Raw genomic sequence first — 329007 nt, 5'->3', positions numbered from 1 at the left:
GCGGAGGGTCGCGGACATCCGGGTCGCCTTTTCTTGGCCTACGTTCTTTTGGCGAAGCAAAAGAAGGTAGGTCGGCCGCCGGGCCGAGACCCGGCCTCGAAAAGAAACCCCCCGGCAGGGCCAGAACCAGCAAGCGCAGCGCACGCAGCAAACGCAGCAAACGCAGCAAACGCAGCAAACGCAGCAAACGCAGCAAACGCAGCAAACGCAGCAAACGCAGCAAACGCAGCAGCGCCCAAAAAATCTCAGGCAGCCAGCCTGAACCGCTCCACCACCCCCCCAAACCCCCTCTCCAGATCCGCAATCAAATCCAAAGGATCCTCCAGCCCCACATGCAGCCGCACCACAGGCGCAGTCCCCGTCCACACACTGTGCTCCCGCAACCGCTCAGGCTGCGCCACCAGCGCCAGGCTCTCGTACCCGCCCCACGACGCCCCCTGCGCAAACTGCCGCAACGAGTCAACGAACACGGCGCCGGCACCGGCGTCCACCCCTTCGGCAAACGCGAACGAGACCAGCCCGCTGGCCCCGCTGAAGTCCCGCTTCCACAGCGCATGGCCGGGATCGGAGGGCAGGGCCGGGTAGAAGACGCGGCCGACCTGGGGGTGCTGCTCCAGCCACTGGGCGATTTCGGTGGCGTGGCGCTGGTGCTGGGCCAGGCGCACGGGCAGGGTGCGCAGGCCGCGCAGTGCCAGGTAGGCGTCGTCGGCGCCTATGGTCAGGCCCAGGGCCTCGTAGGCGGTGGATATCTTCTTCGACAGCGCGGGGCCGTCGGTGATGACGATGCCCTGCATCACGTCGGAGTGGCCGGCGATGTACTTGGTCGCGGCCTGGATGGAGAGGTTGGCGCCGTGCTCCAGGGGCTGGTAGAACCAGCCGCCGCTCCAGGTGTTGTCGGTGGCCACGGCAATGCCGTGCTGGCGCGCCACGGCGGCCAGGGCGGGCAGGTCCAGCACCTCGTAGAGCAGGGAGCTGGGCGATTCCAGGTAGACCAGGCGGGTGTTGGGGCGGATCTTGCCGGCCAGATCGTCGCGCGAGGGCGAGAAGTACTCCAGCGTGATGCCCAGGCGCTGCAGCAAGGTGGCGTCCACGCGGCGCACGGGAGAGTAGACGCTGTCGGCCACCAGGGCATGGTCGCCGGGCGAGAGCAGGGCGATGAGCACCAGGGTGATGGCGGACAGGCCCGAGGGCGTGAGAAAGGCGCGGTGCCCGCCCTCCAGCGCGACCACGGCGTCTTCCAGCGCGCGGTGCGTGTCCAGGCCGTGGCGGCCGTAGGAGGCCACGCGCTCGCCGGCCTCGCGGCGGTGGTGCAGGTCGGCGTAGGCGGCGCTGTCGGCAAAGCGCACGGTGCTGGTGCGCACCACGGGCACGTTGACGGGGCCGGAGCCGCCCTGCAGCGGCGGCGTGCCTGCGTGCAGCAGGCGGGTCGACGGGCCCAGGGGCCGGTGCTTGTCTTGGGGGATGCTCATGCCACGGCCTCGCTGGGACGGAAGTAGGCGGCGTTGTAGTTCTTGACTTCGCCGGTGTCGGGGTCGATGGCCACGCGGCCGCTCAGGGTTTCCAGCGGCTGGCCGTAGAGATGCAAGTGCAGCGTGGGCTGCTCGCCCACGACGGCAATGCTGTGGATGTCATCGGGCAGGAAGGCGATGGAGGCGCCCGGCTGCACGGTGAATTCGCGCGCCAGGTGGATGCTGGCGCGTGCGGGGTTGCTGCGGTCGTCCGTGCGCTCGTAGAGGCGGTTGAGCTCCTGGCCTTCGACGGCAACGATCACGGCCCAGGTCGTGTGGTTGTGCGGGGCCGTGGTCTTGCCGGGGTTGATGGAGTTCAGGTACAGGGCCAGGCCCGCATCGCCATCGGCCGGGTTGAGGCGGTAGCGCGTGGAGGCGCCCACGCCTTCGGTCTGCGCGGGCGGGGGAAAGTCCGCGCGGCTGAACAAGGCCTTGTGCGCGGCCAGCTGCTCCAGGCGTGCGGTGATGGCCGACAGGGTGCTGCGGTCGGGCGCGCCGGCCTGCAGCAGCTGGCGCACGTCGGCCAGGGCGGCGTCCACGGCCTGGCGGCGCAGTGTGGTGGCGTCTGTATGGGTGCCTGTATCTGCGCCTGTGCCGGCCGGGGTTTCAGTCGTTGTTTCTGCGGTCATGGGGATGTGCTCCTGGAGGTGGGGGATCAAAGGGCAAAGCGCAGGCTGTTGAAGGGCAGCGGCGTTGTGGCCGGGGCGGCTGGCGCAGGCCTGGGCCGGGCGCCATCGCCCAGGGCGCGCTGCAGGAATTCGCGCGTGCGCTCGCTGCGCGGGCTGCCGAAGATCTGGGCGGCCGGGCCGTGCTCGACGATGCGGCCGGCCTCGGTGAAATACACCTGGTCGCTGACCTCTTCGGCAAAGCGCATTTCGTGCGTGACCAGCACGCAGGTCATGCCGTCCCTGACCAGGTCGCGGATCACGGTCAGCACCTCGCCCACGGTCTCGGGGTCCAGGGCCGAGGTCACTTCGTCGAACAGGATCAGCTCGGGCCGCATGGCCAGGGCGCGCGCAATGGCCACGCGCTGCTGCTGGCCGCCGGACAGCTCGCCGGGGTAGGCGGATTCCTTGTGGTCCAGGCGCACCTTCTGCAGCAGGGCGCGGGCCTCGCGCTCGGCCGTGGCGCGGTCGCGGCCGACCACGCGCGTGGGGGCGATGACCAGGTTCTCCAGCACCGACAGATGGGGGAACAGGTTGTACTGCTGGAAGACGAAGCCCACGCGCTTGCGCAGGGCGATCAGCTCGGCCTCGGTGCGCAGCTGATCCACGCGCGTGCCCGCCACCGAGATGGCGCCGCGCTGGGGCCGCAGCAGGCCGGTGATGCAGCGCAGGATGGTGGACTTGCCCGAGCCCGAGGGCCCGATGATGGTCACCGCCTCGCCGCGCCGCACCTGCACGTCGATGCCCTTGAGCACCTGGTTGTCGCCAAAGGACAGGTGCACATCCTGCAGGTGGACCAGTGCGGGCGCCGTGCCTGCGGGGGCATCGGCCGTGGCGAGTTGGGAGAGAAAGGAGTCAGTGGCGTTCATGGCGTCGCTCCAATGCCCGGGTTGCCCGGGCGATGGGATAGCAATAGGCAAAGAAAAGCGCGAGCAGCGTGAAGTACACAAGGATGGTGAAGTCCGTGCGTGCCACGGTGTTGCTGGCGATCTGGGCGGTGTCCACCACGTCGTGCACGCCCACCAGCGAGGCCAGCGAGGTGCTCATGGTGATGCTGGCGTAGAGGTTCATCCACGGCGGCAGCATGCGGCGCACGCACTGCGGCAGCACGATGAGGCGGAAGATCTCGCTGCGGCGAAAGGCCAGCGACTGGGCCGCCTCCCACTGCGCGCTGGGAATGGACTGGATGGCGCCCCGGAAGATCTCGGCCACGTTGGCGCTGGTGGGCAGGGCCAGGCCCAGCACCACCTTGACCCAGTCGGGGAACGGAAAGGTCCAGCTCACCAGCTTCAGCTCGAACGGGAACACATAGGTGGTGAAGTAGATGAGCACCAGGATGGGCGCATTGCGAAACAGCTGCACATACCAGCGCACGCCCGTGCGCACGGCCGGCGTGGGCGACAGCGACAGGGCGCCCAGCACCAGGCCGGCCACGGTGCCGATGGCCACGGCCAGCACGCTGATCTCGATGTTGACCAGGAGGCCGCGCAGCAGCGCGGGCAGCCATTTCCACAGGTGCACGAAGGCGGGCGGGGCGCTGTCCGTGGCGGCCCAGCAGGCGCACAGGGCCAGCAGTGCGGCGCCCGCGATCAGCCAGGGGCTGCGCGCCGCGCGCAGCAGGGCGGCGGGCAGCGGACGGGGCGCGGCGCCGGTGTTCAGGGTGGCTTCATTGGCCATAGCCGGGCATCCTCAGGTGTTGCTCCAGCCAGCGGCCCGCCAGGCTGACCAGCCAGGTCAGCAGGCCGAACCACAGCAGGATGAGCAGCAGCAGCTCCAGCACGTTGTCGCGCTGCGACCAGATCATGATGGACTCGTAGGTCACGTCGCCCACGGCAATGGCCGAGGCCACGGCCGTCATCTTCACCAGGTCCACCAGGTTGTTGGTCAGCGAGGGCAGGGCAAAGCGCACGGCCAGCGGCAGCTGCACGCGCACCAGCAGCTGGCGCTGCGAAAAGCCCAGCGAGCGCGCTGCCTCCAGCGTGGTGGCGGGCACGGCCTCGATGCCGGCGCGCAGCGCCTCGGCATGGAACACGCCCTTGTGCAGCGAAACCACGATCACCACCCAGACAAAGGGCGTGAGCGGGTTGTTGCCCGCACCCCAGTCGCGCAGCTGCTGGGTGATCAGCATGTTGAGCACCAGGAAGGCGCAGTACAGCTGCACCAGCGTGGGCGTGTTGCGCGTGACCTCCACAAAGGCGCGCGCAGGCCGTGCCAGCCAGGCGCGGCCCGAGGTCAGGGCCGCCGCCAGCGCCACGCCGGCCGCCAGGCTGCCGGCAATGGTCAGCAGGGCCAGCTGCACGGTCACGAACATGCCGCGCACAAAGGCCTGGCGCTCGGACACGTCCAGCACGAAGGCGTAGTTCAGGCCCAGGCCCTTGAGCGCTTGCACGCCCTGGGCAAGCAGGCTGTCGTTCATGGCACGGCCTCCAGGGCAGCCGGCTGTGCATGCGCTTGCGCTTGTGCAGCGGGGTCTTTCAGCGCGGCCACGGCGCGTGCGATGCGGGCCGTAGCCTCGGCCAGCACCTCGTCGCTGGCGGCCGTGGAGATGCGGAAGTACGGCGACAGGCCGTAGGCCCCGCCATCCACGGCGGCCACGCCTTCGGACTCCAGCAGCCATTCGGTCAGGTCGGTGTCGCTGGCGATGGGCTGGCCGTCCGGGCGCAGGTGGCCTATCAGCGCGCCGCAGTGCACAAAGGCAAAGAACGATCCGCCCGGCGGCAGCAGGGCCAGGCCCGGCACCTGGTCCAGCGCCTGGGTGACCCGTTGCGCGCGCCGCGCATAGGCGTTGCGGGCCTGCTGCACAAAGCTCTGGTCGGGCGACTGCAGCGCCGCCGCGGCTGCGACCTGGGCCACGGAATTGGGGCCTGACGAGGCCTGCGACTGGATCACCACCATGGCCTGCACCAGCGCGGCCGGGCCTGCGCCCCAGCCGATGCGCCAGCCGGTCATGGCATAGGTCTTGGAGACGCCGTTGACCAGCAGCGTGCGCTCGCGCAGGTCGGGGGCTACCGCCAGCCAGTGCGCGGGGGCCTGGGGCGTGAACCAGATGTGCTCGTACAGCTCGTCCAGCAGCACCAGAACCTGCGGGTGCTGGCGCAGCACCTGGGCCAGGGCGGCCAGTTCCTCGCGGCTGTAGACGGCGCCCGAGGGGTTGCCCGGCGTGTTCAGCACCAGCCAGCGCGTGCGCGGCGTGATGGCGGCCTGCAGCGCGGCCGGCGTGAGCTTGAAGCCCTGCTCAATGCCGCAGTCCACGATGACCGGCGTGCCGTCGTTCACGCGCACGATGTCGGGAAACGAAGGCCAGTACGGCGCCGGCACGATGACCTCGTCACCCGCGTCCAGCGTGGCCGCCAGCGCGTTGTAGATCACCTGCTTGCCGCCGTTGCTGACGATGATCTGCCCGGCGTCGAAGTCCAGCCCGTTCTCGCGCCGGTACTTGGCGCTGATGGCCTGGCGCAGCGCGGCCGTGCCGGGCGTGGGCGTGTACTTGGTTTCGCCACGGGCCAGGGCCGCGATGGCGGCCTGCTTGATGGGCTCGGGCGTGTCGAAATCGGGCTCGCCCGTGGTCAGCGCAATGATGTCGCGGCCCTGGCGGGCCAGGGCCGTGGCCCGCGCGCTGGCCGCAGCATTGGGCGAGAGCCTGACGCGCTGCACGCGCTGCGAAAGGGGAAAGGGCGTGGTCATGGCGTGGGGCCTTCCTGGAATGCGGCGGCTGGCGTTGGAGAAACCTGCGGCAAGTCGTGCTGCAAATCGTCCGGCAGGGCCTGCAGCACCTTGCCGGGATTGAGCAGGCCCAGCGGGTCGAAGGCCTGCTTGAGACGCCGCATGAGCTGCAGCTCCACGGCGCTCTTGTAGCGGGGCAGCAGGTCGCGCTTGGTCTGGCCCACGCCGTGCTCGGCGCTGATGGAGCCGCCATGGGCGTGCACGCTGTCGTGCACCACCTCGTGGATGGCGTCTTCCTGGGCAAACAGCTGCGCGGGCGTGCTGTCCGGCGCGTGCGACACGTTGTAGTGCAGGTTGCCGTCGCCCAGGTGCCCGAAGGCCACGGGCCGCACGGCGCCAAAGCGCGCCTGCAGCAGCGCGGCCGTGGCCGCAAGAAAGTCGGGGATGCGCGAGATGGGCACCGACACGTCGTGCTTGATGTTGCGGCCGTCGCGCCGCTGGGCCTCGCCCAGGGCCTGGTCGCGCAGCCGCCACAGGGCCTGGCTTTGCTGCAGGCTCTCGGCAATGGCGGCATCGGTGACCAGGCCGTCCTCGAAGGCCTGGCCCACCACGCACTCGAAGCGCTGGCGCGCATGGTCCTCGCCCTCGCTGTCGGACAGCTCGATCAGCGCAAACCAGGGCGCCTTGAGCGCCAGCGGTATCGGCTGCTCAGGCACATGGCGGGCTATCAGGCCCAGGGCCGTGTCCGACATCAGCTCGAACGCCGTCAGGCCGGCGCCGAAGCCCGCCCGCGCCTGGCTGAGGAAGGCCACCGCATCGCGTATGCAGCCAAAGGCCAGCAGGGCCGTGTGCTGGGCGCGGGGCAGCGGATGCAGGCGCAGCGTGGCCGCCGTGATGATGCCCAGCGTGCCTTCGCTGCCCACGTACAGGTCGCGCAGCGCATAGCCGGTGTTGTCCTTGCGCAGCCCGCGCAGGCCGTCCCAGATGTCGCCCTCGGCCGTCACCACTTCCAGGCCCAGCACCAGCTCGCGCGCGTTGCCGTAGCGCAGCACCTGGGTGCCGCCCGCGTTGGTGGACAGGTTGCCGCCAATGGTGCAGCTGCCCTCGGAGCCCAGGCTGAGGGGAAACAGCCGGTCCGCATCGCGCGCTGCCTGCTGCACATGGGCCAGCACGGCGCCGGCTTCCACGGTCAGGGTGTCGTTGTCGGTGTCGATGGCGCGCACGCGGTTCAGGCGCGCCAGCGACAGCAGCACGGCGTGGCCCGAGGCGTCGGGCGTGGCGCCGCCCATCAGCCCGGTGTTGCCGCCCTGGGCCACGATGGGCGTGCGGTGGGCGCGGCACAGGCGCACCAGCTGCGCCACCTGGGCCGTGTCGGCAGGCCGTGCCACGGCCAGGGCCTGGCCCGTGAGGCGGCCATGCTGGTCGGTCAGGTAGCCGGCCGCATCGGCACCCGTGAGCACATGGGCATCGCCCAGGGCGTGGCGCAGCGCGGTGACCAGGTCGGCGGGGCCGGTGATGTGGCCGCTGGTGCTGGTGTTGGTGCTGGTGTGGGTGCTCATGCGGGCGCCTTCCTGAACTTGTCGTGCAGCTGGTGCAGCAGCGGCGTGGGCGTCATGCCGTTGCGCTGCTCCACCTCGATCAGCCAGCCCGTGCGGTGCCAGTCCTGCACGATGCGGTCGATGGCCGCCTGCGTGTCGGACTCGCCCTTGCGCAGCCAGATCACCGAGGGCGAGGGAATGATGTCCGCGGGCGAGACGATCTCGTAGTCCTTCCAGTCCGCATTGCTGGCCACGAGTTCGCGCAGCGTGGGGCTGACATGCACGGCGGCCGCGCAGTTGCCGCCCTTGAGGGCCAGCAGCGACTCGGGCTGGCCCCGGAAGGCCTTGATCTGGGCGCCGTATTGATCGGCCAGTGGCTTGGTGAAATTGCTGCCCTGCGACACGCACACGGGTTTGCCGCGCAGGTCGTCCCACTGGCGCACGCCGCTGCCCTTCTTGGCGATGGCGGCGCCGCCGACTTCCTCGAACGGCGTGGGCACGAAGGACAGGATCTCGCTGCGCTCCTGCGTCCACTGCATGTTGGCGATCAGGATGTCCACCTTGCCCTGCTGCAGGAACTGCACGCGGTTGGACGGCTGGACCTGCACGGTCTCCACCCCCACGCCCAGGCCCTTGGCCACGCCTTCGGACAGCTGCACGTTGTAGCCCACATGCTTTTGCGTGACGGGGTCGATGGTGCCGAACGGCGGCCCCGAAAGCATCACCCCCACCACGATCTTGCCGCGCTGCTTGATGCGGTCCAGCGTGGCGTCGGCATGGGCTGCCAGGGCCGTGAGGGCTAGCAGGGCCGCCAGTGCGGTGCGAGTCGGCTTCATGGCTTGGCTCCCTTGGCGGCGGCCTGGGTTGCCTGCGCATCGGCTTGTGCTGCCGCATACACCGCGAAGTCGTAGGGCGCGCGGTCGAACTGGCCCTTCAGCGCGCGTTCGTGGCGCTCGGCGATCCAGGTGTCGGGCACGCCGCTGGCGCGGGCCACCTTGAGCAGAAAGCCCGTGCGGTGCCAGTCCTGGATGGCCTTGTCCACGAAGGCCTGGGTATCGGCCTCGCCGCGGCGCGTCCACACCACGGTGGGCGAGGGAATCAACTGGTCCTGCGTGCCCAGCTCGAAGTCCTTCCACTCGGCTGCATTCGGGCCGGTGAGCTTTTCATAGAGCGCGGGCTGGATATGGACCGAAGCCGCGCAGGTGCCGCCCTTGAGCGCCAGCAGCGACTCGGGAATGCCGCGCAGGCCCTTGACCACGGCGCCATAGCTCTCGGCCAGGGGCTTGGCGAAGTTGCTGCCCTGCGACACGCAGGCCACCTTGCCGCGCAGGTCTTCCCAGCGCTTGATGCCGCTGGCCTTGGCCACCAGGGCGCCGCCGCCGATCAGGTCATAGGGCGTGGGCGCGAACGAGAGGATCTCGCTGCGCTCCTGCGTCCATTGGATGTTGGCGATCAACAGGTCCACCTTGCCGCTTTGCAGGAACTGCACGCGCGTGGAGGCCGTCACGGGAACCGTCTCCAGCGGCACGCCCAGGCGGCGCGCGATGTCGGCGGCCAGCTCGGTCTGGTAGCCGCCGGTCTTGCCGGTGGCGGGGTCCAGCACGCCGAACGGCGGGCTGGCGCCATCAATGCCCACGGACAGCTTGCCGCGTTGCTTGATCTTGTCCAGCGTGGCATCGGCGTGGGCGGCACCGGCGCCCAGCAGCAGGGCCAGGGCGGCGGCAAGGGGGGGAAGAAGGCGGGGCATGCGTGAATCCATCAGGGAACGGAAGGCCCGGCCCCGTCTTGCGGGGCCTGGGCCTGGGTGGTCGGAAAAAAGTAGGGGTGGACCGCCGTGGCGGTCGGCGGTCAACTGGCGGACTTGAACTTGGCCTGCAGCTCGGGCAGCAGCGGGTTGGCCGGCTCGATGCCCACGCGCTTTTCGGCGGCAATCAGCCAGCCCGTGCGGTGCCAGTCCTGCACCACCTTGTCCACGGCGGCGATGGTGTCGGCCTCGCCCTTGCGGGTCCAGACCACGGAAGGCGCGGGCAGCACCTCGCTGGCGATGGGGGCCGAGTACTGCGCCCATTCGGGGTTGCTGCGCAGCAGCGGGTAGATCAGCGTGCTGTCATGCACGGCGGCCACGCAGTTGCCGCCCTTGAGCGCCAGCAGCGAGTCCGACGAGCTCTTGTAGCCATGCACCTGGGCGCCGTACTCGCTGGCCAGCGGCTTGGCAAAGCTGCTGCCCTGGGACACGCACACGGGCTTGCCGCGCAGGTCTTCCCACCTGGCGATGCCGCTGCCCTTGCGCACGGCGGCAATGCCGCCCACGCGGTAGAAGGGCGTGGGCGCGTAGCCCAGGGTCTCGGCACGGTCGGGGTTCAGCTCCATGGAGGCGATCAGCAGATCCACCTTGCCGGCCTGCAGAAACTGCACGCGCGTGGCGGTCTGCACCTGGACCAGCTCGGCCTCCACGCCCAGGCCCTTGGCCAGGGCGCGTGCCAGCTCGGGGTTCCAGCCCACCAGCTGCTGGGTGGACGGGTCGATGGAGCCGAAGGGCCCGCCATTGACCAGCACGCCAATGGTGACCTTGCCGCGCTGCTTGATCTTGTCCAGCGTGGCATCGGCCCGGGCCTGGGTGCAGGCCAGGGCTAGCGCGGCGGCGATGAAGGTCAGGGATACGGAAAGGGTTGCGCGGGGCTGGCGGCGCAGGGTGGGGCTTGTGTGCATGGCGGGAGCGGGGCGGTCGGGACGAACGAAAGATGCGTACGCCCGCATCTTCTGGCCGCCCTTGACCCACGGCAACAAAGCTTTGGGAGCATGTTTATGCACTTTGAGTCGCTGCATCAGGGTGATCACCAGGGAAATGTGGGCCCGAGGCAGGGCGGGTCGATGGTGTAATCGCGACGGCCGGGGTGCTGCGCCCACCGGCACCTCCCAGCGAGCCCTCTTCCATGCACCAAGCCCTAGCGTCCCTACTCGCCCCTCTCGCCTGCGCCGCCCTGCTGTGTGCCAGCCCCGTGGCCTGGGCCGCCAATCCCACCAGCTCGGGCAATTGCGAGGAAAGCTCCACCAACATGTCCGAGGTGCGCGCCTGCCTGCACGAGCAGAACGTGGCCATGGTCAAGGCCGCCTACGCCTCGCTGTCGCTCAAGCTCAAGGCCCGCATGCCCCAGGCGTCGGAAGAGCTGGAAGTGGCGCAGAGGAACTGGGTGCAGTACGCGCGCAGTGCCTGCGAGTTCCTCTCTGAATTCAATTCCGCCAGCTTTGCCAAGGACGATGCGCGCGCCAACTGCTGGAGCGACTTCGCCCGCGCCCGCACCAAGCAGCTCAAGTCCTGGGAAATGCAGCTGGACAAGAAGCCCTGAGGGCGGGGACGCTGCTCACTGGTAGTTCAGCGTGAAGGTGGCCCTGCCGTTGGCCTGCCCCGTCGTGACTGCCGCAGCGGTCTGCACGTATTTGGCAGTCAGCGGGATCTTGAACTGGGCAACGCCCTGGACGATGGTTCCCGCACTCCATTGGTTGGTGTTGCCAGGCACGTTGGAGTCCGGGCCGTAGCCGAGAGCGGTGCCATCCTTCAATATCTGTATGCCTATTCCGGTGGCAACCGGCTTGCCGTCTGGCGCGGTCTGGCTCAAGGTCAGGACGGTGCTCCGATTGCTGGTGTCGTTGGCATCGGTGAGCGTGATGTGGGGGCGCAGAACGCTTTCGGGCGCGCCGCCCTTGCATTCCAGCGTGATGTCGAAGTGCTGGGGGATGGAGGTGGATTGGAGGCCCGTGAATCGCAGGATGGGCACAGCGCCCATGGGTACGGAGATGGTCGAGGCGGCCACCGAGCAGGAGGGACCGACCACCACCCTGGTGCGGCCGGACAGGTTGACGTTTCCTGCGATGCAGTTGGGGCACTGGAATCGCATATCGACGTTCATCCCGGAGCCCGTTAGCACGCCAGCGGAAACGCTGCCGGTTTTCACCAGCTCGATCCAGACATCCTGGGTGGATGAAACATTCCAGAAATAACCCAGCGCGCCCGAATGATTTTCTGATTCGGTGGTAATGGGCATGGTTCTGCCACTGGGAGCGCTGGGGCCGCGCCATGTTGCCCACCAGCGGATTCCAATGCCGGGAATATTGGTGCTGTAGACATTATTGTATCCGGGCGTCTTGTTTCCGGATTGAACATTGGCGGCTACAACAGCTTTGGAAACATCGTACTCGAATGCCGTGTTCAGCACCGCTTTAAGATTAAATACGGTTGCCGTAGACTTCCATAGCGTCGATCCGTTGGAGTAATTTCCGGGTACTGTTATTTCCTCGGGCAGTGAAATGCTGGAGCTGGTGGGGGAGAATACGCCCCCGGCAAAGGCATTGGTGTTCATCGTTGCCGCTGAAAAGGCGATGAGAAATGGAAGGGCGATCAATGCAAGGCGGCGTACTTGCGAGGGAAATGACGGAATGAAAGAAGAATGCATGATACTGATTCGCTCCATTGCTGAAGTATGATTCTCGAAAATATCACGCAATAGTTTTATTGAACTTTTGAGTGAATAATGAGAGGCTGGAAATGAAAGCATCGAATCATTCGATGGGTGGCCTCTTTAGTATTTCGCACTCTACGCCGAAGATATGAGGTGATGCAATCAGACTGCTCTGATAATGGAGCGTGGCTCAGTCAAAAGCCGCCCATGCACGCCATTCGTAAAGAGCAAGGCCCGCGTGTCACGGAGCTCGGGTGCGTGGAGGTTGCGCAGACAAGCCTGGTCCAGTCCGCTCAGTTGCTGAGAGGTGCGGTCGGAGAAGTGTCACTGGCACCTCTGGCGGCTTGCCAGAGCGCATCGGCCAGGGCTGTGATCTCAGGGGCCAGGTGCAGGCGTTCCAGCCAGCGGTCCGCAATGCCGCTGGCGCCGTGGAGGGCTCCTGCCAACTGGCCCGTGATGGCTGCCGTGGTGTCGGCGTCATCGCCCAGGTTGGCGGCCTGCAGTACCGCGCCTTCAAAGCTGTCATGCCTCGCAAAGCACCACAGGGCCGCCTCCAGGCTGTCCACCACGTAGCCGCTGCCGCGAATCTGTGCGGCCGGCTTGTCGCGATAGTCGCCACGGGCAATCTCCCGCAGGCGTGGGCTGGCGCAGTCTTGCAGAACGCCGCCCAGGTCCAGAACCTGCGACCGGGGCAGTCCCTGCAGTGCCCGGCACAGCGCCACGGCGAACAGGCGGCAGGCCTGCAGGCATTCAGGTGCCGCGTGGGTGGTGCGTGAGCTGAGTTCAGCCATGCGCTGCACCAGGTCCTCGTCGGGGCCGAAGAACATGGGCACGGGCGCCAGCCGCATCAGGGAGCCGTTGCCGGCCTGGTCCGGGTCGGGCGACCCGGCCAGCGGATCGCCGGTGGCCAGGAAGCGCTGGATGGCCGCCCTGGTGGCCATGCCGATGTCAAAGCAGTTGCCGGTGGAACTCCAGTACCCCCATTCGTACCAGTTGGCATAGCGCGTCATCTGGTCCTGCGGGTCGCAGCCGCCGCGCTGGAGCAGGCTTTCGGCCAGGCACAGGGCCATGGAGGTGTCGTCGGTCCACTTGCCTGCGGGCAGCGAGAACGGGCCGCCGCCGACCATGTCGGTCAGCGGCGCAAAGCTGCCGCGCGGCTGGAATTCCAGCGTCGTTCCCACGGCATCGCCACAGGCCAGGCCCAGCAGGGCACCACGGTATCGGTCCAGCGTGTCCATGGCCATGCCTGTGCTCGCGCTCATGGTTGTTCAGGAGCGGTGCTGCGCAGCCGCGCGCGCACCTGCATGAGGGCAAAGCCCAGCAGGTTCAGGCCCTGCCAGCGCGCGGGATTGGCGGCGCGCACATCGTCGGCTGCCAGGCCGATGCCCCAGATGGCGTCCACGGGGCTGGCTTCCACCAGAACCCGGTCGCCCGTGTTCAGCAGATAGCTGGCCAGGGCCGGGTTCTGGGAGAACTTGGCCTCGTTGGCGCGCACCACGATGCCCATGCGCGCGGCCACCCAGGCCGCTTCATCAAAGCCCTGGATGCCACGCCCCAGCTTCTTGGCCTCGCCCGGCGTGCGGCAGCGCACGATGGCCGCGTGCGCCGCCTCGTCGCCAAACAGCCGTGCCTTGCCCGCCATCATGAAATGCTCGGCCGTGGGGTAGTGCTGGCCATCGACCTCGAAACCCGCCTCGAACCACTGGCTCATGCAGGTCTTGCCGATGGAGCCATCGGCCGCAGGCTGGTGGCCCCAGAACGGCAGGAAGCGCGGGGTGAGACCCTGGGCCATGGCGTTCTGGAGGTCTTGCAGGGAGGCGATGTGGTCTGTGGTGGTCATGGGCTGTCTCGTTGCCGTGTGTGCCGTTTCAGGAATGCGATGGAGCTTGCTGCAGCCACCACTGACTGAAGGCCATCAGGTCTGCGTGCTGCGAGTGGGCGTGGACCAGGTCCGGCCCGGTGTTGGGCGTGCCGTTCGGGCCACGGCACACCAGGGCCGCGTGAATGCCCGGGCCAATGTCCCGGAGGTAGGGCAGATAGTCGTCCACGAAAGCGACCGGGCCGAGCCGCTGCAGGGCGTCTGCCTTGGGGCTGCGCACGCCGATGGTCCGGCCCGTGGCGATCACGCGGTCGATGGGAAAGCCGAGGTCGCGCAGGTTGCCCAGGCGGGCCTGCTCGAAGCGCGCCGCCAGGGCCGTCACGCAGACCAGTTCGTAGCCGGCGCCCTGCAGGTCGTGGCAGGCCTGCAAGGCATTGCCCAGCGCGGGAATGCTGCGCCAGAAGGCATCGTCCATGCAGGCCCTGAACTGTTGCAGGCGCTCGCCGTCCAGCGCCTGCACGGCCCAGCGGTCCATGGCCCAGTAGGCATGGGGGTCGGCCTCGGCGGGGCGCTGGCCGAACGCGCGCTCCCAGGCTCCGGCATAGGCGCGGTTGTAGTCCAGCAGCACGCCATCGGCGTCAAGGGCAATGATGGGTTTCATCGTGTTCCTCTTCGGCCAGCACGCGCAGGTAGTACGGTGCCACGCTGTCCGTGAGCCAGACGCCGTTGTCCGAACGGTAGAACAGGCAGGCATCGGCATGCATGCGCGCCGCATCGATCTCCAGCAGCACCAACCGGCCATAGCGCTGGCCCACGGAGCGGGCCGTGGCCAGGTTGTCGGTCAGGTGCACGTGGTGGCGGTTGCGCCGGTCCAGGCCGGTGCGCAGGATGGAGTCCAGAAAGCGCGTGGCCGTGCCATGGTAGAGGCGCTGCGGCGGCACGCTGGCCTGCAGGCCCAGGTCGATCTGCACGGAATGCCCCTGGCTGGCGCGGATGCGCAGGCCGTCGGCGCTGATGGCAAAGCGCTGCTTGGGGCAGCTTTGCACCACCTCCATCAGCAGTGCGGGTGAGATGTTGCGGCCGGCCGCCTGGGCGCCGCGCAGCAATGCGTCTATGGAGACCCAGCCCTGGGCGTCCAGTGCGAGCCCAGCGCGGCCGGGGTTGTGGCGCAGGACCAGGCTCATGAATTTGCTGGTCGATGTCATTGTGTTCTTGTTGTTCATACGGTCCATTTCCATGGATTTTCTTGTTGTGTCGATGATTGTCCGTGCTTCGGGCTTCACACCACCAGGCAGCCCTGCCGCTCCGACAGGCCGATGGTGGCCTGCATGCCCGCCGTGAACTGCAGGTAGTCGGCTTCCATGCCGTCCGAGAAGATGACGCCATGGTCGGGCATGCGCGAGCGCAGGGTCAGCGGCTGGCCGGCGGTGACCTGGCCATAGACCAGTTCGGCCGTGGAGGAGCGGCTGGGAAAGGGCTCGCGCACGGCGAAGTCCAGGCGTGGCGCATCCCAGGCGAAGGGCTGGTAGTCGAAGTCGGTGGACGCGCCGCGCACGGCGCGGGCAATGCCCATCGATCCCGTGACGATGCTCTTGATCCAGGCGGACGAGCCCAGCCCCGTGGCGACGATGAGGCCGGAGGACGATTGGGATTCGCGCCGCTCGCCCAGCGCGATGTCGTACAGGGCCGAGGTATGGCTGCGCGGGCCGATGAACAGGTCGTTGGCGGCGCGCAGCACCTGGCCGTCGCTCAGGCGCGCCTCGGCCAGCGTGACGGCGCGCGTGGGGCGGCGGTTGGCGGCCACGTCGCCCAGCAGGGCGGCCAGGTCGGCGGGGGCGAAGGGCAGCAGCAGGCCGTCCCAGCGCGCGGGCTCGGGATTGACGCCGATGAGCGGCTGGCCGTCCAGGTATTTCATGGTGTTGGCCACCATGCCGTCCTGGCCCAGTGCCACCACGATGTCGTCGGCGCCGAAGACGAAGTTGGGCACCAGGGCGCGGTCCACGATCTGGTAGCGGCCGCGTGCCTCCAGCGCCTGCACCACGGCCTGCAGGGCGGCGGCGTAGGCGGCGCTTTCGCGCAGGTAGTCGCCGAAGTCGGCACCCAGGTGCTCGATGTAGAAGCGCGCCTGGGACAGCGTGTGGTACTTGGCCACCAGCTCATCGAGCCGCGTGCGCCGCACCACCAGCACGGTCTTGCGTTCATTGGCGTTCACGGCGGCTCCTTGCGGGTTCGGGATCGGCCACGGCAGCTGCATGGCCTGCACCGGCGCCCATGAGCGACTGCAGCAGCTCGGGCGAGACGTTGAGCTGGCCGATGCGCTCGGCCTTCTCGGCAATGCCTCCAAAGGCCTGGGCGATGAGCTGGCCCGGCTGCATGCCCACGGCGGCCAGCGATTGCACGATGCGCGGGTCGGCCTTTTCCAGGGCCTGCATGACGGCGCCCACGCGGTAGGCCTCGGCCTCGGCCAGGGTGCGGCTGTTGGCGGCCTGGCCTTCGACGAAGTCGCGGCGGCTGGTCTCCAGCGCCACATCGGCGGACATCTGTTCGGCGCGCAGCTCGTTTTCCTTGCGCATCTGGGCGGCCTTGGCTTCCAGCTGGGCCTCGCGGATCTGGCGCTTTTTCTTTTCCACGGCCACATCGGTATCGAGCTCGTTCTGGCGGATGGCGCGCTCGTTTTCCACGGCAGCCATGCGGCGGGCATAGACGGCGTCGTCCGCAGCCTTGAGGTTGGACTCACGCGCCTCGGCTTCCAGGGCGCGGGCGATGTCGGGCGTGGGTTTGACGGCCATGACCGAGACGCCCAGGATCTCCAGCCCCAGCGCCTCGATCTCGGGCTGGGCGGCCAGCTCCTGCTGGGCCGTGCGCGCAATGAGCGCCGAGGAGCGCAGCGCCTGCTTGAGCTCCAGCGCCTGCACGGCCTGCTGGATGATGACCTCGGCCTGCATGGTCACGCGGTCGCCCAGGCGCTGCGGGTCTTCGGACATGTATTTCTGGCCGTCGCGCGCCAGGGAGAAGTCCATCAGCGTGGCGGTCTGGCGCGGTGTGCTGATGCGGTAGGTGACCTGGCCCTGCACGGTGACGCTCTGGAAGTCGGCCGTCACCAGCTCCAGCATGAAGTGGCAGTCCTGGCTGCCCACGGGCACCGCGACCAGGGTGGTGGTGGGGGCGTAGTAGAAGAAGGACTGGCCCGCACCCTCGCGCACCACCTTGCCGGCGCGGAACTGCATGAGGTGGACCGTGGGTTGGGACTTGATGAAACGGATGCCGAACATGGTGCTTTTCCTTTAAGTTGCTCTGTGCAACTTGTATGGGTTGCATAGTGCAACTTAAAATCCGGCACGTCAAGCACAATCCATCCCATGGCTGAAAAAAATTCCCCATCCCCGCAGGGCGCGCTGGACTTCCCGCGCCCGTTCACCACGGTGGACGTGGTCATCTTCACGGTGGCTGACGATGCCCTGCAGGTGCTGCTGGTGCAGCGCCCCACGGCGGGCAGCGAGCCCTTTCCGGGGCTGTGGGCGCTGCCCGGCGGCTTTGTGGATGTGCGCCAGGACGCGGACCTGCTGGCCTGCGCGCGGCGCAAGCTGCTGGACAAGACGGGTGTGGACAGCCCCTACCTGGAGCAGCTGGGAAGCTGGGGCGGCGCGGCGCGCGACCCGCGTGGCTGGTCGGCCACGCATGTGTATTTCGCGCTGATCCCGGGCCATGACCTGATCCTGGCCAAGGGCGCGAATGCGGCCGATGTGTCGTGGTTTGCCGTCGATGAACTGCTGCGCGAGCCTGCGCTGGCCTTCGACCACGGCGAGATCCTGCGCGCAGCGGTGGAGCGGCTGCGGGGCAAGGTGGAGTACACCTCGCTGCCGGCGTTCCTGCTGCCCGAGCCCTTCACGCTGCCGCAGCTGCAGCAGGCCTACGAGGTGGTGCTGGGCCGCCCCGTGGACAAGAGCGGTTTTCGCACGCGCATGATGGCGGCCGGCTTTCTGGTGGAGGCCGGCCAGGTGGAGGGCACGTCACGCCGCCCCGCCATGGGCTACCGCCTGGCCGACCGCAGCGCGCCCGTGGTGTTTCCGCGCACCTTCAGCCCGCGCGGGTGAGGGCGGCCTTCGATCAGGACCAGGATCAGGATCAGGATCAGGCGCCCAGCAGGCTGCAAAAGCGCTGCATGTCCACGTTGCCGCCGCTGAGGATGATGCCCACGCGCCGGCCGCGCAGTTCTTCGCTTTTCTGGCGCGCGGCGGCAAGGCCCAGGCAGCCGGTGGGCTCGACCACGAGCTTCATGCGCGTGGCCAGGAAGCCCATGGCATCGACCAGCTCGGCATCGCTGGCGGTGAGGATGTCGGTCACGTCGCGCTGGATGATGGGGAAGGTGATGCCGCCCAGGTGCTGGGTCTGGGCGCCGTCGGCAATGGTCTTGGGGGTGTCTATGTGGACGATGCGGCCTGCGCGCAGCGACTGCTGGCCGTCGTTGCCGGCCTCGGGCTCCACGCCGTAGAGCGCGCACTCGGGGCTGAGCGCACGCGTGGACAGGGCGGTGCCCGACAGCAGGCCGCCGCCGCCCAGCGGCACGAAGAGGGCGTCCAGCGGGCCGGTTTCCTCGAACAGTTCCTTGGCGGCCGTGCCCTGGCCGGCCAGCACGTCGGCATGGTCGTAGGGCGGGATCAGGGTCAGGCCGTGGCGCTCGGCCAGGCCGCGGCCGATCTGCTCGCGGTCTTCGGTATAGCGGTCGTAGACCACCACCTGGCCGCCATAGCCCTTGGTGGCCGCCACCTTGGCGGCGGGCGCGTCATGCGGCATGACGATGGTGGCGGGGATCTCCAGCAGCCGCGCTGCCAGGGCGATGGCCTGGGCGTGGTTGCCCGAGGAAAAGGCCACCACGCCGGCCTTGCGCTGGGTGGGGCTGAAGCGCGACAGCGCATTGAATGCTCCCCGGAACTTGAAGGCGCCCATGCGCTGCAGGTTCTCGCACTTCAGGAAGACGCGGGCGCCCAGCGCATCGTCCAGCGTGCGCGAGGTGAGCACGGGCGTGCGGTGGGCATGGCCCTGGATGCGTTGGGCCGCAGCGGCCACGTCGTCGTAGGTGGGAAGAAGGCTTGTCATCGGTACAGGAAAAACAGGGGTGGATCGGGAAGGGGGGCCCGGACCTACTTGGCGTAGCTGTAGACCGTGGCGCGCGACACGCCCAGGTGGGCGGCAATGGTCTCCATGGAGCGGCGAAGGTCCAGCAGGCCGGCGCCCTTGAGTTCACGGACCAGGGCGCGCCGCTCCTCGGGCTTGAGGGCGCGCGGCGTGGTCGCCAGGCGGGCCGCGAACTGATCGATGCGGGCACGCACCGTGTCGGCGCCTGCACCGGCGCCCGTGGGGTCCAGCATTTCGCGCGCGGGGGTGTCGCCGCTGACGGCGGCAAAGCGGTTGAGCATGCCCTGGAAGCCCTGGAACATCGTCAGGTCCACATTCATGCACAGGGCGGCGATGTAGCGGCCCTCGGAGTCGCGGATGCCGATGGACGTGCTCTTGGCCTGGCGGCCATCGGCGAACTGGTTGGGGTAGTTGGCGATGACCTGCTCGTAGCCGGGGTCGAGGATGCGGGCCAGGCCCAGCTCCGTCGCGCCCTGGCCCACTTCGCGGCCCGACAGGTTGTTGTGGATGGCCAGCACCGCATGGGACGGGTCGAGCAGGTCATGCACCACCACCTCGCAGAACGGGGCAAAGGTCTGGCCCAGGCCTTCGGCGATCTGGGCCAGCTGGTCCAGAAGCTGGCGCTGTTCAGGGGTTCGTTGGGTCATATTGGACATTTTGTTTTGAATTGGACAGAATGTCAAAATCCAGACGACTTCTCTGCGCTTTCCACCATGTTCGACACCCTTGTAGACCTGCTGCAATCCCAGGGCGCGCGTTTTCGCGTCCTGGAACATCCGGCCGAAGGCCGCTCTGACCTGGTCGCCGAAATCCGGGGCACCGCCCCCGGCCAGGGCGCCAAGGCCATGCTCTGCAAGAGCCGCGATGCGTCCGGTGCGGCCGATCCCCAGCTGTTCCTGGCCGTGCTGCCCGGCGACCGCAAGCTGGACTTCAAGCGCCTGGCCCAGGCCGTGGGCGTGCGCAAGGCCACGCTGGCCTCGCCCGAGGAGGCCCAGGCCGCCACGGGCTGCGTGATGGGATCGGTGCCGCCGTTCTCCTTCAACCCGCAGGTGCGCCTGGTCGTGGACCCGGCCCTGGTCGAGCGCTTTGGCGAGATCGCCTTCAACGCGGGCCGGCTGGACCGCTCCATCGTGCTGGACTCGGCCGACTATGTGCGCATTGCCCGGCCCGCGCTGCACAGCCTGAGCGGGGATGGCGCCGATTGACCCGGGGGCCGGGCGGTGCCCACAATCGCAGCAACGCCCGCACACCCTCTCCTGACCATGTCCACCTCTGCGAAGCAGCAACCTGACCGGCCCGATGCGGCCGGCTTTGTGCGTGCGGCGCTGGCTGCTGCCCTGGCCCAGGTGCAGTCGCATCTGGCGGTTTTGGAGGGCGGTGGCAGCGATGCCGAGACCATCCACCAGCTGCGCGTGGCCCTGCGGCGCCTGCGCACCGTGCTGCGTGAGTGCGCGGGGCTGGCGCCCGGCATGCGCGCCGAATGGGATGACCCCCTGGCCCAGGCCTTTGCGCAGCTGGGCACGCTGCGCGATGCCGATACGCTGGCCGATGTGGTGCGCCCGCTGCTGCAGGCAGCCCATGCGCCCCTGTGCGACTGGCAGGCGCCGCAGGCCGTGCAGGCGGATGCAGCCGCTGCCGTGCGCGAGCCGCCATTCCTGCACGCGCTGGCCGAGATCCAGGCGCTGGCGCAGGCGCCGCAGGGAGAGCCATCGGCCCGTTTTGTCCACCTGTCCGCCGCAGGCACGCGCAAGTACCTGGCACGGCGGCTGGCGCGCCTGCACCGCCAGGTGCTGCGCGATGGCCGGCACTTCGACCGCCTGCCGCTGGCGCAGCAGCACCGCGTGCGCAAGCGGCTCAAGCGCCTGCGCTACCTGGCGGACTTTGCGCGGGAATTCGCGCCCGGAATGTGGCCCGGCAAAAAGGGCCGGCGCTTTGCCGAGGCGCTGGTGCCCGCCCAGGACGCGCTGGGTCTGCACAACGACATGGCCGTGGCGGCCGAGCATTTCCATGCCGAGGCCGCGCGCGACCCGCGCGCCTGGTTCGCCGCCGGCTACCTGCAGGCCCGCCTGGCTACCAGCGCGCGCAGCAGCCGCCGCGCGCTGCGGGCGCTGGCCCGGGTGCCAGGCTTCTGGGCTGGGCGATAATCCGCCGCTGGCGCACCGCCGCAGCCTCTGGGCCGTGGCGGTGCGCTGTTGCTGAAGGTGCCCCATGCCGTTCACCGGCCAGGGGTTCAACGGGAAGCAGGTGCGCGATGCCATCGAGGTGGCCGCTCGCAATGCCTGCGCTGCCCCCGCAACGGTCAGCGGAATACAACTCCCCACGCTGGCGCGCTATCGACAGGTCGCGCGCCGCAAGCCACTGTGTCCTTCTCGGGCATGGGAAGGCGGGGATGCCTGCCGCAGCGCGCCCACCCTGCGTGCCGCAGCGTTCCGCAAGCCCGGATACCGGCCTTCTGCATTGCTTTCGGACGCCGCGGGAGTGCGCCTGTCCGGTCCGGCCCCAGCCTGCGCTGCCGTGGCCGGCTCCGGCGTGCGCGCTGTGCGGCGTGGTTCAGACGATAGGCCCCGCGGGTGAGTGGGGCAGTTGGGTCAACGCATGCGCTTCGCTTCCTCGGCCGCCGATTCCTCCGGCCTTCTCTCTGTTCTCCCTCTTGTCTCCAGCCTGCGGCCCGTAGCGGCCGCCGTCCTGCTGGCCAGCTGCGTTGCAGCGGCCGGCGCCGCGCAGGAGCCGGCTTCGGGCCGATCCACGGACTCCGCCGACGATGCGCTGGACGCCGTCTTCGTGACCGCCACCGCGCGGCCCGAGGCGCGCAGCCGCATCGCGGGCACCACGCAGACCATCGACCGCGAGGCCATAGAGCGCTCCAGCGCGCGCTCGGTCACCGACCTGCTGGCCGAGAACGCCGTGGGCTTTCTCAGCGAATGGACGGCGGCCCAGACCTCGATGAACCTGCGCGGCGCCTCCACCGACGGCCAGGGGCGCGACTTCCGCAGCCAGGTGCTGGTGCTGGTCAACGGCCGGCGCGCGGGCACGGCCAACCTGTCCAAGCTCAGCCCCTCGGATGTGGAGCGCATCGAGATCGTGCGCGGCCCGTCCTCGGTGATCTACGGCAGCCAGGCCATGGGCGGGGTGGTCAACATCATCATGAAGACGGGGGCCACGGCGCCCGGCACGCGCGCTCAGGTCCAGGCTGGTTCATGGGACCTGTGGCGCACCGATGCGCAGACGGCCGGCGCCAATGACCGCTTCGACTGGTACTTCGGCGTGAGCGCAGGCGGGCGCGGCGACTACGAGTCGGGCGACGGCGGCACGCGCATGGAGAACACGGGCTGGAAGCGGCGCGGCGCCAGCGGCGCCCTGGGCTGGCAGCTGCACGAGCTGCACCGCGTGGAGCTGCAACTGCGCACGGACGGCATCTACAACGCGGGCTTTCGCGGATCGGGCGCCAACATCTACAGCCGCGACAACCGCAGCAACCGCTCGCTGGACCTGACCTACGAGGGCGCGCTGCCCGGCCAGCGCCTGAGCTGGACGACCCACCTCTACAGCCTGGTCGATACCGATGAGTTCAACTGGGCATCGCCCGTGATCCGCTCGGGCAACAGCGCCGTGCCCGGCACGGCGCGCGACTACAACCACCGCCAGCTGGACGCCACGGGCCTGCGCTTTCAGCCGCGCCTGCGTGTCAGCCAGACCAATGACCTGCTGATGGGTTTCGACTGGGAGCGCAGCAAGCTGCGCTCCGACCGCCTGCGCGTGGCCATGCCGGGCGGCCCGGCGGGCCAGGTCGCGCCCTACGACAACAACCAGACCGAGCAGGTGCACGCGCTGTACTTCGAGGACGCGCAGACCCTGTTCGACGATCGCCTCACGCTGCGTGCCGGCCTGCGCAAGACCTGGGGCACGACGCGTTTCGACGATACGCCCAACCTCGCCCTGGCCCAGGCCAGCACGCGCGACTATGACAACCACACCTGGTCGGCCGGCGCCACCTGGAAGGCCACGGACCGGCTTACGCTGCGCGCTGCGGCCTCCACGGGGTTCCGCGCGCCCACGGCCACGGAGCTGGCTTCGGACTTCACGGCCGTCGGCGGTGGCCGCACCTTCGGCAACCCCAACCTCAAGCCCGAAACCAGCCGCCAGATCGAGGTCGGCGCTGCGCTGCAGCAGCCCGGCTGGCGCGTGGATGCGGCCCTGTTCCAGAACACCATCAGCGACCGCATCATCACCGTCTCGCGCGGGGCCACGACCAACACCTCGGACTACGCCAACAACGCGGCCGACATCGTGGCGCGCGGCCTGGAAATGCAGGCCGACATGGACCTGGCGCGGGCGCTGAACCTGACGGGCCACCAGCTCAAGGCCTGGGCTGGCGGCTACTACCACTTCAGCATGCGGGACAAGGGATCGCCAGCCTCGGCCAATACCGACAAGGTGCAGCGCATGTACCGCTACGAGGCTTCGGCCGGCGTGCGCTACGGCCAGGGCAGCGGGCGGCTGCAGGGCGACTGGAGCCTGCAGCTGTCCACGCTGCTGCGCGGCCCCATGTGGTACGACACGGAAGAGGCGCTGCTCATCCCGCAGGGCGAGCCCAGCAGCACCTTCATCCACCGCAAGGGCGCCTTCACCATCTGGAACCTGCGGGCCGACTACCGCGTGTCGCGCGGCGTCAAGCTGTTCGCGGCCGTCAACAACCTGTTCGACCTGAACCGCCATCCCATCTTCATCGCGCTGGACCGCGCGCCCTGCATCGCCAACCCGGCGTACCAGAACGGCGGCTGCGGAACGTCGATGGCGGGGCGCGAACTCATGGTCGGCCTGCAAGCAGAGTTTTGAGGACCATGGCATGAAGCAATCCAGCACCACGCGCCGCCAGTTGCTGCGCCAGGGCGCGGCGGCGGCCCTGGGCTGCGGCCTGCCCGCGGCATGGGCCGACACCGTCGCTGCAGGCGGTCCGGTGGTGCTGCAGGATGCGCTGGGCCGGCGCGTGGAGATTGCTGCGCCGCCGCAGCGCATCGTCTCCATCTTTGCCTCCAACACCGAGCTGGTGGCCGCGCTGGGCCTGCTGGACCGCGTGGTGGGCGTGGAGGATTTCACGCGCTTTCCACCGGGCGTGGAGCGCATTCCCAAGGTGGGCGGGCGGCTGGGGTTTTCGGTGGACGCCGTGGTGGCGCGCCAGCCGGACCTGGTCATCGTCACGCCCGCGCGCCAGGCGGCGCACCAGCTGGTCGATCCCATGGAGCGCATCGGCGTGCCGGTGATGGTGCTGCTCAGCCGCTCGCTGGCCGAGGTGATGGACAACCTGCGCCTGGTGGCCCGCGCCACGGGCGTGCAGGCGCGCGGCCAGGCGCTGGCCCTGGCGCAGGAAGCGCGGCTGCTGCGCGTGGACCGGCAGGTGGCCGGCCAGCCCCGACCGCGCGCCCTCATGGTCACGGGCCGGCTGGGCAACGGCATGCTGCTGGCGGCACGCCCTGGCACCTATACCGGCGAGGCCATGGTGCGCGCGGGCGCCGCGTTCGCGCTGGACGGCCTGGGCACGGTGCCCCAGGTCTCGCCCGAGGCCGTGCTGGCCGCCGACCCCGACGTGCTGCTGTTCGCAGGCACGCAGGAGGCCATGCAGGACCTGATCGGCCAGCGCGGCTGGCGCGACCTGCGTGCCGTGCGCGGCGGCCGGGCCACCACGGTGGCGCGTGCCGAGTTCCTGATTCCCGGGCCGCGCACCTTTGGCGGCGTGGAAAAGCTCTCGCGCTGGCTGCACCCTGCGGCCTGGGCCGGGGAGGCCGCATGAATTCCCTTTCACGGACACCTGCGTGGCGCCCCTGGGCCGGTGCGGTCCTGCTGCTGCTGGCCAGCCTGCTGATCGCCGCCTGCGCGGGCCACCAGTGGGCCAGCCCGGCCGACCTGCTGGCCGCGCTGGGCGGCGAAGACAGCCTGCGCAGCCGGCTGCTGCTGCAGTGGCGCGTGCCGCGCGTGCTGGCAGCCGCCCTGGTGGGCGCGCTGCTGGGCCTGTCGGGCGCCATCTTCCAGGGCGTGTTCCGCAATCCGCTGGCCGAGCCCTATCTGCTGGGCGCCTCGGGCGGCGCGGCGCTGGGGGCGACTGTCGCCCTGCTGGTTCCCATGCATCTATTGTTCGGCCTGTCCCAGGCCTGGACGCTGCCCGTGCTGGCCTTTGCGGGCGCCTGGGGTTCGACCGTGCTGGTGCTGGCCGTCTCGCGCGTGGCCGGTGCCACCGATGCGGCCGGCATGCTGCTGGCCGGCGTGGCGCTGGCGGCCGTGCTGGGCGCGCTGCGCTCGTTCCTGATGCTGGCGCTGTCCGATGAGACGGTGAGCCTGCAGGTGGTGCTCAGCTGGGTGCTGGGGGGCATACAGACGCCGTCCTGGAGCGGGCTGGGCCTGCTGGCCGGTGCCTCCCTGGCCTGCCTGGCCGGGGCCATGGCGCTGGCGCGCGGGCTGGACCTGCTGGGCCTGGGACAGGATGCGGCCCAGGGCTTCGGCCTGGACGTGGCGCGCTTTACGCCGCTGGCCGTGCTGGCCGGCTCGCTGGTGGTGGCCGTGGCCGTGGCCTATGGCGGGCTGGTGGCCTTCGTGGGCCTGGCTGCGCCGCACATCGCGCGCTGGATGGCGGGACCGCTGCACCGCGCGGCCCTGCCGGCGTCGGCGCTCACGGGCGCCATCATCGTCACGCTGGCCGATGCCATTGCGCGCAGCGTGCTGCCGCCGGCCGAGATCCCGCTGGGCCTGGTCACGGCCGTGGCCGGCGGGCCCTTCTTCATCGTGCTGCTCGCGCGCAGGCTGAGGTCCGCATGAACGATCAAGCCATGGACGACGCCGTGCCACGCCTGCAGGCCCGGTCCCTCACGCTGCGCCATCGTGGCCGCAGTGTGCTGGACGCCGTCTCGCTGCAGCTGCCCGCCTGCGGCGCCGTGGCCCTGGTGGGACCCAATGGCGCGGGCAAGTCCAGCCTGCTGTCCCTGCTGGCGGGGCTGCAGGCGCCTGCATCCGGCAGCGTGCTGCTGGACGGGCAAGACATTGCAACCCTGCCCGTGGCCGAGCGCGCACGCCGCGTGGGCTACATGCCCCAGCGCTTTGCGCCGCACTGGGACCTGACGCTGGCCGAGCTCATGCACATGCGGCTGGCGGGACGGGGTGATGTCGAGGCGGCCATTGCCGGCGCCGGGCTGCAGGATTTCGCGCGCAGGCGCTGGTCCACGCTGTCCGGCGGCGAGCAGGCGCGTGCCCTGCTGGCCACCGTGCTGGCCACCGACCCGCCCGTGCTGCTGGCCGACGAGCCCGGCGCCGCGCTGGACGTGCGCCACCGCCTGGCCCTGGTGCAGGCGCTGGCGCAGCGCGGGCGCGAGCGGCTGGTGCTGGTGGTCATGCATGACCTGGACCTGGCGCTGGCGCACTTCGGGCGCGTCATCGTGCTGGACCAGGGGCGCATTGCGCTCGATGGGGCCCCTGCCGAGCTGCTGCATGCGCCGGGGCTGGATGCCGTCTTCGGCGTGGATTTCGAGCGCATCGACGCACCTCCGCAAACCTTGCTGCGCGCGCGGCTGAAACAGGAGAACTGAACCCATGCGCATCGATCTGGCCGGCTGGACGCGCGACGCCACGCGCGGCGGGCACCGTGAATTCCTGGCGCTGTTCGAGCGCGCCGAGCGCCTGGGTTTCCAGGGCGTGTGGTTCAACGAATTCCGCGTGCCCGATACCGCCTGGCCCTATCCCTCGCCCCTGCTGCTGGCCGCCGCCGTGCTGGCGCGCACCGAGCGGCTGCGCGTGGGCACCTCGGTGCTTGTGCTGCCGCTGCACCACCCGCTGATGCTGGCCGAGGAGATTGCCCAGCTGGACCTGCAAAGCGCCGGCCGCATCGACGTGGGCGTGGGCCGGGGCACGGAGCCGGCCGCGCTGCGCGCCCTGCAGATCGATGCGGACAGCACGCGCGAACGCTTTGCGCAGTCCTGCCGCATTCTGGTGGAGGCGCTGTCCGGCAGGCTCATCGTGGCGGGGCAGGGGCCGTGGAGCTTCGAGGACCGGCCCGCCCTGCCTTCGACCGTGCAGCGTCCGCATCCTCCCTTGTATGTGGCCGGCTCCACGGCAGAGACCCTGGGCTTTGCCGTCGATCAGAATCTGCCCCTGCTGCTGAGCCTGGAGCCGCCCGAAGGCACACAGCTGGAGCGCCTGGAGGCCGCTGCCCGGGAGCGCGGGCGCGATGCCGCCGCGCTGCGTGCGCGTTCATCGCTGGCGCGCTATGTCTGCATCGGTGCCGATGAGGCCGCCGTGCAGGCCCAGCTGGCCACGCTGTGGCCGCAGCTGTACCAGCGGCGCGTGTACTTTGCGGGCAAGCGCGGCGTGCCGGCCGACCAGGTGCTGCCCATCGATGTGCCGCGCGTGCTGGCCGAACAATTCATCCATGGCACGCCCGAGCAGTGCCATGCGCAGATCACCGCATTGCGCGAGCGCACGGGCATTGGCCAGCTGCGCTGCGTCTTCAACGCCAACGGCCTGTGGAGCGATGCCCAGGCCCTCGCCGGCATGGAACTGTTTGCGCAGGAGGTTCTCCCTTCATTGCGCAGCGCCGTGCCTTTCGCCACCGTCTGACTTCCTCTTTTTTCTGGAGAACCTTCCATGCAAACCGCCAAGATTCCCGCCACCATCGTCACCGGCTTCCTGGGCAGCGGCAAGACCACGCTGCTGCGCCACATCCTGGACAACGCCGATGGCCGGCGAATCGCTGTGATCGTCAACGAGTTCGGCGAGCTGGGCATCGACGGCGAGATCCTCAAGGGCTGCGGCATCGGCTGCGACGACGACGGCAACGAGCGCGAAGGCGCGCTGTACGAGCTGGCCAACGGCTGCATGTGCTGCACGGTGCAGGAAGAGTTCTTCCCCGTGATGCGCGCGCTGGCCGAGCGCCGCGACCAGATCGATGCCGTGATCATCGAGACCTCGGGCCTGGCCCTGCCCAAGCCCCTGGTCCAGGCCTTCCAGTGGCCCGAGATCGCCAACGTGTTCACCGTGGACGCGGTGGTCACCGTGGTGGACACGCCAGCGGCCGCCAGCGGCCAGTTCGCCGCCAATCCCCAGGCCGTGGACGAGCTGCGCCGCGCCGACCCCAACCTGGACCACGAATCGCCGCTGCACGAACTGTTCGAGGACCAGCTGGGCGCGGCCGACCTGGTGGTGCTCAACAAGACCGACCTGGCCGATGCCGAGGCCCTGGCCCGCGTGACCGCCCTGGTGCGCGAGGAGCTGCCGCCCGAGGTCAAGATCGTGCAATCGTCCCAGGGCCGCCTGCCGCTGGACGTGGTGCTGGGCCTGGCCAAGGCGGCCGAGACCACCATCGACCAGCGCGTGAGCCACCATGACCACGACGAGGACCATGACCACGACGACTTCGACTCCTACGTGATCGACCTGCCCGCCGTGGACCGCGACCGCCTGCTGGCCGCGCTGGAGACGCTGGTGGAGCAGCACAGCATCCTGCGCGTCAAGGGCTTTGCAGAGATCCCGGGCAAGCCCATGCGCTGGCTGCTGCAGGGCGTGGGCCGCCGCTTCGACCACCATTTCGACCGCGCCTGGCGCGAGGGCGAGGCACGCGGCACGCGCCTGGTGTTCATCGGGCAAGACCTTGACGAAGCAGCGCTGCGCAAGGGCCTGGAGAATGTGGCCGCCTGACCTTCCGATTCCGCACTGAAACCTGTTCCATGCACCTGCTGTCCACGCGCCCCGGCGGCTTCGTCGAGGACGAGAGCATCGTCACCCGCCTCGACCAGACGCCGGCCGACATCGTCATCCTGAGCTCGGCCGACACCACGCTGGCCCTGCTGTCCTCGGCCGTGGCCGCGCTGGCCGGGGCGTCGGCGGACTTTCCTTCGGTGCGGCTGGCCAATCTGCTGTACCTGCGCCAGCCGGCCTCGCTGGACCTGTATGTGGACGAGGTGCTGCGCCATGCGCGCGTGGTCATCGTGGACCACCTGGGCTCGGAATCGGCCTGGCCCTACGGCATCGAGCAGATCGGCTCTCTGGCGCGCCGCAAGGGCCAGCGCCTGGCCATGTTCTCGGGTGACCTGCAGGAAGACCCGCACCTGCTGGCGCGCAGCACGCTGCCGGCCGCCGCCTGCCGCCAGCTGTGGCAATACCTGCGCTCGGGCGGCGCGGCCAATGCGCGCGAATTCCTCAAGGCCACCGTCTACCACGGGCTGGACCGGGGCGATGCGCCGCTGCCGCCGCGCACCCTGCCGCAGGCGGCTGTCCACGTTCCCCCCGCGCTGTTCGCTGCCCGGAGCCATGCCCAGGTCCAGGCCCATGCCCATGACGTGGCCGGCATCGACGACCTGCAGCGCGCCTGGACGCCGGGCGCGCCCACCGTGGCCCTGGTGTTCTACCGCTCCCACCTGCTGGCGGGCAATACGGCGGCCTTCGACGCCATGGCCCTGTCGCTGCAGCAGCGCGGCATGAACCCGCTGCCCGTGGCGCTGGACTCGCTCAAGGACCCGCTGTGCCTGGCCACCCTGCGCCAGCTCTGCGAAGACCATGCCGTGCAGCTGGTGCTCAACACCACGGCGTTCTCGGCGCTGGAATCGGGCACGGCCCTGGCCGGCGATGCGCCCGTGCTGCAAGTCATTGCCAGCGGTGGCAACCGCGAGGACTGGTGGGCCGACAGCCAGGGCCTGCGCCCGCGCGACATCGCCATGCAGGTGGTGCTGCCGGAGATGGATGGCCGCATCATCACGCGCGCCATCAGCTTCAAGGGCCTGTCCCACCGCTGCGCCTTCACCCAGGCCGACGTGGTGGCCTACCAGCCCGAGCCCGACCGCGTGGATTTCGTGGCCGACCTGGCCTGGCGCTGGTGCCGCCTGCGCAGCCTGCCCGCGCGCGACAAGCGCCTGGCCCTGGTGCTGGCCAACTATCCGGGCAGCGAAGGCCGCATCGGCAGCGGCGTGGGGCTGGATACGCCGGCCTCGGTGATCGCCATCCTGCAGCACCTGGCTGCCGAAGGACACGAGCTGGGCGACCCCGCGCAGCTGCCCGCCGATGGCGAGGCGCTGATGCACACCCTGCAGCAGGGCATTGCCAACGACCCAGCCCAGTGGCCGCTGCGCCCGGCTTGGCAAAGCTATGCGCTGGACGAGTACCTGGCGCGCCTGGCCGCGCTGCCGGACGGCATGGCCGACGCCATCACTGCGCGCTGGGGCGCGCCCGAGGCCGACCCGCTGCTGCGCCAGGGCCGCTTCATGATCGCGGGCCTGCGCCTGGGCCATGTCTTTGTCGGCATACAGCCGGCGCGTGCATTGGGCGGTAAAGGCATGGGCGCGCAGGACTATGCGAGCTACCACGATGCCGAGCTGGTGCCGCCCCACGGCTACCTGGCCTTCTACTTCTGGCTGCGCGACCGCTTTGCCGTGGACGCCATGGTCCACGTGGGCAAGCATGGCAACCTCGAATGGCTGCCGGGCAAGAGCCTGGCGCTGTCGGGCGCGTGCTGGCCCGATGCCATCCTGGGCCCGCTGCCGCACCTGTACCCCTTCATCGTCAACGATCCCGGCGAAGGCGCCCAGGCCAAGCGCCGCAGCCAGGCCGTGATCATCGACCACCTGATGCCGCCGCTGACGCGCGCCGAAAACCACGGCCCGCTGCAGGACCTGGAGCGCCTGGTGGACGAGTACTACGATGCCCTGCTGGTCGATGCGCGGCGCGGCGCGCTGCTGCGCCGCCAGATCCTGGACATCGTGCGCCGCCAGCACCTGGACCAGGAGCTGGACCTGGCGCCCGGTGCCGCGCAGGACGACGATGCCGTGCTCGAACGCATAGACGCCTACCTGTGCGAGCTCAAGGAAACCCAGATCCGCGACGGCCTGCATGTCTTCGGCGCCTCGCCGCAAGGGCGCCAGCGCCGCGACACGCTGCTGGCGCTGGCGCGCTTCCCGTCGGACGAAGGCCAGGGCCTGATACAGGCGCTGGCCGCCGACCTGCTGGACAGCCCCGGGTTCGACCCGCTGCGCATGGAGCCTGCACGCCCCTGGATCGGCGCGCGCCCCGCCGCCCTGCAGGCCGTGAGCGACGAGCCCTGGCGCCATGAGGGCGACACGCGCGAGCGCCTGGAACTGCTGGCCCAGCAACTGCTGGAAGGTGAGGCCCCGGCCGGTGACTGGCCGCAGACACGCGCCGCGCTGGAACAGGTGCATGCCGTGCTGGCGCCCGCGCTGGATGCCTGCGGCGGCGAGGAACTGCGCCAGCTGCTGCGCGGGCTGCAGGGCCGCTTCGTGCCGCCCGGGCCCAGCGGCTCACCCTCGCGCGGGCGGCCCGACGTGCTGCCCACGGGGCGCAATTTCTACACGCTGGACACGCGCGCCATTCCCACCCAGGCCGCCTGGGAGCTGGGCCAGCAGGCCACGCTCAGGCTGCTGGAGCGCTATCTGCAGGAGCATGGCGAGTACCCGCGCACCCTGGGCCTGTCGGTCTGGGGCACGGCCACCATGCGCACGGGCGGCGACGACATCGCCCAGGCCTTTGCGCTGATCGGCGTGCGCCCCAAATGGGCGTCCGGCAGCCAGCGCGTGGTGGACTTCGAGGTGGTGCCGCGCGTGGGCATGGGCCGGCCGCGCGTGGATGTGACGCTGCGCATCTCGGGCTTTTTCCGCGACGCCTTCCCGGGCGCCGTGCAGATGTTCGATGCGGCCGTGCAGGCCGTGGCCGCGCTGGACGAAGACGCCGAGGACAACCCCATACGCGCGCGCATCCTGGCCGAGGCCGAGCAACTGCAGGCGCAGGGCATGGACGCCGTGCAGGCCCGCCTGCAGGCCGGCTGGCGCGTGTTCGGCGCGCCGCCCGGCCACTATGGATCGGGCCTGGGCGGACTGTTCCAGAGCGGTGATTGGCAGGGCGATGCCGACCTGGCCCAGGCCTACCTGGGCTGGAGCCAGCACGCCTACGGCCAGGACGCCGAGGGCGTGCCCGCAGGCGATGCGCTGCGCCGCCGCCTGGGCGAGCTCGACGTGGTGGCCCACAACCAGGACAGCCGCGAGCACGACATCCTCGACTCGGGCGACTACTTCCAGTTCCAGGGCGGCATGGCCTCGGCCGTGCGCCACCTCTCGGGCCGCCAGCCCGCGCTCTACCACGGCGACCACGCCAACCCGGCCCAGCCGCGCGTGCGCTCGCTCAAGGAAGAGATTGCGCGCGTGGTGCGCTCGCGCGTCACCAATCCCAAGTGGATGGACGGCGCCAAGCGCCACGGCTACAAGGGCGCCTTCGAGATGGCGGCCACGGTGGACTATCTCTTCGGCTTCGATGCCACCACGCAGCAGGTGGGCGACCACCAGTACGCCCTGGTGGCCGATGCCTATGTGCTGGATGCGGCCACGCGCGACTTTCTCGTGCAGCACAATCCGCAGGCCCTGCGCGACATGCTGGAGCGCCTGCTCGAAGCCATGCAGCGCGGCCTGTGGGAGCAGCCCGGCGACTATCGCCAGCAGCTGGAAGACCTGCTGCTGGAACATGAAAACCACCTCGAAGGATTGCGCGGATGACCGCCTCCCCTGACCTGGGCAGCGGCGCCCAGCCCGCGCTGCCGCCGCTGTTTCCCTTTGCCGCCATTGCCGGCCAGCCCCTGCTGTGCCAGGCGCTGCTGCTGGCCGCCATCGACCCGCAACTGGGCGGCGTGCTGATCGAGGGGCCGCGCGGCACGGCCAAGTCCACGGCCGCGCGCGCCCTGGCCGAGCTCATCGATGCCGCGCCCTTCGTCACGCTGCCGCTGGGCGCCTCGCTGGAGCATCTGGCCGGCTCGCTGGACCTGGGCCAGGCCATGGCCGGCCATGCACTCAAATTCGCGCCCGGCCTGCTGGCGCGCGCCCATGGCGGCGTGCTCTATGTGGACGAGATCAACCTGCTGCCCGATGCCCTGGTCGATGTGCTGCTGGATGCCGCCGCCAGCGGCGTCAACGTGGTCGAGCGCGACGGCATCTCGCACCGCCACGCGGCGCGCTTCGTGCTGGTGGGCACCATGAACCCCGAGGAAGGCCAGCTGCGCCCGCAGCTGCTGGACCGCCTGGGCCTGTGCGTGCGCCTGGCCAATGTGGAGGATGCGGCCCAGCGCCAGGCCATCGTGCGCGCGCGGCTGCTGTTCGATGCCGACCCCGCAGCCTTCCGCGCCCGCCATGCAGACGCCCAGGCCGCGCTCGCCGCGCAGCTGCGCACGGCACGCGAGCGCCTGCAGCCGGCCGGCGCGCTGCCCTGGTCCGACTATGTGCTGCAGGCCGCGGGCGCGCTGTGCATTGCCGCCCAGGTGGACGGCCTGCGCGCCGACCTGGTGCTGCTGCGCGCCGCCCGCGCCTGGGCCGCCTGGCTGGGAGATGCCGAGGTCACGCCCGACCATGTGCAGGCCGTGGCCGAGCTGGTGCTGGTGCACCGCCGCAAGCCGGGGGCGCCGCAGCCGCAGCAGCAGCCATCCCCACAGCAAGCGCCATCGAATCCGCCTTCGCAGTCGCCGGCACAAAGCCGGCCGCCTGCAGAATCCACGGCCAACGGCGCAGGCGACAGCCCGCCCTCCGAGGCTGACTGGGGCGCCATGCCGCCCGAGCCCGTGGGCCTGCTGCGTGTCGCCGTGCCCTCATTGCTGGCCCGCGAGGCCGCAAAGGCGGGAGTGTCCGCCACAAAAAAAGCCTGAGCCCCCGCGGCCCCGCGCCACAGGCAAGGGCTGCGGGGGCGGGCCAGCCCCGGCTGGCCCAGGCGCAAGGCGGGCAGGCCACCGGCAGCTGGGACTGGCCGCGCACGCTGGCCGCACGCGGCGCCCAGGCGCTGGCACCCGAACATCTGCAGCGCCGCCGTGAGCCGCCACAGGCCACGCGGCTGCATTGCTTTGTGCTCGATTGCTCGGCCTCCATGGCCGGCAGTGGCGCACTGGCGCGGGCCAAGGGCGTGCTGCTGTCGCTGATGGAAGAGGCCTACCGCCGCCGCGAGCAGGTGGCGCTGATCTGCTTTGCGGGCACGCGCGTGGAGTTGCGCCTGCCGCCGCGCAAGGCAGCGGCCTGGAATGACGACTGGATCGCTCCCATTGGCGGAGGCGGCGGCACGCCGCTGCAGGCGGCCGTGGAGCAGGCGGGCCAGTTGCTGCAGCGCCATTGCGGCGCAGATGCCTCCTGCCAGGGCTGGCTGTGGGTGCTCACCGACGGCCGAACGCGCGAGCGGCCCGCGCGGCCTGCGGCGGCCCAGGAGGCAGGCATCGTGGACTTTGAATCAGGCCGCGTGCGCCTGGGCCGGGCCGCTGCGCTGGCCGCCGCCTGGGACGCACGCCATGTGCGGGCCGATGATTTCGCAGGCTGATCTGCGGCTCTGAAGAGGTCAGGCCGGCCAGCTCAGCTCGAACAGCGCGCCGCCACGCTCGCCCTGCAGGCACTGCGCCCGCCCGCCATGGGCCTGGGCAATGGCCTGCACCACGGCCAGGCCCAGTCCGCTGCCGTTGCCTGCACCCACGCTGGCATTCCTTCGGCTGCGGGCGCCTTCACCGCGCTGGAAAGCGTCGAAGATGCGCGGCGCAAGGTCCGCCGCCACGCCGGGGCCGCTGTCTTCCACGCGCACGGTGCACAGGCCGTGGCGCACGCGCGCGGCCACCAGCAGGGGGCCGGGCTGGGCATATTGCATGGCGTTTTCCAGCAGGGCCAGCAGGGCCTGGCGTATGCGCACGGGGTCGCAGACCACGGGCTGGTCATCGAGCTCCATCGCCAGCTGCAGGCCGGCCTGCTCCAGCGCCGGTCCCACGGCCAGGGCCACCGAGCGCACCTCGCCGGCCAGGCAGGTCTGGCGCAGCTGCAGTTGCAGATGGCCGTTTTCCTGCAGGCCCAGCAGGCGCAGGTCGTCGATCAGGCGGGTCAGCCCCTCGACCTGGGTCATCAGGCTGGCCAGCATGTCCTTGCTGGGCAGGAAGACGCCGTCGGACAGGCCCTGCAGCCGCCCGCTGAGGATGGTCACGGGCGTGCGCAGCTCATGGGCGATGGCCGCGCTCCAGAAGGCGCGCTCCTGCGCCATGCCTTCCAGGCGCCGGGCCAGGCTGTTGAAGTCGTGCACCAGCTGCGCGGCCTCGTGCAGCGCGCTGTCGTCCGTGCTGGCGCGCGCCGACAGGTCGCCCTCGGCCAGCTGGCGCAGGCTGATGGCCACCGAGTCCAGCGAGGGCAGGATGCGCCGCGACAGCCGCGTGGCCACGAAGATGGCAATCAGCATGGCCACCACCAGGGTCAGCAGCACCCAGGCCAGCTCCACGCTGGAGGGCATCCAGCCGTCGGAGACGCTGGCCGGGTGAAAGGTCAGCAGCAGCGCATAGAAGGCGTACGAGCCCAGCACGCACAGCACCACCACGGCCAGCGTGACGGCCGACATGGTCAGCACCACCTGCCGGCGCAGCCCGGCCGCTGCGCTCATGGGTCCATCCCCAGCCGGTAGCCCACGCTGCGCACGCTGTCGGGCATGCCCTGCAGGCCCAGGCCTTCGAGCTTCTTGCGCAGCTTGCTGATGTGGCTGTCCACGGTGCGCTCCAGCGTGTGGCCTTCGGGCAGGCAGCTCAGCAGCAGCTCGGCGCGGCTGAACACGCGCCGGGGCGAACGCACCAGGCTGGCCAGCAGGTTGAATTCGGTCACGGTGAGTTCGGGCACATGCGTGGCGCCCTGCACCTGCACGCTGACCTCGCGGCTGTCCAGGTCCACGCGAAAGGGGCCGGCCTGCAGCAGCTTGGTATCGCGGAGCCGGCCCTGGCCGCAGCGGCGCAGCACGGCCTGCACGCGCGCCACGACCTCGGCCGCGTTGAAGGGCTTGCCCACGTAGTCGTCCGCGCCAATGCGCAGGCCGATGAGCTTGTCCACGTCCTGGTTGAGGGCGGTGAGCATGATGACGGGCGTGTCGCCGCGCCGGCGGATTTCGGACAGCACCTGCCAGCCGTCGAGGCGTGGCATCTGCACGTCGAGAAGAACGAGATCGGGTTTCAAGTGGTGGTGCAGTTCAAGGGCCTGCTGGCCATCGGCGGCATGCACGGTGCGCAGGTCGCTGCGGGCCAGGTAGGCGCACAGGATGTCTGCGATCTCGGGCTCGTCCTCGGCAACGAGGATGAGCGATGTCGATGGCTGGAAAGGCAAGGGCTGGGCAATGATAGAAGCCATTTTGGGGTCGCGGCGGGGGCTGTGTTCATCTCCATCGTTCTTCCACATTTCCCGGGCCGAAATGCCATCGAAAGAACGCAAGCTGTTTCCCTGTGCCGCCGCAATTGGCCGGCATGCGAAACAAATCCCTGAATATGAAGTCACAGCGGCAATGCCGTATGAGCGGGTGGGAGAGCTGTTAGCTTTGCAGCGGCTCCATGGATGAATGGCCCTGGCGGCAACACGCCGCAGGCCGAAGCCGCACCGGCAGGAGTTTCCTCCATCCCCATGCCTCCTGGCAATCTGGATTTGCATCCGGATGGCCCCTCAGATGTATCGGCGCCAGGCGCCGTATTTTTTCCGCAGCGCGCCCTGGCGTGCATTGAAAACCAGACCTCGCGTCCATGCCACAGTTCTTCATTCACCGGCCCGTCTTTGCCTGGGTCATCGCGTTGTTCATCGTGCTGCTGGGTGTGCTTGCCATTCCGCAATTGCCGATCTCGCGCTATCCCACGGTGGCGCCGCCCACGGTGAGCCTGTATGCCACCTATCCGGGTGCCACGCCCAAGACGCTCAATGATTCCGTGGTCTCGCTGATCGAGCGCGAGCTGTCCAGCGTCCGCCACCTGCTGTACTTCGAGTCCTCGGTGGACACCTCGGGCTCGGCCGAGATCAAGGCCACCTTCAAACCTGGCACCAACCCCGAGCTGGCCCAGGTGGATGTGCAAAACCGCATCAAGGCCGTGGAGCCGCGCCTGCCGCAGGCCGTGCGCCAGAACGGCCTGCAGGTGGAGTCGGCCACGTCGAGCTTTCTGCTGCTGGTGGGCCTGATCTCGCCGGGCGGCGAGTTCGACGAGCTGGCACTCAATGACTACATGGCGCGCAATATCGTCGAGGAACTGCGGCGCATCGAGGGCGTGGGCCGCGTGCAGCTGTTCGGCACCGAGCGCGCCATGCGCGTCTGGGTCGATCCGGCCAAGCTGATCTCCTACGGGCTGTCCATGGGCGACCTCACCCAGGCCATCCAGCAGCAGAACATGCAGATCGCCCCGGGCCGCGTGGGCGATGCGCCCATCGCCCCGGGCCAGCGCGTGACCACGCCGCTCACCGTGCAGGGCCAGCTGACCTCGCCCGAGCAGTTCGCGGCCATCGTGCTGCGCGCCCATGCCGACGGCTCCCGCCTGGTGCTGGGCGACGTGGCGCGCGTGGAGCTGGGCGCGCAGTCCTATGCCTTCTCCAACCGCGAGGATGGCAAGCCCGCCACCAGCGCCGCCGTGCAGCTGTCGCCGGGCGCCAATGCCGTGCGCACGGCCGCCGCCGTGCAAAAGCGCATGGCCGAGCTGGCCTCCATCCTGCCGAGGGGCATGGAGCACACCATCTCGTTCAATACCGCGCCCTTCGTCAAGATCTCCATCGAGAAGGTGGTGCAGACCCTGGTCGAGGCCATGGTGCTGGTCTTCCTGGTGATGTACCTGTTCCTGCAGAACCTGCGCTACACGCTGATCCCGGCCATCGTGGCGCCCGTGGCGCTGCTGGGCACCTTCGCCGTGATGCTGGTGGCGGGCTTTTCCATCAACGTGCTGACCATGTTCGGCATGGTGCTGGCCATCGGCATCATCGTGGACGACGCCATCGTCGTGGTGGAGAACGTGGAGCGCCTCATGGCCGAGGAAGGCCTGTCGCCGCGCGATGCCACGCTCAAGGCCATGAAGGAGATCACGGGCGCCATCGTCGGCATCACCCTGGTGCTGACGGCGGTGTTCATTCCCATGGCGTTCGCCAGCGGCTCGGTGGGCGTGATCTACCAGCAGTTCACGCTGTCCATGGCCGTGTCCATCCTGTTCTCGGCCTTCCTGGCCCTGAGCCTGACGCCGGCGCTGTGCGCCACCTTGCTCAAGCCGGTGGCGGCGGGCCACCACGAGAAGAAGGGCTTCTTCGGCTGGTTCAACCGCGGCTTCGAGCGGCTGACGAACCGCTACGAGGCCCATGTCACGGGCCTGGTCCGGCGCACGGGCCGCATGATGCTGCTGTTCGCGGCCATCGTGGCCATCCTGGTGTTTGCGCTGCGCCAGCTGCCCTCGGCCTTTCTGCCCGAGGAGGACCAGGGCTACTTCATGGCGTCCATCCAGCTGCCGGCCGATGCCACGGCCGAGCGCACGCTGGACGTGGTCAAGCGCTATGAGGAGCATGTGGCGCAGCGCCCCGGCATCGCCTCCAGCATCTCGGTGCTGGGCTTCAGCTTCGCGGGCTCGGGCCCGAACGCGGCCATGGCCTTCACCACGCTCAAGGACTGGGACCAGCGCGACGGCGCCACGGCGGGCGAGGAAGTCTCGCTCGCGCAAAAGGCCATGGAACACGCGCCCGAGGGCGCCATCATGGTGCTGCAGCCCCCGGCCATCGACGAGCTGGGCACCTCCTCGGGCTTCACCATGTACCTGCAGGACCGCACGGGCCAGGGCCATGCCGCGCTCAAGTCGGCCACCGACCAGTTGCTGACGCTGGCCGGCAGCAGCAGCGTGCTGGGCTCGGCCTACCAGGACAGCCTGCCCTCGGGTACCAGCGTGCGGCTGGAGATCGACCGCCAGAAGGCCCAGGCCCTGGGCGTGGGCTTTGCCGCCATCAGCGAGACGCTGTCCACGGCCATGGGCTCGCTGTACGTCAACGACTTCCCCAACGCCGGACGCATGCAGCAGGTCATCGTGCAGGCCGACGCGCCCGCGCGCATGCAGGTCGATGACGTGCTCCGGCTGAATGTGCGCAATGCCTCGGGCGGCATGGTGCCCCTGGCCGAGTTCGCCACGCCCGTGTGGTCGGAGACGCCGCTGCAGCTGGTGCGCTACCAGGGCTTCCTGGCGTCGCGCATCTCGGGCACGCCTGCGCCCGGCACGTCCAGCGGCGCGGCCATGGCCGAGATGGAGCGGCTGGCGGCCCAGCTGCCGCCCGGCTTTGCCGTGGCCTGGACCGGCCAGTCGCTGCAGGAGCGCCAGTCGGCCGCGCAGGCGCCGCTGCTCATGGCCCTGTCCATGCTGGTGGTCTTCCTGGTGCTGGCCGCGCTGTACGAGAGCTGGTCCATCCCGCTGTCGGTGATGCTGGTCGTGCCCCTGGGCCTGCTGGGCGCGGTGGCGGCCGTGCTGCTGCGCGGCATGCCCAACGATGTGTTCTTCAAGGTGGGGCTGATCACCATCATCGGCCTGTCGGCCAAGAACGCCATCCTGATCGTGGAGTTCGCCAAGCAACTGCGCGAGGAAGGCCAGGACCTGCGCGAGGCCGCCATCAAGGCCGCGCGCCTGCGGCTGCGGCCCATCCTCATGACCTCGCTGGCCTTTGCGCTGGGCGTGGTGCCGCTGATGCTGGCATCGGGCGCCAGCGCCGAGACCCAGCACGCCATCGGCACGGGCGTGTTCGGCGGCATGGTCAGCGGCACGGTGCTGGCCGTGTTCTTCGTGCCCGTCTTCTTCGTCTTCGTCCTTGAATGGCAGCGGCGCATCGCCGGGCCGCGCGGCAGCGCGCGCCGGCCGCCGCCCGCTGCCGACCCCGGAACCTGAACCATGCCTCTCTGGATCGCGCTCAACGCCCTGTGCTTTCAGGGCCGCCCGCCGGCACAGTCTTCAAACCCTTGCGCGCCATCGGCGCCTGCAGCCCCTAAGCGGCAGGCCGGGCCCACCGGACCCGAGCCGCCGCGTGCAAACGCAGGTGCGCATGCCGGCCCCCTTGGCGCCGATGGCGCCGGTGGCGCCCCCTCCGGCACGGCCAGCATGTCCGTCCCATGATTTCTATAATGGCGGTTTCGTTCGCCATTGCAGGAGGTATTCGTCCCATGCGCCATTGATGCTGCCGCTGTCCCAGCGGCCCGCTTTTCCCGACCCTGCCCACCGCACGCGCAATGCATGCAAAGCGGCAAGGAACTGCGTTGGCATCCATGAACTGCGATATGACGAATACCACGATCACGCTCGACGGCGTTTCCTGCGTGCTGCCCGATGGCAGCCCCCTTTTCTCCGATCTTTCCGAAACCCTCGACCACCGCCGCACCGGCCTGGTGGGGCGCAACGGCGTGGGCAAGTCGCGGCTGGCGCGCATCCTGGCCGGGCTGGATGCGCCCTCGCAGGGCCGCTGCCTGCGCTCGGGGCAGGTGCTGTACCTGGCCCAGCGCACGGACTGGCACGACCAGCCTTCGGTGGCGGCGCTGGCCGGGCTGCAGCCCGCGCTGGAGGCGCTGGCGCGCATCGAGGGCGGCAGCTGCGATACCCGGGACTTCGAGCGGCTGGCCGACCGCTGGGATCTGCGCCAGCGCCTGCAGGCCCAGCTGGAGCTGGCGGGCCTGGGCCATCTGCGTGCCGATACGCCGGGCCACGCCCTCAGCGGCGGCGAGGCCATGCGCGTGGCCCTGGCGGGCGCGCTGCTGTCGGGCGCCGACCATCTGGTGCTGGACGAGCCCAGCAACCACCTGGACCGCGAAAGCCGCCAGGCCCTGGCCGCGCAACTGCAGCGCTGGCCCGGTGGCCTGGTCGTGGTCAGCCATGACCGCAGTCTGCTGCAGGGCATGGAACGCATCGTGGAGCTGTCGCCGCAGGGGCTGCGCAGCTACGGCGGCGGCTACGCCTTCTATGCCGAAGCCAAGGCGCGCGAGATGGCCTCGGCGGTGCAACTGCTGGAGCAGCGCAAGCTGGAGCGCCGCCGCGAAACGCAGCAGCTGCGCGAGCAGCAGGAGCGCCAGCAGCGCCGCGAGGCGCGCGGCCGCCGCCAGGGCCAGGAGGCCAACCAGGCGCGCATTCTGCTGGACCGGCAAAAGGAGCGCAGCGAGGCGTCGGCCGGCCGGCTGCGCCGCCAGCATGCAGACACGCGCGAGGCGCTGGACCAGCGCGTGCGCGAGGCGGCGCGCCAGATCGACCTGCAGGCCGGCATCCGCATGCAGGCGCCGCCCCCGGCCGGTGCTCCCTGCGACGTGGTGGCGCTGCTGGACGATGTGCTGCTGCCGTTTTCGTTGTCCACGGGGCCGCGCCTGAACCTGTCTCTGTACGGCGGCCAGCGCCTGGCCGTGACCGGTCCCAACGGCTGCGGCAAGACGCGCCTGCTGGATGTGCTGTCGGGCCGCCTTGCGCCCCAGGCGGGCGAGGTGCGCCGCATGCAGGCCTGTGCCTACTTGGACCAGCGCCTGTCCCTGTTGCAGCCCGGGCGCACGGTGATGGAGCAGTTGCAGGACGCCTGCCCCGGCACCCCCGTGGATGTGTTGCGCACGCGCCTGGCCTGGCTCGGGCTGGCGGCCCGGCAGGTGGAGCAGCCCGCGGGCCGGCTCAGCGGCGGCGAGCAGCTCAAGGCCGCCCTGGCCTGCGCGCTGCATGCCGAGCCGCCCGCGCCCCTGCTCCTGCTGGACGAGCCCTGCAACCACCTGGACCTGCCTTCCCTGCAGGCGTTGGAGGCCATGCTGCGCGGCTACGCCGGCACGCTGGTCGTGGTCTCGCATGACGAGGATTTTCTGCAGGCCATCGGGCTGACCGACCGCCTGGTGTGGTCGCCGCAGGGCTGGCGAATGGAGTCCGCCTAGCTTTCCTGCGCTATCAGCGCCTGCAGCGCGCGCACATCGGTCACCAGCAGCGCCTGGCGTCCCTCCTTGCGCAGCAGGCCGCGCCGGGTGAGGGCGCCCAGCTCGCGCGTGACCTGCTCGCGGTTGGTGCTGATCTTGCTGGCCAGCACCGAGTGCGAAGGCACGGGGCTGATGAGGGCCGTGTGCTCGGGCGAGATGCCCGCCTCCCGGGCCAGGCGCAGCAGCTCCATGTGCAGGCGCGTGGGCACGCCCAGGGTGCTCAGCTCCATGACGCGGTCGGTCAGCCGCCGCACCAGGCCGGCCAGGCCTTCCATCATGCGCAGGGCAACGGCGGGCTCGCGCGCCAGCAGGGCCAGGAAGTCCTGGCGCGAGAGGCTGGCCAGCAGCGAGGATTCCAGGGTGACCACGTCGGTGGAGCGGGCCTGGCCGTCAATGGCCGCCAGGTCGCCGAAGTGCTCGCCGGGCCCGTAGTCGCGGAAGCTGACCTCGCGCCCGCCCGGCGAATAGGTGGTGATGCGCACGCGCCCGCTGACCAGGAAGAACACGTCGCTGCCCGTGGAGCAGCGGCTGAACACGGGCTGGCGGGCCTGCAGCGGGCGCCATTCGCAGTCGGCGGCGATGCGGTCCAGGCTGGCGCTGCCCAGGCCCTCGAACAGGGCGATGCCGCGCAGGGCGAAACTGGAGGGCTGGGTGGGGTGGGCCATGGAACCAATAGCGGGCGTAAGGTACAAAGATTCTGGATCGGCCAGGCCCGGCCTAAGTTCCTTCAAGCTGCCGTTCTTCCGGTCTTCTCCTGTCTTCTTCCGCCGTCGGGCGCATCATCGCTTTCCATGGCCCGTGTCCCTCATCCGGCTCTGCCGTCCCTGCGCAGCCTCCACTGGTCCACCGGCCTGGTGCTGTGGACCTATGCGGCGCTGCACCTGTTCAATCACGCCCTGGGCCTGGTCTCGCTGGGCACGGCCGAGGCCGTGCGCGAGCTGGTCCACGGCGTGTGGCGATCCCTGCCCGGCAGCCTGCTGCTCTACGGCGCGCTGGCCGTGCACATGGGGCTGGCGCTGCAGGCGCTCGCGCGGCGGCGCAGCCTGCGCATGCCGGCGCTGGAGGCCGTGCGGCTGCTGCTGGGACTGGGCCTGCCGCTGCTGCTGGCCCTGCACGTGCCGGCCACGCGGCTGGCGCAGGAGGCCTGGGGCGTGGACCCCTCGTATGCGCGCATCGTGCGTTCTTCCTGGAATCCGTCCAGCATGTCCATCCAGCTGCTGCTGATGACGGCCGCCTGGACCCATGGCTGCATGGGCCTGCACATGGCCCTGCGTGCGCGCGGCTGGTGGGGGCGCTGGCAGCCGCTGCTGCTCACGGCCGCCGTGCTGCTGCCCGTGCTGGCGGCGCTGGGCATCGTCTCCATGGCGCGCGAGATCGCGGCGGCCGGCCTGCCAGTGCCGGCCGGCCCCTCGCCCGAGGCATCGCAGTGGCTGCGCGCGCTGACGGCCGGGCTGCGCCAGGGCTGGCTGGCCTGCCTGGCCGCGCTGCTGGCCGGCCCCTGGCTGTGGCGGCGCATGCGCCTGCGCGGCGCCCGCCAGGTGCTGCTGCACTATCCGGGCCGCACCGTGCAGGTGGCCCAGGGCATGAGCGTGCTCGAAGCCAGCCGCGAGCATGGCATTGCCCATTTGTCGCTGTGCGGCGGCAGGGCGCGTTGCTCCACCTGCCGGGTGCGCGTGTCCGGCCCGGCGGCCCACCTGCCTGCGCCGGGGCGGGACGAGCGCCTCACGCTGGAGCGCGTGGGCGCGCCGCAGGACGTGCGGCTGGCCTGCCAGCTGCGGCCCACGGGCGATGTGCAGGTGGCGCCGCTGTTCCGCTCGCCGGCAGCCGCCCAGGCCGGGCGAGGTGACGAGCAGCGCGAGGTCCGCGAAGTGCGCGCGGTGGCCATCCTGTTCGTGGACCTGCGCCGCTGGTCGGGCCTGGCCGAGCGGCAATGGCCCGTGGACCTGTCCTGGGTGCTGGACCAGTATTTCGAGCGCGTGGGCCAGGCCGTGCACGACAGCGGCGGCATGGCCAACCAGTTCATCGGCGACAGCGTGATGGCCATCTTCGGCCTGGACACCGACCTGGACACGGCCTGCTGCCAGGCCGTGCAGGCCAGCGCCCTCATCGACCGGCGCATGCAGGAATGGAGCCACACCTTTGAGGCGCAGTTCGGCCAGCCGGTGGATTTCGGCATGGGCCTGCATGCGGGGCGCGCCGCCGTGGGGCGCGTGGGCTTCGAGCACACCACCACCTTCACGGCCGTGGGCGAGGTGGTCAACACGGCCAGCCGCCTGCAGGAATACACCAAGAGCGCCCAGGCCCGGCTGGTGCTGTCGCTGGAGGTGGCGCGCCGCGCGGGCGTGGCCGATGGCCTGGGCGAAGTCCGGCAGGTGCAGGTGCGCGGGCGCTCCGAGCCCTTGCAGGCCCTGCATGTGGCGCGACCCGGCCTGCAGTGGCCGTGAGCGTGGATGGTGAGCGTGGACAGTGAGCGTGGACAGTGAGCGCGGGAACCGGAGAGTTTGCGCAAAGCTGTGCGTTTAGGCACTGACGTGCAGGCGGGCGAAGACGAGACTGCAGCCATGCAGAACGCAATCACGCGCTGCAGGATTTGACAAAGGATTCGCCATGAAGCACGCAAAGACCCTCTTCGCCATCGTTTCCCTTTCCTCCGCCTTGTGGTCGGGCATGGCCTCGGCTGCACCGGCCGCCACGGTATCTGCAGAAACCTGGTTCGGCGCCGAGCCCGTCGCCTCCGGCCCCGCGCTGTCGCGCGCCGAAGTGCAGGCCGACCTGGCCCTGTGGAACCGCGCCGGCCTCAACGTCTACCGCGAGTCCGACGTGAACCACTGGGATGCCGACTACCAGCAGCGCCTGGCCCAGTACCAGCGCATGCGCAGCGGCCCCGAGTACCTGGCCGAAGTGCAGCGCCTGGGCGGCTCGGTGAAGGCGGCAGAAGGCCAGGGTTCCGGCCGTGTCCCGGGCTGATGCGATGACGCGCGCCGCCACGCATCGCGCTGCCCACGCCGCAGCATCGCCCTGGGCCGACTTCGCACCGCTGCTGGCCCGGGTGCTGCTGAGCCTGCTGTTCATCTACAGCGGCATCGGCAAGCTGATGGGGCCGGAGGGCACCATGGCCTATATCGCCAAGGCGGGCCTGCCGCTGCCCATGCTGTCGTATGCCATGGCGCTGGTGGTGGAGCTGGGCGTGGCCACGGCCCTGCTGCTGGGCTGGCGCACCCGCGAGGCCGCGGCCGTGATGGCCGTGTTCAGCGTCATGTCGGCGCTGATGTTCCACAACCAGTTCGGCGACAAGGGCCAGCTGGTGCAGTTCCTGAAGAACCTGGCGATCGCCGGGGGATTCGTGCAACTGATGCTGGCGCCCGTGGCGCGCTGGAGCCTGGACGCACGGCGTTGAATGCGAGCCAGTGCTGTGCGCTGAACACTGCCTATGAAATCGGCGCTGCCCAAAGCCAGGGACACCGAGGTAGGGCCGCCCCGCACCGAGGGTGTCGTCCCCCTCCCTCGCGAAGCGAGTAGAGAGGGGGAAGGCGCGTAAGCGCCTCAGGGGGTGTCTATTGTTTTCACACCTTGATGCCCTTCTCAGCCAGGCGGCGGGCGTAGGCGGCGAGGATCAGCCGCTCCGAATGCACCAGGTAGTCATTGAGCGCGGCAGCGGCCTCGGCCGGCTTGCCGTCCTCGAATTGCTGCAGGATGCGCGCATTCATGTCCACATAGGGGGCATGCAGGAAGTGCGGGTCGCGCAGCAGGCCGAAGGCCAGCCGCAGCTCGGCCAGCAGATGCTCGAACATGGTGTCCAGGCGCTCGCTGTCGGCCAGCTGCACCACGGCCTTGTGGAAACTCATGTTGGCCGTGCCCACGCCCGACCAGTCCTGGGCCTCGCGGTGGCGCTGCGCTGCCTCCACGGCTTCGCGCATCAGGCTGCGCGCCGGGTGCATGGGATAGGCCTGGGCCAGCGCCTGGCACTCCACCATGCGGCGCACGCGGTAGATGTCGATGATGGAGGCGATGCTGGGCGCCGCCACCGACACGCCCTTGTTGGGCTCGTGCACCAGCAGCCCCTCCTTGGTCAGCAGCCGGAAGGCCTCGCGCAGCGTGTTGCGCGAGATCTGCAGGCTTTCGCTGAGTGAGGCCTCCGACAGCTTTTGCCCGGGCTCCCAGGCACCATCGATGAGCTTGCTGCGCAGCTGCTCGGTCACGCGGTCGGTCAGGTTGAGGATATCGGTGCTGCGGGTCATGGTGATGGGGGATGCAAGGGTCGATGGGCAGTGTAGCCAGGGCCGGCACTCCTTCCGGCCTCGCGCGGTGCTCAGTTGTCGTGGTGCAGTCGCGTGAAGGCCTGCAGGGTGCTGTCCACGGCCTTGTCGTCAATGTGGCGGTGCGTGACCAGGCGCAGCAGGCCTGCGCTGCCCGTGCGCACCAGCACGCCGGCTTCGGCCAGGCGTGCCTCCCAAAGGCGCGCATCGGCCGCGCTGGTGCCCACGCGCACCTGCACGATGTTGGTCTGCGGCAGTTCGGCCGCGCACCATGCCGGGTGGATGGCGCGCAGGCCCTGGTGCAGGCGGCGGGCGCGTGCGTGGTCCTCGGCCAGGCGATCGACCATGTGCTCCAGCGCCACCAGGCCCGCCGCCGCGATCACGCCGGCCTGGCGCATGGTGCCGCCCAGCATGCGCCGTATGCCGCGCGCCCGCGTGATGAAGTCGGCCGGGCCCATGAGCACCGAGCCCACCGGAGCCGACAAGCCCTTGGACAGGCAGACGGTGACCGAGTCCGTGTGCGCGGCGATCTCGCGGCAGGACAGGCCCAGTGCCACGGCGGCATTGAACAGGCGTGCGCCATCGGTGTGCACGGGCACGCCATGGCGGGCGGCCAGGGCATGCAGGGCCGCCAGCGATTCGGGCGCCGCCACGCTGCCGCCCCGTGCGTTGTGGGTGTTCTCCACGGCCACGAGGGCGCTGGGGCAGCGCGCGGATGCCGAGGTGTCCAGCGCCGCCTCCAGCGCGGGCAGGGCGATCAGGCCACCGTCGCCGGGCAGGCTGCGGTAGTGCATGCCGGTCAGGCCCGCGGCTGCGCGCTCGGCGTTCAGCAGATGGCTGCCGGCCTCGGCCAGCACCTCGCCGGGCATGCGGCCATGGGCGAGCACGGCCACGAGGTTGCCCATGGTGCCGCTGGCCACGAACAGGCCTGCGGCCTTGCCAAAGCGCTGGGCCGCCGTCTCTTCCAGCGCACGCACCGTCGGGTCGCCGTCCAGGCCGTCGTCGCCCAGCGGGGCGCAGGCCATGGCTTCAAGCATCTGCGGCGTGGGGCGTGTGACGGTGTCGCTGCGCAGGTCCACGGCGTCGTGGTGATGGTGCAGGGAGGGCATTCAGTCCGCCTTGATGTTGCGTTCCTTGATGACGCGGGCCCAGCGTGCGGCGTCGGTCTCCATCTGGGCGCCGAACTCCGCCGCAGTGCGGGGCGTTAGTTCCAGCCCCAGGGACTGCAGCTTGGCCTGCAGCGGGGGCGTGGCCATGGCGCGGGCCACGGCATCGTGCAGCGCGGTCTGTATGCCGGGGGGCAACCGGGCAGGCGCCAGCAGGCCGAACCAGTGCAGCACGGTGAGGCCGCGCACGCCGCTTTCGGCCATCGTGGGCACCTGGGGCAGGGCCGGCGAGCGCTGGGCACCCGTGGTGGCCAGGGCGCGCAGCGCGCCGCTTTTGATATGGGGAATCACGGTGGGGGCCGAGGAGAACATGCTCTCGGTATGGCCGGCCACCACGTCGGCGACGGCCTGGCCCGAGCCCTTGTAGGGAATGTGGGTGATGAAGGTGTCCGTCTGCTGCTTGAAAAGCTCGCCTGCCAGATGCGTGGCCGTGCCCGTGCCGCCCGAGGCGAAGTTGATCTGGCCGGGCCGGGCCCGGGCCATCGCGATGTATTCCTTCACGCTTTGCGCCTTGAGCTTGGGGTTGACGGCCAGCACCAGCGGCGAGGAGCCGATCAGGGCCACGGGCGTGAAGTCCTTGAGCGCGTCGTACGGTGTCTTGTAGAGACTGGGTGTGATGGTGTGCGGCATGTCGGCCAGGAGCAGCGTGTAGCCGTCGGGCGCGGCGCGTGCCACCAGCTCGGCGCCCAGCATGGCCGAGGCGCCGGGCTTGTTGTCCACGACCACGGGCTGGCCCAGTTCGCGCGACAGCTCCGTGCCCAGCGCGCGGGCGATGTTGTCCGAGCCGCCTCCGGCCGTGTAGGGCACGACGATGCGCACGGGCTGTGCAGGCCATTTCTGCGCCAGCGCAAGACCGGGCAGGGCAGCCGCTGCCACGATGAGCAGGCGGCGCTGCAGGCCCCGGTGGGAGGCGGGATGTGCAGCAGGGTGCAAGGCAGGGTGCAAGGCGGGGTGCGGAAGTGGGTGACGTTCGGCAGGCATGGCGAAGGCTCCTTGGTGCAGCGACAGGAAGAAACGATGGGCCGATCCGCCAGCGGCCTGGCCCGCAAGCCACCCGCCTTCATCAACCGATGAAGCGCCCCGCATTGCCCAGCACGCCCAGGTCGATGAAGCTGGAGCCGACATGGGGCGCCTGGCCGCTGTAGTCGATGACGAAGCCGCCCATGTCCCAGTTGCGGATGCCGGCCAGCGCCGAGCGCAGCTTGGCCTGGCTGGGGTCGCGGCCTGCGCGTTCCAGGCCCTCGGCCAGCACGCGTGTGTTCACATAGGCTTCCAGCGTGCCCAGCGAGAACTCCTGCTGCCCGTGGGCTCGCATGGCGGCCTGGTAGTCGCGCACCACCTGCAGCTTGGCCTGGTGCGGCGCGGGAACGACCATGGTCAGGGCAATGCCCCGGGCGTCCTCGCCCAGCGGCTTGAGGCTGTCGTTGGGCAGGGTCACGCTCAGGCCGGTGAGCAGCACGCCGGGCGCGCTCTTGCGCAGGCCGCGCACCAGATCGACCGACACCGTGCCAGCCGTGGCCAGCAGCACGGCCGAGGGGTGGGCCGCGTCCACTTTGTTCAACACATCGGCCAGATTCTTGCCATCGGTGGCGATGGCCGCCTGCACGGCGGGAGCCATCTTCTCGGCCTCCAGGGCGTGCGTGGCGTCCTCCAGCATTTCGCGGCCGTAGGCGTTGTCCAGGTAGACGATGCCAATGCCCTTGAGCCCCATGCCCGCAAGGCGCTGGACCAGGCGGCGGACCTCGGTGGTGTAGCTGGCGCGCACATGGAAGACGTTGCGCGATGCCTTGCGCAGCGACGAGGCGCCCGTGAAGGGCGCCACATAGGGAACGCCGGCTTCCTCGATCAGCGGGATGACGGCGGCGTTGTTGGGCGTGCCCACGCAGGACAGCAGGGCAAAGGCCGTGCCCTTGGAGAGCATCTGCCGCACGTTGTCGGCCGTGCGCTGGGGCACGTAGCCGTCGTCAACCATCTGCAGCTGCAGCGTGCGGCCCTGGATGCCGCCCCGTGCGTTGATCTGCGCCATGGCCGCTTCCGTGCCCAGCTTGATGTCGGAGCCGAACCCGGCCAGCGGGCCGCTCATGGCGGCCGAGCAGCCGATGGTGATGGTCTTGGCGGACAGGCCTGCCTCATCGGCGAAGGCATTGCGCACGAAGGCCGGCGCCAGCGCGGGAACCGCTGCGATGGCTGCAGCACGGGGAAGCAGGGAAACAAGTTGACGGCGTTGCATGGATTCAGAGCTCGGACAAAAGGGATGGGAGCAGGAAGGTGCCATTCACGCCGACTGCCACGCGTGCGCCGCAGGCCGGGAGGGCGGCCCATTGTAGGAGGCGGCCTCGTCACAGGCGATACCGGGGCAGGGGCATTGTTGTGTTCATGCCTTCTATGGATGTTCAATATTCGATAGTTTTTGACATTTGAAAAACCCGTGCGTGCTCAATCCCTGGGCAACGATATGCGGGTTTGTACTATCAGCATGCGCTGATTGTCTTATTCACAATTCGTTTCTGTAAGACAAATTCTTTGTTTTGTTGAACAAAACCAGGTTGGCAGCGCACTCCACGCCACCGGGTTGGGCCTGCGGGGCGGCTTGACGGCCGCCCCGCACCGCGGGGTGTGAAGGGGGAATCAACATGCTGACTGACGTCAATCTCTGGCCGCTTATCGGAGTGGCCATCATCGTTGCGGGCTTCGTGCTGCGCTTCAATCCCATGCTGGTCGTGATCGTCACGGCCATCGGCACGGCACTGGCGGCGGGCTTCCCCGTCGACAAGGTGCTGGCCACCATTGGCACGGGCTTCATCAAGACGCGCAACCTGCCGCTGATCATCCTGCTGCCGCTGGCCGTGATCGGCCTGCTGGAGCGCCATGGCCTGCGCCAGCACGCGCAGAACTGGATCAGCTCCATCAAGTCGGCCACCGCAGGCCGCCTGCTCATCGTCTACCTGGCCGCACGCCAGCTGACGGCCGCCGTGGGCCTGACCAGCCTGGGCGGGCATCCGCAGATGGTGCGCCCGCTGCTGGCGCCCATGGCCGAAGGTGCGACCCAGTCGCGCTTCGGCATCCTGCCCGCCAAGGTGCGTGACAAGCTGCGCGCCTACTCGGCCGCCACGGACAACGTGGGCCTGTTCTTCGGCGAGGACATCTTCGTGGCCTTCGGCGCCATCGTGCTGATGACCACCTTCCTGAAGGAAGCCGGCATCGAGGTCGAGCCCATCCACGTGGCGCTGTGGGGCATTCCCACGGCCATCTGCGCCTTCGTGATCCACGCTTGGCGCCTGGGCCGCCTGGACCGCATGCTCGAGCGCGAGCTGGCCCAGTACAAGGCCGGTGTCGAAGCTGACGCAGCCAACGCCAACGCCACCCAAGCCAAGGGAGCCTGAAATGACGCTGACCATCCAACACCTGTACTACCTGGTCGGCTTCGTCCTGGCCGTCACGGCCGTGATGACGCTGCGCGATGCCAGCAATCCCAAGCGCTGGTCCAGCGGCCTGTTCTGGGCGCTGTATGCGGCCGTCTTCCTGGTGGGCCATGAGCTGCCCCCCATGGTGGTGGGCGTGATTGCCGTGGCCATGGCCCTGATCGCCGGCTTCGGCGGCGTGGGCAGTGGCCGCCATGCGCCGCGCAGCGATGCCGAGTACCTGGCCAGCGCCAAGCGCCTGGGCAACAAGCTGTTCGTGCCGGCCCTGGCGATTCCGCTGATCACCATGGTGGGCACGCTCAGCGCCTCGCACCTGGTCTTCGGCGGCACGCCCCTGCTGGACCCCAAGGCCACCACGCTGGTGAGCCTGGGCGTGGGCTGCGTGCTGGCGCTGGGCCTGGCCTGCTGGCTGACCCGCGAGACGCCGGCCCAGGGCATGCGCGAATCGCGCCGCCTGACCGATGCGCTGGGCTGGGCCCTGGTGCTGCCCCAGATGCTGGGCATGCTGGGCCTGGTGTTCTCGGACGCCGGCGTGGGCAAGGCCGTGGCCTATGTGACCACCACCTATATCAACATGGACATCCGCTTCGTGGCCGTGGCCGTCTACGTGCTGGGCATGGCGCTGTTCACCGTGGTCATGGGCAACGGCTTTGCCGCCTTCCCCGTGATGACGGGCGGCGTGGGCGTGCCCATCCTGGTGGGCGTCTACCATGGCGACCCGGCCGTGATGGCGGCCATCGGCATGCTCTCGGGCTACTGCGGCACCCTGCTGACGCCCATGGCGGCCAACTTCAACCTGGTGCCCGCCGCGCTGCTGGAGATCGACAAGAATGCCGTGATCCGCGCCCAGGTGCCCACGGCCCTGGCCCTGTTGACGGCCAACGTCTTCCTCATGTATTTCCTGATGTTCCGTTAAAGGACGGACTGTTGCCATGACCGATTCCACTTCCCCGCGCATCCTGGTGACCGGCTTCGAGCCGTTCGAGCAGGACCCTGTCAATCCCTCGTGGGAAGTGGCGCGTGCCCTGCATGGCGAGATCGTGGAGGGCGCCACCGTCCACGGCCTGCAGCTGCGCTGCGTGTTCGGCGAATCGCTGCGCCAGCTGCAGGAGGCGCTGGCGCAACTGCAGCCGGTGCTGGTCATCAGCCTGGGCCTGGCCGGCGGCCGCAGCGAGTTCACGCCCGAGCGCGTGGCCATCAATATCGACGACGCCCGCATTCCCGACCATGCGGCGCGCCAGCCCGTGGACCAGGTGGTGATCCCGGGCGCGCCCGCCGCGTACTTTTCCACGCTGCCCATCAAGGCCGTGGTGCACAACCTGCGTGCGCGCGGCATTCCGTCTTCCGTGTCCAACACGGCGGGCACCTTTGTCTGCAACCACGTGTTTTTCGCGCTCATGCACTGGCTGGCCCAGGGCAAGGCGGCGCCGGGCGCGCGTGGCGGCTTCATCCACGTGCCGGCCCTGCCCGAGCAGGCAGCGCGCAAGCCGGGCATGCCCAGCATGTGCCTGGCCGACCAGGTGGCTGCCGTGCGCGAGACCATTCGCACGGCCCTGACCGTGACCCAGGATCTGAAGGAAAACGCCGGCCAGCTGCACTGAGAGCCTGTGCACCGAGTCCGGCGAGGAGAGAACGATGAAAATTGACCTGAACAGTGATCTTGGCGAGAGCCTGGGTGGATGGCGCATGGGCGACGATGCCGCCATGCTCGATATCGTCAGCAGCGCCAACGTGGCCTGCGGATTCCATGCCGGCGATCCGGCAGGCATCCTGGAGACGCTCAAGGCCGCCCGCGCGCGCGGCGCCATCGTCGGCGCCCATGTGTCCTATCCCGACCTCGTCGGCTTCGGCCGGCGCAACATGGATGTGGCCAGCGCCGACCTGGTGGCCGGCGTCATCTACCAGATCGGTGCGCTGCAGGGCCTGGCCCGCGTGGCCGGCACCGAGGTGCGCTACGTCAAGCCGCACGGCGCGCTCTACAACACCATCGCCCACGACAGGCGCCAGGCCACCGATGTGATCACCGCCATGCGCGCCATCGACCCCAGCCTGGTGCTGGTGGCGCTGGCCGGCTCGCCGCTGATCGACTGGGCGCGCGATGCGGGCCTGACCGTGGTGGCCGAGGCCTTTGCCGACCGCGGCTACACGCCCGAGGGCACCCTGGTCTCGCGCCGCGATCCGGGCGCCGTGCTGCACGATGTGGACCAGATCGCCGCGCGCATGCTGTCCCTGGTGCGCGACGGCGTGGTCGAGGCCGTCGATGGCAGCCTGGTGCGCATTGCCGCCGACTCCATCTGCGTGCACGGCGACAGCCCCGGTGCCGTGGCCATTGCACGCCACCTGCGCGAACGTTTCGAGCAGGAGGGCGTGCGCATTTCCTCCTTCGTGGGCTGAGGGCACACCATGCGTTTTCTACCCGTCAACCGGCAGGCCCTGATGGTGGAGCTGGCCGATCTCGATGAAACCCTGGCCCTGCTGGGCTCGCTGCAGCGCGAGCCCATCGATGGCGTGCAGGAGCTGGTGCCGGCCGCGCGCACCGTGCTCGTGCAGTTCGCTCCCGCCAGGCTGGGCGTGGCCGAGCTGGTGCGCCGCATTGCCGCGCGCGACCTGGGCCAGCGTGCGGAGCGCAGCAATGTGCTGGTCGAGATTCCCGTGCACTACGACGGCGAGGACCTGGCCGACGTGGCGCAGCTGCTGGGCATCACGCCCGAGGAAGTCGTGCGCCGCCACACGGGCAGCGAGTACGCCGTGGCCTTCACGGGCTTCGCGCCCGGCTTTGCCTACCTCAGCGGGGGCGATCCGATCTTCAACGTGCCGCGCCGCACCACGCCGCGCACGCGCGTGCCGGCCGGCTCGGTGGCGCTGGGCGGCACGTTCAGCGCCGTCTATCCCCAGGCCAGCCCGGGCGGCTGGCAACTGATAGGCCGCACCTCGGCCCGCATGTGGGACCTGGCGCGCGAGCTGCCCGCGCTGCTGCAGCCCGGCTACCGCGTGCGCTTTGTCGATGCGGCCGGCATGGCCCAGGTGGATGAGGCGCCCGCGCCCGCCGTGGCGCAGGCCGCGCCGCATGAAGGCAACGCGCTGCGCGTCAAGGCCACGGGCCTGATGACGCTGTTCCAGGACCGGGGCCGCCTGGGCCAGGCCGGGCAGGGCGTCTCGGCCTCGGGCGCCATGGACCAGGCAGCCTTCAAGGCTGCCAACCGCCTGGTCGGCAATGCCAGCGACCTGGCCGTGCTGGAGACCGTGGGCGGTGGCCTGTCGCTGCAAAGCCAGGGCGAGACGGTGGTCGCCATCACGGGTGCCGATGCGCCCCTGACCGTGACCACCGGGTCCGGCCAGCGTTGGAGCGTGCCGCGCTACCAGGCCGTGGCCCTGGCCGATGGCGACCAGTTGACCGTGGGCCAGCCCGTGGCCGGTGCGCGCTGCTATGTGGCCGTGCGCGGCGGCTTTGCCGTCACGCCCGTGCTGGGCAGCGCCTGCACCGACACCCTGGCGAATGTCGGCCCAGCCGCCCTGGCCGTGGGCCAGGTCCTGCCCGTTCGGCCTGCGGACCGCAAGGCCGTGGCCGCACCCGAGCTGCCGCCCGAGTCCCTGCCCACCACCGGGCAGGACGTGGTGCTGGACGTGGAGCTGGGCCCGCGTACCGACTGGTTCATGCCCGAGGCCGTGGCCCTGCTGGCAGCGCAGCGCTGGCAGGTCACGCCGCAATCGAACCGCGTGGGCCTGCGCGTGGCGGGCGAGCAGCCCCTGGCGCGCGCCGTGGCCGGCGAACTGCCCAGCGAAGGCACGCCGCTGGGCGCCATCCAGGTGCCCCCCAGCGGCCAGCCCGTGCTGTTCCTGGCCGACCATCCGCTGACGGGCGGCTATCCCGTCATCGGCTGCGTGGCGCCGCACCACCTGGATCTGGCCGGCCAGATTCCCGTGGGCGCCTGGATCCGCTTCAACCCCATCCGCGCTTTCGAGGAATACACCCCCGGCGCGCAAGGCTCCAAGAACTGAACGCGGGGAGCGCCCGGTGGCGCCTGCCCGCAACTGAAAGAAGCTGATCATGAAAAAAGTCCTGATTGCCAACCGTGGCGAGATCGCCGTCCGCATCGCCCGCGCCTGCGCCGACTACGGCGTGAAATCCGTGGCCGTCTACGCCGATGCCGATATCGACGCCCTGCACGTGCGCATGGCCGACGAGGCCTATGGCCTGGACGGCGAGCGCCCGGCCGACACCTACCTGAACATCGCCAAGCTCATCGCCATCGCGCACAAGAGCGGCGCCGACGCCGTGCACCCCGGCTACGGCTTCCTGTCCGAAAGCGAAGCCTTTGCGCGCGCCGTGCTGGATGCGGGCCTGCGCTGGATCGGCCCCACGCCCGAGACCATCGCCAAGCTGGGCGACAAGGTCGAGGCGCGCAAGATCGCCCTGCAGGTCGGCGCTCCCCTGGTGGCCGGCACGCCCGACCCCGTCAAGGATGCCGGCGAAGTGCTGGCCTTTGCCCAGCAGCACGGGCTGCCCATCATCATCAAGGCCGCCTTCGGCGGCGGCGGGCGCGGCATGAAGATCGCGTGGCGCATGGACGAGGTGGAGGAACTCTTTCACTCGGCCGTGCGCGAGGCCGTCACCGCCTTCGGCCGCGGCGAATGCTTTGTCGAGCAATTCCTGGACCGCCCCCGCCACATCGAGGCCCAGGTGCTGGCCGACACCCACGGCAACGTGGTCGTGCTGGGCACGCGCGACTGCTCGCTGCAGCGGCGCAACCAGAAGCTGGTGGAAGAGGCCCCGGCGCCCTTCCTCAGCGACGAGCAGCGCGCCCGCATCCACAGCTCCGCACGCGACATCTGCGCGGCGGCCGGCTACGTCAGCGCGGGCACGGTGGAATTCCTGTTGAGCCAGACGGGCGCCATCTCCTTCCTCGAAGTCAACACGCGCCTGCAGGTCGAGCACCCCGTGACCGAGCAGACCACGGGCGTGGACCTGGTGATCGAGCAACTGTGCGTGGCCGATGGCCTGCCCCTGTCCATCACCGAAACCCCGGCGCCGCTGGGCCACTCCATCGAATTCCGCATCAACGCCGAAGACGTGGGCCGGGGCTTCCTGCCCACGCCCGGCCCCGTGGTGCGGTTCGATCCGCCCTCGGGCCCCGGCGTGCGCCTGGACACGGGCGTGCAGACCGGCTCGGTCGTGCCCGGCAGCTTCGACTCGCTGATGGCCAAGCTCATCGTCAGCGGCGCCACGCGTGAACAGGCCCTGGCCCGCGCCCGCCGCGCGCTGGCCGAGTTCCGCATCGAAGGCCTGTCCTCCGTCCTGCCCTTCCACCGCGCCGTCATCGGCCATGCCGACTTCGTGGGCAACGACGGCTTCAAGGTCCACACGCGCTGGATCGAATCCGACTTCGCCGAACCCCTGGCCGCCGCCGTGCGCGCCGAGCCGCTGCCCGACGCCAGCCTGGTGCGCTGCGCGGTCGAGATCGACGGGCGACGGGTGTCGCTGGGCCTGCCTGCGGTGCTGCTGCAGGGGCTGGCATCGGCTGGCGGGGGTGTGGCTGCCGCGCCGGCTGCCGAATCTGCAGTGGACCCCGCTGCCGTCACCTCACCCATTGCAGGGAATCTGCATGCGTGGAAGGTGGCCGATGGCGACACCGTTCAGGAGGGCGATGTGATTGCCGTCATGGAGGCCATGAAGATGGAGATGCAGGTGACTGCGCATCGCAGTGGGGTGGTGGCTTTGGTGGCTGAGGCGGGGAAGGCGCAGGTGTTGGGGGCTGTGATTGCTCGGATTGGCTGATTTCTGGTTGACCTGTTTTTGATTCTGTTGTGCCTCTGGTGGCAGGAGCCGGGTTTCGGCCCGGCGGCCGACCCGCTTTCTTGTCGCGCGACAAGAAAGCGGGGCAAAGAAGCGCGCCCCGAACTGCCCACGACCCTTCGCTTCGCTGCGGGCGACCTGCGTTGGGCGGGATGCGGGGTGTGCCGCAGAACTCGCTGCGCGCTGGCGCGCTTCGCTCAAACAACTGCGGCAAGTCAGATGACGAAGCAAGCCTGTCCTTCGGCAGGCTTGCCACCCCGCATCCCGCCCAACGCAGGCGTGGGCAGAAGGGGGGAGGCTGGGGAACAGCCAAAAATACAAACAGCCAGAAATACAAACAGCCGATGCGCATTGGTGCGCTCGGCTGTTTTCATGGAGTTGGGTGCGGCGTCAGGGTTCGGGCCTGGCGGTGTTGCGCAGGACGTGGATTTCGTCGTCCATGGAGGTGGCCAGCCGCTCGGCGCTGTGCTGGATGGAGCGCAGGGCGTTGATCACCACATCCGGATCGCGCAGGCCCTCGGGCGTTTTCAGCCATGACTGCGCGAGTTGGGACAGGGCCGAAACCTCGTTGCAGCCTGACTGAACCATGGTGTTCATCTCTGCGATGGCCATGTTCAACTGCGTTGTCCTGGCGTTGTTGGATCGGACTTCCTGCTTCATGGCCTGGCCTTCCGTGTGCAGGGGGCCAGGGTCAAATGCGCTGTGTGCATGGTTCGGTGCTCCTTTGAGAGACTTGAAGCCACCCGTTCACGTTTTGAAGCGCGAAGAAGGTGGACGGGATGTTCAAAACACGCTCAAAGACGTGCGGACGCCCTTACGGGTAGCCCCATCCCGCCCGTAACCGTAGGGACGTGGGCAGGCGCCCACAGTCCAGTGATCCAGACGTGACAAGGCCTCGTTGACGGGGAGGCCGCACCGCTTTGAGAAAAGGTGTTTTGAAGCACCAGCCCCGGTACAAGGGGCCGCTCGGAATGATAGAGGCTTTGAAAGAAAAGCGAGGCCAAAGCCCCAGGCCGAGCACAGCGACGGCCCGAAAAAACTCCCCCGCAACCGCCACGACGCAGGTTGCCCCGCAGCGAAGCGAAGGGGTCGCGGACATCCGGGTCGCCTTTTCTTGGCCTACGTTCTTTCGGCCGGCGTACCGGTGGCGAAGCAAAAGAAGGTAGGTGGGCCGCCGGGCCGAGACCCGGCCTCGAAAAACACCCCCCCGGCAGGGTCTCAAAAAAGAGCGTGAACTAATCAGCGCCCACCCTGAAAACTACGCGTGCTGTACAGATCCATCGGCAGCCGCGACAGCAGCGGCAGACCAGACACCGCATCCACCGGCTGCCTCTCGATGTAGTTGAAGAACACATCGGAATCGAGCACACCAATGTCCAGACGGCGCGCATCAGGCACGGCCGCCAGCGTCTTGTAGCCATCGCCACCCGTGGCATTGAAGCTCAGCACGAACAGCTTGTACGTGCGCGCCGTATCCAGCGGCTTCCACGTCTTGCTCGCGTTGTCGTACACCTCGATGCCCGACACACGCTGGCCGGCCGCCGCTGCCGCATTCACGTCAAAGCGCAGGCCGCCCGTGTAGGGGTAGGGGCCGGTCGTGCCGCTGGGGCCGTACACGGCCTGCAGGCCGTCTTCGAGCATGCCCTTGACTTCCGTGCCGGTGATGTCCAGGCGGAACAGCTTGTTGCCGAAGGGCAGGACCTGGATGACCTGGGCGGCCGTGGTCTGGCCCAGCAGCGGGATGCGCACGCCGCCGCCGCTTTGCAGGGTGATGTCGGCGCCGCCGTAGTGGCGGTTGGCTTCTTCCAGGTAGGCCTGGGCCACGAGCTGCTGGATGTCGCCGCCGCGCACGCTCACGCTGCCTTCGGCATTGCAGGCTGCGCTGGACTGGCTGTAGTTCATGGTGCCGACGCCGCCGGGCACGCGGCGCGAGCACAGTTCCTGGGGCACGGTGGCGACCTGCTTGAGGTTGAACTGGGCGACCTTGTCCTTGAACGGCTGCAGCGCGGCCGTGGCCTTGGCCGAGGGCGTGGTCACGCGCAGCACGCCGGTGGCGGCGGCGCTGGCCTTGAGGGCGGTCTTTTGCGCATCGGTTGCGGCCTTGCCGGCGATGGTGAAGCTGTCGCCGATCAGCACATGGGGCGTGCCCGTGCACTGGGTGACGCGGCCGTCGGCGTCGAACTGGACCTTGAGGTCGCCGACGACCTGGGCGTACTCCCAGGCCTGGACCACGCAGACGGGGCTGCCGTCCTTGTCGGCCAGGCGCGTGGGGTAGGCGCCGCCCGGTGTGCCAACGCCGGTGGTGTTGAGCACGTCGGGGCCGAGCAGGGTGTGCGAGTCGCCGCCCACGACCACGTCCACGCCGCTGAGCTTGGGCACGATCTGGCGGTCGTACTCATAGCCCACATGGCTCATGACGATGATCTTGTTGATGCCCTTGGCGCGCAGCGCGTCGATTTCGCGCTGGGCCGCCGTGGCCTCGTCCTCGAAGGTGGTGTCGGCATCGGGGCTGGACGATGCCTTGGTCTTGCCCGCAATGGTCAGGCCGACGATGCCGATCTTCTGGCCGCCGCGCTCCACCACGGTGGAGGGGTTCACATAGCCGGGCGCCTTGGCCGCGTTCAGGGCCGAGTTGGCGCCAAAGCGCACGTTGGCGCTGAGCACGGGCGTCTTGCAGCTGCCTGTGCGCAGGCGGTCCAGGAAGGACTTGAGGCCGCTGTCGCCCTTGTCGAACTCGTGGTTGCCCAGCGTGAAGGCGTCAAAGCAGACGGTGTTCATGAGGGCGGCATCGGCCTCGCCGTCGGCGCCTGCACGGTTGAAGTACAGCGTGCCGGTGAGCGCGTCGCCGGCGTGCAGCTTGAGCACGTTGGGCGACTGCGCGGCCAGCTCCTCGATGGCCTGGGTCACGCGCGCAAAGCCTGCGGCGTCCACGGCCACGGCTTCGGCCTTGCCCGTGCCGGCGTCCAGCTGCAGGGTCTTGCTCTTGGACTCCAGCGTGGAGTGGTGATCGTTGATGTGCAGAATGCGCAGCTCCAGCGGCTGGCCTGCGGGCGTGTCGTTGCCGGAGCCGCCGCAACCGGCGATCAGGGCGGAGGCAGCCAGGGCCACGGCCAGCGGGCGCAGGGCGGGGCGATGGGAGGTCAAGGACATGAACGGGTTCTCTCTGTATCGGTTTGTCACGGCCGCCGATGCTGGGCAAGGCTGATGACACGGCGATGAAATCGCCTTGCAGGGGGCTTGACCTTGACATGGTGGCAATCTCTAAAGTGCCTGCATGCGAGAACAAAGGAGTCAGGCAATGAATGCATCGACCAAGGCCGGCATGGCCATAGACCTGCCCGTTCAGGGCATGACCTGCGCCTCCTGCGTGGGGCGTGTGGAGCGCGCGCTCAAGAAGCTGCCGGGCGTGCAGGAAGCCGTGGTCAACCTGGCCACCGAAAAGGCCAGCATCCGCTTCGAGGGCGCGGCCGACCTGCCCGCCGCCATTTCCGCCATCGAGAAGGCCGGCTACGAGGTGCCCCAGTCCAGCGTGGAACTGGAAGTGGAGGGCATGACCTGCGCCTCCTGCGTGGGCCGCGTGGAGCGGGCGCTGAAAAAGGTGGAGGGCGTGCAATCGGCCAGCGTGAACCTGGCCACCGAACGTGCAGTGGTGACGCTGGCTGGCAGTGCAGATGTGGCGGCCCTTGTCGCGGCTGTGCACAAGGCCGGGTACGAAGCGCGTCCGCTGGGCGCCAGCGCGAACCCGGCCAGTGAAGGCGGCGCTGCGCAGTCGCCGGCCGAAGACGGCACGGAGCAGCGCCAGGCGCGCGAGCGTGCGTCGCTCAAGCGCTCGCTGGTCGTGGCCACGGTGTTCGCGCTGCCGGTGTTCGTGCTGGAGATGGGCGGCCACATGGTGCCGGCCTTCCACCACTGGGTGGGGCAGGCCATCGGCACCCAGAACAGCTGGTATCTGCAGTGCCTGCTGTCGGCCATCGTGCTGTTCGGGCCGGGCCTGCGCTTTTTCCAGAAAGGCATTCCCGCGCTGCTGCGCGGCGCGCCCGACATGAATTCGCTGGTGGCCGTGGGCACCTCGGCGGCCTTTGCCTATTCGCTGGTGGCCACCTTCGTGCCGCAGTGGCTGCCGGCCGGCACGGTGAATGTGTATTACGAGGCGGCGGCCGTGATCGTGGCGCTGATCCTGCTGGGCCGCTTCATGGAGGCGCGCGCCAAGGGCAATACCTCGGAGGCCATCCGCCGCCTGGTGCGACTGCAGGCCAAGACGGCGCGCGTGCGCAAGGACGGCGCCGTGCAGGAAGTGGACATCGCCGCCGTGCGTGCGGGCGACACCATCGAGGTGCGGCCCGGCGAGCGCATTCCCGTCGATGGCGAGGTCATCGAGGGCAGCAGCTTCGTCGATGAATCCATGATCAGCGGCGAGCCCGTGCCGGTCGAGAAAACCCCGGGTGCCGAACTGGTTGGTGGCACGGTGAACCAGAACGGCGCGCTGGCCTTTCGCGCCACCAAGGTGGGCGCGGACACGCTGCTGGCGCAGATCATCCGCATGGTCGAGCAGGCCCAGGGCTCCAAGCTGCCCATACAGGCGCTGGTGGACCAGGTCACCATGTGGTTCGTGCCGGCCGTGATGGCCGTGGCCCTGCTGACCTTCGGCGCCTGGCTGGCCTGGGGGCCGTCGCCCGCACTGAGCTTTGCGCTGGTCAATGCCGTGGCCGTGCTCATCATCGCCTGCCCCTGTGCCATGGGCCTGGCCACGCCCACCTCCATCATGGTGGGCACGGGCCGGGCCGCGCAGATGGGCGTGCTGCTGCGCAAGGGCGAGGCCCTGCAGACCTTGAAAGATGCCCGCGTGGTGGCCGTGGACAAGACGGGCACGCTGACGCGAGGCCGCCCCGAACTGACCGACCTGGTGCTGGCCCCGGGCTTCGAGGGCGAGCGCAGCCGCGTGCTGGCGCTGGTGGCGGCCGTGGAAGACCGCTCCGAGCACCCGATTGCGCGCGCCATCGTGGATGCTGCCAAGGCCGAGGATCTGCCGCTGGGTGCTGTTGATCGCTTTGAATCGGTGACAGGCTTTGGCGTGCGCGCCCAGGTGGACGGCGTGCGCGTGGAGATCGGTGCCGACCGCTTCATGCGCGAATTGGGCCTGCAGGTGGACATGCTGGCAGACGAGGCCGCGCGCCTGGGCGACGAAGGCAAGACGCCGCTGTATGCCGCGGTGGACGGACGCCTGGCCGCGATGATCGCCGTGGCCGATCCCATCAAGGACAACACGCCGGCCGCCATTGCCGCGCTGCACGCCTTGGGCCTGAAGGTGGCCATGATCACCGGCGACAACCGCCGCACGGCCGAGGCCATTGCGCGGCAGCTGGGCATCGACGAGGTGGTGGCCGAGGTGCTGCCCGGCGGCAAGGTCGATGCCGTCAAGCGCCTGAAGGCCGAGCACGGCACGCTGGCCTATGTGGGCGACGGCATCAACGACGCGCCGGCCCTGGCCGAGGCCGATGTGGGCCTGGCCATCGGCACGGGCACGGACATCGCCATCGAGGCGGCCGACGTGGTGCTGATGTCGGGCGACCTGGGCGGCGTGCCCAATGCGATTGCGCTGTCCAAGGCCACCATGGCCAATATCCGGCAGAACCTGTTCTGGGCCTTTGCCTACAACGTGGCCCTGATCCCCGTGGCCGCCGGCCTGCTGTACCCCGTCAACGGCACGCTGCTGTCGCCCGTGTTCGCGGCCGGGGCCATGGCGCTGTCCAGCGTCTTCGTGCTCAGCAACGCGCTGCGCCTGCGGCGTTTCAATCCGCCGCTGGCGGCAGGGCGCTGAACGACGAAGGGCGTCAGCCGGGCAGCTTGGGGACGTCTATGAAGTCGTCCAGGCTCAGGCCCTTTTCTTTCAGCAGGGCCTCGAGCACGGGCTGCAGGCGGCCCAGGCTTTGCTGCACGGTCTCGCGCACCGTGTCCACCACGACCTGGGTGCTGCGGTCGATCTCCACATTGAGCAGGTCGCCTACGCCCTTGGACTCGAACACGGTCATGCGGCGCGTCTCGGGGATCAGCCAGACCTCGAACCAGCCGGCCTGGCGGTCCACCTCGGACACCGTGAGGCTGGCGCCGTTGATGGCGATGTAGCCCTTGGCGAACACGTAGTGGCGAAAGCCCTCGGGAATGCCGAAGCGGATGCGGTGGTTGGTGTCGCTGGAGGCCACTTCCAGCACGGGCGAGGTGAAATCCACATGGCCTGACAGCGGGTGGCCGCCGATCTCGGCGCCATCCTTTGCCGCGCGCTCCACATTGACGCGCCCGCCCACGGCATAGCCGCCCAGCGTGGTGATGTTCAGGCTTTGCAGCATCACGTCGAACGTGGCGCGCGTGGGCGAGAGGATCTCGGTCACCGTCAGGCACACGCCATCGGTGGAGACGCTGGCGCCGATGGCCAGGTCCTGGCAGAAGCCTTCGGGAAAGTCGAGGGTGAAGGTGCGCAGGCCGTTCTGGTCGCGCAGCGCGGCAATGCTTGCCACGGCCTGGATGATGCCGGTGAACACGATGTGGGATTCCTTGGAGCCGCCCGTGCGGCGGCGAAGCGGGTATTTTGCATCGCGGCGCTGCGCTGCGGGGGCGCAGGCCGGCGTGTCCCTGCGGGCATCAGGCCGGTGCCGCTGCCTCTTCCCACCAGCCGCTGAGCAGGGCTGGGGGCCGCTGCGCCGCATGCACCCAGGCACAGGACGGCCAGGCATCCTGCTGCACGTTCATGCCCGCATAGATGCCGTAGCCGGGGCCGGCCGCGATCTCGCCTTCGGCATGCAGGGTCTCGCCCGCGCGGATGCTGCAGGCCGCACGGATGTCGCCCAGCGCGCGCATGCCCCAGTCCACCTCGATGTGGCTGCCGCCTTCCACGTCGGCGCCAGCGTACAGGCCGTGGCCCAGCTCGATCAGGCCGCTGGCGCGGATGCTGCCGCCCGCGCGCAGGCCCTTGCCGCAGCGGATGGCGCCTTGCACCTCGATGTCCTGGCCGGCCTGGGCGCCGCCGGCCAGGCGCAGGTCGGCGCCGCAGCGCAGCTCCCAGCCGGCGCGCACGTCTTCGGCGCGCAGTTCCTCGTGCACGTCCACGCTCCAGGCGGCCTTGACCAGGCCCCCTGCCTGCAGCGGGCCGCTGCAGAAGATGGCGCCGCCGCTGTGCAGGTCCTGGCCGGCCTCGATGCGGCCGGCGTGGATGCCGGCGCCGGCCTGCAGCGTGCGGCCCACGGCCAGCAGGCCGGGCACGCGCAGCTCGCCATGCACGACGACGCTGCCCGAGAACACCACGGCATCGGCCTCCAGGTGATCGACCTCCAGCACGGCGTCGGTGGGGCCGAACTGGTTCATGAGCCAGCGCGCATCCTCGACGCGGCCATCGCCCACCAGGGCGTCGAGCACGCGCTGGTAGTCGTTGCCGTCATGGCGGTTGCGCACGAACCAGCGAAAGCCCGCCGCGCAGGGGCTTTTGGCACGCAGAAAGTTTTGGGAGAGTTCCATGTCCATCATCGGCTCCGGGGTCAAGGCGGCTGCGCCATGCGGCGGCGCGGCCGAAAGGGCGTGCAGGCCAGGGAGGTGCGGGGCGTGGGCCGGCAGCTCCTGGCATGCGCTTCGCATGCGGGATTCGCTGCGGGGGCCGTGCGGGAAGCTGGGGGTGGACCTCAGGCTTTCCGCACGGCGGCGGAAAGCAGGGCCGTGAAGCCGCACAGGCTGATGAAGGCCGTGGGCACGCCGTGCACGCGCTGCGGCCGCTGCGCGCGCAAGGCGGTGCAGCGGGTCGGGGCGTGGCGGAAAAGGCGTGTATGGGCCATGGACAGGGGCAGGAGCAGCCGCGATTATGCCGCGAGGCCATTTGCGCACGGGGGCATGGGGCCGTGTACAGGACGGGGCTTCGTTGCTTTGGGTAACATCACGGACCCTGCGGGCGCCCGGTGGAGAACCATCGGCGCCCGGTTGCCCTGCTGCGCGGCGATCGGCCCGGCAGGGTCCTCTCGCCAAGAGAAGCCCATGAATTCCAAGACTCCCCCCTCGTTCCTGAGCCGCATCGCCATCGCGATCGGCAGTTTCTTCGCCATCCTCGGCAACGGCCCCCTGGCCGCCGATGTGTCCCGCCTGCGCGACGGCGAGCCGCTGGCCGCCGACGTGCCGCCGCCCGCACCCAAGGAGGTGCGCGTGGAGGTGCCGGTGGACCGGATCGTCGAGGTCCGTGTCGAGGTTCCGGTCGAAAAGGTGGTCGAGAAAGTGGTTGAAAAGCGCGTCGAGGTGCCGGTCGAGAAGATCGTCGAAAAGACCATCGTGGAGCCGGCCGCACCCGCTGGCACCGCCGCCCTGCAGCTGCTGGGCCTGCTGCAGCGCGAGGCGCGCTTCGTGGACTTCGTGCAGGAAGACGTGGCCGGCTATGCCGACGCCGAGATCGGCGCCGCCGCGCGCGTGGTGCACGAGGGCTGCCGCAAGGTGCTGCGCGAGCATTTCAGCATCGCCCCCGTGCGTGCCGAGGCCGAAGGCAGCCGCGTCACGCTGGCCGCAGGCTTTGATGCCGCCGCTGTGCGCCTGACCGGCAACGTGGTCGGCCAGGCGCCGTTCACGGGCACGCTGGGCCACCGCGGCTGGCGCGTGGACGATGTGCGCCTGCCCCAGCTCACCGATCACAAGGCCGCCGCCATCGTGGCCCAGGCCGAGGTGGAGCTGTGAGCATGGACCAGTCCCGTCAATCCTCCCAGGCCCGTTTCAGCATCGGCATCGACCTGGGCACCACGCATTGCGCGCTCTCCTATGTGGACCGCCAGGCCAGCGATGGCGAGAAGGTGGAGCAGGGCGTGCTGGACATTCCCCAGCTCACCGGCCCCTCCAGCGTGGAGGCACGCCCGCTGCTGCCGTCCTTCCTCTACCTGCCGCATGAAAGCGAGCTGACTGCGGCCGACATGGCCCTGCCCTGGGGCGCCAGCCAGGACTTCGTGGTGGGCGAGTTCGCGCGATCGCGCGGCGCGGCCACGCCGATACGGCTGGTGTCCAGCGCCAAGAGCTGGCTGTGCCATCCGGGCGTGGACCGCCGCTCGCCCCTGCTGCCGGCCGATGCGCCCGAAGAGGTGCACCGCGTCTCGCCCCTGACCGCCTCCATCCGCTACCTGTCGCACCTGCGCTGGGCCTGGGAGCAGGCCCATCCCGAGGCGCCGTTCGACGCCCAGGATGTGACGGTGACCATTCCCGCCTCGTTCGACCCGGCCGCGCGCGAGCTGACGGCCGAGGCCTGCCGCGCCGCGGGCTTCCAGAAGCTCACGCTGCTGGAGGAACCCCAGGCTGCGCTGTACAGCTGGATCCAGGCCAGCGGCGGCCAGTGGCGCAAGCAGGTGCAAAGCGGCGAGATCATCCTCGTCGTGGACGTGGGCGGCGGCACCACCGACCTGTCGCTGATCGCCGTGCTGGAAAAGGACGGCGGCCTGGAACTGCAGCGCGTGGCCGTGGGCGAGCACATCCTGCTGGGCGGCGACAACATGGACCTGGCCCTGGCCTACGGCGTGGCCCGCAAGCTGGCCCAGGAGGGCAAGCAGCTCGACGCCTGGCAGACCCGCGCCCTGGCCCATGGCTGCCGCCAGGCCAAGGAGCAACTGCTTGCCGACGCCACGCTGCAGTCCGTGCCCGTGGTCGTGCCCAGCCGGGGCAGCAAGCTCATTGGCGGCAGCATCCGCACCGAGGTCACGCGTGACGAGGTGCTGCAGATGCTGGTGGAAGGCTTCTTCCCGCGCGCAGCCGTCTCCGACAAGCCCCAGACCCGCGCGCGTGCCGCGCTGACCCAGCTGGGCCTGCCCTATGCGCAGGATGCGGCCGTCACGCGCCACCTGGCGGCCTTCCTCTCGCGCCAGGCCGGCGCCACCGAGCAGATCGAAGGCCTCAAGGGCACGCAGCCCGAGGGCGCATCCTTCCTGCATCCCTCGGCCATCCTGTTCAACGGCGGCGTGCTCAAGGCGCCGCAGATCGAGCAGCGCATCCTGGAAGTCGTCAACGGCTGGCTGGCCGGCGAGGGCGCGCAACCCGCGCGCCTGCTGGATGGCGCCAACCTGGACCTGGCCGTGGCGCGCGGCGCCGCCTACTTCGGCCATGTGGCGGCTGCGGGCCGTGGCGTGCGCATCCGTGGCGGCACGGCGCAGAGCTATTACGTGGGCGTGGAAAGCAACATGCCCGCCATCCCCGGCATGGAGCCGCCCATCTCGGCCCTGTGCCTGGCGCCCTTCGGCATGGAAGAGGGCACCGAGGTGGCGCTGGACACCCAGGAATTCGGCCTGGTCGTGGGCGAGCCCGTGCGCTTGCGCTTCTTCGGTTCCTCCGTGCGCCGCGCCGACCAGGTCGGCACTGTGCTGGACTTCTGGGGCCCAGAGGAACTGGTCGAGCTGCAGGAGATCGAGGCCCACCTGCCCGCCGAAGGCCGTGCGCCCGGCGAGATCGTGCCCGTCACCCTGCATGCGCGCGTGACCGACATCGGCACGCTGGAGCTCAACGCCGTGCCCGTGGGTGGCGAAGAACGCTGGAAGGTGGAGTTCGATGTGCGGGCCGATGTAGCGTAGCCCGCCCCGGCGGCAGGCCCGGTCCGGGCCGCGCACCGTGCCCTGTATGACTGCCGATATGCCTGATACTGCCGCCCCCGCCTCCGCCACCCCCTTCGCTCCCGACGCCGCCCACATCGTGGGCATCGACCTGGGCACCAGCCACACCGTGGTGGCGCATGTGCCCGTAGGCGGCACGGCGGCCGACATCGCCTTGCTGCCCGTGGCGCAGCGCGTCTCGGCCAGCGAGGTCGCGGCCCAGGTGCTGCTGCCCTCGGCGCGCTACCAGGCGGCGCCCGGCGAACTGGGCGATGCCTGGCAGCAGCCCTGGGCGGCACTGGGCGCCGATGCGCAAGCGCCCGCCGTCAATGGCCGCTGGGCGCGTGACCTGGGCGCGGCCGTGCCGTCGCGCCTGGTGGCCAGCGCCAAGAGCTGGCTGTCGCATGCGGGCGTGGACCGCACGGCGGCCATCCTGCCCTGGGGCGCGCCCGAAGAGGTGGCCCGGCTGTCTCCGCTGCAGGCCTCGGCCAGTTACCTGGACCATGTCCGGCAGGCCTGGGACCGCACGCACCCCGGCGCGCCGCTGCGGGACCAACTGGTCGTGCTGACCGTGCCGGCCTCATTCGACGAAGGCGCGCGCGCACTGACGCTGGAGGCCGCGCAGCTGGCCGGCCTGCCTGCGGTGCAATTGCTGGAGGAACCCAAGGCCGCCTTCCACGACTGGCTGGTGCTGCAGGGCGAGCATCTGGCGGCCGAGCTGGCGCACTGCCGCCTGGTGCTGGTAGTGGATGTGGGCGGCGGCACCACCGACCTGACCCTGATCCGCGTGCAGCCCGGTGACGCTGTAGGCCTGCCCGTGCTGACACGTACGGCCGTAGGCGAGCACCTGATGCTGGGCGGCGACAACATGGACCTGGCGCTGGCCCATCGGCTGGAGCCGCAGTTCGCCCCGCCCGGCGAGCGCCTGCCCGCCGCACGGTTCGCCCAACTGGTGCAGCGCTGCCGCATGGCCAAGGAACAGTTGCTGGCCGACGATGCGCCCGAGTCCGTGGCCGTGACCCTGCTGGGCGGCGGATCGAAGCTGCTGGCGCAGACGCGCACGGCCACGCTGCGCCGCGACGAGGTGCGCGAGGCCGTGGTCGAAGGTTTCATGCCGTTGGCCGGCCTGCAGGATTTGCCCACCCGGCGCCAGGGCGCTTTGCGCGGCCTGGGGCTCCCATATCCTGCCGATGCGGCGATCACACGGCACCTGGCGCAGTTCCTCGCGCAGCACGCGGCTGGGGATTTGCCCGATGCGGTCCTGCTCAATGGCGGCGTCTTCCACGCCCATGCGCTGGCCCAGCGGCTGGTGGCGCAACTGCAGGCCTGGCGCGGCCAGCCGCTGCGCCTGCTGCACAACCCGCATCCCGACTGGGCCGTGGCACGCGGCGCGGCGGCGCATGGCCTGGCCATGCATGTCCAGAGCCGTCCGTCTGAGGATCTGCTGGAATCGGAAGATGCCCGGACTGTGCCCGCCCCGGTACCGCGCATCGGCGGTGGCTCGCCGCGCAGCTACTGGCTGGTCCTGCCTGAGAAGGCGGGTGCCGCACCACAGGGCATCTGCCTGCTGCCGCGCGGCACGGAAGAGGGCGTGCGCATCGTGCTCTCCGGCCGGCGCTTTGCGCTGCGCCTGGGCCAGGCCGTGCGCTTTTCCCTGGTGGCCAACAGCCTGGCCGCCGCGCCTGCGCAGGCCGGCCGCATCGCGGCGCTCGACGGCGAGGGCTGGGTCGAGCTGCCCGCCCTGTCCACCGTGCTGCCTGCGCCCGAGGGCCGGGACAAGGCCCAGGTCGAGGTGCAACTGCAGGCCTGCATGACCGAGGTCGGCACGCTGGAGGTGCGTTGCGTAGCCGCCGACGATGCGCAGCGCCAGTGGCTGCTGCCGTTCAGCGTGCGCGGTGCGCTGGCCGCAGATGCGCAGGACGCCGGCGATCGTTCTGCCCGGCAGGGCCGGCTGGCCGACGCCGTGGCCCTGATCGAGCGCATCTTCGGCAGCCAGGCCCAGGAGGTGACGGCCAAGGAGGTCCGCCAGCTGCGCCAGTCGCTGGAGCGACGGCTGGGCCCGCGCGAGGACTGGGACCTGCCGCTGCTGCGCGCACTGTTCGACGCCTTGCTGGCCCGCGCCAGGCGCCGCCGCCGCACGGCCGAGCACGAGCGCGTCTGGCTGAACCTGGCAGGCTGGTGCCTGCGCCCCGGCGTGGGCGCCGAGCTGGACGGCTGGCGCATGCAGCAGGTCTGGCAACTGCATGGCCAGGGCCTGGGCCATGGCGGCGAGGCGGCCAACCGCACCGAATGGTGGGTGTTCTGGCGCCGCGTGGCCGCGGGCCTGGATGAGGCCCGGCAGATGGAGCTGCTGGAAGAGGTTGCCGGCCACATGCAAAAGGCCGTGCAGCAGTCCACGCAGCGCAGCCAGGGGAAATCCGCCCATGGCAGCTACGACGACATGCTGCGCCTGTTCGCCGCCATGGAGGCCGTGCCCTGGCAGTACCGCCAGGAAATGGGCCAGTGGATGCTGCAGCGGCTGAAGCACCCTGGTGAATCTGTGCAGACCTGGTGGGCCATAGGCCGGCTGGCCGCGCGCATGCCGCTGGCGGCCAACGCCCACCGCGTCATGCCGCCCGAGGCTGCGCAGGAGTTCCTGGACGCCACCCTGGCCCAGGACTGGCGCCGCAATGAAACCGCCATGTTCGCTGCCGTGCAGATGGCCCGCATGACGGGCGACCGTGCGCTGGACCTGTCCGATGCCCAGCGCGCCCTGGTGCTGGAGCGGTTGCGCGGCGCCGGTGCACCGCAGCGCTGGATCGACCTGGTGGAACAGGTCCAGCAGATGGACGCCCAGGATGCGAAGCGCAGCTTTGGGGATAGTCTGCCGCCGGGGCTGGTGCTGGTGGGGTGAGGGCTGTTGTCCCAAGAAGAAGGCCCCGCAGTGCGGGGCCTTCTTTTTGGGGAGGCACTGCGGTGCAGTGCGCCGGGCCAGGCAGTGCTGGGCTTATTGCGAAGGCCAGACGTAATAGGCGATGCCTTCGTTGCGGAAGCGGGCAAAGGTGGCGATCACATAGTCGCGTTCGCTGGCGTTGGCTGTATAGAAGTGGGCTCCGGAGTCCAGGTTGTAGAACTGGTAGACGGGCACGCTGCCTGCGACGGCATTTTTTTGTGCGTACCAGGTCGGGCCTTCGTAGATGAAACGGGCAAAGGTCTGGTGGACGTAGTCGCGAACGCTTTCACTGATGGTGTAGTAGTGCGCTCCCGAATCCTGGTTGTAGAAGCGAAAGACGGGGCTCAGGTCTTGCTGGGGCTGGGCAGAGGCATAGAAAGCCACGTTCTCGTATTGAAACTCCGGGAGCTTGGCGATCACGTAATCGCGCTCGGCAACGCTGCCTGTGTAGAAGTGGGCGCCCGTATGCGCGTTGTAGAAGCGGTATACAGGGCTGCGCGCCGTGGTCGCACTGGCTGCCAGCCATTTCTGGAGGGCGGGGTACAGCAGGTCGAAGCGCCCGTAGATCGAGGTGCCGCCAGATGCAGAGCAGGTTTGGTCGTCACCCCCATAGAGCGTGCCCGCCAGCCGTCCCTGCAGGAACAGGCCCGAGCCACTGCTGCCCGGCTGCGTCAGCCCCTGGTTCCAGGTCACAAGGTTGAAGCCGCCGTTGCCCTTGCTGTCGTTGGAGCAAAGCATCGTGCCTTCACTCGACGGCTCGCATGCGACCGAGCCATAGACCGTGCCGAAGCTGATCTTTTGCAGGTCGCCACGGGGATGGTGTATGCCCACGACGCTGGCACCACTCGTCAGCGTCTGCGTGGTCCAGCCGGAGAAGACTGCGCCAGCGGGAGGCGTGTCGTTGAGGCGCATCAGGGCACCGTCATAGGTTGCCGTTGCGTAGAGCAAGGTTGCGCCGTTGCGCAGAACCTTGTTCCCGGATGACAGCGTGCGGCTGTTGCACGAGGGCGTGCGATAGAACCACGAGGTTTCCAGCGTGGAAGCCACGGTCTGGCTGCTGATGCAATGGTTGGCCGTGACGAAGTAGGGGGTGCCGGAGCTCGCCGTGTCGTTGAGCAGGGTGCCCGAGCAGACATAGCCCATCCCATCCTTGATGTAGAGCATGCGGGCCACGGCGTTGCGTTGCGAGCTGTATGCGTCGTAGCAGGTGGAATCCAGTTGGCAGGGCAGGGATTCGTTGAGCTGTGCCGAGAACTGCATCTCGCCTTCCAGCGGCAGCGAGAGGTTCTCATGCACATGCATCACACGCGGGATGGCGATGCGCAGCGTGTCGGCCGGGACGCCCGGGGGCAGTTCGATCTCCAGCGTCACCTCGTCGCCGCCCGTGTCGGGAGTCCACCAGGTGCGGCCGTCGGTGCCTGTGTCGCCCGCGTCCAGGTTGGCCTGCAGAACCTGCAGAATGCGCTGGCCGGCGATCTCGTAGGCGCCTGCGCGGTTTTGCTGCGCATAGACGCGCAGCAGCGCGTTGCCGGGCAACTGGTTCATTTCCACGCCCAGGCGTATGCCATAGGCGCCTTCCGAGCGCACGCTGACGGCCGCCACGCGTGCGCCGGAGGCGGTGGTGCTCCATTGCAGTTGCGATGCCAGTGCGTCCACCGTGGCCGTTTGTGTACTCAACCGCTGGGCGCCCACCTGCATTGCGCCGCCTGCCGGTGCCGATGCGGCGCGGTATTCCTTCCATGCGCCCAGCTCCACGCGCAGCGGCGTGACCTCGGTGGCTGCAGCCTGGCTGCGTGAAGCCAGGAACTCCCGAGGCGTATCCTGAGGCTGGACACGCGAGTCCACGCTCATGCGAGGGATGAACTGAGGCACATCGGCGGCGCCCTCCTGCCCCCATGCCAGCCCCAGGCTGCCTGCCAGGGCGAGCGCCAGCGCGACGCTGCGCAAACCCCTGCGCGCAGTGGTGTCGAAAAGATCGGTCATGAGCTCCCTCTCAACGGATTGGTGGATATTGCGAAACCCGGGCATTTTAGGTGTTGTGTGCGTGACATCCCGGTGACGGCACCGCCGTCCGGCGCTTCCTAGAATGGTCGCTGCGCTGCAGCGGCAGCCGGGTCCGGACACTGCGAGGACCGTGCCTGCCCCACACATCTGCCCCCTGTCATCTACCAAGGATCTGATCCAGCATGAGCCATTCCTACTCCGACACCCAACTCCTGATCGACGGCCAATGGCAGGACGCCGCCAGCGGCAGGAAGATTCCCGTGCGCAACCCGGCCAGCGGCGAAGTCATCGGCCATGTGGCCCATGCCGACGTGGCTGACCTGGACCGTGCGCTGGCCGCAGCGCAGCGCGGTTTCGAGGTCTGGCGCAATGTCTCCGCCCATGAGCGCGGCGCCGCCATGCGCCGTGCCGCCGCCCTGCTCAAGGAGCGCGCCGACGAGATCGCCGCGCTCCTGACGCAGGAGCAGGGCAAGCCCGTGGCCGAGGCCAAGGGCGAAATCCTGGCCGGCGTGGGCATCATCGAATGGTTTGCCGACGAGGCGCTGCGCGTGTACGGCCGCATCGTGCCCTCGCGCCGCCCCGAGGTGCAGCAGCTGGTGATCAAGGAGCCCGTGGGCCCCGTGGCCGCCTTCACGCCCTGGAACTTCCCCGTCAACCAGATCGTGCGCAAGATCGGCGCGGCGCTGGCCACGGGCTGCTCCTTCCTGTGCAAGGCGCCCGAGGAAACGCCGGCTGCGCCCGCAGCCCTGTTCAAGTGCTTTGTCGATGCCGGCGTGCCGGCCGGCGTGGTGGGCCTGGTGTTCGGTGATCCGGCGCAGATTTCCTCCTACCTGATCGCCCATCCCGTGATCCGCAAGGTCACGTTCACCGGCTCCACCGCAGTGGGCAAGCAGCTGGCGGCGCTGGCCGGCCAGCACATGAAGCGCTCGACCATGGAGCTGGGCGGCCACGCGCCGGTCATCGTGGCCGAGGATGCCGACGTGGCCCTGGCCGTGAAGGCCGCAGGCGCGTCCAAGTTCCGCAATGCGGGCCAGGTCTGCATCTCGCCCACGCGCTTTCTGGTGCACAACAGCGTGCGCGAGGAATTCACGCGCGCCATGGTCGCCCATGCCGAAGGCCTCAAGGTCGGCGATGGCCTGGTCCAGGGCACGCAGATGGGCCCGCTGGCCAATCCGCGCCGCGTCACGGCCTTGTCCCATCTGATCGAGGATGCGCAAAAGCAGGGCGCCAAGCTGCTCACGGGCGGTGCCTCGCTGGGCGGCGCGGGCAACTTCTTCGCTCCCACGGTGCTGGGCGACGTGCCGCTGAGCGCCGAGATCTTCAACCAGGAGCCCTTCGGCCCCGTGGCCGCGATCCGCGGCTTTGACGATCTGGGCGAGGCCATTGCCGAGGCCAACCGCCTGTCCTACGGCCTGGCGGCCTATGCGTTCACGCGCTCCATCAAGACGGCCCACCAGCTGGCCCAGCAGGTCGAGACCGGCATGCTGTGGATCAACCAGCCGGCCGTGGCCTCGGCCGAGATGCCGTTCGGCGGCGTCAAGGATTCGGGCTATGGCTCCGAAGGCGGCCCCGAGGCGCTGGAGGCCTATCTGGTCGCCAAGGCCGTGTCGATCGCGGCGGTGTAAGGCAGGCATCTGCCCCATGGACAAGGCCGTCCCACTCGCGTGGGACGGCCTTTGTTTTCATGGTGCGGCAACGCCCGACGTGGCGACCCCTGGTATGCGGTAGACGACGAGCACGTACTTTGAAAGGCTCTGGCGCTCAACCTCCACGCCACCCAGCCCCTGGGCAATGCGCCGGCTGGCGGTATTGGGCTCGGCCACCGGATAGCGCAAGGACTGTGGCGCAAAGGTCGCTCGGGCCCATGCTGCCAGCGCGGCCACGGCCTCGCGGCCGTAGCCCTGGCCATGCACGTCCTCGCGTATCCAGATGCCGAGTTCGGGCTCGGCGTCGCGCGCGCGGTGCAGGCCCAGCAGGCCGGTGAATCGGCCTGACGTGCGCTCGCGCAGCGTGAAGTTGAAGTCCGTGCCGGCTGCGATCTCCCGCAGCCATCCGCGCCAGACCGCCTCGAACTCGGCAGGAGTCGACGCCGGCTCGAAGGACAGGTAGCGCGTCAGCGTGGGCGTGATGCAGGCAAAGGCCTCATCGGCATCGGCGGCAGTGAAGGGGCGCAGCGCCAGGCGCTGTGAGGTGATGGTGGTGTCGCTCCACGACATGGATGCTTTCCTTGCAACAGGGGACAGGGAGCGTGGGGCGCTGCCGGCCTGAGCCGGCCATTCTGGCATGGGTCCGTGCTTCAGCCGGCGTTGCGGAAGAAGGCTTCGTGTTGCGCGATCTCATGCGCGGCATGGCGCAGCTGGCGGGCCTGGTCGGGATGGCGGTCGGCCACGCGCTGCGCCAGCGCGCGCAAAAGCGGCGGGCACTGGCCGGGCGCCTGCTGCAGCCGCTGCAGGCGCAGCAGCGCGGCGCGCACGGCGCGGGCGGTGCCGTCGCCCAGGGCCGCTTCCCCGGACAGCTGGTGCAGCGCCTGGATGGCACGGCCCACATGCAGTGCGGCCAGGCCGCACTCCGCTGCCTGCGCACCCAGCTGCCCTCCGGCCTGCTCCGACATGCGCACCAGGCGCAGCAGCCGGTGGTACAGGCGGGCGCGCCAAATGCGGCCATCGCGCGCATGGCCCGGCGTGGCGGCCATGTCCTGCAGCTCGTGGACCATCATGGAGCGCAGGCTTTGCAGCCTGCCCTGCAGCGTGACCGGCAGGATGAAGCGGTAGGCCGCCCAGCCAGCCAGCGGCCCGGATACCACGGCCAGCCCCAGGGCCAGCGCATGGCCGAAGCTGGCCGTCTGCGGGTAGTGGGGCTGCAGCAGGAGCAGCAGCACCATGTTGCAGTCATAGCCCGAGAGTGCGGTGCGCTGGTGCGAGAACAGCAGCGCGCCCACGTAGACAAAGGGTAGCATCAGCCACACCAGGCCCGCCTGGCTGCCGGCGAACGGCCAGACCAGCCACTGGCAGGCCAGGGCCACCAGCACGCCCATGGCCTGGCCCAGGGTCACATGGCGCATGGTGGCCGACGGGTTCTCGAAGCCCGAGAACACGGTCAGCATGATGGACATGCCCAGCAGCATGTAGGCACCGCCGCTCCAGCCCGTCACCACCCACAGCAGGCCCACGATGGCGATGGCCGCGCTGGCACGCAGCATGGCGCGGCGCGCGCCCAGCCAGTCGCTGTGCAGCACCACGGGCCATTGGCGGGCGCGGTGGCCGGGCGGCAGGGCCACGTCATGGGTGGCGGCCAGGTGGGCCTGCAGCGCAAAGCCCATCGGGGCCAGCATGTCGGCTGCGCCGGGCCAGGCCATGGCGGCCTGGCGTGCGCGCACCAGGGCCGCCGCAGCCTCGTGCAACTGCACGCGCGTCTCCAGTGCCACGGCGGCTTCGCGCAGCGCCTGCGCGGCGGCCAGGGCCTGCGCTTCGCCAAAGGCCGCAGGCGGCTCCTGTGATGGAGCATCGCGCAGCCACAGCAGGGCCGAGATCTGGGCATTCATGAGCCGGCGCAGCGCGTGTACGGCCTCGCGGGAGCGCTGCGAACCAGCGGCGTGCGGGTCCAGTCCCTCCTCGATCACCGCCATGGCCAGCAGGCGGGCGGCGATCTCCTGCGAGCCCAGTGACGCACGGCCGCGCGCCTGCAGGCTGCCGGCCAGATCGCGCAGCAGTTGCGCGAACAGCTGGCGCACCTCGGCATTGCCGGGAATGCCGCTGCCCTTGGGCGTGAACAGCCAGCCCACGAGCAGGGCTGCGAATACGCCGGTCAGCGCCGTGAACAGCCGGTCCCAGCCCAGGGCGAAGACCTGGTCGGGATGGGCGAAGTCCAGCAGCGCGACCATGGCCGCCGAATAGCCGGACAGCATGGTGCCGTAGGCCACGAAGCTGCGTTGCAGATTGCCCACGCCCGCGCACAGGCCCAGCCACACGGCCAGGCCCAACACCAGCCACAGCAGGTTTCCCTGGGCCAGCAGCACCAGGCCCACGCCCACGGCCGTGCCGGCCACGGTGCCTGCGACCCGGAAAAAGCTTTTTTCGAGCAGTTGCCCGCGCAGCGGCTGGGATGCGGCCCAGGTGGCCATGGCAGCCCACTGCGGATGCTCCAGCCCCAGCTGCCAGGCAGCCAGCAGCGCCAGGCAGGCGGCAAAGGCCGTGCGCAGATGCTGGCGCAGGCGCACGGGGTCGAAGCCCCAGCGGACCGAGGCCTTCAGCAGGCGGCCATAGGCATCGTGGAGGGCGCTCATGGCGCGCCTTCCGTGCGCAGCGCGGCCATGCGCGCCTGGATCTTGGCCATGCCGGCCAGCATGGCCTCGACCTCGGCATCGTCCAGGTCCTGCAGCATGGCCAGCTCGGCCTGCAGCATGGTGGCGCGCACGCGGTCCACGGCGCCGTTGCCTTCATCGGTCAGGAAGATGCGCTTGCTGCGCCGGTCGCCGGGGTCGGCGCGGCGTTCCACCCAGCCGTGGCCTTCCAGAATGTCGAGCAGGCGCACCAGGCTGGAGCCGTCCAGTCCCACGCGCTCGGCCAGTTCCTTTTGCGTGACGCCGTCGCCCCAGGCGCGCAGGTGGATCAGCGGTGCCCAGGTGGCATCGGTCAGGCCGTCGGCCAGCAGTTGCTCCTCGACCTGGCGACGCCACTGGCGTACCAGGGTGACCATGAGAAAGCCGAGACGGGCGCGGGGAGGAGCAGAGGCAAAGGACATGCCTCGATTATCTTTGCAATGCAATTAATTTGCATTGCAAATTAATTGTGTCTGCATTTGATTCAAGGGTATTCCCTTGTTCAGGGGCGGGCAGTCCATGAAAAAGGCCCTGCAAGACGATGCTTTGCAGGGCCGGTCGATGGATGCGGACGGCTTCAGAGCAGGATGGGCACCCAGCGGTTGAAGAGCAGGCCCGCCACCAGAAGCCATGCGAACAGCAAGGCGGCCAGCAGCAGGGGCTTCGTGCCTGCGGCACGCACGGCACGGACATGGGTGGTCAGGCCCAGGGCCGCCATGGCAACGGCCAGCAGGGCGTTGTCCAGCTGCACGCCCACCTGCACCACGGCAGCAGGCAGCACACCCAGCGAGTTCACGCCGGCCATGGCGACGAAGCCCAGCGCAAACCAGGGAATGGTGATGCGGCGCGGCTGGCCGTCGCTCACCTGGCTGCTGCGGTTGCCGCGTGCCACGGCCATGGACAGCAGCAGCAGGAAGGGGGCCAGCATCATCACGCGCACCATCTTGGAGATCACGGCCACGTCCGCAGCTTCGGGGGCAATGGCTTCGCCGGCGGCCACGACCTGGGCCACCTCGTGCACGGTGGAGCCCACGTACAGGCCGTACTGCGCGGGCGACATGTCCAGCCAGCCGTGGGAAGCGTTCCAGTGGAACAGCGCGGGGTAGAGGAAGGTGCCCACGGTGCCGAAGACCACCACGGTGGCAACGGCCACGGCCACGTCTTCGGCGCGGCCCTTGATCACGGGTTCGGTGGCCAGCACGGCAGCGGCGCCGCAGATGGAGCTGCCCGCGCCGATCAGCACCGTGGTGCGCGCATCCAGCCCGAAGACGCTGCGGCCCAGCCACTGCGCCAGCAAGAAGGTGCTGCCCAGCACCAGGGCATCGACCACCACGCCTGCCATGCCCACATGGCCTATGTCCTGGAAGGTCAGCCGCAGGCCGTAGAGCACGATGCCCGCGCGCAGCAGGCGCTGCTTGGCCAGGCCCACGCCGGCATGGCAGCTGGGCGCCAGGCGCGGATAGACGGTGTTGCCGATGACCAGGCCGATGCAGATGGCCAGCGTCAGCGCGCTCAGGCCCGAGCCGGCCAGCAGGGGCTGGCGTGCGCCCCAGGTGGCGGCTGCGGCAATGGCGCCGGCCAGCAGCAGGCCGGGCGCAAGCTCGGTCAACTGGCGCAGCCAGCCGGACGGATGGGAGGGGCGTGGGAGGGATGTGGTGTTCATGGTGCCTGCGCGCCGCGTCAGGAGCGCGGTGCATGGGAGGCACTTTAGATTTCTTGGCTATATTCGTATAACGAATAGTTTTTGTAGCATCAACCGGGGAAACAGGTTGATGCCTCGTCCAGACTGCACGCCATGCTGCACCTCACCCTGCGCCAACTTGAAATCTTCTGCGCCGTCGCCCAGGCGGGCTCCACCGTGGCCGCGGCCGATGCCGTGGCCCTGTCGCAGTCAGCCACCAGCGCCGCGCTGCAGCAGCTGGAGCAGGCCATGGGCGCTCAGCTGTTCGAGCGCGTGGGCCGGAGGCTGGCGCTCAACGACGCGGGCCGCGCCCTGCTGCCCGAGGCGCTGGCGCTGTTGGAGCAGGCCAGGGGCATAGAGCAGGCGTTTTCGGTGCGGGCCGCCAGCCTGCCCGTGCGTCTGCGCGTGGCAGCCAGCACCACCATAGGCACCTATGCGCTGCCAGCCGTGCTCGCGCACCTGGCGCGCAGCCATCCGCACCTGAGCGTGGACCTGCAGATCGCCAACACGCGCGAGGTGGGCCAGGCCGTGGAATCGCTGGACGTGGACCTGGGCCTGATCGAGGGCACCAGCCACTGGCCCGGGCTGGAGGTCGAGCCCTGGATGCGTGACGAACTCGTCATCGTGGCTGCAGCACAGGACCCGCTGGTGCAGGCCGCAGGCCAGCGCCCGCTGGGCGTGGCCGCCTTGCGCGGTGCGCGCTGGCTGCTGCGCGAGCCGGGCTCGGGCACGCGCGAGATGGTGGAGCATGCCTTGCTGCCGCATCTGCACCAGCTGCCGGCCGCCGCCACGCTGGGCAGTTCGGAGGCGATTGCGCGCTGCGTGGCGCAGGGCCTGGGCGTCAGCTGCCTGTCGCGCGTGCTGGTGCAGGCCCTGGTCGCCTCGGGAGAGCTGGCCGTGCTGCCGACCACGCTGCCGCGCATGTGGCGGGATTTCTCGCTGGTGCAGCGGGCGGGCAAGCGCCGCTCGCCGGCGCTTGCGGCCTTTGTGCAGGCCTGCCGCCAACACGCCCAGGACTGAGGCGGGTTATTTGCCCAGCGGAATCGGCGTGCTGCGCGGCACGGGCACGGCGGTGACGCTGTTTTGCGGAGAGCCTTCGATCACGCGGTCCGAGTAGGTCATGTAGACCAGGGTGTTGCGCTGCGCATCGACCATGCGCACCACGCGCAGGCGCTTGAACAGCAGCGAGATGCGCTCGGTGAACACCTCGTCCTGCTGCTTGAGCGGCGCAGGGATCTGGATGGGTCCGGTCTGTACGCAACTGATCGAGGCTTCGGCGCGGTCCTCGGCCAGGCCCAGGCCGCCCTTGATGCCACCGGTCTTGGCGCGCGAGACATAGCAGGTCACGCCCGCCACCTTGGGATCGTCATAGGCATCGACCACGATCTTGTGGTCCGGGCCTATGAACTTGAACACCGTGTCCACCGCGCCGACCTGCTCGGCGCGCGCACCGCAGGCGCCCAGCAGCAGCGTGGCCAGAGCGGCCGTGAGCAAGGCCCGGCCGTTCATGTCAAGCCTCACCCGCCACATGGCGGCGCAGGTGCTCCAGGGCTTCTTCCACCTGGTCCACCAGCACCAGGCACAGGTCGCCGGGTGTCAGTCGCGCCAGCGCGTGGTCGATGGCGTTGAACTCACCCTGGATCTGGGTCACGTAGTCGGTGCGTGGTGCGCCTTGCAGGCCTTGCTGCAGCAAGGCCAGGACTTCACCGTCGGCGCGGCCGCGCTGGCAGGCATCCTGGTAGAGGATGACGTCGTCGAAGGCCTTGCCCAGGATCTGGGTCTGCTCGGTGATGTCCTGGTCGCGGCGGTCGCCCGCGCCGCTGATGACCACGCTGCGGCGCTGGGCCGGCATGGCGTCCACGGCCTGGACCAGGGCGCGAATGGCGTCGGGGTTGTGGCCGTAGTCGGCGATCAGCGTGGCGCCACGGTAGTCCATGACGTTGAAGCGGCCCGGCGCGTTGTCGCTGTCGTTGACGAAGCCGGCCAGGCCGCGGCGGATGGTCTGCCAGGGCATGCCCACGCCCCAGGCGGCGGCGATGGCGGCCATGACGTTCTCCACCTGGAAGCTGATGGTGCCGTTGCGCGTGATGGGGATCTCGCGCAGCGCGATGGTCTCGCGCCACGAGCTTTCGGCCGCGACGATGCTGTCGCCGTCCACGTAGACCACGCGGTTGCCCTGGGCACGGTGCGTGGCCATCACGGGGTGGTGGCGGTCGGCCGCGAAATAGATGACCTTGCCCGGCGAAGTGGAGGCCATGGCCGCCACCAGCGGGTCGGCGGCGTTGAGCACGGCATAGCCGTCGGCGGCCACGTTCTGCACGATGACGCGCTTGAGCACGGCCACGTCTTCCACCGTGGTGATGTAGTTCAGGCCCAGGTGGTCGCCCGCGCCCACGTTGGTGACCACGGCCACCTGGCAGCGGTCGAAGCCCAGGCCTTCGCGCAGGATGCCGCCGCGTGCGCATTCGAGCACGGCCGCATCGGTCTCGGGGTGGGCCAGGGCGTTGCGCGCGCTGCGCGGGCCCGAGCAGTCGCCGCTGTCGATCTGGCGGCCGTTGACGTAGACGCCGTCCGTGTTCGTCATGGCCGTGCGCCAGCCATGCGAGGTGAACAGGTGGGCGATCAGGCGCGTGGTCGTGGTCTTGCCATTGGTGCCGGTGACGGCCACCAGCGGGATGCGGCCGTCCTGGCCCGGCGCGAACAGCTCATCGACCATGGGCACGCCCACGTTGCGGGGCTTGCCGAAGGACGGCGCCAGGTGCATGCGCAGGCCCGGTGCGGCGTTGACTTCGACGATGCCGCCGTTTTGCTCTTCCAGCGGGCGCAGCATGGTCTCGCAGACCACATCCACGCCGCAGATGTGCAGGCCGATGGTCTGGGCAGCCTCCACGGCGCGCGCGGCGATGTCGGGATGCACGTCGTCCGTCACATCGGTGGCGCTGCCGCCCGTGGACAGGTTGGCGTTGTTGCGCAGCACCACGCGCTGGCCCTGGGCCGGCACGGATTCGGGCGTGAGCCCTTCGGTGGCGATGCGCGCGATGGCGATGTCGTCCAGGCGGATCTTGGTCAGCGCCGTGCCGTGGCCCGAGCCGCGGCGCGGGTCCTGGTTGACGATGTCCACCAGCTCGCGGATGGTGTGCTGGCCGTCGCCCAGCACCTGGGGCGGCTCGCGGCGCGCAGCGGCCACCAGCTGGCCGCCGACCACCAGCAGGCGGAAGTCATGGCCGGGCAGGAAGCGCTCGACCATGATGTCGTCGCCGAATTCCGAGGCGGTGGCGAAGGCGGCCTTGAGCTGCTCGTGCGTGGTGATGTTGACCACCACGCCCTTGCCCTGGTTGCCGTCCTGGGGCTTGACCACCACGGGCAGGCCCACTTCCTGGGCCACGAGCCAGGCTTCTTCCACGTCCTTGACGGGGCGGCCCAGCGGCACGGGCACGCCGGCGGCGTGCAGCAGGCGCTTGGTCAGGTCCTTGTCCTGGGCGATGGACTCGGCCACGGCGCTGGTCTGGTCCAGCTCGGCGGCCTGGATGCGGCGCGCCTTGGAGCCCCAGCCCAGCTGTACCAGCGAGCCCGAGGTCAGGCGGCGGATGGGAATGCCACGCGCCACGGCCGCATCGACGATGGAGCCGGTGGAGGGACCGATGCGCTCGTCCTCGTCGAGTTCGCGCAGCTGGGCGACCACCTTGTCGGCGTCGAAGGGCGTGTCGGCCAGGGCCGACTGCAGCAGCTCGCCGGCCTGTTCCATGGCCAGGCGGCCCACGGCCTCTTCGGTGTACTCCACCACCACCTGGTAGGTGCCGGTTTCCACGGTTTCATGCGTGCGGCTGAAGGTCACCGGGCAGCCGGCCTGGGCCTGCAGCGACAGGGCCGCGACTTCCAGCACCTGGGCCAGCGACAGGCGCTGGTCGGCGCCGTGCGGCTGCAGCGTGCCGATCTTGGGAAAGCGCGCGCGCAGCCGGTCCTCGAAGCCGGGCAGGGCCGAGTAGTCGCACTCGCCGGGCTCGCATTGCACGATGGCTTCGATGGCGGTGCTGCGGGTCCAGAGATTGGGGCCGCGCAGGGCTCGGATGCGGGTGATCTGCATAGTGTCTTCTTTCGGAGGGCAGGCCCGCGTCGCCGGGCCTGCCTGCATGTCATCGTGTGGTCGGGCTCAGGCGGCGGTGGCTGCGGCGGCCGGCGTGTAGTCGAAGGTCTTGATGCCGGCGACGATGAGGTCGGGGGCAATGTCCATGGACCACGCGGCGGCAATGGCGGCCAGCAGGGCCGGCGTGTCCGGGCGCAGGCCGCCGGGCAGGCTCAGTGCGTCCAGCGTGCCCAGCATGCGCTCGGCCGCGCCCGTGGCCAGGATCACCTGGTTGCCGCGCACGAAGACGGCGCGGCCTTCGCTCTCGGAACGGTGGGCCGCGACCACTGGACTGTCTGCCTGCATCGAATAGAACAGCACCTCGCCGTCGCACAGGCGGGCCAGGTCGGCCACCTGCTCGATGTCGGCATTGAGGACGCCCGCGCCTTCGTCCAGCACCACGTCGATCTGGGTGCGCATCACGCGCGTCATCTGCGACTGCTCGTGCACGTCATGGTCGGGCAACTGCTCGAAGCCGTCCATGTCGGTGACCACGCCGACCAGGCAGCGATCGTAGGCCAGGCCTTCCTCCAGAATGGAGCGGGCCGTGGTCTGGATGACGGCGGCCTGGGCCAGGCGGTTGGTCAGCAGGCGGTGGGCACCGGCCCAGTTGGCGGTGTTGGTCTTCTGGGTCTGGCGGTTGGACAGGAACATGCCCTCGCTGCTGGCCACGCCCGTGAGCTTGCCCGACAGCTGCAGCAGCCAGCCCACCAGGCGGGCCGTGAAACCGTTGTTGCGCGTGCCGGCAATGCCCACCAGGGGGATGCGGCCTGCGCCCGTGCCCTCTTCGGTGCGCGGGAACAGGTGGTCGGCGATGGCCATGCCCACGGGGCGCGGCGCGCCGCTGGTGGGCTTCAGGTGCATCAGCAGGCCGGGGCCGGCGTTGACTTCGAGGATGGCGCCGCCCTGCTCCTTCATGGGGCGCGAGACGTCCTGCAGGATCATGTCCATGCCCGCGATGTCCAGGCCCACGATCTTGGCGGCCAGCGTGGCCATGTAGGCCACTTCGGGGTGGACTTCATCCGTGCAGTCGATGGCCATGTTGCCGTTGCGCTGCAGCAGCACGCTGGTGCCCTGGGCGGGAACGCTGTCGGGCGTGACGTCCTGGCGCTTGAGCTCCAGCTTCACGGCCGGGGCTTCGAGGTTGATCCAGTCCAGCGGGTATTCCTGCTCGGGGCCGCGGCGCGGGTCCTGGTTGACCACGGCGACCAGTTCGCGCAGCGTGGACTTGCCGTTGCCGGCCACGCTCACGGTCTCGCCACGGCAGGCCGCCACGACCTTGCCGCCCACGACCAGGATGCGGTGCTCGGTGCCGTCGATGAAGCGCTCGACGATCACGTCGGAGCCTTCGGGCTGGGCCAGCGCAAAGGCGGTCTTGATGTCGGCCTCGTCGCGCAGGTCCAGCGTCACGCCGCGCGCGTGGTTGCCGTCCGAAGGCTTGACGGTGACGGGAAAGCCGATGTCCTGCGCCACTTCCCAGGCTTCCTCGGGGCTGTGGACGATCTGGCCTTCGGGCACGGGCACGCCGCAGGCGGCCAGCAGGCGCTTGGTGAAGTCCTTGTCCTGGGCAATGCCCTCGGCGATGGCGCTGGTCTGGTCGCTTTCGGCGGTCCAGATGCGGCGCTGCGCGGCGCCATAACCGAGCTGCACGAGGTTGCCGTCATTGAGGCGGATGTGGGGAATGCGGCGCTCGCCTGCAGCATCGACGATGCAGCCCGTGCTCGGGCCCAGGTAGCGGTCGTTGATCTCGGTCTTGATGGCCTTGACGGCGGCCTTCAGGTCGAAGGGCTCGTCGTTGATGGCGGCCATGATCAGCCGGTGGCCGTAGGCCAGGGCCGTGCGCGCCACGGTTTCCTCGGGGCAGCGGAAGACCATGCGGTAGATGCCGCGCTGGGAAATCTCGCGCGTCTGGCCGAACTCGGCCGGCATGCCCGCCAGGTTCAGCAGCTCGATGATGATGTGCTCCAGCACATGGCCGCACCAGGTGCCGCCTTCCAGGCGCTGGATGAAGCCGCCGCGCTCGCCCACGCCGCAGTGGTGCTCGATCAGGTCGGGCAGCCAGGCCGTCAGGCGCTCGTTGAAACCGGCAAGCTTGTTCGAGGGATAGTCCTCCAGCTCACCAAGATCCAGCCAGACCTCCAGCACGGGACGGTAGGTCCAGACGCTGGGTCCACGCAGGTAGGTGGTGCGCAAGAGTTGGATGTCTTTGAATTTCGCCATGTCGATCAACGGGTAAGCGTGAGCGACGACCCGGGTGCGGATCGCCGGAGAATGGGAGAGGATTGTGCGCTCAGAAAGCCCATGCGCAGTGCTGTCAGCCTAAACCAGGGTTGGCGCGTTGAGCAGGGTATGCCGTGCAAAGCGCGGGATATCCACCGGGGAGCTGCGGTTGCCCGCATGACACCAGGAGCCGCCAGGGGCGGGAAAAACAACTCAACATGCAAGAACACCATTCTGTGGACGTTTCGGCCTTCCTTGCCAGCCCCCGCGGGGCTGGGCTGCGAGCCAAGCTCGCTTCCAATGAAAACGTGCTGGCCCTCGTCCCGGTTGACCTGACCCTCGATATGCGCTTCGGCGAAGGCTGGGTTGTGCTGACCAACCAGCGGCTCCTCGCCTGTGATCCTGCAGATCAGCAGTGGAGTGAGTGGGCACTATCCATTGATCAGAATCTGCGCACGCTGGACCACGGCGGCGTGGGCAACCTCGAACTGCATGGCCCTGCTGCGCGGCTGGCGCTGTGGCGCTTCACGCTGCGCCACCAGGCGGCCGTGCTGCGCCTGCTGCAGCAGTTCGACCATGAGCGCGAGCGCCTGGCACGCGGCGAGGACTTTGCCGAGCCCGAGGACGACGTGCCCCGCTGCCCGGCCTGCCAGGCCGAGCTGCCGCCCGAGGCCGACGAATGCCCGGCCTGCGCGCGCCAGCAGGGCCCGCAGACCTCCACCTGGGTGCTGCTGCGCCTGTGGCGCTTTGCCCATCCCTACCGGCACCAGCTGCTGCTGGGCTTTTTGCTGACGCTGGCCTCCACGGGCGCCACCCTGGTGGCGCCCTACCTGACGATTCCCATCGTGGACAAGATCCTGATCCCGTTCCAGAACGGGCAGCAGATCGACAGCAGCCTCGTGGTCTTCTACCTGAGCGGCCTGCTGGCGGCGGCGCTGGTGGCCTGGGGCCTGGGCTGGGCGCGCACCTTCGTGCTGGCCAAGGTGTCCGAGCGGATAGGGTCGGATCTGCGCACCACCACCTACAACCACCTGTTGACGCTGTCGCTGGACTACTACGGCAGCAAGCGCACGGGCGACCTGATGGCGCGCATCGGGGCGGAAACAGATCGCATCAATTTGTTTCTATCCTTGAATGCGCTGGATTTCGCCACCGACGTGCTGATGATCGTGATGACCTCGGTCATCCTGTTCTCCATCAATCCGTGGCTGGCCCTGGTCACCCTGGTGCCGTTGCCCTTCATCGCCTGGATGATTCATCTGGTGCGCGACCGCCTGCGCACGGGCTTCGAGAAGATCGACCGCGTCTGGTCCGAAGTGACCAATGTGCTGGCCGACACCATCCCCGGCATCCGCGTGGTCAAGGCCTTCGCCCAGGAAAAGCGCGAGGCCGACCGCTTCGCCCAGGCCAACCTGGTCAACCTGCAGGCCAATGACAAGGTCAACAAGACCTGGTCGCTGTTCACGCCCACGGTGACGCTGCTGACCGAGATCGGCCTGCTGGTGGTCTGGGGCTTCGGCATCTGGCTGGTGGCTGGCGGCCAGATCACGGTCGGTATCCTGACGGCCTTCATCGCCTACATCGGCCGCTTCTACAGCCGCCTGGACTCGATGAGCCGCATCGTCTCGGTCACGCAGAAGGCGGCGGCCGGCGCCAAGCGCATCTTCGACATCCTCGACCACGTGAGCAACGTGCCCGACCCGGTCAACCCGGTCAAGCTGCCGCGCGTGCAGGGCGCCATCACGCTGGACAACCTGAGCTTCCGCTACGGCAGCCGCGCCGTGATCAAGAACCTGGACCTGCAGATTCGTCCGGGTGAAATGATCGGTCTGGTGGGGCACAGCGGCTCGGGCAAGAGCACCCTGGTCAACCTGATCAGCCGTTTCTATGACGTGAGCGAGGGCTCCATCCAGCTCGACGGCGTGGACATCCGCAGGCTCAAGGTGTCGGACTTCCGCAGCAACATCGGCCTGGTGCTGCAGGAGCCCTTCCTGTTCTTCGGCACCATTGCCGAGAACATCGCCTACGGCAAGCCCGATGCCACGCGCGAGGAAATCGTGGCGGCGGCCCGTGCGGCCCACGCCCATGAATTCATCCTGCGCCTGCCGCATGGCTACGACTCCCTGGTGGGCGAGCGCGGCCAGGGCCTGTCGGGAGGCGAGCGCCAGCGCATCTCCATTGCGCGCGCACTGCTGATCGACCCGCGCATCCTGATCCTGGACGAGGCCACCTCGGCCGTGGACACCGAGACCGAGAAGGAAATCCAGAAGGCGCTGGACAATCTGGTGCAGGGCCGCACGACGATTGCCATTGCCCACCGCCTGTCCACGCTGCGCAAGGCCGACCGCCTCGTGGTCATGGACCGGGGCGAGATCGTGGAAGTGGGTCCGCACGACGAGTTGATGGAAAAGCAGGGCGCCTACTGGCGCCTGTACCAGGCCCAGGCGCGGCGCGCCGAAGAAGATGCCCAGGCCGCAGGCCTGACCCTGGCCGCAACCACCATCGAGGAATAAGCCATGTCCAACGCCCAACATTCCGCTGCCGGCGCCGATCTGAGCGGTGTGCGCATGGAGCGCAACGCCCATGGCCGCCTGGTGCTGATCCTGGCCGACGGCACGCGCCACGAATCCGTGGTGCCCGTGCGCGCCTTTCCCATTGCCGCACCGCTGGAAGGCCTGTCCCTGGTCTCCGTCGATGGCAAGGAGGCGCTGTGGGTGGACCACATGGACCACCTGCCGGCGCAGGCCCGCACGCTGATCGAGGAAGACCTGGCCGTGCGCGAGTTCGTGCCCGTCATCCAGCGCATCCACAAGGTGTCCGGCTTTTCCACGCCCAGCACCTGGGACCTGGAGACCGACCGGGGGCCCGTGCAGCTCGTGCTCAAGGCCGAGGAGGACATCCGGCGCCTGTCGGGCCGCACGCATCTGATGATCACCAGCCAGGACGGCGTGCAGTTCAGCGTGCCCGACAGCACGGCGCTGGACCGCACCTCGCGCAAGCTGCTGGAGCGCTTCCTCTAGCGCCTGGTCGGGGCGAATAAAGGGTTTACCCTTGGTTTGAGGCAGGTCGAAGCGTCTTTCAAAAAAAGCGCTTCAGTTCTTTCAGCTTCTGTCGATGATGAGGCGACGGCGGGAAATTCCCGCCCACAGCACACATCCAGCAAGAGGGTCGAGCCATGCCAATTCCACCTGTTGACCGATCACCCATACCGTGGCGCCCGCAAAGCGCCGATCTGTACTCCACCGGTGCGTCGGGCGCGGTGCCCGTGCGTCCTGTGAACGCCACCAACGCCGTCGAATCCACGGACCGCATCGGCGAGGGCCGGGTGGTGCGCGATCCTGAAAAGCCGTCCGTGGTGGACCAGGAAAACCGCGACTGGACGCTGGCCGAAGAGATCAAGCAGAAGGAAGAGGTCGAGGAGCCGCCCAAGGAGCCGATCTCCAAGCAGCTCATCGAGTTCATCCAGTCCATGTGGCGTGCCAGCGCCATGGCGGTGGAGCAGGCCCAGGAGGTCAGCAAGGCCGACGATGTGGCCCGCAACAAGATGCAGGTGCGCGACGAACCGTTGACCTATTCGGAACCCAAGGTCAAGCGTACCGGCGGTCTTTGAGTGTCAGGGGCCGGGCAAGAAGGCTCAGTCCTTTGAGCCTTCGCCTTCCTTCTTGTCCCTGGCTGCCGGTGCTGCTGCCGCATGCTCGGCGGCCTTTGCCTCTTCGGCCCGCGCCTTGGCCTTTGCCTTGTCGCGCTCGGCGCGGTACTTGACGGCAAAGGCCTGCACTTCCGCATAGGAGACGTATCCGTCCTTGTCGGTGTCGGCCTCGTCGAAGGCTGCCGACAGGCGCGGGAACAGCGCCACTTCGGCACGGCTGAGCTTGCCGTCCTTGTTGAAGTCCAGCATCTTGAATTCGCGCTGGGCCTTTATCTCCCCCTTGGTCATCGGCGCCGGGCTGGCCGTTGCCTGCTCGGTGGCTGCGTTTTCTGCCGCCTGCGCGCGCGCGGCGGGCAGCATGAAGGCGCTGGTCAGCAGCACGACGACGGCGGCCTGCAGCAGCGGTGGCCGGCGCAGCAGGGCAGAGCGGTTCATGAGGGGAAAATGCATTGGCTTTATTTGGGCACGGAACCGGCATTTGCAAGCACGGCCCGCCCGCCCTTTGCAATTGTTTACTTCGGCGGATCGGCGTCCGGATTGGAGATGCCGCTGCTCACATGGCCTGCCGGCACATGGCGCGCGGCCGAGTTGACGTGGCCGGTCTGGTCGTCGAAGAAGAAGTCCGGCTCGAACTCGCGCAGGAACGGGCCCTTTTCCAGGCCGCCGAGGAACATGGCCTCGTCCACCGCAATGCCCCATTCCAGCAGCGTGCGGATGGCACGCTCGTGCGCCGGTGCGCTGCGCGCCGTCACCAGGGCCGTGCGAATGCGCATGGTCTGGGACGAGTCCGCCTGCTGCTGCAGCCGGTGCAGCGCCACCAGCAGCGGCTTGAACGGCCCTTCCGCCAGCGGCGTGGCGGCATGGGAGACCTCGTGGCGCAGAAAGGCCGGCAGCCCGCCTTGCTGGTAGACGCGTTCGGCCTCGTCGGAGAACAGCACGGCATCGCCGTCGAAGGCAATGCGCACCTCCTGCGGGTAGCGGTCGCCTGCGGGCGTGGAGTCGACCATCACGCGCGCGGCAGGAAAGCCGATGGACAGCGCCCTGCGCACATCGACTTCATTGGCCGAGAGAAACAGGTGGGCGCCCAGTGGCCGCAGGTAGGAAAACGGATCGCGCCCGCGCGTGAACACGCCGCGCTCTATGTGCATGTCGGCCGCCTTGGCCGAGGCAAAGACCCGCATGCCGCTGGCCGGGTCGTTGCGCGACAGCATCATCACCTCCACGCGCTGCACTTCGGGCGTATTGAAGGCCAGCAGCTTGCGCACCAGCGGGAAGGCGATGCCCGGGCGTGCGGGCTGGTGCACCAGATCCAGCTGGCGGCGCATGTAGGCCTGCTCGTCACCGGCGTCGAACAGCCGGTTCTCCTCCTCGAAGTCGAACAGCGCCCGCGAGGAGATGGCGACGACCAGCTTGTCTTGCAGGGTCACGGGCATGGCTTGGCGCTTTTCGCTATTTGACGAACTGGTTGAGTTGGATGATGGGCATGAGCACGGCCAGCACGATCAGGGCCACGACCATGCCCATGGCCACGATCAGCAGCGGCTCCAGGATGGTGGCCAGGTGCATGGCACGGCGCTGCACCTCGGTGGACAGCTGGTTGGCCGCGCGCTGCAGCATCACGGGCAGCTGGCCGGTCTGCTCGCCCAGGCGGGCAAACATGGAGATCAGGCCCGGGAAGCGCTTTTTCTGCGCCAGGGCCGAGGCCAGCGGCGCGCCCTCGCGCACCAGGGCCAGCGCGTCCATGGCATCGGCGCGCAGCGCGCGGTTGCCCAGCGTTTCGGCGGCGGCCTGCAAGGCCTTGAGAATGGGCACGCCCGCACCCGCCAGCATGGCCAGCGTGCCGGCAAAGCGTGCCGCGTTGTAGTTGCGCGCCAGCCGGCCGATCAGCGGCAGGCGCAGCCACCAGGCGTCGAAGCGCTCGCGCAGCACGGGATTCTTCATGGACAGCCGGAATCCCACGGCGCCCAGCACCAGGGCGATCAGCGCGGCCCAGCCATAGCTGCGGACAAAGTCGCTGAGCGCCAGCATGGCCACGGTGAGCCAGGGCAGGGCGCGCTTGGTGCCGGCGAACACGCTGGCCACCTGGGGCACCACGTAGCTGACCAGGAACAGCACGATGACGATGGCCACCAGGGTCACGATGGCCGGGTACAGGGCTGCGCCAATGAGCTTGGACTGCAGGGCCTGGCGCGATTCCAGGTCGTCGGCCAGCCGCTCCAGTACCGGGCCCAGGCTGCCGCTGGCCTCGCCGGCGCCGATCACGGCGCAGTAGATGTCGGAGAACTCGCGCGGGTGCTGGGCCAGGGCACGGGCAAAGGTGGAGCCTGCGTTGACCTCGGCGCGCAGCGCGGCCACGAGGTGGTGCTGGCGCGGGTCGTCGGCTTCTTCGGACAGGGCGGCCAGGGCGCGCTCTATGGGCAGGCCTGACCCGACCAGCCCCGCCATCTGGCGCGTCCAAACGGTCAGCCCCGTGGAGCCAAGGACGGGACGGGTCAGCCAGCGCGAGGCGCCGCCCTGCGGGCCGGACGCAGAACCCGAGGCCACGATCTCCACGGCCATGGGCACCAGGGCCTGGGCCCGCAGCTGGCTGCGCGCGGCGCGCGCGTTGTCGGCTTCGATCGTGCCCTTGCGGGTCTGACCTTGTGCATCCAGGGCTTCGAAGGAAAAGGCAGGCATGCGCGGCGGGAGTCGGGAAGGGCTGGGAAAGGGATGGCGTTCAGGAAACGCCAGGCGGCGATCCAACCCCCGATGGTAGCCGCTGCCGGTGACGGCTGGATGGCGAGGCCGTCTCGGGCCTCGTCCCCAGGTCCCGGAGGTGCCTATGCCGGCTGGGCGGCCAGGTCCGCTTCGTTGAGCTGGATGGAGCGCAGCGAGGCCGGGCGTTCCATCAGCGGCTGGCCGTAGTCGCTGAACTCGGGCAGCGCGGGCAGCAGCTTCATCATCGTGCCCCAGCGCAGGTAGCTGGCCATGAGCACGTCGGCGGCGGTGAACTGGTCGCCGCACAGGTAGCGCCTGCCGGCCACGGCCTGGCGCAGCGTCTGCACCACGTCGTCATAGCGGCCATAGCCGGCGGACATGGCCTGGTCGGCCGTCTGCTGCTCCAGGTGGCCCTGGCTCTTGGCAGTCATCAAGGCGTCGACGGGGCCGGCCAGGAAGAACATCCAGCGGTGGTAGACGCCGCGCAGCGGGCTGTCCACGGCCGGCGCGAGCCTTCGTTCGGGGAAGATGTCGGCCAGATAGGCAAGGATGGCGGCCTGTTCGGTGATCACGGTCTCGCCGTGCACCAGGGCGGGGACCTTGCCCATGGGGTTGATGGCCAGGTAGTCGGCAGCCTTCATGGTGCTGCCGTATTCCAGCCGCACGGGCTCATAGCGGGCGCCGCATTCCTCCAGCATCCAGCGCGCGATGACGGCGCGCGAGCGGGGGTGGAAGTAAAAGCGCAGAGGCTTGATCGAGTCGTTCATGAAGGCTCCCAGTGGTTTGAATGCATGGCGAGAAGGCCATGGGAGCGACTGTAGGAGGTCATGCTGACAGTTTTTGTCAGCAGTGGTGTCAGCGGACCGTGTAGCCCAGTTGCCGCGACCAGCGTTCGATCAGGCCGCTGCGGTGGTCGGGATAGCGTTCCTGCAGATCGGTGACGGAGCGCACGCGGTCGGCGCGGAAATGGCGGAAGTCCTGGCGCAGTTCGCACCAGGCCGCAAGAATGCGCCGCTGATCGAAGAAAGCCATGGCAAAAGGCCAGATCTGGCGCTCGGTCGGCTGGCCCTTCTCATCCGTGTAGTGCAGCAGCACCCGGTGCTGGCGCCGTATCGCCAGGCGCAGCGCGGTCTGCCAGGGCTCGGTCACGGATTCGTGGCAGATGGGCGGCACCAGCAGGCCGCTGGTGTCCACCTCGATGCGCAGCTCCAGCGGCAGCGCGCTGCGTATGCGGTCCAGCGCGGCGGTGGCGGCCTGGGCGAGCTCGGGGTCGGCCTGGCGGCTGGCCCAGCGCGCGCCCAGCAGCAGGGCTTCCAGCTCATCGGGCGTGAACATCAGCGGCGGCAGCAGAAAGCCGGGCCGCATCTCATAGCCCACGCCCGGGTCGCCCGCAATCGCTGCACCCTGTTCGCGCAGGGTGGCAATGTCGCGGTACAGGGTGCGCAGGCTCACGTCCAGCTGCCGGGCCAGCACCGGCCCGGCCTGGGGCAGGCGCGCGCGGCGCAGCAGGTCGATCAGCTGCAGCAGCCGGGCGGAGCGGCTCATGCCTTCAGCGGCCCATGACGCCGGCCGTGATCTCCAGCGAGCGCAGGCGCAGGTCGCGGTCATACACGTCGCTGACCAGGATCAGCTCGTCGGCCTCGGTGTCGGCCTGCAGCTTCTGCAGGCGCGTGCGCACCTTGTCCGGGCCGCCGATGGAGGCCACGGCCAGGAAGTCGCCGATGGCGCGGCGCTCCTGCTCGCCGAGCTGGGCCGCATAGTTCTCGATGGGGCGCGGCAGCAGTCCGCGCCGGCCCGTGATGATGCCCAGCACGCGCTGGTAGGTGCTGCTGGCCAGGTACTCGGCCTCGTCGTCGGTGGGCGCGGCGATCACGGGGGCGCCGACGATCACGTAGGGCTTGGCCAGTTGGGCCGACGGCTTGAACAGGCTGCGGTACAGCTGCACGGCCTGGTAGAGCATGCGCGGCGCGAAGTGCGAGGCAAAGGCGTAGGGCAGGCCCAGGTGGGCGGCCAGCTGGGCCGAGAACAGGCTGGAGCCCAGCAGCCAGATCGGCACGTTGGTGCCCGCGCCGGGCGTGGCCACCAGCTTTTGCTCGGGCGTGGCCGGGCCCAGCAGGCGCTGCAGCTCCATCACGTCGCGCGGGAAGTCTTCCTCGGTCTCGACGCGGTCGCGGCGCAGGGCGCGCATGGTGGCGCCATCGGTGCCGGGCGCACGGCCCAGGCCCAGGTCGATGCGGCCCGGGTACAGCTCGGCCAGCGTGCCGAAGGCTTCGGCCACTACCAGGGGGGCATGGTTGGGCAGCATGATGCCGCCCGAGCCCACGCGGATCTTCGAGGTGCCGCCCGCGATGTGGCCGATCAGCACGGCCGTGGCCGAGCTGGCGATGCCGGGCATGTTGTGGTGCTCGGCCAGCCAGTAGCGCTCGAATCCCAGTGCCTCGGCCTTGCGGGCCGTGGCCAGCGCAATGTTCAGGGCCTCGGCGACGGTGCCGCCTTCGCGCACGGCCACGAGGTCGAGCATGGACAGACGGACTTCATTGAATGATGTCATGGCAGGTTCCAACTTCCAGTTCACGGTGGGTGGGGCGGCGCGGGCCTTGCCGCGCCAGGGCATTCCTGGTGCGCGTTCGCGCACTCAGTTTCTTCTGGACATTTCCCGCGCGCAGGTGATGCCCAGCACCACGCACCAGACCAGGGGGAGGATGGCAGCCGCCAGATGGTTCTCGCCCTGCTGGATGGCCAGCCAGGACAGCGGCAGCGCCACCAGCGCCGACAGGCGGATGACGCGGCGCAGCTGGCTGGTGGACAGCCGGGACTTGAACCACCACAGGGCGATGTAGCTGATCAGGCTCAGCGTGGCGACCCACAGGAACAGGTCGCCGCCATAGGGAGCGCTCCAGGCGCGTAGGGATTCCAACATGCCGACCATTGTGGCAAACGGGGATGCCCCGTGCTGCGCAGGGTCGGGCGTGGCCGCCTGCGCCTAGTCGCGCGTGACGCGCAGCACTTCCTCAGGCGTGGTGATGCCCTCGCGCACCAGGCGCTCGCCATCGTCACGCATCAGGCGCATGCCCGAGGCCAGCGCGGTGTCGCGGATCTCGGCCTCGCTGGCCTGGCGGTGGATCTGCGCGCGGATGGTGTCGTCCACCACCAGCATCTCGAAGATGCCGGTGCGCCCCCGGTAGCCGCTGGGCTCGGTGGTGTCGATCTTGCGCACCAGGCGCTGGGCCAGCACGCCCAGCAGGGAGGACGACAGCAGGAACGGCTCCACGCCCATGTCGATCAGGCGGGTGACGGCGCTGGAGGCGTCGTTGGTGTGCAGCGTGGCCAGCACCAGGTGGCCCGTCAGCGAGGCCTGGATGGCGATCTGCGCGGTCTCGAAGTCGCGGATTTCGCCGATCATGATCACGTCCGGATCCTGGCGCAGGATGGCGCGCAGGGCCTTGGCGAAGGTCAGGTCGATCTTGGCGTTGACCTGGGTCTGCCCCACGCCGGCCAGCTCGTACTCGATGGGGTCCTCCACCGTCATGATGTTGCTGCGGCTGGCGTCCATGCGCGACAGCGCCGCGTACAGCGTGGTGGTCTTGCCCGAGCCCGTGGGGCCGGTGACCAGCACGATGCCGTGGGGCTGGGCCGTCATGTGGGTGAAGCGCCTCAGCGTCTCGCCCTGCATGCCCACGGCCTCCAGGCTGAGCTTGCTCTCGCTCTTGTCCAGCAGGCGCAGCACGGCGCGTTCGCCATGGGCGCTGGGCAGGGTGGAGACGCGCACGTCGATGGCGCGCGTGCCCAGGCGCAGGCTGATGCGGCCGTCCTGGGGCAGCCGCTTTTCGGCGATGTCCAGGTCGGCCATGATCTTCAGGCGCGAGATCAGCGCCGCGTGCAGGGCCCGGTTGGGCTGCACGACCTCGCGCAGGTCGCCGTCCACCCGAAAGCGCACGCTGGAGTGGCGCTCGTAGGGCTCGATGTGGATGTCGCTGGCGCCGTCGCGCGCGGCCTGCGTGAGCAGGGCGTTGAGCATGCGGATGATGGGCGCGTCGTCCGCAGTCTCCAGCAAGTCCTCGACGGCGGGCAGCTCCTGCATCATGCGCGAGAGGTCGGCGTCGGATTCGACCTCGCTGACCACCAGGGCCGCGCTGGACTCGCCCTGCGAATAGGCGGCGCTGATGCGGTGCGCCAGCGTGCCCGCATCCAGCATCTGCCAGCGCTGCACCGCATGCTTGCGCTGGACTTCGGACAGGGCCTGCCAGTCGGGCGAGGGGCCGTGCCAGAGCAGGGGCTCGTGGCCGTCGTCCTCGATCAGCAGCTGGCTGGTGCGCGCAAACGAATAGGGCAGGGGATAGCGCATGGGGCCTTCCTGCCTCAGAGCGCGCCGGGGGCTGCCGGCACGGCGGGAGCGGCGGGCTGCGGCTGGGTGAAGTCGATCAGCTCGGGCTTTGCGCCCGGCACGTTGACGATGGCGGCCGGGTTGGTGAACGAGCCGGGGTCCGGCTGGGGCGTGAGCGTGGGCAGCACGGGTGCGGCATTGACCGAGCGCAGCAGGGCGCTGGGTTCGGGCTGCAGGCTCTGTTGCTGCGCGCGGATGGCTTCGTAGCGCTCGGAAGAGACCTGGTTGGTCGCAGTCGCATCGCGCATCACCACGGGGCGCAGGAAGACCATCAGGTTGGTCTTGTTGCGCTTGCGGTTGGTGTTGCGGAACAGGTTGCCCACGACGGGAATGTCGCCCAGCAGAGGCACGCGGTCCTCGGCCTGGGAGTAGTTGTCGTCGATCAGGCCGCCGAGCACGACGATGTTGCCGTCCTCGACCAGCACGTTGGACTCGATGGAGCGCTTGTTGGTGGTCAGGCCGTTGGTGTCCTTGCGCGTGGACTCGTCCACCGAGGAGACCTCCTGGAACACGGCCAGCTTCACCGTACCGTTCTCGTTGATCTGCGGGCGCACGCGCAGCATCAGACCCACGTCCTTGCGCTCCACCGTGGTGAACGGGTTGACCGTACCGCCCGTGGAGTTGCTGGCGTAGGAGCCCGTGACCATGGGCACGTTCTGGCCCACGATGATGCGCGCCTCCTCGTTGTCCAGCGTCATCAGGTTGGGCGTGGACAGGATGTTGGCGTCACCGCTGTTTTGCAGGAAGTTGGCCAGAAAGCCCAGCGTGTCCTTGCCATTGACGCGCTGCGTGAAGCCGAGGTTGGTGCCTCTCAGGCTGGACAACGTGTCTCCCGTGATGGCGCTGCCATCGAGGCCTCCATCCTTGACCAGGCCGAGCAGGTTCAGGATGTTGGCGCCCGCCACATTGGAGTTCGTACCCAGGGTGCCGATCACGCGGCCGTTGTTGCTGAGCATGGCCTGCCACTGGATGCCGAACTGGGCCAGCCGGTTGTCCTTGATTTCGACGATCAGGCTTTCGATCAGCACCTGGGCGCGGCGGCCGTCGAGCTTGTCGATCACGGCGCGCAGTTGGCGGTAGACGGGCGGCGGTGCCGTGATGATCAGCGAGTTGGTCGAAGGATCGGCCTGGATCATGCCGCCCGTGGAGGGCTGCTGGGCCACGCCCAGCGCGCCGCCCCCTCCGCTGCTACCCAGGCCCGAGGACGAGCCCATGCCCATGGATGCCGTGCCGCTGGAGTCGCGCGAGACCACGGGCTGCGATGTGGGAATGGAGGACATGCCGCCACCCTGCGGCGTGGTGCCGCCCGCACCGGGCTGGCCGCTGGCCGTGCCGGCGGCCGTGGCCTGGGCTCCTATGGCCGCGCGCAAGGTGGCGGCCAGCGCCACGGCGTCGGCGTTCTTCAGGTAGACCACGTGGATGTTGCCCTGGTCGCCGCCGCCGTTCATGGCGGGCTGGTCCAGCCGCGCGATCAGCGAGCGCACCTGGGCCAGGCGTGCGGGGTTGGCCGCGCGCAGCACGATGGAGTTGCTGCGCGGCTCGGCCATCAGCGAGGTCTTGAAGGCGTTGTCGCTCTGGCCCGGAATATTGGCGCCGCCGGCGGTCACGGTGAGGCCGCCGGGGCTGGCCGTGCCGCCTTCGATCAGGCGCGAGACCAGGGCCACCATGTCGGTGGCCACGGCATGGCGCAGCGGGATGATTTCGACATCGGTGGCGTTGGACACATCCATGGTCGCCACGATGCGCGAGATGCGCTGCAGGTTGTCTGCGTAGTCGGTGATGACCAGCGAGTTGTTGCCCGGGTTGACGTTGATGGTGTTGTTGGGGCTGATCAACGGGCGCAGCACGGGCACCAGGTTGGCCGCGTTCTCGTAGTTGAGCTTGAAGATCTGGGTGACGATCTGGCTGCCCGCGCTGCTGCGGCTCGCGCCCACGGCCACTTCGCTGGCCTGCAGCTTGGCGTCGGCTTCAGGGATGACCTTGTACAGGCCGGCCGATTCGACAATGGTGAAGCCCTGCAGGCGCAGCGCGGCCAGGAACTGCTGGTAGGCGGTGGCAGGCGGCACGGGCCTGTCGGTCAGCAGCGTGATCTGGCCCTTGACGCGCGGATCGACCACCACGTTGCGGTTGGTGATGGCGCCGATGGCGCGCGAGACGGCCTCGATGTCGGCGCCCGAGAAATTCAGTGTCACAGGCTCGCCGGGGCGCAGGCTGGGCGTGGCGCCGGTCGGTGCATTGGTCTGCTGGGCCTGGGCGGTGCCAGCGGTGCAGGCCAGCATGGCGCTGACGGCCAGCGTGTGCAGGGTGTTGCGCCAGAACGGGGTCGTGTGCTGCTGAGTCATGGATCAACCAAAGGAAATGATGGACCGGGGCCCCTGGCGCCGTCCCAGAATGTTGAGCAGGTTGGACAGCGCGGTTTCGCGCTCCGGGCTGGCCGAGGCCTCGCCCTGGAAATGCAGCCGCTGGCCCACCCATTGGCCCTGGCCGCTCAGGCGCAGGTCGCCGGTCAGGGTACTGAGCTGCAGCTGCGGACTGTCGCCCCCGAGGATGTCCAGCCGGTAGCTGCCCAGCGGGCGCAGCGGTGACAGGCGTGAGGATACGGCCAGCGCCTCCAGGCGCGTGCTGCCTTCGCTGCGCCAGCGGCCCGATTGCCACAGCAGCTGCAGTTGCAGGGCCTGCGTGGCCAGCCGCAGCTGGCCTTGCAGGTCCACCGTGTTCCAGGGCGTGCCCAGACCGGACAGCAGGGAGGCGGGCCAGCGCGTGTCGCTGTCATGCACCACGGCGCTCAGGCCCTGCCAGCGGGGCAGCAGGTCCAGCACCACGGGCGTGGGTGTGCAGCATTCGCTGCGCAGTTGTATGCGGGCGCCCTCCAGGCGGGGGCGCAGCGTCCATTCCAGCCGTGTGGGCAGGGCCGTGCGGTCGCGGCTGCCGGCGCCTCCGGTGAAGACCAGGGAGGCCGAGCCATTCCACAGCGTGCCGCGCGGCTGCTGCAGCAGTACCTGGCCCTGCGTGGCCGAATCCACGCCGCGCGCCAGCCAGGCGGCGGGTGCCCAGACGACGGTGGTGGCCACCAGGCCGCACAGGGCACCGGCCAGCGCCCAGCCGCGCGGTGCGCGCAGGGCCGGCTGGGAGCGGGGCTTGCGTTGCATGCTCAAGGCGCCCGCGACGGATCGACGGGCAGGTCCAGCACCAGGCTGCCATCCCAGCGCACGGCATCGGCAGCGCCTGCTGCGCCCGAGGCGGCGGCAGTGCTTGCAGATGCACTGCGGGCCAGCTTCATCTCGGCCGGAACGGCGTGGGTGTTGCTGCGGACCTGGGCCAGCCAGCGCGCCAGCGCGGCGGCGGGTGCGGCCTTGAGCGTGATCTGTGCGCGGTCGCCCATCCAGTTCAATTGGGCGGAGGCGCCCAGTTCGGCGGACAGCGAGCTTTGCAGCAGCGCCTTGGCATCGCCGACCACGGGGCGTGCGTTGCCGCGCAGCTGCTCGGCCTCGGCCTGCAGCAGCTGCATCTGGCGCAACTGGCGGTCGGCCTGGGCATGGCGTTCGGGCGCGGTGCGCAGGCTGTGCAGGGCGGGGGCCAGTGCCACCCACCACAGCAGGGCCAGTGCCACCACGCCACCGGCCAGCAGGGTCATGTTCTGTTCACGCGGCGCCAGGGCATTCCAGCGCGCGCGCAGGGGTGCCAGGCTTTGGCGGGATGCGCGCATGTTCATGGCCGGGCCTCCTGGGCAAGCAGCAGGTCGGCGCCGTCACGCTGCAGTCGCAGGCCGCTGCCGGCCAGATGTTGTTGTGCCTGCTCCAGTGCCTCGGCCTCCAGCGAGACGCCCTTGAGGCGCAGCTGCCGGTCCTGGTAGTCCATGGCCTGGGGCAACTGTCCAGCGGGCAGGGCCCGGGATGCGGCTGCCAGCAGGGGCTCCAGGTCGCCCTGCGTCAGCGCGCCGGCGGTCTGGCGCAGCGTGGCGACTTCGCGCTGCATTTGAATGGGCGCGTCGACGATGACGGGCACGCGGGGAAAGCTGGTGGCCAGCGTGGAGCGCACCTGGACCTGCTTGGCCGCAATGGCGCGGTTCTCGGTCCAGGCCCAGGCATTGAGGCCCACTACCTGGGCCAGCAGGGCAAGCACGGCGCCCCAGCGCGCGGCCTTCCATTGCGGCGCGCGCAGAAAGCTTTGCCAGCCGTCGAGCATGCGCCGCCGTGTGCGGCTGCCACCGCCCAGGTCGAGGTCGAACTGGGCCAGATCCCAGCTTTGTGCGCGGGCCGCTAGGCCGCGCTGGGCGTCCGTCAGCAGGCTGACGGGGCGCTGCAGGGCCTCGGCGGCGCGGGCCAGCGCCGGGTCGGCCTGGATCGGGGTGTCGGGGGGCAGGGCATGAAGCAGCGCGGCCAGCATGGCGGGGTCGGCACTGTCGGTGCGCAGCGGCAGGCAGGCCAGCGAGTCCATGCCCTGCGGTGCGGTGCTCAGGCCGGTGGCCAGCAGCCAGGCCGATTCGGGTGAGCCCACGGCCCAGAGCTGGGGCGTGGCCTGGGGCGGACATTCCGGCACGATGCGGCCCACGGGCCGCCCTGCGGATTCCAGGGCCTGCAGGTGGGCATGGAGCCAGGCCTTGTTGCAGGCGGCAACCCAGCAGGGCTCGCCTGCGCGTGCCTGCGGCTGCAGGGCCAGGTGCAATTGGGAGGGCTCGTCGAGCAGGCGCTCTTCCAGCAGCCCGTCGAGCACGGCGCGCAGGCGCACATGTCCGCGCCGGCTTCCCGTAGGCACGCCATGGGGGAGGCTGACCAGATGCCAGGACAAGGCCTGGTGCGGCACCACGGCAACCGTCTGGCCGGTGCGGCCAGGATCGGGCAGCAGGCCTGCGGCGGCGTGGCCATGCCGGTCGGCGCGCAGGCCGTCACTGCTGAGTGCGTAGGCGTATTCGCCAGCGGGGCCCGCAGGCAGATGAAGAATCAAGGTGCTCATGGGCGGAAGCGGGCATTGTAGGGGGCGAGTGTGACAGCCATCTGTCATGGCGCGGGAGCTTCGGGCAATCCCCAGTCCCCCCTCTCACGCCAGATGGTAGTGACTGTCATGTTGTTGCGACGCAACATGGAGCGTTCGCTGGCCACGATCTCGCCCAGGCGCATGCGGCCACGCGCCTCGAAGAAGCTGGTGGCCACCGACAGGTTCTGTCCTTCGAATTTCTGCGGCAGGCCCAGCGCGTTGGAGGCATCGGCCAGGCTGCGCAGCGGGCGCGATGCGCGCAGCTGCACCAGCTGGCTGGCCTGAGACCAGGTCAGGTCCTCCACGCTGGCCCAGATGACTTCGGCGCTGGCGGTGTTGAGGTTGACGGGCGTGTTCTCGGGCAGCAGGGTGATGTAGGGCTCCAGCCGCGCGACGACCTCGGGCGGCAATCCCAGCCAGCCGAACTGGCCCAGCGTGCGCGGCATCAGGAACTGCGCGCCCTCGCCAGGGGTGGCGGCTGCGCGAAGGGCCTGGACGATCTGCGTGGCATAGGCAGGGGGCAGGTTCAGGCGCTCCAGCAGGCGGGACAGCGGGCGCAGGGTTTCGGGCTTGTCGGGGGCGCTCAGCAGGTTGCGCAGGTTCAGGCGCGACTGCAGGTCGATGATCTGGCCCGAGAGAAAGGCGTCCTGCATGTCGGCCATGCCGTCATCGACCTGGCTGACGTTGTTCTGCGCGGCCAGAAAGGTGGACAGGCGCGCCTCCTGCAGCGGCACGGCCCAGGGCTCGGCCAGATGGTCCACCTGCAGGCTGGTGCGCGCATCCTCGGCCAGCACCACGCGCGACCAGTCCAGCGCACCCAGCAGGATCCAGGCGGCCTGCATGCGGTTGCGCTCGGCGGTCTCGACCTCCACGCTGCGCCACTGCTGCCACAGCGCGGTGGCGGCGAACGTGGCCACCAGGGTCACCGTGAGCATGGCGGCCAGCAGGGCCACGCCACGGTGGCGGCGGCGGCCGGGCAGGGGGCGGGGTGCGCGCATCATGATCGGCTGTTGGAGCGCAAGGGGTTGACCCAGTCCATGGTGACGCGGCCAGGAATGGCGCTGTCGGGCGGCAGGGTCAGTTCGACGCGGATGCCGTCGGGAATCGTGGGCAGCTGCGCGCTGCTGTTGGTGCCGCCGGACGGCGGGTTGACCGTGCCCGTGCCGTTGTCCGAGCCGCTGGACTGCGGATTGCTCCAGGCGTTGTCGCGGTAGTAGTACAGGCGCCATTGGTCCAGGGGCATCAGCACGGTTTCGCGCCGGCGCTGGTCGTCCGAGGGGTTGCGCCCCCATTGCGATCCCTGGTTCCAGGCATCGCGCCACTGTGCGCGCGTGCGCAGCGGCGGCGACTGCCAGCGCAGCCACTGGTCGCGCCCGGCCGTCTGGCGGCGCGCCCAGGCGACGACCACGGCGCCGTCGTCCACGGCGGCGCTGCTCTTGCGGGTCATGCGCAGCACCTGGCCGTCCCAGTCGATGACCTGTGTGTTTTCAAGCGGCATCAGCGCTTCGAGGTCGGCATTCCATTGGGCGATGACGGTCTGCAGCACCATCTGCTGCTCGTTGCGGGCACGAATGGTCTCCTGCGAGCGCACCATGCTGTCCAGCCCGCGCCAGCTCACCAGGGCCAGCAGGGCCATGACGGCGATGGCCACCATCAGCTCCACCAGGGTGAAGCCGTGCGTGCGGGAGGGGTGGCGCAAGCGCATTCAGAAGCGTCCCACGATGGTGGATACGCGCAGCACGGGGTGCTCTGCCGTGACCACCAAGGCATCGACACGGCGGAAGCTGGGATTGGGCGTGGGCCGCACGCTGAGCCGGACCTGCAGTTGCCGGCCGCCCTGCTCGCAAGTCAGGCTGTTGTCGCCCACGGGCGGCATCTGGCGTGACAGGCGCATGCGCACCAGCTCGTTTTGCGCGCACAGCTGGGCCAGCAGCACCTCGGACTGGCGCTCGGCATTGAGTGTCAGGGCCGATGTGGCCTGCAGACCGGCCATGAGCGCAATGCCCACGATGCCCAGGGCCACCAGCACCTCGATCAGCGTGAAGCCGCGTGCCTGGCGCCTGGGGGCGCCGTGCTTTCGGCGCGGTCCGTGGAGGGCTGTCATGGCAGGGACTGCACGGCAAAGGGCCGCAGTCCATCCGTGGCCACACGCAGCGGCGGGCTGGTGGAGTCGCGCAGCGTCAGCGTGACGGACTGGGGCGGAATCAGTGGCTCGGGGCCCAGCACCAGCGGCGTGGCCGGCTGCGCCTGCACACCGGGCTGCAGCCATTGGGAAGGCAGTTGAGCGCTGGCCGGCAGTCCTTCGAAGCGAAAGCCCTGCGGCATGGGGCGCCAGCGCACGGGCACGCCGTTGGCACGGGCCTGGGCGCGGGCCGACTCCAGCAGCGCGGCCAGGCGTTCGGCCTCGCGCTCCAGCTGCGCCTGTCCGCTGTCGCGCAGCGACAGGCTCACGCCTGCGGCGGCAATCGCCATGATGCTGATGACGACCATCAGCTCCAGCAGGGTGAAGCCGCGCGAAGGGGTGGACAGGGAGGAGGGAGCGGTCTGGCGGGGCATGAGAGCAGGCAGGCCCGCTGGGAGTGCGGGCCTGTGGTGCGGTGCGGCGCGGCCCCTGCGGGCCGTCGCCCGGGCCATCGACTTATTGCCAGCTGCCGATGTCGGCATCCTTGCCCTCTCCGCCGGCCTGGCCGTCGGCGCCAAAGGACATGATGTCGATGGGGCCCTTGATGCCAGGATTCAGGTACTGGTAGGGGCGGCCCCAGGGATCGTTGGGCAGCTTTTCCAGGTAGGGCTTCCAGTTGTTGGGCAGCGGTCCGCTCGTGGGGCGGACGATCAGGGCCTGCAGGCCCTGCTCCGCCGTGGGGTAGCGCTGGTTGTCCAGGCGATAGAGCTTGAGCGCCTGGGAGATGTTGGTGATGTCGGTGCGTGCAGCCGTGACGCGGGCATCGTCGGCGCGGTCCAGCACATTGGGCACGATCAGGGCCGCCAGCACGCCGATGATGACCAGGACCACCATCAGCTCGATCAGCGTGAAGCCGCGCTGGACGGCAGTGCGCAGGGCGGGCAACGGACGGCGGGGAAGGCTGGTCATGGAACGGTGCAGCAAATTGGACATATCGCTCCATCATAATCGCGCGATGGTGACACTTTCATTGAACCGCGGCCAGGCCCGGACCTGGCATGTCAAGGCGGCCACATTCGTGCTCTGGCTGCTGGCTGCCGGCGTCGTGGCTTTCTGGGCCATGCGCCTGGGCAACGGCGGCGCGGGAGCGCCCGTGCCACCCGCGCCCGCCGAGCCCTTGCAGGTCGATGCGCCCGCGCTGGCGCAGGCGCTGGGAGGCGTGGCAGCCGCGCAGGGCGCCGTCGCCCCCGCTGCAGCGCCTGTGGTCTCGCGCTATGCGCTGGTCGGTGTGCTGGCCGGGCGCGACAGCGGCGGCGGCGCGGCGGTCATCGCCGTGGGCAACCAGCCGGCCAAGCCCTTCCGCGTGGGGCGCGCCGTGGAAGACGGCGTGGTGCTGCAGTCGGTGTCGGGCCGCGAGGCGCGCCTGGGACCCAGGGTCGATGGCCCGGCTTCCATCACGCTGCAGATTCCCCTGCCCGACAAGCGCTGATCCCGGTCAGCGCGGCAACGGCAGGTCCAGCACCAGCCAGCCGCCAAAGTCAGGCGCGGGCAGCGTCCATTGGGCCGCCTGGGGCAGGGCGCTGCCTTCGCGCATCAGCCATTGCGCGCAGCGCGCCACACCGGCATGGGTGATCCAGACGGTGTCGCGTGCGGCGCCATCGCCCACCGAACCCCTGCTCGCCTGCTGCAAGGCCTCATCCACCCTGCGCAGCATGGTCGCCAGGGACTCTCCCCGGCCCGGCGCGTGCCCGGCAAGGTCTGCCGCCCAGGCATCGATGGCGCTGCGGTCCAGCGCATCCCAGGGCTGGCCTTCCCAGTGGCCGAAATCCATCTCCAGCAGCCGGCCATCCGCCTGCGATGCCAGGCCGGGCCGCAGGGCCTGCAGAGCCCGGGCCAATTGGCTGCATCGGCGCAGCGGCGAATGCAGCATCCGGCAATCCGCAGGCAGCGCGATATGCAGGGCCTGGGCTGCATCGGCCGTGGCCTGGGCGTCGGCTTGCATGTCGAGTCGGCCATAGCAGATGCCGGGCGCCACCAGGGGGCGAGCGTGGCGTACCAGCCAAAGGCGTGGTGCCGGGTTGGCGCAGACGGAGTTCATGGCACGCGCACCAGTACGGCGGCGGCTCCCAGCAGCATGGCCAGTTCACAAGCCTGCTGGGCAGCGCCCAGGCAATCCCCCGTCATGCCGCCCAGCCGGCGGCGCAGCCAGCGCACCATGGCGGCCGTGGCCAGGGCGCCGGGCAGAACCAGGCCGATGACGAGCGGCAGGCCCCCCAGCCAGCCTGTCAGCGCCAGGGCGGGCAGGCACCAGAGGGTTGCCGTGACCACGCCTATGGCGCTCAGCGGCTTGCCAGCCGCATGCACGGCCTTGGAGTGGGCCGCCTGGCCCACATAGGGAAGGCATTGCATGAGGGCCAGCGGCGCCATGCGCGACAGCACATGGATGCTGCACAGCAGCAAGGCCGCCCATTGCATGTTGATGTCGAGCAGCAGCGCGACCAGGGATAGCTTGGCCAGCAGCGCCATCACCAGGGCCATGGCGCCGTAGGCGCCCAGGCGCGAATCCTTCATGATTTCCAGCGCGCGCTCGGGCGGGACAAAGCCGCCCAGGCCGTCGGCCACATCGGCCAATCCGTCTTCGTGCAGTCCCCCGGTCAGCCACAGCGTGGCCACGGTGGAAAGAACGGCGGCAACCAGCGGCATCCAGGGGCTGGGCGCCAGCAGCCAGCCCGTTGCCATCAGGCACGCTGCGCCCCATGCGCCCACCAGCCAGCCGACACCCGGCAGATGGGCAACGCTGGCATGCTGCAGCTGGGGGCTCCAGCCAGCCCAGGCGGCCAGCCGCCCCGTGACCGGGATGCGGCTGAAGAACTGGACGGCCAGGACAAAGTGGCGAAGCGGCTGCATGGGCGTGTCAGTGCCGGCCCGCCAGGTCCGTCACTTGAGGAAAAGCTGGTAGGCCGGGTTGGCGGTTTCCTCGACCCAGGGGTAGCCAAGATTGCTCAGGAAGGCGTCGAATTTCTTGCCATCCTTGGCGGGCACCTGCATGCCGACCAGGATGCGGCCGTAGTCGGCGCCCTGGTTGCGGTAGTGGAACAGCGAGATGTTCCAGGTCGGCGCCATCAGGCTGAGGAACTTGAACAGTGCGCCGGGGCGTTCGGGGAAGACAAAGCGCAGCAGGCGCTCTTCCTGCGCCAGCGGCGAATGGCCGCCGACCATGTGGCGCAGATGCTCCTTGGCCATGTCGTCGAAGGTCAGGTCCAGCGCCTCGAAGCCCTGCTTCTCGAAGTTCCTGGCAATCTTCTCGGACTCGCCGCGTGCCGCCGTGGTCAGGCCCACGAAGACATGGGCCTTGTTCTCGTGGCTGATGCGGTAGTTGAATTCGGTCACGTTGCGCGGGCCGCCGGGCAGCTTGCCCACCGCTTCGCAAAAGCGCTTGAAGCTGCCGCGCTCCTCGGGGATGGTCACGGCGAACAGGGCCTCGCGCTCTTCGCCCACCTCGGCCCGCTCGGCCACGAAGCGCAGCCGGTCGAAGTTCATGTTGGCGCCGCACAGGATGGCGGCATAGGTCTCGCCCTTGGTCTTGTGCTTGGCAACGTACTGCTTGATGGCCGCTACGGCCAAGGCGCCGGACGGCTCGACGATGGAGCGCGTGTCCACGAAGATGTCCTTGATCGCGGCGCAGACGGCATCGGTATCGACCACCACGTAGTCGTCCACCAGGCCCTGGGCGATGCGGAAGGTCTCCTCGCCCACCAGCTTGACGGCCGTGCCGTCGGCGAACAGGCCCACGTCGGCCAGCTCCACGCGGTGGCCGGCACGCACGGACTGCAGCATGGCGTCCGAATCCTTGGTGTGTACGCCGATCACCTTCACGTCGGGGCGCACGGCCTTGATGTAATTGGCTACGCCCGAGATCAGGCCACCGCCGCCGATGGCGACAAAGACCGCGTCCAGGCGCGGGCTGCCCAGCTTTTGGAGCTGGCTCAGCATTTCCATGGCAATCGTGCCCTGGCCGGCGATCACGTAGGGATCGTCGAAGGGGTGCACAAAGGTCAGGCCCTTTTCCTTTTGCAGCTTGACGGCGTGCTTGTAGGCGTCGGAATAGCTTTCGCCGGCCAGTTCCACCTCGCCGCCCAGTGCCTGCACCGCATCGATCTTGACCTGGGGCGTGGTGGTCGGCATCACGATCACGGCGCGGCAGCCGAGCTTGCGTGCGCCCAGGGCCACGCCTTGCGCATGGTTGCCGGCCGAGGCGCAGATCACACCCTTTTCCAGCTGCTCGGCCGACAGGTGCGCCATCTTGTTATAGGCGCCGCGCAGTTTGAAGCTGAACACCGGCTGCTGGTCCTCGCGCTTGAGCAGCACCTTGTTGTGCAGGCGGCGGCTCAGCGCCTTGGCGGGCTCCAGGTCCGACTCCACGGCCACGTCATAGACGCGCGCGGTAAGGATCTTGGTCAGGTAGTCGGCAGGGGTCAGGGGGTGGTTCATCGTCGGCGAAAGGCTGGAGAGCAGCAGGCCGGGAGGCGGCCCGTCGGTGTCAGGCGGCCATCATAGGCGCTTGTGAATCATGCTGCAGTGCAGCGTCCTGCACAGGCCGGGAGCGACGAAACCAAAAAAAAGCCCCAGGCTGTAAAGCCGGGGGCTGAATCCACCAATAGAGGAGGTGGAGGAGACAACTGGTGCGATGCAGAGCGAAGTTGGTTCACAATCTGCAGTCCATCTGGGGGGGTGTCCGGGTTAACCCTTCAGATAACGCTTGGGTGCATTGTATGCACGACAGGTGCTGCGTTGCAACAAAATCAGGGTTTTTGTGTAGTTGATGCAAAATAGCAACAGTTTTTTGAGGACGCAACAATGGAATGCACAGTGAGTTGGACAGGCGGCACGACCGGCATGCGCTCGGGCATGGGCTTCGTGGCGGAAACGGGCAGCGGCCATGTGGTCAATATGGATGGGGCGCCGGATGCGGCCAACCCCGCCAACGGGGGGCAGAACCAGGCACCCCGCCCCATGGAGATGCTGCTGGCCGGCGCCGGTGGCTGCACGGCCTATGACGTGGTGCTGATCCTCAAGCGCGGCAGGCATGCCGTCAAAGGCTGCAGCGTCAAGCTCACCTCGGAGCGCGCCGATGCGGACCCCAAGGTGTTCACCAAGATCCACATGCAGTTCACCGTCAGCGGTACGGGTCTGCCCACGGGTGCGGTGGAACGTGCCATCGCCATGAGCCATGACAAATACTGCTCGGCCACCATCATGCTGGGTAAGACGGCCGAGATCACCACGGGATTCGACATCGTCGAGGCCTGATGCCGCCGATGGCTGGGCTTGCGCCTGGGCGCGGCCCTCCTGAAATGAAGAAAGCGGGCAAGGCCCGCTTTTTTTGGATGGAATGCTGTTTCAGATGTTTCTGAAGGTTCAGATGCGGTGGGCGGTTGTCGTCATCACCTTGGCTGCCAGGCGCATCAAGGCGCGGGCGGGGGGCGGCAATTCCAGGGCTCCGGCTTCACGCGCAGCGGCGGCATGGCGTTCCTCGTCATCCTTCATGCGGGCCACCACGGCCAGCGAGGCGCGGTCTTCCTCGGGCAACAGGTCCAGATGGGATTCCAGATGGGCGGACACCTGCTCCTCCGTCTCCACCACAAACCCCAGGCTGGCCGCGTCGCTGATCTTGGCGGCCACCACGCCAATGGCGAAGGCGCCGGCAAACCACAGCGGGTTCAGCAGGCTGGGCCGGTCGCCCAGGGCGTTGAGCCGGTCGCGGGTCCATGCCAGGTGGTCGGTCTCCTCGCGCGCCGCCTCCAGCAGGTGCTCGCGCAGCACCATGTCGCGCGTCACCATGGCCTGGGCGTTGTACAGCGCCTGGGCGCAGACCTCTCCGACATGATTGACGCGCATCAAGGCGCCCGACAGCCGACGCTGTGCCTCGGTCAGCTCTCCCTCCGCGATGCCGGCGGCCGGGGAGCGTTCGGCGGCGGAAGGCTGTGCAAACAGGGTGCGAAGCGCCGCATCGGCGGCAGTCAGTATCTTGTCCATGGGCGGTCCCTAGAGCGGAAAATCTTGGCAAATTCAGGGTCTGAACGGTACACCAGGACGCCATGCCCTCTCTTTGTGCAAGCGCAACAAGGCCGGCGCGATGTTCGGGTTGGGCCTGATTGTGTTGGCTTGCAGGTTTGTTGCGGCAGTGCAACGAAAAACGGGGGGTAATGCCCGTTTGTGGGTGAATTTCTTTGCATGGGCAGCGGTGGTCTGGTGCAATAGGCCCTAACTTCCCCACCAGGAGGTTGGCGCGGGAAACCGGTGGAGCATCAGGCCAAGCCTCTCTTCCTCACGACCGGCGCCCTTCTAAACCTTGGAGTAACTCGTAATGAAAAAATCTCTGATTGCCCTGGCAGTGCTGGCTGCTTCCGGCGCCGCAATGGCTCAATCCTCCGTGACCCTGTTCGGTATCGTGGACACCAACGTTGCCTACGTGAACAAGGACGCAGCTGGCGACAGCCGTTACGGCCTGGGCACCAGCGGCGCTTCCACGAGCCGTCTGGGCCTGCGCGGCACGGAAGACCTGGGTGGTGGTCTGAAGGCTGGCTTCTGGCTGGAAGGCGAAATCTTCGGTGACGATGGCAACGCCAGCGGCTTCAACTTCAAGCGTCGTTCCACCGTGAGCCTGTCGGGCAACTTCGGTGAAGTGCGCCTGGGCCGTGACCTAGTCCCGACCTCCCAAAAGCTGACCTCCTACGACCTGTTCAGCGCCACCGGTATCGGCCCATTCATGGGCTTCCGTAACTGGGCAGCTGGCCAAGGCGCCGACGACAACGGCATCCGCGCTAACAACCTGATCTCGTACTACACCCCCAACTTCGGCGGTTTCAACGCCGGCTTTGGCTACGCTTTCGACGAAAAGCAAACCATCGGTACTGCTGACAGCGTCGGCCGTTACATCGGTGGTTACGTTGCATACGACAACGGCCCCCTGAGCGCCAGCCTGGGCCTGGCCCAGCAAAAGACTGCCGTTGGCGGCCTGGCTACCGACCGTGACGAAATCACCCTGGGTGCTTCGTACAACTTCGGCGTTGCCAAGCTGAGCGGCCTGCTGCAACAGACCAAGTTCAAGCGTGACATCGGCGGCGACATCAAGACCAACTCCTACATGCTGGGCGCTTCGGCTCCCGTCGGCGGCGTGGGCGAAGTCAAGCTGCAATACGCTCTGTACGACCAAAAGGCCATCGACTCCAAGGCTCACCAGATCACTCTGAGCTACGTCCACAACCTGTCCAAGCGCACCGCTCTGTACGGCAACCTGGCATTCCTGAAGAACAAGGATGCTTCGACCCTGGGCCTGCAAGCCAAGGGCGTGTACGCTGGTGGCGTGCAAGCTGGCGAAAGCCAGACTGGCGTGCAAGTCGGCATTCGCCACGCTTTCTAATGAACGGCTGGCGTAAGCCAGTTGCCATTTGAAGCAAAAAAGAGCCAGTCTTCGGACTGGCTCTTTTGTTTTGTGCTAGGGAAAGACCTGTGTTGTGCTTGTGCCAACGGTGACGAGGCGGGAAAAGCGTTTCTAGAATGAAATTTCCACCAACCAATCGTTAACAAGAGAGAGACAACACAATGAATTCTTCATTCGTGAAAAAGAGCGTGGCACTGGCGGTGTTGGCAGCAACGGCACCCTTGGCAGCATTCGCCCAGCAAAGCAGCGTGCAGCTGTACGGCATCGTCGATGCCGCTGTGCGCCACACCACCAATGAAGGCCCGACCAAGAGCGGCAAGACCCAGATGATCGGCGGCGGCATGTCGCAGAGCCGCTGGGGCATCAACATCACCGAGGACCTGGGTGGCGGTCTGGCAGCGATTGCCAACCTGGAGGCCCGTTTCCTCACCGACACCGGCGAGCAGGCTGCGGCCAGCTACTTTCAGCAATCCTGGGTGGGCCTGCGCAGCAAGAGCTTTGGCCAGGTTACCCTGGGCCGCCAGTACAACCTGCTGTTCGACCTGGTGACTTCCACCTATGCCTCTTTCCCATATTCGCCGTACATGGAGGCCTACAAGCCTGAAATCGGCATGTCCATGGGCGCGCGCGCCAGCAACATGGTCAAGTACCTGGCCGAGTTCGGCCCCGTGCGCGGCGCCCTGCAGTATTCGTTCGACGAGAACAACACCTTCGACAAGGTGGGCACCGGCGTGAGCCCTGGTGGCGCCATCAAGACGGCTGGCGGCTATCTGCGTTATTCGCAAAGCGGCATCTCCGCAGGCGCCGGCTACCTGGGCACCACGCTGCCGGCCGGCACCAAGGTCGATGCCTATACCCTGGGCGGCTCCTACCGCGTGGGCCCCTGGTACGTCAACCTGGGCTACGGCCTGAACAAGCGCAAGGATGCGTTCCCAGCTGCAGCGGCAGGCGGTGGATTCGACCAGGCCATCCTCAACTCCTTCTGGACGGGCTCGTCCAACGGCGGCTTCGTGGCCGGCGACGCCAACAAGCGCCAGATGTACAAGATGGGCTTCGGCTACCAGATCACGCCCCAGATCAATGTGGGCGCGCATTACTACCATGCCAAGCAGTCGGGCTCGGGCACGGGTAATTTCAATGGCAAGGCAGACTTCCTGGTGGCGGTAGCCGACTACGCCTTCTCCAAGCGTACCGATGCTTATGTGGCCCTGGACCACACCAAGACCAGCGGTGGCTCGGGCGTGATGCTGGACGCCAATGGCGCCACCAAGCGCACGGGCTTCACCGTCGGCCTGCGCCATCGCTTCTGAGCACGCGGCGTCTGCGCAACGAATGGCCTCCTTCGGGAGGCCTTTTTGTTTCCTGTCGATGGGCTGACGGTGGGCGGGCGCGATTTCCTGCGTTAAGGTAATGCGCAGGCCAACGAAGCGAAAGAACCAAGGCTATGGAAGCCACTCGATACAAGGCAGGCGGTCGGGCCTTTGCCCAGATCGCCCAGTACCACCCGGAGCTGACGGCGCTGCGCCGCGAGCTGCATGCGCATCCGGAGCTTGGATTCGAGGAGCGCTTCACGGCGGCGCGCGTCAAGGAGGCCTTGCGCCAGTGCGGTGTGGACGAGATCCATGAAGGCCTGGGCACCACGGGCCTGGTGGCCGTGATCCGCGGGCAGGGCCACAGTTCGGGCGCCATGGTGGGCCTGCGTGCCGACATGGACGCACTGCCCATGGTCGAGCACAACGAATTTCCCTGGAAGTCCGGCAAGCAGGGGCTGATGCACGGCTGCGGGCATGACGGCCATACGACCATGCTGGTGGGCGCCGCCCGCTACCTGGCCGCGACGCGGCGCTTCGATGGCTCGGCCGTGCTGGTCTTTCAGCCCGCCGAGGAAGGGCGCGGCGGCGCGCGGGCCATGATTGCCGATGGTCTTTTCGACCGCTTTCCGATGCAGGCCGTGTACGCCATGCACAACTGGCCTGCCATGCGTGCGGGCACGGTGGGCATCAACATGGGCGCGATGATGGCGGCTGCCGACCGCATCACCATCGAGATCACGGGGCGCGGCGGCCATGGTGCGCATCCCTACCAGACGGTGGACGTGGTGCTGGCGGCCGCGCACATCACCACGGCGGTGCAGAGCATCGTCTCGCGCAATGTGCGCGCCATCGACAGTGCCGTCATCAGCCTGTGCGCCGTGCAGGCCGGGGACCTGGGCGCCTTCAGCGTGATGCCGGGCACGGCAACGCTGGTGGGAACCGTGCGGACCTTCGACCCCGCCGTGCAGGACCGTGTCGAGCAGCGCCTGCAGGAGTTGTGCAGCGCGGTGGCGCTGGGGCTCGGTGCCACGGCCAAGGTCAACTACGAGCGCATCTATCCCGCCACCATCAACTCCCCCACGGAGGCCGCCTTTGCTGCCGATGTGGCCCAGTCGCTGGTGGGGGTGGAGAACCTGGACCGGCACCTGGAGCCCAGCATGGGTGCCGAGGACTTTTCGTTCATGCTGCAGCACAAGCCCGGTGCCTACCTGCGCCTGGGGCAATCCACGGGCGCCCAGCCCGGGGTGCCGCTGCACAGCAGCCGGTATGACTTCAACGACGAAGTGTTGCCGCTGGGCGCTGCCCTGCACGCCAGCCTGATCGAGCAGGCCATGCCGCTGCATTCGCAGGACGTATAGCGCAGGCGGAGCGGGTCAACGGGCCTGGCCCTCGGGCGCAAGAAGGTGGGCCTGCACCGTTTTCAGAATCTCGTCGGACAAGGCTGGATTGGCCGCGACCGTGGCACGCGCCAGGACCAGGGCGCCCACCATGCTGCTGAGCATGGCCATGGCCTGGGCGCGCTGTGTGGCATCGGGTGCCTGATCGTCGCCAAGTGTGCCGATCACGCGCGCAAATCTGCCGATGTTGCGTTCCACCCCTTCGGCGAACACCGCTGAAAGATCGCCGCCTGCCCGGGCCACGTCCACGGCCAGCGCTGCGGCGGGGCAGCCCTCGCCGGGGCTGTCGCGGTGCTGTGGCGACAGATAGGACTGCACGCGCGCGGCAAGGCCGCCGGCCTGTTCACCCTGCAGGCCGTCCAGCGGCGCGATGGACCAGTCGAAGGCGCGTGCGCAGGCCTCGCGCACCAGCGCGTCCTTGGATTCGAAGTGGCGATAGAGCCCGCCGTGGGTGAGTCCCGCGCCGCGCGTCACCTCGGCCACGCCGACGCCGTCCAGCCCGTGCTCGCGGTACAGCCGTGCGGCGGCTTCGAGGATGTCCTGCCGGTTCTGCGCGGCCTGGGCTTTCGTGACTTTCATGTGCGCTGTCCAATGATTGTGGTCGTTATCAAAACACGTTTATGATGACGGCAATCATCATAAATCAGCCCCTGCCATGGCCTGTGCGCCATGTTCTGCAGGGGCTGTGCACTCTACAGGGAAGAACCGATGAATGCCTGTTCACTTCTGCGCAGCCTGCTGCCTGGGCCCGCTCCGACCTCCGCACGGTGTGCCAGGAGCGGCTCATGAATACGGCCCATACGGCGCATACGTCCCAGACGTCCCATACGGCTGCCCACCTGCCTCGCCGCGTGGTCATCACGGGCATGGGCATGGTCTCGCCGCTGGGGCGGGGCACTGAATTGGCCTGGCGCCGGCTGCTGTCCGGCGCATCGGGCCTGAGCCGGCTGCCCGAGGATCTGGCGCCCGATGTGCCGGGCCAGGTGGCAGGCCAGGTGCCCGACCTGGCCCGCGACCCGGAAGGCGGCTGGGACATCGATGCCGTGGTCTCGCCCAAGGACCAGCGCAAGATGGACCGCTTCATTCCGCTGGCGCTGGACGCATCGGACCAGGCCCTGGCCCAGGCCGGCTGGCAGCCTGCCAGCGAGCAGGAGCGCACGCGCACGGCCTGCATCATTGCCTCGGGCATCGGGGGCTTTGGCGCCATTGCCCAGGCCGTGCGCACCACGGACAGCCGGGGGGTGTCGCGCCTGTCGCCCTTCACCGTGCCGTCTTTCCTGGTCAATCTCGCGGCCGGGCATGTGTCGATACGCCATGGGCTCAAGGGTCCGCTGGGTGCGCCGGTCACTGCCTGCGCGGCCAGCGTTCAGGCGGTGGGCGACGGCCTGCGCATGATCCGTTCGGGCGAGGCCGATGTGGCGCTGTGCGGCGGCACCGAGGCTGCCATCGACCGCGTGAGCCTGGGCGCATTCGCGGCGGCCAAGGCCCTTTCCACGGGATACAACGACCGGCCCGAGGAGGCCTCGCGCCCCTTCGACACAGGCCGCGACGGCTTTGTCATGGGCGAGGGCGCGGGCGCCCTGGTGCTGGAGGGGCTGGACCACGCCCTGGCGCGCGGCGCCGTGCCGCTGGCCGAAGTGGTGGGCTACGGCACCAGCGCCGATGCCTATCACATCACCTCGGGCCCGGAGGATGGTGACGGCGCGCGCCGCAGCATGGCGCAGGCGCTGGCCATGGCCGGGCTGTCGCCGGATCAGCTGCAGTACCTCAATGCCCACGCCACCTCCACGCCCGTGGGCGACCGGGGCGAGCTGGCGGCCATGCGCTCCCTGTTTGGCGAGGGCAGCGGCGCGGCGATCAGCTCCACCAAGTCGGCCACGGGCCATTTGCTGGGCGCGGCGGGCGCGGTGGCGGCCATCTTCACGGTGCTGGCGCTGCGCGACCAGATGGCGCCGGCCACGCGCAATCTCGTGGAGCCCGATCCCCTGGCCCAGGGGCTGGACCTGATCGCCGGCGCGGCAAGACCCTGGGCCATGGAGCATGCCCTGGTCAACGGTTTCGGCTTTGGTGGCGTCAACGCCTCGCTGGTGCTCAGGCGCTGGCAGGGCTGAGCGAGGAGGGTGGGCCTGGGGGCCGGTGCTACGTGTAGCGCTTGGCCCGCAGGTTGTTCTTCATCTGCTCCAGCGCAGGCTGCAGGGCCGGGCCGATGCGCAGCGCCACGCAGGTGGCCAGCACGTCGATGACCAGCAGGTGCAGCAGGCGCGACACCATGGGGCTGTAGCGGTCGTAGCCCTCGGGATGGTCGGCGGCCAGATGGATGTGGCAGGCCGAGGCCAGGGGCGAGCCGCTGGCGGTGATGGCAATCGTGGTGGCGCCGTTCTTGCGCGCGATGTCGGCGGCGTCCATCAGGTCGCGCGTGCGGCCCGAGTTGGAAATGATCACCGCGCAGTCGCCGGGCCCCAGCAGGGTGGCGCTCATCACCTGCATGTGGCCGTCGCTGGTGGCCAGGCTGGTCACGCCCAGGCGAAAGAACTTGTGCTGCGCGTCCTGGGCCACAATGCCCGAATTGCCTGCGCCGTAGAACTCGATGCGCCGCCCCGTCTGCCAGGTCGAGGCGATGGCCTGCGCCGCCTGCTCTATGGCCGTGGTGCTGGCGGCATTGCGGTATTGCAGGAAGGCGGCCACGGCGTTGTCCACCACCTTGACCATCACGTCGCTGGTCTTGTCGTCGGTGTCCACGCTGCGGTGGATGAAGGGCACACCCTCGCTGACGCTGCCGGCCAGCTTGAGCTTGAAGTCGGCCAGGCCGTCGTAGCCCATGCTGCGGCAAAAGCGCACCACCGTCGGCTTGCTGACATGGGCGCGCTCGGCCAGTTCGCGCACCGGCTGCCGTGCGAAGGCCCGAGGATCGGCCAGCACCAGGCGGGCCACGCGTTGTTCGGCGGGAGCAAGCGAGGGCAGCGAGGCGGTGATGCGGTCCAGCATTAGGCGGTGGGCGTTGTTCTATGGGTAAAGGGAAGCGGTTGCCGCAAGGCAGATCCAGCGCGCATTTTGCATGAGCGGCAGCCTTCGCTTACTTTCCTGACGCCGATGCAAACCATGCGGGCGCATACACTCGAAGGATTTGCCGGTACAACCGCACCGCCCTGGTGCGATGCCGCCCCTCGCCAGGCTCCCGCCCAAAGGATGTTCCATGAACCAGCTTGACGCGCTTCGACAGTACACGACCGTGGTGGCCGATACCGGCGACTTCCACCAACTGGCCCAGTTCCAGCCACGGGATGCGACCACCAATCCCTCGCTCATCCTCAAGGCGGTGCAAAAGCCCGAGTACGCACCGCTGATGCGTGCCACCGTGGCCCAGTACAAGGGCCGCAGCCTCGACGAGGTCATGGACCGCATGCTGGTGCGCTTTGGCTGCGAGATCCTGAACACCATTCCGGGCCGTGTCTCCACTGAAGTCGATGCGCGCCTGTCGTTCAACACCTCGGCCACCGTGGCACGTGCCGAGCGCCTGATCGAGCTGTACCAAGCCGAAGGCGTGCACATCGACCGCGTGCTCATCAAGATCGCCTCCACCTGGGAAGGCATCGAGGCGGCGCGTCAGCTGGAGCTGCGCGGCATCCACACCAACCTCACGCTGCTGTTCTCGTTCTGCCAGGCCGTGGCCTGCGGACAGGCCAAGGTGCAGCTGATCTCGCCCTTCGTGGGCCGCATCTACGACTGGTACAAGAAGCAGGCTGGCGCCCAGTGGGACGAGGCCGCCATGGCCGGCGCCAACGACCCCGGCGTGCGTTCCGTGCGTGCCATCTACGAGCACTACAAGCACTTCGGCATCGCCACCGAGGTCATGGGCGCGAGCTTTCGCAACACGGGCCAGATCGTGGCACTGGCCGGCTGTGACCTGTTGACCATCGCCCCCGAACTGCTGGCCCAGCTGGGCGCCAGCGATGCGCCCCTGGCGCGCGCCCTGGACCCCGAGGCGGCGCGGACCCTGGAGCTCGATCCCGTGCACTACGACGAGGCCGGGTTCCGCCTGGCCCTCAACGAAGACGCCATGGGCACCGAAAAGCTGGCCGAAGGCATTCGCGCCTTTGCTGCCGACACGCGCAAGCTCGAAGCATTGATGCAGCAGGCCGCAGACTGATTGGATGAAGACCTTGCCCGTTCTGTGCAATACCTTGCCGGCATGGCCGGCACTTGAAAGCCATTTCCACGAAGACATCCAGACCCTGGATCTGCGCCAGGCCTTTGCCGCGGACGCGGGCCGGCTGGACGCGCTGAGCCAGCAGGCGCCCCATGTCTTTGCCGACCTGTCCAAGAACCTCTGGACCGAGCGCACCGAAGAGCTGCTGCGCGAGCTGGCGCAGCAGGCCGGCGTGCTGGCCCAGCGCGACGCCATGCTGGCCGGCGAGCCCGTCAACTGCACCGAAGGCCGTGCCGTCATGCACTGGCTGCTGCGCATGCCGCGCGACGGCGGCCAGCTGCGCCACTGCGCCACCGTGCAGCAGTGGCAGCCGGCCATGCACGAGGCGCTGGGCCAGGTGCACGAGACGCTGGACGCCATGCTGGCCCTGGCCGAGCAGGTGCGTGGTGACGAGGGCATCACCGACATCGTGAACATCGGCATCGGCGGCTCGCACCTGGGCCCCGAAGTGGTGGTCAATGCGCTGGAGGACTGGGTCGATGCGGGCAAGAATTTCCATTTCGTCTCCAACGTCGATGGCCATGAGCTCGGCCATGTGCTGCGCCGCGTGCGCCCGCACAGCACGCTGTTCCTGATCGCCTCCAAATCCTTCACCACGGCCGAGACCATGCTCAACGCGCACTCGGCGCGCCGGTGGTTCCTGGAGCAGGGCGGCAGCGAGGACCCGCAGGCCGCGTGCTCCATCGACCGGCACTTCGTGGCGCTCACCACCAATGTGCAGGCAGCAGCCGACTTCGGCATCCGCCGCACGCTGGGATTCTGGGACTGGGTGGGCGGCCGTTTTTCGCTGTGGTCGGCCATCGGCCTGCCGGTGGCCATTGCCATTGGCGCGGCGCAGTTCCGTGCGCTGCTGGACGGCGCGCATGCCATGGACGCGCATTTCTTTTCCTCGGGCGTGGACGGCAACCTGCCGCTGCGCCTGGGCCTGCTGGACGTCTGGTACCGCGATTTCTGCGGCTTCTCCAGCCGCTGCATTGCCCCCTACAGCCATGGCCTGCGGCGGCTGACCGCCTACCTGCAGCAGCTGGAGATGGAGAGCAACGGCAAGGGCGTGACGCGCGGCGGGCAGACCCTGCCCGTGCGCACGGCGCCCGTGATCTGGGGCGAGCCCGGCACCAATGGCCAGCATGCCTTCTTCCAGATGCTGCACCAGGGCCAGGACGTGATTCCCGTGGAGTTCATCGCGCTGCGCGACGGCGGCAAATACCTGGGCGCACACCACCAGAGCCTGGTCGTCAATGCCATTGCCCAGGCCCAGGCCCTGATGGAGGGGCGCCACGGCGAAGGGGCAGAGCGCCATTGCGCGGGCAACCGGCCCAGCAGCTTCCTGCTGCTGCAGCAGCTGGACCCGGCATCGCTGGGCGCCCTGATCGCGCTGTATGAGCACCGTGTCTTTTCCGCAGGTGCGGTCTGGGGCATCAACAGCTTCGACCAATGGGGCGTGGAGCTGGGCAAGCACCTGGCGCGCCAGCTGCATGCGCGCCAGGACAGCGGCGACTGGCAGGGCGTCGATGCCTCGACGCAGGGCCTCATGCACCGGCTTGCGGCAGGGTCGGCCGGCTGACCGGGCGCGGCGGGCCTGTGGCCAACGCGGCGCACCAGCAGGGTGCCGGGTCATGTGGGTGGAGCATGACCTTCTTCCATTTCATCGTTATGCACAGGCGCCTGATTGCTCGATAGTTGATGCAATCGCCTTGACGGCGGCCCTGCCTGGAGGCAGCCGGTGACGGCGGCACGGCAGGGTGGAGGCGCAGCGCGCCTTCGGACCTGCAACAACTATCCAAGGAGACCCTCGATGCGATTCGTACTGGCCCATGTGGCGATGGCATGTGTGGTGGCGGCAACTGGCGCTGCCCATGCACAGGAGGCGGCCGGCACGCTGGACAAGATCCAGAGCACAGGCAAGGTGGTGATGGGCGTGCGCGAAAGCTCGGCGCCCATGGCCTATGCCTTCGGGACCACGCAGAAGTACGTGGGCTACCACGTGGAGCTGTGCGAGAAGGTGCTGGCCCAGATCGTGCCCAAGGCCAAGATCGAGTACATGGCCCTGACCTCGCAGAACACCATGCCCCTGGTGCAGAACGGCACCGTGGACATCGGCTGCGGCCCGACCACGAACAACCTCGCTCGCCAAAAGCAGGTGGCCTTTGCCGTGACCACCTACGTGAGCCAGGTGCGCATGGCCGTGCGCGCCGACTCGGGCATCACCTCCTTCAAGCAGCTCGACGGCAAGCCCGTGGCGGCCTCGGCCGGCACGACCGCCGTGCAGCTGCTGCGCAAGTACGGGCGCGACAATGGCGTGAACCTGCCCACCTCGCTGGGCAAGGACCATTTCGAGAGCTTTCTGATGCTCGAATCGGGCCGTGCCGATGCCTTCGTGCTGGACGACAACCTGCTGGCCGGCGTCATCGCCAACTCCAAGAACCCTGCAGGCTTCAAGATCGTGGGCGAGGTGCTGGGCTCCGAGCCCATCGCCATCCTGTTCCGCCGCGATGACCCCGCCTTCAAGAAGGCCGTGGACGACGTGCTGGTGGGCATGATGGCCTCGGGCGAAGTGGCGAAGATCTACGACAAGTGGTTCGTGCAGCCCATTCCGCCCAAGAATGCCCCGCTGAACCTGCCCATGAGCGACCTGCTCAAGCAGCTGCTGCAAAAGCCCAACGACAAGCCGCTGGAATCCTACGCGCAGCAGTGATTGCGGGCTGAGTCCAGCTCCATCACCGCCCGCGCCAGCGCCTGGATGCCGGCATCGATCTGATCGATGGCAATGGAGGACAGGCGCAGCCTGAAAAAGGGGCAGGGCTGGCGCGGCGTCGCAAAGAACGCGCTGCCTGCCTCGATCAGCACGCCGTGGCGGCGCGCCACGGCGGCCAGCGCATCGGCATCCAGCCACGCCGGCGCCTGCACCCACAGCGATGCGCCGCCCTGGGGCTGGCGGAAGATGAAATCCGGCAGGTGCGCGCGCAGCGAGCGGTCCACCTGCGCCACGCGTTCCAGCATGGCCTGGTTCACGCGGCGCGCATGGGCCTCATGGTGGCCCAGCGACAGGAACAGCGCATAGGCATGCTGCAGGAAAGCGCTGGGGTGGCGCACCATGGCATGGCGCAGCACGCGCAACTCGTCGATCAGCGCGCGCGGCGCGACGATGTAGCCCAGCCGCAGCGCGGGCGACAGGCTCTTGGACAGCGAACCCACATAGATCACACGCCCGCCCTTGTCCAGGCTCTTGAGCGCGGGCATGGGCGTGCCCTGGTAGAGGTTCTCGGCCTCGTAGTCGTCCTCGATGATCACGAAATCGCCCTGCTCGGCGCGGCGCAGCAGTTGCTCGCGCCGCTGCAGGCTCAGCGTCACGGTGGTGGGACTCTGGTGCGAGGGCGTGACGAACAGATAGTCCAGCGGCGGCAGGCCATCGACCACCACGCCTTCCTCGTCCACGGCCACGGGCACCCAGTGGGGGCGGCGCAGCGAAAAGGTGTTGCGCGCATGCGGGTGGCCGGGCTCCTCGAAGCCCAGCCGCTGCGAGGGGTCCAATAGCGCGTCGGCCAGCAGGTAGAAGGCCTGCTGCGCGCCCACGGTGACCAGGATCTCTTCCTTGAGCGCGAACACGCCGCGCCGGGGCAGCAGGCGCAGGCGGATCTGCTCGATCAGGTCGGGAACGTCGTCGGTCTCGAAGTCCGGCGTCCAGTGCGGCAGCTGGGCGCGCGCCAGGCTGCGCGTGCAGCATTCCCGGAAGCCTTCGGTGGGAAACAGCGCGGGATCGTGCATGCCGTATACGAAGGGGTAAGGGTACTCGCGCCACTGCTGCGGCTTGGACAGCGTGTGCCTGTCCGTCAGCGAGCGCAGCACGCGTGCAGACCAGTCCGGTGCGGGCTCCCCGGGACTTGTCGCAGGCAGGGCCACGGCGCCGTCCACACCAGCCAGGCGCGAATCCCGGGCCACGAACACGCCGCTGCGCGGGCGGGCCTCGAGAAAGCCTTCATCCACGAGCTGCTCGTAGACCGTTGTCACGGTATTGCGCGACACCTCCAGCAGGCGCGACAGCTCGCGCGAGGGTGGCATGGCCGCGCCGGGTGGCAGGCGGCCTTCGAGGATGGGCTGGACCAGGGCCAGGCGCAGGCGGTCCTTCAGGGGAAGGCCGGGCTGCTCGGGCAGCGCGAACAGGCGGGCCCACTGGTGGCGTGGGTCTGTGGCGGAAGGGGTGCTCATGGCGCAACGGAGGCAATCGGGGGCGTTCTTGGCGCGGCCGGGCAGAGGGCGCGCGGTCGGCGCCATGTTGCGGTGCGGGTGCGGGCAAGTAAAGGTTTGGGCCGGCCGACGCGGGTAAACACCGGGCCTCTGGCTCCTACGTTTGGACGGCTGTGGCCCCCGCGGCCCGCGCCCTTGTTGCGTATTCTGGATTGAAGGCAGCGAGCCGCGCGGCCTGGCGATCCAACGAGGGAGACAGTCCATGCACACCATCACTTTCCGACGCCGCGCCCTGGCGGCCCTGGCCCTGGCCGGCGCGCTGGCGGGCCTGGCGGCCACGCCGCTGCAGGCCCAGGAGCCGCAGCGCGGCGGCACCCTGATCGTGGGCAGCACCCAGGTGCCACGGCACCTGAACGGCGCCGTGCAATCGGGCATTGCCACGGCCATGCCTTCCACCCAGCTGTTCGCCAGCCCGCTGCGCTTCGATGACCAGTGGAAGCCCCAGCCCTACCTGGCCGAATCCTGGAAGCTGGCCGAGGATGGCAAGTCGCTGACCCTGAACCTGCGCAGGAATGCCGTGTTCCACGACGGCAAGTCCATCACCTCGGCCGACGTGGCCTTCTCCATCATGGCCATCAAGGCCAACCATCCGTTCCAGACCATGCTGGGGCCCGTGGAGAAGGTGGACACGCCCGACCCCTACACGGCCATCATCCGCATGAACGCGCCGCATCCGGCCATCCTGCTGGCCATGAGCCCTGCGCTGGCGCCCATACTGCCCAAGCACATCTATGGCGATGGTGCCGACCTCAAGACCCATGCGCGCAACAGCGCCGACGTGGTGGGCTCGGGGCCGTTCAAGCTGACCGAGTTCCGCGCGGGCCAGCGCATCGTGATGGAGCGCTTCGACAAGTTCTTCCTGCCGGGCCGGCCCTATCTGGACAAGCTGGTCTTCAACATCGTGCCCGACTCCTCCAGCCTGCTGCTGAGCCTGGAGCGCGGCGACGTGCAGATGGTGCCCTACCTGCAGGCCTCCATCGACCTGAAGCGCCTGTCCACCAATCCCCAGATCACGCTGACCGGCAAGGGCTTCGAGGGCATAGGCTCGATCAACTGGCTGGCCATCAACACCGGCAGAAAGCCGCTGGACGATGTGCGCGTGCGCAAGGCCATTGCGCATGCCATCGACAAGAACTTCATCACCAAGGCGCTGATGGGCGGCTTTGCCACCGTGGCCGACGGCCCCATCGTGGCGGCCAGCCCCTTTGCCTCGGCCGACCTGGTGCGCTATCCGCTGGACCTCAAGAAGTCGGCGGCCCTGCTGGACGAGGCAGGCCTCAAGCCCGGGGCCAACGGAGAGCGCTTCAAGATCAGCATCGACTACCTGCCCGGCTCGGACGAGCAGCAAAAGAACGTGGCCGAGTACGTGCGCGCCCAGCTCAAGAAGGTGGGCATCGCGGTCGAGGTGCGGGCCTCGGCCGACTTCCCGGCCTGGGCCCGGCGCCTGGCCACGCATGACTTCGACCTGTCCATGGACATCGTCTTCAACTGGGGCGACCCGGTCATCGGCGTGCACCGCAGCTACCTGTCCACCAACATCAAGCCCGTGGTCTGGACCAACACCCAGTCCTACCGCAATCCCAAGGTGGACGAGCTGCTGAACACGGCCAGCAGCACGCTGGACACGGCCGAGCGCAAGAAGCTCTATGCGGCCTTCCAGAAGACCGTGACCGACGAGCTGCCGGTGATCTTCATCAACAACTCGCCCTACCACACTGCCGCGCGCAAGAACGTGGGCAACCTGCCGACCACGGTCTGGGGGCCGGCCTCGCCCTATGACGAGATCTTTCTGAAGTAGTCGGGAGGTGCAGTCCATGGCTTTTCTTCGCACACTCCTCAAGCGGCTGCTGCAGGGCCTGGCGCTGGTGCTGGCCGTGGTGGTGCTGAACTTCATGCTGGTGCATGCGGCGCCCGGCGATCCCGTGGAGACCATTGCCGGCGCCAGCGGCGGCATGGAGCCCGAGCTCATGGCCGAGCTGCGCACACGCTACGGGCTGGACCGGCCGCTGCCCGTGCAGCTGGGCATCTACCTGGCGCGCGTGGCCAGTGGTGATCTGGGCTACTCCTACTTCTTCAACCTGCCGGTGGCGCAGATGATTGCCGAGCGCGTGCCCGCCACCTTGCTGCTGGTGCTGGCCGCCGTGCTCACGGCCTTCGTGGTGGGCACGCTGCTGGGCGTGCTGTCCTCGCGCCGGCCCAACGGCCTGCTGTCGCAGTGCATCACCGTGCTGTCCCTGGTGGGCTTTGCGGCGCCCGTGTTCTGGACCGGCATGCTGCTGGTGCTGGCCTTTGCCTCCTGGTGGCCCGTGCTGCCGGTGTCGGGCATGCGCTCGGCCGATGCCGCAGGCGGCGCAGGCCTTGCCGACCTGCTGGACGTGGCCCGGCACCTGGTGCTGCCTGCGCTGACACTGGCCCTGGTCTACCTGGCGCAGTACAGCCGGCTGTCGCGCTCGTCCATGCTGGACGTGCTGGGCGCCGACTACATCCGCACGGCGCGCGCCAAGGGCCTGGCCGAGCATGTGGTGCTCTACCGCCATGCGCTGCGCAACGCGCTGCTGCCCGTGGTGACCATGCTGGGCCTGCAGTTCGGCAACGTCATGGCTGGCGCCATCATCGTCGAGACGGTCTTCAACTGGCCGGGCCTGGGCCGGCTCGCCTTCGACTCGGTGCTGAGGCGCGACTACCCGACCATCCTGGGCGTGCTGCTGTTCTCCTCCATCGTCGTGGTCGTGATGAACCTCGTCACCGACCTGTGCTACCGGCTGATCGATCCCCGCATCAAGGCGGCCTGAGACCATGAATGCCATCACACCACCTTCCGTGTCCGTGCCGAGCGTCGCCGCGCCGCAGGCCGCAGCCCATGCCGAGCACCCGGCGCGCGAAGCGCTGCGCATGTTCCTGCGCAACCCCTCGGCCATTGCCGGTATGGCCATGCTGCTCATCGTGCTGCTGGTGGCCATCGCCGGCCCCTGGATCTGGCCTGCGGACCCTTTCGAGATCCGCACCATGCCGCTGAGCCCGCCGTTCAGCGAGGAGGCCTGGCTGGGCAGCGACCAGCTGGGGCGCGACGTGCTCACGGGCATCATCCACGGCGGCCGCGCCACGCTGCTGGTGGGCGCCTTCGCGGCTTTGCTGTCGGTGTGCATCGGCGTGACGCTGGGGGCGATGACCGGCTACTACGGCGGCCGCGTCGATGCCCTGCTGATGCGCGTGACCGAGTTCTTCCAGGTGCTGCCCGCACTGCTGTTCGCCATGGTCGTGGTGACGCTGTTCTCGCCCTCGCTGGTGACGGTCACGCTGGCCATCGGCAGCGTCAGCTGGCCGGCCACGGCGCGGTTGACGCGGGCCGAGTTCATGCGCATCCGCCAGCTTGAATTCGTTCGCGCGGAGAGCGCCATCGGCGCGCGCCACGGCCGCATCATCTGGAAGGTGATCCTGCCCAATGCGCTGCCGCCGCTGGTGGTGTCGGCCACGCTGGCCGTGGGCGCCGCCATCCTGTTCGAGGCAGGCCTGTCCTTCCTGGGCCTGGGGGACCCCAATCAGATGAGCTGGGGCCTGATGATCGGGTCGGCCCGCCAGTACCTGCTGTCGTGCTGGTGGGCCGTGGCCTTTCCCGGTGCCGCCATCTTCGTCACCGTGCTGGCCGTCAGCCTGATCGGCGACGGCCTCAACGATGCACTCAACCCCAAGCTGAGGGAGCGCTGATGGACACCGACACCCCCCTGCTGCAAGTGAGCGGCCTGCGCGTGGCCTTCCAGGGCCGGCGCGGCCAGGCGACGGTGCTCAACGGCGTGGATTTCGATCTGCGCGCGGGCGAGACCCTGTGCGTGGTCGGCGAATCCGGCTGCGGCAAGAGCATGACGGCGCTGGCGCTGCTGCGCCTCATTCCCTCGCCTCCGGGCCGCATCACGGGCGGGCAGGTGCGCTTCCAGGGCGAGGACCTGGTGGCCGCCGGCGAGGCCCATATGCGCCAGGTGCGCGGCAACCGCATCTCCATGATCTTCCAGGAGCCGATGACCTCGCTGAACCCGGTGCTCACCGTGGGCGAGCAGATCGCCGAGCCGCTGCGCCTGCACGCCGGCCTGGATGCGGCCGCCGCGCGCCAGCGCGCGGTGGAGATGCTCCGGCAGGTCGGCATCCCCGCGCCCGAGCGGCGCGTGCACGAGTACCCGCACCAGCTGTCGGGCGGCATGCGCCAGCGCGTGATGATTGCCATGGCCCTGGCCTGCCGGCCCGACATCCTGATCGCCGACGAGCCCACCACGGCGCTGGACGTGACCGTGCAGGCGCAGATCTTCGACCTGCTGCGCGAGCTGCAGCGCGACAAGGGCACGGCCATCGTGCTGATCACGCACGACATGGGGGCCGTGGCCGAGATGGCCGACCGCGTCATGGTCATGTATGCGGGCCGCGTGATCGAGCAGGGCCGCTGCGAACAGGTGCTGTCGGCGCCCGCCCATCCGTACACGCGCGGCCTGATCGCCTGCCTGCCCGAGCTGGGCAGCAGCCAGGCAGGCGGGCGCACCGAGCTGCCCGAGATCCCCGGCGTCGTGCCCTCGATCTGGGAGTTGGGCAGCGGCTGCGCCTTTCGTGCGCGCTGCCGCGAGGCCCAGCCGCGCTGCGCCAGCGAAGCCCCGCCGCTGACCGCGCTGGATGATCCATCCCACGGCGTGGCCTGCTGGCTGCACGCTCCCGCTTCCCGCATCCGCGCCCATACGGAGGCCCTGGCATGAACGCACGCATGGACGAGACCCTCTTGCAGGTGGACGATCTCCAGGTCCACTTTCCGCGCCCGGGCAAGGGCCTGTTCGGCAGGCCCGAGGTGGTCAAGGCCGTGGACGGCGTGTCCTTCAGCCTGCGGCGCGGCAGCACGCTGGCCGTGGTGGGCGAGTCGGGCTCGGGCAAGACGACCACGGCGCTGGCCGTGATGCGCCTGGCGCCCGTGACGGCAGGCCGCATGCAGCTGGGCGATACCGACCTGGGCGGCCTGTCGGGCGAGGCCCTGCGCCAGGCGAGGCGGCGCATGCAGATCGTGTTCCAGGACCCGTTCTCCTCGCTGAATCCGCGCCAGCGCGCGGGCGATGCGGTGCGCGCTCCGCTGGACCTGATGGAGGTGGGCACGCCGGCCGAGCGCGAGGCGCGCGTGGCCGAGCTGTTCACCCAGGTCGGCCTGCGGCCCGAGCAGCGCCAGCTATTTCCGCACCAGTTCTCGGGCGGCCAGCGCCAGCGCATCAACATCGCGCGCGCCCTGGCCACGCGGCCCGAACTCGTGGTCTGCGACGAACCCGTGTCGGCGCTGGACATCGCCATCCGCGCCCAGATCCTCAACCTGCTGGCGCGACTGCAGCGCGAGCTGGGCCTGAGCTACCTGTTCATCTCGCACGACATGGCCGTGGTCGAGCACATCTGCGACGACATCGCCGTCATGTACCTGGGCCAGATCGTGGAGCGCGCACCGCGCCAGGCCTTCTTCGCGCGGCCGCTGCACCCCTACAGCGTGGCCCTGATGTCGGCCGTGCCCACGGTGCGCGGCGGGCGTGAGCGGGCGGCGCGGCGCATTCGGCTGGCCGGCGACCCGCCCAGTCCCATCGACCCGCCTGCGGGCTGCCGCTTCGCCGGGCGCTGCCCCGTGGCCGTGCCTGCGTGCTCGGCCGAGGCGCCACCGCTGCGCGAAGCCGCCCCCGGCCACTGGGTGCGCTGCATCCGCGTGGACCACATCGATGGCGTGCCGCGCGCGCCGCTGGCCCTGTGAACCCGGAGCACCCGCCACCATGAGCATCACTGTCTACGCCGCCCGCAAGATCATCACCATGAACCCCATGCAGCCCGAGGCCACGCACGTGGCCGTGCGCGACGGGCGCATCCTCGCGGTCGGGGATCTCGCGCGCTGCACGGCCTGGGGCGAATGCCGCATCGACGAGCGCTTTGCCGACCAGGTGCTGCTGCCCGGCCTGGTGGAGGGCCACTGCCACCTCAAGGAAGGCAGCATGTGGGATTGGACATACACGGGCTGGTTCGACCGGCGCGACCCCGATGGCAAGGTCTGGCCCGGCCTGCGCTCCATGGATGCCGTGGTGGACCGCCTGGCCGAGGTGGCGGCGCGCATGGATGCGCAGGGCCTGCCGGCCGGCCAGCCGCTGATCGCCTGGGGGTTCGATCCCATCTACTTTGGTGGCGAGCGCATGACGGTGGAGCACCTGGACCGCGCCGCAGGAGGCCGTCCCATCGTGATCTCGCACGCCAACGGCCATTTGATGAACGTCAACAGCGCCATGCTGCGCCTGGCCGAGATCACGCGCGACAACGAGGTCGAGGGCGTGGTGCGCTTTGCGCCCGGCCACGCCCTGGCCGGTGAGCCCACGGGCGAGCTGCAGGAGCCGGCCGCCATGTTCCTGGTACTGCGCAAGATCGGCAACGCCGGCCTGCTGGCGCCCATGACCGAGGCGGGCGTGCGCTCCTTCGCGCGCCTGGCCTGCCGCCAGGGCGTGACCACGGCCACCGACCTGGTCAACAGGCTGGGTGAGCAGGACTGCCGCGTGCTGGAGGCCGCGCTGGCCGATGACCAGGTGCCCATCCGCATCCTGCCCGCCTTCCAGGCGTTTCACGGCACGCATGGCGCCGAGGCCGGCGCCGGGCATGTGCGCGCGCTCATGGCGCGCAACACCGACCGGCTGCGCTACGGCCTGGTCAAGATGATGCTGGACGGCTCCATCCAGGGCTTTTCGGCGCGCCTGCGCTGGCCCGGTCACTACAACGGCGCGCCCAACGGCATCTGGGTCACCGCGCCCGCGCAGTACGAGGCCGATTTCGAGACCTACCACCGCGCAGGCCTGCTCATTCATACGCACACCAATGGCGACGAGGCCAGCGAAGCCTCCATCGACGCCATAGGCCGCGTGCTGGCCCGCGCCCCCCGGCCCGACCACCGCCACACGCTGCAGCATGGCCAGATGATCGATGCGCCGCTGTTTCGCCGCATGGCGGCGCTGGGCCTGTGCGCCAACCTGTTCGCCAACCACCTCTGGTACTGGGGCGACCAGCACTACGAGATGACCATGGGGCCGGACCGTGCCCTGCGGCTCGATGCCTGCGCCAGCGCGCTGGCCGCCGGCGTGCCGCTGGCCATCCATTCGGATGCGCCCGTCACGCCGCTGGGGCCGCTGTTCACTGCCTGGTGCGCGGTCCACCGGATCACGCCCAAGGGCCGCGTGCTGGGCGTGGCCGAGCGCCTGACCGTGGCCCAGGCCCTGCATGCGGTCACGCTGGGCGCGGCCTGGACACTGAAGCTGGACCACGAGATCGGCAGCATCGAATGCGGCAAGCGCGCCGACTTCTGCGTGCTGGAGGACGATCCGCTGTCCCTGGACCCCATGGTGCTCAAGGACCTCAGGGTCTGGGGCACGGTGCTGTCGGGGCGCGTCTTCAAGGCAGCATGACATGGGGCAGCGGTTGCCGTTCACGGTCATCGGCGGCTTCCTGGGCGCCGGCAAGACCACGCTGCTCAACCACTGGCTGCGCCATGCGGATGGCCAGCGGCTGGCCGTGCTGGTCAATGACTTTGGCGCGCTCAACATCGATGCAGGCCTGATCAAGGTCCACAGCGGCGACACCATCGCGCTGACCAATGGCTGCGTGTGCTGCCAGATCGGCGATGACCTGTCCATGGCCCTGATCGGCGTGCTGCAGCAGCGCGATCGCTTCGACGCCGTGGTGGTCGAGGCCAGCGGCGTCTCCGACCCCTGGCGCATTGCCCAACTGGGCCTGGCCGATCCCGCACTGGCGCTGGACGGCGTCATCGTGGTCGTCGATGCCGCTGCCCTGCCCGGGCAGGCGGCCGACCCGCTGCTGGCCGACACGCTGCAGCGCCAGGTGGCCCGGGCCGACCTGGTCATCGTCAACAAGACCGATCTGGCCGATGCCCGGACCCTGGAGCGCGTGCACGGCTGGATAGCCAGCCACGCGCCAGCCGCGCAACGCTGCGATGTGCGCGAAGCCCGGGTGCCCGTGCAACTGCTCAGCGGCGCAGCCCTGCTGCGTGGCGTGCGGGAGGTCTCATGGGGTGCCAGCACTGCGCGCCCCATGCATGGCCGGCAGTTCGAGACCTGGTCCTGCCAGCCGCCCGGGGGGCTGTGCGAGACGGCCCTGCAGGCGTGGCTGCAGGCCATGCCGGCTGGCGTGCTGCGGCTCAAGGGCGTGGTGCAGACCGGGGTGGGCCAGTGGAGCGAGCTTCAGTTTGCCGGGCGCAGCGGCCGGCTGCGTGCCGCATCAGCGCCCGCGCCCGCGCAGCAGCAGGTGCCCGCCATCGTGGCCATCGGCCTGGCCGGGCAGTTGCCGGTGGCCGCGCTGCAGGCGCTGGTGGCAGGCGCTGCGGGCGTCAGGGCTGCGGGCCGTCCCGCATGAAATCCTGGGCCGCCTGCTGCAGCCACTCGCGCAGGCTTTGCAGCGGCGGGTAGTTGCCGCGGCTCGTGGGCCAGGCCAGGTAGTAGCGCTCGGCGCTTTCCATCTCGGGCAGATGGGGCAGGGCACGCACCAGATCGCCCTGTGCGAGTTCGCGCTCGATCAGAAAGCGTGGCAGCAAGGCCACGCCCACGCCGGCGATGGCGGCCTGGGCGGCGGTGGCGAACTGGTCGAACAGCATGCCCTGGCCCTCGGCCATGGGCGCGTGGTGCACGGACAGCCAGCGCTGCCAGGCATCGGGGCGCGATGCCAGGTGCAGCAGCGGCGCCTGCAGCAGGTCCTGGGGCTGGGCAAAGCCATGCTGGGCCAGCAGGGCGGGGCTGCAGGCAGGCACCACGGTCTCGCTCATCAGAAAGGCCAGCTCGGCGCCCGGCCAGTGCGGCAGGCCGAAATGGATGGCGGCGTCCACGGCTTCGAGCTGGAAGTCGAACTGGGACAGCCGCGTCGTCAGGTTGATGGTGATGCCCGGGTGGGCGCTGAAGAACTGCGGCAGGCGCGGCGCCAGCCAGCGCGTGCCGAAGGTGGGCAGGATGGCCAGGTTCAGGCTGCCGCCGCGCGGGTTGGCCCGAAAGCCCAGCGTGGCGGTGGAGATGCGCATCAGCGCGCCGCGTATCTCCTGGGCATAGGCCTGGCCGGCCGGACTGAGGCGCACGGTCTGGCGCTCGCGCACAAAGAGCTCCGCCTCCAGCCGCTCCTCCAGCGCGCGGATCTGGCGGCTGACGGCGCTTTGCGTCAGGTGCAGCTCGGCCGCAGCTGCCGTGAAGCTCTGGTGCCGGGCCGCCGCCTCGAAGGCGCACAGCAGGGACATGGGGGGCAGGAAACGGCGGGACAGCAGCATGGCAGAGGGCGGTGGGGCAATCGTGGGAGGGGCATTCTGTTTGGGAATGACCTATGGGCCTGATTATCGTTTGACCAGGCTCAAGGCGCAGACCTAGCATGCGTGCCAGGAATCCACCCCGCCGCAGGGCTGCCCTGTGGCTCCAACTTCAGTCCCCACGAGCACCATGTCCTCTACGCCTGCCCACACCTTCGTGCCCTCCGACGAGATCCGCGCACGGTTTTCCAGCGCCATGTCCGAGATGTACCGCGATGAAGTGCCCCAGTACGGCACGCTGATCGAACTCGTGGCCGACATCAACCAGCGCACCCTGCAGGCCGAGCCCGCGCTGCTGGCCCGTATGCAGCGCAGCGGCGAGCTGGCCCGCCTGGGCGTGGAGCGCCACGGCGCCATCCGCGTGGGCACGGCGGCCGAGCTGTCCATGCTGCGCCGCCTGTTCGCCATCATGGGCATGGAGCCCGTGGGCTACTACGACCTGTCGGTGGCCGGCGTGCCCGTGCACTCCACGGCTTTCCGCCCCGTGGGCGATGCGGCACTGCTGGCCAACCCTTTCCGCGTCTTCACCTCGCTGCTGCGCCTGGACCTGATTGCCGACGAGGCGCTGCGGGCCCAGGCGGGCGCCATCCTGGCGCAACGCAGCATCTTCACCGAACGCGCGCTGGCGCTGATCGCCCAGGCCGAAGCCCATGGCGGCCTGGCCGACGCCGATGCCGACGCATTCGTGCGCGAGGCGCTGGAGACCTTCCGCTGGCACAGCGAGTCCACCGTGGACGGCACCACCTACGACGCGCTGCACAAGGCCCACCGCCTGATCGCCGACGTGGTCTGCTTCAAGGGCCCGCACATCAACCACCTGACGCCGCGCACGCTGGACATCGACGCGGCCCAGGCCGCCATGCCCGCACGCGGCATGGACGCCAAGGACGTGGTCGAAGGCCCGCCGCGCCGCGCCTGCCCCATCCTGCTGCGCCAGACCAGTTTCAAGGCGCTCAAGGAGACCGTGCGTTTTGCGGGCGATGCCACGGGCGCGGGCTCGCACACGGCGCGCTTCGGCGAGATCGAGCAGCGCGGCGTGGCGCTCACGCGCAAGGGCCGCGCGCTCTACGACCAGCTGCTGGCCCAGGTGCGCGACATGGGCAGCGCGGGCAGTGCCGCACCCGACTACGGCAGCCGCCTGGCCCAGGTCTTCGAGGCTTTCCCCGACACCCATGAGCAGCTGCGCCGGCAAGACCTGGCCTTCTACCGCTTCACGCTGAGCGACGAGGGAGCCGCCCTGGCCGCAGGCGAGGCCGCAGCGGCCGCCGCCTCGGACCTGGACGCCCTGATCGCCCGCGGCCTGGCCCAGGCCGAGCCCATCGTCTACGAAGACTTCCTGCCCGTGAGCGCGGCCGGCATTTTCCAGTCCAACCTGGGCGGCGAAGAGCAAAAGCAATACGCGGCCCATGCGGCCCAGCAGGCCTTCGAGGCCGACCTGGGTGCCCGCGTGCATGACGAGATCGCGCTGTACGAGCAGGCCCAGCAGCGCTCCATCGACCAGCTGCGCAGCGCGCTGCGCGGCCAGGCCACCAAGGTCGCTGCATAGGCGCCGCCCCGGGCAGAGCCCGCCACCGTTGATCCCCTTCCCCGGGGCGCATGCACAGGCGCCAGGCCTGCGCGTGCGCCCCTTTGTTTTTGCCATTTGCCGGAGGCCTTCATGAGCACCGCAGACCAGGGCGCGTCGTCGCCCACCGCCCATCTGTTCAACCCGCTGTTCGCACAGCCCGAAGGCTCGCCGATCCGCGAGCTGTTTCCGTACCTGAGCCGTCCCGGCATGCTCTCGCTGGCCGGAGGCTATCCCTCGCCCAGCCTGTTCGATGCCGAAGGTTTGCAGCAAGCCGCCATGGCCGCGCTGCAGCAGGATGCCGCCACCAGCCTGCAGTACGGCGCCAGCGAAGGCCAGCTTGCGCTGCGCGAAGCCCTGGCCGCGCTGTGCGCCACGCGCGGCATTGCCTGCACGCCGGCCGACATGATCGTGACCACGGGCTCGCAGCAGGCCTTCGACCTGCTGGTCAAGGTGCTGGTCGAGCCCGGCGATCCGGTGCTGGTCGAAGTGCCTGCCTACCCGGCCACGCTGCAGACCCTGAAGCTGGCCCAGGCACAGGTCGTTGCCGTGCCCACGGACGAGCAGGGCCTGGACACCGAGGCCCTGGCCCGCCTGCTGGCGCAGTGGCCCCATGCGCGTGCCCCCAAGCTGCTCTATACCGTGCCCAACTTCTCCAACCCGGGCGGCACCCTGCTGCCCGCGGCGCGGCGCACGGCCCTGGTGGAGCTGGCGCGCCAGCATGGCTTTGTCATCGTCGAGGACGATCCCTATGGCGAGCTGCGCTTCAGCGGCCAGCGCGAACCGTCGATCTACGAAACGGGCCTGGCGCTGTGCGGCGCCCAGGCCAATCCCGTGGTCTACCTGTCCAGCCTGTCCAAGACCGTGGCGCCTGCGCTGCGCATCGGCTGGATGCTGGCCGACGCCCAACTGCTGCGCCGCTGCACCATCGCCAAGCAGACGGCCGATCTGTGCACCTCGCCGCTGGCGCAGATGATCGCCGCGCACTATCTGCGCTCGGGCCGCTATGCGCCCCAACTGGCCCAGGCCTGCGCCGAGTACGCGGCGCGCATGGATGCGCTGTGCTCTGGCATGCAGTCGGCCCTGGGCGATCAGATCCGCTTCGTGCGGCCTGCGGGGGGCATGTTCGTCTGGGCCCAGCTGCTGCCGCCGCAGCGGCTTGCGGGCGATTCCCAGGCCCTGGCCCGTGCGCTGTTCACGGCAGCGGTGGAGCAGGGCGTGCTCTATGTGCCGGGCAAGGCCTTCTTCCCGGCCGATGCGGCAGACAAGGCCGGCCTGTGCATGCGCCTGTCGTATGCGGCGCCCACCGTGCCCCAGATCACCGAGGCCGTGGCACGCCTGGGCCGGGCCTGGGGCCAGGCCGTGTCCTGAAAGACATCGGCAAAAGCGTTCATGCAATGACAAAGGCCGCCCGAGGGCGGCCTTTGTCTTGCTGGGCAAACCGGGTATGGCGCAAGGCCTGCCCGGTTGCGGCGGGCAATTACATGCCCATGCCGCCCATGCCACCCATGCCGCCCATGTCGGGCATGGCAGGGCCGCCTTCAGCCTTGGGAGACTCGGCGATCATGGCTTCGGTCGTCAGCAGCAGCGATGCCACGGAAGCGGCGTTCTGCAGGGCCGTACGCGTCACCTTGGTCGGGTCCAGGATACCCATTTCCAGCATGTCGCCGTAGGTGTCGTTGGCAGCGTTGAAGCCGTAGTTGCCCGAGCCGTTCAGCACGGCATTGACCACCACCGAGGGCTCGCCACCGGCGTTGGCCACGATTTCGCGCAGGGGCGCTTCGATGGCCTTCATGATCAGCTTGATGCCGGCGTCTTGCTCGGCATCGCCGGTCTTCAGGTCGCCCACGGCTTGCTTGGCACGCAGCAGAGCCACGCCGCCGCCGGCCACGATGCCTTCTTCCACAGCAGCGCGGGTAGCGTGCAGGGCGTCTTCAACGCGGGCCTTCTTTTCCTTCATCTCGACTTCGGTGGCAGCGCCAACCTTGATCACGGCAACGCCGCCAGCCAGCTTGGCCACGCGCTCTTGCAGCTTTTCGCGGTCGTAGTCGCTGGTGGCTTCTTCGATCTGGATGCGGATCTGCTTGACGCGGGCTTCGATTTCAGCAGCTTGGCCAGCACCGTCGATGATGGTGGTGTTTTCCTTGCCGATTTCGATGCGCACTGCCTGGCCCAGGTCTTCCAGGGTCACCTTGTCCAGCGCCAGGCCCACTTCTTCAGCGATGACCTTGCCGCCCGTCAGGATGGCGATGTCTTCCAGCATGGCCTTGCGGCGGTCGCCGAAGCCAGGAGCCTTGACAGCCACAACCTTCAGGATGCCGCGGATGGTGTTGACCACCAGCGTTGCCAGGGCTTCGCCTTCGACGTCTTCTGCAATGATCAGCAGGGGACGGCCGGCCTTGGCCACGGCTTCCAGCGTGGGCAGCAGGTCGCGGATGTTGCTGATCTTCTTGTCGAACAGCAGCACGAAGGGGTTGTCCAGCAGGGCAACCTGCTTTTCAGGGTTGTTGATGAAGTAGGGCGACAGGTAGCCGCGGTCGAACTGCATGCCCTCGACGACGTCGAGTTCGTTGGCCAGCGACTTGCCTTCTTCAACGGTGATCACGCCTTCCTTGCCGACCTTGTCCATGGCTTCGGCAATGATGCTGCCCACGGATTCGTCGGAGTTGGCGGAGATCGAGCCGACCTGGGCGATTTCCTTGGAGGTGGTGGTGGCCTTGGATTGCTTCTTCAGCTCTTCCACCAGGGCGGCGACAGCCTTGTCGATGCCGCGCTTGAGGTCCATGGGGTTCAGGCCGGCGGCCACGTACTTGGTGCCTTCGCGGACGATGGCCTGTGCCAGCACGGTGGCGGTGGTCGTGCCGTCACCGGCGATGTCGTTGGTCTTGGAGGCCACTTCCTTCACGAGCTGGGCGCCCATGTTCTGCAGCTTGTCCTTGAGTTCGATTTCCTTGGCGACCGAGACACCGTCCTTGGTCACGGTGGGGGCGCCGAAGGAGCGCTCCAGCACCACGTTGCGGCCCTTGGGGCCCAGGGTGACCTTGACCGCGTTGGCCAGGATGTTCACGCCTTCAACCATGCGGGCGCGTGCTTCGCCGCCGAAAACTACGTCTTTTGCTGCCATTTCAATTCTCCGGATTCAGTTGGAAAGTGCGGTTTCGAAGCGCGGATTACTTTTCGACGACTGCGAACAGGTCGTCTTCCTTCATCACCAGCAGTTCGTCGCCATGGACCTTGACGGTCTGGCCGCTGTACTTGCCGAACAGAACGCGGTCGCCGACCTTCACGTTCAGAGCGATCACTTCGCCCTTGTCGTTCTTCTTGCCGGGGCCCACTGCCAGCACTTCGCCCTGGTCGGGCTTCTCGGCGGCATTCTCGGGGATCACGATGCCCGAAGCCGTCTTGGTTTCGTTCTCGAGGCGCTTCACGATCACGCGATCGTGCAGGGGACGCAGGTTCATACCAACTCCTAAATCATCAACAAAGTTGAAACAAAGACTTGCCGGCCCGGCGGGCCGGCATTCGAAGCAATGTGGGACAGAGGGCTGTTAGCACTCATACCCAACGAGTGCTAATAATAAGGCAATTCGGCCAGGATTCAAGGGGTAGGGTCGATGTGCCGCAAGACGGCACACCCGGTGCGGCACTAGCGCAAGGGCAGGGGCAGATTCACAACCCCCGCTGCCGCTGCCTTGAAGTTCTCCATGACTTCATCGATCGGCTGACCCATCTGCGCATGAACGATGGCGCCATCCGCCACCAGGGTGAGCGCAGCGCCCACGGACACGGGATGGCCACCGAACAGGCGATCCAGCACGGACGACATTTCCTGCTTGTGCCGCCGGACCGTTGCCAGGATCTCAGGGTCGCAAGAGCCCAGTTCGGCAGCGGCATTGAGAAAGGCGCAGCCCCGAAAGTCGGGCTGGCCGAACCAGCTCCTGAGGGTGGCGGACAGGGCATCCAACGCTGACGAGCCCCCGGCGGTGGCCTGCGCCAGGCTGGCCTGGAACCAGGAAATCCACCGCTCATGGCGGTAGTCGAGGTACGCCCGGATCAGGTCGTCCTTGCTGGCGTACTGGCGGTAGAAGGTGACTTTGCTGACCGACGACCGCTCGATGATCCGGTCCACGCCCGTGGCCCGGATGCCCTCTGCGTAGAAGAGGCCATGGGCTGCCACCAGGATGCGCTCGCGGGGCGGCAATGACTCGAAGGATGGCTCGGAAGTTTTCATGAAGACATTGTAGACAGATCGTTCCACCTCCGTTAGAGTGATGCATGTAGACAGATCGTTCTACATCTCTTCAAAAGGTCACATCATGGAAACTCGCCCACCCCTGCCCCCGTTCTCTCTCGCAAGCGCCGTCCAAAAGGTCCGTCTGGCCGAGGATGGGTGGAACACACGCGATGCGGCCAAGGTCGCGATGGCCTATACCCCCGACACGAAATGGCGCAACCGGGCGGAGTTCGCCAACAGCCGCGCCGAGGCCCAGGCCCTTCTTGAGAGAAAGTGGAAGAAGGAGCTGGACTACCGGCTGATCAAGGAGCTTTGGCTGTACGCGGAAAACCGGATCGCAGTCCGCTACGCCTATGAGTGGCACGACGATGCCGGGAACTGGTTCCGGTCGTACGGCAACGAGAACTGGGAATTCGAGGCCGACGGTCTCATGCGCCGACGCTTCGCATGCATCAACGACATGCCCATCCAGGAGTCGGAGCGCAAGTTCCACTGGCCGCTGGGGCGTCGCCCCGATGACCACCCCGGTCTGTCCGACCTGGGCCTGTAGGCAAAGCCCCGGGCCACGTCCCTAGGCAGCCAGCCGCTGCCGCGATGGCCTGGGCGGGGAGGAGCTCCGCCTTACCGACTCAACGCCTTGCGGACCTCCGCCTGAAACGCCTCGCTGTTGCGAAGGCGCAGGTACTCCTGGTATGCGGCCCGATATTCCTGCGTTTCGACTCCGTAGGAGATCGATATCTCCGCATGGCGGTCCAATCCGGCGCGGCGCCAGAGTGCGAGATCGGCGATGACTTCGGCGCGGGAAAGCGCTGCGTCCGATGTGGCTGCCGAGGCATCTTGCGTCTGCGAATGGGCTGCGAAGCAGGTCGAGAAGGCGATGGCCGCAAGCGCCGGCTTCAGGATGCGTGCGGCTGCAGCAACGGTGGGGGAGGGGATTGTGTTTGACATGGTTTGACGGATGGGGGTTGGTGGAGCCGGGCCATGGCTTCGGCCGCCTGCTTGGGCAGGTCGCTTGGGCCGCATGTCCCGCAGGGGTGTTCGGTTTCTTTGCTGTGTGTGGAAAGGGGGCTCCTTTCGGGAAGTGGCAGGTTCAGCGGGCAACGCTGGCGGGCAGACCGTGGCTGGCGGCTGCCAATGCCCTGGAAGGCTCCGGCGTCCAGCCGCCGCCCAGCGCCTTGAAGATCGCGACCGTCGATCGCGCCGACTCCATCCGGGCCTGCGCCTGTGCATCCAGCACGCCCAGCAGGCTTTCATCCGCCTGCAGTACCTCGATCAGGCTGACCACGCCCTTGTCGTAGGCGGCGCCTGCGGCCTGCCGGGCCCGCGTGAGCGCATCCGCGCCCCTGGCGAGCACGGCCATCAGCTCCTGCCGCTTGTCCAGCGAGACCAGGGCGTTCTCCACCTCTTCCGTGGCGCGCAGTACCGACTGCCGGTAGGCGGCAAGGCTTTCCGCCTCCTGTGCCTGCGCCTGGTGGATCTGGGCGTTGATGCGACCGAAGTCGAACAGCCGCCAGCGCAGGCCGCCCACAACGCTTGCCTGCGACGCGCCGGCGCTGAAGAGATTGCCCGCGGAGATGGAGGTGGCGCTGCCGATCAGGCCGCTGATCGAAAGCTTCGGGTAGTACTCGGCAATCGCCACGCCGATGCGTGCGTTCGACGCTGCCAGGCGCCGCTCCGCCGCGATGAGGTCCGGGCGTCGCCGCAGCAGATCGCCGGGCGCCTCCGCCAGGGAAAGGGTGGGCAATACGGGGACCGGGCGGGGATCGGCCAGTTCGGCCCGGTGCGTGCCGGGTGCCGTGGCCAGCATCACGTCCATGGCGTTGAGCGCGGCCTCGAGCGCATTTTCCAGCGGCGGAACGGTGGCTTGTGCCCGTGCGAGCGCTCCCTCGACCTGGCGCAGCTGAAGCTCGGGTGCCAGGCCCTTGTTCCACCGCAGTTCGACGATGGAGCGCAGTTGCTGCTGGGTTTGCACTTGCGAGCGTGCCACTGCCAGCCGCGCCTGCAGGCCGCGAATCTGGATATAGGTGTCCGCAGTCTGGGCGGCCACCGCGAGCCGCACGGCAGTGGCGCCGGCTTCCGATGCCTGGTACTCGGCCAGGGAGGCCTGCCTGGCCTTGCGCAGGCCGCCGAAGAGATCAAGCTCCCAACTGGCCCCGAGGTTGGCCTCCTGGGCGCTGCCGTAGCGATCGAACCCCGGCATGGAGTCGAGCACCCGGCCCAGCGGAGTCTCGACCGACTGATAGCTCCTGGCCGTTTGCGCCGAGATCTGGGCTGACGGCAGCAACGCAGCTGCCGCCGCATCCAGCCCGGCGCGTGCCTGAAGCACGCGGCCAGCGGCCTGGGCAACATCCAGGTTTTGCTGCAGTGCCGCCGTGACGAGGCGCGCCATCTGCGGATCGCCAAAGGCTGCCCACCAGGCTGCAAGGTCCGTGGAGGAGGCCGGCGAGGGCGGCTTGGTCTCACCCAGAACGCGGCTGCCCATGTAGGCCTGGGGCAGGGCCGTGGCGGGCGGCTGGTAGTCGGGGCCTACCGCACACCCTGCACAGAGGCTGGTGAGCATCAGAAAAACGGGGGCGGCAAGACGCGGCATGTTCAACAGTCAGAAGCGTGGTGACGCTGTGACTATATTCCAAAATAGTCACTTGCATAGTATTTTTTTGATGGAGTAAGCTAGGCCGCATGAGCACCACCAACGTCTATCCGACCTCTGCGCGCGGCCCGGTCGAACACGATGTCCGGCAACAGATCGTGACTGCGGCGAAAGAGCATTTCAGCCGCTACGGCTACGAGAAAACCACGGTGTCCGACCTTGCCAAGGCCATCGGCTTTTCCAAGGCCTACATCTACAAGTTCTTCGAGTCCAAGCAGGTCATCGGCGAGATGATCTGTTCCAACTGCCTGATGGAGATGGAGGCGGAGATCCGCCAGGCCGTCGCCAGCACGGATGCGCCTCCCGAGCAGCTGCGGCGCCTGTTCAAGGCGATCGTCGCTGTCACGCTGCGGCTTTTCTCCGAAGACCGCAAGCTGTACGAGATCGCCATTTCGGCGTCGGCCGAGCGCTGGCAGGCAGCGCAGGCCTATGAGGAACGCATGCATCAGCTGCTGCTGCAGATACTCGATGCCGGGCGCCAGCGGGGCGACTTCGAGCGCAAGACGCCGCTGGATGAAACCGGGCGCGCCATCTTCCTGGTCATGCTTCCCTACCTGAACCCGGTGATGCTGCAGCACAGCCTCGACCATGCGGACGAGGCGCCCGCACAACTGGCCGGATTGGTGCTGAGAAGCCTGTCGCCTTAAAATCCTCAGTTGTGACCGTTGACATAAATGGTCACTAATCACAGAATCGGGTCCTGCTCATTGATCGGGACCCCTCATGCTTCGGCACCGCCATCTGTCCATCGCCGCTGTCGGCGCACTGTCACTTGCACTCGCAGCCTGCGGCAAAAGCCCGCCGCCAGATCCGCGCACCCAGCCACCCCTCGTTCGCACCACCCTGGTAGCGCCAGGCAATGCTTCCGAGCGTGTCTTCACCGGCACCATCGCTGCCAGGGTGCAGGGCGATCTTGGATTTCGCGTGGCCGGCAAGGTGCTCGAGCGCCTGGTGGATACAGGCCAGACGGTCAGGCGGGGCCAGGCATTGCTGCGCCTCGACCCGGTGGACCTGAAGCTGGCCGCCCATGCCCAGCAGGAGGCCGTTGCAGCCGCCAGGGCACGGGCTCAGCAGGCCAGCGACGAGGAGCAGCGCTACCGTGACCTGCAGGGAACGGGTGCCGTTTCGGCCTTGGCCCATGAACAGATCAAGGCGGCCGCAGATGCCGCCCGCGCCCAGCTCAGGGCAGCCGAAGCGCAGGCCGCCGCAGCGTTGAACGCCAGCCGCTACGCCGAACTGCTGGCCGATGCCGATGGCATCGTGATGGAAACACTTGCCGAGCCTGGCCAGGTCGTCAGTGCCGGCCAGGTGGTCGTGCGCCTCGCCCATGCCGGCAGGCGCGAAGCAGTCGTCCAGTTGCCCGAAACACTGCGCCCCGCGCTGGGCTCGGCGGCCCAGGCCCGCCTGTTCGGCAGGGAGGATGTGGTCATCCCCGCCAGACTGCGCCAGCTGTCCGATGTGGCCGACCGGGCCACCCGCACCTTTGAGGCCCGCTATGTGCTGGACGCCGGCGCGGCGGCCAGCGCCCCGCTGGGCAGCACGGTCACGCTCAGGATGGGCGGGACATCGACATCGACATCGACAGCGGGCAAGGCAACCCTGCAGGTCCCCATCGGCGCCATCCTCGATGAGGGCAAGGGCGCCGCTGTCTGGGTGGTGCAGGGCGATCAGGTGAGGCGCCAGCCCGTCACCGTGGTTCAGGTACAGGACGGCAATGCCCAGGTGGTGGGTGCGCTCGACCTGGGGGAGCGGATCGTCGCGCTCGGCGCGCATTTGTTGAGCGAGGGCGCGCAGGTGCGACTGGACAGCGAGGCGCCGGCGCCTTCAACGGCAACAACGTCCACGGCGTCCTCCGTGTCCACGGGAGCGTCCCGTGAGTGAAGGCCGTTTCAACCTATCGGCGCTTGCCGTCCGTGAGCGCTCCATCACGCTGTTCCTGATCCTGCTGATTTCGCTGACGGGTGTCTTTGCCTTCCTGAAGCTGGGCCGGGCGGAAGATCCGGCCTTCACCGTCAAGGTCATGACCATCATCACGGCCTGGCCTGGCGCCACCCCGCAGGAAATGCAGGACCAGGTGGCAGAGAAGCTGGAAAAGCGCCTGCAGGAGCTGCGCTGGTACGACCGCACCGAAACCTTCGTCAGACCGGGGCTGGCCTTCACCACGCTGACCCTGCTCGACTCCACGCCCCCCGGCGAGGTGCAGGAGGAGTTCTACCAGGCCCGCAAGAAGCTCGGTGACGAGGCCCGCAACCTGCCGGCGGGCGTGATCGGCCCGATGGTGAACGACGAGTACGCCGACGTGACCTTTGCGATCTACGCCCTCAAGGCGCGCGGCGAAGAGCCCCGGGCGCTGGTGCGCGATGCCGAAGCCTTGCGCCAGCGTCTTTTGCATGTGCCGGGCGTCAAGAAGGTCAACATCGTCGGCGAGCAGTCCGAGCGGATCTACGTGGAGTTCTCGCACGAGCGCCTGGCCACGCTGGGCATCAGCCCGCAGGACGTCTTCGCTGCATTGAACAACCAGAACGCCCTCACCCCTGCCGGGTCGGTGGAGACCCAGGGTCCGCAAGTGTTCATCCGCATCGACGGGGCGTTCGACGCGCTGCAGAAGATCCGCGACACGCCCATCGTGGCCCAGGGCCGCACGGTCAAGCTGTCCGACATCGCCACCGTCCAGCGCGGCTACGAAGATCCCTCGACCTTCATCATCCGCAACGGCGCGGAGCCGGCCTTGCTGCTGGGCGTCGTCATGCGCGACGGCTGGAACGGGCTGGACCTGGGCAAGGCGCTGGACAGGGAGGTGGGCGCCATCAACGCAGACATGCCGCTGGGCATGGGCCTGAGCAAGGTGACGGACCAGGCCGTGAACATCAGCGCCTCCGTCGATGAGTTCATGCTCAAGTTCCTGGCCGCGCTGCTGGTCGTGCTGGTGGTGTGCTTCGCCAGCATGGGCTGGCGCGTTGGCGTGGTGGTGGCTGCGGCCGTGCCGCTGACGCTGGCGGCCGTGTTCATCATCATGGCCGCCACGGGAAAGAATTTCGACCGCATCACGCTCGGCTCGCTGATCCTTGCGCTGGGCCTGCTGGTGGACGACGCCATCATCGCCATCGAGATGATGGTGGTGAAGATGGAGGAGGGCTACGACCGCGTGGCCGCGTCCGCCTACGCCTGGAGCCATACCGCGGCGCCCATGCTGTCCGGAACGCTGGTGACGGCGGTGGGCTTCATGCCCAACGGGTTCGCCCGCTCCGCTGCAGGCGAGTACACCAGCAACATGTTCTGGATCGTCGGCATCGCGCTCATCGCGTCCTGGGTGGTGGCCGTGGTGTTCACGCCCTATCTGGGCGTGAAGATGCTGCCCCCTCTCAAGAAGGTCGAGGGCGGACATGCGGCGATGTATGGCACGCCCCGCTACGAGCGCCTGCGGCGCGTGCTGGGCAAGGTGATCGCCCGCAAGGGCATGGTGGCGGCAGTCGTGGGCGGGCTCATGGTGGCTTCCGTGCTGGGCATGTCCATCGTGAAGAAGCAGTTCTTCCCCATCTCCGACCGGCCCGAGGTGATGGTCGAGGTGCAGATGCCCTACGGCACCTCCATCGGCCAGACGAGCGAGACCACCCGCACGGTGGAAGCCTGGCTGCTGCAGCAGCCCGAATCGGAGATCGTGACCGCCTATATCGGCCAGGGCGCACCGCGCTTCTTTCTGGCCATCTCGCCTGAGCTGCCCGACCCGTCGTTCGCCAAGATCGTCGTGCGCACCGCCAACCAGGCGCAGCGCGACGCGCTCAAGCTGAGGCTGCGCGAGGCCATCTCCCAGGGACTGGCCCCGCAGGCGCAGGTGCGCGCATCGCAGATCGTGTTCGGGCCGTACTCCCCGTTCCCCGTGGCGTATCGCGTCTCCGGCCCCGACCCGCAGCGGCTGCGCGACATTGCCGGCCAGGTGCACCAGGTGCTGCACGACAGCCCGATGATGCGGACCGTGAACTCCGACTGGGGCGTGCGCACCCCCGTCATGCGCTTCACCCTGGACCAGGACCGGCTGCAGGCCATGGGCCTGACCTCTGCGGCGGTCGCGCAGCAGCTGCAGTTCCTGCTCAGCGGCGTGCCCGTGACCACCGTGCGCGAGGACATCCGCACCATGCAGGTGGTGGCGCGTTCTGCGGGCGGCACCCGCCACGATGTGGCCAGGGTCGGCGACTTCACGCTCACCAACGCCACTGGCCAGCGCATACCGCTGTCGCAGCTGGGCGAGGTCACCGTGCAGATGGAGGAGCCTGTCATGCGCCGCCGCGACCGCATGCCCACCATCACGGTCCGCGGTGACATTGATGACAGCCTGCAGCCGCCCGATGTGTCGGCGGCCATCACCCGGCAGCTGGAGCCCATCAGGAAGGCGTTGCCTGCGGGCTACCGCATCGACGAGGCCGGCTCCATCGAGGAATCCGGCAAGGCCATGACGGCCATGCTGCCCCTGTTCCCGATCATGATCGCCATCACGCTGATCATCATCATCTTGCAGGTGCGGTCGATATCGGCCATGGTCATGGTGTTCCTGACCAGCCCCCTGGGATTGATCGGCGTGGTGCCGACGCTCATCGTCTTTCAGCAGCCCTTCGGCATCAACGCACTGGTGGGGCTGATCGCGCTGTCGGGCATCCTGATGCGCAACACGCTGATCCTGATCGGGCAGATCCAGCACAACGAGCAGGAGGGGCTTGCGCCGTTCCAGGCGGTGGTGGAGGCCACTGTCCAGCGCGCCCGGCCCGTGATCCTGACCGCGCTGGCGGCGATCCTGGCCTTCATCCCGCTGACCCAATCGGTGTTCTGGGGAACACTGGCCTATACGCTGATCGGCGGCACGCTGGCCGGCACGGTACTGACGCTGGTCTTCCTGCCCGCCATGTACTCGATCTGGTTCAGGATCAGGCCCGGTGAAGCAGGGCGCTGATGCACGGCACACGCGCCCAGGGCTTTGGCCGATTGGCCACAATGGGGCATCCCGTTCCAGGCTCAGGAGGCCATGCATGTCCGATATCCGCTGCGGCGATTCCACCCACCCACGCGCATCCCTGGGCCGCCGCTGCGCGCGTGCCGCCGCTCCCCTGCTGGCGGCGCTGCTGCTGTCGCCGCTGGCCCAGGCCGCGCTCAAGGTGGGCGACACCGCGCCGCGCTTCACCACGCCGGCCGCGGTGGCGGGCAAGGCCTTTGATTTCGACATGGCCGCCACGCTCAAGAAGGGGCCGGTGGTGCTGTATTTCTTCCCCAAGGCCTTCACGCAGGGCTGCACCATGGAAGCCCACGCCTTTGCCGAGGCCACGCCGCGTTTCGCGGCCATGGGCGCCACGGTGGTGGGCATGTCGCATGACGACATCGATACGCTCAAGCGCTTTTCCACCGAGGCCTGCCGCGACCAGTTCGCCGTGGCATCGGACCCGCAGGCGCAGACCATCCGCGCCTACGACGCCTCGGCCGCCGCCGATCCCCAGCGCGCCGACCGCATCTCCTACGTGATCGGCCAGGACGGCAAGGTCCGCTTCGTGCACATGGGCTCGGACCCGGACGAGCATGTGCGCCAGACCGAGGCCGCGGTCAAGCGGCTGACCGGAAAGTAGCCCGCCGCGCAGCCCCTGTCAGGGGCCGTTGCCCTCGCTGGCCAGGATCTCGGCGTATTCCTCGTCCGTGAACAGCCTGGAGCGTGTGTGGAAGGCCTTGCCCGTGCTGCCCTCCAGCGAGAAGGTGCCGCCCTGGCCCTCGATCACGTCGAGGATGAGCTGGGTGTGCTTCCAGTATTCATACTGCGACTTGCCGATGTAGAAGGGCGCGCCGCCCACCTGGCCCAGCAGCACGTCCTGGGCGCCTATCGTCAGCTCGCCGGGCAGGTAGCAGTTGGCGGCGCTGTTGTCGCAGCAGCCCCCGGACTGGTGGAAGAACACCGGCCCGTGCTGCGCCTGCAGGTCGGCGATCAGCGCCAGCGCGGCGTCGGTGGCAGTCACTTTGTCAACCATGGGTTGGTCCTTTCCTGGGCGGCCGGCCGCGCTGTGCGCCGCCGGCCGCATTCACCTGGGAAGAACTTCAGAAGAAGCCCAGCTTGTTCTCGCTGTAGCTGACCAGCAGGTTCTTGGTCTGCTGGTAGTGGTCCAGCATCATCTTGTGGGTCTCCCGGCCGATGCCCGATTCCTTGTAGCCGCCGAAGGCCGCGTGCGCCGGGTAGGCGTGGTAGCAGTTGGTCCACACGCGCCCGGCCTTGATGGCGCGGCCCATGCGGTAGGCCACGTTGCCGTTGCGGCTCCACACGCCCGCGCCCAGGCCGTAGAGCGTGTCGTTGGCGATGGCCAGGGCCTCGGCCTCGTCCTTGAAGGTGGTCACGGCCAGCACGGGGCCGAAGATTTCCTCCTGGAAGATGCGCATCTTGTTGTGGCCCTTGAACAGCGTGGGCTGCACGTAGTAGCCGCCTTCCAGGTCGCCGCCCAGATGGGCCTGGCCACCGCCGGCCAGCACCTCGGCGCCCTCTTGCTTGCCCAGGTCCAGGTACGACAGGATCTTGGTGAGCTGCTCCTTGGACGCCTGCGCGCCCATCATGCTGTCGGTGTCCAGCGGGTTGGCATGCCGGATGGCGGCCACGCGCTGGAGCACGCGCTCCATGAAGCGGTCGTAGATGCTTTCGTGGATCAGCGCGCGGCTGGGGCAGGTGCAGACCTCGCCCTGGTTGAAGGCGAACAGCACCAGCCCTTCGACGGCCTTGTCGAGGAAGGCATCGTCCTTGTCCATCACGTCGGCGAAGAAGATGTTGGGCGACTTGCCGCCCAGCTCCAGCGTGGCCGGGATCAGGTTGTTGGCGGCGGCCTGGGCAATCACGCGGCCCGTGGAGGTGGAGCCCGTGAAGGCGATCTTGGCGATGCGCTTGCTGGTGGCCAGCGGCATGCCGGCCTCGCGGCCGAAGCCGTTGACGATGTTGAGCACGCCGGGCGGCAGCAGGTCGGCAATGAGCTCGGCCAGGATCAGGATGCTGATGGGCGTGGACTCGGCCGGCTTGAGCACCACGCAGTTGCCTGCGCCCAGCGCGGGCGCCAGCTTCCAGGCCGCCATGAGGATGGGGAAGTTCCAGGGAATGATCTGGCCCACCACGCCCAGCGGCTCCTGGATGTGATAGGCCACCGTGGTCTCGTCGATATGGCTGAGCGCGCCTTCCTGGGCGCGCACGCAGCCCGCGAAATAGCGGAAATGGTCCACGGTCAGCGGGATGTCGGCATTCAGCGTCTCGCGGATGGCCTTGCCGTTGTCCACGGTCTCGGCATAGGCGAGCAGCTCCAGGTTGGCCTCGATGCGGTCGGCGATCTTCAGCAGGACATTGGCACGCTCGGCCGCGCTGGTGCGGCCCCAGGCGTCGCTGGCGGCATGGGCGGCGTCCAGCGCCAGTTCGATGTCCTCGGCCGTGGAGCGCGCGGCGCGGGTGTAGACCTTGCCGCTGATGGGGGTGACCACGTCGAAGTACTGCTCCTTGACCGGAGGTACGAACCTGCCGCCGATGAAGTTGTCGTAGCGGGCCTTGTAGGCGATCTTGGCGCCAGCGGCGCCGGGTGCTGCGTAGACGGTCATGCTGCTTGTCTCCTGAGGATGCTTATGGGTCTGTTGTGATCGGGTGTGGATCGGCATATCCGGCCATGGCCGGACGGCAGACATGATTCAAAAGCCGTGCCAGCCTGCAGGCAGCAGGGCAGGTGCCCGCAAAGGCACGCGGGACGTGGCTGCTGCGGGTATTCCCGTGCGCGTTCGCCCTGTGCCGTGACGTTCCGCAACAGGACAACTGTCCAGAAATGGAACAGTCGGGCGCCTGGCCTGCCACTTGGCTTGCCCGGTGCCCGCCGGCCCCGCATACTGGTCTGCAACGTGGCGCAATGACGCCCGAGCAGGAGACAGCATGCAATCGAGAGCCTCCCTTGTGGCCTTGCGCCAGGCCCGTCACAGCCTGATGGAGTCAGGCCTGTGCCCCAGCGGCCTGGTGGACGAGCGCCTGGCGCGCTCGTGGCAGCGCTGCATCGAGCAGGGACTGCGTCCCACAGGACGGCTGGGCGCCGCCGACAACCTGGAGCAGCACGCGCTGGGCGTGCTGCGCAGCCGCCACCATGCGCTGCTGGCGCATTCACGGCCCGTCATGGAATACCTGTCCGAGCAGGTGCGCGGCAGCCAGAGCGTGGTGGTGCTGGCCGGCCCCTGCGGCACCCTGGTGGATACCTGCGGCGACCCCTTCTTTCTGGGCAAGGCCGAGCGCGTGGCCCTGGCCAGCGGCGCGTCCTGGCATGAGGCGCAGCGCGGCACCAATGCCATCGGCACGGCACTGGCCGAGATGGACTCCATCGAAATCCAGGGCGGCGAGCATTTCCTGGAGCGCAACGGCTTTCTCACCTGCGCGGCCGCGCCCATCCTGTCGGGCACGGGCCAGCTGCTGGGCATCCTGGACATCTCCAGCGAACATGGCCGGGGCAGCCCGCACACGCTGGGCCTGGTCGGCACGGCGGCCCGCATGATCGAAAACCGCCTCATGGCCTGCGACGGCCAGCGCCACATCCGCCTGCACCTGCACGCGCGGCCCGAAGGCATTGGCACGGTGGCCGAAGGCATTGCGCTGATCTCCGCGGACGGATGGCTGGTGGGCGCCAACCGCGCCGCGCTGGCCCTGCTGCGCCTGTCGCGGGGGCAACTGGGCAGCGTGTCGCTGGAGCAGGTGCTGGACGCCGGCCTGGAGGAGCTGCTGTCACGCCAGCACCGCCAGCCCGATGCGGCCCAGCCGCTGCGGCGCCATGACGGCACGGCGCTATTCGGCCAGCTGGTGCCGGACCGGCGCACGGTCCGGTCCTCGGTCGTGGAGCGGGTTGCAGAACAGCAGCAACAGCAACAGGCGCCGCAGCAGCCGGCGCGCGATGCGCTGGCGCGGCTGGACACGGGCGATGCGCGCTGGCGCACGGCGGCCGACAAGGCCCGGCGCGTGCTGGGCAAGCCGATTGCGCTGCTCATCCAGGGCGAGTCCGGCGTGGGCAAGGAATGGTTTGCGCGCGCGGCCCACGACAGCGGGCCACGCCGCGACGGCCCCTTCGTGGCCATCAACTGCGCGGCCATGCCCGAGTCGCTGATCGAGGCCGAGCTGTTCGGCTACCGCCAGGGCGCCTTCACGGGCGGGCGGCGAGAAGGACAGGCGGGCCTGCTGCGCCAGGCGCACGGCGGCACCCTGTTCCTGGACGAGATCGGCGACATGCCGCTGTCGCTGCAGACCCGGCTGCTGCGCGTGCTGCAGGAGCGGCAGGTGGTGCCGCTGGGCGGTGGCACGCCCGTTGCGGTCGATTTCGCGCTGGTCAGCGCCTCCAACCGCAGGCTGCGCGAGGATGCCGACCAGGGCCGCTTTCGTGCCGACCTGTACTACCGCATCAACGGCCTGGCCGTGGAGCTGCCTCCGCTGCGCGAGCGCGGCGACTTCGAGGCGCTGGCCGCGCGCATGCTGGCCGACATCGAACCCGCGCGCCCGCTGCACATGGCACCGGCCCTGCTGGCCCAGCTGGCCGGCCATGGCTGGCCCGGCAATCTGCGCCAGTGCGCCAGCGTGCTGAGAACGGCCTGCGCCATGCTCGACCCTCATGAGGACTGCCTGCAGTGGCAGCACCTGCCCGACGACTTCCAGGCCGAGCTGGCGCAGACCGCCCGCAGCGGCCCCCGGCTCGACGCTGCGCCGCAGAGCCTGGATGAACTCTCGCGCTCGGCCGTGCGGCAGGCGCTGGAGAACTGCCGGGGCAATGTCACCCAGGCCGCGCGCATGCTGGGCATCAGCCGCCAGACGCTGTACCGCAAGCTGGCCCAGGACCGTGCGGCGGACGGCTTGCGGCTGCAGTGAGGCGCCTGCCGGTGCTCAGGCCTTGAAGGTGATCCAGGGCCTGAGCTTCACGGCGGCGTGGATCAGGCCGGCGGCCTCCTGCGACTCGATGACCGGGCCGATGGGCTTGTAGGCTTCGGGCGCCTCCTCGATGCGGCGCTCCTCGCGCAGCGTCACGCATTGCCAGCCCTGTTCGCCCGCATGGCCTGCACGGGCTTCGGGCCGGAGCGCGCGCACGGCCTGGCGGCGCATGCGCCGCCCCGCGCCATGGCTGCAGGACCAGAGCCAGTCGGCCGCGCCCAGGCCCGTGACCAGGTACGAGGCATCGCCCATGGACCCCGGGATCAGCGCGAAGTCGCCCTCGTTGGCCGGTGTGGCGCCCTTGCGGTGGATGTTCATGCCGCCTTGCTGCAGGACCACGTTGTGCGGCACATCGACCACCAGGCGCGAATCCGCTGCGCCCACGATCTGCTCCAGGTCCTTGCGCACCAGCTCGGCCAGCACCACGCGGTTGGCCCAGGCATAGCGCGCCGCCACGCCCATGGCCTGCAGGTACTCGCCGGCCAGCGGACCCGACAGGCCGTACAGGCCGCTGGCCGGGTGCTTCACGCCTTGCGGCCACTCGGCCCGGGCGCGGTCCATCCAGGCCTGGCCCACGTAAAAGCCCAGGTCGCGCGAGCCGCTGTGGATCATCACCACCACGTCGCCCGCGCGCAGGCCGGCGCGGTAGGCCGCGTGGCGGTCCAGCACCTCGTCGACCACCTGCAGTTCCACGAAATGGTTGCCCGATCCCACCGTGCCCAGGCACGGGTCGCGGAACACGGCATGGCGCTCCTGCAGATAGGCATGGGGCGCGTGGCGGGCGCTGCCCGCGAAGCTGTCCAGGCCGATGCAGGCGGCCAGCTCGCGGTGCAGGCGATCCCTGTCGACATGGCCCCACAGGCCCTGGCCGCTCAGCCGGTCCACAAAGGCGGCCGGCCCGTGGTCGAACAGCGCGCGGAAGGCGGCCGTGGTCACGGGCACGTCGCGCCCGCTGCCCAGCAGGCTGGCGGTCAGCAGTTCCACCAGCCGGCCCTTGTGTGGCGCCAGCTGGTCCAGCCGGGCGCCCGTGGTCAGCAGGCGCACGCTGCAGTTGATGTCCGTGCCGATGGCGGCCGGAATGACGAAGTCCGATGGCGTGGCCACCACGCTGCCCACGGGCGCCACCGTGCCCGGATGGAAGTCGGGCGTGGCGCAGGCGCGGCAGACGGCGCCATGGCTGCCCTGGCCGTCATGCCGGCGCACGGCCGCAAAGGCCAGCAACTGGCGCACGGCCTTGTCCTCCAGGGGAAGGCTGTCGGGAAGAAGAATGTGGGCCTCGGCCTGGCCATCGCGCACGTGGTAGATGCCGTCGCGATAGTCGAGGGAGATGCCCGTGCGTGCAAAGGCACGCTGGAGTCGTTGAGGAGTGCTCATGGCTGCAGATCCGCGAGGCCTGGTTGGCGCTCGCCGCGTCCGGTGGGTGTACGGACGATGAAAGACACCCGGGCGGCAAAGGCCCGGAAAACGTCTTTCCTGCAGCAGCTCGTTCAAGAAAGAAGGGGCGCAGTATAGCGGGATCCGCGCTGGACGGCAGGCGCTACGCGTTGCGCCGCTCGTACTGGGCGATGGCGTTGAGCAGCAGAGGCGAGAACTTCTTCGCGTAGTCGGCGCCGCTCCACTGGCTTGACGATCCGCTCAGGTGCAGGGCGCCCAGCGGCACGCCGTCGGCATCGACCACGGCGGCGGCCAGCGCGACCTCGCCCATGATGAATTCATCGACCACCATGGCGTAGCCGCGCTCGCGCACCTTCTTCAGTTCCGCCTGGACGGCCTTGGCGGTGGTCAGCGTCCGGGGCGTGCTGGCCACCAGGCGGCCGGGGGCCAGCAGCTGGGCCACCTGCGCCTCGTCCAGCCGTGCCATCACGGCGCGCCCGCCCGCCGTGCATTGCAGGGGCACGCGCCGGCCCACGAGCGAGGCGTGGTAGTGCTCGGTGCTGGTCTGGTGGCGCAGCACGTGCACCAGCCAGTCGCCGTCGCGCAGCGACAGGCTGATCTTCTGCTCCGTGTCCTTGGACAGCTGCAGCAGCAGGGGGTTGAGCGCCTCGGCCAGCGCATGGGTGCGCAGGAAATGGAAGGTCAGGTCCAGCACGCCCGGGCCCAGCCGGTAGCGGCGGGTCTGGCTGTTTTGCTGCAGGTAGCCCTCGGCGCTGAGGGTGTAGGCGTAGCGCTGGGCGGCGCTCTTGTCCAGGCCGCTGCGCTCCATGATTTCCGTGAGGCTCAGGTCGCCCGCCGCGCCCTTGAAGCAGTCCAGCACGCGGAATGCCTTGCCCACGGAACCCACATACAACGCGTTTTCGATCATCGTTTTACCTGATTGTGAATCTGAAGTATTAAATAACAATACCAAGTATTGAAAAATACGGAGGCAGCGGATGCCACAGCAAGCCATTGTCAGTGCGGACCGGGCGGTCGGCGCGTCGGAGTGGATCAAGGGCCAGCGGGAGAACATGCTTTCGCTGCTGGCGGACATCGTCAACATCGACTCGGGCAGCTTCGACAAGCCTGGCGTGGCGCGCGTGTTCCGGCGCCTGGAGGTCTTCTTCCTGGGCCAGGGGCTGCAGGTCAGCCCGCATTTCGTCGATGGCGTGGAGGCGGCGATCTCGGTCACCGTGAACGCGGGCAGCACCGTGGGCAGGCCCGTGCTGCTGATGGGGCACTGCGACACGGTCTTCCCTGAAGGCGAGGCCGCGCGCAGGCCGTTTCGCATCGAAGGCGGCAGGGCCTACGGCCCGGGCGTGGCCGACATGAAGTCGGGCATCGTCATGAACGCCTTCCTGCTGGCTGCGCTGGCCCACAGCGCGGAGCCTGCGCCCGAGGTCACGGGCCTGTTCACCTGCGACGAGGAAATCGGCTCGCCCCTGAGCAAGTCCGTCATCGAGCCCTTTGCGCGCAAGGCGGGCTTTGTCTTCAATGCGGAGCCGGGCCGGCCTTCGGGCAACGTGGTCACGGGCCGCAAGGGCGGCGTGTTCTTCGGCGTGGAGATCGAGGGCAAGGCGGCGCACTCGGGCGCCAACTTCGCCGAGGGCATCAGCGCCATCTCGGAGCTGGCGCACAAGGTGGTGGCGCTGGACGCGCTCACCGACCTGGACAAGGGCGTCACCGTCAACGTGGGCCTGGTGTCGGGCGGCCTGTCGGTGAACACGTCGGCGCCGTCGGCCAAGGCGGCCATCGACCTGCGCATCTTCGACCTGGACCAGCGCGAGTCCCTGGTGGGCCGCATCCGCTGCATCTGCGACAAGTCCTTCATCCAGGGCACGCGCTCCACGCTGAACATCACCGGCGAGTTCCGCCCCTTCGTGCCCACGCCGCAGTCGCAGCAATTGTTCGAGCTGTACCAGGCCGAACTGGGCGCGCTGGGCCACAAGGCCGAGGGCGAGTTCAGCGGCGGCTGCGCGGACTCGGGCGTGACCTCCAGCCTGGGCGCCATCACGCTGTGCGGCACCGGACCCGTGGGCGGCAAGTTCCACACCACCGACGAGTACTGCGAGGTGGACACCATCGTCCCGCGCGGCCTGGCGGTGCTCCACACCATTGCACGCCTGCCCCACGCCCGGTGGTAGGGCGCGCCTGATTCCCGCCTTCCCCCTCAAGCCACTGCCTGGTGCACTTCCATGAATCCACTTGCCTTGCCCACACGCCGCTCGCTCCTGAAAATCGCCGCCGGCCTGCCGCTGGCGCCCCTGATGCTGCAGCCTGCCGCGGCCTCGGCGCCCGGCCCGGTCAGCCTGATGGTGCCCTACCCGGCAGGCGGGCCCAGCGACGTCAGCGCCCGCATTCTGAGCAAGCCCATAGGCGAGGGACTGGCGGCCAAAGTGATCGTGGAGAACCTGGGCGGCGCCACGGGGACGATTGCCGCATCCAAAGTGCTGGGCGCCAGGGCCGACGGCAGCATGTTCTTCCAGGGCACGCAAAACGAACTCATCCTGCCGCCGCTCACCAACAAGGCCGTGCGCTACCAGCCCGATGCGTTCGAAAACCTGCAGTACATCACCGTCACCCACCTGGTGCTGCTGGTGCGTTCTGGCCTGCCGGCCCGGAACATGGAAGAGTTCCTGGCGCTGGCGCGCTCGCGCAACGAAAGCAATTCGCTGACCTATGGCTCGGTGGGCGTGGGCTCGCTCTACCATCTGATCACGGAGTACATGGGCAAGGTGGTGAAGGTGCCGTTCACCCACGCGCCCTATGCGGGCACGGCGCCCGTGATCCAGGACCTGGCCGGCGGCCAGATCGACTTCAGCATCATGCCGTTCCAGGCGTCCATGCTGGAGATGATCCGCACCGGCCGTTTCCGGGCGCTGGCCGTGCTGTCGCGCAACCGGCCTGCCGTGCTGTCGGCCGTGCCCAGCATCACCGAAGTGCCGGCGCTGCGCGATTTCGAATACGCCAGCCTGGCGGGCTACTTCGTCAAGCGCGGCACGCCGCAGGACGTCAAGCAACGCCTGAACCAGGCCATCGGCCAGGCCCTGCTGGACCCGCAGGTCATCGCCAAGCTGGAGGCCGACGGCCGTGACGTCGCCAAGCCCATGGGCCTGGACGATGCGGCGGCGGCCTATGCGCGCGAGATCGCCAAGTACCGCGAGATGATCCGCGTCACGGGCTACGTGCAGGCGGATTGAGAACGAAGGCCGCGACCTACGCGAGTGTGCCCTCCAGCAGCTCGGCCATGCGCGGCAGGTCGGGCTCGGCGCTGGTCACCAGCAAGATGGCGCGCTCATAGGCGGCGCCTGCAATGGGCAGCATGCGGCAGTCGCCCATGAAGCGTTCCAGGCCCGTCCAGTGCGGCACCAGGCCCACCCCCATGCCGTCGGCGGCCAGCATGGCAATGGCCTCCAGCGCGTCCAGGTCGCACAGCACCGCGGGCTCCAGGCCCTGGTCGGCCAGCCAGTCGGCCGCATGGCGGCCTCCCCAGGCATCGGGGTCGTAGCGTATGTAGGGCAGGCTGCGCAGCAGCGCGGCAGGCCGGCCGCGTGCCTGGGGCGGGGCCAGCAGCACCAGCGGCTCGCGGCGCAGCTGCACGCTGCGCAGCGCCTTGGGCAGTTCAAAAGGGGGCGCCACGATGACGGCGGCATCGAGCTCGCCGGCCTGCAGCATCTGGAACAGCGCGCGCGAGGTGCCCGGCACGATGACGGGCCGGCACTGTGGCGCCGCCTGCGTGAGCTTGCGCAGCGCGGCCGGCAGCATGCCCGTGAGCGCGGTCGAGATGGCGCCGATGCGCAGCGTGCCGGCCAGGCCATCGGCGCTGGCATCGCTGCCCAGCAGCGCGGCCTCGCGCACCAGGCGCCGCGCGCGCGGCAGCAGGGCCACGCAGGCCTGGGTGGGGCGGGCCGCATGGCCGCTGCGCGAAAGCAGGGCAAAGCCCAGTTCGCGCTCCAGCGCCTGTACGCGCTGGCCCACGGCGGCGGCGGTCAGGTGCTCGGCGCGCGCCGCATCGGCGATGGAGCCGCTGTCCACCACGGCGATTAGGCTCTTGAGATAGCGGGTCTCCAAAAGATTTCCTTGGGGATTGCAAAGAAATCAACGCTATCACTTTTGAAAAGCCTCTGCTAGGCTCGCGCCACCCACGGCAGGCCGCGGCCCTGCGAAACCTGCCTGCACCACAAGCACAACCAAAGGATCAGCCATGCGCACCAGTTTCCACCTTGCCTACCATGTCCGCGATCTGGACGAAGCGCGCGCCTTCTACGGCACGCTGCTCGGCTGCCAGGAAGGCCGCAGCACCGAGACCTGGGTGGACTTCGACTTCTTCGGTCACCAGATCTCGCTGCACCTGGGCGAGCCCTTCCCGGTCACGAACACCGGCCGCGTGGGCGATCACATGGTGCCCATGCCCCACCTGGGCCTGGTGATGGCCATGGACGACTGGAAGGCCCTGGCCGCGCGGCTGTCGGGTGGCGTGGTGGATTTCGTGCTGCAGCCCGGCATCCGCTTCGAGGGCGAGCCCGGCGAGCAGGCCACCATGTTCTTCCGCGACCCCAGCGGCAATCCCATCGAGGTCAAGGGCTTCGCCGACCTGGACAAGGTTTTTGCCAAATGAGCGGTTCGCTGTCTCCTCGCGCCTCGCTCCCCCCGCTTCCTTTCGTCTGCGCACCCGGCTATCCGGCAGCCCAAGCCTGGCTGCAGGCCCTGCAGGCCGCCCTGCCCGAGGAGCGCGTGGTCGCCCTTGATGCGCTGGATGCGGACCAGCGCGCGGCCTGCGAGGTCGCCATCGTCGCCAACCCCCAGCCCGCCGACCTGCGCACGCTGCCGCGCCTGCAATGGGTGCACAGCGTCTGGGCCGGCGTGGAGCGCCTGGTGGCCGACCTGGGCGATACCGACCTGCGCATCGTCCGCCTGGTGGACCCGCAACTGGCCGACACCATGGCCGAGGCCGTGCTGGCCTGGACCCTGTACCTGCACCGCGACATGCCGCGCTATGCCCGCCAGCAGGCCGCGCGCCAATGGCTGGCGCATGACGGCGTGCGCGCGCAGGACAGGACGGTGTCGCTGCTGGGCCTGGGCGCACTGGGCAAGGCCGCAGCTCAGCGGCTGCTGTCGGCAGGCTTTCAGGTGCGCGGCTGGAGCCGCACGCCCAGGCACATCGAGGGCGTGCAATGCCATGCAGGCGATGCCGAACTGCCAACCATGCTGGCAGGCACCGACATCCTCGTGTGCCTGCTGCCGCTCACGCCGCAGACGCGCGGCATCGTCGGCGCGCAGGCGCTGGCCGCGCTGCCCGCCCATGCCTCGCTGATCAACTTTGCGCGCGGCCCCATCGTGGACGATGCCGCGTTGCGCGCCGCCCTGGACAGCGGCCGCCTGGCCCATGCCGTGCTGGACGTGTTCGAGCAGGAGCCCCTGCCTGAATCGTCCTGGCAGTGGGCGCACCCCGCCGTGACCGTGCTGCCCCACATCTCGGCACCCACGGACCGCGCGACGGCATCGGCCATCGTGGCGGGCAACATCCGCCGCTGGCGCGCCAGCGGCGAGCTGCCACAGGCGGTGGACGCGGCACGGGGTTATTGAGGGCGGCTACGGTACGGCTATGGCACGGCCATGGACTGGCTTCTGAGCCAGTCCATGACGGCGCGCACATGGGGGCCCGGCTCCCGTTGCTCGCCCACGGCCAGATGGTAGGTATGGCCGGTGATCGAGGGGCCGAAGGGCTGCAGCAGGTGGCCGGCCGCAATGTCCTCGGCCACCAGGGCCAGGCTCACCAGGGCAATGCCATGACCGGCAATGGCCGCCTGGATGGCATGGCCCTCGTCGGAAAAGCGCAGTTGCCCCGCCGGTGAATTCCAGGCCAGGCCTGCCTCGTCAAACCAGCGCTCCCAGGTGGGATTGCTGGCGTGCACCGTGTTCCAGTCAAAGCGGATCAGCGGCAGGCGGGCCAGGTCGGCCGGCCCCAGCACGCCCAGCCGGGGATTGGCCACGGGCGCAAAGCGGTCGCTGAACAGGGGCTCGGCCACCAGGCCCGGATAGGGGCCGCGCCCGTAGCGCACGGCGATATCGACGGCATGGGAGCGCAGGTCCACCACATCGTCCGAGGCCTGCAGTTGCAGGTCCACCTCAGGGTGCATCGCGCGGAAGCTGGCCATGCGCGGCACCAGCCATTTCACGGTGAACGCATTGGTGGCCGAGATGCTGACCTGGGCGCGCAGGCGCTTTTGCTGCAGGCGCTCCAGCGTGGCGGCAAAGGCGTCGAAACCGTCGCGCAGCACCGGATAGAGCTGGGCGCCGGCCTCGGTCAGCACCACCTTGCGTACCTGGCGATCGAACAGCGCCAGGCCCAGCTGTTCCTCCAGCGCGCGGATCTGGTGGCTGATGGCCGTGGGGGTCACGGCCAGGTCGTCGGCGGCCTGCTTGAAGCTGCCCAGGCGGGCGGCGGCCTCGAAGGCGCGCAGTGCGGAAAGCGGCAGCTGGTTGCGTTGCATGAGGGCTGGAGGACGCAAGGGTCGGGTGAGCAATGGGGTGAGGAAAACTCATCTTATGCCTGACAAATGAACCTTTGTCGCAATCATCCGGCTTCCCTATCGTTCACCCATGCCCCAAGCGCGATCCTGCCGGGGATGGATGAAGGAAATGAAACCATGCTGCACCGTGTCACCACACAACCCGACCCCTACGAGCCGTTTTTGCTGTCGCAAGGCATTCGCTTTGGCGAGCTGCTGTTCATCTCCGGTCAGGCCGGCGCCGGAGACGATGGCCGCATCGTGCCGGGCGGCTTCCTGGCCCAGGGCCGGCAGGCGTTTGCCAATCTGCGCCGCGCGCTGGAGGCGGGCGGCTCCAGCCTGAAGGACGTGATCAAGGTCACCATCTTCGTTACCGACATGGGCCACTTCGACGAGGTGGTCGCCCTGCGCCGCGAGTTCTTCGGCGCCCCCTATCCGGCCGACACGATTGCCCAGATCCAGGCGCTGTACGACCCGGCGGCCATGATCGAGATCGAGGCCATTGCAGCCGTGCGTGATGGCCAGGCCCGCTGACATGGTTGCGGCCGTTCTGGTCCGATGGCCTGGCCACGGCGTGCATGGCCGACGACTGGAGCCGATGGGGCCGATATCTGATCCCTTCAACCGTCGAGCAGTCCCGAGGTGCTCAGCGGCCCCGACGACAGCTGCTGTCCCCAGGCCTGCGTCAATGCCTCGATGGCATCGCCCACCACGCGGCAGGCCTGGGTGAGCTTGCCGTGCCGGGGCAGGGCCAGCGTCACATGGCGCACCAGGCCGGGGTTGACCAGGCGGCTGGCCTGCAGCCGGCCCTGGCGCAGTTCGGCATCGATGGAGTACGGGCCGATCACCGAGTAGAGGCCGGGCGCGTGGGCCACGAGTTCCTTTTGCACGGTCAGCGAGTCGGCCTCGGCGGCAGCCGCGAGCCGAAAGCCGTGGCTGTGCGCGGCCTCATCGAGCGCGTCGCGCCAATGGCTGGGGCGGCGCGGCAGCACCAGCTGCAGGCCGTCGAGCGCGGCGAACTCCGTGGTGGGCGCCAGGGTCAAGGGATCGCCAGGGCGCGACACCAGATAGCTGTGCGCGGTGCTCAGCAGCCGCTCGTCGCCGCCGGCCGGGCGCGCGAACCGAAAGAGGATGGCCAGGTCCACGGCGCCGCTGTCCAGCAGCGCGTCGAGCTCCGTGCCCTGGGCCTCGGTGATGTTCAGGCGTATGCCCGGGTGCTCGCGCTGCAGCCAGTCGAACACATGCGTCATCAGCGGGTGCGCGGCCGAGGGCACGATGCCCAGCCGCACCTCTCCCCATAGCTGGCCTGCGTCCGCACGCAGTGTTTCCTGCAATTGCTCGGTTTCCTGCAGCCAGCTGCGCAGCCGCAGCGCGGCCCGCGCGCCCAGCGGCGTCAGCGTGACGCCCCGGCCCGTGCGCCGCAGCAAGGGGCCGCCCAGAGACGCTTCGAATTCGCTGATCTGCCGGCTGATGTGCGACTGCACGGTGTGCCGCCGTGCCGCGACCTTGCTGATGCTGCCGGCTTCGGAGACCTCGAGGAAGAGCTTGACGCTGGGCAGGTGCATGGTGGTTACCCGGTTGAGGTATGCCTGATGAGGCAATTCTGAAAGCCTGAAATTCTATCTATCCAGATATCAACGGGATTTCTACAGTGCAGTCATGCCTTGCCAATGGCCTTGCCGTGGCAGGTTTTCCAGACACCGAACCTAAGGAAAATCCGTTGAAACTCGCCAGCTTCATCCATGCCGGACAGCCCCGCTACGGGCAGGTTCTGGCCGAGCGCTTCCTGCTGCCGCCCGCCGAATTTCTCGCCCGCCATCCCGACCTGCTGTCCGTGCTGCGCGCACAGGCGCTGGGCGAGCTGGAGCAGGCCCTGCAGGCCGGCGCCGTGTCCGTCGATGCGGCGCAGACCCAGGCGCTGCCCGTCATCCCCAACCCCGGCAAGCTCATCTGCGTGGGCCTGAACTACAAGACCCATGTGGCCGAGACGCGGCGCGCCGACAGCGAGCACCCGTCGCTGTTCCTGCGCTTCAACGACAGCCTGGCCGCCGATGGCGACGAGCTGCTGCGCCCGGCCTTCTCGGAGCGTTTCGACTGGGAGGGCGAGCTGGCCTTCGTCATCGGCCGGGGCGGGCGCCACATTGCAAAGGAAGATGCCTTCGACCACATCGCCGGCTATGCCTGCTTCAACGATGTGAGCGTGCGCGACTGGCAGCGCCATACGCACCAGTTCACGCCCGGCAAGAACTTTCCCGGCACGGCTCCCTTCGGCCCCTGGCTGGTCACGCGCGACGAGGTGGCCGACGTGCGCAGCCTGGCGCTGCAGACGCGCCTGAACGGCAGCGTGGTGCAGCAGGCCAGCCTGGGCGACCTGATCTTCGACATCCCCACCATCGTGGCCTATGTGTCGCGCTTCACGCCGCTGTCGCCAGGCGACGTGATCGCCACGGGCACGCCGGGCGGCGTGGGCGACCGCCGCGAGCCGCCTCTGTACATGAAGCATGGCGATGTGGTCGAGGTCGAGATCACTGGGCTGGGCGTGCTGCGCAACCGCATCGGCACTGATGTCTGAGATGACACCCCCTGAGTCGCTTCGCGCCTTCCCCCTCTCTCGCTTCGCGGGAGGGGGACGACACCCTCGGTGCGGGGCGGCCCTTCCTCGGTGTCCCTCGCTTTGGGGCACGCCGGTTTCAAGGACTGTGGGCGGCGCATGGCGCTGTGAATAACTGTCTCTGGAGAATTTCATGGATAACCAACAAGCGATTTCGCAGCGGCCCCGGCTGCGCATTGCCGTCGATATCGGCGGCACCTTCACCGACATGGCGGCGTTTGACGAGGCCAGCGGCCGGCTGCTGTTCGGCAAGGCCCTGTCCACGCATGGCGAGCTGGTCAACGGCATCCAGGCCACGATAGACAGCGCGGGCATCGACTGGCGCGACGGCCATCTGTTCCTGCATGGCTCCACCATTGCCATCAACACGCTGCTGGAGCGCAATGGCGCCCACACCGCGCTGCTGATCACCGAGGGCTTTCGCGACATCTACGAGATCGGCCGCGTGAACCGGCCCGATGCCTACAACCTGTTCTTCAACAAGCACCAGCCGCTGGTGCGGCGCTCGCTGCGCCATGAGGTGTCCGAGCGCCTGCGCGCCGACGGCAGCCTGCACAAGCCGCTGGACGAGGCGGCCGTGCGCGAGCTGGCCCGCGAACTGGCAGGGCAGGGCGTGGAGGCCGTGGCCGTGCTGCTGCTGCACTCCTACCGCAATCCGGCGCACGAGCAGCGCGTCAAGCAGATCCTGCAGGAAGAGATGCCGGGCGCCTTTGTCTGCGCCTCGCATGAGCTGTCGCAGGAGTACCGCGAGTTCGAGCGCGTGTCCACCGCCGTGGCCAATGCCTACGTGGGGCCGCGCGTGTCGCAGTACCTGGGCCAGTTGGAGAACCACCTGGGCGGCAAGGGCTTCGAGGGCGACTTCTACATCGTGCAGTCCACGGGCGGATTGTTCCCGGTCGAGCATGCCAAGGTGGGCTGCGTGCGCATGCTCGAATCGGGTCCGGCGGCCGGCGTGATCGGCGCCCAGGCCATCTGTGCGCAGCTGGGCATGGGCGATGCCATCGCCTTCGACATGGGCGGCACCACGGCCAAGGCCGGCGTGATCAGCGAGGGCCGGCCGCTGACCACGGGCTCGGCGCTGATCGGCGGCTACGAGCAGGCCCTGCCGATACAGATCCCGATGATGGACATCCACGAAGTGGGCACGGGCGGCGGCTCCATCGCCCGCGTGGAGACGGGCAACGCGCTGCGCGTGGGCCCGCAGAGCGCCGGCTCCATCCCCGGCCCCGTGGCCTATGGCCGTGGCGGGCTGGAGCCCACGGTGACCGACGCCAACCTGGTGCTGGGCCGGCTGGACGCGGAGCATTTCCTGGGCGGCGAGCTGCAGCTGGACATGGATGCCTGCCAGCGCCAGATGGCCGAGCGCGTGGCGACCCCGCTGGGTCTGGAGCCCACCGAGGCGGCCGACGGCATCCTGCGCATCGCCGTGACGCAGATGTCGCATGCCGTCAAGGCCGTGACCACCGAGCGCGGCCTGGATGCGGGCAGCTTCACCATGGTCGTCTACGGCGGCGCGGGTCCGCTGCACGCCTCGGCCATTGCGCGTGAGATCGGCATCCGCAAGGTGCTGATCCCCTATGCGCCCGGCTATTTCTCGGCCTACGGAATGCTGTTCTCCGACCTGCGCTACGACTACGTGCGCTCGGTGTTCCGCAAGCTGGGCGAGGTGTCCTTCGAGGAGATCGAGGCCGCCTACCAGAGCATGGAGGACGAGGGCCGCGCCGCGCTGGCGCAGTCCGGCATCGCGCCGGACGGCATCGTGATCGAGCGCGCCGCCGACATGCGCTACGTGGGCCAGGAGCATGCGGTGACCGTGGACCTGCCCATGGCCTTCTTCGAGGGACGGGACCGCTCGGCCATCAAGCGCCAGTTCGACGAGCTGCACAAGGTGCGCTACGGCACCTCGGCCCCGCAGGAGCCGGCCGACCTCGTGAGCCTGCGCGTCACGGTGCTGGGCACGATGAAGAAACCGCCCAGGCACAGCGTGGAACGCGGCAGCGCCGAGCCCAGCCGTGCCTCCGTGCGCACGGTCAAGCCCGTCTATTTCCGCTCCAGCGGCTGGGTGGACACGCCGGTGCATCTGCGCGAGCGCCTGCTGGCGGGCAACGAGATCGCGGGGCCCGCGCTGATCGAGGAACACGCATCCACCACCGTCGTGCAGCCCGGCGACCGGCTGCGCGTGGACGAACTGGGCAATCTGCAAATCGACATCGGGAGCGACCGCACATGAACCACCCCACTGACTCCAGGCCCGTCGATCCGGTCACCGTCGAGATCATCCGCAACGGCCTGTACGCCGTCACGGAGGAGATGAAGACCAACCTGACGCGCACGGCCTACAACCTCATCATCTACGAGGCGCTGGACTTCACGGTCGGCCTGTTCACGAGCGAGGGCGACACGGTGTCCATCGGCCTGGGCCTGCCCATGTTCATCCGCGGCATGTCGGAGACGGTCAAGGCCAAGATCCGCCATTTCGGCTACGAGAACATCCTGCCCGGCGACATCCTGGTCACCAACGATGCCTACACCACCGGCAGCCACCTGAACCACTTCACGTTCACCATGCCGGTGTTCCATGAGGGCCGGCTCGAAGGCTTCACCTGTTGCATGGCCCACTGGCTGGACGTGGGCGGCACGCTGGGCAACGTCACCACGGACATCTTCAGCGAAGGGATACAGATCCCCATCATGAAGTACCAGCGCGAGGGCGAGGTCAACCAGGACCTGATCGACATCATCGCGATGAACGTGCGCCTGGCCGAGCGGGCCCTGGGCGATCTGCGCGCGCAGATCACGGCCATCACCACGGGCGAGCGCCGCTATGTGGAACTGCTGCAGCGCTATGGCGTGGATGCGGTCAACGGCGCCATCGCGCAGATCATGGATTCCAGCGAGGCCGTGGCGCGCAAGAACACGCTGTCGATTCCCGATGGCGTGTACGAGGCCGAGTCCTTCATGGACGACGACGGGCTGGACATCGGCAAGCGCATTCCCATCCGCGTCAAGGTCACGGTGCAGGGCGACGAGATGACGGTGGACCTGTCGGATGTCTCCAAGCAGGTGCGCGGCTTCTACAACTCCGGCTTCACCACGGGCATCGCCTGCGCGCAGGTGGCCTACAAATGCCTCACCACGCCGACCGACTACCCGGTCAACGACGGGAGCTTTCGGCCGCTCAAGGTGATCATGCCCATGGGCACGGTGATCAGCGCCGAGAGGCCGTATCCCATGCGCGTGTGGATGACCTTCCCCATGACGGTGATCGACACCATCTTCAAGGCCCTGGCGCCGGCGATTCCCGACCGCTCCATCGCGGGCCACCATGCGGACCTGGTGTTTCCCAACATCCATGGCATCTCGCCCGAGGACGGGCGGCTGTTCATCGTCGGCATCGGCCCGCTGGGCGGCGGCTGGGGCGCCAAGAGCCGTGAGGACGGCGTGTCCGTCACCGTCTGCATCAATGACGGCGACACCCACAACAGCCCCACCGAGCAGCTCGAGGCCAAGTACCCGGTGCTGGTGGAGAAGTACGAGATCCGCCAGGACTCGGCCGGCGCGGGCCAGTACCGGGGCGGCCTGGGCGCGGAGATGGTGGTGCAGGCGCTGTCGCCCTTCACCGTCACCACGCGCATCGACCGCGTGCACTGCAAGCCATGGGGCCTGGAGGGCGGCGGCGATGCCATGGGCAACGGCCTGGCCGTGCGCCACAAGGGCGAGTGGAAGACCGACCATGCCAACGCCAAGATCTTCAACGTGCGTCTGGAGCGCGGCGATGCCTACCGCATGCTGTCGGGCGGCGGCGGGGGCTTTGGCGACCCGCTGGCGCGCGAACTGGACAAGGTGGCCGAGGACGTGCGCGAAGGCTATGTGAGCGCCCAGGTGGCCCGCGAGGTCTACCGCGTGGCGCTGGATGGCCAGGGACAGGTGGACCACGAGGGCACGCAGGCGCTGCGCAGCGGCAGGTCTCCGTCGGCCGCAACGGCAACCTCAGCCGTGGCCTGGGACGGGCAGTGAGCACGGCCATGGCCTCCGACCACGCCCTGCAGGCCGGCCGGCTCTGGGACCTGTGGTGCGCCCTGGCGCTGCGCCATGTCGCCCTGGGCGGTGCCTGCGCCTGCGGGGCGGGCGGCATCAGCCTGCGGCTGGAGGACTTCGAGCTGGACATCGTGGACTACCTGCAGGACGGGGGCGAGCGCTGCGAGCAGCCCGAGGTGGCGGCTTGGTTCCGTGCCCGGCCCGCAGCCGGGCAGGGTGCGCAGCCGCTGCGCGGCCTGCTCGATGCGCTGGGCTCGGACGAGGTGCCGCAGGCCGTGGCGCAGTGGGCGCTGGCGCGGCTGGAGCGCACGCTGCGCTCGTTCGCCGAGGTGCATGGCGGGGTGGCGTCATGAGCGGGCATTTCTCCAGCCTGCTGGCCCTGCCCGAAGCGGCGGACCAGCGCATTCCGGTCACCGTGCTCACGGGATTTCTGGGCAGCGGCAAGACCACGCTGCTCAACCGGCTGCTGGCGCTGCCGGACCTGCACGGGACGGCCGTCATCGTCAACGAGTTCGGTGCGGTCGGCATCGACCAGGACCTGACCAGCCTGGCCTGCGAGGACACGGTGCTGCTGGCCAATGGCTGCCTGTGCTGCAGCGTGCGCGGCGATCTGGTGGAGGCGCTGGAGCGCCTGGCCCTGCGCGAACAGGGCGCGCCGCGCCGCGTGCTGATCGAAACCAGCGGCCTGGCGGACCCGGGGCCGATACTGCGCTCCTTCCTGGGCGAGCCCGCCGTGCGGGCGCGCTATGCGCTGGCCGGCGTGGCCTGCACGGTCGATGCCGTGCTGGGCAGCGCCACGCTGGCAGGCTATCCCGAAGCCGTGCGGCAACTGGCTGTGGCTGACCTGGTGCTGCTGACCAAGACAGATTTGCTGGGCGGCGCACAGCCCGCTGCGCAACTGCTGGCACAGGTGCAGGCCATCAACGGCGAGGCGCCGCAAGGCATGGACCCCGGCCACCATGTGGCGCTGCTGCAGCGGCTGATGTCGGAAGGCGCGACGGGGCAGGAGGACGCCGCTGCGGGCATGCTCCAGACGCCCGGCTACCGGGCCATGGCTCCGGTGACAGCTCCGGTGACAGCGCCGGCAGGCGCGCACCGCGACGGCATCTCGTCCTTTGTGCTGCAGCGCGACGAGCCCCTGCCCGCGCAGGCGTTCGGAGAATGGATGGACTGGGTCACGGCCATGCGCGGCGATGACCTGCTGCGCGTCAAAGGCATCGTGCACCTGCAGGAGCACCCGGACCAGCCCCTGGTCATCCATGGCGTGCAGCACCTGTTCGCCCCGCCGCAGACGCTGCCCCGTTGGCCGGGTGCCGACCGGCGCACGCGCATCGTCTTCATCACGCGGGGGCTGGATGCCCAGGCCCTCGACGACACGCTGAGCGTGTTGGTGCGCAGGCACAGGCGGCGCGCGCCGAATCAGGACCCGGGCTGAGCCACGCAACGGCCGGCCCATTTTCAAAAGAAACAGGAGACAAAGCATGAAAACTCTGACACGGCTGAAGGGGCCGGTGCTGGGCGCCTTACTGGGTGCGCTGGCTGCCTTGCCCATCGCCAGCATGGCCTCGTCCAGTGCGCCCGCCGCCTTCCCTGAGCCGGGCAAGATGGTCAAGGTCATCGTCCCGTTCGTGGCGGGCGGCGGCGTGGACAGCGCCGCGCGCCTGTTCGCCGAGCAGTTGCGCAAGCAGCTGGGCACGACGGTCATCGTCGAGAACCGCGTGGGCGGCAGCGGCGTGGTGGGGGGCCGTGCGGTGCTGGCGGCTGCCCCGGATGGCTACACCCTGCTGTTCTCGGCCGCCACGCATGTGCTGGCCAAGCAGGTGCTGGCCCATCCGCCCTATGACCCGCAGACCGACTTTGTCCCCGTGGCGCGCGTGGGCGAGGCGCCGCTGATGCTGGTGATCTCGCCGCAGCTGCCCCACAGCAAGCTGGGCGAGGTGCTGGCCGCAGGCGCCAAGAGCACGTGGACGGCGGCCATTCCCGCCGTGGGCGCACCCAGCCACCTGGCCACGCTGCTGCTGGCCCAGCAGGGCCGCATGCGCCTCGAGTACGTGCCCTACAAGGGCACGCAGCCCGCGCTGGTGGATGTGGGCGGCGGCCATGTGGACCTGCTGCTCGACTCCATGGTCTCCGTGCTGCCCCTGGCCAAGGCCGGCAAGGTGCGGCCGATTGCCATCACCTCCGGCAAGCGCAGCCCGCTGGCGCCCGAGGTGCCCACCATGCAGGAAAGCGGCCTGCCGCGGTTCGCCTACACCTCCTGGTACGGACTGTGGGCGCCCAAGGACACGCCGGCCGACCGGGTGCAGCGGCTGAACCAGGCCTCCAACGCGGCGGTGGCCGAGCTGGCCAGGTCCGGCGCCTTCGCGAGCCTGGGCATCGACACGGTTTCGGAGAGCACCGAGCAGTTCAAGCGCTTCATCGCCGCTGATGTGGCGCAGAGCGCCGCGCTGCTCAAGGGCGCGGGCTTCAAGCCCGAGTAGCCGGGCAGACCCCGGCACACGCCCGAGAAAAACAAAGAGCAAAGAGCAAAGCAAAAAACCACAAGGAGACAACATGCAGGTTTTCATACGCCAGGCCCTGGCCGCCTCGCTGGGGCTGGCCGCCGCGCATGCGGGCGCGCAGTCCTCGGTATCGATCTCGGGCACCGTCGATGTGAGCGTCAGGCAGGTGCGCAACCAGGGCCTGGGAACGGTCACCTCGCAGGCCAGCGGCGCCAACTCCACCAGCAAGCTGGTATTGCGGGGGCAGGAGGACCTGGGCGATGGCCTGAGCGCGGGCTTCTACCTGGACGGCAGCCTGCTGGCCGACACCGGCGCCATGGGCACCAGCGGCCCGTTCTGGGACCGGCGCTCCACGGTCAGCCTGGCCTCGCGGCAATGGGGCGAGCTGCGGCTGGGGCGGGACTGGGTGCCCACGCACCTGGTGTGGAGCGGCTTCGATCCGTTTGCCACGCTGGGCATCGGCAGCGCCAATGGCTTTCGCTCGTTCACGGCTTCCCGCGCGCTGGGCCAGGCCTTCGGCACGGCGCCGGAGTCGCAGGCTGCCAATCCCACGCTGCGCGTGAGCAATGCGGTGGAGTATTTCCTGCCGGCCGGCCTGGGCGGGCTGCAGGGCGTGTCCGGCAGCCTGATCGCCACCTTGGGCGAGAAGGGCGCCACGGCGGCAGGCCAGACGCGCGGCAACGGCTTTCGGCTGGGGTGGGCGGGCGCGGGCTGGAACGTGGCGGGCGCGCAGTTCACCACGCGCAACACCCTGAGCGGCATCCATTTCAAGGACCAGAGCTACGGTGTCTCCTACGACTTCGGCTGGCTCAAGGCCAGCCTGGCCCAGCGCCGCTGGGTCCATGGCGTGGACCGCACGGTCAACACCCTGGTGGGCATGAGCGTTCCCGTGGGCAGCGGCGTGGTCAAGCTCAGCTACGTCAAGGCCGACCAGAAGGGCGCGACGGCGGCGCAAAGCGCCAGCGATGCCGACCTGTGGGCGCTGGGCTATGTGCACTCGCTGTCGCGGCGCACGGCGCTGTACGCGCATGCGGCCCGCATGTCCAACCGCAATGGGGCGGCCTTCGCCATTGCCGGGGGTGCGGCAGTCAGTGGCAATCCGGCCGCGGCCAATTACTTTGGCGGGCGCGCCTCCACGGCCTTCGAGCTGGGCATCCGGCACGACTTCTGACGGGGGCGTGGGCAGCCTGCGCGCTGGCTCGTGGTCATTGCTGCACCCCATGCAGCAGTGAACTGCACGCCGGCCTATTGCTGCCGTCAATCGCTTCTTCTACGCTGCACTCATTTCACGGAGCAGCGAGATGAATCCATTGATCAAGGTCCGCATGGACGCCGCAGGCACCCCCGACGCCATGCGCCTGGAGCCGGTCGAGGTGCAGGCGCCCGGCCCCGGCCAGGTCTGGCTGGAGCAGACCGCCATCGGCGTGAATCCGCTGGACGTGAGCCAGCGAAAGGGCGCTGTCGCCATCGCCTTTCCCTCGGGCCTAGGGCTGGAGGGCGCGGGGCGGGTGGCCGCCGTGGGCGAGGGCGTGACGAATGTGGCCGTGGGCGAGCGCGTGGGCTACGCCACGGGGCCGCTGGGCGCCTATGCCAGCGCCCGCCTGTATCCGGCCGAGCGCCTGGTGAAGCTACCCGATGCGCTGCCTGACGACGCGGCGGCGGCCGTGCTGTTCAAGGGCATCACGGCGCAGTACCTGCTCAAGACCACCCATGCCGTGGGCCCCGGCAGCCGAATCGTGATCTATGGCGCCGCCGGTGCGCTGGGCCAGTTGATGTGCGCCTGGGCCAGGCACCTGGGCGCCCTGGTGATCGGCGTGGTGTCCAAGGCGGCCAGCGTGGAGCGCGCGCGGGCGGCCGGCTGCGACGAGGTCTTCGTGTTCGATGCGGCCACGCTGCCGGGCCAGGTGCTGCAGGCCACCGGGGGCCTGAAGGCCGATGTGGTCTACGACCCCATCGGCCGCACGACGCTGGGCGCCTCGCTGGACTGCCTGCGCCCGCGCGGCCTGCTGGTGTCCTTCGGCACGACCTCCGGCCTGCCCGATCCCATTTCGGTGGCCACGCTCAATGCCAAGGGCTCGCTGTTCCTCACGCGCCCCTCGCTGGCCGCGCACACGGCCACGGCGGCCGAGTACCAGGAGCGCGCACGGGACGTGCTGGCCGCCGTGGCGGCCGGCATCATCGTGCCCGGCGTCTGGCGCCGGTATGCGCTGGCGGAGGTGGCGCAGGCGCATGGCGATCTGGAGCAGGGACGCTCCCAAGGTGCGATCATCCTGACCCCATGAACCTTCTGGACAGCCAGCACGCCGATGAACTGGCGGCCCTGGTGGCGCTGCATGAACAAGGCTCCTTCGCTGCGGCGGGGCGGGCCTTGCTGCGCCATCCGTCCGTGCTGTCCAAACGCCTGAACGCGCTGGAGACCCGGCTGGGCGTGCGGCTGGTGGAGCGCAGCACACGCCATCTGCACCTGACCGACGAGGGCCTGCGCCTGGTGGACAAGGTGCGCCAGGCGGCCGGCCTGATCGCCGATGCCCAGAAGGAGGCGGCCCAGGGCGCCTCGCAGGCGCGGGGCCGGCTGCGGCTGTCGCTGCCGGCCGCCATGGGACGGCGCTGGCTCAGCCCGCTGCTGGCCGAGTTTGCGCTGGCCCATCCGCAGATCGTGCTGGAGGTGGAGTATGCGGACCGCTTCGTGGACATCGTGGGCGAGCGCTTCGACGCGGCGGTGCGCATAGGCCGGCTGGCGGACAGCCGGCTGGTGGCGCTGCGGCTGGGCGGGCACCAGCGCATCCTGGGCGCCGCGCCCGCCTATCTGCAGGCCCACGGCACGCCGGTGCACCCCGAGGACCTGGCAGCGCACCGCTGCCTGGGCTTCACGGGGCTGCAGTCGTTTCCGCAATGGGAGCTTGTGCACGGTGGCGCATCGGGCGATGTGCCGCAAGGCCAGGCCCGGCACACCGTGCTGGTGCGCGGCCCCATGGTCAGCAATGACAGCGAGGCCCTGCTCACGGCCGCCGTCATGGGCGTGGGCATTCTGGCCGGCGGCGACTGGCTGATGAGCGAGCACATGGCCGCAGGCCGGCTGGTGCGGGTGCTGCCGCAATGGCGCCTGGATGGCGCTTCGGGCATCTACTTCGTTCTGCCCTCGGCGGCGTTCAGCAGCGCGGCCATGACGGCGCTGCGCGACTGCCTGGTGCGGTGGTTTGCCACGCGCAGCCCCTGGCGCACGGGGCATGACACACTGGCGCCGCCCCAACCCCTGCCGCCGCCCTTTTCCGCATCCGCTCCATGACCCAAAAAACCTCGCCGCCCGCCATGGCGGCCGCCTTGCTTCCCTGGCTGTTCGTGCTGCTGTGGAGCACGGGCTTCATCGGCGCCAAGTTCGGCCTGCCCTATGTGGAGCCGCTGACCTTTCTGACGCTGCGCTATGCCATCGTCCTGGTGCTGATGGCGGCGGTGGCCCTGGTGCTGCGCGCGCCCTGGCCACGGTCGGTACGGCAGTGGCTGCACATTGGCGTGTCAGGGCTGTTCGTGCATGGCGTGTACCTGGCCGGCGTGTTCACGGCCATCGCCCACGGCCTGCCTTCGGGCGTGACGGCCCTGGTGGTGGGGCTGCAGCCGCTGATCACGGCCCTGGTGGCCGGCACCTTGCTGGGCGAGTCCGTGCGGCCCCGGCAGTGGGCCGGGCTGGCGCTGGGCTTCACGGGCGTGGCCCTGGTGGTGGCGGGCAAGATCGCCTCGGTGCCGGTCCATGCCCTGCTGGCCATGCTGGTGCCGGCCGTGGTGGCGCTGGCCGGCATCACGGCCGGCACGCTGTACCAGAAGCGGTTCTGCCCCTCGTTTGATCTGCGCACGGGCTCGGTCATCCAGTACCTGCCCTGCCTGGTGGCGACGGGGGCGCTGGCCCTGGCCACCGAAACCATGCAGGTGCGCTGGAGCGGCGAGTTCCTGTTTGCGCTGGGCTGGCTGGTGCTGGTGCTGTCCGTGGGCGCGGTCAGCCTGCTCAACCTGCTGATACGCCGCGGCGGCGCCGTGCACGTGGCCAGCCTGTTCTACCTGACGCCACCGGCCACGGCCCTGATCGCCTGGGCCATGTTCGGCGAGACGCTGGGCGGCCTGGCGCTGGCGGGCATGGCCTTGACGGCAGCCGGCGTGTGGCTGGCGCGCCAGGGGCGCTAGCTTGCCCCGCAAGCCGCGGGCAGGGCATGCGCAAAGGCGGGATACTGCGGCACTGTCAGCCCACGAATACCGGATTTCCGCACCATGCCCATCAATGAACTGCGCGCCATCGCCACCTTTGCCAAGGCGGTCGAGCTGGGCAGCCTGCGCCAGGCGGCGCTGTCCCAGGGCGTGAGCCCCCAGGCCGCCAGCCAGGCGGTGGCCCATCTGGAGCAGCACCTGGGCGTGCGCCTGCTGCACCGGACCACGCGCAGCCTGGCCCTGACCGAGGAGGGCCAGCGTTTCCTGCAGGACACCCAGCCGGCGCTGGCCGCGCTGGACCGCGCACTGAACCTGGCACGCGACAGCCGCGAGGGCATTGCGGGGCCGTTGCGCATCGTGGGCCCCAAGTCCTGCTTTGCGCCCGTGCTGATGCCGCTGCTCGATGAGTTCTGCCGCCTGCACCCGGGCATCGTCCCCGATGTGCGGCTGGACGACGGCATAGGCAACTGGGTGCTGGACCGGGTCGATGCGGGGTTTCGCATCGGCGCCTCGCCCGATGAAAGCGTGATCGGGCGGCGGCTGTTTCCCGTGCAGCTCATCGTCTGCGCGGCGCCGCAGTACCTGCAGCGCCATGGCGTGCCCCGGTCGCTGGACGAGCTGGCCGTGCACCGCTGCAGCATGTTCCGCCATGCGGCCACGGACACGGTGATGCCCTGGTACCTGCCGGTCGATGGCGAGCTCACGCACCGCTACCTGCAGCCGGCCCTGTCCACCAACGATGCCGAGCTGGAGCTGCATGCCGTGCTGGCCGGCCAGGTGCTGGGCCAGCTGTCCAACATCTGCGCGGCCGCGCACATCCGCGCGGGGCGCCTGGTGCCCGTGCTGCTGGCGCATGTCAGCGAGCACATCGGCCTGCATGTCTACTACGGCAGCCGCGACGCGCTGCCCCGGCGCGTGCGTGCCTTCATCGACCTGGCCGTGCAGCGGCTGCAGGACTGCCCGGACTATCTGCTGACCATGGAAGAACTGGAAAGGGCGGCGGCCGCAGGTGCCGCCGCCCTTTCCGGCGGCTGATCGGGATCAGGTCCGGTCGTTCAGGCCAGCTCGATCACTCCAGCGCGATCACGCCAGATCGAACGGCAGCTTGCGCACGGGCTTGCCCGTGAGCTGCGCCACGGCGTTGGCGAAGGCCGGGGCCAGCGGCGGCAGGCCGGGCTCGCCCATGCCCGTGGGCGGCTCGGCGCTGGGCACGACGTGGACGGCGATCTCGGGCATGTCGGTGATGCGCGGCACGGCGAAGTCGCCGAAGTTGCTCTGCTCCACCACACCGTCCTTGAGCGTGATCGCCGCGCCGGGCAGGCACATGGACAGGCCCATCAGCGCCGCGCCCTGCACCTGCGCCTCGATGGTGCGCGGGTTCACGGCCAGGTTGCAGTGCACGCCGGCCGTGGCCTTGTGCAGCACGGGGCGGCCGTCCTTGACCGAGGCCTCCACCACATAGGCCACCACCGTGTCGAAGGACTCGTGCACGGCCACGCCCCAGGCGCGGCCCGCGCGCAGCTGGCGCTTGCCGTAGCCGCTCTTGTCCACGGCCAGCTGCAGGGCCAGGCGATGGCGCGGGTGCTTGTCGCCGAACATCTGCATGCGGTAGGCCACGGGGTCCTGGCGGCTGCTGCGCGCGATCTCGTCGATCAGCGTTTCCATGACGAAGGCCGTGTGGGTCGATCCCACGCTGCGCCACCACAGTACGGGCACGTTGAGCTTGGGGTGGTGCACGGTCAGGCGCATGGGCAGCGGATAGGGCTCGCGCATGCCCTCCACGGCCGTGGCGTCGATGCCGTTCTTGATCATGCCGCCCTCGAACATGGTGCCCGCCGTGATGGACTGGCCCACGATGGCGTGGTCCCAGGCCAGCACCTTGCCGCGTTCGTCGAAGCCGATCTTCGCGCGGTGCAGGTGCATGGGGCGGTAGTAGCCGCCCTTGATGTCGTCCTCGCGGCTCCAGACCATGCGCACGGGGGCGTTCAGGCCGGCGCGGCGCGCGGCCAGCGCCACCTGGCAGGCCTCGACCACATAGTCGCTGGTACCCACGCCCCGGCGGCCAAAGCCGCCGCCGGCCATCTGCACGTGCACGCGCACCTGCTCGGGCTTGAGGCCCAGCACGCGCGCGGCGGCCATGCCGTCCACGCCCGCGAACTGCGTGCCCAGGTAGAGGTCGGCTCCCGCCTCGCCGGTCTCGCCCATCTGCACCGTGCAGTTGAGCGGCTCCATGGGCGCATGGGCCAGGTAGGGGAAGCTGAACTCGGCCTCGATATGGCGCGGCGCCTTGTCCAGCGCCGAGATATCGGCGTCGAAGTGGCGCGCGCCGGGCTGCGCGGCCAGTTCGCGGTACTGGGCCAGCTGGCGTTCGCTGTCCACCTTCTCCACGGCGTCGGTGTTCCATTGCGCCTTGAGCGCCTCGCGGCCCTTGCGCGCTGGCCAGTAGCCGGTGGCGATCACGGCCACGCCTTCGCCGCCACCGTCCACGGGCACGCGCAGCACGGCCTTGACGCCGGGCACGGCACGCGCCGCAGCGTCGTCCAGCGAGGCCAGCTGCGCCTTGAACACGGGCGGATGTGCAATCACCGCCGTCAGCTGGCCCGGCAGGTGCATGTCGATGCCGAAGCTCTGCTGGCCGCTGCTCTTGGCCCGGGCGTCGATGCGGCCCGTGGGCTTGCCGATCAGCCGGAAGTCCTTGGGATTCTTCAGCACGACGGTGGCCGGCACGGGCTGGGCCATGGCGGCCTGGGCCAGCTCGCCATACGACAGCTTCTTGCCATTGGGGCCGAGCACGAAGCCCTCGCGCGTGCGCAGCGTGGCGGCGTCCACCTTCCACTGCGCGGCGGCGGCGGCCACCAGCATGGCGCGCGCACGGGCGCCCAGCTCGCGGTACTGGGTGTAGCTGTGCTTGAGGGCGGTGGAGCCGCCCGTCATCTGGATGCCGTAGCGCGGATCGGCATAGGCCGCATCGTTGCCGCCCAGGCGGGCGCGGACCTTGCTCCAGTCTGCGTCCAGCTCCTCGGCCAGCACCAGGGGCAGGGCGGTGTGCACGCCCTGGCCGAATTCCAGGCGGTTGATGGCCACGGTGACTTCGCCGCTGGGCGAGATCTCCACGAAGGAGGCGGGCTGCTCGGTGGGCTTGAGGCCGGCGGCCTCGCCCTTGCCCGGCGCCTGCGCCATGGCGGGAAACACGCCCAGGGCCAGCGAACCGGCACCGGCGATCTTGAGGAAGCTGCGGCGGGGGATCTGTGCAAGGGTGGGCGCGTCGGCGATGGCAGCAGCGGCCTCGTCACGGTCCAGGATGTGCTGCAGGGCGCGCGGCAGTTCGGCGGGGTTGAAGGTGGTCAGCATGCGGCGTTCTCCGTTCAGCCCAGGGTGCGCGCGGCATCGGCCACGGCCGTGCGGATGCGTGCATAGGTTCCACAGCGGCAGATGTTGCCGGCCATGGCCGCGTCTATCTCCTCGCCGCTGGGCTTCTTGCCCTTGGGCAGCGACTTGAGGAAGGCCGTGGCGCTCATGATCTGCCCGCTCTGGCAGTAGCCGCACTGGGCCACGTCGTGGCGCACCCAGGCATCGCGCACGGCGGTGCCCACGCGGTCGGAGCCCGAGGTCATGGCCTCGATGGTGGTGATCTTCTGGCCCGCGGCCGCCGAGATCGGCGTCACGCAGGAACGTATGGCCTGGCCATTCATGTGCACCGTGCAGGCGCCGCACAGCGCCGCACCGCAGCCGAACTTGGTGCCGGTCATCTCCAGCGTGTCGCGCAGAGCCCACAGAATGGGCGTCTCGGGGTCCAGGTCCATGGAAACGGTCTTGCCGTTGATGGTGAGATCGGTCATCGCAGTCTCTCCTTGTTGTGGGTCAGTCAGGCAGGGGTGGGGTCCCCGCAGTAGTGTCGTGCGCAGCTGCGGCCCATGGAAGCCGGGCGCCGTCGAGGCGCGAATATAGAAAGAGGCCTTGCTTGCAACTAGTCCTGATTTGCTTGATGCATTGGCAAGTGCAAGTTGCGAATGGGATGGCGATGGTCCATCCCGGTCCGGGGCCAAGGGGCGAGCGCCTGCAATGGCGGGATCATTGGCCGTATGATTTGAGAATAATTCTCATTCATAGATTTGCAACGTGTTCCAGTGGAATTCCAGATTCGACAACCAGCTGTGCCTGGCGGCCGGCTGCCGCATGACGCAGGAGCCTGTGGAGGTCCGCGCGCCGGTGTTCCAGGGCCTGCAGATCATCGTGGCCCTCAACAGCAAGGTGCAGGCCGGGGTCAACGGCCGTCTGATGGAGGTGTCCGATGCCGGGGTCTACCTGGTGCTGGCCACGGGCCTGCATGAGGGACTGGACCGCTATGAATCCCACAGCCTGCAGCGCTATGTGCGCATAGGCTTTGACGCCGAGGCGGCGGAGCGCCAGGGCTTCGGGCTCGATCTCATAGCGCGCAGCGGCCACCACTGCTTCAACGACAACGATCTGCTGGTATTGCGCCAGGGGCTGTCGGCCACGGCGCGTGCGCTGGCCACACAGATTCTGGTCTGTCCCTATCAGGGGCCCATGCGTGATCTGTTCCTCAATGCCAAGAGCCTGGAACTGTCGGCTGCCGTGCTGCAGCAGTGCCTGCCGGCGGCGGGCGCGCAGGGGGCTGGCGCCGAGCTGTCACGCGCCGATGTGGAGCGGCTTTGGCATGCGCGCGAGGTGGCCACGGCGCACGCTCGCAGTCCCCTGTCGCTGGCCGAGCTGGCGCGCGAGGCCGGCATCAACGAGCGCAAGCTCACGGCCGGCTTTCGCCAGCTGTTCGGCATGAGCGTGTTCGAGCACCTGCAGCAGCACAGGCTGGAGCAGGCCTACGGCCTGCTGACTTCCGGCGGCTGCTCGGTCACGCAGGTGGCGCTGGAGGTGGGCTACAGCATTGCGCATTTCTCGACGGCCTTTCGCAAGCGCTTCGGCATCGTGCCCAGCGAGTTGCTGCGCTGAGCCGTCTCCGGCGGGCGAAAGCCAAACTCCGGCCAGCGAAAGCGGCGAGCCTTCCTCTTGCCTACAGTCGAATGCAATTGATTTTCATTTGCTTCGAGAGGGTTGAATGTCGCTGCCAGATTCTGCGGACCGGGATGCCGGCCCGCCCCGTTTTTCCATCACATCGATCGCACTGGCCGTTTGCGTCCTGGGCCAGTGCGCCCTGGCCCGGGCGGCCGAGGAAAGGCTGCCGGAGGTGCAGGTCACGGGCCAGGCGGTCAAGGACCGGCCCACCGAGCTGACGGGTGGCTACGCGGCCCCGGGCGTCTCGGTGGGAACCAAGCTGCCTGCCACGCTCAGGGAGACGCCGCATTCGGTCTCCGTCATCACGCGCCAGCAGATCGAGGACCAGAACCTGCACACGCTGGACGAGATCATGGCGCAGACCCCCGGCGTGACTGTGGACCTGTCGGGCACGGGCGTCATTCCGGCCTTCTATGCGCGCGGCTATCCCATCGAGTACTTCCAGTACGACGGCCTTCCCGTGCAGACAGGCGGCGCTTCCTGGAGCCAGCCTGACATGGTGATGTTCGACCATGTGGAGACGCTGCGCGGCGCTGCGGGCCTGTTCAATGGCGCGGGCCAGCCCGGCGGCGTGATCAATCTGGTGCGCAAGCGCCCCACGGGCGACCGGCGCTTCACGGGCTCGCTGGGCCTGGGCTCCTGGAATGCGGCCCGTGCCGAGATCGACTACAGCACCCCACTGAACGCCGATGGGTCGGTGCGTGCCCGCCTGGCGGCCGCGCACGACCAGCGCGATTCCCATGTGCGCTATGCCAGCAGCCGGCGCGATTCGCTGTACGGCATCGTCGAGGCCGACCTGGGATCGGCCACCACCGTCTCCTTGGGCGCCGGCCACCAGACGCGCGACTGGGTGCCGCCCATGATGGGCGTGCCGCGCTACGCCGACGGCGGCGACCTGGGGCTGGCACGCAGCACCTTCCTGAGCACGCCCTGGACGCACTGGGACTTCGAGGCCACCCAGGTCTTCGCCGACCTCAGCCATTCCATCAATGCAGACTGGCAGTTCAAGCTGGCGGCGGTCTCCGACCGCGAGTCCAGCGCGCTCAAGTACGCCTATGTCTCGGGCGCGGTGGACCGCGCCACGGGACTGGGTCCTCGCCTGATGGGTGGCGCCAATGACTACGGCAACGAACAGCTGTCGCTGGACGCCATGCTCAGCGGGGCCTGGCAGGCCTGGGGCCGGCGCCACGAGGTGGTGCTGGGCGCCAACTGGTACGACCGCGACGCGCGCTCGCAAGGCGGCAGCCTCCCGGGCTTTGGCGGCATTCCCGTCAATGTGTTCGACTTCGACCCGGCCGCCTACGCCGATCCGGGCGCCGTGCAGTGGACATCGGACTCGCGATCGCGCACGCGCCAGTACGGCATCTATGGCGCCGCGCGGCTGAAGCTGGCCGATCCGCTGACCCTGCTGCTGGGCGGTCGCTGGAGCTGGTGGCGCACCGACTCCGTCAACCAGCGCACGGGCGCGCAGACGGCGGACTACCGGCAGGACGGCCGCTTCACGCCCTACGCGGGCCTGGTCTTCGATCTGGACTCCCGCTGGTCGCTCTACACCAGCTATGCCGACATCTTCCGCGTGCAGAGCAACTACCGGGGCGAGGATGGCGGCGGACTGCCGCCCGTGGTCGGCGCCAACTACGAGGCCGGCATCAAGGGCTCGCTCAACGATGGCCGGCTGCAGGTGGCGCTGGCGGCCTTCCGCATCGTGGAGAGCAACCGCGCCGTGGCCGTGTCGCCCGTCATCGTGGACAGCTGCTGCTACGCCGCGCAGGGCAAGGTGCAGAGCCAGGGCTTCGACGCCGAGCTGGCGGGACAGATCGCCCCGGGCTGGCAAGCCATGGCCGGCTACACCTACAACACCAGCGAATACAAGCGCGATCCCAGCTATCAGGGCCAGTCCTTCAGGACCTTCAGTCCCCGGCATCTGCTGCGGCTGTGGACCACATACCGGCTGCCGGGCGCGCTCAACGCCTGGGATGTGGGCGGCGGCATCAACGTCCAAAGTGGCACCTACAGCGAGGGCGGCAAGCCCCTTGTTCGAGCCACCCAGGGCGGCTACGCCACGGCCAGCCTGCGCGTGGGCTACCGCATCAGCCCGCAGTGGAGTGCGGCGCTGAACGTCAGCAACCTGTTCGACCGCAGCTACTACACGCGCCTGGGCAGCGGCGGATTCGGGCCGGCCAACTTCGGCAATGTCTATGGCGAGCCGCGCAATGTGCAGGTGAGCTTGCGCGGCCGGTTTTGAACCCCTGAGCCGCTTTGCGGCGTCTCCCTGAGGGAGACGGCAGCCTTGCTGCGGGGCGTTGCGGCCGGCTCAGGCCCTTGCTTGCTGTCCCAGGCTTTGGGGCGCGCCGGTTGCATTGGGTATGCCGGCAACGACTGAGAGAAGAAAACATATGCAAATACAGACAGGAATGCGGCGCGGGTTGCGCGCTGCGGTGGCGGCGCTGACGCTTTGGAGTGGGCTGGCCCAGGCCTTGACCGTGACGGACATGGCGGGGCGCAGCGTGCAGGTGCCGGACCGCGTGCAGCGCGTGCTGTTGGGCGAGGGGCGCATGGTCTACACCATGGCCCTGCTGGAAGGCCGGCAGGCGGTGGAGCGCGTGGCGGGTTGGCAGGGGGATTTCCGCCTGCTCGATACCCAGGGCTATGCGGCTTTCTCCAAGGCCTTTCCTGCCATGGAGAAACTGCCGCTGGTCGGCGGCGCCACGCCCGAAAGTTTCAACGTGGAACAGGCCCTGGCCGTGCGTCCCGACGTGGCCTTCATGGCCGTCTCGGGCGGTCACGGGCCCGCGCCCGACAGCGAGGCCGTGCGCCAGCTGCAGGCGGCGGGCGTGCCCGTGGTCTTTGTGGATTTCAGCCAGCATCCGCTGACCCATACCGCGCCCAGCCTGCGCCTGATGGGCCAGGTGCTGGGCCGCCAGCAGCGCGCCGAGGACTTCATCGCCTTCTACGAGCAGCGCATCGAGCGCGTGCGCCAGCGTGTCGCGGCGGCGCGCAGGAAGGACGGATTCCAGCGGCCCGCCATCTTCATCGACATGCTGGCCGGTCTGCGCGACTGCTGCGGCTCGCCGGGCAAGGGCAATTTCGGGGAAATGGTGGAGCTGGCCGGTGGCGACAACATCGGCGCCGGTCGCATTCCCGGTCCCATCGGTACGCTGAACCTCGAATATGTGCTGTCGCGCGATCCTGCCGTCTATGTGGCCACGGGCGTCTTCGCCAGTGGCCAGGGCGGCGTGACGCTGGGCTACCAGGCCACGCCTGCCCAGGCACAGTCCAGCCTGGCGACGGTGGCGCAGCGTGCCCAAACGCGCGAGCTGTCCGCCGTCCGAAAGGGGCGCGTGCACGGCCTGTGGCACATCTTCTACGACTCGCCGGAGCATGTGATTGCCGTCGAGGCGCTGGCCAAGTGGCTGCATCCCGAACTCTTTGCCGACATCGACCCGCTGCGCACGCGGCGTGAGCTGTACGAGCGTTTCATGCCGATTCCGATGACCGGCGTGCTGCTGACCGACCTGCCTTCCGGGGCCGGCCGATGAGCGCGGCCATTGAGGCCAGTGCCGTGGCGGCAGAGACGGGCGCTGCGGCGGCCGGTGCCGCGCAGCGCTACCGCCGCCGCCATGCCCGCCACGGGCTGGTGCTGGCACTGCTGGCCCTGGCGCTGCTGGCCAGCCTGGCACTGGACGTGGCCACCGGCCCGTCGGGCATGGGGCTGGCACGGCTGTGGCAGGTGCTGGGAGATCCGGGCAGCGTGTCGCGCGTGGAGGCCGTCATCGTCTGGAACGTGCGCCTGCCCTATGCGCTGATGGCCGTGCTGGTGGGTGCGGCGCTGGCGCTGGCTGGCGCGGAGATGCAGACCGTGCTGGCCAATGCGCTGGCCAGCCCGTTCACGCTGGGCGTGTCGGCGGCCGCCGCCTTTGGCGCGGCCCTGGCCATCGTGCTGGGACTGGGCGTGCCGGGCGTGCCGGCGCAGTACGTGGTGTCTCTCAACGCCTTCCTCTTCGCGCTGCTGTCGGTGGGCCTGCTGTACGGGCTGGCCATGTGGCGCGGATTTGGCGTGCAAAGCCTGGTGCTGTTCGGCATCGCCCTGGTGTTCAGCTTCAACGCCCTGGTGGCACTGCTGCAGTTCGTGGCCGACCAGAACACCTTGCAGCAGCTGGTCTTCTGGACCCTGGGCAGCCTGGCACGCGCCTCCTGGGACCGGATTGCCGTCATGGCCGCCGTGCTGGCGCTGTGCCTGCCCTGGTCCTGGAGCCAGAGCTGGTCGCTGACCGCGCTCACGCTGGGCGAGGACCGCGCGCGCAGCCTGGGCGTGCCGGTCACGGCGCTGAGAGGCTGGGCGCTGCTGCGTATCAGCCTGCTGTCGGGCGTGGCCGTCTCCTTCGTGGGCACCATAGGATTCGTGGGGCTGATCGCACCGCACATCGCGCGCATGCTGGTGGGCGACGATCACCGCGTGCTGCTGCCGGCCTCGGCGCTGGCGGGGGCACTGATCCTGTCCATGGCCTCGGTGGCCAGCAAGACGCTGATCGAGGGCGTGCTGGTGCCCGTGGGCATCGTGACCTCGCTGGTGGGCATTCCCTTTTTCATGGCCATCGTTGCCCGCACGGGCCGGCAGGAGCGCTGAGCATGCCATTCCGCAACGCGCTGCATGTCAGCGATGTGCACATGGGCTATGGCGCAGCACCCGTGCTGCGCGGTGCCACTCTGGGGCCCTTGGCTGCGGGTTCGGTCAATGCGCTGGTGGGGCCCAATGGCGCAGGCAAATCCACGCTGCTGCGCGGCATTGCAGGCTTGCAACGCATGCGTGGCGAGGTGCGCCTGGGCACGGCGCTGCTGTCTTCCCAGCCGCCGGTGCAACGCGCGCGCCAGGTAGTCTATGTACCCCAAAGCCTGCCCGAGCGCTCGCGACTGGCGGTGTTCGAGTCCGTGCTCAGCGCGGCCATGGCCGGCGAGCCCGCACAGGCGGCCCGTGGCTGGCCGTTGGCCGGCACGCATGAGGCCGAGACCGCCGTGGAGCAGGTGCTGCAGCGCCTGGAGCTGACGGCCCTGGCCGACCGGCCGCTGGCTGCGCTGTCGGGTGGCCAGCGCCAGATGGTGGGTCTGGCCCAGGCCCTGGTGCGCCGTCCGCGCCTGCTGCTGCTCGACGAGCCGACCAGCGCCCTGGACCTCTACCACCAGCACCGCGTGCTGGACGTGGTGACCGAGATCGCACACGAGCGGCAACTGGTGGTGCTGGCCGTGCTGCACGACATCAACCTGGCCATGGGCTGGGCAGACCGGATCATGGTGCTGGACCAGGGCCGCGTGGTGCGTGCCGGCAGCCCTGTCGAGGTGGTGGACAGCGCCCTGCTGCACGAGGTCTACCGCGTGCAGGCTGTCGTGGAAACGGTCAACGGCCGGCGTCTGGTCGCCGTGAGGCACGCGCTGGGCGGCCGTGGGCAGGAGCCGTCATGAGCACCTCGCTGGAACGTTGGATGGTGTCGCGCTCGCGCGCGCAGCTGGCGGCCACGGTGGCCTGCGGGCTGCTGGCCCAGGCCATGCTGGTGGTGCACGCGCTGTGCCTTGCTCGACTGCTGGCCCAGGCCATGGAGGGGGCGTCGCTGCATCCCTGGCTGGCGATCGGTCTGGCGGCCCTGGTGCTGCGCGGCGTCCTGGTGTGGCTGGAAGAGTGGTGGGCGCAGCAGGTGGGCATGCGCACGCGCGCCGTGCTGCGCGAACGCCTGCTGGCCCGGTTGATGCGCCTGGGGCCGGCCTGGGCTGCGGCCCGCCCCACGGGTGAGCTGCAGGCCACGCTGGTTGCGGCTGTCGATGCCGTGCAGGTTCATGCCAGCCGCCACGTTCCCGGCCTGCTGGGAGCCGTGCTCGGCTGCGCGCTGGCGCTGGGCTCCCTGGCCTGGGTGGACGCGGGCTGCGCGCTGCTGCTGGCCGTGTTCGTGCTGGGCCAGCCGCTGCTGGACCGGCTGTGGCTGCGCCGGCACATGCCAGGGGCCAGCGGCGTCATGGCGGCCCTGGCTGCCTTTGGGGCGCAGCTGCTGGACAGCCTGCGCGGCATGGAGACGCTATGGGCCTTTGGCGCCTCGGCGCGCTGGCGCATGCGTCTGGCCGAACAGGCCGCCCGCCTGCGTGCCGAGTCCATGCACACGCTGCGCGCCACCTTGCTGCGCACCGGCCTGACGCGTTTCGTTGGCCTGGCCGGCATGGCCAGTGTCCTGGGGTGGGGCAGCTGGCAACTGAGCCAGGGCCGGCTGGATGCGGCATCGCTGCTGGCCGTGCTGCTGCTGTCGCGTGAGGCCTTCAGGCCGCTGGAGCGGCTGGAGAAAGCCTTTCATGCGGCCTGGGCCGCGCGCGACGGCCTGCATGCCATCGACGCGCTGCTGCACGCGCCGCTGCCCGTGCCTGAGCCGCAGCGGCCCGGACCTGCTCCTGCAGACGGCCGCATCTCGCTGAGCGGGGTGTGCTTTTCCCATGACCGGGGGCAGGAACCGGGGCGGCCCGAGGTGCTGCGCGGGCTGGACCTGGATATCGCCGATGGTGAATGGGTGGCGCTGGTGGGGCCTTCGGGCGTCGGCAAGTCCACGCTGCTGTCGCTGCTGTGGCGTGCCGCCGATCCCCGGCGCGGCATGGTCTGCCTGGGCGGCCGGGACCTGCGGGAGCTGAGCCTGGCGCAGTTGCGCTCCAGGGTCGCCCTGGTCGCCCAGGACACACTGCTGTTCAGCGGCAGCCTGGAGGACAACCTGCGCATGGCCAGCCCCCAGGCCTGCCTCCGCGACATCGAGGCTGTCCTGCGTGATGTGCAACTGGCCGATCTGGTGGACAGCCTGCCCCGAGGCCTGCAGACCGAGGTGGGCGAATTCGGCGCGCACCTGTCGGGCGGGCAGCGCCAGCGGCTGGCCCTGGCGCGTGCCTTGCTCAGGCGTACGCCCGTGCTGCTGCTGGACGAGCCCACATCCAGCGCAGATCCACGCACGGAGCAGGCCTTGCTGCAGGTGTTGCGGCCATTGCGGGGCCGCCGCACTCTCGTCATGGCCGCGCAACGCCTGGAGACGGCGCGCGAGGCGGACCGCATCGTGGTATTGGAAAACGGCCGGGTGGCCGAACAGGGCACGCACGATGATCTGCTGCGCCGCGGCGGCCGCTATGCACGGCTCTGGGCGGCGTCGCAGGCCAACAGGATGACGGAGGAGGCCGCATGATCCGCGATGAACCCAGCAGCTGGGCCGGCCTGCTGGCGCCGGTGGCGTCGCACAAGCGCCTGCTGGCAGCGGCGTTGCTGGCCGCCGCGCTGGCGCAGGCTACCGTGGTCGGCGCCTGGGTGCTGGTTGCCTGGATTGCCGGACAGGCCGCCATGGGCGCGCCGTGGACTGCGCTGCAACCGGCACTTGGTGCATTGGCCTTGACGGCGCTGGTGGCCGCGCTCAGCCAATGGTGGCAGACCCATGCCTCCCATGCGCTGGCGTTTGCGTTGATAGAAACACTGCAGCTGGGCATCTACGACGGGCTGGAGCGGGGCGCAGGCAATGCGGCCGGCCCGCAGCGCAGCGGCGACATCGCCGCCACCGCCACGGCCGACGCCGAGCTGATGGAGCACTTCTACGCCCACATGCTGGGCGAGCTGTCCGGCGCCCTGTGCGTGCCGCTGGCGGCGCTGGGCCTGCTGGCCCGGCTGCATCCGCTGCTCGCCCTGGCCTGGCTGCCCTTTGTTGCCTTGCCGGTGCTGGTGTCCTGGTGGCTGGCCGGCAAGGCGCAGCGGCAGGCCAGGGCGCTGGCAGCGGCCCAGGGCGAACTCAATGCCGATGTGGTGGAAGGCCTGCGCGGGCTGCGTGAACTGGCGCTGCTGGAGGCCGGGCCGCACTGGCTGGCACGCATGCGTGCCAAGGCTGCGGCGCTGTCCCCGCAGGTGCGCAGGCATGCGTCGCTTGCTGCGGGCCAACTGGCCACCGCGGACCCGCTGCCGGCCGTGTCGGCCCTGGCCATGGCTGCCGTGGCCGCCTGGCTGCTGGACCAGGGGCATATCGATGCCGCTTGGCTGCCGGCCGTGGTGGTGCTGGCCGGCATGGCGCTGGCGCCGCTGGCCGAAGTGGCGCAGGCCGCGCGCAGGCTGGGCGATGTGAAGGCTGGTGCCGACCGCATCGTGCAACTGCTGCGCCAGCCCCGGCGCATTGCGGACAGCGGAACCCGTGAGGCGCCGGCCACGGCGTCGCTGGACTTCTGCGGTGTGCATTGGCAGCGTGGCGGCGTACCCGTGCTGCGCGGACTGGACCTGTCCCTGCGGCCTGGCGAAATGGTGGCCCTGGCCGGCGCGTCCGGCGCCGGAAAAAGCAGCTGCGTGCAGCTGTTGCAACGCCTGGGCGAGCCCGACGCCGGCAGCCTGCGCATGGGCGGCATGGACATCCGTGAATTGCCGCTGGCCGTGCTGCGGCAGCAACTTGCCGTGGTCCGCCAGGAGGTGCATTTGTTCGACATCTCCATCGCCGACAACATCCGCCTGGGCCGGCCTGACGCCGGCGATGACGAGGTACAGCAGGCCGCCATGCTGGCGCAGGCCCATGGCTTCATCAGCGGGCTGCCGCAAGGCCATGCCACGCGCTGTGGCGAACAAGGAATGCGCCTGTCGGGTGGCCAGCGCCAGCGCATCGCCCTGGCGCGCGCGCTGCTGACCGGTGCCCCCGTGCTGGTGCTGGACGAGGCTTCCTCACATCTCGACAGCGAAAGCGAGCAAGCCCTGCTGCGTGCGCTTGACGCCTTGCGCGAGCACCGTACCGTGCTGCTCATCGCCCACCGGCCCGCCATGCTGGCCCGCGCCGACCGCGTGGTCCTGCTGGAGGGCGGCCGCATCGTGGAGCAGGGCACCCACCGGGAGTTGCTCGCGCGCCAGGGCGCCTATGCCAGCCTGATGGCGGCGGATGGCTGATCCCTCAGTGCACAAACCCACCCTTGATGAACCGCACGGGTTCGGCATCCATGCGAGCGATCAGGGCCCCGAGGCCGTCGGATGAGCCGTCGGGTGAGCCATCGGACGGGCCATCGGACGGGCCGGCGGTTGCCGCAGCGGCCGTCGTCGCCTCGACCGTCGTCCTCGCGGGCGTGTCCGTGCGGCAGACCAGGTCGTCCTCCGACCAGCCCTGGGCGCCCGGACGCGATAGCGCGCGCAGCCAGCCGCTGCGGTCGCCCAGCCATTGCATGCCCTGCAGCTGCTCCGAGCCGCTGAGCAGCGCCATGGCCTGCCAGGCGCGCGGGTCGTTGACGGTGCAGTCCAGGGCGCTGGCGGCGCGGTTGCCGCCATCGGGCGACAGCTGCAGGCTGACCAGGCGCGGGTCTTCCTGCACCGGGCCGCTGCCTGCCACCACCCTCAGCCGCTGCTGGCGGCTTTGCCAGGTGCTCAGGCGGCGTGCGGGCTGGCCTGCGCACTGCACGGCCATGTCGGGAAGGCCCACGGGATAGGGCCAGTTGCCGGCGATCTGCAGCATCTGGCCTGCGGCGCGGGCCTTCATGAAGTCGATCAGGGCCCAGGCGTCGTCGCTGGACAGCCGGTCGGCTTGGCCGTGTGCCCGTGCGCCGTCGTCAGACTCCACGGGGCGGCGGTCATGAAGAATGGCCCAGAGCAATTCCCCATCGGCGCGGCGCCACAGCAGCGGGCTGGTGAAGTTGGGGGGCCAGACCGGCTGGCTGGCGGCCAGCGGGCCGTGGCCCCGGCCATCGGCACCGTGGCAGGCCGTGCAGTGCTGGGCATAGACGGCGCCGCCGCGCGCAATGCTCTCCACGCTGAAGCCCGTGGGCGAGGCATGGAAGCTGGTGGCATGCGCGGGCACCAGGATCAGGTCGGCACGCGGCCAGGGGGCCAGCAGCAGGGCGAGCGCGGCCAGCGCGGTCAGCACCAGGGCCGGCAGGCGGATGCGGCGCAGAACCAGGACCAGCACCAGGGCCAGCAACAGCAAAACGATGGCGGTGGCCACGGCCGCCAGCGACCACAGCAGGCCCCGGGCCTGGCCCAGGTCGATCACCAGGTTTTCGCCGGACAGGCGCAGGGCCCAGGGCCAGGCGGGCTGCCCATCCACCGTGCCGGCCAGGCCCAGGCCGTGCAGCAGCTGCAGCAGGCCGACCTGGGCCTGCTGCATGGCGCCGATCAAGGGGTTGAGCCAGTCGGGGGAGTCGCTGCGTTGCATCGGAGGCGGGCGCTACCAGGTCTGGTCCAGGCCCAGGTGGCGCAGGGCCTCGTGGCGCAGCTCGGACAGGCGGGCGTGGCCGCGCTGGCGCGGGTAGGGCAGGTCCACATCGATCTCGGCCACGATGCGGGCGGGCCGCTGGCTGAAGACCAGCACGCGGTGGGCCAGGAAGAGGGCCTCTTCCACATCGTGCGTGACCAGCAGCACGGAAAAGCCTGCGCGCTGCCAGATCTTGAGGATCTCGCTTTGCATGGCCAGCCGCGTCAGCGAGTCGAGCTTGCCCAGCGGCTCGTCCAGGATCAGCAGGCGCGGGTCGTTGACCAGGGCGCGCGCCAGGGCCGCGCGCTGGGCCATGCCGCCCGACAGCTGGTGGGGATGGCTGTCCGCGAAATCCTCCAGCCCCACCAGGCGCAGGGCCTCGTCGATGCGGTGGGCCTGGCTGTCCAGCAGGCCGCGTGCCTGCAGGCCCAGGGCCACGTTGCCGCGCACCGTGCGCCAGGGAAACAGCGTGGGGTCCTGGAAGACGACGATGCGCGAGGGATCGGGCTCGGTGATGGCCGTGCCGTCCTGCGCCACGGCGCCGGCCGTGGGCGCGTCCAGCCCGGCCACCAGGCGCAGCAGCGTGGACTTGCCGCAGCCGCTGGGGCCCAGCAGGGCGACGAACTCGCCGGGCCGCACCTGCAGGCTGACCTCGTCGAGCACCTGCAGCGCGCCCTGTCCCTGGCCGAACCAGTGGCTGACGGCCTGCACATCGATGGCCGCGCCGGCTAGGGCCGCCCCTGCGATGGCGGGCGTGGCTGCGGCGTTGGCGGCGTGTTCTGCGGCAATCACCATTTGACGGTTCCCTTCTGCCACGACAACGTGCGGTCGCGCACGGTGAACAGCAGCGTGATCAGGCCCGAGCACAGCACGGCCATGACCAGCAGCGCCGTGTACATGTTGGCGTAGGCTGCCCAGCCCTGGGCCCACTGCAGATACCAGCCCAGGCCGGCCTTGACGCCCATCATCTCGGCCGTGATCAGCACCGAGAACGAGGCGCCCAGCCCCATGAACAGGCCCACGAAGACCTGGGGCAGGGCGGCCGGGATGGCCACGCGCAGCACCAGGAACCAGGGCGATGCGCCCAGCGTGCGCGCCACGTCGTAGTAGCTCTTGCTGACCGATGCCACGCCCGACCAGGTCAGCACGGCCACCGGAAAGAACGTGGCCAGCGCCACCAGGAACACGGCTGCCGAGTAGCTGGACGGCGCGAAGAAAAAGGCCAGCGGCAGCAGGGCCGAGGCCGGCACCGGCCCCAGGAAGCGCAGCAGCGGATGCACCCAGTAGCCCGCGATGCGCGACCAGCCTATCCACACGCCCGTGAGAAACCCGATCACCGCGCCGAACACGATGCCGTTGAGCAGCAGCCGCAGCGAATACAGCGTGGACAGGCCCAGGCGCTGCCAGTCCTCATGGACCACGTCGATCAGGCTTTGCGGCGGTGCGAAGAACGGCGGCGGCAGCGCGCCGAGCTTGGCCGTAAGCGTCTCCCACAGCGCCAGCAGCAGCGGCGCGGCCACCAGCCAGGCACCGGCCGGGCGCAGCCAGCGGTCGATGCGCCGTGCTGCCCGTACGGGTCGCACAGGCAGCGCGGCCGATGCCAGCAGCAAAAGGGCCACGACCAGGGCGGCAATGCCGAATTCCTGCGTGAATGCCCATTCGCTGAAGCCGATCTCCTTGTTGGGCCACAGCAGGGTCAGCATGCCCAGGCCGGCCCAGGCGGCGGCGGCCAGCAGGCCAGTGCGCCAGGGGCCGGCCTTGCGCGTGCCCTGCGCCTGTTCCCGCTCCAGGCCGGGTGCGGCATCCGTGGCGCCCAGGCGCCAGCGTGGTCTTGCGGTGCTCATGCGAGGACGTCCAGCGTGATGTGGCTGGCAAAGCGGCCAGGGTCGGTCTGCTTCTTGAGCACGCCGGCCGTGCGGAAGTCGGCCGCAAAGGCCTGGACCTCGTCGCGCAGCGGCTTGCCGTGCGGATGGTGCTTGAAGGTCAGCTCGGCCAGCAGGCGCTGCAGGTCCTCGACGGGCACCTTGGGCGAGTACTTGGCAAAGATCTTCGCCGTTTCGTTGGGGTTCTCGGCGATGTAGTCCGAGGCCTGGGTCAGCGCGCGCACCACGCTGGCCGCTGCGGGCTTGTTGGCCCGGGCGAACTTTGCGCCTGCGCCGATCACGCAGCAAATGCTTTCGGCGTACTCGTTCTTGGCGCTGTTGCCCAGTTCGAGGAAGGTGCCGGGGTTGCGCTTTTCGATCAGGTAGAGATTGGGGTCGCCGTCGGCAATGGCCTGGATCTCGCCTTTTTTCGCGGCCACATCCAGCAGGTCGGCCGGGTAGACGCGCCATTCGATGTCCTTGTCCACATCCAGGCCGCGCTTGGCCAGGTGGATGGAATAGAACTGCTTGGCCGGGCTGTTGAGATCGGCCACGCCGATGGTCTTGCCCTTGAGCGTCCTGGGGTCCAGCGTGACGCCGGCCGACTTCAGGCCCACCAGGCGCAGGCAGCCGCCGTGCACGCTGCCGATGAGCTTGACATCCAGCCCCGCCTCCAGCGGCTTGATCCAGCGGTGGATCAGGCCCGCGCCCGCATCGGCCTTGCCCGTGGCCAGCGCCTCCAGCAACTGGTCGGCCGAGCCGCCCCAGTTCAGCAGTTCCACGTCCAGGCCGTTGCGCTCGAAGAAGCCGCGCTCCAGCGCCACGGGAATGGGCGAATGGCAGAAGCTGGCCTGGCTCCAGGCAAAGGTGATCTTCTGGCGCGGCTGCGCCCCGGCGCGGCCGCTGAACCAGGCGGCCGATCCCAGCGCGCCGGCTGCGGCGCCGGCGCGGATCAGGGTGCGGCGCGAGAGCGAGGGCTCGGTCGCCTCGGGAGCATCGAGCGCCCCGAAAGCACCGCAATCGGCGCCATGGGCGCAGCGGCTGTCCTGGGTCCTGTCGATCTCGGTCTGGGTCTTGCGGGTCATGGAACTCCCTCCAAAGCAGTTTCGGGACTGCCGATGCTGTCCGCTGAGTGCCGTGTTTCCAACGACGCAAAACGCGCATCCATATGTGCGTGGCAACTAGGAAAGCAGCGGCTCGGCGACATGCGCAAACCGAATAAGCGAACGCGTTTTTCTTCGTAGTGCGCAGGGCGCGGGCTTCGAATAATGGGCTGCATCGACCACTCATACGGAGTCCATGCATGACCTCAGCGACCGGCACCGAGTCCGCCCCGCACGACGCAGCCAGCGATGCGCTGTGGCAGCAGGACACCCAGGCCCTGCACGCCGGCTACCGGGGGCGAGAGCAGCAGCGCAGCGCGGCCGTGCCCATCTACCAGAGCACCTCCTTCGTGTTCGACAGCGCCCAGCACGGCGCCAACCTGTTCGGCCTGGTGGAGGAGGGCGATGTGTACTCGCGCACGGCCAACCCCACGCTGGCGGTGCTGGAGCAGCGCATTGCGGCACTCGAAGGCGGCGTGGCCGCGCTGGCCCTGGCCTCGGGCATGGCCGCCATCGACGTGGCGCTGGCCACGCTGGCCAGTGCGGGCGACCATGTGGTCGTGGCCTCGCAGCTGTATGGCGGCACGCACAACTTCATCGCCCATGTGCTGGCCTCGCGCGGCGTGCAGAGCACGGCCGTGGCCAAGGATGATTTCCAGGCGTTGCACCGGGCGATAGGGCCGCGCACCAAGGCCGTGTTCGTGGAGTCCGTGGGCAATCCATCGGGCGGCATTGCCGACCTGCGCCAGCTGGCCGATATCAGCCATGCGGCGGGCGTGGCGCTGGTGGTGGACAACACCGTGGCTTCGCCGCTGCTGCTGCGGCCCTTCGACTGGGGCGCCGACATCGTCGTGCATTCGGCCACCAAGGCCATCGGCGGACACGGCAATGTGCTGGGCGGGCTGATCGTGGACAGCGGCCGCTTCGACTGGGTGGCACACGCGGGGCGCTACCCGCAGTTCAGCGCGCCCGAGCCGGCCTACCAGGGCTTTGTCTTCACCGAGAAATTTCCCGACCGCGCCTTCATCGCGCGGGCCCGTGCCGTGCTGCTGCGCAACTGCGGCGCGGCGCTGGCGCCGCACAGCGCCTTCCTGCTGCTGCAGGGGCTGGAGACACTGGGCCTGCGCCAGGAGCGCGCCAGCCGCAACACGCTGGCCGTGATCGATTTCCTGCAGCGCCATCCGCTGGTGGAGCGCATACACCACGCCAGCCAGAGCGGCCACGCCGACCACGCGCTGGCCCTGCGCCAGCTGCGCGGCGGGCATGTGCCGGCGCTGCTGGGCTTCGAGCTGCGCGGCGGCCGGCCGGCGGCGCGCGCCTTCTATGACGCGCTGCGCCTGTTCCTGCGCCTGGTCAACATCGGCGACAGCAAGTCGCTGGCCGCCATTCCTGCCGAGACCACGCACAGCCTGCTCAGCGACGAGGAACTGGCGCGCGTGGGCATTGCGCCCGGGCTGGTGCGCCTGTCCATCGGCATAGAGCATCCGCAGGACCTGCTGGCCGATCTGGAACAGGCGCTGGACCATGCGGTGTTGGCTGCAGAACGCGAACAAGACCGCGAACAAGACCGCGATCAGCGCCTGGCGGCCTGAGCGTCCCTTCCTTCCCACTTCCCTGGCAGCACAGCATGAGCACCTTGACAGCATCCACTCTCGACGCGCCCGCCGCCACAGCGGCAACCCCGGCCCTGCCCGTCATCGATCTGCAGGCCCTGCGCGACCCGGCCACGCAGGCCCAGGCGCTGCGCCAGCTGGCGCGCACGGCACGCGACACCGGCTTCTTCTACCTGGAAGGGCACGGCATAGACCGGGACGCATGGCTGGGCATACAGCGGCGCGCGCGCGAATTCTTTGCGCAGCCGCTGGCGGACAAGCAGGCGCTGGCCATTGCCAACACGCGGCACTTCCGGGGCTATACGGCCGTGGGCATGGAGATCACGCGCCAGCGGCCCGACCAGCGCGAGCAGATCGACCTGGGCGAGGAATCGCCCGAGATTCCCGCAGGCCCCGGCGTGCCGGACTGGAAGGGGCTGCAAGGCCCCAACCAGTGGCCGCAGGCCCTGCCCGGGTTCCGCGAGGAGGTGCTGGCCTGGCAGGCGGCAGCGCATGGCGTGGCGCTGGAGCTGCTGCGCCACTTCGTGGCCGCGCTGCAGCTGCCCGAGGGCGCGCTGGACGCCCTGGTCAGCGGTCTGCCTGCGCACCGCATCAAGATCATCCACTACCCGGGCAGCGAGCTGGGCGCAGCAGGCCAGGGCGTGGGCGCGCACAAGGACGGCGGCCTGCTGACCCTGCTGCTGCAGGACGAGGTGGGCGGGCTGCAGGTGGAGACGCCGGCCGGCTGGGTCGATGTGCCGCCGCGCGACGGGGCCTTCGTCATCAACATCGGCGAGATGCTGGAGCTGGCCACCAACGGCTATCTGCGCGCCAACGTGCATCGCGTGCTGGTGCCGCGCGCGGGCGTGCAGCGCTACTCCATCGCCTACTTCCTGGCGCCGCGCCTGGACCTGGGCCAGGTGCCGCTGCTGACCCTGCCGCCCGAGCTGGCCGTGCTGGCCACGGGGCCGCAGAGCGACCCGGACAACCCGCTGTTCAGCCATGTGGGCGAGAACGCGCTCAAGGGCCGCGTGCGCTCCCACCTGGATGTGGCCCAGCGCTTCTATCCCGAGCATTTCGCCCGCCTGCAGGCCCAGGCCCGCGCGGCCGGCCGTGAGTTGCACCCTGGTGCCTATTGATTCTTGAAAGGACTGTGCGATGGACAAGCGAGTATTTCTGCGGGGACTGGCGGCGGGGGCCTCGGTGGCGGCGATGTCAGGCGCCATCCGCGCCGCGCAGGCCGGCCCGCTGCGCGTGGGCGTGCGCGGCGGCGTGGACGAGGAAATCTGGGAGGTGGTGACCCGCGTGGCGCGCGAGCAGGGGCTGCAGGTCAAGCCCGTGGTCATCAGCGGCGCGGCCAGCCCCAACGAGGCGCTGAACAACGGCGACATCGAGGCCAACTCCTTCCAGCATGTGCCGTTCCTGCGCGACCAGAACCAGCAGCGCGGCTACCGGCTGGTGGCGGCCGGCGACACCTACATCTCGCCCATCGCCTTCTATTCGAAAAAACACAAACGCCTGGCCGACCTGCCCGCTGGCGCACGCCTGGGCATTCCCAACGATCCCAGCAACCAGACGCGCGCGCTGGTGGTGCTGCAGGACCAGGGCATCCTGAAGCTGCGCGAGGGCTTCGACCCCTTCAAGGGCACGGCGGGCCTGGGCGACATCGCCAGCTACCAGAAGAAGGTGCAGCTGGTGGAGGCGGCCTCGGTGGTGCTGGCGCGCTCGCTGGACGATCTCGATGCCTCGGCCATCGTCAACAGCTTTGCCTACCAGGCGGGGCTGATCGCCACGCGCGATGGCATTGCCGTCGAAAGGCGCGAGCGCAATCCCTACGTGAACATCATTGCCGTGCACGAGCGCGACCGCGCTGCACCCTGGGTCGCGGCCCTGCTGCGCGCCTACCAGTCCGAGCCCGTGCGCCAGTTCATCGTGAGCAGGTACCAGGGCTCGGTGCTGCCGGCCTTCTGAGGCGTGTAAGGCAATGAAGGTGGAACAGGCGGCGGCCGGCGAGCCCCATGCAATCGATGCGCTGCAGCGGCCGCACATCGTCTTCGAGGGCGTGCGCAAGCACTACCCGGGCACGGGAAGGGGCGCGGGCGAGCCCGTGCACGCGCTGCAGGCGCTGAGCTTCGAGGTGGCGCGTGCCGAGGTGTTCGGCATCATCGGCCGCAGCGGCGCCGGCAAATCCACGCTGCTGCGCACCATCAATGCGCTGGAGCGGCCCAGCAGCGGCCGCGTGCTGGTGGACGGCACCGATGTCGCCACGCTGGACGAGGACGCGCTGGTGGCGCTGCGCCGGCGCATCGGCATGATCTTCCAGCACTTCAACCTCCTGTCCTCGCGCACGGTGTACGAGAACGTGGCCCTGCCGCTGCAGGCCGCGGGCTGGCGGCCCGCGCTCGTGCGCGCGCGGGTGGACGAGCTGCTGGCCCTGGTGGGGCTGGCGGACAAGAGCGGCGCCTATCCGGCCCAGCTCTCGGGCGGGCAAAAGCAGCGCGTGGGCATTGCGCGTGCCCTGGTGCACGAGCCCGAAATCCTGCTGTGCGACGAGGCCACCTCGGCCCTGGACCCCGAGACCACGCAGTCCATCCTGGAGCTGCTGCGCGAGATCAACCGCAAGCTGCAGCTGACCATCGTGCTCATCACGCACGACATGGCCGTGATCCGCGAAGTTTGCGACCGCGTGCTGGTGCTGGACCAGGGCAGGCTGCAGGAGATCGGCGAGGTCTGGCAGCTGTTTGCGGCACCGCGCTCGGAGGCAGCGCGTGCGCTGCTGCGGCCGCTGCGGCAGGCCTTGGCGGCGGACCTGGAACTGGTGGCGGCGGCCGATGGCCTGGAGGCCATCGCCGTGCTGGCCATCGGATGGGCCGACGGCGGCAGCCAGCAGGGCCTGCCGCTGGCGCAGCTCCAGGTGCTGGGCCCGCGTGCCCGTTTGCTGCAGGGTGGCCTGGACTGCATGCGCGGGCGTTCGCAGGGCCGCCTGCTGGTGGGCGTGCCGGTGCAGGATCTGCCGTCGTCGCTCTCCCCGCTCTCGCCGGACGCGCTGTCTTCCCTTCAACAGGCGCTGGGCGCCGATTCACTGCAACTGCTTGGCCATGTCCCTGCCCCCGCTCGATAAATACCTGCAGGCCTTTCTGGAAACCCTGCTGATGGCGGGCGCGTCCTCGCTGATCGCCATCGTTGCCGGGCTGGCGCTGGCCATCGTGCTGCACACCACGGCGCCGGGCGGGCTCTATGCCAGGCCGCGGCTGTACCGGGGGCTGTCGGCGGCGGTGAACATCGGCCGGGCCATTCCCTTCATCATCCTGCTGGTGGCCCTGCTGCCGGTAACGCGCGCCATCGTGGGCACCACGCTGGGCACCTGGGCGGCGGTGGTGCCGCTGTCGGCCAACCTGATCCCGTTCTTTGCGCGCATCGCCCAGGTCAGCCTGGGCGAGGTGGACGGCGGCCTGGTGGAGGCGGCGCGCGCCATGGGCCTGCGCCGCCCGCAGATCGTGCGCCAGGTGCTGCTGCCCGAGGCGCTGCCGGGCCTGATCGGCGGCATGACCGTGAGCGTGATCGCCATGGTCAATGCCTCGGCCATGGCGGGCGCCGTGGGGGCGGGCGGCCTGGGCGACCTGGCCATCCGCTACGGCTACGAGCGCTATGAGACGCGCGTGATGTTCGAGGTCATCGTCATCCTGGTGGCCCTGGTGTCGGTGCTGCAGTTCGGCGGCGAATGGCTGGCGCGCCGTGCCGACCACCGGCGTTCGATCTCTTGAGATGATTTGGAAATAACAGACTGAATTTTTATTATTTTTGGTTTTTTCGACTTGTCTCGACAATGGCCTGCAGCAGCATTCGGGCTGCTGATTCTTTTCCGAGACGCTTCGATGACCCACACCACACGCCCCGCCTGGCCTTCCCCTCTTGCCGGCCGCACTGCCATGAAGCCGGGCGTGGCCATCGTCTGTGGCGTCCACCATGTCCAGCTGTCCTTCCCGGCGCGCGCCCAGGCGGCCATGGAGCGCTTTTATGGCGAAGTGCTGGGCCTGTCTGCCCTGACCGTTGTCGGGCGTCCGGGCCTGAGCTTTCTGGCCGGCGGGCAGCGCATCGATCTGGTGCCCTACAAGGGGCAGTCCGGCGGCACTGAGCGCGCGGCGGGCAACCTGGTGCACCTGGCGCTGACGGTCAGCGACGTGGATGCTCTGCGCCAGCAGTTGCTGGTGCACGGCGGCCTGGCGCTGGAGGTGGCGCCCGTGAGCGAGGGCCGGCGCTGCTATGCGCGCGACCCCGCAGGCAATCTGATCGAGCTGCTGGAGCTGCCCCGCGAGGCAGCGGCCGATGCCCCGGACGAGCCGGCCGTGGCCTGTTCGGCCTGAAGCCTCTCGCCGTTCCCCTCTCTCTTTCCTTTCTGCTTTTGCCTTCCACAGGCCCGGGCCACACCGGCCCCGGGCGGAGCCTTGCCCATGAACTTCCAGCAACTGCGCTATGTGCGCGAAACCGTGCGCCGCGGCTACAGCCTGACCGAGGTGGCCCACACGCTGCACACATCCCAGCCCGGCGTGAGCCGTCAGATCCGCGAACTGGAGGAAGAACTGGGCGTGGAGATCTTCATCCGCGCAGGCAAGCGGCTGACCGGGCTGACGCCGCCCGGCGAGGCGCTGCTGCCCATCGTCGAGCGCCTGATGCTGGAGGCCGACAACCTGCGCCGCGTGGGCGCCGACTTCAGCGCCAGCGAGCAGGGCCGGCTGTCGATTGCCGCCACCCACTCCCAGGCCCGCTATGCGCTGCCCCATGTGGTGCGCGACTTCCGCCAGCGCTATCCGCAGGTGCGCCTGCACCTGCACCAGGGCTCGCCCGAGCAGGTGGCGCAGATGCTGCGCAGCGGCGAGGCCGACATCGGCGTGGCTACCGAGGCGCTGGCCGGCTATGAAGGCCTGGTCGCGCTGCCCTGCTACCGCTGGACGCACGGCGTGGTCGTGCCGCCGGGCCACCCGCTGCTGCAGTCGCAGCAGGCGCTGACGCTGGAGGCGCTGTCGCGCTTTCCCATCATCACCTACGAGCAGGGCTATACGGGCCGCGCCCACATCGACGAGGCCTTTGCGCGCGAGGGCCTGGAGCCCGACGTGGTGCTCACGGCCATGGACGCCGACGTGATCAAGACCTATGTGGAGCTGGACATGGGCGTGGGCATCGTCGCCTCGGTGGCGCTAGATGCCGAGCGCGACCAGGGCCTGCGCACGCTGGACGCCGGCCACCTGTTCGAGGTCAACACCACGCGGCTGGGCCTGCGCAAGGGCGCCTGGCTGCGCGGCTATGCCTATGCCTTCATCGAGACCTTCGTGCCCACGCTGACGCGCGAGGTGGTCGAGCAGGCCGTGCGCCAGGGCGTGGAGCCCGAGTAGGCAGACAAAGGGGGCCGGCCTCAGGCCGGCTCGCGCGCCATCTCCAGCAGGGTGTCGCCGGTCACGCGGTAGCGGATCCACTCGGTCTGGGGCAGGGCGCCCAGGCGGTCGTAGAACTCGATGGAGGGCAGGTTCCAGTCGAGCACGCTCCACTCGAAGCGGCCGCAGTCCTTCTCGACGGCGATCTGCGCCAGGCGGCGCAGCAGCGCCGTGCCCGCGCCCAGGCCGCGCGCCTCGGGCGTGACGTAGAGGTCTTCGAGGTACAGGCCGTGGCGGCCCTGCCAGGTCGAGTAATTGAAGAAGTAGACCGCAAAGCCCACGGGCTGGTCGCCATGCAGGCAGATCAGGCCGAAGACGGCGGGGTTGTCGGCAAACAGGGTGCGCTTCACATGCTCTGGCGTGGCCAGGACTTCATGCTCGGCTTTTTCATAGACGGCGAGTTCGCGCACGAAGCGGACGATAAGTTCGGCGTCATCGGGGGTGGCGGGTCGGATTTGTAGGGTGGTAGTCATTCAATCGCGGGGGAACACGGGAAGCCCGGAAAAACGGTATTGCGGCGCAAGATGGCGCCGCAATCTCCGGTTTTAGCCGATTTTCGCGCCCGTGTCCGCCAGGGGCTGTTGCACCGGAAGGGGCAGGAACTGGCGCAGGATCTGGAAATGGTCCTCGAAGAACGCGCTTTCCATGGCGGGCAGGTCGCAGACGGCCACCCAGCGCGCCAGTGCCGCATCGTCGCCGCCCTGCACGGGCGGCAGCGAGGGCAGCACGCCCAGGTCCAGGTAATGCACATGGGTGATGGTGCGCCCGCGCAGGCTGCGGTCGGGATGGTCGAAGACCTGCACGGACTGCAGGGCCGCCTGCAGGTCGGCCTCGCTGAGCGTGGAGCAGGTCTCCTCGCGCAACTCGCGCAGGCAGGACTGCCACAGCGTGTCGCGCGGCTCCAGGAAGCCGCCCGGCAGCGCCCACAGGCCCAGGCCCGGGGCATGGCCGCGGCGTATCAGCAGGATGTGGTCCTGTTGCGCGTCTTCGTGCGGCACGCGGCAGCGCAGCAGCGCATCCACGGTCACGAAGACGGGTGGGTAGGGCGCCGCAGCCCAGGCCTTGCGGTACCGGGCCAGCATGCGCCATTCCTCGCACATCTGCGCATGGACGGGCGTGGTGGCCCATTGACGCAGGAACTGCAGGGTGGCGGGCGGCACCTGGGCGGCCAGGGCTTCGAAGTCCACGCCGGATTCGCCGAAGTAGATGTCACGCAGCGGCGTGGCGTCGAACTGGCCCAGGCGCGGCAGGCTGATCAGCTGCCAGCGCGGAAAGCGCGCCAGGTAGCCGCTGGTCGCGTCCTTGAAATGGCCGACCAGGGCCACGCTGGCGCCTTCGGGCACGCAGGACTGCACGGCCTGCTGCACGGCCTGTACCCACAGCGGCTCGTTGTAGTAGTCGCGCACGGGCACGCAGTGCAGACGGGCCGCGTCCGCGGGCGGCAGCGCCTCGCGCAGCATCTGCGCGCGTTCCTGCCAGCTGAAGGGGTTCTTGGGATTGGGCGCCTGCCAGGCGCTGCCCAGCACGACGACGATCTGCTCGGCACGCTCCAGCGCCGCGCGCAGCAGTGCCATGTGGCCGTTGTGCAGCGGCTGGAAGCGCCCGATCAGCACGGCGGTGTGCACGCGCTCGCTGGTGGCCGGGGTTTCGGTGGGGGCGTCCATGGCAGCAGTCTCTTGCATAAACAGGCTCGGTGGCTTCACTCTGGCTTCATTCGTAGTGGGCGGCAATGGGCATCTGGCGCCCGGTACCGAAGGCGCGCGGGCGCACGCGCAGTATGGGCGGGGCCTGGCGGCGCTTGTACTCGCTGCGGAAGATCATGCGCTTGACGCGGTCAACCAGCTCGGCCCCGCCGGGTTGGTCCAGCAGCTGGGTCACAAAGCGCTCGGCCGTGCCGTATTCGGCGGTGGACAGGTGCCGGCCCTCGATGGCGTATTTGAGGATTTCGTCCAGCACCGCATAGGGCGGCAGGCTGTCCTCGTCCTTCTGGTCGGGCGCCAGCTCGGCCGAGGGCGGCTTGTCGATGATGGCCTGGGGAATCAGCTCTCGGCCCGCACTGTGGTTGATGTGGCGCGACAGCTCGAAGACCTCGGTCTTGTACAGATCGCCCAGCAGGCCCAGGCCGCCGTTGGTGTCGCCATACAGCGTGCAGTAGCCCACCGATATCTCGGACTTGTTGCCCGTGGTCAGCAGCAGGTGGCCGAAGGCGTTGGAGTACTCCATCAGCGTGGTGCCGCGGATGCGTGCCTGCAGGTTCTCCAGCGGCAGGCCCTGCAGCGGCTGGCCGAAGCTGGACTCGAACTGGCGCGCATAGCCGTCGACCAGCTCGCGGATCGGGTGCTCATGCAGCGTGATGCCCAGGTTGCGGCACAGGATCACCGAGTCATCCACCGAGCCGCTCGACGAAAAGCGCGAGGGCATGGTGACGGCCACCACGTTGTCCGCGCCCAGGGCCTCGGCCGCCAGGGCCAGGGTCAGCGCGCTGTCGATGCCGCCCGAGCTGCCGACCACCGCGCGCGTGAAGCCGCAGCGGCGCGCATAGTCGCGCAGGCCCAGCACGATCTGGCGGCGGTAGAACTCCATGGTGGGCAGGCCTTCGGCCGGCACGCTCATGCAGGGCTGGCCGGCCGCGTCGAGGAAGCGCCCATCGTCGAACTGCAGCGTGCGCAGGTCTTCGACAAAGCGCTCGGCCTCGAAGACCACGCCGCGCCCGGGCTCCACCGCGAAGGAGGCGCCGTCGAACACGATCTGGTCCTGGCCGCCGATCTGGTTCACGTAGAGGATGGGCAGGCCGTGGCGCGTGGCCGCCTGGCCAAAGATCTCGTGGCGCTGCTCGCGCTTGCCCAGGTGGCTGGGGCTGGCGTTGATGCTGACCACCAGGTCGGGGGCGGCGTCGGCCATGCGCGCGAAGGGGTTGGTGGCGTAGTCGGCACCGGCGTCGTTCCAGCCGTCCTCGCACACCAGAAAGCCCACCTGGGCCTGGCCTATGCGCAGCACCTTGGCCGCGTCGGGGCCGGGCTCGAAGTGGCGGCGCTCGTCGAAGATGTTGTAGGTGGGCAGCAACTGCTTGTCGTAGCGCAGGCGCACGGCGCCGTCCTTGAGCACCAGCAGGCTGTTGTGCAGTGGCTTGCCCGGCCCGCTGGCGCGCGTGGGCGCGCCGATGACCCAGTGCAATTGCGGCCACTGGCGCGTGGCCTGCAGCAGCTGCTGCAAGCCTTGCTCCAGGCGTTCGCGAAAGGCGGGCTCGTCCAGCAGGTCGCCAGGGTAGTAGCCGCACAGCGACAGCTCGGGAAAGACCAGCAGGTCGGCCTGCTCGTGCGCGGCGCGGGCAGCGGCCTCGGCCATGCGGGCAACGTTGCCGGCGATGTCGCCGACGGTGGGGTTGAGTTGGGCAATGGTGATGCGCAGCATGAATGGAGCCTTGGCGGTGTCAGGCGGTGTCAGACGGCGACAGGCTGGGCCAGGCCGAAGACCTGGCGCAGATAGGCCAGATAGGTTTCGTCGTTGCACAGCGTCTTGCCCGGCGAGTCCGAGATCTTGGCCACGGGCTGGCCGTTGGCGTGGGTGAGCTTCATCACGATGTTGATGGTCTCCAGCCCCATGTCGTTGGTCAGCCGCGTGCCGATGCCGAAGCCCAGCTGTATGCGGTCGGCAAAGCGCTGGTACAGGGCCAGGGCCGTGTCCAGGTCCAGTCCGTCGGAGAACACCAGGCGCTTGGCCTGCGGGTCTATGCGCAGCTTCTGGTAGTGGGCGATGGCCTTCTCGCCCCAGGCATACGGGTCGCCCGAGTCGTGCCGCAGCCCGTCGAAGAGCTTGGCGAAGTACATGTCGAAATCGGCCAGGAAGGCATCCATGCCCACGGTGTCGGTCAGGGCCACGCCCAGGTCGCCCCGGTACTCCTGCACCCAGTCCTCCAGCGCGGCGATCTGGAAGTCGCGCAGGCGCACGCCCTGGGCCTGGTAGCTCTGCAGGTACTCATGGGCCATGGTGCCTATGGGCACGATGCCGAAGTCGCGCGCCAGCAGCACGTTGGACGTGCCCTTGAACCACTGCGCCGTCTGAGTGGCAAAGGCCTGGACCACCTCGCGCTGCCAGGCGCCCGAGAAGCGCCGGCGCACGCCGAAGTCGAACAGCTCGAAGGGATTGCGCAGCCTGGCCTCGCAGGCCAGGTGGCGCAGGCGCTCGATCTTGCCGGCCAGGCGCCTGCGGCCTTCGGCCAGCGCCGCCTCGGCGTCGAAGCGCCGGAAATACAGCTCGTTGACGATGGCCAGCACATAGATCTCGAAGCCCATCACATGGACCTGGGGGCCCTTGGCCTCGATGTGCAGGGTGTCGCCATCGGCCCAGGCACGGATGAAGGCGCGCTGGAACTGGAAGATGCGCAGAAAGTCGATGAAGTCGCTCTTCATGAAGCGCAGCCCGCCCAGGTAGGCCAGGTCTTCGGGCGTGAAGCGCAGCGCGCACAGGGCGTCCAGCTCGCGCTCCACCTCGGGCAGCAGCTCGGCCAGCGGGAAGGCCGTCTTTGTGCGGCAGACGAATTCGTACTCGGCCTCGGTCTGGGGATTGCGGTGCAGCATGGCCTGCCACATCGTGAATTTGTAGAGATCGGTGTCGAGCAGGCTGGTGATGATGGGAGCCATGGTGCGATGCTGGAGAAACAGGAAAGGGGGCTGCGCGGGAAGGCGGTCCGGCCCCTACAGGTAGAGTTCTTGGCTGGAGGCCAGCCGCAATCCGCGGGCCTGCATCGCTGCCAGGAAATCATGGTGCGCGGACTCGAAGCCCGGCACCGGGCTCATGGCGTCGTGCATCAGCACGATGCGCTCAGGATGGGGAAGGTGCTCGACCAGATGCTCGACCGTGGAGCGCACGCAGTGACTGCTCGCCTCGCCCGCGACCACCAGTATGTCTGCCTGCCCCAGCCGCTCCAGCAAGGCCGTATTCAGCAAGGTCGCCGGATCGGCCGGGTCGGGGACCTCGGCCAGCAGCGCGCTGTAATGCTCGGTCCAGGGATTGAGCCCCTTGAAAACGTTGTACAAGGCGCGCTGGCGCTGCTGCTGCCAGTCGCCGCAGGCCGCCAGCACATCGGCATGGATACCGTGGCCCCAGCTGCCCACTTCGCAGTGCACGGGCCAGACCATCAGCGTGTAGCGGCTGTTGGCTTCGAGTGCATCCAGATAGTCCAGGCTGCGCTGCAATGCCTCGGCGTTGCGCGGCCGGAACACCCCCGCCCGCACCTGCGCCGCCGTGATCGCGGTGAACGGCGCCACATCGCCGCCGTCACCGTGTTGCCAGAAAGCCGGATGGGCGATGTCGTAGCGCTGGTGCGAGTCCAGCGTCACCGTGATGGCGTCCACCTTCGCCCCCTCGCGCCGTATCCAACCGCCCAGCCGCTGCATGTCGGCATGTGCGCCCGCCACGGGAAGGCTGGGACGTTGCCCGCCGGGGCGCCAGTCCTCAGGCAGATCGCAGAAGTCGTTCTGAGGGTCGATGACCAGGAGCTGAGTGGTGGCAGATGGCATATATATGAGGGTGCACGCAAGCAACAGTGCGTGGCAGGTGCATCAGGTCAATGCTTCAGTGTAGTGCTGCAGGAACCTCGTCTGTCACCAAGGCTTGATCCTGCCGCTTCTGCAGGGGCTGTGAAATACGGCGCCACATCCCTGTCAAGGCCAGGGCGAAACGAGAGGGGGAAGCGACTTCGGAACATGATGCGGAACCTACAATGGGAGGTTTTACGTATTCCCTGGGTGGTTTGGACCGTTTCATACGGCAATAGCGCTGGTTTCGGGCGTGCCCTGCATCAACCGAATGCGTTCATTCGGTAGCTTTTGATTATCAATATGGCTTCCCTTCAGGTAACAACGACTTTCATGGGCATAGGGTTGGCCGCGCTGATCCTGTACCTGATTCGGCGCGACCACCTCTATCTCATGCACGGCCTGTTCTGGGTGGTCGTTGCCGTGGCTGCCGTCGTGCTGGGCGTCTGGCCCGGGATGATCAACCGCCTGGCAGCGGTGCTGGGCATCAGCTATCCACCGGCCATGCTGCTGCTGCTGGCCAGCATCGTCCTGCTCATCAAGGCCTTGCATGCCGACATGGTCAACACCCGCATCGAGCGCGATGTGCGGCGGCTGAACCAGCGGTTGGCAATGCTGGAGGCCGATGCTGAAAATCTTCGTCACGCTTCTTCTGACTCCTCGTCCTCATGACCTCTCCTCTGCTTCCCGTTATTTTGTGTGGGGGCTCCGGCACCCGGTTGTGGCCGCTCTCGCGTGAAACCTATCCAAAGCAGTTCCTGGCACTTAGCGGGGACGGGGTATCCATGCTGCAAGACACAGCGAAGCGATTGGATGGTGTGGCCTCCCATATCCCGAAGGTCCCTCCTATCGTGATCTGCAATGGCGAGCATCGCTTTCTGGCTGCTCAACAGTTGCATGAAGCAGGTATCGAAGGAGCCAGGCTGGTGCTGGAGCCTGTGGGCCGCAATACGGCTCCTGCGTTGACGCTTGCCGCCCTTGTGGCAGAGCCGCACGCGGTAATGCTCGCAATGCCCGCTGATCATGTGATGAACAATCTGACCCAGTTGCATGAAGCTGTGCAGACAGCCTGGCAACTGGCCAAGGACGGGGCCATGGTGACCTTCGGCATCGTGGCCAATCGCCCGGAAACAGGTTACGGCTACATCCAGAAGGCTCAGGCGATTGAAGGCCACGCAGCCTTTGCCATCAAGAGCTTTGCTGAGAAGCCCAGCCTGGAGGTGGCACAAACCTACCTTGAAAGCGGCAACTACCTGTGGAACAGCGGACTGTTCATGGTCCGCGCGGACCAGTGGCTGAAGGCCATGGCCGCACTGCAGCCTCAGATGCTGCAGGCCTGCCAGGCTGCCATCGAAAAAAGCAGCCAGGATCTGGACTTCATCCGTCCCCACAGCGAAATCTTCGCCAGTTGCCCCGCCGACTCGATCGACTATGCGGTCATGGAGCACTTGCCTAGCAATCAGGACCTGGGAATTCCCGCTCGCGTGGTGCCCTTGGATGCCGGATGGTCCGACCTTGGCGCCTGGGATGCCCTGTGGGACGTGCTGCCACGAGATGCCCATGGCAACGCCCACGCTGGCCAGACGTTGGCGATCGATACGCAGAACAGCCTGCTGTTCTCCGAAACCTGCCTCGTGGCCACGGTAGGAGTCGACAACATTGTGGTGGTTGAAACGGCGGATGCGATCTTGGTCGCGGACAAGCGCCGTACACAGGATGTCAAGAAGATCGTGGCCGAGTTGAAGGCGCAAAAGCGCAAGCTGGCCTCCTCGCACCGCAAGGTACACCGTCCCTGGGGCTGGTACGACAGCATCGACAGCGGCGAGCGCTTTCAGGTCAAGCGCATTGTGGTCAACCCGGGTGCGCAGCTCAGCTTGCAGATGCACCATCACCGGGCTGAGCACTGGGTGGTGGTCAAAGGTACGGCCGAAGTCACCAATGGCGACAAGACCTTCCTGCTGGCGGAAAACGAGTCCACCTTCATCCCCCTGGGGCACACGCATCGCCTGGCCAATCCCGGCAAGGTTCCTCTCGAGATCATCGAAGTCCAGTCGGGCAGTTATCTGGGGGAAGACGATATTGTTCGATTCGAGGATACCTATGGCCGTGTAGCGACCGCATTGGAGAGCAATTGAGCATGCCAGGTCTTGCCATGCTACGTGCCCTATGGGCGTATCGCGGCTTTGTATGGAGCAGCGTCATGCGGGAATTTCATGGGAAATACCGCGAATCGCTGCTGGGAGCATTCTGGTCAGTGGCCAATCCACTGACCATGATCATCATCTATACCGTGGTGTTTGGTCAGCTCATGCGTCCAACGCTTCCCGGGCATGAGCAGATGCCCTTTGCTTTCAGTATTTATCTCTGTGCAGGTGTTACGACTTGGGGACTGTTCTCGGAAATGCTGATGCGCTTGAATAGCGTATTTTTGGAACATGGAAATTTGATAAAAAAGTCAAATTTCCCCCGCATCTGCCTCCCTGTCATCGTTACCATTTCGTCGCTGATTAATTTTGGTATCGTTTTCTTTCTATACCTGGTATTTCTTGCAATCATTGGTCATTGGCCTGGATGGTCTCTTCTCGCATTGATTCCCTTGCTTGCCTTGCAGCTTCTCTTCACGTTGGGATTGGGTGTGCTTCTGGGGACTCTTAACGTGTTCTTCAGGGATGTAGGGCAGCTTACGGGAGTGGTTCTTCAGTTTTGGTTCTGGTTGACACCTATTGTTTACACATTGCCAGCCCTTCCGCAGCAGGTGCGCGATGCAATGCGCTTCAATCCCATGCATCCTCTGATTGCTGCTTATCAGCAAATATTTCTAGACAAAACCACTCCGGATTTCGGCTCTTTGCTTCCCTTGTGTGGACTGACCATGATCTTTATCTTCATGGGCGCGAAGTTCTTTCTGAATCGGGTTGGTGAACTGGTGGATGAACTCTAATGAATACCCTTGTTATATCTGGGGTCAGCAAAGCTTACAAGCGATACAAGGGGAAATGGTCTCGGATACGTGAATGGCTGACCGGCATGTCTGGACATGAAAAGACTTGGGTTCTACGAGACATTGATATCGTCGTAAAACAAGGCGAGTCTGTTGGCATCGTTGGAGTGAATGGTGCCGGCAAGAGCACCCTGCTGAAAATTATCACGGGGACGACGCAGCCAACCAGCGGCAGTGTTGAAGTCAATGGACGAGTGGCTGCATTGCTTGAGCTGGGCATGGGATTCCATCCGGACTTCACGGGGCGCCAAAACGTCTACATGGCTGGCCAGTTGCTGGGGTTGCGTTCTGAGGAAATTGCGGAATGCATGCCAGAGATTGAAGCCTTTGCTGAAATCGGAGATTACATAGAGCGTCCTGTTCGCACCTACTCCAGTGGCATGCAAATGCGCCTTGCGTTCAGCGTCGCCACGGCAGTCAGACCGGATTTGCTGATCGTTGATGAAGCTCTGTCCGTGGGAGATGCATATTTTCAAGCAAAGTGCTATCAGCGGATTGCGGAATACAAAGAGCAGGGAATGACTCTATTGCTGGTATCGCACAGCCCAGGAGACTTGGTGAAGCATTGCGATAGGGCGATTCTGCTTAAGGACGGAAGAGTAAAGAAGGATGGCACTGCACGCTCCGTGACCAATGAATACCTGGATGAGCTTTTTGGAAGAAATAAAGGAGCGGGCAAGGACTCTTCCATAAAAGATCGCACCAGACGACAGGAAATCGCCCTTGGTAATGTCGATTCATTTCATACAAGATCGGGGTACCACCCAAATGAACATCGATGGGGCAATGGCGGAGCCGCCATTATTGACTATACCTTCATCTCTCAAGAGAGAAGTTATCCTTCCAGGATCGAGAGCAATGAAGTCGTTGATTTTTTCTTTAAAGTACGGTTCGACGAGGCGTTTGAAAGTATTGTTCCTGGACTTCTGATAAAGACTTTGGAAGGAATATTTGTCTATGGAACGAATTCGCTTATAGCGAGCCGTGAAAGTAACGAGATTTCCGTAGATGCTGGTGAAGCAAAGATTTTTAAATTCTCACTACCCCTGAGCCTTAATGAAGGTTACTATTTGGTTTCGTTCGGAGTTTCGTGTGGAAATCCATTGCAGGATTTGACTCCGCTCGATCGGCGGTATGATTCAGTAATGATTCACGTAGGGCGAGATTCCCCACTTTCGGGGATCGTAGACTTGAGAGCTTCGTTCGGCTGTATTGATTCTCAAAATGAGATTGTCGCATCATGATTGAGTCTCTTGTATCTCAGTTGCCAGAAATATATCAGCCAATCTACGGTTACCCCGCTTTGTCAAGCAAGGTTTCTCGCCCATGTTTTGATAGACTGGAGAAAATTTCTGATATCTATATTGCCTTGCGAAGCTTGCTCGGCCGTCAGGTAAGAGTTCTGGATCTTGGTTGCGCCCAGGGGTTTTTTAGCTTGAAGCTTGCAGAATGGGGCGCCATTGTACACGGCATTGATTATTTGGATAAAAACATAGAAGTATGCCAGGCGTTGGCACAGGAAAATCCAGAACTCAGTGCTACTTTTGAGCAAGGTCGTATTGAGGAAGTCATTGATCGAATTGAGTCCGATCAATATGATATGGTACTGGGACTTAGTGTATTCCATCACATAGTCCAAGAGAAGGGGCAGAGCTTTGTCAAAAATATGATTGATAAAGCTGCGGTTCATGTGGGTGTTTTGGTGGTTGAGTTGGCATTGCGCGAAGAGCCGCTGTATTGGGCTGCTGCTCAACCAGAGAATCCTCGGTGGTTGCTTGAGTCCGTTGCATTCGTGCACGAGATAGCAAGGCACGAAACACATCTTGCTGCGATACCTAGACCTTTGTTTGTCGCTAGCAATAGATTCTGGCTACTTATGGATTCCGCCGAGGAATTCAGCAAATGGTCGGAAGATCCGCATCATCTTGCAGTGGGGGCACATAAGAAAAGCAGGCGATACTTTTGGGGGCAGAGGTACATCCTAAAGCAGCTGCAATTTAACCATGAATTTGGCGAGCGTAATAAAGCGGAGTATTTGAAGGAAATCCGAATTAAGGAGTTGCTGCCAAATGTGTCAAAGCTAGTTAAATATGGCTGCTCAGAGGATGAAGGATGGTTGATTTCGGAAAAAATACCTGGGCGCTTACTCCTTGACCTGATTAGGGATGGTGCCAAATTCGATAATCGTTCGGTGATCCTTGGAGTGCTTTCTCAACTTGCATCATTGGAACGAGATGGTTTTTATCATGATGACGTTCGAACATGGAATGTCATTGTTGAGAAAAATGGATTTGCTCATTTGATCGACTGTGGTTCAATATCGGAAAAACCAGAAGATTGCGTATGGCCTAGAAACATATTCTTTGCCTTCATCATATTCGTATATGAGGTCAGCAAAGGAATCGTTGAGCATCCGGATCCTCTTCGCTCGATGGCAATCAGTCCTTATGGATTGCCAGAGCCTTATAAAACCTGGATAAAATCGTTTTGGAATCGTCCCATGGCGGAGTGGTCGTTTGGGAAAATGCATGATAGTCTGAATAAAATGCCATTGCATGGCTACAGGGAAGCTCCTTTAGAAACTGCCGAAGAATTGTGGGCAAGAGCGATCGAGGAAGCGATTGAGAAACAAAAAGTGTTTGCCAGCTACATCCGCGATAAGAATAGAAAAGAAATAGATGATTTGAACTTGATGACATCAAGGGCAATGCAGGCTCACTCAGTGGAAATAAACCTCTTGAAGACGTCATTTGAGAAGCTCGAACAAAGCTTGTCGCGTCACATAGAAGAGGTCGCAATTGCAGAAAAGCAATTGGAGTTCTCCAACGCGAATTATTTTCGCGCCGAGAATAAAATATCAGAGCTGGAGCATCAGCTCGCGAGAGAGCGTGAAATATCGTTTCAGAATACAAATCAGGTTTCCCATGGGGCTGAAGTTGCGATATGCCACACTTCATCGGAAAAAGATGTTTACGAGCGCGAAAAAAAAATACATGAACTAACGCAAAATTCGCATCATTGGTGGTTACGGGCCTGTGAGTTGGAAAAAGAGCGTAATGCGTTGCTGAACAGCTGGTCTTGGAAGTTGACGTCTCCCTTGAGAAAGGTGGCCAAGTTCCTAATAGCACCGGGAAGTAGCTTGCGTAGTTCAATCAACTACTTATTGTTTCATTCCATTGAAATACTATCTAAGCCAATAGCATACGCGATGCCTTTTATTTTGAGGCGGCCATGGGTGGTTAACAGAGTGAACAAGTGGCTTTTTAAATATCCGCCACTATACCGCCAACTAGTAGATGTGGCTCGGCGTGGTGGTGTGCTTCCCGGGGCTGGTACTTATAGTCCGCCAAAAGTGATGGCTATTGCTAGCGCCAATGGAGACGATGAAAATATGTCATCTCGTGCCCATGGAATATATCTAGAGCTAAAAGCAGCGGTAGAAAAGAAGAAGAGGGGGAAATGATGCGTATTGTTATTGATCTGCAAGGTTCACAAGCGGAGAACAAGGATAGAGGTATTGGGCGGCTGTCTTTGTCTCTTGCAAAAGCGATAGCTATAAATCGCGGGAATTATGAAGTCCTGATTGCTTTAAATGGCGAATTTCCAGTATCCATTGATGCGATACGGGAGGAATTTGATTCCATTCTGCCCCAGAAAAATATTAGAGTTTGGAGTCCATTAAACATACCATCTGCAGATGGCGATCGTCCTCAGATACATTCAGAACTGCTGAGAGAATTTTTCTTGGCTAGTCTGAAGCCAGATGTTGTTTTGGTCCTTAGTCTCTTCGAGGGATTTTCAGATCGTGCGATAACAAGTATTGGAAGAGTTCCTGCGTCTTATAAGACAGTGGTTTTTTTGCACGACTTAATTCCACTTATATATGCGGATCATTATCTGGCAAATCCCTCAATGAGGGCTTGGTATCTGGGGAAAATAGATGATTTAAAACGTGCAGATTATCTAATATGCAACTCCAATTCAACAAAATCTGAGGCGATTGAGCTTGCTGGTTTTTCATCGGCGGACGTCGTCACCGTCTGGGCGGGGATTGATTCAGAGTTCAGAAAAAAAAATATAGATGAGGAAACAGAAAGGAACGTAAGAGAAAGATATGGGTTGTCCAAACCGTTCATCATGTATGGCGGTGGGATCGATTATCGGAAAAATATTGAAGGTCTGATCCGAGCCTATGCTCGGCTACCTCTTCAGACTCGCAAAGACCATCAGCTTGCCATCGTTTGCTCTATTCGAGATGTTGACCGTTGGCGTCTTGTCGAGTTGGCAAAAGAGCATGGCATCGATGAGAAGGATTTGATCCTAACGGGCTTTGTCTCGGATGAGGATTTGCTTGCACTCTACAATTTATGCAAGATATTCGTATTTCCATCCTGGCACGAAGGATTCGGTTTGCCCGCATTGGAGGCCATGGCTTGTGGCCGTGCTGTTATTGGATCTAACTGCTCAAGTTTGCCAGAGGTGATTGGGCGATCTGATGCATTGTTTGATCCTAAAAATGATGAATCCATTGCCAAAAAAATACAGCATGTGCTTTCGAATTCAGAGTTCAAGACATCACTTGAGTTACATGGCGTAGAGCAATCGAAAATCTTCAGTTGGGAAAGAAGTGCAAAGCTAACCATTTCTGCAATCGAAGGTTGGCTCGGAGGTGAAGAAGGGCAGAAGAAGAAAATTCCATTCAAGAAGCCATTGCTTGCGTATATATCACCTTTGCCCCCCGAGCGTAGTGGAATTTCTGACTATAGCGCCGAATTGTTGCCAGAGCTGGCTCGATACTACGAGATTGAAGTAATTGTCGTGCAAGATTCAATTGCCGATGAATGGATAGTAGGTAACTGCAGGAAACGCAGTGTTCAATGGTTTATGGATCATTCTGATAATTACGAGCGGGTAATTTATCATTTTGGTAATTCTCATTACCATGAGCACATGTTTGGCTTGTTGCGGATGATTCCTGGTGTCGTTGTTCTGCACGATTTCTTCCTGTCTGGAATAGTTGCGCATATGGAGCACATTGGAGTCTCCCCTGGGATCTGGACGAAATCTCTGTATTCAAGTCACGGATATAATGCAATATCTCGGAGAATACATGCAGAAGATACGTCCGATGCCATTTGGGAATATCCATGCAACTACTCCGTCTTGGATCTTGCCCAGGGAATCATTGTTCACTCTGAATTTTCACGTGAGTTGGCTAGGCATTGGTACGGAAAAAATTCGGGGGACCACTGGAAAATTATTCCCTTGCTGCGCTCTCAACGAACGCTAGATGTAAATAGTCGCCTTTCCGCTAGAAAAGCTCTCGGATTGAGCGGAAGAAGTTGCATAGTTTGCAGCTTTGGGTTACTAGGTAGGACCAAGCTCAATCATCGGCTACTTAATGCGTGGCTTCAATCGTCTTTGGCAAACGACCCGAGTTACACACTAATATTTGTCGGAGAAAATGACAATGGCGAGTACGGTGCATCTCTAGAAAGATTGATTGCTGAGAGTGGGCTGGGTGATCGTATCAAGATTACAGGTTGGCTGAATTCTGGAGAATTCCAAAAATATCTGGAAGCTGCGGATATCGGTGTTCAGCTCCGCACTTTATCTCGAGGAGAAACGTCCGCTGCTGTACTTGATTGCATGAATTATGGGTTGGCTACCATTGTCAATGCTAATGGTAGCATGGGCGATCTACCTGATGATGGGGTCTTCAAGTTGAAAGATGAATTTGAAGACTCGCAGCTAGTTGAAGCATTAATGATGCTTTGTAAGGATGAATCTTATCGCCGTGACTTAGGGACTCGTGCGCGGGAAATCGTCAAAACGCAGCATGATCCGGCTAGCTGTGCTGCTAGTTATTTCGAGGCAATAGAGGACTTTCAGTCGGAGAGGCTCACTTCCATCAAGTCACTAATAGATAGAATGGCATCTATAGCTAATCCAATCTTGGATGACACGAGTTTAAGGAATATAGCTTCATCGATCGATGCCTCGATCGTTCCAAGAATATACCAGACACAAATACTGGTAGATATTTCTGAGTTGATTCAGCGTGACTCACGTAGCGGTATTCAGAGAGTGGTGCGCTCAATTCTTCAGGAGTGGCTGAAGCTTCCTCTTCCTGGATATAGAGTCGAGCCAGTATATGCGTCTGAAAATGGTCTTGGTTACCGGTATGCTCGTAATTTCACACTGGAATTTTTGAATTGTCCTCGCTCAATGCTTGAGGATGAACCGCTCAGCTATCGAGCCGGGGACTATTTCTTGGGACTTGATTTGCAGCCGGTCATTGTGCCAAAGCAACGAGAATATTTCCAAATGATGCGCAGAGCTGGCGTAAATGTCAAGTTCGTCGTATACGATTTATTGTTGCTTCAGTTTCCCCATTGCTTTATCCCCGATGGAGATAAGTTGCTTCAAAGCTGGCTGGAAGTTGTCAATGAGTGCGATGGCGCTATATGTATCTCTAAATCCGTGGCCAACGATCTGGAATCTTGGCGTATAGAGAATAAAATTTCCAGTGGGCGGCCGTTCGAGATCGAATGGTCCCATCTTGGGGCAGATGTGGAGAGTTCCATTCCTACATATGGATTGCCTTCGGACTCTGAAGGAATACTCCAGAAACTGAAATCTCAGCCCAGCTTTTTGATGGTCGGAACGCTAGAGCCTCGTAAAGGCCATGAACAGGTATTATCGGCGTTTGAAAAACTGTGGGAAAACGGAGAAGAACTCAGCCTGGTGCTTGTTGGTAAACAAGGATGGTTGGTGGATAAATTAGTTGAAAGAATTGTCAGTCATAGAGAGTATGGCAAGCATTTATTCTGGCTGAATGGGATCAGCGATGAGTATTTGGGACATGTCTACAAGTCTTGTTCCTGCCTTATTGCTGCTTCTTACGGTGAAGGATTTGGCTTACCCTTGATTGAGGCTGCAATTAATCAACTGCCGATCATGGCTCGAGATATTACGGTGTTTAGAGAGGTGGCTGGTCAGAATGCTTACTATTTTGACGCAAGAAATCCAGTAGAACTTGCAGATCATATTTTAAGTTGGCTGTCTTATTTCAAACAGAAGAAGCACCCTTTGTCGAGCAATATGTCTTGGATGACATGGAAGGAGTGCTCAGAAAAAATGCTTGGTATTCTCCTTCGAAGTGATAACGAGCAGAATCGAGCTTCACTATGAAAAGCTCTCCTGATAAGAGAGGCGATGGCTATTATGAATTGCTGGCTGTAGTTCTATGCCTTCCCATTTTTTACTTTTCTATATTGTGGATTAGCACGGGCCTGATGCCTTTTAAATGGGATGGTGGCTGGTACAGAGGAATTGCAGAACTTGGGTATCAATTTGATGGGAACATTGATAAGCAAAGCAATTTGGCTTTTTTACCTGGATATCCGATTCTTATTTCACTTTTGAAAAAAACTTTGGGATTGAGTTATGTTGCTTCCCAGTTTTTGGCATCTGCGCTTGCATTTTTAGCGGGTGGTATATTTCTGTTTAGATATCTAGTGGAAAGAATAGGTCCCCGGTGCTCATTGATGGCGGTTTTGCTTCTGGGATTCAATCCTTATGCTATCTATTATTTCAATGGATATTCGGAGGCGCTATTTTTTCCAATTTTGGCTGCATTTGTTTATTTTATTGGGAAAGAAAAGTTTTTGATAGCGTCCACTATCTTGTCACTGGGATTGATTACCAGGCCTCACGCAATCCTCCTCATTCCTTTGCTTTGTGCCGCAATATATATGTCTGAGCGCGTAGACGATACAGAAAAGGAATGGGGCTCTACAGCTTTGCGCTCTATCGTACGGCTGATTAATCTATTTCCCGTGGTATTGATAGCGCCGATGTTATTAACTTTATTTTACTATATAAAGTTTGGAGATTCTCTGGTCTATGTGAATGCTATTTCGGCTTGGAGTATACATAACAATAACTTGAGCGGCTTCCAATTTTTGAGTCATATTGTTTCCTCTGCATCTAATTTGATATCGACACCGGACTCCATTCTTGGGATTAAATTTTGGATTGACCCAATTAGATTGGGTCCATTGGTTTTTTTGTTAAATGTAATCCTCTTGGGTTTGAGTTTTCATATTTTCCTTAAAAAGGGAATGTGGCAGATATTTTGCTTTTATCTACTTATGACGGTATTTGGTCTGATTACAGGATCTGTTTTTAATTTTGGTCGACATACCGTATTTTTGAATCCTTATATAATTGTTTTCCCAATTATTCTGGGCGAATTTGTCAATTGGATTATTGGTTGTGAGAAAAGCTCTAGATCCGTATATAGAAGGTTCGTCGCAATGCTTGGTGCATTTCTTATGCTAATGATATTTTTCGCTGGGCTGTATCTTTTTACTATATATGGGATAGCTCAATTGAACGGCGTTTGGATATCATGAGATTGTTTTTTTCGTTAGGACTTGTTCTCATCTGGATTGTCCTTGTTCTTTTTGGCAGAAAAACGCAGGATGATTATTTTCTGAGCATGACAACACCTCTTCAGTCCGAGGAGTCTGTAGACTGGCGGAATGAAGATAAGAGAATAAAATTCCATGGATTCTCTGGCACAGAAGAAGGATATCGATGGTCAGAAAAGCGGGATCCGAAAATTTGCTTTGTGTATCCAAAAGTCAACAACACAACTCAGCACGCAGAAGTTTCGCTTGTTGTAACTCTGATTGATGGATTGGTGAATCAACCTATTTCTCTGAAAAATGGCACGCAATCCGTAGACAGGATCTGTGAGAAGGCCGCATGTACCTTGGCTATGCCCGTGAGTATTGGGCAGGGAAATAAACGGATACTTTGTGCTCAAATTAATCTGCCTGTAACAGCGAGTGTTCCGGGTGATTCTAGAGATTTAGGATTTAGATTTCACAAGATTTACTATACTCAATGAAGGATTATTCTAACTGGAAGATTGTCCTAAATTTGGTGGGGGATGGTTGAGTAATTTGATGTACTGCCTGCGTTAGTCATGGTCATTTCATTAGTGCAGTGACAATGACATAGAATTAGTGGCTGATATTAGAATATTTGAAGAAAAAAGTTTTACAATTAGTACGAAAGAGAAAGAGACGCGCTAGGAAATATGATGAGCTCAGATACATCTGTTTGTTAAACGCTCCCCGGTTTCACGCATGAATAAGATGTATTTTGACAATTGTCGAAGCGTCATAACACGTGTCGAAATGTCCTGGGCTTGCAGAAACTCTGCTTAATATTATCGAAGAATAAAAAAATGATTGGTATAGGATTCTTGTAGAATGAAAAAAATTGCTATTCTCCAATCCAACTATATCCCTTGGAAGGGATATTTCGATTTAATCGATTCGGTTGATGAGTTTGTGTTTTACGACCAAGTCCAGTACACCAAGAATGACTGGAGGAATAGAAACAAGATTAAAACCCCTCAGGGACTGAGTTGGTTGACTGTACCCGTAGGCATTCATCTGGATCGTCGCATATGTGATGTCACGATAGATGATGCTTGGCAAAAAAAGCACTGGAAAACATTGTCATCGAACTATCGTCGTGCGAAGAATTTTGACGTTATCGCAGAATTCTTGGAGCCTCTGTATCTCGATTCAAAATATGAGAATCTGTCCCAGATGAATCAAAAATTCATTCGTGAGATTTGTGATTTTATTGGAATTGGTACAAAGTTGTCAGACTCTTCTCAGTATGAATTGGTAGGCGATCGGGTAGAGCGGCTTGCTAATATATGCATTCAGGCCTCCGGCAGTGAATATGTTTCCGGCCCGTCTGCGAAGAGCTATATTGAAGAATCTATTTTTCAAGACCACAAATTAGACCTTACGTGGTTCAGCTACGGAGAATATCCCGAGTATCCTCAGCTATGGGGTGATTTTCAGCATCAGGTCTCGATATTGGATCTATTGTTCAATTGCGGCAAAGATTCTGCCAAATATATTAGAAGGCTTGGCTGATGAAAATATCAGTTGTAACAACATTGTATAAATCATCGGGGTGGATTAATGAGTTCTATGAAAGAGCTCTGGCCGCGGTGAGAAATATTGCAGGAGATGACTACGAGATTATCATGATAAATGATGGATCTCCTGACAATGTATTGGATGTGGTTCTGGAAATAGCAAAGGAAAATCCACGCGTGACAGTCGTGGATCTTTCTAGAAATTTCGGACACCATAAAGCCATCATGGCCGGGCTGCAGCAATCCAGGGGAGATGATGTCTTTTTGATCGACTGTGATCTAGAAGAGGCTCCAGAATTGCTGTTGGAATTTGACCGCGAAAAACGCCATTTGGGTATGGATGTCGTGTATGGAGTTCAGGCAGAGAGAAAAGGCGGATTTGTTGAGAAAGTCGGCGGCGCCATTTTCTATGCAGGGTTTAACCGTTTGTCTGGTATCGAGCTCCCTCGCAATATTTTGACTGCCCGGTTAATGAGCAGAGATTATGTGAATGCACTGATTTTGCATGAAGAAAAGGACTTGTTCCTTGGTGGAGTCATGCAGATTACCGGGTTTCGCCAGAAGGCACTGTCCGTAACAAAGAAATCCCGTGGAGAGACATCGTACACCTTGGGTCGAAGACTGTCATTACTGATTAGTGCAATAACCTCATTCTCTGCAAAACCACTCCATTTCATTTTTTTCATCGGGGTCGGGATATTTTTTGTATCAATGATTTGCGCATTGATTGTTTTTTTGGAATCGGTGTTTGTCGGAAACTACCTGACGGGGTGGACATCTCTGATTCTGTCGATATGGATTCTCGGTGGATTGACATTGGCTTCCATTGGTGTGGTCGGCATCTACATCGCGAAAGTGTTTGTTGAGGTGAAGGCACGGCCTAATTCAATAATCAGAGAGATTTTTAATTTCGGAGATGACCATGAGTAATGATCTGTCTAGATATCTCAGTCGCTCTGAGGTATTGGCTATGGGATTCTTGTCCGTCGGGGATAATGTAAAAATTGCCAGGACTGCCAGGATATACGATGCAAAATATACCTCGATCAAGAATCGGGTGATTATTGATGATTTTTGCGTGATTTCTGGGGCTATTGAGTTTGGTAACAATGTCCATCTGGCGCATTCGAGCCTTGTGATTGGTGGTCGGGAAGGAGTGAACTTCGGAGATTTTTCCGGGCTGGCATTTGGTGCTTGCATATTCTGCCAATCGGATGATTACACGGGTGCGCATTTGACGAATCCAACAGTTTCGATGGAATATAGGAAAATAGCCCGAGGTAGGGTGTCGCTTGGCAGACATGTGATTGTCGGGACTAGGTCGGTCATTTTCCCTGGAGTTAATTTGTCTGAAGGATGTGCTGTTGGTGCGATGTCTGTGGTAACCAAGTCTACTGAAGAATGGTCGATATATATCGGTAATCCTGCGAAGCGAATCAAGGCCCGCAGCCGGGATTTGCTTGAGAAGGAAGACGCATATATTTCATCCCTAAAATGAATTTGAATATTCAACGATACTGATGAATAAATCCCTGCTAAATCATTTGTATATTCTCCTGATGCTGGTATTTACGGTATACAGCCAATTGGTGATGCGCTGGCAGGTGACGGCGGCAGGAGAGTTGCCCGACTCATTGAAGGGGAAGTTTTTATTTATATTCAATCTTCTGATAAACCCCTGGGTAATTTCAGGTATGCTGGCCACTTTTATGGCAGGCGTTTCCTGGATGATGGCAATGACGAAATTTGAGTTGAGCTATGCTTATCCGTTCGTCGCATTGAACTATGTTCTGATTCTTTTTATGGGATTTGTTCTTTTTCATGAGGCAATCACTCTTTCAAAAATTCTGGGAAGCCTGCTAATTGTTGCTGGTGTGTTGGTGCTTTCGCGTGGCTAGCATTTTGAGTTGCGGGAAAGCCATGTAGAATCTAAATAGACAAGGGATCTGCGAATTTTGAAGATAAGGGAGTTTTTCCCTTGTATGCATTAGATTACGGAGCGTGGTAAATGAATATTCCATTTAATAAGCCATACATGACTGGCAAAGAGCTTTGGTATATTGCTCAGGCACATTCAAACGGCCATTTGGCCGGTGATGGATTTTTTACAAAATCGTGCTCTCGTTGGCTGGAATCTAGTATCGGCTGTAAAAAGGCGCTTCTAACACATTCCTGCACGGCTGCCTTGGAAATGGCTGCCCTGCTGGCAAATTTAGGACCGGGCGATGAGGTGATCATGCCATCCTATACATTTGTTTCCACGGCAAATGCTTTTGTGTTAAGAGGAGCAGTTCCCGTTTTTGTCGATATAAGGCCGGATACCCTGAACATTGATGAAAACCTCATCGAGGCAGCTATTACACCTCGAACCAAGGCCATCATTCCAGTCCATTACGCAGGAGTCGCTTGTGAGATGGATACCATCATGGAGATTGCCAAGCGCCATGACTTGATAGTCATCGAGGATGCGGCTCAAGGTATCATGTCCAAATATAAAGGACGTCCTCTTGGTTCCATAGGCCATCTGGGTTGCCTCAGTTTTCACGAAACAAAGAATATTATCTCAGGGGAAGGCGGTGCCTTGCTCATCAATGATCCTGAGCTTGTGCAGCGCGCAGAAATAATTCGCGAAAAAGGAACCAACCGTAGTCAGTTCTTTCGTGGACAGGTTGATAAATACACCTGGTGTGACCTCGGTTCAAGTTTCTTGCCCGGTGAATTGATAGCTGCGTTTCTATGGGCTCAGATGGAGGCGGGGGAAGATATCAACAGCCGTAGAATTGCGTTGTGGAATAGATATAATTCAGCCTTCGAGGTTTTTGAGAGAAATGGAAGATTGAGACGGCCGGTTGTGCCCGATATGTGTATACATAACGCGCACATGTATTATGTCCTGCTTCCCAGTCTTGATAAAAGAGCAGCTTTCATAAGCTATTTGAAATCGCAGGGTATTGGTTCGGTTTTTCACTATGTTCCTCTCCACTCAGCGCCGGCTGCAAGAGATTTCAGCCGCTATCACGGAGATATGGATATAACTGATCAGTATTCAGATAGATTGGTAAGGCTGCCTCTTTGGGTCGGACTTGAGGCTGAAATTGATGAGGTGATCGGCAAGGTGTCGGATGCGATTGCACATATTGATGATAATTTCTGAAAACAAGGGTGATTGATTTTTTGGATGGAATCTTGGAAATATATTCGCCTTTTGATGCTGGCAGGGTGAAGTTGTATTTCAGTTCCTTTCTAAATGATGATCATTGCTTGTTTTGCTAATAAAGGAGGGTTTTATGAAAATTGGAATTATTACGGGAATTACTGGACAAGATGGTGCCTATCTCGCACAGTTGCTGCTTGAAAAAGGTTATAAGGTATTTGGGACTTATCGGCGTACCAGTTCAGTTAATTTCTGGCGTATCGAAGAATTGGGTATAATCAATCACCCCAACCTGCACTTGGTTGAGTATGATCTGACAGACTTGTCATCCAGTATTCGCTTGTTACAGGCATCCGAGGCTACTGAGGTATATAACCTGGCTGCCCAGAGTTTTGTCGGGGTCTCCTTCGAGCAGCCAGTCACCACGGCAGAGATCACTGGAATTGGTGCAGTGAATCTTTTGGAGGCCATACGCATCGTCAATCCAAAGATTCGCTACTACCAAGCCAGCACCTCCGAGATGTTCGGCAAGGTTCAGGCCATACCTCAATGTGAATCCACGCCATTTTACCCGCGCAGCCCCTATGGGATTGCCAAGCTATATGCGCATTGGATGACGGTGAATTACCGTGAAAGCTACGGAATTTTTGGTGCCAGCGGAATTCTGTTCAATCATGAAAGCCCGCTGCGTGGCCGCGAGTTCGTCACCAGGAAAATTACCGACTGCGTGGCCAAGATCAAGCTGGGCAAGCTTGACGTCCTGGAACTGGGCAATCTGGATGCCAAGCGCGACTGGGGGTTCGCCAAGGAGTACGTGGAAGGCATGTGGCGCATGCTTCAGGTCGATGAACCCGACACTTTCGTGCTTGCCACGAACCGCACTGAGACCGTGCGCGACTTTGTGCGCATGGCCTTCAAGGGTGTGGGTATCACTCTCGACTTCCAAGGGCAAGCGGAAAATGAAGTTGCCTTGGATGTCGCAACGGGGAAGACCGTGATGCGTGTCAACCCCAAGTTCTATCGTCCTGCGGAAGTGGAGCTTTTGATCGGTGATCCTGCCAAGGCCAAGGCGAAGCTTGGTTGGGCACCGAACACTACGCTGGAGGAGCTGTGCCTGATGATGGTGGAGGCCGATTTGCGTCGCAATCAGGCCGGTTTTTCCTTCTGACGGACCCCGTGGGTAACTTATGAATCAACGGCAAAACGGTGCAAAAAAGCGAGCCCTGGTGACCGGCGCGGCCGGTTTTACCGGACGCTACCTTACGCAAGAGCTTGAGCAGCATGGCTGGGAGGTCTGGGGGCTGGGCCACACGCAACAGCCAGATCTGGCCAACTATCGGGTTGCCGATCTCGAGGATTACACCCAGTTGCAAGAGGCCGTGCAGGCCATTGCGCCGCAAGCCGTGTTTCACCTAGCGGCCATCGCTTTTGTTGGCCATGGCTCTCCGACAGATTTCTACCGAGTCAATGTGGGTGGGTCCCGAAACCTGCTTCAAGCGCTTGCCAGCCAGGAGCAAGTCCCGGAGAGCGTGTTGATTGCCAGCAGTGCCAATGTTTATGGCAATTCTGCGCAAGGCCAATTGACCGAGGCTACTCCCATGTGTCCGGCGAATGACTATGCCGTAAGCAAGTCTGCGATGGAAATGATGGCCAGGATATGGATGGATAAGCTGCCCATCACAATAGCCAGGCCCTTTAATTACACGGGAGTCGGGCAGTCCAGGGATTTCCTGATTCCCAAGATCGTGGACCATTTCCGCCGTCGGGCAACACAGATCGAACTGGGGAATCTCCAGGTTTGGCGCGATTTCTCCGATGTTCGCGACGTGGTACGTGCCTATCGAATGTTGGCTGAAAGCAATTTAGCCAACCATGTGGTCAACGTGGGTTCACAAAAACTCTTTTCGCTGCAGGATATTTTGGATCAATGCATTCGGATCACTGGCCATGGATTGCAAGTTCGTGTGAATCCTGCCTTCGTGCGGGCGAACGAGGTAAAAACCCTGTGCGCGGATACCAGCTTGCTGGAAAGCCTGATCGGCACTAGGTCACTGAGGCCTTTGGATGAGACGCTGCAATGGATGCTTGCATGACTTCATGTGAAAGCAGTTGATGACCTTGGATGTGATTTTGGCAACCGATATCCTCAATCCCCCTCTGACGGGGATTGGGCGATACAGCTATGAGTTGGCCAAGCGCTTGGCTGTGAATTCTCGTATCAGGCGGCTGCGGTATTTTTCGATGGGGCGCTGGGTGAGTGATCCTTTTTCTGGTCTGGAGCACCCCGCTCAGGAAAGGATGACATTGCGCGGCCGCCTGGTGTCTAATCGGTTGGCCGTCCGTGCCTATCAGGCTATAACGCCCACCTTGTACGGATGGCGCCTACGTGGCAACAAGCATGCCGTGTACCACTCTCCCAACTACGTCGTTCCTCCATTCGATGGTGCGGCAGTCAGCACCGTGCATGATCTCTCGCATGTGCTGCATCCGCAGTTTCATCCTCCAGCGCGGATCGATTTCCTGAATCTTGCCTTCGGCGCCAGCATGCGGCGTACGGACCATGTCATTACCGATTCGGAAGCCGTCCGTCAGGAGTTTCTCGAACGTTATGACTGGGCTCCTGAAAACGTGACGGCGATCGGTCTGGGCGTCGATTCTGCGTACCACCCCAGATCAAGGGAGGATGTGGAGCATGTGCTCTCGCAGTGGAAGCTGCGATATCACGGATATTCGCTCTATGTGGGCACGATCGAGCCCAGGAAGAACCTGGGGCGTCTGCTGAAGGCCTATGGCAGTTTGCCGCTGGAGCTAAGGCACAACTTTCCCCTGGTCGTAGCTGGCTCGAAAGGCTGGAGTTCGGAAGATATACATCAGCAGATGGTCATCGCTCAGGACGAAGGGTGGATGCACTATCTGCGCTTTGTGGACCAAGCTCAGCTCCCCTTGCTGTATGCCGGAGCGCTATTGTTTGCCTATCCATCGTTGTATGAAGGATTTGGCCTGCCCTTGGTTGAGGCGATGGCCAGCGGAGTGCCGGTTCTGACCTCCAACACGTCTTGCATGCCGGAAATTACGGCAGGAGCAGCCCGTCTGGCCGATCCGATGCAGGTGGAAGATATCGCGTATCAGCTAAGGGCTTGCCTGAGCGATACCCAGTGGCAGGATTCAGCACGGGCCAAGGGGCTGGTTCGGGCCGCACAGTTTTCCTGGGATCAGTGCACGGAGCAGACTGTGGGCGTGTACACGCGAGTACGCCGCTAAATCGAGGGAGGGCAAGCCGAGCCGCTTCGGGTCTTGCCATGGGCAATGCTCAACAGCGAAGACACGGCCACGTAGCGGACCGCGTTGCCCCATGACCGGAAGATCTTCGATCTGTTGACCTTTGCCGTATGCAAAGGCAGTGCCACCTCCGCAATGCGCAGACCCTGGCGGCGCATCAGCAGCAACGTCCCGATATCCTGATAGTCGAGCATGGTCGCTTCGGTGGAGCTCGCAACCTCCAGCGCCTGCCGGTTGTACAGCCTGAATCCAGAAACGAAATCCCGCAGGCCAAAACCTGTCAACCAGCGGAACCATTGCCACGCAATGCGGCGCACCAGGCTGTTGCGCTCGGCGAAGTAGGCTACGACCATGTCCGCCTGCTGGCGTTGTGCCAGCAGCGTGGGCAGCTCCTCCACCTCATAGCGACCTTCAGCGTCGATGGTGACGACGGTCTGGAACCCATGGGTCTGCGCGTAGCGCAGGCCGGTCTGCAGGCTGCCCCAATTGGTCATTGCCAGCAAGGGGCGCAGTACCCTGGCGCCGCATTGCTCGGCTTCATGGCAGGTGGCATCTGTGCTGCGGTTGTCCACGACGAGGACGCTGGCCTCGACCAATGCATGCACGCGACGTATCAGGTGCGCAATCTCGGCTTCGTTGTTGCGCGTGGAAATGACAACCAGCAAGTCCTGGCGTGCTCTTGCCGGGCGGGTGTCGGGGGCCAGGCTGCGGTAGTGGCGCGCCACGCTTCGTTCACAGGGGCCGATGCTGAAAAACCGATGCAAGGCCTTGTAGCCCGATTGGCCCAGCCGCTGCCTGAGGGCCGTGTCGTGCTGCAGGCGAGCAATGCTGCTGCGCCAGGCATCAATGTCTTCAAACGGTACATGCAGGCCGGCGTGCGAGTGGGCGACTACCCAGGGCATGCCCGAACCGGGGAGGTCGGTTACCAGGCAGGGCTTACCGTGCAGCATGGCCTCCAGCAATACGATGCCGAAAGCTTCCGTACGTTCGCGCGAGGCAAGACAGAAGATGTCGCACTCTGCAAACAAGGCATGTTTTTCCTCGTCCGACACCGAGCCCACCAGTCGCACACTGGCCTGTCTGCCCTCAGGAGTGCATTGGCGTATCAGCTCTTCCAGGGATGCTCGCAGCTCGCCTTCTCCCGCGATCAGCAACTCCACGCCTGGCATGGCCGAGACGGCTCGGATCAAGGTCTCGAAGCCTTTGTAGTAGGTCAGCCGCCCGATGGACAACAGGCGCAGCCGGGTGTCGGGGCGCCAGCCTTGGCTGTGCTGCAGCGATGCTGGTGCAGGAATGGTTTCGAGGTTCAGGCCCAGCGGAACGATCTCGCATTTGCTGCGCCAGGTACGCAGGGCATTGCTGGCCTCAAGATAGGGTGGCGACGTTGCGAATACCTGTTGGGCGCGTTCCAGCAAGGCCTGCTCGAACGGCCGGTACAGCATGTAGGCCAATGCCACGGACCACTTGATGTTGGACACCACCACATCGGAGTGCCAGTGGATGACCCAGGGCACGCGCCGCGCGATGGGCAGGGTCAGTGCCCAAAGCGCCGAGTTGTTGGGCAGATGCAGGTGCAGTACGTCGGGCTGAATGCGTTCGATGGCGCGGCCCAGTGCGCGCCGGAATCCCATGGCCATGGGGGCATAGACAAGGTTGAACTGCACGGGCACGCGCTCCAGCCACGGTGGATCGTCCGGCTCCGGATCACCATGGACCAGGGCATGGGCATCGACACCCTGGCGTCGTTGCTCGTGTATCAGGTCGGCCAGAAAGACTTCCATGCCGCCTCGGTAGGGGGGGAAGAATTTGCCGACGTGAAGTATGCGCAGGGCCATTGCAGAGGGCCTTACTTCGCTGGCTGGGGTTTGGCCGCCGACTGTTGGCTCAACTGGTTACGGATTTGCCTATATTGCGGATTTTGAGGCTCCCGCCGAATGGCCTGGTCCAAGTATTTCAGGGCTTCAGTCAGATTTCCTTGGCCGTGATAGGCCATGGCAAGACCGTACAGCGCAGGTGCGCTAGGGTCGCGGGCTACCAGCGGTTTGAGTAATTCCTTGGCTTGGGCACTTTCGCCCTTGCCAATCAAGGCCAGACCCATCCCGACAATCAATCGAGGGGCGCTAGGCGAGGTTTTCAGCAGAATTTGAAAGTCATCAAGGGCTACCTGATATTGCTGAGCCCCGATGGCTGTTTCTGCACGCTTGAGGCGAAGGGTTTGCTCCATCTGCTTGGCGCTGGCAGTATCTTCCGCAGGCGCTGAGAGTGCTTTGGTGTATTCCTGGAGTGCTTCGCGAGGTTGGCCCAGGGCCAAAAGCGCCTCGGCTTTTTGGTAATGCAGAGCTTGGCCGTTGAAGCCCTTTGATTGTGCTGCCCAGAAGGCATTCAGGGCTTCGGAGAATTTCTTCTGCTGAGAAAGCACAGCACCCATGTTGAACAGCGCATTGCCTCCCAGGTCTCCAAGTGCGTTGGCCGTGGCGAAGTCCTGCAGCGCCTGGTCGAGCATGCCCTTGTCTGCGTGTGCTGTTCCTACGTTCAGGAAGGCACGGCCACGTCCCACGGCATTGGCGGGGGCTTTTTTGTCGATTTTTTCAGCGGCATCGGCCCAGGATGTGCCTACATCCTGAAGAGAGAGCACGCGTTCGAAAGCGAGGGCTCCGAACACCACGCCGATGACGATGCCGACGATGTAGATGGTGCGTGGTTTGACCCCCGTCAGCGCAATGGCCGCCAATCCCGGGATGGCCACAGCCCACAGATAGCTGCGATACAGAACGAAGGGGTCCTGCAGCCAGACCGTGGCGAATTCGGTCGCGTACCAGAGCAGGGGAAACAGGAGGCAGAGCGCGACCAGGCCAATGACACCGGGACGCCTGAGCACGGCCCAGATCGAGCAGGACAGCAGGGCCAGGTAACCGAGCGCGCCGGCTAGGTGCCAGATCGAGCCGAAGCCGAGAGGAAATGCCGGTCGCAGATCGATGGACATCCAGCCCGCATAGGGAACGATCCACAGAAAGCCATAGGCAAAGAAAAGGGCTGCCTCGTTGAGGATGCTCAGGGGATAGATCCGAGAGGTGATGCCGGGTTGAAGGGCTTCCAATTGCCTTGCATAGCCCTGGGATTGCTCATCGAAAATCTGGCCCACCAGACTGCCGAAGAAATGAAAGACTGCCGCCGAGGCAACGGCCAGCAGCAGCAAGGCCATTCCCACAATGACCATGGCAGCCTTCAGGCCGGGGCGCCGCACAAAGATATAGAGCGGCACCACCATGGCGACTGTCAGAAAAGCATGCTCCTTGGACAGTACGGCAAGCACATAGCAGATGAATGCCGCGACATGCCACAGGGCGCGCCCGCTCTGAAGCCCGCGCACAAAGGCCCAGCATGCCAGCACCGCGAACAGCGTTGCCATGACGATGGAGCGCTGCACCAGGTATCCAACGGCGTAGACCGCGACGGGGTTCAGTGCAAAAAGGATCAGGCCCAACTGCAGGGCTGCATCGCGCGATGCGAGGAAATGGGGCTGCTCTTCGATGTCATGCGGAAAGCGCGTCTGCGTCAGCAGGGCCTTGAACAGTGCATACAAAGCCGCTACGGTTGCGAGATGCAAGGCGATATTGAAGACGCGCTGCTTCCACCAGCCGGCTCCAAAGAGCTGTTCGATCCAGACGAAGCTGCCATACGACAGCGTGCGCTGTTTGAAATCCAGCAGGCTGCCGTAGTTGCCGAAGATCGTTCCATCCGTCAGGCGCATATCGTCGAACAACAGCCCGTTGTTCAGGCCGGGCAGGTAAACGCCCAATATGGCCAGCAAAAGAAGGGCACTGAACCAGTAGATCGCTTTGGGGGAGGCAGCCATTGCTTCTTGTCTTGTCTCGGATGTGGCGGAGCTTGGATGGGTTGGCCTTGCAAATGGCCTCTCATGGGAAAAGCGCAGGCAGTTTAACAGCCGTGAAACCCGGTTACTGCGCCTGCTGCGTCAAGTGATGTGAGTGTTGTGAGAAGGCCCGCGATGAAAAAAGCCCCATGTCGCGGCAGGCACGGCATGGGGCCGGGAGGCCATCAGGTGGGGCAAGCGCCCCTGGCATTTTGCTTACAGGCCGGCTGCAGCGCGCAACACGGCTGCCTTGTCCGTCCGCTCCCAGGAGAACTCGGGCTCTTCACGGCCGAAGTGGCCGTAGGCGGCGGTCTTGCTGTAGATGGGGCGCAGCAGGTCCAGCATCTGGATGATGCCCTTGGGGCGCAGGTCAAAGTGGGCGGCCACCAGCTTGGCGATCTCGGCGTCGGGGATGACGCCCGTGCCTTCGGTGTAGACCGTGATGTTCATCGGGCGAGCCACGCCGATGGCGTAGGCCACCTGGATCTGGCACTGGCGCGCCAGGCCGGCGGCCACGATGTTCTTGGCCACGTAGCGCGCAGCGTAGGCGGCGCTGCGGTCCACCTTGGTCGGGTCCTTGCCGCTGAAGGCGCCGCCACCATGGGGGCAGGCACCGCCGTAGGTGTCGACGATGATCTTGCGGCCGGTCAGGCCGCAATCGCCCTGGGGGCCGCCGACAACGAAGCGGCCCGTGGGGTTGATCAGGTACTTGGTGTCCTGCAGCCACTCGGAGGGCAGCACGGGCTTGATGATTTCCTCGATGATGGCTTCGGTGAAGCTGGCCTTCATCTTGGTGGCGGTTTCCGACTGGTCGGGGCTGTGCTGGGTGGACAGCACCACGGTGTCGATGCTGTGGGGCTTGCCGTCCACGTAGCGCATGGTCACCTGGCTCTTGGCGTCGGGGCGCAGGAAGGGCAGGCGGCCGTCCTTGCGCAGTTGGGCCTGGCGCTCGACGAGGCGGTGCGCGTAGTAGATGGGCGCGGGCATCAGCTCGGGCGTCTCGTCGCAGGCGTAGCCGAACATCAGGCCCTGGTCGCCGGCGCCGGTGTTGAGCTCGTCATCGCTGGCCTTGTCCACGCCCTGGGCGATGTCCTGGCTTTGCTTGTCGTAGGCCACGAGCACGGCGCAGCCCTTGTAATCGATGCCGTAGTCGGTGTTGTCGTAGCCGATGCGCTTGATGGTGTCGCGTGCGACCTGGATGTAGTCGACGTTTGCGCCGGTGGTGATCTCACCTGCCAAAACCACCAGGCCCGTGTTGGTCAGCGTCTCAGCCGCCACGCGACTGTACGGGTCTTGGGCGAAAATGGCGTCCAGGATCGCGTCAGAGATCTGGTCAGCCACCTTGTCCGGATGGCCTTCAGAGACGGATTCCGAGGTGAAAAGAAAGTCGTTCGCCATATGAATAAACTCCTTGGTTGCAGCTTTTTTGCTGGGCGCTGCCCAAGCTGCAGGAGCTCTGGCGAACGCTTTAGCAGAAATTGTTTAACGTCGCTCTGCAAGTTGCTCAGTTAACTCAGCGACACCCATCATTTTAATGCCATCCCTGTTCCGACTGTTTGCTGCACTGCCTTTGTGGCTATTGCACCCCCTTGGCGCGCTCATGGGCTGGGTGGCGTTCGCCGCTTCGGCCACGTACCGGCGCCGCTTTCTGGCCAACGCCCGGCAGGCCGGCTACGGCCTCGGCGCCGTGGCGCCGGCTGTGGGACATGCGGGGCGCATGGTGGCGGAGCTGCCGCGCATGTGGATGGGCAGGCAGCCGAGCTGCGAGATGCACAACGAGGAATGCGTGCGCCGGGCCTACGCGGCCGGGCGCGGCATCATCTTTCTGACGCCGCACCTGGGCTGCTTCGAGCTGTCTGTGCAGCAGGCGGCGCGGCAATGGTCGGCCGAGCATGGCGAGATCACCATTCTTTACCGTCCCGCGCGCCAGCCCTGGCTGGCCCGCGTCATGGAGACGGCGCGCAACCGCCCCGGCGTGCAGGCCGTGCCGACCACGCTGGCCGGCGTGCGACAGATGATCAAGGCGCTGCGCAAGGGCATGGCAGTGGGGCTGCTGCCAGACCAGGTTCCGCCCGAGGGGCAGGGCGTCTGGTCGCCGTTCTTCGGCCGTGATGCCTATACGATGACGCTGGCGGCGCGCCTGGCGTTGCAGACGGGGGCCGCGGTGATCGTGGCCCGTTGTGAGCGCTTGTCCTGGGGGCGGGGCTATGCGCTGTATCTTGAGGAGTTGCCCGTGCCCTTGTCCGAGAATCTGGAAGCTGCGGTGCAGCAGATCAACGAGGCGATGGAACACACCATCCGCCAATGCCCGCAGCAATACCTGTGGGGCTATGCGCGCTACAAGCAGCCGCGCCGTGAAGCAGCTGCCGGCGAGGTGGGTGCATGAGCGGGCGCATCGGCGTGTGGCTGATGCGATCGCTGGCTTGGATGCCGCTGCCGTGGCTGCGGGGGCTGGGTGCGTTTCTGGGGCGTGTGCTGTTCGTGCTGGCGGCTCCGCGCCGCAAGGTGGCGCTGCGCAATCTTGCGCTGTGCTTTCCCGAGCTGACCGAGGCGCAGCGCGTGGAGCTGGCGCGCAGCAACTTCATCGTCTTTTGCCAGACCTGGCTGGACCGCAGCTGGCTGTGGGCCGCGCCGCGCGAGGTGGTGGCCGAGCGCGTGAAGCTGCAGGGCGCCGTGCATGAGCTCGATGGCGATACGCCCACCATCCTGTTCGCGCCGCATTTCTACAGCATGGATGCGGGTGGCCTGGCGCTGCCGCTGCACACCACGCGGCCTTTCACCTCGATTTTTTCCACCCACCCGGACCCGGCGGTCGATGAGTGGTTCATGTCGGGGCGCCAGCGCTTTGGCGATGTGCGCATGCTCAACCGCGCCGACGGGGTCAAGCCCATCATCTCCAGCCTGCGCAAGGGCGGGCTGCTGTACCTTTTGCCCGACATGGACTTCGGCCGCAACGACTCGGTCTTCGTGCCCTTCTTCGGCGTGAACGCGGCCACCATCCCCTCGCTGTCGCGCTTTGCACGCCTGGGCCGGGCCAAGGTGCTGGGCATGTATACGCGCATGACGCCCACGGGCTACGTGGCCGAGATCACGCCGGCCTGGACGGACTTTCCCACCGACGATGCCGAGGCCGACACGGCACGCATGAACCGCGAGTTGGAAGCGGTGATTCGCACCATGCCCGACCAGTACTACTGGGTGCACAGGCGCTTCAAGACCCGGCCCGAGGGCGAGCCTTCGGTCTACTGAACGGGGCGGGACAGGAACTGCTCCAGCGCTTGCCGCACCGCATCGGGCTGCTCGTGCACGACCCAGTGCGAAGTGCCTGCCAGGTGCTGCACCGTCAGGCGCGGCACCCACGGCTCCAGACCTTCGACCAGGGCAGGCTGCAGCGCCGGGTCGCTGTCGCCCCAGAGCACATGCGTGGGCACGCCGATGTCCAGCATCTCGGGCGGCAGCCTCAGGTTGCGCAGTGCGTCGGCTGAGGCCGGATCTTCGGGCCGGGGCGGCACCAGGGGACTGGCGCCGTAGTAGTGGCAGGAGCCTTGCACGCCCAGGTCCCAGTGCTCGCGGTAGCGCTGCTGCAGCTGCGGCGTGAGCCAGCCGGGCAGCTCGCCCTGCGGTGTGCGGAAAAATCCCAGCATGCGCTGCCAGTTGTTGTCGGCCAGCAGGGCGGGCGCATCGGGGCGGCGCAGGAAATGCATGTACTGGCTTGCGGCCTGCTGCACGGGGTTGTCCAGCAACTCGCGCAGAAAGGCGCCTGGATGCGGGGCGTTGAGGATCATCAGCCGCTGCATCAGCCCGGGATGGCGATTGGCCAGACCCCAGGCCAGGGCACCGCCCCAGTCGTGGGCGATCACGCAGGCTGCGGGTGCGCCAGGGCTTTCGATGGCGATCAGCGCCGCCAGATCCTGCAGCAGGTGCTTGGCCTTGTACTGCTCCACGCCGGCCGGCTGGCTGGAACGGCCAAAGCCCCGCAGATCGGGGGCGACGCAACGCCATTGCGTGCCGAACTGCTCCAGCATGCCTTCCCAGATGAAGCTGCCTTCGGGAAAGCCGTGCAGGAACAGCAGCAACGGCCGGCCGGGTTCGCCGCTGACGCGGCAGTGCAGATGGATGCCGTGAGGCAGCTCACGAATGCAGGTGGTCACCATGTTGCGCTCCTTGCGGGGCGCTGGCTACACGAGCGCCTCCGGGCGCTAATCTTGGGGGCTGTCGCTCTCGCCGGGCGTCGCGGCTGCGACGTTCTCCTGCGGTGCAGCGGCGGCCGGCTGGGCCAGCCCTTCGGGATGGCTCCAGTGCCACAGCAGCTGGGCCACCTCGTCCACACCTTGCTTCTTCAGCGCGGAGAACATGCGCACCTCGCCACCGCCGGCATTGAGCCGCGTGATGGACAGCACCTTGGCCTGCTCGGCGCGCGTGAGCTTGTCTGCCTTGGTCAGCAGCACGAGGAACTTCAGGCCCTCCTGCACGCGCGGGCGCAGGGCATCGAGCAAGGCTTCGTCGAGTTCGGTCAGGCCCAGTCGCGGATCGCACAGCAGCACGATGCCCGTCAGGCTCTCGCGGCTGACCAGGTAGTTCAGCATCACGCGCTGCCAGCGCTGCTTGTCCGTGCGCGACACGGCGGCGTAGCCGTAGCCGGGCAGATCGGCCAGCACGGCGTCGGTCACGCCCTGCTTGCCCAGGGAGAACAGGTTGATGTGCTGCGTGCGGCCGGGCTTCTTCGAGGCGAAGGCCAGCTGCTTTTGCTGCGTCAGCGTGTTGATGCAGGTGGACTTGCCGGCATTGGAGCGGCCCACGAACGCGATCTCGGGCACATCGACCTTGGGAAGATGGTGCAGTTGCGCAGCCGTCGTCAAAAAGCGCGTCGTGTGCATCCATCCCATGGCGAGCTTGGGATCGATCAGGGAGGAGGTGGGGGCGGCATCGGCAGCCGGCGCAGCAGGATTCATGGTGTGGTCAGTCTCTCGGGGCCTCATTGTAGGTTCCCCCATGATTCAACGTTTCTCACGGGCCATATGCCAACTGCGTGGCGCCATATGCAGGCGCGGCGTATGAAACTGTCGCGGCCCACCCCAGGGACACCGAGGAAGGGCCGCCCCGCACCGAGGGTGTCGTCCCCCTCCCGCGCAGCGAGAGAGGGGGAAGGCGCGCAGCGCCTCAGGGGGAGCCTCAAACCTCCTCGCTCCAACAAAAACCATCCCGCGCAATCATCGCGCTGGCCGCGCTGGGCCCCCAACTGCCTGCCGCATAGCCGCGCGGCCCCGAGAGATCGTTGCGCCAGTGCTGCAGTATGGGTTCCACCCAGCGCCAGGCCTGTTCCTGCTCGTCGCTGCGCACGAACAGGTTCAGCCGCCCGGCGATCACGTCCAGCAGCAGGCGTTCGTAGGCGCCCACGCGCTTGGCGCCGAAGCGCTGGTCGAAGTCCAGGTTCAGGTGTACAGGGGCCAGCGAAGGCTCGGCCTGCTGCTGGGTGGCGCCCTGGGCCAGCAGGTGCAGCTCCAGGCCGTCCTTGGGCTGCAGGTTGATGACCAGCCGGTTGGCTTCGGACAGGGGCGAGCGGAAGATGGGATGGGGCACGGGCCGGAAGTTCACGACGATGCGCGCATCCCTTCCTGCCAGCCGCTTGCCGGTGCGGATGTAGAAGGGCACGCCGGCCCAGCGCCAGTTGCAGATCTCGGTGCGCAGGGCGACGAAGGTCTCGGTCTGGCTGCCGGCCGCCACGCCTTTCTCTTGCTGGTAGGCGGGCACGGGCTGGCCCTGGCTGGCGCCGGCCAGATACTGGCCGCGCACCACGTGCTGGCTCAGGGTTTCCGGCGTCCAGGGCTTGAGCGACTGCAGCACCTTGAGCTTTTCGTCGCGGATGGCGTGGGCCGAGGCGTTGATCGGCGGCTCCATGCCGATGGCGCACAGCAGTTGCAAGGCATGGTTTTGCACCATGTCGCGCAGCGCGCCGGTCTGGTCGTAGAAGGCGCCACGGCTTTCCACGCCCAGTTCCTCGGCAATGGTGATCTGGATGTTGGCAATGGTCTCGCGCCGCCACAGTGGCTCGAACAGGGCGTTGCCGAAGCGCAGGGCCAGCAGGTTCTGGACCGAGGGCTTGCCCAGGTAGTGGTCTATGCGAAACACCTGCTCTTCGCGCAGGACCTTACGCAGCGTGGCGTTGATGGCCTGGTTGGAGGCCAGGTCGTGGCCCAGCGGCTTTTCCAGCACCACGCGCGTCTGCGGGCCATTCAGGCCCACGGCGGCAATCTGCTCGCAGACCGTGGTGAACAGGCTGGGCGCAGTGGCCAGGTACATCACCACCGTCTCGGCGCCGCGGGTGTTCAGCGCCGTGGCCAGGCGCTCGTAGTCGGCGGGTTGCGACAGGTCCATGCGCAGGTAGTGCAGCAGGGCCGCGAAACGCGAGAACTCCTCTGGACTGGGGCGCTTGGACAGTTCCACCTTTTCGAAGCGGCCCTGAATGAGCGCGCGGTACTGGTCGTCACTCAGATCATCGCGACCCACGCACAGGATGCGTCCCCCCTCGGGGAGGGTGCCGTGGCGGAACGCCTGGAATAGCGCGGGCATGAGCTTGCGCCATGCGAGATCACCCGTGCCACCGAACAAAACCAGATCGAAACCCATGCTGTCTCCACAAGTTGGTGTGTCTATTTTTGGTAACTTGGTTACCAAAATTTTGAAGAATCGGATAAATTATAGGAAGGTATTGAGATTTTGTTCCAGAGATGTGTTGTCGATTTGGTAATCAGATTACTTTCATCCCATGCTGTCCGTCATTCCCCAGCCCCCGCGCTGCGACCATGCCACTGTCTGGCCTGCGCTGCACCACCATGCCTTGGCCCTGCGCAAGGGCTTCGATCTGCGCCACGCCTTTGCCGATGATCCCGGCCGGTTCGCGCACTTCAGCCAGGAGGCGCCACACTGTTTTGCAGACCTGTCCAAGAACCTCTGGGATGCCCCGGCCGAGGCGCTGCTGTTGCGTCTGGCGCGCGAGTGCGCAGTGGAGCAGCAGCGCGATGCCATGTTCGCCGGCGAGCACGTCAACGGCAGCGAGGGCCGCGCCGTGCTGCACGCGCTACTGCGCTGCCCGCGCGGCGAGTCGCCGCCGGGCCTGGCATGGGCCCTGGCCCAGGTGCACGAAACGCTGGATGCCATGCTGGCCTATGCCGAGCGCGTGAGGGCCGATGCCGGCATCACCGATGTGGTGTGCATGGGGATCGGCGGATCGGGCCTGGGGCCGCAGATGGCCGTGCAGGCGTTGCAGGGAATGTGCGATGCACGGCGGCGCATGCACTTCGTCTCGAACGTGGATGGGCATGAGCTGCAATCGGTGCTTGATGGGCTGCAGCCGCGCAGCACGCTGTTCATCGTGGCCTCCAAGGTCTTCAACACGCAGGAGACGCTGACCAATGCGCGGAGCGCGCTGCAATGGTTCCATGCGCAGGGCGGTGAAGATGTGGCGCGGCATTTCGTGGCGCTGACCACCAATGCCTCGGCGGCTGCGCAGATGGGCATCACCACCACTTTCGGCTTCTGGGACTGGGTGGGCGGGCGCTATTCGCTGTGGTCGGCGATCGGGCTGCCCGTGGCCCTCGCCGTGGGAGCTGCGGCATTCCGCGACCTGTTGGCTGGCGCGCATGCCATGGACCACCATTTCCGCACGGCACCGCTGCAGGCCAACCTGCCCGTGCGTCTGGGCCTGCTCGATGTCTGGAACCGCAATCTGCTGGGCTTTGCCAGCCGCTGCATTGCGCCCTACCACGCAGGCCTGCGGCGCCTGCCGGCCTATCTGCAGCAACTGGAGATGGAGAGCAATGGCAAGCGCGTGGACCGCCAGGGCCGGCCGCTGGCGCTGGGCTCAGCCCCCGTGCTCTGGGGCGAGCCTGGTACGGATGGGCAGCATGCCTTCTTCCAGATGCTGCACCAGGGGACGGACATCGTGCCGCTGGAGATCATCGCCGTGCAGCGGCCGTCGCACGGCCTGCAGGGCCACCATGAGCAACTGCTGGCCAACGCCCTGGCCCAGGCCCAGGCCTTGATGCAGGGGCGTTCCTGCGATGATGGCCATCGCCACTTCCCGGGCAACCGGCCCAGTACCTTTGTACTGCTGGATGCGCTCACGCCGGCGGCGCTGGGTGCGCTGATCGCCTTGCAGGAGCACCGCGTGTTCGTGGCGGGCGCGCTGTGGGGCCTCAACAGCTTCGACCAGTGGGGGGTGGAACTGGGCAAGCTGCTGGCGCGCGACCTGCAGCAGCGCCTGGCCAGCGGTGATGTGGCGGAGCTCGATGCATCGACCGCAGGACTGCTGCAGCGCATGCGGGCCTGACGCCCCTGGCAACACGTTGCCGGGGCTGTGCAGGCTCAGGCTTCGCGGAAGCTGTTCACCGGCAGGCCCGGCACATCGACACGGCACTCCATCAGTGCGCCGGCAGGCACCTGCGCCGATCGCTCCGGATCGGGCCGGCCGTGTCCGGCCGAGGTGATGTACAGCGTACGCAGGTCCTCCCCCCCAAAGCAGACCATGGTGGGGCAGCGCACGGGCGTGTCCAGGCGCTGCAGCACATCGCCCTCGGGGCTCAGTTGCAGCACGCAGCCGCCTTCGTACATGGCCACCCAGTAGTTGCCCCGGACGTCGACGCTGGCGCCGTCGGGGCGGCCGCCATAGAGCCTGCCCTCGGCCTTGGGGGCGAAGGCCTTCCACAGAGAGCGCGTGCCCAGCGTGCCGGAGTCCAGGTCGAAGGCAAAGCGGTCTATGCGGTGGGCTGGCGTGTCTGCCCAGTACATCCAGTCGTCATCGGGGCTGAAGGCCAGGCCATTGGCCGTGGTGCAGTCGCCTGCCATGCGCTGAACGGCGTAGCCTCCGGAGCCGTCCGCGCGAAGGCACCACAGCGCGGCATCGGGCGCCGTCTTGGGCGAGAACAGTGACCCCGCCCACAGCCGCCCGGCGCGGTCGCAGCGCCCGTCGTTGAGCCGCAGCTGCTGCGGATCATGGTCCAGGCGGGCGATCATTTCGGTGTGTCCCGTGGCGGTGTCCAGCAGGCCGAAGCCATCGCGCAGCCCCACCACGATGCGGCCCCGGTCCGTGGGAGCGCAGCAGCCCGGTTCGCTGGGCGTGGCCCAGCTGCGGTGCAGGCCTGTGGCGGGCTCCCAGGAATGGATGTGCCGGTCCTGGATATCGCACCAGTAGAGCCGGTGTTCCTGCGGGTGCCAGAAGGGGGACTCGCCGAGTGCACTCGGTGGAACAGGGATGCGCTGCACGGCCATGGTCTGTCTCGGAGATGCGGATGAACGGAATTCTAGGAGGTCGGGACGCACCGCAGCAGCGGCAAATGGTTTGATGCATCGGCTAAGGGATATCACCGGCTTGGCTGCGCATAAAAGTATCGAAAGGCGCATCTGTCGTACCAGTCCAGGCACGAGGCCGTCGCCACAATGCCTCATCCGCAGCCGGGATGGGAGGCGCGGTGATCCAGCATTCGAAGACCAGGGAACAAGGAGACAAAAATGCACAGCTTGCTCAAGGCCAGCCTCACATGGGCCATGGCCACTGCCGCAGCGGGCGCACTCGCCGGCACCGAACTCGTGATCGCCACCGTGAACAACGGCCACATGATCGAGATGCAAAAGCTCACCCCCCGGTTCGAGAAGGCCCACCCCGACATCACGCTCAAATGGGTGACGCTGGAAGAAGGCGTGCTGCGCCAGCGCGTGACCACCGACATCGCCACCAAGGGCGGCCAGTTCGATGTGATGACCGTGGGCATCTACGAGGTGCCGATCTGGTCGAAGAAGGGCTGGCTGCAGCCCATTGCCACCGATGCCGCCTATGACGCGGCCGATCTGCTGCCCGCCATCCGCGAAGGCCTGTCCTACGAAGGCAAGCTCTATGCCTCGCCCTTCTATGGCGAAGGCTCCATGCTCATGTACCGCAAGGACCTGGCGGACAAGGCGGGTTTTCAGATGCCCGACAAGCCCACCTGGGAGCAGGTCCGGGAGTTCGCCTCCAAGGTCCACGATCCCAAGGCCGGGGTCTACGGCATCTGCCTGCGCGGCAAGCCGGGCTGGGGGGACAACATGGCCCTGATCACCACCATGGCCAATACCTTCGGCGGCCAATGGTTCGACATGCAGTGGAAGCCGCAGATCGACACACCCGCCTGGAAGAAGGCCGTGGGTTTTTATGTGGACCTGATGAAGGCCTATGGCCCCCCGGGCGCCTCGGCCAACAGCTTCAATGAAAACCTGGCGCTGTTCAACGAGGGCAAGTGCGGCGCCTGGGTGGATGCGAGCATCGCCGCCTCCTTCGTGAGCGACCCCAAGCAATCCAAGGTGGCCGACAAGGTGGCCTATGCGGCCGCACCCATGGCCAGCACGCCCAAGGGATCGACCTGGCTGTGGACCTGGAACCTGGCCATTCCCTCCAGCTCGAAGAAGGCCGATGCGGCCCAGGTCTTCGTGAAGTGGGCCACCTCCAGGGAGTATGTGCAGTTGGTTGCGCAGGAGCACGGCTGGCGTGCCGTGCCCACAGGAACGCGCCAGTCCACCTATGCCAATGCCGAGTTCCAGAAGGTGGCGGGCTTTGCCGCAGCCGAGAAGCGGGCCATCGACAGCGTGAGCCTGACCGATGCGACCGAGCCCAAGTCGCCCTATGCCGGCGTGCAGTACGTTGCGATTCCAGAGTTCCAGGCCATTGGCATTGCCGTGGGCCAGCAGATGAGCGCTGCGCTGTCGGGCAAGGTCACGGTGGAGCAGGCACTCAGTACCTCGCAGACGCTGGCCGAACGCGAGATGAGGAAAAGCGGCTACTACAAATGAGGGCCGATAGGACTCCCGACAGGGCGGCGTCCGCCAGGCGCCTGCTGCCCCGCGCCCTGATGGCGCCCGCCGTGGCCGTGCTGCTGTGCTGGATGCTCGTGCCCTTGTTGATGACGATTTATTTCTCGCTCGTCAACTACAACCTCATGCAGCCGGGCGAGCACCGCTTCGCCGGCTGGGACAACTACGCCTTCTTCATCACCGATCCGGACTTCCTGCCCGCCGTGTGGAACACGCTGAACTTCCTGGCCAGCGTGGTGCTGATCACCCTGGTGCTGGGCGTGCTGATCGCTTTGCTGATCAACGAGCCGTTTCCGGGGCGTGGCGTCGTGCGGGTGCTGCTGATCTCGCCGTTCTTCGTGATGCCCACGGTCAATGCGCTGCTGTGGAAGCACATGATGATGAACCCGATCTATGGCGTGCTGGCCAGCCTGTGGAGGGCCGTCGGACTGCAGCCCGTGGACTGGCTCACCGAGATGCCGCTGCTGTCCGTCATCGTCATGGTGTCCTGGCAATGGCTGCCCTTCGCCTGCCTGATCTTCATCACCTCGCTGCAGTCGCTGGACCGCGAGCAGATGGAGGCGGCGCGCATGGATGGCGCCAACGCCCTGCAGCGCTTTTACTACCTCACGCTGCCCCATCTGGCGCGGCCCATGGCGGTGGTAGTGATGATCGAGATGATCTTCCTGCTCAGCGTGTTCGCCGAGATTGCCATCACCACGGCAGGTGGGCCCGGCAACGAGAGCACCAACCTGACCTACCTGATCTACAAGCAGTCGCTGATGAACTTCGACGTGGGTGTGGCCTCGGCCGGTGCACTGTTTGCCGTGGTGCTGGCCAACATCGTCTCTCTCTTCCTGATCCGCATCGTGGGCAAGAGCCTGGACTGAGGGCATGATGAAAACAAGTTCCTCCACCCTGGTGCGCGCCGCTGCGGCATGGGCCGTGGCACTGCTGCTGTTCTTTCCGCTGGCCTGGCTGTTCCTGACGGCCTTCAAGACGGAACTGCAGGCCATTGCCGTGCCGCCGCTGTTCGTGTTCGAGCCCACGTTGGCCAACTTCGGCGAAGTGCAGCAGCGCAGCGACTACCTGCTGTATGCGCGCAATTCGCTGATCACCAGCCTGGCCTCGACCCTGATCGGCCTGGCCATCGCCGTGCCTGCTGCCTACTCCATGGCGTTCTTTCGCAGCCGCCACACGCGCGACGTGCTCATGTGGATGCTCTCGACCAAGATGATGCCGGCCGTGGGGGCCCTGCTGCCCATCTATGTGCTGGCGCAAGGGGCGGGCTTGCTGGATTCGCTCACCGTGCTGGTCATCGTCTTCACGCTGTCCAACCTGCCCATCATGGTCTGGATGCTCTACAGCGCGCTCAAGGACATCCCCAACGAGATCCTGGAAGCGGCGCGCATGGATGGCGCAGGCCTGTGGGCCGAGTTCCGCCATGTGGTGCTGCCGCTGGCTGTGGGCGGCATTGCCTCCACCGGGCTGCTGTGCCTGGTGCTGAGCTGGAACGAGGCCTTCTGGTCGCTGAACCTGAGCAGCGCCCGGGCCGGCACGCTGGCCACGCTGATCGCCTCGTATGCCAGCCCCGAAGGGCTGTTCTGGGCCAAGCTCTCGGCCGCTTCGCTGATCGCCATCGCCCCCATCGTGGTGTTCGGCTGGTTCAGCCAGAAGCAACTGGTGCAGGGCATGACCTTTGGCGCCGTCAAGTAGCCGTCCGGCATCCATTTCGCGGCTTTGTGCTGCACAAGGAAAACCATGGCCTATCTGCAACTTCAGGACATACGCAAGCGCTTCGGAGAGGCGCAGATCATCCGCGGCGTGGACCTCGCCATCGAGCGCGGCGAATTCATCGTCTTCGTCGGGCCTTCGGGCTGCGGCAAGTCCACGCTGCTGCGCCTGATCGCTGGGCTGGAGAGCATCACTTCGGGGCAGTTGCTGCTCGACGGGCGCGACATCACGCATGCGCCATCGGGCGAGCGCGACCTGGCAATGGTGTTCCAGAGCTATGCGCTGTATCCGCACATGAGCGTGTACGACAACATGTCCTTCGCGCTGCGCCTGGCCGGCGTGCCGAAAGAGGAGATACGCCGAAAGGTCGGGCAGGCGGCCGAGACGCTCAACCTCACACCCTATCTGGAACGCAAGCCGCGCGACCTGTCCGGGGGGCAGCGTCAGCGCGTGGCCATAGGCCGGGCCATCGTGCGTGCGCCCAAGGTGTTCCTGTTCGACGAGCCGCTGTCCAACCTCGATGCGGCGCTGCGCGGCAACACGCGGGTGGAAATCCACAAGCTGCACAAGGCGCTGGGCGCTACCACCATCTATGTCACCCATGACCAGGTCGAGGCCATGACCCTGGCCGACCGCGTGGTGGTGTTGCGCGATGGCTGCATCGAACAGGTGGGCGCGCCCCTGGCGCTCTACGACCATCCGGCCAACCAGTTCGTTGCGCAGTTCATCGGCATGCCGTCGATGAACCTGATCGCCGCCGGGGCACTGCCCGTGTTCTCCGGGGCCACGCAGGGCCGCCTGCCCGCCGACGGCACGCTGGGCATACGCCCCGAGGCCTTGCGCGTGGCCAGAGCGCAGGTTGCAACCGATGCCGCTGCACAGAGACAGGTCATGGGCCGCGTGGACCTGATCGAGGCCTTGGGCGCCGACACGCTGATCCATGTCAGCGTGGGCGGTGCGCAGCTCATTGCGCGCCAGGCCGAGCGCACGCCACTGGCCGTGGGCGACGCGGTGTCCGTCGCGCTGGACACCGGGTGCGCACTGCACCTGTTCGACCGCCAGGGACGCACGCTGGCAGGCGCCTGAGCGCTTCGCTCCGAGAGGCTGCCCGGAGCAGTCATCCTTTCTTCCTCATCTCCCTCTGGTCACCATGAACGCGATTGTTCCGCATCTTTCCAGACCCACGGTGCTGCACCTGGGCCTGGGTTCCTTTCACCGTGCGCACCAGGCCGCCTATCAACAGCGGCTGATCGATGCGGGGGATACGCAATGGGAGCTGGTGGGGGCCAACCTGCGCTCCGACATGGCGCAGACGCTGGAGGCGCTGGCGCGCCAGGGAGGGGCTTACACACTGGAGACGATTTCGCCTGGCGGATCGGTGCGCTACCAACGCATCGAGGCCCTGCGCGAAGTGATCCCCCATGCGCCCGGGCTGGCCGCCGTGATCGCGCGCGGAGCCAGCCCCTGCACACGTGTCATCTCCCTCACCGTGACCGAGGCTGGCTACTACCTCGATGGCAGCGGCGTGCTGGACACCGGCAGCCCGGAGCTTGCGGCCGACATCGGCCGCATGCGACAGGGGCAGGTCGGAGAGACGATCTATGGCGTGCTGTGCGCCATCCTGCAGTTGCGCCGCTGTGCACATGCAGGCCCGGTCACACTGCTGAGCTGCGACAACCTGCGCCACAACGGCGATCGCCTGCTGGCCGGCCTGCTGGCCTTCATGCAACTGGCGCAACTGCAGGAACTGGCTGAGTGGGCAGGGCACAACATCAGCTGCCCGAATGCCATGGTCGACCGCATCACCCCGCGCCCGCCGCCGGAGCTGCGCGAGCGCGTGCAGGCCGCGACGGGCTGGGACGATGCGGCCGCCGTGACGGCCGAAAGCTTTTCACAGTGGGTGATAGAGGACCGCTTCGTCGCAGGCCGTCCGCCCTGGGAGCGCGTGGGCGTGGAGATGGTGTCTTCCGTGGCCCCCTACGAGGAGGCCAAGATCCGCATCCTCAACGCCAGCCACAGCTGCATTGCCTGGGCCGGCACGCTGGCGGGCCTGCGCTTCATCCACGAAGGCAGTGCCGTGCCGGCGATACGCCAGCTGGCATGGGACTATGTGACGCAGGACGTGATTCCCTGCCTTGCAACACCCGGCAAGGCATCGGCCCTGGACCTGCCGGCCTACCGCGACACCGTGCTGGAACGCTTCGGCAATCCTGCGATACGCGACACCAACCAGCGCGTGGCGGCCGACGGCTTTGCCAAGATCCCGGGCTTCATCGCGCCCACGGTGCGCGAGCGCATCGCGCAGGGCGCGTCCATGGATGCCGTGGCCATGCTGCCGGCGCTGTTCCTGGTTTTTCTGCAGCGCTGGCACCATGACACACTGCCCTATGCCTACCAGGATCAGGCCATGGACCCCGCAGTGGCGCACGCCATCTGCGCCGCCGCCGACCCCGTGGCCGCGCTGTGTGCCGAAGTGCCCTTGTGGGGTGAGGCCGCGGGCCATCCGCATCTGGTGGAGGCGGTCCGCCGTGCCACAGACCGTGTCCATGCTTTTGTCCAACAGGCAGCGAGGTAGAACGCATGCGCATAGCCATCGCGGGCGAAGCCCTGATCGATTTCACCGCCACGGGCGGCCTGGCCTTCCAGGGCCATGAAGGAGGCGCGCCCGCCAACTGCGCCGTGGCCGCCGCGCGGCTCGGGCAGGCCACGGGCTTTGTCTCGCAACTGTCGCGCGATCTCTTCGGCGAACGCCTTTTCGCGCACCTGCAGGGCAACGGCGTGGACATGCGCCTGGTGCAGCGCTGCGACGCGCCCAGCACGCTGGCCTTTGTCGAGCATGCGCAAGGCACCAACCGCTATGCCTTCTACACGCAGGCAACGGCGGACACGCTGTGGGCACCTGCCGAGCTGCCCGAGTTGCCGCCCGAATGCCGCTATCTGCAGTTCGGCTCCATCGCATTGCTGCACACCCCTGTCGGGCCGCGCATCCTGGACCTGGTGGCGGCTGAGCGCGGGCGGCGCATCATCGTCTTCGACCCGAACGTGCGGCCCACGCTGATCCGCGATGCCCAGGCCTTCCGGCGCGACTGCCTGGGCTGGCTGGCCCAGGCAGACCTGGTCAAGCTCAGCGATGAGGATCTGGCCTTTATCGCGCCCGGCGTTCCGGCGCTGGAGGCCGCCGCGCGCTGGCTGGCGCTGGGTCCCCGGGCCGTGGTGCTCACGCGCGGAGCGGCCGGCGCGACCTTGCTGCGGGAAGGACAGGCCCCTGTGTCGGTGCAGCCGCCGGCCGTGCAACTGGTGGATACCATCGGCGCGGGCGACACCTTTGGCGCGGCGCTGTCGGTTGCGCTGCTGGAGCAGGGAGTCGAGCAGCCGGGCCAGTTGCAGGAGCTGCCCGAGAGCGCGTGGCGCCAGGTGCTGCGCTTTGCCGCAACGGCCGCAGCGCTCAACTGCACGCGCGCCGGTGCCCAGCCGCCCCGGCGCGCGGAACTCGATGCCGCGCTGGCAGCCCATTGCGGTGGATAGCCGCCGCTGGTGATACTGTTTGCCCATGGCCTCTCCAGAAACCTTCACGCCGCCATGACCAGCCCACGCCGCCGCACACCCCGCCAGCGTCACCCTGAACTGGAGCGCGATTTCGTGCGGACGCCCGCGCTGGGCTATGAGGATATGGAGGGCAGCGGCCTGGTGCGCTGCCTGGCACATGGTTTCCCAAGCCCCCTGGTGCGCTGGCATTTCCATGAGGAGTACGAGCTGCACCTCATCACCGACACCTCGGGCCGCGCCTTCGTGGGAGACTGGATAGGACCCTTCGAGCCCGGCCACCTCGTGCTGTGCGGCCCGCGCCTGCCGCACAACTGGATCTCGTTCGATGCGCCCGATGGGGGCTCGCCTGCACGCGATTACGTGATTCTTTTCAACCACGACCCCATCGCCCGTGCGGCCGAGCAGATCCCGGAGATGCGCGAGGTGCTTCAACTGCTGGACCGTGCGCGCCATGGCATCGAGTTCTTCGGCTTGGCGCAGACGGCGCGCGCGCACTGGGATGCGGTCAGGAGTGCGCGCGGAATGCGCCGCTTCACGGCCTTTTGCGCGCTGCTGTCCGATCTTGCCGAGTGCACCGATTACCGGCTGCTGTCAGCCGTGCAGATGCAGGGCGCCCAGGGCGAGGCTCAGGTGGATCAGATCAACGAGGTGGTCAACCGCATCATGGCGCGCGTGAGCGAGCCGCTGAGCCTGGCCGACGTGGCGGCCGAGCTGGGCATGAGCGAGAGCCGCTTCAGCCGCTTCTTCCGCCGGGCCACGGGCAACAGCTTCACCGACTTCGTCAGCCGGGTACGCATCAACAGCGCATGCCACCTGCTCATGCAGACCGACAGCTTCATCGCCGACATCTGCTACCAGGTGGGCTTCAACAACGTGGCCAACTTCAACAGGCGCTTCCTGGAGATCAAGGGCATGACGCCCTCGGAGTTCCGCCGCCAGGCGGACAGCCGCTTCGGCGCGGGTTGAAGCGGGCAGGAAACGGTAGGGAAGCGGAATCTGGCGCGCAAGGGTGTGGTATTGCGCGCCACATGGGTAGAGCCCTTATTGCCGCGCTGGCACAGATCGATATGCTGGGCTGCGAAAAACATATGTTCAGTACCGAATCCGTGGCCAGTTTGTGACCACGATCAAGGAATATGTTTTCCTCTGTGCGCAGGGGCGAAACCAGGGTTCCTGACGATATCAATCACAGGGGACCCCATTGTAGAATCCGCCGAATTTTGCGCTTTCAACAACAGAACCACGCCCTCGATATGAAGTTGCTTGCCTCTTTGCTGACGGCTGCCATTCTTGCTGCAGCCCCCGCCTTTCCCGCTTTCTCCGCTGGCGAGGCACCTGCTGCCTCGGCACAGCCGAAGGCGGCCAAGGCCGACCTGGCGAAGGGCGAGGCCAGCTACACCGCCGTCTGCGCGGCATGCCATGCGGCCGACGGCAATTCCACCATCCCGCTGCAGCCCAAGCTGGCCGGCCAGCATCCCGAGTACCTGGTCAAGCAGTTGCTGGAGTTCAAGGGCGACAAGCGCAAGGACCCCGTGATGAAGGGCTTTGCCAGCATGCTCAGCGAGCCTGACATGAAGAACATCGCCGCCTGGCTGCACACGCAAAAGCCCAAGGACGGCTTTGCCAAGGACAAGGACCTGGTGGCCATGGGCGAGCGCATCTACCGCGGCGGCATCCAGGAGCGCAACATTGCTGCCTGCGCGGGCTGCCACAGCCCCAACGGCGCCGGCATTCCAGCCCAGTACCCGCGCCTGGCGGGCCAGCATGCCGACTACACCACGACCCAGCTCACGGCCTTCCGTGACGGCAAGCGCGGCAATAGCATTCAGATGACGCAGGTTGCTGCCAAGCTTAACGATCGCGAAATCAAGGCCGTGGCAGACTACATCGCTGGCCTGCGTTGATGCGATCCCGGGGCCGACGCGGTTCCCAGGGTAATCACCGGGAACCTATTGCTTTATAGACACCCCAAGCCAGGCGGGTCCATCGCATGAATGCAGATGGTCCCGCTTTTTTCATTCGGGTTTTGGCTTTTCGTTCTTCATGTCAGACAACTCTTCCGGTGCCGCTCTTGCTCCCTCCCGCCCGCAGGCCGCGCGCGCGACCCTGGAGCTGCTGGCATCGATGCGCTTCGCGATCTCGCTGCTGACGGTCATCTGCATTGCCTCGGTGATAGGCACCGTGCTCAAGCAGCATGAGCCGGTGGGCAACTACGTCAACCAGTTCGGGCCTTTCTGGGCCCAGCTGTTCCTCGCGCTCAAGCTCAATGCGGTCTACAGCGCCTGGTGGTTCCTGCTGATCCTGGCTTTTCTGGTGATCAGCACCTCGCTGTGCGTGGCACGCCATGCGCCCAAGTACCTGGCCGATCTGCGCAGCTACAAGGAAAACGTTCGCGAACAAAGCCTCAAGGCCTTCGGCCACCGTGCGCAGAACGTGGTGCCCGGCAGCACCGAAGAGGCCGCCAGGCGCCTGGGCCAGCAGCTGGTATCGGGCGGCTGGAAGGTGCGGCTGCAGCAGCGCGATACGGCGGCCGGTCCCGGCACGGGCTGGATGCTGGCGGCCAAGGCGGGCGCGGCCCACAAGCTGGGCTATATCGCGGCCCACAGCGCCATCGTGCTGATCTGCCTGGGCGGGCTGTTCGATGGCGACCTCATCGTGCGCGCGCAGATGTGGCTGGGAGGCAAAACACCTTATACCGGCGGTGGCCTGATTTCCGAGGTGTCCGAACAGCACCGGCTGAGCGAGCGCAACCCCACCTTCCGAGGCAACCTGCTGGTGACCGAAGGCGGCACGGCAGGCACGGCCATCCTGTCGCAGTCCGACGGCGTGCTGCTGCAGGAGCTGCCCTTTGCGGTGGAACTCAAGAAATTCATCGTGGAGTACTACTCCACGGGCATGCCCAAGCTGTTTGCCAGCGAGGTCGTCATCCACGACAAGGCCACGGGCGAGAAGGTGGAAAAACGCATCGAGGTCAACCACCCGGCCAGCTACCGTGGCATCGAGATCTACCAGTCCAGCTTTGACGACGGCGGCTCGTCGGTGAAGCTGCGCGCCGTGCCGCTGGAGGCGGGAGCCAAGCCCTTTGATGTCGAGGGCGTGATCGGCGGATCGGACCAGTTCGTGCGCAAGCTTCCGGACGGCAAGGACGAGACAGTGACGCTGGAGTTTGCCGAACTGCGCACTATCAACGTGGAGAACTTCGGCGGTGGCGGCGGGGCCAATGGCAGCGGCACCGATGTGCGCAAGGTGGACCTGAAGCAGGCCATCGACGAGCGTCTGGGCGCGGCCCACAAGACCGTGACCAAGAAGGAGCTGCGCAACATCGGTCCCAGCATCCGCTACAAGCTGCGCGATGCCTCGGGCCAGGCGCGCGAGTTCCAGAACTACATGCTGCCCGTGGACACGGGCGACGGCCAGCGCGTGTTCCTGCTGGGCGTGCGCGACAACCAGGCCGATGCCATGCGCTACCTGCGCATTCCCGCCGATCCCGAAAGCGAGATGGACACCTTCCTGCGCCTGCGCAGCGCGCTGCAGGACCCCAGGCTGCGCGAGCAGGCGGCCAAGGCCTATGTGGCCAAGGCCATCGACGCCTCGCGTGCCGAACTCAGTGGCGCGCTGGCGCAGTCGGCCACCAAGGCGCTGGAATTGTTCGCGGGCCAGACCGACAAGAAGGGGCCGGACGGCAAGCCGCTGGGCGGGCTGCAGGCCATCTCGGACTTCATGGAAAGCAATGTGCCGGCCGCCGAGCGCGAACGCGCGGGCGAGGTGCTGGTGCGCATTCTCAACGGCGTGCTGTTCGAGCTGGCCCAGATCGTGCGCACGCAGGCGGGCCAGGCGCCACTGGAGCCCAGCGAGCAGACGCAGTCCTTCATGACCCAGGCCGTGTTCTCGCTCAGCGATGCGCAGTTCTACCCCATGCCCATGGTCTTCATGCTGCAGGACTTCAAGCAGGTGCAGGCCAGCGTCTTCCAGGTGGCACGCGCCCCGGGCAAGAACGTGGTGTATCTGGGCTGCCTGTTCCTCATCATCGGCGTGTTCTGCATGCTGTACGTGCGCGACCGCCGCCTCTGGATCTGGCTCACGCCCCGCGATGGGGAAAGCCATGCCGAAATGGCCTTGTCCACCAATCGCAAGACACTCGATGGTGATAGAGAATTCGCCATGCTGGCCGGCAAGCTGATAGGCGCCGAGCCCATCCACAAGTACGACTTGCGCAAGAAGGAACAAAGCGAACGGTTTGCCACGGGGCACAGCACGTTGTCGCATCCTGTTTGCGCAAGTCTTGACAAGAAACCCCCCGGAGGTTCCGCATGAACACCGCCACTACCACGACGACTTTGACGCTCAATGAGGGCTTCTTCGCCCGCCGCAACTGGTTCGACTGGGTGTTCGCGGCCCTGGTGGCGGCGGGACTGCTGTATGCGCTGCAGCGCTATGGCGAGTACATGGATGTCTACGAAAAGTGCATCCTGGTCGGCACCATTCCCTCGGCCATCTGGCTGGGCTGGTTCTGGCGCCCGCTGCGCGGGCTGATGCTGGTGGTGGCCGGGCTGTCGCTGCTGGCCATCGGGCTCTACCAGGGGCCTGAAGGGGCGCAACTGGCTCGCTCGGACACGGTGTTCGGCCTCAAGTACTTCCTGTCCAGCCAGTCGGCCATCCTCTGGATGAGCATGGTGTTCTTCATGAGCACCGTCTTCTACTGGATCGGCATGTTTGCGCGGGGCGAGGGCACGGCGCTGTCGCTGCTGGGCTCGCGCCTGGCCTGGCTGGCCGTGACGCTGGCGCTGGTGGGCACCATGGTGCGCTGGTACGAGAGCTACCTGATCGGCCCCGATGTGGGCCACATCCCGGTCAGCAATCTCTATGAAGTGTTCGTCATGTTCTGCTGGATGACGGCGCTTTTCTATCTCTATTACGAACAGCACTACGACACGCGCGCCCTGGGCGGCTTCGTGATGCTGGTGGTCAGCGCGGCCGTGGGCTTTTTGCTGTGGTACACGCTGGTGCGCGAGGCGCACGAGATCCAGCCGCTGGTACCGGCACTCAAGAGCTGGTGGATGAAGCTGCACGTGCCGGCCAACTTCATCGGCTACGGCACCTTTGCACTGGCAGCCATGGTCTCCTTTGCCTACCTGATCAAGCAGCAGGCCACGGAGACCCGCTGGTACAAGCTCGCGCCGCTGTGGATGCTGGGTGTGGTGCTGTGCTTCGAGCCCATCGTCTTCCGCAAGGGTGCAACCGAGAACGGCGGCAGCTACTGGATGGTGTACTTCGGCGTTTCGGCGCTGATCGTGGCCGGCATCCTGCTGGCGCGCAAGCGCATCGCCGAGCGCCTGCCCAGCTTCGAGCTGCTGGACGATGTGATGTACAAATCCATCGCCGTGGGTTTTGCCTTCTTCACCATCGCCACCGTGCTGGGCGCTCTGTGGGCGGCCGAGGCCTGGGGCGGCTACTGGAGCTGGGACCCCAAGGAAACCTGGGCGCTGATCGTCTGGCTCAACTACGCGGCCTGGCTGCACATGCGCCTGGTCAAGGGCCTGCGCGGCACGGTATCCGCCTGGTGGGCGCTGGGTGGACTGGCCATCACCACCTTCGCCTTCCTGGGGGTGAACATGTTCCTGTCGGGGCTGCACAGCTACGGCGAGCTTTGAGCCACGGCAGTGGCAGAGTGACAGTGGCAAGATAAGGGCAGCGGCATGCGTTCAGGCGCATGCCGCTTTTTCGTGCACCATCGCATCGGTGCCGCAGGGAACTTGCGCGCGCCTGCGAGGCTCCCAATCGCCATATCGCCAGCAATAGCGCCCCGTGCCCGCCGGCACACCAGGAGATTCCCATGCTGATCCGCTCCCACGACAACGGCTTCCAACACCCGCAAGGCAGCGAGATCACGCCCCGGGCAGGCTACCTCAAGCGCCGTGCCTGGCTGCAGTACCTGGCCGCAGGCTCGGCGGGCGCGGCCTTGCCCGGCTGGGCGGCGGGCGTGCAGCGCCCCGGCAAGCTGGCGGCACTGGCCTCCGTGCCTTCCCAGGTAGTGGGCGCAAACACCATGGACCGTGTCACGGCCTATGCCGATGTGTCCCAGTACAACAACTTCTATGAATTCGGGCTGGACAAGGACGATCCTGCCAAGAATGCCCACACGCTCAAGACCCGTCCCTGGACGGTGAAGATCGAGGGTCTGGTCCAGCAGCCGCAGACGCTGGACCTGGATGCGCTGCTCAAGCTCGCTCCACAGGAAGAACGCATCTACCGGCTGCGCTGCGTGGAGGGCTGGTCCATGGTGATTCCCTGGGTGGGCTATTCCCTGGCCGAGCTGCTGCGCAAGGTGCAGCCGCTGGGCAGTGCCAAGTACGTGGAATTCGTGACCCTGGCCGACAAGGCGCAGATGCCGGGCCTGCGCAGCGGCGTGCTGGACTGGCCTTACACCGAGGGGCTGCGCCTTGATGAAGCCATGCACCCGCTGACGCTGCTGGCCTTTGGCATGTATGGCGAGGTGCTGCCCAACCAGAATGGCGCGCCCGTGCGGCTGGTCGTGCCGTGGAAGTACGGCTTCAAGAGCGCCAAGAGCATCGTCGCCATCCGCCTGACCGACAAGGAGCCGGGCACGGCCTGGAACAAGGCGGCGCGCAACGAGTACGGCTTTTATTCCAATGTGAACCCCGACGTGCCGCACCCGCGCTGGAGCCAGGCCACGGAGCGGCGCATTGGCGAAGACGGCCTGTTCGCCAAGAAGCGCAAGACGCAGCTGTTCAACGGCTACGAAGCCCAGGTGGGCCAGCTCTACGCGGGCATGGACCTCAAGAAGTTCTATTGATGTGGCCAATGCAATGACGGCGGTGCAGCGTCTTTTGCTGCACCGGACGGCCAAGCCGCTGGTGTTTCTTGCGTGCCTGCTGCCGTTTGCGTGGCTGCTGGCTGGAGCCATCCTGAACACGCTTGGCGCCAATCCGGCCGAGGCCTTGCTGCGCTCCACTGGTGACTGGACCTTGCGCTTTCTGTGCGTGGTGCTGGCCGTGACACCGCTGCGCCAGGCGCTGGGACTGACGGCACTGGCGCGCTTCAGGCGCATGCTGGGCCTGTATGTGTTCTTCTACGCGCTGCTGCACCTGCTGTGCTATGCATGGTTCGACATGGGGCTGGACTGGGGCGAGATCGTGCTCGACATCCCGAAGCGCCCATTCATCCTGGTGGGCTTTGCGGCGCTGCTCTTGCTGACCGCTCTGGCGGTGACTTCACCGCACCGTGTCATGCGCGCCATGGGCGGCAGGCGCTGGCAATGGCTGCACCGCTGTATCTATGCGGTCGCGCCGCTGGCCCTGTTGCATTTCTTCTGGATGCGCGCAGGCAAGAACAACTTTGCCGAGGTCGGCGTGTACGCCGCCATTCTTGCGCTGCTGCTGGCCTGGCGCGTGGTCCATGTACTGCGCCGCCGGCGCGCCAGGCGCTAGCCGGCCACGGCGCGCAGGGCAGGACGCAGCTGGCGGGTCACCGGGTCGATGTCCGCCATGGGCAACTGGTAGTTGCGCTGGTCGAACAGGTCGATGCCGCACTGCAGGCCTTCGAGCCAATTGAACAGGTCGGCAATCGCCTTGGCGCCCATGATGGGCGCGCCGTGCTGGGGCACGATCATGTCGATGGGCAACTGGCGCGCCATCTGCACCCACAGCCGCAGGATCTTGTTGGAGACCATGTATCGGCGGTGAAAACCTTCCATGCGGGCGATGTGCGGCACGAGGTCGGTCACGGGCACCTGCGCCTCGATGCCGTTCATCAGGGACACGCCCAGGTCGCCCGTGAAGAGGATGCGGCTGACCGGGTCGTAGAAGTGGAAGTTGCCTTCGGCATGCAGGAAGTGGGCGGGCAGCAGGTGCAGTTCATGGCGGCCCAGCGGCAGCCGGCCACCGGCGTCCGGCACGCCGATCACGCGGTTTTCGGTCTTGCCGACCTTGGTGAAGTGGGGCGCGAAGCGCTCCCAGATGCGCGAGATCACCAGTTGTGCCTTGGTGCTGGTCATCCAGCGGTCCAGCGAGGCAATGATGTCGGGGTCGGCGTGGGAAGCGATCAGATAGGACAGCTTGTGCGGCGCGAAATGCCGCGACATGCCCATGAACAGCTCGTTGAATGCGAGATTGCCGCCCGGGTCGATGATGGCACCCGTGTCGTCATCGACGATGAGGAACTGATTGGCCTGTATGGCCTGTCCATCTTCCTCGATGAGGTCGGTGAACATCAGGCAGGCGTGGTTTTTGTCTCGGTAGAGCTCTACGGGCATGGCGGGTTGTCGAGGGACAAGAGAAAGTCACTCTAAGCGCCATGCCTGGCAGCGGTGTTGATGTGCATCAAGCCGCGGCGCGGCTGCCGACTCAGTCGGCCTGCTGCTTGCGGGAGTCCGTGGTGCCGGTGGGTGTCGAGCTTTCCTCGACGGCGGCACTTGACGGGCCAGCGGGCAAGGTGGTGGGTGCAGGCGCGGGCGTTGCACGCTCGGCCGGGCTGGAAATGCCCAGGGTCTGCGGCAGTGTGGCGCGGTGGCTGGCCGCAGGCGAGCTGGGCAGAAACAGCGGGCCTTTCTGGCCGCAGGCGGCCAGGGACGCCGCACAGGCGCCAAGGGCAATGCACCTGACTAGAATTTGCGAGGCTTTCAACATAAGCGAATTGTAATGACCGACCAAGAATTTCTGGACCTTGCCGAACGACTGCTTCTGGCCGTTGAGCAAGACTGCGATCGCATCAACGATGAAACCGATGCCGACCTCGATGCCCAGCGCGTGGGTGGCATGGTGACCCTGGTCTTTGCCAACCGCAGCCAGATCGTGATCAACCAGCAAAAACCGCTGCACGAGATCTGGCTGGCGGCCAAGGCCGGAGGCTTTCACTACCGCTACGACGCGGCGCAGGGCGCCTGGCTCGATACCAAGGGCGCGGGCGAGTTCTTCGCCAACCTGAGCCGCTACGCCACCGAGCAGTCGGGCCTGGCGCTGCAGTTCTCGGCACGCTGATCCGCCGTTATCGGCAGGCTCCATGAAGAAAGCCCGGCATGGCCGGGCTTTCTTGCGTGGTCAACCGCTTGTGTGGCGGTCAGTTGCGGAAGAGGTCGAGGATGCGGTTGCGCTCCTCGGTGGCGGGCGGGGGCGTGGCGCCTGCAGCGCCGCCCGAGGAGGCGCTGTCCATGCCCAGGCTGCTGACGCCGCCGTTGCGCGCGTTTTCCTCGTAGTACCACTCACCGCCCATGTTCACGACGCCAGGGGGCACAGGCATCTCTGCCACCGGCACGCCCTTGAGGGCATGCTGCATGAAGCCGATCCAGATGGGCAGGCTCAGTCCGCCGCCCGTCTCGCGGCTGCCCAGGTTGCGCGGCGTGTCGTAGCCGATCCAGGACACTGCGGCCAGCGTGGGCTGGAAGCCTGCGAACCAGGCATCCACCGAGTCGTTGGTCGTGCCCGTCTTGCCGTACAGGTCGGGACGCTTGAGCGTGGACTGCGCGCGTGCTGCCGTGCCCACGCGCGCCACGTCCTGCAGCAGGCTGTCCATGATGAAGGCGTTGCGCGCGTCGATGGCCTGGGGCAGTTCCTGCACCGGGGGCGGCGTGAATTCGGACAGGATGCGGCCCTTGTGATCGGTGACACGGGCAATCAGCCAGGGGTTGACGCGGTGGCCGCCATTGGCGAACACGGAGTAGCCGGCAGCCAACTGCAGCGGCGTGACCGCTCCGGCACCCAGCGCCATGGTCAGGTAGGCCGGATGCTTGGCGGCGTCAAAGCCGAAGCGCGTGACCCACTCCTGGCCCTGCTTGGGTCCCACGGCCTGGAGCAGGCGGATGGAGATCATGTTCTTGGACTTGTTCAAGCCCGTGCGCATGGTCATCGGCCCGTCGTAACGGCTGTCGTAGTTCTTGGGCTCCCATGGCTGGCCACCCGTCACGCCGGCGCTGAAGAACAGCGGCGCGTCATTGATCATGGTGGAAGGCGAGAAGCCTTTTTCCAGTGCCGCAGAGTAGATGAAGGGCTTGAAGGCCGAGCCGGGCTGGCGCCAAGCCTGGGTCACGTGGTTGAACTTGTTCTTCTGGAAGTCGAAGCCGCCGATCAGGGCGCGCAAGGCGCCTGTCTGGGGGACCAGGGCCACGAAGGCGCCTTCCACTTCGGGCAGCTGCGTGATTTCCCAGGTGTTCTTGGGCGTCTTGACCACGCGGATCACGGCACCGGGACGGATCTTGATGTTGGGCGGTGCCTTGGGGTTCAGGCCCGATTCGGCGGGTTTCAGGCCTTCACCCGTGATCTCGATCTGTTCGCCGTCGGCGCGTGCCGCTAGGATCTTGCGCGGATTGGCATCCAGCACCACGGCGGCGAGCACATCACCGTTGTCGGGGTGGTTAGCCAGGGTGTCGTCAATGGCGTCTTCACGGTCCTCGGCGTCGGCCGGCAGGGCCACGAACTTTTCGGGACCGCGGTATTTCTGGCGGCGCTCGTAGTCCATGATGCCCCGGCGCAGCGAGGCGTAGGCGGCTTCCTGTTCGCCGGCATTGATGGTGGTGTAGACGTTCAGGCCGCGCGTATAGGCTTCGTTGCCGTACTGGGCAAAGATCAGCTGGCGTGCCATCTCGGCCACGTATTCGGCATGCACGCGGGTGTTGAAGGAGCCCGTGCGGATCTTCAGCGGCTCGGCCTTGGCTTCAGTGGCCTGGGCGGAGGTGATGAAGCCGTTTTCCTCCATGCGCTCGATGATGTAGAGCTGGCGCGAGCGGGCGCGCTTGGGATTGCTGATCGGGTTGTAGGCCGATGGTGCCTTGGGCAGGCCTGCCAGCATGGCCGCCTCGGCCACCGTGATGTCCTTCAGTGGCTTGCCGAAATAGGCTTCACAGGCAGCAGCAAAGCCATAGGCGCGATTTCCCAGATAAATCTGGTTCATGTAGATCTCGAGAATCTGGTTTTTGCTCAACAGATGCTCTAGCTTAAAAGTCAGTAAGACTTCGTAAATTTTGCGTGTAAAAGTTTTCTCGGAAGACAGATAGACGTTGCGCGCCACCTGCATGGTGATAGTCGATGCGCCCTGGCTTTTCACGCGGCCCAGATTGGCCAGCGCGGCGCGGGCCATTCCCTTGTAGTCCACGCCGCCATGCTCGAAAAAGCGCGTGTCTTCAATGGCCAGCACGGCGTCCGTCATCACCTTGGGGATGTCCTGGATGGGGGTCAGCGTGCGCCGCTCCTCGCCAAATTCACCCAGCAGGGCGCCTTCGCTGGAGTACACGCGCAGCGGCAGCTTGGGCCGGTAATCGGCCAGCTCGGACACGTCGGGCAGGTTGGGGTAGGCCATGGCCAGGGCCACGGCCACGGTCAGCATCAAGGCCAGCGCGCCGGCGACGGCGATGCCCGCCAGCCATAGCAAGGCCTTGGGAAACCAGTGCATGGGCTTGGATGGGGCGGAGCGAGGCTTTGCAGCCTGGGGTTCTCGGGAGTCTGAAGACGGCATGTCGCAGGGAGTGCTGAGGAGTGCCGCATTATAAAAATGCGTGCCCCAGAAGGACGGTAGGAGACGGCTGCACACGGTTGCCAGCATGGCCGCAAGCCACGCATCCTAAGCCAGGCGTGCAGGCCGACATGCAAGCAGGGGTGCATTCATGTCGCATTTGATGGCCCGCAATAATGTCTGTTTTTGGCCACTACCGCCAAGCGTGCTCCGGCTGGCATGGTGAGCTGCGCACAGTCTTGCTGATAGCATTCAACCTATATGTGAAGGTTTGTTGCGTTCTTTACATACACAAGAAGAGGGAGGGCAAGTTGATTGCTATGGGATCCTTATTCAGTCGCCAGCCCGCACCTTTGCTAGGCATCGACATCAGTTCTTCGAGCGCCAAGCTCGTTGAGTTGTCTCGTGCCAAGTCGGGCGAACTGTTGCTGGAGCGCTGTGCCATCGAACCGCTGGAGCGGGGATGGATCACGGACGGCAACATCGAAAAGTTCGACGAAGTGGCAGAGGCTGTACGGCGACTGGTCAAAAAAAGCGGCACGCGGACCAAGAACGTGGCCATGGCCCTGCCGGCCTCGGCCGTGATCACCAAGAAGATTTCGCTGCCGGACGGCATGAGCGAGCAGGAATTGGAGGTCCAGGTCGAATCCGAGGCCAATCAGTACATTCCATTCTCGCTCGATGAAGTGAGTCTGGACTTCTGCGTCATAGGCCCGTCATCGAATTCACCCGGCGATGTGGACGTGCTCATTGCCGCATCGCGCCGCGAGAAGGTCCAGGACCGCCAGGGCCTGGCCGAGGCGGCCGGCCTCAAGCCCATGGTCATCGACATCGAGCCCCACGCCTCCCGCATGGCGGCTGCACGGCTGATCGAGCGCCTGCCCAATCAGGGCAACAACGCCCTTGTGGCCTTGTTCGAGTTGGGCGCCATGACGACCAGCATGCAGATCCTGCGCGACGACGAGGTGCTGTATGACCGGGACCAGGCCTTTGGCGGCGCACAGCTGACGCAACTGATCGCGCGCCAATATGGTTTCTCGCTCGAAGAGGCCGAGTCCAAGAAGCGCAGCGGCGAACTTCCGGAGGACTACGCGTCCGCCGTGCTCAAGCCCTTTGTGCAAAGCATGACGCAGGAAGTGTCGCGCGCACTGCAGTTCTTTTTCACCAGTACGCCCCACAACCGCATAGACCACATCCTGCTGGCAGGCGGCTCGGCCCCACTTTCCGGCCTGTCCGAGGCCATCACGCAGCAAACGGGTTTTGCCTGCAGCTTGGCCAATCCTTTTGATGGAATGGAAGTCGGCAGCGGCGTACGCCTCAAGCGCATGTCGCGCGAGGCTCCCGCCTACCTGACCGCCTGCGGACTGGCCATGCGGAGGTTTGTGTCGTGATCCTGATCAATCTGCTTCCTCACAGAGAAGCAACACGAAAGCGCCGCAAGGAAGCATTCCAGGCCACCATGGTTCTTTCGGCCCTGATAGGGCTTTTGATCATTGGTGCAGTCTATTGGTGGTACCAGATGATGATCGAGGCCCAGCAGGCAAAGAACACCATGCTGCGCGCCGAGATTACCGTGCTGGAGTCTCAGATCAAAGAAATTGCCGGGCTGGAGGATGAGATCACGGCCCTGCGTGCACGTCAGAAGGCCGTGGAAGATCTGCAGTCCGACCGCAATCTTCCGGTGCACATGCTCAACGAGCTGGTGGCGCAGTTGCCCGATGGCGTCTACATCACAAGCATCAGGCAGGAAGGTCTGTCTGTGACCATGCAGGGTACGGCGCAGTCCAATGAGCGGGTTTCCGAAATGCTGCGCAATTTGTCCGAAGGAACGCCCTGGATCTCCAAGCCTGATCTGGTGGAGATCGTGGCCAGGACGGTCAATGTCACACCCAAGGACCAGCGCCGCGCTGCTGCGTTCAATCTGCGCTTTCAACTGACGCGCGCCAGTGTGGCGGAAAAGAGCCTTTCGACGCCGGCCAACCCAGGAAAGCCCCAGTGATGGCCAAGAAGAAAAAGAAAGACATTGACTTCTCCGCACTGCAGGAGAACATCCAGCGCCAGTTCCGTGGTCTTGATCCCAATGACCCGTCGCGGTGGCCTGTGTTGCCGCGGGCGCTTTTGTGCGTAGCCATCGCGCTGGCTGTGGCCGCCGTGCTTTGGTATGTGCTGATCAAGGACTACGAAGACACCCTGGAGCAGGAGCGCAATACCGAGGTCACGCTGCGCCAGGACTTCAGCCAGAAGCTGTCCAAGGCCGTCAGCTTGGATGGCCTGAAGAAGCAGCGTGAACAGGTCCAGCAATATGTGACGCAACTGGAAAAGCAGTTGCCCAGCAAGGCGGAAATGGCGGCCCTGCTTTCGGACATCAATCAGGCCGGCCTGGGCCGCAGCCTGCAGTTTGAAACCTTCCGGCCTGGTGCGATGGTGGTCAAGGAGTACTACGCCGAGTTGCCCATTGCGTTGAAGGTCACGGGCCGCTTCCATGACATTGGATCCTTTGCTTCCGACGTGGCCTACCTGTCACGCATCGTGACCTTGAACAATCTCTCGATCGTCCCCGTGGGCAAGGAAGGCAGCGAAGTCTTGAGCATGGAGGCGACGGCACGAACCTTCCGCTACCTGGATGCCGACGAGGTACAGGCGCAACGCGCGGCTGCAGGGAAGGGCAAGAAATAATGAGACACATGCGTTTCAGCGGCTGGCTCACGCTGGCAGCCTGCTTGGCCGTCTCAGGCTGCTCTTCTTCTGATCAGGAGGAGCTGCAGACCTGGATGGCCCAGGAAAGAGCCAATGCCAAGCCCCGTGTCAAGCCTTTGGAAGAGCCCAAGATCTTCACGCCCCAGGCCTATCTTGGTTCTGATGGCATGGATCCTTTCAATCCCATGAAGCTGATGCAGGTGCTGCGCAGGGAGTCTGCACAGACTAGCGCCAATACCACCCTGATTGCTTCTGAACTCAATCGCCGCAAGGAACCGCTGGAGGCCGAGCCTTTGGATGCAATGACCATGGTCGGCAGTCTAGACAAAAAAGGCGTGCCTACGGCGCTTGTCAGGGTGGGGGCTTTGCTGTACCAGGTTCGGGCAGGAAATTACCTGGGACAGAACTACGGCAAGGTTACCCGGATCACCGAGACGTCCATCCAGTTGCGGGAAATCGTCCAGGACGGCAGCGGCGACTGGATAGAGAGAAATAGCACACTGGAGTTGCAGGAGGGAAGAAAATGATGGGCACACATCGAAGCATGTTGCGCAAGGCTCGCTGGGGAATCGCCGTAGGCGGTTGGCTGCTTGGCTCCTTGGCATGGGCGCAGTCCACGATAGAGTCGGTCTCAGGCTCGATTCAAGGAGGCACTGAGGTTGTGCGCATCGAGCTTTCCGAAGCGCTGGCTGCGGACCCGACCGGATTTGCAATCCAGTCGCCTGCACGAATCGCACTGGATTTCCCTGGCGCAACCAATGCCACGGGTAAATCGATGGTCGAGCTCAACCAGGGTAACCTGCGCTCCATCAATATCGTGGAGGCATCCGGCCGCTCCCGCCTGGTGCTGAATCTGAAGTCTGCGACGTCCTACCGCACTGAACGCCAAGGCAAGGCGCTGCTGATCCTGTTGGATCCGGTGGCAACGTCTGCCGCAGTAAAGCCTTCTACGCAGCAGGGCGTGTTTGAAGCCAAGACGCCTGTTGGCAGTGACGTCCAACCCATTCGGGATGTTGATTTCCGTCGCGGCAGTGATGGTTCTGGCCGCATCGTCGTGGGGCTGAGCAACAGCCAGGTCGGCGTGGATCTGCGCCGCGAAGGCAAGGAGCTGGTGGTCGATTTTCTGCGCTCCTCCCTGCCTGAAGGATTGCGTCGCAAGCTGGATGTTGCGGATTTCGGAACGCCGGTGCAGACAATCTCTTCGGTGCAGCAGGGTGAGTCGGTGCGCATGCGCATTGCCCCCACAGGTGACTGGGAGCACAGTGCCTATCAAAGTGACAGCCAGTTTGTGATTGAAGTTCGCCAGAAAAAGGTGGACGTGAGCAAACTGACTCAGGGTCCTGGCTACAGCGGTGAGAAACTCTCCCTGAACTTCCAGAATATCGAAGTGCGATCTCTGCTTCAGGTGATCGCCGATTTCACGAACTTCAATATAGTGACTTCGGACACGGTTTCCGGGGCACTGACCCTGCGCCTGAAGGATGTTCCCTGGGATCAGGCGCTGCAGATCATCATGGATGCCAAGGGCCTGGGCATGCGCAAATCGGGCTCGGTGCTCTGGATTGCGCCAAAGGATGAGATCGATGCGCGCACCAAGCGTGACTATGAAGCCGCGATGGAAATCCAGAAACTGGAGCCGCTGCGCACCCAGGGCTTTCAGCTGAACTATGCGAAGGCGGCCGATATTCTGTTGCAAATCACGACGAACACCAGTGGTGCGGGTGTTGGTGGAACTGCCACGAGATTTCTGTCCGAGCGTGGTTCTGCAATCTCCGAGCCTCGAACCAACCAACTCTTTGTGACGGACACCCCTGCCAAGCTTGAGGCCATGAAGGCATTGCTGGCGACGCTGGATGTGCCAGTGCGGCAAGTGCTCATTGAAGCGCGTATTGTGGAAGCCCGTGACACGTTCGGTCGTGCGCTGGGTGTGCGCCTCGGCGGCGGGGACTTGCGTGCCCAGCGCGGTGGTGATGGCGGCTACAGTATCGGCGGTGACAATCGTGTTGTCTTCGGTACGGGGTTCGATAACGCAAATGCCTCTGCAGGTGCGGGAGGCACGGTCAACACTTCGGGCAGCTTTGTGAATCTTCCTGCATCCGTGTCAGGAGTTTCAGGATCTGGCACGTTTGCCATGTCCATCTTCAATGCTGCAGCCAATCGCTTCCTTACGCTGGAACTTTCAGCAATGGAAGCCGATGGGCAAGGCAAGATCATTTCAAGCCCTCGTCTCATGACCGCCGACCAGACCAAGGCGCTGATCGAGCAGGGTACGGAGTATCCGTACTCAGTCACCGCACCCAACGGAGCGACCACCATAGCCTTCAAAAAGGCGGTGTTGAAGCTGGAAGTGACGCCGCAAATAACTCCTGAAGGCGATATCATTCTGGATCTGGATATCAACAAGGATTCTCGCGGTGAAACCACGACCCAGGGGGTGGCTATTGACACCAAGCATATCAAGACGCAGATCCTAGTGCAAAACGGCGGCACCGTGGTGATTGGTGGCATCTTTGAACTGGAAGAAACCAATCAGGAGAACAAGATTCCGTTGTTGGGTGATGTGCCTGTACTTGGTAATCTTTTCAAGAGCCGCTCCAGGGCCTCTTCCAAGAGAGAAATGCTGGTATTCATTACACCAAAAATGATTTCTGATAGCGCTGCAAAACGCTGAGTGAAAATTTAGGGAGATATTTGATGAAGAAAATATGGTTGGCTACTTTGACGGCCTTTGCTCTGGTTGGGTGCGGGGGGGGAGGCGGGAATCCGGGGACACCTGGAGGAGGTACGGGGGGCGGTACGACACCGGATGTGGCCAGTGTCGAGTTCCTTCTCGACAAGACTGTTGTCGCCAATTCGGGAAGTGACTCCGCTACCTTGACGGTCACAGCATTGTCCGCAAGCAGGAATCCTGTAGCCAATGCACCTGTCTCCGTTGTGCTTGATTCGGGTGTTTTTACACCCAACGCCAACGTGACGGATGCCTCTGGCCGTGTTACTGGAAAGATAGAGATCGGTGGTGATCGTTCCAACCGGGATATCCGCTTCAACCTGAAGGCTGGTAATCAGTCTGGGACAGGTGTTGTGGCTGTCACCGGCAGCCAGATCGCCTTGACCGTGGTTCCCTCTGCTCCTTCTCCTGGACAACCAGTGGAGGTCACGGCAAAAATCTCGGATGCGAATGGCGCAGGAATTTCTGGCATTCCTGTTGTGCTTTCCGGATCGGTTCTCAGTGCTGCGGTGACGGCCCAGACGGACACATCTGGCGTGGCCAAGTTTGCGGCATTCAATGCACCAGGCACTGCCCAGATCTACTCCTTGCAGGCCAAGGCTTCGGGAGTGGTCTCAAACGAGCAGATCACTGTGGCAGGCGGCGCTGCCCAAGTTCCTGACGCGGTGGGTGTGGTCAGTGCGGCGAGCCTGTCCATTGTGCCGAATACCGTCAAGCCAAATCTGGATGGCGGTCGCACCAATATGGCGCAATTGCGAGCCCTGTTCCTGGACAAGGACAATCGCGCCATTCCCAATATGCGAGTCCGCTTTGAGATCGTTCCGCCTGGACTGGGCTCTGGAGAGGCTATCTCTACAGGTGGCCAATCCGTGATATCCAATGCCAGCGGAGTTGCCATGGCGCAATATATTCCTGGCGCACGTATCAGCCCGACAGATGGGGTCAGCATTCGCATGTGCTATGGTAATTCTGACGCAGCTGTGTCCAATGGGAAATGCCCCAATTCGCGTATCAGTACGCTGACTGTTGCCAGCGAACCTGTCTCCATCACTATCGGCGACAACAATGAGTTGGAAAAAGGCACCAATAACCTTACCTATATCAAGAAGTTTGATGTGGCCGTTGCCAATGCTGCTGGTGAGGCCGTTGCGGATGCGGATGTTTCAGTAAGCGTGGATATTCTGCGATACGGATTTGGTAGCTATGACAACGTCAAGAATGCACACGTCGCTGGATCCGGTTTTTGCTTGAATGAGGACATCAATCGCAATGGAAATCTGGACAGCGGTGAAGACGCCAATGGAGATGGCCGCTTGACACCCCCCAAGGCCGATATTGTGGTGTCCTATTTCAACGGACGAAAAACAGGAGCCAATGGCCGTCTGATCGTTCAGACTGAATATCCGCAGAACGTTGCCACCTGGCTGCTGTACAAGCTGACCGTCAGCTCAAATGCTGCCGGCTCCGAAGGTCGTGCCGAGCGCATCTTCCTTACCTCGTTCGTCGAAGGTGACCAGAAGAACGGCTCCTTTCTGACCTCGCCTTACGGAGTGACATCCGTCTGCCTGCCCGAGTGAACACGCCGGTGAATTCCGATCAAGGTCCTGCCTCGCTCCGTGCGCCGGTGGTGGCCCTGATCGGCCTGCCCGGCTCCGGCAAATCGACCATAGGGCGCCAGCTGGCGCGCCTGTGGTCGATGCGTTTTGTGGATTCTGACCATGTGATCGAGCAGCGCATAGGCTGCAGCATCCGGGAGTTTTTCGAGCGCGAGGGCGAGCAGGCTTTTCGAGACATGGAGTCGCAGGTCATTGATGAGCTGTCGGCCTCCACATCCAGCCTGCTGCTGTCCACGGGCGGCGGCGTGGTGCTGCGCGAGCAAAACCGCCGCCATCTGCATGCGCGCACCCAGGTCTTCTATCTGGATTGCACGCCAGAGGCCATCGCCGCGCGGCTGCGCAACGATGTGACGCGGCCCTTGCTGCAGGTGGAAGATCCGGCACTGCGCCTGCGGGAGCTGCTGCTGCAACGCGAGCCGCTTTATCTGGAGACGGCTCACTTCGTGATCCAGACATCCGGCCTGTCTGTGGCGCAGGCCGCCCAGCGCATACGCATGCAGGCGGAACTGGCCTGAGCGGCAGCCCGCTGGAACACCAAAGGCCTCGGCACTTGCCGGGGCCTTTTTCTTTAAGATCGGCGGTTGCCGGGCGCGCTGTCGTGTCGCGCAATTCCTTTCACTCTTTCTGCCTTGGAGCGACACCATCTTGCCCACCGCTTCCTCCTTGCCAGCCGCCCAGGTCGTGACCATCGACCTGGGTGACCGTTCCTATCCGATCACCATCGGCACCGGCCTGCTGGACCAGGCCGCGACCTATGCCGCCCTGCCTTCTGCGGCCCAGGCCGTGATCGTCAGCAATGATGTGGTCGCACCGCTCTATGAGCCCGCACTGCGTCGCGTGCTGGAACAACGCTACCGCAGCGTGCGTACCGTGGTGCTGCCCGATGGCGAGGCCCACAAGGACTGGCAGACGCTGAACCTGATCTTTGACGACCTGCTGTCCGGCGGCTGCGACCGCAAGACCGTGCTGTTCGCGCTGGGCGGTGGCGTCATCGGCGACATGACGGGCTTTGCCGCCGCGAGCTACATGCGCGGCGTGCCATTCGTGCAGGTGCCCACCACGCTGCTGTCGCAGGTGGATTCGTCGGTGGGCGGCAAGACCGCCATCAACCATCCGCTGGGCAAGAACATGATCGGCGCCTTCTACCAGCCGCAGCTGGTGGTTTGCGACCTGGCCTCGCTGGACACGCTGCCCGTGCGCGAGCTGAGCGCCGGCCTGGCCGAGGTCATCAAGTACGGGCCCATCGCCGACATGGACTTCCTGGCCTGGCTGGAGGAGAACATGGATGCCTTGCTCGCCCGCGACCGCACTGCACTGGCACACGCGATCAAGCGCAGCGTGGAGATCAAGGCCTGGGTCGTGGGGCAGGACGAGAAAGAGGCTGGGCTGCGCGCCATTCTCAATTTCGGCCACACCTTCGGGCATGCGATTGAAGCCGGCATGGGCTACGGCAACTGGCTGCACGGCGAAGGCGTGGGCGCCGGCATGGTCATGGCGGCCGAGCTGTCGCAGCGCCTTGGCCTGGTGGATGCCGCCTTTGTGCAAAGGCTGCGCGTGCTGATCGAACGTGCGGGCCTGCCCGTGCGCGGCGCCGTGCTGGATGCGCGTGACAACGCTGGCCGCTATCTGGAGCTGATGCGCGTGGACAAGAAGTCCGAGGCGGGCGAGATCCGCTTCGTTCTCATCGACGGGCCAGGAAAGGCCGTCATGCGCTCGGCACCCGATGCCTTGGTGCGCGAAGTCATAGACGCCTGCTGCGCCTGACGCGCGGCGCTGGGGGCAAGCCGGAACTGCTAGAGTGCCCTTGTCAGCATGATGAGGCGATCGAATGCAGAAACAGGCCCTGGCCCCCTATGCCTGCAACCCGGCGTTCAGCCGGGGGCGGCGTTTCCCGGAGGCGCCTGCGCCCACGCGCAGCGATTACCAGCGCGACCGGGACCGCATCGTCCATTCCTCGGCCTTTCGGCGGCTGGTCTACAAGACCCAGGTCTTCGTCAACCATGAAGGCGACCTTTTCCGCACACGGCTGACGCATTCGCTGGAGGTGGCCCAACTGGGCCGCTCGGTCGCCCGGTCCCTGCAGCTCGACGAGGATCTGGTCGAAGCCATCTGCCTGGCCCACGACCTGGGCCACACCCCCTTCGGCCATGCGGGCCAGGACGCACTCAATGCCTGCATGCAGCCGCATGGCGGCTTCGAGCACAACCTGCAAAGCCTGCGCGTGGTGGACCGGCTGGAGGAGCGCTATCCGGCCTTTGACGGGCTCAACCTGAGCTTCGAGACGCGTGAGGGCATTCTCAAGCACTGCTCGCGCACCAATGCCGAGCACATGGAAGCGCGGGAGCCCGGCGGTGTGGCCCAGCGCTTTTTGCTGGGCCGGCAGCCTTCGCTGGAGGCCCAGCTGTGCAATCTGGCCGATGCCATTGCCTACAACGCCCATGACGTCGACGATGGCGTGCGCTCCGGCCTGATCACCATGGCCCAGCTGTGCGAGGCCGTTCCCCTGTTCGCGCGCTATCACGACGCAACGCTGGCCGAGCATCCTCAGTTGGGCATGCCCCTGGCCGAGCGGCGCCTGCTGTACGAAAGCATCCGCCGCATGCTCAGCGACCAGGTCTATGACGTGATCGCCGCCACGCAGCAACGCATTGCTCAGGCGCGGCCCTGTTCGGTCGATGAGGTGCGCGCACAGGCTGGCCCCCTGGTGGGCTTCAGCGATACCATGAGGCAGCAGTCGCTGCAGCTCAAGCAGTTCCTGTTCCGCAATCTCTATCGCCATGAGCAGGTGATGAAGACCATGGACGGCGCGCAGCAGGTGGTGGCCGAGCTGTTTGCGGCCTACATGGTGGAGCCCGATCGCATGAAGCCGCGCTTTGTGCAGCGGGCCATGCTGGCCGAGGACGTATCGGCGCGTGCGCGGGTGGTGGCCGACTTCATCGCCGGGATGACGGATCGCTACGCGGCCCGGGAGCATGAGCTGCTGACAGGCCTGCGCCTGCTGGGCTGAGAAATCCGAGCACCGGCATCGCCCGGGCGGCGCGGCTAGAATGCGGACCCTGCGTGACAGGGCAGGGAAGGGTTCCTGGACGGTTTCGCAATGTCTGGGGGCGCATTGCCCCCGTTCGCATTTTTGAAGGGCACAGCCATGACCGATACCAACCACGAGATTCGCGCGGCCGAGTTTCCGCCTGTCACCGTGATCGAGGATACGGTGCACTGGCTCGAAAAGGCCGTGATCGGCCTGAACCTGTGCCCCTTCGCCAAGGGCGTGCACATCAAGGGCCAGATCCACTACACGGTCAGCCAGGCCACCGACGCCGAGGGCGTGGCGGCGGACCTGCACCGCGAGCTGGAGGCGCTGGCCGAGGCCTCGCCCGAGAAGCGCGACACCACGCTGCTGATCCTGCCCCATGCGCTGCAGGAGTTCCTGGATTTCAACGACTTCCTCGAAGTGGCCGACGCCATGGTCGAGGAGCTGGACCTGGGAGGCATCCTGCAGGTGGCCTCGTTCCACCCGCAGTTCCAGTTCGAGGGCACCGAAGCCGACGACGTCACCAACTGCACCAACCGCTCGCCCTATCCCACGCTGCACCTGCTGCGCGAGGACAGCATAGACAAGGCGGTCGAAGCGTTCCCCGAGGCGGAGTCCATCTACGAGCGCAACATGGAGACGCTGGAGAAGATCGGCATCGAAGGCTGGCTGGACATGGGCGTGGGCGCGCGCTGCCCCGTGGCGCATGCAGCCAAGCCGGGCGCAGCCGAATGAAGGCGCGCCAAGGCAAGCCTGCCGCGAAACCCGAGCAGGATGTGACCGAGCAACTGGGCCTCAAGCCCGGCCAGTCCATCGAACTGCTCAAGGCGCTGCACATCCTCACGCGCGAAGGCAAGATCAACCAGGACTCGCGGCGCAAGCTCAAGCAGGTCTACCACCTGTACCAGTTCATCGCCCCCATCCTCGAAGAACTGTCGGCCGACGACCATGCAGTCACCCTGGCCGACCACGGCGCCGGCAAGTCCTATCTGGGCTTCATCCTCTACGACCTGTATTTCAAGCCGCTGGGGCGCGGCCACATCTACGGCATAGAAACGCGCGCGCCGCTGGTGGACGCTTCGCAGAAGCTGGCTGCCGAGCTGGGCTTCGAGCGCATGGGCTTCCTGAACATGTCGGTGGCCGAATCCACGCATGCCGACTTCATGCCTGCGCAATTCGACGTGGTCACGGCCCTGCACGCCTGCGACACCGCCACCGACGATGCCATCGCCTTCGGCCTGGAGAAAAAGGCCAAGGCCATGGTGCTGGTGCCCTGCTGCCAGGCCGAGGTCGCTGCCTGCCTGCGCCAGACCAAGGCGCTGAGCCTGACGCGCACGCCGCTGGCAGAACTGTGGCGCCATCCCATACACACGCGCGAAATGGGCAGCCAGCTCACCAATGTGCTGCGCTGCCTGTACCTGGAAGCCTGCGGCTACCAGGTCACCGTGACCGAGCTGGTGGGCTGGGAGCACAGCATGAAGAACGAGCTGATCATTGCGCGTTACACGGGGCAGAAAAAGCGCAGTGCGGTCGAGCGCATGCGCGCCATCCTGGCGGAGTTCGGCCTGCAGGATGCGATGGCACAGCGCTATCCGCTGCTGCAGGCAGCCTGAGCCGGCTGCCTGCAGCAGTCTCAGGCCCCCGCCACGGCGTGGTACCAGGCGATGCCATCGGCATCGATGCTGCGCTCCACCTGCCCTGCATGCATCAGGTGGTTGAGGCAGGCCAGGCTTTCGCCCGTGGCCATGCCCAGCAGGGCGGGGCTGGATTCGCTGATCGGGCGTGAGAACAGGGCGCCGAAGACATCGACGGCGCGACGCGGTTCGGCCAGTGCGGCCAGCAAGCGGGCGTTGGCGCGTTCCTGGCCTGCGGCCAGTGAATCGATCCGTGCATGCAGTCCGCGAAAGCAATCGCCATGCGCGGGCAGGACGAGCACATCGTCGGGCACTTCGCGCCTGACCTTTTCCAGAGAATCCATCCAGTCGGCCATGGGGTTGGCGTCGGGCTCCATGGCATGGACCGAGACGTTGGACGAGATGCGCGGCAGCACCTGGTCGCCCGAGATCAGCAGCTTGAGATCGGGGCAGTAGAGGCTGGCGTGCTCGGGCGAGTGGCCGCTGCCGACCACCACGCGCCACAGGTGCTTTCCTATGCGCAGTTCCTCGCCGTCGTGCAGGCGGCGGTAGCTGTCGGGCAGGGCGTGGATGTGCTTGCCGAAGTTGCCGAAGCGGGCGCGGTAGGACTCCAGCGCGCTGTCGCTCCAGCCTGCGCGGCGGTAGAAGGCGATGGCGTCGGGCGGCGCCTCGCGGCTGCAGTCCGAGACCACGACGCGGCAGTTCAGATATTCCAGGCGCGTCATGTACAGCGGCACATGGAACTTGCGCGTCAGCCAGCCGGCCAGGCCCACATGGTCGGGGTGCATGTGGGTGACCAGCACGCGCGTCAGCGAGCGGCCATCGGTGGATTGGGAGAACAGCGCGCGCCAGGTGGCCACGCCTTCGTCGGTGCGCGCACCGGTATCGACGATGGCCCAGCCCTCGCCGTCATCGATGGCCCAGAGATTGATGTGATCCAGCGCATAGGGCAGGGGCATGCGTATCCAGAGCACGCCGGGTGCGACCTCCAGCGTCTGCCCGCGCTGCGGTGGCGCCTCGAACGGGTAGTCGAGCACCGGCTTGGGCGGCGCATCCGTGGCGTGCGAGGCGTTCGGGGCTTGGGCTTTCTGGTCCATGGGGTTCCTTGTTCAGTCGCGGGGGTGGCCGGGGGCTCCCCGGCTGGCAGCGCATCCCCGCAACGATACGCCTGCCGCTGCTGCCTTGCTGTCACGGGCTCGTCACAGGTCGCTCCTACAGTGCACGGGTCAATCAACAGGGGGAGGGCGCGGCCGTGCTGCGGGGTCCCCTGCCTACAGAGGGATATCCGCATGAAATTGAAGATGTTGTGCAGCGCGCTGGCTGGTGCCTCGCTGCTGTTGAGCGCCTGTGGCGGCAGCGACGGTTCGTCCGCAGCCGCTCCGACCAAGAACGTGCTGTTCTTCCTGGGCGATGGCATGGGCATCACCACCATGACCGCCGCACGCATCTACAGCGTGGGCGAAGACGGTGAGCTGACCATGGACAAGCTGCCCGAGACGGCCTTTGTCCACACCTTCTCGAACGACGCCCAGGTGACGGACAGCGCGCCCTCGATGGCCGCCTACATGACCGGCGTGAAGATGAACAACGAAGTCATCTCCATGACGCCCGACACCAAGGCCACGGACGCTGCGGGCAAGGCCTATCACACCAACTACGACAGCACCTGCCCCAGCGGCAACGGCCAGGCCGTTCCCACGCTGCTCGAGCAGATGAAGTCCGCCGGCTACGGCACGGGCGTGGTCTCCACCGCGCGCATCACGCATGCCACGCCGGCAACCACCTATTCGCACGTCTGCCACCGCGATGCGGAGAACACCATTGCCGCGGCCCTGGTGCCCGGCGGCTCCGGCTACAACAGCAAGCTCGGTGACGGCGTGGACGTGATCCTGGGTGGCGGCTCCTACTACTTCACGCCCAAGGCCGACGGCGGCCGCCGCAACGACAGCCGCAACCTGATCGCCGAGTTCAAGACGCAGAAGTACAGCTACGCCGCCAACAAGAGCGAGTTCGACAAGCTGCCCGTGGACGGCAGCAAGATCGCCGGCCTGTTCACCAAGGACCACATGGCCTATGACCTGGACCGCGATGCGACCAAGGAACCGAGCCTGGCCGAGATGACGGGCAAGGCCATCGACGCGCTGTCGGCCAAGAAGAAGGGCTTCTTCCTGATGGTGGAAGGCGGCCGCATCGACCATGCGCTGCACGCCACCAACGCGCGCCGCGCGCTGCAGGACACCGTGGCCTTCGACAACGCCATCCAGACCGCGCTGGACAAGATGGCCAAGCTCGATCCGGGCCTGAAGAACACGCTGATCGTCGTCACCGCCGACCATGACCACACGCTGCACCTGAACGGCTATGCCGCGCGCACCGGCAAGACCGAGGCCGGCAAGCCCGGCGTGCTGGGCCTGGTCAAGAACTACGTGGACGGCAAGGCCTCCACCGATGTGGACGGCAATCCCTACACCATCCTGGGCTTCGGCAACGGTCCCAAGCGCTTGGCCACGCGGGGTCCCATCGACGCTGCCTCGCTGGAAAGCCCCGACTACCTGCAGGAGGCCGTGGTGCCCCTGGCCTCCGAAACCCACGGCGGCGGCGACGTGTTCCTGGGCGCGCAAGGCATGGGTGCCGATACGTTCTCGGGCGTGATCGACAACACGGCCGTGTTCAACCTGATCAAGAAGAGCATCGGCTTGTGATGCCGCACGCTGCATTCAAGGCACTCAAGGAATTCCACATGCATCCGATCCTCCAAAAGACCTCCCTCGCCCTGGCTGCGGCCGGCGCGCTGGCGCTGCTGGCACCTGCCGCCCATGCGGCTGGCGAGGCCAAGAACGTCATCTTCTTCCTCGGCGACGGCATGGGTCCGGTCACCGTGACCGCCGCGCGCATCTACAAGGGTGAGAAGCAGCTGGCTGCCAATCCCACGGCACTGACCAGCAGCGAGCGCGCCACGCTGACCATGCAGTCCCTGCCTTACGCCAGCCGCGTCAAGACCTTCTCGCGCGATGGCCAGACCACGGACAGCGCGCCTTCGATGGCGGCCTACATGACCGGCGTGAAGATGAACAACGAAGTCATCTCCATGTCGGCCGAGACCATGGCCTACGCGGCCAACGGCCAGCAATACATCAACGGCGAGGACACCACCTGCCCGGCCGGCAACGGCCAGCCCGCGCAGACCCTGCTGGAGTTGTCCAAGGCCAAGGGCCGTGCCGTGGGCGCCATCTCCACCACGCGCGTGGGCCATGCGACGCCTGCGGCCACCTACGCCCACATCTGCAACCGCAATGGCTACAACAGCATTGCCGAGCAGTCCGTGCCCGGCCATGCCAACTACAACGCCAGGCTGGGCGACGGCATCGACGTGCTCATGGGCGGCGGCCAGCGCAACTACCTGCCCAAGTCGGTCAACCCCAGCAGCAAGCGCACGGACACGGCCAACCTCGTGGACATGATGAAGGCCAAGGGCTACGCCTATGTCGCCAAGGGCAGCGAGCTGTCGGCTCTGGACGCGACCAAGGCCCCCAAGCTGCTGGGCCTGTTCACGCAAAGCGAAATGGCCTACGAGCTGGACCGTGTCAAGCAAAAGCTGGACGAGCCCAGCCTGGCCGACATGACCGGCAAGGCGCTGGACGTGCTCAGCCGCAATGACAAGGGCTTCTTCCTGATGGTGGAAGGCGGACGCATCGACCACGCACTGCACGGCACCAATGCCAAGCGCGCGCTGGAAGACACGCTGGCCTTCGACCGCGCCATCGAGACCGCCATGGCCTACATGGAAAAGAAGGACCCGGGCCTGAAGAACACGCTGATCGTCGTCACGGCCGATCACGACCACAACATGGTGTTCAACGGCTACTCCAAGATCGGCAACCCGATCCTGGGCAAGGTGCAGGACTACCAGACCGGCCAGATGGCCAAGGCCCAGGACGGCAAGCCCTACACCACGCTGGCCTTCGGCAATGGCGGACGTCCCAACGCCACGGCCTCCAGCCAGGTCAATGCCGAAGATGGCAACAAGCCCTGGATCGCTCCCACGCGCGGCGCCTCGCGCGACGACGTGACGGCCGTGGACACCACGGACGACAACTACCTGCAGGAAGTCGGCCTGAACCTGGGCACGCCGGGCTCCGAGACCCATGGCGGCGGCGACGTGATGCTGTTCGCCGGCGGCGCGGGCGCCAAGATCTTCAAGGGCACGATGGACAACACCAAGGTGTTCTCCAAGGTCCGCGAAGCCGCTGGCCTGTAATTGTTTCTTCCTTCGTTGGCTGCTTGCCAACCCCTGGCCGGAGCCGTGGCACATGCGTGTGCCCGGCCCCGGTTTTTTCGCATTGGCTGGATTCCATGACGCTTTCCCTTCCGGCGCCGCGCGCGGCGCGCCACATCTACGCGGCCGCGCTGCTGGCCTGTTCCGTCTCCGCAGCATGGGCCGCCGAGCCGGCCAAGGCGGCGGCACCCGTACCCACGGCCGCAGTCCCTGCTGATTCCGTGGCGCGCACCACGGCCGCCGTGCAGGCCACGCCCGAGGCCGACCTGCGCATCACCTACGAAGCCATGAGCGTGGGCAGCGATGGCGTGCAGCGCAGCAGCGTCTATACCAACCGTGTCTACCGCCGCAAGGCCCAGCTGTGGATAGAGCGCGAAATGCCCGCCGCCCTGCGCCAGAGCCAGGACCACGGCCACGACCATGCCCACGGCCCGCACGCCGGCCACGCCCATGACGAGGCCCGCGCCGCACCCCTGTCCATCCGCCGCGCCGATGACGGCAAGGTGGGCGTGGAAGTCATCCTGGCCAAGCTGCGCCGCGTCATCAGCGTGGACCTGGCTCACCACGGCAACGTCGGCTACGGCGGCTCCTTCGACAACGTCTACTGGATCGTGCCGCCCACCGCGCTGCAAGGCATGGAACGCGTGGGCAAGCCGCACAACGGCGTGCAGCGCTACCGCGGCACGGCAGGCGAACAAACCACCGTCATCGACTGGGACGTGGCCAACCAGTTCGCCCGCCGCGTGGAGCGCAGCGACTCCCACGGCACCGAGCGCATCGTGGTCACCGCCAGCAAGCTGCCCGCCCCGCTGGCCCAGCCCTGGAAGGCCATCGAAGGCTACGACAAGGGTGACTACTCCGATCTGCTGGATTGAAATGATTACCCCCTGAGTCGCTTCGCGCCTTTCCCCGTTGCACGGCGCCCCTGAAGGGGGACGACACCCTCGGTGCGGGGCGGCGCGGCCGGCGTAGGCCCTTCCTCGGTGCCCCTGAGTTGGGCCGCGCTCGTTCGTGCGATGTGGGCGGTGCTTAGCAATAGGTCGGTGCTCCAATGAAAAAGAGCTGCACGCAGCAGCTCTTTTATACGGAAACGAAGGTCAGACTTGCGCCCCGGAGTCCTTGACGACCTTGCTCCACTTGGCGGACTCGGCCTTGATATAGGTGAGGAACTCGGCCGGCGTGTCGATCACGACATCGCCGCCCTGGTCGTTGATCTTCTTGACCACGGCCGGGTCCTTGAGCACCTTGGCAATGGCCGTGTACAGGCGCTGCTGCACGGCAGCGGGTGTCTTGGCCTGGGTCCACAGGCCGAACCACGAAGTGGCCTCGTAGCCGGGCACGCCGGCTTCGGCCACGGTGGGCACATCGGGCAGTTCGGGCGAGCGCTTGGCCGTGGTCACGGCGATGGGACGCAGCTTGCCCGAGCGCACGTGCTGGATGGCCGAGGGCATGTTGTCGAACATGATGGCGATCTGGTTGCCCAGCAGGTCGGTGATGGCCGGGGCGCTGCCCTTGTAGGGCACGTGCACCATGTCCAGGCCCGTCATGGAGCGGAACAGCTCGCCCGACAGGTGGATGGAGCTGCCGCTGCCCGAGGAGCCGTAGTTCAGCTTGCCGGGATTGGCGCGCGCGTAGGCGATCATTTCCTTGACGGTCTTGAACGGCTGGCTGGGGTGGGCCACCAGCAGGTTGGGCACGTTGGCCACGCGCGTCAGGGGCGAGAAGTCCTTGATGGGGTCGAAGCCGGGCTTGGCGTAGAGCGCGGCATTGATGGCATGCGTGCCCACGGTGCCCATGAACAGCGTGTAGCCGTCGGCCGGTGCACGCGCGGCGGCCACGGCGCCGATGTTGCCGCCAGCGCCGGGCTTGTTGTCCACGATCACGGTCTGGCCCAGTTCCTGCTGCAGCGCCTGGGCGACGATGCGCGCCAGGATGTCGGTGGTGCCGCCAGCGGCGAAGGGCACGAGGATGGTGATGGGCTTGCTGGGGAAGCCGTCCTGGGCCAGGGCGGCGGTGCCGGTCAGGGCGCCGAGCGCGGTCAGGGATGCGGCGGCCAGCGCCTGCAGGCCACGGCGGCGGGTGAAGTGGGTGGTTTGATCGGACATCGAGAGGTCTCCTGATTCGGCAATAGGGTGGATGGCCCAGCCCGGCAACGCCGGGCTGGGCCAGGGCAAGGCCCTGTGTGGCGCCCGCCTGTGCAAGCGGGCGCTTCCAGTGGTTCTTCTTGAAGGGTGTTGTGCCTGGAAAGGCGGTCGGTCAGACGGGTGGTCAGACGGGCGCCACGCCCAGCGTGGTGCCGCCGCAGATGTAGAGCACCTGGCCGGTGACGAAGCCGTTGTCGGGCGACAGGAAGAACAGCGCGGCACGGGCCACGTCTTCCGGTGTGCCCATGCGGCCCACGGCAATGCTATTGAGGATGCGCTGGGTCTGCGGCGCGCCTTCGGGGTTGCTCTTGGTGAACAGCTCGGTGGCGATGGGGCCGGGACCCAGGGCGTTGACCGTGATGCGGTCGCGGCCCAGTTCCATGGCCAGGGTGCGCGTCAGGCCGATCAGGCCGGCCTTGGTCGCCGAGTAGACGATGCGGTCGGGCTTGCCCAGCGCGGCGCGCGAGGACATGTTCACGATGCGCCCCTCGCCGCAGGCACGCAGCGTGGGCAGGAAGGCCTGCACCAGCAGCATGGGCGCGCGCAGGTGCAGTCCCACCACGTCGTCCAGATGCTGGGTGCTGGCATTGTCGATGGTGCCGGGGCGCGTGGCGCCCGCGTTGTTGACCAGGGCCACCACGTTGTGCGCGGCGGCAATGCGGGCCGCCGCCTCGGCGGTGGCCTGCTCGCTGGTCAGGTCGGCCTGGTAGCTCACCAGCAGAGGGTGGCTCCAATCGGGCAGCACGTAGTCGAGGTTGACCACGGCGCGGCCCTGGGCCAGCAGTGCCTCGGCGATGGCGCGGCCGATGCCGTTGCTGGCGCCGCTGACCACGGTGACGGGTGTCTTGTTATCCACGGTGCTCATCGCAGTCTCAGACCTTTTCCAGGATCACGGCAATGCCCTGGCCCACGCCGATGCACATGGTGCACAGCGCGTAGCGGCCGCCCAGCGTGTGCAGCTGGTTCACGGCGGTGGTGGCCAGGCGCGCGCCCGATGCGCCCAGCGGATGGCCCAGCGCAATGGCGCCGCCCCATTGGTTGACGCGGCGGTCGTCGTCGGCAATGCCCAGATCGCGCAGCACGGCCAGGCCCTGTGCGGCAAAGGCTTCGTTCAGCTCGATCACGTCCATCTGCTCCAGCGTCAGGCCGGTCAGGGCCAGCACCTTGCGCACGGCGGGCGCGGGGCCGAAGCCCATGATGCGCGGGGCCACGCCGGCCACGGCCATGCCGACCACGCGGGCGCGCGGCACCAAGTTGTATTGCCTGGCGGCTTCCTCGTTGGCCAGCAGCAGGGCGCAGGCGCCATCGTTCACGCCGCTGGCATTGCCGGCCGTCACCGTGCCATCCGGGCGCACCACGCCCTTGAGCTTGGCCAGCGCCTCGATGGTGGTGGCGCGCGGATGCTCGTCCTGGCTCACCACGATGGCGTCGCCCTTCTTCTGGGCAATGGACACGGACACGATTTCCTTGGCCAGGTAGCCGGCCGCGATGGCGGCGGCGGCCTTTTGCTGGCTGGCCAGGGCCATGCGGTCCTGGGCTTCGCGCTCGATCTTGAAGTCGTCGGCCACGTTCTCTGCCGTCTCGGGCATGGAGTCCACGCCGTACTGCTGCTTCATCAGCTTGTTGACGAAGCGCCAGCCGATGGTGGTGTCATAGACGGCGTTGCTGCGGCTGAAGGCGCTTTCTGCCTTGGGCATGACGAAGGGCGCACGGCTCATGCTTTCCACGCCGCCCGCGATCATCAGGCGGGCCTCACCCGCCTTGATAGCGCGCGCGGCCGTGCCCACGGCGTCCAGGCCCGAGCCGCACAGCCGGTTGATGGTGGCGCCCGGCACATCGATGGGCAGGCCGGCCAGCAGGGCGGACATGCGCGCCACGTTGCGGTTGTCTTCGCCGGCCTGGTTGGCGCAGCCGTAGAGCACGTCGGCCACGGCCGTCCAGTCCACGCCGGGGTTGCGCTCCATCAGCGCCTTGATCGGCACGGCGCCGAGGTCATCGGCACGCACCGGGGACAGGGCGCCGCCGTAGCGGCCGAAGGGGGTGCGGATGGCGTCGCAGATGAAGGCCTGGTTGGACTGGCTCATGGTGTCTCCTGGAAAAAGAATGAAGAGGTGCCGGGGTGCGCCGCAGCGCACCCGCTGAGGGGGAGCTGAGGGATATCAGGCCGTGGCCGTCGCGTCCTTGATGGGCAGGCCCACGATGGACTGCAGCTCGGCGTGCGAGAGGCCGGGCACGGTGTCGATCAGGCGCAGGCCCTCGGGCGTGCATTCCAGCGTGCACAGGTCGGTGTAGATGCGCTTGACGCAGGACAGGCCCGTGAGCGGGTAGCTGCAGGCCTCGACGACCTTGCATTCGCCGGTCTTGGTCAGCAGGTCCATCATCACCCAGGTCTGGCGTGCACCCACGGCCAGGTCCATGGCGCCGCCCACGGCGGGAATGGCACCGGCCTCGCCCGTGCTCCAGTTGGCCAGGTCGCCCGTGGCCGAGACCTGGAAGGCGCCCAGCACGCAGATGTCCAGGTGGCCGCCGCGCATCATGGCGAAGCTGTCGGCATGGTGGAAGTAGCAGCCGCCCGGCAGCAGGGTGACGGGCTGCTTGCCGGCATTGGTCAGGTCATAGTCCTCCTGGCCTTCGGCGGGCGCCGGGCCCATGCCCAGGATGCCGTTCTCGCTTTGCAGGATGACCTCGCGGCCGGCGGGGATGTGGTTGGCCACCTGGGTGGGCATGCCGATGCCCAGGTTGACATAGGCGCCGTCGAAGATGTCTTCGGCCACGCGCCGGGCCAGCTCTTGCTTGCTGCGTTTCTGGTAGCTGCTCATGCTCTTGCTTTCGGCGGTTGGGGCGCTCATGCGGTTTTCTTGAAGCCGCCGGCCTGGGTGGCCACGCGGTCGATCTTCACGATCTGGCTCACGTAGATGCCGGGCGTGACCACGGCCTCGGGGTCCAGCGCACCCAGCTCCACGATCTCGTGCACGGTGGCGATCGTGTGCTTGGCCGCCGTGGCCATCACGGGGCCGAAGTTGCGGGCCGACATGCGGTAGGTGAGGTTGCCCCAGCGGTCGCCCTTCTCGGCCTTGACCAGTGCCACGTCGCCGTGGATGGGATGCTCCAGCACATAGTGCTTGCCGTTGATCTCGCGCGTTTCCTTGCCGTTGGCCAGCTCCGTGCCATAGGCCGTGGGGCAGAAGAAGCCGCCGATGCCGGCGCCGGCGGCGCGCAGGCGCTCGGCCAGGTTGCCCTGGGGCACGAGTTCCAGCTCGATCTTGCCGCTGCGGTACAGGTCGTCGAACACCCAGCTGTCCACCTGGCGGGGGAAGCTGCAGATGATCTTGCGCACCTGGCCGCTCTTGAGCAGGGCGGCCAGGCCCTGGTCGCCGTTGCCCGCGTTGTTGTTGACCACGGTCAGCTCGCGTGCGCCCTGGGCGATCAGGCCGTCGATGAGTTCGGTGGGATTGCCCGAGGTGCCGAAGCCCCCGATCAGCACGGTGGAGCCGTCCTGGACGCCCGACAACGCCTCGGCGATGGTATCGGTGATTTTGTTGATCACTTGCTTGTCTCCGGTATGCAGGCCGCTGGCGCTGCGCTAAAATGTTCGTATGTAGAACAAAAGTTCGCAGAAAGAATTATAGAGCCATGGAAAAAAATGCCGCTTCCGTAATTTCCACAGGTGGGGTTGAAGAAGAGGGCGGCACGCCGCGCCCCGGCGACAGCTATGTGCAGTCCTTCGCGCGCGGCCTGGGCGTGATCCGCTCGTTCAGTGCCGAGGCGCCCGCGCAGACGCTCAGCGAGGTGGCGTCGCGCACGGGGCTCACGCGCGCGGGCGCCCGGCGCATCCTGCTGACGCTGCAGACGCTGGGCTATGTGAAGAGCGACGGCAAGCTGTTCCAGCTCACGCCGCGCATCATGGAACTGGGCTTTGCCTACCTCAGCTCCACCCCGGTCTGGAACCTGGCCGAGCCCGTGATGGAAAACCTGGTCGACGAGGTCAAGGAGTCCTGCTCGGCCGCCGTGCTCGATGGGGGCGACATCGTCTATGTGCTGCGCGTGCACACCCACAAGATCATGAGCACCAACCTCGGCGTGGGCTCGCGCCTGCCGGCCTGCTGGACCTCGATGGGGCGCGTGCTGCTGGCCGGCGAGAGCGATGAATCCCTGCAGGCCCTGCTGGATGCGCGCGAGCGCCGGCAGTTCACGGCCCTGACCGAGCAGGATGATGACCGCCTGCGCCAGCGCATTCTGGAGGTGCGCGCCCAGGGCTGGGCCCTGGTGGACCAGGAACTGGCCGAAGGCCTGATCTCCATCGCGGCTCCCGTGAAGAACGCAGCCGGGCGCACCGTGGCCGCGCTCAACATCAGCGGCCAGGCCAACCGCAACAGCGCCGAGATGATGCGCGGGCAACTGCTGCCCCGGCTGCTGGCCGCCACGCAGCTGGTGAGCCAATTGCTCAGGGCCTCATCGCGGCTTTCCCTGTAGGGCGGCGGGCGGCGCAGCGCTCCATAATTGCCGATCCACGCCCCGCACTCGCACCATGGCCCGCCTGCCCCGACTCACTCTTGCGGATCTGCCGCACCACATCATCCAGCTCGGCAACAACGGCGGGGATATCTTCATCGATGCCCAGGACCGGGAAACCATGCTGGGGCTGCTGCGCGAGATGGCGCGCAGCTGCGAGGTGGCCGTGCATGCCTACGTGCTGCTGCCCAGCCAGTTCCACCTGCTGGCCACGCCCCGCACCGGCGATGGCCTGCCCAAGTTCATGCAGGCTGTGGGCCGGCGCTATGTGCGCTACTTCAACGACCGACACGGCCGCAGCGGCACGCTGTGGGAAGGCCGCTATCGCGGCACGGTGCTGCAGCCCAGCTGGCTGCTGCCCACCATGGTCTTCATGGACGACAGCCCCGTGCGCGCCGGCCTGGTCCAGCGGCCGGCCGACTGGCCCTGGTCCAGCTACGCGCACAACGCCGGCCTGCGCAGCGACGCGCTGATCCAGCCGCATGCCGTGTTCTGGGAGCTGGGCAACACCCCGTTTGCGCGGGATGCAGCCTATGTGGAAGCCGTGGAAGAGGGGGTTGGCGCCGACGACGCCGAGCGCATCAGCCAGTCGGCGCTGCGGGGCTGGGCGCTGGGCGATGAGCAATTCATTGCCGATTTACAACAGCGCACCGAGCGCCGTGTGACCCGCCAGCGCGCCGGCCGTCCGCCCGGACGGACCAATGAGCGCACCACAACAGTGCGTTAGTACCCACTGATAGCCTGCAAGTGCTTGATTCCTCACTGCAGGTCTTTGTGAAATAAATGTGTCCCTTATTAATTTCCGATTTTTTTGTTATGGAATTAATTGGGATCTGACCCTTATATAAATTTATTGCATGAGGTGATGCCTTGCCTTAATCTTGCGTTCCCTGCGAAAAATTTGAGGATTCCGCCATGACGACGGCTGCCGAGATCAAGCATCTCCAAGACCACGGTCTGTACTCCAAGAGCAACGAGCACGACGCCTGCGGCCTCGGCTTTGTTGCGCATATCAAGGGCGTCAAGCGCCATGACATCGTCACCGGCGCGCTCAAGATCCTCGAAAACATCGACCATCGCGGCGCCGTGGGCGCCGACAAGCTCATGGGCGATGGCGCGGGCATTCTGATCCAGATTCCCGACCAGCTCTACCGCGAAGAAATGGCAAAGCAGGGCGTGGCCCTGCCGCCGGCGGGCGAGTACGGCGTGGGCATGATCTTCCTGCCCAAGGAGCATGCCTCGCGCCTGGCCTGCGAGCAGGAGATGGAACGCGCCATCAAGGCCGAAGGCCAGGTCCTGCTGGGCTGGCGCGATGTGCCCGTGAACCGCGACATGCCCATGTCGCCCACGGTCCAGGAAAAGGAACCCATCCTGCGCCAGGTCTTCATCGGCCGCGGCGCCGACGTGATCGTGCAGGATGCGCTCGAGCGCAAGCTGTACGTGATCCGCAAGACGGCCAGCGCCGCCATCCAGAACCTCAAGCTCAAGCACAGCAAGGAATACTACGTTCCCAGCATGAGCAGCCGCACCGTGGTCTACAAGGGCCTGCTGCTGGCCGACCAGGTGGGCGTGTACTACAACGACCTGTCCGACGAGCGCTGCGTCTCGGCCATCGGCCTGGTGCACCAGCGCTTCTCGACCAACACCTTCCCCGAGTGGCCGCTGGCCCACCCCTACCGCTACGTGGCCCACAACGGTGAAATCAACACCGTGCGCGGCAACTACAACTGGATGCTGGCGCGCGAAGGCGTGATGGCCTCGCCCGTGCTGGCCGAGGACCTCAAGAAGCTCTATCCCATCAGCTTCGCTGGCCAGTCCGACACGGCAACGTTCGACAACTGCCTGGAACTGCTGACCATGGCCGGCTACCCCATCAGCCAGGCCGTGATGATGATGATTCCCGAGCCCTGGGAGCAGCACGAGTCCATGGACGAGCGCCGCCGCGCCTTCTATGAATACCACGCCGCCATGATGGAGCCCTGGGACGGCCCGGCCTCCATCGTGTTCACCGACGGCCGCCAGATCGGCGCCACGCTGGACCGCAACGGCCTGCGCCCCTCGCGCTACGTGATCACCGACGACGACCTGGTCATCCTGGCTTCCGAGGCCGGCGTGCTGCCCGTGCCCGACAGCTCCATCGTGCGCAAGTGGCGCCTGCAGCCCGGCAAGATGCTGCTGATCGACCTGGAGCAGGGCCGCCTGATCGAGGACGACGAGCTCAAGGCCAACATCGTCAACACCAAGCCCTACAAGCAGTGGATCGAGAACCTGCGCATCAAGCTGGGCAGCGTGGGCGGTGACACCCATGCCGGCCCCGAGGCCGCCAGCCTGCCGCTGCTCGAACGCCAGCAGGCCTTCGGCTTCACGCAGGAAGACATCAAGTTCCTGCTGGCCCCCATGGCCAAGAACGGCGAGGAAGGCATCGGCTCCATGGGCAACGACAGCCCGCTGGCCGTGCTGTCGGACAAGAACAAGCCGCTGTACAACTACTTCCGCCAGATGTTCGCGCAGGTGACCAACCCGCCGATCGACCCCATCCGCGAAGCCATCGTGATGTCGCTGGTGTCCTTCATCGGACCCAAGCCCAACCTGCTGGACATCAACCAGGTCAACCCGCCCATGCGCCTCGAAGTGCACCAGCCCGTGCTGGACTTCGCCGACATGGCCAAGCTGCGCGACATCGAACGCCACACGCAGGGCAAGTTCAAGAGCGCAACGATCGACATCACCTACCCGCTGTCCTGGGGCAAGCAGGGCGTGGAAGCCAAGCTGGCATCGCTGTGCGCGCAGGCCGTGGACGCCATCAAGGGCGGCGCCAACATCCTGATCATCAGCGACCGCCATGTGAGCGCCACCCAGGTGGCCATCCCCGCGCTGCTGGCGCTGTCGGCCATCCACCAGCACCTGGTGCGCGAGGGCCTGCGCACCACGGCCGGCCTGGTCGTGGAAACGGGCACGGCGCGCGAAGTGCACCACTTCGCCGTGCTGGCGGGCTACGGCGCCGAGGCCGTGCATCCCTACCTGGCCATGGAAACCCTGGCCGACATGCACAAGGAGCTGGGCGGCGACCTGTCGGCCGACAAGGCCATCTACAACTACGTCAAGGCCATCGGCAAGGGCCTGTCCAAGATCATGTCCAAGATGGGCGTGTCCACCTACATGTCCTATTGCGGCGCCCAGCTGTTCGAGGTGATCGGCCTGAACAGCGACACCGTGGACAAGTACTTCACCGGCACGGCCAGCCGCGTCGAGGGCATCGGCGTCTTCGAGATCGCCGAGGAAACCATCCGCAACCACCGCGCGGCCTTCGGTGACGATCCCGTGCTGGAGACCATGCTGGACGCCGGCGGCGAATACGCCTGGCGCGCCCGTGGCGAAGAGCACATGTGGTCGCCCGACGCCATCGCCAAGCTGCAGCATTCCACGCGCTCCAACAACTGGAGCACGTACAAGGAATACGCCCAGCTGATCAACGACCAGAGCAAGCGCCACATGACGCTGCGCGGCCTGTTCGAGTTCAAGTTCGACCCGGCCAAGGCCATTGCGCTGGACCAGGTCGAATCGGCCAAGGACATCGTCAAGCGCTTTGCCACGGGCGCCATGTCCCTGGGCTCGATCAGCACCGAGGCCCATGCCACGCTGGCCGTGGCCATGAACCGCATCGGCGGCAAGAGCAACACCGGCGAAGGCGGGGAAGATCCCCAGCGCTACCGCAACGAGCTCAAGGGCATCCCGATCAAGAAGGGCGAGACCCTGGGCTCCATCATCGGCGCCGACAAGGTCGAGGCCGACATCGAGCTGCAGGACGGCGACTCGCTGCGCTCCAGGATCAAGCAGGTGGCCTCGGGCCGCTTCGGCGTCACGGCCGAGTACCTGTCGTCCTCGGACCAGGTGCAGATCAAGATGGCCCAGGGCGCCAAGCCCGGCGAAGGCGGCCAGCTGCCCGGCGGCAAGGTGTCCGACTACATCGGCAAGCTGCGCCACTCCGTGCCCGGCGTCGGCCTGATCTCGCCTCCGCCCCACCACGACATCTACTCCATCGAGGATCTGGCCCAGCTGATCCACGACCTGAAGAACGTGGCACCGCATGCCGACATCTCGGTCAAGCTCGTGTCCGAAGTGGGCGTGGGCACCATCGCGGCCGGCGTGGCCAAGTGCAAGAGCGACCACGTGGTGATCGCGGGGCACGACGGCGGCACGGGCGCATCGCCCTGGTCGTCCATCAAGCATGCGGGCTCGCCCTGGGAAATCGGCCTGGCCGAGACCCAGCAGACCCTGGTGCTCAACCGCCTGCGCGGCCGTATCCGCGTTCAGGCCGACGGCCAGATGAAGACCGGCCGCGACGTCGTCATCGGCGCGCTGCTGGGCGCCGACGAGTTCGGCTTCGCCACGGCGCCCCTGGTCGTCGAGGGCTGCATCATGATGCGCAAGTGCCACCTGAACACCTGCCCCGTGGGCGTGGCCACGCAGGACCCGGTGCTGCGCGCCAAGTTCTCGGGCAAGCCCGAGCATGTGGTGAACTACTTCTTCTTCATCGCCGAGGAAGTACGCCAGATCATGGCCCAGCTGGGCGTGGCCAAGTTCGACGACCTGATCGGCCGTGCCGACCTGCTGGACACCCGCAAGGGCCTGCAGCACTGGAAGGCCCAGGGCCTGGACTTCTCGCGCCTGTTCGCCCAGCCCGAAGTGCCCGCCGACGTGGCGCGCTTCCATGTCGAAAAGCAGGACCACCTGCTGGACAAGGCGCTGGACGTGAAGCTCATCGAGCGCTGCAAGCCCGCCATCGAGAACGGCGAGCGCGTGCGCATCATGGAAGTGGCGCGCAACGTGAACCGCTCCGTGGGCGCCATGCTCTCCGGTGCCGTGACGCGCGTGCATCCCGAAGGCCTGCCGGATGACACCATCCGCATCCACTTCGAGGGAACGGGCGGCCAGTCCTTCGGCGCCTTCCTGTGCAACGGCATCACGCTGAACCTGCGCGGCGATGCCAACGACTACACGGGCAAGGGCCTGTCCGGCGGCCGCGTGGTGGTGCATGCCAGCCATGAATTCCGTGGCGACACGACGACCAACACCATCGTCGGCAACACCGTGATGTTCGGCGCCACCAGCGGCGAGGCCTTCTTCGGCGGCGTGGCCGGCGAGCGTTTCGCGGTCCGCCTGTCGGGCGCCACGGCCGTGGTCGAAGGCGTGGGCGACCACGGCTGCGAATACATGACCGGCGGCACCGTGGTGGTGCTGGGCAAGACGGGCCGCAACTTCGCGGCCGGCATGAGCGGCGGCGTGGCCTATGTGTATGACGAGGATGGCCGCTTCGCCGAGCGCTGCAACAAGGCGTCCGTCTCGCTGGACCAGGTGCTGCCCCACGACGAGCACCTGGCCCAGGTCTCGCCCGCCGTCTGGCACCGCCGCGAAACCGACGAACGCCAGCTGCGCGCACTGATCGAGGCGCACAGCCGCTGGACCGGCTCCAAGCGTGCCCGCGACCTGCTGGACAACTGGGCTGCGGCCCGTTCCAAGTTCGTCAAGGTCTTCCCCAGCGAGTACAAGCGCGCCCTGTCCGAGATGTACGAGCGCCAGGTGATGGAAGAGCCCGCCACGCCCGAGGTCGAGGAACACGCCAAGGAAGCCGTGGCCGCCAAATAACAAGGAAGCGAAGGATGCGGGCAGCGGCCCGCACCCATCCCTGCACCCCACACATCAGGACAACGAATCATGGGAAAGACCACCGGCTTCATGGAATATGAGCGCCTTGAGGAGGGCTACGCGCCCGTCGTCGAGCGCGTGAAGCACTACAAGGAATTCGTCATCGGCCTCGATGACAGCCAGGCCAAGATCCAGGGCGCGCGCTGCATGGACTGCGGCACGCCGTTCTGCAACAGCGGCTGCCCGGTCAACAACATCATTCCGGACTTCAACGACCTGGTCTTCCACGGCGGCTGGAAGAGCGCCAGCGCCGTGCTGCACAGCACCAACAACTTCCCGGAGTTCACCGGCCGCATCTGCCCCGCGCCCTGCGAGGCCGCCTGCACCCTGAACATCAACGACGACGCCGTGGGCATCAAGTCCATCGAGCACGCCATCATCGACCGTGCCTGGGCCGAAGGCTGGGTCAAGCCCCTGCCCAGCAGCCGCAAGACCGGCAAGAAGGTCGCCGTGGTCGGCGCAGGCCCCGCAGGCCTGGCCGCATCGCAGCAACTGGCGCGCGCCGGCCACGATGTCACGCTGTTCGAGAAGAACGACCGCGTGGGCGGCCTGCTGCGCTACGGCATTCCCGACTTCAAGATGGAGAAGTCGCACATCGACCGCCGCGTCGAGCAGCTCGTGGCCGAAGGCGTCAAGATCCGTACCGGCGTGCTGGTGGCGGGCAAGGACGGCCTGGGCGAAGACTCCAAGGTCACCAACTGGGCCAAGGAAACCGTCAGCCCCGAGCAGCTCATGGCCGAGTTCGACGCCGTGCTGCTGACCGGCGGTGCCGAGCAGTCGCGCGACCTGCCCGTGCCCGGCCGGGAACTCAAGGGCATCCATTTCGCCATGGAGTTCCTGCCGCAGCAAAACAAGGTCAACGCGGGCGACAAGCTCAAGGGCCAGCTGCGGGCCGATGGCAAGCACGTCATCGTCATCGGTGGCGGCGACACCGGCTCCGACTGCGTGGGCACCAGCAACCGCCACGGCGCCGTCAGCGTGACCCAGTTCGAGCTGATGCCCATGCCGCCCGAGCAGGAGAACAAGCCCCTGGTCTGGCCCTACTGGCCGATCAAGCTGCGCACCAGCTCCAGCCACGAGGAAGGCTGCGAGCGCGAGTTCGCCATCGCCACCAAGGAGTTCATCGGCGAGAAGGGCCAGGTCACGGCCGTCAAGACCGTGCGCATCGAAATGAAGGACGGCAAGATGGTCGAGGTGCCCGGCAGCGAGCAGGTGCTCAAGGCCGACCTGGTGCTGCTGGCCATGGGCTTCGTCAGCCCCGTGCAGGCCGTGCTCGACGCCTTTGGCGTGGACAAGGACGCACGCGGCAACGCCAAGGCCACCACCGACTTCACGGGCGGCTACGCCACCAGCGTGCCCAAGCTCTTCGCCGCCGGCGACGTGCGCCGCGGCCAGTCCCTGGTGGTCTGGGCCATCCGCGAAGGCCGCCAGGCCGCTCGCTCCATCGATGAATTCTTGATGGGCGCGTCCGACCTGCCTCGGTGAGATGCCAACCCCGGAAGGGGCTTGGCCATAGACAAAGAAAAAGCCCTTGGTGATGAACCAAGGGCTTTTTATTACAGATTCCTCGTGTTTCAGCGTAGGCCCTTGAAACTGGCGCGCCCTAAAGCGAGGGACACCGAGGAAGGGCCTGGGCCGGCCGCGCCGCCCCGCACCGAGGGTGTCGTCCCCCTCTGGGGGAAGGCGCGAAGCGACTCAGGGGGAGAGTTTATCCTCTGCGGGCTTGTCCACTGCGGTGCCGGGTTCGGCTTCTTCTTCCGGTGCCTTGGAGACGCGGCTGAACCAGCCGGCGCCCAGGATGCCGATCTCGTAAAGAATGCACATCGGAATGGCCAGGGCCAGCTGGGAGATCACGTCGGGCGGCGTGACCACGGCGGCGATGATGAAGGCCACCACGATGAAATAGCCGCGGAAGGACTTGAGCTTGGCGATGTCCACCAGGCCGAAGCGCACCAGCAGCATGACCACGATGGGCACCTGGAAGGCCAGGCCAAAGGCCAGGTACAGCGACAGGATGGCCTCCACATACGAGGCGATGTCCGGCGTGGCCGCCACGCTGTCCGGGGTGAAGCCCTGGATGAAGGCGAACATCTTGTCGAGTACGAAGAACTGCACGAAGGCGATGCCGATATAGGCCAGCAGGCTGCCGAAGATGATCAGCGGCAGCGCAAAGCGCTTTTCATGGCTGTACAGGCCGGGTGCCACAAAGGCCCACATCTGGTACATGATCCAGGGCAGCACGGCCAGCACGCCCACCATCATCAGCACCTTGAGCGGTACGAAGAAGGGCGTGAACACGCCCACCGCGATGAGCTTGGCATCGGGCGGCATGTGGGCCTTGATCGGGTGGGCGATGAAGTCGATCAGCCCGTTGGGGCCGGGCCACACGGCCAGCACGGCGATCGCCAGACCGATGCCGTAGATGCAATAGAGCAGGCGGTCGCGCAGCTCCATCAGGTGCTGGACGAAAGGCTGCTCGGTGCCTGCCAGCTCGTCGTCTTTAGGTGGAATGTCGGACATGGTGCGAAACCGCGGCGGGCCGCAAGGGCATCCACGGACCTGGGGTGAAAAGCAGAAAGCCCGACGGATCGGGCAGGATTCGGCAATGGCGGGTGCCCGGGTGGCAGAGGCTGGGCTGGTTGCCTCGTGGCCCGCGGCGCGCCGGCATCTTCAGCGGGACTTCTGGGGGCGAAAGCGCGCCACGCGCGCCGCGCCCGACTGCGCCTTGGTGCGCACACCGGCGCGGGCCTTGTACCACTGGGGCACGGCGGCACGCTTGAGGCGCCAGTTCTTGCCCGGGTGGCGGTAGGCCGGCGCCACGGCGCTGTACGTATCGCTGTCGGAGCCGTAGGAAGAGGAGTCGTACGAGGAAGACGTGCCGTTGAGCGCTGCCGTGGACTCGTTCCAGTCCTTCTCGAAGTTGGCGGCCGAAGTGTGGATGGACTGCTCGACGTCACGCGCCGCGCCCTCCACGGTGTCCTTCATCTTGCGCAACTCGTCGAGTTCCATCGAACGGTTGACCTCGGCCTTCACATCGGAGACATAGCGCTGGGCCTTGCCCAGCAGGGTGCCGACGGTACGCGCCACGCGCGGCAGCTTCTCGGGACCGATGACCACGAGGGCCACGGCACCGATGAGCGCCATCTTGGAAAGGCCAATATCAAACATGGAAGCTTGGCGTGCGGGCCATCAGCTCTTTTGCTTGGCTTCGACGTCGATGGTGGTCTTGTCGGCAGCCGTCTGGCCGGCGACCTGGCCGGGAGCGGCTGCGGGAGTGTCGGTGGAGGTCGAGCCGTCCTTCACGCCGTCCTTGAAGCCCTTGACGGCGCCGCCGAGGTCGGAACCGATGTTCTTCAGCTTCTTGGTGCCGAACACCAGAACCACGATGGCCAGGACGATCAGCCAATGCCAGATGGAAAACGAGCCCATGAGAATCTCTCCTAAGAATTGCAGATCATTTTAGACGCCGGGCCATGGCGGCAGTTCGCAAGGCCCCACAAAAGCCGTTCGGCCGGAACATGTACGCAGAAGTTGCAAGCAAGAGGCGGGCCACCTTGCGCGCAAGCCTGCGTCCAGCAAAGGCTTCAGCCCTTCAGCCAGGGGCGGGGGCCGCCCATGACATGGATGTGCAGATGGTGGACTTCCTGTCCGCCCTCGGTGCCGGTGTTGACCACCAGGCGGAAACCGCCGTCGGGATACGGGTTGCAGCCTTGCTCGGCGGCCAGGCGGGGCGCCAGCGCCATCAGGCGGCCCAGCAGCGGGGCGTCCTCGGCCTGGACCTGGGCCATGGAGGGGATGTGCTTCTTGGGCACCATCAGGAAGTGGATGGGCGCGCCGGGATGGATGTCGTGGAAGGCGAAGACTTCTTCGTCCTCATAGACCTTGCGGGAAGGGATCTCGCCTTTGGTGATGCGGCAAAACAGGCAGTTCGGGTCGTGGTCGTGCATGGCGCTACAGGAATCCTGGGAGGCTGGCGGTAGGTTGGAAATCAGGCCGGATTGTCGTTGATGCGCAGCGTCTGGCGCACGCCGATGTCGCTGCGGTGCTGCTGGAGCCACTGCTGGCCCTGCTCGCGTCCGAGCTCGAACAGCTCTCGCACGAAGCGCATGTCGGAGCGCGTCTTGGTCGAGGCGCCATAGCCCTTGAGCACGGAGCCGCCGTCCACGCGGTGCAGCAGCACCTTTTTGTAGCGTGTCGGGTCCAGCTTGCCCTGCTCCAGCAGGCGCTTGACGAACTCGATGGCGCGCAGCTCGGCCAGCAGGCCGGCGTTGAAGGTGACCTCGTTCATGCGGTCCATGATGTCGGCCGCCGTATTGGGCAGGTCGGTGTGCTCGATGGGGTTGATCTGCACCAGCAGGATGTCGCTGGACGCGGTTCCGTAGATCAGGGGATACAGGGCGGGATTGCCCGAGAAACCGCCGTCCCAGTAAGGCTCGCCATCGATTTCCACGGCCTTGAACAGCTGGGGCAGGCAGGCCGAGGCCATGACCGCGTCGGCACTGAGTTTTCTGCCCGAAAAGATGCAGCCCCGGCCCGTGCGCACATTGGTGGCGCAGACAAAGACCTTGGGCACCACGCCTTCCACGGGCGGATGCGTCAGCGCCCCGAAATCCACGACCCGTTCGAGCAGCTTGCGCAGCGGGTTGATGTCCAGCGGGTTGGTCTGGTAGGGCGAGAAGAACTGGTTGAGCACGCCCATGAAGGGGCTGCCCGGCAGGGGCGCGCCCCACATCAGGCTGCCCATGGTGCCCACGCCTTCCCAGAGTTCGGTCAGCGTGGCGCGGGCCAGCTCGGCCCCCAGCGCCTGGGCGGCCACCGGATCGCTTTCCTGGCGTGCAGCCTTGGCAAAGCCCTGGGCCAGGGCCACTGCATTCATGGCACCGGCGCTGGTGCCGCTGATGCCGTCGAAGACAAGGCTGCCGTCTTCCAGCAGCGCATCGAGCACGCCCCAGGTCAGGGCGCCGTGCGAGCCCCCGCCCTGCAGGGCGAGGTTGATCTTGCAGGTCGGGGTCGGAGTCATGGCGGTTTGCCCGGGACCTTCAGCGGTCCACGGCCTGGTTGCGGTTCATGGCGACCATGCCGCGCACGATGCGGTAGAGGAACCAGATGGAGATGACGGTCCAGGCGATCCAGCCGGGCACGAAGAACAGCAGCCACAGCGGCGCCGTGACCAGGTACAGGATGCCGGCCCAGATCACGCTGCGGATGCGCCACGAGAAGTGGTTGGCCATCCAGCTGCCTTCGGCGTCGCCGCGCTTGACCAGATCGATGATCAGGGCGATCACCAGCAGCGCAATGCTGGGCTGTGCGCCCGGCACGACGGCGGCCACGGCCACCACCAGGTGCAGCAGGTAGCTGACCCAGCCCCAGGCCTTGAGGCCTTCGATGCGGGACTGGTCCAGGGCACGGACTTCGATGTAATCGTCATTCATGGCAGCGGTCCTTTCTCGTTCACATCACGTTCCTGGGCCTTGCGCAGCGCCTTTTCCTCGATGCCGCTGGTGCCTTCGCGGCGTTCCAGCTCGGCAACGACCTGGGCGGGCGTCAGGCCATAGTGGGCCAGGGCGATCATGCTATGGAACCACAGATCGGCCACTTCGTAGAGGATTTTGCCGGCGTCTCCGCCATGGTCTGCGTCCTTGGCGGCCATGACCACTTCGGTGGCCTCTTCGCCGATCTTCTTCAAAAAGGCATCCGGGCCCTTGTGCAGCAGGCGCGCGACATAGCTCTTGTCGGGGTCGCCGCCGTTGGCGGGCTTGCGGCTTTCGATGACGGCGGCCAGGCGCGCCAGGGCGTCCAGCGAGGAAGTGCTTGCGGTGTCGTTCATGTTCGTGGAACTCATTTGTAGATCGATTCGGGGTCTTTCAAGACCGGATCGACGGCCTGCCACTGGCCGTTCTGCAGCACGCTGTAAAAGCAGCTGTGGCGCCCCGTGTGGCAGGCAATGCCGGGCTCGTGGCCGGTCTGGGTGATCTTGAGCAGAACCACGTCGTTGTCGCAGTCGATGCGCACCTCGTGCACGGTCTGCACGTGGCCCGATTCCTCGCCCTTGAACCACAGCTTGTTGCGCGAGCGGCTGAAGTAGACGGCGCGGCCCAGCTCGGCCGTCTTGGCCAGGGCCTCGCGGTTCATCCAGGCGAACATCATCACGTCGCCCGTGTCCTTTTCCTGCGCAATCACGGGCACCAGGCCCTGCGCATCCCATTTGACTTGATCTAGCCAGTTCATTGCCTGCATTGTGAATATCCTGGGTGGGCATCCCTGTGACAGGATTGTCAGGAATTGCCTGGATTGAAAATACACCCCCTGAGTCGCTTCGCGCCTTCCCCCTCTCTCGCTGCGCGGGAGGGAGACGACAGCCTTGCTGCGGGGCGGCCCTTGCTCGCTGTCCCTGGTCCCTTGGGCCGCGCCGGTTTCATGGGTTGTGGGCGGCGCGAGCGCCATGGAAAACTGAAATGAAGGAGTCCGCCGACGCGCCGTATCAGAGGCGCACGGGCACGCCGCGCTCGGCCATGCGCTGCTTGGCCTGGCCCACGGTGAATTCACCGTAGTGGAAGATGCTGGCGGCCAGCACGGCGTCGGCGCCGCCCAGGGTCACTCCATCGGCCAGGTCGTCCAGCGAGCCCACGCCGCCCGAGGCGATCACGGGCACGGGCACGGCGTCGCTGACGGCGCGCGTGAGCTTCAGATCGAACCCGGACTTGGTGCCGTCGCGGTCCATGCTGGTCAGCAGGATCTCGCCCGCGCCGCGGCGCGCCATTTCGGCGGCCCACTGCACGGCGTCCAGGCCGGTGTTCTTGCGTCCGCCGTGGCTGTACACGTCCCAGCCGGGGCCGGCAGCGCGGCCATCGGCGCCCATGCGCTGCTCGTCCTCGGCGGTGCGCCGCTTGGCATCGATGGCCACGACGATGCATTGCGCGCCGTACTTGTCCGAGGCCGCATTGATCACGTCGGGGTTGGCGATGGCGGCCGAGTTGAAGCTGGTCTTGTCGGCGCCCGCGTTGAGCAGGCGGCGCACGTCCTCGACGGTGCGCACACCGCCGCCGACGGTCAGGGGAATGAAGACCTGGCTGGCCACCGATTCGATGATGGGCAGGATCAGGTCGCGCCCGTCGCTGGTGGCCGTGATGTCCAGGAAGGTCAGCTCGTCCGCGCCCTGGGCGTTGTAGCGCGCGGCGATCTCTACCGGGTCGCCCGCATCGCGCAGCTCCACGAAGTTCACGCCTTTGACGACGCGCCCTCCCGTGACGTCAAGACAGGGGATGATGCGTTTGGCAAGCATGGGCAGACTCGTGGCTAGGGCGTGAAACAAGGGCGAAAAGATACCACGCCCTCGGCGCCCGCATGGGCTGCGGGGTTCAGCGCTTGAGGCCTGCGGCCTGGCTTTGCCAACGCCATGCGTCCTCGCACATGCGGTCCAGGTCCAGCATGGCCTTCCAGCCCAGCAGGCGCTCGGCCTCGGCGGGGTCGGCCCAGCACTGGGCCACGTCGCCGGGGCGGCGCGCCACGATCTGGTAGGGCACGGGGCGGCCGCTGGCGCGCTCGAAGGCCTTGACCATCTCCAGCACCGAGACCGGGCGCCCCGTGCCCAGGTTCACGGTCAGCAGGCCCTGCTGCTCGCGCAGATAGCGCAGCGCCGCCAGGTGGCCGCGCGCCAGGTCGGTGACGTGGATGTAGTCGCGCACGCCCGTGCCGTCCGGCGTCGCATAGTCATCGCCGTAGACACTGAGCTGCTGGCGCTGGCCGATGGCGACCTGCGACACATAGGGCATGAGGTTGTTGGGGATGTCGCGCGGGTCCTCGCCGATCAGGCCGCTTTCATGGGCGCCCACGGGGTTGAAGTAGCGCAGCCGTGCCAGGCTCCACTGGCCGGGCTCGGCCCGGTCCAGGTCGGCCAGCATTTCCTCGATCCACAGCTTGCTGCGGCCGTAGGGGTTGGTGGCGGACAGCGGAAAGTCTTCGCGGATCGGCAGGCTGGCCGGATCGCCGTAGACCGTGGCCGAGGAGGAGAACACCAGGCTGCGCACGCCCGCCGTCCGCATGGCCTGCAGCAGGGCCACCGTGCCGCCCACGTTGTGTTCGTAGTAGCGCAGTGGCTGGGCCACGGATTCGCCCACGGCCTTGAGCGCGGCGAAGTGGATCACCTCTTGGATGCAATGCTGGGCAAACAGCCGGTCCAGCGCGGCGCGGTCGCGCACGTCGCCTTCCACGCACAGCGGGCGCCGGCCCGTGATGCGTTCCATGCGGTCGAGCACGTCGGCGCTGCTGTTGCTGAAGTTGTCGTAGATCAGGTAGGGCTCGCCTGCGGCGGCCAGCTCCACGCAGGTGTGGGAGCCGATGAAGCCGGCGCCGCCTGTGACCAGGATCATGAATACCTCTCATTGGTGATTTTTTGGCGTGCCTAGTATCGCAATAACCCAGCTTCTCCCCGGGTTCAAGTGCGCTGAGCACAAAAGTAGGAAGAAAACACGTTTGTAGACAAACAACGTTATGCTCGGCCCGCATTTCGTCAAATTGACGATAGCTTTCATCAAATTGCTAGGAAATTTGATGCATAAAAACTATGAATTGATGGGGCATCACCACGCCCCGAGGAGAAGGCCGTGAACGGTTTCCTGCGAAGCTGCCTTGTCTGCTGGGGGTTGCTGTGCGGCTGGGTGGTGCAGGCTGCCGAACCCGCGGTGGCTGTCTATTACGGGAACAAGGCATCGCTCAGTGAATTGAGCCTCTACGACATTGCCGTCGTGGAGCCGGGCCATGGTTATGACCCGGTCCGGTTCCGCAAGCAGGCCCCGGGCAGCGAGCTGTATGCCTACGCTTCCGTGGCCGAGGTGCTGCCCGAGCGCGCCTACTTCGGCAAGATTCCCGAGGCCTGGAAGATGGCGCGCAATGGCGCCTGGCAGTCCATCGTCCTGGACCAGACGCCTGCCCAGTGGCCCGCCTTCTTTGCCGACGAGGTGATCGCACCGCTGTGGAAGCAGGGCTTTCGCGGCTTCTTCCTGGACACGCTGGACTCCTACCGCCTGGCCGCGAATTTCGACGAAAAGGCCCAGCAGGACGGCCTGGTGCGCGTCATCGAGACGCTGCATCAGCGCTACCCCGGCATCCGGCTGATCCTGAACCGGGGCTTCGAGATCGTGCCGCGCGTGCGCGACAAGGTGCAGATGGTGGCGGCGGAGTCGCTGTTGCGGGGCTGGGATGCCAGCCTCAAGCGCTATGTGAACGTGCCCGAGAAAGACCGCGAATGGCTGCTGCAGCAACTGCAGACCATCCGCGAGCGCGACCGCCTGCCGGTGCTGTCCATCGACTACGTGGCCCCGCATGACCGCGACGCCACGCGCGAGACGGCCCGCCGCATTGCTCAGCTGGGCGTCATCCCGTGGGTTTCCGATGCCGGGCTGCAGACCCTGGGCATAGGCCAGGTGGAGGCGGTGGCGCGCAGGGTGTTGATTCTCTACAACGGTGCCGACTATCCGTCCATCAACGGCGCATCGGCGCACCGCTTCCTGGAAATGCCCATCAACTACATGGGCTACGTTGCCGACTACGCCGATGTGCGCGAGCCCCTGCCCGAAGGCGTGTCGCGCGACCGCTATGCCGGTGTGGTGAGCTGGTTCGGCGGCGCGGTGCCCGATATGCGGGCCAAAAGCGTGCGGCAGTGGCTGGCCAACCAGGTGCAGCAGGGCATGCCGCTGCTGGTGCTCAATACGCTGGGCCTGTCCCAGGACCGCACCATGTCGGCCGCCCTGGGCACGCGCAGCACGGAAGCGGCACCCGTGTTCCCGCTGCGGCGCGCCGAAAAGGCGTCGGTCATGGGTTTCGAGATACAGCCGGCCGAGCCAGCGCACGATTACGAAGGCTGGGAGTTCACGCCGCAGATGACCAGGGGCAGCCGCGAGTTGCTGTCCTTTGACGACAAGCGGGGGCGCCGCTTCGTGTCGGCCGCCATCACGCCCTGGGGCGGCTTTGCACTCATGCCCTATGTGGTTGTGGGCATGCCGGGCACCGACCAGTCGCGCTGGGTGATCGACCCCTTCGCGCTGTTGCGCGAGGCGCTGCGCCTCCAGGACTTTCCGGCGCCCGACGTCACCACCGAGAACGGCCGCCGCCTGCTGCTGGCCCATGTGGACGGGGACGGCTTTCCCTCCAAGGCCGAGCTGCCGGGCACGCCCTTCGCGGGCGAAGTGCTGCGCCGCGAGATTCTGGAGCGCTACAGGATTCCGCACACCATCTCGGTCATCGAGGCCGAAGTCTCGCCGCAGGGCCTGTATCCGCAGTGGGCCGACCAACTGGAGGGCATTGCCAAGCGCATCTTCGCCATGCCCCATGTCGAGATCGCCAGCCATTCCTATTCCCATCCCTTCTTCTGGGAGCCCGGGGCAGCGCCCGACGGGGATGACAGCAAGGAGGTGAACCTCAACCTCCACATCCCCGGCTACCAGATGGACATGAACCGGGAGATCAATGGCTCGGTCGACTACATCCGCAAGCGCCTGGCGCCGCCCGGCAAGCCGGTGGACGTGTTCCTGTGGACCGGCAACACGGCGCCCAGCGCCGAGGCCCTGGCCATCTCCGATGCCGCCGGCCTGCTCAACATGAATGGTGGCGACACGGCCATCACGCGCAGCAATCCCTCGCTGACCGAGGTGCGCAGCTGGGGTCTGCGCAAGGGCGGCCACCTGCAGATCTATGCGCCCGTCACCAACGAGAACATCTACACCAACCTCTGGCACGGGCCGTTCTACGGCTTCGAGCGCGTCATCGAGACCTTCGAGATGACCGAGGCTCCCCGGCGCCTGAAGGCCGTGGACATCTACTACCACTCCTACTCCGCCAGCAAGCAGGCCAGCATCAAGGCGCTGCACAGGATCTACCAGTGGGCGCTGGCGCAGCGGCTGAACCCGGTCTACAGCTCCGAGTACATCCGCAAGGTGCAGGATTTCTACGAATTCGCCATCGGCCGCGAAGCGCAGGGCTGGCGCTTGCGGGGTCCGGGCCAGCTGCGCACGCTGCGCATGCCGCCCGGCATGGCCCTGCCTTCCATGGCTGCCAGCAGCGGCATTGCCGGCTATGCCAGGGGGGCAGATGGCAGCTACCTGCACCTGGCCGGCAGCGCCGGATACCTGGTGCAACAGGCGCAACAGGACGCTGCAGGCGCGGCCGCCCACGCGGCGCGCCCCTATCTGGTGGATGCCAATGCCCGGCTCACGCAATGGCAGCCCCAGGCCGACGGCGGTGTGCGCTTCGCCCTGCAGGGCCATGTGCCGCTGGAGCTGCGCATGTACCTGCCTGCCGGCTGCTCGCTGAGTTCCTCGAACGCCGCCACGCCCCTCCTTGCCGTGGCGGGTGCCGATACCGGCAACGCCAACCTCCGTTCCTTCAGAAGTACCCAAAACAGTGTCGAACTCCAAGCGCAATGCCGGGGGCTCTGAGCGCCCCATCACGGTTCCCTTCTGGCTGATCGCGCTGCTGGCGGTACTGATCGGTGGCGCCCTGTGGATGCTGTTTCCCAAGCAGGATCTGGAACGCCGGCTCTCCGTCACCGGAGATGACTCCGAGCTGTCCTACAACTACCTGAGCAACCTGCTCAAGAGCGATCCCGGCAACGAGAACCTGCGCGCCCTGCTCAAGGCCAAGGAAGAGCGCCTGCAGGCCATCAAGCTGGCGCGGGAAGAGGCGGCCAAGCAGGCACTGCCCAGCGCAGCCGTCCAGGCCTGGGACCACTGGCAGGCCGCCTACCAGGGCTATCTGGAGGCGCAAAAGCAGGACCACCGCGCGGGCGGCCAGGCCGAGGTGCTGGCGCCGCAGGTGATGCAGGCGTTGAAGGACGTGCCGCTGCAGGGGCTGACCCAGGAGCAGGCGCTGTACCTGGCCTCGTCGGCGCTGGTGCTCAAGGACGCACCGCTGGCCCTGGGCATCTACGACGACGTGGCAGGCCGCCAGGCCGATCCCGCGCGCAAGGCGCAGGTCTATGAATCCGCAGCGCGGCAGGCGCTGGGCATGTCCCTGTACGAGGAATCGGCCCGGCTGCTGCGCCAGGCCAGCGCCACGACCGAGGACGTCCAGCAGTCGCGCGCCTATCTCTGGCAGGCCCTGCAGGTGCTGCAGTCCGGCAACCGTGCCAACGAAGCGCTGGCACTGGCGCGCCAGCAGGAAGAACTGCTGGGCAGCGACCCCGAGACGCTGCGAAAGCTCATCGGCCTGGCGCGTGCGGCCGGCAACCGGGCCGAGGCCGAGCGCTATGCCAAGCGGCTGCTGCAGCTGTCGCTGCTGCAGCAGTGGCAGACGCAGGTGGCCGGGGCTTCGGGCGCCGGTCCGGACCCGGTTGCCGACGACGGCGCCTGGGCGCTGCAGCCCGTGGCCTGGACCGCCCCGGGCTGGCGCATGCTGCGCACGGCCGATCCCGTGCGCAAGCCGCCGCCGGGCCTGCCCTTTGACGACAAGACCTACCTGCTGGGCTACGAGGTGTTCCTCGAAAACCGCAACCTGGAAGATGCCTGGCGCGTGGCCACGGCCGCCGTGCGCCAGGCGCCGCAGGACATGGCCTGGCGCGAACGCCTGGCCCAGGTGTCCGAATGGATGGGACAGCAGCAGCAGGCCCTGGACAGCTGGCTGGTCATTGCGCAGAACACGGGGCGCGAGGATGCCTGGAAGACGGTGATGCGCCTGGCGCCGGGCCTGTTCGACGACCGCGCCCTGATTGTCGGCCTGCGCCACCAGTTGAGCCGCCGTCCCCAGGATGCCGCGCTGCAGCAGGCGCTGGTCCAGGCCTACGAGCGCCAGGCCGAGCCCGGCGAGGCCATCGACTATCTGCAAAAGCACGGCAGCACGCCGCAGTCGCAGATCCTGCTGGCCCAGCTGGCCGAACGCGCAGGACGTTCGCCGCTGGCGCTGCAGGCATGGAAACGCGTGCTCAGCGATCCCGAGCAGCGGACGCCGGCCCATGCCATGCCTGCCGCCGTGCTCGCGCTGCTGCAGGGCGAGCCGGCCCTGGGCCTGCGCTGGCTGGAGGATGCGCAGACGCGCATTCCCGCCGGCATGCAGGACGAGGGCGAGTACTGGCGCCTGCTGGGCGACCTGGCCCAGGACCAGCGCCAGGAAGCACTGACGCTGAAGGCCTACCGCCGCCTGCTGCAGACGCCGCACGCCGGCATCAGCGACTACGACGAGGTGATACGCCTGCTGCAGCGCGCCGACCGGCGCGAGGCGGCCCGGATGTCCCTGCACGCCTGGGAGCAGTTCCATGACGTGCGCCATCTGACGCAGGCCTTCTACCTGCTGGAGGATCTGGAGGACTGGACCCAGATCGGCAGCCAGGTCGAACGCATCTTGGCCGACCCGGCCCTGGTCAAGCGCCTGCAGGGCCAGCCCACCTTCTTCCAGATACTGGGCGCCTACTACCAGCGCACGGCGCAATCGAAAAAGGCCATGGAGGCCTTCGAGAAGGGCCTGGCGCTGGACCCCGGCTCCACGCCGCTGCGCCAGGGCCTGATGTGGCTGCTGATCGACACGCAGAATGCGGCGGCCCTCAAGCTGCTGCTGGCGGCGGCCGAGCCTGTCTGGGCGCGCGATGCCGACATGCACGGCGCCCTGGCGGCGGCCTACATGACGCTGTCGCGCCCGGCCGTTGCGCTGGAGCGCTATCTGAAGCCGCACCGCGCCGAGCATGCCGACGACTTCCTGTGGATGATGCAGTACGCCGACGCGCTGGAGCAGAACCAGCAGGCCGATCGGGCCTGGAGCCTGAGGCAGCAGCTGTGGACGCGCGAGAAGGTGCGGGCACGCGCCCAGGACGGCGCAGCGGCCCTGGCCGCCCGCAAATGGCTGACGGCCGAGGGGCTGGACGAGGTTCAGCGCCAGGCCCGCAGCCGGCTCATGCTCTTTCATACCCAGGGCGATGCCGAATTCGCCCTGATGCGCGAGCTGCTGCGCATGGACCTGGAAGGCGGGCGCCGCGAGCATTCCGCCGCTGCGGCCGAGCTGGCCATTGCCTGGCTGCAGGAGCGCGGCGAGTACCAGGCCGAGCGTGGCTACCTGTGGCAGCAATACGCGCGCAGCCGCAGCAAGAGCACCAGCTCGCCGCTGTGGGCCGAGATCACGGTGGCCCTGGCGGAAAAGGATGTGGCCCAGGCCGGGGAGCTGCTGCAGCGCCATGACGAGGCGCTGCCGCGCTATGACCGCATCAACGCGGCGGCCATGGTCGGCGATGTGCGGCTGGCGCAGACGGCGGCTTTCGAGAACATGGCCGACCAGCCCGACGACGATCCCCTGCACCTGGCGCTGACCGAGCAGCTGCTGGCCTTCAGCGACTACGGCGGCCTGCAACTGCGCAATCGCCGCATGGACGCCATTGACGAGCAGGTCTCCCGGCTGCGCTGGCATGTGGGCCTGAACCCCCGCTGGGCGCTGGACCTGGATGCCGAGGACGTGCGCCGCACGGTCAACAAAAACACCCTGGTGCGCGGCCCCTCGCAGGAGCGGGGCATCGGCCTGCGCCTGACGCGCAAGACGCAGTCGGCCTCCAGCGAATTCATGCTGGGCCGGCGCGAAAGCCTGGAGGGCTATACGCCCATGCAGTTCACGCAGACCTACAACCTGGACAGCCGCTGGAGCCTGCAGGCGTCACTGGGCCGGCACCTGGCCACGCAGGAAACGCTGGCCATGCGCATGGGCGGCATGAAGGACCGCGTGTCGCTGGGCAGCAGCTACCAGCTCTCGCGCCTGGACCAGATCACGCTGGAGCTGGCATCGGAGCGCTACCGCGTGCAAAGCGGCGCGCGCGTGGGCTCCGGCAACCATGCGACGCTGCAATACCTGCACACCTACCGCAGCGAGGCACCCACCCTGCAGTTCGGCGCCTTCACCTCCTGGCACCGCTACAGCCGCAACGACCCGGCGCTGCTGCAGGGCCGGGATGCGGCCATCCTGAGTTACCTGCCGCCGTTCAACGATCCCACCATCGACTATCTGCTGCCGCGCAGTTTCCGCTTCTCGGGCCTGCAGATGATGTTCAACACGGGCTACGAGCAGCAGTACACGCGTGCGCTGCGGCCCTACGCCAGCCTGGCCCTGACGCACCACAGCGTCAACGGCGCGGGCTACGAGCTGGGCATGGGCTTGGCCACCAGCCTGTTCGGCGCGGACCACCTCGCCCTGGGCCTGAATCTGTCCAAGTCGGGCATCAACACCGTGGGCAATACCCGCGAGCTGTTGCTGACCTACCGCCTCCACTACTGATCCGAAGACTTCAAGGAGCCTCTCCATGACACACCGCACCACTTTCGTCTCCCGCCTTCGCGTGCTCACGGGTATTGCCCTTGTCGGCCTGCTGTCTGCCTGCTCGACCATCGACCGGGGCACGGCGCCCGCGCTGGAGACGAACGCCAGCTGGGCGGTGCTGCCCTTCGAGAACCACACCGAAACGCCCATGGCCGGCAACCGCGCCGCCGCCATTGCCACGGCGCTGATCAATGCGCGTGGCGTGGGCCAGGTCAAGCGCTACACGGGCGATGCACTGCAGGAGACCCTGTTCGACGGCCGCGAAGCCAAGCGCCGCGACGACGCCCTGGCCTGGGCGCGCGGCGAAGGCGTGCGCTATGCGCTGACGGGCGCGGTGGACGAATGGCGCTACAAGGTGGGCGTGGATGGCGAGCCGGCCGTGGGCGTGACCTTGGAGATCGTGGACGTGGGCACCGGCGCCACCGTGTGGAGCGGCGCGGGCGCGCAAAGCGGCTGGAGCCGCGAGGCCCTGGCCGCCGTGGGCCAGAAGCTGATCCGCAACCTGCTGGGCACAGGCCTGGCCAACGCCCGATAAGCGAATCCAGGGAACGACTCTTCATGCCAGACCAAGCCAGCACGCCCAAGGCGGCACCGCATTCCGCTGCACCGCGCCGCGCCGGCATTGCCGCGGAATTCAGAGGCTCGCCGCTGGGCCTGCTCGTGCAGACGAGCGCCAAGCCCTGGGTGGTGGTGAGCGAGACGCTGCTGCTGCCGGTGCTGGCCCTTTTGATCGGCATGTGGGCCAACCCGGACAATCCCCTGTGGGTGGAGTCCGAGTTCCCCTGGGCCTGGCTGGCGCCCGTGGTGGTGGCCCTGCGCTACGGGCCGGTGGCAGGCCTGTCGGCGGCCGGCGTGCTGCTGCTGGCCTGGCTGGGCGTCAACCAGCGCGATCTGTCGCTGTTCCCGGAACAGTACTTTCTGGGCGGCCTGATCCTGGTCATGGTCGTGGGCGAGATCTCCAGCCTCTGGCGCGCACGCATACGCCGCGCGCGCACGGCGCAGAACTACATGGACCAGCGCACCGAGCAGCTGATCCGCCAGCATTACCTGCTGCGCCTGTCGCATGATCGGCTGGAGCAGGAGCTCATAGGCCGTCCCGTGTCCATGCGCGATGCCATCAACGTGCTCAGCGGCCTCAGTGGCGCCGAGGGCGATGCGCAAAGCCTGCTCAACCTGCTGTCGCGCTTCAGCCAGATCAGCGTGGCCAGCCTGGTGCCCGTGCGCAATGAGGTGCTTGACCCCACGCCCATTGCCCAGCTGGGGGGCGAGCGGCCCATTCATGTCCACGATCCGCTGGTGCGCCAGGCGCTGGACAGCCATGTGCTGTGCCATGTCTCGCAAAGCATGGCGGAGGGCCAGCAGACGCAGTACATCGTCGTGGCGCCCATGCTGGACCTGGAAGGCGAGATCTACGGCCTGCTGCTGGTCGAGGAAATGCCTTTTTTCGCATTGCAGGAAGAGGCGCTGCAGACCATCAACCTGCTGCTGGGCTACTACACGGACAGCGTGGCCGCCAACAGCCTGGCTGCGCCGCTGCTGCAGGCCTATCCCGATTGCCCGCCGCATTTCGCGTTCGAGCTGCAGCGCATGGAGCATGTCAACCGCAGCGCGCGCCTGAGCAGCGTGGTGGTGGCGCTGGAGCTGTCGCCCTCGGCTGTGCAGGCCCAGATGGCCCAGCAGATCATGCGGCTGGAGCGCATGCTGGACCGCTCCTGGCTGCAGGAAAGCGATGGCCGGCAGCTGCTGGCCATCTTCATGCCACTGGGCACCAACGCCACGGCCGAGGGCTACCTGAACCGCATCGAGGGCTGGCTGGCCCAGCGCGGCGTGGCCTCGCTGGCCGACGCGGGCATCTTCCCGCGCACCATCTTGCTGGACCGCTGCTCGGCCAGCAGCGTGCTGGAGCGGCTCCATCAGATGGGGCAGGGCCATGCTTAACCTCAAGCTGGCATTGGGCGCGCTGGCCGCGGAAATCGCCTCCTGGAGCAGCCTGTGGCTGCTGCGCAGCCAGTCGGACGCGGCCCTGCTGGGCTATCTCACGGCCCACGGGCTGGCCAGCGGCCTGCTGGCGCTGTGCCTGGCGCCTTTCCTGGCCACCTCGGCCAAGTCGGTGCGCCAGCGCCTGGCCCTGGTGGCGCTGATGGGACTGTTTGCCTATGCCGTGCCGGTGGCCGGCATTTTGGGCGCCGTGGTCGCCACCATTGCGCTGCACACCCAGCGCGGCCCGCGTGGCGGCCCGCGTTTCCCGGTGATGCCCCTGCCTGATTTCGACCCGCACCAGCAGGCCAGCACCAGCCGCCGCCAGGCGGGCCTGCAGTCCTTCCTGGCCAATCCCAATGTGCCGGTCGCCTCGCGCATGCGGGCGATGGTGGCGCTGGGCAGCGTGCCGGGGCGCATTGCCTCGCCCATGCTGCGCACGGCGCTGGGCGATTCCAGCGAAGACCTGCGCCTGCTGGCCTACAGCATGCTGGACGCCAAGGAGCGCGAGATCAGCAAGACCATCCACCAGGAGCTGCAGCTGTTCGAGCATGCCCGCCAGTCCGAGGGCGATGCGCCCTACGGGCCGCGTGGCCTGCAGGCGGCGCGGGCGCTGACCGACCTCTACGCGGAGCTGGTCTACCAGGGCGTAGCGCAGGGCGATGTGCGCGACCACGCCATCAAGCAATCCCTGCACTACTGCGACCTGGTGCTCGCACAGCGGCCCGACAATGCCTTGCTGCTGCTGCGCCGTGGCCGGCTGCTGCACATGCAGGGCAGGGCGGTGGAGTCGCTGGCCTGCTATGAGCGCTCGCTGGCGCTGGGCATGGAGCCGGCACGCGTCGTGCCCTACCAGGCCGAGCTGCTGTTCGATCGGCGCGAATTCGCCAAGGCGCAGGCCCTGATGCGTTCGCTGGACATCGAGCAAGCCCTGCCGCGCCTGAAGCCCAGCATCCGCTACTGGAGTGCCTCATGAGCCGTGCGAGCCAGTTCCCCACGGCGGCCAATGCGGACATCGCGCTGCTGCTGGAAGGCACTTTTCCTTATGTCAGCGGTGGTGTGTCCAGCTGGGTCAACCAGATCCTGCAGGCCTATCCCGAGTACCGCTTTGCCATTGTCTTCCTGGGCAGCCGGCGCGAGGACTATGGCGATTTCCGCTACGCACTGCCGCCCAACGTGGTGCACTTCGAGCAGCACTACCTGTTTGATGCGCTGCACTCCAATATCCAGCCCGCCCCTTCGCGCGGCCATCCCGAAGCCTTGGCCAAGGCCCAGGAATTCCTGGGCGCGCTGGAGGCGCATGACGGCAGTGCCGAAAGCCGGGCCAAGGTGCTGGCGGCCATGCGCTCCATTGCGCTGGAGCTGCAGCCCGGCGGCAGCCTGCCGCTGGAGGATTTCCTGCACAGCGAATTCGCCTGGGACCTGATCCGCGACAGCTACCGGCGCCACTGCACCGACCCGTCGTTCGTGGACTTCTTCTGGACCGTGCGCATCATGCTGCAGCCGCTGTGGCTGATGGCACGCATCGCCCATGGACTGATCCCGGTGCGCGTGCTGCATACCGTCTCGACCGGCTATGCGGGATTTCTGGGCGGCCTGCTGCACCATGCGCGCGGCCTGCCGCTGGTGCTGTCCGAGCATGGCATCTACACGAAAGAGCGCCAGATCGACCTGCTGCAAAGCTCCTGGATCCGCGACAACCGCAACATCTTCCAGCGCGACCCCATGGAGGTGTCGTTCTTCCGGCAGATGTGGATACGGTTTTTCGACTGGATGGGGCGCTTTTGCTATGGTGCGGCCGATCCCATCATTGCGCTGTACGAGAACAACCGCCTGCGCCAGGTGGCCGATGGCGCGGCCGCCGAGCGCACGGTCAGCATCCCCAACGGCATCCGCATAGAACGCTTTGCGCCGCTGCGCACCCAGCGGCCGGCCCAGACGCCGCCCGTGCTGTGCCTGATCGGCCGCGTGGTGCCCATCAAGGACATCAAGACCTTCATCCGCGCCATGCGCCGCGTGGTCAACCGGATGCCCCAGGCCCAGGCCTGGGTGGCCGGCCCCACGGCCGAGGACCCGGCCTATGCCGAGGAATGCCAGAACCTCGTGGACAGCCTGGGCCTGCAGGCCAACGTCCGCTTTCTGGGCATGCAGAAGGTGGAGGAGTTGCTGCCCAAGGTGGGCGTGGTCGTGCTGTCTTCCATCAGCGAGGCGCTGCCCCTGGTGATTCTCGAAGCCCAGGCCGCAGGCGTGCCCGTGGTCAGCACCGACGTGGGTTCCTGCCGCCAGCTCATCGACGGGCTGGAGCCGCAAGACCAGGCCCTGGGCTCGTGCGGGCGCGTGGTCGGCATTGCCAACCCCGAGGCGCTGGCCGACGCCTGCCTGGAGCTGCTGAGCTCGCCCACGCAGTGGCAGGCCGCCAGCGCGGCCGGGATTGCGCGCGTGGAATGCTACTACTCCGACCGGCTGCTGTTCGAGCGCTACAGGCAGGTCTATGACAGGGCGCTGCAACAGTCCGAGGAAAAACACTGATGGCCGGCATAGGATTCGAACTGCGCCACCTGCTGCGCAAGAACACGCTGACCAGCGTGCTCCAGGCCTATGCCTATGCGGGCGTCATCGGCTCGGGGCCGTGGGTGTTCTCCATCATCGGCATCCTGCTGGTGGGGGTGTTCAGCGTGAGCGTGGTGGCGCCGCCGCTGCTGGTCACGCAGTTCCAGACCTCGGTCACCTATCTGGTGGCCAGCAGCCTGATCCTGACCGGGGCGGCGCAGCTGGCCTTCACGCGCTTTGTGTCGGACCAGCTGTTCCTCAAGAAGGACGAGAGCATCCTGCCCAACCTGCATGGCCTGCTGCTGGTGGTCGTGGCCACTGCCAGCGCGCTGGGCACGCTGGCGCTGTTCGTGGTGCTGCCGGGCCAGGGCCTGCTGTACCGCGTGCTGATGCTGGCCGGCTTCACGCTGATGTGCGTGGTCTGGGTCATGACGGTGCTGCTGTCGGGCCTCAAGCACTACCGGGCCATTGCCGGGCTGTTCGGCGCCACCTACCTGCTCATCGTGCTGCTGGCGCTGCCGCTGCGCTACTGGGGGCTGGAAGGGCTGCTGGCCAGCTTCGTGATCGGCCACGTGCTGCTGCTGGCCGGCATGTGGATGATCGTGCTGCGCAGCTTTCCGCTGCAGCAGCGCTGGATCGCCTTTGACTTCACGCAGCGCTCGCTGATCTTTCCGGCGCTGATCGGCATCGGCGTGCTCTACAACCTGGGCATCTGGATCGACAAGTTCATGTTCTGGTACTACCCGCCGACCTCGCAGCAGATCATCGGCGGACTCAGGGCCTCGCTGATCTACGACCTGCCGGTGTTCCTGTCGTATCTGTCCATCATTCCGGGCATGGCGGTCTTCCTGGTGCGCATCGAGACCGACTTCGTCGAGTACTACGACAAGTTCTTCGACGCCGTGCGCGGCGGCGGATCGCTGGAATACATCGAGTCCATGCGCAACGAGATGGTCTACGCCATCCAGGCGGGCCTGGGCGAGATCGCCAAGGTGCAGACGCTGGCCGTCCTCGTCACCCTGGTGGCCGGGCCGGCCATCCTGCAGTTGCTGGGCATCTCCCAGCTGTACCTGCCGCTGCTGCACGTGCAGGTGGTGGGCGCCGGTTTGCAGGTGGGTGTGATGGCCGTGCTCAACGTGTTCTTCTACCTGGACGAGCGGCGCATCGTGTTCATGCTCTGCCTGCTGCTGGTGGCGCTGAACATTGCCTTCACGGGCATCTCGCTGGCGCTGGGCGCCGCGTTCTATGGCTACGGCTTTTGCCTGGCCATGCTGGTGACGCTGTGCGTGGGGCTGTACCTGCTCTCGCGCGAGCTCAACCGGCTCGAATACAAGACCTTCATGCTGCAGTGACCGGCAGGCATCTCTCGCCATTTGCCGATTTGCACGGTCTTGATCCGGCGTGTTGGCGGGGGGCGCCGGTCTGCGCGACAATACGGGATTCGGCGCCGGCACCCAACCGAGACAAGGGTTCCGCCAAGGAACCATTCATTACAACGATTGCGCACCTTGCGTGCAGTGGCCGCCGCCTTTCGCTTTTTCCACTCCAAAGCTTTAAGCCATGAAAAAACGCACCCTCTTGGCCATGGTGGCCCTGTCTGCACTGCTGGCAGCCTGCGGCAAGAACGAGTCCGCATCGACCGCCGCCGCGCCGGTTGCCGCCCCCGTGCCGGCAGCCATGACCAAGTTGGTGATCGGCCTGGACGACAACTTCCCGCCCATGGGCTTTCGTGACGACAAGAACGAGATCGTCGGCTTCGACATCGACATGGCGCGTGAAGCCGCCAAGCGCATGAACGTGGAAGTGGACTTCAAGCCCATCGACTGGAGTGCCAAGGAGGCCGAGCTGGTCGGCAAGCGCGTCGACGCGCTGTGGAACGGCCTGACCATCACCGAAGAGCGCAAGAAGAACATCGCCTTCACCGCGCCCTACATGGAGAACCACCAGATCATCATCGTGCGCGCCAACTCCGACATCAAGGACAAGGCCGGCCTGGCAGGCAAGGTCGTGGGCGCGCAGGATGGCAGCTCGGCCGTGGACGCCATCAAGAAGGACGCCGCCGTGGCCGCCAGCTTCAAGGACCTGAAGACCTTCGGCGACAACATCACCGCGCTGATGGACCTGTCGGCCGGCCGCCTGGACGCCGTCGTGGTCGACGAGGTCGTGGGGCGCTTCCACGTGGCCAAGAAGGCTGGCGAGTACCTGGTGCTCGAGGACAACTTCGGCACCGAGGACTACGGCGTGGGCCTGCGCAAGGAAGACACCGAAGTTCTGGGCAAGCTCGAAGCAGCACTGGCCGAGATGAAGAAGGACGGCAAGGCCGCCGAAATCGCCTCCAAGTGGTTCGGCAAGGACATCATCAAGTAAATCCGGCACACCATGCGACCGGCAAGGCCAGCCTGGCATTGCCGGTCTTTTGCGTTCTGGGACGCACGCGCCCGTGGCTGCCCGGATCCTGCCGATGCCGGCGGGGCCGCGCACCGCACTGAGGCCATTCGATGGAATATGTAATCTCGCTCATGGGGCCGCTGTCCGCCGGCGCCCTGGTCACCCTCAAGCTCTTCGTCATCACCCTGGCGCTGTCCATCCCCCTGGGACTGTCGCTGGCGCTGATGCGCATCTCCCGCTTTCCCGCCCTGAGCCGGCTGGTAGGCGGCTACATCTGGCTGATGCGCGGCACGCCGCTGATGCTGCAGATGCTGTTCATCTACTTCGCGCTGCCCTTCGTGCCCGTGATCGGCGTGCGCCTGCCCGATTTCCCTGCCGCCGTCGTCGCCTTCGCGCTGAACTACGCCGCCTACTTCGCCGAAATCTTCCGCGCGGGCATCCAGTCCGTGGACCGCGGCCAGTACGAGGGTGCCAAGGTGCTGGGCATGAGCTACGGCCAGACCATGCGCCGCATCATCCTGCCGCAGATGTGGGCGCGCATCATCCCGCCCGTGAGCAACGAGACCATCACCCTGGTCAAGGACACCTCGCTCATCTACGTGCTGGCCCTGAATGACCTGCTGCGCGCCGCGCGCGGCATCGTGCAGCGCGACTTCACCATCACGCCCTTCGTGGTGGCCGCAGGCTTTTACCTCGTGATGACGCTGGTGCTGACCTGGATCTTTCAATACCTAGAAAAACGCCATGCCAAATACGACGCGTGATAGCGCGCCTGAGACCATGATCTCGGCGCAGAACATCTGCAAGGGCTTTGGCGGCGTGCCGGTGCTGCGCGGCGTTTCGCTGGAGCTGGCGCGCGGCGAGGTGGTGGCCGTCATCGGTCCTTCGGGATCGGGCAAGAGCACGTTCCTGCGCTGCCTCAACCACCTGGAAACCATTGACAGCGGCCGTGTCGCCGTTGAGGGCGAGGTGCTGGTGGACAGCGGCGCGGACGGCCGCGCCCACTACGTGCCCGAGGCGCAGATCCGCCAGATCGGCCGCAAGATGGGCATGGTGTTCCAGTCCTTCAACCTGTTCCCGCACCTCACGGTGCTGGAGAACATCATCGAGGCGCCGATCGTCGTCAAGGGCCTCAAGCGCGAGCAGATCGTGCCCAAGGCCGAGGCGCTGCTCCACAAGGTGGGCCTGCTGGAAAAGCGCGATGCCTATCCCAACCGCCTGTCGGGCGGGCAAAAGCAGCGCGTGGCCATCGCCCGGGCACTGGCCATGGAGCCGGACATCCTGCTGTTCGACGAGCCCACCTCCGCGTTGGACCCGGAGCTGACCGGCGAAGTGCTGCGCACCATGCGGGAGCTGGCCCAGGAGCACATGACCATGCTGGTCGTGACCCACGAGATGGGCTTTGCCCGCGAGGTGGCCAATCGCGTGATCTTCATGGACAAGGGCGAGATCGTCGAGCAAGGCCCGGCGGAAGCCTTTTTTGCAGCGCCGCAGCACGGCCGGACCCAGGCATTTCTGCAGAACATGTTGTAAAAAAACATCTGTCCAGTCCGGACTTTCCCCAGGTCCAGAGAGCGTGCAACGCTTGTGTAGCAAGCGAAGCATGCTCTTTTTTTTATGGCGTTTTCTGCCATGACTTTTTGAGAAACATACACGGATGTATGTTTATCTCGGGGGGTGATGAGCAGGCATCGGCACCTGTCTGCACAATAGCGGGCTTGCCTGCGAACATTTATCGACCGCACCACAGCATGATCCCAACCGCCTCTTTCGTGGAGTTGCGCAACGTCACCTTCGGCTATGGCGAGCGTGTGATCCTGCGCGACCTGTCGCTGCAGGTGCCGCGCGGCAAGGTCACGGCCCTGATGGGGGCATCGGGCGGCGGCAAGACCACCGTGCTTCGCCTGATCGGCGGCCAGCAGCATGCCCAGCAGGGGCAGGTATTGTTCGATGGCAAGGACGTCACCACCATGGACGCCGCAGGCCTGTACGCCGCGCGCCGGCGCATGGGCATGCTGTTCCAGTTCGGCGCGCTGTTCACCGACATGAGCGTGTTCGACAACGTGGCCTTCCCGCTGCGCGAGCACACCGATCTTCCCGACGAACTGGTCCGCGACATCGTGCTCATGAAGCTGCATGCCGTGGGCCTGCGCGGTGCGCGCGACCTCATGCCCAGCGAGATCTCGGGCGGCATGGCCCGCCGCGTGGCGCTGGCGCGGGCCATTGCGCTGGACCCCGAACTGATCATGTACGACGAGCCCTTCGCCGGGCTGGACCCCATCTCCCTGGGCACCGCCGCCGAGTTGATCCGCGAGCTCAACGACGCCATGGGCCTGACCTCCATCCTCGTGTCCCACGATGTGGAGGAAACCTTCCGTGTGGCAGATCATGTGGTCATTCTGGGCAATGGCGGCGTCGCCGCCCAGGGCTCGCCTGACGAGGTGCGTGCCAACCCCGACCCGTTGGTGCAGCAGTTCATTCATGCTCGGCCCACCGGCCCCGTGCCTTTCCACTACCCCGGCGTGAGCGCCGAGGAAGATTTCGGCAACCTCGCAAGCTCCGGCAAGAGCAACGGCAGGAGGCACGCATGAACCGGCTGCATCCTGCGCGCATTGGCGCGGCGGTTCGCCAACAGCTGACGCAGCTGGGCATGGGCACGCGCCTGTTCGGCCGCCTGCTCGCCCTCATCGGGCCTGCGCTGGGCCGCCCGCGGCTGATCGGCGACCAGATCCATTTCCTGGGCAACTATTCGCTGGCCATCATTGGCGTGTCCGGCCTGTTCGTCGGTTTCGTGCTGGGCCTGCAGGGCTACTACACGCTGCAGCGCTATGGCTCGGCCGAGGCGCTGGGCCTGCTGGTGGCGCTGTCGCTGGTGCGCGAACTCGGCCCGGTCGTCACGGCGCTGCTGTTTGCCGGCCGTGCCGGCACGGCGCTGACGGCCGAGATCGGCCTGATGAAGGCCGGCGAGCAGTTGTCGGCCATGGAGATGATGGCCGTGGACCCGGTGCGCCGCATCCTGGCGCCGCGCTTCGTGGCGGGCCTGATCGCCATGCCGCTGCTGGCGGCCGTTTTCAGTGCCGTCGGCGTGATCGGCGGCTGGCTGGTGGGCGTGGTCATGATCGGCGTCGATGGCGGCGCCTTCTGGGGCCAGATGCAAAACGGCGTGGACTGGTGGTATGACCTGGGCAACGGCGTTCTCAAGAGCCTGGTGTTCGGCGTGGCGGTGACCTTCATCGCGCTGCTGCAGGGCTATGCAGCCAAGCCCACGCCCGAAGGCGTGTCCCGCGCGACCACGCGCACGGTGGTGATGGCCTCGCTGGCCGTGCTGGGGCTGGACTTCCTGCTCACGGCAACGATGTTCAGCCTTTGACCCGGCACCGGTGCCACCTCTTGCAAATCAAGGAAAAACAAACCATGCAGCAATCCAAGAGTGATGTCTGGGTCGGACTGTTCGTGCTGATCGGCGCTGCGGCGCTGGTGTTCCTGGCGCTGCAGTCGGCCAACCTGCTGAGCCTGAACTTCCAGAAGACCTATACGCTGACCGCGCGCTTCGACAACATCGGCGGACTCAAGCCCAAGGCAGCCGTGCGCAGCGCGGGCGTTGTCGTGGGCCGCGTGGAATCCATCACCTTCGACGACAAGGTCTTTCAGGCCAGCGTGACCATGGCCCTGGAAAACCGCTACGCCTTTCCCAAGGACAGCTCTCTGAAGATCCTGACCAGCGGCCTGCTCGGCGACCAGTACATCGGCATCGAGGCCGGTGCAGATGACCACAATCTCAAGGATGGCGACCGCGTCGTCGCAACCCAGTCGGCCGTTGTGCTGGAAAATCTGATCGGACAGTTCCTCTACGGCAAGGCCGAGCAGGGTGGCAGCTCCGGTGCAGGAGGCAAAGAATGACAACCAACCACCATGAACAGGCGACTGCGGGTCGCCCTGCCGCCCAGGCAGCCTCCTGGCAGCGCGCAGCCATGCTCGGCACGCTGGCCGCCGCTTCGCTGCTCGCCGGCTGCGCCACCGCGCCGGGCGAGGCCCGCAATCCCCAGGACCCGTTCGAGCCGTTCAACCGCAGCGTCTACTCGTTCAACGACGGCCTGGACCGTGCCGTCCTGAAGCCGGTGGCCACGGCCTACCGCGACGTCACTCCGCGTCTGGCCCGCGATGGCGTGAGCAATTTCTTCTCCAACCTCAGCGATGTCTGGTCCTTCGTGAACAACGCGCTGCAGGGCCAGGCCGAAGGCGCCTACAACTCCGTCGTGCGGTTCTCGGTCAATACGGTCTTCGGCCTGGGCGGCTTGCTCGACATCGCCAGCGAGGCCGGCATCGAGCGCCAAAAGCAGGACTTCGGCCAGACCCTGGGTCGCTGGGGCGTGCCCACCGGGCCGTACCTGGTGCTGCCGCTCCTGGGTCCGTCCACGGTGCGTGACACTGCGGCTCTTCCGGTGGATGCCTGGGGCAACCCCATGTCGGCGATCAACGACATCCCGGTGCGCAACAGCCTGTATGTGCTGCGACTGGTGGATACACGTGCCCGCCTGCTCAATGCCTCTGACACGCTGGACTCCGTCGCGCTCGACCGCTACAGCCTGACGCGCGATGTCTACCTGAACCTGCGGCGTGGCAAGTCGGGTGATGACGGTCGCATCGAGGATTACGACGACGATGCCGGCAAGCTGCCGCCCGAAGACGGCGCGAAGTAAGCAGTTCGTAACATCCCGAGATGAAAAACGGCCGCTGCCTGACATGGCGCGGCCGGAAAAATGTGCAATATCAACCCGGTCCGGGGCATGAGGCCCTGCTGGGAAAGGAAGAGTGATGATCAATCGACGTGCCTGGAGCGCTGCCGCTGCAGCCATGCTGGCCATGGGAACCCTTGGCGCGGCACTGCCGGCCCGCGCAGCCGGCGAGACCCCCGATGCGCTGATCAAGCGTGTCTCCACCGACGTGCTGGAAACCATCAAGAAGGACCCCTCGCTGCGCGAGGGCGATGTCTCCAAGGTCAATGCGCTGGTCAATGACAAGGTCATGCCGTATGTGAATTTCCGCCGCATGACCTCGGCTTCGGTGGGCCCGGCCTGGCGCCAGGCCACGCCTGCACAGCGCGAGAAGCTGGAGACCGAGTTCAAGGCCCTGCTGATCCGCACCTATTCGGGCGCGCTGACCCAGGTCAGCAACCAGACCATCAACGTCAAGCCCCTGCGCGCGGCAGCCGGCGACACCGATGTGCTGGTGCGCACCGAGGTGCTGGGCCGCGGCGAGCCCGTGCAGCTGGACTACCGGCTCGAGAAGTCCGGTGACGGCTGGAAGATCTACAACCTGAACGTGCTGGGCGTGTGGCTGGTGGAAACCTACCGCAACCAGTTCAGCCAGGAAATCAATGCCCGCGGCATCGACGGCCTGATCGAGACCCTGGCCACGCGCAGCAAGATGCCGGCCACGCCGCCCTCCAAGGGCTGACAGCCGCTGACGCACGCGCCATGTTGCAGCTCCCCCGTGAACTGACCTACCGCCAGGCGCGCAGCTGCCTTGTGCAGCTGCAGCCCCAGGTGCAGGCCTTCGATGGCGCCCAGGTGCGCGTCGATGCCAGCGGCGTCGAGGTCTTCGACTCGGCCGCCCTGGCCGTGCTGCTGGCCTGCCGCCGCACCGCGAAGGCGGCCGACAAGCAATTGGTGGTCGTGGGCCTGCCGCAGGGCCTGCAGTCCATGGCGGCGCTGTACGGCGTCGACGGGCTGCTGACCGACGCATCCTCCCCCTCCTGAGCCGGCGCAGCGCGCCGCTGCAAAGAGCCCTGCAAGGCAGGTTTGGCTGCAAGGGCCTAGAATCGCGCCTCGCATGTCTGCCGTCTCATTCCAATCCATCTCCAAGACCTACCAGACCCCCAAGGGGGCCTTCCAGGCGCTCAACCACGTGAGTCTGGACATCGAGGAGGGCGAGTTCTTCGGCCTGCTCGGTCCCAATGGCGCTGGCAAGACCACGATGATCAGCATCCTGGCCGGCCTGTCGCGCGCCACCAGCGGCCGCGTGCTGGTCCAGGGCAGCGACGTGCATGCCGACTACTCGGCTGCCCGGCGCAAGCTGGGCATCGTGCCGCAGGAGCTGGTCTTCGATCCCTTCTTCAATGTGCGCGAGGCGCTGCGCTTTCAGTCCGGCTATTTCGGCGTCAGGAACAATGACGACTGGATCGACGAGCTGCTGCACAGCCTGGGGCTGACCGACAAGGCCAACTCCAACATGCGCCAGCTGTCCGGCGGCATGAAGCGCCGCGTGCTGGTGGCCCAGGCCCTGGTGCACAAGCCGCCCATCATCGTGCTGGACGAGCCCACGGCCGGCGTGGACGTGGAGCTGCGCCAGACGCTGTGGCATTTCATCGCGCGCCTGAACCGCGAAGGCCATACCGTGCTGCTCACCACCCATTACCTGGAAGAGGCCGAGGCGCTGTGCAGCCGCGTGGCCATGCTCAAGCAGGGCAACATCGTCAAGCTCTCGACCATGTCGGATCTGCTCAAGTCCGCCTCCTCCAACGTGCTGCAATTCAAGACCGATACCGCCTTGCCGCCGGCCCTGGCCGCGCGGGCACGGGTGACCGGCCGCATCGTGCAGATACCCGCCAACGACGCCAGCGATGTGGAGCGCCTGCTCGCCGCGCTGCGCGAGGGCTCCGTCGTCCCCGAGGACGTGGAAATCCGCCGTGCCGATCTGGAGGATGTCTTCATCCACGTGATGAACGAGCAAGGCCAGACCTCGCAGGGAGCTTCGGCATGAACGGCTGGCAGACCCTGCTCAAGAAGGAAGTGCTGCGTTTCTGGAAGGTCAGCTTCCAGACCGTGGCCGCACCCGTGCTCACGGCCGTGCTCTATCTGCTGATCTTCGGCCATGTGCTCGAAGGCCGGGTGCTGGTCTACGACCGCATCAGCTACACGGCTTTCCTGATCCCCGGACTGGTGATGATGAGCGTGCTGCAGAACGCCTTCGCCAACAGCTCATCGAGCTTGGTGCAGAGCAAGATCATGGGCTCCATGGTCTTCGTGCTGCTCACGCCGCTGTCGCACTGGGCGTGGTTTGGCGCCTACGTGGGCGCTTCGGTGCTGCGCGGGCTGCTGGTGGGCGTGGGCGTTTTCATCGTCACGCTGTACTTCGCCATTCCCGAGTTCACGGCGCCGCTGTGGATTCTGGTCTTCGGCCTGCTGGGCGCGGCGCTGCTGGGCACGCTGGGCGTGATTGCCGGCCTGTGGGCGGACAAGTTCGACCAGATGGCGGCCTTCCAGAACTTCCTGATCATGCCCATGACGTTCCTGTCGGGCGTGTTCTATTCCATCCAGTCGCTGCCGCCTTTTTGGCAAAAAGTCAGCCATCTGAACCCGTTTTTCTACATGATCGACGGCTTCCGCTACGGCTTCTTCGGCCAGAGCGACGTGTCGCCCTGGGTCAGCCTGGCCATCGTCGGCTCGGCCTGGCTGGCGGTGAGCGCCCTGGCCGTGCACCTGCTGCGCATCGGCTACAAGATCCGCGGCTGAGGTTTTTCCACAGGCTGCGGCGGGCGCTGTGCCCGCATTGTTGAATCCACCCATGAACAGGCGGCCGGCGCCCGGCGCCGCCGCCAACCAAGGCCATGCCACGATGCATGGCAGGAAAGCTTCCCCCCATGACTGCAGACCAACTCAAGGAACTGATCGCCACCGGCCTGCCTTGCGAACACATTGCGCTGGAAGGTGATGGACGGCACTGGTTTGCCACCATCGTCTCGGCCCAATTCGAGGGCCAGCGACTGCTGCAGCGCCAGCGCCTGGTCTACGCCACGCTGGGCCAGCGCATGCACACCGACGAGGTCCATGCCCTGTCCATGAAGACCTATACGCCCGCCGAGTGGGCCACCCAGGCCGGCCAGGCCTGAGCCAGCGGTCAGGCACTTCAGACTCCTGCTGCACCGGTCGCCACGGCCCGTGCGGCATCTTCTTTTCCCCGATTTCCAGATTCAAGGCTGTCAGCCATGGACAAACTCCTGATTCGCGGTGGCCGAGCGCTGCATGGCGAGGTGACGGTCTCCGGCGCCAAGAATGCCGCCTTGCCCGAGCTGTGCGCCGCGCTGCTGTCGTCCGAGCCCGTCACCCTGCGCAATGTGCCGCGCCTGCAGGACGTGGCCACCATGCTCAAGCTCATCCGCAACATGGGTGTCAGCGCCGAGCACGATGACAGCGGCACCGTGCGCATCAACGCCGGCTCTCTGTCCAACCCCGAGGCACCCTACGAACTGGTCAAGACCATGCGCGCCTCGGTCCTGGCCCTGGGCCCGCTGCTGGCACGATTCGGCCAGGCCCGCGTGTCGTTGCCCGGCGGCTGCGCCATCGGCTCGCGCCCCGTGGACCAGCACATCAAGGGCCTGCAGGCCATGGGCGCCGAGATCGTGGTCGAGAACGGCTACATGCACGCGTGCCTGCCCGGGCATCTCAAGCGCCTGCAGGGCGCCCGCATCACCACCGACATGGTGACCGTCACGGGCACCGAGAACTTCCTGATGGCCGCCGTGCTGGCCGAAGGCGAGACCGTGCTGGAAAACGCCGCCATGGAGCCAGAGATCGGCGACCTGGCCGAAATGCTCATCAAGATGGGCGCAAAGATCGAAGGCCATGGCACCGGCCGCATCGTCATCCAGGGCGTGGAGCGCCTGAGCGGCTGCGAGCACCAGGTGGTGGCCGACCGCATCGAGGCCGGCACCTTTCTGTGCGCCGTGGCCGCAACCGGCGGCAATGCGCTGCTGCGCAATGGCCGCGCCGACCATCTGGGCGCCGTCATCGACAAGCTCAAGGATGCGGGCGCCGAGGTGTCCGCCGAGGACGGCGGCATCCGCGTGCGCGCGGTGGGCAAGCTCAAGGCCCAGAGTTTTCGCACCACCGAATACCCGGGCTTTCCCACCGACATGCAGGCGCAGTTCATGGCGCTGAACTTGGTGGCCGAAGGCTGCAGCATGGTCACCGAGACCATCTTCGAGAACCGCTTCATGCACGTGGACGAAATGCTGCGCCTGGGCGCGCAGATCACCACCGACGGGCGCGTTGCCACCATCACCGGCAGCCAGTCGCTGTCGGGCGCGGCCGTCATGGCCACCGACCTGCGCGCTTCGGCCAGCCTGGTCATCGCCGGCCTCGTGGCCAAGGGCGAGACCCTGGTCGATCGCATCTATCATCTGGACCGCGGCTACGATCGCATGGAAGACAAGCTGCGCGGCCTGGGTGCCGACATCGAAAGAGTTTCCCAATGACCATCACGATTGCCCTGTCCAAGGGCCGTATCTACGACGAAACCGTGCCGCTGCTGGCCGCTGCCGGCATCTCGGTCAGCGAAGACATTGAAAAGTCGCGCAAGCTGATCTTTGAGACCAACAAGAGCGACGTGCGCGTGGTGCTGGTGCGCGCCTCCGACGTGCCGGTCTATGTGCAGTACGGCGGCGCCGATCTCGGCGTGGCCGGACTGGACTCGCTGATCGAGCATGGTGCCCAGGGCCTGTACCAACCCCTGGACCTGAAGATCGCGCGCTGCCGCGTCAGCGTGGCCGTGCGCAACGGCTTCGACTATGCGCTGGCCGTCAAGCAGGGCGCCCGCCTGCGCATCGCCACCAAGTACCCCGAGATCGCGCGCAACTTCTTTGCCACCAAGGGCGTGCACGTGGACATGGTCAAGCTCTACGGCTCCATGGAACTGGCCCCGCTGACCGGCATGGCCGACGCCATCGTCGACTTGGTGTCCACCGGCAACACGCTCAAGGCCAACGACCTGGTCGAGGTCGAGCCCATCATGGAGATCAGCTCGCGCCTGGTGGTCAACCAGGCGGCGCTCAAGCTCAAGCGCGAGCCGCTGCGCCACATCATCGATGCCTTCGCCGAGGCGGTAAATGGCCCCAGGGGCTGAGCCCGGCGATCCGGCGAAGGAGGCGCTTGCGCTGTGTTTCGCCGCGCATGGCCTGCCCTGCGAGGAATACAACGGCTGGCTGCTGCCTGGCGGCCAGGCGCCAGGCGTGCTGGCTGATTGGCGCGGGGCCTACCTCGGCCATCCCCTGGTCGGTTCCCTGGCCGTGGTGGTTCGCCTGCCGGACCGGCGCGAGATCATCGAGAATTTCACGGGCCTGGGTGAAGGTCTGCAGGGAATGCACGACGCATTCGGCCACTTCGCTGTCAGCGACCTGCATGTGATGCTCTCCGCCCTGTGGACGGCGCGCGATGAGGATGCCGTGCCAGCCGAGGCCTGGCAGGTCCAGGGCCGACAATGGCAGGCCTATCCGGGCCCCTGGCATCTTCGCAACGATGCCCCGCTGCCCGAAGGCATCACTGAGCGCCTGCGGGCCTTGATCGAGGCCGAGGCGCTGGACAAGGACGAGGACCTGCACTGGTTCCGCTTCTTTGTCGGGCAGAACAATGGTGATTTCACCATTGAAGCGCTCAAGGACAATCAGAAGTGGCCCAGCGCTGAAGCCCTGCTGCGCGACCAGGACTGGCCCCTGCGCGACGGCTACTACGGCGCGCGCCTGTTCTTGATACTGAAGCACGGCTGCGAGACGGCCTGCTAGACCCCAAGGAAACCACAATGGAATATGTAGCTGCCCCTGCCCGCCTGTCGACTGCGGACGCCAACTTCGAACACGATTTTGCGCAGCGCCTGCATTGGTCGGCAGACACGGACGCGGCCATCGAGCAGCGCGTGGCCGACATCCTGGCCGATGTGCAAAAGCGCGGCGATGCGGCCGTGCTGGAGTACACGGCGCGCTTCGACGGATTGCAGGTGGACGGCATGGCAGCGCTGGAGCTGACGCAGGCCGAGCTCAAGGCCGCCTTCGACAGCCTGGGCGACGAGCAGCGCGATGCGCTGACGGCCGCCGCCCAGCGCGTGCGCACCTACCACGAGGCCCAAAAGCGCGCCAGCGGCGAGAGCTGGAGCTACCGCGACGCCGATGGCACCTTGCTGGGCCAGAAGGTCACGCCGCTGGACCGCGTGGGCATCTATGTGCCCGGCGGCAAGGCGGCCTATCCGTCCAGCGTGCTGATGAATGCCATTCCCGCCCATGTGGCTGGCGTGCAGGAAATCATCATGGTCGTGCCCACGCCGCGCGGCGAGAAGAATGCCCTGGTGCTGGCTGCCGCCTATGTGGCCGGCGTCACGCGCGGCTTCACCATCGGCGGCGCCCAGGCTGTGGCGGCCCTGGCCTACGGCACGGCCACCATCCCCAAGGTGGACAAGATCACCGGCCCCGGCAACGCCTATGTGGCCAGCGCCAAGAAGCGGGTGTTCGGCACCGTGGGCATCGACATGATTGCCGGCCCCAGCGAAATCCTGGTGCTGGCCGACGGCAGCACGCCGCCCGACTGGGTGGCCATGGACCTGTTCAGCCAGGCCGAGCATGACGAGCTGGCGCAAAGCATCCTGCTGTGCCCGGATGCCGACTACATCGCCGCTGTCCAGCGCGAGATCGACCGCCTGCTGCCCGAGATGCCGCGGCGCGCCATCATCGCCAAGAGCCTGAGCGACCGGGGTGCCCTCATCCTCACGCGCGACATGCAGGAGGCCTGCGCCATCAGCAACCGCATCGCGCCCGAGCACCTGGAAGTCTCCAGCAACGATCCCCACCAGTGGGAGCCGCTGCTGCGCCACGCAGGCGCCATCTTCCTGGGGGCCTACACCAGCGAGAGCCTGGGCGACTACTGCGCCGGCCCCAACCATGTGCTGCCCACCAGCGGCACGGCGCGCTTTTCCTCGCCGCTGGGGGTCTATGACTTCCAGAAGCGATCCAGCCTCATCGAGGTCAGCGAGCAGGGCGCCCAGACCCTGGGCCGCATCGCCTCGGTGCTGGCGCATGGCGAAGGCCTGCAAGGCCATGCGCGTGCGGCCGAAATGCGTTTGAAGTAGACACTCGCTTCCTGTTGGGCGAAGGCGCCGTCACCGAAAGGGGCGGCGCTTTTTGCTGCCTGAACGCCGGATCAGGAGTGTCAAAAATAAACACGAAATCAGTGGAACACGAATTTCGTGTAAACTTGCGCCCTGTGAAGAACCTCACCATCACCGTCGAAGACAGCGTGCTCGAATGGGCCCGAATCGAGGCCGCACGCCGCGGCACCAGCGTCTCGCGCATGGTGGGCGACTTCATGGCCGAGATGCAGCGCCGCGAGGACGCCTACGAGCGCGCCTACCTGGCCTGGCGCACGGACGAGCGCGGCTGGGACGGCGGTCAGCCGTCATCCACGCAGCCCGCCCAGCGCAGTGCCGCGCTGCGCCGCGAGGGCCAGGCATGAACACCGTCTTTGTCGATACCTCCGTGCTGGTCGCTGCCGAAGACACGGGGCAGGGCGCCTTGCATGCCGCCGTGCTGCAGTGGCTGGACCTGCTGTGGCGCACGCGCAGCGGGCGCACCGGCAGCCAGTCGCTGTGCGAGTTCTATGAACAGGTCACCACGGCCGCCCAGCCTTTGCCGCAGGGCGATGCGCGCGCCGCCATCCGCCGCTACCAGACCTGGACGCCCTGGAAGACCGATGCCGCCACGCTGGAGACCGCCTGGGCCGTGCAATCGCGCCACCAACTGGCCTTTGGCGACTGCTTGGCCGTGGCCTGCGCCCAGCACAGCGGCTGCGAGCAGATGCTGACCCTGCACCTGCCGCACGGCACCCAGTTTGGCGGCGTCGCCATGGTGCACCCGCTGCACCAGGCGCCGCCGCAGCAGCAGGCCTGAGCGGCTTCGCTGATGGATTTCTTCCCCCACTGACTCGTGAAAGTGTGCATGCCATGACAGCTTCCATTCCGCAGGTTCAGGCCCTGGCCCTGGAGCGCATCCGCGCCGATGTCCGCTCCATGCATGCCTACCATGTGCAGCCCTCGCAAGGCCTGCTCAAGATGGACACGATGGAGAACCCCTTCCGCCTGCCCCCTGAATTGCAGGCCGCGCTGGGCGAGCGCCTGGGCCGGCTGGAGATCAACCGCTACCCTGGCGAGCGCCAGGAAGTGCTCAAGGACATGCTGGCCCGCTACGCGCAGGCGCCGGCCGGCAGCGCCGTGCTGCTGGGCAATGGCTCGGACGAGATCATCACGCTGCTGGCCCTGGCCTGTGCCCAGCCCCACTCCGAGGGCCGCGCCACCATGCTGGCGCCCATGCCGGGCTTCGTCATGTACCCCATGAGCGCCAGGCTGCAGGGCCTGGACTTTGTGGGCGTCAACCTGACGGCCGACTTCGAGCTGGACGTCCCCGCCATGCGCACCGCCATTGCCGAGCACCGCCCCGCCATCACCTATATCGCCTATCCCAACAATCCCACGGCCACGCTCTGGGCCGAGGCCGATGTGCAGGCCGTGATCGACGCGGTCGCCGCCATCGGCGGCCTGGTCGTCATGGACGAGGCCTACCAGCCCTTCGCCCGCCGCAGCTGGGCAGAGAACATGCGCGCCGACCCGGCCCGCAATGCCCATGTGTTGCTGATGCGCACGCTCAGCAAGTTCGGCCTGGCAGGCGCGCGCCTGGGCTACCTGATCGGCCCGGCCCCCATCGTCGGCGAGATCGACAAGGTGCGCCCGCCCTACAACATCAGCGTGCTCAACTGCGAGACGGCCATCTTCGCGCTGGAGCACGAGGTGCTGTATGCGCAGCAGGCCATGGCCATCCGCGCCGAGCGCCAGCCGCTGATCGATGCGCTGGCCACGCTGCCGGGTGTGGAAAAGATCTGGCCATCCGAGGCCAACATGGTCTTGCTGCGCGTGCGCGATGCCGCGCATGCCCAGGCCGAGATGAAGGCCCGGGGCGTGCTGGTGAAGAATGTCTCTGCCATGCACCCGCTGCTGGCCAACTGCCTGCGACTGACCGTGGGCACCCACGAAGAAAACGCCCAGATGCTGGCAGCCCTGAAGGAATCCCTATGAGCAATGCAGCTCCCGCACGCACTGCCGAAGTGCAGCGCAATACCGCCGAGACCCGGATCAAGGTTGCCATCAACCTGGACGGCACGGGCAAGGCCAGCCTGCGCTCGGGCATCGGCTTTCTGGACCACATGCTCGACCAGATCGCGCGCCATGGCCTGATCGACCTCGATATCGACTGCGAGGGCGACCTGCACATCGACGGCCACCACACGGTGGAGGACATCGGCATCACCCTGGGCCAGGCCTTTGCCAAGGCCGTGGGCGACAAGAAGGGCATCCGCCGCTACGGCCATGCCTATGTGCCGCTGGACGAGGCCCTGAGCCGCGTGGTCATCGATTTCTCAGGCCGCCCGGGCCTGCACATGGATGTGAAATTCACGGCCGGCAGCATCGGCCAGCTTGACACCCAACTGGTCTACGAATTCTTCCAGGGCTTCGTCAACCATGCGGGCGTGACCATGCACATCGACAATCTCAAGGGCTTCAACGCCCACCACCAGTGCGAGACCATCTTCAAGGCCTTTGCACGCGCCCTGCGCTTTGCGCTGGAGCATGACGAGCGCATGGCCGGCGTCATCCCCTCGACCAAGGGCGCTCTGTAAAGAGAAGCGATTGACTCCGGTCAGAGCTTGATTTGACCGGGCAATCCAGCCGAAAATCCGACCGAACACGCGCCACACGCTATGAGTTTGACTGACAACACCGTCGCCGTCGTCGATTACGGCATGGGCAATCTGCGCTCGGTTTCCCAGGCCGTGCGCACGGCTGCCGCCGACTCCGGCTGGCAGGTCGTGGTCACCGCCGATCCCGAGGTGGTGCTGGCCGCCAACCGGGTCGTGCTGCCGGGCCAGGGCGCCATGCCCGACTGCATGCGCGAACTGCGCGAATCCGGCCTGCAGGACGCCGTGCTGCACGCCGCTGCCAACAAGCCCCTGTTCGGCGTCTGCGTGGGCATGCAGATGCTGCTGGACCACAGCGACGAGGGCGATGTGCCTGGCCTGGGCCTGATCCCCGGCAATGTGCGCAAGTTCGATCTGGCGGGCCGCGTCCAGGCCGACGGCAGCCGCTTCAAGGTGCCGCAAATGGGCTGGAACCGCGTGCACCGCAAGCACAATGCCGGGCAGTCCCACCCGCTGTGGCGTGGAATTCCCGAAGACAGCTTCTACTACTTCGTGCACAGTTTCTACGCCGTGGTGCAGCAGCCCCAGCATTGCGCTGCAGAGGCCGACTACGGCGGGCGCTTTGCCTGCGCCATCGCACGCGATAATATTTTCGCCACCCAGTTTCACCCCGAAAAGAGCGCGGACCAGGGCCTGGCCCTGTTCCGCAACTTTCTGGGCTGGAAGCCCTGAACCCTCTTTCCCTCCCCGCACCGGCCGCTGCATCCCAGGCCTTCATTGCTCGCAAACCATCATGCTGCTCATTCCTGCCATCGACCTCAAGGACGGCCACTGCGTACGCCTCATCCAGGGTGATATGGACCAGTCGACCACGTTCGGCGAAGACCCGGCCATCATCGCCCGCCGCTGGCTCGACGCCGGCGCACGCCGCCTGCACCTGGTGGACCTCAATGGCGCGTTTGCGGGCCAGCCCAAGAACCTGGTGGCCATCAAGGCCATCCTCAAAGAGGTGGACGGCCGGATCCCGGTGCAGCTCGGCGGCGGCATCCGTGACCTGGACACCATCGAGAAATACATAGACGCCGGCATCAGCTACGTGATCATCGGCACCGCTGCCGTGAAGAACCCGGGCTTTCTGCAGGACGCCTGCAGCGCCTTCGGCGGCCATGTGATCGTTGGCCTGGACGCCAAGGACGGCAAGGTGGCCATCGACGGCTGGAGCAAGCTCACGGGCCAGGACGTGCACTCGGTGGCCAAGCGCTTCGAGGACTGGGGCGTGGAGTCCATCATCTACACCGACATCGGCCGCGACGGCATGCTCACGGGCATCAACATCGACGCCACCGTCAATCTCGCGCAATCGCTGAAGATTCCCGTCATCGCCTCGGGCGGCCTGGCGGGCATGGCCGACATCGAAGCGCTGTGCAAGGTCGAGGACGAAGGCATCGAAGGCGTGATCTGCGGCCGCGCCATCTACTCGGGCGACCTTGACTTCGCCGCGGCGCAAGCCCGCGCCGACGAGCTCAGGGCCTGAACGGCCTGCGCCTTCCCTGTATCCGCGGGCGCCTGTGCTTCACAGGCGCCCGCGCTGCATTCAGCGCCAGGGCTTCAGGCTTTCTTTACGAGCAGGCGGGCATGGCCTGCCCGGCATTGGCGGCGCGCACGGTCTGCACAAAGGCATCCCAGTAATTCGGCAGCCCGGCCCAGGGGTTGCCAACGCCGGTGCTGGGCTCGAACTCCAGCTGGGTCACATAGATCCATCCCGCTTGGTAGCGGGCCGAGGCGGCCGACTGCACGGCCGTCTGCATGGCCGCGCAGCCCGACACGTTGTGCACCAGCGAGGCCTGGTGGCTGTTGGGCAGCCCGTACAGCCAGTCAAAACTCGTCGTGCGCGGATCGTAGGTTGCGTAGGTGGAGCCCTTGCCCTCGAACGTGGTCAGCACATCGGCCACATCGGCATAACCGGCCACGGGCACGAGGCCCGGGTTGCCGATCACGATCAGGTTGGGATTCTTGGCCTTGATGTACTGGTAGATGGTGCGGTAGAAGTCCAGCCGGTTGGCGGTGGCCGCCATCTCGTCAATGAAGAAACCCTTGACCAGGCCTGCGCCGTAGTGCGTGAAATAGTTGTCGATATTGGCCTGGATGCTGGCCAGCGATCGCGTGCCCGTGCCATAGCTGGAGCTCACATAGCCCACCAGCTGCCCGCCCGCGTTGGCAAAAGCGGTGGCGGCGCGCGTGATGTTCGCGTCCGGGCCACTGAAAATGCCATTGGCCGGATTCAGGATGGCCGTCATCTGCACGGTCGGATTCGCCTGTGCGCTGGCCGTCAGCGCATTCCAGGCCGTGGCTCCCGAGCCGGTGGGATAGAAGTACGTGGGCACCAGCACCCGCAGCGGTGCAGGTGCAGGACGCAGATAGAAAGTCTGGGAAGCGCTGCCCGTGCGGCCTGCCACGGTGGCGCTGGCCTGCACCTGCTGGCGGCCCGGCGTGGCGCCGGTCAGCGAAGCCGTTGCCACGCCGGAGCTGGTCAGTGCCGAGGTGCTGACGCCTGTGGCTGCGCTGAAGCTCACCACGGTTCCATCGGCGGCATTCACGCCATCGGCCAGAACACTTGCACGCAGGGTCAGTGCCGAGCCTGCAGTCACCACATCCCTGGCGGCCGGGGCCGTCCATTGCACGGTGACCGAGGTCACTCCGGGCTGGCCGGTGCCGCCGTCACCCCCATTACCGCCATTGCCACCGCCAGCGTTGCTGTCACCACCGCCGCCTCCGCCGCAGGAGGCCACCGAGGCGGCCAGGGCGAGCATGCCGAGTCGCAGGACAAGAGGAGAGGGAGCGTGGGAGCGTTGCATGACAGAGGAGGGCTGAGCGGGGGAAAGGCTATATTCAAGCATGAAAGTTACATCTTCCTTTCCCGCAGTAACAGCTTTACCTGCGGCCGCGCAAGCTCCCGGCGCCTGCGCTGATGCATGGCAGGGCCTGCCCGCCATCCGCCTGCGCCTGGCCTGCGGCGATACCGCCCTGGTGGCCTTGCAGGGCGCGCAGCTGCTGTCCTGGCAGGCCGGTGGCGAGGAGCAACTGTTCCTGAGCCCTCATGCCGCCCATGACGGCCACACACCCATACGCGGCGGTATTCCGGTCTGCTTTCCCCAATTCAACCAACGCGGCCCACTGGTCAAGCACGGCTTTGCGCGCACCCTGCCTTGGCAGGCTGATGCAGCACAGGCCGAGGTTCTTGCCGGCGATGGCTTGTTCCTGCGGTTCAAGCTCGCCGATACGCCGCAGACGCGCGCCGTCTGGCCGCATTCCTTCGAGACCTGGCTGGAGGTGACGCTGTTGCCCGGCCGGCTTGACGTGGACCTGGTGGTGCACAACCGGGGTGACACGCCCTTGGCCTTCACTGCCGCCTTGCACAGCTACCTGCGCGTGGCGGACGTGGAGCAATGCCGGCTGCAAGGCCTTGATGGCCTGCCCTACTGGGATGCCGTGGCCGACACCCATCCCATGCAGCAAGGCGACGTGCGCTTTGGCGAAGAGCTCGATCGCGTCTACCCCCGGCCCGGGAAGACCATGGAGCTGGCCGCTCCTGCCGGAGGCTTGCGCATCTCGCAGGATGCCGCGTGGAGCGAGACCGTGGTCTGGAACCCCGGCCCCGCGCTGTGTGCCCGCCTGGCCGACATGCCGCCGCACGGGTGGCGGCAGATGCTGTGCGTGGAGGCCGCCGCCATCGATGCGCCCGTGCATGTGGCGCCCGGCGCGCATTGGCGCGCGGCGCAGCGCCTGCACAAGCTGTAGTTCAGCGCCGGCCCTGCAATGGAAAAAGCGCCTGTGAACAGGCGCTTTTTTCGTTGGGGCGGGGGCCGGGTCAGCGGCGCTGCATGCGTTGTGCCGACTGCGCAGGGCGCAGGCCCGGGGTGATCTGCAGCTCCACGGGGCCTTCGCCCCGGCGCACATCGAATTTCGCAGCCTCGCCGGGCTTGAGTGCGGCCACGGCGGTCAGCAGCTCGGACACATTGCGGATGGGCTTGTCGCCCACCTGCACGATCACATCGCCCGGTCGCATGCCGGCCTGGGCCGCGGGGCCCGCCTGCAGCACGCCGGTGATGATCACGCCGGAGTCGGCCTTCACGCCAAAGGTCTCTGCCAACTCTGGCGACAGCTCATTGGGCTCCACGCCGATCCAGCCGCGTACCACGCGGCCGTCCTTGACGATGCCGTCCAGCACCAGCTTGGCCGTGGACACGGGAATCGCAAAGCCAATGCCCATGCTGCCACCCGAGCGTGAATAGATGGCGGTATTGATGCCCAGCAGATTGCCGCTGGCATCCACCAGTGCGCCGCCCGAATTGCCGGGGTTGATGGCGGCGTCGGTCTGGATGAAGTTCTCGAAGGTATTGATGCCCAGCTGACTGCGGCCCAGTGCGCTGACGATACCGCTGGTCACCGTCTGGCCCACGCCGAAGGGGTTGCCGATGGCCAGCACGCGGTCACCCACGTCGATCTGGTCGGAATTGCCCAGAACGATGACTGGCAGCTTGTCCAGGGCGATCTTGAGCACGGCCAGGTCGGTCTCGGGATCGGTGCCGATCACCTGGGCCTTGGCCTGGCGGCTGTCGGTCAGCGTGACCTCGATGTCGTCCGCACCCTCGACCACGTGGTTGTTGGTCAGGATGTAGCCGTCGGTGCTGATGATCACGCCGCTGCCCAGGCCTGCCTGCTCCTGCGTGCCCTGGTCGCCGAAGAAGAACTGGAACCACGGATCGTTGCTGCGCGGATGGCGCACCGCCTTGCTGGTGTTGATGCTCACCACGGCCGGCGCTGCCTTCTTGGCGGCCGGTGCAAAGCTGCCGGGGCTGACTTCTCCGACGGGCGTGGCCGGCGCCTCCAGCAACGCAATGCCGGCATTGCTGCGCACGGCTCCACGGCGCAGCCAGTCCGGCTGCAGGGTGGCGACGACAAAGTAGGCAGCCACCAGGATGGTGACCACCTGCGAAAACAGCAGCCAGGTGCGTTTCATGAAGTGTGGTGTTCTGTGCGGGAGTACAAGGCCTCATTGTGAGGCATGTCGTACACAGGGCGGTGGTGGGCGCGTTCGCTGGGGCGCTGGGTGATCGATGAATCACCGGACAACCGACATTGCTATATCGGGATGTGCCGATTTTTTCCTTTTACTGAAGCGCTGATGGGCGTGTCAATTTTTTTGTTGCGCCATTTGAAAATGGGACAAGTCTTATTTAAATTGGCTTGCTAATTATTTTTTCAAGTCACGATTTGATACGGATGAGGAACTTCAATACAATCGCGGCCCAATGAATAGAGCGGGGACGGAGGGGCTATGGAGTGGAAAGACTCGGGGAGGATTGCGCCCAGATGGCTGGTGCTATTGATTGGCACGGTGTTTGCCATTGCAGGAACCATCGGCATTGCCTTTGCACAGGCCGCCGATGCGGTATGTGCCGAAGTCAAGATTGTCATAGAGCAAAAACTCTCGCTGGAGCGCCAGGCATTTGACGCCAGGATGGTGATCACCAATGGCTTGGCGGACCAAAAGCTGGAGAACGTCAGCATCACGCTGCAGTTCCTGGATGCGAACAACCAGACGGTGATTGCCACCACGGATTCCGCAGCCTCCGGAGCCCGCTTTTTCTACCGCACGGATGGGGTCGAGGGCATCACTTCCCTGCAGGGCGGCACGATTGCTCCCAAGGCCGTCGCCAATGTCCGATGGCTGATCATTCCCGCAGCCGGCACGGGCGGCCGCGATCCCCAGGGTGCGGTCTACTACATAGGCGCCAAGGTTACCTACACGCTGGATGGCAAGACCGACACCGTCGAGGTCGCACCAGAGTCCATCGTCGTGCGGCCCCAGCCTGAACTGGTGCTTGACTACTTCCTGCCCCGTGACGTTCCGGGTGACGATGCCTTCACACCCGAGGTCGAACCTTCCGACCCCTTCACGCTGGGCGTGCGCATCAAAAACAGTGGTGGTGGCACTTCGTACAAGACCAAGATCGATACCGCCCAGCCCCGCATTGTCGAAAACCGGCAAGGGCTGCTTGTCAATTTCCAGATTCTGAGCGGCTATGTCAACGATGCGCCAGCAGGCAAAAGCCTGCTGCTCGACTTTGGCGACATCACGCCGGGATCGTCCCTGCATGGGCGCTGGAACATGGTGTCCAGCCTGGCCGGCAAATTTGTCGAATTCACGGCCGGATTCACCCATGCGGATTCGCTGGGCGGTGCCCTGACGTCCCTGATCAAGACCGTCAATACCCATCAATTGGTCCAGGATGTGCGTGTCGATCTTCCAGGACGCGACAAGGTCCGCGATTTTCTGGCCCTGGATGGAGATGTCTACCGCGTCTATGAATCCGATGGCGTGGATACCGAGGTCAGCGATCAAAGCCGATCCGCCCAATTCGTGCCCTCCGGTGCCACCGCCAGCCTGCAGTTCAATCCCGTGGCCAATGGCATGGCCTATGCGCGCGTGCCCGATCCCTCCAGGGGCACCCGTCTTCCCCTGCAGGTGGTCCGCTCCGACGGCTACGTCGTTCCTGGCGAAAACGTCTGGCTGTCCAGGCAGCGCAACGAGGACCTGAGCTGGAGCTATTACCTGAACCTGTTCGACGTGAACACCACGGGCCGCTACACCATCGGTCTGGTCGCTGGCCAGGCACAGGCCAGCATTGCCGGCGCGGCCTTCGAGGACCGCAATGCAAACGGGCTGCGCGATGCAGGCGAGCCCGCCATCCCCGTGCTCGAAATCAAGCTCACCGGTACGCGGGCAGGCACCGGGGAGTCGGTGCTGGCCACTGCCCACACCGATGCCCAGGGCCAATTCCGATTCGATGGACTGCTGCAGGGCAGCTATGCGCTGTCGGCTGCCGTCAGCGAGGGGCTGGTCGATGGCGCTGCGCTTGCGGGCACGGCGGGCGGCCAGTCCGCGCCGGGACGCATATCGGGCATTGATCTGGCCACCGGTACGGCGGCTGCGGGCTATCTGTTTGCAAAGCGCTCCGCCAAGGTGACCGGGCCAGATCCCGAACCGGAAGCGGACATTGGCATCAGCGTGACGGCGGCACCGGCCACCATGGCGCGCGACGGTGGCTCCACGGTCACCATCACGGCACGCAATGCCGGGCCGGCCATGGCAGCGGCCACCGTCGTCCATGTGGACCTGCCCCAGGGGCTGGAGATCGCCAGCCAGTCGGCATCGGTGGGCAGCTATTCACAGGGCCGCTGGACCCTGGGCGACATGGCCAAGGACTCCGCCCCCACCCTGGTGCTGCAGGTGCGTCCTGCAGCAGGCTCCACGGCCAGGGAATTCCTGCTGGCCGCACGCATCGGCGCGGCCACCCGCGACCCCGTCACCGGCAACAACGCGGCCAGTACCCTGCTCAGGCGCGAGCAGGAGGCCTTCGTGGCCGCTTCGCAGACCCTGGACCAGGGCCTGCGTGTGCTGGCCTATGCCGCATGCGGCGCCGATACCGCTTGCACGGACGGCAAGCGCCAGGCCCTGCAGGATCTGCTGGCGCAGGCCGATGGTTCGGTGCAGTTGGCGGTCACCCCAAGTGAGCTCCGCAAGGCCTTGCGTGCCGGTGACTTCAGCGCGCTCTGGCTCCATGGATCGGTGGACGACCTGGCCGCTTCCCAGATGGAGGAAGTGCGGGCCGCCGTCTACCGCGGTGCCTCGCTGGTCATCGATGGCGCACCGGGCGCGTTGCCGGACACCCTGGCCGACGTCTGGGGGGGCAGCCGTTCAGGCCAGCCGCTGCCTGCGGGTGCCTCTGTGCTCCTGGGCGATGCAGGCTTGGGCGATGCGGCGCTGGCGCTGCAAGGCCGAGCGTGGGCGTTGCAGAACGAGGGTGCAGGCTCGGAACTGGCCCGCTATAGCACAGGGCAGGCCGCTGCGTTGGGCGTGGCCCACGGCAAGGGCCAGGTGCTGGTGATCGGCTTCGATGCCCTGGCGCAAGGCGCGGTTGCGGCTTCGTGGAAAGACTGGATCAAGACGCGCTTCACTGCTCTGGTTCCGCCTGTGTCCGAGCCAATGCTGGCGCAATCTGCCGTGCGCGTCAGAACCAGCATTGCCAACCGCAGCACGCAAGCCGTTGCGCTGGAGCAGGCCATGACCCTGGCCAGTGGCATGAAGCTGCGCTCCTCCTCGCCGCAGGCCGTGGTCGACGGGGATCGGGTCAGGTGGACCCTGGAGCCCGCCTCCCAGGCCGAATTGCAGGTTCAGGCCTGGCTGGGCCTGCCCGGCACCTCGCTGGCCACCACGGTCGAGACGCAGTTGCGCAAGGCCGGCGACAAGTCGCTGGTGGACAGCTGGTCGCAGCCAGTCACCGTCATCGCAGAACCTCAAGCCGCCGCTAACACCCGGGCTGCAGTGGCTGCGCTGGCGCAGGCCACGGCAGACCAGCGACAGGCCGTCGAGGCATTGCTGGGCCAGGCCCGGGTTGCCATGGAGCAGCAAAAGCCGGCCCAGGCCCTCTCGGCCCTGGTGCAGGCCCAGCCCCTGTTGAGGGAGCTGCCATCCCACGGTACCCGGAATGTGGCCCTGCAATCGCTGGCGCAGTGGATAGGCCTTGTCGCCGCCCAGTGGAAGGAGGAGCCCGCGCGGGATTGGACGCTTTCCATCGTGTCCGGCGACCTGCAGTCCGCCAGGCTGGAGCAGCCGTTTGCGCTGCCGCTGCAGGTGCGCCTGCAGACGGCTGACGGCAACCCGGTGGCGGGGCAGGAAGTCACATTCGACGCTCCCGCCAGCGGGGCCTCCGCACGCTTTGCCGGCGGCAGCCGCCAGGCGCGCGTGCTCACCGACGCACAGGGCCTGGCACGCAGCCCGGTCATGACAGCCACTGGCGCTGCGGGCAGCTTCACCGTATCCGCCGGCGTCGAGGCCTTGCCCGGCGGCGTGCGCTTCACGCTGGGCAACCTGGATGGCACGGCGCCCGTGCTGCGCATTGTCAAGTTGACAGGGGATGGGCAGACGGCCACCGTGGGGACGGCCTATGCGGCACCTGTACGTGTCAAGGTCACCGATGCGCAGGGCGCCGCCGTGGCCGGCCACGCCGTGGTCTTTGCGCTGCCGGATAGCGGAGCGAGCGCCGTGTTTGACGGCGGCACGCTCGCAGCGCAGGCCGTCACCGATGCGGCCGGCGTTGCCGCTTCGCCCGGGCTTCGTGCCAATGGACTGGTGGGCGCATTCGAGATGCGCGTGACAGCGGCCGGTGTGGGCGAAGCCTTGCGCGTATCCCTGCAAAACCAGGCCGCGCCTGTGGGCGGCAAGGATGTGGCCTTGCCCACACCCAGCGGCTCCGGCACGCTGAAAGCCTCGGTGGCGGGCGGCGGCGCCAACTGCCGCTTCAACCCGGACAAGACAGCCGTACGCAAGCCCGAGGGCTGGCTGCCGCTGTTCAACGTGCTGCTCTTTCCGCACGGCGTGTTCGACTACGAACTGACTGGCTGCGACGTCGGCAGTACCGTCACGGTCACCACCGAATGGCCCAACCTGTTCGGCATCAGCAGCTACCTGAAGTACGGGCCCACGCCCTATTCGCAGGGCCGCAGCATCTGGTATGCGCCCAGGAACCTGTCGATCAGCGGCAACCGCATCAGCTACACCATTACCGATGGCCAGTTGGGCGACGATGACCTGCAGGCCAATGGCGTCATCAAGGACCCGGGCGGCCCCGTCATACAGTCCGGGCCGCTGCCTGAGGATCAGTTGACGGCGGTGCCTGGCCTGGAGGCGGCGGGCCTGGCCCTGTTGTCCGCCCTCATGGCCTTGGGCGCCTGCCTGCAGCACCGGCGCCGACGCGCCGCACGTGCAGGCGCGGGGATGGATGCATGAGCCTGCGTCGTTTTTGTGGCCTGGCGCATGCAGTGGCGGTGTGCGCAGCCGTCCTGGTGGCTGCACCATTGCGGGCGCAGACCGATGCCGAGCCGCAGTCCTGTCGGGCAGACGCGCATGCCGTACGGGACGCAAGGGCCGCCGAGTCCCCTGTGACGTGGCCCCGTCAGGTGCCGCCTCTGGCGTTGACCCCTTCCTGCTGGATGAGTCCTGCCGAGTGGCGGCAGCGCCTTGTTTCCCCTGGCGCACAGGCGGCCATGCTCGTTGACGTTCGGCCGGCGCAGCACAGGCGCGCTACCCCCGTCGCGCAGGCCCTGCAGATGGATTTGCCGCAGCTGCAAGGCAAGCGCTTTCTGATGCAGGAGGAAGTCATCCTGCTGGGCACCGGGCTGGACCATGCGGACCTTGACTCGGCATGCCGGCAATTGCGCAGCCAGGGCTTTGGCCGTGTGAAGGCCTTGCTGGGCGGCGCGGCGGTGGCCCTGCATCCCACGGCATCGGCCAGGCTGCATGACCTGTCCGCCAGCGACTGGATCGCCAGCCTGGGACAAGGCATTGAATGGACGGTGCTTTCCCTCAGCAAGGCCCTGGATGCGGCGCCGGCTGTGCAGTCACCCGTTGACGAACAACAAACGCACCGGTTGGTCGCCACGCACGATCTGGCCATCCAACTGAACGCCATGGCCAGCCGCAAGGCACGCGGCGACCAGCCAGGAGGCTCCGCGTCCCGGGCTTTGGTGGTCATAGCTGATGCTTCGACGGAGCCTGAGTTGCGTGCCCGATTGGCAAAGCAACAGGCCTCTTTGGGTCACCGGCCTGACGCAGTGCCCGTGTACTGGCTGCTGGGCGGGTGGCAGGCCTATCAGGCCCAGGTGGCGAGCATGCAGGCCATCGGAACAACGGCAGGCCACCGGCTTCAGGCGGCATGCGGGCGGTTTTGAGCAAGCACAACGATTGAACGAGCCAAGGATTGGGGGGGAAGTGGTGATGCAGGACAGCGGGCGATCTGAAGAGTCTGTGAGTGTGTGCATGGGTGAGGGCACAGGGAGGGCGAGAAATCCCGTGCAGTGGCATGCCATGGCCCTGGCCGCACTGGCCAGAAAGGCTGGCTCGGCAAGGATATGGCTGGCAGCCTTTCTTGCTTTGCCGCTGATGCTGCTCTCTCCGGCCTGGGGCCAGACAACGTTGAGCGGCATCATCTCCAGCAACGCGGTGCTGCGTGCCGCCCAGTCGCCGTACCTTGTGCAAGGCGATGTGGTACTGGATGCCGATGCAACGCTGACCATCGAGCCGGGGGTGACCCTGCGCATGGCTCCTGGCGCCAGTTTCGTGCTCAAAAAGGGAGCGCTGCAAGCTGTTGGCACACCTGACAAGCCCATCCTCATCACCTCGGCCGCCACAACCCCTGCGCCTGGGGATTGGCGGCAATGGCGCATGACGGCCGGCACGCGCAGCGCCCAGACGCTGCTGGACCACGTCACCATCGAATACGGCAGCGGCGTGGTCATCGAGAACGCTGCCCCTTCCATCAACAACACGGCCTTCAATCACCACAGCGGCCCGGCCATCGGCGTTGATCTTGCGTCCTCGCCGACCGGCAAAGGAAACTCGGCAAAGGGCAACTCGCTGAATGCCATTGCAGTTCCTTCGGGCGCCATTCGCTCTCAGGTCATCTGGGGCATGGTCGGCATTCCCTACCTGGTGCAGCAGGGCCTCATCCAGATAGGTCAGGCGCCCTTGTCCATCGAGCCCGCCAGGCTCCGGCTCAGTCCCGGCGTGGTCGCCATGCTGAGGGTCTCGCTCAACGCGCCTGCACCTGCACAAGGCGTGGTAGTGGACATCACCAGCAGTGTGCCCTCGGTGGCTTCGGCCGTATCGCGGGTCACCGTGGCCCCGGGGCAGACCAGCGCGGACCTGGAGGTACAGGCCAGCACCCTGGGCGCCACCCGCATCACCGCAAGCCACGCCACGCTGGGCTTGGCCGAAACGCAGATCGAAGTCGTCAACCTGCCCTCGCTGGGCCTTGTCCCCGGCAGCCCCACGGTTGGTGTCAACCGGCCGTATCCCATGACTGTGTCGCTGCCTGCGCCGGCACCCGTCGGTGGTGTGAGCGTGCAGTTGGGCAATTCCGACGCCAACGTGCTCTCTGTTCCATCGTCCGTGCTGGTCCCGGCCGGTCAACAAGGCGCCAGCTTCGAGGTGACGGGCCTTGCTGATGGCAGCAGCCGGCTGACAGCCCAGGCCGAAGGCCATGCCAGTGCGCTGGCCACGGTCTCAGTGCGTGGCAAGGCACTGGTGCTGCCGGCCAGCGTCATCGTGGCGCCTGGTGCGCAGGCCAGCGTGACCATCGAAACCACTGAGCCAGCTCCCTCGGCAGGGCTGGTCGTCAGCCTCGTAGTGGAGCAGTCAGGGTTGGCGCAGGTGCCTGCGTCCGTGCAGATCCCTGCGGGGCAGAGCAAGGCAGCCTTCACGGTGGCAGGCCAGACCCTGGGCACGACCCGCATCACAGCCACTGCTGCCGGCTATCAGCCGGCGCAGGCCGCGTTGCGCGTGGACGCCATCAGCCTCAACACCGATCCCTCCGCCGATCTGGTGATGAATGAGGAGCTGAGCAGGGTCTTGCGTGTGCAGTTGAGCAAGGCGGCGCCGCAGGGTGGTGTCACGGTGTCGGTGGCCAGCAGAGATCCTGCGGTGGCCAGCGTGACGCCCGCCGAGGTTTTCATTCCGCAGGGGCAGATCTATGGGACGACGCCGATCACCGTGAAAGCGCTGGCCGTGGGAGAGACAGCGCTGGACATAACGTCTGCGGGGCTGATTGCCAAGGCGTTGAAGGTGAATGTGAGAGCGAAATTTGCACTGAGGCTGACGAGGTATGGCGGCGACAAGCTGATCGTGGGCAAGGGGCTGTACAGCTACAGCAGCGAGTTGTATGTGGAGCGCCTGATCAATGGCGTGGTCAGCAACGGAGCCGATGCAGTGACGGTGAATCTGCGTTGCGTGGCAGCGGAGGTATGCGAGACGCCTGCGACGGTGACGATTCCTGCAGGGCAGAGCTACGCATACATCAGTGTGAGCGGCCTGGAGTTGGGTTCCACGCAA

At 66.6% G+C, this 329007-nt stretch carries 286 protein-coding genes and 1 riboswitch; of the genes, 170 read left to right on the top strand and 116 right to left on the bottom strand.

All coding sequences use genetic code 11. The features are described 5' to 3' along the window. The 11 genes from DA1_RS31170 to DA1_RS10430 all read right to left on the bottom strand — a co-directional run. Window positions 1-223: hypothetical protein (locus DA1_RS31170; RefSeq protein ID WP_218017175.1), on the bottom strand; the 223-nt coding region annotated here is incomplete at its 3' end. 22 nt (window positions 224-245) lie between these two features. Continuing rightward, window positions 246-1469, bottom strand: coding sequence for a cystathionine beta-lyase (gene metC, locus DA1_RS10475; protein WP_034397159.1), 1224 nt, complete (start codon window positions 1467-1469; stop codon window positions 246-248). After that, entirely contained in the window at window positions 1466-2137 is a 672-nt protein-coding gene (locus DA1_RS10470) for a cysteine dioxygenase family protein (protein ID WP_034397158.1), read from the bottom strand. Before DA1_RS10470 ends, metC begins: the two co-directional genes overlap by 4 nt. Before the next feature lie 26 nt (window positions 2138-2163). Continuing rightward, a complete protein-coding gene (locus DA1_RS10465) occupies window positions 2164-3042 on the bottom strand; it encodes an amino acid ABC transporter ATP-binding protein (RefSeq protein ID WP_034397157.1) in 879 nt (292 codons plus the stop codon). Continuing rightward, a complete protein-coding gene (locus tag DA1_RS10460; protein WP_034397156.1) occupies window positions 3029-3850 on the bottom strand; it encodes an amino acid ABC transporter permease in 822 nt (273 codons plus the stop codon). The genes DA1_RS10465 and DA1_RS10460 overlap by 14 nt, the downstream gene beginning before the upstream one ends. Beyond that, window positions 3840-4589 carry an amino acid ABC transporter permease gene (locus DA1_RS10455; protein ID WP_034397155.1) on the bottom strand — a complete coding sequence of 250 codons (750 nt, stop codon included), beginning with the start codon at window positions 4587-4589 and terminating at the stop codon, window positions 3840-3842. The genes DA1_RS10460 and DA1_RS10455 overlap by 11 nt, the downstream gene beginning before the upstream one ends. Then, window positions 4586-5857 carry an aminotransferase class I/II-fold pyridoxal phosphate-dependent enzyme gene (locus DA1_RS10450; RefSeq protein WP_034397154.1) on the bottom strand — a complete coding sequence of 424 codons (1272 nt, stop codon included), beginning with the start codon at window positions 5855-5857 and terminating at the stop codon, window positions 4586-4588. Before DA1_RS10450 ends, DA1_RS10455 begins: the two co-directional genes overlap by 4 nt. Next, window positions 5854-7395 (bottom strand): FAD-binding oxidoreductase, encoded by a 1542-nt coding sequence (locus DA1_RS10445; RefSeq protein WP_034397152.1) that lies wholly within the window; start codon window positions 7393-7395, stop codon window positions 5854-5856. The genes DA1_RS10450 and DA1_RS10445 overlap by 4 nt, the downstream gene beginning before the upstream one ends. After that, complete coding sequence (locus DA1_RS10440) at window positions 7392-8210, bottom strand: transporter substrate-binding domain-containing protein (RefSeq protein WP_034397151.1); 819 nt, start codon at window positions 8208-8210, stop codon at window positions 7392-7394. Before DA1_RS10440 ends, DA1_RS10445 begins: the two co-directional genes overlap by 4 nt. Beyond that, a complete protein-coding gene (locus tag DA1_RS10435) occupies window positions 8207-9121 on the bottom strand; it encodes a transporter substrate-binding domain-containing protein (RefSeq protein ID WP_034397150.1) in 915 nt (304 codons plus the stop codon). Before DA1_RS10435 ends, DA1_RS10440 begins: the two co-directional genes overlap by 4 nt. 101 nt (window positions 9122-9222) lie before the next feature. Next, a complete protein-coding gene (locus DA1_RS10430) occupies window positions 9223-10083 on the bottom strand; it encodes a transporter substrate-binding domain-containing protein (protein WP_034397149.1) in 861 nt (286 codons plus the stop codon). A 224-nt stretch (window positions 10084-10307) separates the two neighbouring features. Here DA1_RS10430 and DA1_RS10425 point away from each other — a divergent pair, with 224 nt between their 5' ends. Next, on the top strand, window positions 10308-10721 hold the full coding sequence (locus DA1_RS10425; RefSeq protein ID WP_034397148.1) for a lysozyme inhibitor LprI family protein: 414 nt from the start codon (window positions 10308-10310) through the stop codon (window positions 10719-10721). A gap of 15 nt (window positions 10722-10736) precedes the next feature. Here the strand turns inward: DA1_RS10425 and DA1_RS10420 are convergent, their stop codons facing one another. The 7 genes from DA1_RS10420 to DA1_RS10390 form a co-directional block, all read right to left on the bottom strand. Next, the gene (locus tag DA1_RS10420; protein WP_269784350.1) at window positions 10737-11825 is read right to left on the bottom strand and encodes a fimbrial protein; all 1089 of its coding nucleotides are present in this window, start codon (window positions 11823-11825) and stop codon (window positions 10737-10739) included. A 299-nt stretch (window positions 11826-12124) separates the two neighbouring features. Then, entirely contained in the window at window positions 12125-13093 is a 969-nt protein-coding gene (locus DA1_RS10415; RefSeq protein ID WP_230590942.1) for an ADP-ribosylglycohydrolase family protein, read from the bottom strand. After that, entirely contained in the window at window positions 13090-13671 is a 582-nt protein-coding gene (gene ybiA / locus DA1_RS10410) for a riboflavin biosynthesis intermediates N-glycosidase (protein ID WP_034397146.1), read from the bottom strand. The genes DA1_RS10415 and ybiA overlap by 4 nt, the downstream gene beginning before the upstream one ends. Window positions 13672-13699: 28 nt before the next feature. Further along, on the bottom strand, window positions 13700-14311 hold the full coding sequence (locus DA1_RS10405) for an HAD family hydrolase (RefSeq protein ID WP_034397145.1): 612 nt from the start codon (window positions 14309-14311) through the stop codon (window positions 13700-13702). Next, window positions 14289-14873 carry an RNA 2'-phosphotransferase gene (locus DA1_RS10400; RefSeq protein ID WP_034397144.1) on the bottom strand — a complete coding sequence of 195 codons (585 nt, stop codon included), beginning with the start codon at window positions 14871-14873 and terminating at the stop codon, window positions 14289-14291. Before DA1_RS10400 ends, DA1_RS10405 begins: the two co-directional genes overlap by 23 nt. Window positions 14874-14929: 56 nt before the next feature. Then, window positions 14930-15862, bottom strand: coding sequence for a diacylglycerol kinase catalytic domain-containing protein (locus DA1_RS10395; protein ID WP_034397142.1), 933 nt, complete (start codon window positions 15860-15862; stop codon window positions 14930-14932). Then, on the bottom strand, window positions 15849-16922 hold the full coding sequence (locus tag DA1_RS10390; RefSeq protein ID WP_034397141.1) for an SPFH domain-containing protein: 1074 nt from the start codon (window positions 16920-16922) through the stop codon (window positions 15849-15851). Before DA1_RS10390 ends, DA1_RS10395 begins: the two co-directional genes overlap by 14 nt. An 87-nt stretch (window positions 16923-17009) precedes the next feature. Between DA1_RS10390 and DA1_RS10385 the strand changes: the two genes are divergently transcribed. Next, window positions 17010-17744 (top strand): NUDIX hydrolase, encoded by a 735-nt coding sequence (locus DA1_RS10385; protein ID WP_012207554.1) that lies wholly within the window; start codon window positions 17010-17012, stop codon window positions 17742-17744. Between the two features lie 37 nt (window positions 17745-17781). Here DA1_RS10385 and DA1_RS10380 read toward each other — a convergent pair whose 3' ends face one another. Next, window positions 17782-18747, bottom strand: a complete 966-nt coding sequence (locus DA1_RS10380; protein ID WP_034397138.1) for a threo-3-hydroxy-L-aspartate ammonia-lyase — start codon at window positions 18745-18747, stop codon at window positions 17782-17784. A gap of 44 nt (window positions 18748-18791) precedes the next feature. Continuing rightward, a complete protein-coding gene (locus tag DA1_RS10375; protein ID WP_034398990.1) occupies window positions 18792-19433 on the bottom strand; it encodes a helix-turn-helix transcriptional regulator in 642 nt (213 codons plus the stop codon). Window positions 19434-19499: 66 nt separating this feature from the next. On the opposite strand from DA1_RS10375, the gene DA1_RS10370 reads away from it, so the two are divergent. From DA1_RS10370 to DA1_RS10320, 11 genes are all read left to right on the top strand, one after another. Next, on the top strand, window positions 19500-19991 hold the full coding sequence (locus tag DA1_RS10370) for a YbaK/prolyl-tRNA synthetase associated domain-containing protein (RefSeq protein WP_034397137.1): 492 nt from the start codon (window positions 19500-19502) through the stop codon (window positions 19989-19991). A 57-nt stretch (window positions 19992-20048) separates the two neighbouring features. Continuing rightward, a complete protein-coding gene (locus DA1_RS10365; RefSeq protein WP_034397136.1) occupies window positions 20049-20930 on the top strand; it encodes a CHAD domain-containing protein in 882 nt (293 codons plus the stop codon). A 38-nt stretch (window positions 20931-20968) separates the two neighbouring features. Then, window positions 20969-21253, top strand: a riboswitch (cobalamin riboswitch). 128 nt (window positions 21254-21381) lie between these two features. After that, window positions 21382-23622, top strand: a complete 2241-nt coding sequence (locus DA1_RS10360) for a TonB-dependent receptor (protein WP_034397135.1) — start codon at window positions 21382-21384, stop codon at window positions 23620-23622. A 10-nt stretch (window positions 23623-23632) separates the two neighbouring features. Further along, the gene (locus tag DA1_RS10355; RefSeq protein WP_034397134.1) at window positions 23633-24574 is read left to right on the top strand and encodes an ABC transporter substrate-binding protein; all 942 of its coding nucleotides are present in this window, start codon (window positions 23633-23635) and stop codon (window positions 24572-24574) included. After that, window positions 24571-25593, top strand: coding sequence for a FecCD family ABC transporter permease (locus DA1_RS10350; RefSeq protein ID WP_034397133.1), 1023 nt, complete (start codon window positions 24571-24573; stop codon window positions 25591-25593). The genes DA1_RS10355 and DA1_RS10350 overlap by 4 nt, the downstream gene beginning before the upstream one ends. After that, a complete protein-coding gene (locus DA1_RS10345) occupies window positions 25590-26357 on the top strand; it encodes an ABC transporter ATP-binding protein (protein ID WP_012207546.1) in 768 nt (255 codons plus the stop codon). The genes DA1_RS10350 and DA1_RS10345 overlap by 4 nt, the downstream gene beginning before the upstream one ends. A gap of 4 nt (window positions 26358-26361) precedes the next feature. Continuing rightward, the gene (locus DA1_RS10340; RefSeq protein WP_034397132.1) at window positions 26362-27384 is read left to right on the top strand and encodes an LLM class flavin-dependent oxidoreductase; all 1023 of its coding nucleotides are present in this window, start codon (window positions 26362-26364) and stop codon (window positions 27382-27384) included. A 27-nt stretch (window positions 27385-27411) separates the two neighbouring features. Further along, the gene (gene cobW / locus DA1_RS10335) at window positions 27412-28461 is read left to right on the top strand and encodes a cobalamin biosynthesis protein CobW (RefSeq protein ID WP_034397131.1); all 1050 of its coding nucleotides are present in this window, start codon (window positions 27412-27414) and stop codon (window positions 28459-28461) included. A gap of 29 nt (window positions 28462-28490) precedes the next feature. After that, the gene (gene cobN / locus DA1_RS10330) at window positions 28491-32315 is read left to right on the top strand and encodes a cobaltochelatase subunit CobN (RefSeq protein ID WP_034397130.1); all 3825 of its coding nucleotides are present in this window, start codon (window positions 28491-28493) and stop codon (window positions 32313-32315) included. Further along, a complete protein-coding gene (locus DA1_RS10325) occupies window positions 32312-33451 on the top strand; it encodes a magnesium chelatase ATPase subunit I (protein ID WP_034397129.1) in 1140 nt (379 codons plus the stop codon). Before cobN ends, DA1_RS10325 begins: the two co-directional genes overlap by 4 nt. 194 nt (window positions 33452-33645) lie before the next feature. Continuing rightward, complete coding sequence (locus DA1_RS10320; protein WP_230590941.1) at window positions 33646-34107, top strand: vWA domain-containing protein; 462 nt, start codon at window positions 33646-33648, stop codon at window positions 34105-34107. 18 nt (window positions 34108-34125) lie between these two features. Here DA1_RS10320 and DA1_RS10315 read toward each other — a convergent pair whose 3' ends face one another. Beyond that, window positions 34126-35199 carry an ATP-binding protein gene (locus tag DA1_RS10315; protein ID WP_012207540.1) on the bottom strand — a complete coding sequence of 358 codons (1074 nt, stop codon included), beginning with the start codon at window positions 35197-35199 and terminating at the stop codon, window positions 34126-34128. Further along, entirely contained in the window at window positions 35196-35930 is a 735-nt protein-coding gene (locus tag DA1_RS10310; RefSeq protein WP_016448779.1) for a response regulator, read from the bottom strand. Before DA1_RS10310 ends, DA1_RS10315 begins: the two co-directional genes overlap by 4 nt. A gap of 383 nt (window positions 35931-36313) precedes the next feature. Between DA1_RS10310 and DA1_RS10305 the strand changes: the two genes are divergently transcribed. Both DA1_RS10305 and DA1_RS10300 read left to right on the top strand, forming a co-directional pair. Continuing rightward, complete coding sequence (locus tag DA1_RS10305; protein ID WP_034397125.1) at window positions 36314-39454, top strand: multidrug efflux RND transporter permease subunit; 3141 nt, start codon at window positions 36314-36316, stop codon at window positions 39452-39454. Window positions 39455-39828: 374 nt separating this feature from the next. After that, a complete protein-coding gene (locus DA1_RS10300; protein WP_034397124.1) occupies window positions 39829-41454 on the top strand; it encodes an ABC-F family ATP-binding cassette domain-containing protein in 1626 nt (541 codons plus the stop codon). Here DA1_RS10300 and DA1_RS10295 read toward each other — a convergent pair. Beyond that, complete coding sequence (locus tag DA1_RS10295) at window positions 41451-42158, bottom strand: Crp/Fnr family transcriptional regulator (protein WP_034397123.1); 708 nt, start codon at window positions 42156-42158, stop codon at window positions 41451-41453. The genes DA1_RS10300 and DA1_RS10295 overlap by 4 nt on opposite strands. Before the next feature lie 126 nt (window positions 42159-42284). Between DA1_RS10295 and DA1_RS10290 the strand changes: the two genes are divergently transcribed. The 3 genes from DA1_RS10290 to DA1_RS10280 all read left to right on the top strand — a co-directional run bounded on the left by DA1_RS10290 (window position 42285) and on the right by DA1_RS10280 (window position 44890). Continuing rightward, window positions 42285-43937: an adenylate/guanylate cyclase domain-containing protein gene (locus DA1_RS10290; RefSeq protein WP_034397122.1), complete on the top strand. Its 1653-nt coding sequence runs from the start codon at window positions 42285-42287 to the stop codon at window positions 43935-43937. Between the two features lie 163 nt (window positions 43938-44100). After that, the gene (locus DA1_RS10285) at window positions 44101-44460 is read left to right on the top strand and encodes a DUF4148 domain-containing protein (RefSeq protein WP_012207534.1); all 360 of its coding nucleotides are present in this window, start codon (window positions 44101-44103) and stop codon (window positions 44458-44460) included. Next, a complete protein-coding gene (locus DA1_RS10280) occupies window positions 44447-44890 on the top strand; it encodes a DoxX family protein (protein WP_227468487.1) in 444 nt (147 codons plus the stop codon). The genes DA1_RS10285 and DA1_RS10280 overlap by 14 nt, the downstream gene beginning before the upstream one ends. Window positions 44891-45056: 166 nt before the next feature. Here DA1_RS10280 and DA1_RS10275 read toward each other — a convergent pair whose 3' ends face one another. From DA1_RS10275 to DA1_RS10260, 4 genes are all read right to left on the bottom strand, one after another. Further along, the gene (locus tag DA1_RS10275) at window positions 45057-45731 is read right to left on the bottom strand and encodes a GntR family transcriptional regulator (protein WP_012207532.1); all 675 of its coding nucleotides are present in this window, start codon (window positions 45729-45731) and stop codon (window positions 45057-45059) included. Window positions 45732-45802: 71 nt separating this feature from the next. Further along, entirely contained in the window at window positions 45803-46858 is a 1056-nt protein-coding gene (locus DA1_RS10270) for a threonine aldolase family protein (RefSeq protein ID WP_034397121.1), read from the bottom strand. After that, window positions 46859-47896: a tripartite tricarboxylate transporter substrate binding protein gene (locus DA1_RS10265; protein WP_174549381.1), complete on the bottom strand. Its 1038-nt coding sequence runs from the start codon at window positions 47894-47896 to the stop codon at window positions 46859-46861. 82 nt (window positions 47897-47978) lie between these two features. Then, window positions 47979-49145 (bottom strand): ABC transporter substrate-binding protein, encoded by a 1167-nt coding sequence (locus DA1_RS10260; protein WP_034397118.1) that lies wholly within the window; start codon window positions 49143-49145, stop codon window positions 47979-47981. Between the two features lie 403 nt (window positions 49146-49548). Here DA1_RS10260 and DA1_RS10255 point away from each other — a divergent pair, with 403 nt between their 5' ends. The 6 genes from DA1_RS10255 to DA1_RS10230 are packed head-to-tail and all read left to right on the top strand — an operon-like array spanning window position 49549 to window position 56113. Next, window positions 49549-50298, top strand: coding sequence for a DUF969 domain-containing protein (locus DA1_RS10255; RefSeq protein WP_034397117.1), 750 nt, complete (start codon window positions 49549-49551; stop codon window positions 50296-50298). A gap of 1 nt (window position 50299) precedes the next feature. Then, window positions 50300-51253 (top strand): DUF979 domain-containing protein, encoded by a 954-nt coding sequence (locus tag DA1_RS10250; RefSeq protein ID WP_016454392.1) that lies wholly within the window; start codon window positions 50300-50302, stop codon window positions 51251-51253. 16 nt (window positions 51254-51269) lie between these two features. Next, the gene (gene pcp, locus DA1_RS10245) at window positions 51270-51938 is read left to right on the top strand and encodes a pyroglutamyl-peptidase I (protein ID WP_034397116.1); all 669 of its coding nucleotides are present in this window, start codon (window positions 51270-51272) and stop codon (window positions 51936-51938) included. 34 nt (window positions 51939-51972) lie between these two features. Further along, window positions 51973-52731, top strand: coding sequence for a LamB/YcsF family protein (locus DA1_RS10240; protein ID WP_034397115.1), 759 nt, complete (start codon window positions 51973-51975; stop codon window positions 52729-52731). Between the two features lie 9 nt (window positions 52732-52740). Beyond that, complete coding sequence (locus tag DA1_RS10235; RefSeq protein ID WP_034397113.1) at window positions 52741-54336, top strand: 5-oxoprolinase subunit B/C family protein; 1596 nt, start codon at window positions 52741-52743, stop codon at window positions 54334-54336. Window positions 54337-54385: 49 nt separating this feature from the next. Beyond that, entirely contained in the window at window positions 54386-56113 is a 1728-nt protein-coding gene (locus DA1_RS10230; protein WP_034397112.1) for an acetyl/propionyl/methylcrotonyl-CoA carboxylase subunit alpha, read from the top strand. Between the two features lie 408 nt (window positions 56114-56521). On the opposite strand, the gene DA1_RS10225 is transcribed toward DA1_RS10230, so the two are convergent. Then, window positions 56522-56791, bottom strand: coding sequence for a hypothetical protein (locus DA1_RS10225; protein ID WP_034397110.1), 270 nt, complete (start codon window positions 56789-56791; stop codon window positions 56522-56524). 579 nt (window positions 56792-57370) lie between these two features. After that, window positions 57371-59281, bottom strand: a complete 1911-nt coding sequence (locus DA1_RS10220; RefSeq protein ID WP_034397109.1) for a bifunctional metallophosphatase/5'-nucleotidase — start codon at window positions 59279-59281, stop codon at window positions 57371-57373. Between the two features lie 148 nt (window positions 59282-59429). Between DA1_RS10220 and DA1_RS10215 the strand changes: the two genes are divergently transcribed. Next, a complete protein-coding gene (locus DA1_RS10215; protein ID WP_034397108.1) occupies window positions 59430-61949 on the top strand; it encodes a heavy metal translocating P-type ATPase in 2520 nt (839 codons plus the stop codon). 13 nt (window positions 61950-61962) lie between these two features. On the opposite strand, the gene DA1_RS10210 is transcribed toward DA1_RS10215, so the two are convergent. From DA1_RS10210 to DA1_RS31040, 3 genes are all read right to left on the bottom strand, one after another. Beyond that, window positions 61963-62667 (bottom strand): riboflavin synthase, encoded by a 705-nt coding sequence (locus DA1_RS10210; RefSeq protein ID WP_012207520.1) that lies wholly within the window; start codon window positions 62665-62667, stop codon window positions 61963-61965. A gap of 100 nt (window positions 62668-62767) precedes the next feature. Then, entirely contained in the window at window positions 62768-63643 is an 876-nt protein-coding gene (locus tag DA1_RS10205; RefSeq protein WP_034398989.1) for a hypothetical protein, read from the bottom strand. A gap of 155 nt (window positions 63644-63798) precedes the next feature. Then, window positions 63799-63948, bottom strand: coding sequence for a hypothetical protein (locus DA1_RS31040; RefSeq protein ID WP_013800628.1), 150 nt, complete (start codon window positions 63946-63948; stop codon window positions 63799-63801). A gap of 196 nt (window positions 63949-64144) precedes the next feature. On the opposite strand from DA1_RS31040, the gene DA1_RS10200 reads away from it, so the two are divergent. Genes DA1_RS10200 through DA1_RS10190 form a run of 3 tightly spaced genes read left to right on the top strand, consistent with a single transcriptional unit; the run spans window position 64145 to window position 69607 of the window. Next, complete coding sequence (locus DA1_RS10200; protein ID WP_034397107.1) at window positions 64145-64828, top strand: DUF2760 domain-containing protein; 684 nt, start codon at window positions 64145-64147, stop codon at window positions 64826-64828. Window positions 64829-64830: 2 nt separating this feature from the next. Continuing rightward, the gene (locus DA1_RS10195) at window positions 64831-66696 is read left to right on the top strand and encodes an Hsp70 family protein (protein WP_034397105.1); all 1866 of its coding nucleotides are present in this window, start codon (window positions 64831-64833) and stop codon (window positions 66694-66696) included. 58 nt (window positions 66697-66754) lie between these two features. After that, window positions 66755-69607 carry an Hsp70 family protein gene (locus DA1_RS10190; RefSeq protein WP_174549380.1) on the top strand — a complete coding sequence of 951 codons (2853 nt, stop codon included), beginning with the start codon at window positions 66755-66757 and terminating at the stop codon, window positions 69605-69607. A gap of 93 nt (window positions 69608-69700) precedes the next feature. Here the strand turns inward: DA1_RS10190 and DA1_RS10185 are convergent, their stop codons facing one another. Continuing rightward, complete coding sequence (locus DA1_RS10185; RefSeq protein WP_034397103.1) at window positions 69701-71629, bottom strand: trypsin-like peptidase domain-containing protein; 1929 nt, start codon at window positions 71627-71629, stop codon at window positions 69701-69703. A gap of 203 nt (window positions 71630-71832) precedes the next feature. Here DA1_RS10185 and DA1_RS10180 point away from each other — a divergent pair, with 203 nt between their 5' ends. Further along, window positions 71833-73275: an NAD-dependent succinate-semialdehyde dehydrogenase gene (locus DA1_RS10180; RefSeq protein WP_012207514.1), complete on the top strand. Its 1443-nt coding sequence runs from the start codon at window positions 71833-71835 to the stop codon at window positions 73273-73275. A gap of 57 nt (window positions 73276-73332) precedes the next feature. Here DA1_RS10180 and DA1_RS10175 read toward each other — a convergent pair whose 3' ends face one another. The 4 genes from DA1_RS10175 to DA1_RS10160 form a co-directional block, all read right to left on the bottom strand. Continuing rightward, on the bottom strand, window positions 73333-73866 hold the full coding sequence (locus DA1_RS10175; protein ID WP_034397101.1) for a GNAT family N-acetyltransferase: 534 nt from the start codon (window positions 73864-73866) through the stop codon (window positions 73333-73335). Window positions 73867-73946: 80 nt separating this feature from the next. Continuing rightward, window positions 73947-75932, bottom strand: a complete 1986-nt coding sequence (locus tag DA1_RS10170) for an FUSC family protein (protein WP_034397100.1) — start codon at window positions 75930-75932, stop codon at window positions 73947-73949. Beyond that, the gene (locus tag DA1_RS10165; RefSeq protein WP_012207511.1) at window positions 75929-76390 is read right to left on the bottom strand and encodes a MarR family winged helix-turn-helix transcriptional regulator; all 462 of its coding nucleotides are present in this window, start codon (window positions 76388-76390) and stop codon (window positions 75929-75931) included. Before DA1_RS10165 ends, DA1_RS10170 begins: the two co-directional genes overlap by 4 nt. A 155-nt stretch (window positions 76391-76545) precedes the next feature. Then, window positions 76546-77631 carry a YeiH family protein gene (locus DA1_RS10160; protein WP_034397099.1) on the bottom strand — a complete coding sequence of 362 codons (1086 nt, stop codon included), beginning with the start codon at window positions 77629-77631 and terminating at the stop codon, window positions 76546-76548. 132 nt (window positions 77632-77763) lie between these two features. Here DA1_RS10160 and DA1_RS10155 point away from each other — a divergent pair, with 132 nt between their 5' ends. Beyond that, on the top strand, window positions 77764-78669 hold the full coding sequence (locus DA1_RS10155; protein WP_013800638.1) for a LysR family transcriptional regulator: 906 nt from the start codon (window positions 77764-77766) through the stop codon (window positions 78667-78669). 6 nt (window positions 78670-78675) lie between these two features. Here the strand turns inward: DA1_RS10155 and DA1_RS10150 are convergent, their stop codons facing one another. The 3 genes from DA1_RS10150 to DA1_RS10140 all read right to left on the bottom strand — a co-directional run bounded on the left by DA1_RS10150 (window position 78676) and on the right by DA1_RS10140 (window position 83992). After that, on the bottom strand, window positions 78676-79158 hold the full coding sequence (locus tag DA1_RS10150) for a CreA family protein (protein ID WP_013800639.1): 483 nt from the start codon (window positions 79156-79158) through the stop codon (window positions 78676-78678). Window position 79159: 1 nt separating this feature from the next. Beyond that, window positions 79160-81733: a cyanophycin synthetase gene (gene cphA, locus DA1_RS10145; RefSeq protein ID WP_034397098.1), complete on the bottom strand. Its 2574-nt coding sequence runs from the start codon at window positions 81731-81733 to the stop codon at window positions 79160-79162. A 66-nt stretch (window positions 81734-81799) separates the two neighbouring features. Further along, window positions 81800-83992 (bottom strand): cyanophycin synthetase, encoded by a 2193-nt coding sequence (locus DA1_RS10140; RefSeq protein WP_034398984.1) that lies wholly within the window; start codon window positions 83990-83992, stop codon window positions 81800-81802. Window positions 83993-84210: 218 nt separating this feature from the next. Between DA1_RS10140 and DA1_RS10135 the strand changes: the two genes are divergently transcribed. From DA1_RS10135 to DA1_RS10125, 3 genes are all read left to right on the top strand, one after another. Continuing rightward, entirely contained in the window at window positions 84211-86505 is a 2295-nt protein-coding gene (locus tag DA1_RS10135; RefSeq protein WP_034397096.1) for a cyanophycin metabolism-associated ABC transporter, read from the top strand. A gap of 3 nt (window positions 86506-86508) precedes the next feature. Continuing rightward, window positions 86509-87012, top strand: a complete 504-nt coding sequence (locus DA1_RS10130; RefSeq protein ID WP_013800643.1) for a cyanophycin metabolism-associated DUF1854 family protein — start codon at window positions 86509-86511, stop codon at window positions 87010-87012. Window positions 87013-87167: 155 nt separating this feature from the next. Next, window positions 87168-87602, top strand: coding sequence for a hypothetical protein (locus tag DA1_RS10125; RefSeq protein WP_012207503.1), 435 nt, complete (start codon window positions 87168-87170; stop codon window positions 87600-87602). Between the two features lie 24 nt (window positions 87603-87626). Here DA1_RS10125 and DA1_RS10120 read toward each other — a convergent pair whose 3' ends face one another. From DA1_RS10120 to gspG, 17 genes are all read right to left on the bottom strand, one after another. After that, window positions 87627-88091, bottom strand: a complete 465-nt coding sequence (locus tag DA1_RS10120; protein WP_034397095.1) for an EF-hand domain-containing protein — start codon at window positions 88089-88091, stop codon at window positions 87627-87629. Window positions 88092-88153: 62 nt separating this feature from the next. Beyond that, the gene (locus DA1_RS10115) at window positions 88154-89074 is read right to left on the bottom strand and encodes a 5'-nucleotidase (RefSeq protein WP_012207501.1); all 921 of its coding nucleotides are present in this window, start codon (window positions 89072-89074) and stop codon (window positions 88154-88156) included. A gap of 16 nt (window positions 89075-89090) precedes the next feature. Next, window positions 89091-90317, bottom strand: a complete 1227-nt coding sequence (gspF, locus tag DA1_RS10110) for a type II secretion system inner membrane protein GspF (RefSeq protein ID WP_016448742.1) — start codon at window positions 90315-90317, stop codon at window positions 89091-89093. Window positions 90318-90460: 143 nt separating this feature from the next. Continuing rightward, window positions 90461-91105, bottom strand: a complete 645-nt coding sequence (locus DA1_RS10105) for a glutathione S-transferase family protein (RefSeq protein ID WP_013800647.1) — start codon at window positions 91103-91105, stop codon at window positions 90461-90463. Between the two features lie 88 nt (window positions 91106-91193). Next, complete coding sequence (locus tag DA1_RS10100; protein ID WP_013800648.1) at window positions 91194-91883, bottom strand: helix-turn-helix transcriptional regulator; 690 nt, start codon at window positions 91881-91883, stop codon at window positions 91194-91196. Between the two features lie 4 nt (window positions 91884-91887). Continuing rightward, window positions 91888-92889: an LLM class flavin-dependent oxidoreductase gene (locus tag DA1_RS10095; RefSeq protein ID WP_034398982.1), complete on the bottom strand. Its 1002-nt coding sequence runs from the start codon at window positions 92887-92889 to the stop codon at window positions 91888-91890. Window positions 92890-92973: 84 nt separating this feature from the next. Continuing rightward, entirely contained in the window at window positions 92974-93258 is a 285-nt protein-coding gene (locus DA1_RS10090; protein WP_223275171.1) for a hypothetical protein, read from the bottom strand. Between the two features lie 63 nt (window positions 93259-93321). Next, a complete protein-coding gene (locus DA1_RS10085) occupies window positions 93322-94683 on the bottom strand; it encodes a GspE/PulE family protein (protein ID WP_034397094.1) in 1362 nt (453 codons plus the stop codon). Window positions 94684-94697: 14 nt separating this feature from the next. Beyond that, window positions 94698-97064: a type II secretion system secretin GspD gene (gene gspD / locus DA1_RS10080; RefSeq protein ID WP_034397093.1), complete on the bottom strand. Its 2367-nt coding sequence runs from the start codon at window positions 97062-97064 to the stop codon at window positions 94698-94700. A 3-nt stretch (window positions 97065-97067) separates the two neighbouring features. After that, entirely contained in the window at window positions 97068-97871 is an 804-nt protein-coding gene (gene gspN, locus DA1_RS10075; protein ID WP_034397092.1) for a type II secretion system protein N, read from the bottom strand. Between the two features lie 2 nt (window positions 97872-97873). Further along, window positions 97874-98434: a type II secretion system protein M gene (locus tag DA1_RS10070; RefSeq protein WP_013800653.1), complete on the bottom strand. Its 561-nt coding sequence runs from the start codon at window positions 98432-98434 to the stop codon at window positions 97874-97876. Beyond that, entirely contained in the window at window positions 98431-99675 is a 1245-nt protein-coding gene (gene gspL, locus DA1_RS10065; protein WP_034397091.1) for a type II secretion system protein GspL, read from the bottom strand. Before gspL ends, DA1_RS10070 begins: the two co-directional genes overlap by 4 nt. 44 nt (window positions 99676-99719) lie before the next feature. After that, window positions 99720-100697, bottom strand: coding sequence for a type II secretion system minor pseudopilin GspK (gene gspK / locus DA1_RS10060; RefSeq protein WP_034397090.1), 978 nt, complete (start codon window positions 100695-100697; stop codon window positions 99720-99722). Next, window positions 100694-101401, bottom strand: coding sequence for a prepilin-type N-terminal cleavage/methylation domain-containing protein (locus tag DA1_RS10055; RefSeq protein WP_013800656.1), 708 nt, complete (start codon window positions 101399-101401; stop codon window positions 100694-100696). The genes gspK and DA1_RS10055 overlap by 4 nt, the downstream gene beginning before the upstream one ends. Continuing rightward, complete coding sequence (gene gspI / locus DA1_RS10050) at window positions 101402-101800, bottom strand: type II secretion system minor pseudopilin GspI (RefSeq protein WP_034397089.1); 399 nt, start codon at window positions 101798-101800, stop codon at window positions 101402-101404. It lies immediately after the preceding gene. After that, window positions 101797-102252 carry a GspH/FimT family pseudopilin gene (locus DA1_RS10045; RefSeq protein ID WP_034397088.1) on the bottom strand — a complete coding sequence of 152 codons (456 nt, stop codon included), beginning with the start codon at window positions 102250-102252 and terminating at the stop codon, window positions 101797-101799. The genes gspI and DA1_RS10045 overlap by 4 nt, the downstream gene beginning before the upstream one ends. Window positions 102253-102334: 82 nt before the next feature. Then, the gene (gene gspG / locus DA1_RS10040; protein ID WP_012207486.1) at window positions 102335-102811 is read right to left on the bottom strand and encodes a type II secretion system major pseudopilin GspG; all 477 of its coding nucleotides are present in this window, start codon (window positions 102809-102811) and stop codon (window positions 102335-102337) included. 22 nt (window positions 102812-102833) lie between these two features. Between gspG and DA1_RS10035 the strand changes: the two genes are divergently transcribed. Continuing rightward, complete coding sequence (locus DA1_RS10035; RefSeq protein ID WP_034397087.1) at window positions 102834-103307, top strand: type II secretion system protein N; 474 nt, start codon at window positions 102834-102836, stop codon at window positions 103305-103307. Window positions 103308-103313: 6 nt separating this feature from the next. Here DA1_RS10035 and DA1_RS10030 read toward each other — a convergent pair whose 3' ends face one another. Genes DA1_RS10030 through ilvA form a run of 3 tightly spaced genes read right to left on the bottom strand, consistent with a single transcriptional unit; the run spans window position 103314 to window position 106309 of the window. Beyond that, on the bottom strand, window positions 103314-103916 hold the full coding sequence (locus DA1_RS10030; RefSeq protein ID WP_034397085.1) for a histidine phosphatase family protein: 603 nt from the start codon (window positions 103914-103916) through the stop codon (window positions 103314-103316). Continuing rightward, window positions 103913-104725, bottom strand: a complete 813-nt coding sequence (locus DA1_RS10025) for an adenosylcobinamide-GDP ribazoletransferase (protein WP_034397084.1) — start codon at window positions 104723-104725, stop codon at window positions 103913-103915. The genes DA1_RS10030 and DA1_RS10025 overlap by 4 nt, the downstream gene beginning before the upstream one ends. Window positions 104726-104755: 30 nt before the next feature. Next, the gene (gene ilvA / locus DA1_RS10020) at window positions 104756-106309 is read right to left on the bottom strand and encodes a threonine ammonia-lyase, biosynthetic (RefSeq protein ID WP_013800662.1); all 1554 of its coding nucleotides are present in this window, start codon (window positions 106307-106309) and stop codon (window positions 104756-104758) included. 366 nt (window positions 106310-106675) lie between these two features. Between ilvA and DA1_RS10015 the strand changes: the two genes are divergently transcribed. Continuing rightward, a complete protein-coding gene (locus tag DA1_RS10015) occupies window positions 106676-107128 on the top strand; it encodes an OsmC family protein (RefSeq protein WP_012207481.1) in 453 nt (150 codons plus the stop codon). A gap of 108 nt (window positions 107129-107236) precedes the next feature. Here the strand turns inward: DA1_RS10015 and coq7 are convergent, their stop codons facing one another. Further along, a complete protein-coding gene (coq7, locus tag DA1_RS10010) occupies window positions 107237-107854 on the bottom strand; it encodes a 2-polyprenyl-3-methyl-6-methoxy-1,4-benzoquinone monooxygenase (RefSeq protein WP_034397083.1) in 618 nt (205 codons plus the stop codon). A 331-nt stretch (window positions 107855-108185) separates the two neighbouring features. On the opposite strand from coq7, the gene DA1_RS10005 reads away from it, so the two are divergent. From DA1_RS10005 to DA1_RS09995, 3 genes are all read left to right on the top strand, one after another. After that, on the top strand, window positions 108186-109241 hold the full coding sequence (locus tag DA1_RS10005; RefSeq protein ID WP_062794116.1) for a porin: 1056 nt from the start codon (window positions 108186-108188) through the stop codon (window positions 109239-109241). A gap of 182 nt (window positions 109242-109423) precedes the next feature. Continuing rightward, entirely contained in the window at window positions 109424-110572 is a 1149-nt protein-coding gene (locus DA1_RS10000; RefSeq protein WP_034397081.1) for a porin, read from the top strand. 134 nt (window positions 110573-110706) lie between these two features. Then, the gene (locus tag DA1_RS09995) at window positions 110707-111933 is read left to right on the top strand and encodes a M20 aminoacylase family protein (RefSeq protein ID WP_034397080.1); all 1227 of its coding nucleotides are present in this window, start codon (window positions 110707-110709) and stop codon (window positions 111931-111933) included. A 15-nt stretch (window positions 111934-111948) separates the two neighbouring features. Here DA1_RS09995 and DA1_RS09990 read toward each other — a convergent pair whose 3' ends face one another. Beyond that, window positions 111949-112551, bottom strand: coding sequence for a TetR/AcrR family transcriptional regulator (locus tag DA1_RS09990; RefSeq protein ID WP_034397079.1), 603 nt, complete (start codon window positions 112549-112551; stop codon window positions 111949-111951). 206 nt (window positions 112552-112757) lie between these two features. Here DA1_RS09990 and fabF point away from each other — a divergent pair, with 206 nt between their 5' ends. Continuing rightward, window positions 112758-114083: a beta-ketoacyl-ACP synthase II gene (gene fabF / locus DA1_RS09985; RefSeq protein WP_051940997.1), complete on the top strand. Its 1326-nt coding sequence runs from the start codon at window positions 112758-112760 to the stop codon at window positions 114081-114083. A gap of 28 nt (window positions 114084-114111) precedes the next feature. Here fabF and DA1_RS09980 read toward each other — a convergent pair whose 3' ends face one another. Then, window positions 114112-114957 (bottom strand): MurR/RpiR family transcriptional regulator, encoded by an 846-nt coding sequence (locus DA1_RS09980; protein WP_016448717.1) that lies wholly within the window; start codon window positions 114955-114957, stop codon window positions 114112-114114. A gap of 208 nt (window positions 114958-115165) precedes the next feature. Here DA1_RS09980 and tal point away from each other — a divergent pair, with 208 nt between their 5' ends. From tal to DA1_RS09965, 3 genes are all read left to right on the top strand, one after another. Continuing rightward, on the top strand, window positions 115166-116119 hold the full coding sequence (gene tal / locus DA1_RS09975) for a transaldolase (RefSeq protein WP_034397078.1): 954 nt from the start codon (window positions 115166-115168) through the stop codon (window positions 116117-116119). A 4-nt stretch (window positions 116120-116123) separates the two neighbouring features. Then, complete coding sequence (pgi, locus tag DA1_RS09970) at window positions 116124-117743, top strand: glucose-6-phosphate isomerase (protein ID WP_034397077.1); 1620 nt, start codon at window positions 116124-116126, stop codon at window positions 117741-117743. A gap of 231 nt (window positions 117744-117974) precedes the next feature. After that, on the top strand, window positions 117975-118874 hold the full coding sequence (locus DA1_RS09965) for a transporter substrate-binding domain-containing protein (RefSeq protein ID WP_012207470.1): 900 nt from the start codon (window positions 117975-117977) through the stop codon (window positions 118872-118874). Here DA1_RS09965 and pdxR read toward each other — a convergent pair. Beyond that, window positions 118859-120385 carry a MocR-like pyridoxine biosynthesis transcription factor PdxR gene (gene pdxR, locus DA1_RS09960; RefSeq protein ID WP_034397076.1) on the bottom strand — a complete coding sequence of 509 codons (1527 nt, stop codon included), beginning with the start codon at window positions 120383-120385 and terminating at the stop codon, window positions 118859-118861. The two genes, DA1_RS09965 and pdxR, sit on opposite strands and share 16 nt — an antisense overlap. Window positions 120386-120626: 241 nt before the next feature. Between pdxR and DA1_RS09955 the strand changes: the two genes are divergently transcribed. From DA1_RS09955 to DA1_RS09925, 7 genes are read left to right on the top strand one after another with little or no spacing between them, the layout of a single operon-like run. Continuing rightward, on the top strand, window positions 120627-122222 hold the full coding sequence (locus DA1_RS09955; RefSeq protein ID WP_034397075.1) for an ABC transporter substrate-binding protein: 1596 nt from the start codon (window positions 120627-120629) through the stop codon (window positions 122220-122222). 16 nt (window positions 122223-122238) lie between these two features. Further along, a complete protein-coding gene (locus tag DA1_RS09950; RefSeq protein ID WP_012207467.1) occupies window positions 122239-123216 on the top strand; it encodes an ABC transporter permease in 978 nt (325 codons plus the stop codon). A 4-nt stretch (window positions 123217-123220) separates the two neighbouring features. Beyond that, window positions 123221-124129, top strand: a complete 909-nt coding sequence (locus DA1_RS09945; RefSeq protein ID WP_034397074.1) for an ABC transporter permease — start codon at window positions 123221-123223, stop codon at window positions 124127-124129. Further along, a complete protein-coding gene (locus tag DA1_RS09940; RefSeq protein ID WP_034397073.1) occupies window positions 124129-125157 on the top strand; it encodes an ABC transporter ATP-binding protein in 1029 nt (342 codons plus the stop codon). Before DA1_RS09945 ends, DA1_RS09940 begins: the two co-directional genes overlap by 1 nt. After that, the gene (locus DA1_RS09935) at window positions 125154-126176 is read left to right on the top strand and encodes an ABC transporter ATP-binding protein (protein WP_034397072.1); all 1023 of its coding nucleotides are present in this window, start codon (window positions 125154-125156) and stop codon (window positions 126174-126176) included. Before DA1_RS09940 ends, DA1_RS09935 begins: the two co-directional genes overlap by 4 nt. Window positions 126177-126195: 19 nt before the next feature. Next, the gene (locus DA1_RS09930) at window positions 126196-127860 is read left to right on the top strand and encodes an amidohydrolase (RefSeq protein WP_034397071.1); all 1665 of its coding nucleotides are present in this window, start codon (window positions 126196-126198) and stop codon (window positions 127858-127860) included. Window position 127861: 1 nt separating this feature from the next. Continuing rightward, window positions 127862-128824 carry a CobW family GTP-binding protein gene (locus DA1_RS09925; RefSeq protein ID WP_034397070.1) on the top strand — a complete coding sequence of 321 codons (963 nt, stop codon included), beginning with the start codon at window positions 127862-127864 and terminating at the stop codon, window positions 128822-128824. Here the strand turns inward: DA1_RS09925 and DA1_RS09920 are convergent. Next, window positions 128799-129719: a LysR family transcriptional regulator gene (locus DA1_RS09920; RefSeq protein ID WP_012207461.1), complete on the bottom strand. Its 921-nt coding sequence runs from the start codon at window positions 129717-129719 to the stop codon at window positions 128799-128801. The two genes, DA1_RS09925 and DA1_RS09920, sit on opposite strands and share 26 nt — an antisense overlap. Window positions 129720-129885: 166 nt before the next feature. On the opposite strand from DA1_RS09920, the gene hglS reads away from it, so the two are divergent. Both hglS and DA1_RS09910 read left to right on the top strand, forming a co-directional pair. After that, entirely contained in the window at window positions 129886-131301 is a 1416-nt protein-coding gene (hglS, locus tag DA1_RS09915; RefSeq protein ID WP_034397069.1) for a 2-oxoadipate dioxygenase/decarboxylase HglS, read from the top strand. A gap of 111 nt (window positions 131302-131412) precedes the next feature. Next, window positions 131413-132690: an aminotransferase-like domain-containing protein gene (locus tag DA1_RS09910; protein WP_034398975.1), complete on the top strand. Its 1278-nt coding sequence runs from the start codon at window positions 131413-131415 to the stop codon at window positions 132688-132690. Window positions 132691-132799: 109 nt separating this feature from the next. Here DA1_RS09910 and groL read toward each other — a convergent pair whose 3' ends face one another. The 3 genes from groL to DA1_RS09895 all read right to left on the bottom strand — a co-directional run bounded on the left by groL (window position 132800) and on the right by DA1_RS09895 (window position 135550). Continuing rightward, window positions 132800-134443: a chaperonin GroEL gene (gene groL, locus DA1_RS09905; protein ID WP_013800679.1), complete on the bottom strand. Its 1644-nt coding sequence runs from the start codon at window positions 134441-134443 to the stop codon at window positions 132800-132802. A gap of 46 nt (window positions 134444-134489) precedes the next feature. After that, on the bottom strand, window positions 134490-134780 hold the full coding sequence (locus tag DA1_RS09900) for a co-chaperone GroES (RefSeq protein ID WP_012207457.1): 291 nt from the start codon (window positions 134778-134780) through the stop codon (window positions 134490-134492). Between the two features lie 185 nt (window positions 134781-134965). Beyond that, a complete protein-coding gene (locus tag DA1_RS09895; protein ID WP_034397068.1) occupies window positions 134966-135550 on the bottom strand; it encodes a TetR/AcrR family transcriptional regulator in 585 nt (194 codons plus the stop codon). 85 nt (window positions 135551-135635) lie between these two features. Between DA1_RS09895 and DA1_RS09890 the strand changes: the two genes are divergently transcribed. Beyond that, window positions 135636-136103 carry a nuclear transport factor 2 family protein gene (locus tag DA1_RS09890; RefSeq protein ID WP_016445466.1) on the top strand — a complete coding sequence of 156 codons (468 nt, stop codon included), beginning with the start codon at window positions 135636-135638 and terminating at the stop codon, window positions 136101-136103. A gap of 71 nt (window positions 136104-136174) precedes the next feature. On the opposite strand, the gene DA1_RS09885 is transcribed toward DA1_RS09890, so the two are convergent. Then, window positions 136175-136501 carry a DUF4148 domain-containing protein gene (locus DA1_RS09885; protein ID WP_034397067.1) on the bottom strand — a complete coding sequence of 109 codons (327 nt, stop codon included), beginning with the start codon at window positions 136499-136501 and terminating at the stop codon, window positions 136175-136177. 142 nt (window positions 136502-136643) lie between these two features. Further along, window positions 136644-138143 (bottom strand): efflux transporter outer membrane subunit, encoded by a 1500-nt coding sequence (locus tag DA1_RS09880; RefSeq protein ID WP_080737017.1) that lies wholly within the window; start codon window positions 138141-138143, stop codon window positions 136644-136646. An 89-nt stretch (window positions 138144-138232) separates the two neighbouring features. On the opposite strand from DA1_RS09880, the gene DA1_RS09875 reads away from it, so the two are divergent. The 4 genes from DA1_RS09875 (at window position 138233) to DA1_RS09860 (ending at window position 143809) form a co-directional block, all read left to right on the top strand. After that, window positions 138233-138850 carry a TetR/AcrR family transcriptional regulator gene (locus DA1_RS09875; protein WP_012207452.1) on the top strand — a complete coding sequence of 206 codons (618 nt, stop codon included), beginning with the start codon at window positions 138233-138235 and terminating at the stop codon, window positions 138848-138850. A 76-nt stretch (window positions 138851-138926) separates the two neighbouring features. Beyond that, on the top strand, window positions 138927-140084 hold the full coding sequence (locus tag DA1_RS09870) for an efflux RND transporter periplasmic adaptor subunit (protein WP_034397066.1): 1158 nt from the start codon (window positions 138927-138929) through the stop codon (window positions 140082-140084). Then, window positions 140077-143145, top strand: a complete 3069-nt coding sequence (locus DA1_RS09865) for an efflux RND transporter permease subunit (protein ID WP_034397065.1) — start codon at window positions 140077-140079, stop codon at window positions 143143-143145. Before DA1_RS09870 ends, DA1_RS09865 begins: the two co-directional genes overlap by 8 nt. A gap of 76 nt (window positions 143146-143221) precedes the next feature. Next, entirely contained in the window at window positions 143222-143809 is a 588-nt protein-coding gene (locus tag DA1_RS09860) for a peroxiredoxin (RefSeq protein WP_034397064.1), read from the top strand. Window positions 143810-143827: 18 nt separating this feature from the next. Here the strand turns inward: DA1_RS09860 and DA1_RS09855 are convergent, their stop codons facing one another. Both DA1_RS09855 and exaC read right to left on the bottom strand, forming a co-directional pair. Continuing rightward, the gene (locus DA1_RS09855; RefSeq protein WP_034398973.1) at window positions 143828-144202 is read right to left on the bottom strand and encodes a DUF779 domain-containing protein; all 375 of its coding nucleotides are present in this window, start codon (window positions 144200-144202) and stop codon (window positions 143828-143830) included. Window positions 144203-144269: 67 nt separating this feature from the next. Continuing rightward, on the bottom strand, window positions 144270-145793 hold the full coding sequence (gene exaC / locus DA1_RS09850) for an acetaldehyde dehydrogenase ExaC (protein WP_012207447.1): 1524 nt from the start codon (window positions 145791-145793) through the stop codon (window positions 144270-144272). A gap of 322 nt (window positions 145794-146115) precedes the next feature. Between exaC and DA1_RS09845 the strand changes: the two genes are divergently transcribed. Beyond that, entirely contained in the window at window positions 146116-148077 is a 1962-nt protein-coding gene (locus tag DA1_RS09845) for a sigma-54-dependent Fis family transcriptional regulator (RefSeq protein ID WP_034397063.1), read from the top strand. 15 nt (window positions 148078-148092) lie between these two features. On the opposite strand, the gene DA1_RS09840 is transcribed toward DA1_RS09845, so the two are convergent. Then, window positions 148093-149511: an RtcB family protein gene (locus DA1_RS09840; protein WP_034397062.1), complete on the bottom strand. Its 1419-nt coding sequence runs from the start codon at window positions 149509-149511 to the stop codon at window positions 148093-148095. Window positions 149512-149674: 163 nt separating this feature from the next. Continuing rightward, the gene (locus DA1_RS09835; protein WP_034397061.1) at window positions 149675-150439 is read right to left on the bottom strand and encodes an IclR family transcriptional regulator; all 765 of its coding nucleotides are present in this window, start codon (window positions 150437-150439) and stop codon (window positions 149675-149677) included. Between the two features lie 70 nt (window positions 150440-150509). On the opposite strand from DA1_RS09835, the gene DA1_RS09830 reads away from it, so the two are divergent. Both DA1_RS09830 and DA1_RS09825 read left to right on the top strand, forming a co-directional pair. Then, entirely contained in the window at window positions 150510-151697 is a 1188-nt protein-coding gene (locus DA1_RS09830) for a M20 family metallopeptidase (protein WP_034397060.1), read from the top strand. 51 nt (window positions 151698-151748) lie between these two features. Then, window positions 151749-152753, top strand: coding sequence for a Bug family tripartite tricarboxylate transporter substrate binding protein (locus tag DA1_RS09825; RefSeq protein ID WP_034397059.1), 1005 nt, complete (start codon window positions 151749-151751; stop codon window positions 152751-152753). A 16-nt stretch (window positions 152754-152769) separates the two neighbouring features. On the opposite strand, the gene DA1_RS09820 is transcribed toward DA1_RS09825, so the two are convergent. After that, complete coding sequence (locus DA1_RS09820; protein ID WP_034397058.1) at window positions 152770-153624, bottom strand: LysR substrate-binding domain-containing protein; 855 nt, start codon at window positions 153622-153624, stop codon at window positions 152770-152772. Window positions 153625-153757: 133 nt separating this feature from the next. Between DA1_RS09820 and DA1_RS09815 the strand changes: the two genes are divergently transcribed. Both DA1_RS09815 and DA1_RS09810 read left to right on the top strand, forming a co-directional pair. Beyond that, window positions 153758-154171, top strand: a complete 414-nt coding sequence (locus tag DA1_RS09815; RefSeq protein ID WP_012207434.1) for a VOC family protein — start codon at window positions 153758-153760, stop codon at window positions 154169-154171. Then, window positions 154168-155139, top strand: coding sequence for a 2-hydroxyacid dehydrogenase (locus tag DA1_RS09810; RefSeq protein ID WP_034397057.1), 972 nt, complete (start codon window positions 154168-154170; stop codon window positions 155137-155139). Before DA1_RS09815 ends, DA1_RS09810 begins: the two co-directional genes overlap by 4 nt. Window positions 155140-155156: 17 nt before the next feature. Here DA1_RS09810 and DA1_RS09805 read toward each other — a convergent pair whose 3' ends face one another. Next, entirely contained in the window at window positions 155157-156047 is an 891-nt protein-coding gene (locus DA1_RS09805; protein WP_034397056.1) for a LysR substrate-binding domain-containing protein, read from the bottom strand. A gap of 156 nt (window positions 156048-156203) precedes the next feature. Here DA1_RS09805 and DA1_RS09800 point away from each other — a divergent pair, with 156 nt between their 5' ends. Then, complete coding sequence (locus DA1_RS09800) at window positions 156204-156599, top strand: RidA family protein (RefSeq protein WP_016445482.1); 396 nt, start codon at window positions 156204-156206, stop codon at window positions 156597-156599. Between the two features lie 86 nt (window positions 156600-156685). Here DA1_RS09800 and DA1_RS09795 read toward each other — a convergent pair whose 3' ends face one another. Next, window positions 156686-157630 carry a LysR family transcriptional regulator gene (locus DA1_RS09795; RefSeq protein WP_034397055.1) on the bottom strand — a complete coding sequence of 315 codons (945 nt, stop codon included), beginning with the start codon at window positions 157628-157630 and terminating at the stop codon, window positions 156686-156688. Between the two features lie 155 nt (window positions 157631-157785). Between DA1_RS09795 and DA1_RS09790 the strand changes: the two genes are divergently transcribed. The 11 genes from DA1_RS09790 (at window position 157786) to DA1_RS09740 (ending at window position 170444) form a co-directional block, all read left to right on the top strand. Then, complete coding sequence (locus tag DA1_RS09790) at window positions 157786-158637, top strand: fumarylacetoacetate hydrolase family protein (protein ID WP_034397054.1); 852 nt, start codon at window positions 157786-157788, stop codon at window positions 158635-158637. A 172-nt stretch (window positions 158638-158809) separates the two neighbouring features. Further along, the gene (locus DA1_RS09785; protein ID WP_016450909.1) at window positions 158810-160906 is read left to right on the top strand and encodes a hydantoinase/oxoprolinase family protein; all 2097 of its coding nucleotides are present in this window, start codon (window positions 158810-158812) and stop codon (window positions 160904-160906) included. Next, window positions 160903-162693 (top strand): hydantoinase B/oxoprolinase family protein, encoded by a 1791-nt coding sequence (locus DA1_RS09780; RefSeq protein WP_034397053.1) that lies wholly within the window; start codon window positions 160903-160905, stop codon window positions 162691-162693. Before DA1_RS09785 ends, DA1_RS09780 begins: the two co-directional genes overlap by 4 nt. Before the next feature lie 8 nt (window positions 162694-162701). Further along, window positions 162702-163067 (top strand): hypothetical protein, encoded by a 366-nt coding sequence (locus DA1_RS09775; RefSeq protein WP_034398970.1) that lies wholly within the window; start codon window positions 162702-162704, stop codon window positions 163065-163067. Further along, the gene (locus DA1_RS09770; protein WP_034397052.1) at window positions 163064-164149 is read left to right on the top strand and encodes a CobW family GTP-binding protein; all 1086 of its coding nucleotides are present in this window, start codon (window positions 163064-163066) and stop codon (window positions 164147-164149) included. The genes DA1_RS09775 and DA1_RS09770 overlap by 4 nt, the downstream gene beginning before the upstream one ends. A gap of 46 nt (window positions 164150-164195) precedes the next feature. Further along, window positions 164196-165194 (top strand): tripartite tricarboxylate transporter substrate binding protein, encoded by a 999-nt coding sequence (locus tag DA1_RS09765; protein ID WP_012207426.1) that lies wholly within the window; start codon window positions 164196-164198, stop codon window positions 165192-165194. Window positions 165195-165267: 73 nt separating this feature from the next. Continuing rightward, window positions 165268-166386: a porin gene (locus tag DA1_RS09760; RefSeq protein ID WP_034397051.1), complete on the top strand. Its 1119-nt coding sequence runs from the start codon at window positions 165268-165270 to the stop codon at window positions 166384-166386. Window positions 166387-166516: 130 nt separating this feature from the next. Continuing rightward, window positions 166517-167497 carry a quinone oxidoreductase family protein gene (locus DA1_RS09755; RefSeq protein WP_034397050.1) on the top strand — a complete coding sequence of 327 codons (981 nt, stop codon included), beginning with the start codon at window positions 166517-166519 and terminating at the stop codon, window positions 167495-167497. Then, window positions 167494-168501 (top strand): LysR family transcriptional regulator, encoded by a 1008-nt coding sequence (locus DA1_RS09750; RefSeq protein WP_034397049.1) that lies wholly within the window; start codon window positions 167494-167496, stop codon window positions 168499-168501. Before DA1_RS09755 ends, DA1_RS09750 begins: the two co-directional genes overlap by 4 nt. Continuing rightward, window positions 168498-169388: a DMT family transporter gene (locus DA1_RS09745; protein WP_034397048.1), complete on the top strand. Its 891-nt coding sequence runs from the start codon at window positions 168498-168500 to the stop codon at window positions 169386-169388. The genes DA1_RS09750 and DA1_RS09745 overlap by 4 nt, the downstream gene beginning before the upstream one ends. An 84-nt stretch (window positions 169389-169472) precedes the next feature. Next, window positions 169473-170444: a LysR family transcriptional regulator gene (locus DA1_RS09740; protein WP_034397047.1), complete on the top strand. Its 972-nt coding sequence runs from the start codon at window positions 169473-169475 to the stop codon at window positions 170442-170444. 48 nt (window positions 170445-170492) lie between these two features. On the opposite strand, the gene DA1_RS09735 is transcribed toward DA1_RS09740, so the two are convergent. Together DA1_RS09735 and DA1_RS09730 are read right to left on the bottom strand one after the other, a co-directional pair. Beyond that, the gene (locus tag DA1_RS09735; RefSeq protein WP_034397046.1) at window positions 170493-172760 is read right to left on the bottom strand and encodes a xanthine dehydrogenase family protein molybdopterin-binding subunit; all 2268 of its coding nucleotides are present in this window, start codon (window positions 172758-172760) and stop codon (window positions 170493-170495) included. 14 nt (window positions 172761-172774) lie between these two features. Next, window positions 172775-173248: a (2Fe-2S)-binding protein gene (locus DA1_RS09730; RefSeq protein WP_012207419.1), complete on the bottom strand. Its 474-nt coding sequence runs from the start codon at window positions 173246-173248 to the stop codon at window positions 172775-172777. Between the two features lie 280 nt (window positions 173249-173528). Here DA1_RS09730 and DA1_RS09725 point away from each other — a divergent pair, with 280 nt between their 5' ends. The 7 genes from DA1_RS09725 to DA1_RS09695 all read left to right on the top strand — a co-directional run bounded on the left by DA1_RS09725 (window position 173529) and on the right by DA1_RS09695 (window position 183354). Further along, window positions 173529-174377, top strand: coding sequence for a helix-turn-helix transcriptional regulator (locus tag DA1_RS09725; RefSeq protein ID WP_051940991.1), 849 nt, complete (start codon window positions 173529-173531; stop codon window positions 174375-174377). A gap of 106 nt (window positions 174378-174483) precedes the next feature. Further along, the gene (locus DA1_RS09720; RefSeq protein ID WP_034397045.1) at window positions 174484-176685 is read left to right on the top strand and encodes a TonB-dependent siderophore receptor; all 2202 of its coding nucleotides are present in this window, start codon (window positions 174484-174486) and stop codon (window positions 176683-176685) included. 151 nt (window positions 176686-176836) lie between these two features. Continuing rightward, window positions 176837-177979, top strand: coding sequence for an ABC transporter substrate-binding protein (locus DA1_RS09715; protein ID WP_051940989.1), 1143 nt, complete (start codon window positions 176837-176839; stop codon window positions 177977-177979). Beyond that, the gene (locus tag DA1_RS09710) at window positions 177976-179067 is read left to right on the top strand and encodes a FecCD family ABC transporter permease (protein ID WP_062794115.1); all 1092 of its coding nucleotides are present in this window, start codon (window positions 177976-177978) and stop codon (window positions 179065-179067) included. Before DA1_RS09715 ends, DA1_RS09710 begins: the two co-directional genes overlap by 4 nt. A 2-nt stretch (window positions 179068-179069) precedes the next feature. Further along, a complete protein-coding gene (locus DA1_RS09705) occupies window positions 179070-179897 on the top strand; it encodes an ABC transporter ATP-binding protein (RefSeq protein ID WP_034397043.1) in 828 nt (275 codons plus the stop codon). Beyond that, window positions 179894-181636 (top strand): ABC transporter ATP-binding protein, encoded by a 1743-nt coding sequence (locus DA1_RS09700; RefSeq protein WP_034397042.1) that lies wholly within the window; start codon window positions 179894-179896, stop codon window positions 181634-181636. Before DA1_RS09705 ends, DA1_RS09700 begins: the two co-directional genes overlap by 4 nt. Further along, window positions 181633-183354, top strand: a complete 1722-nt coding sequence (locus DA1_RS09695) for an ABC transporter ATP-binding protein (protein ID WP_034397041.1) — start codon at window positions 181633-181635, stop codon at window positions 183352-183354. The genes DA1_RS09700 and DA1_RS09695 overlap by 4 nt, the downstream gene beginning before the upstream one ends. A 4-nt stretch (window positions 183355-183358) precedes the next feature. Here the strand turns inward: DA1_RS09695 and DA1_RS09690 are convergent, their stop codons facing one another. From DA1_RS09690 to DA1_RS09675, 4 genes are read right to left on the bottom strand one after another with little or no spacing between them, the layout of a single operon-like run. Further along, window positions 183359-184606: a c-type cytochrome gene (locus DA1_RS09690; RefSeq protein WP_034397040.1), complete on the bottom strand. Its 1248-nt coding sequence runs from the start codon at window positions 184604-184606 to the stop codon at window positions 183359-183361. 12 nt (window positions 184607-184618) lie between these two features. Then, on the bottom strand, window positions 184619-185440 hold the full coding sequence (locus tag DA1_RS09685) for an ABC transporter ATP-binding protein (RefSeq protein WP_016450923.1): 822 nt from the start codon (window positions 185438-185440) through the stop codon (window positions 184619-184621). After that, window positions 185434-186489: an ABC transporter permease gene (locus DA1_RS09680; RefSeq protein ID WP_034397039.1), complete on the bottom strand. Its 1056-nt coding sequence runs from the start codon at window positions 186487-186489 to the stop codon at window positions 185434-185436. Before DA1_RS09680 ends, DA1_RS09685 begins: the two co-directional genes overlap by 7 nt. Beyond that, window positions 186486-187592, bottom strand: a complete 1107-nt coding sequence (locus tag DA1_RS09675) for an ABC transporter substrate-binding protein (protein WP_034397038.1) — start codon at window positions 187590-187592, stop codon at window positions 186486-186488. The genes DA1_RS09680 and DA1_RS09675 overlap by 4 nt, the downstream gene beginning before the upstream one ends. Window positions 187593-187810: 218 nt before the next feature. Between DA1_RS09675 and DA1_RS09670 the strand changes: the two genes are divergently transcribed. The 7 genes from DA1_RS09670 (at window position 187811) to DA1_RS09640 (ending at window position 194592) form a co-directional block, all read left to right on the top strand. Then, entirely contained in the window at window positions 187811-189202 is a 1392-nt protein-coding gene (locus DA1_RS09670) for an O-acetylhomoserine aminocarboxypropyltransferase/cysteine synthase family protein (protein WP_034397037.1), read from the top strand. Window positions 189203-189237: 35 nt separating this feature from the next. Then, window positions 189238-190341 (top strand): isopenicillin N synthase family dioxygenase, encoded by a 1104-nt coding sequence (locus DA1_RS09665; protein WP_034397036.1) that lies wholly within the window; start codon window positions 189238-189240, stop codon window positions 190339-190341. A gap of 19 nt (window positions 190342-190360) precedes the next feature. Beyond that, window positions 190361-191173 (top strand): MetQ/NlpA family ABC transporter substrate-binding protein, encoded by an 813-nt coding sequence (locus DA1_RS09660; protein WP_034397035.1) that lies wholly within the window; start codon window positions 190361-190363, stop codon window positions 191171-191173. A gap of 13 nt (window positions 191174-191186) precedes the next feature. Beyond that, entirely contained in the window at window positions 191187-192323 is a 1137-nt protein-coding gene (locus DA1_RS09655; protein WP_034397034.1) for a methionine ABC transporter ATP-binding protein, read from the top strand. Next, a complete protein-coding gene (locus tag DA1_RS09650) occupies window positions 192301-192966 on the top strand; it encodes a methionine ABC transporter permease (RefSeq protein WP_013800725.1) in 666 nt (221 codons plus the stop codon). Before DA1_RS09655 ends, DA1_RS09650 begins: the two co-directional genes overlap by 23 nt. Window positions 192967-193077: 111 nt before the next feature. Then, window positions 193078-193566, top strand: a complete 489-nt coding sequence (locus DA1_RS09645; protein WP_174549379.1) for a VOC family protein — start codon at window positions 193078-193080, stop codon at window positions 193564-193566. Between the two features lie 87 nt (window positions 193567-193653). Further along, on the top strand, window positions 193654-194592 hold the full coding sequence (locus DA1_RS09640; RefSeq protein WP_013800726.1) for a CysB family HTH-type transcriptional regulator: 939 nt from the start codon (window positions 193654-193656) through the stop codon (window positions 194590-194592). A gap of 20 nt (window positions 194593-194612) precedes the next feature. On the opposite strand, the gene DA1_RS09635 is transcribed toward DA1_RS09640, so the two are convergent. The 5 genes from DA1_RS09635 to DA1_RS09615 all read right to left on the bottom strand — a co-directional run bounded on the left by DA1_RS09635 (window position 194613) and on the right by DA1_RS09615 (window position 200150). Then, entirely contained in the window at window positions 194613-195104 is a 492-nt protein-coding gene (locus DA1_RS09635) for a GNAT family N-acetyltransferase (RefSeq protein ID WP_034397032.1), read from the bottom strand. Window positions 195105-195176: 72 nt separating this feature from the next. Further along, entirely contained in the window at window positions 195177-196295 is a 1119-nt protein-coding gene (locus tag DA1_RS09630; protein WP_034397031.1) for a bifunctional nicotinamide-nucleotide adenylyltransferase/Nudix hydroxylase, read from the bottom strand. Window positions 196296-196341: 46 nt separating this feature from the next. Further along, complete coding sequence (locus DA1_RS09625) at window positions 196342-198042, bottom strand: NAD+ synthase (RefSeq protein ID WP_034397030.1); 1701 nt, start codon at window positions 198040-198042, stop codon at window positions 196342-196344. 29 nt (window positions 198043-198071) lie between these two features. Continuing rightward, the gene (gene pncB / locus DA1_RS09620) at window positions 198072-199271 is read right to left on the bottom strand and encodes a nicotinate phosphoribosyltransferase (RefSeq protein ID WP_012207404.1); all 1200 of its coding nucleotides are present in this window, start codon (window positions 199269-199271) and stop codon (window positions 198072-198074) included. Window positions 199272-199325: 54 nt separating this feature from the next. Next, window positions 199326-200150 carry a cysteine hydrolase family protein gene (locus DA1_RS09615; protein WP_034397029.1) on the bottom strand — a complete coding sequence of 275 codons (825 nt, stop codon included), beginning with the start codon at window positions 200148-200150 and terminating at the stop codon, window positions 199326-199328. A gap of 321 nt (window positions 200151-200471) precedes the next feature. Between DA1_RS09615 and DA1_RS09610 the strand changes: the two genes are divergently transcribed. The 16 genes from DA1_RS09610 to DA1_RS29550 all read left to right on the top strand — a co-directional run bounded on the left by DA1_RS09610 (window position 200472) and on the right by DA1_RS29550 (window position 219560). Further along, window positions 200472-200840: a DUF2304 domain-containing protein gene (locus tag DA1_RS09610; RefSeq protein WP_034397028.1), complete on the top strand. Its 369-nt coding sequence runs from the start codon at window positions 200472-200474 to the stop codon at window positions 200838-200840. After that, window positions 200837-202303 carry a mannose-1-phosphate guanylyltransferase/mannose-6-phosphate isomerase gene (locus tag DA1_RS09605; protein WP_034397027.1) on the top strand — a complete coding sequence of 489 codons (1467 nt, stop codon included), beginning with the start codon at window positions 200837-200839 and terminating at the stop codon, window positions 202301-202303. Before DA1_RS09610 ends, DA1_RS09605 begins: the two co-directional genes overlap by 4 nt. Before the next feature lie 2 nt (window positions 202304-202305). Continuing rightward, window positions 202306-203109, top strand: a complete 804-nt coding sequence (locus DA1_RS09600) for an ABC transporter permease (protein WP_034397026.1) — start codon at window positions 202306-202308, stop codon at window positions 203107-203109. Then, entirely contained in the window at window positions 203109-204413 is a 1305-nt protein-coding gene (locus tag DA1_RS29565) for an ABC transporter ATP-binding protein (RefSeq protein ID WP_080736969.1), read from the top strand. Before DA1_RS09600 ends, DA1_RS29565 begins: the two co-directional genes overlap by 1 nt. Then, on the top strand, window positions 204410-206632 hold the full coding sequence (locus DA1_RS29560) for a methyltransferase domain-containing protein (RefSeq protein ID WP_080736968.1): 2223 nt from the start codon (window positions 204410-204412) through the stop codon (window positions 206630-206632). The genes DA1_RS29565 and DA1_RS29560 overlap by 4 nt, the downstream gene beginning before the upstream one ends. Beyond that, a complete protein-coding gene (locus DA1_RS09590) occupies window positions 206629-210363 on the top strand; it encodes a glycosyltransferase (protein WP_230590939.1) in 3735 nt (1244 codons plus the stop codon). Before DA1_RS29560 ends, DA1_RS09590 begins: the two co-directional genes overlap by 4 nt. Beyond that, window positions 210360-211589, top strand: a complete 1230-nt coding sequence (locus tag DA1_RS30325) for a glycosyltransferase family protein (protein ID WP_155294328.1) — start codon at window positions 210360-210362, stop codon at window positions 211587-211589. The genes DA1_RS09590 and DA1_RS30325 overlap by 4 nt, the downstream gene beginning before the upstream one ends. After that, complete coding sequence (locus tag DA1_RS30320; RefSeq protein WP_155294327.1) at window positions 211586-212089, top strand: hypothetical protein; 504 nt, start codon at window positions 211586-211588, stop codon at window positions 212087-212089. The genes DA1_RS30325 and DA1_RS30320 overlap by 4 nt, the downstream gene beginning before the upstream one ends. 367 nt (window positions 212090-212456) lie before the next feature. Beyond that, complete coding sequence (locus DA1_RS09585; protein ID WP_051940983.1) at window positions 212457-213140, top strand: WbqC family protein; 684 nt, start codon at window positions 212457-212459, stop codon at window positions 213138-213140. Then, the gene (locus tag DA1_RS09580; RefSeq protein ID WP_034397025.1) at window positions 213140-214075 is read left to right on the top strand and encodes a glycosyltransferase family 2 protein; all 936 of its coding nucleotides are present in this window, start codon (window positions 213140-213142) and stop codon (window positions 214073-214075) included. Before DA1_RS09585 ends, DA1_RS09580 begins: the two co-directional genes overlap by 1 nt. Continuing rightward, complete coding sequence (locus tag DA1_RS09575) at window positions 214068-214643, top strand: acyltransferase (protein WP_062794113.1); 576 nt, start codon at window positions 214068-214070, stop codon at window positions 214641-214643. The genes DA1_RS09580 and DA1_RS09575 overlap by 8 nt, the downstream gene beginning before the upstream one ends. 22 nt (window positions 214644-214665) lie before the next feature. Then, the gene (locus DA1_RS09570) at window positions 214666-215043 is read left to right on the top strand and encodes a DMT family transporter (protein ID WP_034397024.1); all 378 of its coding nucleotides are present in this window, start codon (window positions 214666-214668) and stop codon (window positions 215041-215043) included. 110 nt (window positions 215044-215153) lie between these two features. Beyond that, window positions 215154-216299 carry a dTDP-4-amino-4,6-dideoxygalactose transaminase gene (rffA, locus tag DA1_RS29555; protein ID WP_080736967.1) on the top strand — a complete coding sequence of 382 codons (1146 nt, stop codon included), beginning with the start codon at window positions 215154-215156 and terminating at the stop codon, window positions 216297-216299. Between the two features lie 133 nt (window positions 216300-216432). Beyond that, the gene (gene gmd / locus DA1_RS09565) at window positions 216433-217467 is read left to right on the top strand and encodes a GDP-mannose 4,6-dehydratase (protein WP_034398960.1); all 1035 of its coding nucleotides are present in this window, start codon (window positions 216433-216435) and stop codon (window positions 217465-217467) included. A gap of 19 nt (window positions 217468-217486) precedes the next feature. Continuing rightward, complete coding sequence (locus tag DA1_RS09560; protein WP_034397023.1) at window positions 217487-218392, top strand: NAD-dependent epimerase/dehydratase family protein; 906 nt, start codon at window positions 217487-217489, stop codon at window positions 218390-218392. A 19-nt stretch (window positions 218393-218411) separates the two neighbouring features. Then, complete coding sequence (locus DA1_RS29550) at window positions 218412-219560, top strand: glycosyltransferase family 4 protein (RefSeq protein ID WP_080736966.1); 1149 nt, start codon at window positions 218412-218414, stop codon at window positions 219558-219560. On the opposite strand, the gene DA1_RS09550 is transcribed toward DA1_RS29550, so the two are convergent. The 3 genes from DA1_RS09550 to metK all read right to left on the bottom strand — a co-directional run bounded on the left by DA1_RS09550 (window position 219557) and on the right by metK (window position 224850). Next, entirely contained in the window at window positions 219557-221359 is a 1803-nt protein-coding gene (locus tag DA1_RS09550) for a glycosyltransferase (RefSeq protein WP_230590938.1), read from the bottom strand. The two genes, DA1_RS29550 and DA1_RS09550, sit on opposite strands and share 4 nt — an antisense overlap. A gap of 65 nt (window positions 221360-221424) precedes the next feature. Then, window positions 221425-223434 carry a tetratricopeptide repeat protein gene (locus tag DA1_RS09545; RefSeq protein ID WP_034397021.1) on the bottom strand — a complete coding sequence of 670 codons (2010 nt, stop codon included), beginning with the start codon at window positions 223432-223434 and terminating at the stop codon, window positions 221425-221427. A 234-nt stretch (window positions 223435-223668) separates the two neighbouring features. Then, complete coding sequence (metK, locus tag DA1_RS09540; protein ID WP_034397020.1) at window positions 223669-224850, bottom strand: methionine adenosyltransferase; 1182 nt, start codon at window positions 224848-224850, stop codon at window positions 223669-223671. Window positions 224851-224986: 136 nt separating this feature from the next. Between metK and DA1_RS09535 the strand changes: the two genes are divergently transcribed. Beyond that, window positions 224987-225838 (top strand): lysophospholipid acyltransferase family protein, encoded by an 852-nt coding sequence (locus DA1_RS09535; protein ID WP_080736965.1) that lies wholly within the window; start codon window positions 224987-224989, stop codon window positions 225836-225838. Further along, window positions 225835-226701 (top strand): lysophospholipid acyltransferase family protein, encoded by an 867-nt coding sequence (locus DA1_RS09530; RefSeq protein ID WP_034397018.1) that lies wholly within the window; start codon window positions 225835-225837, stop codon window positions 226699-226701. The genes DA1_RS09535 and DA1_RS09530 overlap by 4 nt, the downstream gene beginning before the upstream one ends. Here DA1_RS09530 and DA1_RS09525 read toward each other — a convergent pair. The 3 genes from DA1_RS09525 to zwf form a co-directional block, all read right to left on the bottom strand. Beyond that, window positions 226695-227606, bottom strand: a complete 912-nt coding sequence (locus DA1_RS09525; RefSeq protein WP_034397017.1) for an alpha/beta fold hydrolase — start codon at window positions 227604-227606, stop codon at window positions 226695-226697. The two genes, DA1_RS09530 and DA1_RS09525, sit on opposite strands and share 7 nt — an antisense overlap. Window positions 227607-227651: 45 nt before the next feature. Continuing rightward, window positions 227652-228404 carry a ribosome biogenesis GTP-binding protein YihA/YsxC gene (gene yihA / locus DA1_RS09520; RefSeq protein WP_034397016.1) on the bottom strand — a complete coding sequence of 251 codons (753 nt, stop codon included), beginning with the start codon at window positions 228402-228404 and terminating at the stop codon, window positions 227652-227654. A gap of 220 nt (window positions 228405-228624) precedes the next feature. After that, entirely contained in the window at window positions 228625-230079 is a 1455-nt protein-coding gene (gene zwf, locus DA1_RS09515) for a glucose-6-phosphate dehydrogenase (RefSeq protein ID WP_012207397.1), read from the bottom strand. Window positions 230080-230218: 139 nt separating this feature from the next. Here zwf and pgi (DA1_RS09510) point away from each other — a divergent pair, with 139 nt between their 5' ends. Then, window positions 230219-231781: a glucose-6-phosphate isomerase gene (gene pgi, locus DA1_RS09510; RefSeq protein ID WP_034397015.1), complete on the top strand. Its 1563-nt coding sequence runs from the start codon at window positions 230219-230221 to the stop codon at window positions 231779-231781. 35 nt (window positions 231782-231816) lie between these two features. Here the strand turns inward: pgi (DA1_RS09510) and DA1_RS09505 are convergent, their stop codons facing one another. Then, window positions 231817-232719 carry an SMP-30/gluconolactonase/LRE family protein gene (locus tag DA1_RS09505; protein WP_034397014.1) on the bottom strand — a complete coding sequence of 301 codons (903 nt, stop codon included), beginning with the start codon at window positions 232717-232719 and terminating at the stop codon, window positions 231817-231819. A 240-nt stretch (window positions 232720-232959) separates the two neighbouring features. On the opposite strand from DA1_RS09505, the gene DA1_RS09500 reads away from it, so the two are divergent. The 12 genes from DA1_RS09500 to msrQ all read left to right on the top strand — a co-directional run bounded on the left by DA1_RS09500 (window position 232960) and on the right by msrQ (window position 246998). After that, a complete protein-coding gene (locus tag DA1_RS09500) occupies window positions 232960-234270 on the top strand; it encodes an ABC transporter substrate-binding protein (protein ID WP_034397013.1) in 1311 nt (436 codons plus the stop codon). After that, on the top strand, window positions 234267-235160 hold the full coding sequence (locus DA1_RS09495; RefSeq protein WP_051940972.1) for a carbohydrate ABC transporter permease: 894 nt from the start codon (window positions 234267-234269) through the stop codon (window positions 235158-235160). Before DA1_RS09500 ends, DA1_RS09495 begins: the two co-directional genes overlap by 4 nt. 7 nt (window positions 235161-235167) lie before the next feature. Continuing rightward, a complete protein-coding gene (locus DA1_RS09490) occupies window positions 235168-235986 on the top strand; it encodes a carbohydrate ABC transporter permease (protein ID WP_012207392.1) in 819 nt (272 codons plus the stop codon). Between the two features lie 45 nt (window positions 235987-236031). Next, window positions 236032-237090, top strand: coding sequence for an ABC transporter ATP-binding protein (locus tag DA1_RS09485; RefSeq protein ID WP_034397011.1), 1059 nt, complete (start codon window positions 236032-236034; stop codon window positions 237088-237090). 64 nt (window positions 237091-237154) lie between these two features. Beyond that, window positions 237155-238579 (top strand): D-arabinitol 4-dehydrogenase, encoded by a 1425-nt coding sequence (dalD, locus tag DA1_RS09480; protein WP_034397010.1) that lies wholly within the window; start codon window positions 237155-237157, stop codon window positions 238577-238579. Between the two features lie 5 nt (window positions 238580-238584). After that, window positions 238585-239529 (top strand): carbohydrate kinase family protein, encoded by a 945-nt coding sequence (locus DA1_RS09475; protein ID WP_034397009.1) that lies wholly within the window; start codon window positions 238585-238587, stop codon window positions 239527-239529. A gap of 54 nt (window positions 239530-239583) precedes the next feature. Then, window positions 239584-240516, top strand: a complete 933-nt coding sequence (locus DA1_RS09470; RefSeq protein WP_016450966.1) for an AraC family transcriptional regulator — start codon at window positions 239584-239586, stop codon at window positions 240514-240516. 287 nt (window positions 240517-240803) lie between these two features. Then, on the top strand, window positions 240804-241454 hold the full coding sequence (locus DA1_RS09465) for a c-type cytochrome (RefSeq protein ID WP_034397008.1): 651 nt from the start codon (window positions 240804-240806) through the stop codon (window positions 241452-241454). Window positions 241455-241593: 139 nt separating this feature from the next. Further along, complete coding sequence (locus DA1_RS09460) at window positions 241594-243864, top strand: cytochrome c biogenesis protein ResB (RefSeq protein WP_230590937.1); 2271 nt, start codon at window positions 241594-241596, stop codon at window positions 243862-243864. Then, complete coding sequence (gene ccsB, locus DA1_RS09455; protein ID WP_034397007.1) at window positions 243861-245201, top strand: c-type cytochrome biogenesis protein CcsB; 1341 nt, start codon at window positions 243861-243863, stop codon at window positions 245199-245201. The genes DA1_RS09460 and ccsB overlap by 4 nt, the downstream gene beginning before the upstream one ends. A gap of 182 nt (window positions 245202-245383) precedes the next feature. After that, the gene (gene msrP / locus DA1_RS09450) at window positions 245384-246364 is read left to right on the top strand and encodes a protein-methionine-sulfoxide reductase catalytic subunit MsrP (protein WP_013800756.1); all 981 of its coding nucleotides are present in this window, start codon (window positions 245384-245386) and stop codon (window positions 246362-246364) included. A gap of 13 nt (window positions 246365-246377) precedes the next feature. Continuing rightward, complete coding sequence (msrQ, locus tag DA1_RS09445; protein ID WP_034398951.1) at window positions 246378-246998, top strand: protein-methionine-sulfoxide reductase heme-binding subunit MsrQ; 621 nt, start codon at window positions 246378-246380, stop codon at window positions 246996-246998. Here msrQ and DA1_RS09440 read toward each other — a convergent pair. Both DA1_RS09440 and lptM read right to left on the bottom strand, forming a co-directional pair. Next, window positions 246995-247822, bottom strand: coding sequence for an oxygen-binding di-iron domain-containing protein (locus DA1_RS09440; RefSeq protein WP_012207382.1), 828 nt, complete (start codon window positions 247820-247822; stop codon window positions 246995-246997). The genes msrQ and DA1_RS09440 overlap by 4 nt on opposite strands. A 91-nt stretch (window positions 247823-247913) precedes the next feature. Further along, complete coding sequence (gene lptM, locus DA1_RS09435; RefSeq protein WP_080518227.1) at window positions 247914-248195, bottom strand: LPS translocon maturation chaperone LptM; 282 nt, start codon at window positions 248193-248195, stop codon at window positions 247914-247916. Window positions 248196-248207: 12 nt separating this feature from the next. Here lptM and cyaY point away from each other — a divergent pair, with 12 nt between their 5' ends. Then, complete coding sequence (gene cyaY / locus DA1_RS09430) at window positions 248208-248546, top strand: iron donor protein CyaY (protein WP_012207381.1); 339 nt, start codon at window positions 248208-248210, stop codon at window positions 248544-248546. A gap of 79 nt (window positions 248547-248625) precedes the next feature. Here cyaY and DA1_RS09425 read toward each other — a convergent pair whose 3' ends face one another. Beyond that, window positions 248626-250950, bottom strand: coding sequence for a penicillin-binding protein 1A (locus DA1_RS09425; protein ID WP_034397006.1), 2325 nt, complete (start codon window positions 250948-250950; stop codon window positions 248626-248628). 371 nt (window positions 250951-251321) lie between these two features. Here DA1_RS09425 and DA1_RS09420 point away from each other — a divergent pair, with 371 nt between their 5' ends. From DA1_RS09420 to DA1_RS09370, 11 genes are all read left to right on the top strand, one after another. Beyond that, entirely contained in the window at window positions 251322-252401 is a 1080-nt protein-coding gene (locus DA1_RS09420; protein WP_034347621.1) for a pilus assembly protein PilM, read from the top strand. Continuing rightward, the gene (locus DA1_RS09415; protein ID WP_034397005.1) at window positions 252398-253009 is read left to right on the top strand and encodes a PilN domain-containing protein; all 612 of its coding nucleotides are present in this window, start codon (window positions 252398-252400) and stop codon (window positions 253007-253009) included. The genes DA1_RS09420 and DA1_RS09415 overlap by 4 nt, the downstream gene beginning before the upstream one ends. Then, window positions 253009-253686, top strand: coding sequence for a type IV pilus inner membrane component PilO (locus DA1_RS09410; protein WP_034397004.1), 678 nt, complete (start codon window positions 253009-253011; stop codon window positions 253684-253686). The genes DA1_RS09415 and DA1_RS09410 overlap by 1 nt, the downstream gene beginning before the upstream one ends. Continuing rightward, window positions 253686-254234: a pilus assembly protein PilP gene (locus DA1_RS09405; RefSeq protein ID WP_034397003.1), complete on the top strand. Its 549-nt coding sequence runs from the start codon at window positions 253686-253688 to the stop codon at window positions 254232-254234. Before DA1_RS09410 ends, DA1_RS09405 begins: the two co-directional genes overlap by 1 nt. Continuing rightward, window positions 254231-256378 (top strand): type IV pilus secretin PilQ, encoded by a 2148-nt coding sequence (locus tag DA1_RS09400; RefSeq protein ID WP_080736964.1) that lies wholly within the window; start codon window positions 254231-254233, stop codon window positions 256376-256378. The genes DA1_RS09405 and DA1_RS09400 overlap by 4 nt, the downstream gene beginning before the upstream one ends. A 23-nt stretch (window positions 256379-256401) precedes the next feature. Further along, entirely contained in the window at window positions 256402-258012 is a 1611-nt protein-coding gene (locus DA1_RS30315) for an Ig-like domain-containing protein (protein ID WP_155294326.1), read from the top strand. 8 nt (window positions 258013-258020) lie between these two features. Continuing rightward, a complete protein-coding gene (locus DA1_RS09390; RefSeq protein WP_174549378.1) occupies window positions 258021-258566 on the top strand; it encodes a shikimate kinase in 546 nt (181 codons plus the stop codon). Window positions 258567-258696: 130 nt separating this feature from the next. Further along, a complete protein-coding gene (aroB, locus tag DA1_RS09385; RefSeq protein ID WP_034397001.1) occupies window positions 258697-259815 on the top strand; it encodes a 3-dehydroquinate synthase in 1119 nt (372 codons plus the stop codon). 64 nt (window positions 259816-259879) lie between these two features. Further along, a complete protein-coding gene (locus DA1_RS09380) occupies window positions 259880-261058 on the top strand; it encodes a deoxyguanosinetriphosphate triphosphohydrolase (RefSeq protein WP_034397000.1) in 1179 nt (392 codons plus the stop codon). A 138-nt stretch (window positions 261059-261196) separates the two neighbouring features. Beyond that, the gene (locus DA1_RS09375) at window positions 261197-261817 is read left to right on the top strand and encodes a DUF1415 domain-containing protein (RefSeq protein ID WP_012207370.1); all 621 of its coding nucleotides are present in this window, start codon (window positions 261197-261199) and stop codon (window positions 261815-261817) included. Continuing rightward, window positions 261814-262695, top strand: a complete 882-nt coding sequence (locus DA1_RS09370; RefSeq protein ID WP_034396999.1) for a class I SAM-dependent methyltransferase — start codon at window positions 261814-261816, stop codon at window positions 262693-262695. The genes DA1_RS09375 and DA1_RS09370 overlap by 4 nt, the downstream gene beginning before the upstream one ends. 20 nt (window positions 262696-262715) lie before the next feature. Here the strand turns inward: DA1_RS09370 and DA1_RS09365 are convergent, their stop codons facing one another. Next, window positions 262716-263813 carry an MBL fold metallo-hydrolase gene (locus DA1_RS09365; RefSeq protein WP_034396998.1) on the bottom strand — a complete coding sequence of 366 codons (1098 nt, stop codon included), beginning with the start codon at window positions 263811-263813 and terminating at the stop codon, window positions 262716-262718. Window positions 263814-264005: 192 nt separating this feature from the next. On the opposite strand from DA1_RS09365, the gene DA1_RS09360 reads away from it, so the two are divergent. The 3 genes from DA1_RS09360 (at window position 264006) to DA1_RS09350 (ending at window position 267867) form a co-directional block, all read left to right on the top strand. After that, a complete protein-coding gene (locus tag DA1_RS09360; RefSeq protein WP_016450982.1) occupies window positions 264006-265418 on the top strand; it encodes an alkaline phosphatase in 1413 nt (470 codons plus the stop codon). 38 nt (window positions 265419-265456) lie between these two features. Beyond that, a complete protein-coding gene (locus tag DA1_RS09355) occupies window positions 265457-266974 on the top strand; it encodes an alkaline phosphatase (RefSeq protein ID WP_034398945.1) in 1518 nt (505 codons plus the stop codon). A gap of 95 nt (window positions 266975-267069) precedes the next feature. After that, window positions 267070-267867, top strand: coding sequence for a hypothetical protein (locus DA1_RS09350; RefSeq protein ID WP_034396997.1), 798 nt, complete (start codon window positions 267070-267072; stop codon window positions 267865-267867). A 222-nt stretch (window positions 267868-268089) separates the two neighbouring features. On the opposite strand, the gene DA1_RS09345 is transcribed toward DA1_RS09350, so the two are convergent. The 5 genes from DA1_RS09345 to DA1_RS09325 form a co-directional block, all read right to left on the bottom strand. After that, complete coding sequence (locus DA1_RS09345; protein ID WP_034396996.1) at window positions 268090-269097, bottom strand: Bug family tripartite tricarboxylate transporter substrate binding protein; 1008 nt, start codon at window positions 269095-269097, stop codon at window positions 268090-268092. Window positions 269098-269260: 163 nt separating this feature from the next. Then, a complete protein-coding gene (locus DA1_RS09340; RefSeq protein WP_016450985.1) occupies window positions 269261-270001 on the bottom strand; it encodes an SDR family NAD(P)-dependent oxidoreductase in 741 nt (246 codons plus the stop codon). A 7-nt stretch (window positions 270002-270008) separates the two neighbouring features. Further along, window positions 270009-271220, bottom strand: a complete 1212-nt coding sequence (pcaF, locus tag DA1_RS09335) for a 3-oxoadipyl-CoA thiolase (protein WP_012207361.1) — start codon at window positions 271218-271220, stop codon at window positions 270009-270011. Window positions 271221-271295: 75 nt separating this feature from the next. Further along, window positions 271296-271955, bottom strand: coding sequence for a 3-oxoacid CoA-transferase subunit B (locus tag DA1_RS09330; protein ID WP_026062883.1), 660 nt, complete (start codon window positions 271953-271955; stop codon window positions 271296-271298). 26 nt (window positions 271956-271981) lie between these two features. Further along, on the bottom strand, window positions 271982-272683 hold the full coding sequence (locus tag DA1_RS09325; RefSeq protein ID WP_012207359.1) for a 3-oxoacid CoA-transferase subunit A: 702 nt from the start codon (window positions 272681-272683) through the stop codon (window positions 271982-271984). A gap of 86 nt (window positions 272684-272769) precedes the next feature. Between DA1_RS09325 and DA1_RS09320 the strand changes: the two genes are divergently transcribed. The 4 genes from DA1_RS09320 to DA1_RS09305 all read left to right on the top strand — a co-directional run bounded on the left by DA1_RS09320 (window position 272770) and on the right by DA1_RS09305 (window position 280839). Next, entirely contained in the window at window positions 272770-273609 is an 840-nt protein-coding gene (locus tag DA1_RS09320) for an IclR family transcriptional regulator domain-containing protein (RefSeq protein ID WP_034396993.1), read from the top strand. 55 nt (window positions 273610-273664) lie between these two features. After that, the gene (locus DA1_RS09315) at window positions 273665-274375 is read left to right on the top strand and encodes a transposase (protein WP_034396991.1); all 711 of its coding nucleotides are present in this window, start codon (window positions 273665-273667) and stop codon (window positions 274373-274375) included. Window positions 274376-274563: 188 nt separating this feature from the next. Then, entirely contained in the window at window positions 274564-279294 is a 4731-nt protein-coding gene (locus DA1_RS09310; RefSeq protein ID WP_013800777.1) for a glutamate synthase-related protein, read from the top strand. A gap of 69 nt (window positions 279295-279363) precedes the next feature. Beyond that, a complete protein-coding gene (locus DA1_RS09305; RefSeq protein WP_034396989.1) occupies window positions 279364-280839 on the top strand; it encodes a glutamate synthase subunit beta in 1476 nt (491 codons plus the stop codon). Between the two features lie 210 nt (window positions 280840-281049). Here the strand turns inward: DA1_RS09305 and tatC are convergent, their stop codons facing one another. The 10 genes from tatC to galE all read right to left on the bottom strand — a co-directional run bounded on the left by tatC (window position 281050) and on the right by galE (window position 287723). Continuing rightward, window positions 281050-281874 carry a twin-arginine translocase subunit TatC gene (gene tatC, locus DA1_RS09300; protein WP_034396987.1) on the bottom strand — a complete coding sequence of 275 codons (825 nt, stop codon included), beginning with the start codon at window positions 281872-281874 and terminating at the stop codon, window positions 281050-281052. Between the two features lie 150 nt (window positions 281875-282024). Next, complete coding sequence (gene tatB / locus DA1_RS09295) at window positions 282025-282522, bottom strand: Sec-independent protein translocase protein TatB (protein ID WP_016450990.1); 498 nt, start codon at window positions 282520-282522, stop codon at window positions 282025-282027. A 21-nt stretch (window positions 282523-282543) separates the two neighbouring features. Continuing rightward, window positions 282544-282783 (bottom strand): Sec-independent protein translocase subunit TatA, encoded by a 240-nt coding sequence (gene tatA / locus DA1_RS09290; RefSeq protein ID WP_013800780.1) that lies wholly within the window; start codon window positions 282781-282783, stop codon window positions 282544-282546. A gap of 155 nt (window positions 282784-282938) precedes the next feature. Continuing rightward, window positions 282939-283301 (bottom strand): histidine triad nucleotide-binding protein, encoded by a 363-nt coding sequence (locus DA1_RS09285; RefSeq protein ID WP_034396985.1) that lies wholly within the window; start codon window positions 283299-283301, stop codon window positions 282939-282941. Between the two features lie 41 nt (window positions 283302-283342). After that, window positions 283343-284374 carry a patatin-like phospholipase family protein gene (locus DA1_RS09280; protein WP_034396983.1) on the bottom strand — a complete coding sequence of 344 codons (1032 nt, stop codon included), beginning with the start codon at window positions 284372-284374 and terminating at the stop codon, window positions 283343-283345. Window positions 284375-284393: 19 nt separating this feature from the next. Further along, window positions 284394-284786 (bottom strand): DUF4870 family protein, encoded by a 393-nt coding sequence (locus tag DA1_RS09275; RefSeq protein WP_013800783.1) that lies wholly within the window; start codon window positions 284784-284786, stop codon window positions 284394-284396. Next, on the bottom strand, window positions 284783-285196 hold the full coding sequence (locus tag DA1_RS09270) for a phosphoribosyl-ATP diphosphatase (protein ID WP_034396981.1): 414 nt from the start codon (window positions 285194-285196) through the stop codon (window positions 284783-284785). The genes DA1_RS09275 and DA1_RS09270 overlap by 4 nt, the downstream gene beginning before the upstream one ends. Further along, window positions 285193-285591: a phosphoribosyl-AMP cyclohydrolase gene (hisI, locus tag DA1_RS09265; RefSeq protein WP_013800785.1), complete on the bottom strand. Its 399-nt coding sequence runs from the start codon at window positions 285589-285591 to the stop codon at window positions 285193-285195. Before hisI ends, DA1_RS09270 begins: the two co-directional genes overlap by 4 nt. A gap of 244 nt (window positions 285592-285835) precedes the next feature. After that, window positions 285836-286636, bottom strand: coding sequence for an imidazole glycerol phosphate synthase subunit HisF (gene hisF, locus DA1_RS09260; protein ID WP_016450993.1), 801 nt, complete (start codon window positions 286634-286636; stop codon window positions 285836-285838). A 76-nt stretch (window positions 286637-286712) separates the two neighbouring features. Beyond that, window positions 286713-287723, bottom strand: coding sequence for a UDP-glucose 4-epimerase GalE (gene galE, locus DA1_RS09255; RefSeq protein WP_034396978.1), 1011 nt, complete (start codon window positions 287721-287723; stop codon window positions 286713-286715). Window positions 287724-287957: 234 nt separating this feature from the next. Here galE and DA1_RS09250 point away from each other — a divergent pair, with 234 nt between their 5' ends. The 29 genes from DA1_RS09250 (at window position 287958) to hisA (ending at window position 317589) form a co-directional block, all read left to right on the top strand. Continuing rightward, window positions 287958-290786, top strand: coding sequence for a bifunctional glycoside hydrolase/polysaccharide deacetylase family protein (locus tag DA1_RS09250; RefSeq protein ID WP_034396977.1), 2829 nt, complete (start codon window positions 287958-287960; stop codon window positions 290784-290786). Next, a complete protein-coding gene (locus DA1_RS09245) occupies window positions 290752-294591 on the top strand; it encodes a tetratricopeptide repeat protein (protein WP_034396975.1) in 3840 nt (1279 codons plus the stop codon). The genes DA1_RS09250 and DA1_RS09245 overlap by 35 nt, the downstream gene beginning before the upstream one ends. A 25-nt stretch (window positions 294592-294616) precedes the next feature. After that, window positions 294617-295168, top strand: coding sequence for a hypothetical protein (locus DA1_RS09240; RefSeq protein ID WP_012207342.1), 552 nt, complete (start codon window positions 294617-294619; stop codon window positions 295166-295168). Window positions 295169-295191: 23 nt separating this feature from the next. Beyond that, entirely contained in the window at window positions 295192-296571 is a 1380-nt protein-coding gene (locus DA1_RS09235; protein ID WP_034396973.1) for a PelD GGDEF domain-containing protein, read from the top strand. Further along, window positions 296564-297586 (top strand): hypothetical protein, encoded by a 1023-nt coding sequence (locus tag DA1_RS09230; protein ID WP_034396971.1) that lies wholly within the window; start codon window positions 296564-296566, stop codon window positions 297584-297586. Before DA1_RS09235 ends, DA1_RS09230 begins: the two co-directional genes overlap by 8 nt. Continuing rightward, on the top strand, window positions 297583-299139 hold the full coding sequence (gene pelF, locus DA1_RS09225; RefSeq protein ID WP_034396969.1) for a GT4 family glycosyltransferase PelF: 1557 nt from the start codon (window positions 297583-297585) through the stop codon (window positions 299137-299139). The genes DA1_RS09230 and pelF overlap by 4 nt, the downstream gene beginning before the upstream one ends. Then, window positions 299139-300512, top strand: a complete 1374-nt coding sequence (gene pelG, locus DA1_RS09220; RefSeq protein ID WP_012207338.1) for an exopolysaccharide Pel transporter PelG — start codon at window positions 299139-299141, stop codon at window positions 300510-300512. The genes pelF and pelG overlap by 1 nt, the downstream gene beginning before the upstream one ends. Window positions 300513-300720: 208 nt before the next feature. Next, the gene (locus DA1_RS09215) at window positions 300721-301527 is read left to right on the top strand and encodes an amino acid ABC transporter substrate-binding protein (RefSeq protein ID WP_012207337.1); all 807 of its coding nucleotides are present in this window, start codon (window positions 300721-300723) and stop codon (window positions 301525-301527) included. A gap of 131 nt (window positions 301528-301658) precedes the next feature. Beyond that, the gene (locus DA1_RS09210) at window positions 301659-302312 is read left to right on the top strand and encodes an amino acid ABC transporter permease (RefSeq protein WP_012207336.1); all 654 of its coding nucleotides are present in this window, start codon (window positions 301659-301661) and stop codon (window positions 302310-302312) included. Next, entirely contained in the window at window positions 302293-303081 is a 789-nt protein-coding gene (locus DA1_RS09205; protein WP_269784349.1) for an amino acid ABC transporter ATP-binding protein, read from the top strand. Before DA1_RS09210 ends, DA1_RS09205 begins: the two co-directional genes overlap by 20 nt. Before the next feature lie 218 nt (window positions 303082-303299). Then, window positions 303300-304139, top strand: a complete 840-nt coding sequence (locus DA1_RS09200) for an ABC transporter ATP-binding protein (protein ID WP_034396965.1) — start codon at window positions 303300-303302, stop codon at window positions 304137-304139. Continuing rightward, window positions 304136-304918 carry a lipid asymmetry maintenance ABC transporter permease subunit MlaE gene (mlaE, locus tag DA1_RS09195; protein ID WP_034396964.1) on the top strand — a complete coding sequence of 261 codons (783 nt, stop codon included), beginning with the start codon at window positions 304136-304138 and terminating at the stop codon, window positions 304916-304918. The genes DA1_RS09200 and mlaE overlap by 4 nt, the downstream gene beginning before the upstream one ends. A gap of 44 nt (window positions 304919-304962) precedes the next feature. After that, a complete protein-coding gene (gene mlaD / locus DA1_RS09190; RefSeq protein WP_012207332.1) occupies window positions 304963-305448 on the top strand; it encodes an outer membrane lipid asymmetry maintenance protein MlaD in 486 nt (161 codons plus the stop codon). Next, window positions 305445-306248 (top strand): MlaA family lipoprotein, encoded by an 804-nt coding sequence (locus tag DA1_RS09185; protein ID WP_034396962.1) that lies wholly within the window; start codon window positions 305445-305447, stop codon window positions 306246-306248. Before mlaD ends, DA1_RS09185 begins: the two co-directional genes overlap by 4 nt. Before the next feature lie 115 nt (window positions 306249-306363). Beyond that, window positions 306364-307005, top strand: coding sequence for an MlaC/ttg2D family ABC transporter substrate-binding protein (locus DA1_RS09180; RefSeq protein WP_016445579.1), 642 nt, complete (start codon window positions 306364-306366; stop codon window positions 307003-307005). Beyond that, complete coding sequence (locus tag DA1_RS09175) at window positions 307002-307307, top strand: STAS domain-containing protein (RefSeq protein ID WP_501037395.1); 306 nt, start codon at window positions 307002-307004, stop codon at window positions 307305-307307. The genes DA1_RS09180 and DA1_RS09175 overlap by 4 nt, the downstream gene beginning before the upstream one ends. A gap of 73 nt (window positions 307308-307380) precedes the next feature. Beyond that, window positions 307381-308310 carry an ABC transporter ATP-binding protein gene (locus DA1_RS09170; RefSeq protein WP_013800798.1) on the top strand — a complete coding sequence of 310 codons (930 nt, stop codon included), beginning with the start codon at window positions 307381-307383 and terminating at the stop codon, window positions 308308-308310. Further along, entirely contained in the window at window positions 308307-309062 is a 756-nt protein-coding gene (locus DA1_RS09165) for an ABC transporter permease (protein ID WP_012207327.1), read from the top strand. Before DA1_RS09170 ends, DA1_RS09165 begins: the two co-directional genes overlap by 4 nt. 128 nt (window positions 309063-309190) lie before the next feature. Next, window positions 309191-309439, top strand: a complete 249-nt coding sequence (locus DA1_RS09160; RefSeq protein WP_034396959.1) for a BolA family protein — start codon at window positions 309191-309193, stop codon at window positions 309437-309439. A 96-nt stretch (window positions 309440-309535) separates the two neighbouring features. After that, window positions 309536-310804: a UDP-N-acetylglucosamine 1-carboxyvinyltransferase gene (gene murA, locus DA1_RS09155; protein ID WP_034396958.1), complete on the top strand. Its 1269-nt coding sequence runs from the start codon at window positions 309536-309538 to the stop codon at window positions 310802-310804. Then, entirely contained in the window at window positions 310801-311451 is a 651-nt protein-coding gene (hisG, locus tag DA1_RS09150) for an ATP phosphoribosyltransferase (RefSeq protein WP_012207324.1), read from the top strand. The genes murA and hisG overlap by 4 nt, the downstream gene beginning before the upstream one ends. Then, window positions 311435-312106 (top strand): DUF6348 family protein, encoded by a 672-nt coding sequence (locus DA1_RS09145; RefSeq protein ID WP_034396957.1) that lies wholly within the window; start codon window positions 311435-311437, stop codon window positions 312104-312106. Before hisG ends, DA1_RS09145 begins: the two co-directional genes overlap by 17 nt. 17 nt (window positions 312107-312123) lie before the next feature. Then, window positions 312124-313440 carry a histidinol dehydrogenase gene (gene hisD, locus DA1_RS09140; RefSeq protein ID WP_013800800.1) on the top strand — a complete coding sequence of 439 codons (1317 nt, stop codon included), beginning with the start codon at window positions 312124-312126 and terminating at the stop codon, window positions 313438-313440. 134 nt (window positions 313441-313574) lie between these two features. Next, window positions 313575-313823: a DUF6364 family protein gene (locus tag DA1_RS09135; protein WP_017405472.1), complete on the top strand. Its 249-nt coding sequence runs from the start codon at window positions 313575-313577 to the stop codon at window positions 313821-313823. Then, the gene (locus tag DA1_RS09130) at window positions 313820-314257 is read left to right on the top strand and encodes a PIN domain-containing protein (RefSeq protein WP_012207320.1); all 438 of its coding nucleotides are present in this window, start codon (window positions 313820-313822) and stop codon (window positions 314255-314257) included. Before DA1_RS09135 ends, DA1_RS09130 begins: the two co-directional genes overlap by 4 nt. Before the next feature lie 53 nt (window positions 314258-314310). Continuing rightward, on the top strand, window positions 314311-315435 hold the full coding sequence (hisC, locus tag DA1_RS09125; RefSeq protein ID WP_034396955.1) for a histidinol-phosphate transaminase: 1125 nt from the start codon (window positions 314311-314313) through the stop codon (window positions 315433-315435). Then, entirely contained in the window at window positions 315432-316037 is a 606-nt protein-coding gene (gene hisB / locus DA1_RS09120; protein WP_012207318.1) for an imidazoleglycerol-phosphate dehydratase HisB, read from the top strand. The genes hisC and hisB overlap by 4 nt, the downstream gene beginning before the upstream one ends. Window positions 316038-316118: 81 nt before the next feature. Next, entirely contained in the window at window positions 316119-316787 is a 669-nt protein-coding gene (hisH, locus tag DA1_RS09115) for an imidazole glycerol phosphate synthase subunit HisH (RefSeq protein WP_013800802.1), read from the top strand. Between the two features lie 61 nt (window positions 316788-316848). Further along, window positions 316849-317589 (top strand): 1-(5-phosphoribosyl)-5-[(5-phosphoribosylamino)methylideneamino]imidazole-4-carboxamide isomerase, encoded by a 741-nt coding sequence (hisA, locus tag DA1_RS09110; protein WP_012207316.1) that lies wholly within the window; start codon window positions 316849-316851, stop codon window positions 317587-317589. Between the two features lie 85 nt (window positions 317590-317674). Here the strand turns inward: hisA and DA1_RS09105 are convergent, their stop codons facing one another. Next, a complete protein-coding gene (locus DA1_RS09105) occupies window positions 317675-318865 on the bottom strand; it encodes a spherulation-specific family 4 protein (RefSeq protein ID WP_034396953.1) in 1191 nt (396 codons plus the stop codon). Window positions 318866-318950: 85 nt separating this feature from the next. On the opposite strand from DA1_RS09105, the gene DA1_RS09100 reads away from it, so the two are divergent. Then, the gene (locus tag DA1_RS09100) at window positions 318951-319853 is read left to right on the top strand and encodes a D-hexose-6-phosphate mutarotase (protein WP_034396951.1); all 903 of its coding nucleotides are present in this window, start codon (window positions 318951-318953) and stop codon (window positions 319851-319853) included. A 70-nt stretch (window positions 319854-319923) separates the two neighbouring features. Here the strand turns inward: DA1_RS09100 and DA1_RS09095 are convergent, their stop codons facing one another. Then, window positions 319924-321075, bottom strand: coding sequence for a S1C family serine protease (locus DA1_RS09095; protein WP_013800805.1), 1152 nt, complete (start codon window positions 321073-321075; stop codon window positions 319924-319926). A 360-nt stretch (window positions 321076-321435) separates the two neighbouring features. Here DA1_RS09095 and DA1_RS09090 point away from each other — a divergent pair, with 360 nt between their 5' ends. From DA1_RS09090 to DA1_RS09080, 3 genes are all read left to right on the top strand, one after another. Further along, the gene (locus DA1_RS09090) at window positions 321436-325908 is read left to right on the top strand and encodes an IPTL-CTERM sorting domain-containing protein (protein WP_162269876.1); all 4473 of its coding nucleotides are present in this window, start codon (window positions 321436-321438) and stop codon (window positions 325906-325908) included. Window positions 325909-326165: 257 nt separating this feature from the next. After that, window positions 326166-326849 (top strand): hypothetical protein, encoded by a 684-nt coding sequence (locus tag DA1_RS09085; protein WP_034396947.1) that lies wholly within the window; start codon window positions 326166-326168, stop codon window positions 326847-326849. 121 nt (window positions 326850-326970) lie between these two features. Then, window positions 326971-329007: beta-helix domain-containing protein (locus tag DA1_RS09080; RefSeq protein WP_218017174.1), on the top strand; the 2037-nt coding region annotated here is incomplete at its 3' end.

Origin of the sequence: Delftia acidovorans NBRC 14950 (assembly GCF_001598795.1) — a bacterium.
GTDB classification, from domain to species: Bacteria; Pseudomonadota; Gammaproteobacteria; order Burkholderiales; family Burkholderiaceae_C; genus Comamonas; species Comamonas acidovorans.
Note: the sequence above shows the minus strand (reverse complement) of the source record. Positions and strands in the feature narration are given on the sequence as shown.

Bases quoted from the DNA above. Each gene is read 5' to 3' on its own strand.
- metC (WP_034397159.1), bottom strand. From the start codon at position 1,469: ATGAGCATCCCCCAAGACAAGCACCGGCCCCTGGGCCCGTCGACCCGC.
- DA1_RS10470 (WP_034397158.1), bottom strand. From the start codon at position 2,137: ATGACCGCAGAAACAACGACTGAAACCCCGGCCGGCACAGGCGCAGAT.
- DA1_RS10465 (WP_034397157.1), bottom strand. From the start codon at position 3,042: ATGAACGCCACTGACTCCTTTCTCTCCCAACTCGCCACGGCCGATGCC.
- DA1_RS10460 (WP_034397156.1), bottom strand. From the start codon at position 3,850: ATGGCCAATGAAGCCACCCTGAACACCGGCGCCGCGCCCCGTCCGCTG.
- DA1_RS10455 (WP_034397155.1), bottom strand. From the start codon at position 4,589: ATGAACGACAGCCTGCTTGCCCAGGGCGTGCAAGCGCTCAAGGGCCTG.
- DA1_RS10450 (WP_034397154.1), bottom strand. From the start codon at position 5,857: ATGACCACGCCCTTTCCCCTTTCGCAGCGCGTGCAGCGCGTCAGGCTC.
- DA1_RS10445 (WP_034397152.1), bottom strand. From the start codon at position 7,395: ATGAGCACCCACACCAGCACCAACACCAGCACCAGCGGCCACATCACC.
- DA1_RS10440 (WP_034397151.1), bottom strand. From the start codon at position 8,210: ATGAAGCCGACTCGCACCGCACTGGCGGCCCTGCTAGCCCTCACGGCC.
- DA1_RS10435 (WP_034397150.1), bottom strand. From the start codon at position 9,121: ATGCCCCGCCTTCTTCCCCCCCTTGCCGCCGCCCTGGCCCTGCTGCTG.
- DA1_RS10430 (WP_034397149.1), bottom strand. From the start codon at position 10,083: ATGCACACAAGCCCCACCCTGCGCCGCCAGCCCCGCGCAACCCTTTCC.
- DA1_RS10425 (WP_034397148.1), top strand. From the start codon at position 10,308: ATGCACCAAGCCCTAGCGTCCCTACTCGCCCCTCTCGCCTGCGCCGCC.
- DA1_RS10420 (WP_269784350.1), bottom strand. From the start codon at position 11,825: ATGCATTCTTCTTTCATTCCGTCATTTCCCTCGCAAGTACGCCGCCTT.
- DA1_RS10415 (WP_230590942.1), bottom strand. From the start codon at position 13,093: ATGAGCGCGAGCACAGGCATGGCCATGGACACGCTGGACCGATACCGT.
- ybiA (WP_034397146.1), bottom strand. From the start codon at position 13,671: ATGACCACCACAGACCACATCGCCTCCCTGCAAGACCTCCAGAACGCC.
- DA1_RS10405 (WP_034397145.1), bottom strand. From the start codon at position 14,311: ATGAAACCCATCATTGCCCTTGACGCCGATGGCGTGCTGCTGGACTAC.
- DA1_RS10400 (WP_034397144.1), bottom strand. From the start codon at position 14,873: ATGAACAACAAGAACACAATGACATCGACCAGCAAATTCATGAGCCTG.
- DA1_RS10390 (WP_034397141.1), bottom strand. From the start codon at position 16,922: ATGTTCGGCATCCGTTTCATCAAGTCCCAACCCACGGTCCACCTCATG.
- DA1_RS10385 (WP_012207554.1), top strand. From the start codon at position 17,010: ATGGCTGAAAAAAATTCCCCATCCCCGCAGGGCGCGCTGGACTTCCCG.
- DA1_RS10380 (WP_034397138.1), bottom strand. From the start codon at position 18,747: ATGACAAGCCTTCTTCCCACCTACGACGACGTGGCCGCTGCGGCCCAA.
- DA1_RS10375 (WP_034398990.1), bottom strand. From the start codon at position 19,433: ATGACCCAACGAACCCCTGAACAGCGCCAGCTTCTGGACCAGCTGGCC.
- DA1_RS10370 (WP_034397137.1), top strand. From the start codon at position 19,500: ATGTTCGACACCCTTGTAGACCTGCTGCAATCCCAGGGCGCGCGTTTT.
- DA1_RS10365 (WP_034397136.1), top strand. From the start codon at position 20,049: ATGTCCACCTCTGCGAAGCAGCAACCTGACCGGCCCGATGCGGCCGGC.
- DA1_RS10360 (WP_034397135.1), top strand. From the start codon at position 21,382: ATGCGCTTCGCTTCCTCGGCCGCCGATTCCTCCGGCCTTCTCTCTGTT.
- DA1_RS10355 (WP_034397134.1), top strand. From the start codon at position 23,633: ATGAAGCAATCCAGCACCACGCGCCGCCAGTTGCTGCGCCAGGGCGCG.
- DA1_RS10350 (WP_034397133.1), top strand. From the start codon at position 24,571: ATGAATTCCCTTTCACGGACACCTGCGTGGCGCCCCTGGGCCGGTGCG.
- DA1_RS10345 (WP_012207546.1), top strand. From the start codon at position 25,590: ATGAACGATCAAGCCATGGACGACGCCGTGCCACGCCTGCAGGCCCGG.
- DA1_RS10340 (WP_034397132.1), top strand. From the start codon at position 26,362: ATGCGCATCGATCTGGCCGGCTGGACGCGCGACGCCACGCGCGGCGGG.
- cobW (WP_034397131.1), top strand. From the start codon at position 27,412: ATGCAAACCGCCAAGATTCCCGCCACCATCGTCACCGGCTTCCTGGGC.
- cobN (WP_034397130.1), top strand. From the start codon at position 28,491: ATGCACCTGCTGTCCACGCGCCCCGGCGGCTTCGTCGAGGACGAGAGC.
- DA1_RS10325 (WP_034397129.1), top strand. From the start codon at position 32,312: ATGACCGCCTCCCCTGACCTGGGCAGCGGCGCCCAGCCCGCGCTGCCG.
- DA1_RS10315 (WP_012207540.1), bottom strand. From the start codon at position 35,199: ATGAGCGCAGCGGCCGGGCTGCGCCGGCAGGTGGTGCTGACCATGTCG.
- DA1_RS10310 (WP_016448779.1), bottom strand. From the start codon at position 35,930: ATGGCTTCTATCATTGCCCAGCCCTTGCCTTTCCAGCCATCGACATCG.
- DA1_RS10305 (WP_034397125.1), top strand. From the start codon at position 36,314: ATGCCACAGTTCTTCATTCACCGGCCCGTCTTTGCCTGGGTCATCGCG.
- DA1_RS10300 (WP_034397124.1), top strand. From the start codon at position 39,829: ATGAACTGCGATATGACGAATACCACGATCACGCTCGACGGCGTTTCC.
- DA1_RS10295 (WP_034397123.1), bottom strand. From the start codon at position 42,158: ATGGCCCACCCCACCCAGCCCTCCAGTTTCGCCCTGCGCGGCATCGCC.
- DA1_RS10290 (WP_034397122.1), top strand. From the start codon at position 42,285: ATGGCCCGTGTCCCTCATCCGGCTCTGCCGTCCCTGCGCAGCCTCCAC.
- DA1_RS10285 (WP_012207534.1), top strand. From the start codon at position 44,101: ATGAAGCACGCAAAGACCCTCTTCGCCATCGTTTCCCTTTCCTCCGCC.
- DA1_RS10275 (WP_012207532.1), bottom strand. From the start codon at position 45,731: ATGACCCGCAGCACCGATATCCTCAACCTGACCGACCGCGTGACCGAG.
- DA1_RS10270 (WP_034397121.1), bottom strand. From the start codon at position 46,858: ATGCCCTCCCTGCACCATCACCACGACGCCGTGGACCTGCGCAGCGAC.
- DA1_RS10265 (WP_174549381.1), bottom strand. From the start codon at position 47,896: ATGCCTGCCGAACGTCACCCACTTCCGCACCCCGCCTTGCACCCTGCC.
- DA1_RS10260 (WP_034397118.1), bottom strand. From the start codon at position 49,145: ATGCAACGCCGTCAACTTGTTTCCCTGCTTCCCCGTGCTGCAGCCATC.
- DA1_RS10255 (WP_034397117.1), top strand. From the start codon at position 49,549: ATGCTGACTGACGTCAATCTCTGGCCGCTTATCGGAGTGGCCATCATC.
- DA1_RS10250 (WP_016454392.1), top strand. From the start codon at position 50,300: ATGACGCTGACCATCCAACACCTGTACTACCTGGTCGGCTTCGTCCTG.
- pcp (WP_034397116.1), top strand. From the start codon at position 51,270: ATGACCGATTCCACTTCCCCGCGCATCCTGGTGACCGGCTTCGAGCCG.
- DA1_RS10240 (WP_034397115.1), top strand. From the start codon at position 51,973: ATGAAAATTGACCTGAACAGTGATCTTGGCGAGAGCCTGGGTGGATGG.
- DA1_RS10235 (WP_034397113.1), top strand. From the start codon at position 52,741: ATGCGTTTTCTACCCGTCAACCGGCAGGCCCTGATGGTGGAGCTGGCC.
- DA1_RS10230 (WP_034397112.1), top strand. From the start codon at position 54,386: ATGAAAAAAGTCCTGATTGCCAACCGTGGCGAGATCGCCGTCCGCATC.
- DA1_RS10225 (WP_034397110.1), bottom strand. From the start codon at position 56,791: ATGAAGCAGGAAGTCCGATCCAACAACGCCAGGACAACGCAGTTGAAC.
- DA1_RS10220 (WP_034397109.1), bottom strand. From the start codon at position 59,281: ATGTCCTTGACCTCCCATCGCCCCGCCCTGCGCCCGCTGGCCGTGGCC.
- DA1_RS10215 (WP_034397108.1), top strand. From the start codon at position 59,430: ATGAATGCATCGACCAAGGCCGGCATGGCCATAGACCTGCCCGTTCAG.
- DA1_RS10205 (WP_034398989.1), bottom strand. From the start codon at position 63,643: ATGGACATGGAACTCTCCCAAAACTTTCTGCGTGCCAAAAGCCCCTGC.
- DA1_RS31040 (WP_013800628.1), bottom strand. From the start codon at position 63,948: ATGGCCCATACACGCCTTTTCCGCCACGCCCCGACCCGCTGCACCGCC.
- DA1_RS10200 (WP_034397107.1), top strand. From the start codon at position 64,145: ATGAATTCCAAGACTCCCCCCTCGTTCCTGAGCCGCATCGCCATCGCG.
- DA1_RS10195 (WP_034397105.1), top strand. From the start codon at position 64,831: ATGGACCAGTCCCGTCAATCCTCCCAGGCCCGTTTCAGCATCGGCATC.
- DA1_RS10190 (WP_174549380.1), top strand. From the start codon at position 66,755: ATGCCTGATACTGCCGCCCCCGCCTCCGCCACCCCCTTCGCTCCCGAC.
- DA1_RS10185 (WP_034397103.1), bottom strand. From the start codon at position 71,629: ATGACCGATCTTTTCGACACCACTGCGCGCAGGGGTTTGCGCAGCGTC.
- DA1_RS10180 (WP_012207514.1), top strand. From the start codon at position 71,833: ATGAGCCATTCCTACTCCGACACCCAACTCCTGATCGACGGCCAATGG.
- DA1_RS10175 (WP_034397101.1), bottom strand. From the start codon at position 73,866: ATGTCGTGGAGCGACACCACCATCACCTCACAGCGCCTGGCGCTGCGC.
- DA1_RS10170 (WP_034397100.1), bottom strand. From the start codon at position 75,932: ATGAGCGCCCTCCACGATGCCTATGGCCGCCTGCTGAAGGCCTCGGTC.
- DA1_RS10165 (WP_012207511.1), bottom strand. From the start codon at position 76,390: ATGTCCTTTGCCTCTGCTCCTCCCCGCGCCCGTCTCGGCTTTCTCATG.
- DA1_RS10160 (WP_034397099.1), bottom strand. From the start codon at position 77,631: ATGAACACCACATCCCTCCCACGCCCCTCCCATCCGTCCGGCTGGCTG.
- DA1_RS10155 (WP_013800638.1), top strand. From the start codon at position 77,764: ATGCTGCACCTCACCCTGCGCCAACTTGAAATCTTCTGCGCCGTCGCC.
- DA1_RS10150 (WP_013800639.1), bottom strand. From the start codon at position 79,158: ATGAACGGCCGGGCCTTGCTCACGGCCGCTCTGGCCACGCTGCTGCTG.
- cphA (WP_034397098.1), bottom strand. From the start codon at position 81,733: ATGCAGATCACCCGCATCCGAGCCCTGCGCGGCCCCAATCTCTGGACC.
- DA1_RS10140 (WP_034398984.1), bottom strand. From the start codon at position 83,992: ATGGCGAAATTCAAAGACATCCAACTCTTGCGCACCACCTACCTGCGT.
- DA1_RS10135 (WP_034397096.1), top strand. From the start codon at position 84,211: ATGCAAGAACACCATTCTGTGGACGTTTCGGCCTTCCTTGCCAGCCCC.
- DA1_RS10130 (WP_013800643.1), top strand. From the start codon at position 86,509: ATGTCCAACGCCCAACATTCCGCTGCCGGCGCCGATCTGAGCGGTGTG.
- DA1_RS10125 (WP_012207503.1), top strand. From the start codon at position 87,168: ATGCCAATTCCACCTGTTGACCGATCACCCATACCGTGGCGCCCGCAA.
- DA1_RS10120 (WP_034397095.1), bottom strand. From the start codon at position 88,091: ATGCATTTTCCCCTCATGAACCGCTCTGCCCTGCTGCGCCGGCCACCG.
- DA1_RS10115 (WP_012207501.1), bottom strand. From the start codon at position 89,074: ATGCCCGTGACCCTGCAAGACAAGCTGGTCGTCGCCATCTCCTCGCGG.
- gspF (WP_016448742.1), bottom strand. From the start codon at position 90,317: ATGCCTGCCTTTTCCTTCGAAGCCCTGGATGCACAAGGTCAGACCCGC.
- DA1_RS10105 (WP_013800647.1), bottom strand. From the start codon at position 91,105: ATGAACGACTCGATCAAGCCTCTGCGCTTTTACTTCCACCCCCGCTCG.
- DA1_RS10100 (WP_013800648.1), bottom strand. From the start codon at position 91,883: ATGAGCCGCTCCGCCCGGCTGCTGCAGCTGATCGACCTGCTGCGCCGC.
- DA1_RS10095 (WP_034398982.1), bottom strand. From the start codon at position 92,889: ATGACATCATTCAATGAAGTCCGTCTGTCCATGCTCGACCTCGTGGCC.
- DA1_RS10090 (WP_223275171.1), bottom strand. From the start codon at position 93,258: ATGTTGGAATCCCTACGCGCCTGGAGCGCTCCCTATGGCGGCGACCTG.
- DA1_RS10085 (WP_034397094.1), bottom strand. From the start codon at position 94,683: ATGCGCTATCCCCTGCCCTATTCGTTTGCGCGCACCAGCCAGCTGCTG.
- gspD (WP_034397093.1), bottom strand. From the start codon at position 97,064: ATGACTCAGCAGCACACGACCCCGTTCTGGCGCAACACCCTGCACACG.
- gspN (WP_034397092.1), bottom strand. From the start codon at position 97,871: ATGCAACGCAAGCCCCGCTCCCAGCCGGCCCTGCGCGCACCGCGCGGC.
- DA1_RS10070 (WP_013800653.1), bottom strand. From the start codon at position 98,434: ATGAACATGCGCGCATCCCGCCAAAGCCTGGCACCCCTGCGCGCGCGC.
- gspL (WP_034397091.1), bottom strand. From the start codon at position 99,675: ATGAGCACCTTGATTCTTCATCTGCCTGCGGGCCCCGCTGGCGAATAC.
- gspK (WP_034397090.1), bottom strand. From the start codon at position 100,697: ATGATGCGCGCACCCCGCCCCCTGCCCGGCCGCCGCCGCCACCGTGGC.
- DA1_RS10055 (WP_013800656.1), bottom strand. From the start codon at position 101,401: ATGCGCTTGCGCCACCCCTCCCGCACGCACGGCTTCACCCTGGTGGAG.
- gspI (WP_034397089.1), bottom strand. From the start codon at position 101,800: ATGACAGCCCTCCACGGACCGCGCCGAAAGCACGGCGCCCCCAGGCGC.
- DA1_RS10045 (WP_034397088.1), bottom strand. From the start codon at position 102,252: ATGCCCCGCCAGACCGCTCCCTCCTCCCTGTCCACCCCTTCGCGCGGC.
- gspG (WP_012207486.1), bottom strand. From the start codon at position 102,811: ATGTCCAATTTGCTGCACCGTTCCATGACCAGCCTTCCCCGCCGTCCG.
- DA1_RS10035 (WP_034397087.1), top strand. From the start codon at position 102,834: ATGGTGACACTTTCATTGAACCGCGGCCAGGCCCGGACCTGGCATGTC.
- DA1_RS10030 (WP_034397085.1), bottom strand. From the start codon at position 103,916: ATGAACTCCGTCTGCGCCAACCCGGCACCACGCCTTTGGCTGGTACGC.
- DA1_RS10025 (WP_034397084.1), bottom strand. From the start codon at position 104,725: ATGCAGCCGCTTCGCCACTTTGTCCTGGCCGTCCAGTTCTTCAGCCGC.
- ilvA (WP_013800662.1), bottom strand. From the start codon at position 106,309: ATGAACCACCCCCTGACCCCTGCCGACTACCTGACCAAGATCCTTACC.
- DA1_RS10015 (WP_012207481.1), top strand. From the start codon at position 106,676: ATGGAATGCACAGTGAGTTGGACAGGCGGCACGACCGGCATGCGCTCG.
- coq7 (WP_034397083.1), bottom strand. From the start codon at position 107,854: ATGGACAAGATACTGACTGCCGCCGATGCGGCGCTTCGCACCCTGTTT.
- DA1_RS10005 (WP_062794116.1), top strand. From the start codon at position 108,186: ATGAAAAAATCTCTGATTGCCCTGGCAGTGCTGGCTGCTTCCGGCGCC.
- DA1_RS10000 (WP_034397081.1), top strand. From the start codon at position 109,424: ATGAATTCTTCATTCGTGAAAAAGAGCGTGGCACTGGCGGTGTTGGCA.
- DA1_RS09995 (WP_034397080.1), top strand. From the start codon at position 110,707: ATGGAAGCCACTCGATACAAGGCAGGCGGTCGGGCCTTTGCCCAGATC.
- DA1_RS09990 (WP_034397079.1), bottom strand. From the start codon at position 112,551: ATGAAAGTCACGAAAGCCCAGGCCGCGCAGAACCGGCAGGACATCCTC.
- fabF (WP_051940997.1), top strand. From the start codon at position 112,758: ATGAATACGGCCCATACGGCGCATACGTCCCAGACGTCCCATACGGCT.
- DA1_RS09980 (WP_016448717.1), bottom strand. From the start codon at position 114,957: ATGCTGGACCGCATCACCGCCTCGCTGCCCTCGCTTGCTCCCGCCGAA.
- tal (WP_034397078.1), top strand. From the start codon at position 115,166: ATGAACCAGCTTGACGCGCTTCGACAGTACACGACCGTGGTGGCCGAT.
- pgi (WP_034397077.1), top strand. From the start codon at position 116,124: ATGAAGACCTTGCCCGTTCTGTGCAATACCTTGCCGGCATGGCCGGCA.
- DA1_RS09965 (WP_012207470.1), top strand. From the start codon at position 117,975: ATGCGATTCGTACTGGCCCATGTGGCGATGGCATGTGTGGTGGCGGCA.
- pdxR (WP_034397076.1), bottom strand. From the start codon at position 120,385: ATGAGCACCCCTTCCGCCACAGACCCACGCCACCAGTGGGCCCGCCTG.
- DA1_RS09955 (WP_034397075.1), top strand. From the start codon at position 120,627: ATGCACACCATCACTTTCCGACGCCGCGCCCTGGCGGCCCTGGCCCTG.
- DA1_RS09950 (WP_012207467.1), top strand. From the start codon at position 122,239: ATGGCTTTTCTTCGCACACTCCTCAAGCGGCTGCTGCAGGGCCTGGCG.
- DA1_RS09945 (WP_034397074.1), top strand. From the start codon at position 123,221: ATGAATGCCATCACACCACCTTCCGTGTCCGTGCCGAGCGTCGCCGCG.
- DA1_RS09940 (WP_034397073.1), top strand. From the start codon at position 124,129: ATGGACACCGACACCCCCCTGCTGCAAGTGAGCGGCCTGCGCGTGGCC.
- DA1_RS09935 (WP_034397072.1), top strand. From the start codon at position 125,154: ATGAACGCACGCATGGACGAGACCCTCTTGCAGGTGGACGATCTCCAG.
- DA1_RS09930 (WP_034397071.1), top strand. From the start codon at position 126,196: ATGAGCATCACTGTCTACGCCGCCCGCAAGATCATCACCATGAACCCC.
- DA1_RS09925 (WP_034397070.1), top strand. From the start codon at position 127,862: ATGGGGCAGCGGTTGCCGTTCACGGTCATCGGCGGCTTCCTGGGCGCC.
- DA1_RS09920 (WP_012207461.1), bottom strand. From the start codon at position 129,719: ATGCTGCTGTCCCGCCGTTTCCTGCCCCCCATGTCCCTGCTGTGCGCC.
- hglS (WP_034397069.1), top strand. From the start codon at position 129,886: ATGTCCTCTACGCCTGCCCACACCTTCGTGCCCTCCGACGAGATCCGC.
- DA1_RS09910 (WP_034398975.1), top strand. From the start codon at position 131,413: ATGAGCACCGCAGACCAGGGCGCGTCGTCGCCCACCGCCCATCTGTTC.
- groL (WP_013800679.1), bottom strand. From the start codon at position 134,443: ATGGCAGCAAAAGACGTAGTTTTCGGCGGCGAAGCACGCGCCCGCATG.
- DA1_RS09900 (WP_012207457.1), bottom strand. From the start codon at position 134,780: ATGAACCTGCGTCCCCTGCACGATCGCGTGATCGTGAAGCGCCTCGAG.
- DA1_RS09895 (WP_034397068.1), bottom strand. From the start codon at position 135,550: ATGAAAACTTCCGAGCCATCCTTCGAGTCATTGCCGCCCCGCGAGCGC.
- DA1_RS09890 (WP_016445466.1), top strand. From the start codon at position 135,636: ATGGAAACTCGCCCACCCCTGCCCCCGTTCTCTCTCGCAAGCGCCGTC.
- DA1_RS09885 (WP_034397067.1), bottom strand. From the start codon at position 136,501: ATGTCAAACACAATCCCCTCCCCCACCGTTGCTGCAGCCGCACGCATC.
- DA1_RS09880 (WP_080737017.1), bottom strand. From the start codon at position 138,143: ATGCCGCGTCTTGCCGCCCCCGTTTTTCTGATGCTCACCAGCCTCTGT.
- DA1_RS09875 (WP_012207452.1), top strand. From the start codon at position 138,233: ATGAGCACCACCAACGTCTATCCGACCTCTGCGCGCGGCCCGGTCGAA.
- DA1_RS09870 (WP_034397066.1), top strand. From the start codon at position 138,927: ATGCTTCGGCACCGCCATCTGTCCATCGCCGCTGTCGGCGCACTGTCA.
- DA1_RS09860 (WP_034397064.1), top strand. From the start codon at position 143,222: ATGTCCGATATCCGCTGCGGCGATTCCACCCACCCACGCGCATCCCTG.
- DA1_RS09855 (WP_034398973.1), bottom strand. From the start codon at position 144,202: ATGGTTGACAAAGTGACTGCCACCGACGCCGCGCTGGCGCTGATCGCC.
- exaC (WP_012207447.1), bottom strand. From the start codon at position 145,793: ATGACCGTCTACGCAGCACCCGGCGCCGCTGGCGCCAAGATCGCCTAC.
- DA1_RS09845 (WP_034397063.1), top strand. From the start codon at position 146,116: ATGCAATCGAGAGCCTCCCTTGTGGCCTTGCGCCAGGCCCGTCACAGC.
- DA1_RS09840 (WP_034397062.1), bottom strand. From the start codon at position 149,511: ATGAGCACTCCTCAACGACTCCAGCGTGCCTTTGCACGCACGGGCATC.
- DA1_RS09835 (WP_034397061.1), bottom strand. From the start codon at position 150,439: ATGATCGAAAACGCGTTGTATGTGGGTTCCGTGGGCAAGGCATTCCGC.
- DA1_RS09830 (WP_034397060.1), top strand. From the start codon at position 150,510: ATGCCACAGCAAGCCATTGTCAGTGCGGACCGGGCGGTCGGCGCGTCG.
- DA1_RS09825 (WP_034397059.1), top strand. From the start codon at position 151,749: ATGAATCCACTTGCCTTGCCCACACGCCGCTCGCTCCTGAAAATCGCC.
- DA1_RS09815 (WP_012207434.1), top strand. From the start codon at position 153,758: ATGCGCACCAGTTTCCACCTTGCCTACCATGTCCGCGATCTGGACGAA.
- DA1_RS09810 (WP_034397057.1), top strand. From the start codon at position 154,168: ATGAGCGGTTCGCTGTCTCCTCGCGCCTCGCTCCCCCCGCTTCCTTTC.
- DA1_RS09805 (WP_034397056.1), bottom strand. From the start codon at position 156,047: ATGCAACGCAACCAGCTGCCGCTTTCCGCACTGCGCGCCTTCGAGGCC.
- DA1_RS09800 (WP_016445482.1), top strand. From the start codon at position 156,204: ATGCTGCACCGTGTCACCACACAACCCGACCCCTACGAGCCGTTTTTG.
- DA1_RS09795 (WP_034397055.1), bottom strand. From the start codon at position 157,630: ATGCACCTGCCCAGCGTCAAGCTCTTCCTCGAGGTCTCCGAAGCCGGC.
- DA1_RS09785 (WP_016450909.1), top strand. From the start codon at position 158,810: ATGGATAACCAACAAGCGATTTCGCAGCGGCCCCGGCTGCGCATTGCC.
- DA1_RS09780 (WP_034397053.1), top strand. From the start codon at position 160,903: ATGAACCACCCCACTGACTCCAGGCCCGTCGATCCGGTCACCGTCGAG.
- DA1_RS09775 (WP_034398970.1), top strand. From the start codon at position 162,702: ATGGCCTCCGACCACGCCCTGCAGGCCGGCCGGCTCTGGGACCTGTGG.
- DA1_RS09770 (WP_034397052.1), top strand. From the start codon at position 163,064: ATGAGCGGGCATTTCTCCAGCCTGCTGGCCCTGCCCGAAGCGGCGGAC.
- DA1_RS09765 (WP_012207426.1), top strand. From the start codon at position 164,196: ATGAAAACTCTGACACGGCTGAAGGGGCCGGTGCTGGGCGCCTTACTG.
- DA1_RS09760 (WP_034397051.1), top strand. From the start codon at position 165,268: ATGCAGGTTTTCATACGCCAGGCCCTGGCCGCCTCGCTGGGGCTGGCC.
- DA1_RS09755 (WP_034397050.1), top strand. From the start codon at position 166,517: ATGAATCCATTGATCAAGGTCCGCATGGACGCCGCAGGCACCCCCGAC.
- DA1_RS09750 (WP_034397049.1), top strand. From the start codon at position 167,494: ATGAACCTTCTGGACAGCCAGCACGCCGATGAACTGGCGGCCCTGGTG.
- DA1_RS09745 (WP_034397048.1), top strand. From the start codon at position 168,498: ATGACCCAAAAAACCTCGCCGCCCGCCATGGCGGCCGCCTTGCTTCCC.
- DA1_RS09740 (WP_034397047.1), top strand. From the start codon at position 169,473: ATGCCCATCAATGAACTGCGCGCCATCGCCACCTTTGCCAAGGCGGTC.
- DA1_RS09735 (WP_034397046.1), bottom strand. From the start codon at position 172,760: ATGCTGACCACCTTCAACCCCGCCGAACTGCCGCGCGCCCTGCAGCAC.
- DA1_RS09730 (WP_012207419.1), bottom strand. From the start codon at position 173,248: ATGACCGATCTCACCATCAACGGCAAGACCGTTTCCATGGACCTGGAC.
- DA1_RS09720 (WP_034397045.1), top strand. From the start codon at position 174,484: ATGTCGCTGCCAGATTCTGCGGACCGGGATGCCGGCCCGCCCCGTTTT.
- DA1_RS09715 (WP_051940989.1), top strand. From the start codon at position 176,837: ATGCAAATACAGACAGGAATGCGGCGCGGGTTGCGCGCTGCGGTGGCG.
- DA1_RS09710 (WP_062794115.1), top strand. From the start codon at position 177,976: ATGAGCGCGGCCATTGAGGCCAGTGCCGTGGCGGCAGAGACGGGCGCT.
- DA1_RS09705 (WP_034397043.1), top strand. From the start codon at position 179,070: ATGCCATTCCGCAACGCGCTGCATGTCAGCGATGTGCACATGGGCTAT.
- DA1_RS09700 (WP_034397042.1), top strand. From the start codon at position 179,894: ATGAGCACCTCGCTGGAACGTTGGATGGTGTCGCGCTCGCGCGCGCAG.
- DA1_RS09695 (WP_034397041.1), top strand. From the start codon at position 181,633: ATGATCCGCGATGAACCCAGCAGCTGGGCCGGCCTGCTGGCGCCGGTG.
- DA1_RS09690 (WP_034397040.1), bottom strand. From the start codon at position 184,606: ATGCAACGCAGCGACTCCCCCGACTGGCTCAACCCCTTGATCGGCGCC.
- DA1_RS09685 (WP_016450923.1), bottom strand. From the start codon at position 185,440: ATGGTGATTGCCGCAGAACACGCCGCCAACGCCGCAGCCACGCCCGCC.
- DA1_RS09680 (WP_034397039.1), bottom strand. From the start codon at position 186,489: ATGAGCACCGCAAGACCACGCTGGCGCCTGGGCGCCACGGATGCCGCA.
- DA1_RS09675 (WP_034397038.1), bottom strand. From the start codon at position 187,592: ATGACCCGCAAGACCCAGACCGAGATCGACAGGACCCAGGACAGCCGC.
- DA1_RS09670 (WP_034397037.1), top strand. From the start codon at position 187,811: ATGACCTCAGCGACCGGCACCGAGTCCGCCCCGCACGACGCAGCCAGC.
- DA1_RS09665 (WP_034397036.1), top strand. From the start codon at position 189,238: ATGAGCACCTTGACAGCATCCACTCTCGACGCGCCCGCCGCCACAGCG.
- DA1_RS09660 (WP_034397035.1), top strand. From the start codon at position 190,361: ATGGACAAGCGAGTATTTCTGCGGGGACTGGCGGCGGGGGCCTCGGTG.
- DA1_RS09655 (WP_034397034.1), top strand. From the start codon at position 191,187: ATGAAGGTGGAACAGGCGGCGGCCGGCGAGCCCCATGCAATCGATGCG.
- DA1_RS09650 (WP_013800725.1), top strand. From the start codon at position 192,301: ATGTCCCTGCCCCCGCTCGATAAATACCTGCAGGCCTTTCTGGAAACC.
- DA1_RS09645 (WP_174549379.1), top strand. From the start codon at position 193,078: ATGACCCACACCACACGCCCCGCCTGGCCTTCCCCTCTTGCCGGCCGC.
- DA1_RS09640 (WP_013800726.1), top strand. From the start codon at position 193,654: ATGAACTTCCAGCAACTGCGCTATGTGCGCGAAACCGTGCGCCGCGGC.
- DA1_RS09635 (WP_034397032.1), bottom strand. From the start codon at position 195,104: ATGACTACCACCCTACAAATCCGACCCGCCACCCCCGATGACGCCGAA.
- DA1_RS09630 (WP_034397031.1), bottom strand. From the start codon at position 196,295: ATGGACGCCCCCACCGAAACCCCGGCCACCAGCGAGCGCGTGCACACC.
- DA1_RS09625 (WP_034397030.1), bottom strand. From the start codon at position 198,042: ATGCTGCGCATCACCATTGCCCAACTCAACCCCACCGTCGGCGACATC.
- pncB (WP_012207404.1), bottom strand. From the start codon at position 199,271: ATGGCTCCCATCATCACCAGCCTGCTCGACACCGATCTCTACAAATTC.
- DA1_RS09615 (WP_034397029.1), bottom strand. From the start codon at position 200,150: ATGCCATCTGCCACCACTCAGCTCCTGGTCATCGACCCTCAGAACGAC.
- DA1_RS09610 (WP_034397028.1), top strand. From the start codon at position 200,472: ATGGCTTCCCTTCAGGTAACAACGACTTTCATGGGCATAGGGTTGGCC.
- DA1_RS09605 (WP_034397027.1), top strand. From the start codon at position 200,837: ATGACCTCTCCTCTGCTTCCCGTTATTTTGTGTGGGGGCTCCGGCACC.
- DA1_RS09600 (WP_034397026.1), top strand. From the start codon at position 202,306: ATGCCAGGTCTTGCCATGCTACGTGCCCTATGGGCGTATCGCGGCTTT.
- DA1_RS29565 (WP_080736969.1), top strand. From the start codon at position 203,109: ATGAATACCCTTGTTATATCTGGGGTCAGCAAAGCTTACAAGCGATAC.
- DA1_RS29560 (WP_080736968.1), top strand. From the start codon at position 204,410: ATGATTGAGTCTCTTGTATCTCAGTTGCCAGAAATATATCAGCCAATC.
- DA1_RS09590 (WP_230590939.1), top strand. From the start codon at position 206,629: ATGATGCGTATTGTTATTGATCTGCAAGGTTCACAAGCGGAGAACAAG.
- DA1_RS30325 (WP_155294328.1), top strand. From the start codon at position 210,360: ATGAAAAGCTCTCCTGATAAGAGAGGCGATGGCTATTATGAATTGCTG.
- DA1_RS30320 (WP_155294327.1), top strand. From the start codon at position 211,586: ATGAGATTGTTTTTTTCGTTAGGACTTGTTCTCATCTGGATTGTCCTT.
- DA1_RS09585 (WP_051940983.1), top strand. From the start codon at position 212,457: ATGAAAAAAATTGCTATTCTCCAATCCAACTATATCCCTTGGAAGGGA.
- DA1_RS09580 (WP_034397025.1), top strand. From the start codon at position 213,140: ATGAAAATATCAGTTGTAACAACATTGTATAAATCATCGGGGTGGATT.
- DA1_RS09575 (WP_062794113.1), top strand. From the start codon at position 214,068: ATGAGTAATGATCTGTCTAGATATCTCAGTCGCTCTGAGGTATTGGCT.
- DA1_RS09570 (WP_034397024.1), top strand. From the start codon at position 214,666: ATGAATAAATCCCTGCTAAATCATTTGTATATTCTCCTGATGCTGGTA.
- rffA (WP_080736967.1), top strand. From the start codon at position 215,154: ATGAATATTCCATTTAATAAGCCATACATGACTGGCAAAGAGCTTTGG.
- gmd (WP_034398960.1), top strand. From the start codon at position 216,433: ATGAAAATTGGAATTATTACGGGAATTACTGGACAAGATGGTGCCTAT.
- DA1_RS09560 (WP_034397023.1), top strand. From the start codon at position 217,487: ATGAATCAACGGCAAAACGGTGCAAAAAAGCGAGCCCTGGTGACCGGC.
- DA1_RS29550 (WP_080736966.1), top strand. From the start codon at position 218,412: ATGACCTTGGATGTGATTTTGGCAACCGATATCCTCAATCCCCCTCTG.
- DA1_RS09550 (WP_230590938.1), bottom strand. From the start codon at position 221,359: ATGGAAGTCTTTCTGGCCGACCTGATACACGAGCAACGACGCCAGGGT.
- DA1_RS09545 (WP_034397021.1), bottom strand. From the start codon at position 223,434: ATGGCTGCCTCCCCCAAAGCGATCTACTGGTTCAGTGCCCTTCTTTTG.
- metK (WP_034397020.1), bottom strand. From the start codon at position 224,850: ATGGCGAACGACTTTCTTTTCACCTCGGAATCCGTCTCTGAAGGCCAT.
- DA1_RS09535 (WP_080736965.1), top strand. From the start codon at position 224,987: ATGCCATCCCTGTTCCGACTGTTTGCTGCACTGCCTTTGTGGCTATTG.
- DA1_RS09530 (WP_034397018.1), top strand. From the start codon at position 225,835: ATGAGCGGGCGCATCGGCGTGTGGCTGATGCGATCGCTGGCTTGGATG.
- DA1_RS09525 (WP_034397017.1), bottom strand. From the start codon at position 227,606: ATGGTGACCACCTGCATTCGTGAGCTGCCTCACGGCATCCATCTGCAC.
- yihA (WP_034397016.1), bottom strand. From the start codon at position 228,404: ATGAATCCTGCTGCGCCGGCTGCCGATGCCGCCCCCACCTCCTCCCTG.
- zwf (WP_012207397.1), bottom strand. From the start codon at position 230,079: ATGGGTTTCGATCTGGTTTTGTTCGGTGGCACGGGTGATCTCGCATGG.
- pgi (WP_034397015.1), top strand. From the start codon at position 230,219: ATGCTGTCCGTCATTCCCCAGCCCCCGCGCTGCGACCATGCCACTGTC.
- DA1_RS09505 (WP_034397014.1), bottom strand. From the start codon at position 232,719: ATGGCCGTGCAGCGCATCCCTGTTCCACCGAGTGCACTCGGCGAGTCC.
- DA1_RS09500 (WP_034397013.1), top strand. From the start codon at position 232,960: ATGCACAGCTTGCTCAAGGCCAGCCTCACATGGGCCATGGCCACTGCC.
- DA1_RS09495 (WP_051940972.1), top strand. From the start codon at position 234,267: ATGAGGGCCGATAGGACTCCCGACAGGGCGGCGTCCGCCAGGCGCCTG.
- DA1_RS09490 (WP_012207392.1), top strand. From the start codon at position 235,168: ATGAAAACAAGTTCCTCCACCCTGGTGCGCGCCGCTGCGGCATGGGCC.
- DA1_RS09485 (WP_034397011.1), top strand. From the start codon at position 236,032: ATGGCCTATCTGCAACTTCAGGACATACGCAAGCGCTTCGGAGAGGCG.
- dalD (WP_034397010.1), top strand. From the start codon at position 237,155: ATGAACGCGATTGTTCCGCATCTTTCCAGACCCACGGTGCTGCACCTG.
- DA1_RS09475 (WP_034397009.1), top strand. From the start codon at position 238,585: ATGCGCATAGCCATCGCGGGCGAAGCCCTGATCGATTTCACCGCCACG.
- DA1_RS09470 (WP_016450966.1), top strand. From the start codon at position 239,584: ATGACCAGCCCACGCCGCCGCACACCCCGCCAGCGTCACCCTGAACTG.
- DA1_RS09465 (WP_034397008.1), top strand. From the start codon at position 240,804: ATGAAGTTGCTTGCCTCTTTGCTGACGGCTGCCATTCTTGCTGCAGCC.
- DA1_RS09460 (WP_230590937.1), top strand. From the start codon at position 241,594: ATGTCAGACAACTCTTCCGGTGCCGCTCTTGCTCCCTCCCGCCCGCAG.
- ccsB (WP_034397007.1), top strand. From the start codon at position 243,861: ATGAACACCGCCACTACCACGACGACTTTGACGCTCAATGAGGGCTTC.
- msrP (WP_013800756.1), top strand. From the start codon at position 245,384: ATGCTGATCCGCTCCCACGACAACGGCTTCCAACACCCGCAAGGCAGC.
- msrQ (WP_034398951.1), top strand. From the start codon at position 246,378: ATGACGGCGGTGCAGCGTCTTTTGCTGCACCGGACGGCCAAGCCGCTG.
- DA1_RS09440 (WP_012207382.1), bottom strand. From the start codon at position 247,822: ATGCCCGTAGAGCTCTACCGAGACAAAAACCACGCCTGCCTGATGTTC.
- lptM (WP_080518227.1), bottom strand. From the start codon at position 248,195: ATGTTGAAAGCCTCGCAAATTCTAGTCAGGTGCATTGCCCTTGGCGCC.
- cyaY (WP_012207381.1), top strand. From the start codon at position 248,208: ATGACCGACCAAGAATTTCTGGACCTTGCCGAACGACTGCTTCTGGCC.
- DA1_RS09425 (WP_034397006.1), bottom strand. From the start codon at position 250,950: ATGCACTGGTTTCCCAAGGCCTTGCTATGGCTGGCGGGCATCGCCGTC.
- DA1_RS09410 (WP_034397004.1), top strand. From the start codon at position 253,009: ATGGCCAAGAAGAAAAAGAAAGACATTGACTTCTCCGCACTGCAGGAG.
- DA1_RS09405 (WP_034397003.1), top strand. From the start codon at position 253,686: ATGAGACACATGCGTTTCAGCGGCTGGCTCACGCTGGCAGCCTGCTTG.
- DA1_RS09400 (WP_080736964.1), top strand. From the start codon at position 254,231: ATGATGGGCACACATCGAAGCATGTTGCGCAAGGCTCGCTGGGGAATC.
- DA1_RS30315 (WP_155294326.1), top strand. From the start codon at position 256,402: ATGAAGAAAATATGGTTGGCTACTTTGACGGCCTTTGCTCTGGTTGGG.
- DA1_RS09380 (WP_034397000.1), top strand. From the start codon at position 259,880: ATGCAGAAACAGGCCCTGGCCCCCTATGCCTGCAACCCGGCGTTCAGC.
- DA1_RS09375 (WP_012207370.1), top strand. From the start codon at position 261,197: ATGACCGATACCAACCACGAGATTCGCGCGGCCGAGTTTCCGCCTGTC.
- DA1_RS09370 (WP_034396999.1), top strand. From the start codon at position 261,814: ATGAAGGCGCGCCAAGGCAAGCCTGCCGCGAAACCCGAGCAGGATGTG.
- DA1_RS09365 (WP_034396998.1), bottom strand. From the start codon at position 263,813: ATGGACCAGAAAGCCCAAGCCCCGAACGCCTCGCACGCCACGGATGCG.
- DA1_RS09360 (WP_016450982.1), top strand. From the start codon at position 264,006: ATGAAATTGAAGATGTTGTGCAGCGCGCTGGCTGGTGCCTCGCTGCTG.
- DA1_RS09355 (WP_034398945.1), top strand. From the start codon at position 265,457: ATGCATCCGATCCTCCAAAAGACCTCCCTCGCCCTGGCTGCGGCCGGC.
- DA1_RS09350 (WP_034396997.1), top strand. From the start codon at position 267,070: ATGACGCTTTCCCTTCCGGCGCCGCGCGCGGCGCGCCACATCTACGCG.
- DA1_RS09345 (WP_034396996.1), bottom strand. From the start codon at position 269,097: ATGTCCGATCAAACCACCCACTTCACCCGCCGCCGTGGCCTGCAGGCG.
- DA1_RS09340 (WP_016450985.1), bottom strand. From the start codon at position 270,001: ATGAGCACCGTGGATAACAAGACACCCGTCACCGTGGTCAGCGGCGCC.
- pcaF (WP_012207361.1), bottom strand. From the start codon at position 271,220: ATGAGCCAGTCCAACCAGGCCTTCATCTGCGACGCCATCCGCACCCCC.
- DA1_RS09330 (WP_026062883.1), bottom strand. From the start codon at position 271,955: ATGAGCAGCTACCAGAAACGCAGCAAGCAAGAGCTGGCCCGGCGCGTG.
- DA1_RS09320 (WP_034396993.1), top strand. From the start codon at position 272,770: ATGGAAAAAAATGCCGCTTCCGTAATTTCCACAGGTGGGGTTGAAGAA.
- DA1_RS09315 (WP_034396991.1), top strand. From the start codon at position 273,665: ATGGCCCGCCTGCCCCGACTCACTCTTGCGGATCTGCCGCACCACATC.
- DA1_RS09310 (WP_013800777.1), top strand. From the start codon at position 274,564: ATGACGACGGCTGCCGAGATCAAGCATCTCCAAGACCACGGTCTGTAC.
- DA1_RS09305 (WP_034396989.1), top strand. From the start codon at position 279,364: ATGGGAAAGACCACCGGCTTCATGGAATATGAGCGCCTTGAGGAGGGC.
- tatC (WP_034396987.1), bottom strand. From the start codon at position 281,874: ATGTCCGACATTCCACCTAAAGACGACGAGCTGGCAGGCACCGAGCAG.
- tatB (WP_016450990.1), bottom strand. From the start codon at position 282,522: ATGTTTGATATTGGCCTTTCCAAGATGGCGCTCATCGGTGCCGTGGCC.
- tatA (WP_013800780.1), bottom strand. From the start codon at position 282,783: ATGGGCTCGTTTTCCATCTGGCATTGGCTGATCGTCCTGGCCATCGTG.
- DA1_RS09285 (WP_034396985.1), bottom strand. From the start codon at position 283,301: ATGCACGACCACGACCCGAACTGCCTGTTTTGCCGCATCACCAAAGGC.
- DA1_RS09280 (WP_034396983.1), bottom strand. From the start codon at position 284,374: ATGACTCCGACCCCGACCTGCAAGATCAACCTCGCCCTGCAGGGCGGG.
- DA1_RS09275 (WP_013800783.1), bottom strand. From the start codon at position 284,786: ATGAATGACGATTACATCGAAGTCCGTGCCCTGGACCAGTCCCGCATC.
- DA1_RS09270 (WP_034396981.1), bottom strand. From the start codon at position 285,196: ATGAGTTCCACGAACATGAACGACACCGCAAGCACTTCCTCGCTGGAC.
- hisI (WP_013800785.1), bottom strand. From the start codon at position 285,591: ATGCAGGCAATGAACTGGCTAGATCAAGTCAAATGGGATGCGCAGGGC.
- hisF (WP_016450993.1), bottom strand. From the start codon at position 286,636: ATGCTTGCCAAACGCATCATCCCCTGTCTTGACGTCACGGGAGGGCGC.
- galE (WP_034396978.1), bottom strand. From the start codon at position 287,723: ATGATCCTGGTCACAGGCGGCGCCGGCTTCATCGGCTCCCACACCTGC.
- DA1_RS09240 (WP_012207342.1), top strand. From the start codon at position 294,617: ATGACACACCGCACCACTTTCGTCTCCCGCCTTCGCGTGCTCACGGGT.
- DA1_RS09235 (WP_034396973.1), top strand. From the start codon at position 295,192: ATGCCAGACCAAGCCAGCACGCCCAAGGCGGCACCGCATTCCGCTGCA.
- DA1_RS09230 (WP_034396971.1), top strand. From the start codon at position 296,564: ATGCTTAACCTCAAGCTGGCATTGGGCGCGCTGGCCGCGGAAATCGCC.
- pelF (WP_034396969.1), top strand. From the start codon at position 297,583: ATGAGCCGTGCGAGCCAGTTCCCCACGGCGGCCAATGCGGACATCGCG.
- pelG (WP_012207338.1), top strand. From the start codon at position 299,139: ATGGCCGGCATAGGATTCGAACTGCGCCACCTGCTGCGCAAGAACACG.
- DA1_RS09215 (WP_012207337.1), top strand. From the start codon at position 300,721: ATGAAAAAACGCACCCTCTTGGCCATGGTGGCCCTGTCTGCACTGCTG.
- DA1_RS09210 (WP_012207336.1), top strand. From the start codon at position 301,659: ATGGAATATGTAATCTCGCTCATGGGGCCGCTGTCCGCCGGCGCCCTG.
- DA1_RS09205 (WP_269784349.1), top strand. From the start codon at position 302,293: ATGCCAAATACGACGCGTGATAGCGCGCCTGAGACCATGATCTCGGCG.
- DA1_RS09200 (WP_034396965.1), top strand. From the start codon at position 303,300: ATGATCCCAACCGCCTCTTTCGTGGAGTTGCGCAACGTCACCTTCGGC.
- mlaE (WP_034396964.1), top strand. From the start codon at position 304,136: ATGAACCGGCTGCATCCTGCGCGCATTGGCGCGGCGGTTCGCCAACAG.
- mlaD (WP_012207332.1), top strand. From the start codon at position 304,963: ATGCAGCAATCCAAGAGTGATGTCTGGGTCGGACTGTTCGTGCTGATC.
- DA1_RS09185 (WP_034396962.1), top strand. From the start codon at position 305,445: ATGACAACCAACCACCATGAACAGGCGACTGCGGGTCGCCCTGCCGCC.
- DA1_RS09180 (WP_016445579.1), top strand. From the start codon at position 306,364: ATGATCAATCGACGTGCCTGGAGCGCTGCCGCTGCAGCCATGCTGGCC.
- DA1_RS09170 (WP_013800798.1), top strand. From the start codon at position 307,381: ATGTCTGCCGTCTCATTCCAATCCATCTCCAAGACCTACCAGACCCCC.
- DA1_RS09165 (WP_012207327.1), top strand. From the start codon at position 308,307: ATGAACGGCTGGCAGACCCTGCTCAAGAAGGAAGTGCTGCGTTTCTGG.
- DA1_RS09160 (WP_034396959.1), top strand. From the start codon at position 309,191: ATGACTGCAGACCAACTCAAGGAACTGATCGCCACCGGCCTGCCTTGC.
- murA (WP_034396958.1), top strand. From the start codon at position 309,536: ATGGACAAACTCCTGATTCGCGGTGGCCGAGCGCTGCATGGCGAGGTG.
- hisG (WP_012207324.1), top strand. From the start codon at position 310,801: ATGACCATCACGATTGCCCTGTCCAAGGGCCGTATCTACGACGAAACC.
- DA1_RS09145 (WP_034396957.1), top strand. From the start codon at position 311,435: ATGGCCCCAGGGGCTGAGCCCGGCGATCCGGCGAAGGAGGCGCTTGCG.
- hisD (WP_013800800.1), top strand. From the start codon at position 312,124: ATGGAATATGTAGCTGCCCCTGCCCGCCTGTCGACTGCGGACGCCAAC.
- DA1_RS09130 (WP_012207320.1), top strand. From the start codon at position 313,820: ATGAACACCGTCTTTGTCGATACCTCCGTGCTGGTCGCTGCCGAAGAC.
- hisC (WP_034396955.1), top strand. From the start codon at position 314,311: ATGACAGCTTCCATTCCGCAGGTTCAGGCCCTGGCCCTGGAGCGCATC.
- hisB (WP_012207318.1), top strand. From the start codon at position 315,432: ATGAGCAATGCAGCTCCCGCACGCACTGCCGAAGTGCAGCGCAATACC.
- hisH (WP_013800802.1), top strand. From the start codon at position 316,119: ATGAGTTTGACTGACAACACCGTCGCCGTCGTCGATTACGGCATGGGC.
- hisA (WP_012207316.1), top strand. From the start codon at position 316,849: ATGCTGCTCATTCCTGCCATCGACCTCAAGGACGGCCACTGCGTACGC.
- DA1_RS09105 (WP_034396953.1), bottom strand. From the start codon at position 318,865: ATGCTCGCCCTGGCCGCCTCGGTGGCCTCCTGCGGCGGAGGCGGCGGT.
- DA1_RS09100 (WP_034396951.1), top strand. From the start codon at position 318,951: ATGAAAGTTACATCTTCCTTTCCCGCAGTAACAGCTTTACCTGCGGCC.
- DA1_RS09095 (WP_013800805.1), bottom strand. From the start codon at position 321,075: ATGAAACGCACCTGGCTGCTGTTTTCGCAGGTGGTCACCATCCTGGTG.
- DA1_RS09085 (WP_034396947.1), top strand. From the start codon at position 326,166: ATGCTCGTTGACGTTCGGCCGGCGCAGCACAGGCGCGCTACCCCCGTC.